This window comes from Pseudoalteromonas translucida KMM 520 (assembly GCF_001465295.1).
GTDB lineage: Bacteria > Pseudomonadota > Gammaproteobacteria > Enterobacterales > Alteromonadaceae > Pseudoalteromonas > Pseudoalteromonas translucida.
Genome location: NZ_CP011034.1, coordinates 2249186 through 2710558, shown reverse-complemented (window position 1 = coordinate 2710558; position 461373 = coordinate 2249186). Strand labels below are relative to the sequence as shown.

At 39.9% G+C, this 461373-nt stretch carries 376 protein-coding genes, 7 tRNA genes, 4 rRNA genes, 2 other RNA genes, 12 pseudogenes, 1 riboswitch and 1 other annotated feature; of the genes and pseudogenes, 253 read left to right on the top strand and 148 right to left on the bottom strand.

The genetic code is table 11. From position 1 onward, the window contains the following. Positions 1–42 precede the first annotated feature (42 nt). The 3 genes from PTRA_RS19145 (at position 43) to PTRA_RS12465 (ending at position 3006) form a co-directional block, all read left to right on the top strand. Positions 43–219, top strand: a complete 177-nt coding sequence (locus tag PTRA_RS19145; RefSeq protein ID WP_167653576.1) for a hypothetical protein — start codon at positions 43–45, stop codon at positions 217–219. Between the two features lie 73 nt (positions 220–292). Then, complete coding sequence (dinB, locus tag PTRA_RS12470; RefSeq protein WP_058374013.1) at positions 293–1348, top strand: DNA polymerase IV; 1056 nt, start codon at positions 293–295, stop codon at positions 1346–1348. A 122-nt stretch (positions 1349–1470) separates the two neighbouring features. Continuing rightward, on the top strand, positions 1471–3006 hold the full coding sequence (locus PTRA_RS12465; protein WP_058374600.1) for a M17 family metallopeptidase: 1536 nt from the start codon (positions 1471–1473) through the stop codon (positions 3004–3006). A gap of 53 nt (positions 3007–3059) precedes the next feature. Here the strand turns inward: PTRA_RS12465 and PTRA_RS12460 are convergent, their stop codons facing one another. Then, positions 3060–4697: a methyl-accepting chemotaxis protein gene (locus tag PTRA_RS12460; protein WP_058374012.1), complete on the bottom strand. Its 1638-nt coding sequence runs from the start codon at positions 4695–4697 to the stop codon at positions 3060–3062. A gap of 136 nt (positions 4698–4833) precedes the next feature. Continuing rightward, complete coding sequence (locus tag PTRA_RS12455; protein ID WP_058374011.1) at positions 4834–7059, bottom strand: S9 family peptidase; 2226 nt, start codon at positions 7057–7059, stop codon at positions 4834–4836. Positions 7060–7170: 111 nt separating this feature from the next. Between PTRA_RS12455 and PTRA_RS12450 the strand changes: the two genes are divergently transcribed. Beyond that, positions 7171–7569: an HIT domain-containing protein gene (locus PTRA_RS12450; RefSeq protein WP_058374010.1), complete on the top strand. Its 399-nt coding sequence runs from the start codon at positions 7171–7173 to the stop codon at positions 7567–7569. 27 nt (positions 7570–7596) lie between these two features. Continuing rightward, positions 7597–8130, top strand: a complete 534-nt coding sequence (locus PTRA_RS12445) for a protein tyrosine phosphatase family protein (protein ID WP_058374009.1) — start codon at positions 7597–7599, stop codon at positions 8128–8130. A 155-nt stretch (positions 8131–8285) separates the two neighbouring features. Here PTRA_RS12445 and PTRA_RS12440 read toward each other — a convergent pair whose 3' ends face one another. Further along, positions 8286–9980: a dipeptidyl-peptidase 3 family protein gene (locus PTRA_RS12440; protein WP_058374008.1), complete on the bottom strand. Its 1695-nt coding sequence runs from the start codon at positions 9978–9980 to the stop codon at positions 8286–8288. A gap of 283 nt (positions 9981–10263) precedes the next feature. Between PTRA_RS12440 and PTRA_RS12435 the strand changes: the two genes are divergently transcribed. Continuing rightward, a complete protein-coding gene (locus tag PTRA_RS12435) occupies positions 10264–11103 on the top strand; it encodes an HDOD domain-containing protein (RefSeq protein ID WP_058374007.1) in 840 nt (279 codons plus the stop codon). Positions 11104–11179: 76 nt separating this feature from the next. Here the strand turns inward: PTRA_RS12435 and rdgC are convergent, their stop codons facing one another. Continuing rightward, complete coding sequence (gene rdgC, locus PTRA_RS12430) at positions 11180–12091, bottom strand: recombination-associated protein RdgC (RefSeq protein WP_058374006.1); 912 nt, start codon at positions 12089–12091, stop codon at positions 11180–11182. Between the two features lie 561 nt (positions 12092–12652). Here rdgC and thrA point away from each other — a divergent pair. The 13 genes from thrA (at position 12653) to PTRA_RS12365 (ending at position 27996) form a co-directional block, all read left to right on the top strand. Next, positions 12653–15070 (top strand): bifunctional aspartate kinase/homoserine dehydrogenase I, encoded by a 2418-nt coding sequence (gene thrA / locus PTRA_RS12425; RefSeq protein ID WP_058374005.1) that lies wholly within the window; start codon positions 12653–12655, stop codon positions 15068–15070. Between the two features lie 9 nt (positions 15071–15079). After that, positions 15080–16015 (top strand): homoserine kinase, encoded by a 936-nt coding sequence (thrB, locus tag PTRA_RS12420; RefSeq protein ID WP_058374004.1) that lies wholly within the window; start codon positions 15080–15082, stop codon positions 16013–16015. A 10-nt stretch (positions 16016–16025) separates the two neighbouring features. Then, a complete protein-coding gene (gene thrC, locus PTRA_RS12415) occupies positions 16026–17309 on the top strand; it encodes a threonine synthase (RefSeq protein WP_058374003.1) in 1284 nt (427 codons plus the stop codon). 270 nt (positions 17310–17579) lie between these two features. After that, the gene (gene glyA / locus PTRA_RS12410) at positions 17580–18836 is read left to right on the top strand and encodes a serine hydroxymethyltransferase (protein ID WP_011329026.1); all 1257 of its coding nucleotides are present in this window, start codon (positions 17580–17582) and stop codon (positions 18834–18836) included. A gap of 104 nt (positions 18837–18940) precedes the next feature. After that, complete coding sequence (gene nrdR / locus PTRA_RS12405) at positions 18941–19390, top strand: transcriptional regulator NrdR (RefSeq protein ID WP_058374002.1); 450 nt, start codon at positions 18941–18943, stop codon at positions 19388–19390. 2 nt (positions 19391–19392) lie between these two features. Then, entirely contained in the window at positions 19393–20541 is a 1149-nt protein-coding gene (gene ribD / locus PTRA_RS12400) for a bifunctional diaminohydroxyphosphoribosylaminopyrimidine deaminase/5-amino-6-(5-phosphoribosylamino)uracil reductase RibD (protein ID WP_058374001.1), read from the top strand. 4 nt (positions 20542–20545) lie between these two features. Continuing rightward, a complete protein-coding gene (locus tag PTRA_RS12395) occupies positions 20546–21199 on the top strand; it encodes a riboflavin synthase (protein WP_058374000.1) in 654 nt (217 codons plus the stop codon). Between the two features lie 28 nt (positions 21200–21227). After that, complete coding sequence (gene ribBA, locus PTRA_RS12390; protein ID WP_058373999.1) at positions 21228–22340, top strand: bifunctional 3,4-dihydroxy-2-butanone-4-phosphate synthase/GTP cyclohydrolase II; 1113 nt, start codon at positions 21228–21230, stop codon at positions 22338–22340. 93 nt (positions 22341–22433) lie between these two features. Continuing rightward, positions 22434–22898, top strand: a complete 465-nt coding sequence (gene ribH / locus PTRA_RS12385) for a 6,7-dimethyl-8-ribityllumazine synthase (RefSeq protein WP_011329021.1) — start codon at positions 22434–22436, stop codon at positions 22896–22898. A gap of 15 nt (positions 22899–22913) precedes the next feature. Next, positions 22914–23324: a transcription antitermination factor NusB gene (nusB, locus tag PTRA_RS12380; protein WP_011329020.1), complete on the top strand. Its 411-nt coding sequence runs from the start codon at positions 22914–22916 to the stop codon at positions 23322–23324. A 93-nt stretch (positions 23325–23417) separates the two neighbouring features. Continuing rightward, positions 23418–24392: a thiamine-phosphate kinase gene (gene thiL, locus PTRA_RS12375; protein ID WP_058373998.1), complete on the top strand. Its 975-nt coding sequence runs from the start codon at positions 23418–23420 to the stop codon at positions 24390–24392. Continuing rightward, positions 24389–24874: a phosphatidylglycerophosphatase A family protein gene (locus tag PTRA_RS12370; RefSeq protein WP_011329018.1), complete on the top strand. Its 486-nt coding sequence runs from the start codon at positions 24389–24391 to the stop codon at positions 24872–24874. Before thiL ends, PTRA_RS12370 begins: the two co-directional genes overlap by 4 nt. 35 nt (positions 24875–24909) lie before the next feature. Further along, positions 24910–27996: a ligand-binding sensor domain-containing diguanylate cyclase gene (locus tag PTRA_RS12365; protein ID WP_058373997.1), complete on the top strand. Its 3087-nt coding sequence runs from the start codon at positions 24910–24912 to the stop codon at positions 27994–27996. Between the two features lie 67 nt (positions 27997–28063). Here PTRA_RS12365 and dxs read toward each other — a convergent pair whose 3' ends face one another. The 3 genes from dxs to PTRA_RS12350 all read right to left on the bottom strand — a co-directional run bounded on the left by dxs (position 28064) and on the right by PTRA_RS12350 (position 31171). Beyond that, positions 28064–29926, bottom strand: a complete 1863-nt coding sequence (dxs, locus tag PTRA_RS12360) for a 1-deoxy-D-xylulose-5-phosphate synthase (RefSeq protein ID WP_058373996.1) — start codon at positions 29924–29926, stop codon at positions 28064–28066. 112 nt (positions 29927–30038) lie between these two features. After that, a complete protein-coding gene (ispA, locus tag PTRA_RS12355) occupies positions 30039–30926 on the bottom strand; it encodes a (2E,6E)-farnesyl diphosphate synthase (protein WP_058373995.1) in 888 nt (295 codons plus the stop codon). Positions 30927–30928: 2 nt separating this feature from the next. After that, a complete protein-coding gene (locus tag PTRA_RS12350) occupies positions 30929–31171 on the bottom strand; it encodes an exodeoxyribonuclease VII small subunit (RefSeq protein WP_058373994.1) in 243 nt (80 codons plus the stop codon). A 268-nt stretch (positions 31172–31439) separates the two neighbouring features. Between PTRA_RS12350 and pomA the strand changes: the two genes are divergently transcribed. The 3 genes from pomA to PTRA_RS12335 all read left to right on the top strand — a co-directional run bounded on the left by pomA (position 31440) and on the right by PTRA_RS12335 (position 35273). Further along, positions 31440–32207, top strand: a complete 768-nt coding sequence (pomA, locus tag PTRA_RS12345) for a flagellar motor protein PomA (RefSeq protein WP_041454537.1) — start codon at positions 31440–31442, stop codon at positions 32205–32207. A gap of 2 nt (positions 32208–32209) precedes the next feature. Next, positions 32210–33130, top strand: a complete 921-nt coding sequence (locus PTRA_RS12340) for a flagellar motor protein MotB (protein WP_011329012.1) — start codon at positions 32210–32212, stop codon at positions 33128–33130. 202 nt (positions 33131–33332) lie between these two features. Beyond that, complete coding sequence (locus PTRA_RS12335; RefSeq protein ID WP_058373993.1) at positions 33333–35273, top strand: DNA topoisomerase III; 1941 nt, start codon at positions 33333–33335, stop codon at positions 35271–35273. 24 nt (positions 35274–35297) lie between these two features. Here the strand turns inward: PTRA_RS12335 and PTRA_RS12330 are convergent. Beyond that, a pseudogene (locus tag PTRA_RS12330) lies at positions 35298–36679 on the bottom strand (M20 metallopeptidase family protein). A gap of 113 nt (positions 36680–36792) precedes the next feature. Between PTRA_RS12330 and PTRA_RS12325 the strand changes: the two are divergent. The 8 genes from PTRA_RS12325 to glsB all read left to right on the top strand — a co-directional run bounded on the left by PTRA_RS12325 (position 36793) and on the right by glsB (position 44968). Beyond that, on the top strand, positions 36793–37650 hold the full coding sequence (locus tag PTRA_RS12325) for a tetratricopeptide repeat protein (protein WP_058373992.1): 858 nt from the start codon (positions 36793–36795) through the stop codon (positions 37648–37650). A 669-nt stretch (positions 37651–38319) separates the two neighbouring features. Continuing rightward, positions 38320–39855 (top strand): 16S ribosomal RNA (locus PTRA_RS12315). A gap of 76 nt (positions 39856–39931) precedes the next feature. Then, positions 39932–40008, top strand: a tRNA-Ile gene (locus PTRA_RS12310). A gap of 111 nt (positions 40009–40119) precedes the next feature. Next, a tRNA-Ala gene (locus PTRA_RS12305) sits at positions 40120–40195 on the top strand. A gap of 306 nt (positions 40196–40501) precedes the next feature. Next, positions 40502–43390: ribosomal RNA gene (locus tag PTRA_RS12300) — 23S ribosomal RNA — on the top strand. 207 nt (positions 43391–43597) lie between these two features. Beyond that, positions 43598–43712 (top strand): 5S ribosomal RNA (gene rrf / locus PTRA_RS12295). A 66-nt stretch (positions 43713–43778) separates the two neighbouring features. Continuing rightward, positions 43779–43893 (top strand): 5S ribosomal RNA (gene rrf / locus PTRA_RS12290). The 16S, 23S and 5S rRNA genes sit together here with 2 tRNA genes alongside, the layout of an rRNA operon. A gap of 151 nt (positions 43894–44044) precedes the next feature. Then, positions 44045–44968 carry a glutaminase B gene (glsB, locus tag PTRA_RS12285; protein WP_011328992.1) on the top strand — a complete coding sequence of 308 codons (924 nt, stop codon included), beginning with the start codon at positions 44045–44047 and terminating at the stop codon, positions 44966–44968. Between the two features lie 22 nt (positions 44969–44990). Here glsB and PTRA_RS12280 read toward each other — a convergent pair whose 3' ends face one another. Continuing rightward, entirely contained in the window at positions 44991–46295 is a 1305-nt protein-coding gene (locus tag PTRA_RS12280; protein ID WP_011328991.1) for an inosine/guanosine kinase, read from the bottom strand. A gap of 178 nt (positions 46296–46473) precedes the next feature. Between PTRA_RS12280 and tadA the strand changes: the two genes are divergently transcribed. Further along, a complete protein-coding gene (gene tadA / locus PTRA_RS12275) occupies positions 46474–46980 on the top strand; it encodes a tRNA adenosine(34) deaminase TadA (protein ID WP_058373990.1) in 507 nt (168 codons plus the stop codon). Here the strand turns inward: tadA and PTRA_RS19140 are convergent. Both PTRA_RS19140 and mltF read right to left on the bottom strand, forming a co-directional pair. After that, positions 46977–47144, bottom strand: coding sequence for a hypothetical protein (locus tag PTRA_RS19140; protein ID WP_167376939.1), 168 nt, complete (start codon positions 47142–47144; stop codon positions 46977–46979). The genes tadA and PTRA_RS19140 overlap by 4 nt on opposite strands. A 191-nt stretch (positions 47145–47335) precedes the next feature. Then, entirely contained in the window at positions 47336–48748 is a 1413-nt protein-coding gene (mltF, locus tag PTRA_RS12270) for a membrane-bound lytic murein transglycosylase MltF (RefSeq protein ID WP_058373989.1), read from the bottom strand. Positions 48749–48959: 211 nt separating this feature from the next. On the opposite strand from mltF, the gene purL reads away from it, so the two are divergent. From purL to PTRA_RS12250, 4 genes are all read left to right on the top strand, one after another. Continuing rightward, a complete protein-coding gene (gene purL / locus PTRA_RS12265) occupies positions 48960–52850 on the top strand; it encodes a phosphoribosylformylglycinamidine synthase (RefSeq protein WP_058374599.1) in 3891 nt (1296 codons plus the stop codon). Between the two features lie 141 nt (positions 52851–52991). Beyond that, positions 52992–55460: an intermembrane phospholipid transport YdbH family protein gene (locus tag PTRA_RS12260; RefSeq protein ID WP_058373988.1), complete on the top strand. Its 2469-nt coding sequence runs from the start codon at positions 52992–52994 to the stop codon at positions 55458–55460. A 2-nt stretch (positions 55461–55462) separates the two neighbouring features. After that, positions 55463–55660, top strand: coding sequence for a YnbE family lipoprotein (locus PTRA_RS12255; protein WP_011328985.1), 198 nt, complete (start codon positions 55463–55465; stop codon positions 55658–55660). An 11-nt stretch (positions 55661–55671) separates the two neighbouring features. Continuing rightward, the gene (locus PTRA_RS12250; protein WP_058373987.1) at positions 55672–56001 is read left to right on the top strand and encodes a YdbL family probable chaperone protein; all 330 of its coding nucleotides are present in this window, start codon (positions 55672–55674) and stop codon (positions 55999–56001) included. A gap of 49 nt (positions 56002–56050) precedes the next feature. On the opposite strand, the gene PTRA_RS12245 is transcribed toward PTRA_RS12250, so the two are convergent. Together PTRA_RS12245 and waaA are read right to left on the bottom strand one after the other, a co-directional pair. After that, a complete protein-coding gene (locus PTRA_RS12245) occupies positions 56051–56599 on the bottom strand; it encodes a DUF1415 domain-containing protein (RefSeq protein ID WP_058373986.1) in 549 nt (182 codons plus the stop codon). Further along, positions 56596–57879 carry a lipid IV(A) 3-deoxy-D-manno-octulosonic acid transferase gene (gene waaA / locus PTRA_RS12240; protein ID WP_058373985.1) on the bottom strand — a complete coding sequence of 428 codons (1284 nt, stop codon included), beginning with the start codon at positions 57877–57879 and terminating at the stop codon, positions 56596–56598. The genes PTRA_RS12245 and waaA overlap by 4 nt, the downstream gene beginning before the upstream one ends. 238 nt (positions 57880–58117) lie before the next feature. Here waaA and PTRA_RS12235 point away from each other — a divergent pair, with 238 nt between their 5' ends. Together PTRA_RS12235 and hldE are read left to right on the top strand one after the other, a co-directional pair. Beyond that, positions 58118–58708 carry an SIS domain-containing protein gene (locus PTRA_RS12235; protein ID WP_058373984.1) on the top strand — a complete coding sequence of 197 codons (591 nt, stop codon included), beginning with the start codon at positions 58118–58120 and terminating at the stop codon, positions 58706–58708. Further along, positions 58708–60147, top strand: coding sequence for a bifunctional D-glycero-beta-D-manno-heptose-7-phosphate kinase/D-glycero-beta-D-manno-heptose 1-phosphate adenylyltransferase HldE (gene hldE, locus PTRA_RS12230; protein WP_058373983.1), 1440 nt, complete (start codon positions 58708–58710; stop codon positions 60145–60147). The genes PTRA_RS12235 and hldE overlap by 1 nt, the downstream gene beginning before the upstream one ends. 100 nt (positions 60148–60247) lie before the next feature. On the opposite strand, the gene PTRA_RS12225 is transcribed toward hldE, so the two are convergent. Continuing rightward, positions 60248–61771, bottom strand: a complete 1524-nt coding sequence (locus PTRA_RS12225) for a capsule assembly Wzi family protein (protein WP_083497545.1) — start codon at positions 61769–61771, stop codon at positions 60248–60250. 210 nt (positions 61772–61981) lie between these two features. On the opposite strand from PTRA_RS12225, the gene PTRA_RS12220 reads away from it, so the two are divergent. Together PTRA_RS12220 and PTRA_RS12215 are read left to right on the top strand one after the other, a co-directional pair. Further along, a complete protein-coding gene (locus PTRA_RS12220) occupies positions 61982–63052 on the top strand; it encodes a hypothetical protein (RefSeq protein WP_058374598.1) in 1071 nt (356 codons plus the stop codon). Then, entirely contained in the window at positions 63052–64137 is a 1086-nt protein-coding gene (locus PTRA_RS12215) for a glycosyltransferase (protein ID WP_058373981.1), read from the top strand. The genes PTRA_RS12220 and PTRA_RS12215 overlap by 1 nt, the downstream gene beginning before the upstream one ends. A gap of 13 nt (positions 64138–64150) precedes the next feature. On the opposite strand, the gene PTRA_RS12210 is transcribed toward PTRA_RS12215, so the two are convergent. Beyond that, on the bottom strand, positions 64151–64870 hold the full coding sequence (locus PTRA_RS12210; protein ID WP_058373980.1) for a 3-deoxy-D-manno-octulosonic acid kinase: 720 nt from the start codon (positions 64868–64870) through the stop codon (positions 64151–64153). Positions 64871–64993: 123 nt separating this feature from the next. Between PTRA_RS12210 and PTRA_RS12205 the strand changes: the two genes are divergently transcribed. The 6 genes from PTRA_RS12205 to glpG all read left to right on the top strand — a co-directional run bounded on the left by PTRA_RS12205 (position 64994) and on the right by glpG (position 70283). Beyond that, positions 64994–66052: a glycosyltransferase family 9 protein gene (locus PTRA_RS12205; protein ID WP_058373979.1), complete on the top strand. Its 1059-nt coding sequence runs from the start codon at positions 64994–64996 to the stop codon at positions 66050–66052. Next, positions 66052–66609 carry a D-glycero-beta-D-manno-heptose 1,7-bisphosphate 7-phosphatase gene (gene gmhB / locus PTRA_RS12200; protein WP_058373978.1) on the top strand — a complete coding sequence of 186 codons (558 nt, stop codon included), beginning with the start codon at positions 66052–66054 and terminating at the stop codon, positions 66607–66609. Before PTRA_RS12205 ends, gmhB begins: the two co-directional genes overlap by 1 nt. Before the next feature lie 176 nt (positions 66610–66785). Continuing rightward, entirely contained in the window at positions 66786–67979 is a 1194-nt protein-coding gene (locus PTRA_RS12195; protein ID WP_058373977.1) for a glycine C-acetyltransferase, read from the top strand. Positions 67980–68029: 50 nt separating this feature from the next. Then, positions 68030–69055, top strand: coding sequence for an L-threonine 3-dehydrogenase (gene tdh, locus PTRA_RS12190; protein ID WP_058373976.1), 1026 nt, complete (start codon positions 68030–68032; stop codon positions 69053–69055). Positions 69056–69144: 89 nt separating this feature from the next. Continuing rightward, a complete protein-coding gene (glpE, locus tag PTRA_RS12185) occupies positions 69145–69462 on the top strand; it encodes a thiosulfate sulfurtransferase GlpE (RefSeq protein WP_058373975.1) in 318 nt (105 codons plus the stop codon). Beyond that, the gene (gene glpG / locus PTRA_RS12180) at positions 69459–70283 is read left to right on the top strand and encodes a rhomboid family intramembrane serine protease GlpG (RefSeq protein ID WP_058373974.1); all 825 of its coding nucleotides are present in this window, start codon (positions 69459–69461) and stop codon (positions 70281–70283) included. The genes glpE and glpG overlap by 4 nt, the downstream gene beginning before the upstream one ends. On the opposite strand, the gene PTRA_RS12175 is transcribed toward glpG, so the two are convergent. Further along, positions 70280–70678, bottom strand: coding sequence for a flagellar basal body-associated protein FliL (locus PTRA_RS12175; protein ID WP_058373973.1), 399 nt, complete (start codon positions 70676–70678; stop codon positions 70280–70282). The genes glpG and PTRA_RS12175 overlap by 4 nt on opposite strands. Positions 70679–70832: 154 nt before the next feature. Here PTRA_RS12175 and PTRA_RS12170 point away from each other — a divergent pair, with 154 nt between their 5' ends. Beyond that, positions 70833–71378, top strand: a complete 546-nt coding sequence (locus PTRA_RS12170; protein WP_058373972.1) for a chorismate--pyruvate lyase family protein — start codon at positions 70833–70835, stop codon at positions 71376–71378. Then, a complete protein-coding gene (gene ubiA, locus PTRA_RS12165) occupies positions 71375–72253 on the top strand; it encodes a 4-hydroxybenzoate octaprenyltransferase (RefSeq protein ID WP_058373971.1) in 879 nt (292 codons plus the stop codon). Before PTRA_RS12170 ends, ubiA begins: the two co-directional genes overlap by 4 nt. Before the next feature lie 18 nt (positions 72254–72271). On the opposite strand, the gene PTRA_RS12160 is transcribed toward ubiA, so the two are convergent. The 3 genes from PTRA_RS12160 to PTRA_RS12150 all read right to left on the bottom strand — a co-directional run bounded on the left by PTRA_RS12160 (position 72272) and on the right by PTRA_RS12150 (position 74596). After that, positions 72272–72892, bottom strand: a complete 621-nt coding sequence (locus PTRA_RS12160; RefSeq protein WP_041454529.1) for a 2OG-Fe(II) oxygenase — start codon at positions 72890–72892, stop codon at positions 72272–72274. 92 nt (positions 72893–72984) lie between these two features. Beyond that, a complete protein-coding gene (locus tag PTRA_RS12155) occupies positions 72985–73869 on the bottom strand; it encodes a LysR family transcriptional regulator (RefSeq protein WP_058373970.1) in 885 nt (294 codons plus the stop codon). 304 nt (positions 73870–74173) lie between these two features. Next, positions 74174–74596: a DUF2721 domain-containing protein gene (locus PTRA_RS12150; protein ID WP_058373969.1), complete on the bottom strand. Its 423-nt coding sequence runs from the start codon at positions 74594–74596 to the stop codon at positions 74174–74176. Positions 74597–74676: 80 nt separating this feature from the next. On the opposite strand from PTRA_RS12150, the gene PTRA_RS12145 reads away from it, so the two are divergent. The 3 genes from PTRA_RS12145 to tsaD are packed head-to-tail and all read left to right on the top strand — an operon-like array spanning position 74677 to position 76680. After that, positions 74677–75039 (top strand): putative signal transducing protein, encoded by a 363-nt coding sequence (locus PTRA_RS12145; protein ID WP_058373968.1) that lies wholly within the window; start codon positions 74677–74679, stop codon positions 75037–75039. After that, positions 75023–75613 (top strand): YjaG family protein, encoded by a 591-nt coding sequence (locus PTRA_RS12140; protein WP_011328962.1) that lies wholly within the window; start codon positions 75023–75025, stop codon positions 75611–75613. The genes PTRA_RS12145 and PTRA_RS12140 overlap by 17 nt, the downstream gene beginning before the upstream one ends. Positions 75614–75666: 53 nt before the next feature. Continuing rightward, a complete protein-coding gene (gene tsaD / locus PTRA_RS12135; RefSeq protein WP_058373967.1) occupies positions 75667–76680 on the top strand; it encodes a tRNA (adenosine(37)-N6)-threonylcarbamoyltransferase complex transferase subunit TsaD in 1014 nt (337 codons plus the stop codon). Positions 76681–76686: 6 nt separating this feature from the next. Here tsaD and plsY read toward each other — a convergent pair whose 3' ends face one another. Further along, entirely contained in the window at positions 76687–77298 is a 612-nt protein-coding gene (gene plsY / locus PTRA_RS12130; protein ID WP_058373966.1) for a glycerol-3-phosphate 1-O-acyltransferase PlsY, read from the bottom strand. A gap of 208 nt (positions 77299–77506) precedes the next feature. Between plsY and folB the strand changes: the two genes are divergently transcribed. From folB to trmB, 8 genes are all read left to right on the top strand, one after another. Next, positions 77507–77866, top strand: coding sequence for a dihydroneopterin aldolase (gene folB, locus PTRA_RS12125; protein ID WP_058373965.1), 360 nt, complete (start codon positions 77507–77509; stop codon positions 77864–77866). Further along, positions 77867–78355, top strand: coding sequence for a 2-amino-4-hydroxy-6-hydroxymethyldihydropteridine diphosphokinase (gene folK / locus PTRA_RS12120; RefSeq protein ID WP_058373964.1), 489 nt, complete (start codon positions 77867–77869; stop codon positions 78353–78355). It abuts the gene before it with no gap. Continuing rightward, positions 78352–79152, top strand: a complete 801-nt coding sequence (locus tag PTRA_RS12115; RefSeq protein WP_058373963.1) for an undecaprenyl-diphosphate phosphatase — start codon at positions 78352–78354, stop codon at positions 79150–79152. Before folK ends, PTRA_RS12115 begins: the two co-directional genes overlap by 4 nt. Positions 79153–79379: 227 nt before the next feature. Further along, a complete protein-coding gene (gene mpl, locus PTRA_RS12110; RefSeq protein WP_058373962.1) occupies positions 79380–80735 on the top strand; it encodes a UDP-N-acetylmuramate:L-alanyl-gamma-D-glutamyl-meso-diaminopimelate ligase in 1356 nt (451 codons plus the stop codon). Between the two features lies 1 nt (position 80736). Continuing rightward, complete coding sequence (locus tag PTRA_RS12105; RefSeq protein ID WP_041454762.1) at positions 80737–81360, top strand: flavin prenyltransferase UbiX; 624 nt, start codon at positions 80737–80739, stop codon at positions 81358–81360. Beyond that, a complete protein-coding gene (locus PTRA_RS12100) occupies positions 81357–82286 on the top strand; it encodes an ABC transporter ATP-binding protein (protein WP_011328954.1) in 930 nt (309 codons plus the stop codon). The genes PTRA_RS12105 and PTRA_RS12100 overlap by 4 nt, the downstream gene beginning before the upstream one ends. Further along, entirely contained in the window at positions 82287–83054 is a 768-nt protein-coding gene (locus PTRA_RS12095) for an ABC transporter permease (RefSeq protein ID WP_058373961.1), read from the top strand. Next, positions 83054–83728 carry a tRNA (guanine(46)-N(7))-methyltransferase TrmB gene (trmB, locus tag PTRA_RS12090; RefSeq protein WP_058373960.1) on the top strand — a complete coding sequence of 225 codons (675 nt, stop codon included), beginning with the start codon at positions 83054–83056 and terminating at the stop codon, positions 83726–83728. Before PTRA_RS12095 ends, trmB begins: the two co-directional genes overlap by 1 nt. 5 nt (positions 83729–83733) lie before the next feature. Here trmB and PTRA_RS12085 read toward each other — a convergent pair whose 3' ends face one another. Continuing rightward, on the bottom strand, positions 83734–85602 hold the full coding sequence (locus tag PTRA_RS12085; protein WP_058373959.1) for a GGDEF domain-containing protein: 1869 nt from the start codon (positions 85600–85602) through the stop codon (positions 83734–83736). 269 nt (positions 85603–85871) lie between these two features. Between PTRA_RS12085 and panP the strand changes: the two genes are divergently transcribed. Then, positions 85872–87497 carry a pyridoxal-dependent aspartate 1-decarboxylase PanP gene (gene panP, locus PTRA_RS12080; RefSeq protein WP_058373958.1) on the top strand — a complete coding sequence of 542 codons (1626 nt, stop codon included), beginning with the start codon at positions 85872–85874 and terminating at the stop codon, positions 87495–87497. A 63-nt stretch (positions 87498–87560) separates the two neighbouring features. Here the strand turns inward: panP and argE are convergent, their stop codons facing one another. Then, positions 87561–88715, bottom strand: coding sequence for an acetylornithine deacetylase (gene argE / locus PTRA_RS12075; RefSeq protein WP_058373957.1), 1155 nt, complete (start codon positions 88713–88715; stop codon positions 87561–87563). A 223-nt stretch (positions 88716–88938) separates the two neighbouring features. On the opposite strand from argE, the gene argC reads away from it, so the two are divergent. The 9 genes from argC to PTRA_RS12030 all read left to right on the top strand — a co-directional run bounded on the left by argC (position 88939) and on the right by PTRA_RS12030 (position 96844). Continuing rightward, positions 88939–89949 (top strand): N-acetyl-gamma-glutamyl-phosphate reductase, encoded by a 1011-nt coding sequence (gene argC, locus PTRA_RS12070; protein WP_058373956.1) that lies wholly within the window; start codon positions 88939–88941, stop codon positions 89947–89949. After that, on the top strand, positions 89950–90717 hold the full coding sequence (argB, locus tag PTRA_RS12065) for an acetylglutamate kinase (RefSeq protein ID WP_011328947.1): 768 nt from the start codon (positions 89950–89952) through the stop codon (positions 90715–90717). Between the two features lie 7 nt (positions 90718–90724). Then, on the top strand, positions 90725–91657 hold the full coding sequence (locus tag PTRA_RS12060) for an ornithine carbamoyltransferase (RefSeq protein WP_058373955.1): 933 nt from the start codon (positions 90725–90727) through the stop codon (positions 91655–91657). Further along, positions 91654–92856: an argininosuccinate synthase gene (locus tag PTRA_RS12055; protein WP_058373954.1), complete on the top strand. Its 1203-nt coding sequence runs from the start codon at positions 91654–91656 to the stop codon at positions 92854–92856. Before PTRA_RS12060 ends, PTRA_RS12055 begins: the two co-directional genes overlap by 4 nt. A 49-nt stretch (positions 92857–92905) precedes the next feature. Beyond that, positions 92906–94771 (top strand): argininosuccinate lyase, encoded by a 1866-nt coding sequence (gene argH, locus PTRA_RS12050; protein ID WP_011328944.1) that lies wholly within the window; start codon positions 92906–92908, stop codon positions 94769–94771. Positions 94772–95042: 271 nt separating this feature from the next. After that, positions 95043–95234, top strand: coding sequence for a hypothetical protein (locus PTRA_RS12045; protein WP_058374597.1), 192 nt, complete (start codon positions 95043–95045; stop codon positions 95232–95234). Positions 95235–95255: 21 nt separating this feature from the next. Continuing rightward, positions 95256–95789 (top strand): hypothetical protein, encoded by a 534-nt coding sequence (locus tag PTRA_RS12040; RefSeq protein WP_058373953.1) that lies wholly within the window; start codon positions 95256–95258, stop codon positions 95787–95789. Between the two features lie 64 nt (positions 95790–95853). After that, positions 95854–96327 carry a hypothetical protein gene (locus tag PTRA_RS12035; RefSeq protein ID WP_083497529.1) on the top strand — a complete coding sequence of 158 codons (474 nt, stop codon included), beginning with the start codon at positions 95854–95856 and terminating at the stop codon, positions 96325–96327. Continuing rightward, the gene (locus tag PTRA_RS12030; RefSeq protein ID WP_058373951.1) at positions 96320–96844 is read left to right on the top strand and encodes a hypothetical protein; all 525 of its coding nucleotides are present in this window, start codon (positions 96320–96322) and stop codon (positions 96842–96844) included. The genes PTRA_RS12035 and PTRA_RS12030 overlap by 8 nt, the downstream gene beginning before the upstream one ends. Positions 96845–96857: 13 nt before the next feature. On the opposite strand, the gene coaD is transcribed toward PTRA_RS12030, so the two are convergent. After that, positions 96858–97352, bottom strand: a complete 495-nt coding sequence (coaD, locus tag PTRA_RS12025; RefSeq protein ID WP_058373950.1) for a pantetheine-phosphate adenylyltransferase — start codon at positions 97350–97352, stop codon at positions 96858–96860. Positions 97353–97538: 186 nt separating this feature from the next. Here coaD and PTRA_RS12020 point away from each other — a divergent pair, with 186 nt between their 5' ends. Both PTRA_RS12020 and thiI read left to right on the top strand, forming a co-directional pair. Further along, positions 97539–98207, top strand: coding sequence for a TetR/AcrR family transcriptional regulator (locus PTRA_RS12020; RefSeq protein WP_058373949.1), 669 nt, complete (start codon positions 97539–97541; stop codon positions 98205–98207). Positions 98208–98279: 72 nt separating this feature from the next. After that, the gene (thiI, locus tag PTRA_RS12015) at positions 98280–99737 is read left to right on the top strand and encodes a tRNA uracil 4-sulfurtransferase ThiI (RefSeq protein ID WP_058373948.1); all 1458 of its coding nucleotides are present in this window, start codon (positions 98280–98282) and stop codon (positions 99735–99737) included. Between the two features lie 26 nt (positions 99738–99763). On the opposite strand, the gene PTRA_RS12010 is transcribed toward thiI, so the two are convergent. Together PTRA_RS12010 and PTRA_RS12005 are read right to left on the bottom strand one after the other, a co-directional pair. Then, on the bottom strand, positions 99764–100666 hold the full coding sequence (locus PTRA_RS12010) for a ketopantoate reductase family protein (protein ID WP_058373947.1): 903 nt from the start codon (positions 100664–100666) through the stop codon (positions 99764–99766). After that, positions 100659–101009: a VanZ family protein gene (locus PTRA_RS12005; RefSeq protein WP_058373946.1), complete on the bottom strand. Its 351-nt coding sequence runs from the start codon at positions 101007–101009 to the stop codon at positions 100659–100661. Before PTRA_RS12005 ends, PTRA_RS12010 begins: the two co-directional genes overlap by 8 nt. A 162-nt stretch (positions 101010–101171) precedes the next feature. On the opposite strand from PTRA_RS12005, the gene PTRA_RS12000 reads away from it, so the two are divergent. Continuing rightward, entirely contained in the window at positions 101172–101654 is a 483-nt protein-coding gene (locus tag PTRA_RS12000; RefSeq protein ID WP_058373945.1) for a YajQ family cyclic di-GMP-binding protein, read from the top strand. 237 nt (positions 101655–101891) lie between these two features. Next, positions 101892–102055: riboswitch (cobalamin riboswitch) on the top strand. A 37-nt stretch (positions 102056–102092) separates the two neighbouring features. After that, entirely contained in the window at positions 102093–103931 is a 1839-nt protein-coding gene (locus tag PTRA_RS11995) for a TonB-dependent receptor domain-containing protein (RefSeq protein ID WP_058373944.1), read from the top strand. Positions 103932–104001: 70 nt separating this feature from the next. On the opposite strand, the gene msrA is transcribed toward PTRA_RS11995, so the two are convergent. From msrA to PTRA_RS11980, 3 genes are all read right to left on the bottom strand, one after another. Beyond that, a complete protein-coding gene (gene msrA / locus PTRA_RS11990) occupies positions 104002–104538 on the bottom strand; it encodes a peptide-methionine (S)-S-oxide reductase MsrA (RefSeq protein WP_058373943.1) in 537 nt (178 codons plus the stop codon). An 87-nt stretch (positions 104539–104625) separates the two neighbouring features. Then, a complete protein-coding gene (locus PTRA_RS11985; protein WP_058373942.1) occupies positions 104626–107724 on the bottom strand; it encodes an efflux RND transporter permease subunit in 3099 nt (1032 codons plus the stop codon). 3 nt (positions 107725–107727) lie between these two features. Then, complete coding sequence (locus tag PTRA_RS11980; RefSeq protein WP_058373941.1) at positions 107728–108780, bottom strand: efflux RND transporter periplasmic adaptor subunit; 1053 nt, start codon at positions 108778–108780, stop codon at positions 107728–107730. 262 nt (positions 108781–109042) lie between these two features. Between PTRA_RS11980 and PTRA_RS11975 the strand changes: the two genes are divergently transcribed. The 6 genes from PTRA_RS11975 to PTRA_RS11950 all read left to right on the top strand — a co-directional run bounded on the left by PTRA_RS11975 (position 109043) and on the right by PTRA_RS11950 (position 114532). Beyond that, positions 109043–109732 carry a DUF2982 domain-containing protein gene (locus PTRA_RS11975; protein ID WP_418055001.1) on the top strand — a complete coding sequence of 230 codons (690 nt, stop codon included), beginning with the start codon at positions 109043–109045 and terminating at the stop codon, positions 109730–109732. Between the two features lie 21 nt (positions 109733–109753). Beyond that, entirely contained in the window at positions 109754–110086 is a 333-nt protein-coding gene (locus PTRA_RS11970; RefSeq protein ID WP_058373940.1) for a hypothetical protein, read from the top strand. 67 nt (positions 110087–110153) lie between these two features. Next, entirely contained in the window at positions 110154–111815 is a 1662-nt protein-coding gene (locus PTRA_RS11965) for an Lcl C-terminal domain-containing protein (protein ID WP_058373939.1), read from the top strand. Between the two features lie 9 nt (positions 111816–111824). Continuing rightward, the gene (locus PTRA_RS11960; protein ID WP_058373938.1) at positions 111825–112340 is read left to right on the top strand and encodes an Lcl C-terminal domain-containing protein; all 516 of its coding nucleotides are present in this window, start codon (positions 111825–111827) and stop codon (positions 112338–112340) included. A gap of 147 nt (positions 112341–112487) precedes the next feature. Then, a complete protein-coding gene (locus tag PTRA_RS11955) occupies positions 112488–113405 on the top strand; it encodes an ExeA family protein (RefSeq protein WP_058373937.1) in 918 nt (305 codons plus the stop codon). Positions 113406–113416: 11 nt separating this feature from the next. Next, positions 113417–114532 carry a general secretion pathway protein GspB gene (locus PTRA_RS11950; RefSeq protein WP_058373936.1) on the top strand — a complete coding sequence of 372 codons (1116 nt, stop codon included), beginning with the start codon at positions 113417–113419 and terminating at the stop codon, positions 114530–114532. Positions 114533–114539: 7 nt separating this feature from the next. On the opposite strand, the gene PTRA_RS11945 is transcribed toward PTRA_RS11950, so the two are convergent. Together PTRA_RS11945 and putA are read right to left on the bottom strand one after the other, a co-directional pair. Continuing rightward, positions 114540–115733, bottom strand: coding sequence for an HD-GYP domain-containing protein (locus tag PTRA_RS11945; RefSeq protein WP_058373935.1), 1194 nt, complete (start codon positions 115731–115733; stop codon positions 114540–114542). A 120-nt stretch (positions 115734–115853) separates the two neighbouring features. Next, entirely contained in the window at positions 115854–119657 is a 3804-nt protein-coding gene (putA, locus tag PTRA_RS11940) for a bifunctional proline dehydrogenase/L-glutamate gamma-semialdehyde dehydrogenase PutA (protein WP_058373934.1), read from the bottom strand. 169 nt (positions 119658–119826) lie between these two features. Between putA and PTRA_RS11935 the strand changes: the two genes are divergently transcribed. Further along, positions 119827–120309 carry a winged helix-turn-helix transcriptional regulator gene (locus PTRA_RS11935; RefSeq protein WP_011328920.1) on the top strand — a complete coding sequence of 161 codons (483 nt, stop codon included), beginning with the start codon at positions 119827–119829 and terminating at the stop codon, positions 120307–120309. A 67-nt stretch (positions 120310–120376) separates the two neighbouring features. On the opposite strand, the gene PTRA_RS11930 is transcribed toward PTRA_RS11935, so the two are convergent. After that, positions 120377–120982, bottom strand: a complete 606-nt coding sequence (locus PTRA_RS11930; protein ID WP_058373933.1) for a TIGR04211 family SH3 domain-containing protein — start codon at positions 120980–120982, stop codon at positions 120377–120379. Between the two features lie 216 nt (positions 120983–121198). Here PTRA_RS11930 and PTRA_RS11925 point away from each other — a divergent pair, with 216 nt between their 5' ends. Beyond that, on the top strand, positions 121199–122719 hold the full coding sequence (locus tag PTRA_RS11925) for a CYTH and CHAD domain-containing protein (protein ID WP_058373932.1): 1521 nt from the start codon (positions 121199–121201) through the stop codon (positions 122717–122719). A gap of 60 nt (positions 122720–122779) precedes the next feature. On the opposite strand, the gene PTRA_RS11920 is transcribed toward PTRA_RS11925, so the two are convergent. After that, positions 122780–124300, bottom strand: a complete 1521-nt coding sequence (locus PTRA_RS11920; RefSeq protein ID WP_058373931.1) for a S10 family peptidase — start codon at positions 124298–124300, stop codon at positions 122780–122782. A 352-nt stretch (positions 124301–124652) separates the two neighbouring features. Between PTRA_RS11920 and PTRA_RS11915 the strand changes: the two genes are divergently transcribed. The 4 genes from PTRA_RS11915 (at position 124653) to mrcB (ending at position 130197) form a co-directional block, all read left to right on the top strand. Next, a complete protein-coding gene (locus PTRA_RS11915) occupies positions 124653–125918 on the top strand; it encodes a GGDEF domain-containing response regulator (RefSeq protein WP_058374595.1) in 1266 nt (421 codons plus the stop codon). A 182-nt stretch (positions 125919–126100) separates the two neighbouring features. Further along, positions 126101–126439 (top strand): P-II family nitrogen regulator, encoded by a 339-nt coding sequence (locus PTRA_RS11910; RefSeq protein ID WP_058373930.1) that lies wholly within the window; start codon positions 126101–126103, stop codon positions 126437–126439. Between the two features lie 9 nt (positions 126440–126448). Further along, on the top strand, positions 126449–127678 hold the full coding sequence (locus PTRA_RS11905) for an ammonium transporter (RefSeq protein WP_011328914.1): 1230 nt from the start codon (positions 126449–126451) through the stop codon (positions 127676–127678). Positions 127679–127854: 176 nt separating this feature from the next. After that, positions 127855–130197, top strand: coding sequence for a penicillin-binding protein 1B (gene mrcB / locus PTRA_RS11900; RefSeq protein WP_058373929.1), 2343 nt, complete (start codon positions 127855–127857; stop codon positions 130195–130197). A gap of 74 nt (positions 130198–130271) precedes the next feature. Here the strand turns inward: mrcB and hemL are convergent, their stop codons facing one another. From hemL to PTRA_RS11880, 4 genes are all read right to left on the bottom strand, one after another. Beyond that, a complete protein-coding gene (hemL, locus tag PTRA_RS11895) occupies positions 130272–131552 on the bottom strand; it encodes a glutamate-1-semialdehyde 2,1-aminomutase (RefSeq protein WP_058373928.1) in 1281 nt (426 codons plus the stop codon). Between the two features lie 36 nt (positions 131553–131588). Next, positions 131589–132605: an aspartate carbamoyltransferase gene (locus PTRA_RS11890; protein ID WP_011328911.1), complete on the bottom strand. Its 1017-nt coding sequence runs from the start codon at positions 132603–132605 to the stop codon at positions 131589–131591. Between the two features lie 117 nt (positions 132606–132722). Then, complete coding sequence (locus tag PTRA_RS11885; RefSeq protein WP_011328910.1) at positions 132723–133157, bottom strand: CopD family protein; 435 nt, start codon at positions 133155–133157, stop codon at positions 132723–132725. A 16-nt stretch (positions 133158–133173) separates the two neighbouring features. Continuing rightward, on the bottom strand, positions 133174–134856 hold the full coding sequence (locus PTRA_RS11880; protein WP_058373927.1) for a chloride channel protein: 1683 nt from the start codon (positions 134854–134856) through the stop codon (positions 133174–133176). A gap of 242 nt (positions 134857–135098) precedes the next feature. On the opposite strand from PTRA_RS11880, the gene erpA reads away from it, so the two are divergent. Continuing rightward, entirely contained in the window at positions 135099–135437 is a 339-nt protein-coding gene (gene erpA / locus PTRA_RS11875; RefSeq protein ID WP_011328908.1) for an iron-sulfur cluster insertion protein ErpA, read from the top strand. 49 nt (positions 135438–135486) lie between these two features. Here erpA and PTRA_RS19290 read toward each other — a convergent pair whose 3' ends face one another. After that, on the bottom strand, positions 135487–135675 hold the full coding sequence (locus tag PTRA_RS19290; protein WP_011328907.1) for a hypothetical protein: 189 nt from the start codon (positions 135673–135675) through the stop codon (positions 135487–135489). A gap of 394 nt (positions 135676–136069) precedes the next feature. On the opposite strand from PTRA_RS19290, the gene PTRA_RS11865 reads away from it, so the two are divergent. Beyond that, entirely contained in the window at positions 136070–136309 is a 240-nt protein-coding gene (locus tag PTRA_RS11865) for a helix-turn-helix domain-containing protein (RefSeq protein WP_011328906.1), read from the top strand. Positions 136310–136384: 75 nt separating this feature from the next. Here the strand turns inward: PTRA_RS11865 and PTRA_RS11860 are convergent, their stop codons facing one another. From PTRA_RS11860 to PTRA_RS11845, 4 genes are read right to left on the bottom strand one after another with little or no spacing between them, the layout of a single operon-like run. Further along, positions 136385–137764, bottom strand: a complete 1380-nt coding sequence (locus tag PTRA_RS11860; protein WP_058373926.1) for an AmpG family muropeptide MFS transporter — start codon at positions 137762–137764, stop codon at positions 136385–136387. A gap of 50 nt (positions 137765–137814) precedes the next feature. Beyond that, positions 137815–138435, bottom strand: coding sequence for a peptidylprolyl isomerase (locus PTRA_RS11855; RefSeq protein WP_058373925.1), 621 nt, complete (start codon positions 138433–138435; stop codon positions 137815–137817). Positions 138436–138437: 2 nt separating this feature from the next. Further along, complete coding sequence (locus tag PTRA_RS11850; protein ID WP_058373924.1) at positions 138438–138998, bottom strand: YajG family lipoprotein; 561 nt, start codon at positions 138996–138998, stop codon at positions 138438–138440. Next, positions 138999–140147 (bottom strand): methyltransferase, encoded by a 1149-nt coding sequence (locus tag PTRA_RS11845; protein WP_058373923.1) that lies wholly within the window; start codon positions 140145–140147, stop codon positions 138999–139001. A gap of 43 nt (positions 140148–140190) precedes the next feature. Here PTRA_RS11845 and PTRA_RS11840 point away from each other — a divergent pair, with 43 nt between their 5' ends. The 17 genes from PTRA_RS11840 to cyoE all read left to right on the top strand — a co-directional run bounded on the left by PTRA_RS11840 (position 140191) and on the right by cyoE (position 156056). After that, on the top strand, positions 140191–140781 hold the full coding sequence (locus tag PTRA_RS11840; RefSeq protein ID WP_058373922.1) for an alpha-ketoglutarate-dependent dioxygenase AlkB family protein: 591 nt from the start codon (positions 140191–140193) through the stop codon (positions 140779–140781). A 62-nt stretch (positions 140782–140843) separates the two neighbouring features. After that, positions 140844–141149, top strand: a complete 306-nt coding sequence (locus PTRA_RS11835; RefSeq protein WP_058373921.1) for a BolA family protein — start codon at positions 140844–140846, stop codon at positions 141147–141149. Between the two features lie 116 nt (positions 141150–141265). Next, the gene (gene fabV / locus PTRA_RS11830) at positions 141266–142459 is read left to right on the top strand and encodes an enoyl-ACP reductase FabV (RefSeq protein WP_058373920.1); all 1194 of its coding nucleotides are present in this window, start codon (positions 141266–141268) and stop codon (positions 142457–142459) included. A 345-nt stretch (positions 142460–142804) separates the two neighbouring features. After that, positions 142805–144148 carry a Na(+)-translocating NADH-quinone reductase subunit A gene (locus PTRA_RS11825; RefSeq protein ID WP_058373919.1) on the top strand — a complete coding sequence of 448 codons (1344 nt, stop codon included), beginning with the start codon at positions 142805–142807 and terminating at the stop codon, positions 144146–144148. A gap of 4 nt (positions 144149–144152) precedes the next feature. Further along, the gene (locus PTRA_RS11820; RefSeq protein ID WP_011328897.1) at positions 144153–145355 is read left to right on the top strand and encodes an NADH:ubiquinone reductase (Na(+)-transporting) subunit B; all 1203 of its coding nucleotides are present in this window, start codon (positions 144153–144155) and stop codon (positions 145353–145355) included. After that, complete coding sequence (locus tag PTRA_RS11815) at positions 145348–146121, top strand: Na(+)-translocating NADH-quinone reductase subunit C (RefSeq protein ID WP_011328896.1); 774 nt, start codon at positions 145348–145350, stop codon at positions 146119–146121. The genes PTRA_RS11820 and PTRA_RS11815 overlap by 8 nt, the downstream gene beginning before the upstream one ends. Beyond that, positions 146121–146753, top strand: coding sequence for an NADH:ubiquinone reductase (Na(+)-transporting) subunit D (locus PTRA_RS11810; RefSeq protein WP_011328895.1), 633 nt, complete (start codon positions 146121–146123; stop codon positions 146751–146753). The genes PTRA_RS11815 and PTRA_RS11810 overlap by 1 nt, the downstream gene beginning before the upstream one ends. A 10-nt stretch (positions 146754–146763) precedes the next feature. Beyond that, entirely contained in the window at positions 146764–147372 is a 609-nt protein-coding gene (nqrE, locus tag PTRA_RS11805; protein ID WP_011328894.1) for an NADH:ubiquinone reductase (Na(+)-transporting) subunit E, read from the top strand. A gap of 18 nt (positions 147373–147390) precedes the next feature. Further along, complete coding sequence (gene nqrF / locus PTRA_RS11800; protein WP_058373918.1) at positions 147391–148623, top strand: NADH:ubiquinone reductase (Na(+)-transporting) subunit F; 1233 nt, start codon at positions 147391–147393, stop codon at positions 148621–148623. Positions 148624–148782: 159 nt separating this feature from the next. Continuing rightward, positions 148783–149814, top strand: coding sequence for an FAD:protein FMN transferase (locus PTRA_RS11795; RefSeq protein WP_058373917.1), 1032 nt, complete (start codon positions 148783–148785; stop codon positions 149812–149814). Between the two features lie 94 nt (positions 149815–149908). Further along, positions 149909–150121: a (Na+)-NQR maturation NqrM gene (gene nqrM / locus PTRA_RS11790; RefSeq protein ID WP_011328891.1), complete on the top strand. Its 213-nt coding sequence runs from the start codon at positions 149909–149911 to the stop codon at positions 150119–150121. A 381-nt stretch (positions 150122–150502) separates the two neighbouring features. Then, the gene (locus tag PTRA_RS11785) at positions 150503–150922 is read left to right on the top strand and encodes a hypothetical protein (RefSeq protein WP_058374594.1); all 420 of its coding nucleotides are present in this window, start codon (positions 150503–150505) and stop codon (positions 150920–150922) included. A 316-nt stretch (positions 150923–151238) separates the two neighbouring features. Continuing rightward, positions 151239–152153 carry a ubiquinol oxidase subunit II gene (cyoA, locus tag PTRA_RS11780; protein ID WP_058373916.1) on the top strand — a complete coding sequence of 305 codons (915 nt, stop codon included), beginning with the start codon at positions 151239–151241 and terminating at the stop codon, positions 152151–152153. Positions 152154–152155: 2 nt separating this feature from the next. Beyond that, the gene (gene cyoB, locus PTRA_RS11775; RefSeq protein WP_058373915.1) at positions 152156–154159 is read left to right on the top strand and encodes a cytochrome o ubiquinol oxidase subunit I; all 2004 of its coding nucleotides are present in this window, start codon (positions 152156–152158) and stop codon (positions 154157–154159) included. After that, positions 154156–154803, top strand: coding sequence for a cytochrome o ubiquinol oxidase subunit III (gene cyoC / locus PTRA_RS11770; RefSeq protein WP_058373914.1), 648 nt, complete (start codon positions 154156–154158; stop codon positions 154801–154803). The genes cyoB and cyoC overlap by 4 nt, the downstream gene beginning before the upstream one ends. Continuing rightward, a complete protein-coding gene (cyoD, locus tag PTRA_RS11765; protein ID WP_058373913.1) occupies positions 154803–155162 on the top strand; it encodes a cytochrome o ubiquinol oxidase subunit IV in 360 nt (119 codons plus the stop codon). The genes cyoC and cyoD overlap by 1 nt, the downstream gene beginning before the upstream one ends. A 9-nt stretch (positions 155163–155171) precedes the next feature. Beyond that, entirely contained in the window at positions 155172–156056 is an 885-nt protein-coding gene (gene cyoE / locus PTRA_RS11760; protein ID WP_058373912.1) for a heme o synthase, read from the top strand. Positions 156057–156205: 149 nt separating this feature from the next. Here cyoE and PTRA_RS11755 read toward each other — a convergent pair whose 3' ends face one another. Beyond that, on the bottom strand, positions 156206–157114 hold the full coding sequence (locus tag PTRA_RS11755) for a histone deacetylase family protein (RefSeq protein ID WP_058373911.1): 909 nt from the start codon (positions 157112–157114) through the stop codon (positions 156206–156208). Positions 157115–157200: 86 nt separating this feature from the next. Continuing rightward, entirely contained in the window at positions 157201–158874 is a 1674-nt protein-coding gene (gene ettA, locus PTRA_RS11750; RefSeq protein WP_011328882.1) for an energy-dependent translational throttle protein EttA, read from the bottom strand. A 240-nt stretch (positions 158875–159114) separates the two neighbouring features. Between ettA and metA the strand changes: the two genes are divergently transcribed. From metA to PTRA_RS11725, 6 genes are all read left to right on the top strand, one after another. After that, positions 159115–160062: a homoserine O-acetyltransferase MetA gene (gene metA / locus PTRA_RS11745; RefSeq protein WP_058373910.1), complete on the top strand. Its 948-nt coding sequence runs from the start codon at positions 159115–159117 to the stop codon at positions 160060–160062. Beyond that, complete coding sequence (locus PTRA_RS11740) at positions 160052–161137, top strand: homocysteine S-methyltransferase family protein (RefSeq protein ID WP_058373909.1); 1086 nt, start codon at positions 160052–160054, stop codon at positions 161135–161137. The genes metA and PTRA_RS11740 overlap by 11 nt, the downstream gene beginning before the upstream one ends. 12 nt (positions 161138–161149) lie before the next feature. Continuing rightward, positions 161150–163780 carry a methionine synthase gene (metH, locus tag PTRA_RS11735; RefSeq protein WP_058373908.1) on the top strand — a complete coding sequence of 877 codons (2631 nt, stop codon included), beginning with the start codon at positions 161150–161152 and terminating at the stop codon, positions 163778–163780. Positions 163781–164071: 291 nt separating this feature from the next. Further along, positions 164072–164242 carry a hypothetical protein gene (locus tag PTRA_RS19135; RefSeq protein WP_167653574.1) on the top strand — a complete coding sequence of 57 codons (171 nt, stop codon included), beginning with the start codon at positions 164072–164074 and terminating at the stop codon, positions 164240–164242. Next, complete coding sequence (locus PTRA_RS11730) at positions 164223–164825, top strand: hypothetical protein (RefSeq protein ID WP_157756051.1); 603 nt, start codon at positions 164223–164225, stop codon at positions 164823–164825. The genes PTRA_RS19135 and PTRA_RS11730 overlap by 20 nt, the downstream gene beginning before the upstream one ends. 160 nt (positions 164826–164985) lie before the next feature. Continuing rightward, on the top strand, positions 164986–165960 hold the full coding sequence (locus PTRA_RS11725) for a hypothetical protein (protein ID WP_058373906.1): 975 nt from the start codon (positions 164986–164988) through the stop codon (positions 165958–165960). Positions 165961–166242: 282 nt separating this feature from the next. Here the strand turns inward: PTRA_RS11725 and PTRA_RS11720 are convergent, their stop codons facing one another. Then, positions 166243–166440 (bottom strand): CsbD family protein, encoded by a 198-nt coding sequence (locus tag PTRA_RS11720; RefSeq protein ID WP_011328875.1) that lies wholly within the window; start codon positions 166438–166440, stop codon positions 166243–166245. 262 nt (positions 166441–166702) lie between these two features. Between PTRA_RS11720 and PTRA_RS11715 the strand changes: the two genes are divergently transcribed. Together PTRA_RS11715 and hrpB are read left to right on the top strand one after the other, a co-directional pair. Further along, positions 166703–167116 carry a group II truncated hemoglobin gene (locus PTRA_RS11715; RefSeq protein ID WP_058373905.1) on the top strand — a complete coding sequence of 138 codons (414 nt, stop codon included), beginning with the start codon at positions 166703–166705 and terminating at the stop codon, positions 167114–167116. A 149-nt stretch (positions 167117–167265) separates the two neighbouring features. After that, a complete protein-coding gene (gene hrpB / locus PTRA_RS11710; RefSeq protein ID WP_058373904.1) occupies positions 167266–169692 on the top strand; it encodes an ATP-dependent helicase HrpB in 2427 nt (808 codons plus the stop codon). Positions 169693–169778: 86 nt separating this feature from the next. Here the strand turns inward: hrpB and PTRA_RS11705 are convergent, their stop codons facing one another. Then, positions 169779–170645: a LysR family transcriptional regulator gene (locus PTRA_RS11705; RefSeq protein ID WP_058373903.1), complete on the bottom strand. Its 867-nt coding sequence runs from the start codon at positions 170643–170645 to the stop codon at positions 169779–169781. A gap of 168 nt (positions 170646–170813) precedes the next feature. Here PTRA_RS11705 and PTRA_RS11700 point away from each other — a divergent pair, with 168 nt between their 5' ends. Both PTRA_RS11700 and PTRA_RS11695 read left to right on the top strand, forming a co-directional pair. Continuing rightward, a complete protein-coding gene (locus tag PTRA_RS11700) occupies positions 170814–171140 on the top strand; it encodes a DMT family transporter (RefSeq protein ID WP_011328871.1) in 327 nt (108 codons plus the stop codon). A 171-nt stretch (positions 171141–171311) separates the two neighbouring features. After that, on the top strand, positions 171312–172442 hold the full coding sequence (locus tag PTRA_RS11695) for an S-(hydroxymethyl)glutathione dehydrogenase/class III alcohol dehydrogenase (RefSeq protein WP_058373902.1): 1131 nt from the start codon (positions 171312–171314) through the stop codon (positions 172440–172442). Between the two features lie 136 nt (positions 172443–172578). Here PTRA_RS11695 and PTRA_RS11690 read toward each other — a convergent pair whose 3' ends face one another. Then, positions 172579–172794 carry a hypothetical protein gene (locus PTRA_RS11690; RefSeq protein ID WP_011328869.1) on the bottom strand — a complete coding sequence of 72 codons (216 nt, stop codon included), beginning with the start codon at positions 172792–172794 and terminating at the stop codon, positions 172579–172581. 169 nt (positions 172795–172963) lie between these two features. On the opposite strand from PTRA_RS11690, the gene PTRA_RS11685 reads away from it, so the two are divergent. The 4 genes and pseudogenes from PTRA_RS11685 to PTRA_RS11670 all read left to right on the top strand — a co-directional run bounded on the left by PTRA_RS11685 (position 172964) and on the right by PTRA_RS11670 (position 178250). Continuing rightward, on the top strand, positions 172964–174895 hold the full coding sequence (locus PTRA_RS11685) for a DUF1800 domain-containing protein (RefSeq protein WP_058373901.1): 1932 nt from the start codon (positions 172964–172966) through the stop codon (positions 174893–174895). 10 nt (positions 174896–174905) lie between these two features. Then, positions 174906–176246, top strand: coding sequence for a DUF1501 domain-containing protein (locus PTRA_RS11680; RefSeq protein WP_058373900.1), 1341 nt, complete (start codon positions 174906–174908; stop codon positions 176244–176246). Between the two features lie 83 nt (positions 176247–176329). After that, positions 176330–177043 carry a DUF1499 domain-containing protein gene (locus tag PTRA_RS11675; protein WP_058373899.1) on the top strand — a complete coding sequence of 238 codons (714 nt, stop codon included), beginning with the start codon at positions 176330–176332 and terminating at the stop codon, positions 177041–177043. Between the two features lie 160 nt (positions 177044–177203). Then, positions 177204–178250, top strand: a pseudogene (locus PTRA_RS11670) (NAD(P)-dependent alcohol dehydrogenase). A gap of 57 nt (positions 178251–178307) precedes the next feature. Here the strand turns inward: PTRA_RS11670 and PTRA_RS11665 are convergent. After that, a complete protein-coding gene (locus PTRA_RS11665; protein ID WP_058373898.1) occupies positions 178308–179510 on the bottom strand; it encodes an MFS transporter in 1203 nt (400 codons plus the stop codon). A 372-nt stretch (positions 179511–179882) separates the two neighbouring features. On the opposite strand from PTRA_RS11665, the gene PTRA_RS11660 reads away from it, so the two are divergent. Further along, positions 179883–182009: a TonB-dependent receptor plug domain-containing protein gene (locus tag PTRA_RS11660; protein ID WP_058373897.1), complete on the top strand. Its 2127-nt coding sequence runs from the start codon at positions 179883–179885 to the stop codon at positions 182007–182009. A gap of 60 nt (positions 182010–182069) precedes the next feature. Here PTRA_RS11660 and PTRA_RS11655 read toward each other — a convergent pair whose 3' ends face one another. Next, positions 182070–182954, bottom strand: a complete 885-nt coding sequence (locus PTRA_RS11655; protein WP_058373896.1) for a LysR family transcriptional regulator — start codon at positions 182952–182954, stop codon at positions 182070–182072. A gap of 120 nt (positions 182955–183074) precedes the next feature. Here PTRA_RS11655 and PTRA_RS11650 point away from each other — a divergent pair, with 120 nt between their 5' ends. Further along, positions 183075–184031 (top strand): TDT family transporter, encoded by a 957-nt coding sequence (locus PTRA_RS11650; RefSeq protein WP_058373895.1) that lies wholly within the window; start codon positions 183075–183077, stop codon positions 184029–184031. A 29-nt stretch (positions 184032–184060) separates the two neighbouring features. Here PTRA_RS11650 and PTRA_RS18930 read toward each other — a convergent pair whose 3' ends face one another. Next, entirely contained in the window at positions 184061–184231 is a 171-nt protein-coding gene (locus PTRA_RS18930; protein WP_083497528.1) for a DUF2986 domain-containing protein, read from the bottom strand. Positions 184232–184406: 175 nt separating this feature from the next. Between PTRA_RS18930 and PTRA_RS11645 the strand changes: the two genes are divergently transcribed. Next, the gene (locus tag PTRA_RS11645; protein WP_058374593.1) at positions 184407–185900 is read left to right on the top strand and encodes a dipeptidase; all 1494 of its coding nucleotides are present in this window, start codon (positions 184407–184409) and stop codon (positions 185898–185900) included. Between the two features lie 95 nt (positions 185901–185995). Here the strand turns inward: PTRA_RS11645 and PTRA_RS11640 are convergent, their stop codons facing one another. From PTRA_RS11640 to PTRA_RS11630, 4 genes and pseudogenes are all read right to left on the bottom strand, one after another. Next, positions 185996–186769: an EAL domain-containing protein gene (locus tag PTRA_RS11640; protein WP_058373894.1), complete on the bottom strand. Its 774-nt coding sequence runs from the start codon at positions 186767–186769 to the stop codon at positions 185996–185998. 385 nt (positions 186770–187154) lie between these two features. Next, the gene (locus PTRA_RS11635; protein WP_058373893.1) at positions 187155–187583 is read right to left on the bottom strand and encodes an OsmC family protein; all 429 of its coding nucleotides are present in this window, start codon (positions 187581–187583) and stop codon (positions 187155–187157) included. A gap of 127 nt (positions 187584–187710) precedes the next feature. Beyond that, positions 187711–187845, bottom strand: coding sequence for a DUF2256 domain-containing protein (locus PTRA_RS18925; RefSeq protein WP_083497527.1), 135 nt, complete (start codon positions 187843–187845; stop codon positions 187711–187713). Beyond that, positions 187835–188230 (bottom strand): annotated as a pseudogene (locus tag PTRA_RS11630) (FAD-binding domain-containing protein); the annotation flags it as partial. The gene PTRA_RS18925 and the pseudogene PTRA_RS11630, both read right to left, overlap by 11 nt. A gap of 96 nt (positions 188231–188326) precedes the next feature. Between PTRA_RS11630 and PTRA_RS11625 the strand changes: the two are divergent. Together PTRA_RS11625 and PTRA_RS11620 are read left to right on the top strand one after the other, a co-directional pair. Further along, a complete protein-coding gene (locus tag PTRA_RS11625) occupies positions 188327–190348 on the top strand; it encodes a hypothetical protein (protein ID WP_058373891.1) in 2022 nt (673 codons plus the stop codon). 8 nt (positions 190349–190356) lie between these two features. Beyond that, entirely contained in the window at positions 190357–191814 is a 1458-nt protein-coding gene (locus tag PTRA_RS11620) for a site-specific integrase (RefSeq protein WP_058373890.1), read from the top strand. 10 nt (positions 191815–191824) lie between these two features. Here the strand turns inward: PTRA_RS11620 and tnpC are convergent, their stop codons facing one another. From tnpC to PTRA_RS11600, 4 genes are all read right to left on the bottom strand, one after another. Continuing rightward, positions 191825–193387, bottom strand: coding sequence for an IS66 family transposase (gene tnpC / locus PTRA_RS11615; RefSeq protein WP_083497488.1), 1563 nt, complete (start codon positions 193385–193387; stop codon positions 191825–191827). 96 nt (positions 193388–193483) lie between these two features. Continuing rightward, positions 193484–193831, bottom strand: a complete 348-nt coding sequence (gene tnpB / locus PTRA_RS11610; protein WP_058372495.1) for an IS66 family insertion sequence element accessory protein TnpB — start codon at positions 193829–193831, stop codon at positions 193484–193486. Beyond that, positions 193828–194127, bottom strand: a complete 300-nt coding sequence (gene tnpA / locus PTRA_RS11605; RefSeq protein ID WP_058372494.1) for an IS66 family insertion sequence element accessory protein TnpA — start codon at positions 194125–194127, stop codon at positions 193828–193830. The genes tnpB and tnpA overlap by 4 nt, the downstream gene beginning before the upstream one ends. A gap of 181 nt (positions 194128–194308) precedes the next feature. Continuing rightward, positions 194309–195489, bottom strand: a protein-coding gene (locus tag PTRA_RS11600; protein ID WP_099046601.1) for an IS3 family transposase whose coding sequence is annotated in 2 segments (ribosomal slippage) — positions 194309–195231 and positions 195231–195489 — 1182 coding nt in all. Because the reading frame shifts where the segments join, the coding sequence is not laid out codon by codon here. Positions 195490–195540: 51 nt separating this feature from the next. On the opposite strand from PTRA_RS11600, the gene PTRA_RS11590 reads away from it, so the two are divergent. After that, positions 195541–196194, top strand: coding sequence for a hypothetical protein (locus PTRA_RS11590; RefSeq protein WP_058373889.1), 654 nt, complete (start codon positions 195541–195543; stop codon positions 196192–196194). Between the two features lie 265 nt (positions 196195–196459). On the opposite strand, the gene PTRA_RS11585 is transcribed toward PTRA_RS11590, so the two are convergent. From PTRA_RS11585 to PTRA_RS11560, 6 genes and pseudogenes are all read right to left on the bottom strand, one after another. Then, positions 196460–197170: an FAD-binding domain-containing protein gene (locus tag PTRA_RS11585; protein WP_058373888.1), complete on the bottom strand. Its 711-nt coding sequence runs from the start codon at positions 197168–197170 to the stop codon at positions 196460–196462. Positions 197171–197317: 147 nt separating this feature from the next. Then, positions 197318–197656, bottom strand: coding sequence for a deoxyribodipyrimidine photo-lyase (locus tag PTRA_RS11580; protein WP_058373887.1), 339 nt, complete (start codon positions 197654–197656; stop codon positions 197318–197320). A 191-nt stretch (positions 197657–197847) separates the two neighbouring features. Next, positions 197848–198978 (bottom strand): annotated as a pseudogene (locus PTRA_RS11575) (FAD-binding domain-containing protein); the annotation flags it as partial. A gap of 365 nt (positions 198979–199343) precedes the next feature. After that, the gene (yghU, locus tag PTRA_RS11570) at positions 199344–200183 is read right to left on the bottom strand and encodes a glutathione-dependent disulfide-bond oxidoreductase (protein WP_058373886.1); all 840 of its coding nucleotides are present in this window, start codon (positions 200181–200183) and stop codon (positions 199344–199346) included. Positions 200184–200237: 54 nt separating this feature from the next. Continuing rightward, positions 200238–200831 (bottom strand): rhomboid family intramembrane serine protease, encoded by a 594-nt coding sequence (locus PTRA_RS11565; RefSeq protein WP_058373885.1) that lies wholly within the window; start codon positions 200829–200831, stop codon positions 200238–200240. A 114-nt stretch (positions 200832–200945) separates the two neighbouring features. Beyond that, positions 200946–201629, bottom strand: a complete 684-nt coding sequence (locus PTRA_RS11560; protein ID WP_058373884.1) for a type 1 glutamine amidotransferase domain-containing protein — start codon at positions 201627–201629, stop codon at positions 200946–200948. A gap of 143 nt (positions 201630–201772) precedes the next feature. Between PTRA_RS11560 and PTRA_RS11555 the strand changes: the two genes are divergently transcribed. Beyond that, the gene (locus PTRA_RS11555) at positions 201773–202696 is read left to right on the top strand and encodes a LysR family transcriptional regulator (RefSeq protein WP_058373883.1); all 924 of its coding nucleotides are present in this window, start codon (positions 201773–201775) and stop codon (positions 202694–202696) included. Between the two features lie 58 nt (positions 202697–202754). On the opposite strand, the gene PTRA_RS11550 is transcribed toward PTRA_RS11555, so the two are convergent. The 6 genes from PTRA_RS11550 to PTRA_RS11525 form a co-directional block, all read right to left on the bottom strand. Continuing rightward, a complete protein-coding gene (locus PTRA_RS11550; RefSeq protein ID WP_058373882.1) occupies positions 202755–203489 on the bottom strand; it encodes a dienelactone hydrolase family protein in 735 nt (244 codons plus the stop codon). Between the two features lie 59 nt (positions 203490–203548). Beyond that, positions 203549–204790 (bottom strand): glycerophosphodiester phosphodiesterase family protein, encoded by a 1242-nt coding sequence (locus tag PTRA_RS11545; protein WP_058373881.1) that lies wholly within the window; start codon positions 204788–204790, stop codon positions 203549–203551. A 41-nt stretch (positions 204791–204831) separates the two neighbouring features. Then, entirely contained in the window at positions 204832–205686 is an 855-nt protein-coding gene (locus PTRA_RS11540; RefSeq protein ID WP_058373880.1) for a carboxylate/amino acid/amine transporter, read from the bottom strand. A 93-nt stretch (positions 205687–205779) separates the two neighbouring features. After that, a complete protein-coding gene (locus tag PTRA_RS11535) occupies positions 205780–207207 on the bottom strand; it encodes an amidohydrolase family protein (RefSeq protein WP_058373879.1) in 1428 nt (475 codons plus the stop codon). Positions 207208–207354: 147 nt separating this feature from the next. After that, complete coding sequence (locus PTRA_RS11530) at positions 207355–209490, bottom strand: M3 family metallopeptidase (protein WP_058373878.1); 2136 nt, start codon at positions 209488–209490, stop codon at positions 207355–207357. A gap of 218 nt (positions 209491–209708) precedes the next feature. Next, complete coding sequence (locus PTRA_RS11525; protein WP_011328840.1) at positions 209709–209918, bottom strand: hypothetical protein; 210 nt, start codon at positions 209916–209918, stop codon at positions 209709–209711. 189 nt (positions 209919–210107) lie between these two features. Here PTRA_RS11525 and PTRA_RS11520 point away from each other — a divergent pair, with 189 nt between their 5' ends. Continuing rightward, the gene (locus PTRA_RS11520; RefSeq protein WP_058373877.1) at positions 210108–210968 is read left to right on the top strand and encodes a mechanosensitive ion channel family protein; all 861 of its coding nucleotides are present in this window, start codon (positions 210108–210110) and stop codon (positions 210966–210968) included. 57 nt (positions 210969–211025) lie between these two features. On the opposite strand, the gene PTRA_RS11515 is transcribed toward PTRA_RS11520, so the two are convergent. Beyond that, a complete protein-coding gene (locus tag PTRA_RS11515; protein WP_058373876.1) occupies positions 211026–211574 on the bottom strand; it encodes an HdeD family acid-resistance protein in 549 nt (182 codons plus the stop codon). Positions 211575–211974: 400 nt separating this feature from the next. On the opposite strand from PTRA_RS11515, the gene PTRA_RS11510 reads away from it, so the two are divergent. The 5 genes from PTRA_RS11510 (at position 211975) to yegD (ending at position 217677) form a co-directional block, all read left to right on the top strand. Next, on the top strand, positions 211975–214218 hold the full coding sequence (locus PTRA_RS11510) for a TonB-dependent receptor (protein ID WP_058373875.1): 2244 nt from the start codon (positions 211975–211977) through the stop codon (positions 214216–214218). Next, positions 214182–214276: a sequence feature (Trp leader region), on the top strand. It overlaps the preceding gene by 37 nt. Positions 214277–214339: 63 nt before the next feature. Next, on the top strand, positions 214340–214639 hold the full coding sequence (locus PTRA_RS11505) for a hypothetical protein (RefSeq protein WP_058373874.1): 300 nt from the start codon (positions 214340–214342) through the stop codon (positions 214637–214639). Positions 214640–214698: 59 nt separating this feature from the next. Further along, entirely contained in the window at positions 214699–215355 is a 657-nt protein-coding gene (locus PTRA_RS11500) for an HAD family hydrolase (RefSeq protein ID WP_058373873.1), read from the top strand. Between the two features lie 32 nt (positions 215356–215387). Continuing rightward, the gene (locus tag PTRA_RS11495; RefSeq protein ID WP_058373872.1) at positions 215388–216230 is read left to right on the top strand and encodes a DNA ligase; all 843 of its coding nucleotides are present in this window, start codon (positions 215388–215390) and stop codon (positions 216228–216230) included. 82 nt (positions 216231–216312) lie between these two features. Continuing rightward, the gene (yegD, locus tag PTRA_RS11490) at positions 216313–217677 is read left to right on the top strand and encodes a molecular chaperone (RefSeq protein WP_058373871.1); all 1365 of its coding nucleotides are present in this window, start codon (positions 216313–216315) and stop codon (positions 217675–217677) included. Positions 217678–217688: 11 nt separating this feature from the next. On the opposite strand, the gene PTRA_RS11485 is transcribed toward yegD, so the two are convergent. From PTRA_RS11485 to PTRA_RS11475, 3 genes are read right to left on the bottom strand one after another with little or no spacing between them, the layout of a single operon-like run. Further along, positions 217689–218153, bottom strand: a complete 465-nt coding sequence (locus PTRA_RS11485; protein WP_011328832.1) for a methylglyoxal synthase — start codon at positions 218151–218153, stop codon at positions 217689–217691. Between the two features lie 18 nt (positions 218154–218171). Beyond that, entirely contained in the window at positions 218172–218804 is a 633-nt protein-coding gene (locus PTRA_RS11480) for a LysE family translocator (protein WP_058373870.1), read from the bottom strand. A gap of 2 nt (positions 218805–218806) precedes the next feature. Next, on the bottom strand, positions 218807–220000 hold the full coding sequence (locus tag PTRA_RS11475) for a multidrug effflux MFS transporter (protein ID WP_058373869.1): 1194 nt from the start codon (positions 219998–220000) through the stop codon (positions 218807–218809). A gap of 368 nt (positions 220001–220368) precedes the next feature. Here PTRA_RS11475 and PTRA_RS11470 point away from each other — a divergent pair, with 368 nt between their 5' ends. Continuing rightward, positions 220369–220842: a hotdog fold domain-containing protein gene (locus tag PTRA_RS11470; protein ID WP_058373868.1), complete on the top strand. Its 474-nt coding sequence runs from the start codon at positions 220369–220371 to the stop codon at positions 220840–220842. Here the strand turns inward: PTRA_RS11470 and PTRA_RS11465 are convergent, their stop codons facing one another. The 12 genes from PTRA_RS11465 to bcsR form a co-directional block, all read right to left on the bottom strand. Continuing rightward, positions 220843–221325 carry a bactofilin family protein gene (locus PTRA_RS11465; RefSeq protein ID WP_058373867.1) on the bottom strand — a complete coding sequence of 161 codons (483 nt, stop codon included), beginning with the start codon at positions 221323–221325 and terminating at the stop codon, positions 220843–220845. Continuing rightward, positions 221315–222478: a M23 family metallopeptidase gene (locus PTRA_RS11460; RefSeq protein WP_058373866.1), complete on the bottom strand. Its 1164-nt coding sequence runs from the start codon at positions 222476–222478 to the stop codon at positions 221315–221317. The genes PTRA_RS11465 and PTRA_RS11460 overlap by 11 nt, the downstream gene beginning before the upstream one ends. Before the next feature lie 143 nt (positions 222479–222621). Then, positions 222622–223935, bottom strand: coding sequence for a fumarylacetoacetase (gene fahA, locus PTRA_RS11455; protein WP_058373865.1), 1314 nt, complete (start codon positions 223933–223935; stop codon positions 222622–222624). A 212-nt stretch (positions 223936–224147) separates the two neighbouring features. Then, a complete protein-coding gene (gene hppD / locus PTRA_RS11450) occupies positions 224148–225194 on the bottom strand; it encodes a 4-hydroxyphenylpyruvate dioxygenase (RefSeq protein WP_011328825.1) in 1047 nt (348 codons plus the stop codon). A 320-nt stretch (positions 225195–225514) separates the two neighbouring features. Continuing rightward, positions 225515–228247, bottom strand: a complete 2733-nt coding sequence (locus PTRA_RS11445) for a metallophosphoesterase (protein ID WP_058373864.1) — start codon at positions 228245–228247, stop codon at positions 225515–225517. 174 nt (positions 228248–228421) lie between these two features. Beyond that, positions 228422–229912, bottom strand: coding sequence for a peptide MFS transporter (locus PTRA_RS11440; RefSeq protein ID WP_011328823.1), 1491 nt, complete (start codon positions 229910–229912; stop codon positions 228422–228424). Positions 229913–230168: 256 nt separating this feature from the next. Continuing rightward, a complete protein-coding gene (locus PTRA_RS11435) occupies positions 230169–233987 on the bottom strand; it encodes a cellulose biosynthesis protein BcsC (protein WP_058373863.1) in 3819 nt (1272 codons plus the stop codon). Continuing rightward, positions 233978–235105, bottom strand: a complete 1128-nt coding sequence (gene bcsZ / locus PTRA_RS11430; RefSeq protein WP_058373862.1) for a cellulose synthase complex periplasmic endoglucanase BcsZ — start codon at positions 235103–235105, stop codon at positions 233978–233980. Before bcsZ ends, PTRA_RS11435 begins: the two co-directional genes overlap by 10 nt. Beyond that, a complete protein-coding gene (gene bcsB / locus PTRA_RS11425; RefSeq protein WP_058373861.1) occupies positions 235105–237354 on the bottom strand; it encodes a cellulose biosynthesis cyclic di-GMP-binding regulatory protein BcsB in 2250 nt (749 codons plus the stop codon). Before bcsB ends, bcsZ begins: the two co-directional genes overlap by 1 nt. Beyond that, entirely contained in the window at positions 237347–240001 is a 2655-nt protein-coding gene (gene bcsA, locus PTRA_RS11420) for a UDP-forming cellulose synthase catalytic subunit (RefSeq protein WP_083497526.1), read from the bottom strand. The genes bcsB and bcsA overlap by 8 nt, the downstream gene beginning before the upstream one ends. Next, positions 239998–240717, bottom strand: coding sequence for a cellulose biosynthesis protein BcsQ (gene bcsQ, locus PTRA_RS11415; RefSeq protein WP_058373859.1), 720 nt, complete (start codon positions 240715–240717; stop codon positions 239998–240000). Before bcsQ ends, bcsA begins: the two co-directional genes overlap by 4 nt. A gap of 17 nt (positions 240718–240734) precedes the next feature. Beyond that, a complete protein-coding gene (gene bcsR / locus PTRA_RS11410; RefSeq protein ID WP_011328817.1) occupies positions 240735–240920 on the bottom strand; it encodes a BcsR/BcsP family cellulose biosynthesis protein in 186 nt (61 codons plus the stop codon). Positions 240921–241038: 118 nt separating this feature from the next. Between bcsR and bcsE the strand changes: the two genes are divergently transcribed. The 4 genes from bcsE (at position 241039) to PTRA_RS11390 (ending at position 246758) form a co-directional block, all read left to right on the top strand. After that, entirely contained in the window at positions 241039–242652 is a 1614-nt protein-coding gene (gene bcsE / locus PTRA_RS11405) for a cellulose biosynthesis protein BcsE (RefSeq protein WP_058373858.1), read from the top strand. Positions 242653–242828: 176 nt separating this feature from the next. Next, the gene (gene bcsG, locus PTRA_RS11400) at positions 242829–244406 is read left to right on the top strand and encodes a cellulose biosynthesis protein BcsG (protein WP_058373857.1); all 1578 of its coding nucleotides are present in this window, start codon (positions 242829–242831) and stop codon (positions 244404–244406) included. Between the two features lie 130 nt (positions 244407–244536). Further along, the gene (gene tyrR / locus PTRA_RS11395) at positions 244537–246093 is read left to right on the top strand and encodes a transcriptional regulator TyrR (RefSeq protein ID WP_011328814.1); all 1557 of its coding nucleotides are present in this window, start codon (positions 244537–244539) and stop codon (positions 246091–246093) included. A 128-nt stretch (positions 246094–246221) separates the two neighbouring features. Then, the gene (locus PTRA_RS11390; RefSeq protein ID WP_011328813.1) at positions 246222–246758 is read left to right on the top strand and encodes a thioesterase family protein; all 537 of its coding nucleotides are present in this window, start codon (positions 246222–246224) and stop codon (positions 246756–246758) included. Positions 246759–246832: 74 nt separating this feature from the next. Here PTRA_RS11390 and PTRA_RS11385 read toward each other — a convergent pair whose 3' ends face one another. Next, on the bottom strand, positions 246833–247486 hold the full coding sequence (locus PTRA_RS11385) for an OmpW/AlkL family protein (protein WP_058373856.1): 654 nt from the start codon (positions 247484–247486) through the stop codon (positions 246833–246835). Positions 247487–247728: 242 nt separating this feature from the next. On the opposite strand from PTRA_RS11385, the gene PTRA_RS11380 reads away from it, so the two are divergent. From PTRA_RS11380 to PTRA_RS11350, 7 genes are all read left to right on the top strand, one after another. Further along, positions 247729–249147 (top strand): MATE family efflux transporter, encoded by a 1419-nt coding sequence (locus tag PTRA_RS11380; RefSeq protein ID WP_058373855.1) that lies wholly within the window; start codon positions 247729–247731, stop codon positions 249145–249147. 50 nt (positions 249148–249197) lie between these two features. Next, a complete protein-coding gene (locus PTRA_RS11375; RefSeq protein ID WP_058373854.1) occupies positions 249198–250118 on the top strand; it encodes a 2-hydroxyacid dehydrogenase in 921 nt (306 codons plus the stop codon). A gap of 458 nt (positions 250119–250576) precedes the next feature. After that, a complete protein-coding gene (locus PTRA_RS11370) occupies positions 250577–251362 on the top strand; it encodes an SDR family oxidoreductase (protein ID WP_058373853.1) in 786 nt (261 codons plus the stop codon). An 8-nt stretch (positions 251363–251370) separates the two neighbouring features. Continuing rightward, positions 251371–251832, top strand: coding sequence for a MaoC family dehydratase (locus PTRA_RS11365; protein ID WP_058373852.1), 462 nt, complete (start codon positions 251371–251373; stop codon positions 251830–251832). Between the two features lie 152 nt (positions 251833–251984). Continuing rightward, the gene (locus PTRA_RS11360; protein ID WP_058373851.1) at positions 251985–253001 is read left to right on the top strand and encodes an AraC family transcriptional regulator; all 1017 of its coding nucleotides are present in this window, start codon (positions 251985–251987) and stop codon (positions 252999–253001) included. A gap of 130 nt (positions 253002–253131) precedes the next feature. Beyond that, complete coding sequence (locus tag PTRA_RS11355; protein ID WP_058373850.1) at positions 253132–253902, top strand: class II aldolase/adducin family protein; 771 nt, start codon at positions 253132–253134, stop codon at positions 253900–253902. A gap of 39 nt (positions 253903–253941) precedes the next feature. After that, positions 253942–254868 (top strand): TauD/TfdA dioxygenase family protein, encoded by a 927-nt coding sequence (locus PTRA_RS11350; RefSeq protein ID WP_011328804.1) that lies wholly within the window; start codon positions 253942–253944, stop codon positions 254866–254868. Between the two features lie 245 nt (positions 254869–255113). On the opposite strand, the gene PTRA_RS11345 is transcribed toward PTRA_RS11350, so the two are convergent. The 7 genes from PTRA_RS11345 to PTRA_RS11315 all read right to left on the bottom strand — a co-directional run bounded on the left by PTRA_RS11345 (position 255114) and on the right by PTRA_RS11315 (position 262708). After that, positions 255114–256619, bottom strand: a complete 1506-nt coding sequence (locus PTRA_RS11345; RefSeq protein ID WP_058373849.1) for an FAD-dependent oxidoreductase — start codon at positions 256617–256619, stop codon at positions 255114–255116. A gap of 225 nt (positions 256620–256844) precedes the next feature. Then, positions 256845–257612, bottom strand: coding sequence for an SDR family oxidoreductase (locus PTRA_RS11340; protein ID WP_058373848.1), 768 nt, complete (start codon positions 257610–257612; stop codon positions 256845–256847). Positions 257613–257659: 47 nt separating this feature from the next. Further along, positions 257660–258973 (bottom strand): MFS transporter, encoded by a 1314-nt coding sequence (locus tag PTRA_RS11335; RefSeq protein ID WP_058373847.1) that lies wholly within the window; start codon positions 258971–258973, stop codon positions 257660–257662. Further along, positions 258970–260004 (bottom strand): 4-hydroxy-2-oxovalerate aldolase, encoded by a 1035-nt coding sequence (gene dmpG, locus PTRA_RS11330; RefSeq protein ID WP_011328800.1) that lies wholly within the window; start codon positions 260002–260004, stop codon positions 258970–258972. The genes PTRA_RS11335 and dmpG overlap by 4 nt, the downstream gene beginning before the upstream one ends. An 11-nt stretch (positions 260005–260015) precedes the next feature. Beyond that, positions 260016–260918, bottom strand: coding sequence for an acetaldehyde dehydrogenase (acetylating) (locus tag PTRA_RS11325; protein WP_058373846.1), 903 nt, complete (start codon positions 260916–260918; stop codon positions 260016–260018). Between the two features lie 24 nt (positions 260919–260942). Continuing rightward, positions 260943–261731 carry a fumarylacetoacetate hydrolase family protein gene (locus PTRA_RS11320; RefSeq protein WP_058373845.1) on the bottom strand — a complete coding sequence of 263 codons (789 nt, stop codon included), beginning with the start codon at positions 261729–261731 and terminating at the stop codon, positions 260943–260945. Next, entirely contained in the window at positions 261728–262708 is a 981-nt protein-coding gene (locus PTRA_RS11315) for a flavin reductase (RefSeq protein ID WP_011328797.1), read from the bottom strand. Before PTRA_RS11315 ends, PTRA_RS11320 begins: the two co-directional genes overlap by 4 nt. Positions 262709–263101: 393 nt before the next feature. Between PTRA_RS11315 and PTRA_RS11310 the strand changes: the two genes are divergently transcribed. Then, on the top strand, positions 263102–264541 hold the full coding sequence (locus PTRA_RS11310; protein ID WP_058373844.1) for a coniferyl aldehyde dehydrogenase: 1440 nt from the start codon (positions 263102–263104) through the stop codon (positions 264539–264541). A gap of 352 nt (positions 264542–264893) precedes the next feature. After that, positions 264894–267062: a TonB-dependent receptor gene (locus PTRA_RS11305; RefSeq protein ID WP_058373843.1), complete on the top strand. Its 2169-nt coding sequence runs from the start codon at positions 264894–264896 to the stop codon at positions 267060–267062. Positions 267063–267143: 81 nt separating this feature from the next. Here PTRA_RS11305 and PTRA_RS11300 read toward each other — a convergent pair whose 3' ends face one another. After that, a complete protein-coding gene (locus PTRA_RS11300) occupies positions 267144–268238 on the bottom strand; it encodes an aromatic ring-hydroxylating dioxygenase subunit alpha (protein ID WP_058373842.1) in 1095 nt (364 codons plus the stop codon). Between the two features lie 18 nt (positions 268239–268256). Further along, on the bottom strand, positions 268257–269657 hold the full coding sequence (locus tag PTRA_RS11295; RefSeq protein WP_058373841.1) for a spinster family MFS transporter: 1401 nt from the start codon (positions 269655–269657) through the stop codon (positions 268257–268259). A gap of 153 nt (positions 269658–269810) precedes the next feature. On the opposite strand from PTRA_RS11295, the gene PTRA_RS11290 reads away from it, so the two are divergent. The 6 genes from PTRA_RS11290 to PTRA_RS11265 all read left to right on the top strand — a co-directional run bounded on the left by PTRA_RS11290 (position 269811) and on the right by PTRA_RS11265 (position 278428). Next, complete coding sequence (locus PTRA_RS11290) at positions 269811–270914, top strand: MBL fold metallo-hydrolase (protein ID WP_083497525.1); 1104 nt, start codon at positions 269811–269813, stop codon at positions 270912–270914. Then, on the top strand, positions 270911–272605 hold the full coding sequence (locus PTRA_RS11285; protein WP_058373840.1) for a class I adenylate-forming enzyme family protein: 1695 nt from the start codon (positions 270911–270913) through the stop codon (positions 272603–272605). Before PTRA_RS11290 ends, PTRA_RS11285 begins: the two co-directional genes overlap by 4 nt. A gap of 79 nt (positions 272606–272684) precedes the next feature. Continuing rightward, entirely contained in the window at positions 272685–274409 is a 1725-nt protein-coding gene (locus PTRA_RS11280) for an FAD-binding protein (protein ID WP_058373839.1), read from the top strand. Positions 274410–274419: 10 nt separating this feature from the next. Beyond that, positions 274420–276027 carry a FadD3 family acyl-CoA ligase gene (locus tag PTRA_RS11275; RefSeq protein ID WP_058373838.1) on the top strand — a complete coding sequence of 536 codons (1608 nt, stop codon included), beginning with the start codon at positions 274420–274422 and terminating at the stop codon, positions 276025–276027. A 24-nt stretch (positions 276028–276051) separates the two neighbouring features. Then, positions 276052–277209 (top strand): acyl-CoA dehydrogenase family protein, encoded by a 1158-nt coding sequence (locus PTRA_RS11270; RefSeq protein WP_058373837.1) that lies wholly within the window; start codon positions 276052–276054, stop codon positions 277207–277209. Positions 277210–277234: 25 nt separating this feature from the next. Then, entirely contained in the window at positions 277235–278428 is a 1194-nt protein-coding gene (locus PTRA_RS11265) for an acyl-CoA dehydrogenase family protein (protein WP_058373836.1), read from the top strand. Between the two features lie 261 nt (positions 278429–278689). Here the strand turns inward: PTRA_RS11265 and PTRA_RS11260 are convergent, their stop codons facing one another. Both PTRA_RS11260 and PTRA_RS11255 read right to left on the bottom strand, forming a co-directional pair. Further along, on the bottom strand, positions 278690–279484 hold the full coding sequence (locus tag PTRA_RS11260; RefSeq protein ID WP_058373835.1) for an SDR family oxidoreductase: 795 nt from the start codon (positions 279482–279484) through the stop codon (positions 278690–278692). 55 nt (positions 279485–279539) lie between these two features. Continuing rightward, complete coding sequence (locus tag PTRA_RS11255; protein ID WP_011328785.1) at positions 279540–280745, bottom strand: acetyl-CoA C-acyltransferase; 1206 nt, start codon at positions 280743–280745, stop codon at positions 279540–279542. Positions 280746–281464: 719 nt separating this feature from the next. Here PTRA_RS11255 and PTRA_RS11250 point away from each other — a divergent pair. The 6 genes from PTRA_RS11250 to PTRA_RS11225 all read left to right on the top strand — a co-directional run bounded on the left by PTRA_RS11250 (position 281465) and on the right by PTRA_RS11225 (position 287249). After that, a complete protein-coding gene (locus PTRA_RS11250) occupies positions 281465–281935 on the top strand; it encodes a hypothetical protein (protein ID WP_058373834.1) in 471 nt (156 codons plus the stop codon). Between the two features lie 42 nt (positions 281936–281977). Then, complete coding sequence (locus PTRA_RS11245) at positions 281978–282490, top strand: hypothetical protein (RefSeq protein ID WP_058373833.1); 513 nt, start codon at positions 281978–281980, stop codon at positions 282488–282490. Positions 282491–282558: 68 nt separating this feature from the next. After that, positions 282559–283260 (top strand): fimbrial biogenesis chaperone, encoded by a 702-nt coding sequence (locus PTRA_RS11240; RefSeq protein WP_058373832.1) that lies wholly within the window; start codon positions 282559–282561, stop codon positions 283258–283260. Continuing rightward, positions 283257–284000 carry a fimbrial biogenesis chaperone gene (locus PTRA_RS11235; RefSeq protein WP_237113455.1) on the top strand — a complete coding sequence of 248 codons (744 nt, stop codon included), beginning with the start codon at positions 283257–283259 and terminating at the stop codon, positions 283998–284000. The genes PTRA_RS11240 and PTRA_RS11235 overlap by 4 nt, the downstream gene beginning before the upstream one ends. Positions 284001–284002: 2 nt before the next feature. Beyond that, on the top strand, positions 284003–286408 hold the full coding sequence (locus tag PTRA_RS11230) for a fimbria/pilus outer membrane usher protein (RefSeq protein WP_058373831.1): 2406 nt from the start codon (positions 284003–284005) through the stop codon (positions 286406–286408). Next, complete coding sequence (locus PTRA_RS11225) at positions 286398–287249, top strand: hypothetical protein (RefSeq protein ID WP_058373830.1); 852 nt, start codon at positions 286398–286400, stop codon at positions 287247–287249. The genes PTRA_RS11230 and PTRA_RS11225 overlap by 11 nt, the downstream gene beginning before the upstream one ends. Here the strand turns inward: PTRA_RS11225 and PTRA_RS11220 are convergent. Next, positions 287239–287829 (bottom strand): LuxR C-terminal-related transcriptional regulator, encoded by a 591-nt coding sequence (locus tag PTRA_RS11220; protein ID WP_058373829.1) that lies wholly within the window; start codon positions 287827–287829, stop codon positions 287239–287241. The two genes, PTRA_RS11225 and PTRA_RS11220, sit on opposite strands and share 11 nt — an antisense overlap. Positions 287830–288213: 384 nt before the next feature. Here PTRA_RS11220 and PTRA_RS11215 point away from each other — a divergent pair, with 384 nt between their 5' ends. Beyond that, complete coding sequence (locus PTRA_RS11215) at positions 288214–290400, top strand: TonB-dependent receptor (protein ID WP_058373828.1); 2187 nt, start codon at positions 288214–288216, stop codon at positions 290398–290400. Positions 290401–290474: 74 nt separating this feature from the next. Here PTRA_RS11215 and PTRA_RS11210 read toward each other — a convergent pair whose 3' ends face one another. Next, positions 290475–290840 (bottom strand): hypothetical protein, encoded by a 366-nt coding sequence (locus PTRA_RS11210; RefSeq protein WP_058373827.1) that lies wholly within the window; start codon positions 290838–290840, stop codon positions 290475–290477. Between the two features lie 55 nt (positions 290841–290895). Here PTRA_RS11210 and PTRA_RS11205 point away from each other — a divergent pair. Together PTRA_RS11205 and ggt are read left to right on the top strand one after the other, a co-directional pair. Next, positions 290896–291439: pseudogene (locus PTRA_RS11205) on the top strand (GNAT family N-acetyltransferase). A gap of 117 nt (positions 291440–291556) precedes the next feature. Further along, positions 291557–293230, top strand: a complete 1674-nt coding sequence (ggt, locus tag PTRA_RS11200; RefSeq protein ID WP_058373826.1) for a gamma-glutamyltransferase — start codon at positions 291557–291559, stop codon at positions 293228–293230. 56 nt (positions 293231–293286) lie between these two features. Here ggt and PTRA_RS11195 read toward each other — a convergent pair whose 3' ends face one another. Continuing rightward, positions 293287–294489, bottom strand: coding sequence for an aromatic amino acid transport family protein (locus tag PTRA_RS11195; protein ID WP_083497524.1), 1203 nt, complete (start codon positions 294487–294489; stop codon positions 293287–293289). A 220-nt stretch (positions 294490–294709) separates the two neighbouring features. Between PTRA_RS11195 and PTRA_RS11190 the strand changes: the two genes are divergently transcribed. Next, positions 294710–295600 carry a DMT family transporter gene (locus tag PTRA_RS11190; RefSeq protein WP_058373825.1) on the top strand — a complete coding sequence of 297 codons (891 nt, stop codon included), beginning with the start codon at positions 294710–294712 and terminating at the stop codon, positions 295598–295600. 10 nt (positions 295601–295610) lie between these two features. On the opposite strand, the gene PTRA_RS11185 is transcribed toward PTRA_RS11190, so the two are convergent. Beyond that, complete coding sequence (locus PTRA_RS11185; RefSeq protein ID WP_058373824.1) at positions 295611–296489, bottom strand: flagellar protein MotY; 879 nt, start codon at positions 296487–296489, stop codon at positions 295611–295613. A 207-nt stretch (positions 296490–296696) separates the two neighbouring features. Between PTRA_RS11185 and rnt the strand changes: the two genes are divergently transcribed. Next, positions 296697–297395 carry a ribonuclease T gene (rnt, locus tag PTRA_RS11180; protein ID WP_058373823.1) on the top strand — a complete coding sequence of 233 codons (699 nt, stop codon included), beginning with the start codon at positions 296697–296699 and terminating at the stop codon, positions 297393–297395. Here the strand turns inward: rnt and PTRA_RS11175 are convergent. After that, entirely contained in the window at positions 297379–299004 is a 1626-nt protein-coding gene (locus tag PTRA_RS11175) for a DUF342 domain-containing protein (RefSeq protein WP_058373822.1), read from the bottom strand. The two genes, rnt and PTRA_RS11175, sit on opposite strands and share 17 nt — an antisense overlap. A 268-nt stretch (positions 299005–299272) precedes the next feature. On the opposite strand from PTRA_RS11175, the gene ssrA reads away from it, so the two are divergent. After that, positions 299273–299629, top strand: a transfer-messenger RNA (tmRNA) gene (ssrA, locus tag PTRA_RS18825). Positions 299630–300178: 549 nt separating this feature from the next. Beyond that, positions 300179–303937 (top strand): EAL domain-containing protein, encoded by a 3759-nt coding sequence (locus tag PTRA_RS11170; RefSeq protein ID WP_058373821.1) that lies wholly within the window; start codon positions 300179–300181, stop codon positions 303935–303937. An 88-nt stretch (positions 303938–304025) separates the two neighbouring features. Here PTRA_RS11170 and PTRA_RS11165 read toward each other — a convergent pair. Both PTRA_RS11165 and gltS read right to left on the bottom strand, forming a co-directional pair. Beyond that, positions 304026–305323: pseudogene (locus PTRA_RS11165) on the bottom strand (IS4 family transposase). 137 nt (positions 305324–305460) lie between these two features. Next, positions 305461–306675 (bottom strand): sodium/glutamate symporter, encoded by a 1215-nt coding sequence (gene gltS / locus PTRA_RS11160; protein ID WP_058373820.1) that lies wholly within the window; start codon positions 306673–306675, stop codon positions 305461–305463. Positions 306676–307272: 597 nt separating this feature from the next. On the opposite strand from gltS, the gene PTRA_RS11155 reads away from it, so the two are divergent. Continuing rightward, entirely contained in the window at positions 307273–308031 is a 759-nt protein-coding gene (locus tag PTRA_RS11155; protein WP_058373819.1) for a sulfite exporter TauE/SafE family protein, read from the top strand. 5 nt (positions 308032–308036) lie between these two features. Here the strand turns inward: PTRA_RS11155 and PTRA_RS11150 are convergent, their stop codons facing one another. Together PTRA_RS11150 and mnmC are read right to left on the bottom strand one after the other, a co-directional pair. Continuing rightward, a complete protein-coding gene (locus PTRA_RS11150; protein ID WP_058373818.1) occupies positions 308037–308672 on the bottom strand; it encodes an SDR family oxidoreductase in 636 nt (211 codons plus the stop codon). 82 nt (positions 308673–308754) lie between these two features. Further along, positions 308755–310764, bottom strand: a complete 2010-nt coding sequence (mnmC, locus tag PTRA_RS11145) for a bifunctional tRNA (5-methylaminomethyl-2-thiouridine)(34)-methyltransferase MnmC2/FAD-dependent 5-carboxymethylaminomethyl-2-thiouridine(34) oxidoreductase MnmC1 (RefSeq protein WP_058373817.1) — start codon at positions 310762–310764, stop codon at positions 308755–308757. A 181-nt stretch (positions 310765–310945) separates the two neighbouring features. Here mnmC and fabB point away from each other — a divergent pair, with 181 nt between their 5' ends. The 10 genes from fabB to purF all read left to right on the top strand — a co-directional run bounded on the left by fabB (position 310946) and on the right by purF (position 325037). After that, positions 310946–312157 carry a beta-ketoacyl-ACP synthase I gene (gene fabB / locus PTRA_RS11140; RefSeq protein ID WP_011328738.1) on the top strand — a complete coding sequence of 404 codons (1212 nt, stop codon included), beginning with the start codon at positions 310946–310948 and terminating at the stop codon, positions 312155–312157. Positions 312158–312266: 109 nt separating this feature from the next. Continuing rightward, the gene (locus PTRA_RS11135) at positions 312267–313388 is read left to right on the top strand and encodes a 4-phosphoerythronate dehydrogenase (RefSeq protein ID WP_058373816.1); all 1122 of its coding nucleotides are present in this window, start codon (positions 312267–312269) and stop codon (positions 313386–313388) included. Between the two features lie 45 nt (positions 313389–313433). After that, on the top strand, positions 313434–314450 hold the full coding sequence (locus PTRA_RS11130) for an aspartate-semialdehyde dehydrogenase (protein ID WP_058373815.1): 1017 nt from the start codon (positions 313434–313436) through the stop codon (positions 314448–314450). 348 nt (positions 314451–314798) lie between these two features. Further along, positions 314799–318839 carry a FimV/HubP family polar landmark protein gene (locus PTRA_RS11125; protein ID WP_058373814.1) on the top strand — a complete coding sequence of 1347 codons (4041 nt, stop codon included), beginning with the start codon at positions 314799–314801 and terminating at the stop codon, positions 318837–318839. A 150-nt stretch (positions 318840–318989) separates the two neighbouring features. Next, the gene (truA, locus tag PTRA_RS11120; RefSeq protein ID WP_011328733.1) at positions 318990–319784 is read left to right on the top strand and encodes a tRNA pseudouridine(38-40) synthase TruA; all 795 of its coding nucleotides are present in this window, start codon (positions 318990–318992) and stop codon (positions 319782–319784) included. Between the two features lie 209 nt (positions 319785–319993). Beyond that, positions 319994–320869, top strand: a complete 876-nt coding sequence (gene accD, locus PTRA_RS11115) for an acetyl-CoA carboxylase, carboxyltransferase subunit beta (protein WP_011328732.1) — start codon at positions 319994–319996, stop codon at positions 320867–320869. A gap of 25 nt (positions 320870–320894) precedes the next feature. Continuing rightward, positions 320895–322160, top strand: a complete 1266-nt coding sequence (gene folC, locus PTRA_RS11110; protein ID WP_058373813.1) for a bifunctional tetrahydrofolate synthase/dihydrofolate synthase — start codon at positions 320895–320897, stop codon at positions 322158–322160. Between the two features lie 11 nt (positions 322161–322171). Further along, positions 322172–322801: an SPOR domain-containing protein gene (locus PTRA_RS11105; protein WP_058373812.1), complete on the top strand. Its 630-nt coding sequence runs from the start codon at positions 322172–322174 to the stop codon at positions 322799–322801. Positions 322802–322997: 196 nt separating this feature from the next. Beyond that, positions 322998–323492 carry a CvpA family protein gene (locus PTRA_RS11100; protein ID WP_058373811.1) on the top strand — a complete coding sequence of 165 codons (495 nt, stop codon included), beginning with the start codon at positions 322998–323000 and terminating at the stop codon, positions 323490–323492. Positions 323493–323510: 18 nt separating this feature from the next. Continuing rightward, the gene (purF, locus tag PTRA_RS11095; RefSeq protein ID WP_011328728.1) at positions 323511–325037 is read left to right on the top strand and encodes an amidophosphoribosyltransferase; all 1527 of its coding nucleotides are present in this window, start codon (positions 323511–323513) and stop codon (positions 325035–325037) included. 52 nt (positions 325038–325089) lie between these two features. Here purF and PTRA_RS11090 read toward each other — a convergent pair whose 3' ends face one another. Then, the gene (locus tag PTRA_RS11090) at positions 325090–326421 is read right to left on the bottom strand and encodes an IS4 family transposase (protein ID WP_058373810.1); all 1332 of its coding nucleotides are present in this window, start codon (positions 326419–326421) and stop codon (positions 325090–325092) included. Positions 326422–326566: 145 nt separating this feature from the next. Further along, entirely contained in the window at positions 326567–327166 is a 600-nt protein-coding gene (locus PTRA_RS11085) for a Yip1 family protein (protein ID WP_058373809.1), read from the bottom strand. 223 nt (positions 327167–327389) lie between these two features. Here PTRA_RS11085 and miaE point away from each other — a divergent pair, with 223 nt between their 5' ends. Beyond that, entirely contained in the window at positions 327390–328148 is a 759-nt protein-coding gene (miaE, locus tag PTRA_RS11080; protein WP_099046604.1) for a tRNA isopentenyl-2-thiomethyl-A-37 hydroxylase MiaE, read from the top strand. 26 nt (positions 328149–328174) lie between these two features. Here the strand turns inward: miaE and PTRA_RS11075 are convergent, their stop codons facing one another. Continuing rightward, positions 328175–328915, bottom strand: coding sequence for a UDP-2,3-diacylglucosamine diphosphatase (locus PTRA_RS11075; protein WP_058373807.1), 741 nt, complete (start codon positions 328913–328915; stop codon positions 328175–328177). 112 nt (positions 328916–329027) lie between these two features. Beyond that, positions 329028–329519 (bottom strand): peptidylprolyl isomerase, encoded by a 492-nt coding sequence (locus PTRA_RS11070; protein ID WP_058373806.1) that lies wholly within the window; start codon positions 329517–329519, stop codon positions 329028–329030. Positions 329520–329674: 155 nt separating this feature from the next. Here PTRA_RS11070 and cysS point away from each other — a divergent pair, with 155 nt between their 5' ends. Then, positions 329675–331054 (top strand): cysteine--tRNA ligase, encoded by a 1380-nt coding sequence (gene cysS, locus PTRA_RS11065; RefSeq protein WP_058373805.1) that lies wholly within the window; start codon positions 329675–329677, stop codon positions 331052–331054. Between the two features lie 88 nt (positions 331055–331142). Here the strand turns inward: cysS and folD are convergent, their stop codons facing one another. Further along, positions 331143–331997, bottom strand: a complete 855-nt coding sequence (folD, locus tag PTRA_RS11060; protein WP_011328722.1) for a bifunctional methylenetetrahydrofolate dehydrogenase/methenyltetrahydrofolate cyclohydrolase FolD — start codon at positions 331995–331997, stop codon at positions 331143–331145. 345 nt (positions 331998–332342) lie between these two features. On the opposite strand from folD, the gene PTRA_RS11055 reads away from it, so the two are divergent. From PTRA_RS11055 to PTRA_RS19035, 12 genes and pseudogenes are all read left to right on the top strand, one after another. Continuing rightward, positions 332343–332419, top strand: a tRNA-Pro gene (locus tag PTRA_RS11055). 117 nt (positions 332420–332536) lie between these two features. After that, positions 332537–332613 (top strand) — tRNA-Arg (locus PTRA_RS11050). A 23-nt stretch (positions 332614–332636) separates the two neighbouring features. Next, positions 332637–332712, top strand: a tRNA-His gene (locus PTRA_RS11045). A 15-nt stretch (positions 332713–332727) separates the two neighbouring features. Then, positions 332728–332804: transfer RNA gene (locus tag PTRA_RS11040), tRNA-Pro, on the top strand. 64 nt (positions 332805–332868) lie between these two features. Beyond that, positions 332869–332945 (top strand) — tRNA-Pro (locus PTRA_RS11035). Between the two features lie 455 nt (positions 332946–333400). Then, the gene (gene tig, locus PTRA_RS11030) at positions 333401–334705 is read left to right on the top strand and encodes a trigger factor (RefSeq protein ID WP_058373804.1); all 1305 of its coding nucleotides are present in this window, start codon (positions 333401–333403) and stop codon (positions 334703–334705) included. 164 nt (positions 334706–334869) lie between these two features. Further along, positions 334870–335487, top strand: coding sequence for an ATP-dependent Clp endopeptidase proteolytic subunit ClpP (clpP, locus tag PTRA_RS11025; RefSeq protein ID WP_011328720.1), 618 nt, complete (start codon positions 334870–334872; stop codon positions 335485–335487). 132 nt (positions 335488–335619) lie between these two features. Beyond that, positions 335620–336903 (top strand): ATP-dependent protease ATP-binding subunit ClpX, encoded by a 1284-nt coding sequence (gene clpX, locus PTRA_RS11020; RefSeq protein WP_058373803.1) that lies wholly within the window; start codon positions 335620–335622, stop codon positions 336901–336903. A gap of 149 nt (positions 336904–337052) precedes the next feature. Further along, entirely contained in the window at positions 337053–339413 is a 2361-nt protein-coding gene (lon, locus tag PTRA_RS11015; protein ID WP_058373802.1) for an endopeptidase La, read from the top strand. 170 nt (positions 339414–339583) lie between these two features. Continuing rightward, a pseudogene (locus PTRA_RS11010) lies at positions 339584–339892 on the top strand (HU family DNA-binding protein); the annotation flags it as partial. A gap of 171 nt (positions 339893–340063) precedes the next feature. Further along, a complete protein-coding gene (locus tag PTRA_RS11005) occupies positions 340064–341965 on the top strand; it encodes a SurA N-terminal domain-containing protein (RefSeq protein ID WP_058373801.1) in 1902 nt (633 codons plus the stop codon). Between the two features lie 302 nt (positions 341966–342267). After that, positions 342268–342384, top strand: a pseudogene (locus PTRA_RS19035) (transposase); the annotation flags it as partial. Positions 342385–342435: 51 nt separating this feature from the next. Here the strand turns inward: PTRA_RS19035 and PTRA_RS11000 are convergent. From PTRA_RS11000 to pspF, 6 genes are read right to left on the bottom strand one after another with little or no spacing between them, the layout of a single operon-like run. After that, positions 342436–343197: an ATP-binding cassette domain-containing protein gene (locus PTRA_RS11000; RefSeq protein WP_011328713.1), complete on the bottom strand. Its 762-nt coding sequence runs from the start codon at positions 343195–343197 to the stop codon at positions 342436–342438. Next, complete coding sequence (locus PTRA_RS10995) at positions 343197–344189, bottom strand: peptide ABC transporter ATP-binding protein (RefSeq protein WP_011328712.1); 993 nt, start codon at positions 344187–344189, stop codon at positions 343197–343199. Before PTRA_RS10995 ends, PTRA_RS11000 begins: the two co-directional genes overlap by 1 nt. Further along, entirely contained in the window at positions 344190–345083 is an 894-nt protein-coding gene (locus PTRA_RS10990) for an ABC transporter permease subunit (RefSeq protein WP_011328711.1), read from the bottom strand. Next, the gene (locus PTRA_RS10985; RefSeq protein WP_058373800.1) at positions 345070–346104 is read right to left on the bottom strand and encodes an ABC transporter permease; all 1035 of its coding nucleotides are present in this window, start codon (positions 346102–346104) and stop codon (positions 345070–345072) included. Before PTRA_RS10985 ends, PTRA_RS10990 begins: the two co-directional genes overlap by 14 nt. Next, on the bottom strand, positions 346104–347711 hold the full coding sequence (locus tag PTRA_RS10980; RefSeq protein ID WP_058373799.1) for an ABC transporter substrate-binding protein: 1608 nt from the start codon (positions 347709–347711) through the stop codon (positions 346104–346106). The genes PTRA_RS10985 and PTRA_RS10980 overlap by 1 nt, the downstream gene beginning before the upstream one ends. Before the next feature lie 48 nt (positions 347712–347759). Further along, on the bottom strand, positions 347760–348842 hold the full coding sequence (gene pspF / locus PTRA_RS10975; RefSeq protein WP_058373798.1) for a phage shock protein operon transcriptional activator: 1083 nt from the start codon (positions 348840–348842) through the stop codon (positions 347760–347762). 185 nt (positions 348843–349027) lie between these two features. Between pspF and pspA the strand changes: the two genes are divergently transcribed. The 9 genes from pspA to PTRA_RS10930 all read left to right on the top strand — a co-directional run bounded on the left by pspA (position 349028) and on the right by PTRA_RS10930 (position 356903). Then, positions 349028–349687, top strand: a complete 660-nt coding sequence (pspA, locus tag PTRA_RS10970; protein ID WP_041454499.1) for a phage shock protein PspA — start codon at positions 349028–349030, stop codon at positions 349685–349687. Between the two features lie 85 nt (positions 349688–349772). Beyond that, positions 349773–350006 carry an envelope stress response membrane protein PspB gene (pspB, locus tag PTRA_RS10965; protein WP_011328706.1) on the top strand — a complete coding sequence of 78 codons (234 nt, stop codon included), beginning with the start codon at positions 349773–349775 and terminating at the stop codon, positions 350004–350006. Next, positions 350003–350404: an envelope stress response membrane protein PspC gene (gene pspC / locus PTRA_RS10960; RefSeq protein ID WP_011328705.1), complete on the top strand. Its 402-nt coding sequence runs from the start codon at positions 350003–350005 to the stop codon at positions 350402–350404. Before pspB ends, pspC begins: the two co-directional genes overlap by 4 nt. A 63-nt stretch (positions 350405–350467) precedes the next feature. Further along, positions 350468–351889, top strand: a complete 1422-nt coding sequence (locus tag PTRA_RS10955) for a YcjX family GTP-binding protein (protein ID WP_058373797.1) — start codon at positions 350468–350470, stop codon at positions 351887–351889. Next, positions 351886–352911, top strand: a complete 1026-nt coding sequence (locus tag PTRA_RS10950; RefSeq protein WP_058373796.1) for a TIGR01620 family protein — start codon at positions 351886–351888, stop codon at positions 352909–352911. Before PTRA_RS10955 ends, PTRA_RS10950 begins: the two co-directional genes overlap by 4 nt. A gap of 157 nt (positions 352912–353068) precedes the next feature. Next, positions 353069–354250 carry a methionine gamma-lyase gene (gene megL / locus PTRA_RS10945; protein WP_058373795.1) on the top strand — a complete coding sequence of 394 codons (1182 nt, stop codon included), beginning with the start codon at positions 353069–353071 and terminating at the stop codon, positions 354248–354250. Positions 354251–354488: 238 nt separating this feature from the next. Next, a complete protein-coding gene (phhA, locus tag PTRA_RS10940; RefSeq protein WP_058373794.1) occupies positions 354489–355286 on the top strand; it encodes a phenylalanine 4-monooxygenase in 798 nt (265 codons plus the stop codon). A gap of 39 nt (positions 355287–355325) precedes the next feature. After that, positions 355326–355670, top strand: a complete 345-nt coding sequence (locus PTRA_RS10935) for a 4a-hydroxytetrahydrobiopterin dehydratase (RefSeq protein WP_011328700.1) — start codon at positions 355326–355328, stop codon at positions 355668–355670. A gap of 255 nt (positions 355671–355925) precedes the next feature. Then, positions 355926–356903, top strand: a complete 978-nt coding sequence (locus PTRA_RS10930) for a hypothetical protein (protein ID WP_058373793.1) — start codon at positions 355926–355928, stop codon at positions 356901–356903. Between the two features lie 115 nt (positions 356904–357018). On the opposite strand, the gene dapD is transcribed toward PTRA_RS10930, so the two are convergent. The 3 genes from dapD to map form a co-directional block, all read right to left on the bottom strand. Next, positions 357019–357849 carry a 2,3,4,5-tetrahydropyridine-2,6-dicarboxylate N-succinyltransferase gene (gene dapD, locus PTRA_RS10925; RefSeq protein WP_058373792.1) on the bottom strand — a complete coding sequence of 277 codons (831 nt, stop codon included), beginning with the start codon at positions 357847–357849 and terminating at the stop codon, positions 357019–357021. Positions 357850–357858: 9 nt separating this feature from the next. After that, entirely contained in the window at positions 357859–360477 is a 2619-nt protein-coding gene (gene glnD / locus PTRA_RS10920; protein WP_058373791.1) for a [protein-PII] uridylyltransferase, read from the bottom strand. A gap of 68 nt (positions 360478–360545) precedes the next feature. Then, entirely contained in the window at positions 360546–361373 is an 828-nt protein-coding gene (map, locus tag PTRA_RS10915; protein WP_257720831.1) for a type I methionyl aminopeptidase, read from the bottom strand. A 229-nt stretch (positions 361374–361602) separates the two neighbouring features. Here map and rpsB point away from each other — a divergent pair, with 229 nt between their 5' ends. The 14 genes from rpsB (at position 361603) to PTRA_RS10845 (ending at position 375083) form a co-directional block, all read left to right on the top strand. Beyond that, positions 361603–362331, top strand: coding sequence for a 30S ribosomal protein S2 (rpsB, locus tag PTRA_RS10910; protein ID WP_011328694.1), 729 nt, complete (start codon positions 361603–361605; stop codon positions 362329–362331). 103 nt (positions 362332–362434) lie between these two features. Continuing rightward, positions 362435–363286: a translation elongation factor Ts gene (tsf, locus tag PTRA_RS10905; RefSeq protein WP_011328693.1), complete on the top strand. Its 852-nt coding sequence runs from the start codon at positions 362435–362437 to the stop codon at positions 363284–363286. Between the two features lie 157 nt (positions 363287–363443). Next, positions 363444–364193 (top strand): UMP kinase, encoded by a 750-nt coding sequence (pyrH, locus tag PTRA_RS10900; protein WP_011328692.1) that lies wholly within the window; start codon positions 363444–363446, stop codon positions 364191–364193. 50 nt (positions 364194–364243) lie between these two features. Further along, on the top strand, positions 364244–364765 hold the full coding sequence (frr, locus tag PTRA_RS10895) for a ribosome recycling factor (RefSeq protein ID WP_011328691.1): 522 nt from the start codon (positions 364244–364246) through the stop codon (positions 364763–364765). A 165-nt stretch (positions 364766–364930) separates the two neighbouring features. Then, the gene (locus PTRA_RS10890; protein ID WP_011328690.1) at positions 364931–365710 is read left to right on the top strand and encodes an isoprenyl transferase; all 780 of its coding nucleotides are present in this window, start codon (positions 364931–364933) and stop codon (positions 365708–365710) included. A 20-nt stretch (positions 365711–365730) separates the two neighbouring features. Then, positions 365731–366597, top strand: a complete 867-nt coding sequence (locus PTRA_RS10885) for a phosphatidate cytidylyltransferase (RefSeq protein ID WP_011328689.1) — start codon at positions 365731–365733, stop codon at positions 366595–366597. Further along, positions 366594–367799, top strand: coding sequence for a 1-deoxy-D-xylulose-5-phosphate reductoisomerase (gene ispC / locus PTRA_RS10880; RefSeq protein ID WP_058373789.1), 1206 nt, complete (start codon positions 366594–366596; stop codon positions 367797–367799). The genes PTRA_RS10885 and ispC overlap by 4 nt, the downstream gene beginning before the upstream one ends. A gap of 1 nt (position 367800) precedes the next feature. Continuing rightward, positions 367801–369159, top strand: coding sequence for a sigma E protease regulator RseP (gene rseP, locus PTRA_RS10875; RefSeq protein ID WP_058373788.1), 1359 nt, complete (start codon positions 367801–367803; stop codon positions 369157–369159). A 96-nt stretch (positions 369160–369255) separates the two neighbouring features. After that, a complete protein-coding gene (gene bamA, locus PTRA_RS10870) occupies positions 369256–371727 on the top strand; it encodes an outer membrane protein assembly factor BamA (protein ID WP_011328686.1) in 2472 nt (823 codons plus the stop codon). Positions 371728–371738: 11 nt separating this feature from the next. Continuing rightward, positions 371739–372257, top strand: a complete 519-nt coding sequence (locus tag PTRA_RS10865) for an OmpH/Skp family outer membrane protein (RefSeq protein ID WP_041454497.1) — start codon at positions 371739–371741, stop codon at positions 372255–372257. 7 nt (positions 372258–372264) lie between these two features. Beyond that, positions 372265–373287, top strand: a complete 1023-nt coding sequence (gene lpxD / locus PTRA_RS10860) for a UDP-3-O-(3-hydroxymyristoyl)glucosamine N-acyltransferase (protein ID WP_058373787.1) — start codon at positions 372265–372267, stop codon at positions 373285–373287. Positions 373288–373314: 27 nt separating this feature from the next. Continuing rightward, positions 373315–373767 (top strand): 3-hydroxyacyl-ACP dehydratase FabZ, encoded by a 453-nt coding sequence (fabZ, locus tag PTRA_RS10855; RefSeq protein WP_058374589.1) that lies wholly within the window; start codon positions 373315–373317, stop codon positions 373765–373767. 2 nt (positions 373768–373769) lie between these two features. Next, a complete protein-coding gene (gene lpxA / locus PTRA_RS10850) occupies positions 373770–374540 on the top strand; it encodes an acyl-ACP--UDP-N-acetylglucosamine O-acyltransferase (RefSeq protein ID WP_011328682.1) in 771 nt (256 codons plus the stop codon). 153 nt (positions 374541–374693) lie between these two features. Beyond that, entirely contained in the window at positions 374694–375083 is a 390-nt protein-coding gene (locus PTRA_RS10845; RefSeq protein WP_058373786.1) for a septal ring lytic transglycosylase RlpA family protein, read from the top strand. Here PTRA_RS10845 and cydC read toward each other — a convergent pair. From cydC to PTRA_RS10820, 5 genes are read right to left on the bottom strand one after another with little or no spacing between them, the layout of a single operon-like run. Then, complete coding sequence (cydC, locus tag PTRA_RS10840) at positions 375080–376819, bottom strand: thiol reductant ABC exporter subunit CydC (protein ID WP_058373785.1); 1740 nt, start codon at positions 376817–376819, stop codon at positions 375080–375082. The genes PTRA_RS10845 and cydC overlap by 4 nt on opposite strands. Beyond that, entirely contained in the window at positions 376812–378587 is a 1776-nt protein-coding gene (cydD, locus tag PTRA_RS10835; protein WP_058373784.1) for a thiol reductant ABC exporter subunit CydD, read from the bottom strand. The genes cydC and cydD overlap by 8 nt, the downstream gene beginning before the upstream one ends. Then, positions 378577–378741 (bottom strand): cytochrome bd-I oxidase subunit CydX, encoded by a 165-nt coding sequence (cydX, locus tag PTRA_RS10830; RefSeq protein WP_011328678.1) that lies wholly within the window; start codon positions 378739–378741, stop codon positions 378577–378579. Before cydX ends, cydD begins: the two co-directional genes overlap by 11 nt. A 12-nt stretch (positions 378742–378753) precedes the next feature. Then, positions 378754–379893, bottom strand: a complete 1140-nt coding sequence (cydB, locus tag PTRA_RS10825) for a cytochrome d ubiquinol oxidase subunit II (protein ID WP_058373783.1) — start codon at positions 379891–379893, stop codon at positions 378754–378756. Then, entirely contained in the window at positions 379890–381473 is a 1584-nt protein-coding gene (locus PTRA_RS10820) for a cytochrome ubiquinol oxidase subunit I (RefSeq protein WP_058373782.1), read from the bottom strand. Before PTRA_RS10820 ends, cydB begins: the two co-directional genes overlap by 4 nt. Before the next feature lie 334 nt (positions 381474–381807). On the opposite strand from PTRA_RS10820, the gene lpxB reads away from it, so the two are divergent. From lpxB to PTRA_RS10790, 6 genes are all read left to right on the top strand, one after another. Beyond that, positions 381808–382965 carry a lipid-A-disaccharide synthase gene (lpxB, locus tag PTRA_RS10815; RefSeq protein WP_058373781.1) on the top strand — a complete coding sequence of 386 codons (1158 nt, stop codon included), beginning with the start codon at positions 381808–381810 and terminating at the stop codon, positions 382963–382965. Further along, positions 382955–383557 (top strand): ribonuclease HII, encoded by a 603-nt coding sequence (gene rnhB, locus PTRA_RS10810; RefSeq protein WP_058373780.1) that lies wholly within the window; start codon positions 382955–382957, stop codon positions 383555–383557. Before lpxB ends, rnhB begins: the two co-directional genes overlap by 11 nt. A gap of 2 nt (positions 383558–383559) precedes the next feature. Beyond that, positions 383560–387051, top strand: coding sequence for a DNA polymerase III subunit alpha (gene dnaE / locus PTRA_RS10805; protein WP_058373779.1), 3492 nt, complete (start codon positions 383560–383562; stop codon positions 387049–387051). Between the two features lie 16 nt (positions 387052–387067). Then, positions 387068–388027 (top strand): acetyl-CoA carboxylase carboxyl transferase subunit alpha, encoded by a 960-nt coding sequence (gene accA, locus PTRA_RS10800; RefSeq protein ID WP_011328672.1) that lies wholly within the window; start codon positions 387068–387070, stop codon positions 388025–388027. A 138-nt stretch (positions 388028–388165) separates the two neighbouring features. Continuing rightward, the gene (gene tilS / locus PTRA_RS10795; protein ID WP_058374588.1) at positions 388166–389473 is read left to right on the top strand and encodes a tRNA lysidine(34) synthetase TilS; all 1308 of its coding nucleotides are present in this window, start codon (positions 388166–388168) and stop codon (positions 389471–389473) included. Beyond that, a complete protein-coding gene (locus PTRA_RS10790) occupies positions 389473–389823 on the top strand; it encodes a hypothetical protein (RefSeq protein ID WP_011328670.1) in 351 nt (116 codons plus the stop codon). The genes tilS and PTRA_RS10790 overlap by 1 nt, the downstream gene beginning before the upstream one ends. An 89-nt stretch (positions 389824–389912) precedes the next feature. Here the strand turns inward: PTRA_RS10790 and PTRA_RS10785 are convergent, their stop codons facing one another. Next, positions 389913–390809, bottom strand: a complete 897-nt coding sequence (locus tag PTRA_RS10785; protein ID WP_058373778.1) for a GGDEF domain-containing protein — start codon at positions 390807–390809, stop codon at positions 389913–389915. A gap of 128 nt (positions 390810–390937) precedes the next feature. On the opposite strand from PTRA_RS10785, the gene PTRA_RS10780 reads away from it, so the two are divergent. Then, entirely contained in the window at positions 390938–392911 is a 1974-nt protein-coding gene (locus tag PTRA_RS10780) for a monovalent cation:proton antiporter family protein (protein ID WP_058373777.1), read from the top strand. Positions 392912–392949: 38 nt separating this feature from the next. Here PTRA_RS10780 and PTRA_RS10775 read toward each other — a convergent pair whose 3' ends face one another. Then, positions 392950–394095: a patatin-like phospholipase family protein gene (locus PTRA_RS10775; RefSeq protein WP_011328667.1), complete on the bottom strand. Its 1146-nt coding sequence runs from the start codon at positions 394093–394095 to the stop codon at positions 392950–392952. A 172-nt stretch (positions 394096–394267) separates the two neighbouring features. Here PTRA_RS10775 and PTRA_RS10770 point away from each other — a divergent pair, with 172 nt between their 5' ends. From PTRA_RS10770 to cas6f, 13 genes are all read left to right on the top strand, one after another. After that, positions 394268–395137, top strand: a complete 870-nt coding sequence (locus tag PTRA_RS10770) for a DUF3014 domain-containing protein (protein WP_058373776.1) — start codon at positions 394268–394270, stop codon at positions 395135–395137. Between the two features lie 138 nt (positions 395138–395275). Further along, positions 395276–395372: signal recognition particle sRNA small type (ffs, locus tag PTRA_RS18820), an RNA gene on the top strand. A 133-nt stretch (positions 395373–395505) separates the two neighbouring features. After that, positions 395506–396135: a TnsA endonuclease N-terminal domain-containing protein gene (locus tag PTRA_RS10760; protein ID WP_058373774.1), complete on the top strand. Its 630-nt coding sequence runs from the start codon at positions 395506–395508 to the stop codon at positions 396133–396135. Then, entirely contained in the window at positions 396128–397951 is a 1824-nt protein-coding gene (locus PTRA_RS10755) for a Mu transposase C-terminal domain-containing protein (protein ID WP_058373773.1), read from the top strand. The genes PTRA_RS10760 and PTRA_RS10755 overlap by 8 nt, the downstream gene beginning before the upstream one ends. Before the next feature lie 2 nt (positions 397952–397953). After that, on the top strand, positions 397954–398955 hold the full coding sequence (locus PTRA_RS10750; RefSeq protein ID WP_058373772.1) for a TniB family NTP-binding protein: 1002 nt from the start codon (positions 397954–397956) through the stop codon (positions 398953–398955). Positions 398956–399308: 353 nt separating this feature from the next. Beyond that, positions 399309–400493, top strand: a complete 1185-nt coding sequence (locus PTRA_RS10745) for a reverse transcriptase family protein (protein WP_058373771.1) — start codon at positions 399309–399311, stop codon at positions 400491–400493. After that, a complete protein-coding gene (locus PTRA_RS10740) occupies positions 400480–401256 on the top strand; it encodes a retron Ec48 family effector membrane protein (RefSeq protein WP_058373770.1) in 777 nt (258 codons plus the stop codon). Before PTRA_RS10745 ends, PTRA_RS10740 begins: the two co-directional genes overlap by 14 nt. Positions 401257–401345: 89 nt before the next feature. Further along, positions 401346–401654, top strand: a complete 309-nt coding sequence (locus tag PTRA_RS10735) for a helix-turn-helix domain-containing protein (protein ID WP_058373769.1) — start codon at positions 401346–401348, stop codon at positions 401652–401654. Between the two features lie 52 nt (positions 401655–401706). Next, positions 401707–405747, top strand: a complete 4041-nt coding sequence (locus PTRA_RS10730) for an NACHT domain-containing protein (RefSeq protein WP_058373768.1) — start codon at positions 401707–401709, stop codon at positions 405745–405747. A 74-nt stretch (positions 405748–405821) separates the two neighbouring features. Continuing rightward, positions 405822–406997 (top strand): TniQ family protein, encoded by a 1176-nt coding sequence (locus PTRA_RS10725; RefSeq protein WP_058373767.1) that lies wholly within the window; start codon positions 405822–405824, stop codon positions 406995–406997. A gap of 3 nt (positions 406998–407000) precedes the next feature. Next, positions 407001–409052, top strand: coding sequence for a type I-F CRISPR-associated protein Csy2 (locus PTRA_RS10720; protein ID WP_058373766.1), 2052 nt, complete (start codon positions 407001–407003; stop codon positions 409050–409052). Continuing rightward, positions 409052–410080, top strand: coding sequence for a type I-F CRISPR-associated protein Csy3 (gene csy3, locus PTRA_RS10715; RefSeq protein WP_058373765.1), 1029 nt, complete (start codon positions 409052–409054; stop codon positions 410078–410080). Before PTRA_RS10720 ends, csy3 begins: the two co-directional genes overlap by 1 nt. Then, entirely contained in the window at positions 410077–410679 is a 603-nt protein-coding gene (cas6f, locus tag PTRA_RS10710) for a type I-F CRISPR-associated endoribonuclease Cas6/Csy4 (protein WP_058373764.1), read from the top strand. The genes csy3 and cas6f overlap by 4 nt, the downstream gene beginning before the upstream one ends. A gap of 297 nt (positions 410680–410976) precedes the next feature. On the opposite strand, the gene PTRA_RS10705 is transcribed toward cas6f, so the two are convergent. Both PTRA_RS10705 and PTRA_RS10700 read right to left on the bottom strand, forming a co-directional pair. Then, positions 410977–411582, bottom strand: coding sequence for an antitoxin Xre/MbcA/ParS toxin-binding domain-containing protein (locus PTRA_RS10705; protein WP_237113454.1), 606 nt, complete (start codon positions 411580–411582; stop codon positions 410977–410979). A 14-nt stretch (positions 411583–411596) separates the two neighbouring features. Next, the gene (locus tag PTRA_RS10700) at positions 411597–412580 is read right to left on the bottom strand and encodes a hypothetical protein (RefSeq protein ID WP_058373763.1); all 984 of its coding nucleotides are present in this window, start codon (positions 412578–412580) and stop codon (positions 411597–411599) included. Positions 412581–413077: 497 nt separating this feature from the next. Here PTRA_RS10700 and istA point away from each other — a divergent pair. The 3 genes and pseudogenes from istA (at position 413078) to PTRA_RS10685 (ending at position 415677) form a co-directional block, all read left to right on the top strand. Then, positions 413078–414571 (top strand): annotated as a pseudogene (istA, locus tag PTRA_RS19395) (IS21 family transposase). Beyond that, on the top strand, positions 414564–415316 hold the full coding sequence (gene istB / locus PTRA_RS10690; protein WP_058373762.1) for an IS21-like element helper ATPase IstB: 753 nt from the start codon (positions 414564–414566) through the stop codon (positions 415314–415316). The pseudogene istA and the gene istB overlap by 8 nt, the downstream one beginning before the upstream one ends. Before the next feature lie 151 nt (positions 415317–415467). After that, positions 415468–415677: a hypothetical protein gene (locus PTRA_RS10685; RefSeq protein ID WP_083497523.1), complete on the top strand. Its 210-nt coding sequence runs from the start codon at positions 415468–415470 to the stop codon at positions 415675–415677. A 147-nt stretch (positions 415678–415824) separates the two neighbouring features. On the opposite strand, the gene PTRA_RS10680 is transcribed toward PTRA_RS10685, so the two are convergent. Continuing rightward, on the bottom strand, positions 415825–416538 hold the full coding sequence (locus PTRA_RS10680) for a zinc ribbon domain-containing protein (protein ID WP_058373761.1): 714 nt from the start codon (positions 416536–416538) through the stop codon (positions 415825–415827). Between the two features lie 936 nt (positions 416539–417474). Between PTRA_RS10680 and PTRA_RS10675 the strand changes: the two genes are divergently transcribed. Then, entirely contained in the window at positions 417475–418968 is a 1494-nt protein-coding gene (locus PTRA_RS10675; protein WP_058373760.1) for an acetyl-CoA hydrolase/transferase family protein, read from the top strand. A gap of 178 nt (positions 418969–419146) precedes the next feature. On the opposite strand, the gene PTRA_RS10670 is transcribed toward PTRA_RS10675, so the two are convergent. After that, positions 419147–419389, bottom strand: coding sequence for a hypothetical protein (locus tag PTRA_RS10670; protein ID WP_157756050.1), 243 nt, complete (start codon positions 419387–419389; stop codon positions 419147–419149). Between PTRA_RS10670 and PTRA_RS19390 the strand changes: the two are divergent. Next, a pseudogene (locus PTRA_RS19390) lies at positions 419365–419553 on the top strand (hypothetical protein); the annotation flags it as partial. The gene PTRA_RS10670 and the pseudogene PTRA_RS19390 overlap by 25 nt on opposite strands. 120 nt (positions 419554–419673) lie before the next feature. On the opposite strand, the gene PTRA_RS10665 reads toward PTRA_RS19390, so the two are convergent. The 5 genes and pseudogenes from PTRA_RS10665 to PTRA_RS10645 all read right to left on the bottom strand — a co-directional run bounded on the left by PTRA_RS10665 (position 419674) and on the right by PTRA_RS10645 (position 424190). Continuing rightward, on the bottom strand, positions 419674–420363 hold the full coding sequence (locus tag PTRA_RS10665) for a DUF1826 domain-containing protein (protein ID WP_058373758.1): 690 nt from the start codon (positions 420361–420363) through the stop codon (positions 419674–419676). After that, the gene (zigA, locus tag PTRA_RS10660; protein ID WP_058373757.1) at positions 420363–421562 is read right to left on the bottom strand and encodes a zinc metallochaperone GTPase ZigA; all 1200 of its coding nucleotides are present in this window, start codon (positions 421560–421562) and stop codon (positions 420363–420365) included. The genes PTRA_RS10665 and zigA overlap by 1 nt, the downstream gene beginning before the upstream one ends. A 252-nt stretch (positions 421563–421814) precedes the next feature. Continuing rightward, positions 421815–422219 carry a DUF6691 family protein gene (locus tag PTRA_RS10655; RefSeq protein ID WP_058373756.1) on the bottom strand — a complete coding sequence of 135 codons (405 nt, stop codon included), beginning with the start codon at positions 422217–422219 and terminating at the stop codon, positions 421815–421817. Positions 422220–422222: 3 nt separating this feature from the next. Next, positions 422223–422636, bottom strand: a complete 414-nt coding sequence (locus PTRA_RS10650) for a YeeE/YedE family protein (RefSeq protein ID WP_058373755.1) — start codon at positions 422634–422636, stop codon at positions 422223–422225. A 134-nt stretch (positions 422637–422770) separates the two neighbouring features. Then, a pseudogene (locus PTRA_RS10645) lies at positions 422771–424190 on the bottom strand (sugar porter family MFS transporter). 384 nt (positions 424191–424574) lie between these two features. Here PTRA_RS10645 and PTRA_RS10640 point away from each other — a divergent pair. After that, complete coding sequence (locus tag PTRA_RS10640; RefSeq protein ID WP_058373754.1) at positions 424575–425486, top strand: DUF2971 domain-containing protein; 912 nt, start codon at positions 424575–424577, stop codon at positions 425484–425486. 220 nt (positions 425487–425706) lie between these two features. On the opposite strand, the pseudogene PTRA_RS10635 reads toward PTRA_RS10640, so the two are convergent. Further along, positions 425707–425887, bottom strand: a pseudogene (locus PTRA_RS10635) (tyrosine-protein phosphatase); the annotation flags it as partial. Between the two features lie 129 nt (positions 425888–426016). On the opposite strand from PTRA_RS10635, the gene PTRA_RS10630 reads away from it, so the two are divergent. The 3 genes from PTRA_RS10630 (at position 426017) to PTRA_RS10620 (ending at position 430239) form a co-directional block, all read left to right on the top strand. After that, positions 426017–428179, top strand: coding sequence for an exonuclease domain-containing protein (locus PTRA_RS10630; protein WP_058373753.1), 2163 nt, complete (start codon positions 426017–426019; stop codon positions 428177–428179). Between the two features lie 212 nt (positions 428180–428391). Next, positions 428392–429255, top strand: coding sequence for a serine-rich family protein (locus PTRA_RS10625; RefSeq protein WP_237113451.1), 864 nt, complete (start codon positions 428392–428394; stop codon positions 429253–429255). A gap of 51 nt (positions 429256–429306) precedes the next feature. Beyond that, a complete protein-coding gene (locus PTRA_RS10620; protein ID WP_058373751.1) occupies positions 429307–430239 on the top strand; it encodes a hypothetical protein in 933 nt (310 codons plus the stop codon). Here the strand turns inward: PTRA_RS10620 and PTRA_RS10615 are convergent. Beyond that, complete coding sequence (locus tag PTRA_RS10615) at positions 430223–431548, bottom strand: S8 family serine peptidase (protein ID WP_058373750.1); 1326 nt, start codon at positions 431546–431548, stop codon at positions 430223–430225. The genes PTRA_RS10620 and PTRA_RS10615 overlap by 17 nt on opposite strands. Before the next feature lie 179 nt (positions 431549–431727). Here PTRA_RS10615 and PTRA_RS10610 point away from each other — a divergent pair, with 179 nt between their 5' ends. The 3 genes from PTRA_RS10610 to PTRA_RS10600 are packed head-to-tail and all read left to right on the top strand — an operon-like array spanning position 431728 to position 433459. Continuing rightward, the gene (locus PTRA_RS10610; RefSeq protein ID WP_058373749.1) at positions 431728–432207 is read left to right on the top strand and encodes an RNA polymerase sigma factor; all 480 of its coding nucleotides are present in this window, start codon (positions 431728–431730) and stop codon (positions 432205–432207) included. Between the two features lie 8 nt (positions 432208–432215). Then, positions 432216–432935, top strand: coding sequence for an anti-sigma factor family protein (locus tag PTRA_RS10605; RefSeq protein ID WP_058373748.1), 720 nt, complete (start codon positions 432216–432218; stop codon positions 432933–432935). A gap of 11 nt (positions 432936–432946) precedes the next feature. After that, positions 432947–433459: a CC0125/CC1285 family lipoprotein gene (locus tag PTRA_RS10600; protein ID WP_208855507.1), complete on the top strand. Its 513-nt coding sequence runs from the start codon at positions 432947–432949 to the stop codon at positions 433457–433459. Positions 433460–433669: 210 nt separating this feature from the next. On the opposite strand, the gene PTRA_RS18920 is transcribed toward PTRA_RS10600, so the two are convergent. The 5 genes from PTRA_RS18920 to dinG form a co-directional block, all read right to left on the bottom strand. Beyond that, a complete protein-coding gene (locus PTRA_RS18920) occupies positions 433670–433831 on the bottom strand; it encodes a YbaM family protein (RefSeq protein ID WP_083497521.1) in 162 nt (53 codons plus the stop codon). Beyond that, positions 433821–434096 (bottom strand): late competence development ComFB family protein, encoded by a 276-nt coding sequence (locus PTRA_RS10595; protein WP_058373746.1) that lies wholly within the window; start codon positions 434094–434096, stop codon positions 433821–433823. Before PTRA_RS10595 ends, PTRA_RS18920 begins: the two co-directional genes overlap by 11 nt. A gap of 140 nt (positions 434097–434236) precedes the next feature. Further along, the gene (locus tag PTRA_RS10590; protein WP_058373745.1) at positions 434237–434845 is read right to left on the bottom strand and encodes a primosomal replication protein; all 609 of its coding nucleotides are present in this window, start codon (positions 434843–434845) and stop codon (positions 434237–434239) included. Position 434846: 1 nt separating this feature from the next. Further along, positions 434847–435623 (bottom strand): TSUP family transporter, encoded by a 777-nt coding sequence (locus tag PTRA_RS10585; protein WP_011328650.1) that lies wholly within the window; start codon positions 435621–435623, stop codon positions 434847–434849. Between the two features lie 2 nt (positions 435624–435625). After that, entirely contained in the window at positions 435626–437701 is a 2076-nt protein-coding gene (dinG, locus tag PTRA_RS10580; protein WP_058373744.1) for an ATP-dependent DNA helicase DinG, read from the bottom strand. Positions 437702–437761: 60 nt separating this feature from the next. Here dinG and PTRA_RS10575 point away from each other — a divergent pair, with 60 nt between their 5' ends. The 5 genes from PTRA_RS10575 (at position 437762) to radD (ending at position 449822) form a co-directional block, all read left to right on the top strand. Continuing rightward, on the top strand, positions 437762–440107 hold the full coding sequence (locus PTRA_RS10575; RefSeq protein WP_058374585.1) for a DNA polymerase II: 2346 nt from the start codon (positions 437762–437764) through the stop codon (positions 440105–440107). A gap of 372 nt (positions 440108–440479) precedes the next feature. Then, a complete protein-coding gene (locus tag PTRA_RS10570; RefSeq protein WP_058373743.1) occupies positions 440480–443122 on the top strand; it encodes a TonB-dependent receptor plug domain-containing protein in 2643 nt (880 codons plus the stop codon). A 61-nt stretch (positions 443123–443183) separates the two neighbouring features. Beyond that, complete coding sequence (locus PTRA_RS10565; RefSeq protein ID WP_058373742.1) at positions 443184–444131, top strand: class I SAM-dependent methyltransferase; 948 nt, start codon at positions 443184–443186, stop codon at positions 444129–444131. A 790-nt stretch (positions 444132–444921) separates the two neighbouring features. Beyond that, a complete protein-coding gene (locus PTRA_RS10560) occupies positions 444922–447810 on the top strand; it encodes a TonB-dependent receptor domain-containing protein (protein WP_058373741.1) in 2889 nt (962 codons plus the stop codon). Between the two features lie 260 nt (positions 447811–448070). Further along, positions 448071–449822: a DNA repair helicase RadD gene (gene radD, locus PTRA_RS10555; RefSeq protein WP_058373740.1), complete on the top strand. Its 1752-nt coding sequence runs from the start codon at positions 448071–448073 to the stop codon at positions 449820–449822. Between the two features lie 36 nt (positions 449823–449858). On the opposite strand, the gene PTRA_RS10550 is transcribed toward radD, so the two are convergent. Next, complete coding sequence (locus tag PTRA_RS10550; RefSeq protein ID WP_011328642.1) at positions 449859–450194, bottom strand: ribonuclease E inhibitor RraB; 336 nt, start codon at positions 450192–450194, stop codon at positions 449859–449861. Between the two features lie 201 nt (positions 450195–450395). On the opposite strand from PTRA_RS10550, the gene PTRA_RS10545 reads away from it, so the two are divergent. From PTRA_RS10545 to PTRA_RS10535, 3 genes are all read left to right on the top strand, one after another. Next, complete coding sequence (locus tag PTRA_RS10545) at positions 450396–452123, top strand: autotransporter assembly complex protein TamA (RefSeq protein ID WP_058374584.1); 1728 nt, start codon at positions 450396–450398, stop codon at positions 452121–452123. Beyond that, on the top strand, positions 452123–455800 hold the full coding sequence (tamB, locus tag PTRA_RS10540; RefSeq protein WP_058373739.1) for an autotransporter assembly complex protein TamB: 3678 nt from the start codon (positions 452123–452125) through the stop codon (positions 455798–455800). The genes PTRA_RS10545 and tamB overlap by 1 nt, the downstream gene beginning before the upstream one ends. Positions 455801–455896: 96 nt before the next feature. Beyond that, the gene (locus PTRA_RS10535) at positions 455897–456793 is read left to right on the top strand and encodes a peptidylprolyl isomerase (protein WP_058373738.1); all 897 of its coding nucleotides are present in this window, start codon (positions 455897–455899) and stop codon (positions 456791–456793) included. Positions 456794–456831: 38 nt separating this feature from the next. Here PTRA_RS10535 and queF read toward each other — a convergent pair whose 3' ends face one another. Then, complete coding sequence (gene queF, locus PTRA_RS10530) at positions 456832–457677, bottom strand: NADPH-dependent 7-cyano-7-deazaguanine reductase QueF (protein WP_058373737.1); 846 nt, start codon at positions 457675–457677, stop codon at positions 456832–456834. 59 nt (positions 457678–457736) lie between these two features. Here queF and syd point away from each other — a divergent pair, with 59 nt between their 5' ends. Beyond that, the gene (syd, locus tag PTRA_RS10525) at positions 457737–458276 is read left to right on the top strand and encodes a SecY-interacting protein (protein WP_058374583.1); all 540 of its coding nucleotides are present in this window, start codon (positions 457737–457739) and stop codon (positions 458274–458276) included. 96 nt (positions 458277–458372) lie between these two features. On the opposite strand, the gene PTRA_RS10520 is transcribed toward syd, so the two are convergent. The 3 genes from PTRA_RS10520 to PTRA_RS10510 all read right to left on the bottom strand — a co-directional run bounded on the left by PTRA_RS10520 (position 458373) and on the right by PTRA_RS10510 (position 459784). After that, positions 458373–459146: a Zn-ribbon-containing protein gene (locus PTRA_RS10520; RefSeq protein ID WP_058373736.1), complete on the bottom strand. Its 774-nt coding sequence runs from the start codon at positions 459144–459146 to the stop codon at positions 458373–458375. 16 nt (positions 459147–459162) lie between these two features. Then, the gene (locus PTRA_RS10515) at positions 459163–459426 is read right to left on the bottom strand and encodes a hypothetical protein (RefSeq protein WP_058373735.1); all 264 of its coding nucleotides are present in this window, start codon (positions 459424–459426) and stop codon (positions 459163–459165) included. Positions 459427–459547: 121 nt separating this feature from the next. Further along, the gene (locus PTRA_RS10510) at positions 459548–459784 is read right to left on the bottom strand and encodes a DUF2789 domain-containing protein (RefSeq protein ID WP_058373734.1); all 237 of its coding nucleotides are present in this window, start codon (positions 459782–459784) and stop codon (positions 459548–459550) included. A 283-nt stretch (positions 459785–460067) separates the two neighbouring features. On the opposite strand from PTRA_RS10510, the gene PTRA_RS10505 reads away from it, so the two are divergent. Then, entirely contained in the window at positions 460068–460709 is a 642-nt protein-coding gene (locus PTRA_RS10505) for a GNAT family N-acetyltransferase (protein ID WP_058373733.1), read from the top strand. The last annotated feature ends 664 nt before the right edge of the window (positions 460710–461373 follow it).

Here is a 461373-nt window from a genome sequence, read left to right as displayed (position 1 = left end):
ATAAAAGGTTTATTGTTATATAACACAGGTAGGGAGATATGTATGAAAAGTGTCGTTAATTGGCTTTTAGTCTGTTTAGTTTTTATAGCCGCATTTATTTGTTACGCGATGGGTAATGCATCGGGTGTCATTGCTTTAACTGTTGTGGGTTTTACGTTGGAAACAGGGTTTTGGCTGTATTCTTTTAAAAAGCGTAAAAATAATAAACGCTGTTTTTAATAGGGGGCAAGCTTGCTAATTACAGTTGATTCTATAATAATGGCTGTATAAATAAACAGTTGTTATAGTGGTAATGAAAAAGTTTATTCATATAGATATGGACTGCTTTTATGCGGCGGTCGAAATGCGCGACAACCCTAAACTTGCCAATGTACCACTTGCAATTGGTGGCAATAGTCGCCGTGGCGTGCTCTCTACTGCAAATTATATTGCTCGGGAGTATGGCGTGCGCTCGGCTATGTCTAACTATCATGCCAAACAATTATGCCCCGACTTAGTTATAGTGCCTGGGCGTATGGCTGTTTATAAAGACGTATCGACGCAAATACGTGCCGTGTTTAGTCGCTATACAGATTTAATTGAACCTCTCTCTCTTGACGAAGCCTATTTAGATGTAACCCACAGTGAGCAGTGTAAAGGCAGCGCCACGCTTATTGCGCAGCAAATTCGTGCTGATATTTATAATGCCACAGGGCTTACTGCCTCGGCCGGTATTGCGCCAATTAAATTTATTGCCAAAATAGCCAGTGACGAAAATAAACCCAATGGTCAGTTTGTCGTATTGCCCGATCAGGTTGATGCCTTTTTAGCACAGTTACCGCTGGGTAAAATTCCGGGTGTAGGTAAGGTCACGCTCGAAAAGCTTAACTTAAAAGGTTTGTATACAGGCCAAGATGTACGCGAAAAAGGCGTAAATTGGATGCAGCAACATGTAGGTAATTTTGGCGTGTCGTTATATCAAAAGTGCGCTGGTGAACACATAGGCCGGGTGTCTACTGAGCGTGTACGTAAATCACTAAGCGTTGAGCATACGTATGAGTACAATAAAAATAGTTTACAAGAATGCCTAGAGCAACTTCCTTCACTGCTTGAGGAGCTAACCACTCGACTAAACAAGCAGCAGCTGCAAAATCAGGTAAATAAACTCAGTGTTAAAGTAAAATTTGCCAATTTTGTAGTGACCTCAGTCGATCAGGCGCATCAGCAATTAAATAGCGATATTTTTAGCGAACTATTAGCTAAAGCGTATCAACGCGGCTTACAGCAACCAGTGCGTTTATTAGGTATTGGGGTAGGAATAAAAAATCAGCCGCAACACAATTTGCAGCTGAGCATACTTGATATGTAAACCCTGTAGTGACAAGTTGCCAGCGCATGTTAACTTAAGCTGGGAGCTTATCGCAGCTTGCTGGTCTTCAATATTCAAATCAACGATAATAGAGGCTTATGTTTTTAACAGGACCTTTATTTATGGCATACCCTAAAGCAGTAGTGGCTCAGCCAGTGAGCGCTAGCCTTGAATGCAACGCGCATGACGCACTTATTATAATTAGTGATGACTTTTTTCAATTAACTAATAACCCATTACGCGATGCTATTGCAGCGCAAGCAAAAGTAGATTCACGTATCGGTAAGCAAGTAACTTTATTAGTTATTAACAATAAACGTGTAGTACTGGCGCCTACTGGGCCATTAAATAGAGATTACGACGATGTACGCCGTTATTTTGATGCTGCAAAATTAGCAATAAATGAAGCTAAAGCCTCGGGCAGTGTTAACCCTGCTATTTACTTACCTAATATAAATGCCGACAGCCGTTATCAGTATGCACTAGAAGTTGCTTACTTAGGAACTTGCCAAGCATTGTGGCAGCCATTAGAAGCGCGCGAATACCATGGCGAGGCTATTGAGCCAATTACGCAAATTGGTTTGATTGATGCCACAGAGCAAACAATTAAAGCAGTTAACGCACTTGCTGCTGGGCAATACGCAGCACGTGATTTATGTGGTACTGAGCCTGAGCGCATGGCGCCGCCACGTTTTGCAGATTACTGTGTTGATTTATTTAAAGGCAGCAATGTTGCAGTTGATGTTATTGATGACCTTGCAGTTATAGATAAAAACTACCCTATGCTTAGTACAGTAGCTCGCGCATCATACGCGGTTGAGCATCATCACCCACGTGTAGTTAAATTAGAATATGTACCAGAGGGCGAGGTAACTCGTACACTCATGTTTGTAGGTAAAGGCTTGGTATACGATACCGGCGGCGCTGATTTAAAAGTGGGCGGCCATATGGCGGGCATGAGCCGCGATAAGGGCGGTGCAGCTTCTGTGGCTGGCTTTATGAAAGCTGTAGCCGACTACCAACCTAAGGGCGTTAAAGTAATTGCTTACTTAGCGGTAGTGCGTAACTCAATTGGCTCTGATTGTTTTGTACCAGATGAAATTATTACTAGCCGCGAAGGTGTGCGAGTACGCATAGGTAATACAGACGCAGAAGGGCGCTTAGCAATGGGCGACCTATTAAGTGAAATGAAAGATTTAGCTAAAAACCAAATTAACCCAACGCTATTTACTGTGGCCACTTTAACCGGCCATGCAGCCCGTGCTATGGGCCCTTATGGCGCTTATGTTGAAAATGGCCCAGCACGTAGTGCTAATATTTCGCGAAAGCTTGCTGATAACGGCGACTTATGGGCTGATGGCGCAGAAGTATCGCGCGCTCGTCGTGAAGATTATGACTTTATCAAGCCGCGTACTTTAGCAGACGATGTACTTTCTAGTAATAATGCGGCGTCGGCTGTTACGGCACGAGGACATCAGTTCCCTATGGCGTTTTTAGCAATTGTTGGTGGCTTAGACAAGCATGGTAACGATTCAGCTCAGCCACTACCTTATGTGCATATGGACATAGCGGGTAGCGCAGTAGAGGGCGGCGACTGGCAGCATGGTAAGCCAACCGCAGCTTCAGTAAGTAGTTTATTTGCTAGTTACTGTTTGTAATTACCATAAAGTACTAATTAGCAATGCCCTGTAAATACAGGGCTTTTTAATCTTTAATCTAATTTAAAACGAGTTACTACACTTGAAAGTTGTGAGCTACTTTGCTTTAACTGCTCGCTGGCACCGGTTAATTGCTTGGTGTTATCGAGTGACTCTTTAGTTGAATTAGCTAGGCCGTTAATACGCAAATTCACTTCATCTGCAGCTAAAGTTTGCTGCTCAGTAGCACGCGCTATTTGACTGTTCATTTCGGTGATCACACTAACTAAGCGTTCAATTTCATTTAGTGATGTGTTTGCTGATGATGCCTGCTCAACCGTTGATGCTGAAAGAGCTTGGCTCGACTTCACTGCCTCTACCGCTGCTTTTGCACCGTTTTGCAGCTTAGTGATCATAGTTTGAATTTCGTCGGTACTTTTACCAGTACGACTTGCTAAAGTACGCACCTCGTCTGCCACAACGGCAAACCCACGGCCGTGTTCACCCGCACGGGCAGCCTCAATCGCAGCATTAAGGGCAAGTAAATTAGTTTGCTCAGAAATACTTCTAATTACTTCAAGTACCGATCCTATATTATTACTTTCGCTGGCTAAATCGGTAGTAACTCGGCTCACAGTTTCTATATTACTGGAGAGTGTTTCAATTGCCGTTATAGTATTGGCAACGACATTTTTACCTGATGATGCATTACTCGCTGCATCGTTTGCAGCTTGCTCAGCGGCTTCAGCATTGCGACTCACATCATGAATTTGGTGGGTCATTTGCTCCATTGCTGCAGCTACCTGTGTGCTACTGTCGTTTTGTAACTCAATAAAAGATTGGCTTGTTTTACTTGCTTCGTCAACGGTATGCGCATGTTGATTAACATCGTGTGCGCTTTGCGATACATGCGTTAATGATTCGCGCATTTTCAATATAAACGCGTTAAATGAATGCGCTAGCTCAGATATTTCGTCATTTCCGGCTTCATCTAAGCTGCGGGTTAAATCGCCTTCGCCTTGGGAAATATTTTTCATCATGTCGGCAGCTAAGCGTGTTGGGGTAATAATACTTTTACCAATAAAGTAGCTTAATAAAATCAGTGCAATAATCATTACCACGGCATTTATAATTATTAAATTACGTTGCTCAGCAAATGCACCATCAATACTGTCGAGGTACACGCCCGAACCTATAACCCATTGCCATTGGTTAAAGCCCTTCACAAACGCTATTTTATCAACTGGTTTGTCTTTACCTGGTTTAGGCCATTTATAAGGTACAAACCCTTCGCCTGCTTGTTGGGTCACTTTTACCATTTCTACAAATAATGCTGTGCCATCGGGGTCTTTGTTATTAGTTAAGTCTGTACCATTTAAGTCTGGTTTAAATGGATGCATTATCATCTTTGGGTGGTAGTCATTTATCCAAAAATAGTTGGTGTTATCGTACCTAAGAGCACTAATTGTAGCTAAAGCTTGCGACTGCGCTTGTTGTTGGGTGAGGGCATTACTTTGCTCAAGATTATAAAAGTGTTCAATAACGCTATAGGCGGTTTCTACTAGGTTTTGAGTTTTAAGATATTGCTCATTTTTAAGCGCTTGATACTGATTACTTAAGCTCGAAATACTTAATATAACCAGTCCCAATACAACGATACCAACTAACAGTGCAAAACGCTGAAAAATAGTAAAACGACGAAGATTGAGCATATGTTTATTCCTTAATGGGTACAGCACTGCTGTACTTTTATTAAGTTTATTTATATAACTAAACTTAGCACTTATTAAGGCAAAAAAAAGGCTGATTTATAATCAGCCTTTAGTCTATTTATTCAACATTTAGTTGTTATTTAACATTAAAATGACGATTAAAGAAGTTAGTAATGGTTTGGTGCAGATGCGTTTGCACTGTTTTACCTCGTAGGCTGTGTTTAGAGCCTGGGTAGGTCATCATTTCAAACGGTTTATTGGTATCTTGTAATTGTTTAAATAATTTAGTGGCATGAGTAAACAACACATTGTCGTCGGCCATGCCGTGGTAAATCATTAATGGTCCTTTTAAGCCATCAATGTACGGAAATACCGCACTGTTTTCATAGCCTTTAGCATTAGTGGCTGGGTGGCCTAAATAACGCTCAGTATAATGGGTGTCGTAAAGTGCCCAGTCGGTTACTGGCGCGCCAGAAACACCGGCGTTAAAGTAATCGCCAGCTTTAAACATGGTCATTAATGCCATGTAACCGCCATAACTGTGGCCGTAAATACCAATACGTTGTGGGTCTACATAATCAAGCGTACGTAAAAATTCCACGCCTTTAATTTGATCAGCAACTTCTACTTCACCTAAGTTTTTATAAATAGCATCTTCAAACTTTTTACCACGGTTGTATGAGCCGCGGTTATCAAGTTGAAAAATCACATAGCCTTGTTGCGCCATATATTGAAAATATAGGTTTTTACTACGCCAGCTATTAGTTACTCGCTGTGCATGTGGGCCACCGTACACGTTTACAATAACAGGGTGCTTTTTACCATCACTTATATTGCTTGGTTTAAATAACCTATAATGCATTGCCTGGCCGTCTTCGGCTTTAAGTGTGCCGTATTCAGGCGTCGCTAAATCACTTAAGTAAGGCGTAAGCGGGTGCGTGTTATCTAGCTTGTTTTCTTCAAGCCAAGTAATAAACTCGCCATTTATTTTACGCAGAGCTGCAGCGTTTGGCTGATTAACCGCCGAGCTATTATCAATAAAGGTTTTGTTGTCTTTGGCAAGTACGACGTCGTGATATTGGCCTTGCTCGGTAATGCGTTTAATATCGCCTTTTTTAAATAACGAGGCACTGTATAAGTGGCTTTCGAGTGGGGTGTCTTTTCTGCCTGAAAAGTAAACGAGGCCTTTTTTCTCATCAATGCCTTTTAAGCTCTCGACCGTCCAATCGCCGTTAGTAATTTGACGTACTAATTGGCCATTGGTGCGATAAAGGTATAAATGTTTAAAACCATCACGCTCAGACGCCCACACAAAATGCTTTTTGTCTTTTAAAAACTCAAGGTCAAAGTGTAAGTTTATCCAGGTATCGCTACTTTCGGTGAGCGCTACTTTTTGGCTTTTAGTTTTGCTGTTATAAAAGCGCAGCTCTAATGTTTGCTGTGAGCGGTTTTGCCATTGATACGAGAGCGTATTGCTATCTTTTAACCATTTTGCACGGGCAAGGTAAATGTCTTCATCTTTGCCTAAATCAACCCAATCTACTTGTTGATTGTTTAAGGTAACTACGCCAAGTTGTATTTTAACGTTGTTAGTGCCAGTAAACGGATAACGTTGATTGAATAGTTTTACTTCGTCGGCGTAAATTTCGTTGCGTAGTGCTTCTTTTACTGGGCTTTCGTCAACGCGAGTAAAGGCAATTTTAGACTCGTCATCGGCCCACCAATAGCCGGTCATACGGCTCATTTCTTCTTGTGCAACAAATTCGGCCATGCCATTTTTAATAATGCCGCCGCCATCGCTACTTAATTGTATTTCTTTACCAGAATCGAGCGCTAAAGCGTACAGGTTTTGCTCGCGAATAAAAGATACAAAATTACCTTTGGGCGAAAAGCGAGCATCGGTTTCAAAAGCCTCAGTATTGGTGAGCTTTTTACTTTTATTTGCTGCTAGTTCGTAATAATACAGATCGCCGTTAAGTGGGAATAATAATGCTTTACCATCTTTAGACCACTTGTATTCAAGAATACCTTGGCCAAAAATACGCTGGCGCTCGCGGCGTGCTTTTTCTTCGTCAGAGAGGTTCTCTGGGCCTGAGAATAACTTAGCTGAATCGACCAGCATACGGTTGGTGTTATCTTTTAAGTTATATTCCCATAAGTCGTAGCGGTTATAGTCGTCACTTTTGCCTTGTAAATAAGTAACGCGATTGCCGTCGGGCGAAAACTTTAATTGCACTGGAGATTTACCCGATAAACTCGGGTCGTCAAAAATACGCTCTAGCGAGAGTGGTTTTGCTTGTACGCTAACAGCACTTGCTAGCAGAGGGATGGCCAGTGAAAGGTATTTTATTTTTTTTAGCACAGGGTTGCCTTCGCTTTAATAAATATTGCTTAGAATGGTAAAGCCAAGCGTGTGCAACTGCAACTAAATGCTATAAAGTGGTAATTATTAAAGACAAAGTAGGACACTATGATGACTCACCCCACATTTGAACTAGCCCCAGAGCTTAAGCGCGATTGTATAGAGCTTGCCGATTGGCCGTTGTGTAAAGTATTACTATTGAACGATAGCCAATACCCCTGGTTTATTTTAGTGCCAAAAAAAGCCGGTTTAAAAGAGATAATTGACTTAAGCGAGGATGAGCAAGTTACTTATTTGCGCGAGTCGGCAAAATTGAGTCATTTATTAATGCGGGTATTTAATCCCGATAAATTAAACGTGGCGGCGCTTGGTAATATGGTGCCGCAATTACATATTCATCATATTGCGCGCTTTACTAGCGATGCCGCTTGGCCTGCGCCAGTATGGGGTAAACACCCAGCAGTGCCATATGAAGACGAGAAAATAGCAAAACTAAAAGCCCACTTTTAATTATAAAACCTTATAGAGAGAGCCAAGATGAGACATATTAAGTTGTTTGCCAATGCATTATTTATCACTGCGTTATTAACTACAGGCGCAGTGTTTGCAAAAGAGCGGTCTATTAATGTTACTGCAGTTAAAACTAGCGATGTGCGTAATTTAGTTATTCACGAAAATCAAACTTTGTCTGCAGCCCAGCCAACAAGCGAGCAGCTTAAACAACTCGCTAATGCTGGAGTGAAGCACGTAATTAATTTACGTGGCGAAAACGAGCAAGACTGGGATGAAGCCCAGCTGGTGGCTTCGTTAGGGATGCAGTATCACGCATTGCCAATTGCTGGTGCGCAAGATATTAGTGTTGAAAACGCACAAAAGCTGGCTAAAATAATGGCTGAACTAAACGGCGAGCCTGTGCTGTTACATTGTGCTAGTAGTAATAGAGTAGGTGCTTTAATGGCTATTTCTGCTCATGCAGAAGGGCTTGATATTGAATCGGCACTAGCAAAGGGAAAGCATTGGGGAATGAGTAGTTTAGAGCCTGTAGTGCGCAGCGTTATTACTGCTAAGTAATTATTACTAAACAAACATTACTAAATAATTAGCGTTTAGGTTAAATAACGACACCGAGCACTTCTAGCTCAATAAAAAAGCGTTACAGTTTTGAGCTGTAACGCTTTTTTAGTTTTTATTTACTAGGCTATTTTAGGTAGTAAACAGGCTTTAAACTATTTAAGGCCCAACACTTCTTTGCCTTGTTTAAAGGTAACATCAACCGGAATATTAGCTTGGCTTAGTTTTTCTAAATCTTCTGCTAGCTCTGCTTTAATATTGCCGTGCGTAGTAATAAGCTGATCTACTTTTTGATAATCGCCGTCACCTTGAATTGTTAAAATTAAGCGTGATAATTTAGCCATAGCATGGCTCATTTTTTCCATGTTTACACGGTATAAACCGGCTTCATTTTTAGAAAAAGCACCTTCTTCAGCAAAAAAGTTAAAGCGGATCATATTTGCTTTACCGTGAGCACTTGATGCACCAAAACGTACTGAGCGGAATATACCAGCCATAAAGGTGGTGTAGTAATCCTCTAGTGTACCTTCAGTAATTTCGCCTTTTTTAAGTAGTTGCTCAATCATGTACAAGCCTAAAATATCGGCTTTACCTTCCTCAAGTGCACTGGCGTGTTCTTGTAATGATTGGCGCACAGTTCCCTTACCAGTAAGGGTATTTTTAATGCCTAAGCCATGAGCTACTTCATGGAACATGGTATTAGCAAAGAATGCATCAAAGGTAATATGCTTACGTTGCTCAGGTACAATAAGTTGCTCTGCAATTGGTACTAAAATTTTGTCAAACTTAGCGCGCATAGCATTTTTAAGCTGTAAACGGCGCGTGCCTTTTTCAAGCTGTACTTGCTCGTCGTTTGGTAAGTTTATAGCAATGGTTTTACTGCCCGCATTTGAGTGACCTGCATAGTAAACAACGTCGTAGGCATTTAGGTCGGCGTCTGATCCCGGAACTTCTTGTTTGTATTTATCATCTACCGGTAAGCCTTTTTGTAGCTCAGGTAAAAAGGCAGCAAATTTAGCCAGGCGCTCGCTCCATGCTAAATCTTTAATTAATACATAAGACTCATAAGCAGCACGGTAACCAAATAATTGGTCTTCATAAGTTTCAATTGGACCGATAACCACATCTACTGGGTTATTTTTCATATCCATCCACGCAAAATCAGACGCTTGAAAGTCATCATTTAGTAGCGCGTCTGCACGAAGGTTTAAGTAGTTAGCAAACTCTTTGTCGTCTGCTAGTTTACTTGCCTCACGTAGCAAGTTAGCAGCCTCTAATAGCTCGGTTGCGTACTCTTTAGAGTATGGCACGCTGTAAAGGTTACCTTGCTCATCACGTTTAATAATAGAGTAAAGCCCATTTTTATCTGCAAGTTCTGCTTTATTTAACTCTTCTTTGGTTATATCTGCAGGGTAAAACTGTGCACCTGTTGCTTTTTCTTTATAGCTAGATAAAAACACTTTATCGCCGTTTAAACGATCCCATGGACCGTAGTTTATGTCGGCAAATTTACGCACTTTGTCATCAGCTAGTTTTGCTAAAAATAACTCTTTATTTTCACCAAATGCTTGCTGCCAAAATAAATCATCCATAATTATGGAAGCATCTATAAGCTTTGCCACCATGGCTTTTTGGTTATCGCTTAAATGTGATAAATCAGTTTGTAAGCTAAAGTCAGTGTAAATGTCTAAACGTTGTTTATCGGTATTTATAAGTGTTGGACCTACAGGCTTTACTTGCTCTGCTTTAACAGCCGTTTTATTACTAGAAGAAGGGGCTTGCTCTGAACAAGCACTAAGAAAAACGATGCCGGAGAGCATAATTGCTTGGCTAATTTTATTTAAGTTCATTATTTTGCCTATTTAAAAGTAAGATTTATTATTTGTACGCAGTTCGCTAAGGCGCTTACTATCTTAAAAATACTGCCTTATAGTGACTGCATTAAAGCAAAACACCGTGGTAAATAGCAAGTTTTAGGCGTTAGAGGTGTAATTAACTGATGCTAAGTAGTAAATAAAAAATAAATTTATGTAGTTTTGTTAGCTTTAACTATAAGTTAAGTAATACTAAAGCATATAATAACAACAATATAAGGCTTGTTTTAGCTTATAAATAACTAATCATAGGGATGTTATGTCTACTGAAAACGCATTGTTAACAATTTTGATCGATAGAATAAATAACGACACTTTAGTACTGCCTACTTTACCTGAAGTGGCAATTAAAGTGCGCCAAGCCGCTGATAATAATGACGTAAACTTGATGCAAATGGCCGATGTGATTGCACATGATCCAGCACTAACAGCCCGGATGATTAAAGTAGCTAACAGTGCAATTATGGGACGCTCAGTTAAGGTATCTAACTTACATCAAGCAGTTACTCGCATAGGTTTACGACAAATTAAAAATATTGCTACGGCTATGGCAATGGAGCAACTGTTTGTATCTAACAACGAGCTAATTAAAGGTTACATGGGTAAAGCGTGGCAAAAAACGTTAATAGTAGCGAGTCACTCAATTGCATTAATGGAGTTTTACTTAAAAAATAATAAGCAAAACTCTTTAAATAGAGATTCGATTACCTTGGCATCATTAATTTATAATATTGGTGTATTGCCTATTTTAACCGAAGCCGAACGCCATCCTGAGGTATTTGCTAACCCTAGCTTTTTAGCCCATGCAATTCAAAAGCTCAGTGGTAAAATTGGTGGCTCTATAATGAAAGCGTGGGAGTTTCCTGATGAATTTATTGATGTGGCGCAAAACTGGGCTGATGTTAGTCATCGCCCTGAGCAAATAAGTTATATTGATTTTATTAGGATTGGTGCAATTTTAGAGGGCACGTTACAAGTGTCAGATAAGTCGGCCGCGCTGCAGGTTTATATTAACAAAGGAATTATTCCTTCTATGCAACTTTTCACCAGCGATGAGTATCATGCTTTAGTTGACGATATAAAAGAGATGTTTTGCTAATAGTAATTAAGTAGTAGGTGTAAAAAGCACGATTAAATCGTGCTTTTTTTGGCTTAACTTAGCAAGGGTAAAAAGCTTAAGCTAAGTCGTCTATATCGCCCAAACCTTGAGTTAGCTCTTCAAGTAGTTGTTTAATTTCTTCTGAGGCTAAAATAAAGTCAGCATCGAGTTTTACTGTCATGTCTTCTTTTGGAATATCAGCATTTTCTTCTTTTAAGGTATCGCTGTAGCTTAAACGCTTAATAGAGCCGTCGTTTTGCAGCATAAACTTAACGCGTTCTTGCCAATCAAGTGCAAGCTTAGTAACACGTTTGCCGGTTTCAAGATGCGACTTAACTTCGTCGCACGATAGGTCGTGGCCTTTAAGCTTAACTTGCGCGCCACTGTCATCTGCTTCCTCTAACTCTGCATCTGAGCCAATTGCAAAGCCTTCAGGCGTACTGAAGTTAGTTAACCAGTCGGTTAAAAACACATCTAGGTCGTAATTGGCAAATGCAGGTACTACAGGCAGCGTACCTAATGATTTACGCAGAAGTGCGAGTAACTCTTCGGCTTTGTTAAAGCTGCCGCTATTAACCACAACCCAGCCGTTTTCTTGGTCAATAAATGCAAACTGTAAGCTCGATTTTTTAAATGCTTGTGGTAGCAGTGTATGTAAAATGTTTTCTTTTAACTCATCTTTTTCTTTCTTTTTAACCGGGCGATTTTCTTCGGCTTCAATTAAATCGACTTTTTCTGCAACTAGCTCATTTATAACCGATGCAGGTAATACTTTTTCTTCGCGCTTAGCGCAAACTAAAATACTTTTTTGTGAAAAATGCGACAAGGTTTCGCCGTGCTTCCCAAACGCTTTGGTCCAGCCAAATGTAGCCAGCTCTTGGCCCGTACAAGGACGAAATAAGTCTTGCTCTAATGCTTTATCAAAATCTTCTTGTGTATACGAAACATCTTGTTTAAAGCGATAACATATAAGGTTACTAAACCACATAGGAATACAGATCCATTTAAAAAATTTGCACAATCATAGCAATAAAATCAGCATCTCGAAATGGCTGATTTAGTGATGGATGCTTTTAAAACAGGGTGAGTATTTAAGATACATTTAATGCTTAAATACAAGGCGTAAAATATAACGTCTTTCGACATTTAATATATTTCAAAGAGCTTTACCTATGTTGAAATTTATTAATAGTATATTCACACTTAATGCGTTGGTGGCATGTGCGTGCTGTTAGTGGCGTTAGGCGTAATTAGCCTAAATTTAAAAAAAGAATTAAAGTTGCTTTGAATAAGATTTTGCATAAATTTGGCATTTACTAGAAGTTAAGATGAAAAAAAAGACTGTTTTATCTTCTTAATGAGGGTTGACAGTATAGCCAGTGTTAAGGCAGTCTTAAGCTATGAAAACATTTAGTCTTGCAGCGACCATTATTATTACAACCATCATCCTAACTGGATAGTGGCATAGGTCGGTGCAACAAATTTAAAGGCCTGTGTTCACTTAGAACCCAGGCCTTTTTTCGTTTTATGGAATGAGGAAACATAAAAAATGCGCGTTTTAAAATTTGGCGGATCATCGCTTGCCGACTTTGCTTGCTTAGAGATGGTTGCCGTGCTGGCAAAAGCACAATTAAAAGATGAAATGTTATTAGTGCTTTCAGCCCCCGGTGGGATGACCGATTCATTAGTTGCGTTAGCCTCAGCGGCTGAGCAGGGTGAAGACTTTAGTCACTTGTGGCAAGCACTGGTAAATCGATGTGACGAGTTAAAAAAAGCAGTAGAGCAAGGCTATGGTGAAATTGAAAACTGGCCAAATTTTACCGAACTCAAAAACAAACTAGATGGCGTATCACTGATTAAATGCTGCCCAGAGCAAGTACGTGCTTTTATTATTAGCTTTGGTGAGCGCGTTAGTGTGTCGTTAATGCAATGCTTACTCGGTGATTTAAACGCGCAGTACCTTGAAGCGACCAATTGCATAGTATCAACCGGTGGTTATATAGATGCAGAGGCAGACTTAGTTGCTAGTAAAGTACGCTTTCAAGCCGTATTAAAAGAACAACCAGCAACTATTTATATTATGCCCGGTTTTACTGCCAGTAATGAGCAAGGCGAACTGACCACTTTGGGCCGAAATGGCTCAGATTATTCTGCGGCAATTGCTGCAGCTTGCTTAGAAGCCGATGTTTGCCAAATTTGGACCGATGTAGATGGTGTTTACAGTGCCGATCCGCGTTATATAAAAACCGCCACTAAAGTTGATTTTTTATCTTATAAAGAAGCGATGGAGCTTTCTTACTTTGGTGCAAAAGTACTACACCCTAAAACAATTTTACCCTGCGCTAAAGCCGGTGTACCGTGCGAAATTAAAAACACTCGTAACCCCAATGCACAAGGCTCACTTATTAGTAACGAAAGCGTTTCATCTGAGCCAGTAAAAGCACTGTCAAGTTTACAAGATTTAGCAATGCTTACCGTGTCGGGCCCCGGCATGAAAGGTAAAGTGGGGATGGCATCTAAAGTATTTAATGCCCTTGCGCTTGATAATGTGTCGATTGTTTTAATTACCCAGTCATCGTGTGAGTTCAGTATTAGTTTTTGTGTTCATGAGGTCGATTTAGCGCTGGCACTTGAAGCGTTGCAAACCGCATTTAAATTAGAGTCTCAAGCTGGTTTAATTGAACCAATACAAGTAAAACGTAACTTAGCTATTGTTACTTTAGTGGGCGATAATATGCGTGCGCACAAAGGTTTAGCGGCTAAGTTTTTTGCATCACTTGCTCAAGCACAAGTAAATATTGTAGCTATAGCCCAAGACTCTACCGAAAGTTCTATTTCGGCCGTGATCGATGGTGAGCGTTGTAATGGCGCGGTAAAGGTTTGTCATGAGAATTTCTTTACCCATATTCCATCAATTGACGTGTTTTTATTAGGGTGTGGTTTAGTAGGGCAAGAGCTTATTGAGCAACTAGAGCGTCAACAAGCATGGCTTGAAAAACGCAATATTAAACTCAAGCTTTATGGGGTTGCCAACTCTCGCCAGCTACACTTAGACAGTGAAGGTATTGCCTTTGATGATTGGCAGCAAAAGCTTGGCGCATCAGAACAGGCTTTTGATTTAAAACTAGTTGAACAATTTGTACAGCAAAACCATTTAATAAATCCTGTATTAGTTGATTGTACTTCGTCAGATGCGTTATCGGCGCAATACGTAGACTTTTTAAATGCCGGTTTCCATGTTGTAGCCGCAAATAAAAAGGCCAATACAAGCTCGTATGCTTACTATCAAGACTTAATTACAGCAACGCAAAAAAATGGCCGTAAGTTTTTGTACGAAACCAACGTAGGAGCCGGTTTGCCGGTACTCGATAACTTAAAGTCGTTATTTGGTGCAGGGGATGAGTTACTAGAATTTAGCGGTATTTTATCAGGCTCGCTATCGTACATGTTTGGTGCGCTGCAAGATGGCTTGTCACTGTCTGAGGCAACAATTAAAGCCAAAGAAAGTGGCTTTACAGAACCTGATCCGCGTGATGACTTATCGGGGACAGACGTAGCACGAAAACTATTAATTATTGCCCGCGAGTCTGGCATGCCACTAGAGCTAAGCGACATTGAAGTAGAGTCGGTGTTACCGCACGATTTTGCACAAGGCGATGATGTAAATACGTTTATGGAAAAGCTTCCTAGCCTAAACGCAGGTTTTAACGACCGTATAGCAAGTGCTGCAGCAGAGGGTAAAGTACTGCGTTACGTAGGCACAATTAAGCAAGGCCACTGTAAAGTAGGTATAGAAGCCGTTGATGCAAAACATGCACTTTACGATATTCGTGATGGCGAAAACGCATTAGCAATTTTAAGTCAGTATTATCAGCCACGCCCATTTGTTATACGAGGCTATGGCGCAGGTTCAGCAGTAACGGCCGCTGGTGTATTTGCTGATATTTTAAAAACGTTATCGCGCTAGGAGCAAACAATGATTGAAGTATATGCTCCCGCATCTATTGGTAATTTTGCCGTTGGCTTTGACGCATTAGGCGCAGCTCTTGCACCTATTGACGGCAGTTTATTAGGCGATGTAGCCGTTGTTAGTGCCGCATCGAGCGATGAGTTTATTTGCTCTGGCGAATACGCGCATAAGCTACCAAGTGATGCCAGTGAAAACTTAGCGTATCAATGTTTAGTGCATTTTAGAGCGCATGTAGCGCCTAATATGCCAAGTGTAAAGTTGGAACTGAAAAAGAATTTGCCCATAGGTTCAGGGCTAGGATCAAGTGCGTGTTCGGTGGTAGCAACCTTTGCTGCCCTTGATAAATTTGCCGGTACCAAGCTTAGCCAAGTTGAACTTATTGAATTAATGGCCGACTTTGAAGCAGTTGTTAGTGGTGGTCGTCATTACGATAACATCACGCCATGTTATTTAGGTGGCCTGCAGCTAACTGGCGATTTAATTCCTAATAAATCAATTGCTTTGCCAGTTGATGAAAACTGGTATTACGTTGCTGCGTTTCCTGGTTTTTCACTTAATACAGCAAAAGCACGCTCAGTTTTACCAAAAGAATTGAGCATGCACGCAGGTGTAGAATTTGCGCAGCGTTTATCTGCCTTTAGTAGTTTATTGTTAATGCATCGCTTTGATGATGCATTGAGTATTATGCAAGACGATATAGCCGAGCCATACCGTGCGCCACTTATAACAGGCTTTAGTGAAGCAAAAGCGAGTTTGCCAGCGCTAGGCGCCGAAATTGTTAGTATTTCTGGTGCAGGGCCAACATTATTTACTGTGTGTAAAACATTAAAAGCTGCACAGCAATGCGCGCAGTGGCTTGAAAGTAACTACATAAACGAGCAAGGTTTTTGCCATATTTGTAAATTAGATAACGACGGCACACGTCAATTAACAGTTTTATAGGATAGCAGTTATGCAATTACATAATTTAAAAGAGTGTTCGCAACAAGTGTCGTTTGTTGAGGCAGTAAAAACGGGTTTAGGGCGTAATCAAGGGGTGTTTTTTCCCGAGTCATTAACACCGCTAACGGATGTTGATGCACTACTTGATATGGATTTTGTAACCCGTAGCAGTAAAATACTCTCGCATTTAATTGGCGATGAATTACCAGCTGATACCGTTACACATATGGTTAAAAATGCATTTAACTTTCCGGTTAAGCTGGTGGAAGTGGCAGAGAACACTTATTGTTTGGAGTTGTTTCATGGGCCTACCTTAGCGTTTAAAGATTTTGGTGCGCGTTTTATGGCAGAGTGTTTAGCGCAGTTTAATCAAGGCGATAAAGTGACTATTTTAACTGCAACGTCGGGCGATACTGGCGCGGCGGTTGCACATGCGTTTTATAATAAGCCTAATATCGACGTAGTAATTTTATACCCTAAAGGTAAAATTTCACTGGCGCAGCAAAAGCTCTTTACTACATTGGGTGGCAACATTCATTGTTACGCGGTTGAAGGCAGCTTTGATGATTGCCAAGAGTTAGTTAAAAATGCGTTTTTAGATGAAGAAGTTAAATCTACACTGGGGCTTAACTCTGCTAACTCTATTAATATTAGTCGCTTAGTAGCGCAAGTTTGTTATTACTTTGAGGCAATTGCACAATTACCAAAAGCAAAACGTGCTACTGCGCACATTTCGGTTCCAAGTGGTAACTTTGGTAATGTGTGCGCGGCAATGATAGGTGCTGTTATTGGTTTGCCTGTTGGCAAACTAAGTGCAACTACTAATCAAAACGATACAGTACCGCGCTTTATGCTGGATAAAAACTGGACGCCAAATGCGACGCTAGAATCACTTTCAAATGCTATGGATGTAAGCAAGCCAAATAACTGGCCACGAGTGCAAACTATGCTCGACAACAATTGGTTTAGCTACGATAATTTTTATTCAACCAGCGTAAACGAGCAAGATACGCAAACAGTGATGAAAAATATTCAACAAACAGGTTATGTTGCTGAGCCGCATACCGCTATTGCATACCAAGGGCTTGTTGAAAATCGCGCTTCTGGTGCTGCTGGAATCTTTTTAGCCACGGCTCATCCTGCTAAATTTAAAGACAGTGTTGAAGGTATTTTAAACATTGAACTAGATATGCCAAAGCCACTTGCAGATGCATTAGCTAAGCCATGCTTAGCTAATGATATAAATGCTGATTATGATGCCTTACGTACTGAAATGCTTAAAAAATTAAGTTAAAAATAAAGTTTAATTAAAGCGGCCTTGGTCGCTTTTTTATAGGTATATTTTAGTGTGGATGTTAATCCTTTCATTAGCTATGCAAATATAGTAATTAATATATATTTTAATTTGTTATGTAATGATTAAAAAATATCATCTTAAAAAGCCTGTGAAATAAATTCAATCCCTGTTTAAATATCCTCAACTTAAGAGCGTAGGCAAATAGTCGTTTTAAGCGTACAATAAAGCCTCTAAAAAATACCATACACCTTGCCCCAGGAGACCCCAATGTTAGAACGTAGCATGAATATTTCAGATTTTGACCCAGAGTTATTTGACGCAATTGCAAAAGAAACTGCGCGCCAAGAAGATCACATTGAATTAATCGCTTCTGAAAACTACTGTAGCCCACGCGTACTAGAAGCACAGGGTTCACAGTTAACTAATAAATACGCAGAAGGTTATCCGGGCAAACGTTACTATGGCGGTTGTGAGCATGTAGACGTTGTTGAGCAATTAGCGATTGACCGTGCTAACGAACTATTTGGTTCTGACTACGCAAACGTACAACCACATGCTGGTTCGCAAGCAAATGCGGCTGTTTTTTTAGCGTTATTAAACGCCGGTGACACTGTACTTGGTATGAGCTTAGCTCATGGCGGCCATTTAACGCATGGTTCACACGTAAACTTTTCAGGTAAGCTTTACAATGCAATTCAGTATGGCCTAGATGAAACTACAGGCGAAATTGATTACGCACAGGTTGAAGCGCTAGCGCTTGAGCACAAGCCAAAAATGATCATTGGTGGCTTCTCAGCATACTCAGGTATTGTTGATTGGGCTAAATTACGTGAAATCGCTGATAAAATTGGCGCTTACTTTTTTGTAGATATGGCGCACGTTGCTGGTTTAATTGCGGCGGGTATTTACCCAAGCCCAGTTCCTCACGCACATGTTGTTACTACAACTACACATAAAACATTAGCAGGCCCACGTGGTGGTTTAATTATTTCGGCATGTGGCGACGAAGCAATTTACAAAAAGCTTAACAGTGCTGTTTTCCCTGGTGGCCAAGGCGGTCCTTTATGTCATGTTATTGCTGCTAAAGCAGTGGCATTTAAAGAAGCTCTACAGCCAGAGTTTAAAGTGTACCAAACACAAGTTGTTAAAAATGCACAGGCTATGGTTGCTGTTATGCAGGAACGTGGCTACAAAATTGTATCTGACAAAACTGAAAACCACTTATTCTTACTTGATTTAATCAATAAAGATATTACCGGTAAAGATGCAGATGCTGCTTTGGGTAACGCTCATATTACAGTTAACAAAAACTCAGTGCCTAACGATCCACGTTCACCGTTTGTAACATCTGGCCTACGTATTGGTTCACCTGCAATTACTCGTCGTGGTTTTAAAGAAGCAGAATCTAAAGAGCTTGCTGGCTGGATCTGTGACGTACTAGATAACATCAATGATGAATCAGTACAGGCGCAAGTAAGAGAAAAAGTAAAAGCTATTTGTGCAAAACTACCTGTTTACGCTTAATAAAAGTAAAACAGTAATTTAGATCACAATCGCTTAGTTTTTTGCTAAGATAAAGGCCGCTTTAAAGCGGCCTTTTTTGTTTTTTAAAACGGAAGTACCTAGCTATGCATTGCCCATTTTGTACCGCAAAAGATACCAAAGTTATTGACTCTCGCCTGGTTGGCGGTGGTCACCAAGTGCGTCGTCGTCGTGAATGCAATGACTGCCATGAGCGTTTTACTACGTTTGAGGGCGCAGAGCTGGTTATGCCACGGGTAATAAAACAAGATGGCAGCCGCGAACCCTTTAACGAAGATAAGTTATTAAATGGTTTAAACCGCGCACTGGAAAAACGCCCTGTAAGTACCGAACAAGTAGAAGAAGTCGTTCATATAATAAAATCGCAATTACGCGCAACCGGCGAGCGAGAGGTTTCGAGCCATTTAGTGGGAGAGTGCATTATGGAAGCGCTTAAAAAACTCGATAAGGTAGCTTATGTGCGCTTTGCCTCAGTGTATCGCTCGTTCGAAGATATTCGCGAATTTGGCGAAGAAATTGCCCGTTTAGGGGAATAAGTATGCAAAGCGACTACGTTTTTAACCTATATGACGAAATGTATATGGCACGTGCTATAGAGCTGGCTAAAAAAGGCCGGTTTACTACCACGCCTAATCCAAACGTAGGTTGTGTATTAGTTAAAAACAATGAAATAGTAGGCGAGGGATTTCATCAGCTTGCCGGACAAGGGCATGCAGAAGTAAATGCACTTGCTATGGCAGGCAGTAAAGCAAAAGGCGCAACAGCTTATGTTACGCTTGAGCCATGTAGCCATTATGGTCGTACACCACCGTGCGCAGAAGGTTTAAAAGCCGCCGGTGTAGTAAAAGTAATTGCTGCTATGGTCGATAGCAATCCACAAGTGGCAGGTAAGGGGCTGAAAATACTTAGCGACGCTGGTATTGAGGTTGCACATGGGTTACTTGAAGCACAGGCTAGGGCGCTTAATTTAGGCTTTTTTAAACGCATGGAGCATGGCCTGCCCTATGTAACGTGTAAAATGGCCGCCAGTATTGATGGCAAAACGGCGCTAAATAATGGCCAAAGTAAGTGGATAACAGGCGCAGCAGCACGCCAAGACGTACAGTTATATCGTGCACAAAGTTGCGCTATTTTAACCGGTGCCGACACAGTATTAGTAGATGACGCTAAATTAAATGTGCGTAAAAATGAATTACCGCAGGCATTACCTACACAGTTACCGCTTCGCCAACCGGTGCGTGTTATTATTGACTCGCAAAATCGTTTAACCCCAAATCTTGCTTTATTTGCTATTGAAAGTGAAATAATAATTTTTACTACCAAGGTTGATAAATCGCAACATTGGCCGCATTTTGTAAAGCATATAGTAGTAACTGCTAGTAATTCAAAAGTTGATTTAACCGCGGTTTTAAAAAAGCTCGCAAAGCTGCAATTTAACACCGTGTGGCTAGAGGCAGGGGCAACCCTTGCGGGTAAAATGGTTGAACTGGATTTAATAGATGAATTTATTTTTTATCTAGCGCCTAAATTAATTGGGTGTGATGGCAAGAGTTTAGTTAATTTTCCTGAGTTGATCAGTATGCAAAATACGATTAATTTAACTTTTAATGAGTGTACGCGTATAGGTGATGATTTACGTATTAGCGCAGTAAAAAGCTCATTAAAACCACTTGATAAAAAAGAGTAATGCTATGTTTACTGGGATAATAGAAGCCACAGGCAAAATTGCTTTATTACAAAAAAAACAAGGCGATTTAGCTATTCGTGTACAAAGCCCTGACCTTGATATGAGTGATGTTAAGTTAGGTGATAGTATTGCCACTAATGGTGTGTGTTTAACTGTTGTTGATAAACATGCCGATGGTTTTAGTGCCGACTTATCAAATGAAACCATAGGTTTAACTGGTTTTGCTCATTACACATTAGGGCAAACAGTTAATCTTGAAAAAGCCATGCAACCGGTTTCGCGTTTAGGTGGGCATTTAGTGTCTGGTCATGTTGATGGCATTGCTACAATTACCGCCATTACGCCAAACGCACGTGCTACAGAATATTGGCTAACCACAGATGAAAACCTAATGAAATACATACCATACAAAGGTTCGGTATGTATTGATGGTATTAGCCTAACAGTGAACGCAGTAGAAGGTAATAAATTTAAATTAACGATTGTGCCCCATACCAGCGAGCAAACAACGATAGCTAATTTTAAAGTGGGCACCCAAGTTAATTTGGAAGTCGACCAAATTGCGCGTTATTTAGAGCGGCTTATAAAAGGCGCAGAGCAGCCTACGGGCGCTGATATTTCAATGAGCTTACTCGCAAAAGCGGGCTTTATTAAGTAACGCAACTAACAACTAATAAGAGTGAATTATGAACTTACACAGCGCAGAAGAAATTATCGCAGACATTAAAGCCGGTAAAATGGTTATTTTAATGGACGATGAAGACAGGGAAAATGAAGGCGATTTAATTATTGCCGCCGAGCATATTAGCGCAGAAGCTATTAACTTTATGGCTACGCATGGCCGTGGTTTAATTTGTTTAACCATGACGCAACAGCGATGCGAGCAACTTGATTTACCGCTTATGGTAAAAAATAACGGTGCTGCGTTTTCAACTAATTTTACTATGTCGATAGAAGCTTCAAAAGGCGTTACCACAGGTATTTCGGCAGCAGATAGATCACGTACAGTGCAGGCAGCGATAGCTAAAGGCGCAGTGCCTAGCGACATAGTACAACCTGGGCATATTTTTCCTATAATGGCACAACCTGGTGGTGTTTTAACGCGTGCAGGGCACACTGAAGCTGGCTGCGACTTAGCCCGTTTAGCAGGGCTTGAGCCTTCATCGGTTATTGTAGAAATACTCAATGCAGATGGCACTATGGCGCGCCGTCCTGACTTAGAGGTATTTTCTAAACAGCACGATATTAAAATTGGCACCATAGCTGATTTAATTGAATACCGTAACTTAAACGAAACCACGATAGAGCAAGTTGCAAAGTGTAAGTTACCTACCGAGCACGGTGAGTTTGATTTAGTAACTTATAAAGACACCATTGACGGACAACTACATTACGCATTAGTAAAAGGCGAAATAAAACAACAAGCGCCAACCGTAGTGCGAGTACATTTACAAAGCACCTTTAACGATATTTTACTCTCAGATAGAAATTCTGAGCGTAGTTGGGGCGTGTCTGACGCAATGGCTTATATAGCGAAGCATAATGGTGTATTAGTTATTTTAGGCAAACAAGAAAGCACCGCAGAACTTGAGGCAACAGTAAAAGCGTTTGCAGCCGAAGATTCGGGTGAGGATGTAACACCGAATAAATTTACAGGTACGTCTCGTACTGTAGGCGTGGGTTCACAAATTTTAGCCGATTTAGGCATTAAACAAATGCGTTTAATGAGTCGCCCTAAAAAGTACCATGCACTTTCTGGGTTTCATTTAGAAGTTGTTGACTACATAGAGCCACAGTAATTAGGCGCTAGGCTATTATTTTATTTTTATGGTATGATGCGCTGCAATTTTTGCGCAATCGAAATCGCTCAAACTTATTTTTAAGGTTATCAAATGAAAATTATTGAAGGTAGTAAGTACGCTCCGGGCAAAAAATTTGCCATTGTCATTTCTCGCTTTAATGACTTTATTGGTAGTAGCTTATTAGCAGGCGCTATTGATGAATTAAAACGCACAGGTGGTGTATCGGATGACGATATTACCGTGGTTTATGTACCTGGCGCGGTTGAATTACCTTTAGCAGCGAAACGTATTGCGGCAAAAAAACAGTATGATGCAATCATCGCTTTAGGCGTAGTGATCAGAGGTGGTACTCCACACTTTGACCTAGTTGCTGGCGAATCAAACAAAGGTCTTGCGCAAGTATCACTTGAGTATGATATACCGGTTGCATTTGGCGTATTAACCACAGAAAGCATTGAACAAGCAATTGAGCGTGCTGGCACCAAAATGGGCAATAAAGGCGGCGAAGCTGCTTTAGGCGCGCTTGAAATGGTTAATGTGTTAGATAAAATTTAAGTTTAAGGAATTTTTGTGAAACCAGCAGCAAGACGTAAAGCACGTATATTAGCACTTCAGGCCATTTATTCTTGGCAATTAAGTGGCAATGCAATTGCCGATATCGAACAACAAATGTTGATCGAAAACGACGTGACTAAAATTGATGTTGAATATTTTAAAGATTTAGCCAGTGGCGTTGCGGTAAATTATAAGCAACTAGACGAGGCTGTATCACCGCATTTAACCCGTCCATTCGATGAGTTAGATATGGTTGAACGCGCAATATTACGTTTAAGCAGCTATGAGCTAAAATTTCGTGAAGATGTTCCATACAAAGTGGCTATCAACGAAAGCATTGAATTAGCTAAAATGTTTGGCGCTGAAGATAGCCATAAATTTGTAAACGGTGTACTTGATAAAGCAGTTAAGCATTTACGTAAGTAATATTTAGTCAAATTTTGATAATTATTTTATCAAAATTGGCTGGTATAAATTACCGTTAAAAAGGAGAGCCGGCATAGGTCGGCTTTTTTGTGTATGAAGGAATTTGAATTAATTAATCGTTATTTTAAAGGTCGTGGTATTACTCGCCGCGATGTTAACTTAGGGATTGGAGATGACTGCGCATTAGTTACTGTGCCGCAAAATTGTCAGCTTGCTATTACAACCGATACACTCGTCGCTGGTGTGCATTTTTTTGACGACATTGAACCTCGCGCACTCGGGCACAGAGCATTGGCTGTAAATTTAAGTGATTTAGCGGCAATGGGGGCAGAGCCTACATGGGTTTCTATCGCTTTAACACTTCCGAGTATTGATCAGCAATGGATTGAAGAATTGACTGACGGCATGCATGAAATTGCCGAATATTTTAATGTGCAAATAATAGGTGGCGACACGACTCAAGGACCCTTGAGTATTACTATTTGTGCAAAAGGTACAGTGCCCGAAGGCACTGCGTTATGCCGAAATGGCGCAAAAGTAGGTGACTGGATTTTTGTAACTGGGCCGTTAGGTGATGCAGGGCTTGCAATAGAGTCTCGCAAGCAAGGCTTAACGATTGAACCTGAGCACCTAAAACATATTAAAAAGCGCCTTAACTTCCCTACACCTCGAGTGGCCGCAGGGCAGGTATTACGTGGGCTAGCATCTTCTGCTATTGATATTTCAGATGGTTTACTAGCCGATTTAGGTCATATATTAAATATGTCGCAGGTTAGCGCAACGGTTAATATTGAAAGCATACCCACCTCGGATGCAATGAAAGCTAGCCTTGGTTTTGAACAACAATTACCATTTATACTAAATTATGGCGACGACTATGAACTGCTTTATACCGTGCCTGATAGTAATAAAAGTATGCTTGATGTAAAGCTGCGTCAATATGGCGTAGAGGCAATTTGTATTGGCCAAATAAAAAGTGGCGAAGGGCAAATTGACCTGTTACATAAAGGCGAAAAATTTACTTTTAAGCACCAAGGTTTTGAGCACTTTTCTAAGGATTTAAGTTGAACAACAAGCGTTTATTTAACCTAAAGCGTCCACATCAGTTTTTTGGTTTAGGTTTTGGTACTGGGCTTGCACCTATAGCCCCAGGCACATTTGGTACTTTGGCCGCTTTACCTTTTATTTTTATAACCATGCACTACCCGTTGTGGTTACAAATAGTATTTGCTGTAGTGATCAGTGTTTTTGGTATTTGGGCTTGTGGCAAAACCGCAGATGATTTAGGGGTACACGATCACCCCGCGATTGTATGGGATGAAGTGGCAGGCTATTACATCACTATGATTGGTGCCGCACTGAGCTGGCAAACATTATTGGTTGGTTTTTTACTGTTTCGTTTTTTTGATATAGTCAAACCAGGTCCTATCCGTGTGCTCGACAAGCGTGCCCATGGTGGATTTGGCATTATGATTGATGACGTACTTGCAGGTATATTTTCACTTATTTGTTTGCAAGCGCTGATAAAAGTAGGTTTACTACCCTTTTAGTTTATTATTTGATTGTTTAGCTAGGTGGCAGCAATATGATGCGATTTTTACTAGTTTTTGTACTACTAACCTGTGCTATGCCAAGTTGGGCCTCAATTACTGATTACGTAGTTAAACAATGGAATATTAAAGACGGACTCCCCTCACAATCCCTCAAAAGTGTTGTGCAAGACCAGCAAGGTTATATGTGGCTGGGAACTCAATTTGGTTTAAGTCGCTTTGATGGCAATACTTTTACCAACTACAACACGCAAAATAGTCTTTTTTTACCAAGTAATGGTATTAATAAATTACTGATAGATGGCCAAGGATTTTTGTGGATCGGCACCAAAAATGGGTTAGTGGTTATTGACCCTGCAACACTTAGTGCACAAGAGTTTAATATTAAAGGCCCCGTTAGAGATATTTTAGAAGACTCTAAAGGCGGTATTTGGATAGCGGCTAATGGTCTTTATTATGTTGACCGTAGTTTGGTTGATTTACGCGATCAAACTAATGAGCCATCACCCATAGTTAATCCCACTGTTATTACTCAAATAGTTGGCTCTGTGAGCAAGATGGCGCTCGCACCTGAAGGCATTTGGTTAGTAAACGACAGACATTTACTGCGCCTGACAAAAAGTGCTGCTGACTTTTCTAAATTACGCTTAGAGCTTACTGCCAAAGTGTCATTACCCGACAGTTTAGCGCAAACCATAGTGCACGATCTCTCTTTTTTAAATGGTAATTTATATTTAGCTTCTGAGTTGGGTGCTTATTTTTTAGATTTAGATGACGAACTACGTTCTTTCCCACTGCCTAATGTGAATAACTCTGCAGTTTATAAATTTATGAGCGACACCAATGGTGGCTTATGGGTATCTACTTATGGGCGTTTATTATTTCGTGGTAAGTCAGGTGATTGGCAATGGGTTGAGCCAAGTCAGTTAGATCAAAGTATTTGGTTTGCTGACATGTTTCGTGATGATCAAAATAATGTTTGGCTAGCCAGTTTTAGTGAAGGTTTATGGCTGGCTCACGAAGGCCGCATTGAGCGCCACTCGGCAATTTCTAAAATGACCGAAACGGTAATGGCGATTAGTAAATCACCCGATGACAAACTGTGGATTGCTAACAGAAGCGGTGTTGGTTACTTTGATACTAACAAAAACTTTATCAATATAATAAACAGTAGCAAGTATGGGCATGCCTCAGTGCATGATTTACAGTTTGATGGCGATCGGCTTTATATTGCTACTGGGCGAGGGTTATTCTTTTATGAAGACGACACTCTTTACAGCTTTCCTGGGCGCGCATTAAACGACAATCCGGTATTTGCAATTAGCTCGGCTACTCGAGGCGGATTTTGGATTGGTACCGGCCGAGGTTTGTATCGACTCAATTATAGTGGTTTAAGGCCCTTTGCTTATAATGCATTTTTAGGCAGTAAGTTTATTACTTTTGTATTAGATGCCCCAAATTTTGGCATTATTGGTACTAGTAAAGGTGCGTATTACTTTACAGACCGAGGAATAGAAAAAATAGGCGACCAAACTACTTTAGAGAGTGCTTATGTAACCAGTATTTTGCATATAGATGGAGTTGGGATATTAGTTGGCTCGTTAAACGATGGTTTATTTTATCGCAGTGGACAAGGACAATGGCAGCAATTAGATGCGGCAAACGGTTTACCTTATGGTTCTATTTTTAGCTTAAAGTACGATGAAAAATTAAAAAGAATATGGGTAAGCACCATGAAAGGTGTTTATCGAATGCCGGTAGATCAATTTAAAACGCAGATCCAAAGCTTAAAAGTTGAAGAGGTTATTTCCTCGTTCGATCGCCAACTCGATGGTAAAGCCAGCCAATGTTGTAATGGCTTAGGGCATGACGCGGTTGTTGATATGGACAACTCCATTTGGTATCCCAGTTTACAAGGTGTAGTTGAAATACCTAAAAGCGTTGAGCTGTTTGGTTTGCGTGGTTTAAAACCTAAAATTGAAACATTAACTACACCATTACGTAGTTTAACCACAGCTGCATTAGGTAATAAACCGCGATTAAAAATAGACGAGCGCGATGTTACTTTAAAATACACAGCTATTGATTATTACGCGCCAAATAGTATTGAGTTTAGGTATAAATTAAATGGTTTAGATACTGACTGGCGATATGCTAATACTCGCCGCGAAGCTATTTATACTAACCTTCCAGCTGGTGCATTTTTGTTTCAGTTAGAAACAAAACGCCAAGGCGAAGATTGGAACATAGCTCAATCTGTTGATTACGCTTTTGTTGTACCTGAGCGTTTTGACGAAACGATTTACTTTAGATTACTGATCACCAGTGGTTTTGTTTTATTGTTTTATTTAGTGTTTTGGGTATTTAGAGCGCAAGAGCGCCGTAAACAAGAAGTGTTAGAAGGGTTGATCACTGACCGTACCTTAGAGCTTCGTCAAGCAAACGATAAACTTAATAAAGTTAACTCACAGCTTAAGCTAGTGAGCCATTCAGATGAGCTTACAGGGTTACGTAGCCGCCGCTTTTTGTTCGACCAACTACCTAAAGATATTGAACATTTTCAGCGTAACTCACAGTCACTACAAGCGCAGGGCAAGTCGCTAGTACTATTAATTATAAACTTAGATAACTTTAGCCGTATTAACGATGCGTATGGGCCAATTGCCGGAGATAGTTGCTTGCAGCAAATGGCGGTATTACTTAATTCGCGTACTCAGGGCTCAGATTATGTGGCACGTTGGAGCGGCGATGAGTTTTTACTTTTATTACGTGACTTTAAATGTAACTTAATTGACAGCTATGTGTCGGATCTTTGCCAAGGAATTTCCGAACATGCATTTCAATTGCCAAACGGTAAAAGCACTCATATTTCAGCCTCAATTGGTTGGTCGTTCTATCCGCTACCACTATTAGGTGGCCAAGTTATTAGCTGGGAAACCTCGATTAATTTAGCTGATATTGCACTGCATCAAGTAAAAAAACGCGGTGGCGATGGGGTCGCTAATATTACCTTTGATGAGCAGTTAGATGCGTTTGAGTTTGAGCAAAACCCTAATGTTGAACAACAAATAGGCTTGCTACAAGCCAATGGCTTAGCTGATATTAAAGTGTGGATGCGCTAAGCTAATATTTAGATATTAAAAAAGGAGCCTAGGCTCCTTTTTTAATACGCTTTAAATGAGTAGGAAGTTAATTAATAAACGCTTTGATAGCCGTTAATATTCCTTGCTCGCCTAAGCCCATTTCGTCGTGCATTTCGTCTTGTGTACCGTGCTTAATAAATTCATCAGGGATACCCAAATTAAGAATGCTAACCTTTGCTTTTTGCGTTGCTAAATACTCATTAACCGCAGAGCCAGCACCGCCAGAAATTGCATTGTCTTCAAGCGTAACTATTACATCGTGGCTATTTATTAACTCATCGAGTAACGCAGTATCAAGCGGTTTAATAAAGCGCATATTTACAAGTGTTGCACCTAGCTCGCTAGCGGCAAGCTGAGCGTTTTCAAGTAAAGTACCAAACGATAAAATAGCTACATTACTGCCTTGCTTAACAACATCGGCTTTACCAATTTCAAGTAATTGCATATTAGTCGCAATTTCTGCCGTACCAGCACTACCACGCGGATAACGCACAGCAACAGGGCAATTAGCTTGATAACCAGTGTATAACATGTGGCGACATTCGTTTGTATCGCTTGGCGCCATAATGACCATATTTGGAATACAGCGCATAAAGCTTAAATCGTACGCACCTTGATGTGTTTCGCCGTCAGCGCCAACAATACCAGCACGGTCAATGGCGAATAGCACAGGTAAGTTTTGCAGCGCTACATCGTGAATTAGCTGATCGTATGCACGTTGTAAAAAGCTTGAGTAAATTGCGACAACGGGTTTTAAGCCTTCACAAGCAAAACCAGCGGCTAGGGTTACAGCGTGCTGCTCGGCAATCGCAACATCAAAATACTGATCAGGATGCTCTTTTGAAAAACGCACCATGCCAGAGCCTTCGCGCATAGCCGGTGTTATCGCCATTAACTTGCTGTCTTGCTCAGCCATATCACATAACCAATCACCAAATACTTTTGAAAAAGTAGCAGCACTTGGTTTAGATTTAGGTAAGCTAGTTGTGCTTGGATCGAATTTTGGTACGCCATGGTAACCAATAGGGTCGGCTTCAGCGGGTTTATACCCTTTGCCTTTTTGGGTTTTTATATGCAGTAATTGCGGGCCTTTTAAGTTACGCATATTACGCAGCGTATCTACCAACATGTTTACATCATGGCCATCAATTGGACCAATATAATTTAGGCCTAATTCTTCAAAGAAGGTACCAGGGATCATCATCCCTTTAATGTGCTCTTCCATTTTACTGGCAAGTTGCTTAACTGGCGGCACACCCGAGAGTAGCTTTTTACTACCTTCGCGAATGTTAGTATAAAAGCTACCCGATAAAATACGGGCAAAGTGATTTGTTAACGCGCCAACGTTTTCAGAAATCGACATTTCGTTGTCATTTAAAATGATCAACATATCTGATTTTACATCACCTAAGTGGTTCATGGCTTCAAATGCCATGCCTGCTGTAATAGCACCATCGCCTATAACGGCAACCGTTTTGCGTCCTTTACCTTCTTTTTGCGCAGCAATAGACATGCCCAACGCAGCTGAAATAGAGGTACTAGAATGGCCCACACTAAACGTATCGTATTGGCTTTCTTCGCGAAATGGGAAAGGGTGCAAGCCATCTTTTTTACGAATGGTGTGCATTAAATCGCGACGCCCGGTTAGTATTTTGTGTGGGTAAGCTTGGTGGCCTACATCCCATACAAGGCGATCATCTGGGGTGTTATACACATAATGTAGGGCCACAGTGAGCTCTACGGTACCTAAACCAGACGCTAAATGCCCGCTACTTTGCGATACCGAGTTGAGTAAGTAGTCACGCAACTCATGGCTAAATGCAGGAAGCTTATCTTGTGCTAAGTCTCGCAAGTGGGCTGGTTCGTTAACCAAATTAAGTAATGGATACTTGCTGCTATCAAGTGTCATGGTTTTATATATGTCCTTCGCTAACATCAACTAACTGTGCAAACGCGTTGTTTGAGTTATTTGCTGTTCAGTAATAATTTTAGTGCTAAGTTGCAATACGTTTAAGCCGTGTTTAGTGGTCACGTTCAATTAAATAGTTAGCTAGTGACGCTAAAGCACTGGTATCGGCGTCTATATTTGCTAACGCTGTATGGGCTTGTTGTATTAAGTTTTGCGCTTTTTCTTTAGCGCCTAGCATACCTAATAAAGCGGGATATGTCGCTTTATTCGCAGCGATATCTGACCCTTGAGGTTTACCTAAAGTAACGGTATCGCCTTCTACGTCTAAAATATCGTCATGTACTTGAAATGCAAGCCCTATGGCATAGCCAAAAGTGGCTAAATTTTCTAGCGTGTTTTGACTAACATTGTTTGAGCACAAAGCCCCAAGTGTAATTGCACAGCTTATTAGCGCACCGGTTTTTAACTTATGAATACGCTCAAGTTCAGCCACAGTTATTACTTTATCAGTAGCTGCAATATCAAGCCCTTGGCCTGCCACCATACCTTGTAACCCAGAGGCATGTGCCAGTTCAGCAATCATTTTAACTTGAGCTTTGGCACTGCAACTAAAATTATGCTTGGCTATTAACTCAAATGCTAAGGCTTGCAGTGCATCACCCGCTAAAATTGCGTGTGCTTCACCGTACACTATATGACAGGTTGGGCGTCCGCGACGTAATTCATCATCATCCATAGCCGGTAAGTCATCGTGAACTAACGAGTAGCTATGAATACATTCTATAGCTGCGGCAAGTACGTCTAAATCTTGCTTATCTGCGCCAAGCATTTTACCCGTTGCGTAAACCAAAAAAGGACGCAATCTTTTGCCGCCATTCATTAAACTATAATGGGTGGCTGCTTTTATGGTCTCGTCAGTATTAAGCGATTGGTCAAAATAAAGGTTAAGGGTATTGGCTACATCGGTTTGAGCATGTGTAATAAGTTCTTTAATAGTCACGGCTATTCCATATCATTATCAAAGTCGGTTAATGCAGACTTCTCATCTTTGCCCATCAAAATAGCGACCTTTTGCTCAGCTTGTTGCAACTTACTAGACGATGCGCCTGCCAAAGCAATGCCACGCTCAAACTGTTTTAATGACTGCTCAAGCGATAAATCACCTTGTTCCATTTCACTAACGATTGTTGTTAATTCTTCTAGTGCTTGCTCGAAACTTAAGTTTTCAGGTTTTTTAGTCGCCATCTTTATTTCAACTTACATAATAAATTTAGAAGTCAATTTTAGGGGGAATGCTAAACTAGGTCAAAGGATGAAATGGTTTTTTCGTTAATAAACGTTTTATGTTTTAAAAAATTGATAATTAGATAGATAACACAAGTTGATCTAGAATAGTGCTTAATCCGGCTTTTTATGTTTATCTATAAAAAATGGCTTAAGCAATTCAGTATCTTGCCGATAAACAATTAATAACAAACGTTTGCATATAAAAGCAAAAACCTTTGGAGGGAATGTGGATTTAGCAACCATTATTGGGATCCTTGGCGCAATTGGCTTAATTGTCATGTCCATGTTTATGAGTAGTAGCGGTGAAATGGCTATGTTTTACAACACGCCCTCTGTTGTAATCGTATTTGGCGGTTCATTATTTATCGTTTTATCAAACTTTACTATGTCACAGTTTTTTGGCATAGGTAAGGTGGTTACCAAAGCGTTTATGTTTAAGCTTGAGTCGCCAGAAGAGCTAATTGAAAAAGCAGTTGAGCTTGCAGATTCAGCACGTAAAGGCGGATTTTTAGCCCTTGAAGAGGCAGAAATACCGAATCCATTTATGCGCAAAGGCGTTGACATGCTAGTAGATGGCCACGATGCAGATGTAGTGCGTGCCACTTTGCAAAAAGATATCTCATTAACTACAGCACGACACGAGTCAGGTGCTACTTTATTTAAATCTTTGGGTGATATAGCCCCGGCAATGGGAATGATAGGCACCTTAATTGGCTTAGTTGCGATGTTATCTAATATGGATGACCCTAAAGCAATTGGTCCGGCTATGGCGGTGGCGTTGTTAACCACATTATACGGTGCATTTTTAGCAAACGTAGTGGCTATTCCGATTCAAACAAAATTGGAGCTGCGTAAAGACGAAGAGGCAATGAATCAACGTTTAATTTTAGATGCGGTTTTAGGTATTCAAGATGGTCAAAATCCAAAAGTAATAGAAGGTATTTTGAAAAACTATCTTGCTGAATCAAAACGTAAAGTAAACACTGAGGATTAACTATGTCTGATCAAGAGTGCAAGTGCCCACCCCCAGGTTTACCTGCGTGGATGGGGACATTCGCAGATTTAATGTCGCTATTAATGTGCTTTTTTGTGCTCTTGCTTGCGTTTTCTGAAATGGATGTACTTAAATTTAAACAAATTGCTGGTTCGATGAAATTTGCATTTGGTGTACAAAATAAAATAGAAGTAAAAGATATCCCCAAAGGCACATCAGTTATTGCTATGGAGTTTACTCCGGGCAAGCCAGAGCCGACGCCGATTGAAACAATTCAACAACAAACGGTAGAAATGACCCAGCAAATGTTGGAGTTTCAGGCGGGGGATGAAAGCTCAGCAGGCGGAAGGCAAGAACAGCGCGGCGATAAACGTGGTGGTGAGTCGCGTAGTACTTCCAAAGAGCAAGCATCGGAGCAAGCAATTTCAGCGGCCGATCAACAACAAACAAACGACTTAGTGAAAAAAATTGCCCAGCAGTTAGAAAAACAAATAATTGATGGTGCCATAGAACTTGAATCATTAGGGCAGCAAATAATCATTCGAATTCGTGAAAATGGCTCTTTTCCTTCGGGTAGCGCATTTTTACAACCTAAGTTTAAACCCATTATTCAAGAAATTGGCGTGCTATTAAAAGATGTACCTGGAGAAATTACAGTGTCGGGGCATACCGACGATTTTCAGGTTTCAAACGAGTTATATATTAATAACTGGGATCTTTCATCTAAGCGCGCAGTTGCAGTAGCCAGTGAACTGCAAAAAGTAGTTGGATTTGATAAAAATAGAATGATGGTAGTAGGACGTGCTGAAACCCGGCCGTTAGTACCAAACGATAGCAATGAAGATCGCCGTCGTAATCGACGGGTCGAAATATCTATTTTACAAGGAAAAGCCAAAGAGTCTGATCCTATCGATGTAAGGTAGCAGTCATTTTATTAAAAACACACTTGGTTTAAGTAAACACAGTGCTATTGATTTTAGGTGACTTTTAGTCAATTTTGACTAAAAGTCACCACCTCAGCCAAATACCTCAGAACTCTTAAATAGTTCGATTTAATAAAAACATCCCACACTGTAAATTGATATGCTAAACTACTGTTTATATAAACAGTAAAAGAGCTTGCTTATGAAACTCTATATTGCCGAAAAACCATCATTAGGGCGCGCCATTGCCGACGCGCTACCAAAACCGCACAAAAAGCACGATGGTTACATAGAAGTCGCAAATGGTGATTGCGTATCTTGGTGTATTGGCCATTTATTAGAGCAAGCCGAACCCGATGATTACGATGAGCGCTTTAAAAAGTGGCAGTTTGAGCACCTACCTATCATTCCTGAACAATGGCAATTAAAAGCAAAAACTAAAACTCGCAAGCAGCTTACTGTGTTAAAAAAGCTAATAAAACAGGCTACAGTGCTTGTACATGCTGGCGATCCCGACCGCGAAGGACAATTACTTGTCGATCAAGTTATTGAAGAAGCCAAAATAAGCAAAACCAAAAAACAGCATATTCAACGCTTATTAATAAGTGATTTAAACTTAGCTGCAGTAAAAAAAGCATTAACGACTATGCGCTCTAACCGTGAGTTTATTCCGCTGAGCGTATCAGCCTTAGCGCGCTCTCGTGCTGATTGGTTGTTTGGTATGAATTTAACCCGTGCTTATACTTTAGCGGGGCAAAAAGCTGGGTTTGGTAACGTACTGTCAGTAGGGCGAGTGCAAACACCCATACTTGGCTTGGTGGTTAATAGAGATAACGACATAGCAAATTTCGTATCAAAGCCTTTTTATGAAGTATTAGCCCATTTAGTCACCCCTGAAAAACAATCATTTAGTGCAAAATGGATACCCAGTAAAGCATGCGAGCCTTATCAAGACGAAGAGGGGCGAGTAGTAAATAAAGCATTGGCAGAAAACGTAGCCTCGCGGATCACACAGCAAAATGCTGAGCTAACGGTGCTTGAACAAAAGCAAAAAAAACAAACTGCGCCACTGCCTTATAACTTATCTGCTTTGCAGATAGATGCGGCAAAAGCATTTGCTATGCCAGCGCAAAAGGTGCTGGATATATGCCAAATTCTTTATGAGCGTCATAAGTTAATAACCTACCCACGTTCAGACAACCGCTACTTACCTAATGATCATCACCAAGATGCGTCTGCTATTTTAAAAGCAATAAGCGTTAATCGCGGGCAAAGTGTTGAGTTAGTAAATGCAGCTGATAGTAAAAAACGTAGTAAATGTTTTAACGATTCAAAAGTGGCTGCGCATCATGCCATTGTTCCTACGGCAAAACAGTTAAAGTCGGCAAGTTTGGGTGGCGATGAGACAAAGGTTTATCAATTAATATGTCGTCATTATTTAATACAGTTTTATCCCGACTATATTTATAACGAAACTAAAGCAGAAGTAACTATTGCTGGCGGGTTATTTAAAGCAAATGCAAAGCAAGATGTAAGCTTGGGTTTTAAGGTGCTAATGGGTAAGTCTGAATTAAAAGATGAAGCCACGCTACCGCCTTTAACAAAAGGCATGTTACTTTTTTGCTCGCAAGGAGAGGTTGTTGAAAAATATACCTCACCGCCAGCGCACTTTAGTGATGCGACTTTACTTGCAGCCATGACAGGCATAAGCCGGTATGTACAGGATCCGCAAATAAAAAAAGTACTTAAAGACACCGATGGCTTAGGGACAGAGGCAACACGAGCGGGGATCATTGAATTACTATTTAAACGCCGTTTTTTAAAACGCGAAGGTAAATTAATTAAAGCAACCGAAACTGGAAGTGCACTTATTAGCGTGCTACCGCAAGGTTTAGTTCGCCCCGATTTAACCGCTAAATGGGAATCGAGCTTAGGTGATATTGCACAGCAAGTAATGAGCTATCAGCAATTTTTACAGCCTTTACTTGCCGACTTAAATAGTTTTGTACAACAAGCTGCAAATTGCGATAGCAATGTATTTGCAAAACTGCCTAAAACTTCAGCTAAAAAGCGTTTTGTTAAACGTGGTCAAAAAACGCCTTATAAAAAATCGAGTTATAAAAAAAGCTCTGTTGTTAGTTAATTACAGAGCTATTAATTAAAAAAACTATTGATTAAACAAAGCCACTGCTGCATTACTCATGGCTTTAATGCCAGTTGGTAGTGCGACTTTATAGTCTGGGGCAAACTTACTTGAATGCAGTGAATGCAGTGAATGCAGTGAATGCAGTGAATGCAGTGAATGCAGTGAATGCAGTGAATGCAGTGAATGCAGTGAAGGCAATGTTTTGCCTGTTTTTATTGCGTTTGCATATTTTGTTTGGTTAACGCCACCGAGCCAAAATAGTGTGATAGGAATATTTTCGTCAGTGCGGCCATATAGGCCAAAGTCTTCACCTGCCATTACAGGGAGGGTTTCAAGCACATTATCATCACCAATGGCGCTGGCAATACTTTGGCGCACAAGATTGGTTTGTGCTGGGTTATTATATGTAGATGGAATTGACTCATCCTCATGTACTTGCACCTTAGGGTAGAGCGCTTTCTCAAGGCCTGCACTTTGTGCAATACCGGCGGTAATGCGTTTAATTGCTGCAATTTGTGCATTTCTAATATCAGGGTTATAACTGCGTAATGTAAGTTGTAACTTTACTTCATCAGAAATAACATTATGTTTTGAGCCACCACGAATAGATCCAACAGTAATAACAGATGGCTCTAATGGTGAAAGCTCACGACTCGTAATAGTTTGTAGTGCAAGCACGGTGCGTGCAGCAATAATAACCGGATCAATAGTGGTATGCGGATAAGCTCCGTGTCCGCCTTTACCCTTTATAGTTATATCAACAGAATCGACGCTGGCCATAGTATATTCGTTTTTCATCGCAACTTTACCGGCAGGTACACTTGCACTTACATGTAGCGCAATTATGTGATCAGGTTTTGCATATTTACTAAATAAACCTTCTTTTAGCATAGCTTTAGCACCACCGCCCACTTCTTCTGCGGGTTGTGCCACCATCATTAGCGTGCCTTGCCATGCATCTTTGTGAGCTATTAGTTGTTCAGCAGTACCAATAAATGAGCTCATATGTATATCGTGACCGCAGCCATGCATAACACCTACTTTTGCGCCGTGCTCATCTATTACTGTTACTTTAGAAGCATACGCCTTGTCTGTTTGTTCTGTAATAGGTAAGCCGTCGGTATCGGTACGTATCATTACTGTCGGGCCATCACCATTTTTGTAAATACCTACAACACCAAACCACCTACATTGCTTGTAACTTCAAAACCAAGCTTATTTAACTGCGCTGCAATTTTTTTTGCGGTTTGTTGCTCGTGGTACGAAAGCTCGGGTGATTGATGCAAATCGAGGTAAAAGCTTTCTATTGCAGGCATGCTGCTATGTAAATTTAAGTCTAATGATTTAGCCGCCAATACAGGGCTAGCTAATAATAGCGCTACACCTAAGTAAGTTAACTTCATGATTTTCCCTTATTGATATAAATGTATATCCAAGTGATTTAGATATATGACTTGTAATAATTATGTTCACCACCATATAAAAACCTAAATAAATGAATATGGCAATCAATTCAATGAGCAACATAGTTAGTATCAACGCGCAAAATTTTCAGCAAGTACTTGGCGAAACATCACAACAAAAGTTGGTACTGCTAAACTTCTACTCAGCGCAAAGTCCTGAATGTATTAACCAGGCTGCAATATTAGATAAATTAGCCGCTGAATATAACGACTATATAGTAGTAGCAAATTTAGATTGCGATGCAGAGCAAGCTCTGGCTTCGCAATTAGCGCAACAAGTTGGTTTACAAACACTCCCCACACTGGTGTTGTTAAAAGACTCAGCACCCGTTGATGTATTATCGGGTGCCCAAGCTGAGGCACAAATACGTGAAGCATTAGCTAAACATTTACCCGCTCAACAAGACCTACTATTAGAGCAAGCAAAGCAAGCATTATTAAAATCAGATTTAAATGCCGCGTTTAATTATGCAAAGCAAGCTTACGAAATTGACAACAGCAACGCGCGTATAAAATTAGTACTTGCAGATATATGTATTCAAATTCATAAAGTAGATGAAGCGCAAGCACTAATAAATACAATAGATGCACAAGAGCAAGATACTTACTTTAATAATATAAAAGCAAAATGCGAAGCTGCGCTTGAAGCAAAAGATTCACCAGAGATAAAAGAAAAGCAGCAGCAAGTAGAAAAGTACCCAAATGACTTAGAATTAAAAGAAGAGCTAAGTGTTTTACTCAATGAAGCCGGCAGAAAAGAAGAAGCATTAGATGTACTATTTACAGTGCTGCAAAAAGATCTGAATTTCAACGAAGCAAAACCAAGTTTTTTAGCCATTATTGCCTCTTTACCCGATGGAGACGCACTTGCTGCCAAGTATCGCCGTAAGCTATATAGTATTTTGTACTAAAACTTAATAGCTATTACTTTTAAAAGCACCTTATCTAGGTGCTTTTTGCATTTTAAGTTTATAGCAATATAACAGTGAGCTTGTTTAAGGAGTAAAAAACGCAGTTATCCACAGGGTTTTGTGGGTAACCTGTGGGTCTGGGTTGTGTATCTTTGGGGTAAAAATTAAATGCAAAAAAGGCGATAAAAACGCTTGCGTAAAATCTGCGGCTCCCTATAATGCGACCCCACAGAGAAGGGAAACGCCGAAGCATAGCAAGGCACGAACTACTTAGAGAGTTAAATAAAACTTCGGTTTTAAATCTTCCAAAAAGAAAGTTTAAAACAAAGTGTTGACTCGAAAAATAAAGGATGTATTATACGCATCCCTTGAGACGCTAAAGCGAATCAAAACGTTCTTTAACAATATAAAGCAATCATCTGTGTGGGCACTCGTACAGATTGAGTTCTAACAGCCAAACTGCTTACTCTTTATGGGTAATTAGCGAGGCAAACAAATTAGAGTCTCAATTGAAACTGAGTGACCATATGTTATTAAAAGATTCAGCCTTGAGCTGTTTTGATTTTACTTTTTTTAAAAGTGAAAATAATAACGCACAGTCAATTCGTTTTTGGCAACAAAAACAAAAAATTCAGAATTCATTGAGCTGTCGAAAGACATAAAACTTTTTAATTGAAGAGTTTGATCATGGCTCAGATTGAACGCTGGCGGCAGGCCTAACACATGCAAGTCGAGCGGTAACAGAAAGTAGCTTGCTACTTTGCTGACGAGCGGCGGACGGGTGAGTAATGCTTGGGAACATGCCTTGAGGTGGGGGACAACAGTTGGAAACGACTGCTAATACCGCATAATGTCTACGGACCAAAGGGGGCTTCGGCTCTCGCCTTTAGATTGGCCCAAGTGGGATTAGCTAGTTGGTGAGGTAATGGCTCACCAAGGCGACGATCCCTAGCTGGTTTGAGAGGATGATCAGCCACACTGGGACTGAGACACGGCCCAGACTCCTACGGGAGGCAGCAGTGGGGAATATTGCACAATGGGCGCAAGCCTGATGCAGCCATGCCGCGTGTGTGAAGAAGGCCTTCGGGTTGTAAAGCACTTTCAGTCAGGAGGAAAGCGTGGTGGTTAATACCCATCATGTGTGACGTTACTGACAGAAGAAGCACCGGCTAACTCCGTGCCAGCAGCCGCGGTAATACGGAGGGTGCGAGCGTTAATCGGAATTACTGGGCGTAAAGCGTACGCAGGCGGTTTGTTAAGCGAGATGTGAAAGCCCCGGGCTCAACCTGGGAACTGCATTTCGAACTGGCAAACTAGAGTGTGATAGAGGGTGGTAGAATTTCAGGTGTAGCGGTGAAATGCGTAGAGATCTGAAGGAATACCGATGGCGAAGGCAGCCACCTGGGTCAACACTGACGCTCATGTACGAAAGCGTGGGGAGCAAACGGGATTAGATACCCCGGTAGTCCACGCCGTAAACGATGTCTACTAGAAGCTCGGAGCCTCGGTTCTGTTTTTCAAAGCTAACGCATTAAGTAGACCGCCTGGGGAGTACGGCCGCAAGGTTAAAACTCAAATGAATTGACGGGGGCCCGCACAAGCGGTGGAGCATGTGGTTTAATTCGATGCAACGCGAAGAACCTTACCTACACTTGACATACAGAGAACTTACCAGAGATGGTTTGGTGCCTTCGGGAACTCTGATACAGGTGCTGCATGGCTGTCGTCAGCTCGTGTTGTGAGATGTTGGGTTAAGTCCCGCAACGAGCGCAACCCCTATCCTTAGTTGCTAGCAGGTAATGCTGAGAACTCTAAGGAGACTGCCGGTGATAAACCGGAGGAAGGTGGGGACGACGTCAAGTCATCATGGCCCTTACGTGTAGGGCTACACACGTGCTACAATGGCGCATACAGAGTGCTGCGAACCTGCGAAGGTAAGCGAATCACTTAAAGTGCGTCGTAGTCCGGATTGGAGTCTGCAACTCGACTCCATGAAGTCGGAATCGCTAGTAATCGCGTATCAGAATGACGCGGTGAATACGTTCCCGGGCCTTGTACACACCGCCCGTCACACCATGGGAGTGGGTTGCTCCAGAAGTAGATAGTCTAACCCTCGGGAGGACGTTTACCACGGAGTGATTCATGACTGGGGTGAAGTCGTAACAAGGTAGCCCTAGGGGAACCTGGGGCTGGATCACCTCCTTATACGATTTAGAACTTATTTGTTCGTAGTGTCCACACAGATGATTGTTAATTGTAAAGAGAACAACACTTATTGTTTGGGTCTGTAGCTCAGCTGGTTAGAGCGCACCCCTGATAAGGGTGAGGTCGGTAGTTCAAATCTACTCAGACCCACCACTTTACTCCCATACATCGTTATGGAATATCTCGTTTAGTAAACTAAACGTCGATTTCCCACGCCTTGCCTGGAAGCAAAGTCGGTATACAAACAGTAAGACCAGCATATGTGGGGCTATAGCTCAGCTGGGAGAGCGCCTGCCTTGCACGCAGGAGGTCAGCAGTTCGATCCTGCTTAGCTCCACCACTTTACTTCTTAAAAATAAATATTCTTTATCGGGTCATAAACGACCTGAGAATGAAGTGTGTTTAATTTTGAGAAGTTTTTATTTCTCTTGCTCTTTAAAAATTTGGAAAAGCTGATAATAAAATTCTGATAGATACATTGTATTTATCAAGAGTTTTCAAAAGTAAAAAAAAGAATGGTAGCAGTACCATTCAGTGCCATTTAGTTAACTCTTATGAGTTGATTGATTGGTATCTACTTTAGTATTCAATATTGACTTCTGGCGAAGTTAAACTGTCACACAACAAAGACCCGTTTGGGTTGTATGGTTAAGTGACTAAGCGTACACGGTGGATGCCTTGGCAGTTGGAGGCGATGAAGGACGTATTAACTTGCGATAAGCCTAGTCAAGCTAGTAAAAAGCACTTGAGACTAGGATTTCCGAATGGGGAAACCCACCTGCTTGCAGGTATCGTTAACTGAATACATAGGTTAACGAGGCGAACGCGGAGAACTGAAACATCTAAGTACCCGTAGGAAAAGAAATCAACCGAGATTCCGAAAGTAGCGGCGAGCGAAATCGGAACAGCCCTTAAGCTTATTATGTGTTAATGGAAGGCTGCTGGAAAGCGCCACGATACAGGGTGATAGTCCCGTACATGAAAAGACATTTTAAGTGAAATCGAGTAGGTCGGAGCACGTGAAACTTTGACTGAATATAGGTGGACCATCATCTAAGGCTAAATACTCCCAACTGACCGATAGTGAACCAGTACCGTGAGGGAAAGGCGAAAAGAACCCCTGTGAGGGGAGTGAAATAGAACCTGAAACCGTGTACGTACAAGCAGTAGGAGCCCACTTGTTGGGTGACTGCGTACCTTTTGTATAATGGGTCAGCGACTTATATTTTGTAGCGAGGTTAACCGATTAGGGTAGCCGTAGGGAAACCGAGTCTTAACTGGGCGAATAGTTGCAAGGTATAGACCCGAAACCCGGTGATCTAGCCATGAGCAGGTTGAAGGTTGAGTAACATCAACTGGAGGACCGAACCCACTAACGTTGAAAAGTTAGGGGATGACTTGTGGTTAGGAGTGAAAGGCTAATCAAACCGGGAGATAGCTGGTTCTCCCCGAAATCTATTTAGGTAGAGCCTCGGACGAATACTTACGGGGGTAGAGCACTGTTAAGGCTAGGGGGTCATCCCGACTTACCAACCCTTTGCAAACTCCGAATACCGTAAAGTAATATCCGGGAGACACACGGCGGGTGCTAACGTCCGTCGTGAAGAGGGAAACAACCCAGACCGCCAGCTAAGGTCCCAAAGTCATAGTTAAGTGGGAAACGATGTGGAAAGGCCCAGACAGCCAGGAGGTTGGCTTAGAAGCAGCCATCCTTTAAAGAAAGCGTAATAGCTCACTGGTCGAGTCGGTCTGCGCGGAAGATGTAACGGGGCTAAACTATGCACCGAAGCTGCGGATTCATCTTAGGATGAGTGGTAGGGGAGCGTTCTGTAAGCCGTTGAAGGTGTACCGGGAGGTATGCTGGAGGTATCAGAAGTGCGAATGCTGACATGAGTAACGATAATGGGAGTGAAAAACTCCCACGCCGGAAGACCAAGGGTTCCTATCCCATGTTAATCAGGGTAGGGTAAGTCGACCCCTAAGGCGAGGCCGAAAGGCGTAGTCGATGGGAAACAGATTAATATTTCTGTACTCGATATAATTGCGATGGGGGGACGGAGCAGGCTAAGCAAGCATGGCGTTGGTAGTCCATGTGAAAGTGAGTAGGGCGTTTGTTTAGGTAAATCCGGACGAACATTAAACCTGAGACACGAGACGAGTCACTAAGGTGATGAAGTTGCTGATGCCATACTTCCAGGAAAAGCCTCTAAGCTTCAGATTATATGGAATCGTACCCCAAACCGACACAGGTGGTCAGGTAGAGAATACTAAGGCGCTTGAGAGAACTCGGGTGAAGGAACTAGGCAAAATCGTACCGTAACTTCGGGAGAAGGTACGCTCCTATCTGTGATGAGACTTGCTCTCTAAGCGGACGGGAGCCGCAGTGACCAGGTGGCTGGGACTGTTTATTAAAAACACAGCACTGTGCAAAATCGCAAGATGACGTATACGGTGTGACACCTGCCCGGTGCCGGAAGGTTAATTGATGGGGTTATCCTTAGGGAGAAGCTCTTGATCGAAGCCCCGGTAAACGGCGGCCGTAACTATAACGGTCCTAAGGTAGCGAAATTCCTTGTCGGGTAAGTTCCGACCTGCACGAATGGTGTAACCATGGCCACGCTGTCTCCACCCGAGACTCAGTGAAATTGAAATCGCAGTGAAGATGCTGTGTACCCGCGGCTAGACGGAAAGACCCCGTGAACCTTTACTACAGCTTGGCACTGAACATTGAACCTACATGTGTAGGATAGGTGGGAGACTTTGAAGATGAGACGCTAGTTTTGTTGGAGTCAACCTTGAAATACCACCCTTGTAGTTTTGATGTTCTAACGTTGGCCCCTGAATCGGGGTTACGGACAGTGCCTGGTGGGTAGTTTGACTGGGGCGGTCTCCTCCTAAAGAGTAACGGAGGAGCACGAAGGTTGGCTAAGTACGGTCGGACATCGTACGGTTAGTGTAATGGTAGAAGCCAGCTTAACTGCGAGACAGACACGTCGAGCAGGTACGAAAGTAGGTCATAGTGATCCGGTGGTTCTGAATGGAAGGGCCATCGCTCAACGGATAAAAGGTACTCCGGGGATAACAGGCTGATACCGCCCAAGAGTTCATATCGACGGCGGTGTTTGGCACCTCGATGTCGGCTCATCACATCCTGGGGCTGAAGTCGGTCCCAAGGGTATGGCTGTTCGCCATTTAAAGTGGTACGCGAGCTGGGTTTAGAACGTCGTGAGACAGTTCGGTCCCTATCTGCCGTGGGCGTTTGAGAATTGAGAGGGGTTGCTCCTAGTACGAGAGGACCGGAGTGAACGAACCGCTGGTGTTCGGGTTGTCATGCCAATGGCATTGCCCGGTAGCTACGTTCGGAACTGATAAGCGCTGAAAGCATCTAAGCGCGAAGCAGGCCTCGAGATGATTTCTCACTAGAGCTATAAGCTCTCTGAAGGGCCGTTGGAGACTACAACGTTGATAGGCAAGATGTGGAAGTGCTGTGAGGCATTAAGCTAACTTGTACTAATTACCCGTGAGGCTTAACCATACAACGCCAAACGCGTTTTATGTGACAGTTCAAGCAAGAAGTTAATATTGCTAAAGTAGATATTACTGAAGAACGACTTAAAAAATATTATCAGATATTTTCCAAATTTAGAGGTGACTCTTAGCGCGTAGCGTTAAAGTTGAGGCACCTTGCGTAAAGAAAATGGTAGCACTACGTGCTTGTCATTAATTCTTTGCACCATATTTGCTTGGTAACAATAGCGTTTTGGACCCACCTGACCCCATGCCGAACTCAGTAGTGAAACGAAACAGCGCCGATGATAGTGTAGCATTTGCTATGTGAAAGTAGGACATTGCCAGGCTCCAAATTTAGTCGAGAGACTTTAAATTGAATAAATTATAAAAAGAAGAAAATTGAAACGAATTTTCTTGGTAACAATAGCGTTTTGGACCCACCTGACCCCATGCCGAACTCAGTAGTGAAACGAAACAGCGCCGATGATAGTGTAGCATTTGCTATGTGAAAGTAGGACATTGCCAGGATTTAAATTAAAGAAACCCGTTACAGCAATGTAACGGGTTTTTTGCTTTTTAGAATTTATAAAGTAAGCACAAGCTATTTAAAAAGTGAAAGCGTACTTAATGCTTGCATGCTAAAATTCTGCTTTATATAACCGTGTAATTGAGGTTTCTATTGCCTACTACTGATTATCAACAAGTATTGAATGACATAACCCAAGAGGTAGCTCCTTTATTATCACAAGGTAAAGTGGCCGATTATATTCCGGCGTTGGCAGAGGTTGATCCCGAGCAGTTTTCTATTGCTATTTACACCACCTCAGGCGAAACATTTTGCGCGGGTGATTGTACGCAACAATTCACTATTCAATCTGTATCAAAAGTAATGACATTAACGCTAGCATTACAACGTTATGGTGATGAACTGTGGCATCGCGTGGGGAAAGAGCCATCAGGAACTGCATTTAATTCGCTTACTCAGTTGGAATTTGAAAAAGGCATACCTCGTAACCCATTTATTAATGCAGGTGCGATTGTAACCTGCGATGCTTTATACAGCCGCTTATCGGCTCCGATGCATACTATGCTTGAAACATTTCGGGCTTTATCGGGGAATAGGTGTATAGCAATAGATAAAAAAGTAGCAAACTCAGAATATGAGTTTAGGCATAGAAATGCGGCTATGGGGCATTTAATGAAGTCATTTGGTAACTTTGAAAACGAAGTAGATGACGTGCTTTGGGCTTACTTTAATTTTTGTGCTATTGAACTAAATTGTATTGAGCTGGCAAAAGCGTATAACTTTTTAGCTAATAATGGGATTGATAATACCTCAGGTAAACGGGTGTTACCGAGCCGTCAAACTAAGCAGCTTAACTCTTTACTCTTTACCAGTGGTTTATATGATGCAGCAGGTGATTTTGGTTATAGGGTAGGTATGCCGGGGAAATCTGGTGTGTCTGGTACGGTTTTAGCGGTATTGCCTAATAAATTTACGGTTGCGGTATGGTCACCAGGGTTAAACTCTTTTGGCAACTCGGTGGCGGGGATAGCAGCATTAGAGCTGCTATCTAAAAAACTCGATATTTCAATATTTTAAGGAGTTATAGCTCCTTAAAATATTATTTATCCCAGTAGACTAGTTCGAGGCAATCTTCGCGCTCTGGTAAACCACGCGATAAGCGAGGAGAGTGTTGCACTAATACTTCAAAGCTTGCTCTATTAGCGTATTTACTTATTTGTGACAATGACGAATAGGTAATTGCTTTTTGCTGGTGTTTTGCTGAGTTACTGACGTTTATTTTATGATAAACATTGGCAGATAAATCATGTAGCACAGCTGCTAATGCACAATCACCAGCACCATTGGTGTTTTTGATTGAATCAGGGCCACCCATAAATGGGGCTGTGTGGCTATAGGCTCTAATTGGATCATCGCAGTCAGCTTTGCGCATAGCACGTGAAAACTCATAACGATTAAAATCTGGGATTGCACCAGGTAATAATGTGTACTCGGTTTCGCGTTTTAATTGCTCGTCAACGTAACCTGCCATGAATAAGCCTTTTTCGCCAGCAGTACAAATTACCAAGTCGACCCAATCAAGCGCTTTATCAGCAGCTAAAAGGGGATCTTCAAAACCAGTAATTGCCAAGCCTTCCTCTTCGTTCATTGCAAGAATATCAACATGCTTTTCAACAAAGTTAGCCCACCAGGTTGGATCTTGTTCAATTAAGAATTTAGTTCCAAGTGTAAGTACCACTGGCACACCAGCATCATTAGCGTATTTAACCGCTTGTATGGTGGCTTCTGTCATGGTTTCTGCACCTTGAGTGCGCATTAAATAAGCACTGATCACCAACGCAGATGAATTTTCAATAAGGCTTTTATCGATTGATTCAGGGCGTAAGTGGTTCATTAACCCTGCACTGATAGCAAAGGTGCGCTCACCAGTTTCATCAATAAGTGTAAAGCAGCGACCAATTGGTCCATCTACTGGCTGTAAGTAATCTAAATCTACGCGGCTTGAGGTATTACATAAAAAGCGATAAGCATAACTGCCTATATTTATGTTTTCACTCATTACGCCCAATAGCACAGATCTGTCATCAGCAAGTACTGAATAGTTGTGCATAGTATTACCAACGGTTCCGCCAGCATACTCGTAGTCAACCATTTCATGTAACTTTAAACGCTCATATAAGGCGTTGGTGACGTCACTATCTATAACTTGTGACATGCCTCGTTGCAGCTTAAATTCATCAAGGAAAGCTTGGTCGACCTTGGCTTCGATATCGACAACGATCTGATCGATTCCGGTAATATAGCTACTGTGTAATCTTTCTGTGGCGTTAAGTTGATTCGTTAGTGGATCTTTGGCTTCCACTGGAAAATAATGTTTATGCCTGCGACGTCCAGGAAATTTCATTTGCTACCCGTATTGTGAGCTAAATAAAAAAAGCGTGAGATTATAGCGCGAATCCCCCCTTAGGAGCCACGATAAACCGTTTTAATTTGTTTTATTTTTGCAATATATACCGTAATTACGCACTTTAATTAGCTAACTTGATATAATTCATGCATAAAAAATAATTAAAGTAGATTCAATGAACGAGCCATTTGATGATAACTATTGGATGCAACAAGCGTTAACGTACGCAAAGCAAGCAGAACAACTAGATGAGATCCCTGTTGGGGCCATACTTGTTAAAGACAATCAGCTTGTTGCCGCAGGGTATAACCGTTCTATTACTGATAATGACCCATCAGCCCATGCTGAAATGATGGCTGTACGTAAAGGTGGTAAAGCACTTAATAATTATCGTTTAATTGATTGCACGCTTTATGTGACCTTAGAGCCATGCTCTATGTGCGCGGGGTTATTAGTGCACAGTAGAATTAAGCGTTTAGTGTTTGGTGCTGCAGATGCAAAAACAGGATCTGCTGGCTCGATTATGAATTTGTTGCAAGAACCTAAGCTAAATCATCAGGTGGAGGTATTAGGAGGAGTATTAGAGGGGCAGTGCGCTACTATTATATCTGACTTTTTTAAGCGCAGAAGAGCGCAAATTAAGGCAGCCAAAAAGGCTGCTCGTAATAGCAATGAACTTTAACTTGCAGCCATTAAAGCATCTAGCTCAGCCATTTTCTGCATTGCAAACATGCGGCGGCGCCAAATTATTTTTTTATGTAAATTACGCAGCATAACGCGGCGTCGAGTTGCTGTTGAGTTAATTGTTTTTCGTTTGAATCTTTGCGTGCGTTTACGTTTTAGCATGTTTTCTCCTAATGCAAGAATGAGAAATGCACAAATTATATCCAAATCACTCAGATGTTTATCATTAATTAATGTGAATATATAATTAACACACATTATTGAATATTTGATGACAAGTAAACAGTTTTTTAATTACTCAGGGCGTATTTATTAGAGTAATGAATTAGTTGTTATTATCGCCTGTTAATTTGCTATTTTGCTTCAACCTCTTCCCCAACATTAGGGGTAACTACTGGCGCTTCTGGTTTTTCTTCTATTGCGTTATTTTCATCAAGCCAAACTAGGGCATCGTAATAACGGCGAATATTATCAACATAGCTCACCGCAACATCACCTCGAGAATAGCCATAACGCGTTTTTCGGTAGTAACGTTTTTTAATTAGTAATGGTAAGCGCTTTTTAACATCGGCCCACTTATCAGGGCTTGCGCCTTGTTGTTTAGTAATAATGCGCGCGTCGTTTACATGTCCCCAGCCTACATTATAGGCAGCAAGTGCGAGCCAGGTTCTGTCTGGTTGTGGAATACGATCGGGGATACGTTTAATTAATTTACTTAAGTATTTTGCGCCACCGCGAATATTTTGCTCTGGCTCTAACCTATTAGTAACCCCAACTTGCTTCGCTGTATTGCGGGTTAGCATCATAATACCTCGCACCCCAGTTGGGGATTTTGCTCGTGGGTTCCACATAGACTCTTGATAGCTTAATGCTGCGAGTAAACGCCAATCAAGTGTTCCTGCATATTGTTCAAACCATGGTTGGTATTTAGGCAGTGTTTCTTTTATTGCTTCAATATAGGCAAGAGTATTTACATAGTTAAATTGACGAACGTGACCAAAGTATTTTTCTTCAAGTACATAAAGTTGATTATTTTGTTTTGCTTCACCAAAAAAAGGGACTAATAAAGCATAAAGCGAATCGTCATTTGATTTACGCAGCATCCACGCGATCGGGTCGTTATGCGTAATTGAAAAACCAATACTTAAATTAGGATGATAACGACGAAATAACGATAACGTGTGGGTGTCGGCTAAGGTGTAATCTATTTCGCCATCAATAACGGCTTGTAGTAACTCTTCTTCGTCAAATTCTTCGGTTTCGCTCCAGTTAAGTTCTGGGTTGCTTTTTTTTACTTTTTGTAAAGTAAGTGAGTGACTACTTTTAGCTATAACCATGAGATTACCAGTTAAATCATCATAGTCGCGTGGTCGCTCTATACCTTGTTTATACACTAGTTTTTGACTAATGGTTCGGTAGGTTGGGCCAAAACGATATTGTTGCGCACGTGTTTTATTATAGGTAAGGCCTGAAGCAATTAAATCGAGATCGCCGCTTTGTAGACGTGCAAACATGTCTGATAAATTAAAAAATGGAACAATTTCAAGCTCTACACCTAAATAGTCTGCAAAGGCCTGAGAAAGCTCATATTCAAAGCCTTGTTCACCTTGTACTGCCTGATAATAGTTACTGGCACTGGCTAATGTACCCACTCTAATTTTGTTTTGCGCTTTTATTTGGGCAAGTTGAGTCGACTGCTCTTGTATATCGCATGCACACAACAGCATAACTAAAGTAATAATTATGATTAGTTTTTCTTTCAACATTGTTTGCCTCTTTAACGCCCTAATCCCCGTTATAGCAAAACTTAGCCATTACGTCACTTAGCGTTTAGTTTTATTCGTTTAGAGTGACTGTAAATAAAGAAAAAAAGTTAATTTTATGAAAAGCGAAATTATGAGTTAAAACTAAGTGCTACTTAGACTATAATGTTGCCCTAAAATATCGTTCAATCCCTAACCCCGGATGAAATTATCTATGTTGATCCTTCGTGGTGCACCAGCACTTTCAGAGTTCAGAGTTAATAAAATTTTAGCGCGTTGCCAACAATCGCAACTTCCTGTCACCAACGTATATGCAGAATATGCGCACTTTGCCGATTTAACATCGCCATTGAGTAGCGCTGAGCAAACCAAGCTTGAAAAACTATTAAGCTACGGTCCAACTATTGCTGAGCATACCCCAGCAGGTAAACTTGTATTAGTAACACCTCGCCCTGGCACTATTTCGCCTTGGGCTTCTAAAGCAACCGACATAGCCCATAACTGTGGCTTAAAGCAGGTTCATCGTGTTGAACGCGGTATTGCTTATTATGTTGAAGGTGAGCTAAACGCAGAGCAACTTTTACAAGTAACGGCGTTATTACATGACCGTATGACCGAAGCAACCCATAGCCAGTTTGAAGATGCTGCGCAACTATTTCGCAGTGATGCACCGCGTCAAATGTCATCAGTAGACATTTTAAGTGGTGGACGAGAAGCGCTTGCAATTGCTAACGTTGAGCAAGGTTTTGCCCTTGCAGATGACGAAATAGATTACCTAGTAGAAAACTTTATAAAGTTAGGCCGTAATCCTAACGACATCGAATTGTTTATGTTTGCTCAAGCAAACTCAGAGCATTGTCGTCATAAAATATTTAATGCTGACTGGACAATTGATGGTGAAGAGCAGCCGAAATCGCTGTTCAAAATGATTAAAAATACTTTTGAGAAAAACCCTGAAAATGTATTGTCGGCATATAAAGACAACGCCGCAGTAATGAAAGGCTCAAAAGCGGGGCGCTTCTTCCCTAATGCGCAAGGTGAATATGCGTATCATCAAGAAGACATCGAAATACTGATGAAAGTTGAAACACATAATCACCCAACCGCCATAGCGCCATTTTCAGGTGCAGCTACAGGCTCAGGTGGTGAAATACGTGATGAAGGTGCTACTGGCCGTGGTTCTAAACCTAAAGCTGGTTTAGTTGGCTTTACTGTTTCTAACTTACGTATTCCTGGTTACGAGCAACCGTGGGAAAGTGATTTTGGTAAACCTGGGCGTATTGTTACCGCTTTGGATATTATGACTGAAGGGCCGCTTGGCGGCGCTGCATTTAATAATGAGTTTGGCCGTCCTAACTTGTTAGGTTACTTTCGTACCTATGAAGAGCAAGTGACAAGCCATAATGGCCTTGAGGTACGTGGTTACCACAAACCAATTATGCTTGCCGGTGGTTTAGGTAATATTCGCACAGACCATGTACAAAAAGGTGAAATTCCTGTTGGCGCTAAGCTTATTGCTTTAGGTGGCCCAGCAATGAACATAGGTTTAGGCGGCGGTGCAGCATCAAGCATGGCGTCTGGGCAATCAAATGAAGATTTAGATTTTGCTTCAGTACAACGCGAAAACCCAGAAATGGAACGTCGTTGCCAAGAAGTTATCGACAAATGTTGGCAGTTAGGTGATGAAAACCCAATTGCGTTTATTCACGATGTGGGCGCCGGTGGTTTATCAAACGCATTTCCTGAACTAGTAAATGACGGTGGCCGTGGGGGGAAGTTTCAACTACGCGATATTCCAAATGATGAGCCAGGTATGGCACCACACGAAATTTGGTGTAACGAATCGCAAGAGCGTTATGTACTTGCTGTAGGCGTTGAAGATTTTGACCGTTTTGAAGCTATTTGTAAGCGCGAACGAGCACAGTACGCGGTAATCGGCGAAGCAACTGCTGAGCCACACTTAACGGTTGCCGATAGTCACTTTGATAACAACCCTGTTGATTTACCGCTAGACGTATTATTAGGTAAAGCACCTAAAATGCATCGCGATGTAACCTCAAAGCAGGTTGTAGGTAAAGCACTTGATGTGACTAATATTAATGTAGCAGATGCGGCGCAGCGTTTATTACGCTTACCCACTATTGCAGAAAAAACCTTCCTTATTACAATTGGCGATCGCTCGGTAACAGGCTTAGTCGCGCGCGACCAAATGGTTGGCCCTTGGCAAGTGCCTGTGGCTAACTGTGCTGTAACCGCTGCTACATACGACACTTACCATGGTGAAGCTATGTCGTTGGGCGAACGTACTCCTGCAGCATTATTAAATTACGCTGCATCGGCGCGTTTAGCTGTAGCAGAGTCGTTAACAAATATTGCCTGTGCAAATATTGGTAGCCTTGAAAATATTAAGCTTTCGGCTAACTGGATGGCAGCAGCGGGTCACCCTGGTGAAGATGCTGGTTTATATGAAGCAGTAAAAGCCATAGGTGAAGAGCTTTGCCCAGCGCTAGGTTTAACAATTCCCGTAGGTAAAGATTCTATGTCGATGAAAACGACATGGAAAGATGAAGGTGATTCACAAGAGAAATCAGTAACATCACCGTTATCGTTAATTATTACTGCTTTTGGCCGTGTTGACGATGTACGTAAAACTGTGACACCACAGCTACGTACCGACAAAGGCGAAACATCACTTATTTTAGTTGACTTAGGTGCGGGTAAAAACCGCATGGGCGCATCAAGCTTAGCGCAGGTTTATAAGCAACTAGGCGATATAACGCCTGATGTAGATAGCCCTGAGTTACTAAAAGGCTTTTATAACGCCATGCAAGCATTGGTAGCTGATAGTAAGTTACTTGCTTATCATGACCGTTCTGACGGTGGTTTATTTACCACAGTTGCCGAAATGGCATTTGCTGGCCACACAGGTGTAACGGTTGATATTAATGGCTTAACAGGCAACGACATTGAAGCGCTTTACAACGAAGAGCTTGGCGCTGTTATTCAAGTGGCTAATAGTGATTTAGATGCAGTTAATGCGGTACTTAAAGATCATGGTTTAGCGACAATTAGCCATATTATAGGTACGCTTAATAGCGACGATGCGATTGTATTTAACCGCGGTAAAAATACCGTACTGAGTAACACGCGTACAGAGCTGCGTACTATGTGGGCAGAAACAACGTACCAAATGCAGGCGCGTCGCGATAACCCTGAGTGTGCTAAGCAAGAATTTGATGCTAAATTTGATGTTAAAGATCCAGGCTTAAACGTTAAGTTAAACTTTGACTTAAACGAAGATATAGCAGCACCGTATATTGCAACAGGCGCTAAACCACCAATGGCTATTTTACGTGAGCAAGGAGTTAACTCTCACCTAGAAATGGCTGCCGCATTTAATCGTGCTGGTTTTGCTGCCATTGATGTACACATGAGCGATATTCTAGAAGGGCGTTTATCGCTTGAGCAGTTTAAAGGCTTAGTGGCGTGTGGTGGGTTCTCTTACGGTGACGTATTAGGTGCAGGCGAAGGTTGGGCTAAGTCGATATTGTTTAACGACATGGCGCGTGAACAGTTCCAAAGCTTTTTCCACCGTGAAGATACCTTTAGTTTAGGTGTGTGTAACGGTTGCCAAATGTTATCTACTTTAAAAGAGTTGATCCCAGGTACTGAGCATTGGCCACGTTTTGTAACGAATAAGTCAGAGCGTTTTGAAGCACGTTTTAGCTTAGTAGAAATACAAGAAAATCCATCGGTATTCTTTAATGGTATGGCTGGTTCGCGTATGCCAATTGCTGTATCGCACGGTGAAGGTCATGCTGAATTTGCAAACGATAACGCAGTTAAAGCAGCATTAGACTCGGGTACTGTAGCGGTTAAGTTTGTAGATAACTACGGTAACCCTACAACGCAATACCCAGCAAATCCAAATGGCTCGCCAGAAGGGATTACAGGTATTACCTCTACCGATGGGCGTGCAACTGTAATGATGCCGCATCCTGAGCGCGTATTCCGTGCTGTTGCTAACTCTTGGCACCCAGATGAGTGGCGAGAAGATAGCCCGTGGATGCGTATGTTCCGCAACGCGCGTAAAAATGTAGGTTAATAACCTTACTGCTCAATTTAGGTTCATTTAAGTTGAGTATAATAAAAAGGCTGCCTTGTGCAGCCTTTTTTGTTTATGATTACCTAGAACCTAGAACCTAGAACCTAGAACCTAGCACCTAGCACTAATATTAAGGATAATATGTTTAAGCGTGTGAGTTTAATTATTGGCAGTTTATTACTAAGCATAATTTTGCTTGGTTATGTATTTCGTTTGCCATTAGTCCAATGGGCTGTAACACCGCAATTAGAAAAAGCGGGCATAACACTCAGTTGCTTAGATTTTTCGGTTACAGCTCAATTAAATGTTCATGCCGACAAAGTATGCTTAACTTATCAAAATCAACAATTAGAGCTAATCGATATTACTGTAAATACAAAGCAAGTGATTGTTGAGCATGCAGTATTAAATATAAATCCACTTCCCAAAAGCAATCAAAGTAGTCCTGCGGCAAAAAAATTAGCTCTCGCGCTGCCAGAAAAACGTCCATTAATTGCTATAAAACAGCTGGTAATAAAGAGTAATGACTTTAAAAAGCCACTAAAAATAAATTTAGCAGAACCCGTTTTAAATCAATTTAATATCACAGGCGATATAAACGCTAAAGCAATTTTAGCTAATAATAAGCTAACAGGGCAGTTTTCTGTTGATGACTCTTTGTTAAAACAGCTTATAAATACCGAAAATACAGCCGTTGCAGGTATTCGCTTTAATACTCAGCAAACATTTAGCTTTGATGGTATTGAGCTGCAGTTAAATGGCGATATAAACGCACAGTTTGAATATGCAATGGAGCAGTGCCGGCTTGTAGCATTAGCTGATGGTAGGTTAATTATTGATTTTAATTTAAATAGTAAATTAGTTGAGCTAGATTCTAGTTTGTTAAAAAATAAATTAAATTTAACGCCTACGTGTACCTCACTCATTCTGCCGAGTGATTATGCTGATTTTATAGCAGAGCAAATCCCTTTAAATTGGCAGGTTAAACTTCCTAAAGTGATTAGTATTACTAATAATCACCTTATTTTGCCAATGCTAAATATAATGAGCGAAGGAGATAATCAATTTGAAATAACCCTAATGGGATCAGAGCTTAATTTTACCAACTTTTGGCAGGATTTTAAAAGCATGTTAGCGGTTAGTATAAACACGCCAGACATTAAAAACATTGAGCTTAATGCAGAGCTTAAAAATAACACACTTAAAGGTAATTATACTGTTGCGCTTAATTCACTTCCCGATTTTATTGCCAATACTAGTAGTAATAAAATTAGCGCTAATAAAGTTAACGCCTCAGGGCAATTTAATTTAATAAATATAATCGATGGAAAACCAAGTGGTAATACTACGAGTGTATTAACAGCCGCAAAGATTGATTTTGCACAGCTGAGTGTAGAGCAATACCAAGGTCGCTTAACGGCACAGCTAGATGATGCTTTAAACGCACAAATAACACTAAAAACCTTACTTAAAACGTTAAAATATAACGAATTTAAATTAACAGATATAAGCAATACCATAACTGCTAAAGCAAATTTAAGTCATGGTGAATTATTTGCAGACCTTAGCGCTAATACTGTAATAAATAAATTTAATAGCCCTGTTATAAAACTCAATAATATAAAAGTTGCATCCACAGGATTGCAAAGTCGCGCCCTTAAAGCATCGCATCACGTATTTGTAAACGATATTGAATTAGCGGTAAACCATCATATATCGGCGGTAGAGCATCCATTTGAAATAGTAATACCTACACAAAATATAGTGCTATTAAATACCTTTATTCATCAATTTGAGCCGTTAGCGCAGCTTACACAAGGAACGTTTAATGGCCGAATCAGCGGGGATGTAAATTTACAACACGCCTCGTTTGCAATGGAGTTAAACAACGCAAGTGCGCTTTATAACGATTACCTTGCTAGCGATTTAAGTAGCCAATTTGTAGGCGAATATAATTCAGGGCAGCTTAATGTAAAACCCACTACCTTTAATTTAAATGAGCTAAGGGCTGGTGTTGTTATTAAAAACATTAAAGGGAACTGGCAGGTTAAAAACAATAATACGCGTATGTTTGATATTGCAGGAAAGTTATTTGATGGTGAGTTTAGTCTTGATAAATACTCGCTTAATGACTTGCAGCAAGTTGCTAATGTTAACTTTAAAAACATTGATGCCAGTAAACTTATTACACTTGATGAGCAGTCGGGGATTACGCTTTCAGGGCTCTTTGCCGGCACTTTGCCAGTGCACTTTAATAGCACGGGGATTGAGGTAGTAAATGGCAGTTTAAGTAATCAAGGCACGGGTAAGTTAATGATTACTAACAATGCCGCATTTGATTCAGTTATGCAGCAGCAACAAGAGTTACAGCCTGTATTGGGGTTACTTAAAAATCTTGATATACAAAAGCTTAATAGCAGTGTGGCACTTAAAAGTGATGGTTGGTTAAAGCTTGGTGTAAATTTGCAAGGTTATAATAAGCAAGCAGAGCAGCAAGTTAATTTTAATTATAATCATGAAGAAAATATATTTACTTTATTACGCGCATTACGCTTAAGTGATGAAATTACACAAAAAGTTGAGCAACAATACTCACAAAAAGGAAACTAATGATGAAACAGTCGTTAAGCATAAAAGTACTTATTGTATTTGCAGCAATAAGTGCTCTTGGTGCGTGTACGCACCGAGTAGAGGTAGCTGCTAAAGAGCCTATTACAATTAATTTAAATGTGAAGGTTGATCACGAAATTCGTGTAAAAGTAGATAAAGAACTCGATAATTTATTTAGTGACGACAGTGAGTTATTTTAAGGAGCTAGGATATGAAAGTTAACAAAAAATTAAGCATAATTACATTAGTTAGTGCTGTATGTATGTCTTTTTCGGCATGGGCTATTAGTTTAGATGATGCTAAAAACCAAGGTTTAGTAGGCGAAGATAGCTCAGGCTATTTGGGCTTAGTGGTACAAAATGCAGAAGCTAAAGTGGTCATTGATACCATTAATGCTAAGCGTAAAGCACAGTATTTAAAATTAGCGCAAAAAAATAACTTGTCACTGTCGCAAGTAGAAGCGTTGGCGGCGGCAAAAACAATCGAAAAAACCCAAAGAGGTCACTTTGTTGAAGTAAATGGCAATTGGGTTAAAAAATAACGAGTTATTTACTGTTATATGCTATTTACTGCTATATATAACCGAGCGTTTAGGCGCTCGGTTTTTTACACCCTTCGAGTAACTGTTGCCAAAAATCGATACCCTTGCGCCTTGCTAAATTTATATTGTGCTCAGGTATAGACTCAGGCTCGTTATAGCTCTCAAGTGCTGCGCTCATACTCGCTTCGCGAATTAAATGCAAAGTAGGAAAAGGGGAGCGATTAGTATAGTTTGCCGCATCGCTTGCATCGCTATCGGCAAATACATAATCGGGATGAAAATTAGCAATTTGATACTTACCTTCAAAACCTTGGGCTACTAACAGCGCGTTGGCTAAGTCAACCAAGTCTAAAAAGTCTTCAAAGTCGCTAAAGCCGTTATCAAACATAATAAGTGTGGTTTCGCGTGCAGCCTCTCGGTCAAGCTCAATACATTGTTCAAGCATATCCATTACGGCATCGTCTATGCTGCTTGCAGGGCTTACAAAATAATGAATACAGTTATTTTCTACTTCTTTGCGGGCAAAGGGACAAAAGTTATATTTTACAATAACATTTGAAACCCATTCGCGGGTTTGGCTTATGGCTATGTTAGTCACGGTTTTGGCTCTAAATATTGATTAATAATGTTAAGTGTTTTTTGTATAGCACCTTGGTTATTGGCCACGCACTGCGCTGCTTTTTTACCTAAAGTTTGACATGCTTTGCTATTTTGACTTAGTGCTATAAGTTGTTGTGTTAGTTCATCAGCATTATCAACCACAATAGCGCCTTTGAGTTTTATAAGCTCAGGGTAAATATGATCAAAGTTATAGGTATGCGCACCACTGATAACGCCCACCGAAAATGCAGCTGATTCAAGTGGATTATGGCCACCGCGACGAATTAAACTACCGCCAATAAAACTCACATTAGCAGCGCCATATAGGTATTGCAGCTCGCCAAGTGTATCTGCTAGCAAGACGTTTTCGTTATTATAATTATTATTGCTGCGGCGACTAAAACTCAGTGTACTTTGCGTTAGTAAATCTGCAACCTTATCGAACTGCTCAGGATGGCGCGGCGCTATTATGAGTAATGCATTGGGTTGTTTTTCTAATAGTTTTTGGTGGGCGTTAAGTACCTGCTCATGCTCGATAGGGTGAGTGGAGCCTGCAACCCATATAAAGCGCTGCTCTAAATTATAAAGCTGTTTGAGTGCAGTTACCTTAGTTAGTTGTTCTTGGGTGGGTGTAATATCAAATTTTATTGAACCTGTAACCTTACTTTTATGTGGCTCAAGGCCAAGCTCTATAAAGCGTTTGGCGTCAGTTTTATTATGGCTGGCCAATACAGTGATAGAACGCATAATAATATGCGTTAGCTTAGCTACTTTTTGATAACCCTGTTGTGATTTTTCAGACAAGCGGGCGTTTAAAACAAGTACCGGAATATTTCTGTTGCGACTACTTGCCATAAGATTGGGCCAGAGTTCAGTTTCTAAAATACACAGAGCTTGTGGTTTTACTCGTTTTAAAAATCGGGCGGTTGCAAATGGAAAGTCCATAGGTAAATAGCAGCACGCTACCGTATTTTTAAATTGCGTAATAATTTGCTCACGACCAGTAGGGGTGTTGCACGTTATAAGTATATTTAATCTAGGGTGCGCTTTTTGCACTGCTTTGATCAGCGGTGTAGCTGCGAGCACTTCACCTACTGATGCACAATGCACTAGCAGCGGCTTATTGTTATTGGCAAATAAAGACTTGTCCACAAAACCAAAGCGCTGTTTAAAGTGCGCTCTATAACCTGGGTTTTTTTTACCGCGTAATACATATAAATAAAATACGATTAGTGGGCTAATAATCATTAATGCGAGTGAATAAAAAATGCGTGCCATACTAAGCTTTTATGAGGGTAAGTCGTCTTAGTTTAACGTGAAAATGATCAATTCTAAACACAGAAAAGATAAAATATGGTTTGTGTTCAGCTGCTACCCGATAAAATAATAATAACGCTATTCAAGTTTGCTCAAAATACCTGTTTCAGTAATATGTATATTGTGGTGATTTGGGTATAGATTTATGGAATAATGAAATTAATTTTTCCTGCCATTTCAATTCCTAGAGGAATTTACCATGTCAATTATCGATTCAGTAGCAACGAGTTACCTTGAGAGTTTAAACCGTCATTTAGCATTATTTGAAACGATGGGGGCTTATCATCAAGAGTCTATGCAATTGTTAGAAGTGTGCCATAGTGCATTACAAGCAGGTGGTAAGGTTGTTTGGCTTGGTAACGGTGGTAGTGCGGCCGATGCACAGCATTTAGCGGCAGAATTTGTAGTGCGTTATAAATTAGAGCGTGGTCCACTTGCTTCTATGGCACTTACAACCGATACGTCAATTTTAACTGCGCACAGTAACGACTATCATTTTGACACTGTGTTTGAACGCCAAGTACAGGCCTTATGTAAGCCAGAAGATTTAGTTATAGGGTTAACCACATCAGGTACAAGCGCTAATATTAATCTAGCGTTAGCAGCAGCGAATAAAATAGGGGCCTTTACCGTAGCATTAACGGGGCGTGATGGCGGTGAAGTTAAAAATATTGCTAAATTACCTATTATTATTAAAAACGATGAAACAGCGCGAATTCAAGAAGCACACATGTTTATTGGCCATTGGTTATGTGAAGCTATTGATATGGTAGTTGCGGAGCAGCAGTAATGGATTTATCGCTATTAAAAAACTTATCAGGCGCGCGTATTTTGGTGGTTGGCGATGTAATGCTTGACCGTTATTGGTATGGTGATTCAGGGCGTATTTCGCCAGAAGCTCCGGTACCGGTAGTTAAAGTAAGTAAATTAGAAGACAAAGCCGGTGGCGCAGCAAACGTGGCTAAAAATATAGCCCGATTAGATGGTAAAGTGGGCCTACTTGGCTTAATAGGCGAAGATGAAGGTGGACAGATATTAGAAGGTATTTTAGAAGGTGAAAAAATAAATTCACAGTTAGTAAGTGTATGCGACTTACCGACCATTTCTAAAATGCGAGTGATTAGCCGTCATCAACAAGTTGTACGTCTAGATCTAGAAGAGACGTTTACAGAGCAACACAGCCAACTGTTATTAAATCGTTTAGAGCTAGTACTTGATGAGTACGATTTTGTTGTGTTTTCTGATTACAATAAAGGTTCATTGAGCCTGATTGAGAATATGATAAACCTAGCTAAAAAAGCAGGGAAAACGGTACTCGTTGATCCTAAGTCGTCTGATTTACACTTATATAGAGGTGCAGACTACATTACACCAAATTTAAATGAGTTTAAATTAGCGGGTGGGCAAACAGACTCAGAAGAGAGCTTGGCAGCAAGTGCGCGTAAACTCATAAGTGACGCAGGCATAAAAGCAATGTTGCTAACGCGTTCAGAGCAAGGAATGTCGTTAATTAGTGCGACTGAAAAGTATGATTTTGCTGCGCAAGAGCTTGAAGTGAGCGATGTAACCGGCGCAGGAGATACGGTTATTGCAACTTTAGCCGTGATGCTAGGTGCGGGAATGACACCTAAAAACGCAGTGGAAATTGCTAACTTAGCAGCGGGTATTGCGGTGAGTAAATTAGGTGCGGCCACAGTGTCGCCAGAAGAACTTAGCCGTAAGCTGGGTCAATATTTACATGCCACAGGTGAGCATTATCAAACTCCGTTTGATGATGTGCTGCAGCATATAGAGTTTGCAAAACAAAATGGCGAAACAATTGTATTTACCAATGGCTGCTTTGATATTTTGCACGCTGGGCACGTACGCTATTTAGCACAAGCAAAAGCGCGTGGCGATAGATTAGTCGTGGGGCTAAATAACGATGAGTCTATATCACGATTAAAAGGCGATGATAGGCCAATAAATCCGCTGGATGAAAGAGCTATGGTATTAAGTGCACTTTCTTCTGTTGATTGGGTTATTCCATTTGGCAGTGCAGATGAAAATGACACACCGGCTAAATTAATCGAGCAAATTAGCCCTGATATTTTAGTTAAAGGCGGCGACTACACGGTTGAACAAATAGCTGGTGCTGAGCATGTGCTACTTCACGGCGGAAAAGTAGAGGTGCTTGAATTTTTAGATGGGTGTTCAACGTCAAAAGTGATTAGTAAGATTAAGCAGTAATTACGACGGTTATTAATGAATTAAAAAAGGGATGAAAACAGTGTTTTCATCCCTTTTTATTTGCACTTATTATCCTAGTTTAGGATAATAAGTGCCGAATTTAAAAGTTATATTCGTATTTAGCAAATGCAGATGTGTCGTTCTCTGCTGCATCGTTATTTGATGCAAAAGCGCCTAGCGTTAAGCGTCCACCCATAGCAAGTTGTCTGTAACGTATTTCAAGCTGCTTACTGTTATAGGCTGTTTTAGTAATGGTATTGCCTAAATCAGGGTTATTAGGGTAGCTATCGCTATTATCGTTATTGTAATCAATGTCGCGTAACTTAACTTGCCAATCATCACCATTTGAAAGCTGGCCCAATATGGTTAACACCAGTGATTTTGCATCATTATCATATGTTGAGCCAATAGTGCGTCCATGGAAACGGTAACCAGAGTTATAGGTTACAAAATGTTCGTAGAAGCAATTTTGTCCACCAGGAATCTCAGAGCAGCCAACAGCTGTATCGGTATATTCAATATTAAAAAGTAAATTTTGATCATAAATATGTGTAGTGGTTGTAATACCAGCAAGATAAGCTCTATCTACGGGGATTATACCGCCGTTACTATCTTCACCAATAGTACTAATATAAAAGGCATAAGGTTGTTTGAATAAAGTATCTGACCAACGTAAATCAAAGCCTGCTAATTGATTACCAGCAAGGGTTGTAAACCCTGATTCGCAATTATCAGCAGAATCAGGGCAATTGACACTGCCTATAACGTCTTTACCAGTGATTAAGTCGAAAAAATCTCTCGCTGAACTAGGTTGGCCATCACCAGCCCACTGTGCTGACCAGCTCAGTGCAATTTCTAATTGCTGTAGTGGTCTAAAGTTAACGCGAGTACTCCACAATAAAGCATCAGGAATTACACGAGTAGACTCTAGCTGAGCCATTTGTGCGGTAAATCCCCATTGGCCTAACCAGCTTAGCCAAGGGGTTTCAAAGGCAGTGCTTTGCTCACGAGTCACGCTCATTGCAGGCAATGGTTTAGCGTTGCCCGACATTATTAAACTATTATCAATACCAGGTCCCCAAAACTGCTCTATGGCACCGGCTCTAAAAATCCAGTTACCTAAACGGTAAGCTATATAACTGCCATCAAAAGAGGTGTCATTACAGTCAGTAAGTGCTTGCTCATCTAGCAGTATATCGTCTGCAGTTTTCCCCGCTACAAAACATTTTTTGCCATCATTGCGATAATTAACCGCTACTTTAGCGGCAAAGCTGTCGCCTAAATAGGCGTAAGCAGCAGATGCTTCTGACTCTTGGGTATTAGTTGCGCCAAAACTGGTGGCAACAATAGTATCTGAACTTGCAAAAGCAGACAGCTGTACACTGTGAGACCCCGTGTTTTCTGACTTATAACGATGTTTTACACGTAATAAAGCATCTTGCAAATTTGGCGATAATTGGCCTAGTGGAGTGTTATCTACTTCACTTATAAAGCTCTTCCACATTAGAGGGTAAGTGGTTACCGGGGCTAAAATAACGCCAGCATCGGCTAAAAGTTGAATATCAGCTCTTAACCCGTAATCATCTGGTTTTACCCATGGCTCTGCGTTAACCGACGCGCTCATTGCGCAAAAAAGTGAAGATAATATAAAAATTTTGTTTCGCAAAGTTCAGATCCTTGTGATTTTAATTACCTTAAGTTTAGCAATCAAAGTATTTTATTGCAGTAACTAAATGGATGCAGTAAGGCTAAAAATAAGATAAAAAGGGTCGCTGTCTATCGCTAAAACTATGTGATTGATATACTAAGCGCCAAATCGGAAATTGAGATTGTAATGAGCAAAAAACGACTTTTATTTATTCCTGTATCATCACCAGAGGGCATTGGTGAATATATGCGTTCACTTTTGCTAGCGCAAACGCTAGAAAATGAATGCTCAGGGGATATAAATATCCACTTTATTTTAAATAAACATACGGCTTATGCTAAAAGTTGTCCTTTTGAAACCACACTTTTAGAAAGGTCGGCAACCAAAGAAATCAAAGCAGTTTGTCAATTTATTGAACAGTATAAACCTGATGTGGTGGTGTTTGATTGTGCTGGACGTGCAGAGCATATGAAAGCGGCAAAAAAAGTGGGTGCAAAAGTTGTTTTCATCTCGCAACATGAGAAAAAGCGAGCCAAAGGATTAAAGTTTAATCGTGTTGGTTTAATTGATGTGCACTGGGTAATACAGCCAGATTACTGTATTGAGCCACTTACATGGTTAGAAAAGCTTAAATTAAATACTTTTGCTTTAGCATATCCACATAATGTTGGTCCCTATACTGCGTTTGCCTCTGAGCAACAAAAACAGCAAGCATTAAACGACTATGATTTAACAGAAAATGAATATTTTATAGTAAATGCAGGCTCAGGAGGACACACTTTAAACGGTCAAAATTGTGCTGATATTTATTTTCAAGCAGCACTGAGCATAACTCAGCGTACTTCGCTAAAGGGGGTTGTTGTTTTTGGGCCCAATTACACCAAGCCGTTACCGCAAACGGATGAATTAATTTGCATACCAAGTCAGCAGAGTAGTGAGTTTTTGGCATTGTTAAGCCAAGCTAAAGTGGCGCTATTAAGTGCGGGCGATACATTATTACAAGCTATTGCGGTACAAACCCCCACAGTCGCTTGCGCTATATCAAAAGATCAAAGTAATCGTATTGCACGCTGTGTTACTACTGGCGTGGTAACAAAAGCCGAGCTTGATATTTTAGATATAACTAATAAAGTAAACGAGATGATCACTGAACCTAATTATCAAAATATACTCAGTAACTACGCGTTACTTGCAAACGTGCATAGTTTTGATGTAATTAACCAAGGTGTAAAAACATTATTATTTGGAAGTAAATAATGAATATAGTGATAGTAATTGATTCACTTGTTGGCGGTGGTGCTGAAAAAGTAATGCTTACTTTAACTGAGCAAATAGCGGCACTTAAACACAATGTGACTATTTTATCACTCGCTAATTGCGTTGAATACGATATTCCAAGTAACTTACAAGTTGAGAGCTTATTTTCTGATAGGGCGTCGAAGGTTGACCGTTTTTGGCTGCGCAAAGCAAGTGTCGCTAAATTAGAGTCGTGGTTTGAAAACAAGAAAAGGGAAGTTGGGTACATTGACTTAGTGCTGTCAAATTTAGATCGTAGTAATAACCTGCTTGTTCGTAGTAATGTCGAAAATGTCCATTTTGTTATGCATAACTCAGTAAATGCTGAACTAGCACGGCAAAAAAAATTAGGGCCTCTTTCTTATTTATACCTTAAAAAAAGTAAACGAAATTTAAATGGAAAATCGCTCATTTGTGTATCAAAAGGGGTTGAAAATGAAATTACCCAAGGTAACTTAATTACTCCAAGTGCGATCACTACAATTTATAACCCGTTCGATTTAAAAAAAATCAATCAGCAAGCCAGTGAGCTAAACACTAACATTCCTAATGTGCCTTACCTTATTCATGTTGGGCGGTTAGCTAAGCAAAAACGCCATGATATTTTATTTGCAGCGTTTGCTAAGTTAGATAAAAAGTACAAACTGGTACTGTTATGTAATAAACCGGCAAAGGCATTAAAACTTGCACAGCAATATGGAATTACAGAGCAACTTATTGTGCCAGGGTTTGAACAAAATCCGTATAATTGGATAAAGCATGCCAAAGCGCTAGTATTAAGCTCAGATTATGAAGGCTTGCCAACAGTATTAATAGAAGCACTTGCAGTAGGTACACCAGTGGTGAGCACTAACTGTACTTTTGGTCCTAGTGAAATACTAACAGGTGAACTAAGTAAATATTTAGTGCCAATACAGCAAAGTGAGCAGTTAGCACATGCAATTGAACAAGTGCTGTCAGATAAACCAAACGTTACAAATGCAGCTATTTTACAACAAGTAAGCGCAGAGCAGGTGGCAGCTAAGTACTTGGCTTTAGCTAACTAGCTGCTAAAGTAAGTTAACGCTTAAACTTTGTGTAACTAGCATACAAGACTTGCCAATCGCTGGCTTGCCAATTAAATACAGGGTTACGACCTTGTTCTTTTAAAAATGAGCGCTTTAGGCGCTCCATATTACTTTGTTGCCATTGTAAGGCGGGCGTTTTAATTTCACCGCGATCAAAGTCAATAATATATACCTGGCCAGTGTCATTAAACAAAATATTATTAATGTTTAAATCTGCGTGGTACACGCCTTTACGGTGAAAGAGCGCAATGGTTGTGGCGATACTTGTTAATTCAGATTCAGTTAAAGCACGCTCAACGAGTATATCCAGTACACTTTTGGCACCTGTTACCGCCTCGGTAATAATATCACCGCGATAAATTAACCCGCTTTGAGTCACTTTTGCTGCAATAGGAGTCGGTACATTTAAGCCAAACTCAATTAACTGCGCCATTAAGGCAAACTCTTTATATACTCGGGTTTGCTCAAGGCCTAAATAAAAGTATTGGTCACTGAGCAATTTACCGACCAAGCCACCGCGCCAATAATGTCTCAGCACAGCGGTTAGTTCATTATTTTTAAAAAACCACGCCATTGCGCGGCCTTTTTTAGCACCCACTATTTTATTTTGTTGCTGCCAGTAGTCGGCATTAAACCAGTTTAAATTAACCTGATTTTCATAACTAGGGTGGGTCAGCAGAGTATGCTTACCTTGGACGTGTTGTTTGAACATAGCTCACGGGTATTACTTAAATATGCGCCTATGTTAGCGCGTTTTAAAGCCGAGGATAAGTACTTGCAATAGCGCGATTATAATTTAAGATCGGGTTTTACTATTTAATGCCCAAGGAAACGCGTGACTCCAGTGCCTAACTACTCCTCTATTTGTATTTTACGACTCTCTGCTATTGGCGATGTATGCCATGCTGTAAGTGCAGTACAAGCGATTCAAAAAGCGCATCCTAATGCAAAAATCACTTGGGTTATTGGCAAAGTAGAAGCTATGTTATTGGCCAACTTACCCGGTATTGAGCTGGTGGTGTTTGATAAAAAACAAGGCAGCGTGGCACTGAAAAATTTAAAGCAAACTTTTAAAGGGCAAAAATTTGATGTACTGCTTAATATGCAGGTAGCACTAAGGGCCGGGTTTGTTGCACGTTGTATTCCTGCAAAAGTTAAAATAGGCTTTGATTGGGCGCGCTCAAAAGAGCTGCATAGCTTATTTATAAATAAACGTATTGCAGCGCAGCCACATGCGCATGTGCTAGAAGGGTTTAAAGGCTTTGCTAAAGCCATTGGCGTAAATGATTATCAGCCAAGTTGGGAAATGCCTTACACACAGCAAGATCAAAACACAGCCGATGAATTACTCACTGCAGAATATTTATCTAATAAGCTGTTTGTTATCTCTCCAGCAGCAAGTAAAGCGCAGCGCAATTGGCTTCCCGAACGTTATGCTGCGCTTGCAGATTATGCTCATCAGCAAGGGTTTAAAGTGGTATTGACCGGCGGCCCTACCGAGCTGGAAATAAACCTTGCCAATAATATTATTAAACACAGCCAGCACCGCATTTTAAACCTAGTTGGTAAAACTAAGCTTAAAGAATTGTTATGCGTGTTAAAACGCGCCAGTGTAGTGCTAGCCCCAGATACTGGCCCTGCTCATATGGCAGTAACGGTAGGCACTCCTGTTATTGGGCTATATGCCCATTCAAACCCAGCGCGTACAGGGCCGTATTTATACCAAAACTATGTGGTTGAGGTATACCATCAAAACTTGCTTAAGCAAACGGGTAAAACAGCGCAGCAGCTGCCTTGGGGCACACGTATTAAAGGTGACGATTTAATGAGCCAAATTACCATTGATGCGGTAAAAGCGATGTTTGATCATGTTGTGCAAAAAGAGTCGTTATAATGAATCAATCACACAAAAATAAAGCACTATTTTTAGATAGAGATGGCGTAGTAAACATTGATCATGGCTATGTGTATCAAAGTGAGCAGTTTGAATTTATCGAAGGCGTATTTAGCACGTGCAAGGCATTTTATGATGCCGGTTATAAAATTATTATTGTTACTAATCAATCTGGTATTGGTCGTGGTTATTACACCGAGGCAGACTTTATAGCACTAACCAGCTGGATGAAAGCACAGTTTAGCGCACATCAAATACTGATAAGCGACGTTTATTTTTGCCCTCATCATCCTATAAATGCATTGCCTGAGTATTTAAAACAGTGCGCTTGCAGAAAGCCAGCTCCAGGTATGCTACTACAAGGTATTAGTGATCATAATATCGATCCGCAGCAAAGTATTATGGTAGGCGATAAAAAAAGTGATATGCAAGCTGCAGAACAAGCTGGCATTGCCACGCGCGTATTGGTGCACTCTGGCCAGCAGTTTGATGACAGCGCGAAACAAACTGCAGATTTTATTTTCAATTCAATTAATGATTTACCAGCACTTTTATAAATTTAAATACGCCCCCTAATACAGGCACTGTAAACTGGCAGGAATTACTGCCAAATTTATAATTTGCGATGAACTGCAAACAGTGCATTTTATTCGTTAAACTTTTACAATACCCCACATAATAAACAGTAGCTTTGTTTTGCTGTTTAACCTGTTAAATCAAATGGAGACTAAAGATGAGAGCATCTGCTTTTTTTAGCCAGCTACAACAGCAAATTGAAGACGTAAAAACTGAAGGTTTGTATAAAAGCGAGCGTATTATTTTATCGCAGCAGCAAGCTCAAATTGAAGTTGCATCAGGCAAAGTAATTAACTTTTGTGCTAATAATTACCTAGGCTTAGCAAATAGCCCAGAGCTAATTAAAGCAGCGCAAGATGGCTTAGATGCACATGGTTTTGGTGTGGCCTCAGTACGCTTTATTTGTGGTACGCAAGACATTCACAAAACATTAGAGAAAAAAATCAGTGAGTTTTTAGAAACCGAAGATACTATTTTATACTCATCGTGCTTTGATGCTAACACAGGTCTGTTTGAGACTATTTTAGGCGCTGAAGACGCGATTATTTCAGATTCACTTAATCATGCTTCAATTATCGATGGCGTACGTTTATGTAAAGCTAAGCGTTTTCGTTATGCTAATAACGATATGGCTGACCTTGAAAAACAGCTTATTGCCGCGACCGAAGCAGGTGCTAAAACTAAGCTAATTGCTACAGATGGCGTGTTCTCTATGGATGGCGTTATTTGTGATTTAGCCACAGTGTGTGATTTAGCCGATAAATACGATGCATTAGTAATGGTTGACGACTCGCATGCTGTGGGCTTTGTTGGCGAAAATGGCAAAGGCACACCAGAGTATTGTAACGTGCTTGATCGCGTAGATATTATTACCGGTACATTAGGTAAAGCACTGGGCGGTGCGTCGGGTGGTTATACATCAGGTAAAAAAGAAATTGTTGAGTGGTTGCGTCAACGTTCGCGCCCTTACTTATTTTCAAACTCATTAGCTCCGGCAATCGTGACTGCATCGATTAAAGTGCTTGAAATGTTAGAAAGTGGCGGCGAGCTTCGTGCTAAGCTTTGGTCAAACGCTAAATACTTCCGCGAGCAAATGGAAGCAGCTGGCTTTACCTGTGGTGGTAAAGATCATGCCATTATTCCTGTTATGTTAGGCGATGCTAAAGTTGCATCATTAATGGCTGATAAGTTATTAGCTGAAGGTATTTATGTAACCGGTTTTTCATTCCCAGTTGTACCTAAAGGTCAGGCACGTATTCGTACCCAAATCTCAGCTGCACATAGCATTGAACAACTTGATACAGCCATTGCTGCCTTTACCCGTATTGGTAAAGAAATGGGCGTAATTTAATTTTATTTTAAACCGCGCTACAGCCGCGGTTTTTTAGTTGAGTGTGAATAATGAAAGCATTATCTAAATTAAAAGCAGAACCGGGTATTTGGATGACAGATGCGCCAAAACCAGAAGTTGGCCATAACGACCTGCTAATTAAAATTCGTAAAACTGCAATTTGTGGCACCGACGTCCATATTTATAAATGGGACGAGTGGGCGCAAAAAACCATTCCTACACCTATGGTTGTTGGCCATGAGTATGTTGGCGAAGTGGTTGATATGGGCCAAGAAGTACGTGGTTTTAAGGTTGGCGACCGAGTATCTGGCGAAGGCCATATTACGTGCGGGCATTGTCGTAACTGTCGTGCAGGGCGCGTACATTTATGTCGTAACACCACAGGTGTAGGCGTAAACCGCGAAGGTGCATTTGCTGAATACTTAGTTATACCAGCGTTTAATGCATTTAAAATCCCTGATAATATTTCAGACGAATTAGCATCAATTTTTGACCCTTTTGGTAATGCCGTACATACCGCGCTGTCGTTTGATTTAGTAGGCGAAGATGTATTAATTACTGGTGCAGGCCCCATTGGTATTATGGCAGCGGCCGTGGCAAAACACGTAGGTGCACGTCACGTAGTTATTAGCGATGTAAACGAATACCGCTTAGCGCTAGCACGTAAAATGGGTGCAACACGCGCTGTTAACGTAGCCAACGAAAAGCTTGAAGATGTAATAAAAGAGCTAGGTATGACTGAAGGCTTCGATATTGGCCTTGAAATGTCGGGTGTACCAAGTGCTTTTAATTCTATGCTAAATAACATGAATCATGGTGGTAAAGTTGCCATGCTAGGTATTCCACCATCAGATATGGCAGTAGATTGGAACCAAGTTATTTTTAAAGGCTTAGTGATCAAAGGTATTTATGGCCGTGAAATGTTCGAAACCTGGTATAAAATGGCAAGTCTTATTCAATCAGGTTTAGACTTAAACCCAATTATTACTCATCAATATTCAATAGACGACTTTCAAGCTGGTTTTGATATGATGATTTCAGGACAATCAGGCAAAGTGATACTAAACTGGGATTAATTTAGTTTAATACGGTTCTAGCAATAGTATTAAAAAGGCGGCTTGAGTCGCCTTTTTTATTGTTTTAATTATTTTTAAAAGAGATTTCAATGGCATTTAAACATATATCAATAGCACAAACTCTTGAGTTATTAGATAAAGAAGACGTGGTAATTGCAGACATCCGCGATCCAAATTCATATCAAGCGGGGCATATTCCTGGTTCTGAAGCGCTTTCGAACGCTAATATTGCACATTTCATGATGGAAAAAGAGTTTGATCAGCCAATAATTATTGTTTGTTATCACGGTATGAGCTCGCAAGGCGCAGCAAGCTACTTAGTGGAGCAAGGTTTTGAAGATGTGTACAGCATGGATGGCGGTTTTACAGCGTGGGAAGTGGCCTACAGCGAGAAAGTTGAACGATGATAGAGCTTGGCAGTTTAAATAATCCGCGTGCTGCACAAGGCTTTATAGACTATTTAAAAAGCCAAGGCTTGCAAGGCGAGTTACGTTCAACAGATGGTAGCACAGTAATTATTAGCGTATTACCTGAGCACTTTCATCAAGTGCAACCGCTTTGGGCGGAGTTTACGCAAAATCCCAATCATGCCCGCTATCAGCAAGCATCTTGGGAAGTAGGAAGCACGCAATCACCGCTTAAGTATCAAGGGCAATCGCTGAATTTAATGGCGCGATTTAAAGCGCTTAGCTGGCTTAATCAAACGGTTAGCATTTTAAGTATTATTATTTATATTGCATTTTTATTGGGTGGGTTTGAAACAATATATACCACGTTGCAGTTTAATCCTGCCGAGCCATTAACGTGGATTACTCCCGCTATAGTGCACTTTAGCGCCATGCATATTGTATTTAACTTAGTTTGGTGGGTGTCGCTTGGCGATAACATCGAAAAACAATGTGGCAAGCTAAGCTTAATAGGGCTATTTGTGGTAAGTGCCTTAATCAGCAATTGGGCACAATATTTAATGGTTGGCCCTAACTTTGGCGGATTAAGTGGTGTGGTGTATGCGCTACTTGGCTTTTGCTGGATTTACAGCGCCTTAAACCCTAAACAACCTGCATTAGTAAGCACTGCAATTATTGGTTTTATGCTAATTTGGTTGGTGCTTGGATTTGCGGATGTGTTGTTTATAGGAATGGCTAATTGGGCGCATTTAGGCGGGTTAATTAGCGGTATGGCTTATGCCGTTACCACGTCTATGTTAAGAACTAAAAGCCACAATTAGTGATATAAATACTTGGTGAACAAGACTTCACGGATGATCTCTTGTCCCGTTTCTTCTTTTAATAAGCTTTTAAGTTTTACTGCACTTTTTACTCTTATTTCTTCACGGCCACTGAGCGATTTTATTTTATCTTCAGGTTCTTTAGATAAAATTTCAACTAAGGCGTCGCGTAGCAATGGCGTATGGTGCTCTACGGTTGCAATGTCTGATGCGTTATTAAGCATTAAATCAATAGTAATGCGCACATAGCCCATTTTTTTACTCGATGCGCCAATGTAGTTGGTAATAATGTCTGGCTCAAAACCAAAGTAACCCACAGTCGAGTCTGCTCGTGCGGTTAAGCTTACTAAACTTGCGATAAGTACAAAAAGGCCGGCGAATACTGTTTTTTTCATGTTAAATGCTGTTTCTATAAACGTGTTGTAAATAGTTTATACCTTATAGTGCCTAATATACAGCGCAGAGCAACTATTAGTGGCAGTAAATCGTACTTTTTCAAATGCTTTGGCAATGTTATTATTCAACTGATTTTTATTAAGTAGAGCAATTGTGATTACTTTCCCTGTTTCATTATCTGCCGATTGGCAATGTGCCTCACTGTTTAGTGATTTATCGAGTGCAGAGCAAGAGTGGTTATTTGAACCGCATTCATTAACAGCCAAATTAAAAAGTCGCTCACAGTGTTTTAGTGTAAAAGTACTTAGTGAGCAAGAGTTTGAGCTTAGTGCAGAGCAACAACAATTATTAGGCTGTACGCAAACTACTGCGCTTAACCGAGAGGTACTTTTACTTTGCGATAATAAACCGGTTGTTTATGCGCAAAGCTGGTTGCCAGCAAGCGTTAACGCCGCAAATAATAAATTACATAATATGGGGGAGCGACCATTAGGCGATGTGATTTTTCAGGACCCACAATTAACCCGTACAGATATAGAAATTGCGCGCTTTAATACCCAGCATTCATTACAACAGCTTGTTGCACAATTAAAGTTACCATCGCAAATTTTACTTGGCCGTCGCAGTCTATTTTCGCTTAAAGATTATAAGTTTTTAGTGTGTGAAGTGTTTTTACCAGGAGCGTATTTGTACTCATGAAATTAGCGCGTTTAACCCCAAGTCATATCCCTTATTATATTGCGCTCATGCGTATAGATAAACCAATAGGTACTTTACTATTACTTTGGCCCACATATTGGGCGCTGTGGTTAGCAAATGCAGGAATGCCAAGTTTAACTAACTTTATAGTATTTACGCTGGGTGTTGTGATAATGCGCAGCGCCGGATGCGTTATTAATGATTTTGCCGACAGAAAAATAGACGGTTCGGTTAAACGTACAATGCAGCGGCCATTAGTTTCAGGGCAGGTTAGCAGTGGTGAAGCGATTAGTTTGTTTATATTATTAATAACAGTCGCATTTTTACTGGTGTTAATGCTTAGTGTAAATACAATACTGCTCTCTTTTGGTGCACTTGCTTTAGCGTTTTGTTACCCGTTTATGAAGCGTTACACGCAATTACCGCAAGTGGTGTTAGGTGCAGCATTTGGCTGGGCTATTCCTATGGCTTTTATGGCGTCAATTAATGCACTTCCTATACAGGCTTGGCTATTATTTATTGCTAATATTTGCTGGACGGTAGCCTACGACACTATGTATGCCATGGTCGACAGAGATGATGACTTAAAAATAGGGGTTAAATCTACCGCTATTTTATTTGGTAAATACGATCGTCACATTATAGGGGGACTTAATTTAGCCTTTATTACGTTAATGATCGCGATAGGAGCACTTAATAATATTGGGCTGAGTTATTGGCTTGGTCTTAGTGTTGCTATTGTATTGTTAGTTTACCAACAAGTGCTTATTCAACAACGCGCACGCACCGATTGTTTTAAAGCGTTTTTAAACAATCATTATGTAGGATTAGCCTTTTTTATCGGCTTATTGTTTTCCTACCCTGTCGCATTTTAATGACAGGGTAGAGTACTGTTAGCGGGGGGGATCAATAATGCCACTGATTGACGTGTTTTTTCTGAACCAACCAGCAATCGAGTAGCGCTCATCAACCGCAGGCAGCACTTCATGAACAAAGCGTTCGCTTTCAAATAAGACTAAGGTGCCAGCTGTTGGCCTAATAGTAATTTCAATGTCTTTACTTTTAGGTTTATAAATAACTAACTCGCCGCCTTGTTGTGGCGTGTTTAAGTATAAAACGGTGGTAAAAACACGGTTAGAACGACCTTTAAAAGCATCAACATGCTTTTTATAAAAGTCACCTAAAGTGTATTTAGCGTAGTGGCATTCATAATCAAATAGCCCCATAAAAAAACACCGGTTAAGTGTTGTTCTAATGCCTTCCATCGCCGTTTGATAGTTTTTTTGGGCTTGCGAACTGCCATCAAACCAGTATGTTTTGTCTTTACGAATAGTACTATCTATTTGCTGGTTATTTAAGCGGCCAATTCCAGCTAAGCTAAAATGCGGGTTTATCCGGTAGCAATCGGCCATTAAATCAGACATTAAGCCTTCATCAATGGCGTTTTCAACAATAGCGTAACCATAAGCTTCAATATGATCTAAATATATTTCTGAGGTAATAAAGTTGCCCATTGATACTAACTATTAAAATAAAGAACAGCCAGTCTAGTGCAAAGCAACTTAATAGCCATCATTTATATGTTTAAAGGCACTTATTTTGTTTATTAGTTTATCGTCATAGCCATTTTTTTTATCAGTGATAGCAAGTGCTCTATGTGCTCACCCACTTCAATTTTTTGACTTGTTTGTACTATAAGTTGCTCACGGCTTAAGTCTTTATTGGTTTTTAACTGAATAAGATTACTATTTTCAGCAATGGCATTGGTGTGCTCAATGCCCGCAATTGCAAAATGATCTGACTTTTCAAGGCCTGCCATTACTTGTTCTATGCTGCCAACTTTAATACTAGATGATTTGTTTAATCCATCAATGGCTTCATTAAGCATAAGCTGTACGGGTTTAGATTGTGAAAAACAGCCAAACATAGGGTAGTGATCTAGCTCTTGTTTGCTAATGTCGGTTTTATGCGCAAGCGGATGATTTTTAGAAACAAATAGAATTAGCTGATCAGGTAAGTGAATATCACTACCAATACTGTTTATGGCTTGCGAATAAACACTAATATCTATTTCGCCCTGTTGCAGTTTACGCGAAAGTTCGTGTTTATCTTGAAGTTGCATTTCAATTTTAATATGTGGATATTGATTTAAAAATTGCCCACATGAAATAGGTACAACACTGCTTGCTTTGTTGGTGTAGCCAATAATTAGCTTTTTTTCAATAGTGCCATTAATAGATTGAAAAATACGCTGTTTAGTTAATGCCAACTCACTAAGCGTATTTTTAGCATAATCAAGAAAAAGTTCGCCCGCATCAGTAAGGTGTACCGAGCGAGTAGAGCGCTTAACTAACTCATAGCCTATTTCTTCTTCAAGAGTTTGAATGCTACGTGTAAGCGCTGACGTGCTTATTTTAGTTTGTTCTGCGGCTTGTCTGAAGTGGCGTAACATGCCAAGTGCTATGAATTGTTCCAGTTGTTCAAATCTCACTTTATAGTCCCTTTTTATAAGTAAGTCGCATATACGCGAACATAGTAATATTACTTATTAATCTATTAAAATTAATAAGTAATATTTAAATGTGATTGTAAATTTATAATAAATCTCAATTAGCATATCCCTCTTTTAGTATTAATTAAAGAGTGAAATTGTTAAATAGTATTATCCTTTAGGTTAATAACTAATAGTTTGTTATGTGTTTTAAGCTTTTATTATGCAATTAACATATAAAGTAGCCTTGTCTCAAAGAGCAAAAAAGCCACTGCGTAAAATTATTACTTGAAACAATAAACTTTTATTCAATAAAGTTGCGGCTAACCCGGGTACTTAGCGGTTTATTTTCAATGCTTTGCAGTTCTATTTCAATGGCATCGCAAGAAATGTGAATTTCAAATAACGAAGTTAATAACGATAAACTTAAGCAAGTAAGGCTAACGCCAAATAAAATAATCCCAGTAGTATTGAGCTCTATAAATAACGCAAACATGGAAAGTGTGCATAGTAAAAAAGATACAACCCCATATACCTGCATGGTTCTTATAAGTTTTATACGTTTTCTTAAATTAGTTATTTGCGCAACAACAACCGGGCGAATTGATTCACCTTCTCGGGCGTTTAATTCTCTAATTAATTGTGCTAACACTAAAAATCGGTTTGTATAGGCAAGTAATAACAATGAAATAGCCGGAAAAAGTAATCCTGGAGTTGTAAGTGTCATATTTATTCCTGCAAGCTGGCTAGTTTATGAATTAACACATTAATGAAAGGCATTGTAAACACAAATAAATGAGGTGAAAATTGCAAAATACTAATAGTGATAACTTAACCGTTGACCCTTTCACATGGATAACAATATATCGCGCTGAAAATAGTTTAGAAGCGAATATAATTAAAGGCTTAATTTTAAATGATGGCATAGAGTGTCAAATTAAAGGTGAAATGCTGCAAGGAGCTTTGGGAGAAATACCGTTTGATCAGGCTCAAGCCAGTGTGCAGGTTTATGCGATAAAAGAGCGCCATGCGCGACAAATATTGGTAAACTACCAGCAAGTAAAACAATCAGCTCCAGATTGGGTGTGTCCTAATTGTAATGAGCATAATGGATCAACATTTGAATTTTGTTGGTCATGCGAGACGTTAAAAAATGACAAAAGCAAATAACTTTCAGCGTATTAGAGAACTAAACTACTTACAAAAAGCAGTGTTAGCCAGTGCTTTAATTGAACGTATGCTACCTAACTATGGCTTATTTAGTGAAGCAACTGGGTTTGGTGACGAAACCGTTTTACGCAGTGCTTTAAATGTGTGTTGGGAAAAAATACTGCTACCAAAAAGTAAGATTGATCTTGAAAAGCAAATCGAAAAAATAGAACCCAATGTGCCTGAGCTAGCTGACTTTGATATGTTTGGTACGTATCCGGCAATTGATGCCGCGACCGCATTATTAAGCCTTATGCATGGTTTAATGGCGCAAGATGAGCAAGAGCTCATAAATATAAGTAAAATATCGCAAGCAACGGTTGCCCGCTTTATTGAATATCAAATGACGGTTGAAGGTGAAGTTGCCGATAACAAAGCAATACGAGAACACCCACTAATGCAATACGAGATGGATGTATTAGGCGAGCTAATTGACTTTGTAGAAGCCATGGGCCGTGTGACCTCTGATAATGTTAAAGAACTTAAAAAACATGTGCTTGCAGATGGGCAAACCAATATTGGTTTAACATTATAAAACGTAAATAATTTAGTTTAAAAAGCACCTAAATAGGTGGCAGGAGAAAAACAGTGCGAATTTTGGGCATTGAATCGTCATGCGATGAAACCGGTATTGCTATATACGATGACGAAAAAGGTTTATTGGCGCATCAATTATATAGCCAAGTAAAAGTACACGCAGATTATGGCGGTGTAGTGCCAGAGCTGGCATCACGGGATCATGTACGTAAAACACTGCCCCTTATCGACGCTGCATTTGCACAAGCGGGTTGCGGCCCTGAAGATTTAGATGGCGTTGCATATACAGCAGGTCCAGGTTTAGTTGGCGCACTTTTAGTTGGCACCTCAATTGGTCGCTCTCTTGCTTATGGTTGGGATATTCCCGCAGTAGCAGTGCATCATATGGAAGGGCATTTATTAGCGCCCATGCTTGAGGAAAATGTTCCTGAGTTTCCGTTTATTGCTTTGCTAGTATCGGGTGGACACACCATGATGGTTAAAGTAGCTGGTATTGGCCAATATGAAGTGCTGGGTGAGTCGGTTGATGATGCAGCAGGCGAAGCATTTGATAAAACAGCAAAATTACTAGGACTAGATTATCCCGGTGGCCCACGTTTAGCTGAAATGGCAGAGCAGGGGGTCGCTAAGCGATTTATATTTCCACGTCCGATGACAGACAAGCCCGGCTTAGATTTTAGTTTTAGTGGTTTAAAAACAGCAGCATCTATCACTATTCGTGAAAACAATGATGACGAGCAAACTAAAGCCGATATAGCGCATGCATTTCAAACCGCGGTTATCGATACCTTGGTAATAAAATGCAAACGTGCACTTAAGCAAACAGGTATAAAACGGTTAGTAATTGCTGGTGGTGTAAGTGCTAATACGCAGTTACGTTTGCAGTTAGAGCGTGTGATGCAAGGTATGAAAGGCCAAGTGTATTATCCGCGTACCGAATTTTGTACCGACAATGGCGCTATGATTGCGTACGCAGGGATGCAAAGATTAAAAGCAGGGCAATTTGCTACCCTTGATATGAAAACTAAACCACGCTGGCCAATCGACAGTTTAGAAGCTATTTAATAGCAGTTAAATATCGCTTTTTTCATCAGTGGGTGCTTTTTTAGCGCCCACTTTTGGCTCGTCACCACTAAATAACCGTGCGATATTAGAGCGATGCCTAAAAATAATTAGTACTGTAATAAAGGTAACGGGTAGCGTATAAAGTGGCTTTATTAACCAAGTGTATAAAGGTGCAAGCGAAACCGCAACTAAGGCAGCAAGAGAAGAATAGCGCGTTATTGCTACCATAATAAACCAAGTACAAATTAACAAACCCGCCAGAGATAGCCCTATAGGTAATAAAGACCCAAAAGCAGTGGCTACCGCTTTACCTCCTTTAAAACCAAAAAATAACGGGAACATGTGCCCTAAACAGGCAGCCACAGCGACTAAACCAAGCGCAAGCGGCTCAAGATCTAAAAAGTAGGCCCCCCAAACAGGAATAGTGCCTTTTAAAATATCAAATACCAGCACTAAACAAGCGGGTAGTGCGCCCCCCAGCCGATAAACATTAGTTGCCCCTGGATTATTAGAGCCATTACTACGCGGATCGGGGAGTTTAAATAACCTCGAGACGAGTATGGCCGACGAAATCGACCCAAGTAAATAGGCTAAAATAAACATTAAAGTGGCTAACACGTGCTTCCTTATTTTTTAATTGTACTTTTTCGGCTATTATTGACGTCAAAATTTATAAACTGCTTTAATTACTAACTAGTATAGCTACCTTGTTATTGTAGAAGTAATTTATATGTATTTAAACACTGATTAAAGTATATACAGTATTAATTTAATTGATACATTATGCAGTTAACTCAGTGGCTTGTTACTGTCATTAGGAGCATTAATGGACAAGGTATTTATATCGCAATTACACGTCGACACTATTATTGGAGTGTACGACTTTGAAAAAGAAAGTAAACAAAGCCTTTACTTTGACGTTGAAATGTTAAGTGATATTAAACCTGCAGCTGCAAACGATGATATTAATTTAGCACTCGATTATGCAAAAGTAAGTGAGCGGATCATTGAGCACAGTACGGTAAAACCGGTAGAACTGCTCGAAACCTTAGTTGAGCAATTAGCGCATATAATTTTGACTGAGTTTAATACCCCACAAGTGACTATTCGAGTAAGTAAACCTGCAGCCGTTGCTCAGGCGCAAACTGTGGGTGTTGAAATTACGCGTACTAAGGCAAGTATTTAAATGGCGCAAATTTATATTAGTTTAGGGTCAAATATTAATAAGGCGCATTATATGCGCTGCGCGCTTATAGCGCTTAAGCCGCACTTTAACGACTTAGTGCATTCCTCAGTATTTGAAAGTGAAGCGGTTGGATTTGCTGGTAATAACTTTTATAACTCGGTAGTTGGTGCTACAACCGATATGCCATTAGCAAATGTATGTAGCTTACTAAAGCAAATTGAGCGCAATAATGGTCGCACTGCAAACGATAAAAAGTTTAGCCCGCGGACCCTCGATTTAGATTTACTATTTTATGATGATGTAATTTGCGACTCTCCCGCACAGTTACCACGTGACGAAATTACAAAAAACGCCTTTGTATTACAGCCTCTAGCTGAAGTAGCCCCGCATTTTTATCACCCTGTTGCACAGCAAACCATTGCCGAGCTTTGGCGCGAGTACAACAACCCTCAACAAAGACTATGGAAGGTGGAGTTTTCTAACCCATGAGTATTATTGAAATTATTGTTTTAGCTCTTATTCAGGGATTTACTGAATTTTTGCCTATTTCTAGCTCTGCGCACTTAATTTTACCATCGCAAATATTGGGCTGGAAAGATCAAGGGTTAGCATTTGATGTTGCTGTACACGTAGGTACTTTAATTGCAGTAGTGATTTATTTTCGTAAAGAAGTAAGCAGCATACTTAGTGCATGGTTTAAGTCGTTTGGTGCGCAAGGTAGCACAGATGACAGTAAATTAGGCTGGTGGATAATTTTAGGCACAATTCCAGCCGCTATTTTAGGTTTGCTTTTAAAAGATATGATTGAGCTCTATTTGCGTAGCGCATGGGTGATCGCAGTTACCACCATTATATTTGGTTTATTGCTTTGGTATGCGGATGCAAAAGGTAAGCAAACTAAAACGATTTATCAGCTAAATTGGAAAACCGCGCTTATTATAGGCCTAGCACAGGCCGTTGCTATGATCCCAGGCACGTCACGTTCAGGTATTACTATGACCGCGGGTTTAATGCTTGGCATGAATAAACAAAGCGCTGCACGCTTTTCGTTTTTACTGGCAATACCTATTATTTCTATGATGGGCCTTTACTATACCGTTGAGCTTGCACTAGGGGATCATGTAGTTGACTGGAACACCTTGTTATTAGGTGTTGTGTTGTCGTTTTTATCGGCTTATGCCTGTATTTATATGTTTTTAAAAGTAATAGAACGCATGGGGATGTTGCCATTTGTTATTTACCGATTATTGCTAGGGGTCGGGTTAATTGTATTTTTAACGCTGTAATTAATATTTTAACTCGTTTAATTTAAGCGTTTAAAAGCCTTCCTAGTGTGGAAGGCTTTTTTGTCAGTGATACTTTTAACTTCAGTGGCTTAATTATTAAGTTAGTTAGGCGTTTTTGGCAACAGTGAGATGCGTATGCACAATGGTAACGAAGCGCGAATTTTGGCATTATAGCGCCATTAAACTTTGCTGCTGTGCAAAGTAAGCACACGATTAAAGGAAAGTAGATGCATATTCATATTTTAGGTATTTGTGGCACCTTTATGGGTGGGATAGCTGCGATTGCTAAATCGCTTGGCCATAAAGTAACGGGGTCTGATCAAAACGTTTATCCACCTATGAGCACGCAGCTTGAAGAGCTCGGAATTGAGCTAACCCAGGGCTACGAGGTAACCCAATTAGAGCCAGCGCCAGACATGGTGGTTATTGGCAATGCCATGAGCCGAGGCAATCCATGCGTTGAATATGTACTTGATAAAGGTCTGCCTTATACATCTGGGCCAGAATGGCTAAAACATAACTTATTGCAAAATTCATGGGTACTTGCGGTTGCTGGTACACATGGTAAAACCACCACAGCAAGTATGCTTGCATGGATTTTAGAGTATGCGGGTTTAAAACCGGGCTTTTTAATTGGCGGCATAGTACAAAATTTTGGTGTGTCGGCCAAAGTAGGCGAAACCCCTTTTTTTGTTATTGAAGCAGACGAATACGACACGGCATTTTTTGATAAGCGCAGTAAGTTTGTGCATTATTTACCGCGAACACTTATTTTAAATAATCTTGAGTTTGATCATGCCGATATTTTTGAAGATTTAAACGCGATTAAAAAACAATTTCATCATTTAATACGTACAGTACCACAAAGTGGCAAAGTTATTTGGCCAAAGGATGATCAAGCACTTAGTGATGTAATAACTCAAGGACTATGGAGCGAAAGTGAAACCTTGGGTATTGATTGGAATTATGAACTAGCAAAAGCCGATGGCAGTGAGTTTAAGGTGTTTTTAAATAATGAAAAACAAGGCACCGTTAATTGGCAGGCAATGGGTGAGCACAACGTTAAAAATGCTATTATGGCCATAGCAGCTGCGCGCCATGTAGGTATTGCCGTTGAGCATAGTATAGCAGCACTTGGCGAGTTTATTAGCCCTAAACGACGTATGGAGCTTAAAGCTGATATTAATAATATAAAAGTGTATGACGATTTTGCGCATCATCCAACGGCTATTCAAACCACATTAGCAGGGCTGCGCGCTAAAGTAGGCGATGAAAAAATTATTGCTATTTTAGAGCCGCGCTCAAACACCATGAAAATGGGCGTGCATCAACATACATTACTTGCCTCGTTGAGTGATGCCGATGAGATACTGCTTTTTGAACCAGAAAACCTAAGCTGGTCGCTGAGCGAACAAGCTGCTGCAGCCGGTATGCAGTGTTTTACCAGTACACAGGTAATTATTGATACCGTACTTGATAATATAGCAGCTAATCAACATATTTTAATAATGAGCAATGGTAGTTTTAATGGCCTGCATCAGCAACTAGTTGATGCATTGGCTAATAAATACAGCGGAGAATAATTTGCAATTTAAAGACACAATTACCTTAGCATTTAGCGGCGCGTCGGGTGCGCCTTATGGCTTGAGATTGTTAGAAGTATTAATTGAACAGCAATTTCAGGTGTATGTGCTTATTTCAAGTGCAGCGCGAGTGGTATTTGATATCGAATCCGGTATTAAGCTCTCAGGTAATGAAACCAAAGCAAGTGAGCAATTAAGTGCGCTATATAACGCTAAGCCAGAACAGCTAAAAGTATATGGTAAAGACAACTGGTTTAGCCCAGTTGCCTCAGGATCAGCTGCCCCTAAAAAAATGATAGTGTGCCCTTGTAGTGCGGGCACTGTTTCGGCTATTGCTGTTGGCGCATCTGACAACTTACTAGAGCGTGCCGCCGATGTGGTAATTAAAGAGCGTGGCCATCTTATTTTAGTGCCACGCGAAACACCATTTAATCAAATTCATCTGGAAAACATGCTTAAGCTTTCACGCTTAGGGGTCACTATTATGCCTGCGTCGCCGGGTTTTTATCATCAGCCGCAAAGTATTGCCGACTTAGTTGATTTTATGGTGGCGCGAATTTTAGATCATTTAAACATTGAACATAACCTAACAAAGCGTTGGGGTTATGGTGAGGGCAAGTCATGAGTAAGCAACAAATTGCTTTAAATATAGCAGGCCTTACCAAGGTTTATACTAATGGGGTTGAAGCTGTAAAGGGTATTGATTTACAAGTGCGAGAGGGTGATTTTTTTGCCTTACTTGGCCCTAATGGAGCGGGTAAGTCGACCACAATTGGTGTTATTTCATCACTGGTAAATAAAACGAAAGGTAAGGTAGAGGTGTTTGGTTGCGACATAGACACCGACCTAGAGGCCGCTAAAGCGCATTTAGGCTTAGTGCCGCAAGAGTTTAACTTTAGCCAATTTGAAACCCTAACTCAAATATTAGTAACTCAAGCGGGTTATTATGGTGTACCACGCGGCGAAGCACATAAACGCGCCGAAAAGTATTTAACCCAATTGGGGCTGCTGGATAAAAAAGATAAACAAGCGCGTACGCTTTCAGGTGGTATGAAACGCCGTTTAATGATTGCTCGCGCACTTATGCATGAGCCTAAATTACTGATTTTAGATGAGCCAACAGCGGGTGTTGATATAGAGCTGCGTCGTTCAATGTGGGATTTTTTACGCCAAATTAATGAGCAAGGCGTCACCATTATTTTAACCACTCATTACTTAGAAGAAGCAGAGTTATTGTGTAAAAACATAGCCATAATAGACAATGGCCTGATTGTTGAAAACACCACAATTAAAGCACTGTTATCTAAGCTTGATAAAGAAACCTTTATTTTAGACTTAAAAACACCGGCTAAGCCAGTTACCCTAGAGGGTTATAAATTTACAATGGACGACGAGCATACTATTGAAGTTGAAGTGGCTAAATCGCAAGGCTTAAACGCTGTATTTAGTGCGCTAACCGAGCAAGGTAATACCGTGTTGAGTATGCGTAACAAAGCAAATAGATTAGAAGAGTTATTTGTTGGATTATTAGAACAAGGTCGGGGCAAATAAATGTTTAAATATGGCGTAGCCTTAAAAAGTATTTGGATTAAAGAGTGTATTCGTTTTTTACGTATTTGGGTGCAAACCTTAGTGCCTCCAGCAGTTACCATGAGTTTATATTTTGTTATTTTTGGTAACTTAATAGGCTCACGTATTGGTGATATGGGCGGCTTTAGTTATATGGAGTTTATTGTACCTGGCCTGATAATGATGTCGGTTATTACTAACTCTTACTCTAATGTAGCCTCAAGTTTTTACTCTACTAAATTTCAAAAAAGTATTGAAGAGCTACTTGTAGCCCCAGTGCCAAACTACATTATTGTGCTTGGCTATATGGGCGGTGGTATGACGCGCGGAATAATGGTGGGCTTTATTGTTACCTGCGTATCGTTATTATTTGTTGATATTCAAATTCATAATATTTTTATCATTATGGCTACCGTTATTTTAACCTCTGCGGTATTTGCACTCGGTGGCTTAATAAATGCTATATATGCTAATAGCTTTGACGATATTAGTATTATTCCTACCTTTATTTTAACGCCGCTAACTTATTTAGGTGGGGTGTTTTATTCAATTACATTACTGCCTGAGTTTTGGCAAAACGTATCACAAGTAAATCCTATTATTTATATGGTTAACGCATTTAGATATGGGTTTTTAGGGGTGTCGGATGTAGATTTAAGCTTGGCACTTGGCGTTATTTTAGTATTTATTATCGCGTTATTTACCTTAGCGCTGACATTAATTAAAAAAGGTGTGGGGCTAAGACACTAATGACTGATGCAAATTCGCGTAGTATTGTATCTAACCAAGCGGGTATTCACGAAAAGCTGGATGACATAGTTAACAAGCATTTAAACGCAGAGTTTAAAAAGCCAATAGCAGCGCATACACAAACAGCGTTTGACGAGGTGAATGCTAAAGTACAGGCGTTTAATGGCCCACTTATTTTAGATTCGTGTTGTGGTGTGGGAGAAAGTACTGCTAACTTAGCTAAGCGCCATCCTGATGCGCTGGTAATTGGTATTGATAAATCGTCGCACCGCTTAGATAAACACGATGTAGAGTATAAACAAACCGACAGTGGTCAGTATATTTTGGTGCAAGCAGACTTAAACGACTTTTGGCGTTTAGCCGTGGCAGCAAACTGGCAACCTAGCCACCATTATTTGCTTTATCCCAATCCGTGGCCTAAATCTAAACATATTCGTAGGCGTTGGCACGGCGCGGCTATTTTTCCGTTTATTGTAAAGTTAGGCGGTAAATTAGAAGTGCGCAGTAACTGGGATATTTACGTTAAAGAGTTTGCCAGAGCACTTGAACTAACCGGTAATGTTTGTCAGGTTTCTGCTTATGGGGCAGATGAAGCAATTACCCCATTTGAGCGTAAGTACTGGGCCAGTGGCCAACAAAGCCACCGCTTGATTATTAGTTTAACTCAGGGTTGATTACTTTACTGCTCAAATAATGGATTAACATGTGGCGCTGGGTGGGCAATGAAATTACCCTGCATTAGCGTCACATTTACTTTTTTGAGCGCCGTAGCTATAGCTTTGTTCTCTACCATAGAGGCAATTAGTTGAATATTTTGCTGCTTTGCAAAATTGGCTGTGTAATCAACAAATAATGCCGTGTTCTCATCATTAACTATTTGCTTTATTAGCATGCCATCTAACTTTATTGCGTCAATTTCCAATTTTAAAATATTTAGTGTATTTGCAAAGTCATTGCCAAAACTGTTTATCATCACCTTAATTCCCTTACTTTTAACCATAGTTATAAATGCCCTTACGCTTGAATAATTGGCGATAACTTGTGGTTCAAATAAAACTAAAGTGATATTTTCAGGGTGCGGATAGCGCTGTAATTCGTAAGCAATGTATTCATTTATGCTAGGGTCTAATATATCTTCAATAGTAATATTTAAACTCCAACTAATTTGTGTTTTACGAAAGCGGCTAAGGCACTGCGAAAATAAAGTACGGGTTAATAAGCCATCCATACGCAAGCGTATTACGGTATTTGAAAATGCATCGGGTTTTAAAATTTCGCCCTGTGGAGTCACAATTCGTGGTGTGCACTCGTAGTGTAGTGTTTGTTTAGACTCTATATCAATAACAGCCTGAAAATAGGGCACAACGCGCTTTTGTTCAAACGCTTCACGTACTTCTTTTGCTATTTCTAAATTATATAAATACAGCGACTTTGAGTCATTTATAGCCTCAGAGTAATTAACAACACTAAGGTTACCTTGTTTTGCCTGTAAAGCCGCAATATGGGCATTTTTTAGCAGCAACGACTTATTTCCTCGGGCAATACCTGCACATAAAGTAATGTAAATAAAAGGGTTGGTTAAAAAGGGCGTATTAAAATTATACGATTGAATTAAATTACTTAGTTCTTCGTATGGTGTTTCTTTGGGCGTTAGTAACACTAATTTATTGGTTGCTACACGGTAAATACGATAATTTATATTGCTGTGCTTTTTAAAGTGTATCAGTAATTTTTTCATTACTTTGTCACCCACTTTAGTGCCGTAAAAGCGGTTTATATTTTCAATTTCGTTCACCCAAACTATGGCCATTTGCATATGGTGAACAGGGCTGTTTAAAAAATATTTTTCAAGCGCGATATGATTAGCAAAACCGCTACCAGAGTCTCTCATGGCGGCGCGTTTAGTCGCGAAGTTATACATAATTAGCAACAATATAATAATAACTAAAAAAAAGCCGCCTAAAACAGCCGATGTTGAGGCGCTTTGCGCTAACTTATTATTGATACTTTTAAGGCTTATATCGGCAGCAGTTAAATATGTAATGCCATTTTTATCAATATGCGGAATAAAAATAGTTTTAAAGTCGCCCCATTGATCACTCGATATTTCAAAAACAGGCTCAGTAGATAAAAAGGCACCAATATTAGCCTTAGTTGCCTCTGGGTATAAATCTAAAAACTGGGTTACCTTGCCACTATTTTGATCTTCTTGGGTGTAGCTAGAAGCGCTAAAATGAACCTTGCCATTAATTAGCACCATAGAATAAACGTAAGCAATATCGAGTGCTTGTGCAAGCTCAGAAAGCTGCTTACTTTTACTTTCGTAAGTTGCAAAGCTAATAGTTTGGGTTTTATTTATTTTACTGTGATAGTCATCGCCCAAAATATATTTAACGCTGGTGGCTGCATTAATAAGGCGATTATCAAGGGCGTTAATTACATCACTGCGAATAGTGCTATAAGTATAATAAACACAGATAATTAAACTGATTAAAAACAGCATAAAAGCGCTAATTAACCCATTTATTCTTAGTTTTCCTTGTAGCATATAATTCCCTTTTTATTGTTAAATTAATTATACGCAAAAAAAACAAATGCCCAATGACTTAATTGATTTTGAATTAAAAAGATAAAAAATGGTCAAAATTAATATTATTTGTCATGTCATTTAGCGTTTTTATGGCTTTAAGCGAGACATTTTCTTAATATTGCAGTAAAGTTAGCGCAATTATTAAAAACCCTGTTACTAAAATAGCACACTCAATTTAGTGTGTTTAATAGAGCAGCAGGCGTTTTAGCCACACACTAGGTATTAAGATGGATCAAAAGCGTTTTGCCGTCGCCTCTAAAGAAAGCCTTAAGCGTATATTTACTGTACCTGAAGCGCCAGACTCAACTTTAAGCAAAATAGAGCTTGAAATATCGAGTAATTTAGCAGGTTTTTTAAACGAAAACATTGCGGCAATTGAAAAACCATTACACGAAATTGAAAAAGACTTTCAGTCGGCGATGATCCCAGAAGATCCAACGTTTGTATCTGCTTATGCGCAAGATATAATGGAGCAGTTGGTTGCGCACTCTGTGCATACCGCAGCGCCTAGCTTTATTGGCCATATGACTTCTGCTTTGCCTCATTTTTTACTACCATTATCAAAGTTAATGGTAGGGCTAAATCAAAACCTAGTAAAAATAGAAACCTCTAAAGCTTTTACTCCACTTGAGCGCCAAGTGCTTGGAATGATGCATCATTTAGCGTACGGGCAACAAGACGAGTTTTATGCTAAATGGATGCACAGTGCAAAAACATCGTTAGGTGCATTTTGCTCAGGCGGTACTGTAGCTAATATTACGGCGCTTTGGATTGCGCGAAATAGGTTATTAAAACCCGATGGCAACTTTAAAGGTATAGGCGCACAAGGCTTAATTGCCGGTATGATGCATTACGGCTATAAAGGGTTGGCTATTTTAATTTCTGAGCGTGGCCATTATTCGTTAGGTAAAGCGGCTGATTTATTAGGAATTGGTCGTGAAAACTTAGTGGGTATTAAAACATGCGAAAACAATAAAGTTGATGTTAACGCCATGCGCGAAAAAGCCTTAGAGCTTGAAGCGCAAGGTATTAAAGTAATGGCCATTATTGGAGTCGCGGGTACCACAGAAACCGGTAATATCGATCCCCTTGAAGCGATGGCAGATTTAGCACAAGACATTAATTGCCACTTTCATGTTGACGCTGCATGGGGCGGGGCAACTTTGTTATCTAATACCCATCGCCATTTACTCAAAGGTGTTGAGCGCGCAGACTCAATTACCATTGATGCACACAAACAAATGTATGTTCCTATGGGAGCTGGCCTGGTGTTGTTTAAAGATCCAACCGCTACCGATGCAATTGAACATCATGCAGAGTATATTTTACGTAAAGGTTCAAAAGATTTAGGTAGCCATACACTTGAGGGCAGCCGCCCGGGTATGGCAATGTTAGTACATGCTTGCTTACGTGTTATTGGCCGTAAAGGCTACGAAATGCTAATCGATCGTAGTATTAAAAAAGCCCATTACTTTGCTAATTTAATTAAAGCAGATGAAGATTTTGAGCTGATCTCAGAGCCAGAGCTGTGCTTATTAACGTATCGTTATGTGCCTAAGCAAATAAAGCAGGCAATTGCAGATGCTGATCCGCAAACACGGATTGATATTTTTGCCTCACTTAATCGCTTTACTGCAAGTATGCAAAAACGGCAACGTGAATCAGGGCGATCATTTGTATCACGTACGCGTTTAACGCCTACTCAATACGATAATCAGCCCACAGTGGTATTTAGGGTAGTACTTGCTAACCCACTTACATCAGGCGTTATTTTAAAAGAAATTTTAGCAGAACAGAAAGAGTTGGCTAAAACAGATCCGGTATTTAAAAAGTACTTAAGTAAGTATATGTAATTAAAATATTAGCTTAAATAAAAAAGACGCTTAATAGCGTCTTTTTTAGTTTTACAATGGCAATTAAGAAAAGCTAAAGCAACTCGCTTTAATTATATTAGTGATAATTTGCTGTGAAGGCTTAATTTTTTCCATTGCTAAAAACTCATCAGGTTGGTGCGCTTGGTTTATAGAGCCGGGGCCCATTACTATGGTTTCACAACCAAGCTGTTGAATAAATGGCGCTTCAGTACAGTAGTTTACCGCTATCGCTTTTTGCCCCGCTATTTTTTCGGCTAGTTTAACCAAAGCGCTATCGGTGCTACCAGTAAATGCCGGGATTGGTTCGTGTAAATCAATTACGCTTACGGCATTTGGGTATTGCTGGTTTATTTCGTGAGTTGCATCAAGTACTAACATTTGCAGTTCTTGCATGCTTAAGCCCGGTAATGGGCGCATATCTATATGCATTTCGCAGCAACCACAAATTCGGTTCGCGTTGTCGCCGCCATGAATATTACCAAAATTTAAGGTTGGATAGGGTATTTCAAAGTGCTCTATTGAATATTTATGCTTTAACTGTTCTTTTAAGATCAGTAGTTTTGTAATCACTTTGTGCATTACTTCGATGGCGTTAACACCACGTTCGGGATCTGAGCTATGGCCTGAGCGTCCGACTACTCTAATTGCGGTGCTCATATGTCCTTTATGTGTAAATACCGGAGTCATATCAGTGGGTTCGCCAATTATACAGCGATCCGGTTTTAAATTTGGATGTTTACAAATTTGTTGAGCACCGGCCATTGTTGTTTCTTCATCGGCGGTGGCTAAGATCAAAATAGGCTGAGTTTGCTGTTTTTCATCAAGTTCACTAATAGCTTGCAGTACAAAAGCAAAAAAGCCTTTCATATCAATACTACCTAAGCCATATAGTTTGTTGTTGTGCTCGGTCAATTTAAATGGATTATGATTCCAGCGGCTATCGTCAAATGGCACTGTATCGGTATGGCCAGCGAGCATTAATCCACCATCGCCTTTACCGCGTTTAGCTAATAAATTATAGCGACCTTTGCCGCCTTCTAATTCAATTATTTCACAGCTAAAGCCTAAGCTTTCACACCATTGTGCCAGTAATTCAATAACATTTTTATTACTCATACACAGGCTATCTTCAATGGCACTAATAGAAGGTGCTGCAATTAATTGTTGGTACATAGAAATAAATGAAGGTAAAGACATAAAAAATCCAAAATAAGTAATCAATTTAATTGCATAACAATATAAAAGTATTTATGATGAATATCAATTCACTTTTTAAGCATAAATATTTTAAAAGTAGCGCCATGAAAATAATACGACGATAATCAACATTCATTAATAAATTAAAGTCTTAATTAGCCTCAGAGCTAGTTTAAGCGAACAACATGGATAAGTAGTAATAATTTTAAATAACGAGTAAACAATGAATGTAGTGATTATTGGCGCAAGCGGTTATAGCGGCGCAGAACTAGCAAGTTTAGTTGCTAAGCACCCTAAACTAATTTTAACTGGCTGTTATGTATCTCAAGGTAGCTTAGATAAAAATAAACTGCTGAGTGATTTATACCCCGAACACTTAGGGCTACTCGATCAGCCTTTACTACCTCTTAGTGAATCTGCTTTTAGCGATATTGAAAACAGTGCCGATTACGTGTGCTTATGTACCGATCATAAAGTAAGCGTAGATTTAGCGCCGCGTTTTTTAGCCATGGGTAAAAAGGTATTTGATTTATCTGGTGGGTATCGCCTTGCGAGCAATGACGACTACGTTACTTATTATGGCTTTGAGCATCAACATCCAGAGTTATTAGATCAAGCTGCTTATGGTTTGGCTGAGTGGAATAGCGATGCTATTGCCGCGGCGCAATTAGTAGCTGTAGCTGGTTGTTACCCTACGGCTGCGCTTAATGCGCTTAAGCCTTTGCAGCAGGCCGACTTATTAACTGAGCAAACAATTATAATTAATGCGGTATCGGGTGTAACCGGCGCAGGACGTAAAGCTAGCATTGGTACTCATTTTTGCGAAGTATCGCTTGCCCCTTATGGTTTATTTAATCATCGTCATGGCCCTGAAATAGAGCAACACCTTGGTCACGATGTTTTATTTACACCGCATTTAGGTAACTTCCCACGTGGTATTTTAGAAACTATTTATGTGCAATTAAAACCTAATATCACCATTGAGCAAGTAACACAAGCGTACCAAGTACTTGCCGATGAGCCGTTAATTCGTTTGCTGGGCGATAAAATCCCCTCAATTAAAGGCGTAGCTAAACAGCCATATGTAGATATTGGCTGGCAGCAACAAGGCACACAGTTAATTGTTATAGCTGCCATTGATAATTTATTAAAAGGTGCTGCAGGGCAAGCTTTGCAGTGTATTAATTTATCAATGGGATTGGCGCATACCACAGGCTTAAAAGGATCGTTTTAAATGAGTAAAAAAACCTGGGTAATTAAACTTGGTGGCGCTGTACTTAATACCGAAAACGCGGCTAAAGCATTATTTTCAGTACTTAATGAGCAGCACAACGCGCAGTTTGTCATTGTGCATGGCGGAGGCGCGCTTGTAGACACTTGGCTTAAAGACGCTGGTTTTGCTAGCGCAAAGCATCAAGGTTTACGTATTAGCCCTAAAGAGCAAATGCCTTACATAGTTGGCGCGCTTGCAGGTTGTGCTAATAAACAATTAATGAGTGCGGCAATTAATGCTGGCCATAAACCAGTTGGTTTAAGTTTGTACGAAGCCGGTGTTACTGCTACGCAAAAGCTAAAAGCATTATGTTTAGTGGGTAAATGCACCAGTAACGATGATTCGATTATTAACGATTTACTAAAAATTGGCCGTATGCCAATTGTCAGCTCAATTGGTTTTGACCTACAAGGCCTTTGGTATAACGTTAATGCTGACGAAGCCGCCGCTGCAATTGCCAATAACTTAAACGCAGAACTAATATTTATGACCGATGTTGAAGCTGTGCTTGATGCAAATAAGCAGCCTTTACATCAACTAGACACAAAACACATTGATACTTTAATAAATGAAGGAGTAATTGTGGGCGGGATGGAGGTCAAAGTTAAGACCAGTCTTCACGCTGCCCAACACTTACGACGCGGTGTGTATATTTCCAGCTGGCAAAAGCCAGAAAACTTAACAGCTTTGCTGCAAGGCAAGCATGTCGGAACTAAAATTACACCATAGGTTTATTATGTTTGAGAATTTTTTAACGGGTTTAGAATTAGACCAACAAGGCGCACTTAATTTATTAAAGCTAGCGCAAGATATTAAAGCAAATCCTAAAAAATACAGCCAAGTATTAGCTGGTAAGTCAGTGGTTACTTTATTTGAAAAGCAAAGCTTACGTACACGTTTATCGTTTGATATTGGTATAAATCGCTTAGGCGGCCATGCCGTGTATTTAGATCAACAAAATGGCGCAATGGGTGCACGTGAGTCGGTAAAAGATTTTGCTCTTAATATTTCTACATGGGCAGACGGTATTGTAGCGCGCGTAAACCAGCACTGTACATTAACCACATTAGCGCAGTATTCATCGGTGCCAGTAGTTAATAGCTTGTGTGATTTATATCATCCTTGCCAAGCACTTGCCGACTTTTTAACACTACAAGAAGTGCATGGCGATGTGAGTCAATTAAAGTTAGCTTATTTAGGTGAGGGCAACAACGTAACGCATTCATTAATGTTACTTGCTGCAACATTAGGCACAGACTTTGTTGCCGTTACGCCTAAAGGATGTTCTCCAGATTCACAAATTCTGAAAAAAGCGGAACAAATAGCAGCAATGAATGGTGCATCAGTAATGGTGAGCGACAGAGTAGAAGCTGCTGTTGGTGCAAACGCAGTATACGCCGACACTTGGGTATCAATGGGCGACACCACACCACTTGAGTTAGTGAAAGAAAAATACATGCCTTATCAATTAAATAAAGCATTATTAGAGCAAACCGGTGCAACAACAGTGTTACATTGCCAACCGGCACACCGTGAGTTCGAAATTACCTCTGAGGTAATGGACGGTCCAGCGTCAAAAATTATACAACAAGCCGAGAATCGTATGCATGCGCAAAACGCTCTGCTAGTTACATTATTAAATCCAAATTTTGTTAAGGAACACCTATGAGTTCATTTAAAAAAGTCGTTTTAGCCTATTCAGGTGGACTTGATACGTCGGCCATTGTGCCATGGTTAAAAGAAAATTACGGCTGTGAAGTTATTGCCTTTGTGGCCGATGTTGGCCAAGGTGCAGAGGAGCTTGAAGGCGTAGAAGCTAAAGCTATCGCATCGGGTGCTTCTGAGTGTTATGTAGTTGACTTAAAAGACGAAATGGTAAGTGATTACATTTATCCTACGCTAAAAACAGGCTCAATTTACGAAGGTACTTATTTATTAGGTACGTCTATGGCGCGCCCAATTATTGCTAAAGCACAGGTAGAAATTGCGCGTAAAGTGGGTGCCGATGCACTTTCTCATGGTTGTACTGGTAAAGGTAACGACCAAGTACGTTTTGAATCGTGTTTTGCAGCGCTTGCCCCTGATTTACAAGTAATTGCACCATGGCGTGAGTGGGATTTATCAAGCCGTGAGTCATTGCTAGATTACTTAGCTGAGCGCGATATTCCATGTTCGGCATCGGCTACAAAAATTTATAGCCGTGATGCAAACGCATGGCATATTTCGCACGAAGGCGGCGAACTTGAAGATCCATGGTGCCAACCAAGTGAAAAAGTGTGGACCTGGACAAACTCTCCAGAGCAAGCGCCAGATAAAGCTGAACTAGTAACACTAAATGTAGTTGAAGGTGAAGTTGTTGCAGTAAACGGTGAGCAGCTTAAACCATACGATTGTTTAGTTAAATTAAACGATATTGCCTCTGTGCATGGTGTTGGTCGTGTTGATATTGTAGAAAACCGTTTAGTGGGTATGAAATCGCGCGGTTGTTACGAAACCCCAGGTGGTACTGTAATGATGGCGGCACTGCAAGCCATTGACGAACTAGTGCTTGATAAAGCAAGCCGTAAGTGGAAAGAAGTACTGGGTGGCGAGTTTGCACATTTAGTGTATGACGGTCGTTGGTTTACACCACTTAAAGACTCTATTTTAGCTGGTGCTGAAGCGCTTTCTAAAGATGCAACAGGTGAAGTTGTGCTTAAGCTATACAAAGGCCAAGTTACCGCAGTGCAAAAACAGTCGCCACACAGCTTATACAGCGAAGCGTTTGCTACCTTTGGTGAAGATGATGTGTACGACCAATCACACGCAGAAGGCTTTATTCGTTTATTCTCGCTTTCAAGCAGAATAAAAGCATTAGCTAAAAAGTAATTTTTACGCCCCTTGTTAAAAGGGGCAATATCGGGTTTGGAGAGATTTCATGGCATTATGGGGCGGGCGTTTTTCTACGGGTCCAGACGAGGCGTTTAAGCAATTTAACGACTCTCTTCCTTTCGATTATCAATTAGCAGAGCAAGATATTATAGGCTCTGTTGCATGGGCTGGCGCACTTGAGCAAGTTAATGTGTTATCAAGTGACGAGCACCAAGAATTAGTTGCAGCATTATACCAACTGCTTGAAGAAGTAAAAGCAGATCCACAAGCGGTAGCAACTTCAGGCGCAGAAGATATTCATTCACATGTTGAAGCTGCGTTAATCGAAAAAGTAGGTGATTTAGCTAAAAAATTACATACAGGGCGCAGCCGTAATGACCAAGTAGCCACCGATTTTAGATTGTGGTGTCGCGACACTGCCGATCATATTTTAAAAGCTATTGCCCAGTTAAAGGGTGAGTTTGTTGCATTAGCAGAGCGTGAGCTAGGGACTATTTTACCTGGTTATACGCATTTACAACGTGCACAACCGGTATTGTTTAGTCACTGGTGTATGGCTTACGTAGAAATGCTAGAGCGTGATGAAAGCCGCCTGCAAGATGCTAAAGCGCGGATGAACTTTTGCCCACTGGGCAGTGGTGCATTAGCGGGTACGGCTTATCCTATTGATCGTCAAGCATTGGCACAAGGTTTAGGCTTTACAGGAGCCACTAAAAATAGCCTTGATGGCGTATCTGATCGTGATTTTGTAGTAGAGCTATTAAGTTGTGCGTCTATTTCGATGATTCACTTATCGCGTATGTCAGAAGATCTTATTTTTTATAACTCAGGCGAAGCCGGATTTATAGAGCTTGCAGATAATGTGACATCGGGCTCGTCGTTAATGCCACAAAAAAAGAACCCTGATGCACTGGAACTAATTCGTGGTAAAACCGGACGTGTTTTTGGTGCGTTTAGCGCCATGATGATGACCCTAAAAGCACTGCCACTTGCTTATAATAAAGATATGCAAGAAGATAAAGAGGGCATATTTGACGCTATGCCAACGTGGCTTGCCTGTATTCATATGGCACAAGCGTGTATTAAAGGAATTAAAGTAAAAGGCGAACGTACACTTGCAGCGGCAAAAGGTGGCCATGCAAATGCAACTGAGCTTGCTGACTACTTAGTAGCTAAGGGCGTACCTTTTAGAGAAGGGCACCATATTGTAGGTGTGCTGGTACAGTTGGCCATTAGTGAAGGTAAAACACTGGAAGACTTATCGCTTGAGCAATATAAATCGGTAAGTGATGTATTTGCAGATGATGTTTATCCGGTACTAGAAATTGACGCCTGTATTAAAGCGCGTCAAGCACTTGGCGGAACATCAATTGAACAAGTAACCAGCGCTATTAAAGCAGCGAAAAAAAAACAGCAAATAACGGTTCGTGATGCTAATTTAGACGATGTTGAGTCGATAGCTAAACTGGTTCAGCATTGGGCTACGGTAGGCGAAAACCTACCACGCGCTAAAAGCGATATGGTGCATTCGATTAACGAATTTGCTGTTACCGAAATTAACGGTAAAGTATCTGGGTGTGCTTCACTGTATATTTACGACACAGGTTTGGCGGAAATTCGTTCTTTGGGTATAGATCCACAAAGCGCAGTATCAGGACAAGGGCGGCAGCTAGTTGAGCATTTATTAGCGAAAGCCAAAAAATTGGCGTTAAATAGAGTAATAGTGCTAACCCGAGTCCCCGATTTTTTTGAAAAACAGCGTTTTAGCTTTTGTACCAAAGAAAGCTTACCAGAAAAAGTAATGAAAGATTGTGAGCTTTGTTTACGTAAAGAAAACTGCGATGAAGTAGCAATGGAATATATTTTAAAGCTAAGTAATAAAGCGGAGATCCCGTGTAAATTCGTGGCTTAAACTCCCTAGATGTAAAAACGTACGGGTTACCCTCGTGCGTTTTTTTATGGGTAAAAAACACTCACTTTAGGTATAAGTATAAAGTTTTATGGTTATTTTTAACTGTCAATTAAAAGTTGGCACAGTGGTTGCTTTTGTTACAAGTGTAAAATGCAGTAACAGTCTTGATGAGAAGGTTGCTGCTAAATATAAGGTAGATTTAATTACCCCTTTTAAAGGTGTAATACAAGATTACGCCAATAATACAAAAACACTTACAAGGAATAATCACATGCAAGTTTCAGCTAACAGCCAACTACAAATGCAAGCATACAATAAAACGCAACAATTAAAGCCAGCAATGGAACAAACTGCTAGCCCTAAAACCCTGCAATCTGATACAGTAAGCTTCTCTCAAGAAGCTATGGCGGCTAGCGGTACAGAACTTCAGCGTGGTGGAGTGATAGTTGTTCGTCCTAAATAAGAGATAATAAATGGGTACTAAATGTTTCTAACTGAGTTTTTTGGTTTGTTTTCGTTGTCAGCTTTTGCCTCTTGGGGGTTTTTGATGGCATTTTTTTTTAACACCTTTGTTTTTTCATTAGGTGTAAAAAGAAATACAACCTTATTGCTCAGTTCATTTATCATGATGGCTTCGTATACAATCTCAGATTACTTTTTTACTTGGTTGTCAGTTCGAAATTCAGTATATTTAGATTGGGCTTTATATGACTATGCGACTATTTTCATACTAGCTTTAGCTTATTTCGTGACAAAAAAAACAACCTGTTCTTTTTTATATATCATTCTAGGGTTAGTACTAAACTCTATATTTAGCCTATGTATGTATTTTGATATATATGTAAGTGGAAACCGAGAGCCCTGGCTTTTTTGGGATGTTTATACTTTCTCGGTAAATATAATAGATCTATTAATGATAGTTGCTCTAATTGTCGATCGAGACTTTCTTGGCTTACACAAGCTAAAAAACAAAACCTTGTCTTTATTCAAAAAATCTAAAATAAATTATACCCCTTAATTATATGTACGTAGACTTTATTTTGGCCGATTATATAAGTGCATTTATTCAATGGGGCTTTTTAATGGCTTTTTTATTTTGCTTAGCTTCAAGTATAAATAACACAAATAAGTCACTTTTATATATTGCAGGCATTATGCTTTTCTCGTACTCCATGAGTGAAGTACTTTCTATATTAAGCAATGTATACCTCAATTTTACTCTTTATGATTTATTAACAATTACAGTATTATTAATTGTTTACTTTAAAACCTCTTCAATAAAGAATTGCCCCGCTATTAATTATATTTTAATTGGTTTAACGCTCAATTCGTCGTTAATGTTAGTGATGTATTACGACTTGTATGTATTAAATAATATTGACGAGTGGTGGCTTTGGAGTGTTTATTCAATTGGCGTTAACGTTATCGATTTACTCATGATTACAGTGCTTTTTATAAATAAAGACTTTTTGGGTTTGATAAAGCTAAAATCATCTGTTCTAAGATTAATAGGCAAAGATGATAATAGCTGTGTGGGTATAAACTCGAATGATTGATTTTTTAAGGTTTATTGTTGATTTAGGTGAAAACATAAGCGCCTTTGTTACTTGGCTATTTCTAATCGCCTTTTTATTTAATTTATCGTCGAGTATTAATAAACCTGATAAAAGTAGGGTACAGCTATCGCTTATTATGATGGTTTCTTACTCTTCTAGTGCAGTACTAAGCTTAAAAACAGTTACCTATTTAGATTATTTTATGTTTGATATTGTTACCATATTAATAGTAATAATTTGGGGTATTAAAACAAAGTTTACGATCCCTACGGCACTTATATATTTAATTACAGGAATGAGCATTAATGCGATGCTATTTTTAGGCATGCATTATGACACTGTTATTATTGGTAATATTGATTATTGGTGGTTTTGGGCTGTATACGTTATAGGTACTATCTCAATTGACTTACTAATGGCTTTGGTGCTGATTATTAATAAAGATTTATTAGGGTTAGCCTGGATATATAATAAAACAAAAATGCGAGTTAATAGTTTGAATAGCGCACTTAAGTAATGCGCTCGTTAGTTTATTTGCTGTAGCTGCAACCTAGCTTTTTATTGAGTGCAGCCATTACAATAGGGTCTACAAATTCGCTTACATCACCATTATGGCGTGCAACTTCTTTTACTAAGGTTGACGAAATAAACGAATTTCGCTCTGATGGAGTTAAAAATACACTTTCTAAATCTGGGTTTAGGCGTCGATTCATATTCGCTAGCTGAAACTCATAATCAAAATCAGAAACCGCTCTTATGCCTCTAATTAATACATTAGCATTATGATCGCGTGCCAAATCAGCAAGTAACCCTGAAAATCCTATTACTTTTACATTATCTATATGGCTTAAAAGAGTATTAGCTAGAGCTACACGCTCATCAAGGTTAAAACAAGGTTGTTTACTAGGGTTGTGAGCAATAGCAAGGATAACAGTATCAAACATTTTTGAGGCACGTTGAATTAGATCAGTGTGTCCGTTAGTTAGCGGATCAAAAGTACCTGGATAAATTGCAGTGATTTTCATAAAGTATCGCTATGTATTATTTTTAGCATTAGTGTAACAGTGTTTTTTATACAAATCAGCCTAGTAAGTGGCTTTAATTATCACGACTAAGCTATTACACAGAGTGTTTAATTATGCTGTTTTTGTTTATACTAGATAACTTATTGTGCGAAATGTAACTTGTTGAATAAAATAGAGTGTTAGTATATGAATACCAAGGATAAAATAATACACACCAGTATTTCATTGTTTAATGAGCATGGTGAACGAGCGATATCAACTAATCATATAGCCTCGCATTTAAACATGAGCCCGGGTAATCTTTACTACCACTTTAAAAATAAAGAAGACATTATTCGCCATATTTTTGCGCTGTATAGTGAGCACTTGAGCACTCATTTTAAACCTATAAATAAAAATGATGATGCATTTAGTCAGTTAACGGTATATCTAGATTCGTTATTTGAACTGATGTGGCGCTACCACTTTTTTTACGACAATTTAGGCGATATTTTGGCGCGAGATACGCAGCTAAAGCAGGCTTATATTGATTTTCAACTAGAGCTTTTAGAACAGGTGCGTAAAATAATACTTGGTTTACGCGATAGTGAAATGATTGCGATTAACGAGCAAGATGCGCTCGAACTTGCACACACGCTTAAATTAACAGTTAGTTTTTGGACCCCTTATATTAAAGCCCGCAGGCTCAGCGGTGCACTTGCTGAGCAAGATATTTATCATGGTATTTTAAAAGTATTAACTTTATTTAGAGCCTATAGTACAGATAAAAGTAGCGATAAAATGAACCAGTTACGCGAAAAATACACGCAACTTGCTCACTCAGCCCCAAGTATTCCCGCTGCTCTTAGTTCCTAGGCGTTAATTTTTTTGCTATAATCGCGCGCCCAATGCCTGGGAGCGCGAATTCCCGCAGTCTAAGAGTGAACTATGCTTAAATTTATCGTCAAACTACATCCTGAAATTGCCATCAAAAGCCGCTCGGTTCGTAAACGCTTTACTAAAGTGTTAGAAAATAACATTAAGATTGTACTGCGCCGTATTGACGAAAAAGTACAAGTTAGAAATAACTGGGACAATATCTCAGTAGTTACCCTACTAGAAGGTGAGCAAACACGTGCCACTTTTATTGACAGCCTAGCGCGAATTCCGGGTATTGTGCAGTTTATTGAAGTAACCGAAACGAGCTTTGAAACGCTTGACGATATTTATAAAAAAACCATTGAATTAGTTGGTCACACCATTGAAGGTAAAACGTTTTGTGTACGCGCTAAACGTATTGGTAAGCATGACTTTACTTCAACGGAGTTAGAGCGTTATGTGGGCGGTGGACTAAATCAGCATGTTGCCGGTGCAAGCGTAAAGCTAAGCCATCCAGAAGTAACAATACGCCTTGAAATAAAAGACGAGAAAGCCTACATAGTATCGCATACACACCTAGGCATGGCAGGCTTCCCGCTGCCAACACAAGAAGATGTGTTATCGCTTATGTCTGGCGGTTTTGATTCGGGTGTAGCCAGTTATCAAATGATCCGCAAAGGCGCTCGTACGCACTTTTTGTTTTTCAATTTAGGCGGCGCCGCACACGAAATTGGTGTTAAACAAGCGAGCTACTACTTGTGGAATAAATACAGCTCAACTCATAAAGTTAAATTTATTACCGTTGATTTTGAACCTGTAGTAGCAGAAATATTAGAAAATATTGAAAACAGCCAAATGGGTGTGGTGCTTAAACGCATGATGATGCGCGCAGGCAGTAAAGTGGCCGAAAAACTAAATATTCAAGCCTTGGTAACTGGTGAAAGTATTGGTCAAGTTTCTAGCCAAACATTAGCAAATTTAAGTGTTATTGACCGCGTAACCGAAACTCTTATTTTGCGCCCGTTAATTCAACACGATAAACAAGAAATTATTAATATTGCACGTCAAATTGGTACGGCCGAAATGGCCGAAACGATGCCAGAATACTGTGGTGTTATTTCTAAAAAGCCAACAGTTAAAGCTAAAATAGAAGTAATTAAAGCAGAAGAAGAGAAGTTCGACTTTGATATTCTTAATACTGTAATAGAAAACGCACGAGTAATGGATGTGCGTGATATTGATGTAGAAGCTAAGCAGGAGCTAAAAGAAGCTGAGTCGGTTGCCGATTTGCCTGCCGGTGCAGTAGTGATTGATATTCGCTCTCCAGAGGAAGAAGAAGCCGCACCACTGGAAATTGACGCTATAGAAGTGGTGCATTTGCCGTTTTTTCGCTTAGCAACTAAGTTTGGTGATTTACCAAAAGATAAAGACTATTACTTGTATTGCGATAGAGGTGTAATGAGCCAGTTACAAGCGCTTATTTTACACGAACAAGGCTTTACTACAGTAAAGGTATATCGCCCGTAAAAGTTAACGATATTAAATAGCGTGGTTTATACCGCGCTTTTTTTTGCTTCAATTTTAGCTAAAAGCTCATCGTTAAAAGGGGTTTTTATATTATAAAGCTTGCCTTGCTCGCTAATGTACCCACAAATCGCCATTATTTCGGTTGCTCTATTGTGAGCAACATCTTGCTGCATAGATGAGAAGTTCTCTGCAGTACGTGTCATCACATCATACGCACTGCTCAGTGCATTGATTAACGTTACATCAAGGTTTTTTGCCTTAGCAATATTACATGCTTCGGTTAGTAGGTTAATTATAATTGAGCAATATTGAGGCTCGCGCAACTGACCATTTTTAATGTTATGTAGCGCACTTAACGGATTTATTGCTATGTTAACTAATAACTTATTAAAACGTAGCTGCTCAATATTCTGAGACACATTTAAAAGGGGGATTGCAGTTAATTGATCCGCCATAATTTTGCTGTTTTCAAGGCCTAAGCTATTGCATCCGCCAATTGCACTTTGCCCATTACCAGTGTGCTGTACTATATATTGGTTTGATTTAAATCCAGCCATACTGGTCGTTAAAAAATAAAGCGCTTGGTGCTCATTAAGCTCACATTTTAACTGTTCTACATTGCCCATACCGTTATGCGAAAGCACAACAGAGCAATGCTGAGGCAAATACTGTTTTACTTGTGCAAATGCGCTTTGCACCTGAAAAGCTTTTACCGTAAATAAAAACACATCAAATTTAGGTAAGCTATTAAGCTCATTTAATGAAATAAAAGAGGCATTTATTTTTTGTGAAGCACTGTTGTCACTACTGTAAAAGCGGGTGTTATTAGTACTTTTTCGGGTTAACACGCTTACACTATGCTGCGCACTTAAAAAGTGGGCAAATAATAAGCCTATTGCGCCGTCGCCAATAATAAGAATTTTAGCCATGAGAGTTCTTTTTACGTGGGGTTAAAATTGCTTTGATTATAAAGTAGCTAGCTGCACCGGCAAAATCTGCAATAAAATCTGCGATTGATGCTTGCCTGTAAGGGAGTGTGCCTTGCATTATTTCAATTGATGCACCATAGCTGGCAAGTAAAAGTATCTGCATGTACAAAGGAAGCTTAAACGCTCTGTCCATTATTATGGCAAGGATGAAAAATATCCCAAAGTGGGCTACTTTATCAACATGAGGAAACAGGTTGCCAACCCCTTTTATTTCTTTCGCAAATAAAAAGGTAAACACCACAATACTAATTAAAAAAATTGCTTGATAAACACGCCTTGTCACAACAAATCCTAAAATCGCTTAAAAAGAAACCGTAGTATAGCAAGTCAATTTAGTATCGCACCTGAACAAGATGCATAAAAGTGTAAAGATTTATAGTTTTAGCGTTATAATCGCTTTAATAAATTAAGTATAAAATTAAGATTAAATAGTTAGGAGAAACCAATGCCTTCATTTGATATTGTATCTGAAGTAGAAATGAACGAAGCTAGAAACGCAGTTGATAATGCAAACCGTGAACTAGAAACTCGCTTTGACTTTAGAGGAGTTGATGCATCGATTGAGCTAAATGACAAAGTAATTAAGCTTAAAGCCGAAGCTGACTCTCAAGTTATGCAATTATTTGATATTTTAGCGAGTAAAATTTCTAAGCGTGGTATGGATGTATCAAGCCTTGAATTGCAAGATATTAGCCGTGCGGGTAAAAATGTTTTTCGTAACGTTGGTTTAAAGCAAGGTATTGAAAAAGATATGGCTAAAAAAGTAGTTAAAGCCATTAAAGATTCAAAAGTAAAAGTACAAGCCGCCATTCAAGGCGAAGAAGTACGCGTAACGGGTAAAAAGCGAGATGATCTTCAAGAAGCTATGCAAGTAGTACGCAGCGCCGATTTAGGCCAGCCATTTCAGTTTAAAAACTTCCGCGATTAATAAGGCAGATTAGGAGACTAGGAGACTAGTTTTAAAAATTTGTTTTAAAAAAGCCAAGCTCAGCAATGAGGTTTGGCTTTTTTGCTATTAGTAATGTGATATGTAATTTAACTCTTTTACATTGATTGTTGAGGGTTTATATTGTTAAGAACCAAGGTTTGGCTATATAGACGTCTATTGACATTTGTAAACAAAATACTCACAATAGCGACCTATTTTCAAGGTGCTTGCTTAATACCTTTGTATACGTTTCAAAGTATTGAAATTAACAGCAAGATAATCGGGAAGTTGGTGCGTTTCAAGACGATAACAACCCCAACACTGCCCCCGCAACGGTAAAGTATTAGCAGCTATTATAGTGTTGACTGAGTCCGGAGACCGGCCTTGAAGTTATCTTACTTATTAACATCTTTGCGGTGGGCAAAGGTAGGGGACATCATGTTAAATAAAACCGCTTTAGGTGTGGCAATTTCGGCTGCACTTTCATTTACAGTATCTGCTACAGTGCAACCAATCGAAAAAATTACCGTTACAGCTAATAAATTCGAACAACCTATTAGTAATGTGCTGGCCAGTGTTAGCGTAATTGACCGTGCTGATATTGAAAAAAGTAATGTGCGAGATTTACCTAGTTTGTTGGCTTCTCAAGCTGGTTTTCAAATTAACTCAAATGGTGGCTTCGGCCAAAATTCAGGTGTTTCGCTACGCGGTTCAAGTTCACGCCATACGCTTATTTTAATTGATGGTGTTAGAGTTGGCTCGGCTACTCTTGGCTATAAAGGCATTAGCAATATTGCACTTAACACTATTGAGCGTATTGAAGTTGTTAAAGGTTCTCGCGCTGCTGTTTATGGCTCAGATGCCTTAGCTGGGGTGATTAATATTATCACTCGTACAGCCGATAATATTCGCTTAGATGCTACTTTAGGCAGCAATGCTTATCAAAGTTACCAAGTGGCGGGTGGAACAAATATAAATGATTTAAGTGCATCATTTAACGCTGGAATTGAAAAAACCGATGGTTTTGATGTACTGCAAAACCATGCACCAGATGAAGACGCTTATGAGAACAAAAATATTGGCTTCAATATCGCTTATAACGATGACTATTTAGGCAAGCTAACCGTACAAACTCAGTATAACGAAGGTTATGCTCGTTACGATAACCAGTACAGTGCAGCAGACAGCAGTGATGAAAGTAATGATTTTGAAAACTATCAGGTATCATTAGGGTGGAATAAAAGCTACGAAAATCAAATACACCATATAGCACTCGCATTTTCTAGCGATAGCCAAGATAACACCAGTGAAGGTGTGGTTAGTATGTACGAAACTAAGCGAAATCAAATTGATTATACTGGGCAGTATATTGTCTCAGATGAGCTTAATATTAATGGTGGCTTGAACTGGTACAAAGATAAAATAGAAACCAACGCAGGTAATTATGATAAAGATAGCCGTGAGGTTTTTGCTGGCTTTTTAGGTGCGTATTACGATGATAATACGGTTTTAGCTAATATCGCAGTTCGCCAAGATCATGACCAACAATTTGGTGATAAAACCACGTATACAGCAGCTGTAGGTTATCATTTAAATCAGTTTGCTACGTTTAGAGCAAGTCAAAGCACGGGCTTTAAATCGCCTACCTTTAATGATATTTATTTTCCAGGTTCAGGTAACCCAGAGCTAAAACCAGAAACGTCTGAAAATAAAGAATTAGGTTTGTTGTTAAGTTATCAAGATATTGCTTTAGAAGTGTCTATTTTCCGTAATGACTTTGACAATAAAATAGCCTGGGCACCAACACCTGCAGGTCCTTGGCAGCCAACAAATATAAACGAAGCACGCCATGAAGGCATTGAGTTTAGCTTTTCGCAACAGCTAATGGGTTTTGAGCATGCATTTAACTTCACTTACTTATCTGCAGAAGATTTAGAAACGGGCCAAGAGTTAGCTTATGTATCAAAAAATACCTTTAACTGGTCTTTAAATAAAGGGTGGGGAGATTTTGATGCGGGTATCGATTTGCAGTATCGTGGCGATAGAAAAGGTAAATTAACTGATTTATCTTCATATACATTATGGAACCTAGTCGGTAACTATCAAGCAACTGAGCAGTTAAGCTTTTCTTTACGGGTCGAAAACCTGTTTGATAAGCAGTACGATGAAGTTGATGCCTATGGTGTTGATTTAGATGGCGATTATATAAATGATGAGTTTTATTACTATAACACCGCGGACCGACGCTTATTTATTGGTGCGGCATACCAGTTTTAATATGTGCTACGTAGTTTAAACTTAAAAGCTCGCTAAATTAGCGAGCTTTTTTGTGCGTTACAAAATTGATTTAACCAGTTAAAAACTCTTTAAATTCGGTTTCGAATTTATGTAGTTTAGGGGCGATTAAAATACTGCAATAGCCTTGGTTTGGATTTTCGTTGTAATAGTCTTGGTGGTAATGCTCTGCCGGATAATACGTGGTGGCAGGGCTAACTTCGGTTACTATCGGCTCGCTTACATGGCTTTGTAATTGAGCGATCACCGCGTTAGTAAGTGTTAGTTGTGTTTGATTGTGATAATACACAACACTGCGGTATTGCGTGCCTATATCGTTACCTTGGCGGTTGAGCTGGGTAGCGTCGTGCAAAGTAAAGAACATTGCCAATAATACTTCAAAACTAATAATAGTGTCGTCAAATTCAATTTGCACTACTTCTGCATGGCCGCTAGTGCCTGAGCATACTGATTTATAGGTAGGAGTGTCTGTGTTGCCACCTGTGTAACCTGAGCTTACATTTAATACGCCGTTTACTCGTCTAAATGCGGCGTCTATACACCAAAAACAGCCGCCACCAAAGGTAGCAACTTGCGTTGTTGAACTCATAAATACTCCAAAATAGCTGTAAGTTTAGATTATGCAGAGCATAAGTCTAAAGCGTCGTAACAACAAGGTTACGACGCTATTAGGAGGTTAGATCTCTTCGAATGGCTTTTTAGCGGCTTGTTTATCAAGTTTTTGCTGTAAAAACTCAGGTGACTGTGTATTGCGCGCAAGTGCATAGTAAGCAGCGGGTACTACAAACAGCGTTAGTAGGGTTGATACAACAACACCGGTAAACACTACAACACCAATTACCATACGGCTTTCAGCACCCGGCCCCGAGGCTAAAACTAATGGTACAGCACTCATAACTGTGGTTAATGAGGTCATAATAATAGGGCGTAGGCGCTGCGTAGCGGCTTGTAAAATAGCTTCGCTAAACTCTACGCCTTTGTCGCGTAGTTGGTTAGTAAACTCAACAATTAATATGCCGTTTTTAGCACTTAACCCTATGAGCATCACAATACCTATTTGGCTGTAAATATTGAGCGTAAGGCCAGTGGCCCACAAGCCAAACATAGCGCCCATTAAGCCAAGGGGGACGGTAAGCATTATTACAAATGGGTGCATAAAGCTTTCAAACTGTGCCGCTAGTACTAAAAAGGTAACCGTAAGTGCTAAAATAAACACGTAGGTCATAGCCGAAGCACCTTCATAAAACAACTGCGACTCGCCTTTGTAGTCAATCGCGCCATCTATGTCGTTTTCTTCCATGGCCACTTTATTTAAAAAGTTAAGTGCCTGCTCAAGTGTATAACCATCGGCTAAGTTGGCGCTTAAAGTAATAGCACGCATACGGTTATAGCGGTTTAAGCGCGATGCGGTAGCTTCTTCTTTTAAGCTAATTAAGCTATCAAGTGGGACTAGCTCGCCACTGCGTGATTTAAGATAAATGTTTGATATATCAGTAGGGTTGGCAAAGTCTTCTTTAGTGCCTTTTAAAATAACGTCATACTCTTCGCCGCGATCTATAAAAGTAGTAACACGACGCTGACCTAGCATGGTTTCAAGTGTACGCCCTACATCAGATACAGAAATACCTAAATCGGCTGCTTTGTTTTTATCTATGCTGACTAAAAACTGTGGGAATGTTTCTTTGTAATCATGATCAATTCTAACCAGCCCTGGGTTTTTCTCAGCGCGCTCTATAATGCGGTCGCGCCAATCGGCTAGTTGTGCGTAATCGTTACCTTGTAGTACAAACTCAATTGGGCGTGATGAACCACCGCCGCCAATGCCTCTGCGCATAATAGCAAAGGCTCGCACGTCGGTAACTTCCTGCAGCTTAGTGCTTATTTCGTCCATTATTACCCAGGTAGAACGTTGGCGTTTGTCCCAATCGGCCATACCTACAATTGCTACACCGCCACTGCCGCCCCAGCCAGGTACGCGAACAAGTACACGGCTTAGCTCACCAGATTCAGAGTAAGGCATTAAGCGCTCTTCAATTTTACTCATATTAGCGGCATTGTTCTCATAACTGGCACCTTCAGGGCCACTCATCATAACAAAAAAGGTTCCACGGTCTTCTTTAGGTGTTAGCTCAGACGGTATTTGAGTAAATAATGAATAACTAACAAAGCCGGCTAATAACAAGCTGATCATTAAGCCCCATTTTCGGGTCATATTAGAGGCAAGCGAGTTACGATAACTAAGTTCAACCTTAGCAAAAAAGCGGTTCATTGACTGGCTGAATTTGCTTTCTTTTTCAGAAGCTTTTAATACTTTAGAGTATAACGCAGGTGAAAGAGTAAGTGCTGTAATACTTGAGAAAAACACTGCGGCACTTACCGCCATGGCAAACTCAGTAAATAAAGCACCAATACGGCCATCCATAAATACTAAGGGTACAAATACCGAAATAAGCACTAAAGTGGTGGCAATAATTGCAAAGCCCACTTCGCGCGCGCCTCTATAAGCGGCCAATAAAGGAGGCTCGCCAAGCTCTATGCGGCGATGAATGTTTTCTAACATAACAATGGCATCATCAACCACTAAGCCGATTGCTAGTACCAGTGCAAGTAAAGTAAGTAAGTTAATAGAATAACCCATAGCGAGTAAAAACATAAAGCTACCCACTAGCGCCACCGGTACAGTAACTGCAGGGATTAAGGTGGCACGAATATTACCTAAAAATATAAAAATAATTAATACAACTAAGCCCATAGAAATAGCAAGGGTGCTGTATACCTCATTAATCGATTCTTTTATAAATATAGATGAGTCGTAACTATCCTCTATAGTGGTTCCTTCGGGCAGGTTACGTTTTATTTTTTCAAGTTCGGCACGGGCGTTATCAACCACAGTTAAAGTATTGGCTTTAGCTTGCTTTACAATGCCTAAACCAATCATATTGCGGCCATTACCACGAAATAAACTCTCGTCATCGGCGGCTTCTAGGTGTACATCAGCCACTTCGCTTAAGCGTACTAGGTAACCGTCATCACCGCGCTTTATTACTAGGTTTTGAAAGTCGCGTTGATCTTTATAACTGCGGGCTGTACGTACAGTAAAGTCACGATCAACCGATTCAATTTCGCCTGCAGGTAACTCTACGTTTTCGGTGCGTAGTGTTTGTTCTATATCGCTCGCAGTAATACCGCGAGCAGCCATTGCTTGGCGATTTAGCCAAATTTTCATGGCGTACTTTCGCTCACCACCAATGCGCACGTTAGACACACCATCAACAACAGCTAAGCGATCTACAATAAAGCGCTGTGCGTAATCAGATAACTGCATTGAGTTCATGGTTTCGCTGTTTAGCACAAACCATACAATAGGGCTTTCATCGCTGTTAGACTTAGACACCTCTGGCGGGCGAACTTGTTCAGGTAGGCTATCTGCGGCGCGGGCAACACGTTCGCGCACATCGTTAGATGCAGCATCTATATCGCGCTTAATATCAAACTCAATCGTAATATTTGAGCGGCCATTACGGCTCGATGAGTTAATACTTTTAATGCCTTCAATACCCGAGATACGGTTTTCGATAACTTGGGTTATTTTGGTTTCTATAATCTCTGCAGAAGCACCTGTATATTCGGTACTAATATTAACAATAGGCGTTTCAATATCAGGATACTCACGCAGTGGCAGCATGCTAAAAGCAACGAGCCCAAAGGTGAGTAAAAGTAGATTTATTACAATCGCAAAAACGGGGCGTTTAACGCTAATATCGGTAATTTTCACGGGTTATCCCTTCACGCTAACTTTACTGCCAGAGCGAATTTTTATTAGCCCTTCAGTTATAATTTGCTCACCATCGGTTAAGCCTTCATCAACAGCAACCCAGCCGTTATTTCTGCCCGCAATATGCACTTCAATACGATTAGCAACACCGTCTAAAATTTGAAATACGTAATGTTTGTCTTGTAGCGGAATAATTGCTTTTTCTGGAACCATTAATGCTTGGTTACTACTTAGCTCTAACGCTGTTTTAAGTAGCATACCAGGGCGTAGCAAACCTGAATTATTTGCAAAGCTGGCGGTTACTTCTACGCTACGGGTAACTGAATCAATACGCGAACTAATATGAGTTACTTTACCGATAAAGGTTTGATCAGGATAAGCATCATTTTGAGTGAGCACTTTCATGCCAGTAGCTAATTGCGCTAAATATTTTTCAGGTACTTTAAAGTCTACCTTAATGATACTTATGTCATCGAGCGTGGTAATAATTGAGCTATTATTTACATAAGCACCAATCGATATTTCACGTTTGCCCAACATGCCAGAAAACGGCGCGGTAATGGTCATTTCAGCCAGTTTGGTTTTAGCGCTTTCTAATTGTGCTTGAGTGGCATCAACTCGTGATAATTGCTCTTCAAGTAGCGACTTTGCTGTTGACTGCGAACGTGAAAGTTCGGTAAGTCTATCGAGTTGGCGTTTTTCTTCGCGTAAATTAATATTTAGCTCTTTTACTGCAATTTGTTCTTGTTGGCTTTGCAGTTGTACTAGCTTTTGGCCTTTACTAACTAGGTCGCCATCTTCAAAGAAAATATTAGTCACGTAATCACTTTGTGCGCTGGTAATATAGACAGCTTGGTTAGCGCGTGCACTACCAATAGCTTCAATCATTACTGCATTTTCTTGTGAGGTAACAGTGTGAGCAGACACTTGCGTGGCCATTTGTGAAAAATCGGCTTGTTTACCTTGGCTAGCGGGTAAATATAAATAAACGCTAAATATTACGAGTAGTGTAATAATAAATGGAAAAAGAGCTCTACCTGATTGTCTTGAGTACATTGCTTTAATACCAAAAAATAAATTATAACTATTGTACGAAATAACACCGAGAAAAGGCGGTATTATGTCCCATTAATTTGTGAATTAAGCGTAAAAGTTATAGTAATTAATTAAATAAACTCATGCTTGAGCTTAAAAAGGTATTTTATGAAGTTAAATACGTCGTGCAAAAAATGTTTAATGCTCAGAAAAATAGCATTGTGGGGCGTTATCATGTTCATTTTTTACAGTGTTTATTATCAATATGGATGAGTGCAACGCTATGCAAATTAAGTATCGTGCGCAGGGAGCTAAACATGGCATAGAAGTGTTAATTGTTGGTGCCATTGGTTTGTTGTTTATTATGCTGTTTAATTTATTACGTCCTGGCGAAATTAGCATTTTAGAAATTTTTTTAGTTAGTTTGTGTATTGCTGCAATAACAATTGGTTTTTTTAAAACCCAAGAGCCATTTTATAGTTTAGTGTTAACCGCTGAGCAGTTAACTTATCAGCACAAATATGGTGTTTGGCATTTAGCTCATAGCAATTTTAAATCAAGCGGTATACCCAAGGTAGCAGTAGGGCTTGAGCACTTAGATCTTAATGTGGTGGGAATTAAGGTAAACGACATGGATGAGTTTTTAACGAGTTTAGCCCCTAGAATCGCAGGGAAATTATTGATCGAGCAGCGTCATTTATTTATGCAACTAATTCAAAAGAATTGCATAAATGGCGATTGCCCATCAGAATGGCTGGTAGAGGATACACAATATAGATCTAAAAATGGAATTAGCTATAATGGGTTAATAGCAATGTTTGCCAACAGGGCAAAGCATTTGCAGTTACTAACAGGCTATGATCTATTATTACCAGCGAGTGTATTAGACAGAAATATTTGGGAGTTTAGTGCTAACTTAAATACATGGCAGCGCGAACCCCTTAAATTTATAGCGTCGCAAATAAGTAATTAAAACGCGGCAGTAGGAATAATAATGAGCCAAGAAAGAGCTTTTTTAAAAAGTGGTCGTAATACCATAATACATAAAGACAAAAAACTTGATTTAGTCATTGTTAATTCTGAGATCCATCCTCGAATTAAAGTGACCCAAAATGGCTTAGAACCATTTAAAGAAGAACTGCCAAAAAACCGCCGTGACGCAAAAGAGCGTTACTTAGAAGTTGTTTATGTTAGTAGCACCGATGTGTTTGGCGAAGAAAAACGATTGTTATTTATTCAAGCCCTTGATGGGCGAGAATACAAGGTTGATTACAGTAAAATAGGTACTAAGTTATTTGTACGTATTCATCAAGATAGTTACTTATAGTACTTAGTGGCACTTTTATTGCTATAAATAATTATTAATTATTTTTTGATATAAAAGGGTGCTTAGTATGAGAGCAATTGCGTTAATCCCGTTATTGTCGTGTGGACTATTGGTTGCATGCGGAGGTGGGGGGGGCTCTGATGATGGTGATAACATTCAAACTTCTGTATTTGCAGGTAACGATTTGCAAATTATTGAAAAAACCGATTTTACTATTACTGCAAAAGGCTCACCCACCGAGGGTACGTTTACTTGGCAGCGCGTAAGCGGCCCCATTGTTGATGGGTTTCCGCTCGATGGCGCAGTGCAAACCATTACCGCACCAGATGTAAAAGCAGACAGCGAACTGGTGCTCAGAGTAAGCTACCAAACAGCTGGTGGTGGCTTAGTAAATGACGATATTAGTATTTTTATTACTTCAAACAATCAATTACCCCAAGCTGTTATTACCCAAACAGCACCGCAAGTATTGCCATCAGTTTATAACGATACCGTAACGCTAAGCGCTGCAGACTCAACAGATCCAGATACTAATGGTCAAATTAATAGCTACTTGTGGCAATTAATATCAGGACCAGCCCTCAACATTAATAGTTTTACTAATTCTACTTTAAGCTTTAGCCACCCATTGCTTGAAAACCATACAAATCTAAAGTGGTCATTAACGGTTACCGATGATGAAGGAGGAGAATCAACCTCTGAATATGACATGACTTTAAATAAAACAGCGCAAGTTGTTATTGCCAATGCTGGAGCTGATCAGCAAGTTAACGAGTTTGATAAAGTAACCTTAGATGCAAGTAACAGCGCTGCCGCAACCAGTACTTATAAATGTGACTGGCAACAACTAACCGGCAAAGCGGAAACATTAGCTAATAGCAATCAATGTATTACTACTTTTTATGCCTCAGACATAGACACTAACGCCACTTTAAGTTTTGAAGTAATGGTTACAGATTCTAAAGGGCGCACCGCAAATGATAGCGTATTTGTAGATGTTGCACCTAAAGCGCTTGGGTTAATAAACGATACAGGTGTGGGGGAGTGCTACAACAATACTCAACGTATAAACTGTGTGAGTAAAGACTTTCCAAATCAAGATGCTGAGCTTGGCCGAGACAGCTTTGCGAATCGTTTAGCCAAAGTAGGGCAAGGTAATTTAGCATTTGATTACACCAAACTAAATGAGTTTGCAGATGAAGTTGCTGATGACGCACAAAACTTTAGTTGTATTCGCGACAACGTAACCGGTTTAGTGTGGGAGGTTAAAAGCCCTGCGTCAGGTGTGGTACCTAACACTACATTACGCGATGGGCAAAATCATTACACATGGTACCTTACAGAATCTGCTATTCCTCAGGTAGGCGGTGCAAGAGGCGCTGCTAACTCTAGTTGCCCAAGTAATACCGATTGCGGATTGCAAAGCTATATACAAGAAGTAAATGCGCTAGATTTTTGTGGTGGCACAAATTGGCGAGTACCCACTTACACCGAGCTACTAAGCTTAGTTGATTACGGCAAGCAAGGGCAAAATGTATTAATAGATGAGAGTATTTTCCCTAATATGCCTGCGGTTAGTTTACTGGGTCACTTGCGTTATTGGACCTCTCAAACAGCGGTTGATGGCACCAGTTTATCGCAAGCTTATATTATAGATATGAGCGATGGTAATGACCTTGCTTATCCAAAAAGTAATACTGCTTATGTTCGTTTAGTTAGAAGCCGTTAGGGGAAGTATATGAAATTTAAATTAATAACTACATTTGCGGCAATGAGTTTAAGCTTTAACGTAATAGCTGGGGTTTGTTATGACTCAGTTACGCAAACAACACCAACAGAGCGATTTACAATAAATACCGATGGCACAGTGTCAGATAGCAAAACAGGTTTAATGTGGCAGCGTTGTAGTTACGGACAAGTGTATAACAATGCTACAGCAACATGCGAAGGCTCTACACCATCATTAACCTGGCAAGCTGCATTGCGAGGCGCAGTTAACGATACAACAGCAAGTTATAATGACTGGCAAGTACCAAATATTAAAGAGTTAGCAAGTATTGTTGAACACAGGTGTACAGAGCCAAGTATTAACGAGTCGGTGTTTTTGGGCACAAAGCTACAAAACTATTGGACCAATACCTCAGGTGTAAACACGATTAACTCTGCTTGGGTATATCAGTTTGCCAGTGGACTAAATAGTTTGCACGCTAAAACCAGCAGTGTTTATTTACGCTTAATGCGCTACGAAAAATAATCCAATATAAGTAAATGCACAGCTAAGTTTAAAGCAGCGCTTTTTACATTAATTTACGTTATTTCAATAATAAAAGAGCCTGAGTGTTGTCACTAAGGCTCTTTTTTTGCCATTATGGGGGGGATTTATTTACCAAGGAATACTCAGGTGTATTTAAGCTATTTTGGTTTGCATGAAAAACCCTTTTCAATCTCGCCTAATCCCCATTATTTGTTTTTAAGTGAGCGACATAAAGAAGCGTTAGCGCACCTTACCTATGGACTAGGTGAAGACGGCGGCTTTGTATTATTAACCGGCGAAGTGGGTACCGGTAAAACAACCATTACTCGCAGTATGCTAGAAAAACTGCCAGAGAATACTCAAGTTGCGATGATCCATAATCCGGCTTTATCAGAGCTTGAGCTCTTGGCCAGTATTTGTGATGAGCTTAAAATTAATTATGACGCACAAAATGCGAGTTTAAAAAGCCTTACCGATGTTATAAAAAAGCACTTAGAAGCAAATAATAAAGCGGGTGGGCATACCATACTTATTATTGACGAAGCGCAGTTACTTGCCCCCGATGTACTAGAACAACTGCGGCTACTAACCAACATAGAAACTGATCATAAAAAGCTATTACAAATAGTGCTGGTGGGGCAACCTGAGCTGCAAGTATTATTAAAACGAAATGAGTTAAGGCAGCTTGCACAACGTATAACAGCTCGCTATCACTTACTGCCTTTAACGCAAGGGCAAACGGTGGCATACATTAAGCATCGTTTACATATTGCAGGCTGCGATAAAGGTATTTTTTCGTTGGATGCAATGCAAAGCGTTCATCAACTTACCGGTGGCGTGCCACGATTAATGAACTTAGTGTGTGAGCGGGCGTTAGTAGGGGCATTTGCAAAACAGCAATTAACAATAGATAGCAGTATTATAAAAAAATCGGCTCTGGAGTCACTACCACCCGATTTTATTGCGGCTAATAATGCGCCACCTAAAACCGTGCCATATTGGCTGTATTGCTCTGCTTTTGTTGCTTTATTTGCAGCAGGCTTAGGGCTTTCATTTATTTTATAGTTAGGTGATTAATGTCTTATTTATTAGATGCGTTAAAGCAATCGCAACAAGCCGATATAAGCGCCGAGCAGTATGACTTGCAGGCACAACAGGCTAAACAACAACAGTCTCTAGTGCGATACCGCCGCTTAGCGTTTGTGATTGGTGGCAGCTTAGCGGTTAGCTTTAGTGTTGCAGGTGGTTTTGTTAGTGGAAAATGGCTACAAAACAGCTCATTTAATAGTAATAATGAGCAAGTTAGCACTACAGCAATATTAAAAAATACTAATGCCGATAAAGAACCAACAATAACAACCAAATCGGATATAGATAATAGAGCAAGATTACAAACTGCAGAGCAAAACATAGCTGCATTAGCGGCGCAACCATCAGCGTCAAAAACGGCCCCGCCAGACGCAGTAAATACAGCAACTTCAATTCAAGGGCAGTTAGTATATGTACAAACCCCCAGTGGTATAGTACAAATGTTACTTACGCCGCAAGGGCAATATATTCCAATAATGGAAAATCAAGCCACACTTCAGCAAAACCTAAATCCGCAAAATAGTTATGCTCAGGGTACGTATGGGCAAGGCGCAATTAATCAGCAGGGATATTCACAACCATATTATAATCAACCTAGCTTCAATCAAATTAATAACCAGGCAACACAAGCAGCTGAGCAGCAACCTCAAAAAAATATGCCTTCATCGGCATCGCTTGATTTAAGTAAGTATAAAGTGCTTGGTAAGCCGCTCGATTCACAAGGCTCTACAGCACAACAAACTAAAAGACCTGCGCTTGCAAAGAATCCAACATTATTAGAAACAGCTTTTGATCAAGCTATTCAAGATACAGAAAAAACACAAAACTACGAAGTAACGCAAGCAACGCGCAGCTCATCACGCGTGCAACCAATAGAGCTGTTGCCAGATGGATTGCAAGCCATGTTACCGCCACTTAAATATCAGGCGCATATATATTCGTCTGCACTCGATAAGCGTTGGATCAAGCTCAATGGGCGCGATCTTTTTGAGGGCGATAGTATAGGTGCATTAACAGTGCGAGAAATAACACCAGAGCAAAGCGTACTAGATTTTGACGGCTACGAATTTAGCTTAAAGGCGCTACAAGATTGGCCGCAATAGCGGCTAATTAGGGTAAAATTGAATTTTTATAAAAGCGTTGTAAGTCAATTTTGTATTCGTCAGCTTTAACTGCCGACTCAAGCGTATCTTGGCTTTTTTTATGTGCCAAATCTATGTCTTGTACTTGGGTGTAGCGCTCATGCTTTGCACTATAGAAAGTTTTAACAATGGGCTTTAATGGGCTGGCAGGGTTGCTCTGTGTAACCAGCCCCACTTTTTGACTCGAGAGCTTAACCAGTGTGCCTACCGGGTGAATACCAATACATTGAATAAATTTAGTCAATAACTCATTATCAAAACTATCCGGGCAACCTTGTTTTAATATTTTAAAGGCTTTGATCGGCTCCATACCCGCTTTATAAACGCGTTCAGCAGTGAGTGCATCATACACGTCAACAATTGACGCCATACGCACATACTGGCTTATTTCATCGCCTTTTTTACCAAACGGATAGCCTTTGCCATCTAAGCGTTCATGGTGCATACCAGCAATATCAACAGCTATACCTTTGAGCCCCGCAGCTTGTAAAATTTCTTTACTAAAGCGTGCATGATTTTTCATTATTGTAAATTCTTCATCAGTAAAACGCCCTGGCTTATTGAGCACTGCATCGGGAATTTTTATTTTGCCAATATCATGCAGTAGCGCGCCAGTAGTTAGCTGTTCAATAATATCTTTATCTATATTCAAATGCTTGGCAAAAATGCTAATTAAAATAGAAACATTAATAGAGTGCTCTAACAAGTAGGCATCTTTTTGGCGCATTTGAGTAAGACAAGCGAGTGCATCTTGATTTCTAAATACCGAGTCCATAAAACCACTAGCAAGCTCTCTAAAAGGCGCTATGTCTATATCTCGGCCTGCTTTTATATCTTTAAATGCTTTAATTTGTAGAGATTTAGCTTCATCGTAAAGCTTTTTAGCTTTGCCCATTTCTTGTTCGGCACTGTGCGTTTTTTGCCAAGGATCGCGCTTTGCTATAGGGGTAGGTGTCTTAGCTGGCTCTTTTTCAGGCACTGATTCGATGAGGGTTTTATCTGGATCTATTTCAACTTCTAAAATACCGACATTTTTTAATTTATCGATACCGGCTTGAGTTTTAACCCAGCCTTGGCTTTTTATTTTTATACGTCCGGTTTGCTTTGTTACGCTTTGTACAAACATGCCTGGTAATAACTGCGAAATTGGAATGACTTTCAATTTAATTCACTTCATATAAGTATTCTACTAGTTAAAGTAACAAAAATATTACAATTAACATAGTAAAAAAGGCACCCTAAGGTGCCTTTTTATACGAATAAGTAATTAGTGCTAGACTAGTTACTCATCATCTTCTACTAGCGTCATTAGCGATGTATTACCACCTGATGCCGTTGTATCTATACTAATGGTTTTTTCAGTTACTAAACGTTTAATAAGCGTATCGTAATATTCAGAGCTGATCACTGGCAAAATAGCGCCTTTACGCTGTGCTAGCTGCTGGCTGAAATAACCAAAGCGAGAAGAGCGTGCCGCAACAACAGCGCCGGCTAAATGCGGGTGTGCCAATATAGCTTGTAACTGATTTGGTTTAGCTACTTGGAATACCCCTTCAGCAACACCGGTGGCAATAAATTTATCTCTAAAGGCAACCGCTTCTTCATAAAATATTTCAGAGGCCACGGTAATTACCGTATTACCCGCAGCAATTGCAGTAATGATCGATAATGCCCAAAAGTTAAACGATGTGCTCTTATCGGCGTAACATACAACACAACCACGTGCTTCAAGGTGCAGAGTATTAGACTCACCTGTTGGCCCTGGTAATGTAGTAAATTTACGCATGTGCTTTTCTAAGCGATTAAGTTGTGCACGTGCATCGGCAAGTGTTAATGCTAAATCATCAGCTAAGTCGTCAATAATTTCAACTGTGGCTATTTTAGCAAGCAATTGACGCACCGCAGATACACGGTCGTTTAGTGGTGTTGAACGCCAAATTTTTTCATCGCGCATTGAGTTAATCATTAGCTTTTCTACTTGCTCATTTGCACCGCTGTAGTGGTGTAAATCAAGCTCGTCTGGCGTTAAATTGGTCATTTGCACGTTTTCTGGCGATGCTTTTTCTTTTACTAAACGTTGTAAGTAGTTAGGGCCACCGGCTTTAGGGCCTGTACCTGATAAACCACGGCCACCAAATGGTTGCACACCAACAATAGCGCCAATCATATTACGGTTAATGTACACGTTACCTGCACGCGACATTTTAGCTAGGTATTCACAACGCTCTTCAATGCGCGAATGCACGCCCATAGTTAAGCCGTAACCTGTGTTGTTTATTTGATCCATAACACTGTCTAGTTCGCTCGATTTAAAGCGTATAACGTGTACACATGGGCCAAATACTTCACGCTTAAGTACCGATAAGTCTTTTATTTCGTATAAACGAGGAGCAAAGAAGTACGCACCATTTACTGTGTTATCTGGAATTTTGCACTCGTAATGTAATGTCGCATTACCTTTTAAGTATTCAACGTGATCGTTTAAGCTTTTCAGTGCTTTTTCATCAATTACCGGGCCTACGTCAGTAGAGAGTAACGATGGGTCGCCTATATGTAGCTCAGCCAGTGCACCTTTAAGCATTTCGATTATGCCATCGGCAACGTCTTCTTGAATAAATAATACACGTAGCGCTGAACAACGTTGCCCAGCACTTTGAAAACCAGAACTAATTACATCGTCAACCACTTGCTCAGGGAGTGCTGTTGAGTCAACGATCATACAGTTTTGGCCGCCTGTTTCGGCAATTAACGGTACTTGAATATCGCTACGAGCCGCGAGTGTTTGTGAAATAAGCGTGCCTGTTTCAGTCGAGCCAGTAAACATAATTGCTTGAACGCGTTCATCCGGAACAATTGTTTTACCTACTTCACTACCACGGGCTATTACCGCTTGCACAACATGCTCTGGTAAACCTACCGATAGCATAAGTTCAATGGCACGCAGCGCAATTAGACTCGTTTGCTCAGCTGGTTTTGCAATAACGGTATTACCGGTCACAATAGCAGCGGCTACTTGGCCTAAGAAAATAGCTAGCGGGAAGTTCCATGGGCTAATACATAAAATAACACCACGGGCTTCAAAGCGCTCATCTTGCGATAGCTCTTCAGCGCGGGCTGCGTAGTAACGACAAAAATCAACCGCTTCGCGTACTTCATCAATACCATCTTTAGCTATTTTACCGGCTTCTTTAATACAAATAGCCACTAGCTCGTCATGATGACGCTCTAAAATATCGGCAACACGGCGTAATAAATTAGCACGTTCTTTTACCGATGTTTGTGACCATGATTCAAAAGCGTTTTCTGCGTTGGCTAGCAAAACTTGCATTTCATCGCTAGATTGCAGTTTTATATGGCCAATTACTTCTTTGTGGTTTGCCGGGTTTTTAACTGCCACAGAGCCTTCAGGTACTTGGCTTTGCTCAATTAAGTGTTCGTTAAACCACAGATCAAGGTTTTCTTTAAACGGGGTGATCACGTTTATATCGGTTAAATCCATGCCTTTTGAATTGGCACGTTCGGCGCCATATAAGTCAATTGGCATTTTAATTTGCGTGTTGTATTTATTGCGTAAACCTTGCAGTGTTTCTACCGGATCAGGCAGTAGTGACTCAACGGGCTTAGTGGTATCTACAATGGCATTAACAAACGATGAGTTAGCACCGTTTTCTAATAAACGGCGTACTAAGTAAGCCAATAGGTCTTCGTGTTGGCCCACCGGTGCGTATACGCGACACTGAATTTTTTCCTCGGTAACGATTTGGTCAAATAAAGATTCGCCCATACCGTGTAAGCGTTGAAATTCAAAACCTTGGTTATCACCTTTCGCTACTTCTAGTATAGTGGCAGCAGTGTAAGCGTTGTGTGTTGCAAATTGCGGATAAAGCACGTCACGTGCTTCAAGCATTTTAATTGCACACGCTTTATAAGATACGTCGGTGGTAGCTTTGCGAGTAAATACTGGGAAATGCTCTAAACCATCTTGTTGTGTGGTTTTTATTTCGGTGTCCCAATAAGCGCCTTTAACTAAACGCACCATCATTTTACGACCCACGCGGGTTGCAAGTTCAGTTAGCCATTCAATTACAAATATAGCGCGTTTTTGATACGCTTGAACCGCTAAACCAAAGCCGTTCCAACCTGCTAGGTCGTCATCACTAAATACCGCTTCAATTACATCTAAAGAAATATCTAAACGGTCTGCTTCCTCAGCATCAACAGTAAAGCCAATGTCATATTGTTTAGCAACTAGCGCAAGCTCTTTGAGCTTAGGCACAATTTCGGCCATTACGCGTTCTTTATGCGTAAACTCATAACGAGGATGAATAGCAGAGAGCTTAACTGAAATGCCTGGGCTTTTTATTGGGCCACGGCCGTTTGCCGCTTTACCAATAGCATGAATCGCGTTCATGTAGCTGTCAAAGTAACGCTTCGCATCTTTCATGGTGCGCGCGCCTTCGCCTAGCATATCGTATGAATATACGTAGCCTTTTTGTTCTTTATCGGCAGCACGTACAATTGCTTCGTCAATGGTACGGCCCATAACGAATTGCTTACCCATAATTTTCATCGCAAAGTTTACTGATTTACGAATAACCGGCTCGCCTAAACGCCCTATGGTCTTTTTAAGCATACCAAATTGCTGTTCTTTGGTTTTATCTGTGTAGTTAACCATTTTACCGGTTACTAATAGGCCCCAAGACGATGCGTTAACAAATAACGAATCGCTGCTGCCTAAATGAGAGCTCCAATCGCCTTTTGCTAATTTGTCACGAATTAATGTGTCTTGAGTTGCTTTGTCTGGTACGCGAAGCAGGGCTTCGGCTAAGCACATTAATACCACGCCTTCTTCACTAGAGAGTGAAAACTCATTTAATAGTGCATCAACACCGCTTTGACCATCTTGGTCTTTACGAATATTTAAAACAATTTGGCGAGCTCTTTCCCAGGCACGACTTCGTGCTTTAACACCTACTTCAGCAAGTGGTAAAATATGATCGATAACCGCATTTTCGTCGATGCGGTAGAAGTCACGGATTTTTTGTCGAATTGGACAAGTCGTTGTCAAATCGCTATTGAATAACATAAGCAACCCTCAGGAGTGTTAAAACTTAAGGTAAAATTAATTACCACTAAATATTCGTTGGTATAAGGCGTGCATTCTAATTAAAATTCAGCAGAATATGCTGGTTAAATTTGGCGTTTTACGCTAATTTACAGGGCATATTTTCTACTTATCCGTATAAAGTTCTGTTATGACGAGTCCAAATAGATTACGCCTGCTTGATCGTATCGATTTAGCTATTTTAGACGTTCTGCAACAGAACGGCAGAATTTCAAATGTTAACCTCGCAAAGCAGGTTAATTTAAGCCCCAGCCCTTGTCTTGATCGTGTAAAACGTTTAGAGCAAGAAGGCTATATTGAAGGCTATGTTGCCAAGCTTAGCGAAGCCAAGCTTAATCAAAGCTTAGTTGCACATGTACAAGTGTCACTGGTCACTTCAAATACCGCGGTATTTAAAGTGTTTAGAGAACACATTTTAAAAATTAGGCAAGTAGTGGAGTGCGACATGGTTGCTGGTGGCTACGACTACTTGCTGAAGATCAGGGTATCAAACATGGACGAGTACAGGCAAGTGCTTGGCGACTTAGTTGATATACCAGGAGTGGGAACGCATCACACCTACATGGTAATTGAAAAAATAAAACAAGATCCGGGTCTGCGCCTAGATTTGTAATACAAATTGCAGGCATAAAAAAAGCATCAAATGATGCTTTTTTTATGCGACTAATTAAGTTGTCGTATTATGCCCAGCCTTGATAACGCTTACGGCGAGACAACACAATCGTTAATATAATACCTAAAAACAATCCTAAAAATGCAATAGCACCGCCATAAGTAAGTAATTGGCGTTTTTCTTTAGAGCTAGTGGCTTGCTTTAAAGTGCGTTCTTGCTCAAGCGTGGTTTTTAATTCAGTTATTTGTGTAAATAATTGTTTGTTTTGGTTTGTTAACTGCACGTTTTGCTCTTGCAACTGCGGTAATTCAACTTGTGCTTGGCGCAGTTTATTTTGTATTGAGCTCATTTCATCACTTAACGTTTGGTACTGCTTATGTAAGCCAGCTGTTTGTGTGATGTATTTAGCTTCAACCCAACCTTCACGATCTTTATCATCCTTAACTTTTAAAAAGCCGTTTTCTTCACCCGATAATAAGGTCAGTTGTGTGCCTGCATCAATAGAGCCGAGTAAACGATAGTTTTTGCTCGCACCAGAGCGCATAAACGTATAAAGATTGTCAATTATATAAGCTGTTTTTGCATTGGTGGGGGCTGCTGTTTGAGCTTCTTCTGCTTGGCTCGCAAATGTTGAGGCTGTTAAAAACAGCCATAATAAACAGTGTTTTAGCATTTATTTACCTTGTTAATCTAACCGTGTCCGTTTAGAACGTGATTTTATATTTCACATAAGTATAGCGATAATATGGATTAAATAGCGCAATAGCAAGGTTGATATTGTAACCGGTGTTATTTTATTAGCGGCCCATTTTGACTAAAATATTTGCAATATGGGGCGGCTTTGTTTATTTTGACCACTTATTAATTTTAAGGGTAATCCGCATAACTAATGGATACTGAGATAGAACTAAAATTTTTGGTATCAGATGCCGTCATTCCACTGATCCCCTCATTAATTACACAATTTGCAAAAACAGTTACTAATAAGCCATCTCGAAGTTTACAAAATGCTTATTATGATACGCCAAGCCGTGAGCTTAGAGCCCTTGATATTGGCTATAGAACGCGTTGTGCTGATAATAAATGTGAGCAAACAATTAAACTCGCCGGTGAGGTTGTTGGGGGCTTACATCAACGTCCTGAATTTAACTTACCAATAGAGTCTAATCGTCCAGATTTAATGGCATTTAACCCATCTATTTGGCCTCATGGCATGCAAGCCAATGTTATTGCACAAAATATACATCCGATTTTTAGTACTAACTTTATTCGCCGTACCTGGCTAATTGAGACTCAAAACGGTGCAAAAATAGAAGTAGTGCTTGATAAAGGTGAAATTGCCGCAGCGGGTAAAGTTGAGGTGATCAGCGAGCTTGAAATTGAACTTGTTGAGGGCAGCCGTAATGAATTATTTGCGCTAGCCGATAAATTAGTAAGCCAAAACTGTATTCGCTTAGGCTTGTATTCAAAGGCTGCAAGAGGGTATCGCCTTGCTGACGACACGCCACTGCAACCAAGTAAATCAATTGGGTTTGTTAAACTCAAAGGGCAAGTAACCCAAGAGCAAGCATTAATAGAGGCTATGGGTTTTGGTATTCGTTTTGTGCAAAAGCACGAACAATGTTATTTCGATAAGCCAAGTTTAAAAACCTTAAAACGAGTAACCGACGGTATAAGCTTAATTCGTCATAACTTTTGGTTGTTTGACGACATTGTTAGCAAAGAAAGTACTGAGCATTTACGCAACGAACTAAAGTGGTTACTCAGCGAGTTAGCGTGGGTTGAAAATGCAATTCAATTAAAAACCTATACTTCTAAACGCCACGCTTTTTATAAAAAAATAAACAACGCACCGGCATTAACACAAGTTATTAATGACCTAAAAGAGCTACAGCCTAGCATTGACGACATTTATGCGCTGTTTCATAGTGCACGCTATAATCGTTTAATACTGTCGTTAACAACCTGGTTAATAGACAAACAATGGCGCAAGTTTTGGGATCAAAAGCAATTACAAAACGCTGACCAATCGGTAGCCAGCATTGCTAACCGTTTGTTTGATAAAGATTGGCGAAATTTGCATAAGCTGTTACCTAAAGAACAAACTTTAACTGCGAACGACTACCTTAATATACGCACACAATTAGAGAACAGTTTACTAAGTGGTAATTGCTTAGGTGCGTTATTTGATAAAGAAGAGCGCTTAGAGTTTAGACTCCCTTGGCTTGATATTTCTCATGGTATGTATGAGCTTAGTACCCTTGACTATTTAAAGCAGCTTTGCGGTGGTCAAGAAGATGAAAAACTAGCTAAAATTCAAACATGGCTAGAACAAAAAACAGAATATTTGGTAAGTGCAATGGAGCAAAGTAGATTGGCTTCGTTCGATATAAAGCCTTATTGGCTTTAGATTTACAGAATATAATTAAATAAAAAAGGCTCATTACGAGCCTTTTTTTATGTTTGCTGATTAATATTTAGCAGCTTGGCCTTCTTTAGGTAATGCTGCTTTTATAAACTCACGTAAGTCGGTATTAGAGCTCTCTAAATCCGCATGGCGTAAGTACATCATATGTCCGCTTCTGTAGCCTTTAAAGCTTAAACGGTCTTGCATTTTTCCACTAGGGTCTAACTGCCATAACGTATATTTAGCATCAAAGTAGTTAGTTGCACCGTCATAATAACCCGATTGAATCATTACCTTTAAATACGGGTTTTGCGCCATAGCTAAACGCAAGTTTTCGCCGGTGTTATTCCCGCTTCTGTCCCATGGGTGCACATTACCAAACAGGTTATATTTAATATCTGTTTTATAATTTAACTCTTCACGCAAGTAATGATTAATCGCGGGAGTGAATGAGTGTAACCACGACGTGAGTTCTGCCCAGTAATCAGGCGATTCGCCCGCATCGCGTTTATCAATACCTAAATAACGCGAGTCTAAGCGTCCTACCATTTGGCCGCGGTCACGTAATAGCTCTTTCCAAAAAAACTGCGTTGGAATATCTAAGTTATTTTGCTCTACAAAGGTTTCAGAAAGCCCTGCATATTGCGCCATTTTTTTAATTATGCGGCGTTTTTCATCATCTGCAATAAAGCCGCCTTTAGCCAGTGCGGGGATCAGTTCGTTAATTGTAAACTGTTCAACTTCAGGCAGTAATTCGTCTAGGTCTTTAGCTTGTAAGTTGGCATTTAATGCTTTGTGATACCAAGCTGTAGCGGCAAAGTAAGGCAGGCGGTTAGCCGCTTTAATTGGGCCGTCGCGTTTAATACCAATATCGGTTGGTGAAACCAATACTACGCCGTTAATGTACATCCATTGGCTATTTTGCAGTTCATGAGCAAGGCCCGATACACGTGTTGTACCATAGCTTTCGCCAATTAAAAACTTAGGAGAGCGCCAGCGCTCGTTTCTGTTTACAAAGGTATTTAGCCACTCAGCGAGGTACTTAATATCGGCTTTTACGCCAAAAAACTGCTCTTTTTGTTCAGCTTTAGAGAGTAATTTACCTTCTTTATCTTCAACCACGCGAGAGTAGCCGGTGTTTACCGGATTTACATATACAATATCGGCAATGTCGAGCACAGAGTAAGGGTTGTCTTTAACCCCATATGGTTGAATGGGGTAGCCTTCATCATCAATTTTTAATACGCGAGGGCCAGTATAAGCAAGGTGCATCCAAACCGATGCCGAACCTGGGCCGCCATTAAACGAAATAAGCAAAGGGCGCTTTGCTCTGTCATCTACCTTATCGCGGGTATAGTAAGTGTATTGTAGGGTTGCTATGGCATCGCCTTTGTCATCCCAAACAGGTTGCGTGCCGGTTGCAACCGTATATGAAAAGCGCTGATTATTAATTTTTGCTTTGTGCTCAGTAACCACTTTACTGTCGATATCAATGCGACGCTGGTTATTATCGGCAAAGGAGGCACTACTAAGTGTTAAGGCAATGGCGGCAATAGGTAAAAAAATACTTTGGCTAAACTTCATGAATGACCCTTTTTTATTGTTAATGTTCTATTAAAAGAAATATTCGGTAAAAAAACAAAAGTATTGAGACTAGTTGCCGATAATAGTGGTTGAGTCAATATAATGTGTAAAAACTTAGCTTTTAACGCATTATATCGCCCTTTATTTCGATTGTGATGAAAGTAATGTATATTCACATTTATTTATAAATAGTAGCTTAAATAAGTGAGATTTACTTTTAAAAAATAGTGGCAAACCGACAGGGTGTGTAATTTGCTTTTTAATAAATTTAAAACCTCACCAAAGGCTTTAAATTTATGATGAACACATGGTTATAAAACAAGTAATCAAATTAGAAGTAAAGAGAAGCCCTATGCAAAGACTGTTGATAGTTGAAGATAGTAAAGTAGTACAACAAGTCCTTCGCCATATATCTGCACAGTATCTTGATGTTGCCATTGATTTTGCTTGGTCTTTATCTGAGTGTAAAGAATTTGTAAGTAAACACAGCTATACACTTGCCTTAGTTGATTTAACGCTCCCCGACGCACCAAATGGTGAGGTGGCCAAGTATACCTTATTAAAAGGTATTCCTACTGTGGTGCTTACCTCTAAAATGGATGAGTACAAACGCCTGCAAATGTTAGAATTAGGCGTAATTGATTACGTGATAAAAGATAATCGTGATTCATATAATTACGCTATAAAATTAGTTGCACAGCTGCTGCGTAACCAAGGTTGTAAAGCATTAATAGCCGACGACTCGGTTTTAAGTCGCACTTTAATGAAGCAAATGCTAGAAAAACAACTGTTTGCAGTAAGTGAGGCGCACGATGGACGCCAAGCATTAGATATGCTTAAAAACGATGCTGAGATTAAATTACTCATGACAGACTATGCAATGCCAACAATGGATGGTTTTGAGTTAGTTAAAGCGGTAAGAAATTTTAGAGGCCGCGATGACCTAGCAATTATTGGGTTATCAGGTGCGAGTAAGCATGGTTTATCGGCGCGATTTATTAAATATGGCGCAAATGACTTTTTAACTAAACCATTTATGAATGAAGAGTTTCATTGTCGTGTATTGCAAACCATGGAGCAGTTATCGTTAATTGCAGACATTAAAGAAAGTGCTTTTCGAGATCATCTTACCGGGCTTTATAATCGTCGTTACTTTTATCAATATGCTGAAAAACTACTTAAAAATAAAAATCATAAAAATAGCTTAGTGTTACTCGATATAGATTTTTTTAAAGCTATAAACGATGAATTTGGGCATGACGGCGGCGATCAAGCGCTTAAACAAGTGAGTAATTTAATCCGTACGTCATTTTCTAACAGTACTGTTGCACGTATTGGTGGTGAAGAGTTTGCAATTATATTAGCGCAAGTAGAAGTTGAACAAGCCGAAAAATGTTTAAATTCATTTATACAAAAGCTCGCAAGTTACGACTTTACTATCAGTGATAAAACCTTATCAATAACAGCAAGCATAGGCTTAGCCGAATTTCAAAATACCAGTTTAACTGCTGCTATGCGTGTTGCCGATAGGGCTTTGTATCAAGCTAAAAAGCAAGGGCGCAATTGTGTGGTTTTAAATAACACCTTGCAGCTAGCAGAGGTTACAGCTATACGTTGAGTTAAATACGTACGCACCAATCAAGTATTATATATAACAAAAACGCACCTAATTGGTGCTTTTTTTTGTTTTAAATATAAAGTATTTTTATAAGTTATTGTTTTTTATTGCCATATATAAATGGCATAAAGCTTGGATTGTATTAACTAAGAAAAACAATAACGTGTCCTAAGGGGACTAAAATGAAAATGATTAGTGCAATCATAAAGCCATTTAAATTAGATGAAGTGCGCACAGCACTCGCTGATTTAGGTATAGAAGGGATGACAGTTGTTGATGTAAAAGGCTTTGGTCGACAACGTGGTCATACCGAATTGTATCGTGGGGCAGAATACCAAGTTGATTTTATTCCTAAAATTAAACTCGAAATTGCCACTCGTACTGAAAACTGCCAACGCGTAGTTGACTCAATTACGCAAGTTGCGGGCACCGGCAAAATAGGTGACGGTAAGATTTTTGTGTACGACCTAGATCACATTGTTCGTATTCGTACGGGCGAACTTGATGAAGATGCACTTTAAGGGGGATTTATGGAAAGTACACTGATAGAGCTAAAGTTTTCGCTCGACACCTTTTATTTTTTAATTTGTGGCATATTAGTAATGTGGATGGCTGCAGGATTTGCCATGTTAGAGGCGGGTTTAGTACGCTCAAAAAACACCACAGAAATATTAACTAAAAATATCGCCTTGTATTCAATTGCATGCACCATGTTTTTACTCGTTGGTTACAATATTATGTATGTAGGGAATACCGAGGGAGGCATTATTCCTTCATTTGGTGGCTTAATTGGTACACAAGCCGCTGATGCTGATCATTCTCTAGAGTCTGATTTTTTCTTTCAAGTTGTTTTTGTTGCCACGGCTATGTCTATTGTCTCGGGTGCGGTGGCTGAGCGCATGAAGTTGTGGGCATTTTTGGTGTTTACCTTGGTGTTAACTGGGCTTATATATCCTATTGAGGGTTACTGGACTTGGGGTTCGGGGTTTTTATCGGCAATGGGTTTTGTTGACTTTGCTGGCTCAGCAATAGTGCATGCAACCGGCGCATCAGCGGCATTAGCTGGCGTATTATTACTGGGTGCACGCAAAGGTAAATATGGTAAAAATGGCGAAATATACCCAATTCCGGGGTCAAACTTACCTTTGGCAACGTTAGGTACGTTTATTTTATGGATGGGCTGGTTTGGTTTTAATGGCGGCTCGCAGTTACTTATATCAGATGCTGAAAACGCGACTGCAGTAGGAAAAATTTTATTAAACACCAATGCAGCTGCTGCAATGGGCGCTGTTTCGGCACTGTTTGTTTGTAAAGCATTATGGGGTAAAGCCGATTTAACTATGGTGTTAAATGGCGCGTTAGCTGGGCTGGTTGTGATTACCGCCGATCCGCTTTCACCTTCACCATTGATGGCGTGTTTATTAGGATTATTAGGCGGCTCATTAGTGGTATTTAGTATTGTTATACTTGATAAGGCAAAAATAGACGACCCAGTGGGTGCTATTTCTGTGCATGGCGTATGTGGGGTACTTGGTATTATGTTAGTACCTGTGACAAACGCCGAGGCAAACTTGGTAACTCAGTTAATAGGCTTGTTGTGTATTATTGGTTTTGTGTTTATTTCTTCGCTGCTGGTGTGGGCAATTTTAAAGCATACTATGGGCATTAGGGTTACCGAAGAAGAAGAGTTAAACGGTATGGATCAACACGATTGTGGCATTGACGCCTATCCAGAATTTGTATCGGTTCGTAGTAATTAAATTTAAGTTATTGTGTGTTGTCCAAAGCGCTACTTAGGTAGCGCTTTTTTATTTCAGGGGAGGTTAACTTTAGTGCTGCTAAGATGGGTTGTTAATTTACCTTATAATGGTGAACTGGCAGGTGACTATGCTAAGCTCACATCCGTAAAATAAACCTTGGAATAAATTATATTTAAATGGCTGATAATAAAAAAACACCGACAGGTAAAACCCCCACAAAGCGCAGCGCTAAACCCTCTAAAAGTACACCGCGTAACGGCGCTAAAAAAAGTACAAAAAACAAATCATCAGTTGCTCAGCGATCTTTACTCAATAAACTATGGTCTATTTTTTGGAAACTTAGCTTAGCGACATTTATTGCTATGGCGCTTTATTTTATTTACCTCGATGCAAAAATTACCCGCCAATTTGAAGGTAATAAGTGGCAGCTTCCTGCGCAAGTTTATGCACGCTCGATGGCGTTTTACCCCGGACAGTTCTTATCAAGCCAAGAGGTTATTTGGGAATTAGAGCGGCTAAACTACTCAGCCGTTAATAGATTAAGTCGTACTGGGCAATATGTTAAAACTGCCAACAGCATTAAAATATATCGTCGTGATTTTGAATTTTATGATGCGCTAGAACAGGCGCATATTATTGAGCTGCGTTTTGCTGGGCAAAAAGTGGCTAGTATTAAAGACAAGTTTGGCCGGCGTTTAAACAACGCTAGGTTGGAGCCGGTGCAAATAGCACGTATAGGTAACGACTCTAAACAAGATCGTGAATTTGTACCGCTGGATAAATTTCCGGCAATGCTCAAAGACACGCTTTTAGTGGTTGAAGATCGTAATTTTTATCAGCACCACGGGGTTTCGGTATTTTCTATTTTACGTGCACTGTACAGTAATATTCGTGCTGGGCGAACAGTTCAGGGCGGCAGTACGTTAACGCAACAACTGGCTAAAAATATTTATTTAACCCGAGAGCGCTCACTTACACGAAAAATAAATGAAGCGTTTATTGCACTTATTTTAGATTACCGTTATTCAAAAGATCAAATACTTGAAGCGTATTTAAATGAAGTATATTTAGGGCAGTCTTATAACCAAGGCGTGCATGGCATGGGCTTGGCTGCTGAGTTTTACTTTTCTAAACCAGTAGATGAGCTAGAATACGATCAAATAGCGCTGCTGGTGGCTATGGTAAAAGGGCCGTCTTATTACAATCCACGTCGTTATGAAGAGCGCACAATGGAGCGTCGTGACTTAGTGCTGCGCTTAATGGTTGAAGACAAACTTTTGAGCACTAATGAATACCGCGCTGCATTAAAACGTCCTTTAAATATAGCGCCAATGAAAGCCAGTTTACAAAAATCGTACCCAGGTTATTTAGAACTAGTAAATCGTGAACTCAAGCAGTTATTGCCCGATCAAAATGTGTTAGATGCCGGTGTTCGTGTGTTTACCTATTTTGACTTACAAAAACAAACGGCAATGGAAGAGTCGATTCAGGCAAGTTTGCCTTATTTAGAAAAACGCCCTAATACTCGCGCGCTTGAAGCGGCGATGATCTCAGTTAACGTAGAAAAAGGTGGCGTATCGGCATTAGTTTCTGGGCGCGACGTGCGTTATTCAGGCTTTAACCGAGTACTTGATACCAAACGTAATATTGGCTCATTAGTTAAGCCTGCTGTGTATTTAAGCGCGCTGCAGTTACCACATTATAACCTAGCAACTTTACTTGACGACTCACCGGTGCAAGTTACCAATGAGCAAGGTAAAGTATGGCAGCCTGAAAACTACGATCGTCAATTTCGCGGAGCAATCCCGTTATACAAAGCTTTTAGTCGCAGTATAAATATACCTGCGGTAAATCTTGGCCTTGATGTAGGGGTAGATAAAGTTGCAAACACATTAAGAGGATTAGGCGCGCAGGGAAGAATTAACGAATACCCATCGTTGTTATTGGGGGCACTTGAAATGTCTAGTTTTGAGGTAGCGCAATTGTACACAACCATTGCTGCCGATGGCGAATATAGAAAGTTAACCGCTATTTCGGCGTTAACCGACTCAATAGGCAAAGTACTGTATAAGCACGAAGTAAATTCTGAGCCGCGTTTTGCTAAAGATGCCATGTACATGACAAAATACGCAATGAAACGAGTGACTAAAGATGGCACCGCAAAACGGTTAAATTTACACTTTCCGTCGATCCAGCTTGCGGGTAAAACAGGCACCAGTAATGATTTACGCGATAGCTGGTTTGCCGGGTTTGATCAAAACACAGTGACCGTTGCTTGGCTAGGCCGAGACGATAACAAAAGTACCGGTTTAACTGGCAGTGTAGGGGCTTTAGAGACCTATATTCGTTATTTAAAACCGCTAAACCCCGAAGCGATAGCCGACACTCGTCCTCCTTCAATTCGCTGGGCGTTTATTAACGAGCTAACGGGTAAACAAGCGCCACCAGGGTGTGGCAAAGTTATTCAGCTACCACTAAGAGCCAGTGAATTTGAACCCAGGCCGCAGTGTATTCGTTAAGCTTATTTGAATAACTACAAGACACAAAAAAAGCCCGTTAGGGCTTTTTTTATTGGCTGAACAAAACTGATGTTTTACAGCTTAGCAAACGCGCGATCTGCGGCTGCAATGGTATCTTTTATTTCTTGCTCGTTGTGCGCTGCACATACAAAGCCTGCTTCAAAAGCAGACGGTGCTAAGTAAACACCTTCTTCAAGCATTAGGTGGAAAAAACGTTTAAAACGCTCTAGGTCGCACTCAGTAGCTTGTTTGTAAGTTGTTACTTTTTCAGCATCAGTAAAGAAAAAGCCATACATGCCACCGGCATAGTTAGTGGTTAATGCAATGCCTGCTTTTTTAGCACCGGCTTCAAAGCCTTCACAAATTGCTTTACTGGTTGCTTCTAGTTTTGCATGTAAGCCTGGCTCGCTTAATAACTCTAGCGATTTTAAACCTGCAGCCATGGCAATTGGGTTACCCGACAATGTACCCGCCTGATAAACAGGGCCAACCGGTGCAATATAATCCATAATTTCGGTTTTGCCGCCAAATGCGCCCACAGGCATGCCGCCGCCAATTACTTTACCTAAACAGGTTAAGTCTGGTTTTATATTGTAGTAGGCTTGTGCACCGCCAAGTGCAACTCGAAACCCGGTCATTACTTCGTCAAAAATAAGTACCGATTTGTATTCGTCACAAACGTCGCGCAAACCTTCTAAAAAGCCCGGGACCGGTGGAATACAGTTCATGTTACCAGCAACTGGTTCAACAATAATACACGCGATTTCGTCGGCATATTTAGCAAAAATAGCTTTTACTTCATCTAAATTATTAAACGATACAGTAAGCGTATGCTTTGCAAAATCTTCAGGAATACCCGGCGAATTAGGCACACCCATGGTCAATGCGCCAGAGCCGGCTTTAACTAATAATGAATCGGCGTGGCCGTGGTAACAGCCTTCAAATTTAAGTATTTTATCGCGGCCAGTAAAACCACGCGCTAAGCGAATAGCGCTCATGGTGGCTTCTGTGCCTGAGCTAACCATACGTACTTTTTCGATTGATGGTACTAGCTCTTTTACTTTTTCAGCCATTAAAATTTCGGCTTCGGTAGGCGCGCCATAACTTAGGCCGTTTTCTACCGCGTCGTGTACTGCTTGTTTAATTGCAGGGTGGTTATGGCCCATGATCATAGGGCCCCAAGAGCCAACATAATCGATATAGCGATTACCATCGGCGTCAAATGTAAACGCACCTTCAGCTTTAGTGATAAATAGCGGCGTGCCGCCTACACCATTAAAAGCACGTACTGGTGAATTTACGCCACCAGGAATAGAAGCTTGAGCGCGTGCAAATAAGTCTTGGCTAATTGTCATGAAAAATCCTATTGTTTTGTCACAAAAAAAGTTGGTTTAGCTATCGCGTTTGCGGCTAAACCAAGGTACGTCTACTTCATACTGCTCGACTTTGTTTTCTACGCCGAGGGTTAAAGCAAACAGTGCCATACGAATTAATACGCCATTTTGTACTTGGCGAAATATAGCTAAATTGTCGTTTGCGTTTAAGTCGTTATCTAGCTCGTTGGCTTCTAGGCGACTATCGCGTGGTAACGGGTGCATTAACACTGAATTAGGTTTGCAATGTGCAGTGTAAATTGATTGGCTAATTCTAAACCCACCACGGTATTTATTGGCTTCTTCTTGCGAAGGAAAGCGCTCTTCTTGAATACGTGTTTGATAAACGATGTCGGCAGCTAAGTTGCCTTCCATTTTATTTACCAATTCAATTTTATGACCTGCATTATCTACTGCATCTAATATATAGCTAGGCATTTGTAGACCATCGGGTGCAACCATCGAAAATTTCACGTTTTTATAGTGGCATAACAGTTTTGATAAAGAGTGCACAGTGCGGCCATATTTTAAGTCGCCCACTAGCGCAATGTGCATACCATCTATGTTTTGCTCAAAACGGTTAAGCTCACGCTCAATAGTTAATAAATCGAGCAGTGCTTGAGTGGGGTGCTCGTTAGGGCCATCGCCACCGTTAATAACAGGGATTGAGCAGCCTGTTGCAAATTCACTTACCGAACCTGCATCGGGGTGGCGCATAGCGACAGCATCGGCATACGCAGAAATAACACGGGCAGTGTCGTAAAGCGACTCGCCTTTAGCAAGCGCTGAGCTTTGCATGCCGGTTGTTTCGCGAACGAGTCCGCCGAGTAAGTTAAAAGCGGTGCCAAAGCTTACGCGTGTGCGTGTGCTGGGTTCAAAAAATAAGTTGGCTAAAATGGCACCTTCTAGCACGTTAGTACGCTTTTGTTTTTTAGCGTAGGGTTCCATTTTTTTAGCTACTGCAAATATACGTTCAATACAGTCTCTGTCGAGTTGATTAACTGAGAGTATATTTTCACCTTGGAAACTTAACATGGGGTTATTCCTACTTATTCAAAAAGGCGCGATAATCCTTAAAGGAGCACGCAATCGCGCATATTATAGCAAAGTTACCTAGCTAGTTGGCAGAGTAAATTACCTAGAAACGTTTTATTATAAACTGGGTTTTATTACCGCCAGTGCCACTATTATTAATAGTGCTATAACGGGTAACTCATTAAAAATACGATAAAAACGGTCACTTTTAGTGTTACGGTCATGTTTAAAATCGGCTAAAAGCTTAAAACAGTATCCATGGTATAGGTATAAAATAATTACTAGCACCAGTTTATAATGCAACCACATGCTGTACTTAAACCAATCGCGGCCATATTCAACTATGGTGAGTACACCAAATACCGCGGTTAACACGGCAAATGGAGTGACAAAAAAAAGCAGCCTACGCTCCATTACTTTAAGCATAGAGTTGCATGCTCTTTCTTCGCTCATAGCGTGGTACACAAATAGCCGTGGTAAGTAAAAAATACCGGCAAACCAGGCAATCATAAAAAATATATGCAAGGTTTTGTAAATTAATAATGCGCTCATATTACCCTCATTTTAATTAAAGTAAGCTATTACGAATGGTTAAAATATGATGGATTTGATCCCAACGTAATAACCCCATAATTTGTTGATTATCTAATAAGTTATATACATACAATGCGCCACTGCGCTTATCATTTAATAGCTCAAACGCATCAGCTAAAGTGGCTTGGCTGCTAATACCGGCCAAACTAATATAGCTAAGGTTAGTTGCTTGATCCGACATTAAACTCAAGTCATATTCAGCCAGTCGGTAGCCGTTTTCTTCATCAAATACAATTAATGGGGTTTGGCTGTCCATCGCATCAAGGGTGTTTTTTATTTGTTGTTTATCGTCGGAGTAAAGTAACTTAAAGTCTTCATCCATTTCATCCATTACCCCTACTTTTTGCAGCGCCTCAGTAGCGGGTGAGACCTGGTAAGGTAACTCTTGAAAGTCGAGTTGTTGTAAAAATATCGAGCGATTACCAAACACTTGCAGCGCGGTAACATAAGCGGTGGTAATCACTATCATGGCCGGCACTATTATTTCTGGAGATGAAGTGAGCTCCATCACTGTGGTTAAAGCCGCAAGCGGTGCATGCAGTGTTGCCGCTAATAACCCCGCCATGCCAAGTACACCATAAGTGCCTGCTATATCTGTACCTGGGCTAATAAACTGGGCAAAAAAGGCCATTAAAGTACCAATTAAAACCCCCAGCCCTATAACCGGCCCAATTAAACCACCGGGAATACCCAAACCTATCGCGAATAATGTGGCGAGTAATTTAGCAATTAAAATAGTGGTTAATAATTGCATGTCTTCAGGAGATTCAACCGCAATAGTAATTGCACTCATACCCGACCCCATTGCTTGGGGGACGGTATACGCGATTAAGCTGGCAATACAGCCGGCAATAAGTAAGCGAGGAAACATACTAAGTGGTTTAAACGTTTTAATAATTAACATTAAGTTTTGATTAAAACTATAGGCTATTGCGCCCAGCGCCATGCCACACAATATTAAGTACGGGTAATGCCAGCCACTTAGCGGTGCAATGCTTATAAGTGCTAACTCTGAGCCTTCGCCAAATACAAACTGTGTAGCCAGTGCACCTGTAACAGCTGCAAGCATTATTGGCACAAATATATGTACTTTATATTCTCGAAGTACTACTTCCATTACAAAAATAACCGCTGCTAACGGCGTGTTAAACGAGGCGGCAATACCAGCTGCAATGCCACAGCCACTAAGGGTACGCATGGCATTATGAGGTAAGTGCAATTTAGTTGCTAAGATACTTGCCCCCGTTGCACCTAAATGCACCGAAGGCCCTTCGCGTCCCACCGAAAAGCCGCTGATCAGAGCTAATGCACCACCAACAAATTGGTTTAGGGTGTTATACAGTGGCATTTGCCCGTAATGGCGTTTAATACGATGAATTACAAACGGAATACCCAAACGATAATGCTTAAAGCCAGTAAAGGCCGCAAAAAGCGCAATTAAGAGTGCCGCAATAAGGGGCATTAATACGCGTTCTAAAGTGGGGAGGGTGGTAAAGTCGTCGGGAGTTTCTAAAAATATACTTTGGAAAAAAAGAATCGTTAAGCGAAATAAAATAATAAAAAATGCAGCTATTAATCCGGCACTTACGCCTAATAAGCATAATTGTACGGATGTTTTAGGTTTGGCTAATCGACGCCTGAGTTGCTCAAGCCACATGCTTTATTTCCCCGCAGCATTTTTCAGCGGTCATTTTAGCAAAAGCCACTCGCTAAGTCGTTGTGATTTTGTAAAATAATTACATTTATAGAAAAGTTAACGTTAAAATACGCAAATAAGCGACGTTGGACTCAATATTAGGTTTAGCAGGAGCGAGTGCCTGCAACCTTTATTTTACTATACTTGATTAAAACACTCGGGTATTAGATAATCACATCATTACGATATTGAGGGTTTTTAAAATGTCTGAAGAATTACCAATTAAGTTCACTGACGCGGCAGCCGATCGTGTTAAACAGTTAATCGATGAAGAAGAAAATCCAGAACTTAAATTACGCGTATATGTAACGGGTGGTGGTTGTTCTGGTTTTCAGTACGGTTTTACCTTTGATGAAAAGGCCAATCCAGGTGATTTAGAAATCGTCAAAAATGGTGTGATGCTGGTGGTTGACCCGATGAGTTTACAATATTTAGTAGACGGTGAAGTTGACTACACTGAAGGATTAGAAGGCGCACGCTTTTTTGTAACTAATCCTCATGCAACTACAACCTGTGGTTGTGGTTCAAGCTTTACTATTTAATTAGGTAAACAATAAAATATTAAAGCCGCTTTTGCGGCTTTTTTAATGCCTAAAATTCGCTAGGAGTGAATTCGGTTATTTGCATCATTAATATAAAAAAACCAAGTACAAAAGTGGAAAACGCAAGTATATATACAAAGCCTCTTTTACCTTTTTTAATAGGCACACCATGGTGGCGAAGAAAAAAACACCAGCCTAAGCACAGTATAATAGGAAGTAAAAAAAGTAGCCTGAACATTATTTAGCCTTTTTGGGTGCTCGTTATTGATTAAGCATAAACATGTACCACTAAAATGGAACAAAAGTGTTACAAATATTTATTAATAGTTTAAGCTATCTATTCAGGCTTGGTAAATATGTATTCATTATTTAACCTGCGCAGAATGTAATTAGCCATTTTACCAATGAGTTAATAGTATACAATATATAAGAATGAGACGGGCAAAATTTCATTCACCACCACAATAAGTAAATATTATTTATAGCGTTTTTTAGCTCGCAATGAGTAATTTGTAATTAGTAAAGCTGAGTTGCAATCAATGCCTAATTAGGCTGTTGTGCAATGTACTCACTGAGCGTTATTAATAAATTGCATCAATTAGTATTTACACAGCATTAAGTAGGAGATGTACATGATGGGTAAAACAGTTTCATCAGAAGAAAATGCAAAACTGACCAAATGGCTTAAAAGTAAACGTCATGACAAAGGGCATACAATGCGCAGTTTAGCGCAGTTATTGGGTACACCGCATTCGTTTATCGGCAAAATTGAAAACCAAGAGCGCCGTTTAGATGTAATTGAATTTGTGCGCTACTGTAATGCACTTGAAGTTGATCCGCATGAGGCATTAAACTTACTTAAAGTTGATTAATAGCCACAAGTTACTTGGCATATTTTAATGCACCTTTAAGTATGCCAAGTAACTAATTAATCTTAAATATTGAACTTAAGTGTTTTGGTGATAATTACGTTCTAGCTGATACAGTTTATGACGAATTAAGTATAAAAATATCAACGATGGCAACACCATTAATGCAGTAAGAATAAAAAATAGCGACCAATTACCCGCCAGCCAATCATCTATTACTACGCCACTGTAACTCGACAATAAAGTACGCCCCAAATTACCCAACGACGCAAGTAACGCATAATGTGTTGCACTAAAGGCTCTGTCGCATAGCATAGATATAAATGCCACCATAGCAACCAACGACCATGCTTGAGTAAAACCATCAACCACAATAGCCATGGCGTATAAATGCTCTTGTGGGCCGGCAAGTGCAATCCAAGAAAACATTAAATTGGATGCAGCCATTGCTACACCACTAATAAATAAGCCTTTAACAATGCCGTATTTATGATTAAAAATACTGCCTAAAAAAGCAAATACAATGGTAATTAATCCGGTGCCTAGCTTAGAGTAATTGGCTATTTGGGTATTACTAAAGCCAACCTCTTTATAAAATACAATCGACATGCGAGCCAAAAATGCTTCGCCAATTTTAAATAAGAAAATAAATGCAAGCAGTGCCAACGCGGTTTTAACGCCATTTTTAGCAAAAAAGGTTTTAAACGGATCAACCACAGTAACTGCAAGCCAAGCGAGTGTTTTAGTTAATGGTGTTTGCTTGCTGGCGGCAAGTTTTTCAAGGTATACCCGCTCAAGCTCGGCATGGACTGCTTCACGGTTTGATTCAGGCTCTTTTGCCCAAAATACACAGCTCATTAGTAGCAGCATTATGGCGGATAAAAAGTAATATACTTGCGGCCAATCTATCGAGGGTATATCGGCCATATAAAACGGAATGGCCCCAAGTAGCGCATAACCAGACCACCAACCCGAAGTTGCCATGGCGGCGGCGGCAGTCGCTTTGTGAGATTCATTTTCGCCAAGGGCGTCTATTCTAAATGCGTCAATAGCAATATCTTGAGTGGCAGAGGCTATGGCTATTAATAAACACAGTACGGCGACGAGTGCTAAATTGGCTTTTAAATCAAGCCCTGCTAATAGTAGAGTGCCAAGTAAAATAAAGCTTTGGCAAAACAGTATCCAGCTTCGGCGTTGGCCTAACCATTTGTATAAAAAGGGGAGTTTGGTACGATCAATTAACGGCGACCATAAAAAGTTAATGCTGTAAGCGCCAAATACAATGCCAAATAAGCCAATCATACTGCGGCTTAAGCCTTCGTCTTTTAGCCATGCCGACATAACAGAGCCTATGAGCACCCACGGAAAACCACTACTCATACCAAATATAAAAATATTGATAAGGCGTTTGTCTTTAAAATAAGAAAAATATTCGCGAATAGAGAGTGTTTTGCTCATAGGGCCTTCATTGGCTTTAACACAGAGCAGCTAGGCTGCTCTTTTAAAAGTTACAGGGGGACTTGTTCAAGTAATTTAATATTTAAAATAACTACAGGCTCTTTGGGTACAAAGTCGTAGCCAATTTTTTCGTTAAATCCGGTTTTTACCGCCATAATTTTATCTAGCGTGTCGTAGCCGTCCATTACATTGCCAAATACCGCAAAACCCCATTCTCTGCCAGGGTTTAAATGGTCGTTATCGTCCATATTAAAAAAGAATTGGCGCGTTCCTGAATGAGGTTGGCGGTCTTGATACGCCATAGCTATGCTATACATATCGTTTTTTAAGCCGTTACCGCTTTCGTTAAAAATAGGATCGTTTTCGTGTAGCCCGTCGTAGTTTTTATCGTAGCCGCCACCTTGAATAACAAAGTCGCGGTCGTTTTCTACATCGCGCTCAATACGATGAAACACACTGCCTTGATAGCTTTTATCCATTACGTAGGTTAAAAAGTTATTTGCAGTAATGGGGGCTTTTGAGCGGTCAAGCTCAATTACTATGCTACCCAGTGAGGTGACTATTTCAACACGCGGAAAAATATTATCTTTTTGTACAAAACGGCCTTCTTGAGCAGCAAGCGTAGTGGTACTAAAAAATAGGCTTAAGCAGATTAAAAAAAGTCGTTTCATTGTTAACCTTCTAAAAATTCTATTAATTCAGGGTCAGATACAATGCGGGTAATAATTTGCTCAGTCAACTTATTAAGCTGACCTTCTATTTTTGCTCTGTCGTGCCCCAGCGGCCCTGCTAAGTTAGCATTGCCTCGGTATACTTTGCTAAAGTTACTGGTAGCGCGAATAACCCGCACACCAAACTCTATTGAAGCAGTGCTGGTGTGGCTCATTAGCTTTTCGGTAACAACTGCTTGCAAAGCATGAATATCTACTTCAAAGCGTACAGTCGCTAAGTTAGAAATGCTGGCGCCATTACGGCTAAGGGCGCTGTCGAGCGCACTTTTTACTGAGGCTGTAATACCATGGCTGGCAAAAGTTTTAGTTTTGTCAGACTCTATAAGTTTTAAGGTGGCAGTATCGCCTCTTAAATCAATTACACTGGTACTTAAGCTGCTGTTGATTGAACTTATTTGCCCATTTTTATAAACAGGATTAAGTATTATCTGATTTGGCTGATTACTACATGCAGGCAGTGCCAAAAACACCAACCAAGGTAAAAGATATTTTATAATGTGCATTTATAACATTCCGGTATTTTTTGTGGCACTAAGTACAACAAACTTTTTGTTAGAACCTAATAGCTTACAGTTACCAAACATACGGTTTAGTTTGTCGTGGTAATCTAAATGACGGTTACCAATAATACGCAATTCGCCACCTTCTTTTAAAGTATCTTTTGCTTCTTTAAACATTTGCCATGCAATGTGGTCGGTAACCGCTTGAGCTTGATGAAACGGCGGATTACATAGCACCATATCAACACTGTCGCGCTCAAATCCCGATAAACAGTCATTTTCAACAAATGAACATTGCTCATATTTAGCTTCCATATTGAGCTCTACATTCAAGCGTGCCGATTCAACGGCCATATACGACTCATCAACAAAAGTAATATTTGTATTTGGGCAGCGCGATAATGCCATTAAACCCACCACGCCATTACCACAACCTAAATCAATAATGCTTTTAGCTTTATTGGTTTCTGGCAAATAGTTAAAAAAGAACCGTGCACCAATATCTAATGAATCACGCGAAAACACATTTGCATGGTTACTAATAGTAAAGTCAGTGCCTTCAAGTGGCCAATTTACCGGAAAATCAGCGGCTTTATATCCACCTTGTGCGTGGCTTATAATTAAGCGTGACTTTTTAACCGCTAAACTCGTTTTTGTTTCGCCAATAAACTGCTCAAACGCTTTAATTGTTGAATTATGCACATCTTTTGTTTTTGCCGCGGCAATAACAGGCGTTCCGGGTGCAAGCACTTCGCTAAGCTCAGACAGTTGATACTGTAAAAAGCCTAATGTACGTGGCACTTTTATAAGTACCAAATCAACTTGTTCAGGCAAAGCCGATAAACTATCGAGCTGGCTAAAAGTAATAGCAGGTATTTTATTCTCTGCTAAGTTATAAGCCGCTGCTTGGTGGCTAATATAAGAGTCGTTTACTGAACAAACCGTTAATTGCTTGTAGCTAAAATAACAAGAGAGTGCGCCAAAACTATCATTTAAAATGAGCAAAGAGCGACAATCAGGATAATGTTCGCTAACATAGTCGATTAAATATTCGTCGGCTGAATCCCAAGCTTGTAAGCTGCGGTTTTTTTGATCCAAAGGAAAGCGTTCAAGAGTAAAGGTTTTATCGCCGAGCTGTGCTTGCATGGTCATAATAGTTTAGTGATCAGTAATCAAATGATAGGTAAATTCTAACATGCAACGGCCAAACGCCAACCCCCAACTGTTACCAAATGGCTTTTCTTATCAAAGTAGGGCGCTTAGTGCACAAAAAAGCCTCGATTTGTTCTACTATTTACAGCAAAACCTGTGTTGGCAGCAGCCTAATGTTACGGTTTACAATAAAACAGGGCCAATTCCTCGGCTGCAGTGTTTTATCAGTGAAAACAATATTGAGTATGGTTATTCTCATAGTAAGTTAATAGTAGAGCCTTGGCCTGATGTTTTACTGGCGATGCGCAAACGTTTAGAGCGGCATTTAAACCAGCCATTCAATTCACTATTAGTAAATTATTACCGCGATGGCAACGATACTATGGGGTGGCATAGCGACGACGAAGCAGAGCTTGGCCATCAACCTACTATTGTGTGTATATCGCTTGGGGCTGAGCGAGTATTAAAACTAAAGCACAAAGCCAGCAATAAAATTACTGATTTAAAGCTCCATAGCGGCAGCTGTTTAATTATGAGTGGCAATAGCCAGCGCGACTATCAACATGCTATTACTAAGCAAACTACTTTGGCTCATCCGCGAATAAGTTTAACCTTTCGCTTGATAAAGCGTTAGCCATTAGGCTTAGCTAGTTGCTATAGTGGGCTTATAAATAAGTAACAATAATGGTTTATGTCATGCAGCAACAAATTCAACAAAAAATCAGCGATGCAATTGCCTGTAAGCATTTAAATGTAATTAACGAAAGCCATATGCACAGTGCTGGCAGCGACTCGCATTTTAAAGTGATAGTGGTTAGCGAAGAGTTTGCAGGTAAGCGCTTATTACAACGCCATCGCGAAATTAATGAAATTTTAAAAGATGAATTAGCCAATCATATTCATGCACTGGCTATTCATACTTATACGCCAGATGAGTTTGCTGAACATGACGGCGAAGCGCCTGATTCACCCAATTGTATGGGCGGCTCTAAGTCAGCTTAAGCAATTAATAGCGATTTGATTGATGTTTACACTCAAGATTAACTGATCAGATCAGTGTTTTTAGTATTAGCCTTTAAACTAGCGCTAATTTTTATTGTAAAGATATAGGATGATCAATGGTCATTAAGCCTAAAATTCGTGGATTTATCTGCACCAATGCCCACCCAGTGGGCTGTAGCGAACATGTTCAAGAACAAATTAATTATGTAAAGCAACAAGGTGCATTAAAAAATGCGCCTAAAAATGTATTAGTTATTGGTGCCTCTACAGGCTATGGACTTGCATCGCGTATTACTGCGGCGTTTGGTGGCGGTGCTAAAACATTAGGTATTTTCTTTGAAAAAGAAGGCACTGAGCGTAAAACAGGTTCTGCAGGTTGGTACAATACAGCTGCATTTCAAAATGCCGCAGATGAAGCAGGGCTTTGGTCTAAAAATATTAATGGCGATGCGTTTTCAAACGAAATTAAGCAAAAAGCAATTGATACTATTAAAGCCGATTTAGGCAAAATAGATTTAATTATTTACAGCTTAGCGTCTCCGCGTCGTACCGATCCTAATACCGGTGAAGTGTTCTCATCTACGCTTAAGCCAATTGGTAATGCAGTTACGACTAAAAACCTGAATACCTCAAAGCGTGAAATTGACGAAATAACCGTTGAAGCGGCAAACCAAGATGATATCGACAATACTATTAAAGTAATGGGCGGTGAAGATTGGGAAATGTGGATTGATGCACTAAAGCAAGCCGATGTGCTAGCCGATAACTTCAAAACCACTGCTTATACCTACATAGGTAAAGAGCTAACATGGCCAATATACGGGCATGCAACGATTGGTAAAGCAAAAGAAGATTTGGATCGTGCAACGGCTGCTATTAAAGCCTCTACTAGTGATTTAAATGGCGAAGCGTATGTATCGTCACTTAACGCTGTAGTAACACAAGCTAGCTCGGCTATTCCTATTATGCCTTTGTATATTTCTGCTTTATTTAAAGTAATGAAAGCCGATGGCACCTACGAAGGTACTATTGAGCAAATACAGGCGTTATTTAGCGAAAACTTATACGGCGACACGCCACGTTTTGACGAAGGCGGTCACTTATTCCAAAACTATAAAGAGCTAGAAGATGACGTACAAGCACGTATTCAAGCTATTTGGGATAAAGTAGATACTAGTAACATTGATGAACTAACCGATTATGTTGGTTATCATAATGAGTTTTTACGTTTGTTTGGTTTTGGTATACAAGGCGTTGATTATGAACAAGAGGTTGACCCTGTTCAGCCTATTGCTAATATGATTGACTAATCAATTATACAAAACAGTTTGAAAAGTCGCCTAGTGCGACTTTTTTATTACTGATTTTTTTATAAAAATAATGTTTCTTAGTAAACGTACAACTTTGGTCTAGCTTGAATTTTATTAAATAGCTACATCAAGCGTAAATAAGTCTTTCTCTGGTATAATTTTTATAAATACACTCGCATAGTGTTGCACAATGATGTTAAAATCATAGCAATATGTGAGGAGTTTTACTGCGTTGCTTGTTTAGTATTTATAGCAAGTTAGTTTTACACAACTTGTTATAGTTAATATGGCGACGTGGTTGATACGATTTTTCAGTTTCTTTCCGTTAATGTAGTGCAAGTGCGTATGATCAATATAAAAAAAGGTCTGGACTTACCCATAGAGGGCGCTCCTCAGCAAGTTATTCATGATGGTTCTACCGTCAAACGTGTAGCTGTGCTAGGTGAAGAATTTATCGGTATGCGTCCAACCATGCATGTTCGTGTGGATGACCAAGTGAAAAAAGGCCAGGTACTTTTTGAAGATAAAAAGAACCCAGGTGTATTATTTACTGCTCCAGCTTCTGGCACAGTAAAAGAAATTAATCGTGGTGCTAAACGTGTACTGCAATCTGTTGTTATTGAAGTTAACGGCAGTGAGCAAATCACCTTTGGTACTTTTTCTGATGCCGAGCTTTCGAGCTTAGATCGTGAAAAAGCCAAAGAAGTACTTATACAGTCTGGTCAATGGACAGCACTTCGTGCTCGCCCATTCAGTAAAGTAGCGGCAGTGGATGCAAATCCTAGCTCTATTTTTGTGACCGCAATCGACACTAATCCTCTTGCTGCAGATCCTGCGGTAATTATTGCTGAAAATGTGCAAGCATTCGAAGCGGGTTTAGCTGTTGTGTCGCGTTTAACCGACGGTAAAGTATTTGTTTGTAAACAAGCAGGTAGCCAAGTTCCTAGCTCATCTATAGCTCAAGTAGAAGTACATGAGTTTGGTGGTGTGCATCCGGCTGGCCTTGTTGGCACACATATCCATCATCTTGATGCAGTATCTATTAGCAAGCAGGTTTGGCATATTGGTTACCAAGACGTTATCGCCTTTGGTCACTTATTCCTTACCGGTGAAATTTACACTGATCGTGTAATTTCTCTTGCAGGTCCTCGCGTTAAAAACCCTCGTTTAGTGAAAACACAATTAGGTGCTTCATTGGATGATTTAGTTGCTGGCGAATTAGAAGACGGTGATAACCGTGTTATTTCTGGTTCAGTATTGTCAGGTTCTATTTCAAACGGTGTTCATGCATTCTTAGGTCGTTACCACGTTCAAGTATCTGTTTTACTTGAAGGTCGCGAAAAAGAATTGTTTGGTTGGATTGCACCAGGTAGTGATAAATTTTCCGTAACGCGTACCTTTATTTCTCACCTTGCACCGAGTCGTTTATTTAAAATGACAACGTCAACAGGTGGTTCAAAACGTGCCATGGTACCAATTGGTAGCTATGAGCGTGTAATGCCGTTAGATATTTTGCCAACTCTATTATTACGCGACCTATTGTCACGCGATGTAGACAGTGCAATGTCATTAGGCGCGCTTGAACTAGATGAAGAAGATTTAGCGTTATGTACCTTCGTTTGTCCGGGCAAATACGAGTATGGCGTAGCCCTACGCGATTGCTTAACTACGATCGAGAAGGAAGGCTAGAGAGATGGGTTTAAAAAAATATCTTGAAGATATCGAGCCGAATTTTGAAGCCGGTGGTAAATATGAAAAGTTTTATGCTCTGTATGAAGCAGCAGCAACTATTTTTTATACACCAGGCTACGTAAATAAAGGCGCGACACACGTTCGTGACAACATCGACCTAAAACGCATGATGATTTTAGTGTGGATGGCAACGTTCCCTGCTATGTTTTTTGGTATGTTCAATATTGGTCATCAGGCCGCTGGTGCTTTAGCACAAGGTTTTGAACTAGCTAATATATGGCAAGTTGATTTGTTTCAACTGTTAGGCGGTCAATTAACCGCTGATGCAGGCTGGGGCGCTAAAATGTTCTACGGAGCGTGTTTCTTCCTACCAATTTATGCAGTTACTTTTGCTGTAGGTGGTTTTTGGGAAGTTATATTTGCTTCAGTGCGTAAACACGAAATTAACGAAGGTTTCTTCGTAACATCAGTGTTATTTGCACTTATTTTGCCAGCAACTATTCCTTTATGGCAAGTTGCGCTTGGTATTACATTTGGTGTTGTAATCGCTAAAGAAATATTTGGTGGTACAGGTCGTAACTTCTTAAACCCTGCGTTAGCTGGCCGTGCGTTTTTATTCTTCGCATACCCTGCACAAATTTCAGGTGACACAGTATGGACAGCCGTAGATTCGTTCTCTGGCGCGACTATGCTTGGTCAAGCGTTTGTTGGCACACTTGATTTTTCAAACATGGAGTTATGGTGGAATGCGTTTTACGGTTTCATTCAAGGTTCTGTAGGCGAAACATCAACACTTGCATTATTAGTAGGTGGGTTGTTCCTTATTTACGTGCGTATCGCTTCTTGGCGTATAGTGCTAGGTGTATTTTTCGGTATGGTAATCACTGCATTACTGCTAAATACAGTTGGCTCTGAGACTAACCCAGTATTTGCTATGCCTTGGCATTGGCACTTTGTACTAGGTGGTTTTGCGTTTGGTATGTTCTTTATGGCTACCGACCCTGTGTCTGCTGCATTTACCGATAAAGGTAAGTTAGCTTATGGCGCGCTTATTGGTTTTATGGTTGTTATGATCCGTGTTGTGAACCCTGCTTTCCCAGAAGGCATGATGCTAGCAATCTTATTTGCTAACTTATTTGCTCCACTGTTCGATCACTTTGTAGTGCAAGCTAATATCAAACGGAGGTTGGCACGTAATGTCTAGTAATAACGAATCAATCGGTAAAACGTTAGCAGTAGTTGTTGCGCTATGTTTAGTGTGTGCAATTATCGTATCGTTTGCTGCTGTACAGCTTCGTCCTTTACAGCAAGCTAATAAAGCGAAAGATATTCAAAGTAATATCTTAGTTGCAGCGGGAATCGGTAAAGTTGAAAATGTTTCTGAAACATTCAACAACAAAATCGAAGTACGCTTAGTTAATATGAAAACGGGTGAGTCTTTTGCAAGCGACTCAAGCGAAGAAGTTCAGGCTAAGGTTAATGCATTTGACTTTGAAAAAAGCAAATTTGACCCTAAGCTAAGCTTTGCGCTTGCTGAAAAAGGCATTACTGACATTGCGGGCATTCAGCGCGTAACGACAGAGGCACCTGTGTACATCTCTAGAGCAGATAATGGGTCAGTTGACACTATTATTGTTCCTATTCAAGGTTACGGTTTATGGGGCTTAATGTATGGTTTCCTTTCGCTTGAAAACGATGGCGAAACAATCAAAAACATTATCTTTTATAAGCATGGTGAAACACCTGGTTTAGGTGGCGAAATCCAAAATCCACAGTGGACTGCAAAATGGGAAGGTAAAGAATTACCTATCGATGTTGTAAAAAGTGGCGCTAGCAATGAGCATCAAATTGATGGTCTATCGGGTGCAACTTTAACGTCTAACGGTGTTGATAATACAGTTGACTTTTGGACTGGTGACAATGGCTTTGGTCCATTCCTTGCGGAAGTACGTAAAGGAGCATTGAAATAATGGCTGATACTAAAGAAATGAAAGCGGTCCTATTTGGTCCGGTTTTAGCTAACAACCCAATTGCACTACAAGTACTTGGTATTTGTTCTGCGCTAGCGGTAACATCTAGCTTAAAAAACGCATTAATCATGTCAATTGCTTTGACCTTGGTAACCGCGTTTTCTAGCTTCTTTATCTCGACTATTCGTAACCAGATCCCATCGTCAGTACGTATTATTGTACAAATGACGATTATTGCATCTTTGGTAATTGTTGTTGACCAAGTACTACAAGCATTTTCTTACGCTACGGCAAAAGAGCTTTCGGTATTTATCGGTCTAATTATTACTAACTGTATTGTAATGGGTCGTGCTGAAGCATACGCAATGAAGTCACCGCCACTTATGTCGTTTCTTGACGGTATTGGTAACGGTTTAGGTTATTCAGTAGTACTACTTACCGTTGGTTTCATTCGTGAACTATTTGGTAAGGGTTCACTATTCGGTGTTGATATTATCCCATTAGTACAAAATGGTGGTTGGTATCAACCTATGGGTCTATTGATATTACCACCGAGTGCATTCTTCATCATTGGTTTATTCATATGGGTACTACGTACTTATAAGAAAGACCAAGTAGAAGCTAAAGCGTAAGGGGCACACAGTGGAACATTATATTAGTTTATTTGTAAAAGCCGTTTTTATTGAAAACTTAGCGTTATCATTCTTCTTAGGCATGTGTACTTTTTTAGCAGTATCTAAAAAAGTAACCACATCAATTGGCCTAGGTGTAGCGGTTATTGTTGTATTAGGTATTTCGGTACCAGTTAACAACTTAGTTTACCATGCAGTGTTAGCACCGGGTTCACTTACGTGGCTTGGTTACCCAGATGCAGATCTTAGCTTTTTACGTTTCTTAACTTTCATTGGTGTTATTGCAGCACTAGTGCAAATTTTGGAAATGGCATTAGATAAGTTCTTCCCAGCACTTTACAACGCGTTAGGTATATTTTTACCACTAATCACAGTTAACTGTGCAATTTTTGGTGCGGTATCTTTCATGGTTGAGCGTAACTATAACTTCGGCGAGTCTGTGGTTTATGGTATTGGCGCTGGTGTTGGTTGGGCACTTGCAATTACATTACTTGCAGGTATCCGTGAGAAAATGAAATATTCAGACGTTCCAGATGGCTTACGTGGTTTAGGTATTACCTTTATTACTGTTGGCTTAATGGCTCTTGGCTTTATGTCATTCTCTGGTATTTCACTGTAAAGGTAGCGAGGATAAATCATGGGTTATACTGATATTTTCTTAGGAGTTGGTGTTTTCATCGCTATCGTTGTACTACTAGTTTTAGTGATCATTGGTGCTAAATCTCAGTTAGTTGCAAGCGGCGATATCATCATTGGGATTAATGGCGATAAAGATAAAGCCATTACGACCTCAGCAGGTAATAAGCTTTTAAGTGCATTATCTGAATCAGGTATTTTCGTATCTTCTGCATGTGGTGGCGGTGGCTCTTGTGGTCAGTGTCGTGTTCACATTAAAGAAGGTGGCGGCGATATTCTGCCAACTGAACTTGATCACATTTCTAAAGGTGAAGCCCGTGAAGGCTGTCGTTTAGCGTGTCAGGTAAATGTTAAAAACGACATGGAAATTGAGCTTGAAGAGTCAATTTTCGGTGTTAAAAAATGGGATTGTGAAGTTATCTCTAACGATAACAAAGCAACGTTCATTAAAGAACTTGTACTACAAATTCCAGATGGCGAGTCAGTGCCGTTCCGTGCGGGTGGTTACATCCAAATCGAAGCGCCAGCTCATCATGTTAAATATGCTGATTTCGATGTTCCAGAAGAATATCGTGGTGATTGGAACCATTTTGGTTTCTTCGACCTGGAGTCAAAAGTAGACGAAGAAACAATTCGTGCTTACTCAATGGCTAACTACCCAGAAGAAGAAGGCATCATTATGCTTAACGTGCGTATTGCTGCTCCACCGCCAAGAAACCTAAGCCTGCCATGTGGTAAAATGTCTTCGTACATTTGGTCACTAACTAAAGGCGATAAAGTAACTATTTCTGGTCCATTTGGTGAGTTCTTCGCTAAAAATACTGACGCAGAAATGATCTTCGTTGGTGGTGGTGCTGGTATGGCGCCAATGCGTTCTCATATCTTTGATCAACTTAAACGCTTGAACTCTAAGCGTAAGATGAGCTTTTGGTATGGTGCACGTTCTAGACGTGAAATGTTCTATGTTGAAGATTTTGACGGCCTAGCTGCTGAAAACGATAACTTCGTTTGGCATACCGCGCTTTCAGATCCGCAAGCAGAAGATAACTGGGAAGGCTACACAGGCTTTATCCATAACGTGTTATTTGAGAACTATCTTAAAAATCACGAAGCCCCTGAAGATTGTGAGTACTACATGTGTGGTCCTCCAATGATGAACGCGGCAGTTATTACTATGCTTAAAGATTTAGGTGTTGAAGACGAGAATATCTTACTAGATGATTTCGGTGGCTAATAGCTAAATGGGTTGAACCTATTTCAACCCGTAAAGGTCAACAAGATCTATATCAAAACAACTTAGTTTTGGTTAAAATATCAGCCTCGTAGCATATTATGTTACGAGGCTTTTTTATTCATAAAGTTTTATTCTTAAATTAATGGAAGTAGGGTTGTGATGAATCGTGTAAGTATTCCCCAAGGCATAATGGCCTTATTTTTAATATCGCTGATTTTTTTACTTAGTGGATGTAATGAAAAACCACAACCAGAGAGCTTTTACCTAGAAGGTAAAACAATGGGCACTACTTACCATATTAAATTCTACGATGAGCAGCCTCAACGCGACGTAGTAGTGCTTAAAGAGGAAGTTGATGCTGTTTTACAAGATATAAATCAGTCTATGTCAACGTACATCCCAGACTCTGAAATAAATACTTTTAACCGCTTACCAGCCAATCAGGTTATGCCAATAAGTGCAGACTTTAGAGCGGTTGTTACTGAGTCAATTCGATTAGGCGAGTCAACTAAAACACTCGACGTTACTATGGGGCCGCTCATTGATTTATGGGGTTTTGGCCCAAATAAAAAACCGACTAATCGCCCAAGCGATGCAGCCTTAGCACAAATGCTGGCAAATATTGGCGTTGATAAACTTACTTTAACCGAGCAAGGTTTGGCTAAAACCGTTAATGGCTTAGAGCTGACGTTTTCAGCAACCGCTAAAGGTTATGGCATAGATAAGGTAGCGCAACTATTAGAAAGCCATAATATTAGTAACTATATGGTAGAAATTGGTGGTGAGCTGCGTATAAGCGGTGTTAAACCCAATAATCAAGACTGGAAAATAGCCATTGAACAACCAGATGCACAGCCAGGTGAGCGTGAAGTGCACAGAGTTTTAGCGCCAGGCACAAATGGCATTGCTACATCGGGCGATTACCGTATTTTTTATGAAATGGAAGGTGAAACATACAGCCACTTAATTGATCCAGTAACCGGTATGCCCAGCCGTCACGATTTAGTATCAGTAACAGTATTGCACCCAAGTGCTATGACAGCAGACGGGCTTGCAACGGCATTAACTGTAATGGGTATGAAAAAAGCCCAAGCTTATGCACAAAAACACGATTTACCAGTGTATTTAATAGGAAAGTCAGATGAGGGTTTAATAACATATTCAAGCCCTGCATTTAAGCCTTATTTATAACGCTTAGGTTTATATTTTAATCACTAAGGTATATAATAACAGTTGCTCAAATATGTTTGAGCCTAATTTATTGCTGAACAATAGGGGCTAAGCAATGTCACTTTTTCTTCTCACTTTTACTTTACTTATTTTGATTGTGGCAGCGATGGCTGTGGGCATGATTGTACAAAAAAAATCTATGGCTGGCAGTTGCGGTGGCCTAGGTGCCGTAGGTATTGATAAAGCCTGCGATTGCGATGATCCGTGTGATAAACGCAAACAGCGCATGGCAAAAGAGCAAGTTTGGAAAGAAAACCAAATTATGTAACGTGTTTTTATTTAAAATATACGTACTAAAAAGCCCCCAATATTTAATCATTGGGGGCTTTTTAGTATCTGCTTTTTATACGAACTCAAACAGTTATGCACACGGATATTATGTTACTCGAGTTTAAAGAAAGCTCTTTTTAAAAAATATTAATTTTTTTCTTGTACAGCACACTCGCTTTGTTATACTCACGTTCGAACTTTCAGTAAGTTTTGAAAGTTTGATTGATGCGGATCAATTGCCACTTAGCTAATTTGTGCTAACCGGATTTAATTGTATTTAGCAGCTGATTTTAGGCTTACAGCAGATGTGATTTGTTATTTTTCATTATTTGCGTATTAAGTTATTTTTGTTATTAGTCATTTAAGTAGGTTAATGTCTTTGAACGCACTATCTTGTAACCATATTAATGTGGAGCTTGCCTTTGGCGAGAGTGCATTGTGTGGGCGCTTGAATAAGGCAGGAAAAGGCGTGTGCGTGGCTATAACATTAGTCGTATTTAATACCTTAATGCTGCTAAGCGGAGCTGTAGAGGATGTATTTAGCCTTGAAGCCTTATTAAGTGATAACTCGGTTACAGAGCCGTTATTACTTACAATCGCTGAATTTTTGGCTTATCCGATTATTTCAAGTCAGTTACTCATTGGCCTTTGTTGGTTATTGTTTCATACATTTTCAGCGCGTCGTGCTGGAATAATCCTCCGTAAAGCAGCCTTTGCTTTTAGCGAGGCTAAAGTTAGCCAACCAGTGCAAGCTGCACATGGTTGTCGTGCTCCACCTAGCTTTACAGGTTGTCTGTAAGGTTACCCCTTGTTATTGGTTTAATTATTTTGTCTTGCTGTAAATAATTAGCCTGTTGTAAACAAAGTAGCTCAGTGTTTTTTAAACACATTTCAGCCAACCACCACTCACCCAAGTTAACTTTTATTACGTTATATAAATGCGTTTAGAAAGCTGGGTTTGTTGCTAGGTCTTTATTGGCATGAGCTTTAGGTTTTGAATAGCCCCCTTATTTTTTATAATTTAATTTCAGTTAACTTGGGTTTTATCGATAAACCGTTGCTTAGCATTATTTGCAAGCAGCACCTCAGAACTTTTAGGTTTGTAGGATAGTCCCTTGATAATTCGTAACCTCTGTAATATTGCTTTAGCTAGTACAGTACTGGCGTTGTCAGGCTGTAAAGGCGGGATACTCGATCCAAAAGGGCAGATAGGCATTGATGAGAAAAACTTAATCATCATAGCTACTGTGCTTATGTTACTGGTAGTGATCCCCGTTATTGTGATGACTTTATATTTCGCTTGGAAATATAGAGACACACAAACTCATGAAATTTACGCTCCAAAGTGGGCTCATTCTAATAAGATTGAAGCTGTTGTGTGGGCTGTTCCTATTGTTATTGTTGTTATTTTAGGTGTTATTACTTGGCAGTCTACGCAAGCGCTAGACCCTTATAAACCAATTGAAGGCAAAGGCAAGCACCTCACTGTTGAAGTGGTATCGCTAAACTGGAAGTGGTTATTTATTTACCCTGAGCAAGGCATTGCTACGGTAAACGAATTGGTGTTTCCGGCAAATGTACCGGTTGAATATAAAATCACTTCAGAGAGCACCATGAATTCATTTTTTATTCCGCAATTGGGGAGTCAAATATACTCAATGGCCGGCATGGAAACCAAACTGCATTTAATCGCCAATGAACCGGGGACTTTTAAAGGTTTTTCGGCCAATTACAGTGGTGCAGGTTTTACCGGTATGAAGTTTAATGCCATTGCTACTCCTACCCAAGCCGGTTTTGACAAATGGGTAAGCGATATAAAAGCACAAGGTAATAACCTTACTCACGCCAATTATGTTGAGCTGGCTAAAGCGAGCGAAAACAACCCAGTGGCTTATTACGGCGACGTTGAAGCAGGCTTGTTTCATACCATAGTGATGAAATATATGGGCGCACACGGCGATATGAATAAAAAGCACCCTGCAATGGGCGAGCATTCAACGCACTCATCTCACAGCCAAGGCGAGGAATAACCATGTCGTTTTTAGGTAAACTTTCAATGGATGCAATTCCGTTTCATGAACCCATTATTATGGTAACCATGGCCGTTATTGCATTAGCTGGGCTTATTATTGCCGGGCTTATTACAAAGTATAAAAAATGGGGCGTGCTGTGGCGCGACTGGATCACCTCGGTTGATCATAAACGCTTAGGCGTAATGTATATTTTATTAGCGTTAATTATGCTGTTTCGTGGGTTTTCTGATGCCATTATGATGCGTGCTCAGTTAGCACTTGCTACCAGTGGCGCTCCTGGGTATTTACCACCAGAACATTACGACCAAATATTTACCGCACACGGCGTCATTATGATCATCTTTATGGCCATGCCATTTATGATAGGTTTAATGAATATTATAGTGCCATTGCAAATTGGCGCACGTGATGTTGCTTTTCCATTTTTAAATAACTTAAGCTTTTGGCTTACTGCCAGTGGCGCTATTTTAATTAATATGTCACTTATTTTTGGTGAATTTGCAAAAACCGGGTGGGTGGCTTATCCACCGCTCTCGGAGCTAACTTTTAGTGCTGGGGTGGGGGTCGACTATTATATATGGGCGCTGCAAATATCAGGGCTTGGTACACTATTAACCGCAGTCAACTTTTTAGTTACCGTGTTTAAAATGCGTGCCCCAGGTATGAGCTTAATGAAAATGCCGGTTTTTACTTGGACCTGTACATGGGCTAATATTTTAATTGCCGCATCATTCCCTATTTTAACTGCCGTTTTGGCCATGCTAACGCTTGACCGTTATCTTGATTTTCACTTCTTTACCAATGATCTGGGCGGAAACGCCATGATGTACATCAACCTATTTTGGGCGTGGGGTCATCCAGAGGTTTATATTTTAGTGCTGCCAGCATTTGGTGTGTTCTCTGAAATAATTTCTACCTTTACCAGCAAACGTCTATTTGGTTATAAGTCGATGATTTACGCCAGTGGTGCTATCTCTATTTTAGGCTTTATTGTGTGGTTACATCACTTTTTCACCATGGGTTCGAGCGCCAACGTTAATGCGTTTTTTGGGGTAATGACCATGGTTATTGCCGTACCAACCGGGGTTAAGTTATTTAACTGGTTATTTACTATTTACCGTGGCCGTTTACGTATAACAGTACCTGTATTATGGACGCTTGGCTTTATGGTTACCTTTACCGTAGGTGGCATGACTGGGGTGCTATTAGCAATACCAGGTGCCGACTACGTACTGCATAACAGTTTGTTTTTAATCGCGCATTTTCATAATACTATTATCGGTGGTGCGGTATTTGGCTACCTTGCGGGCTTTGCATTTTGGTTCCCTAAAGCAATGGGCTTTAAGCTAAATGAAGGCTGGGGTAAAGGCGCATTTTGGTGTTGGATTATTGGCTTTTTTGTCGCGTTTATGCCGCTGTATGTATTAGGCTTTTTAGGTATGACCCGTCGTTTAAATCATACCAACAACCCAGATTGGAATATTTGGTTATACATAGCTGCAGCAGGCGCAGTCATTATTATGTTTGGTATTATTTGCCAAGTAATTCAATTATATGTGAGCTTTAGAGATCGTGAAGCACTTGACGATGCTACCGGCGATCCATGGAACGGCCACACGCTAGAATGGTCAACATCGTCACCGCCACAGGCTTATAACTTTGCCCAAATTCCGCATGTTGACGATATTGATGCCTGGACCGACATGAAAGAAAAAGGCCAAGCTTATCAAGGTAAAACAAGCTACAGCCCAATTCATATGCCTAAAAACACTTCGGCTGGGGTACTTATGGCTGCTAGTTTAACCGCATTTTGTTTTGCCATGATCTGGCATATTTGGTGGTTAGCTGCGGCAGGTTTAGTAGGAGGTATAGCTATATTTATCAAACGTTGTTATGCAAGCGATGTTGACTACTATGTGCAGCCCGACGAAGTAGCACGTATTGAACAAGCACATAACTTAAGTGCCACTATTTTAGCCACTGATAAGGAGCTAAACGCATGAGTACCTTGTCTGTTAGTCAAGAGTCGGTAACGTTAAACTCTGCAATTGTAAATACCAAACAGGATCATGATGCTCACGCGCATCATGATACCTCTAGTAATACTACTTTTGGTTTTTGGCTTTACTTAATGACCGATTGCCTATTGTTTGCCTCGTTTTTTGCTACCTACGCGGTGTTGTTTATGAACACCGCTGGCGGCGTATCGGGTAAAGATATTTTTGAACTCGACTTTGTAGCAGTAGAAACTGCCGCACTGCTTATTAGTAGTATTACCTTTGGTTTTGCGATGATAGCCGCGCAAGGGCAAAAAAAGGCGCTGACCTTAATATGGTTAGCGGTTACTTTTTGTTTAGGTGTGGTGTTTATTAGTATGGAAGTTTACGAATTTCATCACCTAATAGTGAACGGGCATGGTCCGCAACATAGCGCTTTTTTAACATCATTTTTCTCATTAGTTGGCTTGCACGGTTTACACGTAACCGCAGGTTTAATTTGGATGAGTGTAATGATGATTGAAGTTGCAAAACGTGGCTTAGGTAAAGCAACCGTAACGCGTTTGAGCTGCTTAAGCCTGTTTTGGCACTTTTTAGATATTGTGTGGATTTGTGTATTCACCCTCGTTTATTTAATGGGAGTAATGTAATGAGCCACAGCGAAACACATGCTTTAAAGCAAATGCAAAATGAGCATCACCACGATGAATCTCACGGCAGTGTTAAAAGTTATTTAATTGGTTTTGTATTGTCGGTAATTTTAACCGTCATACCATTTTATATGGTAATGAGTGGCGACTTTTCAAAAGCAACCACGCTTTACAGCATTATTACTCTAGCCGTAGTACAAATTTGGGTGCATTTAAAATACTTTTTACACCTTAATTTTATTACTGAAGATGGCCGTGCAAGTACCTTCTCGTTTTTATTCAGTGCCCTAATTATTGTTATGGTGGTTGGGCTATCTGTTTGGATTATTTACGAATCTAACGCAATGATGATGTATTAGGAGCTAAAGATGTTTCGTCGTTATTTATCAGTAACTAAGCCAGGTATTATTATGGGTAACTTAATCAGCGTAGCAGGCGGGTTTTTACTAGCCTCCCGCGGTGATATAAACCCATGGCTAATGGTTGCTACCTTAATTGGCTTATCGCTAGTGGTTGCATCAGGTTGTGCTATTAATAATGTGATTGACCGAGATATAGATATTGCCATGGCGCGTACTCGCACCCGGGTAACAGTAACGGGCGAAATGTCTGCAATGGCTGCTTTATGCCATGGGGTGGTATTGGGGATTATAGGCTTTGGTTTATTAATAGCTTATACCACTCCAGCGGCAGTGTTTTTTGCCGCCTTTGGTTACTTTATTTATGTAGGGGTTTATAGCCTTTACATGAAGCGCAACTCAGTTTATGGCACTTTTATTGGCAGTTTATCGGGGGCTGTGCCACCGGTTGTTGGTTACTGCGCAGTATCTGGGCAGTTTGATATGGGGGCATTAATTTTACTGGTAATGTTTAGCCTGTGGCAAATGCCGCATTCATACGCCATTGCTATTTTTCGCTTTAAAGATTACCAAGCAGCGGGTATTCCCGTATTACCTGTAGCGCAAGGTATTGATAAAGCAAAGCGCCATATTGTGCTTTATATTGCCATATATGCTTTGGTTGTGATGCTGCTACCTATTAGTGGTTATACCGGTGCTGCTTTTATGGCGGTTGCTTGTATTACTAGTTTTTGGTGGCTGTTAATGGCGCTGCGAGGCTATCGTCGTAATATAGATATAAGCGGCTGGGCGCGTCAAGTGTTCGCGTTTTCAATTATTAATATTACCGCACTTAGTATTGCTATGGCGGTAGATTATCAAAGCATAGCGCCGCAGTTACTCGTACTTAATTAAGTTTAAGTCGTGGTTAATTTAATCATACCTAGTAAATACACCTAGTTAATAATACCGAGTTAATTCCAAAGTTAACAAAGGCTCTGAGATATTCGAGGAGCCTTTTTTCGTTTTAACGCGCCGCTGCAATATGTAAAACTCTAAAACTATTAAAAACGTGCTGCTTGCTCAACTACAATGCCATGACGCTGAGCTAAACGCTGGTGATCTCTGTCGTAACCGCCGCCAATAACCGTAGCTACCGGAGTGTTGTGCTCAAGGCAGCGTTTAAGTACGAGATGGTCGCGTTTTTCTATACCTTGCCAGCTAATATCGAGTTTACCTAAACCGTCTTGTTGCCACACATCAACTCCCGCATCGTACAGCACTAAATCGGGGTTTAGCTCCTTGAGTAAAAATTGCAGAGTGTCGTCAACTATGCCTAAATACTCAGCGTCTTGCATATTGTTAGTTAAGCCAATATCTAAATCGCTAGGGGATTTACGAAACGGAAAGTTTTTTTCGCAATGAATAGAGCAGGTATAAGCATAAGGCTGGTGTTGCAGCATAGCTGCGGTGCCATCGCCTTGATGTACGTCTAAATCAAAAATAAGTACATTAGTAACCTCACCCGACTCAATTAGCGTTTGCGTAGTAAAAGCCAAGTCGTTAACCATGCAATAGCCTGAGCCAAAATCAGTATGCGCGTGGTGTGTACCGCCTGCTAAATGGCACGCCATACCGTGTTTAAGGGCTAAGCGAGCCGTTTGTAGTGTACCTTGCGGGGCCGTAAAGGTACGCGCCATTAGCTCTTTTGACCAAGGTAGACCAATACGGCGCATGGCTTTTTCGTCTAATTGATTATGATATAGGTCGTGAATATAGTTTTCGCAGTGTACTAATTCTAGTGCCTCTGGCGTACCTAATAACGGCTGTACTAAGTTATCGCCAACTAATCCTAACTGCTTAACATGCTGATATAAATGCGCAAATTTACTCATTACAAAGCGATGTTTAGGATCAAAGCTAAACGAGTAATTAGGATGATAAACTAACGGCAAGTGAGGATTTAGAGTCATAAAATTCTATTTGTAGTTATAGTTATAAAACAAAAGCCCTACATAAATGCAGGGCTTAATTATTGCCTAGAGCTTAAAATTAGCTATTAACCAATCTTTTTGTATTTAATACGCTTAGGTTGAGTTGCCTCTGCACCTAACGTCTTTTTAAGCCACTCTTCGTATTCAGTGTAGTTACCATCAAAGAAGTTAATTTGGCCTTCGTCGCGGTAATCTAAAATATGTGTAGCAATACGGTCAAGGAACCAACGGTCATGCGATATACACATTACACAACCAGGAAACTCTAAAATAGCGTTTTCTAGTGCACGTAGTGTTTCAACGTCTAAGTCGTTAGTTGGCTCATCCAGTAGTAACACGTTGCCGCCAGCTTTTAATAACTTAGCAAGGTGTAAACGGTTACGCTCACCACCCGATAGGTCCTTAACAAACTTTTGCTGATCGTTACCTTTAAAGTTAAAACGGCTAACGTAAGCACGGCTTGGGAACTCAAAATTACCAATTTTAAGCACGTCTTGGCCGTCTGATATTTCTTGGAAAACAGTTTTGCTTTCGTCCATACCGTCACGGAACTGATCAACCGTTGCAATGTGTACGCTTTCACCTATGGTGATATTGCCGCTGTCTTGTTGTTGCTCGCCGCTGATCATTTTAAACAGTGTTGATTTACCCGCACCGTTTGCACCAATAATGCCCACAATGGCACCTTTTGGCATGCTAAAGCTTAAATCGTCGATTAATACACGGTCGCCAAAGCTTTTACGTAAGTTAGTTATTTCAAGCACTTGATCCCCTAAACGTGGGCCAGGCGGAATAAACATTTCGTTGGTTTCGTTACGTTTTTGATAATCAGACTGCTGCATTTCGGTAAACTGCGCCATACGTGCTTTTGACTTAGCTTGGCGGCCTTTAGGGTTTGAACGAACCCATTCAAGCTCTTGCGCAATTGACTTTTGACGTGCTTTTTCAGACTTTTGCTCTTGTTGTAGGCGCGCATCTTTTTGCTCTAACCACGAAGAGTAGTTACCTTCCCATGGAATACCTTCACCACGGTCAAGCTCTAAAATCCAACCTGCTACATTATCTAGGAAGTAACGGTCATGCGTTACCGCCACAACAGTGCCTTCGTAATCGTGTAAGAAGCGCTCTAACCAGGCAACCGACTCAGCGTCTAAGTGGTTAGTTGGCTCATCGAGAATAAGCATGTCTGGTTTTTCAAGTAACAGTCGGCATATAGCAACACGGCGGCGTTCACCACCCGAAAGGTGCTCAATTTTAGCATCCCACTCAGGTAAACGTAGTGCATCGGCAGCGCGCTCTAAAACGTTGTCTATGTTATGACCATCGTGCGCTTGAATAACCGCTTCAAGTTCGCCTTGCTCTTTTGCAAGTGCGTCAAAGTCAGCGTCTTCCATGGCGTATTCGTTATACACTTCGTCAAGGCGTTTAAGCGCATATTTAACTTCGCCAACCGCTTGCTCAACAATTTCGCGTACGGTTTTGCTTTCGTCTAGTACTGGCTCTTGCGGTAAGTAACCAATTTTAGTGCCTGGTTGTGGAAAGGCATCACCTTCAAAGTCTTGGTCAACACCGGCCATAATACGTAGCAATGTTGATTTACCAGAGCCGTTTAAACCAAGCACACCAATTTTAGCGCCCGGGAAAAAATGTAACGAGATGTCTTTTAAGATAGTGCGCTTAGGTGGCACAACCTTAGAAACTCGACTCATCGAGAATATAAATTTATCAGGTAAAACCATGGAAAAAACCTTCAAATAATAATAAAAATCACAATGCTCTATTGTAGTGGTTGACGGGTGAGGCAGTCAACGAATGGCCAATTTTAAACCGAGAAACAAACTATAAAGTGCACAAATGCGATTATAAAATAGGATGAAAAAATTTCATTTGGGTATTTAGACATCTATCCATCTATTGGTTGATATTTTTTCTTATCTGTTCATAATAAGTTTTCGGTTTTGATGAATAGGAGTAAAAGGATGCCAATTACAGTAAAAGACGAGCTACCAGCTATTGCTCGCCTGCGCCAAGAAAACGTATTTGTAATGCCACAAACTCGTGCAAAAACGCAAGAGATTCGCCCCATGCGTTTGGCTATTCTTAACTTAATGCCTAATAAAGTTGAAACCGAAGTACAGTTTATTCGTTTGCTTGCCAATTCGCCTTTGCAAGTAAATGTAGAACTACTGCGTCTTGACACTCATCGCAGTAGCAGTAATTCAGAGCAGCACCTAGATACCTTTTATCGTTATTTTTCAGAAGTAAAAAACAATAACTACGATGCATTAATAGTTACCGGCGCGCCGCTAGCGCATTTAGAGTACCAGGATGTAGCTTATTGGGATGAGTTTACCGCAATTTTAGATTGGGCTGAGCAGCATGTTACGTCTACACTTTTTTCGTGTTGGGCAGCACATGCGGCGCTTTATCATCATTATAAAATAAAGCGCGATTTAAAAACCGATAAACTGTGCGGCGTATTTACGCACCAATGTTATTTTGAACATGGGGCGTTAACGCGCGGCTTTGACGACACCTTTTTAGTACCGCATTCGCGTTATGGCCATGTAGATGTAAATAAAATAAATGCTTGCAATGAGCTAATCGTGCTAGCAGGTTCTGAGAAAGTAGGTGCTTACTTAGTTAAAAACAAGTCGGGCAGCCAAGTGTTTATTACCGGCCACCCAGAGTATGACGCCGACTCGTTAAAAGCTGAATACCAACGTGATTGCGAAAAAAGCGACAATGCGCCCAAACCCGAAAATTACTTTCCAGATGACGATGCAACTAAACAACCTTCAAAAACGTGGCAAAGCCATGCTTTTTTACTTTTTTCGAACTGGTTAAATTATTACGTGTACCAAACTACACCCTATGATATTAATTTAGTTAGCCAAGACGTAAGGACTAACAACTATGCCGAATAACCCTCTTAATAATGACCAAAATAAAAACAAGCACGACGAACTAAGTGCAGCGTTAAAAGAGCGTATTTTAATTTTAGATGGCGCTATGGGCACTATGATCCAAGCACACCAATTAGAAGAGCAAGACTACCGGGGTGAACGCTTTAAAGATTGGCATGTACTTATTCGCGGTAATAACGATTTACTAAGCCTTACGCAGCCTAAAATAATTACCGATATTCACCGTAGCTTTTTAGCTGCCGGTGCCGATATTATCGAAACCAATACCTTTAACTCCACCACCATTTCGATGGAGGATTACGACATGGCTAATTTAAGCCGTGAAATAAACCTAGAGTCGGCAAAATTAGCGCGGCTACTTTGCGATGAATTTAGTGCTAAAACGCCCGAAAAACCGCGTTATGTAGCAGGCGTACTTGGGCCAACATCAAAAACTTGTTCATTGTCGCCCGATGTAAACGATCCGGGCTATCGTAATGTTACTTTTGATCGTTTAGTTACTGCCTATGTAGAATCGACCTTGGCACTGATGGAAGGTGGCGCCGATATTATTTTAATCGAAACCATATTCGATACCCTCAATGCTAAAGCTGCATCGTTTGCAGTAGAAGAAGCGTTTGAGCAAGCAGGGCGCACATTACCAGTTATGATCTCCGGCACTATTACCGATGCCTCAGGGCGTACGCTTTCGGGGCAAACTACCGAAGCCTTTTATAACTCTATTCGCCATATTAAACCGCTTTCTATTGGCCTTAACTGCGCCTTAGGCCCTGATTTACTGCGCCAATATGTGCAAGAGTTGTCGCGTGTATGCGAAACCTTTACCTCAGTGCATCCAAATGCAGGTTTGCCTAACGAATTTGGTGGCTACGACCTAGAAGCAAAAGAAATGGCAACCGAAATTATTGATTGGGGTAAATCGGGTTTTATTAATATTGTAGGTGGTTGCTGCGGCACCACACCTGCGCATATTCGCGCCTTTGCAAAAGGTTTAGCGGGTGTTAAACCACGCCAGTTGCCAGAAATTGAAGTACGCATGCGTTTATCGGGCCTCGAAGCCTGTAACTTAAATTAAGGAGCCGCCAACATGACTCAAAAAATAGCAGTATTTACTAATGTCGGCGAACGTACCAATGTAACCGGCTCCGCCATGTTTAAACGTTTGATCATGGAAGAAGACTATGAAACCGCGCTAACTGTTGCCCGCGAGCAAGTAGAAAACGGCGCGCAGGTAATTGATATAAACATGGACGAAGCCATGTTGGACTCAAAAGCGGCCATGGTTAAGTTTTTAAATTTAATTGCCTCAGAACCCGATATTTCGCGCGTACCTATCATGGTCGACTCCTCTAAATGGGAAGTAATAGAAGCCGGTTTAAAGTGTATTCAAGGCAAAGCCATTGTTAACTCAATTTCGTTAAAAGAAGGCGAAGAGCCGTTTATTCGTCAAGCCAAAACCATTAAACGTTTTGGTGCAGCGGCTGTAGTTATGGCCTTTGATACCGACGGCCAAGCCGCCACCGCCGATAGAAAATTTGAAATATGTGAGCGTAGCTATAAAATATTAGTAGAAGACGTTGGCTTTGCGCCCGAAGATATTATTTTTGACCCAAATATATTTGCCGTAGCCACAGGGATAGAAGAGCACGACAACTACGCGGTCGAATTTATTGAAGGCACACGGCGCATAAAGCAAAACTTGCCGCACTGTAAAGTGTCGGGCGGAGTGTCGAATGTGTCGTTTTCGTTTCGGGGTAATAACCCAGTACGTGAAGCAATTCACTCAGTATTTTTATACCACGCTATTCAAGCGGGTATGGATATGGGGATTGTTAACGCTGGGCAACTGGCGGTTTACGACGATATTCCCGAAGAACTACGCAAAGCCGTTACAGACGTAATACTCAATACCGACCCCGGTGCAGGCGAGCGTTTAGTAGAACTTGCGCCTAAGTACTCAGGCATGGCACAAGCCGAGCGCATTGAAGATTTAGAATGGCGCAGTTGGAGCGTTGAAAAACGCCTTGAGCATGCCCTTGTTAAAGGTATAACTACCTTTATAGAAGTAGACACCGAAGAGTGCCGCGCAGCTGCCGCTAAACCTATTCACGTAATTGAAGGTCCGTTAATGGACGGCATGAACGTAGTAGGTGACTTATTTGGTGCAGGTAAAATGTTTTTACCACAAGTAGTTAAATCGGCCCGTGTAATGAAGCGTGCTGTGGCTTACCTAGACCCCTACATTGAGCTTGAAAAAGAAGAAGGTTCAACCAACGGCAAAATTGTAATGGCCACCGTAAAAGGCGACGTACACGATATAGGTAAAAATATTGTTGGCGTAGTACTGCAATGTAATAACTACGAAGTAATCGACTTAGGCGTAATGGTGCCTGCTGATAAAATACTGCAAACCGCAATCGACGAAAAAGCCGATATTATTGGTTTATCGGGGCTAATTACCCCATCGCTTGACGAAATGGTACACGTAGCCAAAGAAATGAAACGCCGTGGTTTTGAACTGCCGCTGTTAATTGGTGGTGCTACTACATCAAAAGCGCACACCGCCGTTAAAATTGAGCCTCAGTACGATAAAGGCGTAGTGTATGTGAGTAACGCCAGCCGTGCTGTGGGTGTGGTTTCAAACTTATTATCAAAAGAGCACAAAAGTGACTTTTTAGAAAAAACACAAGCCGAGTACGTTAAAGTACGCGAGCAACAAGCGCGTAAAAAACCACGCTCAAAACCAGTGACAATTCAGCGTGCTCGCGATAACGCCGCCAAACTCGATTGGGATAACTACACACCACCAGTGCCGAAACAGCTTGGCGTGCAAGAGTTTAAAAATGTATCTATAACTACATTGCGTAAATACATAGATTGGACGCCATACTTTATGACCTGGTCAATCGCCGGTAAATACCCGCGCATAATGACCGATGAAGTAGTAGGCGAGCAAGCGCAAAGCTTATTTAAAGACGCCAACGACATGTTAGACGACCTTGAAAAAGCAGGCAGCTTGCAACCACTGGGTGTAATTGGTTTATTTCCGGCAAACCGGGTTGGCGACGACATAGAAATATACACCGACGAAACACGCAAAGAGGTGTTAACTACCTCGTGCCATTTACGCCAGCAAACCGAAAAAACCGATTTTGCTAACTACTGCCTAGCCGATTACATAGCCCCAAAAGGTACACCCGATTACTTTGGCGCGTTTGCAGTAACGGGTGGTTTGGAAGAAGACGACCTTGCCAATGCGTTTGACGCACAGCAAGACGATTACAACAAAATAATGATTAAAGCCGTAGCCGACAGGCTAGCCGAAGCGTTTGCCGAGTATTTACACGAGCAAGTACGTAAAGAATACTGGGGCTTTGCACCAGATGAAAACCTAGCAAACGATGAGCTAATACGCGAAAACTACCAAGGTATTCGCCCAGCGCCAGGTTACCCAGCGTGCCCAGAGCACACCGAGAAAAAGAAAATTTGGCAACTGCTCGATACTGAAAAACGCATTGGTATGCAGCTCACCAGCTCGTACGCCATGTGGCCAGGTGCAGCCGTTTCGGGCTGGTACTTTTCACACCCAGAGGCAAAATATTACGCAGTAGCAGCAATCCAAAAAGATCAGGTGGAAGACTACGCTAAACGAACTAATATGACGCTTGAAGAGGCTGAAAGATGGCTATCGCCTAACTTGGGGTATGATCCGGAGTAAGGAAAAACGTTCATTTTTTAGCTGTCAAATAAAGCAAAAGCGAGCCTAATTAGGCTCGATTTTGTTTAAATATCAATCGTATAAAGTGGTTTAAAGTAAAGATAATCAATTGTTTAAAAGAGTTTTCAGTGGGATTATTGGACAATATAATACAATCCGCTCTAGATGTTATAAACAACTGAATGAGGTCAATTAGACCGTTATAAGATTTTTAACAAAGGAGTGTAATTTAGCAAATCCTATATTTTTATTAGTTTAAAATATTATTATTTAAAAGATGTTCCGGCCTCAATGGATGTACTTATTGAATCATTTGATTACGAAACAAAATTGTTAGAAAAAGAAAATATTGCTTACGCAACAGATATGCCATTAGATATATCACACAGTCTATTTTATTTTTTTGCTAATAAATTAGAAAGTATAAAAGCAACGGACAGGAATGACACACGAGATGTATAAAAACTCAACTTTCTTTCAAATTACTGTGATTGTTTTAACGCTAACAGCGGGTGTTTTTATAGGCTTTATTTTTGGAGATTTTGATATTCCAATTAAATGGAATGCTGAACTAAAAGCAGGAGATCTAATCGCTACATTTATAGGGCTTATTACATTTGTATTCGCTTACAAAGGAATAGCTGATAATCGTAAAAGTATAGAACTATCTTTTCAACCTGTACTTTATGAGCACTGCTCTTTTCTTGATGTTGACAATGAGTTTAAGATAGAACTAAAAAATGCAGGTATTGGATCTGCTTTAAATTGTGTTTTTACATATTATATTGATGGCGATGAGCTGCCCGACAAGAAGTTAGATGAAAAGTTAAAAAGCTTTTGTAAAAAAGAGAGCAAAGCTGTTCTTTTTATGGGGAAAGGAAAAGTTATTTTCTCTAGTGATAGTATAACTATTGCTAGTGTAGCAGAGTGTGACAGAGAGGAATATTTAGCAATAACGTCATTTTTGACAAAACGATTTAGTTATACAGTTACTTTCAAAGATGGTTTAGACAAACTATATACACAATATTTTAAAGCTGGTTGAGATGATTTGTCTATTGTCATGTGTATTAATAACAAGCCTAGCGATAAGTCCGATATGGTTTTATTAAAGGTAAAAATTAAACAGACATCCATCCTAACATTTGCAATATCAGCATGATTAACTAAGCTCTGTGTAGTACGATAATTAAGCAGGGTGTCACATGGCTATTGCAAGAAAACGTCAGGTCAGTTTGGTCGATACAAAATACTACCACTGTATTTCGCGCTGTGTACGCCGTGCATTTTTATGCGGCGTAGACCACTTTACTAACCAATCGTATGAGCATCGCAGAGGCTGGGTTGAAAGCAAATTACTTGCCCTCGCTAAGGTGTTTTGTATTGATGTGTGTGCGTATGCGGTAATGAGCAACCACACCCACTTAGTACTCTATGTTGACGATAAAAAAGCCAAGCGACTAACCGATAAAACCATTATTCAGCGCTGGCACAGGCTTTGTAAAGGCACCGTACTCACCAACAAATATCTGCAAGGTGAAGAGCTGAGTAAAATTGAATGGCTCTTTTTAAATGAAACAATTAGTGAATACCGAGAACGCTTAGCTAATATCAGTTGGTTTATGCGGCTATTAAATGAAGACATTGCGCGCAGAGCTAATAAAGAAGATAACTGTACCGGCCGCTTTTGGGAGGGACGCTTTAAATCACAAGCCCTCTTAGATGAATCAGCATTAATCGCCTGTATGGCGTATGTAGATTTAAACCCAATAAGAGCAAAGGCAGCAGCAACGCCAGAAACATCAGACCATACTAGCGTAAAAATACGTATTGAAAGTGCCACTGCAGGTAAGCAACCGAAGCAACTCCTGCGCTTTTCAGGTAAACCCAAAAAGCACATGGCCAAAGGGTTACCGTTTGAGCTTAAATCTTACCTTGAATTAGTAGAATTAACTGGGCGTTGTATATGTGAAGACAAGAAAGGCCATATTGAAAATACCACTTTACCCCTGTTACAAAGAGTAAACATTACCTCCGAAAACTGGTTAAAACTCACCACGCAATTTAGTCGCGTATTTCATGGCGCAGTAGGTCGCCCAGTGTCACACGAAGGATACTGTGAACACCTAAACAGAAAGCGGCGCGCCAACGTTAGTAACTGCGAAAAACTACTGGCTTAAAGCGTTACTTCAAAACTTACCCGTTATTCCCCCTCACTGTGAAAACAGAGTATTTCGCATGCCTAAAAATAAATAAAAACAGCGTTATTTTAATATTATTTAAATAAGCAGAGAGATTGTTAAAGCTAATAGGGTTTTAAGCTCAGCAATGTTTATTTAGATAAACATCAAAGGGATTAATTATTAGAGTGGGTGTCATAGTAATATTATTATTTTAATGTTTAGCCAAAAACAAAACCGCCAACAAAGGCGGTTTATTTTTAAGTAGCTAATAGCTTAAAATTAATGGTCTTTTTCAAATTCATCAACTTCGCGTTCGGCTTCTTCTTTCGATTTACCGTATTGCTGTTGAATTTTACCAACTAACTCTTTACGGCTACCTTCAATTTTATCTAAATCATCGTCGGTTATGTCGCCCCATTTACGTTGCGCTTTACCTTTAAGTTCTTTCCAATTACCTTTGATACGATCGCTGTTCATAAGTAGCTCCTTACTTTAGATTAGTGAAATTAATAGTCGATTATAAGTAGCAAGTCGTATACCAAAAAAAGCATACATATTTTTTGTAATTAATATCAGTAGCTTAATATCAATCATAAATAGAGTAAGGCTAAAAGGTGGGTGTAATTATGTGGCCCTTCTTTAAATGTATACAAAATATACATAGCAGTTTGTAATAATTGCTTATCCATTATGGGTTTTAAGTTATTATGTTGCGATAAAAAGGCGGTATGAGTGAGTTATGGATACTAAAATGTGTGAATATGGCGTAGGAGATTGCTCTTACAAAATGGCGGGGGAGTTAGCCGGCATTACCCAGCTGGTTGATGCATTTTATGATTATATGCAACAGTTGAAAGAGGCTAAGCACATAAGAGATATGCACAGTGAAGACTTGTCGCAGTCGCGTAAAAAGTTAGCTTACTTTTTGTCAGGTTGGATGGGCGGCCCTAAGCTGTACGCGGAGCATTTTGGTAGCATTAATATTCCACAGGCGCATAAACATTTAACGGTAGGCGTTGCCGAAAGTGAAGCTTGGCTATTATGCATGCAAAAAGCCGTAGATGATCAGCCTTATGCAGAGTCGTTTAAAGTGTATTTAATGCGGCAATTACGCGTACCCGCAGAGCGAATTAGAATGGTATCGGGTAGCTAGTAGAGAGTTAATAGGTAGAAAGTGGGCAACTAATGGGCAACCTATTGAGCTTAGTTGCTTGTAAAAGAGTATTAATTATTAAATATCAACCGCAGTTACGCTGCGGTTTTTTGTTACAATGCCGGCAAATCAATTTAGGGTAAATAGCAGTGCTGCCGGTTCAAAACATATATCAACAACTCGTAATAACATTACAAAGCAACCCAATTACGCTACTGCAAGCGCCGCCGGGTGCGGGTAAGTCTACTTGGTTGCCGCTGCAACTTATGCGCGATGGGCACTTTAAGCGTATTGTAATGCTAGAGCCGCGTCGTTTAGCTGCGCGTAATATTGCTAGTTACTTGGCAAAGTGTCAAAACGAGAGTGTTGGCCAAAGTGTTGGCTTGCGAATAAGAGGCGAGAGTAAAGTAAGTGCGAATACGCGACTTGAAATAGTTACCGAAGGCATGCTTACCCGTATGCTGCAAAACGATCCTGAGCTTGGCGATGTTGATTTACTGATATTTGATGAGTTTCATGAGCGCTCTATTGCAGCCGATACTTCATTGGCATTTGCGTTGGAGACCCAAAGTGCGCTGCGCGAAGATTTAACCATAATGTTGATGTCGGCAACCCTTGATACCCAGCGTTACACTGAATTTTTTGCTTGTCCTGTAATTCAATCAAACGGGCGCAGCTACCCAATAGATGAAGTCTATATACCCATAAAAGATGAAAGCCGCTGGCTTGATGCAATCCCCACTATAATAAAACAAGCATTGAGTGAGCAAACCGGCAGCGCGTTGGTGTTTTTACCAGGGCAGCACGAAATACTCAGGGTACAGCAAGCGCTCACTGACTTACCAAACAATTGTATAGTAGCAACGCTATTTGGCGAGCAAGATAAAGCCAATCAGCAAGCAGCTATTGCCCCTGCGCCAGAGGGGATGCGCAAAGTGGTACTTACTACCAATGTGGCCGAAACCAGCTTAACCATTGAAGGTATAAGGATTGTGATTGATAGCGGTAAACGCCGCGCCGCGACCTTTAATTTAAAAACCGGTGTTACTGAACTAACAACACAAAGTATATCGCGCTCATCGGCAGTGCAGCGTGCAGGGCGTGCAGGGCGAATAGAGCCAGGGGTGGTTTATAGGCTGGGCTCTAAGCAAACTTTTGAGCGCCGTAATAGCCACGACAATCCCGAAATACTCACATCAGACATAAGCCAACTAATGCTAGAAGCTAAGCAATGGGGGGCAAGTATTGAGGAGCTAACCTTGCTTGATAAACCTACTGAGCAGCAGGGCATACAGGCAAGTAACTTACTTAGCATGCTTGAAGCCATTGATAGCAAAGGTAAGCTCACACGGCTTGGCAGTAAAATGTTAGGCTTTGGCGCTGATATTCGGTTGGCGCATATGCTTTTAAAAGCGCAGGCATTAGAGCAAGCACTCCCCGGTATCTATCGACTCGCTATTTATTTGGTGGCATTACTTGAAAGCCGCGTAAATACTGCTAACGAGCTAAGCTTAGCGCTGCATAGCCAACAACAACGGCCACATCCGGTATTTAAGCAGCAATTAAAATATTGGCAAAGTCGCTTAAAAGTAAAAGAGTCAAATGGTGATTTAAATACCGAGCACTTAAGCTTGCTGGTGGCGCTTGCTTACCCCGATCGAATCGCGAAAAAGCGTGGCAGTGGTTACTTACTTGCCAATGGTGCAGGCGCTGAGCTAAACCGCGATTACTGGCATAATGACGACTACCTTGCAATTGCTACTATGGGAGGGCACAAAGGCGGGCGTATTTTTAGTGCTACATCACTTAGCCCATTTGAGCTGCAAGCCTATTTACCGCATTTATTTAGCATGCAAACTCGCTGTGAGTTTGACGAAAAAACCGCACGCTTTATCCATCAAGACGAAGTAAGACTTGGCGCTATTACCCTTACTAGCCAGCCAAGTAAGCAAAAACTCGATAAAAGTGAGCGCGCCAAAGCATGGTTAAATTTATTTACTAAACATGGCTTTGCGCTGTTTAATGAACAAAAAGACGCTGAGCAACTATTAATTAGAATGAGCTTAGCAAGTAAGCTAATGAGCGAAAAGTTTCCGCAAATTAACGAGCAGCAACTTATTCAAACGGCACCGCAGTGGCTAGGTGTGTTTTTACAAGATATTAAAACCCTGGAGCAGCTTAAAAAGTTTAACTACTTTGAGGCATTACAAAATTGTTTTGATTGGCAACAACAAAGTGCCTTAAAAAGCTTACTGCCACTGCGTTTAACGGTAGCGAGCGGCTCTAATATTAGGATTGAATATCAGCTTGAAGGGCCTGCAAAACTCAGTGTACGCATGCAAGAAGTATACGGTATGACCAACACGCCGTTATTGGCACAGGGGAAATTGCCATTGCTAATGGAGTTATTATCGCCGGGAAAACGCTCGTTGCAACTTACGCAAGATTTAGCGCACTTTTGGAATACCAGTTATCGTGATGTACAAAAAGAAATGAAAGGACGTTACCCCAAGCATTTTTGGCCCGATAGCCCTGCAACCAGTATTGCAACTAACAAAGTGAAAAGTAAAATGTGAGCGTGTACTGAGTTGAAGTAATAATATTAACCTCACAGTTAAATACGAGATTAATATTATTCAAAACGTAAATGTTAACTAACGGACTAACTAAGATGCTTTGCTAAAAAGTCGACCAATAACCTTATTTTTGGCGATAAGTGACGATTATGAGGGTATATAGCCCAAATGCCTTCATCAGGCACTCGATAGCTATCTAATAAGGTAATTAGCTCACCACTTTGTAGGTGATTTTGCACGTAGTAATCGGGCAGTTGTACTATTCCTAATCCTTTTAATGCTGCATCCGCTAGGCTGTACCCGCTGTTATAGCGTAGCTTACCGGCAACGCGAATGTTTTTTTCTTTTCCCGACTCCATAAAGTGCCAATAATCAAGCGTGCCTAGTAGGCAACTATGTTTACTCAGTTCAGAAATTGCATGTGGTATACCGTGTTTTTCCAGATATTCTGGCGATGCGCACACATAACTGGTTCGGGTTCCGAGTTTTTTTGCCATCATTGACGAGTCGGCCAGCTTACCAATACGTATAGCTAAATCGTATCCGCCTTCAACTAAGTCAATTTGTTGATTACTCAAGTAAGCAGAAACCGCGACTTCACTATATTGCAGCATAAAGTCAGAAACCAAAGGCAGTACTTGCTGCTCTCCATAAGTTACCGAAGCCGTAAGCTTTATTTTACCTTGGGGCGTTGTTTGTAAGTTAGTTATAGCCCGCTCTGCAGCATCTAAACCATCAAGCACGCTGCGACAGTGCTGATAAAAAACTCGGCCTTCTTCAGTTAACGATACTTTGCGCGTAGTACGATAAAATAGCTTCACATTCAGCCGGTTTTCGAGCGCACTAATTTGCCTGCTTACTTGCGCTGTTGATATTGCCATTTTTTTTGAGGCTTGCGTAAAGCTGGCGTTTTCAGCAACGTGTACAAATTCACTAATACCTTCCCACTGCATGATTGTTACCTATATGTATAAGTTAATTTCAAAAATAGCACATTATCATTTTTACAGAAACAAATATAATAATAGCCATCAACACAAACATGCTGTGAATAAGTTAAATAGTCGATATAACGTTATCGACATTAATTACAACAGCTCGCAAAATAAATAGGAAAAAATATGAGTTGGGTATTTTTATTTTTGGGTGTTATTGCAGAAGCTATGTCGCATGTGGCATTAAAACAAACAGATGGCTTTACTAGGTTACTGCCCAGCATAGTGGTGTTATTGGGCCATTTGGCTGCGTTTGTTTTTTTAGGCCAAGCAATGAAAGGCATGCCTGTAGGTATTGTGCATGCGATGTGGGCAGGGTTAGCTATTGTTACCGTTACGCTATTATCTACCCTTGTATATAAACAGCATTTAGATTTATCCACTTGGTTAGGAATGGCATTGGTGGCCATAGGCATTGCAATGATTAATCTATCGCAAGGGCATAGCCATTAACAGTAAAGGTAAGTAAAGCTGATAAAACAATAAATAATTGCTTTAAAGTAAATTGCCTAATTTTAAGCCGCCATAATATGCAGCAGCGCATTATTAAGGTAACTGAACTAAACTAAAATACGTGTTTACGTTCATTTATATTAAATAATTTATTAATTAAGAGAGAACGAGATGTCAGATAAGTTTATAAAATCGAAAGCCGCCATAGCATGGGGTCCAAAACAGCCTTTATCTATCGAAGAAATTGACGTAATGCTGCCGCGCAAGGGCGAAGTATTAGTTAAAGTTATTGCCTCTGGAGTTTGTCATACCGATGCTTTTACTTTATCGGGCGATGATCCTGAAGGGATTTTTCCGGTTATTTTAGGCCACGAAGGCGGTGGTATAGTTGAGCAAGTTGGCGAGGGCGTAACGAGTGTAAAAGTTGGGGATCACGTTATTCCTTTATACACACCAGAGTGTGGCGAGTGTAAGTTTTGTTTATCGGGTAAAACTAACTTGTGTCAAAAAATTCGTGAAACTCAAGGTAAAGGCTTAATGCCTGATGGCACCACTCGTTTTTACAAAGACGGCCAGCCAATTTTTCATTACATGGGTTGTTCAACTTTCTCTGAATACACGGTATTACCAGAAATTTCGTTAGCAAAAGTTAATAAATCTGCACCATTAGAAGAGGTGTGTTTATTAGGCTGTGGTGTTACCACCGGCATGGGCGCGGTAATGAATACTGCAAAAGTTGAAGAAGGCGCAACAGTCGCTATATTTGGCCTTGGTGGTATAGGCTTATCGGCAGTTATTGGCGCAACTATGGCTAAAGCGAGCCGAATTATTGCTATAGATATTAACGAAAGTAAGTTTGAGTTAGCAAAAAAATTAGGCGCTACCGACTTTATTAACCCTAAAGACTACGACAAACCAATTCAAGATGTAATTGTAGAGCTGACCGATGGCGGTGTTGATTACTCGTTTGAGTGTATTGGTAACGTTAACCTAATGCGCTCTGCGCTAGAGTGCTGCCATAAAGGCTGGGGCGAGTCTGTGGTTATTGGTGTTGCTGGTGCGGGGCAAGAAATTTCAACCCGTCCGTTCCAATTGGTAACGGGTAGAGTATGGAGAGGCTCAGCATTTGGTGGGGTTAAAGGTCGCAGCGAATTACCTGATTATGTAGAGCGTTATTTAGCGGGTGAATTTAAATTAAGTGACTTTATTACTCATACAATGGCACTTGAAGATATTAACGAATCGTTTGATTTAATGCACAGAGGCGAAAGTATTCGCACCGTTATTCATTTCGATAAATAACGATAAACAGCGGCACTATGGTTTAATTAAACTATAGTGCTCTTTTTTGTTTAATTTATATTTACTAATCAACAATCCATCAGTTTAAAAAAAGTAGACCCAGCCAAAAACACTTCAAAATATAAAAACACTATTTTTAAATTTCTTTACCGCCGTGTGTTTCGGCTAAGTCGTCGAGCTCTGCAACTGTGTAGTCAAAACCACTCTCGTCATAGTCATAATTAACCTTTACGCAATTGCCGCCATTAAATAATTTTGTTTTTACATCGTTAATGGGCCAATTTTTAAGTAGGTGTATAAATCGGTTGGCAACTTGAGAAGATTCAAAACGATAGCTAATTTCTGTTTTCATAAATAATAAGGCTCTGGGTAATTTAACCCCCGTAGTTTGTGCATTTTTGCGAATTAGTCAAGTTTCGGTTACAAAAAATAAAGAGTAAATATGTGATTTTTATGTTTCAATTAATGCATTAATGGCAATAAGTATTGCCGTGCTTTAATTGAGGTGAGAACAAATTCACATGTACTATAGAACTTTTTTACTAACTATTTCTGCTTTATATCTCTGTGCTTGTGGTGGCTCTAGCTCTGGTTCGGACGTGGGATCAGGCTCGGCTGAAACACCAATTGTAAGCGAAAATACCCCCCCCACACTATCGGTAACAAATAACGTAAATGATATCGTTAGCGGACAGGTTGTTGAGTTAAGCGCAATAGCAAGTGATGCCGATGGCACTATCAGCAGTATCGTATGGGAGCAAACAGCGGGACATAAAGTGCTTAATGCACCTGTAAATGCTAGTAGTGTCACTATTACTTTACCTGATGCGCAAAGTTACGCAGCAATGGAATACGTTTTTAGTGTAACGGCAACTGATAACGAAGGGGCTACTAACGTTAAAACTGTAAGCTTTGTCGCACGAAATAGCATGGATGAAATTGCTGCGGCACGCATACTACATCAAGGTACTATGGGACCAACCTTAAAAGAAATACGCCAAGCACAAGGGTTAAGCGAGCTGCAATGGCTTAAGCAGCAAATGGCGCTACCAATTAACTATCATAGTAGATATTTAGTTAAAACCCCGGGCCAAACTAATTTCCAATATATCAACCGTATTGATGCATGGTGGAAAGGGGTGTTGCATAGCGACGATCAATTACGTCAACGTGTGGCTTTTGCGTTGAGTCAAATATTGGTGGTGTCGGATGCAAATGGTAATGTAGGTAGTCAGCCTGAAGGAATGATTAATTACTACGATATATTGCTTAAGCATACCTTTGGCAATTACAGAGACCTACTTGAAGATGTTACGCTGTCGCCAATTATGGGTACTTTTTTAAGCCATTTAGGTAATGAAAAGGCAAATGATGAGCTTAATATTCGCCCAGATGAAAACTACGCCCGCGAAGTGATGCAGTTATTTACAATAGGCCTTGAAGAACTCAATTTAGATGCGACCCCAAAACTGGACGCACAAGGTAATACTATTGCTACTTACGGACAGCCTCAAATACAGGGGTTTGCACGCGTATTTACAGGGTGGACATTTGCAGGTAGTGAAACATTTAAGCAAAAAAATAATAATTTTATACAGCCGATGAAGGCATTTAGTGAATACCATTCAAGTAAACAAAAAACGCTGTTAAGTGGTGAAATTATACCAGCAGGGTATGGACCAGAAGAAACGCTGAAAATAGCCCTAGATAACTTATTTAACCACAATAATGTAGCTCCATTTATTAGTAAGCAACTAATACAGCGGTTAATTACTTCAAACCCAACTGCGCAATATGTTGCCCGTGTTGCCAGTGTTTTTAATGATAACGGCGCTGGGGTGCGCGGTGATTTAGCGGCAGTTATTACGGCTATTTATTTAGATGATGAGGCACGCCACTTTGGCAGTGTTTTAAATTATCAGGGGAAACTCAAAGAACCGTTGTTAACCACAATACAATTTTGGCGTAACTTAGATGCTAAATCAGCTATTGGTTATTACAATACATGGGGGCTATATAATACCTATGGACAGGGACCAATGGAGTCGTCTTCGGTATTTAATTTTTTCAGACCTGATTACCAACCAACTTACTTACGTAATGAGGGCTTAGTTGCGCCTGAGTTACAAATAGCCAGTGATGCTACTTTAATTGGTATAATGAATAAACATTATTCAGATTTAATGTGGCGTGCAGCAGAGGGGAACACCTCTTTAGTCCCCAAAATAATATATGTTTTTATTAAAGACGACATGAACCACCTAAAAAATAAAGGTATACACTCGCTGCTTGATCAATACAATATTTTGTACTTTGCAGGCTCAATGAGCCGCGAGACCCGCCAGGCGTTAGTCGATTTAGACGCTTATTTTAATGATAGCCAAATCCGTCAACGCATATCGTATTTACTTTATATGGTAGCAATTTCACCTGAATTTAATTTACAGTATTAGGAGAGACATAATGAGCATAAATAGAAGGCAATTTTTGTCGTTATGTTTAAAAGGTGGAGTGTCGGCAGCGGCGTTAACCAGTTTACAACTTCAAGCATTAACCGGCGCAACTAATGCCGTTGAATTAGGTGATTATAAAGCACTAGTGTGCATATTTTTATATGGTGGGAACGATTCACTTAATATGCTAATGCCATTAGAGGGCGAACAGCGTAAGTTATACGAGCAAAGCAGGCAGAATTTAGCTGTAAAGTCGCCTATTGCACTTAATACGCAGTCTTCGTTTGCTGGTGGTGTAGGGCTGCACCCAGCACTTGCACCCATGCAAAGTGTGTTTGACTCGGCTAATTTAGCGTTTGTTGGCGGGGTAGGTACTCTGCTTGCACCGACCACACTTGACGATTATAAAAATAAAGCAGTACCGCTGCCTCAACACTTGTTTTCACATAACAATCAACAAGCAGCGTGGATGTATGGCCGTGAAAAGGCATCGCTAAATAATGGTTGGGGCGCGCGTTTACTAGAGCGCTTAAATCAGCAAGATCAGTTTGCTGCTAACATATCGCTCGATGGCACCAACCTTTGGCAAACAGGCGCTCAAACTAAGGCATTTTCGCTTAATAAAAGTGGTATTAGTAAAATTAATGCCTTGGCTGGTAATAGCGCACATACAGCTCATGTAACCAATATAATGAACCGTATAATGGGTAATACGCATCATCCATTAACGGGTGCTTATGCTAATAGTTTTAATTCAGCGATAATAAATACCCAAACAATGAATAGTGCGCTTGAAGCCGCGCCTGAACTTATTACCTCATTTAGCGATACAGGGTTGTCGAAGCAACTAGCTGCGGTAACCAAAGCGATTAGTGTGCAAGCAAAGTTAAGCACGCAGCGCCAAGTGTTTTTTGTTTCTATGGGAGGGTTTGATACACACGATAATCAATTGAATACTCACCCTGCATTGCTTAGCACACTAGCACAAGGACTTAACGAGTTTAATAGTGCGATGAATGAGCTGAATATGGCTGACAAAGTAACGTCGTTTACTATGTCGGACTTTGGCCGTACGCTAACATCTAATGGCGATGGCACAGATCATGGTTGGGCAGGAAACCAAATAGTTATGGGAGGCGCAGTTAAAGGCGCCGATATATATGGGGAGTTATTAACTCAACATTTAGATGGCCCACAAGATACAGGGCGAGGGCGATTAATCCCAAGTGTTGCAAATGAGCAATATTTTTCCACACTTGCTAAGTGGTTTGGTGTTCCTGCTTCAGAATTAGGTGATATATTTCCAAATTTAAAGTACTTTAATCAGTCGACATTAGATTTTATGGTTTAATTCGTTATCAATGTAACCCAAATTCCATTGCAAACAGTATAAAGCCGTTTACGAATAAAAAATTCATGTATTGGAGTAATTTAATGAAAGTTTTAGTAAGTTTGGTGAGTTTAATCGCCTTTTTAATGGTTGTATTGCCCGGGCCATTATATAAATTTGGTGTTGTTGAATTAGGCACAGCGTTTGCTGGACTTAGGTTTGGCGTTTACGTGGGGGGAGCTGCGCTTGTATTACTTTTAGTGCAGGTTATATTTATGCGTAAAACAGCCACTGTAAGAAGCACTATAGTGGCTGTTGTATTTGCGGGTATTGCTATTTTTATGCCACTTAATATGATGGATAAAGCGAAAAGTGTGCCGCCAATTCATGACATTTCGACAGACGTAGTTAATCCACCAAAGTTTGTAGCTATTGCACTATTGCGTGCCGATGCGCCAAACCCAGTGGCCTATGCCGGGGCTGAAACTGCTGCGCAACAGCTTAAAGCTTACCCGGAACTGACCACCCTTAATTATGCTTACCCAAAAAGTGAGCTAGTTGCGGCTACAGTGCAAGCCATTAAAAACTTGGGTTGGGAGTTAGTTAATAGTGATGCCAGTCAAGGGATTGTTGAAGCAACCGAGACTACCACCTGGTTTGGTTTTAAAGACGATATAGTGGTGCGTATTAAGGATGAAGGCTCTCAGCGTTTTGTTGATATTCGTAGTAAGTCGCGTATTGGTCGCAGTGATTTAGGTAAAAATGCAGAGCGTATTCATACATTTGTAGATGAATTAAACGCGGTGCTAGCAAAATAAGTAGGGTAAACCTAAATATTAAGTTACTAACAATTTAGTTACCAACAATCAAATTATCGAACCCAAGCGCATGGCTTGGGTTTTTATCATCAGTTAGTGTTCACAGCTAAGCAAGTATACTTATTTGGTATTTATATTTTTAACATACTATGGAGTTATTATGAAAACAGTAGGATATGCAGCAAAAATCCAAGGTTCAGAACTCACCGAGTTTTCTTTTGAGCGCCGCGATTTACGAAATAACGATGTAGAAATTGAAATATTATACTGTGGAGTTTGTCATTCAGACTTGCACGCGGTACGTAATTGATTGGGGCGGTAGTCGCTACCCGTTAGTACCCGGACACGAAATTGTTGGTAAGGTTATGTCGGTAGGCAGCGACGTTACAAAATATAAGCAAGGCGATACGGTGGCTGTTGGCTGTATGGTCGACTCATGTAAAAGTTGCGATCAGTGCGATAACAACGAAGAGCAGTTTTGCCGTGAAGGCATGGTAGGTACATACGCAGGAACAGATCGTGTTAACGGCGATATGACCCAAGGTGGATATGCTAAACATGTTGTAGTGCGTGAAGAGTTTGTACTCTCAGTACCTAAAAACTTAGAGCTGTCGCGTGTTGCACCGCTATTGTGTGCAGGCATTACTACCTACTCGCCATTAAATAAGTGGGGCGTTAAAAAAGCAGTCGTGTTGCTGTGGTTGGTTTAGGTGGGCTTGGTCATATGGCGGTTAAAAACGCAGTTGCTATGGGCGCAAGCGTTACGGTAGTTGGCCGTAGTGAGTCTAAAAAAGACGATGCGGTTAAGCTAGGTGCCCAGCATAATTTAGTGTCGTCAAACGATGATGCAATGAAAAGTGCGCAGTCAGCCTTTGACGTTATTATTGATACCGTACCGGTAAAGCATGACCTATCTATTTACACACCACTGCTCGATATTGATGGCACGCTGGTTATTGTTGGTCAAGTTGGTCCTGTTGATGAGCTAAGCACAGTGCCATTATTAATGGGACGTCGCCGTATTGCAGGCTCACTCATTGGTGGTATTGCACAAACGCAGCAAATGCTTGATTTTTGTGGCGAGCATAATGTATTGCCCGAATGTGAAATGATCAATATTGATGAAATTAATACAGCTTATGAGCGAATGGAAAAGTCTGATGTTCGTTATCGCTTTGTTATTGATATGGCATCGTTAAGTGTTTAATTGCACCGAGTAAATTAAAAGAAAAGAGAGCCGCAAATTAGCGGCTCTCTTTAGTTATTAAGCTTCTTTTACTACAAACGATTTATTGCTCATTTGTAAGTAGCTAAGTAACCACATAAAAAACCCACCAACAAAAAGAGCAGCGGCAACATAGCCTGTTTGATTTGGTGCTGCACCTTGTGCAATTGCTATGCCTCCAACCCAAGGGCCAATTGCATTCGCAACATTAAAAGCACACTGTACTAACGCGCCTATCATGGCATGCCCATTAGGAGATACATCCATTAATAATGTTTGTACTAGTGTTGCTAGTCCTAAACTGCAGCCAATAAAAAATATAACCCCATAAAGCAGCCAAATGTTATAGCTTGCGGTTACATAAGCAAAGGCAAATACAATAGTGCAAACCAGTACTAAGCCAGTTGTTTTAATTGCAGATTTATCTGCCGCTTTACCTAATACATAATTGCCTAACGTTGAGCCAATACCAAACATCACCATAGCAATTGAAATGGTGTAAGGCGCTGTGTCGGTTACTTCTAAAATAGTATCGGCAACATAGGTGTAAATACAAAACACCCCACCAAAACCAATAATTACAATCCCCAAAATAGACCAAACCAGCTTGTTTTTTAATACCCCAAACTCATTAAGTAAATTAGATGGTTTAGTATTTTCAATATTGGGCACAACTTTATATACAAAAATAAAAGCAATAAAAGCTAAAACACCTGCACCGGCTAAGCAGTAACGCCAGCTTAAATTTTGTCCCACTAAAGTTACCACAGGTACGCCAACAATGGTGGCGATGGTTAAGCCCATAAAAACTTTCGACATAAAGCTTGCGCGCTTACCTGCTGGGGCAATTTCAGAGGCTAATAAAATAGCTGCACCAAAATAAGCACCATGGGGCAAGCCACTTAAAAAGCGAAACAATACCAGTTGCTCAAGTGACGTTGCAAAAGCGCTTAAGCTATTAGAAATACACATTAAGCTTAAAAATATAAGCAGCGCTTTGCGTTTTCTCATGTTTGCAGTAGTTAACATTAAAATGGGTGCACCAACAACAACACCTAAAGCATAAGCGCTTATAGCGTAACCACTTTGCGACGGCGTTGAGCCAAAAGTTTCGCTGATCAGCGGCAGCATAGGCATCATCGAAAATTCAGATAATCCTAAAATAAAAGTACCGAGCGCAAGCACGATTAAAATAGCTGTTCGGTTAAGTTGATTAGATGGCGGCGCTACATTAGCGGTCATAAAAATCCTTTGAGATTAATGTTTAATTCATAAAAACTAGGGGCAACAAACAAACTGTAAAGTGTTGTTGCTGCGAAAAAGCAAAAGAAGTGTTGTTGTAAATGCTGGGAATAAATAGGCGGCCATTTTAAGCCAAATAACATAGGACGTCATCTATTAGCTGGCCGTTAAAGGTAAATTAATACTTTAATAAAGCCTTAATGTCGAGTGGTTAATTTAGAGAGACAAATAACCTAATATAAAAAGATAAGCTTAGCTAAAACTTATATGAAAATGCCGATTATAGTTAACAAAGTGCGACAATATGTCGCGCTTTTGTTTTTGCAGTTCATTATATAATTACGCCAACTATTACAGTGGCATAAATTAACAATGGTTTATAAAAGCAAAGCTCAAAAAACATACCTACTCTCACCTTTAGTACTTTTAATAAGTGGACTTTTATCACCGTTGGTATTAGCCGATGATGCTGCACTGGAAATAATAGAAGTACATGGGCAAATACAAAATAAACATTTAGCACTTGGCTCTGCAGATTCAATGCTGCGAGATTTAGGAGTTGATTTTTCAGCCGCTGGTGGCGTATCTAATTTGCCTATTTTAAATGGTTTAATGGGTGACAGAGTAAAAGTGTTAGTTGATGGGGCAGAAGTAACAGCGGCATGTGCTAATCAAATGAATCCGCCGTTGTCGTATATATCGGCTAACCAAGTTACGTCTTATCATGTGGTTGCCGGTGTATCGCCGGTAAGTGCGGGTGGCGATAATATAGCAGGTGTAATAAGAGTTAACTCTATAGCACCACAGTACACTCAAAATAGCGGTTTAGCATGGCATTCTGGTTATGTATCGGCAAAGTACAGCACTGTTGATAATGGTCGTAAATTTGGGGTAGGCGCGCGTTTAGCAAGTGATACATTTAGCGCTAATTATCAGGGCTCGTTTAGTGATGCAAACAGCTATGAAGACGGTAACGGCAATGCTGTATTGGATACTTTATATCGCGCCCAAAATCATAGCTTAACAGCGGCTATACGCGACGACAAACAGCAAGTTGTAGTTAAATTAAGTCATCAAAAAATTCCCTATCAAGGCTTTGCTAATCAGTATATGGATATGACAGATAACACCAGTTATGGGGCAATCGCACAATATAAAAGAACATTAAAAAAGAGTGAATTTACCGGGCAACTAAATTGGCATAGCGTAAAACACGATATGGGATTTTTTAGCGCAGAAAAAACCGGCATGATGCCAATGAAAACCGATGCAGAAGATATAAGCAGCCAGTTTAAATGGCGTATTAATTTAGATAACGATAGTAGCATATTGCTAGCTCAAGAATATTACCATTACAGTATTGATGATTGGTGGCCAGGTATTACAGGTTCGGCCATGATGGGGCCAAACGACTATAAAAATATTAATAATGGTAAGCGTCAACGCATTGCACTTGTTGCAGAATATGAAAGCCAAAATAGTAAAAAACTATGGTTAAACACGGGTGTGCGTATTGAAAATATAAATACCCAAGTAGATGAAGTACAGGCATATAACACAGGTATGCACATGGGCGGTATGCATATGGGACCAAGTGACGCTATGGCAGCAAATACGTTTAATGCAGGGAGTAGAAATAAAACCGATACTGTAGTTGATGCAAACGTATTAATTAATTACCAAATAACTAACGTTGATGAATTGCAACTTGGTATTGCTCGTAAAAATCGCGCGCCAAATTTATACGAGCGATACAGTTGGGGGGTTAGCAATATGGCAACAACCATGATTGGCTGGTACGGCGATGGTAATGGTTATATTGGCACCCTAGATCTTGGCGTTGAAACCGCGCATACAATGAGTGCTACTTATACTAAATTGGCAGAAGACGACAGCTGGCGTGTAAGTACTAATATTTGGTATACCGATGTGAGTGATTATATTGATGCTGACATAGTAAGAAACTTTAATAGCTCAGGCATTGACGGTAATAGCCGCAATATTTTGCAATTTACTAATGTAGATGCCATTTCATATGGCGCTAAAGTAGATTTAAGTGCCAGTATTTATCAATCTGAACAGTTAGGTCAGTGGCAGTTAAAAGCAAATATAACTAACACCCGTGGCAAACGCGACGATAACTCTAGCACTCAGCCACTTTATCAAATTAAACCATTGCAAACCCAGCTTGGTATTAGCCAGCAAATTGGCAATGTTGAAAACTCGCTTTTATGGCAATGGGTCGATACTAAAACAAGAATAGATAACAACCGCTTTGAAAACCAAACCGATAGCTATCATTTAGTTAATTTAAGTTCTAAAGCAGTGTGGGATGCATTTACACTCAGTGTTGAGGTAACAAATTTATTTGATCAGTACTATCAACTACCATTAGGTGGGGTTAGCATTGCTGAGTATAAAAAAAATAACGTAACCGGCTTTGAGCAATTAGCAGGGCAGGGAAGATCATTAAACCTAGCATTGAGCTACGCGTTTTAAAGTTTAATTATAAATAACAAGGCCATGGTAATTTATTATGGCCCTTTTATCGACTCGGCTTTAGCGTTGCTGGCAAAATGCCATAAATTTCTTTAACAGTGGACTTTGGTATTTGTTTTTATGAATAACAAGCCAAAACTGCCTGTGCATTGGGCTAGATAAAGGTAGGCGTTTAACGCGGTCATTTTTAAGCGCGTACTGCGCTGCAAGTGACGATAAACAGCCAAGCCCTAGCCCTGCCGATACACAGTTAATTATCGACTCAGTAGTATTTAACTCAAAACTTTGGGTCCAATTTTCAATATTATTGGCAAGTGACTGTAAAAAAAAGTTACGCGAACCAGAACCAGGCTCCCTTAAAACCCATTGGCTATTAGTTAAGTCACTAAAGTTAATCTGTTTTTTAGTGCCAAGTGGGTGTGAGAATGGCGCAATAATACACATTTCATCTTGACTAAACACACTCGATATTAGATCGCCATGATGAGCTTGGCCTTCAATAAGCGCAATATCGAGCTCAAAATCGATGAGTTTTTGACAAATAAGTGCTGAATTTGAGATAAAAATTTGCTGTGAATAATGCTTTTCTTGTTCTCTAAAGTCGCTCAGTAAAGTGGGGAGAATATGATTCCCTATAGTATCACTGGCCCCTATTTTTAATGTTCCTGCTATCTGAGCATTATCGGTAAATAAAGCATCAATACTACTTGCCCTATTAAGTAACTCATCAGCTAAAGGTAACAGCTTTTGTCCTTCTTGGTTTAAAATAAGCCGATGATTAACCCGATCAAATAAAGAGTGGCCTAATTGTTTTTCAAGCTCAGCAAGTGCCATACTCACTGCCGCTTTAGAGAGAAATAACGCTTCGGCGGCCGCTGTTAGCGTTATATGCTGGGTAATACTAACAAATACGCTAAGTTGTTTTAGTGAAATATGTGAAGCCATATATATGAAGCCATAAGTGTTTAGTTTTATTGAACGGGTGTTCTATATAATCATATTTAACTTAACGTAATGCAAGCCTATACTTCACCTAAATAAAGCAGAGTAATTTGGAATTGAATCATGTTTAATCGTATTAAAACAAAAGTAATGGCGGCACCGACCCCGATGAGCGGATTAGCACTAGGTATTGCAAGCCTTGGTTGGGCATGGGAAAGCTTCATTAATTTTAATGGTTATAGCCAGTACGTTGGCGCTGCTTTGGCCAGTGTGCTGTTAGTACTATTGAGCATAAAATTTATATTACACCCTAATTTATTAAAAGCTGATTTAGCACATCCGGTAGTGGGCAGTGTAGTACCTACCTTTGCTATGGCTACCATGGTTGTTTCTAACTCTTTAGGGCAGCTAAATGCGATTGCAGGAGATGCATTGTGGGTACTAGCCTTTTTGTTACACTTAAGCTTTTTTATTAGCTTTGTAGGGCATCGTGCTCGCGACTTTAAAATTGAACATATGGTACCTAGCTGGTTTGTACCACCTGTAGGCATTATTGTTGCCGATGTCGCTTTTTCAGGTAACCCTGCATTGGCTTGGTTGGCAGAAGGTGCCCTTATTTTTGGCATGATAATATACGCCATCATGCTACCTATGATGATTTACCGTATAATATTTGCTAAACAAATACCCGATGCGGCTCAGCCAACCCTCGCTATTTTAGCAGCGCCGGCAAGCTTATCGTTAGCTGGGTATTTCACTATAGTAACTAACCCATCACCAATAATTGTAGGTCTACTATTTGGGATAGCCGTATTGATGACATTTATTATTTATGTGGCTTTTTTTAAACTACTACGTCGTCCATTTTGCCCAGGATACGCTGCTTTTACGTTTCCGATGGTAATTGGTGCAACCGCTTTATTTAAAATGTCTTCTTGGATGCTAATCAAACAAGTAGATACTCAATACATTGAGCAAATACATAGCTTAGCGGTATTAGAATTAATTGTTGCTACAGCAGTAGTGGGTTATGTTGCTACCCGTTACCTGTACCACTTCAGCCCTTTTAAGGCTAAATAAGCTGATTAAATAAGCGCTATTAATAGCGCTTATTCTTGTTCTAAATTTGGCTCAATACTTACTTGCTCTACTTCTTGCGCAGCAAGTTTTTCGCGCTCAGCTTTTGATACATAACCTGGCTTTTTACTTTTATATAATTTGGCATTGGTGCGCTTGTCTTTCTTTTGAAATTTAGTAACGATTTTTTTGCGACGGTTCATGTTTAATACTCATAATTTTAAGGCGCGCATTATATAGCACCAAGTATAAAAGCAACTATATAAATATTTAACTAATTGCACTGGTTGTTATGTGACTTTACCGCAAAGCGCTGTTTGTGTGAGGTGCACAAGGTTATAATTATGTTTCTTAGTGATTAATTAAATGGGAAATGTTTTGAAAAAGTTAGCGTTAGCCAGTGTTGCATTATTTGCCTTTAGTGCCCAAGCACAGTTAAATAAAAATATTGATAGTGTTGCCGATTATGCCGTAAATACCTACCAAAGCGCACAGGTACATACACTAACTAATCTAGTATCATTTCCTACTGTGAATAAAAGCGATATTAGCGCACCACAAAATCCTGATTTTATTGGTTTTAAAGCCTTACTAAAAATGAAAGCGGCCGAGCTGGGTTTAGATTATCAGGATTTAGGCTACACAGTATTAATTGGACTTGGGGAACAAAGCGATAAAGTAACCGTAGTAACACACGGCGACGTGCAACCAGCTAATGCGAGTAAGTGGCAGCAAAGCCCATTTATTATTGATACAACATCAGAGCCAGGGCGCTTAATTGGCCGCGGTACAGAGGACGATAAAGGCGCAATTGCCACCGCGCTTTACGCCATGAAGGCCATTAAAGATAAAGGCATAACGCTTAATAACCGCATTGAACTGATGATTTATTTGGCCGAGGAGTCTGACTGGGGGCCGCTTACTGAGTTTATGAAAACCTATGAGCAGCCAAAGTACGCAGTAACAATAGATGCGTCATACCCGGTAGTAGTGGCCGAAAAAGGTTGGAGTTTAATTGCGCCAACGTTCAATGCTACCTCAGCAAAAACAGGTGCTTATGTTAGCGATGTTGCAGGTGGTGCATTTGTAAGCCAAATACCTGAAGACGCTAGCCTAGTGCTGCATAATGCTGATGCTAAGTTACTTACTCAATTAAAAGCCAAAGCCAGTACGCTTAAGCAAGTAGAGTTTAGCTTTACTCAGCAAGACAATACTGCTGTCGCAATTAGTGTAAAAGGCGTGTCGGCGCATTCATCAGAGCCAGAGTCGGGTGTTAATGCAATTGCTTATTTAGCCGAAATATTTAAAGGCCAAACGCTTGAAAATAACAGTGATGGGCAGTTAATTAACTATATAAATCAGCTAATTGGTTTAGATATTCATGGCAAACAGTTTGGCGATATTGCCTATGAGCATGATTTTATGGGGCCAATGACAGTGGCGCCTACGGTGATAGAGCGAGAGGGAAATGCACTAACGCTTAGTGTAAATGCGCGCCGTCCTATGGGCAAAGAAGAGCTGGTGTTAAAGCAGCAAATAGACACTGCACTAGCAAAATGGCAAGCCACTAATAATGTAACACTAAGTGATGTTAAAACCATTATTGGTACGCCTATGCTACTTGATGGCGCGCCGCATGCGCAAAAATTACTTGATATTTTTAAGCATTTTACGGGTGATCAACAAGCCGGTTTTGTCTCTATTGGTGGCGGTACTAACGCTAAGTTATTTGATAATGCGGTATCGTTTGGCCCATCAATGCCAGGTAAGCGTTACACCGGACACTCTGAGCATGAGTTTATTACCCTTGAGCAGCTTAAACTTAACTTGCGCATGTACACTGCGATGATGATAGAGCTAGGTAATATGTAACTTTACTCTCCTTAGTATAAAAGGAGCATAAAAATACCGGCTAAATATAAATATTAGCCGGTACTTAAATTACTAACTTAAGTCAGTAATTTAAGTTAGCAATTTAAGTCAGCAAAGTTTACATCTGGTAAGCTTTCAAATCCCGGTTTAGCAAATAAATACCCCTGCATAAGCTCAATACCCGCACTTTTAAGCCATGTATATTCTTCTAATGTTTCAATGCCTTCGGCCAATGTTATAACACCCAAATCGCGAAACATATTTAAGCAATGATCTACAATTATTTGGCGTTTTGCATCTTTATCTATATCGCGTATAAGTGCCATATCAAGCTTAATAATATCGGTTTGAAAATCGGCTAATAAATTTAAGCCAGAATAACCCGAACCAAAATCATCAGTGGCTGTTTTAAACCCAAGAGACTGATAATAGTCAACAACGCGTTTTACATGAGCGGTATCTTCAATTTTTTCAACTTCGGTAAATTCAAATAAAATGTTTTTTGTCGGGAAGTTATACTTTTCAGCGGCTTCTAATGTAGTGCGAATACAACGCTCAGGTTTATAAATAGCATTAGGAAGAAAGTTTATACTTAAAATGGAGTCTATTTTTAATTTTGCCGCTAATGCAATGGCTTTTATACGGCACAGTTGATCAAACGTATAGCGATTATCGACTGTGATTTTAGAAATAATAGAATAAGCCGACTCATTATTTAGCCCTCTAACCAGTGCTTCATAACCGTAAATACTTTGGGTTTTACAATTAATAATAGGTTGGAAAGCCATAGTAAAATCAAATCCGAGCTCATCTAAATCTGCGCAATTACTACATGAGACCCTTTCACAATTTTTTGCTTTGTCATCCATTGTTATAGTCCTTTCAATTTAGAGGGGGTAATTACTGTGCTACGCTTTCATCTATAGAAGAGCTGGTGGAGCCTTGGCTGCGTAATAAAAATTGCTATATACGAAGATTATTCAAAAATAGCTTTAATAAAAAGTAACAAATTTACTCAGTATTAGAAAGATCATTTTTATTTAAGTAAATCTACCTTATATCAATTATAACTCCGCAAAACATAAGAAAAATACGAAAAGGTATTACTACTTTAATGAGTTAATTGTTCAATTAATCAAAAGGTTAATAAATAAGGTAATTAACTAGGAAATAGGCCAAGCATAATGCTTGGCCTGCTGGTGTAATTATTCATGTAATTATTTATGTAATTATTAGCAAGCAAGATCAAGGGCTTTAAAGCAAGTTTGCTTTGAGTGATATTTCAGCATTCATTAGTTTAGAAATAGGGCAGCCTTTTTTGGTTTGTTCGCATAATGCTTGAAATTGCTCGTTTGCAATATCGGCAATTTTAGCATTAACTTCAAGCGCAATATGCGTAACAGCAAAACCATCGTCTACTTCATCTAAGCTAACTACTGCTTTGGTATCAATGTTGTCGGCGGTAAATCCTGCTTCACCTAATGCTAGCGATAACGCCATACTAAAGCACGCACTGTGCGCGGCAGCTACTAATTCTTCAGGGTTTGAGCCGGACTTGTCTTCAAAGCGAGTATTAAATCCGTAGGGTTGATTATTAAGCGCGCCACTTTGCGTAGAAATACTCCCTTTACCTGTTTTAATATCACCAGACCATTTTGAGTTTGCAGATTTTTTAATTGTCATCATCTTCTCCTTATTGCATTGGCGGTAAGCTTTTCATACTAGGTGAGTGTTATTTGCAAAAATAATCACAATATAGCTAAAAAGCGTTGTATTTATAAGGTTAATGCAAGATGAGAGCCAGCTATTATTAGGTGTTGCACTTACAGCGCTTTGAGCAGTAAATAACATTGTCCCAGTCGCGTTGCCATTTTTTACGCCACGTAAAATGTTTATTGCAAATGGGGCATGTTTTTTGAGGTAAGTTTAGTTTTTTATGAGCCATCGTTAGTGGTTTTATTTTTTACTTTAGTTGTAGTGCGAGTAACGCCAACGTGCTTTTTAAGAATACTCCCTGTGGCGCGTTTAACATCTGCTCGCTCGCGGAATTGCCATAAACGCTCGCGCGCTGCTTTTGAGGCTGTGGTTAAATTAAGCATGGGTTCGGGGTAATCCTCTCCTAATTTAAAGTCGTTAAATAGCGCTTCCATTGGCGTTTGTTGCCAAGGCTGGTGTAAATATTCAATAGGGAGTTTTTCAAGTTCGGGGCACCACTTTTTAATAAACGCGCCTGTTGGGTCTTGATCTTCCGACTGCTTTATTGGGTTGTAATGCCTAATGGTATTAATGCCAGTAACCGAGGCCTGCATTTGAATTTGCGGGTAGTGCTTAAAAATACGTAAATATTCAAAATAGGCTACTATTGGAAGATATTAGTTCTTTTATGATATTTATCTTTTTACTATAACCCACAATGAAAAAAGCAGATGGCAAAGACAATAAAGAATCGACTTGGGGAAACCCGAGCTAGACCAATACGCAAAGAAGCAAAGCCGATAGTAAAGTATTCACCGTATATAATTGTTGATTGTAAACAAGAAAAATGTTTTAGCACAGTTAAAATATGGTTTGAAAGAAATAATGACACTCCGAAGCAATGCAAGCAAGAGTCCCTATTATTAATGAAAGGAAGTACTACAAAATTTTGGATGATTGAAAATCAAACAGATCCGCATAGAGATTTGCGAGAAATAGCTGCAACATTATTTTCAAAATGGGCAGTATCTTCTGTATCAAGCAGAAAAAAATTAAATTCTACATATGACACCCTTTCAAAATTTATTACGTTTTGTATTCAACATTTTAATATTAGCAGTATCTCTGAAATTGATGAATTTAAAATAGTAGAATTTAAAAAACAGCGATTAGCGAACACGGAAGCGAGTACTTTAAGCTATATTTTTCCCTCTAATTTTCCAAGATCAATAAGTATTAAAAAAATAACTGATAAAAAAAGCTTCGACGCCAATGTTGAAAATATCTTCGAGAGTAACACTTATGACGATTCAGTTTTAATGCAGTTATTGGGTTATGCGACCTATCAATTTAATTTTATAAAAGAACGTTGGGGTTGGCTTGTAAGTGTTGATGAACATGAATTAGAAGAAAGAGGTTATCTTATTTCGGCACAAGAATTTGAAAATCACAAAAATCCGGTTGAGAGTTCCGCGTTGTATAGAATAATTGAACTATACAAAACCCAAAAGAATGAGGCATTGATACTTTTACATCAAAATTTCTTGGTGTTCGCTAAGTCTATTAAATTCAATACTCCGTTTTCTAAGCAGAAATTGTACGCCAGAGACCATTTCTTTAGGCATATAATTAAAAAGCTAGATAGAAAGGGAATTAATAAAGAGTTAAAAGACGATTTTGTGGCATATGTTTCGGCTCTCTACGAACGAGGGGATATGGAAGGTTATATTGAATTCAAAAGAACTTATTTGTTAACTTTCCCGTCCAATGAAGCCGCTATAATTCTATTGTTAATTTGTCAGACTGGTTTTAATAGACAATCGATTACATCTCTATTGCGACAGTATGATTTGTTGCACTGGAAAAATCGCACAGATATCGAGCTGGGTGTTGATGCGAAAAAAATACTCAGTCAAACAGTATTAAGAGTAACTGGTAAAAAGACGAGGGGGGTAGTATCTAAAAATATTGATTTACGAGTCCCCGTTAACTCTTTTATCTATGACGTGTTAGATTTATGGGAATCTGTTTTCTCTGACAACAATTCGGCATATTTTATTGGCACGAATAATATTGGTTCAGACATAGCTGCCTTCTGTAAGCGATTTCCAATTTATGACGAAAACATAAAACAATTAACATATATAGATTCTAGAAAACTCAGGAAAGTATATGCAGCTACAAGTTTAGTGCAGTTACTTGATTCAACGTCGAACGCCGCCGATCTCGCCCGTAAGTTGAGAGACGCACTAAATCATAATAACTTTGATACTACTATGTGTAATTATATTTTAAAAACAGGCGTTGGTAACTTTGTGTACAGTAGTGCTGTTCTTGCTTTAACAAATAAAATGTTCGAAGAAGCCTTGGAGTTCAAGGGGAGTATTGGACACACGAATGATAAGTCGTTAGAAAATGTTCCGGTATATCTTTGTGATTGCAAAGACCCTCTAAAACCAACACACGATATTCCTATTGCAGGAAAGTGTAAACTTTATGACCTCTGCTTAGGTTGTGAGCGTAGCGTTGTTTTTGCAGAGCATATCCCTAGGATATGTTTCAGAATACTACAATATGAAAATATGCCCTCTCCAACTAATGAAATAATAGCCGATAGAAAAGCAATAGCTATTGATTGTCTAGAAAAATTTCGTAACGACCACCCAGATGGAGATCTTATAGTAGACCAAGGTTTTGTGCTAGCAAGATCTGCAGAATCAAAAGACCAACCAATGTTACCCCCAATACTGTGAGGCGCAATATGTATAAAAATGAAACACAAGAAATTGTGATTGAAGCGCCTAACGAAAGTCGTTTTGATATAGGTAAAAAGCAATGGGAGATGTTATCTCTACTGACTGAAAAATATGAAAAAATGGATATTTCATCAATAACGAGTTCTAAGTTTGAGGACAAAACATGGCTGATCCCAACAGAAGATTCTTTTTCAAAGCCTTTTATCTTTGAGTCTCTTTACAAGCACCAATCTGCGTTACCGCTAATAGTACTTTTAAAAATTTTTATAGTTTATTGTATGAAAGTTCTTAATTACAGCCACGGGACAGTCTACGGAAAAGTTACTTATTTGATTACTTCATTTTGCCCTCAGTTACTTGGTTTACCAAATCCTATATTGAGTGCAGAGAAAAACGCGCCATGGGTATCATTGGCTGAGCTTGGTGTGCACGATTTGTATTTGATGATAACTAATAAATCAATAGACAAAGTAAGTGATAATTATACTAGTGCTTTGAGTACGCTAGAAAAAGCCCAAAAATTTGAAGATTTGCAGATCTTCTTGTCGGGATTTTTGACACCGTGGACACACGAGGGTGTCACATCACAAACGTGGACAAATTCGTGCAATACTATTGAAAATAAAGTAGTAAGTAATAGAAAACCATATTCTTCATTTTCTGAAGAAACGATATCTGGAATTGTAAAGAGTGCATCCAAACTTTATCAAGGAATTAGCGTTTCACCAGAACACGGAATTGAGCTTTCTAACGAAGACAAGAGTTTGCCGATAGTAGCGTTTCTAACCTTGATTAAAAGACTTAGGTTAAAATATTTTAAAGGACGCAATTATACTAACCTGAATACTTTCTTTACACGTGATGAATGCTTTCAAAAACTACTTTATAAAGAACAAAATTTCTTAGTGGAACTAAATCATAAACAAGAAGACCATTTGAGGGAAAGTGAGTTTGATTGGTACGATAAGTCAATTAATGCGGAATGGTTTACAGAGCTTTTTTCGATAGCCCAGAGCGGAGCGCTATGGGTGGTTTTATTGTCAACGGGACTAAGAAACGTTGATCTTAGAAATCTAAAGACTGATTGCTTAAAATATAGTAAACAATACAAAATATGGTTTCTCGAGTGTCAAGTAAAGAAAACTAGGAATACTATTTACATTCCTATTGGTGAGCCATGTATTCAGGCGATAAAATTACTGAAGCTGCTTAATTATTCCAAGGATAGTAATTTTCTCGTGCAGAATAGACTATTCTCCTTTGCACATGGACCTCATAACAATAATGACAACTTATGTCGAGTCGGCAACACTATAAATAGGCGACTAAGTGCTTTTGCAAAGCGATTTAATATCAAGCTTGAAACTATTAGTGAAGAAGATGAAGAAGGAACATGCCACTGCATTAGAGCAACGCTTGCTGGATATATTGGAACAAATAGCACGTTATCAGTAAGCGTCTGAGCAAATGCGTCTAGCCTTGATTAACATTCCAAGGTAGCAAGTGCTCTACACTTTCAGGCTTTTTAGCAAGCTCATCTAGGCAGGTTTGCAAATAGTTGTCGACCAACAGTCCGTTCGCTTTCGCGGTTTCAATAATACTATAGAGCACGGCGCTAGCCGTTGCACCCCGCGCGGTATTGGAGAATAACCAGTTTTTTCTGCCAATCACAAACGGTTTCACAGCCCGCTCAGCGCGATTGTTATCTATATTTATGCGACCATCTTTTAAATAGGTGATGAGCTTATGTTCTTGGTTACACCAATACGTAATCGCTTCACCAAGTTTACTTTTCGGTGGCACTTTATCTTTATTTTCGATAATCCAATGGTGAAGTTTATCGATGATGGGTTTTGAACTTTCCTGCCGTGCTTGATACGTTTCTGCGGCCGTTTTGTCTTTTAAGCTTGCCTCAATGCCGTAGAGTTTTCTAATAAGACTTAAGGCAACATCGGCTTTGCCGGTTTTGTTTTTCGTTTGCACCGTTTTCGCATCAATGAATTTTCGACGTGCATGCGCCATACAACCTGCCAATATTGCATCTGTTTTTCCGTACGCTGCATAACCATCGACTTGCAGGTAACCGTCATAGTCACCAAGGTAATCAACTACACAAGCTGCGGCACGAGAGTTGTGATAATCATAGAGGATAATATTTGGCAAACTATTGGCGGCCACCGAATCGCTACCACAACAATACACCCACATGTAACTGCTGCTATTATCGGCCTTAATCACCTTTAAGGGCGTTTCGTCGGCATGGAGCACCGCTTGACTAAGCAATGCTGCTTTTAGCTCGTTAACTAATGGCATCAGTAATTCACTACACCGTATTATCCAATCTGACATGGTTTTACGACTCAGCTCAATACCATACTCATTGAACATTTTTTCTTGCCTATATAGCGGCAACCCATATTGATATTTGGCGCTGATGATTTGACTCAGCAAACTACTGGTGGCAATGCCTTTAGGAATGGGGGTTGCTGGAACAGGTGCAACTTTTATAGAATTTTCTGTGCCAGTTTGCTCACACCTTTTACAGGCATATTTCGGTCGAACTGTCTCTATCACTTTGATGTACGCAGGAACAAACTCAAGTTTTTCACTACGAGCTTCACCAATTTTATGCAGCTTACCTTGGCAACAATCACACACTTTTTCATCAATGGACAAATCAATTGTCACCACTTTTCGAGGTAATTCTTTTGGCAGTGGCTTGCGCGTCGGTTTGTTTTTAATTGTGACCTTACTGTGACTATCAGCCGCAGCTAATAACGTTTTATCGGCCTCATCAATGATTTCTTCCGCTTCATTGAAGGTTTCCCCCGCCCCCGGGAGTTGCTCGGAGCTTTTACCAAACTGTTTACGCTTGGCAATTTCATAGCGTTCAATAAACTGATTAATTTGAATGGCTTGTTCACTGATGATTTTATCTTTTTTCGCTAACTCTTGGGTAGTTTCAGCCTGCAACTCAAGCAACATTTGCTTGAGTTGTTCTGGGTCGTCAGGGAGTGAGTTAGTATCAATTTTCATCCATCGAGTTTAGCAAGAACAGACAGATGATTCTGCTTTGTAACGCAAATAGAATAAGGACTTGCGTACACGATCGTTGACTGATAAAAGATCTAGTTAGATCGGTGACTGATAGTGCAGCGGTTCATGGCCAAGCACGTCATATCCAGATAACAACCAATCCAGTTGTTGATAGGTTAATTCAAATTCCTGGCTCGATAGTTTACTTGGCCATTTGAATTTTTGCTTTTCAAGTCGTTTATACCAAAGCGCGAACCCTGTTTTATCCCAGTATAGAATTTTCAGCTTATCTTTGGCCTTGTTACAAAATACAAACAACGTACCGGTATAGGCATCGCGAACAAGCTCATCTTCAACAATACTCACTAAGCCATTAATACTTTTTCGAAAGTCGACAAAATCCCGATGCAGAAAAACCTCTGACGGCTCAACAAACATTTTCATTGAACAAACTCGCGTAGTAACTGGCTTAAATACGTTGCAGAGGTTGTGGCTGGCAAACTAACGTTTGCCTTGCCAACAGTTAACGTGATGGATGGTTGTTCATCAACTATTTCGACTTGCTGTGTAATTTTGGCGCGAACGAAATTATTCGATGATAGGCCGAGTTTCTTTCTTACCGCATAAAAGCTAGTCATTGATAATTGATGTTGCCGGCAATAATCAATGATGGTTAAACCACTTGATTGTTGTTCATGGATGATGGTTTGCCATTGCTCTGGGCTGCGCATAATTCTCATAAGTTACTCCAAATAATTGTTTGGTTGTAACTTACTTAAGTTGAGATTAATTTGTCAGACGCAATTTGCCGGACGCTCACCGTTATCAATTTTGATTTTAAAGAAACTATTTGGACATAGTAATATGTTGATGCCTGACCAATACATAAGACACAACGTTCTGGTACAGAAACTGTAGTGGTCAATAAAATTTGGCCACAGTTTTAGAATCTTTGTATCTAATCTCAGATTCATTTGGTGCTAAACCTGCATTATAATGATGCGGCCTAACGTTGTTGTAATATCCGTTGATATAATCACTAACGCTATATTTAGCATCTATAAAATTTCCATATCCAACCTTTGGCATCCATTCCGTCTTAAAGCTTCTAAAAAATCGCTCCATTGGCGCATTATCCCAACAGTTTCCACGCCTACTCATGCTTTGCGTAATTTTATAGCGCCATAAACGTTGGCGAAATTTTAAGCTTGTATAATGACTACCTTGGTCTGAATGGAACATCAGTCCTGTCGGTTTTCCTCTGCTTTCATACGCGAGTTCAAGCGCTTTTAGCGTTAAATTAGTATCTGGCGACAACGACATTGCCCAACCAACGACTTTACGCGCAAATAAATCGATAACGACCGCTAAATAAGCCCAGCGATTGCCTGTCCAAAGATACGTCACATCACCACACCACACAGTATTCGGTTCAACAACATCAAACTGCCTATCTAGCAAATTTGGGATTTCAAGATGCTCATTACCACCACGTTTATATTGATGTTGTGGTACTTGGCAGCTCTCTAATTTTAGTTTAACCATCAGCTTAGCGGCACGATAACGGCTTAATTCAAAGTCATTATTCGTTGCTATTGTAGCGATTGTCCTTGCACCTGCCGAGCCTCCACTCATTCTATGTATGGCTTTAACCTCTGCTTCTAACCTTACTTGCTCAGGTGTAGGCGTTGTATCCCGTATAGCCCAATATTTATAGCTGCTGCGATGCACATTGAATACGTTGCATAACACGCTAATAGGGTAGCGCTCTCGTTGATTTAATTTCTCGATTAACGAGAATTGTTCAGGGAGTCGGACATCAAGAGAGCGGTAGCCTTTTTTAATATATCCTTTTCTAATTCAATGCGTTGGATTTGCTTTTTAAGTTCACGAATTTCAATCTGTTCGGGCGTCATTGGTGAAGCGGATGGTGCTTGGCCATTCCGTTCTTGCTTTAATTGAGTAACCCACTTACTTACAGTTGATTTACCAACACCCATAGCCTTGGCTGCATCTTCTTGCGTGTAACCTTGGTCGACTACAAGCTGAGCTGTTTCTAATTTGATTGCCGCAGAATATGTTGCACGTTTTAATTTCTTCATTTTTTCACCCAAATTTGTATGCTTATTAGCATAACATTTCTTTCTTAATGGGTGGCCAAAATCACTGTACCACTACAAAGCGAGCTAGCAAAGCTAAAAAATCCAATACAAATAATGAGTCGATATGAGCTGAGTGATGATGTTGTCGAGGGTATTGTGAAATGTAATTCTTATGCTGGGCAAATACTTTATTCAACGTCTGTTAGCACTCTTAGTAGAAGCAGGGAAATTGAGCCTTATGCTGATAAGCCTGAATTAAGGCTCAAGAGTATAAAAAAATTAAGAGATAACGGAGTATCAACAAATGTAATGGTCAAACCATTCTTATCAGGTATTACTGATCTTGAGATTAATAGTTTTATTAAGGTTTTTAATAAATTTGGCGTAGAGCATTGTGTGGTTGGTGATCTATTCGTTGATGAAATAATTAAAGCTCAGCTTTTTAAGTTGCCTGATGCCTCTTTGGAAATAGAGATTAGTGGTGATAAACAGGTTTTAGATTGTACTTCTGGTGAATCTTACGAAATTAATATTTCACGTAAGATGCTAGAGTTTTCTTCTCTACTTGAAAAGTCTGGCATCAAGGCATTTAAAAAGTCTAGTTGTGTTAATTCATACATCCTTAATATCCCAAATCCTGCTGATTATATAAATGAAGACCCACATGGCTACTGTATTAAGTGTGGTGTATGCGAAAAAAAATAGCAAAGAAATAAGTTGTGGTTGGCAAGGCGCAACTCATTCTAGCCAACCTTTACTAACAACTTATTATTGAGGTATTACCAATGACCGCTTATGGCACAGAGCTGTCATTCGGCTCAGAAACGTTTTTGTCCAAAAGTGAGTTTTAATCTTTGTTGTCACAATTTTTCTTTGGATAGGCACGTTGATTGAATCTAAGTTTTGATCTTTATTGTCATACATACCTTCTATTGACACGAAAGGAACGGACTGGGAAGGCAAAAAAGTTTCAAACATTATTGTCTTCCGACAGTTCGTATAGGACCGTTTGCCATGGCAACCTAAGCGCATTACATGCAAAGCTAGTAATAATTGCTCTAGATCGAAAATTAAGCCATCCATATCTTTGATAATAACGCATGGCTGCATCGATAGCTGGGAACCCTGTTTCCCCATGTAACCATGCTTCTAAACGTTTATTGTGCTCGCAATTGTCGATTTCCGCATAGATGCACGGCAAGCCACTTCTAAATGCTTTATTTACAGCATTGAACTCCATATCAACTTGATTTTCGAGCTTCTGAACAAAATGTGAATGCCAAAAAAGCCTAGACCTGAAATTTACTAAACTAAACCTCCAATGTTTTGATGTGATGGGATCTTTGGTATTAATTTCTTCAATTCTTTTATCACACTCCTGCAAGACTGTTCTTAAAGACAACGAGCCCCACGCAATTTGTGCAGATAGCCTAGAGCAAGCTTCAGTTGCTCTATTCATACTACTAATGCAACCCCTGTATTTTTGACCTCTATTATTTAAAAAATCCTTAAGTATTAGGTTTCCTGACCGTTCGCTTACGTTCATGTATTCTGATTCGGAAATAGAGGGTCTGTGAGTTTCAGAATTATCATAAAACTTATCTTGAAATATATTTTTTAATTTTTCAGGAAAACTGGCAGAAAGTTTACCTTTGTGAGATTTTGGTCGTTCTTGCATCATGTATTTTACAAAACGTTTTTCCCAATGATTTCTATCTATAGGTCCCCTAATAACACCGTTATTTGTAAATTCATGTCATTGAATACCATTGTTTTGACACCAGTTTTTAAATTCTTTATCTCTCTTATATGTGTGTGTAAGACCAGTTTATTCATGCGAAAAAACCTCTTTAACTTCAAACCCACTTAAATTTACTCTCTGGCGGATTTGCTCTACAGCGTCAATTGGAGATGAGCCAAAAGTTAAAAGTTTACTATTGAAGTGAGTGAGGTTTTTACTTAGTGACATAGCGCCATCACTTATTGCTTCAGTATGAAAACTACCCCAATCAGGTCCATTCATTAATAGCGGTTCAAAAAGGTACATCGGTATAACAATGCTATTCGACTCTAAAGCATTAAATAGAGCGGCATTGTCATTAAGTCTAAAATCTTTCTTGACCCACCATATAGCAACCTTTATTCTTTCTTTATGGATTTTATTCATCGATGACAATTAGTATCCTGTTCTAAATCCTAACCAAGTCTATAGGTTTCAGAATGACCGAAAAATTCGTTTTTCATAGTATCCTGTAAGGAAATTTTACAATTCTTCGTCAGGATACTTATTTTAACTCTAGCCCTTATGATATAAGCGCTCCAAAAGTATCCTGTTTTTATTTTACATATTCCTTTTACAGGCTCAAAATCTAAAAAGTAATTAGCGAGAGGCAAGCTTGCTTGCTGCCAGCTTATATTTAAATGATGCGTTACAAAGCTCACTAGCATGGCACGCATTCTAAAGTTTATATAACCGGTGGCTTTTAAACAGCGCATGCAAGCGTCAATAATTGGAATACCTGTTTGGCCTTGCGCCCAGCGTTCAATATCGCTTTTTACGTTTTCGTCATCACGATACGGAAATACGTGATACCCCGGATTAAGGGCTAAAAACTCCATAGAGCATTCGCTCTCAAACTTTTGCATAAAGTGGCAGTGCCAATGCAAGCGCGATACAAATGCAGCAAGCGGGCGCTTCCAGCCTCTTTTATCAGGATGCTTTGAATGGTATTCATCAAAGGCCATTTGATACACTTGCCTAAGGCTAATGTTCCCCCAGGCTAAATAGGGCGAAAGCCGAGAGCAATAAGTTTGGCTTAAACTTGGGCTCGATATTCCTTTTTGATAACCCTTGCCACGCTCGGCAAAAAAGCTCTGCATTACAGTGCGTGCTTGCAGCGGGCCACCTTGTTGAAAGCTGTCGTGATCTTGCGTATAAGCGCTTGGCAGCTCAGGTGTTTGGTAGTTATTGAGGGTAATTGTTTTTATGTTTTTCCAGTTAGGAACAGCAATAGGTGCTTGCATTGTTTGCTGCCAGCGCTCATTCCAATTGTTACGATTTTTTTTGCCGCGAATAACTGCGCCTGTTTGCGATACTTGCCAATTAACCTGGTTATGTTGGCACCAGGCTTTAATAGCTTTATCGCGCTCAAAGGTGTTGTTTAAACCTATTTCTTGATGGCTAAATATATTCACTATTTCAAACTGCGCTTTTAACGACTCAAGTAGCTCACCCATGTTTAAATTAAATATATAAACGCAGGCATTAAAGCGCGCTAGTTGCTTGTTTAACTCAATTATAGATTGATATACAAAGCGCCAATGCCGCTCATTGTAGTGTGCATCTTCAAGTAGTAATGGCTCAAAGTTATAAAGTAGTAGGGTAGGTAAGCCGTTACTAAATGCATTTTTTAATGGCTGATGATCGCTAAGGCGTAAATCGCGTTTAAACCACACTATGTTTATTTTTTTGCTTAAATCGTTTTGCATAAAACTACTAACCCTAAAAACGAGTTAGCCTCATTATTAATTACTCACTCCATTACGTAATAAATAATAAATACGATTAGTTTACGCTATGTAATATAACCTGATCAGAACAATATGCGCAGATTACATCAAGGTCAGAAGTAATAACCTTCATTAAAGACCGTATATATGACAGCAAACCTGTCCCTGCTATCGTTGAATGACACCTTGCAATACTGAAGGAGATTATTACATCAGGTTAATATAAATTTTAGGGGGTTGCTAAGTGAAATTTACTAACTTATGCTGGAATATATTTTATGGTTAAAAAGGTAGGCTGAATTAAACCCCTTCATAATAATTTATATAAAGGGGAGGCTATCTGATTAAAAGTCGTTATTACTGTGGCGCTCTGCTAGTTGCTCTTCTTCAGGTCCCCATGTGCGGTTAACGCGACGACCACGTTTTACGCCAGGGCGCTCTGAAACTTGTTTAGCCCAACGTACAACATGAGTGTATGAGGCAACATCTAAAAATTCAGCTGCATCATAAATGTCGCCAAGCACTAAAGAGCCATACCAAGGCCAAATTGCGATATCGGCAATTGAGTACTCATCTCCTGCCATGTATTCGTTTGCACTTAAATGGCGATTTAGCACGTCAAGCTGGCGCTTAGTTTCCATGGTGAAACGATCAATAGGATATTGCATTTTAGTGGGGGCATAGCTATAAAAGTGGCCAAAGCCACCACCTAAGTACGGCGCTGAGCTCATTTGCCAAAATAACCAGTTACGACATTCAGTTTTAGCTTTTAAATCTTTAGGTATAAGCACATCAAACTTTTCTGCTAAGTATTGCAGTATAGAGCCCGATTCAAAAATACGCGTTGGCGGCGTGGTTGAATGATCCATTAATGCTGGAATTTTTGAATTTGGATTAATATCAACAAAGTCAGAGCCGAACTGATCGCCATCACCAATGTTTATTAAATATGCGTCGTATTCTGCATCGGTTAAGCCCAGCTCTAGTAGCTCTTCAAACATAATCGCGGCTTTTTGACCATTTGGTGTAGCAAGCGAATAAAGTTGGAATGTATGTTTGCCTATTGGCAAGGTTTTGTCATGAGTTGCGCCGGCAATGGGGCGATTAATGCTGGCAAATTTACCGCCACTCTCACTGTCCCATGTCCAAACTTTGGGTGGGGTGTATTGATTTTGCTCACTCATAAAAATAACCTCTGTTTAAATACATGTATTAATAAATGTGGCCATTAAAATAAATTAAAGGCGAGTTTTTTGACTTTTAAGCTTGTCGGCTTTTGCTAATTTATAGCCTAAAAATAATCCGCTTAGCGCCCCAAATAAGTGGCTTTCAAACGAAATATGCAAGCGCTGTGGTAGTACACCCCAAACAAATCCGCTGTAAAGTAGCGCAACGACAACAGCAATAACAATGGATTTAAATGAACGTCTTATTACGCCATAACAAAGTATAAACCCCCACAACCCATATATAACGCCACTTAAACCTACATGAATATTACTACGACCAAATGCCCATACTAAAAAGCCACCTACTAATGCGGTAAAAATAAATACGCTATAAAAACGCTTAACACTGTATTGGCAAATCAACCAACTTAAAACTACAAAAGGCAGCATGTTACTGGCAAAGTGCCACCAACTGCCATGTAAAAATGGCGCGCACAGTATGCCAATTAAGCCATTAATGCTGCGCGGATAAATGCCAAAACCATTAAGATTAATGCCAGGTAAGCTATTAATTAGCTGTAAAAAAAAGCAAATTGTAACAATACTAAAAATAGCGAAGCGTTTGCTTGTTAGTAATGACCGTGTGGTTGGCTTGGTTGCCATATAATCGTCCTAGTTGAGCTTAATAGTTGCCAGTATAGGAATTGTATTTGCTAATGCAAAGCAATTAAAAAAGCACAGTATTTAATGCTGTGCTTTTTTACTTATAAATCGCTATTAACCTAGTTTGGTTAGTAGCTTTTTAGCAGCAAGTTCTGAGCTTGCTGGGTTTTGACCGGTAATTACTAGGCCATCTTCGAGTACAAGTACACCCCAGTCATCTGTTTTTTGATAGTCGCCGCCTTTTTTAATTAGTTCGTCTTCAACTAAAAGTGGCACTATGTCGGTAAGTTGTACTGCAGCTTCTTCACTGTTAGTAAAACCAGTTACTTTTTTACCAGCAACCAGTGCGTTGCCATCGGCATCTTTAGTATTTAAAAATACGGCACTGGCATGACAAACAGCCGCTACTGGCTTTTGCTCTTTAATAAAGCTTTCAATAAGTGCAATAGAGTCGGTGTTTTCTACTAAGTCCCATAATGGGCCGTGGCCGCCTGGGTAAAATACCGCGTCAAAATCTGTCGAATTTACTTCACTAAGCACTTTAGTATTGGCCATTAATGTTTGTGCGGCGCTGTCTGCGTCGTAGCGTTTAGTTGCATCAGTTTGAAAATCAGCAAGAGTACTTGTAGGGTCTATCGGTGGCTGGCCGCCATTTGGCGATGCAAGAGTGACTTCAACGCCTGCATCTCTAAATGCGTAATAAGGGGCTGCGAATTCTTCTACCCAAAAACCTGTTTTTTCACCTGTGTTGCCCAATTCTGCATGTGAGGTTAAAACCATAAGTATTTTTTTAGCCATTAGGATATTCCTTTTGATGATTTAAATTAGTTAACTTTGCTACCAACTACTATATGCACTAATAATGCTTTAAACAACGATGATAAATTTAACTTTATTGGTTTAATAATTGATACAATAATGCAGTGAATTTAGGAGGTGTTATGAAAGTGTCGTTTGAGCAGTTAAAAAGTATGGTGGTGTTTGCACAAATTGTAGAGCAGGGTAGTTTAACCGCTGCGGCTAAGCAGTTAGGCTTAACGCGCGCGGTGGCAAGTTACCATTTAAAAAAATTAGAAACCCAACTTGAAATTACCCTACTAAATCGCTCAACACGCACTATGGCATTAACAGAGGCGGGAGTGGCGTATTACGAGCGCTGCAGAATAATTACTGAGCAAGCTAATGCGGCAAATCAACAAATAGAAAATATAAAAAGTGAGCCTCAGGGGCTGCTCAAAATTAGTTGCCCGGTAAATGTAGGAATGCAATTAATAGTGCCTGCTATTAATAACTTTAAACGCCAATACCCCAAAATTAACATAGACCTACAACTTAGCGATGATGTGGTTGATATTATAAAACATGGGTTTGATTTTGCCATTCGTGGGGTGGCGCTAAGTGACTCTAACTTACAAGCTACTAAACTCACAACAATGAGTACTTGTATTTGTGGCTCGCCAGATTACTTTGCTCATTTTGGCAAACCTAAAAACCCTGTGGAGTTAGCTCAGCATCAATGGGTGGTGTATCAATTGGGCAGTAAAACGTTAACCCTTTCAAAAGAGGGGAAAAAACACGATATTACAATGCAAGGCGGTTTAAGTACCAATAACGCCGCTGCCCGTACTGCTTTTGTTGAAGCCGGACATGGTATAGGTCGTATTCCGCTGTACGATGCGTGGCCTAAAGTGCAAGCAGGGTTGCTAGAAATTCTATTAGACGATTACAAAAGCAAAGATATTGAGCTTTATGGTGTATTTCCGCCAGGAGCAGCAGGTTCTAAAAAATTGCGGCTATTTATAGATTATTTAAAAGCCTACTTTGTAAAACAACATACTGCTTTAGGCATGCTAAAAAATATTTAATATGAACTCTGGTTAAAAGATTTATTATCCAGAGTTTAGGTTAATTTAAACAGTTAATTTATAAAGTGCGGTTAAATAATGCCATAGCTTGTTGATACATACTTATTGCAAGCGCTGCGTCGTATCGCTCACCTTCGTCGCGCATAAATGCATGTTGTGCGTTTACTTCTTGCCATTGGTAATTAATGCCAGTGCTTACGCATTGCTGGTATATTTTAGTGCGGCCTTCTTGTGGCACATGTGGATCTTGTTTACCCCATATAAAGTGAATTTCGCCTTGTATATCTGCCATACGTTCAAATGAATTATTATCTGCTTTTGCTGGTAATGTGTTGCTGTGAATATCGGTTGCGTATAAACAAAATGCGGCTTTAATCTCAGGGTTTAATGCGGCTCTATATGCTAAATGCCCGCCAATACACACACCTATTACACCAAGCGTACCTGTGCAATAGTTTTGTTGTTTTACAAAGTCGATCATGGCTTGGGTATCGCTATCGTGATGCTCTAAAGGTTTAGCCCATTTGTCGGCATTACCTTTGTCTTTGCCTGCGTCGTCGTAAGCGAGCACAGTGCCAATAGGATTTAACTCATGAAATACTTCAGGTACTAATACTACAAAGCCATGGCTTGCTAAAATAGCGGCGCTGCGGGCAATAGGGGCGGTTTGTTGAAAAATTTCAGAGTAAAAAATAAGTGCAGGAAACAACCCTTGCGCCTGAGGGCGGTAAATAGTAGTTCGCATTAACCCTGTAGGGGTAGGCAAGTCGGCGTTATGTTGCTGGATGATCATAATTGCGCTCAGTTATATAAATTTATATGGTAACTGAGCGCGATAAAATATACGACTAGTTAAAGGCTAGCAGGCATTTTATTGCAGCTTGCGTAGTAGCTAACGGTTGCTGGCCAATCGGAAAATATCGCCATTACACCAACATCTTGCGCAAGTACATCAACTACTTTCATCATATCGCCATCGTTATTTATTACATCAGCAATCGATTGATAGTAATAGCCACCACCTTGGTTAAGTGGGCCTGAGCGTTCAAGGCTCCATGCAATAAGCTCTAAGCCCGCAGCTTTAGCGGCAATTGCGTATTGTGATGGCACAATATTGCTTTCGTTATCTATTTTTAACATCATCCAAATAGGCGGGGCTAAAATTTTCACCCCATTAGCAACCAGTTCATCCATGCTTGGTTGCCATGTTTGTGGATTACTAGGATCGAACCCAGCATCGCTATCGCGCCCGTCAAGATAGACACTTTGATCAGCAAAATCAGGATTGTTGTTTATCCAATATTTTACGTCATCAAGATTAAATGATTGCGGGTATACTCGCGACGCAGGTATATCCATTTGAGTGTATTCATCTAACATTTTTTGCGCGTATTGTTCTTGCGTCATGCCTTTAAAAGGCATGCTAACTTCTGGTGATTTAAGCTCAGGAGTCATTTTTACCCCGAGTGCTTTAAATAACGCAATACTTTGTTTATGCGTCATTAATGTGCCATTAGTTGCGTATAAGTCGGTGCGCCAATTAGGTGTGCCCTGCAGATACTGCTTAGCAGTAGTTGCGTGAATATTTGCACCATCCATTTTGCCTTTAAGGGTTAAAAACTCGCTCAAGCTAATGTCGCTAGTACAGCACTTTGCAGAGGCGGTTACTGCGACATTAGCGTCGGCAGGGATAAATGGTTCGCTGCATTTAGCCGCTAATTCAGGAATGGCTAAAATATTGGTTGTGGTGTGTAAATCGCATTGTGAATGGCGACATACAAGTTCATTATCGTTTGTAAATGTAACATCGCACTCTACAATACCTGCGCCCATTCTTGCAGCAGCAGTGTAGGCTTCTTTAGTGTGCTCAGGATACTGCATAGACGCACCGCGATGCCCAATTGAAAAGTCGGTGCGATAAAAAGGGCCTTCACTACACGATTCTAATTGTGCTTTTAAATCACTAGCGTCCATATCGTTAATTAAATAATAAGGACGCGTACCCAGTTGAGCATTTTGTTCGTTAATTAGGGTATTGCTACAGCCAGTAATAATAAAAATAAAACTGGCGACTAAAATTATTTTACCGAGCATTTAAAACAACTTTAAATTATTAAGATGCTGTAAGTGTAGCGCTATTTTATGGCATTTTTATTAAAGTATTGATTCACCAATAATGCAGCTAAAATAATTCCTGCACCAATAGTTAGCCTGAATAAATCGGCATCTCTGTTCCAAATAAGCACATTAACAATAATACCAGCAGGGATAAGTAAGTTATTCATTACCGCCAGCGCCCCCACATTGACTAAGGTAGCTCCTTTGTTCCAAACAAAATAACCAAACCCAGACGCTACTATTCCTAAATAAATAAGCACGCTCCATTGAGTTGTGGTTGTTGGTAGTTTATCGGTATTGCCAAACAGCATGTAGCACACTAAAGCAACACACAAAGCGCCGATAAAAAACCAACCGAACACCGATTTGTGCTCAAGGGTACTGTTATTCATTAAGCGTTTGTAGGCCACTTGGCCAATAGCAAAACACAGGTTAGCCGCTTGGACTAATAATAAGCCAAGCACAAAGTCGCTACTTATGCCTTCATACCTAATGGCTACCGCGCCGCCAATAGCAATAATAGCAACAATAAAAAAGCGAGGGTTAAAGTGTTTTTCTAAAGCATCGTTTAGTAGGGTGATATAAAGCGGGGTCATCACTGTAAATAGTAGTACTTCAGGCACGCTTAAATATAAAAATGAGTGATAGTAAAAGCTGTACATAGCACCAAGTTGCACTGCACCAATAAGCATTAATTTTAACGCCAGTGGCTTAGGGGTATGTTTAACCTTTAAAAATGGTAAAAAAACTAATGCAGCGAGTGCAATGCGGATTAACACACTAAACCATGCATCAACTTGGCCTGCTAAATATACACCAATTAAGCTAAACGAGAACGCCCATAATAGGGTGACAGCAAACAAGTAAGCCATGGTTTTTATAACTCCAAATAAAACAACGAGTTTAACCTAGATAATAATAAAGAGTAATAGTCCACTTGATAAAACAAGTGGACTAAAAAGTAACTATTGTGAACTTACAAATTGCTTGGCTTGTAATTTTAAATGCTCTAGCGCTTTTTTATTGTAGTAGCGGTTATGGCTAATAACGCCTTGCAGTGATTGCGTGTTACGAATATTAACTAGTGGATTGCGCGCTAAAATAATAATATCTGCCACTTTACCCACCTCTAAACTGGTAAATTGCTGCGTTTTACCTAAAAATTTAGGCCCAGCTATTGTGGCACTTTGTAGTGTTTGTAACGGGGTTAGTCCGTAATCACTAAAAATAGCGAGTTCTTGATGCAACGACAACCCCGGATAAATATAAGAGTTTAAAAAACCGGCGTCGGTACCGGCAATAATTGATACGCCAGCTTGCTGCACCCAAGGGAGTAATTTTGCTGTTTTTATAAAACGCTCTTTGCGTTGTGTTATTTGCTCAGGGGTATCTTTATTTGCGCGATCAACTCGCCATTGGTAGGTAGCTTTTAATCTTTTGCCTAAATAATTTAGGTACTCGTCTTGTTGGTGGGTGTTTTCATCAATGTAGGCCGTAATTTGGCCGCCAATTAAGGTAGGTACAACAGCGGTATTGTTTTTTGCGAGCATACGATATTTTTGCATTGCTGTGGCTTTATCAACATGCTCAGTAATAATTGGCAGTGCACTGGAGTAGCTCAGTAAACCTGATTTTACCTTAGCAGAAATTTCTTGTTCGTTATCGGCTGCGGCTTTTAGCATGTAGGTCATATGTTCAATCGCATCAAGCCCTGCGTTTGACACATCGGTTACCGAAAGCGAAAAAGGAATATGCCCCGAAATTTGGTAACCGCGCTTTTTAACCTCTTGTACTGCTTGTAAGTATAACTGTGGCGTTAAAGCGCTGTCGGTAATTTTAATAAAATCGACATTCATGGCCTCAAGTTTATCAATGGCGGCGTGCATTTCTGCGCTGGTTTCTACTTCTAAGTCGCCAGGCCAAATTGAGTCTTTACCTTCGAGCTTTGGCCCTGAGGTATAAATAGTAGGGCCAATTAATGTGCCTTGATTAATTTGCTCGCGCCATTGCAATACCGATTCACTTAAATCAGCGGCCGCATCGCGCACTGTGGTTATGCCATAGGCTAAATATAACGGCAGTAATTGTTTGTTTTCTGTTATTAGTTGCTCGCCGCCGCCAAAGTGTACATGCATATCCCAAAGCCCAGGCATTACATATTGACCACTGGCATCAATTTGACTTGTTGCGCTGTAACGTAAATTTAGCTCATTGCCGCCACGGGCTACAATAGTAGAGTTTTTGATAACAATGGATTGATTAGCCGTAATTTGCCCTGTGATCATATTAATTACATTGGCGTGGTTAATAATAATGTCGGCTTGTTGTTTTTGAGTCACTTGGTTACAAGCAGCTAAAATAAGCGTGATGGGGAGTATTAATACGAGTTTCATAGCGGCACCTGAATTTTTTATTCAGATTAACATAGTTGTTTAAAGTGGTATTTTCTTTGAGTTAAAAGGGTGTAAAAGTGGGTTAAGTTAATGGCAATAAAAAAGCCCGCAAGCGGGCTTTTTAAAATGTGTTAATTAGTTAACTAATTAGTCTACTAAACCACGGCGCTTAAGAAGTGCGTCGGTAGTTGGTTTTTGACCTCTAAATTCAATGTAGCTTTGCATTAAGTCGCGGCTATTACCTTTAGATAGGATTTCTTTACGGAACTTATCGCCATTTTTGCGCGTTAAGCCACCGTTATTTTCCATATGGGCAAAGGCGTCGGCTGCAAATACTTCGGTCCAAAGGTACGCGTAGTAACCTGCAGAGTAACCACCGGCAAAAGTGTGGCTAAAGTAGTTTGATTTATAACGCGGTGGTACAGGGTAGTAAGCAATACCATGTTTTTCTAGCGCGCTTTGCTCAAACTCTTCTACATCAGCTATTTTTTTATCAGAACCAAAAGAATGCCATTCCATATCAAGCAATGCCGCAGCTAAGTACTCAGTAGTACCAAAGCCTTGGTTAAACTTTTGTGATTCTAACATTTTGTTAAGCAGGTCTTGTGGAATTGGCTCACCTGTTTTGTAGTGCTTAGCGTAGTTAGCTAATACAGTCGGTTCAATCATCCAATCTTCATTTGCTTGAGAAGGAAACTCAACAAAGTCACGTGCTGTTGCTGTGCCCGCTAGACTTGGGTACTTAACATCTGAGAATAAACCATGCGCCGCATGACCAAATTCATGGAACAAAGTAGATACTTCGTCAAACGTTAATAATGTAGGCTGACCTGCTGCTGGTTTTGGAATGTTTTGCGCGTTGTAGATAACAGGTTTAGTATTTTTTAAACCACTTTGTCCTACGTATGCACTCATCCAAGCACCGCCACGCTTACCTTCACGTGCGTATGGGTCCATGTAAAATAAACCAATTGCACTGCCATCAGCATTAAATACTTCAAAGGTAGTTACATCTTCGTGGTAAACCGGCAGATCTTTACGTTCTTTAAAAGTAATACCGTATAGTTTTTCCATAGCGAAGAATAAACCATTATGAATTACCGATTGTAATTCAAAGTAAGGTTTAACTAGGGCTGGATCTAGGTTGTACTTTTCAGCACGTACTTTTTCAGCGTAAAAAGCCCAATCCCACGGTTTAAGTTCAAAACTTTCGCCAGAATCGTTAATTACTTTTTGAATTGCTGCTGCTTCAATTTTTGCTTTTTCAACTGCTTTTGGTGCAAGGTCATCTAAAATGCCGTAAACATTTTCAGTGGTTTGCGCCATACGCGAAGTCATTACATAAGAAGCCCAATCTTTATAGCCTAAAAGCTCTGCTTTTTGAGCGCGTAGGTTGGTTTCTTTAATAATAATAGGGCCGTTAGTTTTAGCCGCACGCTTAGTTGAGGCTGTAAACACTTGCTCGCGTAAGTCACGGTTTTCTAGGCTACTTAAAATTGGCTGTTGCGTGGTGTTTACTAAAGTGATCATGTAACCGGTTTTGCCCGCTTTTTTAGCAGCATCGGCTAGACTGGCAATTTCGCCTTCAGAAAGACCAGCTAATTTACTTTTATCGGTAACAACAATTACGTCTTCTTTAAACGATTTTAAAACGTTTTGCGAAAATGCCGTCGAAAGCTTAGCAAGCTCAGAGTTAATTTCACGCATTTTTGCTTTTTCAGCGTCGTTTAATTTTGCACCCGCTTTAACAAACTGTTTATAGTAAAAGTCAATAAGGCGCTGATCTTCAGCATTTAGTTTGCTTTTATTGTCGTAAATAGTTTGTACGCGTTTAAATAATGCACCATTTAAGTAAATATCGTCTGAATGCGCTGAAAGTACAGGCGCCATTTTCTCATCGATACGTTGATATTCACTGTCAGAAATTAATCCTGATAAGTTATAAAATGCGGTAGATACGCGATTTAATAACTCACCCGAAAGCTCCATTTCAACTAACGTATTTTTAAATGTAGCTGGGGCAGGGTTGTTAGCAATTACTAATACTTGTGCTTTATGCTGAGCAATACCGGCATCGAATGCAGCTTCGTAATCTTTAGTAGAGAACTTATTAAATTCTGGTGCCATATATTGTAATGGGCTTGATTTGAACAATACATTGTCTGCATTAATGTTTTGCACTTGTGTAGCGCTCTCTTTTGCCATGTTGTTTGAATCGTTTGATGTACAGGCAGATAATACTAAAACACTAGCAATAGTAGTGGCGATCAATGTTTTACGCATAGTAACTCCATAAAAATATTAGCCGAAATAGGCTGTGCGAGTCGAAAAACACAGTTAACTTATCAAATTTAGAGTTATATACAATCATGTTTATCGGTATTAAGCGGGATTTAAACGCAAATTAGCGAATAATAGAGGTAAAGGTGGGTAAAAGTAGCTCTAAATATAAACGTTTGAGCTACTTAGTTAAGTAAATAAGCAGAAAATGTATCCCAATTTTAATTGTAACCCAGTACAAATTTTTTATCAGAGCTAAAGTTTACCGGCTGCTGCTGGCCAAATTCTTGATTAATAGTGGCTAGTGCTTGTTCTTGTTGAGCAAGCAAAGATAAAATTTTATTACGATATTCGAGGCTAGTTTCAAATAAATTAAGGTCAACCTGCGGCTGCAAGGTTGCTAGTTTTTGAGCTAAAGTTAGTTGCGTCATAATGTTATCTCCAGTGCAAGTACACTATTTATATAGCACTAAGTACCATAAAGAGTTAGTTGATTGTATAAATTGATTTTATCCCTCTAATATTATGACGTGCTAAACTTAGCGAACACTGAACCAGTTTTACTTTTATTTTAGACACTCGTTTATAGAGCGGTATCTTCTTACTTATTTGGAAAATAAATGACATTAGAACAACTAAATCAAATGCTTGCTTTTGTACTTTTTAGTTACAACGATGTGCAAATTACAGTGGTAAAGATAATTCAGATCCCATTGATATTATTTACTATGTGGTTTGTAGTTACACGTATTGGTAAGTTAATAAAAAAATCATTACTTAAACGTAAAATGAACCCTGATGCGGTACTGTTATTTACGCGAATTTATTTTATTTTAAGTATCGCAATTTTAATTTTTACCTCTTTAGAGGTGTTAAATATACCGCTTACAGCTTTTGCTTTTGTGTCGGGTGCTATTGCGATAGGCGTTGGTTTTGGTGCGCAAAATATCATTAATAACTTTATTAGTGGTTGGATATTAATGTGGGAGCGGCCAATTCGTATTGGTGATTTTTTAGAGGTGGGCAATGCCAAGGGCGTAGTTGAAACGATAAACACTCGCTCAACCCGTATTCGCCGTAACGATGGCGTACATATGCTTGTACCAAACAGCCAACTATTAGAAAATACAGTAACTAATTGGACGCTAATTGATCGTAATGCACGAACCTCGGTTAATGTTGGCGTAATGTATGGCTCAGATGTTGAATTGGTTGAAAAACTGATGCAACAAGTGCTTGCAGAGCATCCAGCAATATTACCCACCTTACCAAAGGCGGTGTTGTTAGATGATTTTGCAGAAAGCGCCATGATGTTTAGCGCTTATTTTTGGGTGTATGCAGAGTCTGAAACTATGTTGCGACAAGTTCGCAGCGATATTCGTTTTAGTCTTTATAAGCAGTTTAAATTAAATAATATTAAAATTGCCTTACCACAACGTATTATTCATATTGATGATAAAAAATTAAATACGCCACTGTAATTAGCACCCATTAAATATAAAAAAGTGGCTTAGCATTTAGGTGCTAAGCCAGTTTAATTAGTGGCTTTGATTTAATTTTTTTAACTTAAGCGCTAAACCAACTATAAGCGCGCCAAATACTATAGCGTATGCAGCAACTAACCAAAGCAAGGTTAAAATGCCAGCACCAGGGTTAAATACTAAGTACAGTCCAAATATTATAGAAATAAAACCACTAATAATTAAAATCCATTCGTTACTAATTTCATTACGTAACTTTTGGGCTAAAAATATTTCTACTACACCAATTGCAATAGCCCACGCAGCAACATAATAAAGTAACAATAAGGCAGTAAGGTTTGGTGCAAGTAAAGTGACAAAAGCGGCAATAATACTAAGTAAGCCACCAACTAATAATAGCATCCAAAAGGGATTCGATTTTTTTGATGCTATGGCAACCCAAACTCTTAATATGCCATCAAATAAAAAGTAGCCAGCAAAAACTAATAACATAACTTGCAACGATGCCTCAGGTGCAAACCAGGTTATTAAACCAAACAGTATGGCTATAACACCACGAAGTAAAAGTACCGCCCAGTTTTTGGTGAGCGTATTAGTAAGATTCATTTTAATCCTTAAGTAAATAGTATGAGCGCTCGGATAAGGTAGCCATTGTTATTCGCAGGGTCAAACAAATTTAATATAAAACCCGAAAGCCCCTAGTGCATATTTTTGATTTGAAACAGGTCAAATGTCCGCTGCTTTGCTTTTTTAAAGGGTTTATTTTTAATTATTTTAAGACATGTATTTTTTTGCACAAATTGTTTTTTTTATGTTTCTTTTATGCAGTAAAAGAGCGTCAGGGTGTTATAATATTAACCACTCATTCAGCCTCTTTAATTCGTTTTGCACTCTCGAGAAAGAGGTCCGCGTAGCGTATCGCGAAAAATTGCCTGAGTCCGCTATTATAAGTGGCGCAACACATCAACCGTTGAACAAGAGTGCACTAAAAAGGTTAATCCCCGACATGAAAGCAATGAAAAGATCTACGTTAGCAACCCTAGTAAATGCAGCGTTACTCTCTGCCGTAGCAGGCACTTCATTTTCTACTATTGCTGCTGAGCAAGTGCCAGCGGTAAAGAAAAATCAATTAGAAGTTATTCAAGTTACTGCTCGTAAACGTGTAGAAAATGCACAAGAAGTACCAGTAGCTGTTTCTGCTCTGCAAGGCGATAGCTTGGATGCTTACAGCTCTGCTGGTATGGATATTCGTTTTATGAATGCGAAAATCCCAAGTTTATCAATTGAGTCTTCATTTGGTCGTTCATTCCCACGCTTTTATGTACGTGGTTTAGGTAATACAGATTTCGATTTAAACGCATCACAACCTGTATCATTGGTTGTAGATGAAGTAGTACAAGAAAACGCTATTTTAAAAGGCTTTCCAGTATTTGACGTTTCACGTGTAGAAGTACTACGTGGACCACAAGGTACTTTGTTTGGTCGTAACACGCCTGCGGGCCTTGTTAAATTTGACTCAGTAAAACCAAGCCAAGAATTTGAAGGTTACGGCTCGGTATCTTACGGTAGCCGTGGCGCTGTAGATTTTGAAGGTGCGGTAGGCGGTGGTTTAACTGACCGTTTATCAACGCGTGTATCTGTACTTTGGCAAGATAAAGACGATTACATTGATAATCGCGCTCCAGGGTTTGAACAAAAAGATGCGTTAGGCGGCTACACAGATAAAGCAGCCCGTATTCAGTTTTTATACGAAGGCGATGACTTCACTGGTTTATTTAACTACCACGTACGCGATATGGACGGTAAGCCAATTGCCTTTTTCGCAAACTCAATTAAACCTGGCACTAACGATTTAGTTGATGATTTTAAAAACGACGTGGTTTACCACGATGCGGCGTCACGTGCGACGCAGCAAGTTGAATCAGAAGGTGCGAGCTTAAAACTTGAGTGGGATTTTAATAACCACACATTAACCTCTATTTCGGCGTGGGAAAGTGCAGAAATATACTCTCGTGCAGATATCGATGGCGGTTACGCTGCAGGTCCTGGCTTTATCCCATTTTCTTCAGAAAGTGCTGATGGTATTCCTGACCATGATCAGTATACCCAAGAGTTACGTTTATCAAGCAACTTTGCTGGCGATGTAAACTACCAAGTAGGTGTGTTTTACTTTGATGAAGCGCTGACAATTGAAAATTTCAGCTATGATACGTTTTCATCACCTGCGGGCGAGTTAAACGGCTTTGTTAGACAACAACAAGATACTAAAGCATGGGCTGTATTTGGCTCAGTTGATTACACTATTTCGGATGACTTAAAAGTAACAGCAGGTCTGCGTTATTCAGACGACGAAAAAGAATTTTCTGCAGATCGTACTATGAGCCCAATTGGCGGCGGTGTGTTATTTATAGACCGCGATGTTAGCGATGATCATATTAGCTGGGATATTTCAACAAGCTATAAAGTAAATGACGACGTAAACTGGTATACGCGTATTGCTAATAGCTTTCGTGCACCTAGCTTGCAAGGGCGTATTTTATTTGGTAATGATGTAACAACAGCAGATACTGAAACTGTAACATCGTACGAAACAGGTATTAAGTCAGACGTATTGGACGGCCAAGGCCGTGTGAATGCCACTATTTTTTACTACACTATGGATGATCAACAGTTAACTGCTGTAGGTGGTGGTGCTAACTTTAACCGCTTACTTAATGCAGATAAAACCACAGGTTATGGTTTTGAGCTGGATTCTGAGTGGGTGTTAAGTGATGAACTAAATGCTACCTTTAACTTAAGCTATAACAAAACTGAGCTTAAAGATAACGATTTAGCTGTAGCTGTGTGTGCACAATGTACGGTAACTGACCCTATCAATGGTTCAGGTCTTGCTATATTAAATGGCAACAGCTTACCGCATGCTCCAGAGTGGATTTCTAACTTCACATTACGTTATACCAAAGAGCTAGCTGATGGTGAATTCTTTGCTTATGGTGACGTTTCTTATCGTAGCAAAATTAACTTTTTCTTATATGAATCTGTTGAGTTTGAAGGTAAGCCGCTTGTTGAAACTGGCTTACGTGCCGGTTACGCATGGGCAGATGGCGACTATGAATACCAAGTGTCAGCATTTGTGCGTAACTTATTTGACGAGCAACAATCTATTGGTGGCGTAGACTTCAACAATAATACTGTAATGGTTAATGAAGAGCGTTACGTTGGTGTAGAGTTTAAAGTTAACTTCTTTTAAGCTTAAACACTAATAGCAAAAATACTACAAAGCCCGCTTTTATAGCGGGCTTTTTCGTTTATATTCATTAGTATTACTGCTAAAGTAACGTTAATTGATTTGCTAAATAAAGAGATAAAAAATGGCTGGATTTTGGAACTACCGAGTGATTTTTTGTGAAGCCACAAAAGATGAAGCAGCGCAGTATCAAATACATGAAGTAGAATATAATCTTAATGGTAAAGTAACTAATTGGTCTGAAACCGGTGCGGCTCCTTTTGGTACATCGCTTGATGAATTAAAAGCTGATTCTGAGCGATTAAAAACAGCGTTTGAAAAGCCAGTTTTAAAAGTGGCGCGTAAAGCACGTGGTTATGAGTTGGTTGATGTTGAAACAGGTGAAGAAGCCGCTGGTGAGCCACCGGCGGGTTTAACAGAGTAACTAATAAACATGTTAAAGGCGCTTAGGCGTCTTTTTTAGCGCTGTGATAAGGAATAAAAATGACTTTAAAAGCGGTATTATTTGATATGGATGGCACGTTAGTCGATTCTGAAAGGATGCACTTTGCATGTTGGAGCCAGGTACTTGCGCCATTTAATGTAAACTACGAAGAGGGTGAGTTTTGTCAGCGTTTTTCGGGGCGGCCAACGCTCGAAGCTGCAAGTGAAATAAAGCAACAGCATAACTTATCGGTTAGCAGTGACTATTTAGCAGATGAAAAATACCGTTTATTTGCACAATATGTAAAAACCAATTTACCAGCACTAATGCCTTTTGCAGAGCAAGTATTAACAGCGGTTAAAAGCAGCGGCTTAAAAATGGCGTTAGTAACAGGCAGCGCTCGCCACGAAGCAGAGCCAATATTAAAGGGGCTTGGCTTTTATGACCTATTTGACGCAGTAGTCACTAAAGATGATGTTATTAATCCAAAGCCGGCCGGAGATCCTTACTTATTAGCACTCAAGCAGATAAATGTAGCTGCTAAACATGCCATAGCAGTAGAGGATACCTTTACCGGAGTAACTGCAGCAAACAACGCCGCTGTAAGTGTTGTGGCGATTGCTAATAACCATACGCAAAACCATGACTTTAGCCAAGCCAGTTATCGTATGGATGATCTGCAAGAGTTTTGGCAATGGCTACAATCTCAACTATAGTTTAAACCACATTACCTGGCTTGGACGCGCTGATGTTTTATATTAAATTAATTACCTTAATCACAGCAGTATTTTTTAGCTCTATTGTGAGTGCTACATTGCCCAAGGTGCTGCTTGCTAAAGTGTATGATGAAACTAAGCACAGTGATGTAAGTAACTATTTAGTCAGCGAAAAGTTTGATGGTGTAAGGGCTATTTGGTCAGGCGAACAGTTTGTCACTCGACAAGGTAATATAATAAACGCGCCAGAATGGTTTACAGCGCCCTTACCAAAAGTATGGCTTGATGGTGAACTGTGGACTAAGCATCAGCACTTTGCGGTGCTCAGTGGCATTGTGCGCACTAAAATCCCTAACAATCATGATTGGCAAAGTATTACGTATCAAGTATTTGATATGCCAGATGCAAACGTGCCTTTTAGCCAGCGCTACAACAATTACAGCCGCCTTGTTACGGGTTTAAATTCACCTCATATAAAAGCTGTTAAGCAGCATCAGTTTATTAATAATCAATTATTAACTGACTATTTTAAAAATATAACAGCGCAAGGTGGCGAAGGCGTTATGCTGCATTTAGCAAGCGCTAAACATGCCGATGGGCGCAGCGATGCGCTATTAAAATTAAAGCCCTACTTAGATGCAGAAGCAGTAGTGATTGCATACCTGCCGGGTAAAGGTAAATACCAAGGCATGTTAGGATCGTTAAGAGTAAAAACACCGCAAGGGCAACTGTTTTCAATTGGCACCGGATTTAGCGATGCCGAGCGCGAAAGCCCGCCAGCATTGGGTAGCACCATTACTTATCGATTCCATGGTTTAACAAAAAATGGCTTACCTCGTTTTGCTAGTTTTTTACGTGTGAGAGAGTCACCCTAACAATTATTCAGCCCTATATGAGTATATATTTATTGCTAGGTATGCTAAATTGCGCGGCCTTTTTAGTGATGTATGGTGATATATGTTTGTTGGTTTTGATTATGGTAGTTCTAATTGTGCTATGGGTGTAATGGACGAGGGTAACGTTCAATTAGTGCCGTTAGAGCAAGGAAAACATTACCTACCTTCAACACTTTATACCCACCATAGTGCGTTGGTGGTTGACTATGTTGCCAAGCATTTACAAGGTAGCAGCGATGAGCTTGCGTTTAAAACTCAGCGCCAAGCACTGCTAAATTCATTACCACGAATTAAATCTGACTTAGATTTACACCCCACAGACGAAACCTTATTTGTTGGTCGCGAAGCAATTAGCGAGTATGTGCAATTTCCTGAAGAGGGTTATTTTGTTAAATCACCAAAATCATTTTTTGGCGCTACGGGTTTAAAACAAGGACAAATTAACTTTTTTGAAGACATTGCCACCGCAATGATTTTAAAAATAAAACAACGTGCAGAGCAATCACTAAGCAAAACGTTAACCCAAACCGTTATTGGTCGTCCGGTTAACTTTCAGGCGGTAGGCGGTGAGGAGTCAAATCAGCAAGCAATTGGTATTTTAGAGCGCGCTGCAAAACGCGCCGGCTTTAAAGAAGTCGCATTTTTATATGAGCCACTGGCTGCCGGTATTGATTACGAGAGCCACTTAACACAAAATCAAAAAGTACTGGTTATCGATATTGGTGGCGGTACCAGCGATTGCTCGTTTGTGCAAATGGGGCCAAGCTTTCGGGATAAAAGTGACCGTGACGCTGACTTTTTAGCTCACAGTGGTAAGCGTATTGGTGGAAACGATTTAGACATAGCTTTAAGTTACTATGGCTTAATGCCGCTTTTAGGCTTAGGCAGTACGTTTAAATCAGGGCTACCTTTACCTAATCAAGCTTTTTGGCAAGCCTGTAAAATTAACGATGTAAACTTACAAAGCCAATTTTATAGTGCAAACCATCATAGAGAACTTAGCGCACAATTGCGCGATGTGAGCGCGCCAGAGCTATTTAAACGATTAATATATTTGCAGCAAAATAGGCAAGGGCATCAATTAGTACAACAAGCTGAGGCTGCTAAAATAGCACTAACTTCAGCCACTAATTATAACTGTGATCTTAGCTTTTTAGATGCGTCATTAAGTAAAGATGTTTCAGTCAGTGATTTAGCCTTAGCGGTAGATGATAGCATTAGCCAAATAGTCACTTTAGCGAAGCAAGCTATAAATGATGCAGATACTACGCCCGATGTTATTTATTTAACCGGTGGTAGTGCACAGTCGCCTCTTATTAAAGCGGCGCTTAGCCAACATTTAGGTGATATTAAAATGGTTAACGGCGATCACTTTGGTAGTGTAACCGCCGGCTTAACTAAGTGGGCTAGCATGCTTTACAGCTAAGCCATTAAATATTAAATATCTATTTGTCGGGTTGCTAAATACTTTTCGTAATCTGGCAAGGTGCGCTCAAGCTCAACATTCATTAATGGCGAGCTTAGCAGCATATCAGCACTTACTTCATTACAGGCAACCGGTATATTCCACACTGCCGCTAAACGCAGCAGCGCTTTTACATCTGGGTCGTGGGGTTGCGATGCCAGCGGATCCCAAAAAAATACCAGCATATGTATTTCATGCTCAGCAATTTTCGCCCCTAATTGCTGATCGCCGCCCATTGGGCCGCTAAGCAATTGAATCACATCTAGCCCTGTGGTTTTATTGATTAAATGCCCTGTGGTGCCTGTGGCATATAATGTATGCTCGCTTAGTGCATTTAGGTGTTTTATACACCATAATTTTAAAGCCGCTTTTTTACCATCGTGCGCTACTAGTGCAATATTTTTTTTAGCCGGTAGCGATTGTATTTTTTGGTCCATAAAAAATTCTTTTTATTGTTAAAGTAATAAGTTAATAGCAAGGGCAATGAAAACAATGCCGGTGATCCTATCTATCCAAGTTTGACTATTTGGGTTATCTCTAAAAAAGCGCGCAATTTTATCGCCAAAATAAATATAAGTGCAATCAATCGGAAAAGCAAAAAGTGGATACAACAAACCAAAAAAGGCGAGCTGGAAGGTAGCAGAGGAAAGTGTTGGATCAACAAATTGTGGAATAAACGCGATAAAAAATAACGCCACTTTAGGGTTAAGTACTTCGGTCATCATGGCTTGAAACATTACATTTTTATTTTTCTTCGTAGTTATATGTGGTTTGTCTGTTTGCTCAATAGGCTCTTTTATAAAAGTGCTTTTAAGCATCATTATCCCTAAGTAGCACAAATAAGCAGCGCCTGCATATTGCACAGCACTATAAGCTACTTCTGAGGCCTTAAGTATGGCGGTTAAGCCAACAACAGCAAAAAATGTATGTACTACTCCACCGAGAGCAAAACCAAACGCACTTTGCATTCCTGCCGTACGCCCATTAGCAAAGGTTTGCGCCATTAAAAAGGCATTAGAAGGCCCAGGGGCCACCGCAATTAAAAAGCTAGCCAGTAAAAAAGAAACTAAAAAATCAGGGTTTATCATGATCAGCCTTGAGTTGGGTGTAAAGCATGTCCTTTTTTACTTATTAAAATAAGCCAAAGAGGAAGTAATAATAGTAAATGAAAGGCTATTAGCCACGGTGTAGTTAACCCTAAAAACTGTGTTGCAAACACTAATATACTCGCACCACTCATTTGCATTGCGCCAAGTAACGCTGAAGCGGTTCCGGCTTGTTTTGCAAAGCGAGAAAGTGCCATACCAGCTGCTGAGCCTAAACTTAAAGCAAAACCAAGTGCAGCAATAAGCATAGGTAACATAAGTGCTAGCGCGGTTTGTATAGTGCTAAGCGCCAGCATTAATACCCCCGAAAAAATCAATAAGCCAACCCCAAGACGCAAAGCACGCTGGCTATTATTTTTAATATACATAGGCGCTATAAAGCTCGCCACAATGCTACATACCGCATTGAGTGTAAACCAAAAGGTAAAGTCAGCAACAGTGCCGCCTAAGTGAGTAATTAACCAGCCCGGCGCAAGTGTTACATACACCAGTATTGCCGACATTGCGACCATACAAAGTAAGCTATTAAATAAAAATATGGGAGTGCTAATAATGGGTATAAAACGACGCAGATCTAAAATATGGCCTTGATAATGGCTGTCTGCTGGGCGCGTTTCTTTAAAAAATAATAAGGTTATAACTAAGCCAAAAATGGCAAAAAAAGTTAAAAATAAAAAATTCATCCGCCAGCCAAACTGCACGGTTAACCATGCCCCTAAAATGGGTGCTAATGCTGGAATAAAACAAATAATACCATTTAAATAAGTGATCATTTGCCCACTTCGCTGTGCACCGTATTTGTCACGTACTATGGCAAAAGCAACCACAAAAGTGGCACATGCTCCTAATCCTTGTAAAGCACGCGCGAGCAGTAATATATTAAATGAAGGAGCATAATAGGCTAACAAGGCAGAGCCCGCATACAGGCTAATACCAATGACAGCGACCGGTTTACGACCAAACTTATCAGCAAGAGGGCCTGCAATTAATTGCCCTAAGCCTACAGTGAGCATAAAAATAGCAACACTTTGTTGTACTTGCTGTTCTGAAACAGAAAATTGCTCAGCAATAGTTGGAAATGCAGGTAAGTAAATATCAATAGCCATAGGGCAAAAAATAACGAGTAACGCTAATATAAGTAATAAAGTTAAGTTTGGTTTAGCGGGCTGTGTTTGCATTAGTTCTCCTTTTGTCGCGTATTTTAGGGGGGGACTAATAAAAAAGAAAGGGCTTATGACCCTTAGTATCGTCGACATTGATACTTTTTAATTTAAATAACCTTAACTCTGGATAATAAATCTATCTGAAGCAGCTATTTTCAGCGTTAACTGCGTTGAATTTACTTGTAATAGGCCAGCTATTGACGCGTAAATTAGCCTTGTTGTCACAGAAACCTCTTGCTAGAGAAAATAAATTTATGATTCAGTACGTTAGTAAATCTCTTAACCAGGATTCATGTTAAATAGCTAAAAGGGGTTTTAAAGACACTATCTCAAACTGGTCTGATGTGTTATTTTTGCAAAAGAATAAACGATGGAAAATAATAATGAGCAATAAATCTTCAGTTTTAACAGCATGGCGTATTGTTAAAAAGCTACCCTTTGGGCATTGGTTATTTACAAAAATAGTCTGTTTTAAAGCGCCATACTTTGGCTCGATGAAACCCTACATACTTAATTTAAAAGCAGGGCATTGTAGTGCGCGGGTTAAAAACCGTCGTAGAGTTCATAATCATATAGGTACAATACATGCAATAGCGCAATGTAATTTGGCCGAGTTATGTGCTGGAGTGATGGTGGATGCCACGGTACCGGTTAAAACTCACCGTTGGATCCCAAAAGGTATGACGGTACGGTATTTAGCTAAAGTAGATACCGATGTAACCGCTATTGCAGAGATTGATTTACCGCACCAGTGGCTAGATAAAGAAGACTTAGTGGTGCCAGTAAAATTATATAATACCCGCAATGAGCTAGTATTCACTGCAGATATTACTATGTACATAACAGCTAAAAAGTAACTAGCTTTTATTAGAGGCTTGTTTATTTACGAATGACAAGCCGATATCGTCCTCGTTAATTAATGGTTTTACATCGCTCACCGGCTTTGATTCATCATTGACTAGTGTTAAGTTTTCTTTTTCAAAGCGCTGTTTTAAATTACCTTCAATAATTGCACCAGCTTCTATGCTAAGCGTATCGTGAAAAATATCACCATGTACATGGGCGTTATTTTTAATGTTAACTTCACTGGCATTCAATGAGCCAATTATTTTGCCCTTAACAATCACGCTTGTCGCTTCTACAACACCCTCAACTACGCCTGTAGTGCCAATTACTAAATGAGTAGCTTTAATGTCGCCATCAATGCGGCCATCAAGTTGTACTTCACCTTGGCTTATTATTGACCCAGTAAGGCGCATATCTTCTGAAATAATAGAAGGAGCGTGATTAACGCGTTTTAATGAAGCGTTATTTGTTACTTGCTTTTTTTTACCAAACACGAGAGAGCGCCTTTGTTATTTTAAGAGGGTTGACATGCTTGCCATCAATGAGCACTTCATAATGTAAGTGAGTACTGGTACTTCTGCCAGTGCTACCCATTAAGCCAATTACATCGTGCTTAGTGACTGCTTGGCCTTTTTTTACATTAACTTTATTTAAATGACCAAAACGTGTTACCAAGCCATTTTTATGTTCAATTTCTATAAAGTTACCATAACCGCCATTGCGTCCAGCGCGTAGTACAGTGCCGTCGGCAGGAGCGAATATTTCAGTTTTGTGCCAGCCGGCTAAATCAACGCCCTTATGAAAGGCGCGGCGACTATTCATTGGATCTTTTCGCAGTCCAAAATTGCTCGAAATATAATACTTTGCAGCTTGCAGCGGTAAAGTATTTGGCAGTTCAGTTAAAAAGTTTTCTAGGTTATTAAGTACTAATAACTTATCGGCAATAGCTAAAAATGTGGCAGGAATTTTTGCTTCATCGAATACATCTAACGGGCCACCCTGAGCGGTTGTTTGCTCGCTTAATGCTAAATGTTGCGCTAATGCCGACTCTAATCCTGCACCTTTAAGCATGGCTAAAATGGCGTCGTGGCGTTGGTTTATTTGACTTTCAAGCAGTAAAAAGTTTTGCTCGTAGTACTGGTTTAGCTGTGCATAGCGAGCAGCGAATGTAGTAGGGGGTATATTTTGCACCTGTTTACTTTGAGCGCTGTCATCGACTAAAGGTTCATGAAACTCGCTTTGCTCTGCTTCAATAGGAGATTCAAGTTCGTCACCCAGCTTTATAACATCTTTACTAAGAGAAACCGGTAGAGATTCGATCATACTTTGTAGTAAAGCTTGTTTTTGTTCAAGCTCGGCTAACTGTGTTATTTGTTCGTCATGGCGTGTTTTTTGCTCATTGACTTGCTGTTGCCATTGTTTTTGCTCATCGAGTTGAGTTTGCTCAATATCTGATATTTTTGTAGTTTGTGAGTAAACCCGAAAGCTTGAAATACTTACCCAGCTAAGCGTAACTAATACAAGTAATACGATAAAAACTTGCAGCCAAGGCGCCAAAACTACATGCTTAACTTCACCATTTTGGCGGATAAGTAGTTGACGAGAGGGAAAAAACTGTTCAAAAAAAGACTTTATAAATATAGGCATGACACATAAATACTGGCTATTAACCAAGCTAAGATAGCAATTTGAGTTTAAAAAGCTAGAAAAAAATTGTAACTGTGACTGAATTAATAAAAAAGGACGGCAATAAATGCCATCCTTTTTAGCAAAATAATTTATTATTTAAATTATTTTGCAGCGAGTACAGTACTCTCTACACAGCCAAAACCAATACGTGCGTAACCTTCTTTTTCACACCAGCCACGCATAATAACGTTATCGCCATCTTCTAAAAAGCTACGTTGTTGACCATTGCTCAGCGTGATTTTTTCTTTACCACCACGAGAAAGCTCAAGTAACGAGCCTGCTTCTTCATGGGTTGGGCCTGATTGCGTGCCCGAGCCCAGCATATCGCCTGGCATAAAGTTACAGCCATTCACAGTGTGGTGCGTTACCATTTGCGCCACTGTCCAGTATGAGTGCTTAAAACTTGAGGTTGATACACGCGTTGGTGTATGACCTTCATCACGCATTTGCTGAGTTTGAATTTTTACATCCATTTGAATATCAAACGCGCCTTGTTCACGGTTCGCTTTAGATTCTAAATAATCCAATGGTTGTGGATCGTTTTCATCACGCGTCCAGCTCGCTCTAAATGGTGCTAGCGCTTCAGTTGTCACTATCCAAGGTGATACCGTTGATGCAAAGTTTTTAGCTAAAAACGGCCCTAACGGCTGATATTCCCACGCTTGTAAATCACGTGCTGACCAATCGTTAAATACACAAAAGCCAAATACATGGTTTTCAGCATTTTCAATCGCTATAGCATCGCCTAATGCGTTACCTTTACCTAAGTAAATACCTACTTCTAGTTCATAATCAAGGCGTTTACACGGCCCAAACGATGGTACTTCAGCATCTGGCGCTTTGGTTTGGCCTTTAGGGCGATGAAATTGTTGGCCCGATACACCAATAGATGATGAGCGACCATGATAACCAATAGGTACCCATTTATAGTTAGGTAGTAATGGGTTGTCTGGGCGAAACAAGCTACCCACAGCGGTTGCATGGTAAATAGAGGTATAAAAGTCGGTGTAATCACCAATGCGACACGGCAATGCAAATTCAATATCAGCCTGTGCAATAAGCGCTTCGCTTAATTTATCCTGATGCTCAGAGCCTTCACGCAGCGCTTTAGATAATGCTAAACGCAGTGCTGACCAATATTGCTGACCAAGGCTCATAAATTCATTTAACGTGGTGTTACTTGCTGCAGCAATGGCTGTTTGCGCATCACCACTGAAAATAGCGAGTTCATTTAGTTTTGCTAAATCGATAACCTGATCGCCAATAGCGACAGCGCCACGAAATGCTTCGTTGCTATTTTTACGACGAACTTCAGCAAAAGGTAGATTTTGAATAGGGAAGTCACAATCTGCAACATTTGCAGAGGCTACCCAGCTTGTTAAATTTATATCATGGGTTTCGTTAATTAAACTCATTACATTTCCTTTGGTTTAGTTGGTCGTGCTAATCAGTATAAATATCAATTTATTAAATAAGCATATAAAGATTAAAAACATCTATTATTAACAGCTTATATGGTGATGAATAGCACGATTTAAACAGACAGAGTAGAATTGTTACTCAATATCAGCGTAAAACGACAAAAAGCAGCGAGTTACGCTGCTTTTAAAATATAAATACTAACTACTTATAAAACGCCGCGGCGCTCTTGGTCGCGTTCAATTGATTCAAATAGTGCTTGGAAGTTACCTTCACCAAAGCCACCATCGTCAACTCGCTGAATCATTTCAATAAAAATAGGACCAAATAGGTTTTTAGAGAAAATTTGTAGTAAATAACAGTTTTCACTTTGGCTATCTACTAGAATTTGATGCTCACGAATTTTTTCTTTATCTTCAGCAACCCAAGGTACACGGTCAAAAATAGTATCGTAGTACTCAGGAATAATATCCAAAGTTGCAATAGTCGACTTATCAAGCTTATCAAGTGAGCTTACTAGGTCGTCAGTTAAAAATGCTAAATGCTGTACGCCAGGGCCATTGTATTCACCAAGGTATTCATCGATTTGGTTATTATCGTTGCCTTTACCTTCGTTAATAGGAATAGAGAAGGTGCCACAAGGCGATTTAAGCGCATACGAAATTAACGCTGTTTTTTGGCCTTTAATATCGAAGTAACGAACCTCTGTAAAACCAAATACATCTTTATAAAAGTTAGCCCATTTTTCCATGGTGCCTTTATAAACATTATTAGTTAAATGGTCGATGCGAATAAAGCCTTTATCGTCAACTACGTTCTGCTCGGCTAAATCTTCAAAGTCTTGTGCGTAAATAGAGCCTTTTTCGCCAAATTGCTCAATAAAGTAAATTAAGCTGTCGCCAATGCCATAAATTGCAGGGTAAGGTAAATCTTTATTTGCCGAGTCGGTTGCTGGTTTTGCACCGCGCTCTACCGCTGCTTCAAATGCTTTTTGCGCATTCTCTACTCGCCAACCCATAGAACAAATAGCCGGGCCATGATCTTTAGCAAACTGTGCCGAAAAGCCATCACGCTCGTTATTTAATAAAAAATGAATATCGTTTTGATTGTAATAAACAATGTCTTTACCTTTGAATTTTTTTAGCTTTGAAAAGCCAAAGTCGGTAAATACTTTATCCATGTAATCTGCATCAGGTGTTGCATATTCGGTAAATTCGATACCAACTAAACCTAAAGGGTTATTTACTTCACTCATTATCATTACTCCCGCAATTAAGCACTGCGATTATTTGTTGTCGTATTGCTGTAGATGATTAACTAAATTTGTACTTTGGGGAAGAGGGCGTTGTTATTTAGTAAACAGCGCGTGTGTAAATTTTATAGGACGGTTAGCAGTAAGTTACTTTTTTGCTGTGTGCTTTAAATACGCTTATGTATAAAAACGTTTCAATAAGTGCGGTAGTTTAAGTTTTAGCTATTGATTTTATTGTAGTTTGTTTATTTTTAAAGAGATTTAAGCTAACTTAAATCTCTTTTTTTACCCTAGTAAAAATAAGGTTTTTTGTATTTAATTGTTTACGGTTTGCTATTGTTAAAGAACTTGCTACGTTGCTCTAACCATAAATTAGGTTTTATTGCGGGCGCAAGTTGGTAATGGCGTTCAACACTTTGATTGAGCTCTCGGGTTGTTTGCTTAAAAGTCAGCTTTTGTTGCGCGTTACCCATACTTTTTATTTCACTGCGAGTCATTGCGCGACCAGCATAAAGCAGTGCGTTTAAATAACCCGGTTCGGTTTCGTAGTTATTATCGGTTAATAATAATACGGCTTGATCGAGTGCCCAGCGTTTACCTATTTCACCGTCTCTTTTAACACCCGCAAATTCACCATCAATATACACTTCAAATACGCCATTGCTTGGTGCGGTATAAAATACAAAAGCTATGCGGTGCCAGGTATCAGGCTCAGATGTGCCAAAATAACCACTGTCGCTGGTTGATGCACCTAACCCACCAATAGGATTAATAAATATGTCGGCGTCGTTATTCAAATCATTTGTTGCATCGGTTTGAATTAGTGCTCTGTATATTTCTTTTGCTGCAAAAGGCCAATAAATGTCCATCACTATAGTGTAGTCAGACACCATTCCTTGGTTTGCAAAATCTCCATTTGGCGCGGTATTTAACTCAATCTTTAGCCCTTCGTTAGGAGAGTGATCGGTAAATGCCATTACAGTTGATTCGCCATCAGCTAAATCACTAATATTAAATGCGCTAGTACTAGCAAAGGTGGTTTTTTTAGGACCCCAGCCTTTATTGTCAGGATCAAAGTAACTAAGAATTGATGGGCCTAAGTCGGCTTTAAGCGGATCGCTAACATCATCAAAGTTCCAGACAGTAATATTAGCAATGTCTTGGCAAGCATTGAGTGGCGTATTTGTATCAATATGCAAGCATTGAGTGGTTCTATGACGTGCGTATTGATCCAGAAGCCACCAAGCTTCGGCTATCGGTGCTACATCATTAAAAGTAACCCCATTAAAAAATAAATCAGGATTAAGAGCTGCCCCTTTAAAAAGTGCGACACTGTAGTTATTTGCTGCTTGAATATTTTCAGGGGCTAATAAAAACCAATCAGGTTGATTGGCTAACATAGTATTTAAATCATTGCCGCTAACCGTGACTTTATATAAAGAGTTAAAGCCTGGGGTGTTAGATGGTTGCCTTTCTACGTAGTAAGCTTTATGAAAGTCCTCTTGTGTTAGGGCACCAGGAGTCCAACGTTTTTGCACTAACTCAGGGTTGAGTAAGGCTGCTGAAATAGTGCTGCTTGAGTGCTGAGCAGCTGCGGCGGTTACTGCTGCTAATTGCATTGCATTTAAGTAGTTTTCTGATATTGCAATTTCAGTTTGTGCATCGGGAGCATAACGGCCCATAATTGTGTCGATGGCTTGTTGTGTGTTTGTGTCTCGCTCAGTAATGGTGTCGGTTTTTACTGTTTTGTAGTCAACATTTTTGAGCGTTTTATTACTGGTGTCGAACGTTAAGTTTAAGTCGGTTATGCCCTTAGCGTAAAAGTTAGGCTGAATAACAATAGCGCCATTATCAAGGGTATTAAAGCTCTCGCCGCCATGGGTATGACCGCCTAAAACCAAATCAATACCACTCACATTTTGCGCGATTCTAGTATCAAGAGCTTCACCTAAATGGCTTAACATCACCATATAATCTACTTTATCGCTATACTGGCTAACAATACTTTGTGCTATTTGTTGCCATTGCCAGCTCATTTTAAATTGTTTGATAAAATCAGGAATAGGGTCATCTTGTAGTGGTTTATCTAGCTCGTTCCACGGGACCGATGTCATACCAAATACGCCGAGTGTAATGCAGCCTACTTGTACTTTAGCAAAACCTACTGCTGCAAAATCTTGTGTTTGTTCGCCTTCATAGCGTGTATTACTGGCAAGTACGATGGCATTATCATCCTTTGAAAAGCCTAATAATTTTTCAGGCCCCCAAGCATAGTCATGGTTACCTATTACACGAAGGTCGAACTTCATTGCTTTTACGGCTTCATCGGTCGCTAAACCTTGTGATATTTGCTCAGCTACAGTGCCTTTTTCGTAATCATCCCCGCCATCGGTAAATAAAGTGTGAGATGATTCGCTTAAAGCTTTTTTATGGTATGCCTTAATTCGGCTAAAAAATTGCTCTTGATAACCAAATCGAGCATGTAAGTCGGCAATATGTACAAAGCGAATAGATTGCTCAGTGCTGTTTACATCACAGGTAGGGCCTATACTGGCAGTGCGTTCTTTACGCTGCATTTTTATGGCATATGTGCCTAACTGATTAACTTGAGCGGTAACAAAACCATTTAAAACACGAGAGTTCTCTATAGTCTCCCAAGTTGTAGCGTTTAAACGGGCAATATAAAGTTGGCCGCCTAATGCGTAATTGTCAGGGATTTTTAAGGAAATTGTAAAAGGATTATTCAGCGAAAGTTTGGCAGGCGTTAAGCTATGTAGATTAGCAATAATATTTTGATTCTGCGATGTTTCGTCTTGCTCAACAGTAATATAGGTAAGCTCTGTATCAGAGTTAACACTATTGGCAGGTATTTCAATTTTAAAGTTATCGTTAATAGTGGCAGATAAACCTGCACCAGTAATAAGTAATACGTTAGCTTGGGGAGTGGAAGGGTTATTAGGATTAGGAGTAACTTGATCGCCAGCGCCACCACAAGCAGATAAAAAACCAATGAAAAAAACAGCTAAAATTACTTTATATAAAGTGAACAATTGCATCTACCCACTATCCCTAAAAGTCTAATCAGTAATCAATTGGCTATATAATACCAGTTAACAACTAAGCAATAAAAGATTACCAAGAGGAAACTTCCCCATACTGCTATGGGGAAGTGATTAAGAGCAGGGTAATAAGTATTAAATTAAAAATATTTTAATTTAATACTTTAATTACTAGGCTTCCTCGCTTAGTCCCTGTCTTTCCCACACTTTAGATTTAAAGGTCATTAGTACTAAAATAACACCAACACCAATACTAAATAATGCTATTTGTAGGTATAAGTTAGGTATTTCATCAACATTATTAGGATCGAAGTTACCAGCAAGTAATCCTGCAATGATATTACCGATAGAATAAGTTAATACAAATACGCCCATCATTTGGCCTGTGTAGCGGCGAGGCGATAACTTACTTACAGCACTTAATGCTACAGGGCTCAAACAAAGCTCACCCACAGTGTGTAAAAAGTAGGTAGTAACAAGCCAGTAAGGTGCTACTTTTAGGCCTTCAGCGGCATAATGCGCTGCCATAAACATAACTAAGAAACCAGTTGCCATTATAATTAAACCAACAGCACATTTTGCACTATAAGATGGTGAAACAAGACGCTTTGACATATTGATCCAAAGCGCTGCAAAAAATGGTGATAGCGCAATAATAAACAGCGAGTTTAATGACTGAAACCAAGTTGTAGGGATTTCAAAAGTACCAATAAGACGGTCAGTATAATCACGTGCAAATAAGTTTAATGATGAACCTGCTTGCTCAAAGCCAGACCAAAAACAGGCAGAAGCTATACATACTAAAAACAGTGCCCACATTCTTTGTTTCTCAGCATCGGTTAACTTACCTTTAAAGTAGATAAGACCAAAATAAACAAAGAAAATAATAGTGAATGCAATCGCAGTATAACCTGCAACTACCGTTGGATTAATAATTATAGCGCCAGTCATAGCGGCGGTAGTGATTGCAGCCGCTATAATGATAAATATAGCAATACTGCCCCATGCGCGAGCAGTACCCTTAGGACCTAATGGATTAGCTGGTAGAGCACTATGCTCAGGTAAGTTTTTAAGTGAGCGCTTGTATTGCACTAAACCAATAGCCATACCAACAGCTGCAGCACCAAACGCCCAGTGCCAACCTAGATTTTCCATAAAGTAACCACAAACGTAGTAACCAATTAATGAACCTAAGTTAATACCCATGTAGTAAATAGCATACCCGCCATCACGACGTTCATCTGCATCACTGTATAGTTGTCCAACCATAGCGCTGATATTTGGTTTTAGTAAACCAGTACCCGTTGCTACAAAAATTAAACCAATAAAAAATGAATAATCATGTGGAATAGCCAAAATAATATGGCCACACATAATAATAATACCGCCATACCAAACAGCTTTTTGACCGCCGAATAATCTATCAGCTAGCCAACCACCTGGTAAGCCTAAAAAGTATACTGCGCCTGTGTATAGACCATAAATAGCAGCAGCTGAAGCAACGGTAAAGGCTAAGCCTTCTTGTTGTAAACTTGCTGTCATGAATAATACGAGCATAGCTCGCATACCGTAATAACTCATTCGTTCCCACATTTCGGTGAAGAACAAGGTTGAAAGTCCTTTAGGGTGGCCAAACCAACCACTATCTGGAGCTGAACTCATATTTACTTCCTAACTTTAAGTATTGTTGTAATGGCCTTATATATTTTTGCTTTAGCTATTTAGCGCCATGTATTACACGCTAAATGCTCGACCATCAGTATTGTTTAATGCAGCTAAGGTAATGGTTTGCCGTTAAGGTAGTAAAGCTGTAGGTAAGAGTCACACCCTTATCCTAGCTACAATTGCGCATTAGTATACATAGACCTTAGTGCGAGGGGAAGTGTTAAGCTTTATGGTTTAAACACAATAAACTTTGTTAAAAGTCAGCATAAGGTATTATAGGTTTGCCTGGGAATGCTAATGTGCCGTAAACAGGATTGAAATAGTAACGTACATAAAGTTGTCCAAAGTTAGGCTCATAAAAGTCAGAACGGTCAATAGCTAAGTAGCCTCCAAAAAACCAATGCGGGGTTACTCGGTACTCAAAACTGCCTTCTAAGTTATACGAAACACCGGCGCTAGTATCACCGTTAAAAGCAGGAACGACGCCTGTTTCAAGCTGGCTTACAAATGCTTGGGCTTGTAAGTCGGGATCGTTTGGAAAAAAGTCAATCGCGTTCGATTTAGTTTGTGAATATGAAATACCGGTTTTAATTCGATAAACAAAATCATCTCCCCAACGTGCGTCATAACTTAATGGTAATGAAATACCTATATAGTTTTGTGGGCTGTAATATCCGCCATGGCCATAGGTTTCTTCACTTAAATTAAACTTATAAGACCAATGCAATAAACTGACACCTGCGGTAAATTCACGCTCTTGGTTACTAATAACGCGATAGTAACTGCCACCCATTAGCCGATAACGTTGATTGTCTTTTACGTTTTGACCTTTATATAATTGAAAATCGGCACTTGACCAAAAACCCCAATTACCACCCAAATCGTGCGATAAGTTGGCGGTTAGGCCTGTTGAGCGCACGCCACCCCAAACATTACCTGAGTGTATATCGGTTAAACCAGCATAGGAGAGTACCGAGCTGGTAACAGGACGTTTTTCAAGTTCGAGGCTGTATCCAAAGTCGCCAAAATCGTCTGCGTAGTTTATGCCCCACACAATGTCTTCAATTAAAAAACCAAGCGGGGTAGTGCCGACATCAACACGCCAGTTTTCATTTTGCCAACCTATACCAATATCAACGCCACTTTCCTCAGGGCTTACTTCATCTAATGAACAGGTAAAAATACACAATGCACCTTGTCCATAGCGGCTACCTGCAAATTGCTCATCAAATCGTGTTGTTTGTGCGCTTACAGTTGTTGGGTCGACTTTAATAAACCCTTGCCCTTGCCAAAGCGGAAAATAAGCTTCCATAGGCATTAAGCCTGCCCCCAACGTTGCTTCGCTTTGGGTGCTTGTTTGACCACTAAAATTAACCCCAATGGCAATATAAGCTTGATTTTTATTTTGTTGGTTTATTAATTCACGTTTTGCGCCATTAATATACCAAGGGTCAGTGTCGTTAATACGTGCTAGGCTGCTGTATAGCTGTTCATCATTGAGAGCTTGGTTAGGCGATAGTGTTTGCTGATACCAGGTATTTGCTTGCTCAACATTGTTAAACTTATCGGCAACTTGAGCTCCTAGGTATCGAAGTTCTTGATCGTTTGGCGATTTATCAACTAATTGCTTCGCAAGATACAGCGCATCACCCGCGTAGTTAAACTCATTAAGGGATGCCATTATTTGTCGTTGTAAGTACCCCTCTTGAGAGGTGCTTTGATTTATAGCCTGTTGTGTAACCTGCTTTGCCTGATAGTCGTCACCAAGCTCTCTATAAGCGGTGGCAATAGCCATTAAAGCTTGGGGCTCAAGAGTTTGTTTATTTTGTATTTTTTGCTGATATAAAATAATTGCCGCTTCACGTTGCTCAAGTGCTAAGTTTGCATTTATAAGAGCGGTAGTTATTGCCGGCGTATTTTTATATTTTTGGTCAAGTTGATTTAGCTTAGCGATTAAATCACTACCACTGTAATATTGATTTATATAATTATTATGTAATTGCACATATTGAGTAATTTCGTTTTCAGTTGCGCTCTCTGGTAATGCGTAACTTATAAACCAGTTATGCGTTTTCTCTTCAATACCTTGCTCTAAAAGCCATTCGCCATAAAGCATATGCCAATATGGGGCGAGAGTTGGCGCGCTTGTTAAAGCTTTATTAAGTAAATTAAGTGCGTATTGTTGTTCTGCAATTTTATACCAACTACTTGCTAGTTTTGCTTGCATTAAAGGTGTTAAATCTTGCGCTTCTAAATTACTTAAATGGTAAACCGCGACTGCTTTATTGTTAGTATTTAAGAGTTGCTCGCTTTGATTAAGCGACTCATTAATATGTAACTGTTGTTCGAGCACTAAAATATCGGCATCTCTATCTTTAACCGGAATATACTTTAAGGTCGCTTGTGCCCCCTTATAGTCATCTATAGAGCGCAGAAAAAGTGCATGGCTATAACGGAGCGAAGAGTTAAGTGGAAATTGCCATAACACATTGTTAAATAAAGAGCGGGCTTGCTGAGTTAAACCTTGTTGCTGATAAATTAAAGCAAGATCGTAGTATAACCAGGGTTGTTGAGGCGTTAACTCAATGGCATATTCTAAGGTTTTCTTAGCGGTGTTTAATTCGCCTGCATCATAAAATCGAGTCGCTTTTGCTCTTAGTTGCTTGCTAACAGCGGCCGCGTAAGCTGATTTTACTTGCTGTTTTTGCAAAGAACTAAGGTTATTATAAAAAGCATTTAACGCTTTTTCACTTTGCTCAAGTTCGGCTATTTTAAGTAAGCTTAATAATGCACTTGAGTTAAGCGGTTCATTTTTTAAAACACTTTGATAAAAAGTAGCAGCTTGAGAGTACTGCCCTTGAGCAAATAAAAGCTCGCCCTTATAAAATAAAATGGTGTCAGGATTTTCTTGTAATGCAGCCGCTAAATTTAGTTTGAGTGCTGCCGTTCTAAACTCTGCGTTATTTATGGCTTCTTTAGTCTGGCGAATATGTAGCCAAAAACGAGCTGTTTTGGATAAACCTTTAAGTATTTCACGCTCATTAAACTCTGAGGTGTATTTTAATGCACGAGTAAAGTAGTTATTAGCTTTTTGATGCTCACCTGAGCGTAAATAAAGCACACCTAAGCTGCGCATAATTTGAGTATCAGTTGGGCGGCCTTTTAACGCTCTTAATAAAAGAGGTTCAGCGGCATTTAACTTGTTTTTTTCAAGTAGTTCATCACCTTTTAGCCAAAGTTGATAAGCTGGATCACCTAGCAAGGCTTGACGAGCGCTAAACTCTTTTTTGAAATCTTGATATTGCAATTCCCCTTTACTGCTAAAAGGATACACCAGAAAGTAACGCTGATACTGTTGCTCAGTACTACTTTGCAGTGGCATAGAAGCTAATGTTCTTAGCCAAGCGTCTTCAATTTGGTTGCTAAACCGTCCTGTGACGCCATATTTACTAAAAATTTCAGTCGCGTGTACGTCAAGCGCTGAGTGTCTAAATAGGTGAGTTGCGTAGGCTATTTCGATCAGGGCTACATCAGGATAGTGAGCCATTAAACGTATGTAGCCTTTATTAACTTGTTGCCACTGAGTGCTGTCTTGCGCGTACCAGTTTAAATGTTCAAGCTCATAACTAAGTTCGGGGTAGGCTGTATTAAATAGGGTATTATAAATTTGCCTAGCTTGAACATATTGGCCTGCTCGCGCAAGTAACTTTGCTCTTAGTACTAATGGTTTATCGGTTGTTTCGATGCGAGCAATAACTCGCAGTTGCTCAATACATGGGTGTTGTTTTGCTACGCCATTATCAAGTTGATTTAGTAATAAGGTTGCTTCATTAATTGCGCCGTTAGCAAAATAATTACGTGCTAAAGCACATTGGGTTTCAATGCGCATTGGGGCTATAGCAACGAGTTTACGTAAGCTATCTTCAACGAGCTTTTTATTTTCTTGTCCTTTGCCAATATTTATCTGCTTTAATAGCCATGCGACAGACTGAGTGTCTATATCGTCTGCTGCTTTAGCACTCAAAGCGGAACTGACTATTAAGGCATAAACTAAGCTAAACCTTAACGGCATTCATCGCTCCAGTTTGGTTGTAGTGTCCCGTCTGCTGAAATTAAAAAGCGTTTATCTAAGGTACTGCTACCAAATAAGTTTAATACACTATCGTAATAACGTGATTTACTAAATGATTGATCAACCATTAACTTTTGTTGAATCGACATTGTTACAGCGTCATTGTCATTATCTGCTGTTGCTAGTAAAGGAAGTAATGCGGCATTAAAACCCACAGGCCCTCTTTTATCTGAGTTCCCCGTTTGTGCATAGGTATTTAAAGGCACATAACCACGTTCATTTATGGTTTTAATGAAAGGAGCAAACTGCGTAACTAATTGCTTTTTGTAAGGTGCATCCTCTGCCATCATACTTGCCCACAAATAGACTCTAATTGCATTATAGCTTCCCAAGTCGGTTACTTTTTTATCAAAGTAAAAGCCTTTGTTAGTATCAAACATAACCCAGTCAGGGCTAACACCTTGCTTACTTGTTTCAAGTATTAGGTTGGCAGAACTTTTTTGTAGTTCTTGCCATGGTGAATGAGGATAAAGCTTGCTAAATTGCTGATAAATAAACAGCGGTGAATAGCTTGGGTTTAATTTATAGCGCTCGTTATCAAACTCAAAGCCGCTAGGTGCGGGTAATAAAGATAAACCAAGTCCTTTAATATACGCTGTTTCTTCGCGCATTATACGCTGTGCTAGCACAGCTGCTAAAATACGGTAACGGCGGTCATCCCAAAGTATAGCTGCTTGCGATAAGCTATAAGCAATCCATAAATCAGAGTCAGATGCTGGGTTTGAGTCAAGAATATTACCTACGTTGTTATTAACCCCCCATAGCCATGCCGGTAGGCGGGTACTTAAATCGCCTTCAGCTAAATGCTCTTCAGTCCAGTTTAATACTTTATCAAAAGCGGCTTTATCATTGGCAATTAGTGCAAAAAACAACGCATAGGATTGCCCCTCAGAAGTGGTAATGTTTTGCTCGCTGCCTAAATCTATAATCCGACCATCATCACTCATAAAGTGTGTTTTAAACGTTTGCCATTGCTGCCAAGGCGCACATTGTTGTGCGTGGCTTAAAGGAGTAAATAAAATCAGCATAATAAATGCTTTAGTTATAAATAATTTCATTATTTATCTCCTTCAGCTAAACGTTTGTAGGTAAGGGCCTGTAGCAAGCGCCAAATTATAAATGAAATAAGTAACAGTGTTAAAATAGATAAAAAAGCTAGCCAAAATGGATGATCAGATAAATGAAACCAAATTAAAGTATACACAGGTACATACCCCACAAAATACGTATCATCTGCCTTAACAGAGCTTACGCCTTGGCTAGTAATAACGGCAGCGCTGCCTTTAATTTGCGATAACCATTGCGACTTGTTAAATGCAGTATCTAGTAGTTTATAAGCGCTATTAGTACTGGCGGTTAACGACACAATTGAACGCTCAGAGTCAAAAGGCGATTGAAACCCTGCAATAACGGCTAAATCTCCGCTACTAACTAAGCTTACCTGTACATCTTCTGTTGTATCAGCATCATAGGCGCCATTATAAAAAGCTTGTTTTATAACTCTGTGGTTATTTCTTAAAAGCTTACTGGTGGGCGCGTTCTCATCAATGTCACTCACCGCTGTATTTGCGGCGGTAATAATCATAATATCTTTGTCATCATAATTACTATTATCGTCACTGACTGATTGTATTTCTAAACGGTGTCCTGGGTAGCCTGTGATGGCACCAAAGCGACCGGTTAAATTGAGTAGTAAAGTGATTGCTTCAGGTGTTGGGTTATCATCTAAAATAACCAAGGTTTGATGTAAGTCGGCATATTTAGTAAATGGGAAACCGCTATTAGCAAATACATTTAAATCGGGTAGGGCAATGTAATGATGAAACCCACTAACATCAATATTTGAATTACCATCTATTACGCCATACTCCCCTCCTGCAGGTACAACAGAGCATTCTCCCTTTTTAAGCACACCAAAGCGAAAGTCAAAGTTAAGCTCATTTCTAATTGCTAAGTTAATACCATTTAAGGAAAAATCTTCTGCGTTTTTAGTGGTATCTGTATTACCAATTAAAGGCATAATTGTTTTGGTTTTATTTAGTAATGAATCATTTTTACTGAGTAAAAAACCACTAATAAACTCTTGATTAATTAGCATGTTTAGGCGTGAGTCAAGCACGCTGCTTTCGGGCGTATTTCTATATTGCAGCGTAATAGGGATGCCCTTTTCGCGCCAAGTGAATAAATCGGGTGCAAGGCGTACGTTTAATTTTACCGGGCCATTATTTAAGCCCTGAGCTTGTAATTGTTTAGGGTAGTCAATTAACTCATCAAAATGTACGGGGCGATCGCCTCTTAACCAGCGAGGTGCGTCATATGCTTCTCTTAGCGGGAGCTGATTAATGGCCTCTATACTAGCGCTGCGACCTGTCATTAGTTTATGACCAAATGCTAAACCCGTTACTGCCGTTTTTAAATCAGCAGTGTCTTTACCCACTATAAGTAGCATTTTTTTATAGCGATAGATCGGGTTAGAAATAATTTCAATTGTTGGTTTATCAACATCAGGGTAATCACGTAAAAAGTCAGGCTTAGAGTCGTTAGTGATAAACACCACACTATGTTCATTAGGTGCTTTATTTTTTAATAACGGAAATTGTGCTCCGCGCCAATCGGCTTGTGCACCAAACCAGCTAGATAAAGTGGCGGCAGCTGCAATGGCTTCTTTGTTTGGCGTTGTAGCAAATATAAATGGCAGGTTTAATTTACTAAAATCTTTACTATCAAAAAAGGGCTCGGGCAAATACTCTAAACGACTATCAATAGCCAGCTCAGTCTGATCAAGAGTAATATTGCTTGATTTACTTATTTCAATCCAAATAGAGCGATTATGGTAATCATGACAGGTCAAGTCGTAGTAGCCCACTAACTCAAAACGAATTTGATTAAAGTCTTGTATGTATTTTGAATTGAGATGAATATTATGCGTAACTACATTTTCAACAGCACCTAGTTGTTTATTAACAGGTAATACTGTGACTAAGTTTTCATTAAAATATACTTTTAAGTGTGAAACATTGGCAAGGAGTGACGGCGAGTTAGTATAAGAAAAATTAAGCATTAAGTTTTTACTTAGTTTATCTATACTGTTGGTAAAATCGACGCTAGAATTATTGTTTACCCCATCTAGTTTATAGCTAGTAAAACCTAAAGCATTAAAATCAAGTTGCAAGCTTGATACGGCTGCACTTTCGGGATAACCATTCACAAAAAGTGATTTGTTTGGCATAGGTTCGATAGCAATAACGTGCCACGCCGTACTAGTAAACAGAAGTAGGGTGAGTGTATTAAGCAATTTTTTAATCATAATTATTCTGCACTATCGGTTTTTTGGGAATGAATGAAGTTATGTAAATAACTAAGTTAGTCATAAACTTAATAACAGGTTGAAGTTGTCTTGGTGCGTGAAACAATATATTAGTAACCCCCCGCAGACTTGTTTTTTGTACTTCTTTAAAGCTGTAAGATGGGCGATCATGTTTAAAGTTGCTTTGCCAATCTAGCCAAGCATCAGCTCTTGAAAAAGTACACTGAATAAACGCCAGTTGTTTATCTATACTGAGATCTTTGAGTGTAAGACCAAATTGTTTCTCTCGGGTATTAGTTACATAGGTAGTAAACGAAAACTGTTTATTACCTCTGCTCATTAATAGTTCTATTTTATCGTTAACTCTGCATAAATGCGCATGCTCGGTTTCAATACCTACTCCGTTATCAGAGTAATCGATAATTTTAACTTTTAAAGTATGTCCATTAGCTAAACGAATGCCCGCCGGAAAGTTTGCTTTTACGCGGTGTGAGTTTCTTACTTGACGAGCTTCAGCTGCTACCGCGACGGCAGCACCTAAAATAATAATATTATAGGTGGCCCATGCCATACTAATAATTAGCACCCCAATTTGATTTGGCTCACCAAAAAAGGCTCTAAAAGTACCCACAATAATACCTAATAAGTTAATGGCGAGTAATACCATATAGGGTTTAGAAATTCCCCAATCATAATGCTCTTTATTATTAAGCCCCCCTTTTTCAGTTACATTAAACTTGCCTTTATTTGGGTTAAATAGAGCAACTGTGGTGGGTTTTAGTATATACCAAGCCAGTACTGTTTCGTAAACTTCGCCCCAAAATGAGTACCTGTATTTACCTTGAATACGTGAGTTAGTCGCTTTTACTTGAATAAGTGTGGGTACAACATAAATAAATATGGCTAAAAATGGTGCGTAGATAATATAAGCGTTGAAATAGATGAGTGCTAGCGGGGCGGTTAAAAATACAATACGAGGAACCCCAGACAAAAAATGTAGCATGGCATTTATATAGCACAGTCGTTGTGGCAGGTTTAACCCTTTGCCTAATAGTGGATTATCAAGACGAAATATTTGCGCCATACCACGCGCCCAACGAATTCGTTGGCCAATATGAGCAGATAAGCTGTCGGTGGCTAATCCCGCGGCTTGTGGAATATTAATATAAGCTGTTTTATAACCTGCGCGCTGCATTCTTAGTGCAGTGTGCGCGTCTTCAGTTACGGTTTCAAACGCAAAGCCGCCTATATCATCAAGTGCTTGGCGTTTTAATACCGCACACGAGCCACAAAAAAAGGTAGCGTCCCACATATCATTTCCATCTTGAATTAGGCCATAAAACAACATGTTTTCGTTAGGGACTTGACTGTGGTTATTTAAATTTCTTTCAAAGGGATCGGCTGAAAAAAAGTGATGCGGGGTTTGTACTAAGCATACCTTACTATCTTTTAAAAACTGCCCCATGGTCATTTGTAAAAATGAGCGAGCAGGAACGTGGTCGCAATCAAAAATAGCAATGTATTCGCCATCTGTATAGCGCATCGCACTATTCATATTACCCGCTTTGGCATGGTTATTATCAGGGCGGGTTAAATAGCCAACGCCAACTTGTTCAGCAAATTGAGCAAACTCAGGACGTTTGCCATCATCTAATATGTATACATTAAGTTTATCTGCGGGCCAGTCAATACTCATCGCCGCGAGTGTCGTGGGTTTTACTACGCTCAGAGGTTCATTGTAAGTTGGAATATAAACGTCTACGGTTGGCCACAGGTCGGTATTTTTAGGCATGGCAATAGGTTTGCGCTCAAGCGGGTTAATAGTTTGGAAAAAACCAAGAATGAGTACTAGCCAAGCATAGGTTTCAGCAAGCAATAAGCCCAAACCTAGAAATAAAGCGAGGGGATCATCCCAATTTAGTGTTTCAGTGTACCGCCACCATAAATAGCGCGAGGAGGTAGTGACCGATAACGTGATCATGATAATAGTCGCCATTTGTCCTTTCACCCGCCTTAGTGAATAGGCTACCAATAAAATAAAACTAATAAATACAGCTTGAGCCTCTAAGCTAAACGGAATAGTGATAAAAATAGCCATTAAAAATAGTATAAATGTAATAGCGATATATTTTATAAGCTTATTTTGCCAGATACTCGCATCTGCCATTGTTTTAAAAACACTTTTTTTTGTTTTTTTAGATAATGAACGTTTTAGTAACTTTCCTAGCTTTAAGTCAATCCAGCGTAATTGTCTAAATGTATAATTTACTGATGAGTAAAAATAATGACTAATGCGCTCTCTAACTGAGTTGTTTTTAGGCTGGTGTTTAAAAAATAATAAAAACAAGCTTTGTAATACAAAACGCAGGCTATTTGAATATATAAAGCTGCGATAAGGCAATTTAAGGTGTGGGTAATATATAACTAAGGAGTGATTTATATTTTTTTTATGCGCTTTTAGCTTTATAAATAATGAGCTAACAAGCATTATAAAAGGCAGCATAAGTGCTTCTACTACATTCATTTTGTGTTGATTAAAATAACTATGAAACTTAAACATCACGAAGCGAGCTAGCTTTTCTGTAAATAAAAGGCGCAAAAGTAAATATAAAGTACGATCTAATGGGCGTCTATTTAAGGTACTCATAACGATAATGCAGCCTTACTGACTAACCAGCCAGCAAGTGTTTCAAAGTCGTCATTTGCCACACTGTAGGGGGCGCAATTAAATGCAACATTACGATAAGCCGTCGACTCTTTTACAACTTCATCATGATTAATAAAAAATGGCGCTACTAGCGGCAGTGTTGTTTGCCACAAGGCAAACAAATCAAACTCAAGTAATGAAGCTGAATTATATTTATTGACTAAAAAATAATGTTTCCAGTCACTATTAGACTCTTTAAGTGTTACTAAACGCTTGTGAATTAAGCTGTGGCAAATTGCATCACAGTTGACTAACTCAACAACAATATCGTCGTGATTTAAACTGTAATGCGTAATGTCGATATGTGAGGGGCAATCGAATAGTAGCCAAGTATGGGGCGCGTGATCTAATTTCTGGCAGCTATTTACTGTATCTATAACATTATTTATTGTGGCTGAATTATCGCCAAAGGGCAGAAATATAATGCCATCACTATCTTGTTGAAACATTGACAGTGCATCATTAAATGTTTCAGCGTTACTCCAACCAAGAGTTTGTGTCCAAGGTAACCCAAAATGTAAACTTAAATCACTTTTTGCGTCTAAGTCGATAGCAATAACATCAACATTTGATTTTTTAAGTGCGCATGCGAGGTTGGCTACAATAGATGTGCCTCCCGTACCGCCTTTGATCCCTTTTATAAAAACTCTTTGCACTTTAGTAAGTTACCTATTTATTTTGTGGCATTAACTGCACTGTCTATTTCCTTTAATAAAGGATACTTATTTATTGTTTTTATATTTTGTTGTTGATTAACGATTTCGACATAATCGTCACTTTGGCCGCCAAAACGATGCGATAAGTTTTTAATGTCATTTGATGTTAACGTTTTTGATTCTTTAAAAGCTAAACTTCTCATTGATAGTTATACTACTTTGTTAATACACTTTATTTTTTAAAGTGGACTTTATTTAGCTATTATATATAGAATAGCGCTTAAAACTAGTGAAAAAGTATTTTAAAATAAGGGTTTTTAATTGCATCAGCTTAATATATCGGGATTAGAGCCTTTTGCCAAAGAGCTACAAACGGCCTCAAGCTATGCTGTTTTAGCCCCTCAAGATAATATAGTTATCGAATTCGTGTTACATTGTGTTAACGAAAGTTACTTGGGTGATGTATTTATTGTATCGACGCAGGTTGAATCATTTTTTGATCTTCCTTCCTCAACTAATTTAATTACAGCATACGAAAATAAACAGGTATATCCATTTTCATTCAGCGCACAAAAAAAAGATTTAGGTGTTAAGCTATTAGTAAAAAAAATGCTCAATGAACTAAGTGCTTACTCAGAAATAACTGAATCCTTGATTTTTATTCATTTTAGTACAGAGCAATTAGAGTCTATTAAAGAACCTGAAGTGGAACAGCTGATAGAATATTTTACGCTATTTATTAAGCGTACTAATGCCACATTATTATTATTAGTGTCTGGCCCTGAAATTGTTAAGTATCGCTTTATAATCAGGAGTTTAAATAAACTATTCGATGGTAGTGTTTTTATAGATGATGCTGCTACACGTACTCTCGACTATGATTACTGGCGCCACAGTTCGGGTATATTTACTAACGAGCAATACCAGCTGGTGTTTAAAAATAAGCAGTTAATAGCGCAGAAAACTATAGTCAACGAAGCTAAAAAGCACGGTGGTAAAAACTTTTTTGATGAAGATGATGTTTGGCTTGTGCAAAGTGCAGTACCTGAAGGGACAAAGCTGCCTGTTTACTACCAAACAGTAAAAGACAATAAAGATCTGTTTGATAAAGGCCCCAGGCTAGCAGCCGCGACACTAGTTTTTTCGGTTACCCGTTATACAGACCTAACCCAATTGGCAAAGCATTGTTTTGAATTAAGAAAGCACTGTGGTCGTTGGTTAAAATTAGTAATTCAAAATGTAGATGGTATAATTCGTCATCAAGATGAGTGTTTATTTTTAACTCTTGGCGTAAACCTGATTTTATATAGTTTTTCTGAGCCGTCACGATTATTATCGCAAATTCAGTCAATACAAGGTTTTCAATTTTCCAGGCCATTACCTCCCTCTGTTGAGCATGTACTGCAGTACACCGAAAATACTTTTTCGAAGGGATACTTACCCTTTATAGAATTTACTCGTCAGGTTGAAATACACAGTGACTCAGCGGTTAATTTAGGGGTGAGTGGTGTGTTAGTAAAGTTAGAACTTTTACCAAGAATAGACCCCATACACCCACTGCACTTATTTCATATAAAGCGCGAAGGCGATGTGTTTAGCGTTGCAGATAATACAATTTATTTATATTTACACGCGTGTAGAGAAAACGATGTAGATAATGCGATTAAACATTTATTTAAATTAGAAATTAGTGACTTTTTTGTGCAGCAAAATCTAATATCGGATCACTTTTATATTCAACAAGAATGTAAGCAACTCAGGCGTTTTTATAAAGATAAAAGCGTTATCGATTATTCTGAGCAGCTAACAGAAAACAACAGCTATGAGTTTGCCCCCAGTTTAATTGTAAATACAGCGATTGATATTGAAAGTCCCGAACTTGTTATTACAGAGCGCGCTGATGCAACACCTATAGTAATGAAGTTAAGAGTATAAATTATGAGCATGAATCAATTTATTATTACAACCTTATTGGCAATGTTGCTTGGTGGTGTGCTTTGCTTAGCGGGGTCGTTTATATTAACGAAATTAAAAAAATACTATCAACAGCTCTCTTTTAAACACCAAGTTTTAGAGCCGTATACGTTTAAAAAAACTGAAAAGGATAAACCGTGAAGTTATCGGGCTTAGGTATTTGGAATCTCTATTTTTTAGTAAAGTTTGTACTTTTTTATTATGGTGCGATTCAATTTGATTTTTTAAGTAATGCCGCTTTAGCTGCCTTATTTGCACTTACCTTTAGTAATTCACAAGTAGATAAACTAAAGCATTTAATTGGCGCGGTGTTTGCGATTGTATTGCTTTATAAAGACTCGTGGTTACCGCCAATTGATAGGTTAACCAAACAAGCGGGAAATATTCAAGATTTTAGTTTAGATTATTTTGTTGAGTTGTTTGGCCGCATAGTTAATTACGATATGCTGCTGGGCCTATTTATTATTGTTGTTTGTTTTTGGTATACCTCGCAGTGGATCCGCTTTACGACAGTAACAATAGCTGGATTAATTTTTATAGGTTACCAAGGTGCGTTAAAGCCAAATGATATGGCAGTGTCGGTGCAAAATACGCCTAATCAAGAGCAAGTGTTTAGCAATACTGCTGTAGTTACCCAAAAGCCAGATTCTGTAGAACAGCAATTAAATGATTTTTATAAGCAGCAGAGCCAATTAGTTAGCTACTTTCCAGATGAGTATAACGGCACGCAATTTGACGTTGTTGTTTTAAATATATGCTCCCTAGCTATTGCAGACTTAAACGCTATAGGTGTTAGTTTGGATGATATTTATAGTGATTTTGATATTGTGTTTTCTGATTTTAATTCAGCTACGTCCTACAGTGGTCCTGCCGCTATTAGGTTACTACGAGCAAGTTGTGGGCAAACAAGCCAACCAGCACTGTTTGATGATGCGCCAGAGCAATGTCACTTATTTAATAACCTAGAAAAGCTAGGATACGACAGTCATTTAGTTATGAATCATGATGGCCATTTTGACGGCTTTAAAGATTTAGTGAAAAAACAAGGTAAGCTAAATAGCCCACTATTTGACACCACATCATTACCCGTTGCGCAGTATAGCTTTGACAGTAAACCTATTTATTCAGACGGGGCGGTGCTAAGTAGTTGGCTTGAAGAGCAAGGCGATAGCTGCGCACCTTGCGCTATGTATTACAATACGATTAGCTTGCACGATGGCAATCAACTGGCTAACAGCAGACGCATGAATAGTGATGAAAGTTATCCTATTAGGCAACAAAATTTATTTTCAGATATTAATCAATTTATTAAAAGCTTAGAAAAACGCGGCCGCAACGTGATGCTAATGTTAGTGCCAGAGCATGGCGCGGCACTACAAGGCGACAAAGTACAATTTGCAGGCCTGCGCGAAATACCGAGCCCTTCAATAGTAACAGTGCCAGCGGCAATTAAGTTTATTGGTCCTGACCTGCCTCGTATGTCGCAAATAACAGTGACAAATACAAGCAGTTACTTTGCTCTGTCTGAGCTGGTAACTAAGGTGATGAAGAGTAATTACTTTGCAGGGAAAAATAATAATATAGCAGAATTAGTAAGCCAGTTACCCACTTCGCAAAAAGTAGCAGAAAACGCCGGAACTATAATGATGTATGTTAATAAACGGCCGTATATTCAATTAGATGGCGGTGAATGGACTTTATATCCCCAAGGGTGAGTTGTTTTATTACACTTATGCTTAAGCAAAAAAAACGCATATATGTCCAAATTTGTTTACATTAAACTATCCAGCTGATCAGAGTTAGCGTATTATTCAGCGCAAATAGTTTCCCCTTATTTGAGGCTGTATGCGTTTAGATATTCATTGTGCGGATCGAGTTGGTATTGCCCAAGAAATCCTTAATATTTTAGTTAACTATAATGTTGATTTAAAAGGGATTGAAGTCGACTCAGTTAATTGTCGTATGTATGTTAGCTTTCCTGAAATTGAATTTGAGCAGTTTCAAAAAATCATGCCATCAATTCGCTTAATTGATGGTGTGCATGATGTACGCACCACGGCATTTTTACCCTCAGAGCGTGAACATAACGAATTAAATACACTACTAAGAGCACTACCAGATGGCGTTATTTCAATAGATGCCAAAGGTTGGGTGCGTTTATGTAATGACGCAGCGTGCAAAGATTTACAACTAACAGAAAAAGAAGTTATTGGTGCCAATATTAATAACTTACTTAAAGGTTTTAATTTTACTCGCTGGCTTGAGGGCAAAGAAGTGCTTGGCCAAACTACGCGCGTAGAAGTGGCTGGTGAAGATTTTATTGCGGATATTTTACCCATTGCTGTTCCGCAAAGTAACGAGGGCGATGTGCTAGCCGGTGCGGTAATAAATATTAAATCGCAAAGTCGCTTAGGCCAACAAGTAAGTGCTTTTAGACGCTATGGACAAGAGAGCTTTGCTACTATTCATAACTTTAGCACTGCAATGCGCCGAGTAGTGCGTGAAGCACGTAAAATGGCGCAGTTAGAAGCGCCTATTTTAATTACTGGCGAAACCGGTACTGGTAAAGAGTTACTCGCACGTGCATGTCATTACGCTTCTAATCGCTCTGTTAAGCCTTTTATTGCTTTGTCGTGTGCCTCGCTGCCCGATGATGTGGCCGAGTCTGAATTATTTGGTTATGCCGGTTACGAAGAGAACGCCGCGCCAAAACGTGGCGTACTTGAACAAGCCGATGGTGGTACCGTATTTTTGGATGAAGTGGGCGAAATGTCTACTCAATTACAAACCAAGTTATTGCGCTTTTTACAAGATGGCACATTTAGAAAAGTAGGCGATGAAAACGAAGTAAAAGTTAATGTACGTATTGTTGCAGCCACTCAAAAAGACTTACCTGCTATGGTACAAGAGGGTGTTTTTAGAGAAGACTTATATTACCGTATTAACGTTTTAACGCTAGAAATAGCACCACTGAGAGATCGCAAAGCCGATGTGGGGCCGCTTGCTGAGCACTTTATTCAAAAGTACGCACAGCAAAATGGTCATGATGTGCCGTTGTTATCACAAGAGTGTTTAAGCTTTTTACAAGATTATCCGTGGCCGGGTAATGTGCGCCAATTAGAAAACGCAATTTACCGTGCTGTGTCTTTATTAGATGACAGTGAATTACGCGTTGAACATTTACAGCTCCCTACATTTACCCATGATTTAGGGTATTTAGAATCAGATTTTGAAGGGTCACTCGATCAAGCAGTTAAACGCTTTGAGGCTACGTTATTACGTAAGCTATATCCTGCTTATCCTAGCTCACGCCAACTAGCAAAGCGCCTTGGTTTAAGCCACACCGCGGTGGCAAACAAGTTACGTGATTATGGTATTAACCGTAAAACAGTAAAAGTTTAGTAACGCAAAGTAATAACTATAAGCTTAAACGTGCGCGGGTAGCTTATAGTTATTTGCTTTAATAAAGTAAACTTTGGCTAAACGCGTGTGATACACTTAATTTAACTTTAACTGGTAAGACCTCTGCTGTGAACTTATATATTCGACTTATTTTATTGTTTTTTAAAATTAAACGTAACCATGACTATCAACACTTACTTGATACGGTAGATATTGATTACAAAGCCCTGCCAACAGATTGCGATATAAACTTACATTTAACTAATTCACGTTACTTGGCTATGATGGATTTATCGCGCACTTGGATGACAGAGCGGGTGGGTTTATTAAAGCACATATTAAAACGTCGTTGGTTTCCAATTGTAAATGCGACTGCTATTACTTATATTCGCGATATAAAACCTATGCAGCGTTATACAATTAGCACGCGCTTAGTGGGTTGGGATCATAAGTACTTTTATATAGAGCAAAAATTTCACTCTCAACGTGGCTTACACGCAATTGCTTATGTGCGCGGCGTATTTAAAAGTAAAAAGGGCATAATTAGCATTGAAGAAATGCTGGAAGTGGCTGACTTTAAAGGTGTAGCCCCTATTTTACCAAGTGAAGTAATGCACTGGAAAGAAATGTTGGAGCAGAAAAAAGTAACTAATTTACCACGATAATAATAGTTATGAATAATAATCAATAGTTGAAAAAAAAGGCCTTACGGCCTTTTTAACACACATGCTTATTACTATTAAAAGCTATATTTAACCCCAAACATTGCCACAATTGGGTCAATTTTTACGGTTGACGTTAATGCTTGAGCGCCATCGGCATAGACAGTTGCATCAGTTTCAATATCCATAATTGAAACCATAGCGTGTAGGCCCCATTTTTCATCTATTTTATAGTTAGCACCCACTTGCGCTACAAAGCCAAACGAATCATCAAGTTTAACTTCTACATCATCGGTTCCAAGTACTGTTTTTAGTGCTTGAGAAGGTTGCTCATCAAAGAAAGTTGTATAGTTAACACCTACACCAACAAAAGGACGAAACGCGTAGCTTGAATCTAAAAAGTGATATTGCGCTACTAACGAAGGAGGTAAATGCTTAATATTAGCTATTTTATTGCCCGCTAAACCACCCGCGCCATTTATATCATGTGAAAACGGCGTAGCTGCAATTAGCTCTAACACCCATTGCTCATTAAAAGCATAATCAAGGGTAATACCTAACTGAGTATCTGAACCCGGATTAAGTCCTAGGGCAGAATTATCGTTAATTGGTGAGCTAGTACTATCAGGGTTTACGTTTATAGCACCCACATTTACGCTAAAATTAGCGTGTGCAGCAGGAGAGAGTGCTAATAAAGAGGTGAGTAATGCAATGCTTAATTTAGTTTTCATGTTGTTCTCCAAGAACTACTTTGTGATTGCCGCTATTATTATTCTTTAACACAAACAATAACTTGTTTTAGATCAAGGTTTCAGAAATGTTTGAAGTTAGCAAAACCATTTATTGATTTAGATTAAGTTTCCCCACAGTACATAGCAAAAGCAATTGACTTATTTAGGTAATATTCAGAATAAAATCAGCCAAGTTTGTTAAACTCATCTTTATGTATCCCTTTCAATATTAAGCAGGTTAAATGAACGCTACCCAGCAGCTATTTCTTCATGGTTCAATTTCTAAAGCGCTGTTTAAGTTAGGTATTCCTATAATTTTAATCAATGTTTTGCAGTCGGCGTATCAACTTACCGACGCTTTTTGGGTGGGACGTTTAGGGGCTGCGCAAGTTGCTGCTGTGTCTATTAGTATGCCTGTTACTTTTTTAGTCATTGCCATAGGTGCAGGGTTGGCGATGGCGGGGGCTATTTTATCGGCGCAATATATGGGAGCAGGGCAGCAAGACAAAGTAAATCATGTTGCCGCGCAAACCATGTTAATGGTGACGCTAACAGCCATAGTGCTGGGGGGCATAGGTTATATGCTATCGCCTTATTTTTTAACCCTTTTAGGGGTAGAAGACGCTGTTTATGGCGATGCACTTAAGTTTATGCATGTGTCGTTTATTGGGGTTATTTTTGTATTTATTTATGCCATGTTTCAATCGTTAATGCGTGGTATTGGCCAAACAAAAGTACCGCTAATTATTGTTAGCGTGACCGTATTGCTTAATTTTGTACTCGATCCGTTATTTATTTTTGGCTATGGCAGCTTTCAAGGCTTAGGGGTAATGGGAGCTGCACTGGCAACCTTAGTGACGCAGAGCTTAGCTGCACTTGCTGGGGTAATTATATTTTTACGCGGCCGTCATGGTATTCAATTACAGCTAAAAAGTTTTTACCCCGATTGGCAATATATAAAACAAGCCTTTTTTTTAGGCGCACCGGGTTCAATTGAATTGTCGGCACGTGCTTTTGGCTTAATTATCATGTCTTTTTTAGTGGCAAGTTTTGGCACGCAAACGATTGCATCTTACGGTGTTGGCTCCAATGTTTTACAAATGGTGATGATCCCAGCAATGGGTTTGTCGATGGCCGTGTCTACATTAGTGGGGCAAAATATGGGCGCAGGAAACCCCAAGCGCGCTGCGCAAATAACCCAGCTAGCTAGTTTGTGGGGCTTACTAGGCCTATCGTTTGTAGGGGGATTAGCCTATTATTTTGCCGAGGTTTTAGTTGCATTTTTTATTCCCGATGATGGGGCTGTAATCGCTAAAGGCGCAAGTTTTATTCGCATAATGTGTTTAACTTGGGGGGGAATTGGTGTACAACTTTGTGTCGTGGCTGCTTTTAGGGCATCAGGCAATATGCTTAATGCTATGTTAGTTGCCCTGTTATCACAGGGGGTTGTACAGTTTCCTGCGGCGTATATTTTATCTAAACATACGCAATTAGGAGATAACGGTATTTGGTATTCATTTGCCATTACCAACGTAGTTATTGCGCTTATTACCTATGCGTGGTTTGCTCAAGGTTCGTGGCAAAAAACTATTTTAACCAAAGAAGACAAAGACATAGCAAAAATTAGCCAAGAAGCTTTCATCGAAGAAGGCAGTCACTAAACATTGCGGTGGGTTTTGCTGCCGTATAATTAACTTTATAAGGAATAACTATGTCTGTTTTGGTTGCTATAGGGGATCGTGATAATTCTAAGCTGGTGTCGCAGTTACAAGCACGCTTACCTAATATACACATTGAGCAATATTCACAGTGTGAAGATTTCAGTAAAGTTGAGTTTGTATTAGCCTGGTATGCACCAAAAGAACTATGGGCACAATTACCTAATTTAAAAGTAGTGTCGTCGTTTGGTGCTGGGGTTGATAGCATTGATTTAGATTTGCTGCCAGAGCATGTTGAAGTGGTGCGTATTGTTGACTCCCAATTAGAAATAGATATGGCCGAGTATGTACTTACTCACGTACTGGCGCAAAAACTACAATTAAAAGAATATTATCAAAAACAAGCTGCAACGCAATGGAAGCCAAATAGGGTGTTAAGTCACAACAAAGTGGCTATTTTAGGTTTTGGTCAATTAGGCAGAGCCTGTGCGCAAAGACTCGTTGATAATGGCTTTAGCGTGAGCGCGTGGGCACAAAGCCATAAAAACGTGAATAACGTGACCATGTATTATGGTGAGCATGGGCTAAACGAAATGCTGCCTAATACAGATTACTTAGTATGCTTATTACCGCTGACCGAAAACACAGCCGGAATTATCAACAAAGATTTATTGGCTAAATTACCCGCTCATGCAGTATTAGTAAATGCAGCACGCGGCCAGCACGTAATAGAAGATGATTTATTACAGGCACTTAATAGTGACAGTTTACGCGCCGCCACGCTTGATGCGTTCGATCAAGAGCCATTACCAAGTGAGCATCCATATTGGCTGCATCCTAAAATAACCATAACACCACATTGCGCTGCATTATCAGATGTTAACTGCGTTATTGAACAAATTGAAGTGAGTATTCAATGCTTAACTAATGGCACACCACTTAAAAACCGTGTTGATAGAACCAAAGGCTATTAGCCACAAAGAAAATGATTTGATAAACATCTTGTTAACAGGTGTAATTTTTATTATTGTATGAAACTTATTCTTACTAATAAAAATAATATCGAGAATACTATGAAGTCTAATCAAGGCGGCGTTAAATTAAGTTTAGTGGTTATATCTATTATAATTTTAGGAGTATCGGCGTGGTTTAACCAAGCAAATGCTTGCGAGCTTGCGCTAATACTCCATTAAAACAAAACCTATGCTGAGTTTTTATGAAACCTAGTATAGGTTTTTTGCTATAAGCACTAAAATTATCTCCTTAATTAGTTATCTAACTTAAGCCTTCAGTATGCTGCTCGTGTATCACACCACAATTTCATTCTTATATTGCTAATAGTTATCGGGTTAGTCCAGATTGACGATGATAGTTGCTCAGCGTCAGCCTTATGCTGGGTGCTAAATTAATAAGCACGACATCGGAGATAAGAATGACGACAGCACCTAAGTACGTAGAAGGGCATAACCTGTTACGTGGAAAATCGGTTTTAGTAACGGCCGCCGCAGGCGCGGGCATTGGCTTTTCAGCCGCATTACGTGCAGCCGAAGAAGGGTGCCGGGCATTAATGATATCTGACATTCATCCACGTCGTTTAGATGAAGCTGTAGCTAATATAAAAGCGCAAACAGGTTTGCAACAGGTGTTTGGTCAATTGTGCGACGTAAGCCAAGAAGAACAGGTTCAGGTATTGATCAATGCAGCTGAGGATAAACTTGCCGGTGTTGATGTGCTTATTAATAATGCTGGTCTAGGTGGTCAAACCGCAGTGGTAGATATGAGCGACGAGCAGTGGAGTAAGGTGATGGACATTACTCTTACCGGTACATTTCGTATGACCCGTGCAATGCTGCCATTTATGCAACAACGCAAGGCAGGTGTAATCATTAATAATGCCTCAGTATTGGGTTGGCGAGCACAAAAAGAGCAAGCACATTACGCCGCTGCTAAAGCCGGTGTTATGGCATTTACTCGCTGCTCGGCATTAGAAGCTGCTGAGCATGGAGTGCGAATTAACGCGGTATCGCCATCAATCGCTTTACATGAATTTCTTAAAAAAGCCTCAAGCGCCGACGTACTTGAGCAATTAGCCTCAAAAGAAGCTTTTGGTCGTGCTGCAGAAGTGTGGGAAATTGCCAACGTGATGATGTTTTTAGCCAGCGATTACTCGTCTTACATGACAGGCGAAGTTGTGTCTGTTAGTTCGCAGCGCGCTTAGGGGGCAAAATGGCAAATCAAATAATTACTAGCAAAGCGCAATTACTCGCTTCAACCGGACTTGATTTAGGCGTAAGCGACTGGATTGCAGTAGAGCAAAGCCGTATTGATATGTTTGCCGAGGCAACGGGAGATCATCAATGGATCCATGTCGATCCCATTAAAGCTGCAGAAGGCCCATTTGGTGCATGTATTGCGCATGGTTATTTAACCTTATCTTTGGTCAATTATTTTTTACCACAGTTGGTAGATGTGCAAAATATAACCATGGGAGTTAATTACGGCTGCGATAAAGTACGCTTTCCTAATGTGGTTAAAGCGGGCAGTAAAGTACGCGGCACAGGGCAAATAATTAGTGTGGAAGAAGTTAAAGGCAGTGTGCAAGTGATCACGCGAGTAACCATTGAAGTGGCAGAGCAACAAAGGCCAGCCTGCGTGGTAGATACCATTAGCCGTTACTCGTTTGTCTAAAAATGTTGGTTAAACACGACTAAAGCATAACACTTAAACAGCTAGCGGTTATGTTACAAATAATAGTATTAAATTGCTTCATATAAGTGTGCAATTTAAGAGTAACGGTTATTGATAAAAGGTTGGATTTAATTACACAAACGAGGGGTAACATGGTCAATACTGATACGCGTTATATTATTTGGTTGCTGGATTTTTTATCTAGCTTGGGAATGGATACCAATGCCATTGCTGCCAACAATGGTATCAGTCGCAGTGAGCTCCACAAACCTAATGTGCTCATTAATGCTAAACAGCACCGAGGTTTACTAACTGATGCACAGCAGTGTTATGAGGGCAGCGATCTTGGGCTCATATTAGGTTTAAAACGCTCTATTGCTACCCACGACCAACTTGCATATTTAATGATGAGCAGTGCGACGCTACGCGATGCCAGCCATATTGGGCTTAAATATCAAAATTACTCAGGCCGGTTTTCTGGAAATTTAGTAGTGACCTCCTTTAGTGAAATTCAAGCCGAAGGCTGTTATCAAATTGACGCTAAAACTGAGCTGGGTGAATTGCGGGTATTAGCAATAGAGGATTTGCTTGCCAATATAGTTACTACTTGTCGTTGGGTGCTTGGTCAAGCATTGCCTATTACTAAACTACGTTGTAATTATCCGGCGCCAGTTCATGCTGAGCGTTACCAAGCCATTTTTAATTGCCCCGTCGAATTTGATGCCCCAGTAACCCAGCTATTTTTTGATGCTGCGATTCTTGATCGACCACTACCGCAGTCGAGCCCAGAAAGTGTCAACTTTTATAAAAAACTGTGCGAAGAAAAAAGCATTACTCGAAATCATGGCGACATAGCTTGGCGCTTGTCGCAAATAATTGTTGAAGATCCGGCAAGTCCACCATCGCTGCACGATGCAGCACTAAAGCTGCATTGTAGTTGCCGTACCTTGAGCCGTAAATTATTAGCACAAGGTTGGCGCTATCAACAACTAATAGATCAAGTAAGAGAAATTCATGCGCGGCGACATTTGAGCGATCCTACGTTATCAATCACCCGCATTGGTCAGCAACTTGGGTATGCCGATAGTTCGGGGTTTCATCGCGCTTTTAAAAAATGGACTGGGTTGTCGCCAAGTGCTTTTCGCCATGCGTTATTTGCGGTGCGCTAATAGCTAGTTAATGGCCAGATCGGATAACAACTTGGCGCAATGAGACAAGCTTTATTAACCACTCAGACCTATTATTTAAACCATTATTTAACATGTTTATTTTGCACAGCAACAGAAAGGTATAATAATAATGAAAAAATATGATGGCCTTAATCAATCAATGCTAGAGCGCTTTGCCACTCGTCCGGGTCGCAAAGAATTATTACCAGAGTTAAGCGAAAAAGCGCAAGTTGCGCTTATGTGTCGCATGCTTATTCGTGAAGGATGGGATGAGCATATTGCAGGGCATATTACTTACCGATTAGAAAACGGTAATATTTTAACTAACCCATGGGAGCTCGCTTGGGGGGAGTTAACCGCCAGCGATATCGTTACGCTAGATCCAAAGGGCAATGTGCTTGATAGTGATTGGAATGTGACCCCAGCTCTTGGTTTGCACTTACAGCTACACGCAATGCGACCTGACGTACATGTTGTTATTCACAATCACCCGCATTGGAGTGGTATTTGGGCTTGTATGCAAAAAGTGCCGCCAGTATACGACCAAGCAAGTGCGTATTGTGGTGTTGAATTACCACTTTATGATGAATATGAAGGCACCTTTGAAAACGAAGCAACTAGCTTGTCAGCCGTTGAAGCACTTGGGGATGCTAAGTGGGCATTACTGGCAAACCACGGCTCGTTAGTGGTAGGTAAAAACCTGCGCCAAGCACACCTAAGAGCAATTACTTTAGAGTGGCGCAGTAAACGCGCGTATGAAGTGGAATTAGCAGGTGGCGGACGACCATTAAGTGATGAAGAAGTTAAAAAAGTATCTATTGCTGACGACAACGGTTTCCCTTTTGTTTGGGAAGCAATGGCGCGCAAAGAATTACGCCTAGATCCAGGTTTAGTCGACTAAATTTGTCGGATTCACTTAGCTAAGTAGAAGGAATAAAAAATGAAGCTTACAGTAACTCCGCTTGATAATGTTGGCGTAGAGGTGTCGGGTTTCGATATTAACGAGCCACTTACCGATGAAATAAAAGCTGAACTTAAAGCACTATGGTACGAACACGCTATTTTAGTGTTTCGAGATCAGGATATTAGCCCTGAAAAGCAAATTGAGTTTAGTCGCATTTTTGGCCCGTTAGAATTACATCCGTTAAAAGTTACTACCAGTGATAAGTATCCAGAGTTATTTGTGCTACAAAATGGTGGTCCTATGGATAAGTTTCAAACTGCGTTTTATAAAGGCGAAGAAATTGTGGGTCGGTTAGATTGGCACATGGATTTGCATTATACAGCGCGTCCAAATCATGGTGCCTTATTACGTGCTGTGGTGGTAGCAGCAGAAGATGGCATGACCGGTTTTGGCGATTTAGCAAAAGCGTACGATGCACTAGACGACGACACTAAAGCTTTAATTGAACAGCTAGAAGTAGTTTACAGCTTTAGTATGCAGCGTCGCCATATGCGCTACGTTAACTTAGACGGTTATGAGCCAGGCCCTAACAGCCCAACAAAACCAACCGATATTGGCTTTCCTGACTTTTCTGACGCAGCTTACCCTATGGTAGTTACGCACCCGATCAGTGGTCGTAAAGTGCTAGAGGTGGTAGAGCAGTTTTTAGATAGAGTTGTTACTCCGCAGCAATTTGGTTTATCGAATGATGAATCTATAGAGCTACTTGAGCGACTAGTTGCGCATGTACAAAAGCCGGAATTTACTTACTTTCATAAGTGGCGCGAAGGCGACATGGTACTGTGGGATAACTGGCGTGCAATGCACTGCACTACCGGCACTAAGCCTGGGATCAATCGCGTTATTAACCGCACCACCATTGAAGGCGATATAACGCTTGGCCGTGTGTTAAAAACAGAATAACTTATACAATACATCAATTGCAGCAGCTTAAATTAACCAGCTGCTGTTTTTTATATCTGCCATTAATACTTACCAACCTCTACACGACATTTCAATCTGCTAATTTTTAATCTATAGCATGCACTTAATAGACTTGCTTTTAATGCGGTGATTTATTGCCTAAGCAGAATAAGTAAATTAAACCGTTACGCTGTTCGCTATAACGGTTGTTAAATTAAGTACTAGGGCGTGTTTATTTTTCGAGGTTAAATTGGCAGGTGCTTAGCGGCGCTGCGCCCAGCGAGTCTGCCAAAAAAAGTGGCATCTCCAACCGACATACCACTGGCATATCCCTTGGCTGTGCGTGGTAATCCCGCGGTTGCTCGACCAGCAGCATAAAGTCCACTTATTACTTCATTGTCTAAATTAACCACTTCACCCGTAGTGAGTGTTTTTAGCCCACCAAGCGTAAATATCAGCGGACCTTTTGTACCAGGCATAATTACAGCTGTCATTTCACTTGCAGAGTATTCTAATAAGGCAAAAGGGGGCTTGTTTAACGGTTTTAGCCACTCGGCGGTTTTATGAAATAGTGGGTCTTGTTTATTGCTGGCGTGCTGATTGAAGTAGCTAACAGTTTGCTCAAGCATACCGGCCGGGAAGGACGCTTCACTGGCAACTTCTGCTATGCTATCGCCAGTGGCAACAATGGCTGCACGTTGTAAATAATGTGACGCCTCAAAATCCTCTTCTTGTACTAATAAATAAAACTTTTGCTCAGCTTGTTGGCAAGAATAATGCGCCAGCCTGGCTAAATACGCATCTTCATTTATATAACGCTGACCGTGTTTATTCAGTAAAATTCCGTAGGTTAGCTTTGCTGGTGGATAGAGCGGAAACGACATAAAAGCCTGTTCCATATTGATAGTTTGCCCGCCGACCGCTTGGCCTAATTGAATACCATCCCCCATATCGAAGGTGTTGCCATAAGGTACGCAATACTCAAGTAGATCAGGCATATATTGGCGTGTCATGGTGTCGTTCATTACAAAGCCGCCAGTGGCTAATACCACACCACGAGTTGCGCGAATCGCAATTTCTCGGTTGTCGCGTTTAGCAATTACGCCGCAAACACGATTATCTTTACCTACTAATAAAGCAATAGCGCGACAATCATTAATTACCTCAGCGCCCGCAGCTGCTATGCGCTGCATTATGGCATCCATAAATATTTTACCGCCTTCGTCGCCCACTTTAGAGGGCACGTGACCGCGTGGAACGGGCTTAGCAATGGCATTAAAAGGGTGAGCTTTTTCATTACCGGTAAATAATAACGACTCATCACTGAGTGGCACTACTGTACGCTCTAAAAAGGCTGCGCGTTTATAGGGTACACCAAGAGATTCAACCCAATCAAAATGTCCTGCAGCGCCTTGTGCATAGCAACGCATTTTATCTTCATCGCCATACGGGCCAAGTGCTTCGCGTAAATAAGCCAGCATGTTTTCGGTGCTATCTTCTACACCTAACTCTTTTTGTAATGCGGTGCCGCCACTGCCGCCTAAATACATTTCACAACTAGATAATGCAGTCGAGCCACCCCCAGCGCTGGCACGTTCTAAAATAGTAACCTTAGCACCTAAGGTTGTAGCTTCTAATGCGGCGGCGGCTCCTGCGCCGCCATAACCACACACAAGTACGTCGGTGCTAATATCAAAGTGACTAATCGATTCAAAAGCGCGAACTTTGTGTGTGCTCAGTATTGGGTTCATGGTATATCCTTATAAGTATTTAATCTGAACTCTGGTTAAGAGATTTACTAACGTATTGAATCATCGTTATATTTAATTTTATTTTCTCTAGCCAGAGGTTTTCAGTGAAAACAAGGCGAATTTACACGTCAATAACTGGCCTATTGCAAGAAAATTCAACGCAGTTAGCGCTGAAAATAGCTGGTTGAGATAAGTTTATTATCCGGAGCTCAGGTTATTTAGTGTTTAAAACTTGCCACTGCGCATCATGGCGTCCATACCACCATCTACATAAATAATGCTGCCATGTACAAATGAGGCTTGGGCTGATTGTAAAAAACTGACCGCATCGGCAATTTCACTTGGCTGACCATTGCGACCAATAGGCGCAACAAAGTTACGTACGGCTTCGCCAAAACGTGGATCTTGCTTAGAGGCTTCGTGCAGTGGAGTTTCAATTGCACCGGGCGCAACTAGGTTAATACGCACGCCGGTACTTCCCATTTTAACGGCTAAACGACGACAATACACAGTGAGCGCGTATTTTGACGCCGAATAGGCTATTTGTGGTTGGCCAAGCTCATCTGCCAGTGCGCGAGCGGCTGGCTCGTCATTGTTGAGCATTAACTCAATAATAGGGTGTGGATCTGCCACTTGTTGACTAGCGGCCACTGAGCCAATAACGGTAATAGCTGGCTGCTCACCTTTAGCGAGTGCAGGTTGGAGTAATTCAATTAACTCGGTTGAGCCAAAATAATTAACCGAAACCACTAAACTGCTACTTGGTGCGGTAACGCCAAGGCCCGCACAACAAACTAGGCCATCTAGCTTGCCATTGGCTAATTTGATAACTTGCTCTGCGGCATTAGCGCGACCTTCGGGAGATGATAAATCGGCATTAACCTCGGCTTGATGGCGGTCTATGCCGATCACGGTATGACCTGCTGCGCGTAGTTTTTCACAAACGGCGGCGCCAATCCCTGATGCTGAACCTGTAACTGCGGTAACTGACATAATAAACTCCTAGCATTATTGGTTAATAGTAATTAAAAAAATTTAATTTACTGAATTTTTTTTATGAGTTGCTTTGCTTGATAAGATTTTAATTTAAACAGTAAAAATACCGATATTAATGTTGTACTCGTACTAATAAGTAAAGCATAACGTAGGGATTCAACACCGGCCACCTCGCTAAATACTTCACTAAGCACGCCCACCAACATAGGCCCAACACCTATGCCTAAAAAAGTAATCAGCACGGTTTGCATTGAAATAGCCAATGCCCGCTGAGTGCCCGGTACAATTGAAGTGAGTAATGTGAGACAAGGGCTAACCCACCATACAGAAAAGAAACTCGCTAAGGTGCAAAACAGCATAGCAAACGGAATACCAGCAAAAAATAGGTCATCGCCTAAGCCTTTAGGCCATAAAAAATATATAACAATAAATACCCACCCCAGTATATGGCCCAGTATAGGTAGCCATAAAACACCTTTGCGTCTGGCGATTCTATCGGCCAAATAACCACTAGAAAGTATTCCAATTGCCGCCGCACCGCCGCCAAAAAAGCCTGCCATCATGCCTGCTTGGCTAAGTGTTAAGTCGTGGCTGCGTACTAAAAAAGTGGCATTCCACATGCCAAACGCATTTGCGCCTAACGTTGCAATGGCGCTTGAGCAAACCAGTAGTCGGTAGTCTTTGCGTTTTAACAATGCTTTTGTTGATGCTCTAAAACCTGTGGCTAGTACAGGCTGCAGCGGCGAAGTTGGAGAGCTAATGGCATCATCGTATTGACCGCGTTTAGGCTCGGGCATCACAAAAAACAGCAAAAAAGAAATAAACAAAGCGGGGGTGGAAATAATAAAAAAGGTTTCTCGCCATCCATACAGCTCTACCCAATATGCCCCTAAGGTAAGTGCAATAATGGCGGCAAAGGTAGCACCAGAGGTAAAACAGCTAATCGCAAATGAGCGTCGCTCAACCGGGTAACTGTCCGACAGTAACGATAAAGAGGCTGAAGTAAGCGGGGCTTCAGCTACTGCCACCAACATACGCATTATTAGTAAACTAATAAAGCCTGCAGTTATGCCGCTAAGTGCTGTAATAATGCCCCACACTAATGCGCTGGCGGCTAACAAGCGTGTTCGGCTAACTTTGTCAGCAAGTCTGCCGGCCGATAAACCGGTTAAAGTAAATACAATGGCAAAACCTAGGCCGGTTAATAAGCCCATTTGCGCATCTGAGGCACCAAATTCAGCTTTGATGGGTTCAATCATCACCGCCATAATTTGTCGCCCAACAAAACTTTCTATATAAAATAAAGTAAGCACCAACAATAAAGCATGTTGGCGCCAATTAGATTTTTTTATGTTCAAGCTTTCGCCGCCTTTAAGGCCTTAGCCATAGTCATTGCGGTATCGTCTATCATATCCTCTTGTCCGCCTACGGTTTTTAAGCGCCCGAGTTCAAGTAAAATATCACGTGCAGGTACACCGTATTTTTTCTCGGCGCGTTCTGCAAATAATAAAAATGACGAATAAACACCGGCATAACCCAAAGTTAACGAGTTTCTGTCAATACGAATAGGTTGATCCATCATTGGCATGACTAAGTCTTCAGCAACATCCATAATTTTATATAAATCAATACCATGATTAACAGCCATACGATCAAGTACTGCGGTAAATACTTCCAAGGGCGTATTACCGGCACCAGCGCCTAAACCTGCCACCGAACCATCGATGCGATTAGCGCCCATTTCGATTGCCGCCAGCGAATTTGGAATACTCATGCCTAAATTATGATGGCCATGAAAGCCAATTTCGGTCTCGCTGTTAAGCTCGCTGCGCAGTAACGCAATGCGGGTGCTTACGTCGTCGGGCAACATGTAACCAGCAGAATCCGTACAGTAAATACAGTTAGCACCGTAAGACTCCATTAATTTAGCCTGTGCAAGTAGCTCCTCTGGGCTGATCATATGTGCCATCATTAAAAAGCCAACGGTATCTAAACCCATTTTACGCGCTGCACTAATATGCTGCTCTGAAACGTCGGCTTCAGTACAGTGAGTAGCCACTCGAATAGTACTTACGCCATGATCATAAGCCATTTTTAAGTGATCAACCGTTCCTATGCCCGGAATTAATAACGCCGAGACTTTAGCTTGGGTCATTTTAGGCACTACAGCACTTAGGTATTCTTCATCGGTATGAGCCGGGAAACCATAATTAAGTGAAGAGCCGCCTAAACCGTCGCCATGGGTAACCTCAATTAAAGGAATGCCCGCTTGATCTAAGCCAGTGGCAATAGACACCATTTCATCTAAGCTAATTTGATGTTGCTTAGCATGCATACCATCACGTAATGACATATCGTGCAGGGTAACTTTTTTACCTTTTAAATCCATGATATTACTCCTTAAGATTGACTATCTGATGGCGATTGACCTAGCATTTGTAGTGCAAACATTTCTGCAGTACGCGCGGCAGACGCGGTCATTATGTCAAGGTTACCGGCATATTTAGGCAAGTAATCGCCCAAACCTTCAACCTCTAAAAATATAGACACTTTACGACCATCGAACACCGGGCCATTTTTTAGTTTATAACCAGGAACATACTTTTGTACTTCAGCAATCATTTCATGCACAGATGCAGTGATAGCGGCTTGATCTGGCTCTGTTTCGGTTAAACAATGGATGGTGTCGCGCATTAATAATGGTGGCTCAGCAGGGTTAATTATAATAATGGCTTTGCCTTTTTTAGCGCCACCAATTTGCTCCACTGCGCCTGAGGTAGTGCGAGTAAATTCATCAATATTTTGGCGTGTACCTGGGCCTACCGATTTAGATGAAACAGTGGCAACAATTTCACCATACTCAACTGGTTGTACGCGAGATACCGCAGCAACCATAGGAATAGTTGCTTGGCCGCCACAGGTCACCATGTTAACGTTTTTAATATCAGCATTAAGTTGATTTAAGTTAACCGGAGGCACGCAAAAAGGGCCAATAGCCGCCGGGGTTAAATCTATCATTAACACGCCTTTTGCATTCACTTTAGCTGAGTTTTCACCATGCACGTAGGCTGAGGTTGCATCAAAAGCAATTTTGATTTCATCGGCTTCAATATGCGGTATTAAGCCATCGATACCCTCAGCGGTGGTTTTAATACCTAATTCGCGTGCGCGCGCTAAGCCTTCTGAATCTGGGTCTATGCCTACCATCCAAACAGGTTCTAATATCTCACTGCGTTTAAGCTTATAAAGTAAGTCAGTACCAATGTTTCCTGAACCGATCAGGGCGCATTTAATCTTTTTCATGTTACTTCCCTCGTGGGTTAACTGTTAATCGCAAAAGCTGACAGAGCATGAACCGAGACCTTCGATCTCCATACTAAAATGATCGCCGCTGTTAGCATCTATTAAAGGAGCCAGTGCTCCCGACAGAATAATTTCGCCTTTTTTAAACTCTATACCGTACTCGCCTAGCGTATTTGCCAGCCACGCAACTGCTTGCGCAGGGTGCCCTTGTACTGCTGAGCCCACACCGGTTACCGCTTGTTTACCATTGTGTTTAACTACCATAGTGGCTGCAGCTAAATCGAGCGTGCTAGGGTCGGTATGTTTATCACCAATTACAAATACCCCGCATGAGGCGTTATCGGCCACGGTATCAACTATGGTGATTTGCCAGTTTTCGATACGCGAATCAACAATTTCAAAACACGGTGCCACCCAGTCAGTCGCAGCAAGCACTTGCTCTGCGGTAACGTTTGGGCCTTGTAAGTCGTGTTTTAGGCAAAACGCAATTTCGCCTTCGGCGCGTGGTTGAATTAAATGTGATTTTTTAAGGCTAATATTACTGCCATCAGGGTGGTGCATAGTGTTGGTTAAAAAGCCAAAGTCGGGCTGATGCACATTAAGCATTTTTTGCACTGCTTCGCTGGTAACACCAATCTTTTTACCAATAATTTTTTCGCCAGCCTGAGTACGTATTGCCAGTGTTTTTAACGACACTTGATAGGCATCGTCGATTGTAAGCTCAGGGTTATTTTTAATTAATGGCGCAATAGCTGTGCGCTGTTGCTGCGCATCATAAAGAATTTGTGCTAAATGCTGATGTAGTTCGCTCATGCGCTTTTATCCTCTGTTGACCAAAGATCAGGTAAGCCAGGATCGGTTTGATGAATAAGGCGTTTAAGTAATAGCTTTAATGCCATTACGTCGCCTGCACCAAGCTCTGTAATGAGCTCTTCTTCAATTACTTTTGCTTGCGCAATATGGTGTAGTGAGGTTTCTCGCCCAGCGGTGGTAAGTTGGTAATTGTCTTCGCTTTTTTGGCAAATAAGATCCTGCTTTTCTAAAAAGGCCATATCTTCAAGATTGACACTGTGACCGGTATAATCAAGGTGGGTATTTAGCTGCTCTAAACTCAGATTTTGCTGAATATTTAATACCGATAATGCAAAAAAGTGTGAATCTTCCAGCGCTTGCTCATCGAGTACTTTACGCATACGGTACAGCATTTGAAAATGTGAACGCCCAAGCAAGTAACCTAGTAAATCTTCGTTGTAGCTGCACTGTGGCGCTGTAGGCTCACTAGATAAGTTAACCGCTGCCCAAGGTTTACGTGCAGTCATTGCGTATTGACCTTGCTGAAACACCAGTGGCGGTAGAGCTTGATGATCAAACCCCAGCACTTCACCTATAAAAATAAGATGATCACCCCCATCGTGCGTTACCATATTACGACATTGAAAACGCGCGCTACAGTCGGCAATAAGTGGTGCAGAGCTAATCCCCGCTTCGAGATTAGTGTCATTAAATTTATCTTCGCCTTTTGCGGCAAATTTATTTGACAGCTCTTGTTGGTGCTGCGAGAGAACATGAACGTTCCAGTGCTCGGCCTCGCTAAAGGCAGCCACACTAAGAGAGGTTTTTGCCAAACTCCATAGCACCATAGGTGGGTCTAACGAAACAGAATTAAAGCTGTTTGCGGTAAGACCAACAGGGGTGCCATCTGGAGCGGTGGCAGTAATAATTGTTACGCCAGTAGTAAAACTACCCAACGCCTGTCTAAATGCCTGACTATCAAATTCTGCTTGTGCCATGTTAACTCGCCTTATTACTGTTATATAATGTCAGTATCATGATCTGGCTGTTTTTCATCATCGTCTCAATGGACTAAACAACACAGGCATTTGCTATTTATATGATTAATCAGCAATTTATTTAGGTTATTTTATATTAAACAGCGGTTAAGTTTTATTGCGAAGATTAGCTTTAAGTGGCCAATTTAAATAGAGCAAATAGTGACTGCAGCAACCGTACATTAAATAATTTAAATACTAGAACTCGTCCAAGTGGACGAGGTTTATTTGAGTAAAAACAGCTAGAAAGGATGCACAGCTCAATTAGTTTACTTGCAATGCAAAAGCTGCAATATGGTGTGTAAGCAAATATTGTTTGCCAGGCAAGTGTAAAACCTAGTAAGGATATAGTGCATGAACAGCAATGATTCAGGTTCAATGGCAGCTTTGCTGCAGCATCAGCAACAAGTGCATAAATTGCAAATGTTGGTAACAGCAGCGCAAAGGCGAGAGCGTATTCAACAAGTTATAAATTTGCTTGTAGAGCATCACCAAGCATTTGCCGAGGCAATAGAAGCTGACTTTAATGGTCGCAGCCAAGGCTTTTCTATTATGAATGATGTGCTCGGCTCGCTAGCCAGCCTTAAATATACCCGCGACAACTTAGAGCCATGGCTTAAAAGTGAAAACCGCGAAGTGTTTGCCCCTTATGATCAACTCGGTAGTACCGCACGGGTTGAATACCAACCCAAAGGCAGTGTGGGCATTATAGGTACTTGGAATGCGCCACTTTATACCTTATTTGCTCCGTTGGCGTGTGTATTAGGGGCGGGTAATCGCGCCATACTTAAACCATCAGAGGTCACGCCTAAAACAGCGGCGTTAGTAGCGCAATTATTTGCCAAACACATAGATCCATTACTAGTGAGTGTAGTGACAGGCGGGGCCGACACTGGCGCTAAATTTAGCGAACTGCCGTTCGATCATTTAGTTTTTACTGGTAGTACCCAAGTAGGTAAAAAAATTATGGCGGCAGCGGCTAAAAACTTAGTACCTGTTACCTTAGAGCTTGGCGGTAAATCGCCGGTAGTACTTAGCCAAGATTGCGATTTAAGCGAAAGTTGCAAACGCTTAGCCTTAGCAAAAAGTAATAATGGCGGCCAAGTGTGTGTTAGCCCCGACATTGTTTATGTACCGCGCAATAAGCTTGATCAAGTGGCTGCATTATTACTCGAAAATTTTCGTCACTTTTATCCAAAAATTACTCACAACCCTGACTTTGTTCCTAGCGTTAACCGCCAACATTGCCAACGAGTCGTCGATTTAATTGAGCAAGCTCGCCATGCTGGATGCCAAGTTCTTAGTAGTCATGAGGTTGCTAATTTAGCAGAGTTGGTCACAAGCGATAAACGTTTACCACTGCAATTAGTTATATCCCCAGATAAAGAGCTAGATATTATGCAGCAAGAAATATTTGGCGCTGCATTAGTGCTACTTCCTTATGATGATATAGATGGCGTTATTAGCGATATTAACAGCCGTGCTAAACCATTAGCGCTGTATTACTTTGGCGAAAATGACGCAGAGCTGAGTAAGCTTTTAGCAAACACTTCATCGGGTGGAGTTGCGGTAAATGATTGCTTAATGCATGCGGCAATGCACGATGCGCCATTTGGTGGCGTAGGTGCCTCGGGTATGGGGCATTATCATGGTCGTGAAGGCTTTTTAGCCTTTAGCCATCAGCGTACTGTATTTGTTGCCCCAAAACACGACCCTCGTGGTGAGTGGGGCTTATTACCGCCGCATCATGATCAGTTTAAAGCCATGATGGTCGCGCAAGTAACATCCGACTGACGTTAACAGGCACTGTTATTTTAATAATAACAGTGCCTAATGTTTTTTATTAATTCCTGCCTTTTAGTCTTTGTTATTCCTCATTATTTTTAGCTATCGTTCATGCGGACTATTTAGTTTTTGTAATAGTGTGCGAGGATAAAAACCTTACATTTATTGTTGATAAACACGCGATTATAACGTGATACAGCAATTTGCTTTTTGTAATTATGAAAGCGCAATACGTTAAGTTTTGAGACTGTGTAAAGCGGTCTCAAAATTAACTTATGTAGTGTTAGGTACAGCGCGCGTAACTGGCGATATTCCTGTTAGTTAATTTTACTCGCGTTCAATTTTAAACAAGGACTAAATAGTGAATATTAATAAAAAACCACTAAATGCAGCGATAGCGTTAGCCTTAATTAGCATGGCAAATTCGACACTCGCGGCTCAAGAGCAAAGTACTAAAAAAGAAGGTTTGGAAGTGATCCAAGTAACCGCGCAAAAGCGGGTACAAAACTTACAAGAACTACCTACAGCAGTTACCGTGTTTAATGCCCAAGCATTGGCCGATAAAGGCATTACTGATGTAGAAGATCTCAGTGTATATACGCCAAATATGCAAATATCAGAAACTCCAGGCGGCAGTACAGGTGCTACAATTGCCATTCGTGGCTCGGTTACAATTAACCCTGCAGTTACCTGGGAGCCCACCACTGGTGTGTATATAGACGGGGTATTTGTATCTAAAAATGTCGGTGGTTTATTTGATGTAGCCGCTATAGAGCGCGTCGAAGTGCTGCGCGGGCCGCAGGGTACGCTTTATGGTAAAAATACAATAGGTGGGGCACTTAATATTGTAACGCGTAAACCCAGTGGTGAGTTTACCGGCGAAGTGCGCGTAGGGGCGGGTAACTACGGTATGACAGATGTTTATGTTACTGCCGACTCGGCGCAAATTAACGATAAACTCAGTTTTAATTTTACCGCTAATAAAAAACAGCGCGACGGCTTTTACGATAACCTTTCGACAAGTTCTGATATTGATAAGTTTAAAGAGCTTGATTCTACCTCACTGCGTTTTGGTGCCTTGTATGAGCACAGCGATAATCTAGAGTTTTACTACACTTACGATAGCAGCAATAAAAAAAATACTCCTCCGTTGGGCCAAGTTTATATTGCAGGTGCAATGCCAGAAGATACGAAAGATCGCCAAGAAAGTGCTGCGTTAGACGGCGCAATATTTGATCGCTCTAAAAGCTCAGGCCATGCACTTACAGTTACATGGCAGCAAAGTAATAACTTAACTATTAAGTCAATTACGGCACTACGTGAAATAGATTACGACGATGGTAATGACTACGATGGCGCTGATTTTCTTGGCTTTCATACCTACCGCCATGTAGAGCATGAGCAAGTATCACAAGAGCTACAATTTATTGGTGACATAGATAATTTAACCTACGTTGCAGGCTTGTTTTACTTTAAGGAAGAATCTGATGTAAACAACCCGTATGTACTGGGTTTTGGCACAGTGAATAACTATTATGGTGTTGAGTCTACCTCGGTTGCCGCTTATGGTAATGTAGAATATCGACTAAGCGACAAGCTAATGTTGGCTGGGGGCCTGCGTTGGACCACAGAAGAAAAGTCATTTTATATAGAGCACCCAGATGACTTTAGTGCTGCTTATTTTTTCCCTCTACCATACACCACAGCGGGCGATACTTGGAATAACACCTCGGCTATGGCATCACTTAACTATGAGCTAGCAGATAATATTCACAGCTATGTAAAAGTATCACAAGGCTGGAAAGCGGGTGGTTTTAATGGTGAAGCAGCAACTCAAGCATTAGCAGTCAAACCCTATGCACCAGAAGAAGTAATTGCCTACGAGTGGGGCCTTAAATCGCGCTGGTTAGATCAACGTATTCAAGCCAATATTGCGGTGTTTTATAACGATATTACCAATATGCAAATGTCGGAATATTTAGGTGCGTACTCAGATATACAAAACGCAGGATCGGCAAAAGTGGCGGGGTTAGAGTTTGAATTAGTAGCGGCATTAACCGATGATTTAACGCTAAACTTTAATTACGGTTTGTTAGACCCTAAATACGACAAGTTTATTACTTACGATGTGTACACTGGGGTAGCAAACGATGTTACCGACAGTGCCGAGTTTCCATATAGTCCAAAAAATAAATGGTCGCTTGGATTAAATTACATTAGTGAAACAGCCCTTGGTGAATTTAGCGCCGGTGCCGACTACAGCTTTGTGGACGATCACTTTGCGTTTCATAATCAACCTTCAGCCCAATATACTCGTATTGAAAAATACAACTTACTTAACGCCCGTGTTTCACTTAAAAGAATTGCCGGCAGCGACTTTAGCGCCTCTATTTGGGGTAAAAACATGACCGATGAAGAATACCGAATTAACGGTGTGCCGTTGGGTGATTCGTCGGGGGTATTTATTGGTGGCTTAAATTACTATGGCGACCCGGTAACTTATGGAGCAGAAATAACTTACTCATTTTAATAAAAGTTACAGCTAAAAAAAGAGCCCCTACTTAATAAGTAGGGGCTCTTTTTTGTATCTATAATCTATTTAAAAAATAGATTAGTCTTGGGTATAAGCTACAGTGCCTTTAGGCACATATACGCCATTTACTTTACTTTGGAACTCTTCTTTACGCGCTCTTGGATTGAAGAACTGCTTATACCAAATACGCGCTTTCATAAACGGGCCATCGCTTGGTAAAAATAACCCATTAAAACAAGGTGCTTTATTTGTCCACACTTGGAAGTCTTGCATAAATGCAAACTTACTAGCATCTTGGAATTGGCGTGCTGCTACTTCATCCTCTACTGTGGCTACTTCATTACCACCGGGTGATTTAACTAATAATGCGTGCCAAACTCTAATTGAGCCATCCTCTACTGGGGTATGCGTGATCATTAAGTAAGACTCGTAATAGCCAGTCAAATGTGAAATTAACACACCCGGACCATGGTATTTAGTTACTGTATGCAGCACTGGGCTTGCGCCATCTTCGCCTACTAAAGTACGGTGCGGACCACATTGACGTTGAATTGCTTCGTGGCCATCAAATTCATTTTCGTAGCGCTGCACAGTAGAGCCGTGAATGGGTGCTAAATGGCTATAGTCACAAATGTTATCAATAACTTCTTGCGGATGCTGCTCAAGTATTCCCAAATCGTCAAAGCGCCAATGTACCCAGGCTTTATCGTCCCATTGTGGCAAGCTTGGGTGATCCCACTCAGGATCGCCATTTTCAGGATCGTGCCATATCCAAATTGCACCCATGCTCTCGGCCACAGGCCACGCTTTAATACAGGCTGTTTTTGGAATAGGTCCGTCGTGGTAAGGAATGTCGTCACATTGGCCATCAGGGCCAAAACGCCATGCATGATAAGGACAACGAATGCTATCGCCTTCGATGTTGGTACCACCGCCATCAATAATAACGTAAGAGGTATCATTTTCGGCGGCTAAATGCGTTTTCATATGTGGGCAATACGCGTCGAGTAATACTACACGACCTGTTGCTCTGCCGCGATACAGTGCGAAGTCGCGACCAAAAAATCGTACGGCTAGGGGCTTATGCGTGTTGATCTCTTCAGCCGTAGCTATCATGAACCAACCTCTTGGGAATGTATAATCGCCGAGACGATAATCTTGTGTAGTGGCCATAAGTATTCCTTTTTATATTTAGGTAGTAGATGTACTTGAATTATTGTCTGAGGTGCAATCTGCTTTATTATTATAAGATTGCGCTGTTTTATCGTTATCACTTACTTTACTTGCTATTCGTTGTTGATAAGGGCCAATGGCTTTGTAGTAAAACCAAACCGAAAACAACGATAAAGCAATCATCACTGCAATGGCGTATTTAAGGCCTTCACCCGCATCACCGGCAGAAAATAAGTCACTGAGTGTACCGGTTAGCAATGGGCCAATACCGGCACCAAAAAAGGTTAAAAATAAACTTAGTATTGCAATGCTGGTAGCTCTTTGAAAGCTGTTAACTAAATGGCTTACTGCAGCGAATGCAAGTGTTGGCCACCAGCTATTAAAAAAGCTAAAGCCAGCAGCAAATATAATTGCGTGCGGTATTTTAAGGCTTCCTAATTGCCAAAAGGCGTCGGCAGGCCAAAGTAAAAAAGCTAAGCCAAAAGGCATACTAATTAATACGCCAATCGCAGGCATACGTAATTGCCAGCGACAGTCTTTTTGGCTTAATTTGTCGCAGTAATAACCGCTAAAAATTGACCCAGCAGCAGCAAAAATACCACTGGCTATACCAAAGGTAAGCCCTGCGTGTGAAAGTGACATATTGTAATTGCGTACCATAAAAGTAGGGGCCCAAATGGCGTAACCATAGCCGACCATGCCAGCAATGGCAGTGCCCATACAAATTAAGAAAAACCCTTTTAGCTTCATAATACCGGCAACAGCATGAAAAAAGTTTTCTTGCGGTTGGGCACGAATATTACGCTCAGCATCGGTGTCATAAACACCTAAGCCTGGGTCTTTTGCAAAAACATAAAGTAGCAATGCTAGTAATAATCCTGGAATACCAAAAAAGATGAATACTGCGCGCCAGCCGTGCTCTTGGGCTATCCAACCACCTAATGCCATGGCGGCTAATAAGCCAATGTGCGGGCCTAACATATATAAACTAATCGCAAATGAGCGACGATGTGGAGGGTATAAATCAGAAACCATAGAAATAGATGGTGATGTACCGCCTGCTTCACCAATGGCAACCGTCATACGGGCAACCACAAATTGCCAAAATTGGGTAACAACACCACTGGCCATAGTGGCAAGGCTCCAGAGTCCACAACATACCGCAATAATATTTTTACGGTCGGTGCCTCTATCGGCCATACGGCTTAACGGAAAGCTAACCGCAGAGTATAAAACGGCAAATGCAAGACCGCTCACCGCCCCCATAATAGTATCTGATACGCCAAACTCTAATTTAATTGGCTCAAGAACAATGGCAATTAAGTTGCGATCGATATACGAAAAAACGTAAATAATAGAAAGCAATAATAGCGTCAGACGAGTCCGACCTGCGCTTAATGAACTTTGACCTACTTGCATTTATAGCTCTCTCTTTTTGATATTGTTTTAAGCTACCTTAACTTTGCTAATAATTTCAGCATCGTCCTTTTGGACGTATTACAGAATCGTTAAATGGCTTCTTATTAAGTTAATAAAATATAAACGCGCTGATAACTTATTTTTGGAGAAATAATGAAATCGATGATTTTACCCAAAGAATCACAAGGCCATCAGCTGCATAGCCTTTTAGAATATCCAATTACTCCACCCAATGCGGATGGTTCGGTAGTGGAGATAGCTGAAGGTTTGTTGTGGTTACGCATGCCCATGCCGATGTCGTTGGATCATATAAATCTTTATTTACTCGAAGATAACGACGGTTGGTATATTCTCGATACCGGGCTTAATAATGACACAACACGGCAATTGTGGTTAACGGTAATAGAACAACATTGCAACAAAAAAGTAATTAAAGGCGTTATTTGTACGCATTTTCATTATGACCATAGCAGCCTAGCTAGTTGGTTAATGGCCACGTTTAATGTGCCGCTATATATGACTTTTGGTGAGTTTTACATGCTAAAAACGCTGAGTAATAACACCGCAGCACTTGGCAGTGACAACCAATTAGACTTTTATCATAGAGCAGGTTTACCACGTGATGAGTTAGATGTGATCATTGCTAGTTGCCGTAAAGATCCCTTTATAAAATTTAGCCCGCCGTCATTTAATCGTCTGCGTGAAGGGGATGTGCTCACCATAGGTAAGCGCCGTTGGCAAATAGTCATAGGGGAGGGGCATTCGCCAGAGCATGCGTGCCTTTATTGTGAAGCTGACAAACTACTGCTAGCTGGCGATCAGTTATTGCCCAATATTAGTTCAAATATTTTAGTGTCTGAGTTAGAGCCGCAAGGTCAGCCATTAAAAAACTGGCTACGTTCGCTTGAAAAACTACACACGCTCGATCCACAAACTTTAGTATTACCTGCCCATGGCCCGGTATTTCGCCACATGCATTTACGCGTACAACAGTTGATTGACCATCACTTTGAGCAGTTAGATATATTAAGAGAGTTTGCACTGCAAGCCCCTGAATTTAATGCCTATCAGGCAATGAAGCATTTATTTAAACGCACTCTTTCACCTATAGAAAGTATGATGGCACTAGGCGAAACCCTAGCGCACTTAAATTGGTTAGAAAGCAATGATGAATTATTTTGTCAGCGTAAAACTGATTCAGGCATTAATAGTTACTTACTTACAGACAAAAAAATAGCAGCCGAGAGCATATTATGAGTTTATTTAATTCAGTCACTGCCACTAAATCACAATTAATGGCGCCTGGTGCACCATTTGAAATCACTAATAAGCAAATCAATGGTCAAAGTTATCAGGTGTATTGCAACGCGCCGCTTAATTTAGCGCAAGTGATTAATGATGCAAGGCGCACTGATGAGCAATCATTTTTGGTTTATCAGGGGGAGCACTGCAGCTATAAACAGTTTTTTCAACAAGTTGATAATGTTGCCAGTTACCTGCAACAACATGGCATAAAGCAAGGGGATCGTGTTGCTATTGCAATGCGTAACCGACCTGAGTGGGTTATTGCTTTTTGCGCGATAGCATTGATAGGTGCAGTACCTGCACCACTTAATAGTTTTGGTATGCAGCAAGAGCTAATAACTGCACTTAATGGTATTACGCCTAAATTATTAATTTGTGATGGCCCAAGATGGCAGCGAATTAGCCAAAGCAATGAGTGGTTAACCGATACCTTAGTATTAAACGATACAGCATTAGATTTATCGCAATCTGCTGCAGCAATAGACTTTACAGAGGCGCTTAATCATTCCGCACACAGCATTGAACCACCCACAATAACAGCAACCGATGCGGCTTTAGTCCTGTTTACTTCAGGTGCGACCAGCGTAGCTAAAGCGGTTGAGTCGAGCCATATTGCAGTGTGCCAAGCACTTTATAATATTGACTTTATTGGCGCTATATCGGCAATGACTTCACCTAAAGCATTAGCGTTAATTATGGAAAAAGGACTGGTGCCTACTATTTTAACCGCGGTGCCGTTATTTCATGTTAGTGGTTTACATGCCCAGTTATTGTCGGCATTACGTGGCGGGCGGCGTTTAGTGTTTACCCATAAGTGGGATCCATTAGAGGCAATTGAACTAATTAAAAAAGAGCAAGTAACACAATTTAATGGTGCGCCATCTATGGTGATGCAGTTATTACGAGAGCCTAGTTTTCATAGTGCAGAAGTAATGGCCTCGTTTAGTGGTTTAGGTTTTGGCGGCGCAGGACTACCAGCAAGCTTAATTGATAAAACGCTGTCTAGCCTACCTGAGCAAATGATAGGAATTGGCTTTGGTATGACCGAAACCAATGGCGTAGGCGCAGCAGCGTCTGGCGATTTATTTCGCCATGCACCCAAAAGCTCAGGGCTTATTTCGCCCATTATGGAAGTACGTATTTGCGCTGCAGATGGGCAGTCGTTACCTAGCAATAGCGTGGGCGAAGTATGTATGCGCGGTATTACTTTAATGGAGCAGTATGTTGGCGATTTAACAGCAACTCAAGATGCAATACGCTCTGGGTGGTTACATACCGGCGACTTGGGCTATATAGACGACGCAGGCTTTTTGTTTATTGTTGACCGTATTAAAGATGTGATTAACCGCGCGGGCGAAAATATTCCCGCTGCCGAAGTGGAGTCGTGTTTGCTTGAGCACCCTGCGGTAGCCGAAGTAGCTGTGTTTGGTATTCCAGATGAAGAAACCGGTGAGGCCGTTATTGCTGTTGTTTGCCCATTAGAAGGTGAGTTTATTGAAGAGCAGCAATTGCTTATACATGTAGCACAACGACTGGCTAAATATAAAGTGCCGCAAAAAATTCACCTTATGCAAGACAAGCTCCCGCGTAACCCTGCGGGTAAGCTTTTAAGAAACAAATTAAAAACAAAACTTTATCAATAAATGTTAATCGCCGTTAAAAAAGCCAATAAAGCGCAGATTACTCATTAGTGAATAAAAATAATTGAACAGGAGAAGGTAGATGACCACAGCCAATGATGTTGAAAAAAATTACGATGTAATTGTTGTCGGTTCGGGAGCGGGTGCAATGACTGCAGCACTGTTTGCCGCCGATCAGGGGAACTCAGTACTTATTGTTGAAAAAACCGATAAATACGGAGGCACCTCTGCAATATCTGGAGGTGGTATTTGGATCCCAAATAACGATGAATTTCGTGCACTTGGCGGCAAAGACAGCTACGAAGCAGCACTCACTTATATTAAAGCGGCCAGCCAAGGCAGTGTTGATGAAACGCGTATTCGTGCCTATTTAGATAATGCACCAAAAATGCTGCGCGAGCTGCAAGCTAATAGCCGGGTTAAATTTGCGGTTGCCGATAAGTACCCCGATTACTATCAACACCTTGAAGGCTCATTACCGGGTGGGCGCAGTATGGATCCAGAGCTATACGATACCACCGGGCTGGGCGATGAAATGAATAACCAACAGCCTGCTGCCGGTAATGCATTACTGATGGGGAAAATGTCGTGGACTGCGCGCCAAGCACATAAAGCAGTGTCGAAAGAGCGTGGTTGGATGCTGATGATAATTGGCTTAATGCTTCGTTATAAATTGGACTTTAAGCAGCGTAAAAAAGGACGCCGCGATCGCAGAGCTGGGTTAGGTGCGAGTTTAGTGGCGTCACTGCGCCACTCGTTATGCGATCGTAATATTCCATTATGGCGCGATACAGAGTTTACCGATTTTGTTATTAATAACGACAAAGTGACCGGTATTAAAGTGCTACGCGATGGCCAAGAACTTACATTAAATGCGCGTTATGGCGTAATAATGGGCAGCGGTGGCTTTGAGCAAAACCAAGCACTACGTGAAAAATATTTACCGGCACCGTCTCAACAAAGCTGGAGCGCAACGCCTAAAGGCGGTAACACTGGCGCGGCATTAGAAGCGGGGCAAAAACTAGGCGCAGCCACCGATTTACTTGATTGGTGCTGGTGGACACCTACCTTAAATGTACCAAAAGAGCGCAACGCTCGCGGTTTATTTGCCGAGCGAGCCTTTCCTGGTGCTATTGTTGTTGATGGTGCAGGGCAACGATTTTTTAACGAAGCAGCGCCTTATTTAGAATTTGGTGATGCTATGTATCGTAATCATCAAAAAATGGGTAATTCTATTCCAGCTTGGGTGGTTTTTGATGGCCATTTTCGCCATGAGTACGCTATGGGACCACTGATGCCTGGCAAAATTATGCCAGATAGCAGAGCGCCTAAAGCTTGGTTAGGCTCGGTTTATTTTAAAGCCGATAGCTTAGCAGAGCTGGCAAAACTAGTTAATATTGATGCTGATGGATTAGCACAAACAGTACAAAAGATGAACCACTACGCAGCAACGGGTGTAGATGAAGACTTTGACCGTGGCGGTAATGTGTTTGACCGTTACTACGGCGACACCAAAGTTAAGCCTAACCCTTGTTTAGCCCCGCTAACAAAAGGCCCTTATTACGCATTAAAAATTCATCCGGGTGATATTGGCACTAAAGGTGGCTTGCTTACTAATGAGTATGCCCAAGTGGTACGCCCATCGGGTGAGCCCATTGCAGGACTTTATGCCATTGGTAATAGCTCATCCTCTGTTATGGGCACAAGCTACCCAGGCGCGGGTGCAACAATTGGCCCAGCTATGACCTTTGGTTACGTTGCGGCTAATCACATTACTGCTAACCGCGGCGCAGAAGCCAATGACTAGAGAATTGCATATGACGATCAATAATTCATTAAACCCTAGCATTAGCAACGAAGTGGATAGTATTCCTAAATTAGTGTTTGCTGCTGCAAAACGCCATGGACAACTTATTGCTATTGAAGATGGCGAAGTAAAAATAAGCTATCAAGACTTACCTACTGAGAGTTTAAATGTTAGCCGTGCACTTATTGCTTTTGGAATAAAGCCGGGCGATCGCGTGGCTATTTGGGGGGCAAACTCTGGGCGCTGGGTGCTTGCCGCGATTGGTTTGCAAATGGCCGGAGCAGTGTTAGTACCTATTAACACCCGTATGAAAGCCGTTGAAGCGGCTGAAATTATTAATCGCAGCGGCGCAAAGCTAGTATTTAGTGTTGGTGACTTTTTAAAAAGTGACTACCCCGGCGAATTGGCAAAATTATTTACCCCACAGCAACTGTCGATTGTAACCTTAACCCCACGTAAAGGGGAGCCACTTGATATTTGTTGTGATTGGCAGCGCTTTTTAGCCAGAAAAGACAGTGTTGATGAGCGCAGTGCCCGTGAAATTGCCTTAGGCGTTGGTGCAGATAATCTGTCTGATCTTATGTTTACCTCAGGCACAACAGGCAAACCCAAAGGCGTTATGAGCCGCCATGGGGCAATAATTAAAGCGTTTAGCGTATTTGTAAAAACCTTAGGCATAGTGCCTGGCGATCGCTATTTAGTAGTTAATCCGTTTTTTCATGCCTTTGGTTATAAAGCCGGATGGGTAAGTTGCTTATTAGCGGGCGCGACTATTTTACCACAAGCAGTGTTTGACGCCGATGAAGTGCTTGCCCGAATTAGCCAAGATAAAATAACCGTATTACCTGGGCCACCAACACTTTATTTATCATTGCTTGCTCATCCGCAGTTAGCAAGCGCTAACTTAAGTAGCCTGCGCATAGCCGTTACTGGCGCTGCGACTATTCCACCTATTTTAATAGAGCGAATGCGTGAGTTATTAGGTTTTAAAGTGGTAACCACGGCATATGGATTAACTGAGTGCGGTGGTTTAGCAAGTATTTGTGGCATTGATACCGACGTTGCCACCATAGCCAGTACCAGTGGCCGCGCAATTGAAGGCACCGAAATAGCAATAATGTCTGAGCAGGGTGAAATACTTGGTGCTAATGAAACTGGCGAAATTTGTATTCGTGGTTTTCATGTAATGAAAGGGTATTTTGAGCAACCACAAGCCACCGCCGAAACCATAGATAAAGACAATTGGCTGCACACCGGCGATGTTGGGCATTTAGATAAAAATGGCTATTTAAGCATTACCGATAGACTAAAAGATATGTACATTTCGGGCGGATTTAATTGTTACCCGGCAGAAATAGAGGCAGTACTTATTGAGCACAGCGCTATTGCACAAGTTGCAGTGGTAGGAATTAAAGATGAGCGCATGGGAGAAGTTGGCTGTGCATTTATTACTTTAAAATCATCAGCAGAACTTGATGAGCCAACCTTAATGACTTGGTGTCGTGAGCGCATGGCAAATTATCGAGTACCCAGAAAAATAAAAATAATTGACGCAATGCCAGTCAATGCTTCTAACAAAGTAGTTAAAGCAGAACTGATAAAGCATTTCTTGCAATAGTAAAATTTTAGAAGGAGCAAACATTTGGAATTTTCATTTACCGAAGAGCAGAAAATGATCCGCGATACTGCGCAAGCCTTCTTAGCTGAAGTATCGTCATCGAATGCAATACGCAGCGCAATGGACACTGAGCAAGGCTTTGATCCACAAATATGGCAACGTATTTGCGAAGAAATGTACTGGCAGGCAATTCATATACCGGAAGAATATGGCGGCATGGGATTAGGCTATGTTGATTTGGTGGTTATGCTGGAGCAAATGGGGCGTTATTTATTATGTTCGCCGTTTTTTTCAACCGTGTGTTTAGCCAGTAATGCCTTAATAGTTGCCGGCACTGATGAGCAAAAGCAGCAATATTTAACGCAAATATGTGAAGGCAGTTTAACCGCTACACTTGCCTATACCAGTAAAAATGGCCAGTGGGACGCAACAGCAGTACAAGGCATTGTAACTACACAGGGCGATGATTATGTACTTAATGGCACATATCGTTATGTACTAGATGGCCACACGGCGCAATTATTAATAGTTGCCGCACGTAGTGAAGGCAGTGAGGGCGAGCAAGGAATAAGTTTATTTGCAATAGATGCAAATACCCCTGGGGTAAAGCGCACTTGGTTGCCAACAATGGATCAAACACGTAAACAGGCAGAAATAGTGTTTGATAATGTGCGAGTGAGCAGCAGCCAATTAATGGGCGAGGCAAATAATGCCTGGCCACAGCTAAATAAAGTATTGCAACTAGCAGCTATAGCCATTGCAGCGGAGCAAGTGGGTGGCTCGCAACAAGTATTAGATTTAACCCTAGAGTACACCAAAGAGCGAGTGCAGTTTGGTAGGCCTATAGCGGGTTTTCAAGCAGTTAAACACCAAGCGGCAGATATGATGCTGCGTACCGAAGTAGCACGATCAGCTGTTTATTACGCAGCGTGCGTAGCAGAGGAAGCGCTCAGTGGTGGTTTATTGGCCGATGAATTAGGCGAAGCAGCCAGCGTAGCTAAGTCGTATTGCTCAGAAGGCTATTTTAAAAATGCCGGTGATGCGCTGCAGCTTCATGGTGGAGTAGGGTTTACCTGGGAATATGACGTGCACTTATATTTTAAACGAGCCAAATCGTCTGAGTTATTTTTAGGTGATGCTGCTTATCATCGTGAACACGTCGCAACATTGTTATTAGATTAAACGGCTGCTAAAAAAGGTAAAACAGATGAAATTAAGTTTTAGTGATGAAGACGAAAAATTTCGCGCCGAAGTGGCACTTTGGCTCTTTGAGAATTTAGTGGGTGAATTTGAGCAGCTTAAATTTCGCGGCGGCCCAGGGGATGAACACATGTTTCCTCTGGAGCGTAAAAAGTGGGAACAAAAGCTCGCACAAGGGGGCTGGACCTGCATTGGTTGGCCTAAAGAATATGGTGGCCGAGGTTGCTCTATTGAACAGCAAGTTATTTTTAATGAAGAATATGCTCGCGCCGGTGCGCCGGGTCGTGTTGGCCATATAGGTGAAGGGCTGGCTGGGCCAACGTTAATTGCCTTTGGTAGCGAAGCACAAAAACAAAAATATCTGCCAGGCATTGCAGCAGGAACCGCTCTTTGGTGCCAAGGTTATTCTGAGCCTGGCGCAGGCTCTGACTTAGCAAATGTTAATACCAAGGCACATTTTGATGAAGCCAAAGGTAAGTGGATTATTAGCGGGCAAAAAGTGTGGACATCGCTTGCGCATGAATCTGACTATATTTTTGTTATAGCGCGTACCAACCCAAATTCTAGCGCTCACAAAGGGCTGGGCTTTTTCTTAATGAAAATGGATCAGCCAGGTATTGAAGTGCGTGGCATAAGGCAACTTACCGGCACCTCTGAGTTTAATGAGGTATTTTTTGATCAAGCCGAATGTGATGCCGACGATATTGTAGGGCAACCAGGTGAAGGCTGGGCTATTGCTATGGGTTTACTTAATTTTGAGCGTGGCGTGTCGACCTTAGGTCAGCAAATGCAGTTTCAAAATGAGCTTAATCAAATTATTGATATAGCCAAAGCCAATGGTAAAAGCCAAAATCCAACTATTCGCCAACGCATTGCTGACGCTCATATAGGGCTTAAAATAATGCGCTACAACAGTATGCGTATGCTCTCAGATACAGATGATGGCGGCTTACAAAAAGAAGCGCTGATCTATAAGTTATTTTGGGCAACATGGCACCGTGATTTAGGCGAACTGGCAATGGATGTACTTGGCCCCGAAGCCGAAATACTAGAGTCAGGCCCTTATACATTAACCCGTTTACAGGCTATGTATTTGTTTGTTCGCTCAGATACCATTTACGGCGGCACTAACGAAATACAACGTAACATTATTGCTGAGCGTGGCTTAGGTATGCCCAAAGAGCCAAAAATAACGGCATAAAATAATTGTTTAACTTAACGACCATCACTTTATTAGCAATGACTATTAAGGTGATGGCATTATTTCCTCCTTGCTGATAGCAATCACAACTAAATACAATCCAGTCCAGTCACTAAAGTAATTCATTGCCTAACTTTACTAAAAGCTTACAGAATAAACTTGCAGTGAAGGCTGTGAGTTTAAAAATTAACTAAAGAGTAAGAAGGGCTGTAAAACTAAACCCGCTTAATAAGCGGGCTTCGTTTGAACACAGTGAGGACGTTAAAAGTTACTGCGAGGCATAGGCATTGGCGCGTCGGTTAGCCCTCCATTAACACCAAAAATTTCACCAGTAATATAACCTGCCGCAGGCGAGGCTAAAAATAGCGCACAAGCCGCTACATCTTCAGGCTGACCTAAGCGATTCATAGGTGTACGTTTAACAATAGCCTGCTCCATTTCATCATTCATTACGCCTTTAAGTGCTTCGGTAAGGGTTGAGCCTACACTAATTGCATTAACGCGCACTTTAGGTGCAAAATCTTGTGCTAAATTAAGCGTCATAAAATTTAATGCCGCTTTGGCGATGCCGTAACTAATAAAGCCGGGCTGAGCTAATTGCCCAGCTACCGATGAAATATTAATGATACTGCCTTGGCCACTGGTATTTACCATGTGCGGGGCACTAATACGTGACAAATCAAACGCGGTAGCGGTATTGAGCTTAAAGCAATTTTCTAACTCTGCTGCGCTGCTGCTAAGTGTAGGCTTAATTGCGCCTGAGCCACCGACGTTATTGACTAAAATATCAAGTCGGCCAAAATGCTCAATTGTTTTATCAACTAATGACTGTCGTTGTTGCTCATCAAGTACATCGCACGCGACTACTAAAGCGCGGCTGCCACGTTGGCGTATTTGCGCTGCTGTTTGTTCAATATCTTCGATGGTTCTGGCCGTGACTACAATATCGGCACCGGCATCGGCTAATGCCAGTGCAATGGCTGCACCTATGCCACGCCCTGAGCCGGTAACAATAGCGACTTGGCCATCGAGGCGAAATCTATCGAGTATAGACATTAATATCTCCTTACTTAAATTAGACTAACATGTTGCTGTGCAAATCAAGATTGCCTTACAGGCACACCTCAAATAAGCCTGCCGCACCCATGCCACCACCAATACACATGCTCACCACAACATATTTAACACCGCGACGCTTGCCTTCAATAAGGGCATGGCCCACCATACGTGCGCCACTCATACCAAAGGGATGACCAATGGCGATAGCGCCGCCATTAACGTTAAGTTTATTGTTATCAATACCGAGGTAGTCGCGCGAATAAATAAGCTGACACGCAAATGCTTCGTTAATTTCCCATAAACCAATATCATCAATTGATAAACCATGTTGTTTTAATAGCTTAGGAATAGCATACACAGGGCCAATACCCATTTCATCGGGCTCGCAACCTGCAACCGCCATACCACGAAACACCCCCATTGGCGCTAAGCCTTTTTGCGCCGCTAATTGTGAGTCCATTACCACACAAGCAGACGCGCCATCAGATAACTGACTTGCATTACCTGCTGTAATAAATTCACCTTGTGAAATAACGCGACCATCTTTCCAAACCGGCTCTAAGCTTTGTAGGCTCTCGAGAGTTGTAGAAGGGCGGTTACCTTCATCTTTAGCTAGCAATACGTCCTCAAAGGTTACCTCTTTGGTTTCGCGGTTAAATACTGATTTGGTGGATGCCATTGGCACAATTTCATTATCAAACAGATTATTTTTTTGCGCCGCTGCAATACGCAGCTGAGACTGTAAGCTGTACTCATCTTGTGCTAAACGTGAAATGTTGTAGCGTTTTGCAACAACTTCTGCGGTTTCGATCATCTGCATATAGGCATGCTCTGAATGCGACAGTACTTTTTTAGAAATATTACGATAAGTATTTTTGTGTTTGTTTTGCACCATAGAAATAGATTCAACGCCACCGGCAACCACAATATCCATTGAACCAAGCATAATATTTTGCGCCGCAAAACCTATACTCATTAATCCAGACGAACACTGACGGTCAAGGGTCATACCCGGCACGCTATTAGGCAGACCTGCAGCGGTCGCCGTTAAACGGCCCAAGTTATAGCCTTGAGTACCTTGCTGCGCTGCACAACCAATGATCACATCATCAACTTCTGCACCATCAATACCCGCGCGTTTAACGGCTTGCTCAACCGCATGACCTGATAATGCAGGCGCTTCGGTATCGTTAAAGGCACCACGAAAGGCTTTGCCCATAGGCGTTCTGGCGGTAGAAACTATAACTGCTTCGCGCATGATTATTCCTTTTTTATTTTGAAGTGCAAAAGCACTTATAGGGTTAATTTACGGCATAGCGCTAATGCAGCAGCGTTTAAAAACGTATTTATTTTTGATGTTAGCCTGACGCATTATGATTAATAAAATAGAGCATGCCTTAGCTGCATTAACGCCTATTGCGCTTAAGTGAACATCGACCATTTGAGGTAGGGAAGTCAATTGTACTGAAATGCCTGTGCAGAGAGTCTAAACAAACCTTGGTGGCTATGATACTAGAGTTAATTAATCAGCCGTATATTTAGCCGAGGGTTTTTAGCTTTTGAAGCATAGTTTTAGTGTTATATTTTACTGGTTAAAGCTGCGTATACGGCAACATACACGTCAAAGACTTAAAAAAGAGATAGAACAGACTTATTTGTTTAATTATGTTCAGTTTACTAATGGGATCAAAGATCGGCTTGTAACTCAACTTTTGTTTATACGTTATTTATCGTTTTATTTTACATTTTATAAACACTAAATGGCTTTAATCCCAAGTTAAGCAGGTGTTGGCGGTATTTTTAGTTTTGTACTAACTTAGTAATTGTTTAGATAATATGTTTATTTTAATTAAGCAGTGAAAGGATATTTTTGCATTGTATTACGGTTTCCTTAAGCAAATAGCAACACGCTAAACTGAAATTATACCTTAGGATTAGAAGCGTGTTAGTGAGGTTGCTTAAAAGGATTCAGTACGGATGAAAGAGTATATAAGTTATTTATTGTGTTGCCTTGCATTTAATGCGTATAGCAACGATGAAGTGGCTCTAACTTTAGTTGGGTATATTTCGCCTAAATGTGAGTTTACGACAGACAATAATAATTTAACTTTTTCTTCAGAAGGCTTCGCTAATACAGAGCTGGTGATAAATTGCAATTCACCTATGCGAGTATCAATGCTGTCAGAAAACGGCGGTTTACGCCACCAGCAAAGTACTCACTTAAATGCTTATAATGTTAACTTGTCAATTGCGGATGCTAATCAAAGTTTATCTGTGTCAGCACAGACATTAAAAGTGTCACAGGCATTTAACATTAATAAAATTCTATTTAATAGCATAGCCAAATTACAACTTGAGCTAGTTGATCCTTTAATTTATGCAGGAGAATACCGGGATGTTATTCGCATAGAAATGACGCCATCTGTTGTCTCTGGTGGTGTGCGGTAAAACATTTATTAAACATATATCACATGGAAAAGGAATATAACAATGAAAAAGTTAATCGTATTATCAGCAATAGCAGTATTATCATCAGGTTCAGCATTAGCAACTAGTCATGATTTTTCACCTGGTGGAGAGGTGGCAGTTGTTTGTGAAGCATCTGGAATTTCAGGCGACTTTGAATTTACTGAGGCAGCAATAAAAAATCCAACAAGCTCTACTCCTATCGCTCTTGGTTTCACCGTGGAATGTAATAGCGCTAATGATGCCGAGATTAAATTAAAATCGTCTAATGGCTGGTTAGAAAATCAAGCAAATGCTGCATATGGCGTTAAATATACAGCGAAACTGGAAATTGCAGACGCAATTAGTGGTTGGGAACTAGTAATGAATGCAAATAACACAGCTAAACCTACTATAAACACACAAGCCTTGACAAGCTCTGCAGAGATAGCTGATGGCTCTGCTGCAACTCTTACAGTTTCTCTTACTGGCGGCTACGGTAATACGATGGCTGGGAACTATGAAGATAATTTATTACTAACTATTACTGCTATGTAGTTATGTAATAAACAACAAGGCAGCTTAAGCTGCCTTTTATTTTAAAGGTTAGAAAAGAGGGACCACCAATGAGAGCGTCTATCCTTATTATAGCACTATTTATTTCTCACTTAACTTTTGCATTCAGAATTGAACCTATGGTGGCCGATTTGCAACCATTAGGTAGGAGCTCTCAACTAATATTGCGCGTGACCAATACCACAGAGCAACCATTGTCGGTTGCAATTGCCAGCTTTGATTTATTAATAAACTCACAGGGCAAAGAAGAGTTACTTGTTAATGACAAGGATTTTTTAATTATACCACTGACAGCAACTTTAGCACCAGGGGACAGTCAGGCCGTTATTGTAAAGTATATTGGTGAACCTATGTTAATGGCATCTAAATCGTATCGGATTGAGGTAAAGCAGCTTGCTGTTGATTTCACTGGAAGGAGCCAGCCATCGATAGGAGTAGGTTATGTTTTTCAAACTCTTTATAATGTAGTTCCAAGCAAAGCCCAAGCACAGTTAGTTATTAAAAGTAAACAGCAAGCTGCAGATGGTGTATGGAAGGTAAAGTTAGAAAATACCGGCAACAAGTATATTCGCCTAACAAAAACCCAGTGGATAATTGAAGGACCAAATGACAAGTTAGTTTTAAAAGAGACTGAGTTGAAAGATGCATTATCAAGTAAGTTTTTATTACCTCATTCTAGCCGTGAAGTGATGCTAAAAATGCCTGCACAATTTAACCCGCAACTAAGTCAATTAACAGTGGTGCAGGAATGAGTAAGCTATTTTTTTTAAGCTTTTCAGTATGCACTTGGTTTATGTTAGCGGGATTTGCGTACGCAATTGAAATAACACCTATGGTGGTCACTTTTTCACTTAATAAAGGGGGGAACAGTACCAGTAGTTTAGTACATAATGATTTACCTCGTGATATTGCATTTGATATCCAAATTTTTGAAATTCAATTTAGCGAGCAAAACATTACCCAAGAGCCGCAGTTAGTAGCGCTAACTGAATCGCCATTATGGGTTTTTCCTCCGTCCTTGTATTTAAAGCCTGGGCAGGCACAACGATTACAATTTAAATGGCTTGCAAAAGCACTGCCAGGCACAGATAAAAGCTATCAGGTTAGCTTAGTTGAACAACCGATAGCTACTCACCTTACTAGTAACAGCTCAAAACTAAGATTACTATTAAATTTTAACTTAGTTGTACATGTTGACCAACCTAAACTCCGGCCAAGTTTAATGGTGGGGCCTCTTTCAATTGAGGGGGCTAATATTACAGCTAATATTCATAATATAGGAGCGGGAGCTAGCCGATTAAGCGACTACGAACTAAAGTTAACTAATGTTAATAGTGGAGTGTTGCTACAGCGTATTCTTAAACAGCAATTAAAAGCACAAGGATACGATGTTTTTTTCGCACCAAACAGTCTCAGCCATATAAAATTACCGCTACCAAATACAATAAGTAAGGGCAGTTTGAAGCAGCTGCACTTAGAGTTGGTTGAGTAGATATGCGCTTATTTTTCGGCTTTTTCCTTATTGTCTTTTCATATACTTGCGATGCAAAAATAAACCCAACCAATCAAGCTATTGAGCTGAGTATTGAAGCCGAGTTAAATAAAACTGCGATAGGTAAAGTAACATTAGTTGTTGAGCCGAATGATAACTTATTACTTAAATGGGAAGACGTTGAAGCTGTATTTAAGGGCTTGTTGTATCCAGAAGGTTTTACAACACTTGCAGAAAAAGTGACTAAGGGGTCGCTAAGCCAAGAGGCGCTAGAGACGTTTGGTTTTGTTTTTAATTTTGATTTAAGTGATTTCAGCTTGAAAATAATTGCCCCTCTTAACTTAACTCGCCCGCAAACATTAACATTACAGTCTAATTTTAGGCGACTTCAGGCATCAGACGTGGCTAATTTAAGTGGCTTTATAAATTTATACTCTAGCTATTTATATCAACAAAATAACAGTAAAGATACGGTAAAAAAGCAATTAGCGACGCGTACTGAAATGGTAATGAACTGGCGCGGGTGGGTAATAGAAAACGAGTTGGAGTATTTATCAGATATATCACCTTCTTCATCAAACGTTAAACGTTTAGGTACGCGGTTAGTACATGATTTACCCCTTCAAGGTATGCGCGTTTCAGTAGGTGATAACTATAGTACAGGAAGTTATTTTCAATCTACATCACGCTTTTTAGGGGTTTCACTTGCTCATGACTTTTCGTTGGTTTCTGACAGGCCTATTCGACCGAGTGCCTCAAAAAGTTTTACCTTAGAAAGCCCATCCTCAGTGGAAGTACTAGTAGAGAATAGAATAATACGGAGGCTAAATTTAACGGCAGGTATCTATTCATTAGCTGACATACCTTTAAGCGAAGGGAGCAACAACATTACCCTAAAAATAACTGATATTGCAGGAGTGGTGCGTTATGTTAATTTTGATGTGACAACCGGTTTAGATTTATTTGCACAAGGCCAATTAGAATACGAAGTTCACTTAGGTATACCCGCGCAATTAAGAGAGCAACTAGAATATAATAATGACTACCCACTTATGAGCAGTTATATTAATTATGGTATGTCGCCAAGTTGGACCACTGGCTTTACAGCCCAAGCAGATAAACTAATACAGCAAATAGGCTTTAAAAGTATTTATGCCGCTAACATAGGGCAAATTGCATTTGAAAATGCAATCAGTTTTGGTGAGCATACGGGCCATGCTTACCGGTTAGTTTATAGTAGCTTTAATGACAGTAGTGTCTTACAACAAGATTTTAGCGTAGGTTATGAGTACAGCTCGGTAAATTTTCGTACGCTCGGGTATCGGCCCGATTCGCAAAATAACGTTCAGCTGCAGCATCAAATGCAGGCAAATTATAGCTTTGTGTATAGCCCTTCAGTCCAAGCCAGCTTTTTTGCTAGTTTATCCAGAGAGTATGAACAAAGTTATTTTAACAAATCTGCAGGTGTTAATTTTACAGGTAATTTAAATGATAGTGACTGGCGTTATAACGTTGGAGTTCAATGGGATGAGATAGCTGAGAAAAATGACTGGGGAGTACGGTTGTCTTTATTTTATAAATTTACTAATTCTCGCAGAGGTCAGCTCTCTCACGAGTCAAGGCGAAGTAAAACTCGCTTAGAGTACACGCAAGATGCTAATCAACGTTATGTAGGCGCATTTAGTTTTAGAGCCGGAATTGAAAATAATGATGAGAATGACGCTTTACTTGATTTAAACACCCAATACAGCGCGAATCGCTTTTTAGTCAGTATGGATCACGTTAGTGCATTTGAACAGTTAGATAGTAATTCGGCTTCGCACCAAAGTAGGGTTAGTTTTGCCTCCAGTTTAGCTTTTGCTGAAACTGAGTGGGCAATCGGTAAGCCTATCAGTGATAGTTTTGCAGTAGTGAGCGCACACTCAAGTCTAAAGAATAACATAGTTACATTAGATAAAAACAAAAAGCAATATAGGGCAAATAACGCCGATTTTGACACTATTTTACTAAGTGATGTTAATTCTTATACTAGCTCATCAGTATCAGTAGAAATAGATAATTTGGCTCCAGGATATGACCTTGGGTCGGGGCTCATCGTGCTTTTTCCATCCTATAAAAGTGGCCATAATGTAATGATTGGCACGGATGCTAATATTTCAGTAATCGCTACTTTACTTGACCAACAACAGCAGCCATTAGCTTTACAAGTTGGCGTTGCTATTTGTTCTAGCGATAAAAGTAATAAAGAGCATAAGTTTTTTACTAATAAATCGGGTCGTTTTGCACTAACTGGGCTTATACCTTGTAGTTACGAAGTTAAATTAAATAATAGCGAAAAATCGCAATTTATTTTAGATGTAAAAGAAGGTGAGCAACTACAAAGAAAAGGAAATATTTATGTACACTAAAAAAATGGTTACCTTTATTAGCGGCTTTGCTTTATTGCTTTTACCTCATATTAGCTATGCACAGTGTAATGCAAGGTTAGATAATATTGACCACTTATTTGATGACTTTGATCAGTACCATGCATTACAAAAAGTAGATGCAAAAAAGCAGCTGCGCATTAATGTAATAAATGACGAGCAGTGCCAGCTGCATATAATATTAACCAGTGAAAACCAAGCGCAGTTAAGAGGCGCTTTTCAAAGTATTGCTTATCAATTTCGCAGTGATACTCAGCAGTTAGTCAGCTCATCAATTAGTCGTTTACAACTTGTAGAGTCGGCGGCTGAAGTTGAGCTTTTGATCCCATCGGGTACACCGGTAAAAGCAGGGTTATACACAGATAGGCTGCAAATAAAACTTTATGATCAAAATAATCAGCTGCTCGATGAACGTCAACTTGATATTGAAACAGATATTGCCCCAAGAACCAGCCTGTCGGTGCTTGGTTATAATACTTTTGCAAATACCATTAACTTAGGAGAATTAATACCTCTGCAAGAATACGCTATGTTGCCTAGCCTGCAAGTAGTGACTAATTCAGATATTCAGCTGCGTGTTAGCTCTGATAATAAAGGTAAGTTAGTGCACAGTATGTACCAGCAACAATATGCGATAGATTATAATTTAGATTTAGCGGGTAATTGGTTAGGATTGGGTCAAGATACAAATAAAACGTTTTCATACGCTGGGCAAACTGTGTTTTTATTGCCACTTAAAATACAGTTAGCTGATTTTCAAGAGCAAGCTGCAGGTGAGTATTCAGATACTATAAGGTTTCAAATTAGCCCGCTTAACTATTAACTTTGTTTAAGTTTTTTTGACACCATGCAAGTGCTTGCTGTTTATTTTTAACGGCGATTTTTTGATACACCTTATGTAAATGAACTCGCACAGTTGCTTCGCTGATAAACAGGCTATCGGCAATAGCACTGGAGTGCATTCCTGAAAACAGTAAGTTTAAAACTTTAATTTCTTTACAGGTAAGATTATTCGACTGCAGAGTTGTTTGTTGCTCGCTAGCCAGCATTTGCCTCATCCAACAATCGGTAACCGCGCGAGGAAACCAAAGTTCTCCCTTATTAATCGCTTCTAACCCTTGGTGAAAAAGAGCTTCGTCTGTATTAGCATAAAATAAGCCTTTTAAATTAGGCCATTCTTTTAATGGAATAACATCACTGTCTTTAGGTACATCAAATATAACAAGCCCTTGGTGCTCATTTTTTAACATAAACTGATTAATTAGTTCATAGTTAGTGATAACGTTAAGTGCTTGATAATTTACCAGCAATATATTGTATTGTGTTGCTACACAAAATAAAGAAGTATACCCGGAAGTATTTAAACACTTTGTCTGTTTATTCGTTATATTTTCAATTGCCATTAATTTATTCCATATACTTATGTATTAATACTATATTCCTAAGTTCAGTTAATATAAATGGTGGAATAATGTACAAGTCGTTTGTTATTTAACTTAAATAGATTCCTTTAATTGTAGTATATGCAATAGAGTCTGTGGATTTATTTACCTCTTCATTTAAAAATTTAAGGTGAATGGCGTTTTACTGAATAATTTTAGCGAGAAGTTGCGGCGCAGCAGGATTTTTATTAATAAAATATTAGAAAATGATACATATCATCGTGTTTATATCATATAATTTACATCCAGAGGAAAGATGCTACAACGCATCTTTTTTTATGCCTACAATTTATATTTTATAAAAATATAACGCATAACAAAACCTATACCCTTTGGAGATTATTTTTGAAATTACGCAACCTCTCACCGTTAAGCTTAGCAATTTTTGCTGCACTCACTACTTCAGTAAATGCAGAAGAAACCAAAACAACAGCAAAGCAAGACGCGTTTGAAAAAATAGAAGTAACCGCTCGTAAACGTACAGAAAGTTTATTTGAGTCTCCAACCGCAATTACATCAATTGGTGCAAACCTTATTGATAAAGCCAATATGAGTAATTTAGAAGATATTGGTAAATATGTACCCAATTTAAATATTACTCGCTATGGCGTGGGTAACTCTGCGCATGCATCTGTGTTTATTCGCGGTATAGGCCTTCAAGATCATGTTATTACTACCGATCCTGGTGTTGGGGTTTACTTAGATGGTGTGTACTTAGGCCGTCAAATGGGGTCAAATTTATCGCTACCGAATGTTGAGCGTGTAGAAGTACTGCGTGGCCCTCAAGGTACTTTATATGGCCGTAATACTTTAGGTGGCGCGGTTAATGTAATAACCAAACAGCCAGGTGATGAAGGCATTTTAACAACGACTGCAAAAGTGGGTAGCCGCGGTCGTATAGCAGGCGATATTTACTTTAATAACGCATTAACTGATGACTTAAGTATGTCAGCAAGTGCGTCGTACAAGCAGCGTGATGGGGTAGGTACTGCGGTTAATTTAGCTAACCCAGAAAAAGAAATTGGTGAAGAGCAAGAGTTTAGTGGCCGTGTTGCATTTAAATACCAAGCAACGAGCGACCTTGCATTTACTTTTTCTTTAGATGGCGTTGATAACGAATCGGGTCAATCGCCTTATACTATTGAGCTTACCGCACCACTTGACCCAAATGATGAGAACAATGGCGACTTCCCATTATTAACACCAGACTTAATTCCGGTAAATCCAGATGATTTAGGCACAACCGTTGCTGGTATTGAATCAACTTCTTACTCAGGTTGGGGTACTTCATTTGCTGCTGATTGGGCAATTAACGACACTTATTCAAGTAAATTTATCTCAAGCTACCGTACCTCTGAATATGAAGGCGGTTTAGATGATGATGCATCAGCGCTTAATTTATCTGAGTTTCCAGAGCAAGGTGGTGCTGATCAATACTCATTTGAAGTTCAGTTAAACGCAACGTATGACAACATGGACTTCGTATCTGGCTTGTACTTCTTTAATGAAGATGGTTTTACCCGCTCAGAAGACTTTGTATTTAGCCCATATAATACGCCAGACAGTTTTGGCTTCTTCGAAATAAATCAAGAAACTAACTCTTATGCTGCTTACTTTAATGCCAGCTACGATTTAACCGACGACTTAAGCGTTGGTGGTGGCCTGCGCTACTCAAAAGATAAAAAAGAAGCGAATGCAATTTTTCCATCTTTTGCCGAACGTAAATATGTATCTGCAGACTTTGATGCTGTGACGTGGGATATAAATGCTTCGTACCAGCTTAGTAATAATATGAATGTGTATGGTCAAGTTCAAAAAGGTTACCAAACAGGCGGCTTCCCACCGCGTCCATTTGGCGGCCCTGATCAGTTTTCATCATTTGATGAAACAAAAGCAATTAACTACGAAATTGGCTTAAAAGGCCAAGTACACGAAAATGTATCTATGATGTTGGCCGTATTTGTAACTGACTACACAGATTTAGCGCTGCCATTTTCAGATCCTACTTCGGGCGGTGGTTTTGTAACTATCGTTGAAAATGCTGGTCAATCAAAAGCACAAGGTATTGAGCTTGAAACAACAGTAGCTATTACTGATGACTTTACTATTCGCAGTGCAGTGGGTTACTTAGATTCAGAAATTAGTGAAGTAGCAGCAGGCGTTCAAGGAATTGGTAAAGGCGATTCGCCTGCATTAACACCACGCTGGACTGTGATGATTGCGCCTTCATATTTTATGGATTTAAATAACGGTGGCACTCTGGCTTTTAATGCAAACTACTCGTATCGTAGTGAAATGCAAGGTCAGTCAGTATTTAACTACAGCGAAACAATTGATTCTCGTGAGTTAGTTGGCTTTAATATTTCTTACACTAACCCGTACGGCGATATGGAAGTAACGCTATATGGTGAAAACGTATTAAACGAAGTGTACGATGTAGGACGCTTACAACAAACTGGTTTTGTTGGCGTTATGCGCAGTAATGACCGCAGTGAATTTGGTTTAAAGTTCAAAAAAGACTTTGAGCTGTAAACTAATTAAACTAACGCATTTTAAACAAAAAAGGTAAGCCGCGGCTTACCTTTTTTAATATTAGTAGGGAAAAATTAATCTTTGTTAAGATCTTTACGTGCTTGCTCAATTTCTTCGGCAATTTCACGTGCTTTTTGTTTGGTTTTTTCGGTTAGCTCGCCTGCCGTTTCTTTACTTTTTATCCACGCGTCCACAGCAACTTCTTTGCCGTCATCGTACATATCTAAACCCATTGCTTTACTTTGCTGTAATAACTGATTTAGCGACTCGTCATGTTTAATTTCGTGAGTGGTTTCTTTTACTTTAGTCCACGCTTTATCTAGCTCTTGCTGCACTTGAGCACCGGTGTCTTTAGCGTCTTCTTTGATCTCTTTGGCATCTTCACACGCGGTTAATGTAATTAAAGTGCCTAATAATGCTAAACCTGCTAATTTATTCATGTGTAATTTTCCCATCGATATAAAATAATATTTAACACCATTATAAGTAACGAAAATGAACATACCCGTAACAAAGCGATTAAATTTTAAATTAATGGATAAAAATGATTGGCCGCAATTATATGAACTCGACCAAGATCCCGCAGTCATGCAATATTTAACCCGAGGTGTGCCCAGTTCCTTAGATCAAATAAAAAGCCGCAGTGTGCCGCAGATGCTGACTTATCGAAACGCAGAAAAAGGCTGGGGGCTTTGGCAAATTACAAAAAAAACAAAGCAATGCTTTTATAGGATGGATTCTAGTCAGGCCGATGCATTTTTTTAGCACTGCTCCTGATTATAGTGATATAGAAATAGGTTGGCGTTTTAAACAAGCAAGTTGGGGACATGGCTATGCCACCGAGGCTGCTACAGCGATTTGCCTTGAAATAGCTAAACAAAGTGAGGTTAACGCAATTAGCGCCACAGCAGTTAAAGATAACCTTGGTTCTATTAAAATAATGGAAAAATTAGGAATGCAATTTATTAAAAGCTATCTCGAGTGTGATGAATATGGCGATTTACCGGCTGTACTTTATTCAAAAAATCTCACGCTATAAATTAAAACGATGTATAAAAAGTAAGGCAAAATATGCTGCTTACTGATTGACCAACACTTTACTGCCGTGCATTAATGTACACAGATATTTTAATAATAATAACTTAAAGGATATGGTATGAATTTGTTTATTTCGCGTAGTAAATTAATCGCCAAAAGCATTTTAATTTTACAGCTTAGCGTATTTAGTGTAACTGCAGAGCAAATTACTCAGAGCGCCGTGGCAATGCCTGATGCGTTTAGTGCACAAGCAGCTAAAAGTATATTAGAGCAAGGTGGAAATGCCGTTGATGCAGCTATTACTGCGCAGTTCGTACTGGCAGTAACACTACCCGAGGCAGGAAATATTGGTGGTGGCGGTTTTATGTTGATCCACAAAGACGGCCAAGGAGACTTTATTGACTACCGAGAAACAGCGCCAAATGCTGCCCACCGAGACATGTATTTAGACGAGCAGGACGAGGTGATTGCTAATAAGTCTATTTACGGTATTCATGCCAGTGGTGTACCAGGTAGTGTTGCAGGTATGTGGTTAGCGCATAAAAAACATGGCACCTTAGCGTGGAAAACCTTATTACAACCTGCGGTAACTTTAGCAGAGCAGGGGTTTGTTGTCCCCCCTAAGCTAGCACAGCAAATTACACAGTATATTACTGAGCTAAAAAATAATGATATTGATGTTAATTTTGGCGATTATTTTGCAACCGCAACCGCTAACAAAGTATTTAAACAACCACAATTAGCCACAACCCTCAAACGCATACGCGACGAAGGCCAAGATGGTTTTTATAAAGGTGAAACTGCAAATATTATTGCCAAATTTATTCACCAGCATGGTGGTATTATAAATCAAGACGATTTAAAAAATTATACGGCAAAGTCTCGCACACCAATAACAGCAAATTGGAACGGCTATCAGGTTTTAACGTCGCCACCACCAAGTTCGGGCGGTATTGCCATATTACAGTGGTTAAAAATGTACGAGTTACAAAAACCTAGTACAGGGTTGGTGCATAACTCCACGCAGTACATTCATTTATTAGCTGAAATAGGTAAGCGTGTATTTGCAGATAGAGCAGAATACTTAGGGGATCCAGATTTTTATACTGTACCCGTTAATGCACTCACCAATATAGATTATTTAAAAAAACGTAGCAATGACATATCGTTAACAACCATTACAAGCACCGAAAGTATTAACCCCGGTCTGCATGAAAGCGAGCAAACCACGCACTTTTCAATTGTAGATAAAATGGGTAATGCGGTTGCCAATACTACTACAATTAATTTACCTTTTGGTAGCGGTGTTGTAGTTGAAGGGGCCGGTTTTATTCTAAATAATGAAATGGATGACTTTAGTGCTAAACCCGGAGTAATGAACGTATTTGGTGCAATTGGCGGTAAAGCCAACGAAATACAACCGCACAAGCGGATGCTCAGTTCAATGACACCAACTATATTACTGAAAAACAATACCGTTAAAATGGTTACAGGATCGCCAGGAGGCACTACTATTATTAGCTCAGTGTATGAGTCTATTTTAAATGCAGTAGAATTTAATATGAGCGCAGATGAGGTCGTTAATAGCCCCCGCTTTCATCATCAGTTATGGCCTAAAAATGTAATTAGGGCGCACTCTGGGCTTGAGAGTAGTGTAAAAGCACAACTCATAAAAATGGGCTATACCCTAGATGAGCGCCACTTTGGCGATATGCATGTAATTATTAATAATGCGGGTAAGTTAGATGCGGCATCTGAAAAAACAGGCCGTGGGGTATCAAGTGTATTTTAAACTGTAAAACGAATAGCCCCGAGTCTGTTTTTATCGGGGCTATTACAATTTAAGCTTTATCCAATTGGGGGTATTAATCCGGCCATTTGTAGGCCTTGGGCACTAATAATAGTTAAACCGCATAATGCCGCAATGGCTAAGCCAATATTACCGCTGCGTACTTTGTAACCTGTGTTTTGTGTACTTTTACGTTGCTTATAAACCATAGCTACAGGTAAAAAAACGGCCAAAATAACCAAGGCAATCGCTGCGTAGCCAAGCGCCATAATAAACCCTTGCGGATAAAATATGGCAAAACCAAGAGGAGGTATAAAGGTAATTAATGCCGTTTTAATTCGATCCGCTTTTGTATCTGCTTTTTTGAAAGTGTCGGCAAAAAAGTCAAACAAGCCTAAACTTACACCTAAAAATGAAGTGGCCAATGCAAGATCAGCAAATAACTTAACGGCAGTAGCAACGTTTGGGTTGTGCGCTATGCTCGCCATGCTTTGTACAAAGCCACTTAAACCTTGGCTATTGAGCAAATCATTTTGACTCATAATACCCTGGCTTAATATTTGCCAAAAAATATAAATACCTAACGGTAGCGTTGCACCCGCTATCATTACTTTACGCAGTGTTTTTACTTCTAATCCTACGTATTTAACAATTGAAGGAATAGAGCCATGAAAACCAAATGAGGTAAATACCACCGGAATAGCCGAGAGTATTAAGCCTTGCTCTACTGGCATTTCAAGTAAATGTTGGCCATGTACATAAGGCGTTAACATATAAAACAGGCTGGCAAGTACCACTATTTTTATTGAAAACAGCACTCTATTAAATTTATCGACCTTACTGGTACCCAGAGTTACCACACCAGCAATTAAAACTGCCAGTAAAACAGAGGCCAGTTGCGGTGCAATACTCACGTTAAACCCCGTGTTTATACGATCTTGAAGTTGTGCGCCACCACCAGCAATATAAGCTGCACACAAAGCGTAAAATAAAAATATCACCGAAAAGTTAGCTACATATTGCCCACGTTTGCCAAGCCAAAGTTTAGCTAAGGTATTTAGCGTCGCATCGCGAGGAGCATACTGATGGAGCTCAAGCATTAGCAGTGCAGTGTAGGTCATTAATAACCAACAACCGACAATTAATGTCAGCGCAGTGCTAAACCCTAGTCCGGCTGACGCTATTGGTAAGGCCAACATACCTGCACCTATGGTAGTACCTGCAACAATTAACATGCTACCTATTGTTTTATTTTTAAGCACTTAATGATCCTGATCAATCTTGAGAGGTACGCAAGATATAACTAGTTAACCAAAACTTAAATAGTTTTGTTATAAAAGAAATAAAATAAAGTGTAATCATCTATTTACAACTGTAATTTAAATGCATCTTTTATTAATATTAACTATTAAAAAAGTGCTTTAAGCGTATAGTTTATTTGAAGTTTTTTGAGTTTTATTATTAATAGCTAAGGAGCGGCATGTGCCAATTAAAGTATCGTACTTTATAATGGTTCTTATATGGTCAACCACACCATTAGGTATAGTGTGGAGCAGCGATACAGTATCGCCAACATTAGCGGTTTTATTACGTATGTTGGTAGGGCTTACTTTAGGTGCTGTAATTATAGCTATTACGCGTATTAGGGTGCCGTGGAATAAAAATGCCTGCTTACTTTATTTTTACTCTAGCATAGGTATTTTTGGTGGCATGTTACTTAGTTATATGGCGGCTAAAACAGTGCCCTCAGGCATTATTTCATTAATGTTTGGCTTAGCGCCTATTTTATCGGGCTTACTTGCCCAGCAACTCCTTAACGAGCCTAAGTTTAGTGCAATTAAGCTAATCGCACTTGCATGTGCCCTAATCGGATTATATTTTGTCAGCTATAACCAAATTAAGCACTCGCAAACTCAGGGGCTTGGTTTGTTATATGTGTTTATAGCGGTGTGTTTTTTTAGTTTAAGTGGAGTGATGATCAAGCGGGTTAAAATTGCAATTCATCCTATGGCAACTACATTTGGTGCTCTGGTGTTTGTAACACCTTTATTTTTTATTGCTTGGTTGCTGCTAGACGGTGAATTAAATATACAAAATTGGAGTGCTAAATCAATATGGGCTATTGGTTATTTAGGAGTATTTGGCTCATTGTTAGGAGCGCTGGCGTATTTTCATGTATTACAAAACTTAAATGCCAGTACTGTTGCACTTACCACGCTTATTACCCCAAGTTTTGCATTAGGGCTTGGCGCATGGCTTAATAATGAACCACTTAGTAAGGAGCTTATTAGTGGTGCGGTTATTATTTTACTAAGCTTAGGTGTGTTTCAGTTTGGCGAGCAAATAGTTAATCGAAGTAAGCAAAAAATATGATGCTAAAGCATCATATTTTCGCTATTTGAATTACTAATCTACGGTTTTTGTTGCGTCCTAAAATAGTATCGTTAGTGTCTACAAAGCGTTTTTCGCCTAACCCATCGGTATGCACTTTAGTTTCATCAACACCTAAACTAATCATATAATCTTTAATAGCTTTAGCGCGTGTTTTAGAAAGGTCTAGGTTATTCCATCGGCCGCCATAGCTATCGGTATAAGACGCTATATTAATTGACTCAATACTTGGATCATTTTTTAAGTATTCAGCAATTTTATCTAAACGTTGCTGCGAAGATTTAGTTAATTTACTGCTGTTAGACTGATAGTTCATTACCGTAAACGAAATATCTTCAAAGCTATATGGCAGTAATTCATCGCGGCATTGTAAAAAGGCCCAATAGGCTTGTTTAAAATTAACCCCCGACATGCCTACGGCAATTTTATCGGCACTATTTTGCCAGTCTTGATAATAAAAAGTAGGCTGATTACCTTTTTCAAGTTCGGTGAGCATTTCCCACGCGGTTTTATTACCCAGCTCGCCGTCAAACTTTTTAAGCAACTTCATGTCAGCTATATCGCGAACTGGCGTACCGGCTCGCCATGCTGGTGGCACTGCTTTTAAGCCCGCAATAGCGTAATTATCAGGGCGAACAACCATATCTAAATTAAAAGTAAGGTCTTTGTTTTTACTTGCAACAACATTAAATATGGCTTCGCCATAATATGGAACTTCATGATTTAACTGGCATTGTAAACGAGTGGTTTTAACTACTTGCCAGTTAGAGTTGTCTTGATCGGCAATGTATTGGCGCATAGCACCATAGCTGCTATAACTGCAAAGTGCGCTGGTAATACCCAGGCTAATAAATAACAACTTAAACTTCATTGGGGGTTCTCCAGTAAATCAGTATTGCCAATAATTTGGCAAAATACCGTGTAATAGCACTTAATAGTAAACAATACTGAGTAAGCTCTAACTGTAAAGCAAATTGCATGCCTATAGTTTTAGCTATAATTAATCAATAAATCCCCTAGCCGAAAGGCCCTCAATTTTGACATAATAGATGGCTTACACCTACAAACCAAGAAGACTATGGCAAATACTGAGCAAACACTTTTCGCAAAACGCTTTCGTGGCTTTTTTCCAGTGGTAATTGATGTTGAAACTGGCGGGTTTAATAAAGAGACCGACGCTTTATTAGAAATTGCAGTATCTGTTTTAAAAATGGATGACGAAGGATTGCTTAGCATAGATCACACGGTGCACTTTCATGTAGAACCGTTTGCAGACGCTAACATTGAACAAGCGGCCATTGAGTTTAATGGTATTGATCCATTTTCAGCACTGCGCGGTGCTGTGCCTGAAGAGCATGCAATTAAAGAAATTTGCAAAGTTGTGCGCAAAGCGCAAAAAGCAGCAGGCTGCCAACGTTCAGTTGTGGTTGCGCATAATGCAGCATTCGATCATGGTTTTTTAAATGTAGCAATAGAGCGCAATAATATAAAGCGCACGCCGTTCCATCCATTTGTAAGTTTTGATACTACATCGTTAGCTGGGCTTGCTTTAGGGCAAACTGTACTTGCCAAAGCATGTAGAGCCGCGGGTATTGAATTTGATAATAGCCAAGCACACTCAGCACTTTACGATACAGAGCGTACCGCTGAGCTTTATTGTTTAATAGTGAATCGCTGGCAACAACTAGGCGGTTGGCCACTAGCGCCATTAGAAAACACCGACACTGAGTTACAAGTAGATGATATTAACAGCGATGATGCTAAAACGCCTGAGTAATTTTACCTTCGCTTAGTTTGACTAAATGGGGCGGATAAATACGCGAAAACTGCTTAGTGTCTTTCGCTATTTTAAGCTCCACACCCGGATGCATTAAATCGTTAACTTTTAAGTAGCTGGTGGCCAGTAGTTGCATTATTTTATGCTTAATAAGCTGTTTTTGGCGCTGTAACTGAGCAGTACGTGTTTGTATATGCTGCTCATTAAGCTGAATTTTATCTAAAAATAATTGACGTTGCGCCGGTGTTGGGATTTTGTTGGCTTTAATTCGCGCATTCTTTAGCACAGCAGATTTATCAGCAAGCAGCTTTTCAAAGTCAAAAATTTCAGTTTGCTTTTCTCTCAGCTCAAACCAATGTTGTGCTAAAAACACCTTGGTTTTAGTTCCCGCAGGGGCACCCAGCTCACCAGTTTCAAGGCGCAGTGCATCTAATATATTACCGCCAATTACTTTGCCGCGCGGATTGTTCGCTTTTCCCACTCTAATTAATCGCTTAGCGCGTAAATCACAATGTAAAGCCTGGCGTTCAATAAAGAGGTCTTGTGCTGTTTCTATATGGCAATACTGGGCGTATCCTATACAAATAGTGCGCTGAGCAATTATGTGGCAACTAAATGCTTCATCAACTTCGCGCTTTCGGCCAATGGCACCTAGCATAATGGTTACTGCACCTTTACTGTGTATTGTTCCTGATTCTACAAAGCCTAAAACAGTAATGTCGCCATTCGCTTTAACATGCATACCGTCTTTAATATCACCACTAATAATTACGCTACCGGTAAAATCAATATGGCCGGTACTTACATCTACGTTATCAAAACATAACACGTCATCCACGCGCATTCCGCGGGGTAGGGCAACTGGTACGCCTTTGCAATCAGCTATTAATATATTTGGGTTATTAGGATCAATTTTGGTTCCCTCAAAAGGCTGCAATTGATGCTCTTTGCCGGGCTTTGCCAAAATAATATCGCCAAATACAGTATAACCATCTTCACCTAAAGTAGCCGCAACTCGCTGCATAAGTGGCGTGCCTGGTTTTACCGTAATAATTGCCCCCAAATTTTTCATATCAACTTTACCGCCTTCCTTAGCTTGCGGGCTAAGTACACGATCTTGTGCGGTTGAACACAAACGTACAAATTTGGCGTCAAGGCCTTTTTTAGGGTTACGGCCATGCGCTATAATTGCAGAATATTCGCTTCCTGCAGGGTGCTCAAATTGTTGCCCTAAAAAGTTATCTAAGGCTTGTGGGCTTATGCCCTTACTTATACCTGCATCAAAAAGTGCTTTTTGTGCGTCTTGCATTGATAGCAATACACCACCTTTCGCCGTTTTAATCGTTGCCTCGGCTACCATATTTTTGTCATCAATATTAATAGTAATAGCGGCATTAATTGCGTGTGCAACAATTAACGATTCGCTTTGATAATTTTTACTTTGCGCAAATAACTTACTAATATTGACAGCTATAATCTCAAAGTCGCAATACTGAGATTGCTCTATCAATGTTATTAACTGTGTTGTTGTTGCTATAAAACCACTGTCTATCGGATGCTTTAATAAAGACAAGTACCCTGTTTGTTGATTAAATGAAAAAACCGACATTTATAAATTCCCTACGTAATATGCCTGTTATTATTTTATTTTTAATATAAAGATTAAAATTTGTTATTAGATAAATTTAATCCCCTATTTGAGCACAAAGTAGAGAAGGTGTTAAGTAAATGTTACGCTCAGTTTGAGTTGATTGCATGGTTTTGCCTGTTTAATGCACAGCAGTACCTAGTAAATAAAATAAAGCGTCGAAGGCCCTTGAGTATCAGCATGTTACTCGGTTATACTAGCCGTACGCTCTGAATGAGTTACTAATTCAGGGGCTGATTAGGATTCGACGGAATTCAAGAAGCCCAAGGTGCATGTCGAGGTGCGGTTTGCCTCGTTAAACAGCCGCAACCTAAAGTAATCGCAAACGACGATAACTACTCTCTAGCGGCTTAGGCCAGCTAGCGCTCCTTCTATGTATTCTTGTGGACTAGATTTTGGAGTGTCACCCTAACACCTGATCGCGACGGAAACCCTGGCCGGGGTTGAAGCGTTAAAACTAAGCGGCCTCGCCTTTATTTACCGTGTTTGTCCGGGACTTAAAGGTTAATTAAATGACAATACTAAGCATGTAGTACCGACGGTCGAGGCTTTTCGGACGGGGGTTCAAATCCCCCCAGCTCCACCAATATCGGTTTTTAGATTCGTTTGTCTAAAAACCCTAAAAAACCCGCAACTTGAGTAATCAAGTTGCGGGTTTTTTTATGGAGCATTTCTAAGTAAGTTCGTAAAATAGTAGCTAGACTGTATAAAATTATTTTTAAATGGTATTAAGATAATTGCTTTTTATTTTAGTAACCCTGTAAATTACACTAATGATACAAAAAAATTCATTCACATTTTGATTTAAATGGAATTAATGTGTCAACTCCTCCTGTTTCCCTATGTTGGTTTTTAAATTTTATTGTTAACTATTAAGAACAATTAGTGTTATCTGGGTATTCGGCTTTTTTACTACAAACCATAGGTTAAATTTTTTTCTATAGTTCTCAGTATCTCAAATTTCATACACTTTTATCTTGAAAGTCGTTGTTATAACGAACAGTGACATTGTGTATTTTAAGTAGTACATTAAGTAATTGTATATGTTTTGTTAGCAAAGAGTGCTTAATCTACTGCAAATTAAAGATAAAAATAATACTGGGTAACTTAGATTAATTCAATGTAGAGGTACAGGATGCACCTTATTTTAAAATTTCTTCAATTTATTTCTTTAGCAATATATTGCCTATCTGCATCTGCAAATACGTCAGATTACATTTTCAAACACCTTACTCTTGAAGATGGCTTACCCTCGCTAGAAATACTGCAAACATTTCAGCAATCAAATGGCTTTATTTGGTTTTCAACCTCTAGAGGGGCGATCAGGTACGATGGCTATTCTTTTAGGCACTTTTATTTTTCACCAAGTTCGACTGATCATATTTCTAATAATTTTGTAAATAAAATAGCCGAAGATAAAACCGGTAATCTCTGGCTCGCTACTGAAGATGGGTTAAACCGAATTAACATTGATGGCAGCATTGATATTTTTAAAAGAGATGATGGTTTACCGTCAAGTTGGATATTGACTCTTTTTATTGATTCAAAAAACCGACTTTGGATTTCAACAGGAGAAGGGCTTGTATTATATAAACCAGACAACCAGGCTTTTCAAAAAATCACTGCAGCAACAGACAAGAAGGTTACTGCAATTACAGAAATGGCTAATGGAGATATTTTATTTGCAACGGAGAGTGGACTGAAAAAAGTTTCTTCTGATGAAGAAGGTATTAAAGCAATAGTAACCACTCACCCAGAATTAGAACTATTAGGAAATTATTACATAGTTAATCTAAAGTTACTGAGCAATGATTGGGTCGCTATAGCTACTGAGTATAATGGTTTATTTCTTGTCAACTTTCAATCAGATGAGTTTCATCATTACACTCAGGCTTCAGGGTTAATGGAAGATGCAGTTAGTTCTATCGAGCAAGTAAGCAAAGATCAATTATGGGTTGGGCATTACACTAAAGGTATGTCGGTATTAAATTTAGCATCGGGTAATATTTCATCGGTGCAAAATAGACAATTCGATGCTTATTCTATTGTTAGTAACACTATCAGAAATATTTATCAGGATAAGAGTGGTATTGTCTGGATTGGGACTGACTCCGGTGTCTCAAAATTATCTCCTCAGCAACGTGGCGTTCATATTTACAGAGCACTGCCACATGGAAAAGGGCTCTCTGGAAGCTTTGTATTTACTGCCACGCCGCATAAAGAAAACAACACTTTAGTTTCTAGTGATGGCGGTATTGATTTAATAAACAATATCAGCCGAGAGATCACGCCTAATTTTTTAAACGTTTTGAATTCTGATTCTGTAAAAGTTGAAGATATTTGGTCTTTTGCTAGTAGCAAAAGTGAAATATGGATGGCTGCAAGTTCTGGTTTGGCGCTATTTGATATAAAACAACAAGCTCTCCACTTTTTTAGTAATGCTAAAGATAATAAGTTTGAGCTACCAAACCAGTCAATTTACACTGTTTTAGCTGAGCCAAAGGGAGGGGTTTGGTTTACTGGTTACAATAATGTGGGGTTAAGTTTATTTCATCCAGATCAAGGCGTTATCAAACGTTTTATGCATACCAATGAGAGTAATTATACCAAAGAGGGGAACTTTACAAACGAAACTATTTTGTCTTTACGCGGTGAAATATGGATGGCCACTACGGACGGGGTGTTTAGGGTGAATCGTGAAAGTGGCGCTTACCAGCATTATAAATTAGGTGGTACCGTAGCTAAGCGTGAATATATTAGGGTTTCTTCTATTCGAGAAGGTAAAGAGGGGGTGTTTTGGATTGCAACACAAGGGTTAGGTTTAGTTAAAATACAGACCAAAGCTGATTCAGTAGAGGTAGACATCACTTATTTCACTACCGAGCAAGGAATGCCAAGTAATGAAATTACGGCGCTTGCTGTGAGCGAGCAGACAATTTGGCTTACCAGTAACCGCGACTTAATAAAGTTTACTATCGCATCGCAAGACGTTCAGATATTTAAAAACTTATTTAATATTAATAACTTAAAGTTTATGTTTGCCAGCGCATATTTATCAGGCAATAAGTTGTTGATTAGTTCATCGAAAGGTTTAGTTGAAGTAGACACCAATGAAATAGCGTTAAGCCAATATTCTCCGCAAGTCGAAATTACTAAAGTATTATCGAATAAAGAAAGTGTGTACCAAAGTATAAATAAAAAAAGTATGGCTGATAATTACATTCAAAAATTAGCAGACGGAAATATTGAGTTTCATTTTGCCGCGCTTGATTACGTTAACTCAGAAAATAATAGTTTTAGTTATAGATTGTTAGGATTTGATGACCGCTGGAGCAATGTAAGCACTACTCCCCAAGCTTTTTATAGTAACCTTTTACCAGGGTATTATACCTTTGAAGTTAAAGGCACTAATAGCGATAATTTATGGAGTAATAATGTTGCTCGGTTAGATGTTTATATTGCTATTCCATATTGGTATTACATGCTCGCTAGCCTATTATTTCTTATTGGATTTATTATTTTGTTGTTTATTCTTAGCAGGCGCAAACAACTAAGAGTCTTAGAGTATCAACTGCGCCACGATACGTTAACAGGCCTACCTAATAGATTTGATTTTCAGCAAAAAGTTAGTGATTTAGTTTCTTTACCAAAATGTGATTTTGCTTTGGTCGTTCTTGACTTAGATAATTTAAAAGATGCAAATGATATTTATGGTCATAAGGTGGGTGATGAATATATAAAGCAGGCATCTAAAAGAATGCAAGAAAGTGTGGGAGAGCAGGGGTATCTAGCGCGATTAGGAGGAGATGAATTTGTGCTGTTACTTAACCTCAATCAGCATGACAAAGATTATTTTAAAGTGATTGGCCTTATAACGAGTAATCTGTGTAAGCCGTATCAATTTGATGATGTAACTGTGAGCGGGTCAGCAAGCTTAGGAGTAGCCATTTATCCAAAAGACGGCAACAATGAACACGAATTATTTATTCACGCAGATAGTGCTATGTATGCCGCTAAAAAAGCCGGGAGAAATCAGGCTTATTTTTTTAATTCGCTGCTCAAAAATAAGTTAGCTGAAACAATTAAAATTAAAACTAATCTAAAAGATGCATTACGTAATCAAGAGTTCGAATTATATTATCAACCTAAATTAAACCCAATCAACCGTTGTATAGAGGGTTTTGAAGCATTAATTCGTTGGATCCATCCGGTCGAGGGTTTAATACCTCCTGATAAGTTTATAGATGAGGCTGAAAATAATGGTTCCATAGCCCAGATTGGTAAATGGGTAATTGAAACTGCATGCGAACAAGCCGCAGATTTACATGCCAGAGGACTGTTAAAGGGAAATGTGTCAGTTAATGTTTCTCCCAAGCAGTTACATACTAGCGATATAGTAAATATTGTGCGCAATGCGCTTAAAAGCAGTTCGTTACCTGCGGAAAAATTGGAACTGGAGATCACTGAGTCTTCTTTAATGGACGAGAGCGATAAAACTTACACGCTATTAACTAATTTAAAAAATATAGGGGTGAGTATTGCTTTAGACGATTTTGGCTCTGGGTATTCTTCGTTAAGTTATTTAACTAAATATCCTATATCCACTTTAAAAATAGATCGGAGCATTATTAATTTAGCATCGGAACAAAAGGCATCACTGTTAGTATTGCGTAACATATACTCATTAGCTCACTCTATGGGTATGAAGGTTGTTACTGAGGGGGTAGAAACTGAAGAGCAAGCCAGTTTATTACTGCAGTATAAAGACGATTTAGTACAAGGTTTTTTGTATTCTAGGCCTGTTCCGTTTGCAGATGCAAAGCGGTTATTAATTCAAAATGCGGCCGTTACTGATTTTCCATCAGAGCCCAGTGGCTCTGCTGAAAATAGCTGATAGTTAGAAAGTTTATTTTGTCTGCTATTTTAATGATGAGCACTTTTTTTGTAGTAAACATTAAGCCAGCGCTAGGGCTTAATGCCAGTCAGTTAACACTGACTGGCTTTTTTTTATACGGATATTTAGATGGTTTCTTTTTCACACATCGTGGAAAGCTGCGCTCATGACGCCTTGTCGGTAACTGAAATAGCGTCAGCGTTTCTAATAAATGCTCATAGTGTTTTGGTAAATTTCCCGGACTTGTCAGTGGGATAGTTAACAGAAATACGTTGATATGCCTTGAACAATGAGAAAAACTCAGTTGATTTGGCCATACTTCCAGTAACTCTGCCGCCTCACGCATGGCTATTCTTATAATATTGTAGGCAATTAGTAACCCCCACAATTCTTGCCTTATCATATCCGGCCTTTTTGAGCGTAGGATATAGTTTGAGTGCAGCATCGTTTGTTTTATTTCTCGATATCCTATTTCTATTTCCCAGCGATGCATGTACAAATCAGCTATTTCTTTTGATGGGTAACGCATTACATCAAGCATTGATGTAAGAATCTGATACTGCTTATTATTATGCGTGTAGGTAAGCAGCCGAGCTTCTATAAACTCTGGCAAGTCAGTAAACTTTTTTCGCGCTTGTGGCGATGTTTTAAGACGCACTAACTGGTCATTTTTACTCATTTTCTTTATGGTATCATCCAGTGTCTTTCAGTCCCTGCTTGATGCCAACGATGCAAAAGCCCTAATGAATAATAACCGCGATCAAATAAGGTTAATGAGTTATCCGGTGTGCCTTCAATGAGTTCTTCAGCGAGTGTCATCTCCCCTTGATGCTGCCCGTTAAAAGCACAATTAATGAGTTGATGACTCGTTAGCTCCATGTGGCATACCATCCGAATTTGCGGATAGGTATTTTCACCATACTGGGTTGAGCCACATCCAAATACGTCTTTATTCTCTGGCGTATCATGTGTACGAAAGACAACCCCATCAACAGCTAATAGATTTAAGCCACAAAATGTATCAAAGTGGGCATGATTATAATGCCGTGACGCCATCATCTTGAAGACCTGCTCGACAGCACCTTCACCTAAGCGTTGTCTCGCTTGAACCATGGCACTAGGGGCAACTAGTTTCCCTTTACCTGGTAAGGCGATGTCCATTTTAGAGGCTATATCCCAAACAGATTCATGACGAAATAAACTCATACCAATCACAGACCAAACGACAGCGTCGAGTGGTAAACGACGTTTACGAACGGTGGCGACCCCCGATTTTTCAAAAGCTTGGTTAAGTAATTCGGGATCTAATATGCCAGATAAGTTATCAAGCGCTGTAAATTCCTCGGCAGATGAGAAAGTGGTCGAAAGAGCTGTTTGAATATCCATAAAAAATCCGTAATTAGCGAAACTAATTACGGATTATTCACGATCATTTAGATCGGTCAACCGATCAATTAACCTTAACTGATCGGCATTAAGCGCTAGGGCTGGCTTAATGTTTAATAAAATAGCTTAAGTGGCTATTAACCGCTAATAAAAGGAAAGCTTAAATACAGCTGTATAATGAGTGCGTTGGTAATATCAATGAAGAATGCGCCCACTAAAGGTACTACTAAAAATGCCTGTGGTGAGGGGCCGTAACGAGATACTAAAGATTCCATATTTGCTACTGCGGTAGGGGTTGCGCCTAAACCAAAACCACAATGACCGCCCGCTATTATTGCGGCGTTGTAGTTTTTACCCATTACTCTAAAAGTAATAAAGTAGGCAAACAGCATGAGCATAACGGCTTGTACCAATATCATAAATATCATTGGGCCGGCTAAACTTAGCAGCTCCCATATTTTTAACGACATTAAAGCCATGGCTAAAAACATCGACAGTGCCATAGTGCCCCATAAGTCTATACAGGCGCGGCTTACCTTATAAATTTTAGAAAATTCAGTAAGGTTAGTAATAAAAACACCAAATAATAATGGGATTAAAAATGCTGGTAAAATAACGTCAATCGCTTTTAAAGCGTCGTAGCCCATACGGCCTAAGTACATACATAATAAAATAACAAACAAGGTTTCCATCATTTTACGCGGTGTTACTAGGTCGTGATCATCAGGGTCGAAGGTTACAGTGTCATCGCGCTCTTCGTGATATGAGGTATCTGCTTTTAAGTTATATTTATTAATGAGGCGTCTGCTTACTGGGCCGCCAACTAAGCCACCAAGAATAAGCCCGAGCGTAGCGGCTGCCATTGCCAGTTCAAATACGCTACTTTGCATGCCATATTCATTAATAAATAAATCAGCGTACGTAGCACCACTACCATGGCCACCAGAGAGTGTTACAGAGCCGCCAATTAAGCCCATTAAAGGCTCCATACCGGTTGCTACCGCAATAGATATACCTAAGGCATTTTGTACCAATAAATAAATTGTTGCGATGCCCAAAAACAGCGCGACTTTAGGACCGCCTTTAATTAATAAACTAAAACTCGCACCCAAACCAACAGTGGTAAAAAACATGGTCATTAATGGGGTTTTAAAGGTCATATCGAATTGAAAGTTAATATCAAAGTAAACGTGCAGAATGGCCGCAATAATAGAAAAGGCAATACCACCCACAACGGGTTCAGGAATGTTGTTGTCTTTAAGAAAAGCAATTTTGCTATTGAGATAATAGCCTGCAAAAAGTATTAACAAAGAAACTAACAAGGTTTCTATAATAGAAATTTCAATATTCATAAGCGCATTTAACCTTTTTAATACGGTATATTTTTGTTTGCACATGAACCAAAGTTTGACTGTGAAGAGGTAATCAACAGATTAGCAGTTCAAAACTTTAGAGCGCCATAAGCAAAAGCAGTACCTTGCAACTTAGCAAATCATTTATAAAAAACAGGCAAAGTTTAATTTTGAGGGCAGGAGCTTAGCATATACCGGTTACCAATCAAGATGCATATTTTAAGTTTGTATACTATTTTGCAGCAAACACAGTCATAAAGTAGTTCTTATTCATTAGATTTTGTGTGATTGTATTTTTTTACAACAAGCAAAGTTGGGTGTAATTGTTAAAAGTTGAATAGATAAAGGGACAGTTCATTTTTATTAGTTACGCGTTTTGGCTAATTTATAGCGGGCTATTAACTTTAAAGTTGAATCTACAATAAATTGTTGTAAGCATATTTTTAACTTAATGCTGAGCCTTAATGTGCACGCGGCTTTTACACAATACTTATATTTTGTGAGCGCAATTTAAACTATGCGTGTTATACCTAATGGTTATACAAAATCACTAAAATAAGCCTCAATATAAGGTGTTATTCACCCTAGAGCATAAATATGGATTTATTGGCTACAGAGTTTGTTACTCCCTGTATAGCACTGTTACTTATTGTACTTGCAGGCTTTACATCGTTTGTATCTGCCGCGTTTGGTGCCGGTGGCGGGCTGATGTTATTAGTTGTTATGGCATCAATTATGCCAATGGCGGTCGTGGTGCCAGTGCATGGCTTGGTACAATTAGGATCGAATGCAAACAGACTAGTGTTGAGTATTAAGCACATAGATAAAAGTATGTTTATTTACTTTACGCTTGGCGGGTTGCTTGGCGCTGGCATCTCTAGCACTGTAGTTAATGATATTCAGTTAGATGGTATGAAGTTGGCGGTTGCGGTATTTGTGGTTTATTTATTGTGGGGTAAAACGCCTAAATTTAAAAACGACTCAAGGTTGGGGCGTTTAGTTGCGGGTTTAATAACGGCATTTATTTCTATGTTTGTTGGCGCAAGTGGGCCGCTAGTAGCGAGTTATTTGCATATTAATAATTACGACAAATTAAAGTTCACTGCAACGTTTTCTAGCATTATGACCCTACAGCATGTGTTAAAGGCGTTTGTTTATACTGTTATTGGGTTTAGCTTTTGGCAATGGTTGCCATTGGTGATAGGTATGATTGCCAGTGGTGCGCTAGGCACTTGGTTAGGTATTTATTTACTTAAACGCATGCCTACAGCACGTTTTAAAGCTATTTTTAAGGTTATATTAACACTTATGGCTTGCCAATTAGCTTGGCAAGGCATAAGTGAAATATTGTTATAGGCGGATTATTTTACCGCAGCTTTAATAGGGCTATCGCCATCAAAAAGCTCAAAAATGCAACTGCTATTACATTGGTTTTGCGCAATGTTAAATAAAACATGAGCAACGTTTTCTCTGCTTATTTTTGCATTTGAACGATCACTTGGTCGTGTTGTGCTAATAAGCATTGATGCAGTCTCGTTGGTTAATGCACCCGGTCGTAAAATAGTATAACTAAGGCCGCTATTTATTAGGTATCTGTCTGCCATATGTTTAGCTACTAGGTAAGGTTTCAGATCACTTTGAATTGCATCAGGATCGTCAGCACCTAACGAGCTCACCATAATAAAGTGTTTAACACCGTGCTCTTTTGAAAAGTTAATGGCCTTAGTGGCAGCCCACAGATCAATTAATAAGGTTTTATCAGCACCTGTACCACCACCTGAGCCAGCAACAAATATAACTTGCTCACAGTCTTTTACTACGTCACTAAAATCGCTTTCTAAATCTTGTTCGATAATAGTTAAATGTACGCTATTTAAATCACTTAGTTTATTTTTATTGCGCACTAAAGCGATTACATTATGCTCATGCTGGAGTAATAACTCGGTAGTCATTTTACCAATTTGCCCGCTAGCGCCAATAATTAAGGTTTTACTCATCATTAACTCCTAAATTTGTTTGCTATTTCAGCTTACAGTAGATCGTGACCCGTTGGTATACCTTTCAAGTATAGCTAACTGATTAAATTTTATTACGAATTAAATCACGCACTATAAAACGAGCTGGGTGAATAGCTTGGCTTACACGCTCGCTGAGCGGGCGCGGCTCGTTGCTTAAACTGCTAATTAAGTGTTCACTGCAAAGTGGCGCACTGCATAAAGCACGTGCACCAAAGCCGGTGAAAATATGTAGCCCTTGTTGTTTTTTACTCAGGGCTTGGTACTGATAGCGTTTACCTAAACGTAAATTAGCAAAGGCAGTTAGGTAATCGCTTTGCTCTGCCCACTCTCCCGCCATAGGTAAGTGATCAATAAAGCTACAGCGCACTGCGGCTTTTGCCGCGGTTATATTGCCTAAGCTAGTTGCAAAGTGACAGTGGCCGTAAAAGTTGAGTAATTGCTCGCGATTTGTAAGGTTGTCTTGCTCAGTGATTTGTCGGCTTTTAGTGTTTTTTTCAAACGTTGCGCCCATGCAATGATGATCTAAATAAGCGGGTGTAAAATAGCCTTTATGGCACAACACCGTTTTTAGTTTTTTTGACTGCTCACTTGCCTGCACATGCGATACTTGTCCGCGCACGCCAACGATGGGCAATGCTTTGGTTTGTGCAAATGCATCGCTGTGCTCACCTGCGCATATAATAACATCGCTAAAGGGGCCAAACTGTTTGCCGTTACTAAATAGTAGCCAGCCGTTGCTGGTTTTTTCTAATTGTTCTATAGGGCAGTTAAAAGTACTTTTATAAGGCGACAAACAATGGGCGGCGCTCAACATAGCATTAACTAGTTGTGGTGGGTTTACCCAGCCACCTTGTTCAAAATATACGCCAGAATAACCAGTAGTAACTCCGGCTATAGTATCTCCTTGCTCTGCGGTTACGTTACGCATTAATGTTTGTGGCCATAATTGCTGTTGGGCTAAATTTTCATGGCGATCAGCGAGTGGCTGTTTTACTGCATGCTGCAATACACCACACCAGCTATGATCAAAACTAAAACCATCATTGAGTAACTGTTTATAAAGCCGTTTGGCATATAAAAAGCTATGCGCAAATAACTCGCTGTGTGGAGAGTTTTTTGCTTGTAAATGTGGGTATACCGCCCCTTGCACGTTGTGCGATGCACCCATAGCGGGTGCTGCATCTTGGCAAAATAATTGGCTGCTAATACCTCGCTTAGCTAGGCTGTATAAAATACAGCTGCTGGCAATACCACCACCAATTACCGCCACATTACTAAGCGGGCTAACATCGTGATTAAAGTAGCTTGGCGCCGATTGCGTATCGTTAGTGTGTTTTAATGTGCCAATTAGCATGCTGCGTTTGTGCGCGAACCCTTTAACTTTTTGCATGGTAAAGCCTGCATCGCTTAACCCACGGCGAACAAAGCCAGCAGCGGTAAAGGTAGCAAGGGTGGCTCCTACTTTTGAAATGTTAACCATGGCATTAAACAGGCTTTGTTGCCACATGTCAGGGTTTTTACTCGGTGCAAAACCATCTAAAAACCAAGCATCTACTATGCCTGAGCGCGGATAGCTCATTGTTTTAATTGATTCCAGTGCATCACCAAAATATAGGTCGAGCACGATTGTCCCATTATTAAACTCAAGCCGATGGCAGCCTTCTAAATTAATGGGATACTGGCTGATAAGCTGCTCACTTAATAAATTAAGTTCAGGCCATGCTGTTAATATTTTGCTTAAGTCGCTTACACTTAATGGGTGTTTTTCAAAGGCAATAAAGTGTAGTCGTTTTACACCATAGTTTAGTTGTTTTTGAACTTGTTGGCGTGCAAGGTGGTCAGTAAAGTGCTGGCATGTATTTAAAAAGTTAAGGCCAGTGCCAAAACCGGTTTCGGCTATAACAAAATGTGCTTGGTCATGACTTTGTAACCGTGTGTCTATATTGTTTTGCTGATAAAACACATAATAAGATTCAGCTAAGCCATTATCGTCAGAATAATAAATATCATCGAAGTCATTGGCAACAGGCGTGCCTTGGTGGTTAAAGTGAATGTTGGCGTTTTTTATCATGACCCATTTAATTTTAGAGATGAAATTTTTTAATTATTTTACGTGTTTTCTTTGAAATAGTCTGGCGTTATTTATAAGCTAGCAGTTCAGAGTACAAGTGTACGCTAGAAAGCTGACCACTTAGGTGATTAAATTCGCGTAAAATAGAACGCAATTAAGTATTAAGCTAAGGGAATTACCCATGAGAAGAGCCGTAATTACAGGTATCGGTGTTGTATCAAGTATTGGTAACAACAAAGAAGAAGTATTAGAATCGTTAAAAACAGGCCGTAGTGGCATTGCGTTTAACCAAGAATTTGCCGATTACAAGCTACGTAGCAACGTGTCGGGTAAAATTGATATTGACGTTAAAGAACATGTTGACCGCAAAGCAATGCGCTTTATGGGTGATGCTGCTGCCTATTCTTATATTTCAATGACGCAAGCGATTGCAGACTCAGGTTTATCTGACGAGCAAGTGTCAAACGAGCGCACGGGTATTATAGTTGGTTCTGGTGGTGGTTCATCTAAATGGCAAGTAGAAGCGGCTGATATTTTACGCGAAAAAGGCGTAAAACGTGTAGGTCCTTATATGGTGCCACGTACTATGGCAAGCACCACGTCTGCATGTTTAGCAACACCGTTTAAAATTAAAGGTGTTAATTACTCTATTAGTTCTGCATGTGCTACATCAGCGCATTGTATTGGTAATGCAGTAGAACAAATTCAACTTGGCAAGCAAGATGTTGTTTTTGCTGGTGGTGGTGAAGAGCTGCACTGGACTTTAGCAATGGAATTTGACGCTATGGGCGCACTTTCTACTAAGTACAACGAAACACCAGAAAAAGCATCGCGCACGTACGATGCAAACCGCGATGGTTTTGTTATATCTGGCGGTGGCGGTATTGTTGTGGTTGAAGAGCTTGAACATGCTCTTGCACGTGGCGCGCATATTTACGCAGAAATAGTTGGCTATGGTGCAACGTCTGATGGTTACGACATGGTTGCTCCTTCGGGCGAAGGTGCTGCACGCTGTATGCGCCAAGCTATGCAAGACGTAGAAAGTATTGATTATTTAAATACGCATGGCACATCTACTCCAGTAGGCGATGTAAAAGAACTTGGCGCGATTCAAGACGTATTTGGTGGGAATTCACCAATGATCAGCGCAACTAAAGCAATGACAGGCCATGCCTTAGGTGCGGCGGGTGTTCACGAAGCTATTTTCTCTCTATTAATGCTAGAGCATGGCTTTGTTGCACCATCAATTAATATTGATGAGCTAGACGAGCAAGCTGCAGGCCTTGATATTGTGACTGAACGTCGTGATGTTGAGTTAAATACTGTAATGTCGAACAGCTTTGGCTTTGGTGGTACAAATGCCACTTTAGTTATGAGTAAATATAAAGGTTAATTAGTTTCTTACTAAATACCTAAAGCCGAGCATAGCTCGGCTTTTTAGTTTGTGCAAAGCCTAGGTTGTTCGTTACAATAGCGACCCTTAATTGCCAAACGGACTCTGTATGAAAATTCTTGCCGATCAGAATATGCCTTTAGTTGAGCAGTACTTTGCAGACATTGGTGACGTTGAGCGTTTTGATGGGCGACAATTAACAGCCGATCAACTAATAGACGTAGATGTGCTGCTTACTCGCTCAGTCACTCTGGTTAATAATGAGCTTTTAGCACACGCTAATAAATTAGGCTTTGTTGGCACCGCAACAATTGGTGTTGATCATATTGATACGCAATTATTAAATGATAAAAATATTGCCTTTAGTAGCGCGCCAGGCTGCAACGCAATTGCGGTAGCCGAGTATGTAATAAGCAGTTTATATGCATTAAGCCAAGAGAATGCCCGCCCACTTAAGAATCAAACAATAGGTATAGTTGGCGTTGGCAGTATTGGCAGTTGTTTGGCGCAAAAATTACAAGCGCTGAATTTAACCGTACTTTTATGTGATCCAATAAAACATGCGCAAGGCTTATTAAACGAGCACGTAGCACTTGATCAATTACTCGCGCAGTCAGATATTGTAACTTTTCATGTTCCTCTTATAAAAAGTGGCGAGCATAAAACGCTACATATGATGGATAAAGCCAGATTAAAAGCGCTTAAACCCGGGCTTACGTTAATTAATGCAAGCCGTGGTGATGTGATTGACAATCAAGCATTACTAGAGGTGATGCAAGCGGGTGCCGATTTAGATTTAGTGCTTGATGTATGGGAAAACGAACCCACTATTTTAACTGAGTTACTGGAGCATGTGCGCTATGCAAGCGTTCACATTGCAGGGCATACCCTTGAAGGGAAAGCCCGTGGTACACAAATATTGTATCAAAAGTTTTGTGAACTCAAAGGGATAGAAGCAACAAAGTCGCTCGATGAATTTTTACCCGTGCCTGCAATTACTCAAGCTACATTAGGACAAAGTTTTAATGAAGCTGATATTGCGCGTTTGGTGCATTTAATTTACGACGTACGCCGTGATGACGGTATTTTACTGCGTGATTTAGCGAATAACGGTTTTGATAGTTTACGTAAAAACTACCCTGTAAGACGAGAATTTAGCACTTTAACAATACAAGGTGATAGCTCGCAGCTAGCCGCTTTAGCCCAGCTTGGGTTTACTGTTGCAAACTAATTTAACTAGCGATGTTGTTTTAATATCGCTTAAAGAGGAATAAATATGTCGCAAAAATATAACGTTGTGGTACTTGGTGCTACCGGTTTAGTTGGTCGTCAAATCATTGAAACATTAGCAGATCGTAAATTTCCAGTGGATCAACTTTTTTTACTTGCTAGCAGCCGCAGCGCAGGCGAAGACATTAAGTTTTGTGGTGAGACCATTGAAGTACTTGATGTTGAAGGCTTTGACTTTAGCCAAGCGCACATAGGTTTCTTCTCTGCTGGTGGTGGTGTGTCAGAGCAGTACGCGCCAATTGCTGCAGATGCTGGTTGTGTAGTAATCGACAACACCTCATTTTTTAGAAATGATTTTGAAGTCCCTTTAATCGTACCTGAAGTTAACGCAGCAAGCTTAGCCGATTTTAGAAATCGCAACATAATTGCCAACCCTAACTGTTCAACTATTCAGATGATGTTGGCACTAAAACCAATATACGACGCTTACGGAATTGACCGTATTAATGTATCAACATATCAAGCAGTGTCGGGCGCAGGTAAAAAAGCGGTTGATGAGTTAGCAAAGCAAACCGCTAACTTAATGAATGCTCGCCCAGTTGACAGCGATGTGTTTCCTAAGCAAATTGCGTTTAACGTGATCCCACAAATAGATGCATTTGAAGATAACGGCTACACCCGTGAAGAAATGAAAATGGTTAACGAAACGCATAAAATATTAGGCGATACTACCATTGCAGTAAACCCAACGTGTGTAAGAGTACCGGTATTTTTTGGTCATTCAGAGTCAATCAATATAGAAACACGTATGCCATATGACCTTGAGCACGTAAAACAATTATTAAACGACGCGCCAGGTGTTGAGCTTATTGACGACGCGGGCGATTACCCAACAGCGGTATCTGATGCCAGTGGTAATGACACTGTTTACATTGGTCGTTTACGCGCCGACATTTCACACCCACATGGTTTAAATATGTGGGTTGTAAGTGATAATACCCGCAAAGGTGCAGCAACCAATAGCATACAAATTGCAGAAGAGCTTATTGCTAACTACATGTAATTATTTATAGCTTTAAAGCAAAAAAAGCGGTAAACATTATTTGTTTGCCGCTTTTTATTTATATGGCTGTCAATTAATTGCCGCATATAATTTAAAAGCGTATAAAGATGTTGATATAACAGATTAAAATATTTTCAATTATAAATTTAAGGTATTTATTTTCAAAGTGTTGCGATGGATATTAGTGGCTAACTGGTTTATAGTTTGTAACTGGAATAGAGCTTGCAATAAAAATAGATTGTAATAAAAAATGTGAGTCAGCCATTTGGTTGATAACGGCAAGAATAATCAATGTTTATGCGTCCATTTTGTGGCGCTACGTTAACATTTAAACATTAAAGGATCAGCATGCGCGGTTTAGCTTCACTTATTATATTGGCGTCTGCATTGATAGTCACTTCTGTTTACTCTCAAGACAGTACCCAACTAAAGGGGCCTAAAGGCGTTGACTATGGTGTGCAAGGACGAGCAATAGGGCCAATAAAACCGACCGATACACTCTGGCGTATTGCTGTTAAAGTTCGTCCTGACAATTCTGTAAGCATTTATCAAGTTATGCAGGCCTTGTATAACAAAAATCCAAATTCATTTTTAGAACAAAACCTTAACCACATGCAAAGTGGTGCCTATTTAAACATACCCACCTTAGCTGAAATAAAAAGTGTTAGCTCTGATCTGGCAAGACTACGCTCAGAACAAGACGACAAGTTATGGGAAAAAAAGAAAAACGGCACGCTAACGCAAAGCGAAATTAATACAGCTCAAACCAAAGTAACGCAAGCGCGTAAAGTTGACGTAGACGAAGCTAAAAAAGAATTACAAAAAGAACTAAATGACATAAAAACGGATCAAAGTAATAGATTAGTTGAGCTGCAACAGCAATTTAAAAGTTCGGTCAATAATGTTGAAGAAATATTAGTAGAGAATAACAAGCTTAAAAAACAACTCACAGGTATTTCGCAAGAACTAAAAAACTTACGCGAGCAACTAGGCCAAGACAGCGAAATACAGCTGCAACTTAAAGAATTAATAGTCAAACAAAATGAAATAATAGCGCAACAAAAAACCAAAGACGCCAAACAAGATGCCGAATTTGACTTAGGGGCCTTGCTATCTAATCCGTTGGTTTTAATTTTGTTAATGACTATACCTGCATTATTAATTATTTTTGCTGTTGTAATGTTGTTACGTAAACGTGCAAATAACACCGAACAAAATAACCAAGATGATGATGAGTTTTTACCGCAAACTCCCGTTTATAGCAGTGACGACAGCGATGATGTTGTAAGTGCAGCTAGCCACGACGATCCTATTATTCCTGATCCGTTGGATGATTTAAGTGTTCAATTAGATGACGATATTTCGGATGACGTGCTGTTAGATGACGGTATTTCAGATGACGTGCTGTTAGATGACGATGTAGCGTTTGACGACTCATTAGATGATAGCAATTTATTAGATCAAGATGAGTTAGAAAGCTTATTGAGTGATGACATCATTTTTGATGATGAAGACGGCCAAGACGATGATGAACTCGATATTTTTATGCAGCAAGGCTTTGATGAGCCTGCAGATAGCAGCTTAGAGGACACTATTGATTTAGACTTAAACACATCACAAAACAGTGATGATATTTTAAGTGCCGATGATTTAGATAGCTTATTTGATGAAGACGATAGCTTACCAGAAATTGAATCGAGTGATAGCGACAAGGTAGCACCAGAGAGTGAGGATGCACACGATGAAATATCTGCCTTTAGCGAGGAGTTAGCAAGTGAAGATGACGATTTTGATATTGATGATTTATTAGAATCAGAGCAACCATTAATACCAAACAATACAGAAGAGTTGGTAGAGGAAAACGACGACTTTGATTTAGATGATATCGACAGCTTAATTGACGAAGCAAACGAGCAGGATGATGATCTGCCTGAAGAGCAAAGTAGCGTTACAGAGCTCGTAGAAGAGAATGACGACTTTGATTTAGACGATATCGATAGCTTAATTGACGAAGCAAACGAGCAGGGCGATGATCTGCTTGAAGAGCAAAGCAGCGTTACAGAGCTCGTAGAAGAGAACGACGACTTTGATTTAGACGACATCGACAGCTTAATTGATGAAGCAAACGAGCAGGGCGATGAGCTGCTTGAAGAGCAAAGCAGCGTTACAGAGCTCGTAGAAGAGAACGACGACTTTGATTTAGACGATATCGACAGCTTAATTGATGAAGCAAACGAGCAGGGCGATGAGCTGCTTGAAGAACAAAGCAGCGCGACAGAATTAGTTGAAGAAAATGATGATGTTGATATTGACGACATCGACAGCTTAATCGACAAAGTTAGTGAACAAAGCGATGAAGAGCAGCCTGAAACAGCGCTTGAAGAGCAAAATAATACAACTGAGTTAGTAGAAGAAACAGATGACTCTGACTTAGATGAAATTGACGATATCGATAGCTTAATCGATGAAGTAAGCGAACAGAATGATGATCTGCTAGAAGAACGAAGCAGCGCGACAGAATTAGTTGAAGAAAATGATGATGTTGATATTGACGACATCGAAAGCTTAATCGACGAAGTCAGTGAACAAAACGATGAAGAGCAGCCTGAAACACCGCTTGAAGAGCAAAAAAATACAGCTGAGTTAGTAGAAGAAGCCGATGACTTTGACTTAGATGATATTGACGACATCGATAGTTTAATTGATGAAGCAAGCGAGCAGGGCGATGAAGAGCAGCCTGAAACACCGCTTGAAGAGCAAAATAATACAGCTGAGTTAGCAGAAAAAGCCGATGACTTCGACTTAGATGATATTGACGACATCGATAGCTTAATCGACGAAGTTAGTGAACAAAGCGATGAAGAGCAGGCTGAGGCACCGCTTGAAGAGCAAAATAATACAGCTGAGTTAGTAGAAGAAACAGATGACTTCGACTTAGATGATATTGACGACATCGATAGCTTAATCGACGAAGTTAGTGAGCAAGGCGATGAATCTGTTGAATCTTCATTAAGTGAAAATACAGAGTCAGCACTTGAACCAGAGCTTGCAGTAGAAGAGCAAGACGATTTTGGCGACTCAATTATAGAGGATTACTCAGATACATCGCAGACGTTACTCGATCCTGAAGATGCACTTGAAGAATATAATGATGATAATTTAAAAAGTGTTGATGAGCTTTTAAATGAGCTACAACAAGCATCCGATGATGAAGAGTATGTAGAACCCCCAGAGTGGTCGGTTGATGATTTAAATGATGTAACAGAAGCTGAATTAGGTGATGATCCTCTGGGTATTGAAAACGATGAATCTGAATTATTAGCAGATGAGTCAGTGCCTGAAGGAGCGGCTGAGGTAGCAGCGCCAAGCGAAGAGCTTGATGCAGACGAATACCCTGAGCTTGATCTGAATGACGATGCAATACTAGCAGCAGATGAGCAGCAAGCGTTTACCCCGCAAGAGCTACAAGGCGATAACCTAGATGGTGACGCTAAAGGCATGGCCTCGAGTCAAGCTGAACAAGATCTTGCAAACTCGCTACTAGCAGGTGGTAATTTAGATAGTTTAGAAGATGACTTTGACGATGAACTATTAATTGAAAACGATTTTTCAGAGCTCGATAGTGAACAGCAAAATGAAGATGAATTATTACCAATAACCTCACCAGAGGTTGATGCAAGTAATTCGCTTGAGCAGCAATTAAATGATGACGTTAGTGATGATTTACTTAACGAAGTAGACGATATTCAAGTTGAGCAGTTAAATGAAGAGTTAGATGCGAAGTTAATTGATGAGCAAACAAATGTAGACCGTGAAGCGGCATTAATGCCAACAGAGTTACCGCATAACGATGAAGTTGCATCGGATGATGAACTTGATGACGAGTTTATGGCCGATTTAACTCAGACAGACTTTGATGCATTATTAAATGAATTAGCCGATGCTGATGAGCTAGATATTGCAGACAGTAGTGAGTTTGACGTTGATTTTAATAACTTACTAAATGATGAGTTAGATGCTGATGAATCAGCTTTAGCGCCGCCACAGCCAGTTGTTAACAGCGACACTATTGAGCAAACTAGCAAAGATGAATTTGTAGATATTGATGCATTATTAGAGCAAAGTGACGACGCAGATACAGAGCACGAACCTTACGATGATGTGAATATGGACGTAGGGTTAGGTGATTTTGACTCATTACTGGCCGGCGATAACCCAACAGATGTTGATGCTGAAAGTGGCGGTTATTCTGCTAAATTAGACTTAGCCCGCGCTTATATCGAAATAGATGATTTTGACTCAGCGCTTAAGGTTATCGAAGACGTTATAAATAAAGGCCCTAAAGAAGTTCAACAAGAAGCGCTTAGTTTAAAAGCTAAACTTAAATAAAATAAAGAGTATTAATTTAAAGCCCGTAATTTTCACTCATTACGGGCTTTTTTAATCGGGATAGGTTTGATTATAGCGCAGCTGCTTTTATTGCATCGCTAGATAGCATAAAATGCCCCGTTCATTAGCACAGTAGGTAAAGCAGTAATTATGCGAGTAGCACTTGGAGTTGAGTACAACGGCGCACGCTATAGTGGTTGGCAACGACAATCACACGTAAATAGCGTACAACAAGAAGTAGAAACAGCATTATCGCGTATTTGTAATCATCCGGTTGCAATTGTATGCGCAGGGCGTACCGATGCCGGTGTGCATGGTACCGGGCAAGTTGTACACTTTGATACAGATGCACCGCGCGATATGGTGGCATTTACTTTAGGCATGAATACATTGCTGCCAAAAGATATTGCTATTCGTTTTGCTCAGCCAGTGGCAGATGACTTTCATGCTCGTTTTAGTGCAACAGCACGCCGTTATCGTTATGTTATTTATAATAATCCACTTCGTGGCGCGGTATTAAACGAAGGTGTTACGCACTTTCATCACACGCTTGATGAAACAAAAATGCAAGAAGCGTGTCAGTATTTAATTGGTAAATACGACTTTACGTCGTTCCGTGCTATTCACTGCCAAGCAAATACTGCTATTAGAACAATTCAGCATTTATCGGTACAGCGCCAAGGCAGTTACGTTATTATAGATATTAAAGCCAATGCTTTTTTACATCATATGGTACGTAATATAACGGGTTGTTTAATGGATATAGGCTTACACAAACAACAACCTGTTTGGCTAAAAGAATTACTAGATTTAAAAGAGCGAGCAAAGGCAAGTGCAACCGCTAAAGCTGCCGGTTTATACCTGGTAGACGTTGATTACCCTGAACAATTTAACATACCTAAAACGCCATTAGGGCCTTTGTTTTTACCAGATATTAGTATTTAATTTGGTGGTTTTTAACTGCTTAACCTCAACTCTGGTTAAGAAATTTACTAACGTATTATCCAGAGTTCAGGTTATTTACCTAAGCGCTGGCAACTACTAAGACCAGTTTTTGATACCGTGTTAGTGTAATTCATGTTTTAATTGAGAAAATTTGTTTGCATGATAAGCATGCAAGCTCGCGACACAGAACAGCATTAAGAGAGTTGCAAATGAGTTGGCTAGAAAAAATCTTACCTAAAACGACAAAAGCATCAGGTCGTAAAGAAATTCCAGAAGGTGTTTGGGCTAAGTGTACATCGTGTGATTCTATTTTGTATAAAGCCGAATTAGAAAAAGCATTAAATGTATGTCCTAAGTGCGATCATCACATGCGTATTAGTGGGCGTAAGCGCCTAGAGTATTTTTTAGATGAAGGTGACCGTGTAGAACTTGGTACACAGCACGAACCTAAAGATGTACTTAAATTTAGAGACTCAAAAAAATATTCTGACCGTATTACAGCGGCGCAAAAATCAAGTGGTGAAAAAGACGCGCTTGTGGCAATGAAGGGACATTTAAAAGGTATTCCTGTAGCTGCTGTAGCATTTGAATTCTCATTTATGGGCGGTTCAATGGCATCGGTAGTAGGTGCACGTTTTGTTGACGCTGTTGATCAATGCTTAGAGCATAACATGCCACTTATTTGTTTTTCGGCATCTGGCGGCGCACGTATGCAAGAAGCACTTATTTCATTAATGCAAATGGCCAAAACCAGTGCTGCGCTTGCTAAAATGACAGAAAAAGGCTTACCATTTATTTCAGTTATGACTGATCCAACAATGGGCGGTGTTTCTGCATCGCTTGCTATGTTGGGCGACATTAACGTAGGCGAGCCAAAAGCATTAATTGGTTTTGCAGGGCCGCGTGTTATTGAGCAGACAGTGCGTGAAACACTCCCAGAAGGTTTTCAGCGCAGTGAATTCTTGCTTGAACACGGTGCAATAGACATGATTATTGACCGTCGTGAAATGCGCGATACATTGGCACGCATTTTGGCTAAGTTTATGAACTTGCCTTCTACTGAGCAAGAGCATAGAGTAGCGTAAATTTAAGCTTTATTGATCTCACGCTATGACAAAAACAATTCCTAGCCAATCATCAAGCCTTGATGATTGGCTTTTTTATTTAGAAAGTGTTCACCCTGCAAATATTGCAATGGGGCTAGAACGCGTTGCCAGTGTTGCTAATAACATTGGGCTATTAAATACCTCAAGTAAAATTATTTTGATTGCCGGTACCAATGGTAAAGGCACCACAGCACGCTGCCTAGAGTCGTTACTTTTAGCGCAAGGCCTTAGCGTAGGTACGTATGCTTCACCACATTTAACGCACTATAACGAACGTGTACGGGTAAATGGGCAAGAGCTTAGCGACCAGTATCATGTTGATGCCTTTCATTTACTAGAACAAGGGCGCAGAGATACCGCACTCACTTATTTTGAATATGGCACCTTAGGTGCGCTGGCTATTTTTAAGCGCTGTGAGGTTGACTACGTACTCTTAGAGGTAGGTTTAGGCGGGCGTTATGACGCCACTAATATTGTTACGCCTTTTGCGAGTGTTATTACTACTATCGATTTAGATCACAAAGAATACTTAGGTGATACGCGCGAACTCGTTGCTTATGACAAAGCGGGTATTTTTCGTGAAAATACGCCGGCTATTATTGGCGATTTAAATATTCCCCATACCATGACTGATTATGGCGATGAAATAAATGCCAAGATGGTTTTATCAGGCAGTGACTTTATATTTAAAGAGCACGCAGATACCTTTAGCTGGCAATATCAACAGTACAACCTTGAGTTAGCTAAACCAGCAATTCCTAGTCAAAATGCAGCAACCGCACTAACCACGCTAAGTGTGTTAAATTTACTCCCGAGTGAGTCGGTGATCAAAGCCTGTTTAGCTAATCTGGTTGTGGAAGGGCGTTTTGAGCAGTTAAGCGAGCAACCTTTGGTATATACCGATGTAGCGCATAATCCTGAATCGGCTCGATATTTAGCAAGTAAATTACTAAGCTACAAAGATAAAGGCTTTAAAATTCATGCATTAGTCGCTATGCTTGCTGATAAAGATAAAGCAGGTGTGCTCAAGGAAGTAAGCCATTTAGTTGATCAATGGTCGTTAGCGAGTTTAAATGGCCCACGTGGTGATAGCGCTAGCAACTTACAAAATGCGCTACAAAGCATACCGCATAATGATATTAAGCATAGTTATAATAGCGTAGCAGCAGCACTCGATGTAATTTTGCCAACACAACAAAACGACACTGTTTTGATTGTTTTTGGTTCATTTTTTACTGTTGCTGGCGCTATTAATTACTTTAAAAAATAGAGAGAATATCGGTGAACTCAAGTTTTATAAATCGCTTAGTCGGAACAAGTATCGTGGTAATCGCAGCAATTGTGTTTATACCTAACATACTTGATGGTGAAAAAGTGCACTATAAAGAAGGCTTTAAAGCGATTCCAGAACGCTCTGAGTTCAAAACAATCGATCTGCAGCAAGAAATTGATGAAAACGTAGCCGGGACAGACTCGCTGCAACAAGATGAGATAGAAGATATTCAAGCTGATGATATCGCTTTTGAACAACAAGCTAATATTGCTCAAAGTGACTATGAATCAGAAGCTAAAGTGGTAGAGGCGGTAATAGCGCCTAAAGCTCAACCACAAGCAGCTGCGCCGGTACAATCAATCAAGCCACGCCAAAACAATGAGAACCTAACCAGCATGGCTTATGTCATTCAATTAGGTAGTTTTTCTCATGCGGCAAACGTAAAAGCGCTGCAAGCAAAGCTACAAGCTAAAGGGTTTAAAACCTTTACTAAGCCAGTAAAAACGCCAAACGGTACATTAACTAAAGTATTTGTTGGCCCATCGCTTAATAAAAATGAGCTACAAAAGCAATTACCAGCACTTAAAGAGCTAACTAAGCTCAATGGTAAAATAACGCAATTTGAAGTAACCAAGTAACGTGTTACACCTAGCCTTGTGTAGCAAGGTTAGGTGTTTTTATTAGTCGTATAACACTTCTCATTTGTTGGTCAAAACTATTTTAATTAAGGTTAAAATTTACTGTTTTGGGCAACCAGTTATCTCCCGCTTAAACTTGCATATTAACGATGTTTAGGTATAGAATGCGCCCCAAATTAGCGACTAATTGGTTCTTATGATCTGGGTTGATTACGCCATTCTTGGCATTATTGCACTATCTACCGTCATCGGTTTAATACGCGGCTTTGTTAAAGAAGCTATGTCATTAGCCGTATGGGCTGGCGCTTTTATCATCTCTAGCTTGTTCTATCAATATTTAGCTTCCTTCCTAACTACCATTTCTGAACCCCTTTTAAGAAATGCAGCGGCCATAGCCATATTATTCTTTGTGACGCTATTGTTGGGCGGTTTACTAAACTACATTTTAGGTGAATTAGTACAACGTACTGGTTTATCAGGCACCGACCGTGTTTTTGGCATAGTTTTTGGTGCTCTTCGAGGCGTGTTGGTCGTGAGCGCGTTACTCTTCTTTCTTGATGCTTTCACAGGTGCGCCTAGTACGCATTGGTGGGGCAACTCTATTTTGATTCCGGAATTTGGCTTTGTTGTTGAATGGTTTTTTTCATACCTTGAAAACAACTCAAGCTTTTTAAATTCAGTAAACCGTTAATCGGCGAGGATAAATTACATGTGTGGTATCGTTGGAATAGTCGGAACATCGCCAGTTAATCAGGCGATTTATGATGGCTTAACTGTTTTGCAGCATCGCGGCCAAGACGCCGCGGGTATTATTACCATTGACAACAATACGTTTAGCTTACGCAAAGCAAATGGTCTAGTGAGAGATGTATTTCACACTCGCCATATGAAACGATTGCAGGGAACAATTGGCATAGGCCATGTTCGTTATCCAACAGCTGGCTCGTCAAGCTCATCAGAAGCGCAGCCATTTTATGTAAACTCTCCTTTTGGTATTGCATTAGCACATAATGGCAACCTAACGAATGCAGAAGAGTTAAAAGAGCAATTGTTTTCAGAAGCACGACGCCATGTAAACACCACCTCTGACTCAGAAATATTACTTAATATTCTTGCGCATGAGTTAAGCAAATCAAACAAGTTACAGCTTGGCGCAGAAGATATTTTTACCGCTATTACCGAAGTAAATAACAAAGTGAATGGCGGTTATGCTGCTATCGCAATGATTATTGGTCACGGTGTGGTGGCGTTTCGTGACCCTAACGGTATTCGTCCATTGGTATTTGGTAAGCGCGAAAGCGCAAAAGGCACCGAGTACATGTTTGCTTCAGAAAGTGTTGCACTAAAACAAGATGGTTTTGAATTTATTCGTGACGTAGCACCCGGTGAAGCTATTTATGTAACCGAAAACGGTGAATTTCACTCGTTAAGCTGTGCAGATAAAGTATCTTATTCACCATGTATTTTTGAGTTTGTTTATTTTGCTCGCCCCGATTCAACCATTGACCGTATGTCTGTTTATGCAGCACGGGTAAATATGGGAACTAAATTGGGTGAAAAAATAGCACGTGAGTGGGCCGATAAAGACATTGATGTGGTTATTCCTATTCCTGAAACATCGTGTGATATTGCGCTCGAGATAGCCCGCGTTCTTGATTTACCTTACCGCCAAGGTTTTGTTAAAAACCGTTATATTGGTCGCACATTTATTATGCCAGGCCAAGAGTTACGTAAAAAATCAGTGCGTCAAAAGTTAAATGCCATAGATCGTGAGTTTAAAGGCAAAAACGTATTACTGGTTGATGACTCAATTGTGCGTGGTACTACTTCAGCGCAAATAGTTGAAATGGCAAGAGAGTCGGGTGCGAAAAATGTTTATTTTGCATCAGCCGCTCCTGAAATACGTTTTCCTAATGTGTACGGTATTGATATGCCATCTGCGGCTGAGCTTATTGCTCATGGCCGTGAAGTGGAAGATATTAATGCAAGTATTGGTTCTGACGGTTTGATTTTTCAATCATTAAAAGATTTGATTGCTGCGGTTGGCAAAGAAAACCCTGAAATCACTAAATTTGAAACATCAGTGTTCGATGGCCAATATATAACTGGCGACATTGATCAAGATTACTTAAATCGTATTGATAAAATGCGTAATGACTCTGCAAAAAGTACTCGCGAAAATGCGATGTCTTCAGGGTTAGAAATTCATAATCAAGATGAAAACGAATCAGACTAATCGTTAAAAATACTTAAATAAAAAAAGGAGCTAATTAGCTAACACCACTCGTTTAAGAACGAGTGGTGTTTTTTCGTTTATACCTAACCGGATATTTTTGTGTCTTTGCGAGCACCGCTCGCGGATAAGCTTTTCGCTTTCTTTTCTCCGGTAATATTAGCCGTTTCCCGTTTTCACGTAGTTCTTTCAGCTTTTTAGGGATTGTCCCGGGGCTTCGACCTGAGCACCATAAAAACTCGTCTTGTATCAGGTATAATGCGTTTATGAAACTGATGCGTAATGGCTCCACTTTATGGGCTTTAGCCATCTCTGCCATTTCAAGCCTCACGATATTGTATGACGTCAGAATACCCCATAGTTCTTGATAAATACCTTCCTGTTTCAGGCTCCGTAGCGCTGGTTTACTAGATAATTGATATTGCTTGAGCTCACCATATCCTCGCTCTATTTCCCACCTTTGCCAATAAACACCGAGTAGCGCTTTTAGCGGGTATTTTTCTGGACAGACGCATGAGGTGATGAACCCTTTTATTTCACCTTTAGGTGTTGGAATTTGAATAAGTCTTGCTTGCCATGTATCACCTAGGTAAGGGGCTGATTTTTTAGCTTGTGGCGAAATAGGCATTGTTATTAAGTGGTCATACTCACTAAATGATCCCGTTATTTCATAGCGCATTTTGCTTTTAATGGGCGTAAGCCAATGATGATTTTCGCTAACACCTTGCCAGCTCGTGAATAGTTCAGCCGAAAAGAAACCTCTATCAAATAGGGTCAATGAATGTTCAGGTGCTGAGCCAACAAGCTGTTGAGCATAATGAATTTCACTTTGAGTGATAGGGCCAAACGCTGCATCGGATATTAAATGCGTTCTTGTCGACATCAAGGTCACAGCAAGTACTGAGGGAAAGTTAGTTGTCGATTGAGCATATCCAAAGTGACGGTTACTCGGGGTATCTTGGGTTTTAAATTGTGTACCGTCAACGCTTAGTAGCTTTAAACCACAGACGTCATCAAACGTTTGCGACTGCTCCCACTGCGTTGCTGTATGTTTAAAAAGGTGCTTCATAGGCGCAGCGCCTAGCTTTTCTTTCCCTTTTATAATACTGCTGGTCGCCAATGGTGGAAGCTCTCCTTTAGCGTCAGGAAAAGCGAGCTCTAGTTTGTCACAGACTTCAGATATTGAGCGGTTTCTTAATAAACCAATTCCTAACACAAGCCAAGCGGCTTGCTCGGCGGGGAAGCCTCGTTTGCGTACTGATGCTCTTCCTGTTTGGGTAACAGCTTCTTCAATCCACTCAAGGGGAATGTGCTTAGTGAACGAATCAATATCACGATCTTGGCAAAACTCAGTAGTAAGGTGTAATTCTTTAATAAATTCAGACATAAAAATAGGCCACAACTTCTGTTGTAGCCTATTATGAAGCCTCTGAAAGATCGTTCAATTAGCTTAAACGATCTGCATTAGCTAATTAGCTCCTTTTTTTGTGCAGCAAAAGCACAAATACTTTTACTCCAACGCGGTGTAATACTTATGTAAACATGGGGCTCACTATCCCATTTGTCCATAGCATAGCGGTAACTGCTAAAATAATAACCAGTAAGATTAAGCCACAAGTTACTACAGAGCTTGCGTAAATAAAGCCTCGCTCTTCTGGTATATGCATTAATATTGGCACACCGGTATAAAGTAAATACACCGAGTAAGCCAAAGCAACCATGCCTACGCACACCACAAACCATAAGTGCGGTAAAAAAGCAGCTAGTGCCGACATAAACACCGGCGTTGCAGTATAGGCTGCTAGTTCGAGAGCTTGAGTGAAAGTGGGCTGTGCTCCAAATGTTACTCCCATCCAATGGGCTAAATAAGCCAAAGCAAATATACCTGCAATTAGCGCCACATACATTGCAATTGCAATAAGTAGTGCACTGTCATGGGTTAAAAATACGGGGTTTCCTGTACCTATGCTCCATCCTAAATATACCGATGAATAGTACCCCATAACCGAAGGAAACAGCGCAATCAGCAAAATATGCGAGAGGCTATAAGTTAGGCTTTCATGGCGGTTATCAATTGTTTGCCATTCTTCAAGTGGGTGAGCGTAAAGCCCCCATAGGTGATTTAGTATCATAGTGTTTACTCCATAAAAGTAACTTATTAGTTTTTTACTGTTTTATTTTTATACAGTCACTATACAGTTATGGTTCACTTGCATTACAAAGTCAAGGTAACATTGTATTAACATTTTGTAATTGTAAATGATACCCATGTAAAAGTAGGCCGTGGTGATCTTTTAAAAAGGTTTCATGGTAAAATCGTTATTAAGTTTATAGCTATACTGAGATATGCAAAAAGTGTCTACGCAACAATTATTAGCGCCAATTTTAAGTTTTTTAAAATGCGAAACCCCACAGCAGTGGGTTGATGAAGCGATAAAAAAAGAAAATCTATCAATTATATTAATCGACCATTTGATATGTGAGTTAAAGGCGGCGCAATCGGCGATGTTTTTAATTCGTAAGTATGCGGTGGATAAAGAAAGTAGCGACGCTCTACTTGAGTGGTTAAAACCGTTTGAAACATTAATTTATAAACGTGAAGGAAATTGGCGTGACTTAGCGGCTAAAAATAAGCTTACCAAGGCTATTATTCCTAAATCTAACTCGCCGTATGGGCAAGAGTTAATTGATAAAATGGTGATGCTAATAAAAGAAGAGTTACATCATTTTTATCAAGTATTAGAAATTATGGACGAGTACGATGTTGAATATAGAAGTATTACCCCGTGCCGTTATGCTAAAGGTATGCTGCGCAATGTAAAAACCTTTGAGCCTGATGCATTGGTCGACAAGCTTATAGTGGGTGCTTACATTGAGGCGCGATCGTGCGAGCGTTTTGCTAAGCTTGCTCCGCATGTGGATAAGCGTTTAGGTGACTTTTATATCTCGCTATTGCGCTCAGAAGCGCGCCATTATCAAGATTATTTAACGCTGGCTCAAGAAATTGCCGACTTTGATATTACCGAGCGAGTGCAGTTTTTTGCAGAAAAAGAACGTGAGCTCATTGCAACGCCCGATACCGACTTTAAATTTCATAGCGGTATTCCTGTATAAAAAACTAACCTTTTGTAGCACTCATTTTACGCCTTAAAAGGGGTGCTAATTAACTTTTGAGCTTGTGGTGTAACCACTAAATAAGAGCCTTGGGTGTACCAGTCACCTAATACCGTACGCGTTAAAGTTTCTTGGTTTACTGTGTAAGTATGCACATTAGGGCGATGAGTATGGCCGTGGATCATATTAGTGACTTGGTGCTTAGCAAAAGTAGCGAGTACCGCGTCATCAACCACATCGAGTATTTCAAGGGGTTTATTGGCTTGGCTAAGCTTACTTTTTTCGCGTGCATTACGGGCTATTTTTTTGCGATACCATAGTGGCATAGCCAGCATTAGTTTTGGCCACCACCATCCGCGGCTTTTACGACGAAACGTTTGGTACTCTATATCTTGAGTACACATTTCATCGCCATGTAAAATAACCGTTGGTGTACCGTATAAATCTATTACGGTTTGCTCGTCAAGTAAAGTCATGCCTGCCATTGCGGCATACTTGTCGCGCATAATAAAGTCGCGATTACCATGAATAAAATAAACCGGTGTACCGCTATCACTGACTGCTTTTAAATGCTTTGCTACATTAGCGCTCAGCGTTGTAATGTAGTCGTCGCCAACCCATACTTCAAAAAAATCACCTAAAATGTACAGTGCATCTACATCTTGATTAAGTATGTGCGTATTTAAAAAGCTAAAAAATGCCGCGCTAATATCAGGGCGGTTTTCACTTAGGTGTAAGTCGGCAATAAAATAAGTTTTGCGAGTCATAGGTGAGTCTTTTTAGATAAAATAAAAGCGGGCTTATATAAATTAAGTAAATATTTAAACTTAATTAATATTAATACCCGCTTATATACTCACATAATGTGAGTAAACGCTATTAGTTAACAGTAACGCTTTCGATAATTACATCTTCAAGTGGTACGTCTTGATGAAAGCCGTTGCTACCTGTTGCTACGCCTTTAATTTTATTAACTATGTCCATGCCTTCAACAACTTCAGCAAATACACAGTAACCCCAGCCTTGCGACGTTTCGCTGCTGTGGTTTAAAAAATCGTTGTCGTTAACGTTAATGAAAAATTGCGCTGTAGCTGAATGAGGATCAGGCGTACGTGCCATTGCTAAAGTACCTACTTTATTTGATAGGCCATTGTTAGCTTCATTTTTAATTGGATCATTTACTTCTTTTTGATCCATACCAGGGATAAAACCACCGCCTTGAACCATAAAACCATCGATTACACGATGAAAGATAGTGCCGTTGAAAAAGCCAGTATTTGCATACTCTAAAAAGTTTTTAACTGTGTTTGGAGCTTCTTGATCAAACATTTTAATGGTGATGTCACCAAAATTAGTGTGTAGAACAACCATGAGGTTTCCTGTATCTGGTTTAAATAGTCGCGCTATTTTATCTCAGTTAGCTAAGATTAACAAAGTAGATGTTTGCTTTGTTATAAAGCGCTAGAGCAGGGGCTTTTCAAGTGGTAACATAGCTGCTCAAGTTAATAGTCAAGGACTCAAAGTAAATGGTTAATATATACAACACACTAACGCGACAAAAAGAGCAATTTAAACCCATGGTCGAAGGCAAAATCGACATGTATGTGTGTGGTATCACCATTTATGATTACTGTCATATTGGGCATGCGCGTACCTTTGTTGGCTTTGATGTGATTGTTCGCTACCTTCGCCACATTGGTTACGATTTAAAATACGTGCGTAATATTACCGATGTTGATGACAAAATAATTAAACGCGCGAACGAAAACGGCGAGTCAATAAACGACTTAACTGTGCGCATGACGAAAGCCATGCATGAAGATTTTGATAGTTTAAACATGTTACGCCCCGATGTTGAACCAACAGTAACTGCGCACATGGATGAAATTATTGAAATGGTTGAGCGCTTAATCACCAAAGGCCACGCTTATGTTGCTGCCGATGGCGATGTATTGTTTGATGTTTCTACCTTCGAGCAGTACGGCGCATTATCGCAGCAAGATTTAACCATGTTGCAATCAGGCTCGCGTGTTGAGGTTGCTCAAGATAAAGACGATCCGCTTGATTTTGTATTATGGAAAAAAGCCAAAGCGGGTGAGCCTTCATGGTCATCGCCATGGGGCGAAGGGCGTCCGGGTTGGCATATTGAATGTTCTGCTATGAGTTCAAAGCATTTGGGTGAGCATTTTGATATTCATGGCGGGGGTTCTGACTTACAGTTTCCGCATCACGAAAACGAAATTGCACAATCGTGCTGTGCAAATAATGGCAAGTATGTAAATACTTGGATCCACACGGGTATGGTGCAAGTAAATAAAGAAAAAATGTCTAAATCGCTAGATAACTTTTTTACTGTGCGTGAAGTGTTAAAACAGTACGACGCAGAATCGGTGCGTTACTTTTTAATATCGGGCCATTACCGCAGCCAGCTAAATTATTCGCAAGAAAATTTAGATCAAGCTCGCTCATCACTTGAACGTATTTATACAGCACTTCGTGGGGTTGAACCGGTAGCGTGTGAGCTTGATGACAACGAGTATGTTATTAAGTTTAGAAAGGCTATGGATGATGACTTTAATACACCAGAAGCATTACCTGTGTTGTTTGAGCTAGCTAAAGAGCTAAACCGTGTAAAAGATATTGATAGCCAGCAAGCAGGGCAGTTAGCATTTATACTAGGTAGCATAAGCGAAGTGCTAGGGGTTGCTCAGCAGGACCCAGAAGCCTTTTTACAAGGTGGGCAAGACGATAATGAAGTAGCACAAATTGAAGCGCTAATAGTTAAGCGTAACGATGCGCGTGCTAGTAAAAACTGGGCTGCTGCTGATGAAGCGCGCGATGCACTTAGTGCGTTAGGCGTAATACTAGAAGATTCAGCCGGTAAAACCACTTGGCGTAAAGCGTAATTGGTTTATCTCAAAAATAATAACTAACTTTATTAGTTGTATTAAAAAGGGTTGCCACTTGGCAACCCTTTTTTGATTATATTGCCACTTAGCTATGGTACTTTTCACACGCTTCTAGGGTGTTTTCAATCAAGCTTGCCACTGTCATAGGGCCAACACCACCAGGTACAGGGGTAATAAAGTCTGCTTTTTGCTCAGCTACACTATATTCAACATCACCCACTAACTTACCGCTATCTAAACGGTTTATACCTACATCAATAACAATCGCACCTTCTTTAACCCAGTCTCCTGGAATAAATTCAGGCTTACCAACTGCAACCACTAATAAATCGGCGCGACGAACATGGGTTTCTAAGTCTTGTGTAAACTTATGACAAACAGTGGTAGTGCAACCTGCTAACAATAGCTCTAGTGCCATAGGACGCCCTACAATATTAGATGCACCTACAACCACAGCATGCAATCCTTTGTAACGCACACCCGTTGAGTCAAGTAAGGTAATAATACCTTTTGGTGTACAAGGACGAAGGGCTGGCATACGTTGAGCTAGTCGGCCTATATTGTAAGGATGAAAACCATCTACATCTTTATGTGGGGTAATGCGTTCAAGAATCTTTTCTACATCAAGACCTTCAGGTAAAGGGAGTTGTACTAAAATACCGTCAATTTCTTGATCGTTGTTTAATTCATCAATTAACTCTAATAGTGTTTGCTCAGTGGTATTTGCTGGTAAATCAAAAGATTTAGAGATAAAACCAACTTCTTCACAGGCTTTACGTTTTGAGCCAACATAAACCTGACTCGCAGGGTCGAGTCCTACAAGCACTACTGCAAGACCGGGCGCACGAAGGTTTTGTGCTACTCGCTCTGAAACGCGTTGTGCAACTGCGCTACGTACTTGTTTTGCTATTGCTTTACCATCAATGATGTTTGCCGTCATGGGTGACCTTTAATTAGGGTTAATTAACTTGATACAGATACTTAAAATGGATATACAAAAAATAGGGGTAATGTAATAAAGAAATACTTACTTTATTAAATCCATTTTTAATATGTTTACTATTTTCGCAGAAAAGCACTAAAGCGCCAAGTTGCTTTTAGCTAATAGCGTATTTGATTATACAAAATAGTCTAAATTTCAGCCGGCTATTAGGTTATTCTGGCTATTATGAACTAAAAGTGAGCAATTGAATTGTTTTCTTAAAAAAACGTTTGACCTAACCCAGCCAAATCACTATTATGCACCCCGTTGTCAACGAGGTCACTCGCTAACAATTATAAGCATCGGCGATTAGCGCAGTTTGGTAGCGCACTTGGTTTGGGTCCAAGGGGTCGCAGGTTCAAATCCTGCATCGCCGACCATTTTCTTAAGTAATTAAGCTAAGTGGAATATTATTTGGGTATTAATGCAATAGTACATTTGCACAAAGCCATTGTACTTACGTAATTAGCTTATTGGTAAACTATGAAGTTTTCGATGCGCCCATAGCTCAGCTGGATAGAGCAACGCCCTTCTAAGGCGTGGGTCGAAGGTTCGAATCCTTCTGGGTGCACCATTTGAAAACAAGTAAATACCGTGGTGATTGTAGCTCAGTTGGTAGAGCCCCGGATTGTGATTCCGGTTGTCGTGGGTTCGAGCCCCATCAGTCACCCCAATTTACAAAGAGTATCGGCGATTAGCGCAGTTTGGTAGCGCACTTGGTTTGGGTCCAAGGGGTCGCAGGTTCAAATCCTGCATCGCCGACCATTTTCTTATAAATGGTCTTAAATACAAAGTTTAAGTATTCAAAAATTAAGTATGAAAAATATATCGGCGATTAGCGCAGTTTGGTAGCGCACTTGGTTTGGGTCCAAGGGGTCGCAGGTTCAAATCCTGCATCGCCGACCATTTTCTTTATTAACAATAATAAATGAAAATGATTTTAGTCTTACACGAATAACTCACTTCAAAATCAGTATTATCGAACACTTTGTTAAACCAGAGATTGTTAATATTCGAAAATAAATAATAAAACTCACTGATAAACTATTTTAAAACTTATAAGCTCTAACTTTATACTTTTGATTAGCTGCAAAATTAGCCTGTTTTTTATTCGCTTGATTACTAATAACACAATTGTGCTTCAAAAAATTGTTTCCTACACTCGACTATCATCAATATTACGTTATAATGCCGCGTCTATTATTTTAATATAGTGCCCGCAGGGCAGAGCAGCAATGGTATCTGGTGGTAGCGACGAATGTTTTTAAGCCACAAAGGTTTAAATTTTATCAAGACTCCTAAAGATGACTTTGTGTGTAAATAAGGCGAACAGTCGCCAAAATTGAAGATTGAGGTAAATCATGCAAGTTTCTGTTGAGACGACCCAAGGCCTTGAGCGCCGTCTGACCATCACCGTTCCTGCAGAGAACGTTGAGAATGAAGTAAAAAAACGCTTACAACAACTGTCAAAAACGCAGCGTATTGATGGCTTCCGTGCTGGTAAAGTTCCAGCATCAGTAATTAACAAGCGTTTTGGACCAGCAGTTCGTCAAGAAGTTGCTGGCGAAGTAATGCAACGTAATTTCTATGAAGCAATTGTTTCAGAAAAAATTAATCCAGCTGGCGCACCAACATTTGCTCCAAAAGCACTTGAAGCTGGTAAAGATTTAGAGTTTTCGGCTACGTTTGAAGTTTACCCTGAAGTTGAAGTTCAAGGTTTAGACAAAATTACAGTTGAAAAACCAGCCGTAACAGTAACTGACGAAGATTTAGCTAACATGCTAGAAACACTTCGTAAGCAACACGCAGACTGGGCTGAAGTTGATACAGCAGCTGGCGAAAACGACCGTGTAACGGTTGATTTTGTAGGTACTATCGACGGTGAAGTATTTGAAGGCGGCAAAGCCGAAGACTTCCCATTAGAACTTGGCCAAGGTCGTATGATCCCAGGTTTTGAAGATAATATCGTAGGTAAAAAAGCAGGCGAAGAAGCAGTTGCTGATGTAACCTTCCCTGATGATTACCACGCTGAAAACTTAAAAGGTAAAGCGGCTCAATTCACTATCACAGTGAAAAAAGTTGAAGCGCAAGAGTTACCTGAATTAAGCGAAGAATTTGCAACTAAATTCGGTGTTACCGAAGGTGGTGTTGACGCGCTTAAAGTTGAAGTTAAAAAGAACATGACACGTGAGCTAGACCAAGCGGTTAAAGCTAACGTTAAAGATCAAGCTATTAAAGGTCTTTTAGCGAACAACGAAATTGAAGTGCCTAAAGCACTAGTTGATCAAGAAGTTGACGCATTACGTCAGCAAGCTGCTCAACGTTTTGGTGGCGATGCGCAAAACATGCCTGAGCTTCCTGCTGAATTGTTCCATGAGCAAGCAGTAACACGTGTTAAAACTGGCCTTTTATTAGGTGAAGTGATTAAAGCTAACGAGATTAAAGTTGACGACGCTAAAGTTGAAGCATTAATCGCAACGGTAGCTTCTGCATACGAAGATCCAACTGAAGTAGTAGAATACTACAAAGCGAATGATCAACTTATGCAGCAAATGCGTAATGTAGCAATGGAAGAGCAAGCTGTTGAGGCTATCTTAGCTAAAGCAACTGTGACTGACGTTGAAACAGCATTTGACGACATCATGAATCCACAGCAAGGTGCTTAATAAGTCATTGACTTAAGTGCTCGCTAACGATTAAATGGCTCGTGTTACTCTGTTTATGCAGTGTGCTCGGGCCATTTTAGTTTGTGGTTCTTAATTTGCGAAAAATGATAACTATGCTTTTCTTTAATAAGGATAAGTATAAGCGCATAAGGAATTAAATAAGTATGAATATTGGTATTACAGATCCCCTAAACGCATTGGTCCCTATGGTTGTTGAACAAACACCTAAAGGCGAGCGCTCGTATGACATTTATTCGAGATTATTAAAAGAGCGTATTATCTTTTTAACGGGTCCTGTTGAAGACAACATGGCAAACCTGATTTTAGCGCAAATGTTGTTCTTAGAATCAGAAAACCCAGACAAAGATATCTTTTTATATATAAACTCACCAGGTGGTTCGGTTACTGCGGGTATGGCAATTTACGACACAATGAACTTCATTAAACCAGATGTAAGTACAATTTGTGTAGGCCAAGCTGCTAGCATGGGTGCTTTTTTACTTACCGCTGGGGCAAAGGGCAAACGTTTTTGCCTACCTAACTCGCGCGTAATGATCCACCAACCATTAGGTGGTTTCCAAGGTCAAGCATCTGACTTTGAAATACATGCCAAAGAAATCCTGTCTATTAAAGACAAGCTAAACCGCTTAATGGCTGAGCATACAGGCCAACCATTAGACGTGATTTCTAAAGACACTGATCGTGATAACTTTATGAGTGCTGATCAAGCTGTAGATTACGGCATTGTAGACTCAGTATTTAAAAATCGCGCTAGCAAGTAAGCGTTTGGCAAACGGCTAGGCTGTTTGCCACTTTGAGTTACTATGCGAAAAAATTAAATTTTGGTATAGTTAAAACGTATTGAAATAGCCATCGACCAATTTGGTGGCCAACGTATAAAATGAGGTAGCTGAATGTCTGACACTCCTACAGACGGCGACAAAAGTAGTAAATTGTTATACTGTTCTTTTTGCGGCAAAAGCCAACATGAAGTACGCAAATTAATTGCAGGCCCTTCAGTATATGTTTGTGATGAATGTGTAGAGTTGTGTAACGATATCATCAGAGAAGAAATAAAAGACATTGCGCCTAAGCACGATGCCTCTGACAAACTACCTGTACCAAAAGAAATTCGTAAACACTTAGATGACTACGTTATTGGCCAAGACCATGCTAAAAAAGTATTGTCTGTAGCGGTATACAACCATTACAAACGCCTACGTAATCAGTCGACTAAGCAAGATATTGAACTAAGTAAAAGTAATATCTTATTAATTGGTCCTACAGGTAGTGGTAAAACATTACTAGCAGAAACGTTAGCACGCTTATTAGATGTGCCGTTTACTATGGCCGATGCAACCACATTAACCGAAGCGGGTTATGTGGGTGAAGATGTTGAAAACATCATTCAAAAGCTGTTACAAAAATGCGATTATGATGTAGAAAAAGCGCAACGTGGCATTGTTTACATAGATGAAATTGATAAAATTTCTCGTAAATCAGACAACCCGTCAATTACACGTGATGTATCAGGCGAAGGCGTGCAACAAGCACTCCTTAAACTGATAGAAGGCACCATAGCTTCGGTTCCACCACAAGGTGGCCGTAAGCACCCACAGCAAGAATTTTTACAAGTAGATACGTCTAAAATCTTGTTTATTTGTGGTGGCGCATTCTCAGGTCTTGATAAAGTGATTGAGCAACGCAGCCATAAAAATACCGGTATTGGCTTTGGTGTTGATGTTAAAGAGTCTGCAGCAAGCCGTTCTTTAAGTGATACATTTAAAGACGTAGAGCCAGAGGATTTAGTTAAGTACGGCTTGATCCCTGAGTTTATTGGCCGTTTACCGGTAGTTGCTACATTAACTGAACTTGATGAAGCTGCACTAATACAAATTTTAAGTGAGCCTAAAAACGCCATTACTAAACAGTTTTCAGTATTGTTTGGTATGGAAGATGTTGAGCTTGAGTTCCGCGAAGATGCCTTAGCTGCAATTGCCCACAAAGCAATGGAGCGTAAAACAGGTGCTCGTGGTTTGCGTTCAATCGTTGAAGGTGTATTACTTGATACTATGTATGAGCTACCTTCTATGGATAATGTAAGCAAAGTGGTTATAGATGAAACCGTAATTAAAGGTGAATCAGACCCAATTTTGATTTATGAAAATAATAATCAAGATAAAGCGGCATCTGAGTAGTTTTTAAGCTATTTGATGAAAAAAGGAGCCTAAGGCTCCTTTTTTTATAATTAATTTAATCGAGTAAGGGAAAATCGTTGAACTTTAATTAGGTTATCCCCATATACTTGAGTAATCTTTAAAATAAATGAAGTGCAAAGAGAAATATAATGACGCTTGAGAGAACCGATCGAGTCGAAATCCCAGTATTAGCACTGCGCGATGTAGTGGTATACCCGCACATGGTGATCCCGCTTTTTGTAGGCCGTGAAAAATCAATAAAATGCCTTGAAGCGGCAATGGATAAAGACAAACAAATTTTCTTGGTTGCCCAAAAAGATGCAACTGTAGATGAGCCTGAGCAAGATGATATTTATCGTGTTGGTACTATTGCCACTGTACTTCAGTTATTAAAGTTACCAGACGGTACAGTAAAAGTTTTAGTAGAAGGTACGCAACGCGCAAAAATTGAAGAGTTTATTGATAGCGAAGAATTTTTTGTAGCTAATGCACAGTTTATTGAATCAGAATCAATAGATGAGCATGAGCAAGATGTGTTTATTCGCAGCGCAATTAGCCAATTTGAAGGCTATGTAAAACTTAATAAAAAAATCCCACCAGAAGTACTTACTTCGGTTTCCGGGATTGACGATCCGGCGCGCCTTGCCGATACCATGGCAGCTCATATGCCATTAAAAGTGCCTGAAAAACAAAAAGTATTAGAAACCTCAAGTGTTACCGAACGCTTAGAATACTTAATGGCGCTAATGGAAGGCGAAATAGATTTACTGCAAGTTGAGAAAAAAATACGTAGCCGCGTTAAAAAGCAGATGGAAAAATCGCAGCGCGAGTATTACCTCAATGAGCAAATGAAAGCGATTCAAAAAGAACTCGGTGAACTTGATGATGTGCCAGACGAGTTTGAAGCGCTGAAAAAGCGTATTGAAGAGTCGGGCATGCCAACCGAAGCAAAAGAAAAAGCGACGGCTGAGTTAAGTAAGCTAAAAATGATGTCGCCAATGTCGGCAGAAGCCAGTGTAGTGCGCTCATACATAGATACACTAATTAGTGTCCCGTGGAAAAAGCGCTCTAAAGTTAAAAAAGATTTAGCTGGCGCGCAAAAAATACTTGATAGCGACCATTACGGCTTAGAAAAAGTTAAAGAACGTATTTTAGAGTACCTTGCCGTACAACAACGTACTAACAAGCTTAAAGGGCCTATTTTGTGTTTAGTAGGGCCGCCTGGTGTGGGTAAAACCTCTTTAGGTCAATCTATTGCACGCTCTACCGGTCGTAAGTATATTCGTATGGCGCTTGGCGGTGTACGTGATGAAGCTGAAATTCGTGGTCATCGTCGTACTTACATTGGTTCAATGCCAGGTAAGATGATTCAGAATATGACAAAAGTGGGCGTTAAAAACCCATTGTTTTTACTTGATGAAATCGACAAAATGTCATCAGATATGCGTGGTGATCCCGCATCTGCATTACTTGAGGTGCTAGATCCTGAGCAAAATAGTCATTTTGCCGATCACTACCTAGAAGTTGACTACGATTTGTCGGATGTGATGTTTGTTGCTACATCAAACAGCTTTAACATTCCAGGACCATTACTAGATCGAATGGAAGTTATTCGTTTGTCGGGTTACACCGAAGATGAAAAACTAAATATTGCTAAACAGCACTTAATTACCAAGCAAGTTAAGCGTAATGGCTTAAAAGAGCATGAAATTGAGATAGCAGATAGCGCCATTACTGGCATTATTCGTTATTACACGCGTGAAGCGGGTGTACGTAATTTAGAGCGCGAAATATCTAAACTATGTCGTAAAGCGGTTAAAAATATTTTAATCGAAAAAGGCACCACAACAGTCACTATTGATGAGCACAACCTAGAGGACTTTTTAGGTGTGCAACGCTTTGATTACGGTAAAGCAGAAGACGGCGACCGTATTGGCCAAGTTACCGGTCTTGCATGGACTGAAGTGGGTGGCGACTTGCTAACTATTGAATGTGCCGCAGTACCAGGTAAAGGTAAGCTTAGCTATACCGGCTCATTAGGTGATGTAATGCAAGAGTCGATACAAGCAGCCATGACAGTAGTACGAAACCGAGCGGAAGAGTTTCGTATTAACAGTGATTTTTATGAAAAGCGCGATATTCATGTACACGTACCAGAAGGCGCAACACCTAAAGATGGCCCAAGTGCAGGTGCTGCTATGGTAACTGGTTTAGTGTCGAGCTTAACTGGTAATCCGGTACGTGCCGATGTTGCCATGACAGGCGAAATTACATTGCGTGGCGAAGTACTACCAATTGGTGGCTTAAAAGAGAAATTATTAGCGGCGCATCGCGGCGGTATTAAAACGGTTATTATTCCAAAAATTAACGAACGTGACCTAAAAGAGATCCCAGACAACGTATTGGCTGGCCTCGATATTCACCCAGTTACATGGATTGATGAAGTATTAAAACTTGCTTTAGTGCACCCAGTTGATAGTTTTTCAGTCGAAACGCCGAAAAACCGATAAAAAACGCTAAAAAAGTGCTTTTAGGGGCTTTTCAAATCTAAACGGTATGATAAGTTAAGCACTGGTTTTCAAGCCTAGCCCTTATGGTTACTAGGCTTAAGAAAAATATAATCGTATGAGCATAATAGTTTGCTCTAAATTTTCAAAACAGTGATGTTAGTAAAAAACAATCGCTCTTGATAACAACAATTAAAGAGGATGATATTGTGAATAAATCTCAATTAATCGATCAAATCGCAGCTGATGCTGACATTTCTAAAGCGGCTGCAGGTCGTGCACTAGATTCATTTATCGAATCAGTTACTGGCGCACTTAAAGAAGGCGACTCAGTTGCACTTGTTGGTTTTGGTACTTTTTCAGTTCGTGACCGTGCTGCACGTTCAGGCCGTAACCCACAAACTGGCGAAACAATTCAAATTGCTGCTGCAACTATCCCTGCATTTAAAGCAGGTAAAGCACTAAAAGACGCAGTAAACTAATCGCTGTTTTAAACACATTAGTTGTGGCGAGTGTAAAAATACTTAATTACCACAGAAGATGAATTAAGTAACTTTACCGCCAGTTACTTCAAGTGAAAAAGCGTATCTGGTAAGATACGCTTTTTTTACATATGACAAGGTAAAAACCTTGCTCAGAAAAGAGATAAACAAATGCTTGAGAAAATCAGAGAAGGTTCGCAAGGACCTATAGCCAAAGTAATTTTAGGCGCCGTGATTTTATCTTTTGCTTTAGCAGGAATTGGTAGTTACCTAGGTCAAACCACAGAACAACCTGTTGCTGAAGTAAATGGTATTAAAATTAGTCAAACCGAATTTAATCGTGCGTTTCAAAATGAACGAGGCCGATTAGAGCAACAGTTTGGTGAATACTTTACCCAAATTGCAGCCGATCCAAATTACATGGCGCAAATACGCCAAGGTGTAATTGACCGTTTAGTACAACAAGAACTGCAAACTCAACTAGCGGCAGAGTTAGGCCTTCGTGTAAGCGATGAAAGTGTAAGACAAACCATTTTAGAATTACCTTATTTTAAAATTGGTGAAAGCTTTAACAACGACCGTTACTTGCAAGTTATTCGTCAAATGAACTTTCAACCAGACTCATTTCGCGAGTACTTACGTAAAGACATGACACGCAGCCAGCTTGTATCTGCTGTTGCGGGAAGTGATTTTGCGCTAAAAAATGAACTTGAGAGTGCCATTGCCCTACAACAACAAACGCGCAGCATTGACTACCTAGTAGTTAATAAAGAAGCAATGCAAGACAGCGTTGAAGTGAGTGAGCAAGAAATAGCTGATTACTATGAATTAAACAGCGGCCAGTTTTTATCTCCTGAGCGTTTATCGGTTAATTACATAGAGCTAAAAGCGCAAGACATTACAGTTGCTTCAGTAACTGAAGATGACGTAAAAGCCTATTACGAACAAAGTAAAGCGCAATACGTTGAGCCTGAAAAGCGCCGTGTTTCGCATATTTTAATTGATAACAGTGAAGACGATGATGCAGCTAAAGCAAAAGCAGAGTCTTTATTAGCGCAATTAAATCAAGGTGCAGATTTTGCCGAGCTAGCAGAATCATCGTCTGATGATATTGTAAGTGGCGAAATGGGTGGCGATTTAGAGTGGATAGAACGTGATGTAATGGATCCTGTTTTTGAAGACGCTGCATTTGCGCTCGAAAATAAAGGTGACTACTCAGACGTTGTAGCATCAGAATTTGGTTACCACATTATTAAACTAACCGACCTACAGGCGCAGCAAGTAAAAGCCTACGATGATGTAAAAGCAGATTTACGTGCAGAACTAGAAAAAGCTGAAAAAGTAGATGCATTTTACGAAAAGCAAACAGAAATGGCCGCGCTTGCGTTTGAAATTTCAGACCGCTTGGTTGATGCAGCAGAAGCCGCGGGTGTAGAGGTTAAGTCTACACCACTTGTAGCGCTAAATGAGCTACCAGAGCCGTTAAACAGCCCTGCAGTTATTACAGCATTAACATCAGTTGATTTACTTGAAGATAAAGTAAACTCAGAGCTGATTGAGTTAGGTAATGAGCATGTTATTGTGGTGCGTGTTAACGAACATGAGCCAGCTGCGACTAAAGCACTGAGCGATGTAAGCGAGCAAATTAAAGCCAGCTTAGTTAACGAAAAAACATCAGCGCTTGCTAAAGAAAAAGCCCGTACACTTTTTGCAGAAGTACAAGCAGGAAAGAGTTTAAATGACGTTGCCGCTGAGCAAAGCCTAACAGTTCGCCAAGAAGCGCAGTTAACGCGTCAGAGCTACACTGTTTCACCAGCTATTGTGACGCAAACATTTAAAATGGCTCATCCAACTGATTCAGCAATCGTTGAGCTAGTTAATTTAAATAATGGTGATGCTGCGATTGTTGCGCTTAAATCGGTAACGAACGCTGAAGTTGCAGATAATATTGACCCGCAAATTCAGCAAAACATTACCATGGCACAAGCAAACAAAAACTACATGGTGTTTATTGAGTCGTTAAAAGCTCAAGCGAAAATTAACTTACCAAATGTAGCGCAAGTCGCAGAGTAAAATTCGTAATAAAATAATTAAAAGGCGCTTTTTAAAGCGCCTTTTTTGTTTGTAAAAAAGCAGCTATTAGGAAAAGTAGTTATTAAGAAAAGTAGTTATGAGTAAGAGCAGTTATTAGTAAAATAAGGTGCCAGATATCAGTAAGTGATTAACCAAACTTGGTATTTAGGTTTACAGTTGAAATATTTTTAATGCAGACACCCATTTTAAAATATTTTCAATAAAGACACCCATTCTAATATTTATAATATCAGTGTAATTAACTAAGCTCTAGCTAGTACGATAATTAAGCAAGGTGACACATGGCTATCGCAAGAAAACGTCAGGTAAGTTTGGTCGATACAAAATACTACCACTGTATTTCGCGCTGTGTACGCCGTGCATTTTTATGCGGCGTAGACCATTTTACTAATCAAACCTAAACGCGTACTCTTTTACGTATTGATGTTAGTTTTTTTTGAGCTTCCTCATCAACAACTCAATAATTTTTGTGTTATTTTCGATTGGGGATTTTGGAATATCGCTTCGGTGGGGCCGTACTCAACAATTTCGCCGCGCTCTAACACGACCAGTTGGTCGCTAATATGGCGTACTAAGCTAAGATGATGGGTTATTAATATATAGGTTAATCCGGTTTCTAGTTGTAGCTTAAGTAATAAATTAACTATTTGTGCGCGTACAGAGGGATCTAAAGATGAAAGTGCTTCGTCGAGCACAACAACCTTAGGATCTAATATAAGCGCGCGAGCGAGCGCTACACGCTGTAATTGCCCTATGCTAAACATGTGCGGGTAATATTGTTGATGATCTACTAACAACCCGACTTTTAACATGGTGCTGTCAATTTTTTCGGCGCGTTGTTGTTTGTCAAAATCGGTATTAAATTGCAGGCAATCATCGAGCATGTCGGCAATAGTCAGTGCCGGGTTTAGCGAGGTTGCTGAGTCTTGAAAAATCATTCTGATATGGCGACATTGTGGATCGCGAATACCGTTATTTTCGATTATGTTGTTTTCGAGTAAAATTTGCCCGCTATCAGCGCTATCGGCTCCAGCAAGTAATTTTGCTAGGGTGCTTTTCCCGGCACCCGTTTCACCAATTATGGCTATGGTTTCGCCTTTACCAACACTAAACGAAATATTTTTAAGTACCGCAAATTTTTTTCGGCTAAATAATCCAGCCCGTAAATTAAAGCTTTTTGATAATGCTTGTACTTTTAGTAAGGGTTGCACTATTTCATCTCCTTGATCAGCGGAAAATGACACGCATAACTATGCCCTTGGTGTTTGGTTAGCTTTGGCGCAATAACACACTCTCTTTGTGCTTGCGGGCAACGCGGCCCTAGTCGACAACCAATTGGTAAATGTTGCAGCGTAGGAATAGTGCCTTTAAGCGCGTAAAAAGGCTCTTTATGCGCCAAACCATGTTCGTAATCGGGTAGGCTTTTTAGTAGTGCTTGTGTATAAGGGTGGCGTGGCTGGCTAAAAATACGATGCGTTGGGCCTGCTTCTACCATTTGTCCGCAATATAAAACATGAATAGTATGCGACCAGTTAACAATTTCTTCTAGCTCGTGAGAAATCATTAAAATAGACATGTTTTTTAACTGATTTAAGCTTTTTAACAATCTAAATACTTGTGCACGGGTGGTGCTTTCAAGTGCGGTGGTGGGCTCATCTGCAATTAATAATTTTGGCGTACGCGCAATTGCCATGGCAATCATTACTTTTTGGCACACCCCTTCTGAAAGCTCATGGGGATAGCTGCTAAGTATTTCTTCGTGGTTTTTAATACCTACTTTATGAATAAGTGCTTTTACTCTGTCTTTGCGCTCGCGATTGCGCTTTAAGAAAAACCCTTTACTTGCTACTTCAGGTAAAGTTTCGGCTATTTGATCAAATATTTTAGCGGTTGGGTCAAGGCAGCGACTCGGATCTTGATAAATCATTGCTATATCTTGGCTCACTACTTTTCGGCGTTGCTCTGGGGTTAAACGCATTAAGTCTACCCCGCGCCAATGCACTCTATCAGCTGTTATTACCCAGCGTTCATTAAGCACTCCTACAATTGCTTTGGCGATTAAGCTTTTACCAGAACCCGATTCACCCACTAAAGCATGTACTTCGCCTTCTTTTAAACTAAAGCTCACTCTGTCTACAGCTCTAATAACGGTTTCAGAGGTGTGTAATTCAATGGTTAAGTTTCGAACATCAAGTAATTGCATTTAATCAGCCTTACGCGCTTGTAAAACTTGGCGAAGTCCATCGCCTACTAAGTTTGTTGACAGTACAGCTAAAAACAACAGTACGCCTGGTAGGGCTACAGTCCAGGGAGCTAAATATATAAGCCCGAGGTTTTCGGCTAAAATTGCGCCCCATTCGGTTGTAGGTGGTTGCGCCCCTAATTTTAAAAATCCTAAAGCGGCTATATCTAAAATAGCAGTAGAGAGCGCCATGGTAAAAATAACCACTATATATTCATATATATTGGGGTAAATCCCTCGCGACAATATATGCCAATTAGAGGCGCCATCGAGCCGATAAGCGGTGATGTAATCTTTACTCAGCTCATCGACAATTAGGTTGCGAATAGAGTGAATAAATTGCGGCAGCAGTGCCAAAATAATTGCCCATACGGTATTCATTAAACCAGGGCCTAATATGGCTATAATAATAATTGCCAGCAACAACGACGGAATAGAAAGCGTTATATCCAGTAAGTGATTTAAAAAACTGGAGCGAAGCCCGCGACTAATACCAGCGAAAGTGCCTACGAGTAAGCCAATGACAGTGGTTAAAAACGCTGCAATAATTGACAAGCCAAATGTATACGTTGCGCCGTTCATTAATCTAGAAAGTACATCGCGGCCTAAATCGTCGGTGCCTAAAAGAAAACGTACGTCACCCATTTCGCGCCACGATGGCGGAATAAGTAAGGCATCACTATGCTGCTGATTAACCCCATAAGGGGCTAAAAAAGGCGCACTGGCAGCCAGTAAAGCAAAAGCAATAAACACCCATAAACCAACAAGTGCAGGGTGGTTGGTTTTAAATTTTCGCCACAGCCGTGCTAGGGGCGATTTATTCGACTCTTCAGAAAATAAGTTAAACTTTGCCATGAGCTTGGTTCCGTGAGAGTGGGTCGAATAGAGTATAAATTAGCTCTGCGATGATGGTGGCAAAAATAATAAATAAAGACACCGCCATTAAGCCACCTTGTATAGCGGGGTAATCACGCTGATAAATACTATCAATTAACCAGCGGCCAATCCCAGGCCACGAAAAAATAATCTCAGTGATCATTGCCAGCGTAATAAGCGTGCTAAATTGTAAACCAATTTGCTTAATTACCGGTAACAATGCATTACGCAGCGCATGGTGCATTATAAGTTGCCTGCGATTAAGGCCTTTTGCGCGCGCTGTTTTAATAAAGTTTTGATCCATTACTTTAAGCATAGATTCGCGAGTAAAGCGTATCAATACCGTAGTGGGGTACATAGCCAATACTATGGTAGGCAAGGTAAGGTGGTGTAAGGCGTCAATAAAAGCCATGCCCTGGTACGGAAAGCTTGCCAAGCTAATATCAATTAAAATAAAACCTGTAGTGGGTGGTATTTCATAGAGTAAGCTCATTCTTCCCGACATTGGAAACCAACCCAGTTGTAATGAAAATAGCATAATGAGTAATAATGCTAACCAAAAAATAGGCATGGAATAGCCTATCATAGTGGTAGAGGAAATAAGCTTATCGGGCCATTGTTTATAATAAGCAGAGGCTAATATGCCCGTAGGAACACCAATAACAACCGAAACAAACAGCGCGTATATACTAAGCTCGAGTGTGGCAGGTATTAAGTCGAGTATTTGCGAAAATACGCTATCTCCAGAGGCAAACGACAGCCCCCAATCACCTTGCAATATGCGCCCTAAAAAAGCGATATATTGCATAAAATAATTACTATTATATAAATACTTATCTTCTAGCTGGGTATGTTGCGCAAAATTATTGCTGGGAACGCCACTTAAATTACTTAATGCATCGCCAGGAAATAAAAAGCTCAGCAAAAAAGTAAAAACGCTAAGCATTAATACCATAAAAACAAATAAACCAATGCGGCGTAAAATATAATCTAATCGCATTATTTTTTCCTCGCATTAGCAAGCGAAATAGCACCAAAAGGCCCCAGCGTTATGCCCTCTACATCAGCACTGCTTGCCTGAAAACGCATGCCGTGAGCTATTGGTATTAAAGGCAGCTCATTGATAATCATGCTTTGTGCGGCATCATAATACTGTTTGCGCATTGCTATATCGGTTGTGCTGAGCGCTTGGTTAAGTAAAGAGTCAAATTGTGGATTACACCAATTTGCGGCATTTTTACCACTAAAAGTGGCTGTGCAACTTAGCAAAGGGCTAAAAAAGTTATCAGGGTCGGGCGTATCAGCAGCCCAGCCAAGCAGTACGCTGTCATGTCGGTGCTCGCCAACACGTTGAATAAAGGTATTCCATTCGTATTCTATAATACTCACTTTAACCCCTATTTTACGTAAATCGCTTTGCATTAGCTCGGCCATTTTACGGGCATTAGGATTATAAATACGACTGACCGGCATGGCCCAAATGTTCATGTTAAAGCCATTAGGTAGCCCTGCTTCAATAAGTAATTTTTTGGCTAAAGCTGGGTCAAAATTTGGAATGTTAGCTTGTGGTTCAAACGCCCACGAGGTGGGGGGTAAAATTGATTGAGCGCGAATACCATTGCCGTAATATACCGCCTGCATTATTTTATCTACATCAATTGCATGGGCGAGTGCTTGGCGTACTCGTATATCGTCAAAAGGAGGGCGCTCAGTATTAAATGCCCAGTAGCCAATATTTAAGTTGGTTTCTTTTTCTACATTAATGTCGTCGCGCTGGGCTAAAATACTCAATTGCGCGCTACTTGGATGAGCGGTTACATCACATTCTTTGGTGAGCATTTTAGCTATACGCGTGGTGCCGTTAGGGGTAATGTCGTAAACCAATTGCTCCAGTACCACGTCGTGTTTCCAATAGGCTGGATTTTTATAAAAACGTACTAAATGGTCGCGCCTATACTCTTTATAAATATACGGGCCTGTGCCAACTGGGTAGTGATCAAACAAATTAGTTTGTTCGCTGGCTTTTAGTTGCATGGCGTATTCTTGTGACAATACAACCGCAAAATCGGTGGCCATATTGGCTAAAAAGCTACTTTCGGCATTAAACAACTCAAATCGTACTTGATAGTCAGACACACGTACAATTTTACGAATAAGCTGATCAATTCCTACGCTCTGAAAGTAAGGGTAATTAGCATCGCCAATAAAGTGATACGGATTATAAACATCAAATAAGCGGCTAAAAGTAAAAATAACATCGTCGGCGTTAAAATCCCGCGACGGCGTAAAATAGGCCGTGGTATGAAATTTTACGCCTTTGCGCAAGGTGAAAGTAACCGACTTACCGTCTTTACTCGTTTTCCAATCGGTGGCTAATTCACTTTGAAATTCAGCTGTAACAGGGTCAATACTAATTAGGCGGTCGTATAATTGATTGGCAATAATATCTATAGTTGAGCCTGTTGTAGTTACCTGCGGATTAAACGACACAGGGTTTGCTTCAGCGCAATAAACTAAGCCTTGGTTTTTTTCTTTTAAGATTTCTTCTTTACTATCTATGCACCCTATAAGGCTGGTTGATAGCAAAGCAAGTAATAATTTATGCACCTGCGTAACCTCTAACTATTATTGAACTATAACTAAGTAAACAGAAACTCACCCCTTGGTGTCGCTTGGGTATAGCAAGTTATATTTTTTCAGATAGCCACGTAATTGATGATACGTTAAACCCAGTACTTCTGCAGTTTTCTTTTGGTTAAATTGGCTATGTTCTAAGGCTTTGTTAATCATTAAAATTTCAAAGTCGTTAGAGAGTTTTTTTAAGCTACACGGAAATTCAGTATTAATAGCCGCTGTACTTGGTGCTGCTTGAGCAACCGGTGCTGCGGCAACCGCTGGCTCAGGAATGCTAGTGTTATTAATCAAAGCAGCAGGCTTTACCCGTGGTTTTGGCCTAAAACGGCTTTCAAATGGGTCTAAAATAATCTGATGAACGGGGATCTGTTCACTTCCATGGCGATACAAACTGCGCTCAACCACATTTTTCAACTCACGAATATTACCTGGCCAATCATAACTCAGCAGTGTTTCTGTGGCGCTACGGGTAAAACCGCTAAACAATTGCCACTCTAAATCGCGCGCCATATTCATTGCAAACTGCTCTGCAAGCAGCATTATATCGCCTTGGCGTTCACGCAGGGGGGGAAGGGTTATTACATCAAAAGCCAGGCGGTCGAGCAAATCGCTTCTAAACTCACCTTGCTGTGCTAAATAAGGTAAATCTTCGTTAGTAGCGCACACTAAACGCGTATCTACTTTTATTGTTTGTTTACCGCCGACACGCTCAAATTCACCGTACTCTATTACGCGAAGCAGTTTTTCTTGTACCATTTCGGAGGTGTTTGCCAATTCATCTAAAAATAAAGTACCGCTGTTTGCACGTTCAAAGCGGCCTTCGTGGCGTTTGCTAGCGCCAGTAAAAGCACCACTTTCATGGCCAAATAATTCACTTTCGAGCAGGTTTTCGTTAAGCGCCGCACAGTTGAGCTTTACATAGTTTTGATCCCAACGTTTAGATAAAAAGTGTAAACGTGCTGCAATTAACTCTTTACCTGTGCCACGCTCACCAATAATAAGCACAGGTTTATCTAGGTTAGCTAGCTGCGATACCTGATCAAGTACCGATAAAAAGCTATCAGATTGGCCGAGTAAGTTATCTTGTTGGCGATATTGGCTCATATTTCCTAACTCTTAGTCATTTTTACTAACAGTTAGTGTATTTCATAATGAGAGATAACTAAAGTAATTTGTAATTTGAGTTTAACTCTATGAATAAATTATGTATTTTAACTTTTATAAAGTTGGCAAGCATATTGATACAGTTATAGCAGACAAACTAAGTTTAAATTATAGAGGTAAATGTTATGGGAATTTTTTCACGTTTTGCAGACATTGTTAATTCTAATATCAATGCCATTTTAGATAAAGCAGAAGACCCAGAAAAAATGGTTCGTCTGATTATTCAAGAAATGGAAGACACCTTGGTAGAGGTTCGCTCTACGTCAGCTAAAACACTCGCTGAGCGAAAAGAATTAGTACGTCGCGTTGATACACTTAAAGCGCAAATGAATGATTGGCAAGACAAAGCTGAACTAGCGCTAAGCAAAGATCGTGACGATTTAGCACGTGCCGCTTTACTCGAAAAGCAAAAGTCAGCCGAAGCTGTAGCTTCAGTCGAGGGTGAACTTGAGCATGTAGGCTCACACATCGAAAAGTTACAACAAGAAGTAACCACGCTACAAGAAAAGCTAGCAGATGCTAAAGCTCGTCAAAAAGCGATTATATTACGTCAACGTTCGGCTGAGTCGCGCCTTGAAGTTAAAAAAGCACTTGATAGCTCAAAGGTAGAAGATGCACTTAATCGTTTTGAGCGTTACGAAACTAAAATAGATGGACTAGAATCTCAAATAGAGTCGTACGATTTAGGCAAAAAAACCTTAGCAGATGAAATTGCCGAACTGCAAAAAAACGAAAAAGTAGACGATGAGTTAGCAGAGCTTAAAAAGAAGTTAGCAGATAAGTAACGTATAGCTAACGCATACCAATAATAATATAAGGGGCCCATGTGCCCCTACTTAAAACATCAATACGGATAGTCAGGAGAGGGTTATGTTTGATCCAGAAATACTCGTAGCACCATTTATTTTATTTATGATTTTTGTCGCGCCTTTGTGGCTAATTTTACACTATCGTAGCAAAAAACAAGTAAGCCAAGGGTTAAGTGAACACGAGCATCGCCAGTTGTTAGAGCTTGCTCAAAAAGCCGAAAAAATGGCTGATCGAGTCGAAACACTCGAAGCATTACTTGATCAAGAGTCGCCACAGTGGAGGCGTAAAGTATGAGTACCAAACGCGAATTATTAAGAGATCCGCAGCGCGGAAAAATAGCCGGCGTATGCGCTGGGCTAAGCGATTATTTTAATATGGAATTATGGTTAGTTCGTATTATATTTGTTAGTGCGGTATTACTAACTGGCGGCCCTTTATTTGTGGTAGCGTATATTGCAGCCTGGTTTATTTTAGATAAAAAAGAACCCACTAGCGCCTATAAAACAAATTCTACTAACTATGGCGATCCGCTAGAAGTAAAATTTAAAGTATGGCAAAAAGGCGAGCCACCGCGCCGCGCATTGCAAGACTTAAAAGAGCGTTTAACACGCGTAGATACGCGCCTACAAAATATAGAACGCTATGTTACTTCTACTGAATTTACGGTGAGCCGTGAAATTAACAAACTTTAAAGGATTTAATAGCACGGCAACTACACATTAAACAGTAAGTGAAGTGCTAAGTGCTAAACCATTATGAGTCGTACTTCATTTGCAAAAAAGACCTTTACCAGTATTAAAGGCAAAGCACAAAAAGCATTGCATCGCAGCTTAGATCAGCATGTAAAACTGGCTGTAACAGGTTTGAGTGGCAGCGGCAAAACAGCGTTTATTACCGCATTAGTTAAACACTTAACAAGCCAAGCGAGTGATAAAAACCTGCCTTTTTTTGATGTAATGCGCGAGCGCCGCCATATTGCCACTAAAGTAGTGCCGCAAGAGGCGCTTAAAGTGCCCACATTTAATTATACTCGAGCATTAAATGCGTTACTCCCCAGTGACGGCGAGCCAACATGGCCGCCTTCAACCGAGCGCATAAATACGCTGCGTTTAGCTATTAAGTATCAAAGTAATGCTGGGCTGCGTGGCCATTTTTCACCGCAATCAACGCTTTATTTAGATATAATTGACTACCCCGGCGAGTGGCTGCTTGATTTACCTATGCTGGAGCAAAGTTATGCACAGTGGTGCGAGCTGCAATATCCGCTATTAACGCAGCATTTGCGGGTGCATACCTCAAGTGAGTTTTTAACAGCCGTTGAGCAACTCGACTTAAATGCGCCGGTAGATGAAAGCGCACTTGCGCATATTGCACAGCTTTATCAAAGCATGTTGATAGGGCTTAAAAAAGACACCAAACTTGCCATGCTACAACCTGGGCGCATGTTAATGCCAGGCGATTTACAAGGCGCGCCATTGCTATTGTTTTTTCCAGTATCGGGTGAGATAAATAGTAATAACCTAGTTGCAGGCTCTAACTTAGCGCATTTAATTAAACGCTTTAACGCCTACGTTAAAGAAGTTGTAAAGCCTTTTTATAACGAACACTTTCGCCATTTTGATCGCCAAATAGTATTAGTAGATGTACTTAGTGCCTTAAACGAAGGGCATGCAACCTTGCAAGAGCAAAGTAGCGTTATTAATCAATTATTGGCGCACTTTAGTTATGGCGAATCGGGCTTTTTTAAACGCTTATTTAAACCTAATATAGATAAAATATTATTTGCCGCTAATAAATCAGATCATATAACCGCTAAGCATCATAAAGACTTAGCACTATTGCTCGACTCATTAGTACACGAGCAAAGTAATCATTTAAAGTTTGATGGTGTGCAAATAGAAACCATGGCTATGTCGTCAATTACCGCAACACAACCGCGCCAAGTAACCGACAAAGGCCAAACGCTAGACTGCATTTACGGCAAGCCACTTAACGAGCCTGATTGGCTAACCTACTTACCGCCACAGCCGCCTAATAGAATGCTTAATAAAAGTGAATGGCCAGCGCAAGGGTTTGAATTTTTATCGTTTTCGCCAATGCCAAGCCCAGATAAGCAGTTAAAACATATTCGATTAGATCATGTGATGCAGTACCTGTTAGGAGACAAGTTAGCATGAGTGAATCAAACCAAGAGTTTCAAGCAGGGCGTCGTATACATACCCAGAGTATGGAGCAAAACGAGCCTGTATTAGCGCCTGCAAAAATAATTGAGCATGGGCAAAGTGATTACCAAGAAGATAATGACGAAATGCTAGAGCCAGAAATTGACCTAGCGCCAGTATATAAAAAGTCAAAATGGCAAACGCTCAAAGGCATTTTTGTTGTTAGTTTTATGGTGCTGGTATTGCTAGAGTTTGCTTTTTCATTGGTACTGGCTTTTCAGCAGTCGATTATTTTAGGCAGTATATATTTAACCGCTGTAGTGAGTGGGGTGTTGCTAATAGGGCGTTTATTATGGCGCGAATACCGAATGCTGCGCAGTTTAAAACGTAACCAGTTATATCGCCATGAAGCCGACAGACTGTTAAATAGCGAACAAGTAGGCGGCGCACTGCCTTGGCTTGAAAAACTAAATAAACACCAGCAACTCGATAACTTTGAAACCTTTAAAAATCAAGTTGCAACGCACCACAGCGATAAAGAAATAATGACGCTATACGCCAATAGTTTATTAATAACGCAAGACACCCAAGCTAAAAAGCTCATTAATCGCTTTGCAACCGAGTCGGCGTTACTGGTTGCGCTTAGCCCGCTGGCGCTGGTGGATATGATGGCTGTGCTGTGGCGCGGTACTAAGTTAATAGAACAAATAGGGAAGATTTACGGGATTGGTTTTGGTTACGCGAGTCGCATAAAATTGTACCGCATGCTAATAAAGCAAGTAATGTTTGTGGGCAGTGCCGAGCTTATTTCTGATTTAGCTGCAACCGCACTAAGCGCCGAGTTATTAGGTAAACTTTCGGGGCGAGCAGCACAGGGCTTAAGTGCCGGTATATTTACCGCGCGCATTGGCTACAAAGCAATGGAATTAAGCCGCCCATTACCTCGGCTTGAAAATAAACGCAATTTATTAAAAAGTACGGTACAAAATATTGCTAGTAAAATTATTAGCCGTAAAAAGCCCGAGACAACTGAATAAGCAGTATTAAAAAACACTTGGCAATATTTATGTACAGCTAAAAGTATAAATAGTGCACAAGTAGCCATCTGAGCATCCGGGATGCTTGTGCTTTGAATGCCCATACGTTTTGATTGAAGGCTAATACCCAATAACAATCAAAATAAGAGAGTATTCAATGAGCAAGCATCATATAAACACCCAATGTATTCACGGCCCACAAAAAGCAAACGACCCTCACGGCGCACTCACTTCTCCTTTGTATCAAACCTCAACTTTTCATTTTGAAAATGCCGCGCAGGGTGCAGCACGTTTTGCAGGCGATGAGCTGGGCTATATTTATACCCGCCTAGGCAACCCAACTACTAGCGAGCTTGAGCAAAAAGTAGCGCAATTAGAGGGCTGTGAAGCGGCTGCAGCAACGGCAACCGGTATGGGGGCGGTATCGGCCTCAGTACTTAGCTTTTTATCGCAAGGGGATCATTTAATTGCATCGAGTGCTTTATATGGGTGTACCTTTGCGTTTTTCTCGCACATGTTGCCGCGCTGGGGAATAGAAGTCACCTTTGTTGATATGACCAACGAGGATGAACTGCGTGCTGCGATTAAACCTAATTCAAAAATGATATTTGTAGAAACGCCTATTAACCCCACTATGGCGGTTATCGATTTAGCATTAATTGGTGCCGTTGCTAAACAACACAACTTAATTAGCGTGGTCGACAACACCTTTTTAACGCCATTACTCCAATCACCTAAGCAGTACGGTATCGATATTATAGTACACAGTGCTACCAAATATTTAAACGGCCACGGCGATGTGGTAGCCGGCATTGTATGTGGATCTATGGAGCATATAACGCTAATAAAAATGACGGTGCTTAAAGATATTGGCGCCACTATAAGCCCGCACGATGCTTGGCTTATTAATAGAGGTTTAAAAACCCTCGCCATAAGAATTGAGCGCCACTGCGTAAGCGCGCAAATAATTGCCGAATACTTAGAAGCGCACCCACAAGTAAGCAAAGTTTACTATCCTGGGCTTAAGTCGCACCCTGGATATAAATTTATTGGTAAACAAATGAAAGCGGCAGGCGGTGTAATTGCTTTTGAGCTAAAAGGTAGCTTGCAACAGGGGGCGCAATTTATTGATAGTATGAGGCTTTGTACAATAGCCGTAAGTTTAGGCGACGCTGAAACACTTATTCAGCATCCAGCCTCTATGACCCATTCACCTTACACACCAGAGGAAAGACTCGCTGCAGGTATTAGCGATGGATTAATTAGGCTTTCGGTTGGACTTGAAGATGTTAACGATATTGTTGATGATCTTCATCAGGCATTCACTCAAATTTTTTAGAGTGTATTTAATTGTGTACGGTTAAGTCCGCTTTTAAAGCTTGTACCTGCTAGGTTGTTTTGAATTATTTACTAGCATGTAATTTTAAGTGTACAAGATGACTGATCGTGGCTAATACAGATGTAGCCCAAGCTATTAAACTTTTGTTCACTTTTGCATAGTATGGCTGCAATCGGTATCCAAGTTACTTGGGTATCACCCTGACACCGGTTTCGGGTTAACCCCAAAGAAGGTACTAATGGCTAAAGCAAGTAAATACACCTCCAAAACACCAGATGAAAATGGCGTTATACATTGGAGCGATGAAGAAAATAAAATTTGGTCTGAGCTCGTAGCACGCCAACTTGCGTGCATTGAAGGCAAAGCCTGTGACGAATATATGGAAGGTTTAAAAAAAATAAACTTGCCACACGATCGTATTCCGCAACTTAGTGAACTAAACGAAGTGCTGCTAGCCACTACCGGCTGGCAAGTAGCGCCAGTGCCGGCACTTATCGACTTTGATGAGTTTTTTCGGTTACTGGCCAACAAGCAATTTCCGGTAGCGACTTTTATTCGTAGCCGTGATGAGTTTGATTACCTACAAGAACCAGATGTGTTTCATGAAATATTTGGTCACTGCGCTATGCTCACTAACCCTGATTTTGCAGAGTTTACGCATAAGTACGGAAAACTTGGCTACGCGGCAGAGAAAAAAGATCGTGTATATCTAGCGCGTATGTACTGGTTTACCGTTGAATTTGGTTTAATGCAAACCGATAATGGTTTGCGCATATACGGCGGTGGTATTTTATCAAGCCCAGGAGAAACCCAGTATGTATACTCAAACACGCCAGAAATAACGCCAATGAGTGTATTAGATGTGCTGCGTACCCCGTACCGAATTGATATTATGCAACCACAGTACTACACCATAAATTCGATTCATGATCTGTTTGATATATCGCAAATGGATATAATGGCTTTGGTTGAACAAGCAAAAGAACTTGGCTTACACGACCCAAAATTTTCACCAAAAGAAAAATTAGCTAGTTAACTTTAATATAAAAAGTAACGCTAAAGATAAGGATTTAAAATGTCTTCATTAAGTGCACAAAAATGCGAAGCCTGTCATGCCGATGCGCCAAAAGTATCAGACGAAGAGCTAGCGCAATTAATTACCAAAATCCCTGATTGGGTACCTGAAGTACGCGATGGCATTATGCAGCTTGAGCGTGTTTACAAATTTAAAAACTTTAAACAAGCTATCGCGTTTACTAACAAAGTAGGCGACATGGCTGAAGACGAAGGCCATCACCCAGGTTTATTAACCGAGTGGGGCAAAGTAACGGTTACATGGTGGAGCCATTCAATTAAAGGCCTACACAAAAACGATTTTATTTGCGCAGCTAAAACAGATGACGTATTTAACGCGCTGTAATACCAAACTAATTGAGCAACCCAACAAAGGCACTTATTTTTAAGTGCCTTTTTGCTTTTTAGGGAGGGCGAGCTATCGATGAGCTGTAACTCGGCGTTAATTTTATCGGCGTAGGTTGAGTGAAGCGAAACCCTATGGTTTAGCTATTTATAGTATTTAGCTTACAACTTAATTTTTGGCTATTTCTTTAAAAGCTAGACTAAAATGCGCTCTCATTATTAAATATGAGATAAATACAAATTTATAAGGATATACATGAACGAAAAAACAGAGAATCAACTACTTAAATTTATCGAAAATAATTCAAAAGTAGCTATAGCACTAACTCTTTTAATAGTGTTTGGTGCAACATTTTTGGCTTTCTACACATATAACAGCACTTTTTCTTGGTTTAAACCTCCTGCCAATAGAGGTGAATGGGGAGCTATGGGGGATTTTTTCGGTGGGGTTTTAAATCCATTACTTACTTTTTTTACAATGGTTTTATTAATATATTCATTAGCTTTACAGCAAAGAGAGTTAGCTAATTCAGCCAAAAGTGCTTCTGAAACTGCAAAAAATAATTTAGAGCAAGAAAAAATAGCGAAAGAGTCATTTGAGCTGCAAGTAGATGAGTCTAAGCAACAGCGAGTATTGACTGAAAAATTAATAGCAGCTAATGAAAAGCAAGCTTCTGCAACAGAAGAACAAATTCGACTTATGCAGCAAAGCGCCCATGAAGAACATATTTTCAAAAGAATAGAACAATCTGAGAAGGTTATTGAAAGGTGCTTGGATTCCAAAATATACGGCGACAAATGCTTAATTGGGTTTTCTAAAGCAGAGTTATTTCATAACTTATCAGAAGGGAGTTTAGATGAAAAAATAAAATATTTATCATCAAGGATAGAAACTCAGCTCATAATCAAAGTTAATTTGATAACTAATCTAATTACTAATTCAAGTGAAAAAATAAAAAACCACCATATTGGTTACTCATATTTAAATTCAATGTTTGATGAGATAACAGATTTTCACCACGATAAAGGTTACTTTATTGGTGAAAGTACAAAAGTGAAAGAGTTATTAAGTACCCTTGAATTCTTAAAAACATACCAAGATAAGTTTAATTTCCAACAGGGTGTAATTCCAGAACTTAAAGAGCTAATTAAGTTGATTAATTCAAATAATACAGCAGAAGAGATGAATAATTTAACTACTAAATATACATCAGTAATGGATTTAAATTTTTAAACAAAAAAGCTCTAGACTAATGGTCTAGAGCTTTTAAATATACAATTAAAGTTCAGCTAAAACACTTAACTTTAAAGTGTAGTTGGGTTTCGTTGCACTCAGCCCAACCTACTAGCTATTCTTCATCAATTGAGCGAAGCAGGGCGTTGATGCCTACTTTTTCGCGAGTTTGCTTATCTACTTTTTTCACTATAATTGCAGCATAAAGGCTGTGGCTACCGTCCTTTGAAGGTAGTGCGCCAGGGACTACTACTGCGCCTGCTGGTACGCGGCCGTAGTGAATTTCGCCGGTTTCACGGTCATAAATACGGGTACTTTGGCTGATGTAAACGCCCATTGAAATTACCGCGCCTTCTTCAACAATTACGCCTTCAACAATTTCAGAGCGAGCGCCGATAAAACAGTTGTCTTCGATGATGGTTGGGTTAGCTTGTAATGGCTCTAAAACACCGCCTATGCCTACGCCACCTGATAAGTGTACGTTCTTACCAATTTGTGCACACGAGCCTACAGTGGCCCATGTATCAACCATGGTGCCGTCGTCAACGTATGCGCCAATGTTTACATACGATGGCATAAGTACTACGTTTTTACCTACAAAGCTGCCTTTACGCGCAACAGCATTAGGCACTACGCGCATGCCGCCTTGTTTAAATTGCTCCGGCGTGTAGTCGCTAAATTTAAGTGGTACTTTGTCGTAAAACTGATTTACGCCATCGTCCATTGCTTGGTTTTCGCGAATACGGAACGACAGTAAAACCGCTTTTTTAAGCCATTGGTGTACTACCCATTCACCCGATATTTTTTCAGCAACGCGTGCTGCGCCACTGTCTAGCAGGTCAAGCGCGTCAATAATGGCTTGCTTTACTTCAACAGATACTGTGCTTGGGCTAATGCTATCGCGGTTATCCCAGGCGTTTTCGATCATCGTTTTTAAATCTGACATAGTGTCCTCTTATTCGGTTTCTGCGTTGAGTTTTTTACGCAATGCTTGATGAATTTTGGCTTGTTCTTCGTCTGTAAGTGCTTGGTACTCGTTATTAGAGACCACGAAGAAATCTTCTGCGCGCTGCCCCACTGTGGTGATACGCGCAGCGTGTATGTGTAATAAGTGTGCTTGAAAAACTTCGGCTATTTTAGTCAATAAGCCGGGTATATCAATTGCTTGGATTTCAATTAGGCTGCGATCTTTACGCGGATGCGGGCGCAGCACAATTTTAGGTTTTATATTAAAGTCTTTAAAGCGTTGCGAGCGATTCTTTTTAAAGCGAATTTTTTTACGCGGGTCAAACAAGGCTTGCTCTAGGGCGCGTTTAATTGATTGTGCTCTGCCACTGGCAATTGGCTCGCCATTTACTTCTAAAATAACAAAGTTAAAGAGCACATAGCCATCTTTGGTGGTAAGCACTTGCGCGTGTTGTATTTGCGCCTTTTTAGAGCCAATTACACTCACTAAGCGAGCAAATAAAGGCCCAGAGTAAGGACTGTATACGAATACTTGGGTGCCACCGTGCATCGCTTTATTTGATACGATAACACTCGGTTGACTTAAATCTTGGCTATTAACTAAATGCTGGCTGTGCCATGAAATTTGTTGTTCGCTAAAGGCGGTAAAGTAATTGGCTTTAAAGCGGCTCCAAATTAAATCAATTTGGTCTTCCATGTAGCCTAAGTTGAGGAGTCGCTGTTTAGCTTGATGCTTTTTGTCGCGAATTTGGTCGCGTTGATCCATTGGGTTTTCAAGCCCTAAACGCAGTGCGTGTTGCGTATGTAAATATAGCTCACGCAGCAGGGTGTTTTTCCAATCGTTCCATAAGTTATCGTTGGTGGCACGTATATCGGCAACCGTTAAACAATATAAATAATCAAGTTGGCGCTCTGTTTTTACTCGCGTGGCAAAGTCTTTAATAACTCCAGGGTCGTTTATGTCTTTACGTTGTGCGGTAACCGACATAAGTAAATGATTACTAACTAGCCATGCGATTAGTTTGCCATCGGCGACAGAAAAGGCATGTAACTTTGCAAAGGCCAGTGCGTCAACAGCGCCTAGCTCTGAGTGGTCGCCACCACGGCCTTTGGCTATGTCATGAAATATACCCGCTAAATAAAGCAGCTCAGGTTTATCCATACGAGTGACTATTTCGCTACAAATAGGGAATTCGCTAACACCGGTTTTATCAAAGTACTGATAAATATTATTTATTAATCTGTGGGTGTGCTCATCTACTGTGTAGGCATGAAATAAGTCAAATTGCATTTGCCCAAATATGTTTCGCCACTGTGGTAAATAAGCGGCAAGCATGCCGTGTTTATGCATTAAGGTAAACGCACGGCCCATACCATTAGGGTGCTTTATAAGACGTAAAAAAGCTTCGCGACAGGCGGCGTAATCTTGTAAGTCGCCTAGTAAACGGCGGCGCACTTGGCGAATAGTGCGAATAGTACTGGGGTAAATATGCGTTATTTCTGGGTTGTCGGCAATGTGCTCAAATAACATGAAAAGCTGATCGCGTCTAAAAAATACCGATGGGCTTTTTACTTTAATTTGATTACCAATACGCTCAAAATTGCGATCAAGCTCTTGAATAATGGGTTGATGGTGTTTTGGCGAAATACTTTGCTCAAAGTACGCCAGCAGCATCAGGTTTAGCTCACGTACGCGGCTCATTATTCTGAACAAGCGTTTCATCATGCGCTCAACCGACGATTTACCATCGCTACCAAAGCCCAAAATTTCGGCGGCTTGCGGTTGGTGATCAAACAGTAAGCGGTTTTCTGAGCGCCCTGCAGCCAAATGCAGCGCAAAACGAATATTCCATAAGTTTTCTAGGCATTCAGAAAGCTCTTGAAACTCTTCGTGGGTAAGGTAGCCATGGCTAATAAGCTCTTGTAGGGTTTCTGCTCTAAAGTGCTTTTTAGCAACCCAAATAATGGTTTGCAGATCGCGCAGGCCACCGGGATTTTCTTTTATGTTAGGTTCGAGATTATACGCTGTGCCGTGGCATTTTCGGTGGCGTAAATGTTGCTCTTGTACTTTGGCTAAAAAAAACTCATTTGAGCGCCACACTGGCGTGTCAATTATGTGGTTTTTTAGCTTTTCAAATTCTATATGATTACCAAAAATAAGCCGGCTTTCTAATAAGCTGGTGGCAAAGGTAACGTCTTCACGCTTTTGCTCTATGGCTTGCGCTATAGTGCGAACACTGTGGCCAATCTCTAAATTGAGATCCCAAAGCATGGTAACAAACTGACCTATTTTTTCGCTAATTTCAGCGTTTGGTTGCTGTGTTACTAGCAGTAAAAAGTCGATGTCGGAGTAGGGGTGCAACTCACCTCGGCCATAACCACCTACGGCTATAAGTGCTAGGTCGGGTTCGTGCGCCAAATCATAAACATGAAACAGTTTGATCAGCAAACGATCTATGAATTCAGCCCTGGCATTAATTAAATTACCAACCGGTTGTTTAGAAAACTCATTAAAAAGCCATTTATAAAAATAGCTAGAACAATCGCGATAATCACTCAGTTGCTCTGCGTCGCTAAGCAACTTTTTTACTTTGTTGGGTAATGCCACCGGGGCTGATTCCTTATTTATACGAGTTCATTTTGATAAATAAATAGCTATCAAGTTGAACGGGTATTTTAATGCTCAATGATCCTGTCGATTGTATCATCTGATCGTAGCGTTAAAATTTCAACACCATTTTCAGTTACTAACAAAGTATGTTCCCACTGGGCTGACAAACTACGGTCACGTGTAACCACAGTCCAATCATCTTTAAGGAGTTTACATTGGCGTTTGCCCGCATTGACCATAGGCTCAATAGTTAAACACATACCGGCTTTTAATACTTCACCAGTACCTGCTTTGCCATAGTGCATTACTTGTGGCTCTTCGTGAAACCCTGCGCCAATACCATGGCCACAGTATTCACGAACAATTGAGTAGTTGAAGCTTTCGGCATATTTTTGAATCGCTTCGCCAATATCGCCTAAACGCACACCTGGTTTTACCATTTTAATGGCAAGGTATAAGCTTTCTTGCGTCACTTCTGCAAGGCGTTTACCTTGAATGTTAGGAGTACCAACATGGAACATTTTAGACGTGTCGCCGTGGTAGCCATCTTTAATTATGGTAACGTCAATATTAATACTGTCGCCATCTTTTAATGGCTTTTCGTTTGGAATACCATGGCAAATAACATGGTTTACTGAGGTACAAACTGATTTTGGAAAACCATGATAATTTAATGGAGCAGGGATTGCTTGTTGCACATTAACAATATAATCATGACAAATTGTATTTAGCTCATCGGTGGTCACGCCCGGCACTACATATGGGCCGATCATTTCAAGTACATCTGCCGCTAAGCGCCCAGCTACGCGCATTTTCTCTATTTCTTCAGGGGTCTTAATAATAGCGCTCATTGAAGCTCCAAAGTTGAGTTTTGAACATTTATCGTCGCACAATTTTTGCACGCGATGTTGAGTATTTAATTTTAATATGGTATAAAGCGCGCCGTCTTTTTACAAATAAATTCTTTAATGATTTTTTGTATTTAAGGCAAACACAATTTTATTTTAACACACACACGTATCGTCACATACACTTGGGTGCATTAGAAGTTTAAATACTTCGGTGTTGGTGCTATGGGATATGTGGAGGCCTAACCCTAAACAACTATAGAGGATCTATAAAATGGCAAACGTTTCAATGCGCGATATGCTTCAAGCTGGTGTTCACTTTGGTCACCAAGCACGTTACTGGAACCCTAAGATGAAGCCTTTCATCTTCGGCACACGTAACCGTGTACATATCATCAACCTTGAGCAAACTGTACCAATGTTCAACACTGCACTTAAGTTTTTATCTGGTGCTGCTGCAAACAAAGGTAAAGTTCTTTTCGTTGGTACTAAGCGTGCAGCAAGCGAAGCAGTGAAAGAATCTGCAATCGCAAGCGACCAGTACTATGTAAACCACCGTTGGTTAGGTGGCATGTTGACTAACTGGAAAACAGTTCGTCAATCAATCAAGCGTCTTAAAGACCTTGAAATACAAAGCCAAGACGGTACTTTCGAGAAGTTAACTAAGAAAGAAACGTTAATGCTTAACCGCGAAATGGAAAAGCTTGAAAAGAGCCTTGGCGGAATCAAGAACATGGGCGGTCTTCCAGACGCGCTTTTCGTTATTGATGCTGACCACGAGCACATTGCTATCCGTGAAGCTAACAACCTAGGTATTCCGGTTGTTGCAATTGTTGATACTAACTCGAACCCAGATGGCGTTGATTTCATCGTACCTGGTAACGATGATGCTATCCGTGCGGTAAGTCTTTACACTAACGCTGTTGCAACTGCGATCACTGAAGGCCGTGAGAACACACTTGTTGCTCAAGCTGAAAAAGACGATTTCGTAGAAGCTGAGTAATTAGCTGTCTTCAAGTCTTCATCTTTTAAAGGTGAAGACTTGCTATTCTTGTAGAGCGGGTAACCCGCTTATCTAAACCTGATTCAGATTTGAGGAATTACTAATGGCTGTAACTACTGCCCTAGTTAAAGAATTACGCGAGCGTACTGGCGCTGGCATGATGGATTGTAAAAAAGCGTTAACTGAAACTGATGGCGACATCGAGTTAGCGATTGAAAACATGCGTAAAAGTGGCGCGGCTAAAGCAGCTAAAAAAGCAGGCAATATCGCTGCTGAAGGCGCTATCATTATCAAGAAAAATGGTAATGTTGCAGTGCTAGTTGAAGTTAACTGTCAAACAGACTTCGTAGCTAAAGACGTAAGCTTTTTAGCGTTTGCTGATAAAGTAGCAGAAGCTGCAATTGCAGACACTGTGACTATCGAAGACTTACAAGCTAAGTTTGAAGAAGCACGCGTTGAGCTAGTAACTAAAATTGGCGAAAACATTAACGTACGTCGTCTACAGTACATCACAGGTGAAAACCTAGTTGAGTACCGTCATGGCGATCGTATTGGTGTTGTTGTTGCTGGTGTTGCTGATGAAGAAACACTTAAGCACGTTGCAATGCACGTTGCTGCATCAAGCCCTGAGTACTTAACTCCTTCAGACGTTCCTGCTGATGTTGTAGCTAAAGAACAACAAGTACAAATCGAAATCGCGATGAATGAAGGCAAATCTGCTGAAATCGCTGAGAAGATGGTTGTTGGCCGCATGAAAAAATTCACTGGTGAGGTTTCTCTTACTGGTCAAGCTTTCATCATGGAACCTAAGAAAACTGTTGGCGAAATTCTTAAAGAGAAAAACGCAACAGTTACTAGCTTCGTACGTGTAGAAGTTGGTGAAGGTATCGAAAGAAAAGAAGAAGATTTTGCTGCTGAAGTTGCTGCACAAATCGCTGCTGCTAAAGCTAAATAAGATTAACTATTTGTGTAGGGAGTAAAAAAGACATGCAATTAATGTGTTATTTGCTTTTGCTTCACAGCTAGAAATTCTTTAAAATAACCGCGCTTTTATGTTTAACATAAGCGCGGTTATTTTTTATCCATTTTTTATAAAAGTTGGCCCCAATACTATGACTATCAATCGTAAACCTATTTTTAGACGCGTTCTTCTCAAATTAAGCGGTGAAGCTTTAATGGGAGATGAAGGCTTTGGCATCGACCCTAAAGTGTTAGACCGTATGGCTCAAGAAATTAAAGAGCTCGTAGAGCTCGACGTAGAAGTGGGTTTAGTTATTGGCGGTGGAAATTTTTTACGCGGTGGCTCGTTAGCAGAAGCAGGCATGAATCGTGTTGTTGGCGATCACATGGGTATGCTTGCAACCGTAATGAACGGCTTGGCAATGCGTGATGCGCTGCACCGTGCATTTGTAAACTGTCGTTTAATGTCGGCTATTCCACTTCATGGTATGTGTGATGCGTACAATTGGGCTGAAGCAATTAGTTTATTAAAAACGGGCCGCGTAGTTATTTTTGCAGCCGGTACGGGTAACCCATTTTTTACTACCGACTCAGCAGCCTGTTTACGTGGTATCGAAATTGAAGCCGATACGGTAATTAAAGCGACTAAAGTAGATGGCGTTTACAGCGATGACCCAGTTAAAAATCCAGATGCGACACTTTATCGTCATTTAAGTTACAATGAGATAATTGAAAAAGAATTGAAAGTAATGGATTTAGCGGCATTTACATTAGCACGCGATCATAATATGCCATTGAGCGTATTTAATATGAATAAATCAGGCGCATTAAAACGTGTTATTATGGGTGAAGAAGAGGGAACCCTTATTTCTTCACAAGCCTCAGATGAAGTAATTAAATAGATTAGGATTAAACTGTGATTAACGATATTCAAAAAGATGCGCAAGAGCGCATGCAAAAGAGTGTAGCAGCACTGGGCAGCCAGTTATCTAAGATTCGTACTGGTCGTGCTCATCCTGCATTGCTAGATGGTATTATGGTGTCGTATTATGGCTCGCCAACACCGTTAAACCAAGTTGCTAACGTAACAATTGAAGATTCACGTACACTGGCTATTGGTGTATTTGACAAGTCACTTGCGCAAGCGGTAGAAAAAGCAATAATGGCATCTGACTTAGGTTTAAATCCTATGTCGGCAGGTTCAGTTATTCGTGTACCATTGCCAGCATTGACTGAAGAACGTCGTAAAAATTTAATTAAAATTGTTCGCGGTGAAGTTGAAGGCGGTCGTGTTGCAGTACGTAACATTCGTCGTGACGCCAATGGCGATTTTAAAAACTTATTGAAAGATAAAGATATTTCTGAAGATGAAGCGCGTCAAGCTGAAGAAGCAATTCAAAAGATGACCGATAAATTCATTAAAGAAATGGATACTCAATTAGCAGCAAAAGAAGCTGAGTTGATGGAAATCTAAGAAACTAATACGCTGCACTTGGGCTAAGAGTTTTAGCCTATTGCAAGTAAATTCAACGCAGTTAGCGTTAAAAGTAGCTACTTGAAATAGATTTATTATCCCGAGTACAGGTTAAATATATTAGTTTTGAAACGCCGGCTGGGGTATACTAGGCGGCGTTTTTTTATGGAATACTCAATATTTATGGTTCTAGATGCTGACACAATTTCACAGCAATGTTTACCTAAACATGTAGCTATCATCATGGATGGTAACGGGCGTTGGGCGCAAGCCAGAAATAGACCGCGTGTGTTTGGGCATAAAAAAGGTGTGGACGCAGTTCGTCAATCTGTACAGTTTTGTACTAAATTAGGGATACAATCGTTAACCTTATTTGCTTTTAGTAGTGAGAACTGGCGTCGACCTGAAGACGAAGTAAAAACGTTAATGGAGCTTTTTTTATTTGTTCTTAGTAAAGAAGTTAAAAAGCTGCATAAAAACAATGTAAAACTGACCATTATTGGAGACTTATCGCGGTTTTCTGAAAGCTTACGCAGTAAAGTAGATACTGCTCAAAAGCTTACAGCAAATAATACCGGGCTGCATTTAAATGTTGCTGCAAATTACGGTGGACGTTGGGATATGGCTAATGCTGCTAAACAACTTGCAGAGCAAGTTGCACAGGGGCAATTAGACCCAGCCGATATTACAGAAGAGCGTATAGCACAGTACATGAGTATGGCAGATCAGGCCGAGCCTGATTTACTAATTCGTACTGGTGGCGATGTCAGAATTAGTAACTTTTTACTCTGGCAAGCAGCTTACGCTGAACTTTACTTTACCGACACACTGTGGCCTGATTTTAATGAAGCAGCATTTGCTGAGGCCATAGCGTGTTACGTTGCCAGAGAGCGACGATTTGGTTGTACGGGCGAACAAATAAAACAATTACTCGCTCAAACCTAAATAGAATAAGGGTCATAATTTTGTTAAAACAACGCATTCTAACCTCACTCGTGCTAGCACCATTAGCGCTTGCTTTGGTTTTTTACACCCCACTGACATTATTTAGTTATTTTGCGGGTGCAATTGTATTAATGGGCGCATGGGAATGGTCTGCTTTTATGGGGCTGTGCAATAAACTTAAGCGCAGCGCTTTTGTGCTTTTAGTTGCCGCTTTGCTAGCGTTACTAAACTTGCACTGGCCAATCGAATCACTTTGGCAAGATGGCAAATTAGTAGGTGATGCAAATTACTTATTTACGCTGTCGTTTGCATGGTGGATTGTTGCTAGTTATTTAGTATGGCGCTACCCAGAAATGGCTAAAGCATGGAACGAAGGCATAGTAATGCGCGGTATTGCCGGATTACTAACACTAGTGCCTTTATGGTTAGCCCTAAATACGCTGCGCAGTGCGCAATATACAGAATCTAGTCATTTTGGTTCTATGCTTATTTTAGTGGTTTTAGGAATTGTATGGAGCGCCGATATTGGTGCCTATTTTACCGGTAAAAGTTTTGGTAAGCGTAAGCTCATGCCAAAAGTAAGCCCAAATAAAACTATTGAAGGTTTAGCCGGCGGCGTTGTCGCTGCAGTTATATTTGTGCTTACATTTTGTCATTTTACCGACGTAGATTTAATCGTATGGCCAATTTACGCCATTATGACTGTGTTTATTGCCTTGTTTTCAGCGGTGGGTGATTTGCTAGAAAGTATGTTTAAACGCGAAGCAGGACTTAAAGACAGCGGTAATTGCCTGCCAGGGCATGGCGGAATTTTAGATCGTATTGATAGCCTAACCGCAGCCGCACCTATGTTTGTAATGTGTTATGCGTGGACTTTGAGTTTATGAGTAAAAAGCAGCAACTGGTAATTTTAGGGGCTACAGGCTCTATTGGCCTTAATACCTTAGATGTTGTGGCAATGAATAGTCAGCAGTTTAGTGTTTTTGCATTAGCTGCTGGGCAAAATGCTAAAAAAATGGCTGAGCTATGCATTGCGCATCAGCCGCGTTATGGCGTTATGGCAACACAAAGCGCTGCTGAGCAATTGTCGTTATATTTAAGTAAGACACCATGCAAAACGCAGGTTATGTATGGTGAGCAGGCTATGAGCGAGTTGTGTGCGCATCCAGAAGTTGATGCTGTCATGTCGGCAATTGTCGGCGCTGCCGGATTATTACCGACACTAAGCGCAGTAGAGGCTGGAAAAAAAGTACTGCTCGCCAATAAAGAATCATTAGTTATGTCGGGTCAGTTGTTTATCGATAAAGTAAAACAACACAAAGCAACATTGCTCCCAATAGACAGTGAACATAACGCTATTTTTCAATGCTTACCGCATTCACTACAAAATGCGCAAGGCGATCAACACCTGCAATCTCATGGCGTAAGTAAAATATTACTTACCGGCTCAGGCGGCCCATTTTTAACCCGTGATATAAATACCCTTAAAGATGTAACCATAGCAGAAGCCGTGGCGCACCCTAATTGGTCTATGGGACAAAAAATATCGGTTGATTCGGCCACTATGATGAACAAAGGGCTTGAGTTTATTGAAGCTAAATGGCTGTTTAACTGCGATCCGAGTGATATTGATGTGGTTATTCATCCACAGAGTATTATTCATTCTATGGTGCAGTATCACGACGGCTCAATTTTAGCGCAAATGGGTAATCCTGATATGCGTACCCCCATTGCCCATGCATTAGCTTACCCTGAGCGCATAAATGCAGGGGTTAAACCGTTGAATTTTTCTGATATTAGTGACTTTTCGTTCACTAAACCTGACTTTTCTCGTTACCCTAACTTACAACTTGCGATTGATGCGTGTAGCTCAGGGCAAGGCGCAACAACGACAGTGAATGCCGCAAACGAGATAGCGGTAAGTGCATTTTTAAATGGTGAAATTGGTTTTACCGATATATACACAATAAATGCACAGACTCTCGAAGCGGCCACGTACACCAATGTGCAAAGCTTGGATGAAATTTTAGAGTGCGATAGGTTAGCGCGTTTAAGCGCATCGCATTTTATAGCAAAAGTGACGCATTAATATGTTCGATTTTTTTTGGAATCTCGGCTCATTTGTTTTAGCGCTGGGCATTTTAGTTACAGTACATGAATACGGCCACTTTTGGGTGGCGCGTAAAGCCGGCGTTAAAGTGCTGCGCTTTTCTATCGGCTTTGGTAAACCATTGCTAAAATGGCGCGACAAATACGATACCGAGTACGTTATAGCTGCGATACCTTTGGGTGGTTATGTAAAAATGCTCGATGAGCGGGTTGATGAAGTACCTGCAAATCAGCACCATTTATCGTTTAATGCTAAGTCGGTACAAGCGCGTATAGCGATTGTTGCTGCCGGGCCCGTTGCTAACTTTATATTTGCTATATTTGCACTTGCCGTTATGTATATGGTGGGTGTGCAATCGGTAAAGCCTGTAGTTGGTAGTGTGGTTGAAGGCAGTCGTGCAGCGCAAGCGGGATTAATGCCGAGCCAACAAATTATTAAAATTGGTGATGATGAAATTACCACCTGGCAAGACGCAACTTTTGCGCTTATGTCGAGTTTAGGTGATAAAAGCGTTGCAGTAACTGTACGCAACGAAAACTATCAGCAGCAAACAAAAATGCTCAATTTAGACGGCTGGAAACTTGATCAGCAAGACGTGCCACCATTGAGCTCTCTAGGTATAGTACCATTTAGACCACAAGCCACACTTAGTATTGCTGCGGTTACTAAAAGCTCTGCAGCAGAGCTGGCAGGGTTAAAAATAAATGATACTATTGTGGCTGTAAATGGCGAAAAAATAAGCAGTTGGCAGCAATTAGTTAATCTTATTACCCAATCGGCTAACAAATCATTACAATTTAGTGTAAAAAGACAAGACACTATAAAAATAATATCGGTAACACCTCAAGGTAGAGTTGACGCTCAGGGCATAGAGCAAGGCTTTTTAGGGGTTGCACCCATAGTAGAAAAATGGCCGCAAGGTTATATAGAAACTAGACATTATGGCCCGCTCGATAGTATTGTGCGAGGGAGTAAAGAAACGTGGCGATTAATTACCCTTAGCTTTGATATGATAGGTAATTTAATTACAGGCCAGATTTCGGTTAAAAATTTAAGTGGTCCAGTAGGCATTGCCGTAGGCGCGGGGACTAGCGTAAGCTACGGTTTCGTTGCGTTTTTAAGCTTTTTAGCACTGATCAGTGTTAACTTGGGGGTATTTAATTTATTACCCTTGCCAGTGCTTGATGGCGGACACTTAATGTATTACATAATTGAACTTTTTCGTAAAAAGCCAGTCTCTGAAAAGACACAAGAGTTTGGTTTTAAAGTGGGTGCGTTACTACTCATTTTTTTAACATGTTTCGCTTTGTTCAATGATGTATCGCGTTTGTCGTTTTAACGTGACAATGACTAATTAGAACCACGATTGTACAGCTCGTAAATTTACTTTTCGATGCTAAGCGGTAATACAGTTGTAAAGGATAAATATAATAAAATGGCTATAAAAAAACATTTGGTAGTTTCAAGTTTATTGGGTGCAAGCTTTGCAGCCCTAGGCCAAAACTCCTTTATTGTTGAAGATCTCAAAGTTGAAGGTTTACAGCGTGTAGCACTGGGTGCTGCATTAACGCATATTCCTATTAACGTGGGCGATAATGTTGATGAGTACACGATTTCAAAAACAATCAAGTCTCTCTATCGCTCAGGTCACTTTGACAATATAAAAGCGCTACGCGACGGTAATAACGTTGTTTTTAAAGTAACTGAACGCCCAACAATTAGCTTTATTGAGTTTGATGGAAATAAAGATATTAAAGATGAGCAGCTTAATCAGTCACTTGATCAGCAAAATATTCGCCAAGGCGAACCACTAGATAAAACCGTTATTGATAATATAGAAAAAGGCTTAACTGAATTTTTCCATAGTATTGGTAAATACAACGCTAAAGTAGATATTAGTATCACTAAACTGCCGCGTAACCGGGTTAAACTTAAATTAAAATTTGATGAAGGTGATGCTGCATCAATTCGTCAAATTAACTTGGTAGGTAATGAACTTTTTTCTAATGAAGAGCTATTACAACTGGCTGAGTCGCAACAAGACTTACCTTGGTGGCAGTTTATGGGCAGCGACCGCTACCAAAAACAAACCATTGAAGGCGATTTAGAAAAAATTCGTAGCTTTTATTTAGACCGTGGTTACCTACGTTTTAATATAGACTCTACCCAAGTGTCGGTTAGCCCAGAGCGTGAGTCTGTATACGTTACCGCTAACTTAACTGAAGGGGTTAAATATAAAGTTAAAGGTTTTGACTTTATTGGTGACTTACTTGGCCGCGAAGACTTAATTAAAAGTGTTATTCCACTACGAGCGGGAGAGTTATATAACGGCTCAGTGGTTACCTCTTCAGAAGAATTTATAAAAAGCTACTTAGCGCGTTTTGGTTATGCCAATGCCGAAGTACGTACAATTCCGCAAATTGATGACGAAAATCAAGAAGTACAACTAACCTTATCGGTTAACCCTGGTAAGCGTGTTTATGTGCGTCGTATTATTGTTGGTGGTAACCAAAGTACTGCTGATGAAGTGCTGCGTCGCGAAATGACACAGCTTGAAGGCGCATGGTTGTCTAACCAAAGCTTAGAGCGTTCAAAGTTACAAATTCAGCGTTTACCTTATATGGAAAAAGTTGATTTTAACGTTGTGCCAGTCCCAGGTGTTGATGACCAAGTAGATGTTGATTTTACGGTTAAAGAGCAGTCGGCTGGTAGCTTTAATGCCGGCTTAGCGTACGGCTCATACCTAGGTTTACAGTTTAATATTGGTGTAACAGAATCTAACTTTTTAGGTACTGGTAATCAAATAGGCTTTAATATTAATACCTCGCGTGGTTCTGAGCGTGTGAGCGTGTCTTATACCGACCCATACTTCACGCCAGATGGCGTATCGCAAGGTAGCAGTATTTTTTACAGTAACTACGATGCAAGTAAGTTTAGTTTGATCGACTATAAGTCGAAAAGCTATGGATTGGGGACTAATATAGGCTTCCCAATTGATGCGGTTAATCGTATTAACTTTGGTGTTCGTTGGATTCAAGAAGAGCTTTCAGATATTGCAGAGTACGAGCAAACGCGTGTACTGCGTGAAACCTTCTTAGATCAAGACAACCCAGATGCTGGTTTTGACTTTACTAAATATGAGTTAAGTGCAGGCTGGTCTCGCGTTACGGTAAACCGTGGTTTATTCCCAACAGCGGGCTCACGTCAAACGCTAAACTTAACAGCAACAACGCCGAACTCTGACTTAAAATACTTTAAGTTAAACTACGACTCGCGTTTTTACTGGCCAATATCGAACGATCATCGCTGGGTGTTCTCAACCCGTGCGGCGTTAGGTTACGGTAATGGTTATGGCTCAACTAACGGCTACGACCAAGTACTGCCATTCCAAGAATACTTCCGTATTACTGAAATGGAACTACGTGGTTTTGACCGAAATACAATTTTACCACGCGCAATTGCACGTATACCGCAATCAATTCCGGGTACACCTTTACCAGATGGCTCAACCACAGGTAATATAGGCGGCTCATCTGAATTTGATGTGCTAGTACCGCAAGGTCGAATTGGTGGTAATGCTAAAGCGGTAGCAGGTATGGAATTAATTGTACCAACACCGTTTTTAGATGAAGAAAATACCAGTTCAGTACGTACCAGCTTCTTTGTTGATGCTGCTAACGTATGGGATACTGAGTTTAACGTAGACCGTTACCAAAACTTAGCAGCCGATGAGCGAGCTAAATTAGATGATTACTCTGATCCAATGCGTTTTAGGGTTTCAACCGGTTTATCATTACAGTGGATCTCTCCAATGGGTCCAATGCTGATTAGTTTTGCGTATCCATTGCAAAAAGAAGAAGATGACGATACGAAGACCATCAGTTTTAATATTAGTAACAGCTTTTAAAGGAGTTTTTTGTGAATAAATTATTTAAATCAACGGCAGTAGCTGTTTTAGCAACACTTATGATGGGCACCTCGGTAAGTGCATTTGCACATAAAGTAGGTATTGTAGACATGCAAGAAATCTACAAGCAAATACCACAAATGGCTAAAATTGAGCAATCTCTACAAACAGAGTTTGCAGAGCGCCGTCAAGAGTTAGAAAAGCTACAAGGCGATATTCGCTTTGAAGCTGAAAAATTCAAGCGTGAAAGTACCACTATGAGCCAAGCGCAAAAAGATAAACTGCGTGACAAAATTCAGGGTATGCAAAAAAACCTTGCTGAAGTAGGTCGTCCACTTGAACAAGAAATTAAAGCACGCCAAAACCAAGAACTTGCAAAAGTGCAGGGTTTAATTATTAAAACAATTGAAGACATTGCTAAAGATGGCGACTTTGATGAAGTTAAGGTTAAAGATACAACTATTTACTTTAACCCTAAAAAAGTAACTGACCTTTCTAATAAAGTAGTTGCTGCAGTGAGTAAGAAATAATTAAGTTATGCAAAATTATACGCTTTCGCAAATAGCGGAACTTCTAAGCGCCGAGCTGCAAGGTGATGGCGCTTTAGAAATAACAAAAATAGCAACACTTGCACATGCCCGCTCAGGGCATATTGCATTTTTAGCGAATAAGAAATATCGCTCGCAACTTGAAGCTACTCAAGCCAGTGCCGTCATTGTTAGTGAAGCAGATGCTCCTTACTTTAACGGCAATAAACTAATAGTTTCTAATCCGTATGTAAGTTACGCCAAGCTTGCGCAGTTAATGGATACGACGCCACGCTCTGCCGCAACAGGTATTCATCCAAGTGCGGTTGTTCACCCAAATGCGACAGTAAGTAAAAGTGCCGCTATTGGCGCTAATACGGTAATTGAAAGCAATGCGATAATTAACGATAACGTACAAATTGGTCCGAACAGTTTTATTGGTGAAGGTGTTAAAATAGGCTCAGGCACTAAGCTTTGGTCGAATGTAACTATTTATCATGATGTTGAAATTGGCTCAGATTGTTTGTTGCAAGCCAACAGCGTTATAGGTAGTGATGGTTTTGGTTATGCTAATGAACGTGGGCAATGGATTAAAATCCCTCAGCTTGGCTCTGTTATTATTGGTGATAAAGTTGAAATTGGCGCAAGTACTACGATTGATCGTGGCGCACTTGACGATACTATTATCCATAGCAATGTAATTATTGATAACCAATGCCAAATAGCACATAACGTTGAAGTTAACTCAGGCACAGCTATTGCTGGTTGTACTGTACTTGCTGGTAGTGTCACCATAGGTAAAAACTGCCAAATTGGTGGTATGACAGCAATTAATGGTCACATGAGCGTCTGTGATGGTGTTATAATTACGGGTATGAGTATGGTGACAAAATCAATCACCGAGCCAGGTATCTATTCATCTGGTATACCTCATACTACAAACAAAGAATGGCGTAAATCAATCGCTCACTTGCGTAACCTTTCTGAAATGAAAAGCCGTATTAAAGCACTTGAGCAATTAAATAAGCCATAAACGTTGAACACTAATGAGGATGCTATTTTGGCAAACGAATTAAATAGCCTTGATATTCAAGAAATTTTAAGTTTATTACCGCATCGCTACCCGATGTTATTAGTTGATAGAGTAATTGACTTTATACCTGGAAAATCTTTGCATGCTATTAAAAATGTGACTATAAATGAACCCATTTTTACCGGGCATTTCCCAAATCAGCCAATTTTTCCGGGTGTACTAATATTAGAAGCCATGGCTCAAGCAACTGGGTTACTTGGCTTTAAAACGGTTGAAAACCGTAGCGAAAATGAATTGTATTTGTTTGCAGCTGTAGATAATGCACGTTTTAAAAAACCAGTACTTCCTGGTGATACTATGCATTTACATGTTGAGTTTTTAAAAGAACGTCGTAATTTATGGAAGTTTGCAGCAGAAGCAAAAGTCGATGGCAAGCTAGTATGTAGCGCCGAAATTATGTGTGCGAGAAGAGAGTTTTAATTGTGATTCATCCAACGGCAATAATCGAACCAGGCGCGACACTAGGCAGTAATGTTTCAGTGGGACCATATAGTTATATTGGCAATGATGTTGTCATTGGTGATAACTGTATTATTGAATCTCATGTTGTAGTTAAAGGCCCATCAACTATCGGTTCTGGAAATCATATTTTTCAGTTTGCGTCGGTTGGTGAAGCATGCCAAGACAAAAAGTACAACAACGAGCCAACATCGCTCACTATTGGTGACAATAATATTATTCGCGAATGCGTTACTATTCACCGTGGCACAATTCAAGATCAGGGCGTAACCATTATAGGTAGTAATAACCTGTTTATGGCCTATACCCATGTTGCTCACGATGCAGTGATTGGCGATAATGTTATATTTGCTAATAACGCTAGTGTAGCAGGGCATGTACATATTGGTGACTGGGTTATTCTTGCGGGCAACTCAGGTATACATCAGTTTTGTAAGGTAGGCGCACATGCATTTGTGGGCATGTATTCTGCTATCAATAAAGATGTACCACCATTTGTTACTACTATAGGTATACCTGCAGGCCCAGTTGCAATTAATACTGAAGGCATGAAACGCCGTGGTTTCCAAAGCGATGAGATAATGGCTGTACGCCGTGCTTATAAAGTATTTTATCGTAAAAGCCTAGGTGTAGATGAAGCAATTGAGTCACTTAGCGAAGATGCGCAAAAGTATCCTGCAGTACAGTTAATGATAGATTTTGTTAAAAGCTCAGAGCGCGGTATCGTACGATAGTCGCCTTTTAGCTTATATAAAAAACCACCTAAGAGTAATCGATGGTGGTTTTTTATTGCCTATTATTTATAATTATTAGTGAGTAATTCAGGACCAGCTCAGGCAAGTGGTTGTAGGCTAGTTGCTAATTATATCAATTACATAAGCTATTAAATGATACTTAAAAAACTCACTGTTACTTTTATTGCTATTATCCTTGCAGGTTGTAGTAGTCAACCACTTGTAAAATCAAGCTCAGGGGAGCTGACACAACTCGGTAAAGCATCATTTTATGCCAATAAATACCAAGGAAGAACCACCGCAAATGGCGAACGTTTTGATCAGCAAGGGGCAACGGCAGCGCATCTTAAGCTGGCCTTTGGTACTAAAGTGAAAGTAACAAACCTAGCAAATAATAAGTCGGTAATAGTGAGAATTAACGACCGAGGTCCTTATATACGCGGGCGTATTATAGATTTATCGAGCAGTATGTTTAAAAAGATAGCCGACCCTAAAGTAGGCGTTATTGATGTGCAAGTTACCGTAATAGATAAAGCGAATTAAAAACGGATAGTAAGTGACGTGTAAGCAGGATCGCTAAGTAATTGCTGATGAGTGCCTTGTGCTATTACGCGGCCATCCTCTAACCAAATTATATTATCCATATGTTCAAGCAGGGCAGGATCATGGGTAATAGTAAGCACACTGGCGTTACTCATAACTTGCATAATGGCATGCATTACACTTTGTTTAGATTGATTATCTAGCCCTTCTGTTGGCTCATCAAGCACTAAAATAGCGGGGTTTTGCAATAAAGCCTGCGCAATTGCAATACGCCTTGACTGACCTTGTGATACATTTCGCCCGCCGGTTCCTAAGCGGGTATTTAACCCTGATTTTAACTCAGTAAACCATGGGCTAAGTTGTGCATGTGCCAGCGCATCTAGCATTTGCGCTTTAGTTGCATTAGGCGCTGCATAGGATAGGTTTTCTTTTAAAGTGCCATCAAAAATATGATGCTGTTGAGCCAAAATATTAATTAACTTTGCTCGGTTATCGTTGTTTAATAAATGCAAATCAACGCAGTTGCCTTGCTCACTTAAGGTAATACTGCCTTGTTGTAGTGGCCATAAACCGGTGAGTAAGTTAACTAAGGTTGTTTTACCGCTGCCGCTTCTACCAACAATGGCCACTTTTTGCTGCGGCTTTAGCTCAAAACTCACGTCATTTAATGCTGGGTGTTTATCGTAATAATAACTAATGTTTTTAAGTGTTAAAGAGGCGTTTTGCAAAGCCGAATTATTATTGATAGCTGCATCATATTGCGTATTTGCATTTGCGGCTTTATCTTCAAGCGTAAATAAACGTTCAGCAGCTTTTAACACATTAGGTAATTCAATAAACGCATTTGGCAGGAGTAACACACTCTCAAAGCTGGCGAGCACAAATAGGCTTAGCATTGCCAGCTCAACGTTAACCATGGCATTACTGTAAACCAGAGGCGCTATGGTCACAATACTTGCGATCATGGCCAGTTGTACAACTAATAAGCTTAAACCATCGGTATTAGCCAGCGCCTTGTGGCGAATAAACAGTTGCTGATTATACTGCTCGCTTAAATCATCGCACTTAGCAATTTGCTGTTCCCGAGCTTGATAAATACTCAGTTCTCTAAGGCCCGTTAAAGTATCGGAAAGCTCAGAGCGCAGCTGTGCACTTAGCTGTGTTTCTTTGTGGCTGTTTTTATTTAATTTAGCGCTAAGAAAAGCGGGTAAAACGATACCAATTAGGACAATGCCGGTAAAACAAATAAGTGCGACATCGGCGTTGTATGCCGACATAAACAGCATAATAATAGGTACACTTAATAGTGCAACTAACATAGGTAATAATACGTTTAAGTAAAACTTATCTAGCGCGTCTACATCGTTTTGTAGCCGATTAACTAAATCGGCGCTGCGGCTCATTGCTAAGTCAACATTATTGAGTTTACTGAGGGTAGAGAACACACTAACGCGAATTTCACTTAGCATTAAAAAAGTAGCATTGTGAGTTACTAAGCGTTCCCCATACCGTGATGCGGTGCGTACAATCGCTAAAAAGCGAATAGTACCCGCAGGAGTAAAGTAATTCATTTGTGTACCGGCAAGACCGGCTGCTGCCATTGAGGCTAAAAACCAGCCCGATATAGCCAGTAACCCCACATTAGCAAGTACTGTAATAGTGGCTAAAAAGGTACCCAACAACATGGCTTTGTAGTGAGGCCGGCACAGTTTTAGTAAGCGAATAAAGTTATGCATGAACTGCTCCTTGCTGGGCTGTTTGCAGTAAAGTGGCAAATTCACCAGCTTCAGCCGCTAAGCTATTAAAGCAACCTTGCTGAGCTATTTTGCCATTGTGCATTACAATAAGTTGCTCAGCATTTTTGACCGTATTGAGCCGGTGCGCAATAACGAGCACTAAATTATGTTTTGCATAATCAGCTATAGCATGTTGAATAACTTGCTCTGTTTCGCTATCAAGGTGCGCGGTAGGCTCGTCAAGTACCAATATAGGTGCTTGTTTTATAAAAGCACGGGCAAGAGCAATACGTTGCTTTTGACCACCAGAAAGCCCCTCACCTTGCTCGCCAATTAAAGTATTAAAACCATCAGGCAGTGCCTTTATAAAATCCAAAGCACCTGCTTGCTTTGCTGCATGTTCAAGCTCTTGTAGTGTTGCATTAGGCTTAGCTAATTTAATATTGGCAGCAATAGTGTCGTAAAATAACGTGGGTGATTGCGGTATCCACGCAATGCGATTTTGTAATTGCCCAATATGTGCAGTACTTAAAATTTGCTGATTAATACTTATATGCTTAATTACCTCAGGGTGAAACCCTAATAAGCAATCAAATAGAGTACTTTTACCAGAGCCACTGGCACCAACAACGGCAATTAACCCTTTATTGGGGAGAGATAAGTTTATATTTTTTATCCCTTCATCACTATTTGGGTAGGTAAAGCTAAGGTTATTAACAGTAATTGAGCTTATAGTGGCGCTAATGTTGTCAGTAGTGTGTTCACTTTGTTGCTCAGGCAATGGGGCATTTAAAATAATTAGCATGTCGGCGGCGGCACTTATACCTTGCAAGCGCGCATGATAGTGGCTGCCTAATTGACGCAGCGGCAAATAAAATTCAGGCGCTAACAGTAAAACTACAAAACCAGTGGCAAAATCAAGTGTGCCAAAAAACAATCTAAAACCAATAATAACTGCCACTAATGCCACACTAATGGTCGCTAAAAACTCCAATGCAAATGATGATAAAAAAGCAATTTTTAATACGCTAAGTGTTGCGTGTCTAAAGTCATCAGATATTTTAGCAATTTGTTTTAGCTCTATGCGAGTTGCGTTAAATAGTTTAAGTTGGGTAAGCCCTTGTACGCGATCAAAAAAGTAATTCCCTAATACCGCCAGTTGTTGCCAGCGTTGTTGATTAAGCGCTTCGGCTTTTGAGCCCACTAAAATCATAAAAAAAGGAATGAGCGGGGCAGTTAATAAAAATATTAGCCCAGCTTTGTAATCTGTCGGAAAAATAACGATTAATATAGCCAGCGGAATAAGCGCACTGTAGGCAACGCCAGGTAGGTACTTAGCATAATAATCGTGTAGCGCTTCTACACCATTGTGCAATGTATTGAGGGTAGCACCTTGGCCATGTTGCTCTACATAGCTTGGCCCAAGTAGACTGAGCTTATTAAGTAGGGTTTGGCGCATTGCCGACTTTATTTTAAGTGCAGCATAAGCGCTAAAGCGTTCACTTAGTGCTAAAAATACCGCGCGCAGTAAAATAATACCGGCCAAAGGCCATAATAAGTAAGTGATTTCAGCCAAGCTTTGCTGTTCAAAAATTACATTATGAATAGCCTGAGCAAGTAAATAAGCCCCTGCAATCATGAGTAATGCGTTAACAGTACCCAGTGCAATGCTAAGCTTTAATAGCATTGCAGCGGGTTTACTTTGACGCTTTAAAAAAGCGCGCAAAGACTGCTGTTGCGCGCGATCTGGGCGGGTGTTAGTCGTCATTTTTAGTTGTATTAGTCTCTTTTAATAAATCATGCATTACTTGCTCGTCATCAGCAATACTGTCTTTATTTTGCTGAAACTCATACCACATTACATTTATTACACCTAAGGTACAGGCTAAAAGCACACCTAAAATCCAAGCGAAATACCACATAGTTTAGTCTCCTTAGTAGCTACCGTGAGGGTTGTTTTCTATTTCTTCTACCGTAACGCGACGCCACATTTTTACGTAACACCAAGTGGTGTAAGATAAAATAATTGGCACAAAAATAACTACGGCAACAAACATAACGTTAAGCGTCATATGGCTCGACACAGCATCCCAAATAGTTAAACTAATATTTGGGTTATTGCTTGATGGCATAATAAAGGGGAACAGTGATACGCCCGCCGTCATAATAATGCCTATTAACATTAAGCTAGTTGAAGCAAGCCCTAGTGCAGGTTTATTTAATTTAGAGAACAACAATGCACTGAGTGCCATTGCAAACGCTAAAATAGGGAAGGTCATAGTCCAAGGGCGCTCACTGTAATTAGTTAGCCAAGCACCTTGCGCAGTTGTAACTACTTTTGCCAGTGGGTCTGCGTGGCTTTGTGTATCAGGCATAGATACAATTTGATAACCCGTTAAATTAGCAACCCAAAAACCAGCTGCTGCAAATAGCACAATAAATAGAATAAGTGCATAACGGCCATATTGCCCTGAGCGCTCTGCAACTAAGCTAGCAGTACGTAGTTGTAGCCACATACCTGCATGAGCAACCAACATGGTAATACTGACCAAACCAGCAAGTAGTCCAAATGGGTTAAGCAAGCCAAAAAATGAACCTTGGTAGCTCACACGCATTAGGTTATCAATATTAAACGGTACGCCTAAAAATAAGTTACCAAAGGCCACACCAAATACTAATGCAGGAATCGCGCTGCCTGCAAGCAAGCCCCAATCCCAGTTGTTGCGCCAGCGTTTTGAATCTACTTTACTGCGGTAATCAAACCCTAGTGGCCTAAAAAACAATGAAAACAGTACTAGCATCATGGCAAAGTAAAAGCCCGAGAATGCCGCAGCATAAACCATAGGCCACGCAGCAAATAATGCACCAGCTGCTGTTATAAGCCAGACTTGGTTACCATCCCAATGCGGGCCTATAGTGTTTATTACTGTACGACGTTCTGAGTCAGTTTTACCTACGAAACGTAGAAGTATGGCTACACCCATATCCATGCCGTCGGTAATTACAAAGCCAATTAGCAGTATGCCTATGATCAACCACCACAGCATTTTTAATGTTTCATAATCAAAAATCATGATTGCTCTCCTCTACCTTCAGTGGTGTTATTGGGTAGTTCAAAGTGATACTTACCGGTATGCAGTGAGCTTGGGCCTTGTTTAATAAAGCGTAGCATTAACCAACCTTCAACAATGGCTAAGCCGGTATAAAATACAATAAACCCAGTTAAGCTAATTAAAATATCGTTTACCGTTAGCGTAGAAGTTGCTAAAAAGGTTGGTAATATTTCAGAAATAGCCCAAGGCTGGCGACCATATTCAGCCACAATCCAACCAAATTCAATGGCTATCCACGGCAGTGGAATACTTAAAACAGTAGCCCATAATAGCCAACGTTTTTGCTCAATAACTCGCTGCGCGTTATAGTAAAAAGCAAGAATAAATACACCCAACATTAATACGCCACAGCCAACCATAATACGAAAAGACCAAAACATTGGGCCCACTTTAGGGAATGAGTCTTTAACTGCTTTTTGAATTTGCTCTTCAGTGGCATCTACTACATCTGGCGTATAACGCTTCAGTAATAGGCCGTAACCTAAATCGTCTTTTAGAGTGTTAAATTTAGCAACGTTTTCAGGCGTGTCATCGCCAGCGCGTAGTTTTACTAGGTATTTGTACGCAATCATACCGTTACGAATTCGCACTTCGTGTTGTTTTTCTAGGTCGTTAATACCGGTTACTTGCTCATCGAGCGAGCGCGTTGCAATAAGCCCTAATGCATACGGAATTTTTACTGCACCGTGGGTTACTTGTTTTTCTGAATCGGGGAAACCTATAAGTGTAAACGCTGCTGGAGCTTCTTCGGTATGCCATTCTGCTTCAATGGTAGCCAGTTTTACTTTTTGCACTTCGCCTACTTCATAACCCGATTCATCGCCGAGTAAAATAACACAAAAAATAGAGGCTAAACCAAAACCAGAGGCGACTGAAAACGAGCGTTTAGCAAAGGCTAAGTCGCGTCCTTTTAAAATATAATAACCACTAATACCGAGCACAAACATAGACGCAGCAACATAACCTGCAGATACTGTATGAATAAATTTAACCTGTGCTACAGGGTTAAATACCAGCTCAGCAAAGCTGGTCATTTCCATGCGCATGGTTTGGTAATTAAATTCGGCACCTACTGGGTTTTGCATCCAGCCGTTGGCAATTAAAATCCATAACGCCGACATGTTAGTACCAATTGCCATTAAAAAGGTAGCACCTAAGTGTTGGCGTTTAGAGAGTCGGTCCCAACCTAAAAAGAACATGCCAACAAAGGTCGATTCTAAAAAGAATGCCATCAAACCTTCAATAGCAAGGGGAGCACCAAAAACATCACCTACGTAATGGGAGTAATAAGACCAGTTGGTACCAAACTCAAACTCCATGGTAAGACCCGTAGCCACACCAATTGCAAAGTTAATACCAAACAATTTTCCCCAAAACTTAGTCATATCGCGATAAATTTCACGGCCGGTCATAACGTAAACCGATTCCATAATAACTAAGATCCAAGTCATACCTATGGTTAAAGGTACGAATAAGAAGTGAAAGAGGGCGGTAACAGCGAACTGCAATCGCGATAGATCCACAAAGGTTTCATCTATCATGTTTAGCTCCTAATATGTGATGTAGTTACAGCACAAAGCAATAATTTGACGGGTGCGTTGATTTTATAAGGTTTCAGTAATTACTGAAAGTTACATTAGTATTTACTTTTGACCATTTGAAGTCAACATTTATATTAGCAAAACGCAATATAAGCGGTTAGTGCTTAATCAGTATCAAAAGCATACAGTATTGGGGCTATTTTTAGCAAATTTAAGCACTTAGTTTTAAGCATTTAATCCAATACGAAAACGCGGTAAACTAGGTTCAATTAACGCCCAGAGCCTGTTAACCCATAAAGGCCAACAGGCCCTAGTTTACGTGTGAAAAAATCAAATGAATAAAGATCAAAAACAACTACGAATTGGTATTGTGGCAGGTGAATTGTCGGGCGATATTTTAGGTGAAGGCTTAATTAAAGCCCTTAAAAAAAATTTTCCCGATGCGATTTTTGAAGGTATAGCAGGCCCTAAAATGCAGGCGCAAGGCTGTAACACGCTTTACGACATGGATGAATTGTCGGTAATGGGGTTAGTTGAAGTATTAGGGCGTCTGCCGCGCTTGCTTAAAATACGTAAACAACTGGTGCAACATTTTATTGATAATCCACCCGATGTATTTATTGGCATAGATGCGCCCGATTTTAACTTGCGCGTAGAAAAGCCCCTTAAAGATGCCGGAATAAAAACAGTACAATATGTAAGCCCCTCGGTTTGGGCATGGCGAGAAAAGCGCATTCATACCATAAGTGCTGCTACTAACTTAGTGCTTGCATTATTACCGTTTGAAAAAGAATTTTACGATAAGCACCAAGTACCTTGTACATTTGTAGGCCATACATTAGCAGACGATATAGCGCTTGAGCACGACGATAGCAAAGCCCGCAAAGAGCTAGGTCTAAGCCCAGATGATAAAGTACTTGCCCTGCTACCGGGTAGTCGCGGCTCAGAAGTAGGCTTATTAAGCGAAACCTATATTAAAACAGCCGTGCAGTTACAAGCGCAAAACCCAGCACTTAAAATTGTGGTGCCATTGGTTAACGCCAAACGCAAAGCGCAGTTTACTGAAATTTTAAATGCCACTGCGCCAACGCTTAAAATTAGTTTGCTGGATGGACAATCAAAACAGGCTATGCAAGCAGCCGATGCTATTTTATTAGCGTCGGGTACTGCCACGCTTGAAGGCATGCTGTATAAAAAGCCCATGGTAGTGGGTTATAAAATTAAACCACTGAGCTATTGGATTTTTAAAAGCTTATTTACCTTTAATATAAAGTATTTTTCATTGCCGAATTTATTGGCCGATGAAGAACTCGTGCCCGAGTTTTTACAAAGCGAGTGCAATGTAGCAAATTTAACGCAAGCTCTTACGCCTATGCTAAATACCGATAACCAAGTATTAAAAGCACGCTTTTTAGCGATTCACGAAAAAATTAGGTTAAATGCCAGCGAACAAGCAGCCAACGCTGTAGCGGAGTTAATAAATGCAAATTGAACGACCAAACGTAGCCCTTATTGCCGGCGTTGACGAAGTAGGGCGTGGCCCCCTTGTTGGCGACGTAGTAACTGCTGCCGTAATTTTAGATCCCACTAAGCCTATTTTAGGATTAACAGATTCAAAAAAATTAACGGATAAAAAACGCCAAGCACTTGCCATTGAAATTCAAGAAAAAGCATTGTGTTACGCGTATGGTCGCTGCAGCCCAACAGAGATTGATGAGCTAAATATTCTGCACGCCACTATGCTTGCCATGACTCGCGCAGTAGAGGGGCTTAGCACGCAACCTGAATTTGTATTTATAGATGGCAACCGCCTACCTAAGTTAACCATGGCGGCGCAAGCAATAGTAAAAGGCGACAGCTTAGTAGCCGAAATTTCAGCCGCTTCAATTTTAGCTAAAGTAGCGCGCGATAACGAAATGGTAGAGCTAGATAAACGCCATCCAGAATATGGTTTCGCTGGGCATAAAGGCTATCCAACCAAAGCGCATTTTGCAGCGCTTGAGCAATATGGCGCAATAAAAGAACATCGTAAAAGCTTTAAACCAGTGCAACGTGTATTAGCGCAAGCCAAGGGTGAGGCGTAAATATGGCTGCTCCAGATTTTGTTCACTTAAGAGTTCACTCTGATTTTTCGATGGTTGATGGCCTTGCCAAAACCAAGCCAATTGTAGCCAAAGCACAAGAGCTACAAATGCCGGCAATTGCTATTACCGACCAAATGAACTTATGTGGCTTAGTGCGTTTTTATGAAACAGCCCACAGCACAGGTATAAAACCTATAGTGGGTGCTGACTTTTGGCTACGCAGCCCTGAGTTCGAAAACGAACCAAGTCGCATTACTATTTTAGCAAAAGACAATCAAGGTTATAAAAACCTCACTTTATTAATATCTAAAGCATATCAGCGCGGGCATGTATTTCATCGCCCGGTGATTGATCGTGATTGGCTAATAGAACTTAAAGCCGGATTAATAATACTCTCTGGTGCAAAAGACGGCGATTTAGGTAAAGCGTTATTAAAAAATAATCCGAGTGTTATTGAATCGGTTGTTAGTTTTTATAAACAGCATTTTAGTGATAACTACTACCTTGAGCTGGTGCGAACTAATCGACCGCTTGAAGAAGATTACTTGCACATGGCGGTTGAGCTTGCTGCTAAAGAGCAATTACCCGTTGTGGCCACTAACGAAGTGGTATTTTTAAAGCCAGAAAACTTTGAAGCACACGAAATTCGCGTGGCTATTTTTGATGGTTATACACTGGATGATAAACGCCGCCCTAAACGGTTTTCAGAAGAACAATACTTAAAAACGCCAGAGCAAATGGCTGAGTTATTTAGCGACATTCCAGAGGCATTACAAAACACCGTAGAAATAGCCAAACGCTGTAATGTAACGGTGCAACTTGGCACTTACTTTTTACCAGATTATCCGACCGGCTCACTTAAAATTGAAGATTTTTTAGTTAAAGTGTCACAAGACGGTCTTGAAGAGCGATTGCAGTTTTTATTTCCTGATGAGCAAGAGCGTAAAGAAAAACGCGTTGAATACGATGAGCGCCTAGATATAGAGCTTGGTGTAATTAACGAAATGGGATTTCCAGGTTATTTCTTAATCGTAATGGAATTTATTCAGTGGAGCAAAGATAACAATATTCCAGTTGGCCCTGGCCGAGGGTCAGGTGCGGGATCACTGGTAGCCTACGCGCTTAAAATTACCGACCTTGATCCACTGGAATTTGACTTACTGTTTGAGCGGTTTTTGAACCCAGAACGTATTTCAATGCCCGATTTCGACGTCGATTTTTGTATGGATAGGCGCGATGAGGTGATTGATCATGTATCGGCCTTGTATGGGCGTAACGCGGTATCGCAAATTATTACCTTTGGAACCATGGCGGCAAAAGCGGTAATACGCGATGTTGGCCGGGTATTAGGTCACCCGTACGGTTTTGTTGATCGTATTTCAAAAATGATCCCAGGCGATCCCGGGATGACACTTGCCAAGGCGTTTGATATAGAGCCACGCTTGCAAGAAGCCTACGATGGCGACAATGAAGTAAAAGATTTAATCGACATGTGTCGCATTCTCGAAGGGTGTACACGTAACGCCGGTAAGCATGCGGGTGGGGTAGTAATATCGCCCACCACAATTACCGACTTTGCTGCTCTTTATTGCGATGACGAAGGTAAATTTCCGGTTACCCAGTTTGATAAAAACGATGTTGAAACTGCCGGTTTAGTTAAGTTTGACTTTTTAGGCTTACGAACGCTGACTATATTGCAGTGGGCGCTCGACATGACCAACGAGCGCTTAGCGCGTACCGGTAAAGAGCCAGTAGATATTAATACTATTCCGCTGGATGATAAAAAGAGTATTGAGTTACTACTGCGCGCCGAAACGACCGCGGTATTTCAGCTAGAATCACGGGGCATGAAAGACTTAGTAAGGCGCTTAAAGCCCGACAGTTTTGAAGATATGATTGCTTTGGTAGCCTTGTTTCGACCTGGTCCGCTGCAATCGGGCATGGTAGATAACTTTATCGACCGAAAATTAGGCCGCGAAGAAATCTCATACCCTGATGCGCAGTATCAGCACGAAAGCTTAAAACCTATTTTAGAGCCAACCTACGGCATTATTTTGTATCAAGAACAAGTAATGCAAATAGCCCAAGTATTAGCAGGCTATACACTAGGCGGCGCCGATATGCTGCGCCGAGCTATGGGTAAGAAAAAGCCCGAAGAAATGGCAAAACAGCGTTCAACATTTGAAGATGGTGCGCGAAATAACGGCATTGACGGCGAACTAGCAATTAAAATCTTCGATCTGGTAGAAAAGTTCGCAGGTTATGGTTTTAATAAATCGCACTCCGCTGCGTATGCATTAGTGTCGTATCAAACACTGTGGATGAAAACCCATCATCCAGCAGAGTTTATGGCTGCGGTAATGTCGGCCGATATGGATAATACCGACAAAATAGTTATTTTGGTGGATGAATGTGAAAACATGAAACTCACCTTGCTCCCGCCTGATGTGAATGCTGGCGAGTTCAAATTTACTGTAAACCTGCAAGGCGAAATTGTTTACGGTATTGGTGCTATTAAAGGAGTAGGTGAAGCACCTGTAGAGGCAATTTTAGAAGCGCGCGCTAAGGGCGGACCATTTAAAGATTTATTTGATTTTTGTGCCCGAGTTGATTTAAAACGCTTAAATAAACGTGTAACCGAAAAACTTATTTATTCGGGAGCACTTGACCAGCTAGGCCCTGAAAAAACTCAATCAGGGCGCGCCACGTTATTGGCAAGCTTAAAAAGTGCCATGCGCGCCGCCGATCAGCACAATAAAGCAGAGTTATTAGGGCAAAGTGATTTATTTGGCTTATTAGCCACTGAGCCTGATGAAGTAGAGCAAGCCTTTATTAAAGCCACAGGACTCACCGATAACGAATGGCTCGATGGCGAAAAAGAAACCCTTGGTCTTTATTTAACTGGTCATCCAATAAATCAATATCGCCGCGAGCTAAAATATTATACCAGTGGTAAATTGGTCGATTTACAGCCTACTAATCGCGATGTAATATCTACAGCTGCAGGGCTTGTAATTTCGGCCAGAGTGCTAATTAATAAAAAAGGAAATAGGTGGGCATTAATAACTTTAGATGACAAGAGCGCCCGCATTGATGTACGCTTATATTCAGATGAGTTTGAAAAATACCAAGATATGCTCCAAGTTAATAATATTTTGGTGATATCTGGACAGGTCAGCTTTGATAACTTCTCTGGTGGTATTACAATGACCGCCAGAGAAATAAACACCATTGCTCAAGCGCGTGAAAAACGTATTAAAGCGATTAAAATGACGCTGAACATGGTGCAAGTCGAGGCAGGTTTCTTCGATAAATTACAAAAAGTACTCGAACCATATAAAATGGGAACGTGTCCGATCAAGGTTTATTACCAACGCCCAGATGCATTGGCGCAATTAACCCTAGGGATCGAATGGTGTGTTACGCCAAGTGACGACTTAATTCATAAGTTATCGCTAATGGCAGCGCAAGATGTAGAACTAGAATTTAACTAATTAGGTAGTTTAGAGCATGAGCCTCAATTATCTTGATTTTGAGCTTCCGATTGCAGAATTAGAAGTGAAAATTGAAGAATTACAAAATGTAAGCCGCGCTGGCGAATTAGACCTTGAATTAGAAGAGGAAGTCAGCAAGCTAAAAGAGAAAAGCGACCGATTAAAAGAGAAAATATTCTCTGAACTTGGCGCTTGGCAAGTATCACAGCTGGCACGTCATCCGTTGCGTCCTTATACTCGAGATTATATCGAGCGTATTTTTACGGAGTTTGACGAGTTTGCAGGTGATCGTACTTTTGCTAATGATCCGGCAATTTTAGGTGGTATAGCGCGTTTAGATGGCGAACCAGTAATGGTTATTGGCCAACAAAAAGGCCGTGGTACCGCTGAAAAAATTAAACGTAACTTTGGTATGCCAAAGCCTGAAGGATACCGTAAAGCATTACGCTTAATGGAAATGGCTGAGCGTTTTAAAATGCCAATTATGACCTTTATCGACACCCCTGGAGCTTATCCTGGTGTGGGTGCTGAAGAGCGTGGCCAGTCAGAAGCTATCGCCCGTAACCTTAAAGTAATGGCTTCTTTAAAAGTGCCAACTATTTGTACGGTTATTGGTGAAGGTGGATCGGGTGGTGCGTTAGCAATTGGTGTTGGCGATCGTGTTAACATGTTGCAATACAGTACTTACTCAGTAATTTCTCCTGAAGGGTGTGCGTCTATTTTATGGAAAAGCGCCGATAAAGCCCCACTTGCTGCTGAAGCTATGGGCGTAACTGCTAAGCGAGTTAAAGAGTTAGACCTAATTAACAACTTAGTAGACGAGCCATTAGGTGGCGCGCACCGTAATTATGATGCTATGGCACGTAATTTAAAAGTGCGATTAAAGCGTGACTTAGCCGACCTACAAGCACTTTCGCTTGAAGAGATGCTTGATCAGCGCTACAAACGCTTAATGTCGTTTGGTTATTGCTCTTAAATTATTTTAATAATTAGCAATAAATATTTTAAAAAGCCGCTTATGCGGTTTTTTTGTTTTAAAATGGCTAAAATCAAGTACCTAAAACTTAGTATTTTAAAATTATTGGCTAAATTATCAGGATCTCAGGTTAAATTAATGCACACATCGCTTATTTATCAACAAGTAAAACAATCATTGGGTCAATATATTGAGCAAGGTCACAGGGTGTTTACTGTGGCACTATCTGGTGGCGTTGATTCTGTGGTATTACTGCATTTAATGCATGCTTTACGAGTGCAGGATCCTGCGTTGCAAGTTTCTGCTATTTATATACACCATGGTTTGAGCCAGTATGCCGACGACTGGCAGGGCTTTTGTCAAACCCTGTGCAATGAGCTAAATGTGCCATTTCAAATGGCTAAAGTAAATATAGAGCAGCAGTCACGCACGAGCCTTGAAGCGCAAGCGCGCGATGCTCGTTACCAAGCATTAGATGAGCTAAGCCCACATGGCAGCATTATTTTACTTGGGCAGCATTTAAACGACCAAATAGAAACCTTTTTACTGCGCTTAAAACGTGGCTCGGGTTTAAAAGGTTTAGGTGCAATGCAGCGCGAGCGCACTTTAAGCAGTGGCCGATTATGTTTCAGGCCGCTATTATCGGTAAAACGCAGTGATATAGAAGCCTTTGCAGCGCAATATGCGCTTAACCATGTGACCGATGATTCTAATACCGATGAGCGTTTTGAGCGTAACTTTATACGCCAGCAAGTTGTGCCAATATTAGCAGCGCGCTTTAATGGTTTTGAGCAATGTACCGCTCGCAGTATTAGTTTACTGCAGCAGCAACACGCTTTACTCAACGAATATACTCACATTGATTTAACGCAATGCGTTAATCCTCAGCAGGCGTTAAATATAAGTGCTATTGCCAAATTTACTCCTATTAGAACAGCCAATGTAGTACGTGCGTGGCTAGAGTTGTTTACTCATGTATTACCATCGCAAAAGCAGCTGGAGCAAATAATTAATCAGGCAATTGCAGCTAAAACCGATGCACAAATGCTTATTGAGCTTAGTGATGGACAAATACGCCGCCATCAAGGGCATTTATATTTTGTTGTACCAAGCACGCAAAAATTAAACAACACACTAATTACCCGCAGTGAGCTAAAGCTTGCTGATGGTCGCTTACTAAAAAAACACAGTGGCGCAGGAATTAGAGCACCAACTGCAGGTGAGCAAGTAAGCGTGCGTTTTAATTGTAATAGTGCGCGCATTAAACCTTTAAAAAAACCAGGAAGTAATACGCTCAAACATTGGTTTAAAGACGCAAAAGTTGCTCCTTGGCTGCGTGCTAATGTGCCGTTAATTTTTTATAATGATGAACTAGTACAAGTGGTAGGTTATTTTATAAGTGCTAACCATAGTGATGAAAACGGTATTTTTTGGGAGTGTAAATAATGAGTAAGGAGCCGCATGTAGGCTTATCGTTAGTAAATAAAGCACCACAAGGTATGCTAATTACAGCGGTTATTGCTGTGCTTGCAAATTATTTTTTAACGCTTGATATAGTTACATTGGGCTGCGCTATAGCGGGTGGAATAGTGTGCGCTAGTATTTTACTGGCTTATTGGTTAGGTAAAGGTGGGCTGTTTTTTATTTTAGGAGTGAGTGTACCGCTATTGTTAGTGTTATTTACGCCACTTGCTAGCATTGCTGCATTGCTTAATTTACTCAGTGGTTTCTTTTTTGGTTTTTGCATTGCGTTGGTTATGTATAAATTTTTATCGGCAAAGTTGCTGCCTAAGTAGGTAGACTTATTAAAACTACTTAGGCAGCAATAAAAAAGCCTAGCGGGGGAAGCTAGGCTTTTTATTTACAACAATATTAACCGCTGTACTTAATATGCTTTGGCGCAATTTCGTCCCGCTGCTTTGGCTTTATATAAACCTTTATCGGCTCGCGAAAAAACATCGTTTTCGGTGTCTTGGCTACTCGCTAAAGTAAAGCCAATACTGGTAGTAACTGAGTACTGCGCCATTATTTTTGAGTTTTTAACGCGTTGCATAATGCGCTCAGCTATTACTTTATTAGTAGTAAACTCAGGATCTTCAATGAGTATTGCAAATTCATCGCCACCAAATCTAAATACAGAGTCAGTGCCTCGAATAGAGCTATTAAGTACTAAGGCAAATTCTTTAAGTACATCGTCACCCACTTTATGACCAAAATTATCGTTTACTTGCTTAAAACTGTCTAAATCAAGCAACATTAAACTAAATGGGCGCTGGTAACGGCGGCAGTTTTCAAGCTTTTGCAGTAAGGTGTCATTAAATTGACTTCTATTGCTTAGTCCCGTTAATGCATCTTTTGTGGCAAGTTTTAATACCCGGTTATACATTATCGCATTACGTAAAGGATAGAGCAGCGCACTATGAAAATATTGTAGTTTTTGTTCTATGGCAACACTCAGTGGGTATTTACTAAAGTATATTAGTTGCCCTAAATTATCATTTTCGACAATTAAATCAAAAGTATAATAAAGTGTATCAATATCGCAATCAGGCGTTTGCACTGTACCTAGCGCCGACTTGAACTGTATACCTGAAAAATTTAGCAGTTGTTTTGCAAATTTTGCATAAATAGCTAATATATCTTCGAGTATTAAACTGGTTTGTAATTTTGCAGCTAGCTCTTGCGTTGCTGCCGGTTCATTTTTACGATAATGCTCAGCCGAAAACGGCAAAAACTCTCCGCGTCCAGCAATACGTTGTGTCAATATATGCACATTTTCCATTCAATTATTCCCCCGAGTATATGATCTCATAATACTAAGCGAATTTTATGCCACATTTAAAAACTGGCCGATAAATTGGTGATTGCTATAGTTAAGCATGGCCGTTTTTATAAGTAACGAGGTAATATTTGCAAAATATTAATACTCAAATTTTTACTTTATTAGTCGCTGCTGTCTTATTTGTATGGATTTTTAAGCGCGTAGGGCTGCCTCCTATATTGGCCTATTTAGCAACAGGGGTTTTAGCGGGTAGTCACAGTGTTGGTTGGATGACGCAAACCCACGAAATGGATTTAGTAGCTGAACTAGGTATAGTATTTTTATTATTTAGTTTGGGGCTCGAGTTTTCTATTTCGCGTCTAATGGCAATGCGCAATATAGTATTTGGCTTAGGATCATTGCAGGTTGTAGTAACCAGCACAGTGCTTATTGTGATTTTATATTGCTTAAACTTTAGTTTGCTCACCAGTTTTACAATTGGCGTTATTATGATGCTGTCCTCAACTGCTGTGGTTGTTAAGCTATTAAAAGAAAACGGGGAGTTAAATAAACGCCGTGGGCAGCTCGCCATTGGGGTGCTTTTATTTCAAGACATTGCGGTTGTGCCTTTACTGATTATTTTACCTTTATTAGCCGCTACCGGGTCGCAAAGTATTAGTTGGGCGTTAGCGGTTGCGCTCACGAAAGGGGCGTTTGTTTGTTTACTACTTTGGGCTATAGGTAAATGGATTTTGCCTAAAGTATTCAATGAAATTGCGCTGGTACGTACCGACGAGCTATTTATGCTTACCACTTTGCTGGTGGCTTTATTTGCTGCCTTACTCACCTACTCATTTGGTTTATCTATGGCGCTGGGCGCTTTTTTAGCAGGCATGATGCTAGGAGAAAGCCATTACCGACATCAGCTTGAAGCCGACATTAGGCCATTTAGAGATATTTTAATGGGGTTGTTTTTTGTCACTGTCGGCATGCAGCTCAATGTAATGTATGTGCTTAATAATAGCTTACTTATTATTGGCGCATTAGTTGGCTTATTAGTATTAAAAATAGCGGTAATGGCAATCAGTGCTCAGCTAATGGGGGAGCGAAAACAAGACGCGCTCGCATGCGCATTTATGCTATGGCAAATGGGGGAGTTTGGCTTTGTACTCATAGCACTAGGCGCTCAGCATCAGTTACTAACTAATCAGCAAGTATCATTTTTAATTGCTTTAGGGGTGCTTTCTATGGCACTTACGCCTTTTTTAATTGATAAAACACCTTTTATTTTAAAGCGTATTGGCGTGCTAGATCGTGCAAGCCAAGCGTGGGAAAGTGAGCCTAAAAGCAGCACACTGTATAGTGATCATGTCATTATTTGTGGCTTTTCGCGGGTGGGGCAAACGGTTGCACGTTTTTTAAAACCAGAAGCCATTGATTATATAGCAATAGAAAGTAATCCAATTTTAGTTCAAGAAGGTAAAGCGGCTGGAGAGCCAATATTATTTGGCCATGTTAAACAAAAAGATATTTTAAAATGTGCGGGAGTAGAGCGAGCACGTTTAGTTATTATTACCTTTACCGAGTTTGAGCAAACGCAAATAGTAATAGATGCAATCAAGCAAGTTGCCCCAGAGGTAAAAATACTAATAAGAACCAAAGACGACAGTCAGCTTGAGCGTTTAAAAGAGCTGGGAGTTACCGAAGTTGTGCCAGAAACCCTTGAAGCTAGCTTAATGTTGGTTTCGCATGTTTTGTCTATGTCGGGGGTACCAATGAGCCGTATTATTCGCCGTGTTAGTACCGAAAGACATAACCGGTATCAATTATTGCAGAGTTTTTTTACCGGTGAGTACCTTGATGTAGACGAAGGCGCACATGAACGCCTTGAATACTTGCATGCGATAGCGCTACCCGATAAAGCTTTTGCGGTTAATAAAAGTATTGCGACGCTTAATTTAGCAAAACGAAAAGTGTCTATAAAAGCACTGCGCCGACAAAACAATGAAATAGACAATCCATCGGATCACACTATATTACTAGCCAACGATATTTTAATACTGCAAGGCAAACCAAGGCGCGTAGAGCGAGTAGAGCATTATTTATTTGATGGTATTGAGTAAGTTACTTAGATGATGCATGGCGAGCATGCATCAGCGCCCTAATCTAACTCTAAAAACTTACGTATTTCAGGCAGCTTTTTCATGCCATCCTCATAACCAATTTGTATTAAATGTTGGGTATAACGTTTTTCAAATAATAAGTAGCTGGTTAAACTCGATTGCGAATGTTTTTTAACCCCTATGATCCTAAGCAACACTTTAATTGCCCATGGCATATCGTCGTAGTACTGCGCAGCAATGGCATTAAAATTTTGTGATGGATTGATCACGCAGGTTTCTATGCGCTTAAGTTCTTGGTGTTTATCGCGAGCTGGCAGCAAGCCTAAGGTGCGGTTAATTCGCTCAAGCCGTTCTAAGTCAGATTGCATAGTGTCGGTAAACACGCTGTCGAGTAAATGCCCTGCAACCGAAGACAGCCCAGGGTAATGAGCTGAGTAACCCACAGGGTGTAACTCTTTAGGTTGCTCAACACCAATAATAAATATTTTTTCAGCGCCTAAATGTATTGATGGGCTTAGAGGCGATAACTGATGTATAGAGCCATCACCAAAGTAATGGTTATAAATATTTACACTAGGAAACACCATAGGAATGGCGCTCGATGCCATTAAATGCTCAACATTAATACGCGTAGCGCGGCCCTCACGTTTAGCGCGTTGCCATGGTAGGCGTGTATTAGATTGATAAAACGCCACCGAATCACCAGTAGTATAACTAGAGGCGGTAATCGAAAGCGCTTCTAAGTAATTGTGGTGTAAATTGCGTTCAATGCGATGTAAATCTAATATTTCGTTTAATAATTTACGCAGTGGCCTATTGTTTAATAAACTCGCAGGCGGGTGATTTATATGTTCTGACTGAAAACTGGTTAAAATATTGCGAGTAATATGACCAAATACACTTAAAAAATCACTTTTATACACCATAGATGTAGAAAAGTTCTTCCATACTGATTCGAGTTTTCTCACTGCTAAGTGCGCGCAGGAGGCATAGCAAGCTAGCGCCGCAGAGTTTATAGCCCCAGCAGATGTACCATTTATTACTCTAAATGGCAGAGGCGCTGTTCTAGGCATGCTGTGAGCTAATGCTTTAAGTACGCCTACTTGATAAGCAGCGCGTGCGCCACCCCCTGTTAATAGCAGGGCAACTTTGGGTTTGTTAGGATCAACTTGCTTGATTTTCATATAAGGGACTAAACTGTTCTACGTCTTTACTTTATTTATTTACTTTAAGTCTTTAAGCTAGAAGAATCAAAGGATACCTTAGCTGCTTTTAATATTATTTACTGTAAGCTATGAATTAAACTCATTTAGAATACTCTAAGTGATATTGCATTTTAATTTTAATGGAGTTCGTATGTCAGATAAACCATCAGCGTCAGATGTTCAAAAACGTCCACCTAATAACAATCTACTTTTTGCCATTATTATTTTAGTGGTACTCGTATGCGCCGCTGCATTTGTATTGCTTAAGCCAAGCAACGAGGCAGAAGTGCTTACTGAGGTTGAGCCAGCACCAGTAGAGCAGCCTATGATGGAGCTAAAGCCAGAAAATGATCCCGCTTTAGATGTACCATCAGTATTGCCAGATAAACCTCAAGATTATGAAATGCCAGCGCAACGTGATGCAGAACCAGCAGCCGTGCAATTACCACCACTTGATGAAAGTGATGCAGTTGTTGTGGCAAAAATGGATGAATACTTAAGTGATTCGGTAATGGAGCTAATGATTACCGATGATGTTATTCGCCGTGGTGTGGTGTTTGTTGATAATTTAGCAAAGGGCAAAGTTGCTACAAAACATACACCAGTAATAAAGCCAGAAGAAAAATTTAGTGTCACAGAAGGTGATATTTTAACTATTGATCCTAATAGTTATGAACGATACACCCCGTATGTGAAAATATTTACTAGTATGAGCGCCGCCCAAGCAGTGCGTTTATTTGAAGAATATAAACCGCTTATTAATAATGCCTATACTGAAATTGGTTACGGCGATGATGAGTTTACGCAAACGCTTGAAAATGCAATCGACTTATTACTCGATACACCAGAGCCAGAAGGTAACTTACCTTTGCTGCGCGACTCAGTAACCTACCAATATGCATTTGCAGAGTGGGAGCAATTACCCGCTGCACAAAAACAGCTTTTACGTATGGGCCCAGAGAACATGAAAAAAGTAAAAGCGGCACTGCGTAATATTAAAGCGCAGTTAGAGAGCAAATAGTAAGCATAAAACAGTTTAAAAGGCCGCGATTGTATATGAAGTATGCAATCGCACTTTCTTTTTCGATTATCCCTTGAATAACGTAGCAAAAGTAGAGATAATCCTTCCCGCGCCAACCAAGGCCCTCAATGGTAGTCTTATTGGTCCTCTCGCAACACTAGCAGGCGAACCTGGTCAGGCCCGGAAGGGAGCAGCCACAGTTTGTGACGTGTGTGCCGAGATGTGGCTGGTAAGACTGCCACCCAAATTCCTCATTTGGGTGTTGTTTGAAGTATAAGTTGACATATCTGTACTAAAAGATGGCATAAATTGGAAGTGTAAGGTGGCATAGTCTAGTATTTAACCAAATGGTTAAATGGTTGACTCACATGTACAGAAGAAAACTAAAATACTCCCGTGTAAAAAATCTTCATAAATTTGCTAGTCAAAAAAATAAATCTACTTGTTTAGTCGAATCCTCTTTAGAGTTTGATGCGTGTTTCCATTTTGAATTTTCACCACCAATAGCCGCATTTGAAGCACAACCTCTAGGTTACGAATATGAGTTCGATAACCGTATTTGCCGTTACACACCTGACTTTTTACTTACCCACACAGACGGCACGCAAAAATTTATAGAAGTAAAACCGCAAAGCAAAATTGCTGACGAAGACTTTCGTGCACGTTTTATTGAAAAGCAAGCCATAGCTAAGCAAGATGGACGCGACTTAATACTGGTTACTGATAAACAAATCCGTGTATACCCAACACTCAATAACTTAAAGCTTTTGCATCGCTACTCTGGTTTTCAGTCTTTAACAGAATTGCAAGCATCGGTACTAGAACTTGTTAAGCAGTACGGCTCTATCAAAGTGGGCCAGTTAATCAGATATTTAAAAGTAACTGCCGGTGAGCTACTTGCTACGGTGCTTCGCTTACTATCACTAGGGCAGTTATTTGCCGACTTAACTACAAATGAAATATCAATAGAAACAGCAATTTGGTCTAACAATGTTTAATAACGATTTGTTTGATGATGAGTTTAACCAGCCATTACCAAAAGCTGAAACCAAACTACCTCAAAATTACACTAAAGACTTACAAGCCCTTCCTGAAAAAATAAAAACAACAACATTTGCTAAGCTTAAATATATTCAATGGCTTGAGGCTAATATTCAAGGTGGTTGGACACAAAAAAATCTTGAACCTTTATTAAAATTAATGCCTGATGTTGAGGGTGAAAAAAAGCCAAGTTGGAGAACAGCCGCACGATGGTATAGCGCTTACACCAATGCGGATAAAAATATTATGGCGCTAATACCAAGCCACCAAAAAAAGGGTAATAGGGAGCGCGATACAACCACTGATAAGTTTTTTGAAAAAGCACTTGAGCGTTACTTAGTAAAAGAAAAACCATCAGTGGCTTCGGCTTACAAGTTCTATAAAGACTTAGTTATTATCGAAAACGACAGTGTTGTTGACAGTGTTTTAAAGCCTTTAACATACAAAGCGTTTAAAAACAGAATAGATAACTTACCGCAATACGAAGTAATGATTGCTCGTTATGGTAAGCGCCTTGCTGATATTGCTTATAATAAGGTTGAAGGGCATAAACGGCCTATCCGAGTACTTGAAAAAGTTGAAATTGACCATACGCCACTTGATCTTATTTTATTAGATGATGAGCTACATATTCCACTAGGTAGGCCTACACTCACCATGTTGGTAGATGTGTATAGCCATTGTATTGTTGGCTATTACTTTAGCTTCAGTGAGCCTAGCTATGATGCAGTAAGGCGAGCAATGCTAAATGCGATGAAACCTAAAAGTGAAGTGGCAAAACTATACCCTGATACGATTAATGAGTGGAAGTGTGCTGGCAAAATTGAAACACTCGTTGTTGATAATGGCGCTGAATTTTGGAGCAACAGCCTTGAACTTGCTTGTGAAGAAATAGGCATTAATACTCAATATAACCCAGTCGCAAAGCCTTGGTTAAAACCATTTGTAGAACGTATGTTTGGAACAATAAATACTGAGTTATTAGATCCTGTTCCCGGTAAAACCTTTTCTAACATTTTACAAAAGCATGAATACAATCCAAAAAAAGATGCAATCATGCGCTTTACGACCTTTATGCAGTTATTTCATAAATGGGTAGTAGACGTTTATCATCAAGATGCCGACAGTCGCTTTAAGTACATACCGAGTCAACTGTGGGATCAAGGTTTTAATACGTTACCACCAACAATGCTAAGTGATGCTGATCTTCAACAACTAGATGTTGTGCTCAGTATTTCAAATCATCGGGTACTTCGTAAAGGTGGGATACGGCTAGAAAACTTAAGCTACGACAGTACTGAACTGGCCAATTATAGAAAGCAATTTAGCCATAAAGTATCTCAAGAAGTTTTAATTAAATTAAATCCCGATGATATTTCTTATATATATGTTTACCTTGATAAGCTAGAGCATTACATAAAAGTGCCATGCATAGATCCAAACGGTTACACCCAAAATTTAAGTTTGAATCAGCATAAAATAAATATACGCATCCACCGCGACTTTATTTCGGGCTCTATCGATAATGTAGGCTTAGCAAAAGCGCGCATGTTTATTCATAACAAAATTCAAAACGAGTTTGAAGAGTTAAAAAATGCGCCAAAACACTCAAAAGTAAAGGGTGGTAAAGCGTTAGCTAAACATCAAAATATCAGTAGTGACTCACAAAAGTCAATAACGCATAGCAAACCCGTAGAGGCCAAAAAGGTTACACCTAAAGAGCAACCAACTGATAGCTGGGATGATTTTATCTCAGACTTAGATGGATTTTAATTATGCTGACCGATAAACAAAAAGAAAAGCTGAATGAATTTCGTGATGTATTTATTGAATACCCAATAATAACCACCATATTTAACGACTTCGATAGATTAAGACTTGGTAAAGGGCTAACAGGTGAAAAGCCTTGCATGCTCTTAAATGGCGATACAGGCACAGGTAAAACAGCACTGATCAAGCAATATAAAGAACGACATTTACCGCAATTTATTAATGGTGTTATGAACCACCCTGTATTGGTAAGCCGCATACCTAGTAACCCGACATTAGAATCTACTTTAGCAGAGCTTCTTAAAGATTTAGGGCAAGTAGGCAGCACAGAGCGTAAGCTACGAATAAACGGCACTCGCTTAACGACATCATTAATAAAATGCCTAAAAACATGTGGCACAGAGCTTATAATTATTGATGAGTTCCAAGAGCTAATTGAGCACAACCAAGGTAAAAAGCGCCGCGAGATTGCTAATCGATTAAAATATATTAACGACGAAGCGGGTGTATCAATTGTATTGGTAGGTATGCCGTGGGCAGAAAAAATAGCAGACGAGCCCCAGTGGTCATCTCGTTTATTAATAAGGCGGCAGTTGCCTTATTTTAAGTTGTCAGAAAACCCAAAGCATTTTGTACAACTAATAATTGGTCTAGCCAACCGTATGCCATTTGCCGAAAAGCCAAACTTAAGTGAGCAAGCAACAGTGTTTACTTTGTTCTCATTATCAAAAGGTTGCTTTAGAACATTAAAATACTTTTTAGATGATGCCGTACTTTATGCATTAATGGACAACGCGAAAACTCTCACAACCAAGCATTTAGTTAAAGCATTTGAGGTACTCTTTCCGGATGTTCCTAATTTATTTACCTTGCCTGTAGCAGAAATAACAGCAAGCGAAGTCGAGCGCTATTCACTTTATAAGCCTGAAAGCTCTCAAGATGAAGACCCGTTTATAGCGACCAAGTTTACTGACCGGATGCCGATTAGTCAGTTGTTAAGGAAATAACCTTACTTATTCAGCTTAGATAAATAAGCTGTCTTAATTTGTTGAATTATGGTCGATTATCAATTAGATTGTAATCTGCGTAAGTGATTCACTTATTCACTGCATTTAAGGTTATTAAAAATTCTCAGCTGTGTTATGTATGCTACATACATAACGGTGACTATGTCATCTACGCTCAGGGCCCCACCACGCCTCCGGCTGGCGGAGGCAATAGCAAGCTATGGATCAGCCGTACCGAAGTTTAACCAGTGGTTGCTGAGATTTGACTTAAAGAATGTGATGGTTAACCTTTAGCCTAGAGAAACGGTATAAAAGCGCATGCTTGGTACGGCATCCAACCAAAATGGTATTATATGGAAATTAAGTATTACCGAGGCGACCCAATTAAAAAGCTTGAAAACTTTATATCTTTTCTAGATTTAGAAGATGATTATGAAGCTTTTATATCCTCAAATAGCTCTTCTAGATATCGTGAACCTGTTAAATCTGCATATAAAAGTGATGGTTCTAAGAGAAGAGTTTTATGTCCTAATAAATTGACCAGAAAATTTCAGAGAAGAATCAATAACCGCTTTTTCAAGCCTAAAATAATTTGGCCTGAGTTTGTATACGGTTCTATACCAAAGTTAATTAATGGAATTGAGGATAGCAGAGACCACATCAAATGTGCTGAAAAGCATTGTGGAGCAAAAAGCCTTTTAAAAATGGATATATCAGATTTCTTCGATAATATTCATAAAGAGCATATAAAAGATATTTTGGTTAATACTTTAGATCTTTCAAATGAAGTAGCCGATTTCATATGTGATGTTTGTTGCTTTGAAAATACATTGGTTCAAGGCGCATTGACCTCAAGCTATGTAGCTAACTTAATATTTTTTGACTTAGAACACTTACTGGTTAAACGATTAGAACGTAAGGGACTTACTTATACTAGGTTCATTGATGATATCTCCGTTTCTAGTACAGCTTCTAATTTTAATTTCAACACTGCAAAAAAATTAATTGAAGACATGCTTCTGCAAAAAGATTTGCCAATAAATGAGCAAAAAGAAGAGGTGTCTTATAGCTCGATAAAGCCCTTGATGGTACACGGGCTTAGAGTTGAGTTTGACCAGCCACGTTTACCTGCTAAAGAGATTGCAAAAATCAGAGCAGAAGTACATGCATTAACAAAGAAAGCTCAAGAAAATAACTTTAGGAAAAGCAGAAGTTATCGCAGATCTTTTGATAGATGTTTAGGTCGCATTCACAAGCTAGCAAGGGTCAAGCATCCAAAACACGGCTACTTTAAAAACGCTTTAAGTGATATTCAGCCATTGCCATCGGCAGTTGATATAAAACATTGTTTTTTTATAATTAAAAAGCTCGAAACCTACCCTGATAGTTATAGGGAGAAATACTGGTACAAAAAAAGATTTAACCTAGTTGTTTATATGAATGGAATTATAAAAAGATTATATAAAGATAAATACACCGAAATAAGTGAGCGACTTAAAGAAATTGAGCCAAAGGATCGAAAATATGACATTGGATAAATTTAAGAGCATATTTATCAATTTGAAAAAACATATTTCGGTGAATTACCTTTTAAGCGTTAGAACTAAAAGCTGGTTTGTATTCCTTTTTTTACTTTATATTTCCCTACAGTTGTTGCTAGTTATAGGCGTTGCAATTGAATTTATCAATGATGAGAACTTAACTTGGGGATTATGTTTAACCAATTCTTGTTTAAAAATTGTTAATGAACGGTTCATCTATTCCCTATCTTTCAGTAAAGAATTGACTGTTATATTTGGAACTATACTAGCTGGATTGGGTGTGTATATTGGGTGGAAAACGTATGCTTTATCATTAGAAAATAGCATAATGTCAAACCATAACAACAACTTAAGTAACTTTGCAGAATTCTGTTCAGCTCAAATTGAACGGGACCACTTGTTAAGTCCAGAACGTATTGATTTGTATACATATTATGCTTTAGTGTTCCCAGACTCTAGAAGTGGTAAATTTAACTTTTTTAGACTGTACGATCGAAAATTAAATGACGTAATAGCTGTAATTGAGGACTCAAACCAAAGATACAATGATGCTAAAGATACTAACTTAAGATATAAATATACAAACCATCAAACAAAGCTAATAGAAGTTTTGAAAGAATTTGGTATAACAATTGAGCACAGACACCGAACGAGCTTTGATGAAATTGAGCTCAGCCTTTATCAATATATTGACTCAGTTACAAAACAATTTACAACTAGTAAAATTCGATTGGCCGGCCTGAAAAAAGATTATCTTTAACTTTTCTAAAAACTAAAATATCCTTAGTACACTTATGGGTTGGATACTAAGAGAATCTTAGCAAGATATGTTTTATAGCTAAGGTTCACATGGAAACTCCAACACCTTCACGCCTAAAGTCTGCAAGAAAAGCAGCTGGCCTTACTCAGCAACAGCTTGGTATGGCATTAGGAATGGAGCCAAACACGGCTAGTGCTCGCATGAACCAATACGAAAAAGGCAAACATGCCCCTGATTTTTTAACCATGAAACGCATAGCTAAAGAGCTAGATGTGCCAGTTGCTTACTTTTATTGTGAAGAAGATGACTTGGCTGAATTAATTTGCGCATGGGGTAAAGCAGACCAGCATGATAAGGCGAAACTGCTTGATAGTATTAAAGCTTCCAAAATATTTTAAGGCTTAATTAAAGAGTAAATACCTTACTTTAATTTGTATATATAGAGAATCTATGACTTCAAATATTTATCTTCAGCGTACTCTTGAAAATGATGAGCAAATTTATGCTGAAGATGAACTCTTGAGTGTCTCTAAGTGTGTAATTATTTTAGCAGAACCAGGAGCTGGTAAGACTGAGTTTCTTAAAAGCTTAGCAAGTAAGGCTAATACTAACCCAGTCACTGCTAGCAAGTATTTGTATTCTAGTAAATTATTTAGGGATTTTCTTGTTATAGATGCCTTGGATGAACTATCCAAGATTGACAACTGTGGTATACACAAATTATTAGCTAAAGTCATAGAGTCAAAACCTGAAACTTTAATAATATCAAGTCGCTCAAGTGAATGGAGCAGTGACTCAGCACAAGCGGTTATAGAGTATTTAGAATGTGTTCCTCTGGTTTTAAGGCTGAGGGAGTTTAATGAATTAGAGCAAAGGAAGATTTTTGATCACCACTTGCCTGATGAAGATTTTGATAATTTTTATACAGAAGTTTCACGCTTTAATTTAGATGTTTTACTTCCGAACCCTCAGTTTTTGAAAATGTTTGCAGATGCCTACATTGAAAGTAATCGAAAATTTAAAAGTAAAAGCTCCATCTTTGAAAAAGCAGTTGAGCACTTAGCTAAAGAGCTTAACCCTTCGGCAAAAAGAAGAACTGGAATAGATTTCGCGTATAAGAAAAAAATAGAGCTCGCTTCAGAAGTATTTTCTAAAACTCTTTTATCAGGTGCTGAAGGAGTAAGTGTTAGTGATTTATCAGAGGAATACTTATACCCCAATATTAATGCACTAATAAGAGAGGGCTTAGATCTATCAAGCATTATAGATTCTCGCTTATTTAAACTTGCAGATGATGTTGATCAGCATCGAGCTGTTCACAAAATTATTGCTGAATATTGTGCCGCCCAGTATTTAGTAAAGCGAATACAGAGTAATCAAGATCCACTAACTTTAAGAGTTTGTAAAACAGTAATAGTTTCAAATAATATTGTTCGTGATGAATTGAGAGGAATGCTTGGTTGGATGGCTACTCTCGGCGGGTTAGCGCTACAACATGAAATTATAAAGCTTGATCCTTATGCTGTGCTAGCTAATGGAGACCCCTCACAACTTGATCGCTCATCTAAAAGGCTGCTTTTATCACAGTTAACACAAATTGAAAAAAATGACCCGTATTTTAGAAGAGGTGATTTTTGGCGGCGATACAGTACAGTTGGTTTTTTTGATAAAAATATGGCTGAAGATATTAAGCCAATTTTAGAAAATAAAAGTGATGGGCATTTACGAGACTTAGTATTAACTATAATCAAAGAATCTCAGGTTATTGAGCACTTATCCCCCAATCTCATAAACATACTATTTGAACCTAATGAGAGATTAGATACTCGAAGGCTTGCTATGGAATGTTTGTTTTCGCTTATTGATTCTGATGATATTAAAATACTCGAAACATTAATATCTGAGTCTAGTAATACCTCTCTAAACATCGCAGCTAAAGGAATTGAATTCTTAGGTGCTAACTCTATTGATTTAGGCATACTAAAACGCTTCTTTCGAGCATGTTCAAATCTCTACCCTACTGAAAAAACCTCACTAGATGATAGACGGTTACAAGGTAATCGATATTTCATCAATAAATTGGTATGGACTTTAAGTGCTGAAAATACAGAACGATTATTAAATTTTTTAACTGATGAGTTAACTTGCAGTTGTGGCAAAGAGTACTATGAGTGTTTTTGTAGAGACGGGATAAGTAAGCTTGTAGGTAAATTACTCGATCATTACTTTGATATTACTAGCCTCCCATATAACCCAGAACAGATATGGGGATGGCTAAAAAACTTAAATTATCACAGGGAAGGAAGTGATAATTTCTGTAAGTCTGTAAAAGCAATCAGAGAAAATAAAGACTTAAGACAAGGACTTTTTAAAACCGCTTTTTCTGGTATAACTGAACGTAAAAAAATCTACGATCTGAAACAAAGTAGGTTTGAACCATATTGCGGTGCGCATTCTGGATTATGTTTTTCCGTTGAAGATATTGAATACCTAATCAATTTAGCATTTGAAGAAAACAATTTAGAACTGTGGTCGACTTTTATTACGAGGCATTATTACTTTCAGCATAATAAGCTCAAGTTGAATAATCAGATACGCAGTATCATGCGTAAACATGCTAATCAAAAGCTAGAATTTATGCGAGAGTGGGCAAAAGCAAATAATACAGATTACTCTATTGGATTACAGATACGAAAACGAAATTCGAAGTTTAATAGACTAGATAGAAAGAACAAAAAATGTGAGAGCAAAAATCGTGCAGACAACATTAGCTTTATTCAGAGAAACCGCGCTTTAATCGAATCTGGAGGGCATTTCGGGTGGTTAGTTAATTTTTCAGAGTGTTTGTTATTTGAACCTGAAAATATACAAAAAGAGTTTGGTGATGAAGAACTGGTGAGAACTTCATTAAAAAACTGCACTAGCCTGATTGCTCCTGACGTACCTGATTTAAGGAAACTTGCTGAGTTGAGGAGTCTATCGCAGTGGTTACTTATTGAAACGGTTTTGTATGCTTTGTGTATAGAAACAATACGTATGCAGGGGAATCTAGGCAATATTAGTAAGCAAATACTTACTGCTGTGAAAACTAGATGTAATATTTATTATGACGCAGTAACTGAAGATGAACGTGGTCTTCTTAAGTGTGAAATTGATCGTTTGTTATTTCCTGATGTAACTTCCAAAGAAAATTACTTAAAAGAGTATGTTGAGCCTCAATTAGACAAGTTTAAATGCGAACACCCTGAAGTAGAAGTACTAAGAGACGATGAAATATTTAGTGAATTTAAAGCCAATTTACCCTTAGAGTGGTTAAACAAGTATTCTGGCCTGAGCTATTATGCGTTGGATATTTTATTTGATTTAGCCGTTCATTATGGTGATAAAGAACAGCTTAAAGGTTTGATCTTAATTCGTTGCGATGAATGGCTGGGTCGAATTGAGTCACCTCATATAGATAAGTCTGAAGAGAAAATCATACAATTTTGGTTTTTAAGAGCTTTTTATTTTTTGAATTTATGCGATTCCCAAAAGCTTTTTAATTTCCTTACTCAGAAGAAAAGCTCAATATTTTTATTCGAGGGAATATCAAGTAGTTTAAACTCAGGAAGCCGCGATACTTTTCCAAGTTTATCTAGTGATAAAATATATCTATTATTAGATCGCTTTATTGAAGATTGGCCACAAGTTAACTTGCCTTCCTCATATGGCACTTCTAGCCCTGACGGAGAAAGAGCATATCGATTTCTGGTTGATATATCTTGGCAAATTGAATTGGACGCTTCTGAGAGAACAATTCATATTATTGAACAGTTAATTGAGGACTCTCGTTTTCAGGTTATGTGCCAAAACCTTAAAAGTATGAGAGCAAATCAAATTCGTGCTTTAGCTATGAGAAACTTTATTCCTCCAAATATTTCAAAGGTTATAGACCTTTTGGATAATTGTGAGATTGTTACAGTTGAAGGACTTAGAGATAGAGTCTTGTATGAGCTAGATAAATATCAAAAAGATATTAAAGGTGGGGAGTTTAACCCTGGAAATCGTTTTTATTCTCAAGGCGGAGTTCGACTTGACGAAGTTAGCTCAGTAGAAATTATTGCAGACTATTTGAAGCCTCGCTTAGAAGCAGACAGTATAGTTATCAATGCAGAGCATCAAACAAAAGATAAAAATAGAATTGATATTACTGCCTCCAAAGTAATGGATGGTATTCGAAGATTACTTGTGATTGAAGCTAAAGGGCAGTGGCATACAGAACTGTTTTCAGCAGCAGGAAACCAACTGGCTGAAAGATATTCAATTCATCCTGACGCTGAAGGACAAGGTATTTATCTTGTTATTTGGTTTGGGGCTGAAGAAAAGGTAGCGAATAGAAAGCAGCATGGCTTGAAAAGCGCAGATGAACTTAAAGCAAAATTAGAAAATGACTTACCTAAAAATCTTGTAGGGCTGATTGATATATTTGTTTTAGATGTTTCAAAAGATTAATTTCTCTTTAAGCTTGACCTAAGTATTACTTTTAATCTAAACCTAAACTAAGATTTTCTTAGTTTAGGTTGGCGATGCATTTTTTAGTTCAAACAAAATCTTACCCAGATGAGGCGCTTGAAAGCTATTTGCTGAGGCTTGCAAGGGATAACTCATACAATGGCTATAGTGAGCTTGCTGATATTTTGTGGCAATGGCTTGCAGAGCAAGATAATGAGCTTGAAGGTGCGCTGCCGTTAGCGCTGAGTAAAGTTGATGTTTATCATGCTAGGCAAGCGAGCAGCTTTAGAATAAGAGCGCTTAAGTTGGTTGCTCAATTAGCAGATGTAAACGCTGGTGACATTCTTGCACTTGCTTGGAGGCGCAGTAATTTTAAATTTGGCAACCTTGCCGCAGTAAGTCGAAATGAACTGGCTATTCCCCTTGAGCTACTTCGTACTGATAACATACCTGTTTGCATTAAATGCTTGTCTGAATCTTCCCATATTCCCTTTTATTGGCATTTAAAGCCCTATAAGGCGTGTCATAAGCATAAGTCACAATTAATTACACGTTGTAAGGAGTGCTATGACTTAATTGATTACAGAGCCTCTGAGGCGTTTTTAGAGTGTGTTTGCGGTTGTAAAATAACCAATAGTGAACAGTTAAACGATGCAGACTTTAAAATTGCAATTGCGCTTGCAAGTAGTAACAGCCAAAAAATAGTAGGGTTGATATCGTGGTTTGCGAAGGTTAAGCAACTTGATGTAAGTGATGCAGACTTTAACTGCGCTTTTGTTGATTACTTTAATACTTGGCCTGAAAGCCTTACCACTGAATTAGATTTACTCACAAATAATGCGCGACTCAAGCAACTTAACCCTTTTAATAAAACTAAGTTCAGCTCTGTTTATGGCGATTTAATCCGTGATGGTCAAATAGCTGCAACAAGTAACCGGAAAAACAAAGTAATTGATGAGATTATTAGTTATTTTGTCGAATTAGTTGATAGTAACCCTAAAGCTAAACATCCAAATATTGGTGACTTACTGCTTTGTACTTTTGATGCCGCAGTATTGTTAAACACTACTACAGAGCAAGTTTACAGGCTTCATCAAGAAGCCTTTTTAAACTGTGCTTATTCACAAAAAAAGCACGAACAGCTCAGAGCTGATAGCCATGTATTTTATTTACGCCAAGTGATTGAACTACAACAAGCATTCGCAGCTGAAAAGCCTCTAACAAAAAAACAATTTATAGCGCCGTGGTAACTTATGAACTTACAAGATGCACTTGCAATTGAACCACTAAAAGAAAAAACCACAGCACTTAGAAAATTGTTCGTTCCATACACGTCTCATGTCGAGGTAGATGGCTTTGAAGAACTAGCGCTGACTGTGCTCATTAATCTTGTTTATAAGCGAAGTGAGATTGATGATTTAACAAGTGCAAGAACTGCTAAAAGTGTACTACGCGATGAAGTGTTACTGAGTAAGTGCATTAACGAAGTGAAATGGTTTCATACTCATAATTTAAAATACCCCGATATACGAGTAAGCCATCAACGTTTAATTAGTGAAGTTGTAAGTGAAGATATTGCGGGCATTTGCAGCCGGTCATTACCTTTAAGTTTTGGCTGGTCGCACAACAGTGCTGAAATTAATCATGCAAAGCTATTTTTAACCTCGTTTAATTGGCAAGGTGAAGTGACTTGTTTAGCAAGGCTGTTAATTAATGAAGAGCCTGTTTGGATTAATTTAATAAGAGCATACGGGTTTACTAAAAAGGCGGTTTTAGAAATCTCGGGTAAAATAAAACAGCAGTTGCCAGTGGCAGAGTTCCCATTAGAAGTAAGCTCTTTTTCACCACAATTACAAATGCCATTTCAGCAAAGCTACCTTGTGGTTACGCCTGTAGTAAGCCACGCAATGCTGGCTAAAATTCAGCAATTAACAACAGATCGTAAGTTAAATTTTGCTTTAGTTGAGCACTCAAGACCTGCCAATGTTGGCGATTTAGCAAGCTCAGTAGGCGGCAATATAAGAGTGCTGCGTTACTTTCCTAAAACATATTCAAAGGCTGTTAACCGCTCTAAAGTAGCCAATAATGATATTGAGAAAGCATTTAAAATTCGTGCGCTATTAAGTAGTCAATTTCAACAGGCGCTTTTGGTGTTGGTAGGCATTAAACAGTTTAATACGTTAAGGCAAAAACGATTAGCGCGAGTAGCGGCTATTAGGCAAGTACGTGTTAGCTTGCAGTTATGGCTTGATAATATTCTTGAAGCTAAAAATAACGCGCAAAACCAAGTTTACCCTGAGTGGGTAAGGCATTACTTAGATCAGAGTATTACTAACTGTATTAGCCAATTTAGTAACGTACTAAATGAGAGCCTTGGTAATTTAAGTAAGCTCAAACGCTTTGCGTATCACCCTAATTTAATGGGACTGTTTAAAGCGCAGTTAAACTATGTATTTACTCACTGTGCAGCTGAACAAGAAATATTAAATGATGAGCAGATAGTGTATGTACATTGCCAAGATATGCGAGTGTTTGATGCTGAGGCAATGGCTAATCCGTATATTCAAGGCATGCCGTCACTTACTGCTTTAAATGGGCTTGCTCATAACTTTGAGCGTAAGCTAAAAAACTTTATAGACCCTTCAATTAAGTGTATTGGCAGTGCTATTTACATTGAAAACTATCAATTACATACAGGTAAACCATTACCTGAGCCAAGCAAGTTAAAACAAGTTGCAGGGCGTAGTCATGTAATAAGATCTGGAATTATCGATAAACCAAAATGTGACATAACACTCGATTTAGTATTTAGACTTTTTGTACCAAATACTGAGCTGTTAGATAAGTTAAATAGTCAGCTTATAAAGCCCGCACTACCGTCTTCATTTGCAGGCGGGACTATGCATCCACCTTCGTTATATCAAAATATTGACTGGTGCCATGTACATACCAAACCGAGCGAGCTGTTTAAAAAACTTAAAGCAAAATCGTCAAATGGCAGTTGGTTATATCCTTCAAAAAAAGTAGTTAAAAGTTTTGAACAATTAATTGATGCCCTTAACAGTAACTTTAATTTAAGACCCGCTGCAATTGGCTTGGCTGCGCTTGAAGAACCCGTAAAGCGAGATGCAGCATTACATGAATACCATTGTTATGCAGAGCCCGTAATTGGGCTGTTAGAGTGTGTTAGCAATACATCAGTAAAGTACGCAGGGGCTAAGCAGTTCTTTCATGACGCATTTTGGGTTATGGATGTTCAAAAAGAGTCTATGCTTATGAAAAAGTCTAAGTTTGAGTATGAATAATGCAATTACCTCGGCACTTAAGTTACACGCGTTCGCTCTCACCCAGTAAAGCGGTGTTTTTTTATAAAACACCAGAGTCTGACTTTGAACCGCTACAAATAGAGCAAAATAAATTAGTTGGGCAGAAGTCAGGGTTTGGCGATGCGTATCAAAAGCAAAATGTGGCTAAAAATTTAGCGCCACAAGATCTCGCGTTTGGAAACCCTCAAACAATTGATGTGTGTTATGTACCTCCAACGGTAAATGAGCTATTTTGTCGTTTTTCACTCAGGGTTGAGGCTAATTGTATTGAGCCACATGTATGTGATGACCCTAAAGTTATTTATTGGTTAAAACGGTTTTTCGAAACCTATAAAAAACACAATGGCCTTAATGAAGTTGCAACGCGCTATGCTAAAAATATACTGATGGGCAACTGGCTTTGGCGTAACCGCCAATCACCAAATGTTGATATTGAAATCCTTACTGAGCACGCAGCCCCGATTGTTGTTGAAGGTGCACAAAAACTAAAATGGCAAGGCAACTGGCAAAATAATCAAACGGCATTATTAACGTTGTCAGAATCTATTCAAGAAGGGCTAAGCAATCCTCAAAATTATTGTTATTTAGATATAACCGCAAAAATTAAAAATGCATTTAGCCAAGAGGTTCATCCTAGTCAAAAGTTTGTAGATAATGTTGAACAAGGTATGTCATCTAAACAACTTGCATATACTCAAGTAGGCGATAAAAAAGCAGCAAGTTTGAATTCACAAAAAGTAGGGGCTGCTATCCAAACTATTGATGATTGGTATGAGGAAGGTTACAAACCTTTACGCACTCACGAGTATGGCGCAGATAAGCAAATATTAGTTGCACACAGAACACCTAAGAGCCATTCAGACTTTTATTCATTACTCCCGCGCATTGCTTTGCATATTAAACACATGGAAAAGCATGGTTTAGAGCAAAGTGAACAATCAAACTCAATTCACTTTATTGCGGCAGTGCTGATCAAAGGTGGCTTGTTTCAAAGGAGTAAAGGTTGAAGCGCTATTATTTTACCATTACTTATTTACCCCAAAGTTGTGATGTAAGCCTTCTTGCTGGGCGTTGTATCGGTATTTTGCATGGGTTTATGAGCTCACGTGAAATAAGTAATATTGGTGTGTGCTTTCCTAAATGGAATGAGCAAACAATAGGTAATGAATTAGCGTTTGTATCAACAAATAAAAAGCAATTAACCAATCTATCTCAGCAAAGCTATTTTGAGATGATGGCTCATGACAAGTTATTTGGCTTATCAAAAATACTTGAAGTACCAGTAAACCAAAGCGAAGTCATGTTTGTTCGCAACCAATCGGTAGCAAAAGCATTTGTTGGCGAAAAGCAAAGGCGATTAAAGCGAGCTAAAAAACGAGCTGAAGCCAGAGGCGAAGTTTACAACCCTGAATATAAATTTGAGGCAAAGGACATAGGCCATTTTCATTCAATACCCGTATCAAGCAAAGGCAATGGTCAAAGTTATGTTTTGCATATACAAAAAAATGAAAATGCTGAATCCATAAAAAATCAGTTTAACAATTATGGCTTTGCTACAAATCAAATATTTCTAGGTACGGTTCCTTCTTTAAATACCCTTTTATAATAGTTTTAAAACACCCATTAATTTTCAATGAGTTATCTGATTGATTAAAAATAAGGGTAAATAATTTAAATACGTTTAACAGTTTGGTGTTTATAGGAATTTAAACTATTTTTAATAGTGAACTGCCGAGTAGGCAGCTGGAAATATTTAGAATTTTTGACGTCAACTCCGCTAAGTGTGAACTGCCGAGTAGGCAGCTGAAGTTAGGCCGGGAAGTAAACAACCACAAATTGTAACTTTTAACTGCCGAAAAGGCAGAGGGTAAATAAAAAGATCTCAGCAAACGCTGGGGTCTTTTTAAGCGTTATAACCGTGTTTAAGGCTATTAACAACGTTCCTAATTAACCTTCTACCCGCAATTGTATTTACAAATGTTAAAGGTGTTTTAGAGCTAAATTGTAAGGAGCATGTATTTAGCCATTTATTCCATCGTTCAATATTTTCAAAGTAATCAATACAAGTTGATGCTAAATGAGCCAACTCAAAGGTATTTTCGCTCAAAGTTGCATTTAAACGTTTATGCTCTTTTTTATGACGTTCGAAAATTCTAGTATTTGTACCAATTGCTTTAGCAAAGGATTGAATATCCCAATCTAACTCAAGCCTAAATTTCTCAACACTTTTTATATCTAAACCACGCTGAATTAATTCAATTTCATCTAAAGGGTTTGAGCTTAAATTAACTTTTCCATTGCTAAGTATATCTACAAATTTATTATTAGCACTAGGTTGAATATCGCTAGGCATAGATACCTCAAAGCCAGAAAAGGTTATATTTAATAATAGCACCTCTACTATCCAGCTGATATTCGAGTTAGAGCGAGAAGCAGATGGTCGGGTAAACTCATTTTTGGACAAAGATGAGTTAGAGCCAAAGGACGGCTTTGTGCCAATATCAGACATTGGTGTTGCGGGCGTTAGGTATGGATCACCCCAATTTTACCGCCCTCAGTAAAACAAAGATCTTGATCAAAGATAACTTTTCTATGTAAGTAGTTTGGGTGATCTTCAGTGATTGGCTCAACAACAAACATATCGTCATCGCACCAGTCCTCCACGGATAGGTTCGTTGTCATCAATGGATAACATACTGTTAGATCTTTTCCATCTTTCTCTAATACTACGTGACCTTGAACTTGAATATTGCCAAATGATTCTTTATGCTCTGATGGGTTCCCGTCTTTATCTACAAATTTCTGATTGTAAGATATAGATGTCTTCTCGCAAGAGATCTTACAGAAACCCTGCTTGTGACCTCCATATTCAAACGTGGCGTCATGCAAGAGAAGTGCTACACAAGCAGCTATTTTGTCAGAATGCTTTAGTAATTCAGCTTCATTTACATGCAGTTTATTCGCTTTGATTACTGCTAGAAGCTCTAAAATCACTTGCTCTTGATCGAAAGCAGGGTGGCTACCTATGAAACCTAATATGTGCTGAAGCGCTCCAATCGTGTCGTCAGATATTTTCGGCTTCTTCATAAAGGCTTTTTTATTTTTCTTGTCTTCAGAAAAAATTGAATCAACTCTTGATTTTAAGCGCTGCTTAGTAACATTAAACTTTTCTTTCAGATCTGCGTCCTTGCACTTATCAATCTGATATTTCATCAATTTTTTCACGTAAAGTGGAAACGGGCTTCCTATGTCTAGCGATTTCTTCGGTGAGACATACTCTAGAAAGTATTTAAAACTTAGATAAAATGCCTCTAATGACTCAACCGATATCCCTTGATTCCTCTCATCATTGTGAGCAACGAAGTCGGCGATTTCACGAAATATCCGATTTCCATGAGAGTATGCCCTCAAACGCATGAAGATATTATCGATATCGTTTTCGTCGAAGTTGCCAGATTCTAGCTTAAGCACAAGCTTTTGTGCTTTTGCTTTCTCGATAGGTTTCATGTTTTCCCTAATTACCTAATAATTTAATTGTGCGCTCATCGCGCATATGCATATTTTTGCCGACTAAACATTCATTTTTCTACATTATATAATATAGTTTTAACAAATAACCTAAGATATTACTATCACTATGTCTCTTAAGCTTTAAAGTAAAGTTAAATGAACCAATATGCGCGCGTCGCTCATTTTCATGAATATGTGCGCAAACAACAGTTTGACCAATCAATTAACTACGATATTTAGCCAATATCAATGACCGGTATTCGCTCAAAGGCGACCTTAGAGTATTTACGTTAACTCATAAAGGAGCAGAAACGAGTTATACCTGAATGACTGTTTTTGGCACTTTTACGAAGTTTTGCTTGGAGCATTAAGCAGGCAAACAACAGTTTAGAGTGCTACTGTATTAAGCGACAATTACGGTGGCCGGTCTAGCGACAATTATCTTGGCCGGTTGATCTGATAAGGTTCGGTACAGCAGAACGGAGGAGTTCACTGTGCCGGGAACACGAATCACTGATCAGCAGGTCACTATTTATATGAAACATAGAAAGCGTAATAGCCAAGTTATCGCGGCTGCGAAAGCAGGTATTTCTGAACGTTCAGCAAGGCGCATTGATAAACTGGATGAGCAGCCATTGTCTAATAAACGCCAATGGCGAACGCGTATAGATCCACTTGAGTCTATCTGGGACAGTATTGTTGTCCCTCTACTTCAAGGTGATGCAACGTTAACTCCGGTGGGAATTTTTGATCATCTTTGCGAGTTTCACACCGACAAATTTAACCCGAGCTCACGGCGTACATTAGAGCGTCGAATTCATAAATGGCGGGCACTGTATGGCTCAAGCAAAGAGGTCGTATTCCTGCAAACACACGAGTATGGCCTATTAGGTATATGTGATTTCACACATGTGAAGTCACCCGTTACCATTGCTAGTGAACCCCTTGAGCATATGTTGTTTCATTATCGTATGCCCGCCAGTGGCTAGGCTTACGCCCAAGTAATTTACGGCGGTGAAAGCTTTGCTGCTTTTTCTGATGGCGTACAAAACGCATTTAAAGCAGCCGGCGGTGTGCCTAAAGAAGTGCGTACAGACAGTCTGAGTGCCGCCTATCGTAATCATACTAATGATAATGATTTTACAGAGCGCTTTAATGAGCTAGTTATCCATTATGGCTTTAAAGCGACTCGCAATAACCGCGGTATTGCGCATGAAAATGGGGCTATTGAGAGCCCTCATGGGCATCTTAAATCGCAACTGGAGCAAGCATTAAAAATCCGTGGTAGTTATGACTTTCAGACAAGAGAAGTCTATGAATCGTTTATTGCCGACATTGTTGCTCGCCGTAATCGCCGTGTAAGTGATAAATACGCAGTAGAGCAGCGACAATTACACGCTTTACCACGGGCGATGAGCGTCAATTACACCGAGCATTACCTAACGGTGTCACGTACGAGTACTATTTCATTGAAACGTGTTACCTATAGCGTCCCGTCACGCCTTATTGGTAGCCGATTACTTGTTCGTTTATATGACAACCGTTTAGAGCTGCGCTATGGCAGCGATTTAGTTCAAACGTTAGCGCGTGTCTATGCTTCTAAAGGGTGCCGTGCACGTAATATTAGTTACTTGCATGTTATTGACGCACTGGTTAAAAAACCATTGGCATTTCGCTACTCACAACTACGTGACGACTTACTCCCAAACGACAATTACAAAGCTATTTGGGAATACGTTAATGCCCAGCTTTTAGCGGATGAAGCGAGCTATTACATGGTAAAACTGCTCCATTTAGCGAAACAAAGTGGGTGTGAGCGTCAATTAGGGCGATTTGTAGCAGCGTCAATTACTCAGCGACAATTACCGGCCATCCGAGAATGTGAAGCGCAATTTTTAGTGATTGCATCAAACAGACCCACAATGACAATAAAGCAACACAGCTTGAGCGCTTATAGCAGCATGATACCGGGAGGCCTACATGGATAACTTCACGGCCTCGTTACCTTTAATGCTGAAACAATTAAAGCTTAGCACCATGCTTCAACAGTGGAATACTCTGGGCAAAAAAGCGATAGAAGAACAATGGAGCCCGCAGCAATACTTGTCTGAGCTGTGTCATGTTGAACTTGCGACACGCGATGACAAACGCCTTCAGCGGCTTTTAAAAGATGCAAAATTGCCAGTGGGTAAACACCTTAGCAGCTTCGACTTTACCCTTGTTGATGGGGTTAGTAAGCCCCTTGTTGCTGATTTAATAAATCAGCCGGATTGGTTGAAGTACGGTGGCAATATATTGCTATTTGGCGCCAGTGGTCTTGGTAAAACGCATATCGCCAGTAGTATCGGTTATGGCCTTATCGAGCAGGGCCATAAAGTTAAGTTTGTTGCCGCGTCAACGATTGTTCAACAACTCCAGCAAGCAAAGCGACATTTACGCTTGCAAGATGAACTTGTAAAGCTCGATAAATACAGCTTATTAATCGTTGATGACGTTGGTTACGTTCGAAAAACGGAACAGGAAACGAGCGTGCTGTTTGAATTGATAGCCCATCGCTATGAGCGACACAGCATGATCATCACATCAAACAAATCATTTGAGCAATGGGATGAACTATTTGAAGATTCAACAATGACTGTCGCGGCGATCGATCGTTTGGTTCATCATGCCACGATTATTCATTGCGAAGGTGACAGTTACCGGCGCAAAACAGCGCTCAATAAGAGTAAATAAAATTCGGTATCAACCGGCCAAGATAATTGACGCGGAACCGGCCAAGTTAATTGACGCTAGATAGCTACTGAAAATACAAGGCAAGTAATAATTAATTTTGGTACAATGTGAGCAGTAAAGAACGGATGTTTTAAGTTATAAAGGAGTTAATATGGGGTTAGGTGGAATTAGTCTATGGCAAATATTTATTTTGCTATTTGTTTTCTTTGTGGGGGCTTTGCCTTGGATTCTAGCTTTAGTATCTAAAAAAGCAGAAGGCACTAACAAAGTCGTTTGGTTCTTAATGTCATTCTTTATTTCTTGGTTAGGATACCTCGTTTATTACTTTTTAGTTATTAAGAAACTGCCTGAAAATAACTAATACAAGAGACTAAGGCTACTACAGTCCGCTGATGGTACATAGGCGGCTGTCAGATTTGATCAAAACCTAAAAATCAAACCTGACAGATTAAGTTAAGACTTATTCATGTGATATAACTTTTATCACACGGTTAAAAATCTTTAGCGCTTATTTATTTTTAGAACACTTCCCTCTAATTTCAGAGATCGCTTTTGATGAACCACTAAGAGAATATTTGAAATATGTCGCTTGCTCACCATGCCATTGAAGTTCAACAAGCGCTGTATTAGAAGTTTCTATTTTTGAAATTACTATCGAATCATCATTAAAATGTAAAAATTTTGCACCCCAATCTTGGGTAAGTGAAATGTCCTCAACATTATCGTTCCACTTAATACGTGTTTTAATTAAGTTGTAACCACTTTTTGTAGTATCTTTTGATAAATTTGGGGAATCATTAAAGCCTAAATACACCCATTCTTTACCTGCACTACAGCCCACGCCCATATAACTATAAACATCATGGTATGGAAACCCCATTTTTTTCGAGGGATAAGCTCTAGGGGAATGAGCAAAAGCAGTGAATTTACCTGTCATCTCATCTTTTGAAACTGACGTAACCCAAACTGGCTTTGGTGGTGCAGCTTTTTGTACTTTTTCGGATTTTATAGTCTCACCTTTATCTGAACTGCTTACTTTTGTAGATGGTTTAGTTGCCCTATCTGTTGATTGACCTGATACATAAACTCCTAGAATTATTAGGATTAGAACAAGCCATGTGAGTAACGATGTTTTCTTAGAAGCTTTTGCACCGCACTTGGGGCAAGATTTAGCTTTATTACTAACCTCTTCACCGCACTCTTTACATTTAACTAATGCCATTTAATTTTCCTTAATTATTTTTAAAGTTAGACTGATTTAGACTTGGAAAAGCTTAATGATTGGAGAGCTAAATTGACTAATAGTATTCAGTCAAGTTTAATTAGTTTTAAGCGATCCATGCATAACTATTTCTGTACAATGCTATATTTTCACCAATTAATAATTTTTAATCAAGCCTACATTATGAAATATACTATACCCATTTGAACTCTTCTATTTGTACCATTGTCGGTAGCAAAAACTTATGGGGTTTTGAACGTCACTTAAATTGTAAGCATTTGCGATGGAGGCGCGTTTAGAGTCAACCTTGATTCTGATATGCTCCGAATTTTTGGTAAGAATATAAGTGTGAGAGTAGCTAATGTGGATACGCCTGAGTTAAGGGAAAAATGTGAAAATGAAATAACTCGTTATCATGCAAAGTGACTAAGGTTATAATCTTCCGTTTATGGCACATAGCAGCCAACTAAACTTGACAGTATTTTTATGTGGTTGGCTTTATAAAACCAGCATTTGGTAACATTATGCCAATTTTTACTTCAATATTATGCCAACATACACTACACTAACGGAGCTGTAGCACAATAAGCTCGTTTGTACTTATGCCAACTTATACTTCAAACAACATTGGGTGTATAAACTAATTACTTATAATTAAGCCACTTTTTAAACTACAATTATATTCAATTTATTTTTCTCTCATTATTCTACTTTTTTCCAATTTTAATCCCGCATTTTAAATATTCACTTAAAACTTAGGTTTATATCAAACACATTAAATTTATATAAATACTCGCTCATTAAAGTAGATTACTAGCACCAAGGCACTTTACTCTGTGTTTGCGTAACTTAATTTAGTAAATGCGACCTAAGTCTAGATTGCGAAGTGCGCTGTAATACTTAAAATAACGCCAAATTAAAAAGGGGCTCAGTAGTATGCAGTTAGAACGTATCCGCAATAGCAATCTGCACCAAAAAGTAATGTCAGCAGAACAAGCTAGCCAATTTATTAAAGATGGAATGACAGTAGGCATGAGTGGCTTTACTCGTGCCGGTGAAGCTAAAGCCGTGCCAAGAGCACTGGTTAAGCGCGTTAAAAATAATCCAATTAAAATAAACCTAATGACCGGTGCGTCGTTAGGTAATGATTTAGATAAACTACTTACAGAAGCGGGTGTGCTAGCCCGCCGTATGCCTTTTCAAGTAGATAGCACATTACGTAAAGCGATTAATAACGGCGAAGTAATGTTTATTGATCAGCATTTATCAGAAACCGTTGAGCAGTTGCGCAATCACCAATTAACTATGCCTGATGTGGCGGTTATTGAAGCGGTAGCCATTACCGAAGAAGGCCATATTGTGCCTACTACTTCGGTAGGAAACTCTGCAAGTTTTGCTATTTTTGCTAAAGAAGTGATTATTGAAATAAATATGTTGCACAGCCCTGAACTTGAAGGCTTGCATGACATATATATACCTTCGTATCGCCCTGTGCGCCAACCTATTCCTTTAACTAAAGTAGATGATCGTATTGGTAGCACGGCTATTCCAATTGACCCTGCTAAAATTGTTGGCATTGTTTTTACTAATCAGAGCGATTCGTTTTCAACCGTTACCGACCCTGACGTAGATACAGCGGCTATTGCCAGCCACTTAGTGAGCTTTTTTAAAGAAGAAGTAGCACAAAAGCGTATGGCAGAAAACTTAGGGCCATTACAAGCTGGCATTGGTAATATTGCTAACGCGGTAATGATGGGATTGTTAGATTCTGATTTTGAAGATTTAACAATGTACTCAGAAGTACTACAAGATTCGACCTTTGATTTAATTGATGCCGGTAAACTTAAATTTGCTTCAGGCAGTTCAATTGTATTATCAGAGCGTTGTAACGCAAAAGTATTTAATAACCTATCAGAATATAAAGATAAGTTAGTGTTACGTCCGCAAGAAGTATCGAATCATCCTGAAATAGTACGTCGTTTAGGCATAGTGGCAATTAATACTGCGCTTGAGTTTGATATGTACGGTAACGTAAACTCAACCCACGTTTGTGGTACTCGCATGATGAATGGTATTGGAGGCTCGGGTGACTTTGCACGTAATGCGCATTTAGCGATATTTGTTACTAAGTCGATAGCTAAAGATGGCGCTATTTCGAGTGTAGTGCCTATGGTAAGCCACGTTGATCATAACGAACATGACGTTGATATATTAGTAACCGAGCAAGGCTTAGCAGATTTACGCGGCTTAGCGCCACGTGAACGTGCTGTACAAGTTATTAAGCACTGTGTGCACCCAGATTACCGTGACGCCATGCTAGATTACTATGAGCGCGCTTGTAAGCGAGGCGGACATACACCTCATTTACTAGAGGAAGCGTTTAGCTGGCATATTCGCCTTGAAGAGCAAGGCAGTATGAAAAAAGCCTAATAAATATAATTCCAAATTGCACCAATCCATACAGTTAATCTGTTTTGGGTTTAATTAAACGCTCCTTTTAGGGGCGTTTTTTTAGCGCTACTTTACACAATTAATTAGTCACTTAGTATTGAGTGTTAAAAGGCATTAAGTGCTGGCTAATTATTGAAAAAAGCACGCCATTACCTATTTAAGTTTTATATAGGTTGTTTATTACATACGATTTATTTTTTACCAGTAACCATAAAACCAAAGCAATAGCGCCAATACTTAACTGAATAATACCTAAGTCACTTATAAGCTCATCTGGGCGAATAGATACCAGCATCATGCCGGTTGCTCCTGCAATCATTGAACAAAATTGAATAACCGCAACAGCTGAGCCCGTATCGCTAGTTTGCTGATCTAGCACGCGTATTTTATGTATCAGCAAGCTAAGATCTAGAAACAAATTACCGTGTAATTACACGCTCAGTTATTACCTCTTATAACCAAGTGGTGCCAGGTATTGCAACGTATATAGCATTAAAGCAAGCCGCAGGCACACTAACAGGCGATGATTTAGTGGCAATAAATAGGGGCTTAAAAGAAATTTAGAAACATGTTCCTATTTAAATAATTATCTAAGTAATCAATTAATACTGAGTACTAATTGATTACTTAAGCTGCCTCTAAAATCAAACTTAAATTAACGTCGCTTATAAAACATTACTTGTATTAAATAAAATCTAGGGTGAGTAATAAGCGTTGCTCGTTTGCAGCTACCGGTGGTGAGCGATGCACCAAACCTGCACCTTCGTTGTCATCCCAGTACTCTCCTTTAAGCAGGGCAACATCACCTTGCTGTAGCTGGTTAATATTACTTAAGCTTTTAAATAAGCCAGACTCTTCATCTGGTTTACCTAAATTACCCGCACCGAGTTTTGAGCGGTTTACATCGCTGTGATTTAACCACTGCGTAGCAACACCGTGATAGGTTGTAACTAATCGGCACGGAATTTTGTCTACATGAAAACGCGGGCACATGGGTTTATCTAATACTTTTAGTCTTAAACCTGCGCGCTTTAAATCACACAGGCAGCAAAACATTTCAACAAGTAAGGCAATGTCTTCACAAAGAGTATTAACCTCATCACTATTATTATCTTCTGGCTTAAGCGCCTTTATTAACTGCTCAAAAGCATCATTGGGCGATACAGCAAGTTCTAATGGTTTTAACGCGCTGATGGCAATGAGTATATTAACTGCTTTTGTTAGTTTTTCGGCTGTGCTTCTTTGCCAAATAACAATATTGGTATCTTCGTTATAAATTTGCGGAAGTACATTAGCATTAGTGCTTTTAGCCGCTTTACGCAATAGCTGCATTGTAGCTGGTGTAGAGTGAGTTAAAGGGGCAAGTGCGTTCATTATTCTTCCTCCCAAATAGGAAACGGGTCGTTATAGGTTCTCCAAAAGTCCTTACCCTTAAGTACGGCATCTTCTGATAATAAGCAGTCATCAAGCGCTTTAATCATCGCTTGTTGATTTAAAGATTGACCAATAAACACCAGCTCTTGACGCATATCGCCAAAGGGTTCTACCCATTTATTATTTATGTCAGCAAGCAGCTCGGGCTCTGTAGGCCACTCTTTTTGAGGGATGGCTTTAAAAAACATGCCAGCAAATTCGTAGTGAGCAATACCGCCTGCTTGGCTCCATTGCCCGCAAAATAAAGGCCGAGTAGCCAGCCAAAAGTAACCTTTTGAGCGAATAAGCTTGCCAAATTGTTCGGTGCTATGAAGAAAGTTATAAAACTTTTCAGGATCAAATGGGCGGCGCGCAGTGTAATTAAAGCTGCTAATACCATACTCTTCGGTCTCGGGAATATGCTCACCGCGCATTTCTTTAAGCCAGCCCGGAGCTTGTTGGGCTCGCTCAAAATTAAACAGGCCGGTGTTGAGTACTTCATTAATATTAATATTGCCGTTTGAAATAGGAATAATTTTGGCTTGAGTGTTAAGCGTATTTAAAATGGCAGTAAGTCGATTTAATTCATCGTTTGTAATTAAATCAGTTTTACTAATTAAAATAACATCGGCAAATTCAACCTGATCAACAAGTAAGTCAGCGACACTGCGCTCGTCGTCTTCTCCTAACGATTCGCCAGTATCTTGTAAATCGTTTGCTTGTTCGTAATCATTTAAAAAGTTAACCGCATCAACTACCGTTACCATCGTATCAAGGGTTGCAACATCACCAAGTGAAATACCGTTATCATCAGCAAAGGTAAATGTTTCGGCAACCGGGAGTGGCTCAGATATACCCGTTGATTCAATGACGAGGTAATCAAAGCGACCTTCTTTTGCAAGTTTGCCAACTTCAACAAGTAAATCCTCTCGTAGAGTGCAGCAAATGCAGCCATTACTCATTTCAACGAGTTTTTCGTCGCTGTGATTTAGCGACACACCACTTTTAATGGTATCGGCATCAATATTTATATCGCTCATATCATTAACTATAACGGCGACTTTTTTACTTTGGCGATTATTAAGAATATGGCTGAGCACGGTTGTTTTACCAGCGCCTAAAAAACCAGATAACACGGTGACGGGCAGTTTATTTATCATTTACTTGAGTCTACTAAGTTGCAATTGTTGGTATGTTATATTGTATCAATTAAATGTTCCAGTAAATGTTCTCTAGTAAAATATTTTATAGGGGAGGGGGATCACCGCGTTAGCGTAAGCCCGGCACAGTAAAAGTTATTGAGGTAATAAAGCGCATAGCACGTTGGTAAAGCTTACAGCGTTTATGGCTTAATACAGCAAAACGCCCCAAATATGGGGCGTTTTATCTGCGCTAGTTAATGAGTCGTTGAGTTAAGTAAGCTTTTTGGTGAGCCACATACCGCCTAGCACGGCCGCAAAAAACAACAAAAATTCCATTTTAAGAGACACTAATTGAACCAAGCCAGGGCCTGGGCATATGCCACTTAAACCCCAGCCTAAACCAAAGAGTATTGAGCCAGTAATTAAGCGCGTATCAACTTTTTTTAAATCACTTAAGTTAAATGATCTTGAAAGGAGCGGCTTCTCTTTTTTTGCAACCCATAACCACGTAAGCATCATTATTAGCATGGCAACAGCCATCACTATAATTAAACTTGCGTCCCATTGGTTTCCATAGGTAAGAAAGTTAATTACTTTAGCGGGGTTTGTCATACCGCTAATAATAAGCCCTAAGCCAAATATAAAGCCTATAACAACCATAATAATTGCTTTCATTATTTATCCTACCAGGTTTGCTGTAATAATGGCGACGAGCATAAATGTACATGTTGCAACCCAAGAGCGGGTAGAAAAGCGCGACATGCCACACACGCCATGGCCACTTGTGCATCCATTAGCTAAAGTTGTACCTACGCCAACTAAAAGCCCTGCAACAATAATAAGCCAAGGCGGCAACTGTAATTCGCCCTCTAATAAAGAAGGCGCAAATACCCTTACAGCTACACCCGCCAACAACAACCCTAAAATAAAGTATAGCTGCCAACGAGAACCCGAATTTACTTTAGCAAATACAGACTTAACAATACCCGATATGCCTGCAATTTTTCCGTACAAAACCAGTAATAACGTACACGCTATACCTATTAATGCACCGCCTATAGCAGCCGATACTGGGGTGAATTCTGTTACCATTTTTTAAATTTCCCAAACAATAGAAACACCTAAACCGGTTTGTTTCATTTCGATTGATACTTGCTGATTTGGCGCTAAGTAGCTAGCACCCGTTACTTTTTACTGGTGACTAATATCACCGTTTATAATCTAAATCACATAGATTCGAGCGTTTTGCCGCGCGTTTCTTTAATGTATTTAACAACAAAAAATATACTTATAAGTGCCGATAACGCATAAAAGCCGTATGCACCGGCAAGGCCTATATTGGCAAGCATTATAGGGAAGGTCATAGTGATTGCAAAGTTAGCTATCCACTGCGCACTGGCGGCCACAGCAAGGGCTGCACCTCGAATACGGTTATTAAACATTTCGCCTAATAATACCCATACAATAGGGCCCCAGCTTAAGCCAAAAAATACCACAAATAAGTTAGCCATAATCAACGCAAACGCACCCATGTCATCGCTAAGGGTAAGTTTGCCTGCTTCATCAAGGCCTGCGCTGCCAAATATATAGGTAAGTGCACTTAGGCTGATAAACATACCAATACTACCCACTAGTAACAGTGGTTTACGGCCAACTTTGTCTACTAGGGCAATGGCAATAAAGGTCGATACAATATTAGTAGTGCCCGCTAATACATTTATAAATAGTGATTGCGACTCATCAAACCCAGCGGCTTGCCAAAGCTCAGAGCCGTAATAAAACACCATGTTAATACCCACAAATTGCTGAAATACACTCAGCGCCACACCCACCCAATAGGATGTACTTTTTACTGCCATCAATAAATAAATCGCGAATACTTGGCTTTGTATCGCTGTGCAAGGATCGTTTTACATCGCTTATTTGCGCATCGGCATTGTCGTTCGATATTTTACTAAATACCGCTTTTGCATCATCTACTTTACCTTGCGCCACTAAATAACGAGGCGACTCGGGAATAAACAACACACCCACTAAAAACAGTACTGCAGGCACAAGCTCAGCCCAAAACATTCAGCGCCAAGCGGCTATATCAAGCATTAAAATATTTTGCGCGCTACCTGCTGCATCAGCAATTAAATAGTTGCTTAAAAACGCAGCAAACAAACCCAGTACAATAGCGAGTTGTTGTAATGTAGCTAAACGACCACGAAGTGCTGGTGGCGCAACCTCAGCAATGTAAGCTGGCGCTAATACCGATGCAGCACCAATACCTAAACCACCAAATAAACGGTAAAAAATAAACTCCGCAGAGCTTTCGCTAATGCCTGAACCAAACGCACTAATGGCAAAAATAATCGCAGTGATGATCATAATTGCACGGCGGCCAAACTTATCAGCCAGCGGCCCCGCAGCAAGCGCACCTAAGGCACAGCCAAGTAATACAGACGCTACGTTAAAGCCCGTAGCCACACTGCTAGAATTAAATGCATTACCGAGTGCCGATACCGTACCGTTAATAACGCCCGAGTCAAAACCAAATAAAAAGCCACCAATAGCAGCCACGGCCGATATAAATATTACGTAAAAAAGAGAGGTGTTTTCAACTGTGTTGGCTGAGTGGGAAGGCGGTGTGTGCGTTGTCATTATATGCCCTGAAATATAAATTAAATATAAAGGAGCATAATATAGTAAAGCGCTATGGCTGAATACGTTGGTTTATAAACTGATAACATATTCAGTAGGTATATGTTTAAAAAGTAAACTTGCTTATCAAAAGAGAGTTAGGTGTAATGAGTGTGAAATAGGTACCAAATATTTTGGCAATTAACTTTGCAACGAGACTATATAAATATATCAAACTTGACCTCATAGCTAATGATCAACTAGTGGTTAATATTTTGCTCCATGAAAAGCAGCTAAATTGCTAAAAGTTTATATAAAAATGCAAAATAGGGGGGAATCCTAAATAAATTTTAGTAAGTGCATTAACTACAATAAAAATACTAAAGTAAAAGGTATGAAAGAGCCATGAAAGATCAAGATATAATTTATCATTACACATCTGTTGAAGCATTTATGAGCATTATACAGAGTCAAAGCTTATGGGTTAGCAGTATTACCGAAATGAATGATAGTCAAGAAGGTAAGCTATTACCCCCTTTAATCCGACGAGCAATAGAAAGTGTTCATCTAAGCGCTGAAGAAACTATTAGATGTATGGAAAAGTACCATTCAAAAGATCCTTTAACACAGCACCTTAGGGTGATCCCTAACATCGAATCTAACCCTGAATTTATTGAAGGTATGAGAGACTTAACAAAACGAACTCTTGTTGAGTTAATATTACCTTCTTTAGAAATTGTTTCTAATATGCTTCTACCACACATATGTTGCTTCTCTAAAAACGGAGATAAATTAAGTCAATGGAGAGCTTATGGGGACGATGGTAAAGGTGTTGCTCTAGCCTTTTCCAAAATAGAGCTTGAAAAGTCGATCAAAAATAAAAGTGAGTTTCCTAAATATATTAATGATGTTATTTACAACAAGCTAGATCAGGATGAATATTGTGCTAAATTAATTAAAGAATTAATTGAGCAGAGTATTTTCAGATCTAAAAAAGTAGATCCTGTGAAAGAGAGGTTTGTAAGTAGTAATTTCTTTGCTGCACCAGTGCTCTTCAAAAGTGAAGGATTTAGCGAAGAGGATGAGGTCAGACTCGTTTATAACTCTAATGATGAGATGAAATCAAAATACAGAACAGTAAATGGAAATATAATTTCTTTTTATGAGCATGTGTTTAGACCATCATGCTTAAAAGGTATTATTTTAGGCCCAAAATGTAATTTGCAAACCGATACTCTAGATTTTAAAAGGTTTTTAGGCAGTGGGTATAATCACTTATTACAATCCATAAAAAAATCGGAAGTTTCTTACAAGTAACTTAATAATAAGTTTGTGTGTCAGGAGGTATTGAGCTTTTGAGATTAAAGTCACTTTTGATTAAATTATAAAATAGGTAAACCAGTGTTTCAGTTTTATATACTTATAACTGCAATAATAAGGTTTTACTGTTGTTCAAAAAGTATTTTTAGCACTAGTTATAGTGCTAAACCCTCCCCCAGTTTCTACCTTACATCTCAAAATTCTCAAAGCACTCTTTTTACAGCTCTATAGTGAGTGCTTTAGGGCGAATGCCTTGTACTAGATTGTATACTTCTTCTGTTGTGTAACCTGCAGAATTTAAAATAAGTGCAGCTACCAACCCCTGTGCGGTCAGTGCCGCCTTTGCAATGTATGACAATGCTTTGTTTGTGTAGTGTGGCTTGTAATATGTCGCTTTTTACATTCAGTGCTTATCGACTCTACATTATTTTTATATGGCAACTATAACCATTACTGATTGCAACTTTAAGATTGAATAATAAGCGCAAATACTGGATACTGTTTTTATATACAGTTGTGGCGATATTATGAAAAAAGAATTACCAGCAAAATACTATTTAGCGCATTTTAGAGAGCTTATTGAGTTTGTAACAAGTAAATGTATGCATTTACTTGAGCCTAAACATAGTGAATTTATTAGTAAAATTAACCAGCTAGATGAGCAAAGCCAGTGCATGTTGGCGCGTGTGTATTCGCGCAAGCCTTATTTGGTACAGGCGCAGTCGCTTAATTATGAAGAAATAACCTCGCCGCATCAGGCTATTTATACGCTAAAAAAAGCCGGTATTTTATTTGAGCCAAACAAGCTGCATTATTCACAGCTTTTGGCTCACTTAACCAAACCTGCTTTGCTGGAGTTACTAAGTAATTACCCAGATCAAATAAGCTTTAAAAAAAGTGCCGCGAAAGGCGCGCTGGTGGATATTGGCCGTGAATTTTTTAAAACCTGCCCGCACGAGCTTGCACCGCTTTATAGTCAGTATGTAATTAATAACCGCAGCGATTATTACGAGTATTTTGAGTTTTTATTTGCAGGAAAACTAAGCAGTGGTGATGTGAATCATCAAAATCGTTTTGTAATGCGAGACTTAGGTTTAACCGCTACGCGTGAAGGGCACAGCGAGAGCTTATCGCGCTTTGATACGAAGGCCGAAGCGCAATCAAACTATTTACTAAACCGTTACCGATTAGCATTTAAAAATATAACCGATGAGAGCGATTACGATGCTTTAGCGCCGCTGGTTTTAGTGCAAGCTGCGCACGGTGCCATTGCCGTTGCTCTTAAAAATAAGTTATTAGTACAGCTTTTTAAACAGTTAAAAAATACCAATAGCGAACTTGCTTTTAGCTTACTTGAAGGGTGCGTGGATGATAGCGAAGCACACGAAATTCAAATAAGAGAGCAATACCGGCTTGGTAATAAAGAGTGGGTAAAAGCACGATTAGAAGCCATTATTGAAAATCCGCTAACGGATGATTTACTGTATTTTGCTGACGACTTTTTAATGCGTAAATTTAATAAAAAAACACGTTCGCGTTTAAGTGCCATGCTTGCCGACACGCAATGTACACTCGAAATTGACGAATTATACCGAGGTGAAGTAGAGCAAGGCGTAAACGACTATTACACTGCCCAAGGTATGCAGGTATTTAATACCGAAAACACATTGTGGCAAAGTTTGTTTGGTTTAGTATTTTGGCACGAGTTATTTATTGATACCCCTTACCCGCCGTGTAGCGAGTTTGATATTTATCCGCAAGTATTAAGGCTTGGTAACTTTTATGCAGCGCAACAGGCACAAATAAATGAGCGCTTAGCACAGTGCCAAACGTCGCAAACATTACTTAATTTAGTGTGTAAAAATGCAGCGCAATACTTTGATCAACCTAACGGTTTATTTAAATGGCATAACGAGCTACTACAACCGTTAGAAGCGCTTATTTTAAATAGCCCGCATGAGGCATTAATTACTCATTTAACCAATATGAGTAAGCATTACTTACAGCTAAAAGACGGCTACCCCGACTTAATGGTTATCAATAATGGCAAAGTACATTTTGAAGAAGTAAAAGCACCGGGCGACAAGCTAAGGCGCAACCAATTAACCACCATTGATAATTTAAAAAATGTCGGCTTTGAGGTACATATAGCCGTTGTTAAGTGGTTTATAGATCCCAATCGCATTTACAGCGTCGTTGATTTAGAAACGACAGGTGCATTAAAAGGCGGTAACAAAATAACCGAAATTGGCTTAGTAAAAGTACAGCATGGCAAAGTAATCGATACCTGGGCTACTTTAGTTAACCCACAGCGACATATACCCGGGTTTATCACGTCGTTAACTGGTATTAGCGATAGCATGGTAAGTAATGCGCCAGTATTTGCAGATATAGTACAGCCTTTAATGGCTAAATTAGCGGGAAGTATTTTTGTTGCGCACAATGTTAACTTTGACTACGGGTTTATTAAAAAAGAATGCGAAATGGCAAAAGTGTCTTTTAAAATGCCCAAGTTGTGCACTGTGGTAGAGTCGCGTAAAGCCTTTGCGGGCTTAAAGTCGTATTCGTTGGGTAATTTGTCAAAGCATTTTAATTTAAATTTAACCAGCCATCACCGAGCACTTGCCGATGCAACCGCCACAGCGCAGTTGTTACTCCTTATTCAACAAGCACTAATAGCACATAGGTAAATACAGGGAAGGTATTTACCGTGTTTTTTAACTTTAATTGCAGTTGCTTGCTCTCTAGTCGCTTTGTCATAAAGACTCTCGCTACTTAATTTTAATTCAAGTTTTTAAAAAGCACTTAATTTTAAATTAAGTTTAAAGTTTTTATTTTATTTTGGAATAAACCAATAATTCATCCGTCTTCTATATGTCAATCCGACACACTAGAGGAAAAGATGATGACTAAACTAAATAAAATTGTAAGCGTAATGATGTTAAGTGGTGCTTGTGCTTTTGTAACTACGGCGCATGCAGCTGCAGTTGACATTACTCAGTCAACGTCGGCAGAGCAACAAACAGTAACGTCAGTGAAAATGGCTCAAAATGGTGTAAATGCCAGAGGCAGTAATGACACTAACGTATCGAACGAGACGAGCGTAACCGCTTCAAAGTCAGAAACAACCGCAGCGGCTGACAACGCGGAAGTTACAACAGCAGATGGGCAAAGTGATACCGAAAATAGTGCAAATTCACTGGTTGCAGCTACAAGCTCGGCGCTTAACACTTCATTCAGCTCATCGGCTGTTTCATTAAATGCGACGACCAACACCGCGTTAAACACCTCAGCACAGCTAACTAGTTCAGCCGCTAATTTAACCGGTGGGCTGAGCCAATCTTCATTATTAAATGTAACATCAACGCAGACTGAAAACGCTGAAGGTGTTAAACCTACAACGCCAGACACCGCGCTGGTATCAAATGTTAGTCATGCAAAAGCTGCAGTAACGCAAGCTGCAGCAGAAAATACGCTTAATTCAGCACAATTAACAAACCAGCTAACACTTACAAATACCGTAAATTCTGCGCTGCAATTAGGCAATGGGATTGACGCAAGCAATGAGGTTGTAGGCAGCGTTCAGCAGTCTTTAATGAGCAGTGTACAAGACAGTACCGTGAGTTCGTTGCAAGCTACGGTACAGCAAAGTGTTAGTGGGCAAGTTAGCTCAGCGGTGTCAGAGCAAATAAGTAACGATGTAGCACTGAGTACAGCAAGCGAAGTGGTTACTAATATTACCAACGATTTAGACCTAGGCCTTTAATACATTATTAAAGCCGAGTAGGGCAACCTACTCGGCGTGTTGGAGATCACTATGAAAGCAATTATTACAGCCACATTATGCGTATTTAGCACTCAAGCCAGCTTTGCTGAAACAACAGCCATAGCGCCAAAAAGTAGTTTTGATGTATCCGCCGATGCTGCGGTGGGAGTATTAAATAACTCGGCATTGTCAGTACAAGAACTCGATGATATTTCATCAAAAAGCGATAGCGGCGTTAAAATTTCGACTGGCGCGACTGCAAAATGGCAAGTGTCTAAAGCTGTAAAGCTAACGTCAAGTTATCGCTTTGAGCAGCAAAATTATGACGAGTTTGATCAGTACGATTTAGACTTACATCAATATGGGGTAGATGGGAGCTATAGCTTTAATAGTAATGAGCTAGGGCTACGCTACGATGGCGCTAAAGCCAATGTGGCTGGCGATACCTTTTTACATTTTAACCAAGTAAGTGCCTATTATGGGCGATTTTTATCACCGCAAACTTACTTAAGAATGAGTGTGAAAAATAAAACCAAACGCTTTGCCAGTGCAACAGCGCGTGATGCCGATGGTGTAGGGACTGATATTGGCTTGTATCACTTTATAAACGACGGACAGACCATGCTAATGGCATCAATAGCCGCTGATAAAGAGGATGCACAAGACAGTCAATTCGATTTTAGCGGCTATACCTTTAACACAAAAATAACGCACAAATTTACCGCACTTAATTTAAGTAATAAAGTGGGCTTGGGCTGGCGCTATCAAAATAAAAATTACGAAGAGCAAACGAGTAATGAAGTATTTGAGGCAATTCCTTCGCGCGATGAGCATAGAAATGTTGTTAACGTGTTTTGGCATCTCGACTTGTTTAAACATATAATGTTAGTCACAGAAGCCGAGTACGGTGACTATGAATCTAAGCAAAGTAGTAACACTTATACGCAAAGTATTGTCTCTGCATCTATTAAAGTGCACTTTTAGGGCGATAAATTGCCCCATAGCCAAACCGACTATCTTTACCTTGCTCACCGAGATCGTGAGCAAGCGAGGTTAGTTCATCAAGCGCTTTGGTTTTGTTGTTTTTATGTTTTACCAGTAAGCAACTCAGCGCAGCACTCACATGAGGGGCTGCCATTGAAGTCCCCGACTCCTTGCCAAATTCACCATTGCCTAAAGCGGTAAATACATTTACCCCCAGTGCACTAAAGTCAATATAGTCACCATTATTAGACCATCGATAAAGCTGGTTATTGTTATCGATAGCACTAACTGCAATAACGCTATGATACGCCGCAGGGTAGAGCGGCTTAGCCGCAGGGCCTTCGTTTCCTGCTGCGGCAACGATAAGACTATTTTGCTTTATCGCCGCTTCGATACTGGTTTTTAAAATAGCATTGTCTGGCCCAGTTAAGCTCATATTGATTACCTTAACTTTTTCATGCGCTAACCAATCTAACGCCTCAACAATGGCAAATAATGTCGCCCCTTGTGCAAACTCTGACTGACGATAAAACACCTCAGCGCTATATAAGTATGCATTACCTAATAGCGGAGTGAGCTCATTGCTGCTACCGACTAATAAGCCCGCAATCGCAGTACCGTGTAATATCGGGGAATTAAGTTCATCGGGTAAAAAGCTACGATTAATAATTTTTGCGTTAGTAAAAGCGCGGTGCTGCTTGTTTATGGCACTATCAATAATACCTATTTTGGCGCTAGATTGGCAAAAAGGCTGCGGCGTTTGAGCGGTGATTGTCGTTAATACAGCCGTTGATGTTTGTGCTTGATATACATGGTTTCGATCCAGTAGGGCCGCGTCAGTTAAGTTAAGTTTTTTTACTAATTGTGCTTTGGAGTCAATGTTTTTGGCCACATTAAAACGTACTAAACTCATTCTAAGAGAGCTGTAGTTTTTAACTGAAATAATTGTCACATCGTGTTTTTTTAGCGCACTGAGCTGTTCGGCATTAGCCATTAATAACCATTGGTGTTGAATAGCACGAAAGCCACCTTCTACCTCTACGTCAACAAACATATTATGTTGGTTGTTAATACTTATATTAATTACACTGGGTAAGTTACTCAACGGTTGGTTTACTTGTGCTTTTAGTTCGTCCAGCGAGGTTTGTGGGATCAGTGCGGGTAAGCGCTTAGTGCGATTGATGCTTGACTCAATTCTTTGCTCAATCGAGTTTAATTGCTTGAGCGCTTGGTCTACCGGTACTAGGTTTGCAAATACCGAGCTGGTACAAAAACAAACAGAGGCTGTAATTATGAAAGGTATTTTCATGCTAAAGTTACTTCTTATAAATTAAAACGTTAATAGGATCTGTTTATTTTTCGAGGTTGAATAAACTTTAATCCTGAAAGGTCACAGACCCTAAGTTAACGTTTGAGGCAAAAATTAATTTCAATTATTTTGGAATAAATTTTTATTTGAATCGTCTTCTCTCAATAGAGGAGTAAAAAATGCAAAAAAACCTACAAACACTATTACCCATGTTAAGACGTTTTGCCTACTCGCTAACGGGTAGTAAAGCAGATGCAGACGATGTAGTGCAAATAACAATTGAAAAATTATTAGTTAAAGGCATTCCCGAGGACGTTGAACCCGCAAAGTGGGCGTTTAAAGTTTGCCGTAATGTATGGATAGATGAGTATCGCTCTCGCAAAGTACGCCAAGAAGCAGTACAGAATGAGCATTTACAAGAGCCTGTAAGCACAGATGAGCACAGTGCCTTAGAGCAAAAGCAATTGCTTGAAAAAGTGAACAGCGCACTAGGTGATCTCCCCGATGAACAGCGCGCAATTGTGTCTTTAGTAGCGGTGCAAGGCATGGCATATAAAGAGGTCGCACAAGTACTTGATATACCCATAGGCAGTGTGATGAGTAAACTGTCGCGCGCTCGAAGTGCACTGTATAGTTTAATAAAACCAGACTTTAATTAGGAGCAAGCATGAAAATTACCGATGAAACACTTAGCGCCTTTTTAGATTCTGAGTTACCCGAAAACGAGATGGAGCAAGTACGCTTAGCGTTAGAAACCGATGACGAATTAGTAATGCGATTAGCGGAATTAAGCGAAGTGGACGCTTTGCTTAAACAGCACGCGAGTTTAATTGATCAGCAACCACTGAGTGAGGCGCTGGCTAAAACCGTGGCTAAACTACAAAGCAATAACCTAGTGCAGTTATCAGCATGGCAAAGGGTTAAGCAAGCAGCGAATAAAAACCTCGCCATTGCCGCCAGTATTGCAGTTGTGTTTGGTGTGGGCACTACTAGTTATTTTCAAACGCAAAGTAATTCCAGCTTAGTGGCACAACATATAGCAACCGCGTTAGATACGCAGTTGAGCACTGATGAAGTTACCCAAGCCGATGGGACAACATTTAAAGCAAGTTTAAGTTTTGCGAATCTACAAGGTGAGCTTTGTCGGCAGTATGAAGTGGCTGCAGCGGCTAAAAGCAATGTTGCTATTGCGTGTAAAACAGCGGATGGCTGGCAAGTAAAAGCGCAGTTTCAACAAGGGAAAAGTGACAATGGTTCGCAATATCAAACGGCTTCTAACAATAAACCGCTTGAGCAAGTAATTGATCAAATGATCAGCGGCGCGCCATTAAACACAAACCAGGAACAACAAGCCATTGCTCAGCAATGGAAAATTAAAAATAACTAATGAGGTATTTTATGAAAACAACATTATTAATAATGAGCATTTTAATCTTGGCAGGGTGCGCATCAAAACCCGATTACCGCGCAGCTAACAAAGGCTCAACCGGTTATAGCGAGCAAAAAATTAGTGATGACCGCTATCGTGTTGAATTTAAAAGCATATCAAACAGCGTCGCTGACGCTGGCGATTATGCACTGTTAAGAGCGGCTGAACTAACTCAAGCTCAAGGTTATGATTGGTTTGTGGTTACTAACAAAGAAACCTTTGTTGAATCTAAATCACACGCACCGACGTCATCAGTAAGTGCAACACGTGGCCAGCAGGTTGAACGCAGCTGTGGTTTGCTTACCTGTGAAACACGCACCCGCCCAGTGAACGAAATGGGTGTGCAAATTAGTAATCACGATAGTCGCAAAGAAGTACATACGCTGCTTGATATCAAAATGGGTAAAGGGATAAAACCAAACGATAACAGCTATAGTGCTCAGGATGTGATTGATAATTTAAGTGCTAAAGCGAAAAAGTAACGCAACACAACGGGGTTATTACCCTATTGGAACTAAAGCTTAACTAACCTGAACATTGGATAATAAATCTATCTCGAGCAGCTATTTTCAGCGCTAACTGCGTTGAATTTACTTGCAATAGGCCAGCTATTGACGCGTAAATTCTTCTTGTTTTCACTGAAAATCTCTTAACCATAGTTCAAGTTAACTATTAAAACGATAAGCAGGTAACTAAGATGCGTTGCTGTTATTCTGCTTTTTTTCAAAGTCGATTTTTACTATTTCGAGTGCTTTAAGTACTTCATCAGGAGCAACGTCGTGTTGCTCTAGTAGCATAATTAAATCGACTGCGAGTTTTATATGGGTTGGTGCTTGTTGTAGGTTATTGCTCATGTTGGGGTTTCTTTTTTGCAATTTGGCTAATTGCTACATCAATGGCTGTTTGCACCCGCTGTTGCATATGCATACGTTCTGTTTGTGATAAATAATAGGCCATATCTACGTCGGAGCGAATATAGCGAGAAGGCAGTTGATTTAAAACAGTACAGCAAAAATCGGCCATTACATCATCAGTATATTGTTCATTAAGTTTGCGATTAATTATTTCTTCTAAAACAAATTTTTCATAAAAGTTATGTATATCTTCATGTAATTGCATATTCCACTCGCTCGTTTTTAATCCATTTAATTGAGTTTATACCAAGGTGCAGTATAAATCGAGGGTGTAGTTTTACAGCTATTTATTAACGGTTAATTAGTTAGTGGCTTGATTGGTATTGTAAAACATACTTAAAGTGTTTAGCGAAGTTGTTGTTTTTCTACACGTTGTATTTTTTCTTCGGTGGCCGAAATTGCTTTTCTACAGCGCCCTAAGCGTGCATGGGTTGTTAATATTTCCATATTTAGCTTTTGTGCTTTAGCCGGGGTTGTTTTATCCATTTGCATTTTACGCTCTTCAATCATTAACAATAATCGGCGTTCAAATTCGTGATTTTGTTTAAGTTCGTCATAAAGCTCATGAGATGATTGTATTACTTGTTGCACGGCTTGTTTATAAACGGCTTGTTTTGGGCGTGGTTTATAGTGACTTTTATTTTCTTTTATCCAAATAGGGGTTGATTTAATAACATTAAAAACAGCTTGTACTTGTGTTGCTATACGCTCAAGTGCATAGGTGTATGCATGGCGATGCTCACTTGGTGGTAAAGACGATACTTCGTCTTCTATTTCGGTTACATAGTCGGCTAGGTTCATACTTTTAGTACTAAAAACAGCACGGTCAAATAAGCTTGGTTGCGCTTGCATATAACGGTTTTTAGAAAACAGTTTGGCTTTATCAAATTGCTCGGCTTGCTGCTTTAAGGTTGCAACTTGCTGGCGTAGTTTATCAAAAGCGGGTGAGTGCATATTAAAAGTAAGCCTCGTAAATAAGTTTTAGTGCTAATAATATAACCATAGTATTAAATACAGGACGAATAAACTTACTGCCAAAGCGTATTGCTGAATGCGCGCCAAACCATGCGCCTAGCATGATAAAAAAGCCCATAGTAATACCCAGTAAAAAATTAACATGCCCTAGTGCTACAAAAGTAATAAGTGAAATAAAGTTAGATACAAAGTTCATTGAACGCGATAAACCACAATTTAGCAGTAGGTTCATTTTATATAGCATGCCGTTTGAGGCGGTCCAAAAGGTGCCTGTACCTGGTCCTGCTAAGCCATCAAAAAAACCTAAGCTTAAACCTTGCAGCCACTGCTTTATTTTCATTGTTTGCGTAAGCTTAGGTAGCTCACTTCCCTCTGTGGTGCTTAAACTACCAAACAAGCTATAGCAGGCCACAACAATTATAATTATAGGTAATAATTTATTTAAGAAGTCGATACTTAAGTGATCAACTATTAAAGTGCCTATTAATGCGCCAATGGCGGTGGCAAAAATAGAGGCTAGCCAAAACTTAGGATTAAATAAGTCTTTTTTATAATAAGTATAACTCGCAGTTAAAGAACCAAAGCTTGCGGCTAATTTATTTGTGCCAAGCGTTAAATGCGGTGGTAAGCCTGCTGTTAATAAAGCAGGAACCGTTAACATACCACCACCACCGGCGATGGCGTCAATAAAACCTGCGGCAAGTGCAACGGCACATAAAATAGCCCAGGTTGTTGGATCGAGTGCAAGTTCAAACATTATTAATAATCTATCTGTCTTTTAAAAGGAGGTAAGGTGTCGAGCATTGCTTTGCCGTATCGCTTAGTGATCAAGCGCCTATCGAGAATAGTTATACAGCCAGCATCGCTTTCTTTACGCAGCAGTCTACCACAGCTTTGTACCAATTTCTTTGCCGCATCGGGAACGGTTATTGATAAAAAAGGATTGCCGCCTTTACTTTGTACAAACTCGGCTTGCGCTTCTTCAATTGGCGAGGTGGGTACGGCAAAAGGAATTTTTGTAATTATTAGGTTTTCTAGGTATTTACCTGGTAAATCAAGACCTTCCGAGAGGCTTTGAGTGCCAAATAAAATACTACCTTTGCCTTCATCAATATTTTTAGTATGTAATTTAAGCATTGCCTCACGCGACATTTCGCCTTGTACTAATAAGTTAAAACCTTTTGTTCTAAGAAACTTTGATACATGGTCCATTTGCCAGTAAGAGGCAAACAATACTAGGTTGGCTTTTTTGGTGTCTAAATACTCAGGCAGGGTATTGGCTAAGTGATCGCTAAATGCTTTATCGGTTGGTTCAATTTTAGAGACCGGAATACGCAAAGTAGCTTGATTAGGGTAGTCGAAAGGCGAGGGCACTTTAATAAATTTAACGCCCTCTTCTTTGGCAAGGCCTGTTTCATAAGCAAAATGATCAAACGAGCCTAAAGCACTTAATGTAGCCGAGCATAAAACCGCGCCCGCGCACTCGCTCCATAGCTTGTCTTTTAAGTAGTAACCTACTTCAATAGGGCAGTCGCTTAATAAATGGTCATGATGGTTTTTATATTCAAGGCGCTTTATCCACCTAGCATGGGGTGTGCCTTCACCTTTATTTGCATAGCTAAACCACAGCTTATTTAATTGCTCTAAACGATTTATGTATTGTCCGCTCTCGCCTAAAATAGGGTCTGCTACGTAGGGTTTTATATCGCCGTCGCTTACATCTTGAGTTAGCGTGTCGTGCATTTTACTTAAGCAGCGCAGTGCATCTTGCGTGGCTTCGCTTATATCTTTGGCTTTACTGTGTAATGACTGTGGAATTTCGCCATTTTCGAATCTGTAAGTATCATCTTTTGAATATTCAAAGTCAGCATTATCGAGAATGTCGCGTACTACTTTTAAATCTTTGTTGGCGTCGTTAATACTATCGCAAAGCTTAAAGTTTTGCCCTATCGCTTTTTGACCGACTATTACTTTAGCCATTTTCCCGCTAAATTTAGTGAGCTTATCTAGCCACTCTATGGTGCCTTTTATTGTCGCCGCCGCGGATGAAAAGTCGCGAGTGATGTGTGCTAAGTGGTGTGCTTCATCAATTACATAAATAGTGTTGTCGGGTTCGGGTAAAATTTTACCCCCGCCTAAGTCTAAGTCTGCAAGTAATAAAGAGTGGTTGATCACCAGTACATCCATTTGCATTAATTGCTGACGCGCAAGCTGAAACGGGCAGGTTTGATGCGCTTTCATTTGGCGCTGGCACGAATGTTTATCGCAGGCTATTAATCCCCATACTTTATCGGGAACCGTGTCGGCCCAGCTGTCTCTGTCGCCTTGCCATTTTTTAGTTGTATAAGCGGTGTAAAGCTCATTTAAACATTTGGTTTCCATTACGCTTAAAGGCGAGCTAAGCGTAGGCATAAATTCCATTTGTGTTTGGCTATCACCGTTAACCGCATTGTGTAGTTTATGAGCGCAAATATATCGCTGGCGACCTTTAACTAAATCAAACTTAAAACTAAGCCCTGAATGCTTTTTAAAAAAAGGCAGCTCTTTGGCTATTAACTGCTCTTGCAGCGCAACTGTGGCGGTTGAAATAACTAATTTCTTTTTTTGTGCTAGCGCAAGTGGCAGAGCACCTAAACAATACGCCAGAGACTTGCCAGTGCCTGTACCTGCTTCTATAACGCAAATACGTTGTTTTTTGTGATATTCACCTGCTAGCGTTTTTGCTATTTCGGCAACTAAGTAATTTTGGCTGCTACGCGGGCGGTAATCACTTAGGTTATTAGCCACATGCTGATGTACTTGCCTAATAGTTTTTTTTAGTGAGTCAGAAAGCATGGGATGATTTACCTAAAGTATGTATATAATTACAGTGTATATATTAAGTGGGATCGGACATTGACACAAGCAATCTATCAGGGCTTTATTTTATCAAGGCAACAATACTCGTCTAAAAACAGGCAGGGCCTCACTTTGTGTTATTGGTTAAGCTCTGAGTCTGGGCCTATAAAGGTGGTTGTTGAAAACCAGCAAGCCGTATTTTTTATTGCGCAACAACAACTTCCTCTTGCACAAACGTTATTAGCCAAAGCCAAAATAAAGGTAAGTTTTAAAGCGGTTAATATGCGCCACTTTAGTGGTGTTGACTGCACAGCTTGCTATTTTAACGACAGTAGTAGCCTTTATAAAGCGAGAGCCCAGCTTGAGCAGCAAATAAATATATACGAAGGCGATATTCGCCACAGTGACCGGTTTTTAATGGAGCGCTTTATTAAAGGAGGAGTGTGGGTAACTGGAAAGGCGCTACAAAAAAATGGCTTTATCGAAATTACTCAAGCAAAACTAAAAGCTAATCCAGATTATACGCCACAGCTTGCGTCGCTTTCATTAGATATAGAATGTAACGGGGAAGGGGTGTTATTTTCGGTTGGGTTAGTTGGTAATGGCCTAGATTGTGTATTAATGATTGGCGAGCCACAGCCTCACAGTAACGCATTTAATATTGACTGGTGCGTTGATGAAATAAATCTACTGCAAAAATTACAGTGCTACATTACTAGTAACGATCCGGATGTGATTGTAGGTTGGAATGTAATTGAATTTGATTTTAGCGTACTTAACGCGCGCGCAGAAGCATTAGGACTGGTACTTAATTTAGGTAGAGAGCAACAACCTTTAACAATTAGAACGGGTCATTACACCCGGCTTACTTTACCTGGGCGCAGCGTAATAGATGGTATAGATACACTAAAAAATGCCACTTATCATTTTGATAGTTATTCGTTAGCTAATATTTCTCATAAAGTGCTGGGCGAGTCTAAGTTAATTCAAGCAGATAATCGCCTTAGCGAAATTATTCGTCAATTTAATCACGACAAGCTCGCTCTTGCCGCTTATAACCGCCAAGACTGTATATTAGTAAATAGAATTTTTGTTAAGTTAAAGCTATTTGAATTTGCCATAGTAAGAACGCAACTTACGGGGCTTGAACTAGAGCGTATGGGCGGCTCGGTAGCTGCATTTACCAACCTATATTTACCCTTATTACATCGCAGTGGCTATGTTGCACCTAATTTAGGCGATCATGGCTTATCGTTTGAAAGCCCGGGCGGTTATGTAATGGAGTCTACTCCTGGTTTATATGAAAATGTATTAGTGCTCGACTTTAAAAGCTTGTATCCGTCAATTATGCGCACTTTTTGTATTGATCCATTAGGCCTTATAGAAGGACTAAACTCTCCCGAAAATGCAGTAGCAGGGTTTAACGACGCACTTTTTTCACGCGAGCTGCATCACCTACCCAAATTAATTAAGCACTTAACCCGTACTCGCCAAAAAGCTAAAGACACCAACCAGCCAATGCTTTCTCAGGCAATAAAAATAATAATGAACAGCTTGTATGGCGTATTAGGCTCTAAAGGTTGCCGGTTTTACGATCCAAGGCTCTCAAGTTCAATTACACTGAGGGGGCACGAAATCATGCAAACCACCCGAAAATGGATTGAAGAACTAGGTTATGAGGTTATTTATGGCGACACAGATTCAATATTTGTAAACGTAAATGAGCGCTTAAACGCCACAGATTGCAATAAAATAGGCAATGATGTGATGCACATTATTAACAAACGCTGGTCTGATAGCATTAAAACTCGCTTTTCGTTGACCAGTTATTTAGAAATAGAGTTTGAAACCCATTACAGCCCATTTTTTATGCCAACCATAAGAGGAAAAAAAATAGGCTCAAAAAAACGTTACGTTGGCCAAATTGAAAAAAACAATGCCAAGCAGCTCATTTTTAAAGGAATGGAAACCGTGCGCAGCGATTGGACCCAGTTTGCTCAAGAGTTTCAAACCGAACTTTTTAAAACATTATTTGATCAACAATTTGAAATAGAGCAATTAAACGACATTATAAAAAGCTACACTAAAAAGCTATACGCAGGGGAGTTTGATAAAAAGCTTATATACCGTAAACGTTTAGGCCAAAATTTAAGTGATTATGTAAAAAATATTCCTCCGCATGTGCAAGCAGTAAAAAAATTTAAAGCGAATAACCCCGACTTTGATGTAAAGCGCGGCCAAATAATAGAATATGTTTATGCTATTAATGGCGCTGAAATTTACAATGGAAACAACACCCTCAATTACCCTCTTTATATACAGCGGCAGCTAGAACCAGTTGCCGATATGATTCTAAGCGCACTTGGCGTACAGCCAAACTCAACCCAAAGTACTTTATTTTAAGCTTAATAATCAGTAAAAAATTAAAGTGTAAAGCTGATCAAAGAAGATGTTTACAAACATTCACATGCCGAAAGTTAACAAGTATGATTTTAATTAAACTGCAACTGAAAACAACATTGAGTAAACTGATTTAAAAACAGGGAGTTACTTTCATTTTTTAATTTGCAGCGAACTTACTAATAGGCTTTTTGTAAACGGCCAGTACTAATAACGGTGATAAAGTGTGATATATGATAATGGTAGGTCACTTAAAGTTAATTTTATGTTGACCTTTCTGTTCTCATAGTATTATCATTGGTTACATAATCATTGTTTATTCGTAATCAGATGATTAAATATAAAAAAATAAAATAGTATTCTTGGGAGAATCAAATGTTAAATAATCAAATTTCAAAAGCTGTTCGCTTAGCAATCGCTTTTGGTGCAGCTTCAACAGCTGTATTTTCAGCAAGCTCAATTGCTGCTGAAGAAGGCGTAGAAAAAGTAGAGCGTATCGCTGTTACTGGTTCACGTATTAAAAGAACTGATTTAGAAGGCTCTGTACCTGTAACTGTTATCGATCGTGCTGCGATTGACTTTTCAGGACAAACTTCTGTTTCAGACTTATTACGTAATACAAGCTTTAACTCGGCGGGTTCATTTCGTCCACAGTCTGGTAGTTCTGCGCAAGGTGTTTCGCAAATTAACTTACGTGGTTTAGGTGCTTCACGTTCACTAATTTTGGTTGATGGACGTCGCTTACCTAAGTCACCTTCAACTGGTAACTCACAAGATTTGAACTCAATCCCAATGGCGGCGGTTGAGCGTATTGAAATTTTATCTGATGGTGCTTCAGCAGTATATGGTTCTGACGCTATTGCTGGTGTAGTTAATATTATTACCAGAAAAGATTTTAACGGTATTGAAATGCGTATCGGTGCTTCAGAAGTAAGCTTACCGGAAGAAGGTGGTGACCGTGAAGAAGGCTCTGTAGTATTTGGTGCTTCAAGCGATAACTCTTCTGTAATTGGTGGTGTTTCTTGGAACAGCCGTGACATTATTTATGAAAATGCTTACGAATGGGTACAACCTGGTGCTTCAAGCTTTGGCGCAAACTGGGTAAGACCAAGTGGCTACGATGGTATTGGTGCTGATGGCGAGCCAAGTTCTGGTGGCCTAAGTTCAATTTTATCAGCTAGCGCTTGTGATGGAATCGAAAACTTCTTCTCACTAGGTGATGATTTCTGTGCATATAACTTTAACGCGACAAATGCTAACGAAGCTTCTACATCAAACACATCAGCGTTCTTGAAAGCTAATTATGACATTAATGATGACTGGAGAATCTTATCGCATACTCTAGTATCAAAAACTAAGTCTTTCGGTCGTTACGCGCCATCATTGAATGACGCAGGTGTTGGTGCTTTCATGTCTGCTGATAGCCCAAATAACCCAACTAACCCAGCTAGCCCATTTTATGACGCTCCTTCAGATGGCTTAGGTGCTCGTGAAGTTGGATATCGTCATCGTTTTGCTGCATTAGGTAACCGTGATAGTCAAGTTGACAACTGGTCTACAGACTTTATGATTAGTGTTGAAGGTCAAATCGGTAATGTTTTTGTTGATTTTGGTGCACGTAAAAACCAAACAAAAACGTATGAAATTGGCCGTGGTTATTTAATGGGTTCAAATGCAAGAACTGCAGTTGATAGCGGTGACTACATGCTGAATGACCCATTTGGTACTCGTTTTACTACAAATGAGCAACGTAGTGATTATGCTAAACTACTAAATGGTTTAAACGTAACTACATCACGAATTGGTACTTTCCAACAAGAAGAAGTGTTTGGCTCTGCTGCATTTGACGTAATGGAAATGAATGGCGGAACTCTACAAGCAGTTGTTGGCCTTGAATACCGTAAAGAAGATTATTCTGATACGTACGATTCATTATCAGAAGCTGGTCAAGTAGGTGGTTCTGCAGGTAATAGTGCTGGTGGTGGTCGTAATTTAACTAGTGCTTACTTTGAAGCTTTATTCCCAGTTATGGAAGGCCTAGAGTTTACATTAGCAGGTCGTTACGATGATTATTCTGATTATGGTTCAGATTTCTCTCCTAAAGTTTCAGTAAAATACGATGTAACAGAAGAGCTAGTATTACGTGCATCATATGGTGAAGGTTTCCGCGCACCTACATTGGATATCCTTACAGCTAAACCAGCTCCAGGTAACCCAAGTGTATCTGATGATCCGTCATGTCTTAACTTAGGTTTACAGGCCGGTTGTGATGTGCAAGTAAGTGCAATTACTTTAGCAAACGCTGAAATGGGTTCTGAATCATCAGAGCAAATTTCATTAGGTTTAGCTTACCAACCAACAGATTGGTTAAACTTTTCTGCTGATTACTATGAGATTGAAATCTCTAACATGATCCGCTTCTTTGGCGCTAGCACTATCTTGACTCGTGAGCAAACAGGTGACCCAATTCCTGCAGGTTTAGGTGTTACACGTTTAAGCAACGGTGGTATTGACCTTATTACTCAGGGTTATGCTAACGAAGGTAAATGGGAAATTAGTGGTTTAGATTTAAATCTAAATACTACATTTGACTTTGATGCAGCTGGTACGTTAAAACAAACATTACAATTTAGTCATCAGTTTGAAAGTAAAATTGATGGTGGTCGTAATACACTTAAAGACACTGGTGAGCCACAGCAACGAGCTTCATTGTCAAACAGCTATGCAATACAAGACTTTGACTTTACTTGGAACATCAACATGATTGGTTCTCAGTATGAAGATGTAACGCAAGTAGATGGTGGTGGTGTTGAACGTACAGGTAACATTGCAACGTGGATCACACATGATTTACAAGCGACATATAGCTTCCCTACAGGCACTAAGGTTTCTGTTGGTATGCAAAATGCTTTTGAGAAAGAGCCACAGTTAAGCAGCTTCGGTGGTCGTAACTATAACTTCGACCTTTATGATGCTTACGGTCGTGTTACGTACTTACGTTTCTCACAATCGTTTTAATTTATAAAATAAGTTAAATAAAAAGGTGGGTTTAAAACCCACCTTTTTTTATGGGTAAAAAATGCAACATTGGAATTCATACTGGTCAAGGACCAAATCACTTAATAGTTTTGCAGAAGGGGAGCACAGTCAAGGTTATAAAGGCATTGTCGCAAATTTTTGGCAAACTATTTTTAAATCACTACCTGAATCAACTACAATTTTAGACCTAGCTACTGGGAATGGTGGACTGGCTGTTTTAGCGCAGCAATTTAATGCAAGTTTTGATGTTTATGCATCAGACGCGGCAAGCATAGCACCATTATCTCAACATGCCCCCTCAGATCCTAATTACAAACACCTCGAAAAAATACACTTTTATGGCAATATGCCCTCTGAAACCTTAGCGTTTGAGAACATTCAATTTGATAGTGTTATAAGCCAATTTGGTTTTGAGTATGCAGAGCCCGCCGCCGCTCTTTTAGCGGTAAATAAGGCATTAAAACCTAATGGTGAATTTATTGCGTTAGTACACCACCAAGACTCATTTATTTCTACAGATTGTCAAGTTGGACTAAAAGTACTCAAAGACTTGAATCAAGACAATGGTTTGTTATTGCAACTGCAAGACTTTGCTGATCTTTGCCAGTCTATTACAAATAAGGTAGAGCCCACTGCTGAGCAACAAGTTCAATTTAAGCAAAAAAATGTAAACCTGTTACAGCAAGTAAAATATCAGCAGAGTCAATGCAGCAGTGAAGATGAGCTAGACTGGTTTAATTTGTTAGTAAAAGAGCTACTTCCAGCGATCATTGATTGGCCGCAAACAGACAGTAAAAGAGTAGAAGAGCTCCGCGATAACTTATATTCTTTTCAGCTTCGCTTACAAGATCAACAAGCCGCATCGTGGTCAAACTCAGATGTTGAGTATATAAAAACCCTTCTGCAAGATAATTGGTCTAGCTACGAGTTCGATGTTATTAAAATAGACGCAGGTATTTTTTGTTGGGTTATAAAAGCACGGAAGTAAATTTAACATTGAATGTATTGTACTAATTTAAAAGTGTAAATTAGTACAATAATAAATAGCTATGTAGTTCTTCATTGCTGTTTAAATTAAGTAAAAAAAGAGTTGTAAATTACTATCTGCTTATTACAACCAATTATCCCTCCATTAATAACGCAACAGCCTGCAGGCTATTAATACTGTAGCGGTCTGTTTTAAATAGTTATCTTTCTGACTTGAAGCGTATAACCCCTCTGCTTATTTTATATAAGCTTTAAAAGTTATTAATCCGCTAAGTGACTTAGTAAGTGTGTAGTAGCTACTGTTATGCTTTTGTGCAGTTAAGCTCAATTAGTTTATATAGTTAGTAATATGTTACTGCTTTAGTATGGGCTTTATTTACAATTTTAATGTAAAAACTAGCTTAATAATAACTAAACCAAACATAATATAGAGATTAATTGTAAGTAATATTAGCTCCTCTTTTATACTTTTAATTTTGCTCTATGGCTTGCCAGCCAAGGCAAGCTGAATTTTATCAATTGATACTTATGCTCCTAAAAAATCAATTTCAGATAGACATTATTACCAACAATAAGTGTGGAAAATTGTTTATCAGATATTAGTCATTGTGTTTATATGAATACATGTTCATTGTAAATGTATGTAAATGAAGGTTGTTTTTATGTTAGCCAGGTGTTGACCTGGTGGTGTACTTAGTAATACCCTTTAATTTGAAAATAGATGCTATGCAGATAACGTAGCTTTATTTTTCATAAAACAATGATAAAAATAAAACTATAGGGACAATAAAATGTTAAATACTAAAGTTTCAAAAGCAGTTCGCTTAGCGATTGCTTTTGGTGCAGCATCAACAGCTGCATTTTCAGCAAGCACAATTGCTGCTCAAGAAGGCGCAGAAAAAGTAGAACGGATAGAAGTTACAGGTTCGCGTATATTACGTGAAGGAGCTATATCACCATCACCAGTGACAGTTATTAGTGGGGACGATTTAGTAAACACTGGGGCTATGAATATCGGTGAAGTACTTAATAAACTACCCGCATTAGCTACTACGTATTCACTTGCAAACTCAGGTCGTTTTATTGGTACGGCCGGTATCAGTTTATTAGATTTACGTGGAATGGGCAGTGAGCGGACACTGGTTTTAGTCGATGGTAAACGTCACGTTGCTAGTGCTCCAGGTACTTCTTCAGTAGATACTAATACTATTCCAAGCGCTTGGATTGAAAAAGTTGAGATTATCACTGGTGGCGCATCAGCTGTATACGGCGCAGATGCGGTGACAGGTGTGGTTAACTTTATTCTTAAAAAAGATATAACGGGCTTCAATGTTTCGGCAACGAAAGGTTTTGCCGATAATAGCTCTTATCAAAATGAAAAGTATACTTTATCTTATGGTAAAGATTTTGCTGAAGGTCGTGGTAATGCTGCATTTTCGGTAGAATACAATTCACAAAACTCTTTAAACTCGCTAGATAACCCTTGGACAGCAACATCATATTCGTCTATGCCGTATGAAGTTGTAACAGGTCAAGCGCGTCCAGATGGTCAAATTGATAGTGAAGCTTATCCGGATAAAATAGTAGTCCCTAATGCGGGTTATTACTTAATTTCGAATGCGGGTACTGTTTGGGATCCAAATACGGGTGGCATTTTAGGTAAGTTTAATGGCGATAGCACTTTGGGTGATGTATACACTGGCGCTATTGATGATGGTAATTACTGTGCCAGCCCTGGTTGTGATTTTATTAACTTACGCCAATATTCAGAAATTCAACCTAAGTTCGATCGTGTAAACTTTAACTTTAAAACAAATTATGATGTAACAGATGAGTTAAATGCATACTTTCAAGCGAAATATTCAAAAACTGAAGGTGAGAACATAGGTCAACCTTTCTTTCGCTTTTACAGTGGCGCAAATTTAATTAAGCGTGACAATGCTTTTTTAACTCCAGATACAGCTGCAATGATGGACGAAAAAGGCTTATCTGTTATTGGCGTTAATAAAATGTATAACGATGTTGGCCGCCGTCTTGAGGAAAATACGCGTGAAACAACGCGTTTTGTCGCCGGGATCCAAGGTAATATCAGTGATGACTGGTCAATGGATCTTTCTTTAGTACACGGTAAATCAGAGATAGAACGTATCAATGGTGCAAACGTAATTATGGCTAATTATGCAAATGCAATCGATGCAATTTTTGATGGAAATGGCGATATTGTTTGTCGTGATGCAGATGCAAGAGCGAATGGATGTGTAGCCGCAAACATAATGGGTGATGGTGCAATTAGCCAAGAAGCGATTGATTATGTAACAACAACATCAACAGGTACATCTGAAATTAAGCAAACAGTATTTAATGCAACATTTAGCAACTCAGCTATTTTTGAGCTGCCAGCTGGAATGGTTGGTTTTGCTGGTGGTGTTGAGTATCGCGATGAAAGCAGTGTAACGATTGAAGATGCTTTTGCTAAAACAGGTGCGACGTTCTTTAATGCCTTAGGTGAGACTGATGGTGGCTATGATGTAACTGAAGCCTTTTTTGAATTATCGGTACCTTTAATTGAAGATGTATTTTTGATTGACACTTTAGTTTTTGACACTGCAGTTCGCTATGCTGATTACTCAACAATTGGTGATGCAACCAGCTGGAAATTAGGTCTTGACTGGACTATCACCCCTGAATTGCGTGCTCGTTTTACCTTATCTGAAGCGATGCGTGCCCCTAATATTGATGAGTTATTTTCAGGACAAAGTCAGTCATTTGCGAGTGTAGATGATAGCTGTAAAGTGTCTGAACTGGATCAATTAAGTGCCGGTGGTCGCGCAACACGTGCAGCTAACTGTGCAGCCTTGGGTGTTCCGGCAGGATTTGACTCTAATTATGATAGTGCAACCTTAGAGACTTTAGTCGGCGGTAATCCAGATCTTCAACCTGAAGAGTCTAGATCAATTACTGCAGGTATTGTATATCAACCAGAGTGGTTAGAAGGATTTAGCGTTACAGCCGATTACTGGGAAATAGATATTGATGACACAATAAGTGGCATTGGTTTTCAAACAATTATTGATCGTTGTGTAGATTCACCTACAGGCATTGATAATCAGTTTTGTGGCTTAATAACTCGCGATCCAAATACCAGCGAGATTACCTTACTGAAAGGTTTTGCACTTAATATCGCACGCAGCACCAACTCTGGTGTAGATTTTGAAGTAGGTTATGATTTTGATGCTTTAGGTGGTAGTTTCGATACTAGTTTTATTGGTACTTATTTGATTGAATCAAAAGATTATCCCTTCTCTGCAGAACCAGAAAACTACACTGATTCTGAAGGTGTATTAGGCGATGAAACATGGCAGGGCAATATTTCTGTTAATTATACTTATGAGAACCTCGCTATAGGCTTTAGCACTCGCTTTATTAATGGTGTTGAGCTATACGATCATAAAGAATTAGAAAGAAATCCAAACCCTTCAAATCAAATGCGTTACGGCTCATACTTTATAACAGACGCATCAGTTGGTTATAACTTTGATAGTGGCGTTGGCTTTAAAGTAGGCGTTGATAACCTATTTAATCGTCAATTACCTGGGAGTACAACAGGCACTGGAGCAGGTTCAGCAATATACGATAATATTGGCAGATTTGCTTACCTTCAAGCGACTTACAAGTTCTAAATATAATTTATAGTGTATAAAAACCTATATTAATAGAGTATTTAAGAACTACTAATTGGTGCAGTAATCTATAAAATACCCATAATCATTTTGATTATGGGTATTTTTTTATATTTATAAATAATATAGTCTTCAGGGTTTATATTTCACTGAGTAAAACGGTTGTTCCATATGAAAATTAAAATTTTATAGAGCTAATATTAAAAAGAATTTGTTGTTCAACATCTAATCGCTAACCGCATTGAGACCTTTTATAACTCATGACCTACACCCTAAGACCTTATCAGATCGAGGCGGTTGAACGTACCGTTTTACACTTTAGAAAAACCAATGATCCCGCAGTGATTGTATTACCTACTGGCGCGGGTAAAAGCTTGGTAATTGCAGAGCTTGCGCGTATTGCTAAACAAAAAATATTAGTACTGGCGCATGTTAAAGAGTTAGTAGAGCAAAACTCACAAAAATATAAAAGCTTTGGGCTTGAGGCGAGTATATTTTCGGCAGGATTAAAAGAAAAATCGTTAAACCATCAGGTTACTTTTGCCAGTGTGCAGTCGCTATCGCGTAATTTAGATCAGCTTAATGAGCATTATTCACTGTTAATTATTGATGAGTGCCATAGAGTTAATGGTGATAAAAAAAGCCAATACGGTAAAGTTATTAATGCCTTACAAGCACATAATCCACAATTAAAAGTATTAGGGTTAACGGCAACGCCTTATCGATTAGGCATGGGGTGGATTTATCATCATCACTATCATGGTTTTGTACGGGGCAATAAAGACAGCCCATTTAAAAGCTGTATTTTTGAATTACCGCTGCGCTATATGATCAAACATAACTATTTAACGCCACCCAATGAAGTGGACGCGGCGATTAGTCATTACGATTTTTCGGCGTTAACCAGTGATGCGTTTGGCCGTTATACTAATGAGGATATGAATGCGTTATTAAAAAACAGTGCACGCGCAACGCAGGCCATTTTACAACAAGTAATACAATATAGTGAAAACCGCCAGGGTATTATGATTTTTGCCGCTACGGTTATGCACGCACAAGAAATTTTAAGCTATTTACCTCACCAGCAAAGCGCCTTAATTACAGGTGATACACCGAATAGCGAACGCGATAAAATAATTAAGCAATTTAAAGCCAAACACTTAAAATACCTGGTTAATATATCTGTACTCACCACCGGATTTGATGCACCTCATGTTGATTTTATTGCTATTTTACGCCCTACGGAGTCGGTGAGTTTATACCAGCAAATTGTTGGCAGAGGGCTTAGATTAGCCGATTCAAAAACAGATTGTTTGGTGATTGATTATGCCGGAAATGGTTTTGATTTGTTTCACCCTGAGGTTGGCGATAAAAAAGGTGATAGCGATAATGAGCCGGTACAAGTGCTTTGTCCTGGTTGTGGCTTTGCTAATATTTATTGGGGTAAAACTGACTCTACAGGAAAGGTGATTGAACACTTTGGTAGGCGCTGTAAGGGCTTGCTAGAAGATGATGAAGGTAATAAAGAGCAGTGCGATTATCGTTTTCGCTTTAAAGAGTGTGATGAATGTGGTGCGCAAAACGATATAGCCGCACGTAAATGCCATGATTGCGGTGCGGTAATGGCCGACCCTGATGATAAGTTACGCAATGCACTAAACTTAAAAGACGCACTCGTACTTCGTTGTAGTGGTTTAAGTGTGACCCTGCTTAAAAATGAGATGATTAAAGTAACGTATTTTGACGAAGACGGTGCAAGTTGCGACGAAGTTTACGATATTGCCAATAAAGGGGCGGCGTATATTTTTAATCGGCAATTTGGTAAGCGAGTAGGACAAGGGCAAGCGCCCGTAAAATTTAAAACAGCAGAGCAAATAATTAACGCGCAGTTTGATTTAATTGCGCCCGACTTTGTAATAGCCCGTAAAAGTAAAAAATATGGCTGGAAGGTAGCAGATAAGCTATTTGATTATAAAGGCAGCTTTAGAAAAGCTAATCAGTTAAACCCTTAGGTTTAACTGATTTATAATTTAGCTTGGCAATGCAGGTTAAGCTTCTTCTGCGTCCATTAATCCCCAACCATCGCCGTAACCGTTAAAGTTATTAGCTATGCTTTCAATGTATTGCTCAGCTTGGCCTAATAGAGTGTGCTCAGGAACCATTTGTACTTGAGTAATTACTTCCCATACGCCAGTGTCTTGGCATTTTTCGAGTTCAGCATGCTGTACTAATGTATCGGCTACTACTTCTTTGGCAAACTTTTCTGCATCGCTTTGTTGCTCAAATAAAATATAAAAATCGACTTGGTGCATTTTACTTAAATCAATACCAGCGGCGGCTATTTCGGCTAAAAGTTGGCCATTTTCGTCATCAGGAAATTGCATTAAAAAACTCATTAAAATTATTGTGTACTTGTTAAGGCCATTGTAACCAAAATAAACGTTTAAAGCGTACTAATTTTAATATTATAGATTGCATATTATGACAGTGGGAAGCTATTAAGTTAATGTAAGGCTCATTACGGCTATGATATTATAGAATTGATGCATCGTTATATTTTAAGAATTAAAGGTAAGGATATTTACTTGTTTAATCAGTTTTTGCGTTACATGTTTGTTTTTTGCATTCTTCTGAGTGCTCAGTCTGTTGCCTCTGAAAATGTAATAGAAGATTATGAGATTAAAGGGATTAATGACGATTTAGAAAAAAATGTTGCGCTTTATTTAAAACAACTTATAGGTGAAAAGCCAACTTTGACCCTGCGCCGTTATGCAAAAAAACAAGTCGAAAATAGTATCAAAGCATTAGGGTATTACAGCCCTAAAGTAGAGGTTAACTTTGACAAAGATGAGCGTGATTTGGTGGTTAGAGTTGATCGAGGACCAGCAACTCGTATTGCAGCAATTAATATAAGTGTAAAGGGCGCTGGCAAGCAAGATCCTGCTTTATTGGCAGTAATTAATAATATTACCCTAAAACAGGGAGATATTTTAAACCACGGACATTACGACAGCACGCATAAAAAAATAGAATCAATGCTGTTAGAGCTAGGTTATTTTGATGCTAAATGGCCTGCGCGTAAGCTAGAAGTATCTTTGGGGAAGCACAGCGCAGAAGTCACTTTTATTATTGAAACTGGGGTGCGTTATCAGTTTGGCGATATTGTAATTGCTAGCGATACACCTGCTGAAAAGTATATTCGTTCTTTAGCGCCTTTTGCTAAAGGGCAACCATATAAATCGACCCACATAGCCGATTATAACCTTGATTTATCAAGCACTCCTTATTTTACCAGTGTACGAGTATATGCAGATATAACCGAACGTAAAAATAACCAAGTACCGATAAAAGTAGATGTATTACATAAACCTGCAAATAGCTATGAAGTGGGTGGTGGCTTTAGTACTGACTTAGGCCCTAAAGTGCGCTTTAAATGGAGCAAACCATGGATAACGCAAGATGGCCATTACCTAGAAAGTAACTTAAACGTGTCTGAGCGACAACAAGATATTTCAATGGCTTATACAATTCCAGTGGATGATCCTAATGACGATTTATGGCGTTTTTCGGTAGGTTATAAACTTGAAGATGAATTAACTAATAATATTTATAGTGAAATACTTACCGGGCAAGTACAACGCCAATGGCTAACTGACAATAACTGGGTGCGCACCGCTTTTATACGTCGCGACCATGAAACATATAGAATAGGTGACGACGAAGAAGAAAGCAGTGAAATGTTAATGCCGGGTATTAGTTATGCACGCAAAAAATCAAAAGGTGGAACAACCCCTTATTGGGGTGAACAGTGGTTAATATCTGCAGAATTTGGCGTAGAAGATGTACTATCTAGCACTAACTTGATCCGCGTGCAGTTACAAAATGCTTGGCTGAGAACTTATTTAGACCGCCATTTAGTGTTTTTAAAAGCGAACTTAGGCGCCATGTTGGTTGATAATATAGCTAATGTGCCGTATTCACTGCGCTTTTTTGCTGGTGGCGATCAAAGTGTGCGTGGTTTTGCGTATCAATCAATTTCACCCGAAAACGATGAAGGGCAGCTAATAGGGGGTAAGTACTTAGTCTCTGGTACTGCAGAGTACAACTATCAGTTTGCGCAAAATTGGCGAGCTGCTTTATTTGTTGATGGAGGTACTGCAACCAACGATTTTTCGGATAGATTTGAAGTAGGTGCTGGGTTTGGTTTTCGTTATTTAACGCCTGTAGGTCCGGTAAGAATAGACCACGCTTGGGGGCTTACCAAAGAAAGTAAAAGCACCCGTTTGAGTATTACTATAGGGCCTGAAATTTAATGTCTGTATTTAAAAAAATAACCGCAAGTGTCAGTGCTATTTTAGTCATACTGCTAATAACCGTATTTTGTATATTATTTACGTCACCCGGAAATCAATTTATTGCCTACAGTGCAAACAAGTTGGTTGATGGTTTAAATATTGACATTAAAAACGGCCGCTTTTTATATAACGATGTATTTAATGTTCGGTATAACAATAACGAGGTAGACTTTAATGCCCAGCAACTAAAGCTTAATTTATTTTGGTGGCAGTGCGACGGCATTTGTATTGATAATTTAAGTGCTAATACAATTGCTTTAACTTTGGAGCAATCACCTGAAGCAGTTGCTGAAGAGCCATCTGAACCATTAACTAAAATTACTTTACCTTTTAATATTGCGGTTAAAAATATAGCGGTAAAAGCATTTACTTTAGAACACCCAAGCGCCAACGTGCGAGTTGATAACTTTAAGCTATCGGCAAAAGCTATGGGATCAGAGCTTGTAGTAAAAAGCTTAAACATACCTAAAATACTGGTTACGCTAAAAGAGCAAGCCCAATCCCAGCAAACACAAACAGCGTCAACGGCAATTACGCAGCTTCCTGCACTGCCTAATATCGAATTTACTTCACCACTGGATATAACCATTGAGCAGTTTGATATTGATAAAGTGGCTATAAAGCAGGGTGAACAAGACTATGAGATAGAAAATATAGCACTGCAAATGAGTGTGGAAGATGCCAAAATAAATTTACATTCTTTAGCTGCTCGTTATCAGCAGTGGCAATTAAATACACAACTTAACACAGAACTTGCAGGTAATATGCCGCTAAAAGGTCATATTGTATTAAAAAGCCAGCAACACCAAGCTGACTTATTACTCAGTGGCGACTTGGCAAATTTAAATGTTGATTTGGAAACCACAGGGCAATTTCCGCTTAGTTTAAATGCCAATGCTAATTTAAAGCAAACAAACTACCCATTTACAGTTAAAGGTAAAATAAACCAATGGCTTATCGACGCACAAAGCGAGCAGTTAACGCTACGTAAGGTTAATTTAAGCGCGCAGGGCAACGCAGATGACTATCAACTTAGTTTAACTGCAACGAGCCAGTTAGGCGCGTACCCGGCCGTTGATTTAAACACACAATTAACGGGTACACTTACTCACGCACAGCTTTCTACATTGTCGGTTAAGGCCAACGACAGCACTGCAAAAATAAATGCTAATGTTAACTGGCAACAAGGTATAAAAGCAGATTTTGCAGGGACGCTATCGCATTTAAAAGCTCAATACTTAACAGATGCAGTAACGAGTGATATTTCTGGGCAGTTTAAAGGCTCATTTAATGCACAAACGGATACTTGGCAACTGAAAATGAATAATACCAAACTCACCGGCACACTTAACGACGTGCCATTAGAGTTTGCTGCAAACTTTAGGCTAGATAATGCATTAAAAGCTAATATTGATAGTTTTTATTTAAGCAGTGGTAAAAATAAATTAGAACTCAATGGCCAAATAGATAGCAAATGGTTAGTGGATGGCAATATAACACTGCAAAGTGATGAGCAGGCTAATATGCCATTTATTGCAGATGGTAAGGCCAATATAGCCCTTAGAGGCCAAAGGCTAACACCATCAGTTGATTTAGCATTAATGCTAGATCGCTTTATTTTTGATGAAATAAACATAAGTAAGTTATCTGTTAAAGCTGATCTTGATACAGCGGCCGATTGGCAAACTAATATTGCAATAGATGTTGGTTCGGCTTTAGTTGCTGAGCAACAAATTAACAGTGTAAAAATAGATGCAACAGGAGATAAAAAAGATCACCAACTTACCGCATCTGTTGATGCGCAAAAAGGTGCAGTTGAGTTTGAAGTTAATGGCCAACTTACTAATGCGGTTTGGCAAGGCGAATTGAGTAATGTGCAGTTAAGCGATAAAAAATTAAGCTTTAACAATAGTAAAAAAATTACGCTTAACGTAAATACCCAAACAGGCGATTTTGATATAAGTAAGCACTGCTGGCAGTCTGCACAAAGTGAGTTGTGCATCGACACTTTGTTGCAAAATAAACAGTTAGGTCAATTCAATGCTAAATTAACCAACTTAGCACTTGAGGAGCTAAAGCATTTACTACCAGATAATGTGGGCGTAGAAGGCGCTTTAACAGGTGAATTTGTTGCAAACTGGCAAGCGAGCGTGCTGAAAACATTACGCGCTTCTTTAAATTCAAATAACTTAATAGCCAAATACAATTCCGAAGAAGATAACTTTCGTTTACCAATAGAAACACTTAGTGTGAATGCATTTACTGATTCTCAAACAGGTAAATTAACAGCTAATTTAGACTCTAGCGTGTTAGGTGAAATTACCACGCAAATTAATGTAGATGACATACAAAATACGCAAGCATTAAGCGGTAATGTAAACATAGATAAAATATTGTTTTCTAACTTGCAGCCATTTTTAGACACTATTGAGCAGCTTAAGGGTAATATTAGCGGTAAAATTGCATTAGCAGGTACATTAAAAGAGCCGCTCCTTGAAGGTGAAGTAAATATTGATGACATTAATTTACAAGGCGAGCAACTACCAATAGCACTTGAAAAATCGAATGTTAGTATTTTATTTAACAAAGCGACAGCAACAATTAAAGGCCTTTTAACAGATCCCCAAGGCGGAAATATTAAATTAAATGGCGACATAGATTGGCAAGGTGAACAACCAGCCGTTAACGTTGCAATAGTTGGTGAGCAATTTTATGTACGTGCTCAGCAAGGGGTTGTTTTTAAAGTATCTCCTAATTTAAAAATAGGTTTGGCTAACAACGCAATAAACCTTGTGGGTGAAGTAATTGTACCTTATGGGCGAATTGAAATAGAAGAGCTGCCAGAGGGCGCTGTGCAAGTTAGCGATGACGAAATAATCGTTGATCAAAAAACCCAAGCGACTAAAAAAGTGCCTTTTGATTACGATATAGATTTAAAACTGATTGTAAAAAATGACGTGAAAATTGAATCATTCGGTCTCGAATCTAAAGTAGAAGGCGACTTGGCAATTAAAATGAGCCAAGGAACTCCAATTATTGCTACAGGCGAGCTTAAGTTAGTTAACGGTACATACTTAGCATTTGGTCAAGATTTATTAATTCGTACCGGCCAGGTTGGCTTTAGTGGCTCAATAGAACAGCCTTACTTAAATATTAAAGCCATTCGTAACCCCGAAAATACCGCCAATGGTGTTATTGCTGGGGTAACGCTTACAGGTAATGTAGAGCAACCCAGGCTAAAAGTGTTTTCGGAGCCAGCGATGGATCAGGCACAAGCGTTGGCTTATTTACTCAATGGCCAACCACTAGGCGAGGGCGATAGCTCCACCGATGCAATGCTCACTCAATTATTACTTTCGCAGGGGGTTAGCCGCAGTGAGGGCTTGGTTTCTAAAGTGGGTGAAACGTTTGGTTTGTCGGATGTTAGCCTTACTTCTAAAGGCAGTGGTGAGCAAACAAAAGTGGAAATATCAGGCTATGTGGCACCGAGCTTACAAGTAAAATACAGTGTTGGTATTTTTGACTCTCTTAGTGAAGTGGCAATACGTTATCAGCTGCTCTCGCAGCTTTATATCGAAATAACCAGTGGGCTATATCAAAACGTAGATATACTTTATAAGTTTGATTGGGACTAATAACTACCGGTTAAAAAGCAGGTGTTAGTAAGTATTAACCAAGCTCAAGAATAAAGGCTTGGTTAATGTAAAACTATAATAATAAGGCGCTAATTTATGAAAAAGTACCTGTTAACAGTGGCTGTTGCTATGTTATTAAATGGCTGTGCTGGACAATATAAACAAAGCATTTCCACGCAACAAGGTGAGCCTAAAATAAAGCACACTGCCAGTGACGTTATTACTAAAGCCGCCGAAGACGAATGGCGTGTGGTTAACCCACAAAATATTTTAAAAATAACCCTACCCACAGGTGCCACTTATATTGAGCTTAATCCGCAGCTTGCTCCAAAGCATGTAAAAAACATTAAAAAGCTTGCGCGAGAAGGGTTTTATCAAGGAACAAGTGTTTATCGCTTTGTTGAGGGATTTGTAGCTCAAGGTGGTGATAGTAGTGCTAAAAAGATTATTAAAACTGCAAATAAATCGCTTTTGGCCGAGTTTTATTTAACCACCCAACAACCGCTGGTAATTACAGCCCTTGAAGGTGATGGCTATGCACCTATGACTGGTTTTTTAAATGGTTTTGCGGTTGCTCAAAACGCACTTCAAACCCAAACTTGGCAAGTGCATTGCAACGGCATATTTGCAATGGCGCGAGATAACGATATAAATAGTGCAGGCACCGAGTTTTTTATCACTATAGGGCAAGCGCCACGTTATTTAGATAAAAACACCACTGTATTTGGGCGCGTACTTGAAGGTATAGAGCATGTTAACCGCTTAGAGAGCACCGCCCGTAATGATGGGGTATTTAACCCAATAACAGATCTTCAAGTACTTGAAGATATAAATAACAGCGATAAAAGTGTTTTTAAAGTGATGAAAACAAATTCACAGGCATTTAAAAACCTAATTGCAGCAAGAAAAAATCGCTCTGAGCCTTGGTTTGTACATACAGCTAATTATATAGACGTGTGTGCTATGGCTATTCCCACCAAACGTAGTGAATAAAAAAGGAGCCTAGGCTCCTTTTTTATTACAATAAACGCTTATTGGCGGTTAATTTTAACTGCAAATGGCGTGTCGTTATTATGAGTTGAACGATACGGGTTTATATCGAGGCCACCACGGCGCGTATAGCGTGCATAAACTTCAAGATTTTTAATGCTGAGCTGAGTACTTAAATCGCTATAAATACGCTCCACGCATTGTTCATGAAACTCGTTATGGGTTCTAAACGAAATTAAGTAGCGCAGTAACGACTCTCTACATATTTGCTCACCTGTATAACGAATAATTACACTTGCCCAATCGGGTTGAGAGGTAATTAAGCAGTTAGATTTAAGTAAGTGGCTATGCAGGGTTTCGGTTACCGTTTTATTACTTTGCGATTTAAGTGAATGGGCATCAATATCGTAGTTATTAATTTCGATATCTAAATCATCAATACACTCACCAGGTAATGGTGTGTAAGGAAGACAGTTATACTCATCAGCATTGTATAAAGTTACCTGCACTAAGCTGTTAACCACTGCGGTTAGATCTTTAACTAAATGCTTTTTTACTTCATCACGGCTGTTAAATCGAGTTTGGTTAAAGCTATTTAAATACAGTTTAAACGATTTAGACTCAACAAGATGACTGCTTTGGCAGGCAAAAGTAAATACAGCGATAGCGACTTGCGGCTTGCCTTTAGCGTTTAACCACGACAGCTCGTAGCCAGTCCAAATGTCTTGGCCTTTAAATGGCAAAGCGGCTTCGTCAATATTTAAAGCATCTCTATTTAGCTTACGCGCAATTGGAAAAAGCAAGCTTGGAGTATATTGATCTATATATTCAGTTGACTGGCCTAACACACTGCCTTTAAGGTCGGGAGAATTGCTGTAATCTGTCATGTTTGCCCTTAAATAGTTACAATAGCGGCATTATATCTAATTTAAATGAGTTTCATAGTATGTCTGTTGTATTGCAGTTAGCCCAGCTACACCAAAGGTTTAATGATAAAACCATAAAAAACACGCAAAAACATCCACTTATGGCGCACGATGAACAGTGGCCAAGCCCATGTGAAATAGGTAATGTTGATCAGCAAGGTAATATTCAGTGGCAAGCTGTGCTGCAGCAACCCCCAGGCTCGCTTAATGATTTAGCTAAGGCATTAGATGTTACATTTCCAAGTGGCTTAAATGCGCTTTATGGGCACATGTATGGTGGTAACATTCAAGCCAGTATTGATGGTCATCAAGTTGAATTGTTGCAGGCATGGAATAGCGATGACTTTGATTTATTGCAACAAAATATAACTGGTCACGTTTTAATGAAGCGTAAACTTAAACAACCTGAAACAGTATTTATAGGGTTAACAGCACAAGATGATTTGTTAGTAAGTGTGTTACTGCACAGCGGTGAAGTGTGCTTAGAGTACGTAGGCAAAAAAACGCATCATGTGCTTGCTGCCAATATAGAAGCATTTTTGCAAGCGCTTGAGGTTTAATTAAAACTGGCTTAATTACCTTAAAAGGATTTAGTGTAAAGTATTAGCTCGGAATTAATTTTAATACCGAGCAAGTACTTTAATAATACCTTTAACTTATTGAAAATCCCACGATATGTTAGACACTAAGGCGCAGGGCTCACACCTAAAATCAAATAATCCAAACCAGGATTCAGGTAACTTCCAATCGCCATTACAGCTTGGGCATTTACGCTCTAGTTCAGATGTTTTATCGGTGCCACCTACGCGATATATATAGTAATACACAGGTTTTTTAGTTAAAAAGCTAATTCGTTTAGTAATGTCTTTACCACGGCGGTATAAGTCGCTTTTAATACTCGAAATTTCTTCAAGAGCAGGAAACTCACAACGTGTTGCGCCATTAATTTGAATTTGATCGCAGGCTTGCCAGTCTTCTTGCCATTTAATTAAGGTTTTATAATCACCATTAGCAATCGCTGGGATCCGAAATAGCGGTACCGGTAAAAAGTCGTCACCACAATAAAGTGGGCTACAAGTATGCACATACGTGGTGTATAAAATATAGCTAGAAGGCTCGGCGCAGCAATCAGACCCATTAGAGTGAATATCTTGACCAATAATTTTTACTTTTGGCGCAAGTAAACCAGCGCTGTGCAATTGCTCAATGCTGTGTTTTACAAACGGACTATTATTAAGCGGGTGCATGGCATCTTCGTTTGGGCACATAACACGGGTAATAAAGTAACCATCTTTTAAAACAGTAGGAAATTCTTCGCCCATTATTTGGCCATTAAAACGTAGCGCATTAACCAAGCGGTTAATAGCTTGTTCGGCTTTCTCTAAAGTGGTGTCTTGGTAGCAATCAAAGGTTAAATCAACAACGAACATTTATAGTCTCGAATTATTATTTTTCTAGCAGGGTAAGTAACCGGTCGAGCTTTTCTTCAATTCTATCTAACTGCGAAGTTTTAGAATCGCTACCACTCGGTTGTACTTGGCTTTTCATTAGGTTATAAATTGAATCTGGATTGTTTTTATACTGACTCACCGCCGCAATAATAACAGGCATAGGCACCGGCTTAATTAAACGACTTTTAGTAAGCGCGACAGTAGGTACTTTGCCTTCGTCTAGAAGGACTTTAATTGCATCAAATACAGCAGCATTCATTAGGTTTATAACTCTTTAGTATAAATAGGTACGCAGCATGAAGCTGCTGCGTGGAGGCTATAGTAACAATAAATAGAGAGGGGCACATTAAATGTCCCAAATTAAATCAATTACCTTAAAATTAATTGCCTTGGCGAAGGCGTACATCAAGCTCATCAATAACTTCACTCCAATCACTGTCCTCTGCCAGTGATTCAGCTAAAAAATGCTGTTGAGATTCATCCCAAAAAGGTGCATCTTGTATTAACGTTGTATCTGCAATCTCATGAGAAGCAATGAAAGCATCAATCTGAGCTTCAGAACTAGGTAAGCCAAGTTGTGCAAACAGCGTATTTATATCGTGCTTTGTTGTATCCATGTTGTGCTCCTAGCGTGTCAAAATAAGATTATAAATAAACTATAGTCTAAGCTAGCTAAACTCACGCTGAATTTACCATTAATAACTTTACAGCTATAGTTTAGAAAGTGAGTTAATAAAGCGCTTATTTACAGAAAAAATATAAATTTATTATGTTTGTAAGTTGTAGCTATGAGTAAACCCAATCGCATTAAATTAGTGAGTGATTATAACGACAAGCTAATGGCTTAATCACAAGGCGAAAATAATGATATGTTGTTCTAATACAAAAAAGGAATAATAAATGACTGTGACCACCCAAGCCGATACATTTAGCGTACAGTATTTAGCCGCAGAAGATATAAGTATTGCCGCGAGTTTAATTTATCAGGCGTACCACGACGATCCTATTTTACAAACTATGCTCAATTATGAGCAAGAGAGTAAATCGGCCTACGAAAAAAAGCTTCGGTCATTAATTCGCGAAGAGCTAAGTAGCTTTTGGCAAGAGAAACAGCCACTTATTGGTTTATATCGTAACGACAAACTTAAAGCCGTTGCCTGCGTGTTCGAATCAAACAGCCAATTACAGGCGCAGCGTTATTGGCATTGGCGCTTAAAGCTAATGTTAAGTGCTGGTTACTTACAAACCAATCAATTAATAGATAAAGAGCAAACAATTAGAGATGCACTACAGCAGCAGGGCAACTACTATTTTTTAGCTTTTATTGCGGTCGATCCGCATTTTCATGGCCAAGGATTTGGGCGTTATTTATTAAGAGGCCTAAATGACCTAGTTCAATCTAATGCTGAGTCTGCAGGTATGGCGGTGTTTGTAACGCGCAAAGAGCATACTCAGTTTTTTAAAACCGAAGGGTTTGAAAGCTTTAAGCAGCTTACTTTTAATAAGGTTGCGGGCGAATTGTTATTTAAGTCAAAAAACTAAATTTAATTTAGGTTAAAGGTAGCCTGTCTTGGTGGTTAATATCCCAAAACGGATATATGACCGTGAGATATATCTTACATCGCTGTGCGAGTTGTCAGTTTAAATTGCGTGGAAATAGTTTTTTATTACCTATTTGATTGATATTAAAGGTTATTTTTATTATTTTTGTTTTTTAATATAAATGCCATTTAATAATTAACAGCTAGGTACTATACCTACTAGCCATTTGCTTTAAACTTTACTTTGTCAAGACGACACAGCTCAATGATTGAGTGATTGCCAAGGATAAGGAAGTAGGCAACATAGCAGACGCTAGCAAGAAGCAAAACGGACAAGTTAACACGGACGCAAGGATGAACAGGAAAGTGCATGATGCGCTTAAGTGGCTGGAGCTACTAATGGATAATCAAGGATGGTGCTACAGGAAGTAGCCGGAGCGTTAGTTTACGCAGGACAGCCAAGGTGGCAAGAGGATATTGCAGGATGCAATGTGAGGGTGAACAAGGTTGTTTGCTCGTTCAGAGGATGATAATACGGATTACACAGGTAAAGGATACCTAACAGGATGTTTGTCAATTGGGGCGTAACTTTAGTTACGCCTTAGTTTTTTGTGTTTTACTCACTTTTTTAATTTACCCTTACCCTAAATTAAACTTTTAGCGCA

Coding starts and splice junctions, on each gene's coding strand:
- PTRA_RS11315 (WP_011328797.1), bottom strand. CDS start 262,708: ATGGCACAAGCAGAATTTGATAGTCAGGCATTTAGACAGGCGTTGGGT.
- PTRA_RS19140 (WP_167376939.1), bottom strand. CDS start 47,144: ATGCTAAAACGTAAACGCACGCAAAGATTCAAACGAAAAACAATTAAC.
- PTRA_RS11440 (WP_011328823.1), bottom strand. CDS start 229,912: ATGAGTTCAGCTCCAGATAGTGGTTGGTTTGGCCACCCTAAAGGACTT.
- ribD (WP_058374001.1), top strand. CDS start 19,393: ATGCAAAGCGACTACGTTTTTAACCTATATGACGAAATGTATATGGCA.
- PTRA_RS11675 (WP_058373899.1), top strand. CDS start 176,330: ATGAAAGTTTTAGTAAGTTTGGTGAGTTTAATCGCCTTTTTAATGGTT.
- thiL (WP_058373998.1), top strand. CDS start 23,418: ATGAAGGAATTTGAATTAATTAATCGTTATTTTAAAGGTCGTGGTATT.
- pspF (WP_058373798.1), bottom strand. CDS start 348,842: ATGAGCCAATATCGCCAACAAGATAACTTACTCGGCCAATCTGATAGC.
- PTRA_RS11375 (WP_058373854.1), top strand. CDS start 249,198: ATGTCTGTTTTGGTTGCTATAGGGGATCGTGATAATTCTAAGCTGGTG.
- frr (WP_011328691.1), top strand. CDS start 364,244: ATGCAAAAGAGTGTAGCAGCACTGGGCAGCCAGTTATCTAAGATTCGT.
- PTRA_RS11385 (WP_058373856.1), bottom strand. CDS start 247,486: ATGAAAACTAAATTAAGCATTGCATTACTCACCTCTTTATTAGCACTC.
- mpl (WP_058373962.1), top strand. CDS start 79,380: ATGCATATTCATATTTTAGGTATTTGTGGCACCTTTATGGGTGGGATA.
- msrA (WP_058373943.1), bottom strand. CDS start 104,538: ATGAGTTCAACAACGCAAGTTGCTACCTTTGGTGGCGGCTGTTTTTGG.
- PTRA_RS11260 (WP_058373835.1), bottom strand. CDS start 279,484: ATGTCTATACTCGATAGATTTCGCCTCGATGGCCAAGTCGCTATTGTT.
- tadA (WP_058373990.1), top strand. CDS start 46,474: ATGAACGAGCCATTTGATGATAACTATTGGATGCAACAAGCGTTAACG.
- thiI (WP_058373948.1), top strand. CDS start 98,280: ATGCTTAAATTTATCGTCAAACTACATCCTGAAATTGCCATCAAAAGC.
- clpP (WP_011328720.1), top strand. CDS start 334,870: ATGAATATTGGTATTACAGATCCCCTAAACGCATTGGTCCCTATGGTT.
- yghU (WP_058373886.1), bottom strand. CDS start 200,183: ATGAGTGAGCAAAATCAATACACCCCACCCAAAGTTTGGACATGGGAC.
- dnaE (WP_058373779.1), top strand. CDS start 383,560: ATGGCTGCTCCAGATTTTGTTCACTTAAGAGTTCACTCTGATTTTTCG.
- nqrF (WP_058373918.1), top strand. CDS start 147,391: ATGGGTTATACTGATATTTTCTTAGGAGTTGGTGTTTTCATCGCTATC.
- dinG (WP_058373744.1), bottom strand. CDS start 437,701: ATGCTTTCTGACTCACTAAAAAAAACTATTAGGCAAGTACATCAGCAT.
- PTRA_RS11135 (WP_058373816.1), top strand. CDS start 312,267: ATGAAAATTCTTGCCGATCAGAATATGCCTTTAGTTGAGCAGTACTTT.
- PTRA_RS11235 (WP_237113455.1), top strand. CDS start 283,257: ATGAGTAAGCTATTTTTTTTAAGCTTTTCAGTATGCACTTGGTTTATG.
- PTRA_RS11840 (WP_058373922.1), top strand. CDS start 140,191: ATGCAACGGCCAAACGCCAACCCCCAACTGTTACCAAATGGCTTTTCT.
- PTRA_RS10995 (WP_011328712.1), bottom strand. CDS start 344,189: ATGCAATTACTTGATGTTCGAAACTTAACCATTGAATTACACACCTCT.
- PTRA_RS11730 (WP_157756051.1), top strand. CDS start 164,223: ATGACACACGAGATGTATAAAAACTCAACTTTCTTTCAAATTACTGTG.
- PTRA_RS11220 (WP_058373829.1), bottom strand. CDS start 287,829: ATGGCAATTGAAAATATAACGAATAAACAGACAAAGTGTTTAAATACT.
- nqrM (WP_011328891.1), top strand. CDS start 149,909: ATGTCACTTTTTCTTCTCACTTTTACTTTACTTATTTTGATTGTGGCA.
- hldE (WP_058373983.1), top strand. CDS start 58,708: ATGGATTTATCGCTATTAAAAAACTTATCAGGCGCGCGTATTTTGGTG.
- dxs (WP_058373996.1), bottom strand. CDS start 29,926: ATGACACTTGATAGCAGCAAGTATCCATTACTTAATTTGGTTAACGAA.
- PTRA_RS11005 (WP_058373801.1), top strand. CDS start 340,064: ATGCTTGAGAAAATCAGAGAAGGTTCGCAAGGACCTATAGCCAAAGTA.
- bcsZ (WP_058373862.1), bottom strand. CDS start 235,105: ATGAAATTATTTATAACTAAAGCATTTATTATGCTGATTTTATTTACT.
- purL (WP_058374599.1), top strand. CDS start 48,960: ATGTTGATCCTTCGTGGTGCACCAGCACTTTCAGAGTTCAGAGTTAAT.
- PTRA_RS10750 (WP_058373772.1), top strand. CDS start 397,954: ATGCTGACCGATAAACAAAAAGAAAAGCTGAATGAATTTCGTGATGTA.
- gltS (WP_058373820.1), bottom strand. CDS start 306,675: ATGAATATTGAAATTTCTATTATAGAAACCTTGTTAGTTTCTTTGTTA.
- argE (WP_058373957.1), bottom strand. CDS start 88,715: ATGTCTTTACCTTCATTTATTTCTATGTACCAACAATTAATTGCAGCA.
- PTRA_RS11325 (WP_058373846.1), bottom strand. CDS start 260,918: ATGAAAAAGATTAAATGCGCCCTGATCGGTTCAGGAAACATTGGTACT.
- rnt (WP_058373823.1), top strand. CDS start 296,697: ATGGCAAATACTGAGCAAACACTTTTCGCAAAACGCTTTCGTGGCTTT.
- PTRA_RS11650 (WP_058373895.1), top strand. CDS start 183,075: ATGTTTAATCGTATTAAAACAAAAGTAATGGCGGCACCGACCCCGATG.
- PTRA_RS10625 (WP_237113451.1), top strand. CDS start 428,392: ATGATGACTAAACTAAATAAAATTGTAAGCGTAATGATGTTAAGTGGT.
- PTRA_RS12140 (WP_011328962.1), top strand. CDS start 75,023: ATGACAAAAGCAAATAACTTTCAGCGTATTAGAGAACTAAACTACTTA.
- PTRA_RS11725 (WP_058373906.1), top strand. CDS start 164,986: ATGGCTATTGCAAGAAAACGTCAGGTCAGTTTGGTCGATACAAAATAC.
- rnhB (WP_058373780.1), top strand. CDS start 382,955: ATGCAAATTGAACGACCAAACGTAGCCCTTATTGCCGGCGTTGACGAA.
- rdgC (WP_058374006.1), bottom strand. CDS start 12,091: ATGTGGTTTAGTAACCTTATATGTTATCGCTTTAAACAAGATGTTTCG.
- bcsA (WP_083497526.1), bottom strand. CDS start 240,001: ATGAGTACCTTAAATAGACGCCCATTAGATCGTACTTTATATTTACTT.
- PTRA_RS12235 (WP_058373984.1), top strand. CDS start 58,118: ATGTCAATTATCGATTCAGTAGCAACGAGTTACCTTGAGAGTTTAAAC.
- PTRA_RS11505 (WP_058373874.1), top strand. CDS start 214,340: ATGGCTGGATTTTGGAACTACCGAGTGATTTTTTGTGAAGCCACAAAA.
- bamA (WP_011328686.1), top strand. CDS start 369,256: ATGGCTATAAAAAAACATTTGGTAGTTTCAAGTTTATTGGGTGCAAGC.
- PTRA_RS12035 (WP_083497529.1), top strand. CDS start 95,854: ATGGCTTTTTTATTTTGCTTAGCTTCAAGTATAAATAACACAAATAAG.
- PTRA_RS11620 (WP_058373890.1), top strand. CDS start 190,357: ATGTATAAAAATGAAACACAAGAAATTGTGATTGAAGCGCCTAACGAA.
- thrB (WP_058374004.1), top strand. CDS start 15,080: ATGATTGAAGTATATGCTCCCGCATCTATTGGTAATTTTGCCGTTGGC.
- PTRA_RS10685 (WP_083497523.1), top strand. CDS start 415,468: ATGGGGTTAGGTGGAATTAGTCTATGGCAAATATTTATTTTGCTATTT.
- PTRA_RS11935 (WP_011328920.1), top strand. CDS start 119,827: ATGACGAGTCCAAATAGATTACGCCTGCTTGATCGTATCGATTTAGCT.
- PTRA_RS10640 (WP_058373754.1), top strand. CDS start 424,575: ATGAAAGATCAAGATATAATTTATCATTACACATCTGTTGAAGCATTT.
- PTRA_RS11665 (WP_058373898.1), bottom strand. CDS start 179,510: ATGACCGCTAATGTAGCGCCGCCATCTAATCAACTTAACCGAACAGCT.
- fahA (WP_058373865.1), bottom strand. CDS start 223,935: ATGAGTTTAATTAACGAAACCCATGATATAAATTTAACAAGCTGGGTA.
- PTRA_RS11125 (WP_058373814.1), top strand. CDS start 314,799: ATGCGCGGTTTAGCTTCACTTATTATATTGGCGTCTGCATTGATAGTC.
- PTRA_RS12255 (WP_011328985.1), top strand. CDS start 55,463: ATGAAACAGTCGTTAAGCATAAAAGTACTTATTGTATTTGCAGCAATA.
- cyoC (WP_058373914.1), top strand. CDS start 154,156: ATGAGTACCTTGTCTGTTAGTCAAGAGTCGGTAACGTTAAACTCTGCA.
- PTRA_RS11300 (WP_058373842.1), bottom strand. CDS start 268,238: ATGGCCACTACACAAGATTATCGTCTCGGCGATTATACATTCCCAAGA.
- putA (WP_058373934.1), bottom strand. CDS start 119,657: ATGTTATTCAATAGCGATTTGACAACGACTTGTCCAATTCGACAAAAA.
- radD (WP_058373740.1), top strand. CDS start 448,071: ATGACCTACACCCTAAGACCTTATCAGATCGAGGCGGTTGAACGTACC.
- PTRA_RS11975 (WP_418055001.1), top strand. CDS start 109,043: ATGCAAATTAAGTATCGTGCGCAGGGAGCTAAACATGGCATAGAAGTG.
- lon (WP_058373802.1), top strand. CDS start 337,053: ATGACGCTTGAGAGAACCGATCGAGTCGAAATCCCAGTATTAGCACTG.
- PTRA_RS19145 (WP_167653576.1), top strand. CDS start 43: ATGAAAAGTGTCGTTAATTGGCTTTTAGTCTGTTTAGTTTTTATAGCC.
- folK (WP_058373964.1), top strand. CDS start 77,867: ATGGCGCAAATTTATATTAGTTTAGGGTCAAATATTAATAAGGCGCAT.
- bcsB (WP_058373861.1), bottom strand. CDS start 237,354: ATGATTAAAAAATTGCTTAATACACTCACCCTACTTCTGTTTACTAGT.
- PTRA_RS11930 (WP_058373933.1), bottom strand. CDS start 120,982: ATGCTAAAACACTGTTTATTATGGCTGTTTTTAACAGCCTCAACATTT.
- PTRA_RS11475 (WP_058373869.1), bottom strand. CDS start 220,000: ATGCAAACACAGCCCGCTAAACCAAACTTAACTTTATTACTTATATTA.
- PTRA_RS11525 (WP_011328840.1), bottom strand. CDS start 209,918: ATGACGCAACTAACTTTAGCTCAAAAACTAGCAACCTTGCAGCCGCAG.
- pspB (WP_011328706.1), top strand. CDS start 349,773: ATGTTTGATCCAGAAATACTCGTAGCACCATTTATTTTATTTATGATT.
- folC (WP_058373813.1), top strand. CDS start 320,895: ATGACAAAAACAATTCCTAGCCAATCATCAAGCCTTGATGATTGGCTT.
- argH (WP_011328944.1), top strand. CDS start 92,906: ATGGCATTATGGGGCGGGCGTTTTTCTACGGGTCCAGACGAGGCGTTT.
- PTRA_RS12085 (WP_058373959.1), bottom strand. CDS start 85,602: ATGCTACAAGGAAAACTAAGAATAAATGGGTTAATTAGCGCTTTTATG.
- PTRA_RS11445 (WP_058373864.1), bottom strand. CDS start 228,247: ATGCAATTGTTCACTTTATATAAAGTAATTTTAGCTGTTTTTTTCATT.
- PTRA_RS12340 (WP_011329012.1), top strand. CDS start 32,210: ATGTCTGATCAAGAGTGCAAGTGCCCACCCCCAGGTTTACCTGCGTGG.
- PTRA_RS18930 (WP_083497528.1), bottom strand. CDS start 184,231: ATGAACCGTCGCAAAAAAATCGTTACTAAATTTCAAAAGAAAGACAAG.
- PTRA_RS10930 (WP_058373793.1), top strand. CDS start 355,926: ATGAACGAAAAAACAGAGAATCAACTACTTAAATTTATCGAAAATAAT.
- PTRA_RS11555 (WP_058373883.1), top strand. CDS start 201,773: ATGAAAGTGTCGTTTGAGCAGTTAAAAAGTATGGTGGTGTTTGCACAA.
- PTRA_RS19135 (WP_167653574.1), top strand. CDS start 164,072: ATGGATGTACTTATTGAATCATTTGATTACGAAACAAAATTGTTAGAA.
- PTRA_RS12325 (WP_058373992.1), top strand. CDS start 36,793: ATGAGCAACATAGTTAGTATCAACGCGCAAAATTTTCAGCAAGTACTT.
- lpxD (WP_058373787.1), top strand. CDS start 372,265: ATGCAAAATTATACGCTTTCGCAAATAGCGGAACTTCTAAGCGCCGAG.
- PTRA_RS11715 (WP_058373905.1), top strand. CDS start 166,703: ATGGATACTAAAATGTGTGAATATGGCGTAGGAGATTGCTCTTACAAA.
- PTRA_RS11245 (WP_058373833.1), top strand. CDS start 281,978: ATGAAAAAGTTAATCGTATTATCAGCAATAGCAGTATTATCATCAGGT.
- PTRA_RS11225 (WP_058373830.1), top strand. CDS start 286,398: ATGTACACTAAAAAAATGGTTACCTTTATTAGCGGCTTTGCTTTATTG.
- PTRA_RS12445 (WP_058374009.1), top strand. CDS start 7,597: ATGAGACATATTAAGTTGTTTGCCAATGCATTATTTATCACTGCGTTA.
- ispC (WP_058373789.1), top strand. CDS start 366,594: ATGAGTAAAAAGCAGCAACTGGTAATTTTAGGGGCTACAGGCTCTATT.
- PTRA_RS11310 (WP_058373844.1), top strand. CDS start 263,102: ATGAACAGCAATGATTCAGGTTCAATGGCAGCTTTGCTGCAGCATCAG.
- cydX (WP_011328678.1), bottom strand. CDS start 378,741: ATGTGGTATTTCGCTTGGATTTTAGGTGTGCTTTTAGCCTGTACCTTA.
- PTRA_RS11565 (WP_058373885.1), bottom strand. CDS start 200,831: ATGGCAACCAAGCCAACCACACGGTCATTACTAACAAGCAAACGCTTC.
- PTRA_RS11360 (WP_058373851.1), top strand. CDS start 251,985: ATGGTCAATACTGATACGCGTTATATTATTTGGTTGCTGGATTTTTTA.
- PTRA_RS10730 (WP_058373768.1), top strand. CDS start 401,707: ATGACTTCAAATATTTATCTTCAGCGTACTCTTGAAAATGATGAGCAA.
- PTRA_RS11855 (WP_058373925.1), bottom strand. CDS start 138,435: ATGAAACGACTTTTTTTAATCTGCTTAAGCCTATTTTTTAGTACCACT.
- PTRA_RS11350 (WP_011328804.1), top strand. CDS start 253,942: ATGAAGCTTACAGTAACTCCGCTTGATAATGTTGGCGTAGAGGTGTCG.
- PTRA_RS12195 (WP_058373977.1), top strand. CDS start 66,786: ATGAGAGCATCTGCTTTTTTTAGCCAGCTACAACAGCAAATTGAAGAC.
- PTRA_RS12335 (WP_058373993.1), top strand. CDS start 33,333: ATGAAACTCTATATTGCCGAAAAACCATCATTAGGGCGCGCCATTGCC.
- cysS (WP_058373805.1), top strand. CDS start 329,675: ATGGTTAATATATACAACACACTAACGCGACAAAAAGAGCAATTTAAA.
- panP (WP_058373958.1), top strand. CDS start 85,872: ATGGATCAAAAGCGTTTTGCCGTCGCCTCTAAAGAAAGCCTTAAGCGT.
- PTRA_RS11370 (WP_058373853.1), top strand. CDS start 250,577: ATGACGACAGCACCTAAGTACGTAGAAGGGCATAACCTGTTACGTGGA.
- purF (WP_011328728.1), top strand. CDS start 323,511: ATGTGTGGTATCGTTGGAATAGTCGGAACATCGCCAGTTAATCAGGCG.
- PTRA_RS11150 (WP_058373818.1), bottom strand. CDS start 308,672: ATGAGTAAAACCTTAATTATTGGCGCTAGCGGGCAAATTGGTAAAATG.
- PTRA_RS12450 (WP_058374010.1), top strand. CDS start 7,171: ATGACTCACCCCACATTTGAACTAGCCCCAGAGCTTAAGCGCGATTGT.
- PTRA_RS11915 (WP_058374595.1), top strand. CDS start 124,653: ATGCAAAGACTGTTGATAGTTGAAGATAGTAAAGTAGTACAACAAGTC.
- PTRA_RS10790 (WP_011328670.1), top strand. CDS start 389,473: ATGAGTAAGGAGCCGCATGTAGGCTTATCGTTAGTAAATAAAGCACCA.
- PTRA_RS11970 (WP_058373940.1), top strand. CDS start 109,754: ATGAGCCAAGAAAGAGCTTTTTTAAAAAGTGGTCGTAATACCATAATA.
- dapD (WP_058373792.1), bottom strand. CDS start 357,849: ATGTCAGATTTAAAAACGATGATCGAAAACGCCTGGGATAACCGCGAT.
- PTRA_RS11185 (WP_058373824.1), bottom strand. CDS start 296,489: ATGAAGTTTAAGTTGTTATTTATTAGCCTGGGTATTACCAGCGCACTT.
- PTRA_RS11920 (WP_058373931.1), bottom strand. CDS start 124,300: ATGAAGTTTAGCCAAAGTATTTTTTTACCTATTGCCGCCATTGCCTTA.
- metA (WP_058373910.1), top strand. CDS start 159,115: ATGCCAATTACAGTAAAAGACGAGCTACCAGCTATTGCTCGCCTGCGC.
- zigA (WP_058373757.1), bottom strand. CDS start 421,562: ATGATAAATAAACTGCCCGTCACCGTGTTATCTGGTTTTTTAGGCGCT.
- PTRA_RS12030 (WP_058373951.1), top strand. CDS start 96,320: ATGATTGATTTTTTAAGGTTTATTGTTGATTTAGGTGAAAACATAAGC.
- PTRA_RS11980 (WP_058373941.1), bottom strand. CDS start 108,780: ATGTACTCAAGACAATCAGGTAGAGCTCTTTTTCCATTTATTATTACA.
- PTRA_RS10700 (WP_058373763.1), bottom strand. CDS start 412,580: ATGAAACCTATCGAGAAAGCAAAAGCACAAAAGCTTGTGCTTAAGCTA.
- PTRA_RS10985 (WP_058373800.1), bottom strand. CDS start 346,104: ATGCGATTAGATTATATTTTACGCCGCATTGGTTTATTTGTTTTTATG.
- PTRA_RS12115 (WP_058373963.1), top strand. CDS start 78,352: ATGAGTATTATTGAAATTATTGTTTTAGCTCTTATTCAGGGATTTACT.
- PTRA_RS11685 (WP_058373901.1), top strand. CDS start 172,964: ATGTACTATAGAACTTTTTTACTAACTATTTCTGCTTTATATCTCTGT.
- PTRA_RS10515 (WP_058373735.1), bottom strand. CDS start 459,426: ATGAATGCTGCTGTATTTGATGCAATTAAAGTCCTTCTAGACGAAGGC.
- PTRA_RS11795 (WP_058373917.1), top strand. CDS start 148,783: ATGAATCGTGTAAGTATTCCCCAAGGCATAATGGCCTTATTTTTAATA.
- PTRA_RS11460 (WP_058373866.1), bottom strand. CDS start 222,478: ATGCCTATATTTATAAAGTCTTTTTTTGAACAGTTTTTTCCCTCTCGT.
- PTRA_RS10615 (WP_058373750.1), bottom strand. CDS start 431,548: ATGAAAATACCTTTCATAATTACAGCCTCTGTTTGTTTTTGTACCAGC.
- PTRA_RS11175 (WP_058373822.1), bottom strand. CDS start 299,004: ATGTCGGTTTTTTCATTTAATCAACAAACAGGGTACTTGTCTTTATTA.
- PTRA_RS11635 (WP_058373893.1), bottom strand. CDS start 187,583: ATGACAATTAAAAAATCTGCAAACTCAAAATGGTCTGGTGATATTAAA.
- hppD (WP_011328825.1), bottom strand. CDS start 225,194: ATGAGTGAAGTAAATAACCCTTTAGGTTTAGTTGGTATCGAATTTACC.
- glpE (WP_058373975.1), top strand. CDS start 69,145: ATGGCATTTAAACATATATCAATAGCACAAACTCTTGAGTTATTAGAT.
- cydB (WP_058373783.1), bottom strand. CDS start 379,893: ATGATTTTTGATTATGAAACATTAAAAATGCTGTGGTGGTTGATCATA.
- istB (WP_058373762.1), top strand. CDS start 414,564: ATGGATAACTTCACGGCCTCGTTACCTTTAATGCTGAAACAATTAAAG.
- PTRA_RS11470 (WP_058373868.1), top strand. CDS start 220,369: ATGAGCAATAAATCTTCAGTTTTAACAGCATGGCGTATTGTTAAAAAG.
- metH (WP_058373908.1), top strand. CDS start 161,150: ATGACTCAAAAAATAGCAGTATTTACTAATGTCGGCGAACGTACCAAT.
- PTRA_RS10720 (WP_058373766.1), top strand. CDS start 407,001: ATGAACTTACAAGATGCACTTGCAATTGAACCACTAAAAGAAAAAACC.
- PTRA_RS10535 (WP_058373738.1), top strand. CDS start 455,897: ATGAAAAAGTACCTGTTAACAGTGGCTGTTGCTATGTTATTAAATGGC.
- thrC (WP_058374003.1), top strand. CDS start 16,026: ATGCAATTACATAATTTAAAAGAGTGTTCGCAACAAGTGTCGTTTGTT.
- PTRA_RS12095 (WP_058373961.1), top strand. CDS start 82,287: ATGTTTAAATATGGCGTAGCCTTAAAAAGTATTTGGATTAAAGAGTGT.
- PTRA_RS12000 (WP_058373945.1), top strand. CDS start 101,172: ATGCCTTCATTTGATATTGTATCTGAAGTAGAAATGAACGAAGCTAGA.
- PTRA_RS12220 (WP_058374598.1), top strand. CDS start 61,982: ATGAGCAAAAAACGACTTTTATTTATTCCTGTATCATCACCAGAGGGC.
- PTRA_RS12225 (WP_083497545.1), bottom strand. CDS start 61,771: ATGAGCGCGTCGGTTAACGCAGAGCCATGGGTAAAACCAGATGATTAC.
- hemL (WP_058373928.1), bottom strand. CDS start 131,552: ATGACAATTAGCCAAGACTTATTTGCACGCGCTCAAGCTTCTATTCCT.
- PTRA_RS11925 (WP_058373932.1), top strand. CDS start 121,199: ATGGATACTGAGATAGAACTAAAATTTTTGGTATCAGATGCCGTCATT.
- PTRA_RS11345 (WP_058373849.1), bottom strand. CDS start 256,619: ATGAACCCAATACTGAGCACACACAAAGTTCGCGCTTTTGAATCGATT.
- PTRA_RS11210 (WP_058373827.1), bottom strand. CDS start 290,840: ATGAATAAATTAGCAGGTTTAGCATTATTAGGCACTTTAATTACATTA.
- PTRA_RS11625 (WP_058373891.1), top strand. CDS start 188,327: ATGGCAAAGACAATAAAGAATCGACTTGGGGAAACCCGAGCTAGACCA.
- PTRA_RS11280 (WP_058373839.1), top strand. CDS start 272,685: ATGACCACAGCCAATGATGTTGAAAAAAATTACGATGTAATTGTTGTC.
- glyA (WP_011329026.1), top strand. CDS start 17,580: ATGTTAGAACGTAGCATGAATATTTCAGATTTTGACCCAGAGTTATTT.
- PTRA_RS10550 (WP_011328642.1), bottom strand. CDS start 450,194: ATGCAATTTCCTGATGACGAAAATGGCCAACTTTTAGCCGAAATAGCC.
- PTRA_RS11655 (WP_058373896.1), bottom strand. CDS start 182,954: ATGGCTTCACATATTTCACTAAAACAACTTAGCGTATTTGTTAGTATT.
- PTRA_RS11820 (WP_011328897.1), top strand. CDS start 144,153: ATGGGTTTAAAAAAATATCTTGAAGATATCGAGCCGAATTTTGAAGCC.
- PTRA_RS11485 (WP_011328832.1), bottom strand. CDS start 218,153: ATGGACCAAAAAATACAATCGCTACCGGCTAAAAAAAATATTGCACTA.
- accD (WP_011328732.1), top strand. CDS start 319,994: ATGAGTTGGCTAGAAAAAATCTTACCTAAAACGACAAAAGCATCAGGT.
- PTRA_RS11700 (WP_011328871.1), top strand. CDS start 170,814: ATGAGTTGGGTATTTTTATTTTTGGGTGTTATTGCAGAAGCTATGTCG.
- PTRA_RS18920 (WP_083497521.1), bottom strand. CDS start 433,831: ATGAGCAATAACCTACAACAAGCACCAACCCATATAAAACTCGCAGTC.
- PTRA_RS11520 (WP_058373877.1), top strand. CDS start 210,108: ATGACATTAGAACAACTAAATCAAATGCTTGCTTTTGTACTTTTTAGT.
- PTRA_RS10990 (WP_011328711.1), bottom strand. CDS start 345,083: ATGGCAAAGTTTAACTTATTTTCTGAAGAGTCGAATAAATCGCCCCTA.
- tnpB (WP_058372495.1), bottom strand. CDS start 193,831: ATGAAAATGTTTGTTGAGCCGTCAGAGGTTTTTCTGCATCGGGATTTT.
- PTRA_RS10950 (WP_058373796.1), top strand. CDS start 351,886: ATGAGTGAATCAAACCAAGAGTTTCAAGCAGGGCGTCGTATACATACC.
- PTRA_RS11960 (WP_058373938.1), top strand. CDS start 111,825: ATGAAATTTAAATTAATAACTACATTTGCGGCAATGAGTTTAAGCTTT.
- PTRA_RS11480 (WP_058373870.1), bottom strand. CDS start 218,804: ATGATAAACCCTGATTTTTTAGTTTCTTTTTTACTGGCTAGCTTTTTA.
- PTRA_RS12465 (WP_058374600.1), top strand. CDS start 1,471: ATGGCATACCCTAAAGCAGTAGTGGCTCAGCCAGTGAGCGCTAGCCTT.
- phhA (WP_058373794.1), top strand. CDS start 354,489: ATGGCTAAAGCAAGTAAATACACCTCCAAAACACCAGATGAAAATGGC.
- PTRA_RS10785 (WP_058373778.1), bottom strand. CDS start 390,809: ATGGAAAATGTGCATATATTGACACAACGTATTGCTGGACGCGGAGAG.
- ribBA (WP_058373999.1), top strand. CDS start 21,228: ATGAACTTACACAGCGCAGAAGAAATTATCGCAGACATTAAAGCCGGT.
- trmB (WP_058373960.1), top strand. CDS start 83,054: ATGACTGATGCAAATTCGCGTAGTATTGTATCTAACCAAGCGGGTATT.
- ubiA (WP_058373971.1), top strand. CDS start 71,375: ATGAAATTAGCGCGTTTAACCCCAAGTCATATCCCTTATTATATTGCG.
- PTRA_RS11680 (WP_058373900.1), top strand. CDS start 174,906: ATGAGCATAAATAGAAGGCAATTTTTGTCGTTATGTTTAAAAGGTGGA.
- PTRA_RS12160 (WP_041454529.1), bottom strand. CDS start 72,892: ATGGGCAACTTTATTACCTCAGAAATATATTTAGATCATATTGAAGCT.
- PTRA_RS10755 (WP_058373773.1), top strand. CDS start 396,128: ATGTTTAATAACGATTTGTTTGATGATGAGTTTAACCAGCCATTACCA.
- PTRA_RS11545 (WP_058373881.1), bottom strand. CDS start 204,790: ATGCTCGGTAAAATAATTTTAGTCGCCAGTTTTATTTTTATTATTACT.
- PTRA_RS10650 (WP_058373755.1), bottom strand. CDS start 422,636: ATGGTAACAGAATTCACCCCAGTATCGGCTGCTATAGGCGGTGCATTA.
- PTRA_RS10955 (WP_058373797.1), top strand. CDS start 350,468: ATGAGTCGTACTTCATTTGCAAAAAAGACCTTTACCAGTATTAAAGGC.
- PTRA_RS11290 (WP_083497525.1), top strand. CDS start 269,811: ATGAAATCGATGATTTTACCCAAAGAATCACAAGGCCATCAGCTGCAT.
- PTRA_RS11850 (WP_058373924.1), bottom strand. CDS start 138,998: ATGCACATTATAAAATATCTTTTACCTTGGTTGGTGTTTTTGGCACTG.
- PTRA_RS11910 (WP_058373930.1), top strand. CDS start 126,101: ATGAAAATGATTAGTGCAATCATAAAGCCATTTAAATTAGATGAAGTG.
- PTRA_RS11690 (WP_011328869.1), bottom strand. CDS start 172,794: ATGAAAACAGAAATTAGCTATCGTTTTGAATCTTCTCAAGTTGCCAAC.
- PTRA_RS12260 (WP_058373988.1), top strand. CDS start 52,992: ATGTTTAAGCGTGTGAGTTTAATTATTGGCAGTTTATTACTAAGCATA.
- PTRA_RS11640 (WP_058373894.1), bottom strand. CDS start 186,769: ATGGATGACAAAGCAAAAAATTGTGAAAGGGTCTCATGTAGTAATTGC.
- PTRA_RS10935 (WP_011328700.1), top strand. CDS start 355,326: ATGTCTTCATTAAGTGCACAAAAATGCGAAGCCTGTCATGCCGATGCG.
- pspA (WP_041454499.1), top strand. CDS start 349,028: ATGGGAATTTTTTCACGTTTTGCAGACATTGTTAATTCTAATATCAAT.
- PTRA_RS10630 (WP_058373753.1), top strand. CDS start 426,017: ATGAAAAAAGAATTACCAGCAAAATACTATTTAGCGCATTTTAGAGAG.
- PTRA_RS12175 (WP_058373973.1), bottom strand. CDS start 70,678: ATGAAAAAAACAGTATTCGCCGGCCTTTTTGTACTTATCGCAAGTTTA.
- gmhB (WP_058373978.1), top strand. CDS start 66,052: ATGAATCAATCACACAAAAATAAAGCACTATTTTTAGATAGAGATGGC.
- PTRA_RS10705 (WP_237113454.1), bottom strand. CDS start 411,582: ATGTCTGATATTGGCACAAAGCCGTCCTTTGGCTCTAACTCATCTTTG.
- PTRA_RS11865 (WP_011328906.1), top strand. CDS start 136,070: ATGATGGGTAAAACAGTTTCATCAGAAGAAAATGCAAAACTGACCAAA.
- PTRA_RS12250 (WP_058373987.1), top strand. CDS start 55,672: ATGAAAGTTAACAAAAAATTAAGCATAATTACATTAGTTAGTGCTGTA.
- PTRA_RS12395 (WP_058374000.1), top strand. CDS start 20,546: ATGTTTACTGGGATAATAGAAGCCACAGGCAAAATTGCTTTATTACAA.
- PTRA_RS10820 (WP_058373782.1), bottom strand. CDS start 381,473: ATGATAGATGAAACCTTTGTGGATCTATCGCGATTGCAGTTCGCTGTT.
- PTRA_RS12060 (WP_058373955.1), top strand. CDS start 90,725: ATGTTTGAGAATTTTTTAACGGGTTTAGAATTAGACCAACAAGGCGCA.
- PTRA_RS11860 (WP_058373926.1), bottom strand. CDS start 137,764: ATGAGCAAAACACTCTCTATTCGCGAATATTTTTCTTATTTTAAAGAC.
- lpxB (WP_058373781.1), top strand. CDS start 381,808: ATGAATAAAGATCAAAAACAACTACGAATTGGTATTGTGGCAGGTGAA.
- PTRA_RS11885 (WP_011328910.1), bottom strand. CDS start 133,157: ATGAGCGCATTATTAATTTACAAAACCTTGCATATATTTTTTATGATT.
- PTRA_RS10740 (WP_058373770.1), top strand. CDS start 400,480: ATGACATTGGATAAATTTAAGAGCATATTTATCAATTTGAAAAAACAT.
- cyoD (WP_058373913.1), top strand. CDS start 154,803: ATGAGCCACAGCGAAACACATGCTTTAAAGCAAATGCAAAATGAGCAT.
- PTRA_RS10620 (WP_058373751.1), top strand. CDS start 429,307: ATGAAAGCAATTATTACAGCCACATTATGCGTATTTAGCACTCAAGCC.
- PTRA_RS11995 (WP_058373944.1), top strand. CDS start 102,093: ATGTTAAATAAAACCGCTTTAGGTGTGGCAATTTCGGCTGCACTTTCA.
- PTRA_RS10775 (WP_011328667.1), bottom strand. CDS start 394,095: ATGAAAATCAAGCAAGTTGATCCTAACAAACCCAAAGTTGCCCTGCTA.
- PTRA_RS11510 (WP_058373875.1), top strand. CDS start 211,975: ATGAAAGCAATGAAAAGATCTACGTTAGCAACCCTAGTAAATGCAGCG.
- thrA (WP_058374005.1), top strand. CDS start 12,653: ATGCGCGTTTTAAAATTTGGCGGATCATCGCTTGCCGACTTTGCTTGC.
- PTRA_RS11285 (WP_058373840.1), top strand. CDS start 270,911: ATGAGTTTATTTAATTCAGTCACTGCCACTAAATCACAATTAATGGCG.
- ggt (WP_058373826.1), top strand. CDS start 291,557: ATGAATTTGTTTATTTCGCGTAGTAAATTAATCGCCAAAAGCATTTTA.
- bcsR (WP_011328817.1), bottom strand. CDS start 240,920: ATGAGAAGTTTAGCTTTTAAAGAATCAAAAACGTTAACATCAAATGAC.
- cydD (WP_058373784.1), bottom strand. CDS start 378,587: ATGACGACTAACACCCGCCCAGATCGCGCGCAACAGCAGTCTTTGCGC.
- PTRA_RS10680 (WP_058373761.1), bottom strand. CDS start 416,538: ATGGCATTAGTTAAATGTAAAGAGTGCGGTGAAGAGGTTAGTAATAAA.
- PTRA_RS12365 (WP_058373997.1), top strand. CDS start 24,910: ATGATGCGATTTTTACTAGTTTTTGTACTACTAACCTGTGCTATGCCA.
- PTRA_RS12215 (WP_058373981.1), top strand. CDS start 63,052: ATGAATATAGTGATAGTAATTGATTCACTTGTTGGCGGTGGTGCTGAA.
- PTRA_RS11585 (WP_058373888.1), bottom strand. CDS start 197,170: ATGATGCAAGAACGACCAAAATCTCACAAAGGTAAACTTTCTGCCAGT.
- PTRA_RS10745 (WP_058373771.1), top strand. CDS start 399,309: ATGGAAATTAAGTATTACCGAGGCGACCCAATTAAAAAGCTTGAAAAC.
- PTRA_RS11070 (WP_058373806.1), bottom strand. CDS start 329,519: ATGGTTGTTCTACACACTAATTTTGGTGACATCACCATTAAAATGTTT.
- ettA (WP_011328882.1), bottom strand. CDS start 158,874: ATGGTTTTACCTGATAAATTTATATTCTCGATGAGTCGAGTTTCTAAG.
- PTRA_RS10610 (WP_058373749.1), top strand. CDS start 431,728: ATGCAAAAAAACCTACAAACACTATTACCCATGTTAAGACGTTTTGCC.
- PTRA_RS11075 (WP_058373807.1), bottom strand. CDS start 328,915: ATGACTCGCAAAACTTATTTTATTGCCGACTTACACCTAAGTGAAAAC.
- PTRA_RS11755 (WP_058373911.1), bottom strand. CDS start 157,114: ATGACTCTAAATCCTCACTTGCCGTTAGTTTATCATCCTAATTACTCG.
- PTRA_RS11890 (WP_011328911.1), bottom strand. CDS start 132,605: ATGTTAAGTTTCCAAGGTGAAAATATACTCTCAGTTAATCAACTCGAC.
- tilS (WP_058374588.1), top strand. CDS start 388,166: ATGCACACATCGCTTATTTATCAACAAGTAAAACAATCATTGGGTCAA.
- PTRA_RS12440 (WP_058374008.1), bottom strand. CDS start 9,980: ATGAACTTAAATAAAATTAGCCAAGCAATTATGCTCTCCGGCATCGTT.
- pspC (WP_011328705.1), top strand. CDS start 350,003: ATGAGTACCAAACGCGAATTATTAAGAGATCCGCAGCGCGGAAAAATA.
- PTRA_RS11295 (WP_058373841.1), bottom strand. CDS start 269,657: ATGCAAGTAGGTCAAAGTTCATTAAGCGCAGGTCGGACTCGTCTGACG.
- megL (WP_058373795.1), top strand. CDS start 353,069: ATGAGCAAGCATCATATAAACACCCAATGTATTCACGGCCCACAAAAA.
- fabV (WP_058373920.1), top strand. CDS start 141,266: ATGGTCATTAAGCCTAAAATTCGTGGATTTATCTGCACCAATGCCCAC.
- tsf (WP_011328693.1), top strand. CDS start 362,435: ATGGCTGTAACTACTGCCCTAGTTAAAGAATTACGCGAGCGTACTGGC.
- PTRA_RS11500 (WP_058373873.1), top strand. CDS start 214,699: ATGACTTTAAAAGCGGTATTATTTGATATGGATGGCACGTTAGTCGAT.
- tig (WP_058373804.1), top strand. CDS start 333,401: ATGCAAGTTTCTGTTGAGACGACCCAAGGCCTTGAGCGCCGTCTGACC.
- PTRA_RS12020 (WP_058373949.1), top strand. CDS start 97,539: ATGAATACCAAGGATAAAATAATACACACCAGTATTTCATTGTTTAAT.
- clpX (WP_058373803.1), top strand. CDS start 335,620: ATGTCTGACACTCCTACAGACGGCGACAAAAGTAGTAAATTGTTATAC.
- PTRA_RS10590 (WP_058373745.1), bottom strand. CDS start 434,845: ATGCACTCACCCGCTTTTGATAAACTACGCCAGCAAGTTGCAACCTTA.
- yegD (WP_058373871.1), top strand. CDS start 216,313: ATGTTTGTTGGTTTTGATTATGGTAGTTCTAATTGTGCTATGGGTGTA.
- PTRA_RS10770 (WP_058373776.1), top strand. CDS start 394,268: ATGTCAGATAAACCATCAGCGTCAGATGTTCAAAAACGTCCACCTAAT.
- PTRA_RS10675 (WP_058373760.1), top strand. CDS start 417,475: ATGCAGTTAGAACGTATCCGCAATAGCAATCTGCACCAAAAAGTAATG.
- PTRA_RS11320 (WP_058373845.1), bottom strand. CDS start 261,731: ATGAGCGAACTACATCAGCATTTAGCACAAATTCTTTATGATGCGCAG.
- erpA (WP_011328908.1), top strand. CDS start 135,099: ATGTCTGAAGAATTACCAATTAAGTTCACTGACGCGGCAGCCGATCGT.
- PTRA_RS10520 (WP_058373736.1), bottom strand. CDS start 459,146: ATGTTCGTTGTTGATTTAACCTTTGATTGCTACCAAGACACCACTTTA.
- waaA (WP_058373985.1), bottom strand. CDS start 57,879: ATGGCACGCATTTTTTATTCACTCGCATTAATGATTATTAGCCCACTA.
- queF (WP_058373737.1), bottom strand. CDS start 457,677: ATGACAGATTACAGCAATTCTCCCGACCTTAAAGGCAGTGTGTTAGGC.
- PTRA_RS12150 (WP_058373969.1), bottom strand. CDS start 74,596: ATGACACTTACAACTCCAGGATTACTTTTTCCGGCTATTTCATTGTTA.
- PTRA_RS11905 (WP_011328914.1), top strand. CDS start 126,449: ATGGAAAGTACACTGATAGAGCTAAAGTTTTCGCTCGACACCTTTTAT.
- PTRA_RS10665 (WP_058373758.1), bottom strand. CDS start 420,363: ATGAACGCACTTGCCCCTTTAACTCACTCTACACCAGCTACAATGCAG.
- PTRA_RS10735 (WP_058373769.1), top strand. CDS start 401,346: ATGGAAACTCCAACACCTTCACGCCTAAAGTCTGCAAGAAAAGCAGCT.
- ribH (WP_011329021.1), top strand. CDS start 22,434: ATGAAAATTATTGAAGGTAGTAAGTACGCTCCGGGCAAAAAATTTGCC.
- PTRA_RS10570 (WP_058373743.1), top strand. CDS start 440,480: ATGTTAAATAATCAAATTTCAAAAGCTGTTCGCTTAGCAATCGCTTTT.
- PTRA_RS11435 (WP_058373863.1), bottom strand. CDS start 233,987: ATGCCGTTAAGGTTTAGCTTAGTTTATGCCTTAATAGTCAGTTCCGCT.
- PTRA_RS10890 (WP_011328690.1), top strand. CDS start 364,931: ATGGAATACTCAATATTTATGGTTCTAGATGCTGACACAATTTCACAG.
- PTRA_RS11705 (WP_058373903.1), bottom strand. CDS start 170,645: ATGCAGTGGGAAGGTATTAGTGAATTTGTACACGTTGCTGAAAACGCC.
- PTRA_RS11230 (WP_058373831.1), top strand. CDS start 284,003: ATGCGCTTATTTTTCGGCTTTTTCCTTATTGTCTTTTCATATACTTGC.
- PTRA_RS10585 (WP_011328650.1), bottom strand. CDS start 435,623: ATGTTTGAACTTGCACTCGATCCAACAACCTGGGCTATTTTATGTGCC.
- PTRA_RS12435 (WP_058374007.1), top strand. CDS start 10,264: ATGTCTACTGAAAACGCATTGTTAACAATTTTGATCGATAGAATAAAT.
- tyrR (WP_011328814.1), top strand. CDS start 244,537: ATGCGTTTAGATATTCATTGTGCGGATCGAGTTGGTATTGCCCAAGAA.
- nrdR (WP_058374002.1), top strand. CDS start 18,941: ATGCATTGCCCATTTTGTACCGCAAAAGATACCAAAGTTATTGACTCT.
- syd (WP_058374583.1), top strand. CDS start 457,737: ATGTCTGTTGTATTGCAGTTAGCCCAGCTACACCAAAGGTTTAATGAT.
- PTRA_RS11265 (WP_058373836.1), top strand. CDS start 277,235: ATGAAATTAAGTTTTAGTGATGAAGACGAAAAATTTCGCGCCGAAGTG.
- glpG (WP_058373974.1), top strand. CDS start 69,459: ATGATAGAGCTTGGCAGTTTAAATAATCCGCGTGCTGCACAAGGCTTT.
- PTRA_RS11740 (WP_058373909.1), top strand. CDS start 160,052: ATGCCGAATAACCCTCTTAATAATGACCAAAATAAAAACAAGCACGAC.
- tamB (WP_058373739.1), top strand. CDS start 452,123: ATGTCTGTATTTAAAAAAATAACCGCAAGTGTCAGTGCTATTTTAGTC.
- PTRA_RS12045 (WP_058374597.1), top strand. CDS start 95,043: ATGCAAGTTTCAGCTAACAGCCAACTACAAATGCAAGCATACAATAAA.
- PTRA_RS10845 (WP_058373786.1), top strand. CDS start 374,694: ATGATACTTAAAAAACTCACTGTTACTTTTATTGCTATTATCCTTGCA.
- PTRA_RS11355 (WP_058373850.1), top strand. CDS start 253,132: ATGAAAAAATATGATGGCCTTAATCAATCAATGCTAGAGCGCTTTGCC.
- folB (WP_058373965.1), top strand. CDS start 77,507: ATGGACAAGGTATTTATATCGCAATTACACGTCGACACTATTATTGGA.
- PTRA_RS10725 (WP_058373767.1), top strand. CDS start 405,822: ATGCATTTTTTAGTTCAAACAAAATCTTACCCAGATGAGGCGCTTGAA.
- PTRA_RS18925 (WP_083497527.1), bottom strand. CDS start 187,845: ATGGCTCATAAAAAACTAAACTTACCTCAAAAAACATGCCCCATTTGC.
- PTRA_RS11550 (WP_058373882.1), bottom strand. CDS start 203,489: ATGATCATCCAGCAACATAACGCCGACTTGCCTACCCCTACAGGGTTA.
- PTRA_RS11100 (WP_058373811.1), top strand. CDS start 322,998: ATGATCTGGGTTGATTACGCCATTCTTGGCATTATTGCACTATCTACC.
- tdh (WP_058373976.1), top strand. CDS start 68,030: ATGAAAGCATTATCTAAATTAAAAGCAGAACCGGGTATTTGGATGACA.
- folD (WP_011328722.1), bottom strand. CDS start 331,997: ATGACGGCAAACATCATTGATGGTAAAGCAATAGCAAAACAAGTACGT.
- PTRA_RS11255 (WP_011328785.1), bottom strand. CDS start 280,745: ATGCGCGAAGCAGTTATAGTTTCTACCGCCAGAACGCCTATGGGCAAA.
- PTRA_RS10655 (WP_058373756.1), bottom strand. CDS start 422,219: ATGAAAGCAATTATTATGGTTGTTATAGGCTTTATATTTGGCTTAGGG.
- dinB (WP_058374013.1), top strand. CDS start 293: ATGAAAAAGTTTATTCATATAGATATGGACTGCTTTTATGCGGCGGTC.
- PTRA_RS12040 (WP_058373953.1), top strand. CDS start 95,256: ATGTTTCTAACTGAGTTTTTTGGTTTGTTTTCGTTGTCAGCTTTTGCC.
- truA (WP_011328733.1), top strand. CDS start 318,990: ATGCGAGTAGCACTTGGAGTTGAGTACAACGGCGCACGCTATAGTGGT.
- PTRA_RS11090 (WP_058373810.1), bottom strand. CDS start 326,421: ATGTCTGAATTTATTAAAGAATTACACCTTACTACTGAGTTTTGCCAA.
- PTRA_RS11580 (WP_058373887.1), bottom strand. CDS start 197,656: ATGAATAAAATCCATAAAGAAAGAATAAAGGTTGCTATATGGTGGGTC.
- mnmC (WP_058373817.1), bottom strand. CDS start 310,764: ATGATAAAAAACGCCAACATTCACTTTAACCACCAAGGCACGCCTGTT.
- PTRA_RS11835 (WP_058373921.1), top strand. CDS start 140,844: ATGCAGCAACAAATTCAACAAAAAATCAGCGATGCAATTGCCTGTAAG.
- rpsB (WP_011328694.1), top strand. CDS start 361,603: ATGGCAAACGTTTCAATGCGCGATATGCTTCAAGCTGGTGTTCACTTT.
- accA (WP_011328672.1), top strand. CDS start 387,068: ATGAGCCTCAATTATCTTGATTTTGAGCTTCCGATTGCAGAATTAGAA.
- PTRA_RS12460 (WP_058374012.1), bottom strand. CDS start 4,697: ATGCTCAATCTTCGTCGTTTTACTATTTTTCAGCGTTTTGCACTGTTA.
- PTRA_RS11825 (WP_058373919.1), top strand. CDS start 142,805: ATGATCAATATAAAAAAAGGTCTGGACTTACCCATAGAGGGCGCTCCT.
- PTRA_RS11810 (WP_011328895.1), top strand. CDS start 146,121: ATGGCTGATACTAAAGAAATGAAAGCGGTCCTATTTGGTCCGGTTTTA.
- PTRA_RS12210 (WP_058373980.1), bottom strand. CDS start 64,870: ATGTTCAAACAACACGTCCAAGGTAAGCATACTCTGCTGACCCACCCT.
- PTRA_RS11845 (WP_058373923.1), bottom strand. CDS start 140,147: ATGACCATGCAAGCACAGCTCGGCGATAAAACCTTTACTCTTGAACGC.
- PTRA_RS11660 (WP_058373897.1), top strand. CDS start 179,883: ATGGTTTATAAAAGCAAAGCTCAAAAAACATACCTACTCTCACCTTTA.
- mltF (WP_058373989.1), bottom strand. CDS start 48,748: ATGTTGAAAGAAAAACTAATCATAATTATTACTTTAGTTATGCTGTTG.
- PTRA_RS11155 (WP_058373819.1), top strand. CDS start 307,273: ATGGATTTATTGGCTACAGAGTTTGTTACTCCCTGTATAGCACTGTTA.
- PTRA_RS10560 (WP_058373741.1), top strand. CDS start 444,922: ATGTTAAATACTAAAGTTTCAAAAGCAGTTCGCTTAGCGATTGCTTTT.
- PTRA_RS12280 (WP_011328991.1), bottom strand. CDS start 46,295: ATGAAATTTCCTGGACGTCGCAGGCATAAACATTATTTTCCAGTGGAA.
- PTRA_RS11720 (WP_011328875.1), bottom strand. CDS start 166,440: ATGAACAGCGATCGTATCAAAGGTAATTGGAAAGAACTTAAAGGTAAA.
- PTRA_RS10510 (WP_058373734.1), bottom strand. CDS start 459,784: ATGGATACAACAAAGCACGATATAAATACGCTGTTTGCACAACTTGGC.
- cydC (WP_058373785.1), bottom strand. CDS start 376,819: ATGCATAACTTTATTCGCTTACTAAAACTGTGCCGGCCTCACTACAAA.
- cyoB (WP_058373915.1), top strand. CDS start 152,156: ATGTCGTTTTTAGGTAAACTTTCAATGGATGCAATTCCGTTTCATGAA.
- cyoE (WP_058373912.1), top strand. CDS start 155,172: ATGTTTCGTCGTTATTTATCAGTAACTAAGCCAGGTATTATTATGGGT.
- PTRA_RS19290 (WP_011328907.1), bottom strand. CDS start 135,675: ATGTTCAGGCTACTTTTTTTACTTCCTATTATACTGTGCTTAGGCTGG.
- PTRA_RS10595 (WP_058373746.1), bottom strand. CDS start 434,096: ATGCAATTACATGAAGATATACATAACTTTTATGAAAAATTTGTTTTA.
- PTRA_RS10605 (WP_058373748.1), top strand. CDS start 432,216: ATGAAAATTACCGATGAAACACTTAGCGCCTTTTTAGATTCTGAGTTA.
- PTRA_RS12055 (WP_058373954.1), top strand. CDS start 91,654: ATGAGTTCATTTAAAAAAGTCGTTTTAGCCTATTCAGGTGGACTTGAT.
- PTRA_RS11250 (WP_058373834.1), top strand. CDS start 281,465: ATGAAAGAGTATATAAGTTATTTATTGTGTTGCCTTGCATTTAATGCG.
- PTRA_RS12350 (WP_058373994.1), bottom strand. CDS start 31,171: ATGGCGACTAAAAAACCTGAAAACTTAAGTTTCGAGCAAGCACTAGAA.
- PTRA_RS11515 (WP_058373876.1), bottom strand. CDS start 211,574: ATGAATCTTACTAATACGCTCACCAAAAACTGGGCGGTACTTTTACTT.
- coaD (WP_058373950.1), bottom strand. CDS start 97,352: ATGAAAATCACTGCAATTTATCCAGGTACTTTTGATCCGCTAACTAAC.
- PTRA_RS11380 (WP_058373855.1), top strand. CDS start 247,729: ATGAACGCTACCCAGCAGCTATTTCTTCATGGTTCAATTTCTAAAGCG.
- PTRA_RS12010 (WP_058373947.1), bottom strand. CDS start 100,666: ATGGCTAAAATTCTTATTATTGGCGACGGCGCAATAGGCTTATTATTT.
- dmpG (WP_011328800.1), bottom strand. CDS start 260,004: ATGGATTTAAAAGGTAAAAAAGTTACCCTGCACGATATGTCATTACGT.
- PTRA_RS11275 (WP_058373838.1), top strand. CDS start 274,420: ATGACGATCAATAATTCATTAAACCCTAGCATTAGCAACGAAGTGGAT.
- PTRA_RS11340 (WP_058373848.1), bottom strand. CDS start 257,612: ATGTCAGTTACCGCAGTTACAGGTTCAGCATCAGGGATTGGCGCCGCC.
- pyrH (WP_011328692.1), top strand. CDS start 363,444: ATGACTATCAATCGTAAACCTATTTTTAGACGCGTTCTTCTCAAATTA.
- tnpA (WP_058372494.1), bottom strand. CDS start 194,127: ATGAGAATTATGCGCAGCCCAGAGCAATGGCAAACCATCATCCATGAA.
- PTRA_RS11240 (WP_058373832.1), top strand. CDS start 282,559: ATGAGAGCGTCTATCCTTATTATAGCACTATTTATTTCTCACTTAACT.
- PTRA_RS11965 (WP_058373939.1), top strand. CDS start 110,154: ATGAGAGCAATTGCGTTAATCCCGTTATTGTCGTGTGGACTATTGGTT.
- PTRA_RS11130 (WP_058373815.1), top strand. CDS start 313,434: ATGTCGCAAAAATATAACGTTGTGGTACTTGGTGCTACCGGTTTAGTT.
- PTRA_RS11170 (WP_058373821.1), top strand. CDS start 300,179: ATGCACCTTATTTTAAAATTTCTTCAATTTATTTCTTTAGCAATATAT.
- PTRA_RS11815 (WP_011328896.1), top strand. CDS start 145,348: ATGTCTAGTAATAACGAATCAATCGGTAAAACGTTAGCAGTAGTTGTT.
- PTRA_RS12100 (WP_011328954.1), top strand. CDS start 81,357: ATGAGTAAGCAACAAATTGCTTTAAATATAGCAGGCCTTACCAAGGTT.
- rseP (WP_058373788.1), top strand. CDS start 367,801: ATGTTCGATTTTTTTTGGAATCTCGGCTCATTTGTTTTAGCGCTGGGC.
- PTRA_RS10505 (WP_058373733.1), top strand. CDS start 460,068: ATGACTGTGACCACCCAAGCCGATACATTTAGCGTACAGTATTTAGCC.
- PTRA_RS11540 (WP_058373880.1), bottom strand. CDS start 205,686: ATGGCTTACTTGTTTGCTGTCACCCTATTATGGGCGTTCTCGTTTAGC.
- PTRA_RS11535 (WP_058373879.1), bottom strand. CDS start 207,207: ATGAAACTCGTATTAATACTCCCCATCACGCTTATTTTAGCTGCTTGT.
- argB (WP_011328947.1), top strand. CDS start 89,950: ATGAGTAAAAAAACCTGGGTAATTAAACTTGGTGGCGCTGTACTTAAT.
- PTRA_RS10760 (WP_058373774.1), top strand. CDS start 395,506: ATGTACAGAAGAAAACTAAAATACTCCCGTGTAAAAAATCTTCATAAA.
- tnpC (WP_083497488.1), bottom strand. CDS start 193,387: ATGAAAATTGATACTAACTCACTCCCTGACGACCCAGAACAACTCAAG.
- PTRA_RS11560 (WP_058373884.1), bottom strand. CDS start 201,629: ATGGCTAAAAAAATACTTATGGTTTTAACCTCACATGCAGAATTGGGC.
- PTRA_RS10565 (WP_058373742.1), top strand. CDS start 443,184: ATGCAACATTGGAATTCATACTGGTCAAGGACCAAATCACTTAATAGT.
- PTRA_RS11695 (WP_058373902.1), top strand. CDS start 171,312: ATGTCAGATAAGTTTATAAAATCGAAAGCCGCCATAGCATGGGGTCCA.
- argC (WP_058373956.1), top strand. CDS start 88,939: ATGAATGTAGTGATTATTGGCGCAAGCGGTTATAGCGGCGCAGAACTA.
- PTRA_RS11085 (WP_058373809.1), bottom strand. CDS start 327,166: ATGATACTAAATCACCTATGGGGGCTTTACGCTCACCCACTTGAAGAA.
- mrcB (WP_058373929.1), top strand. CDS start 127,855: ATGGCTGATAATAAAAAAACACCGACAGGTAAAACCCCCACAAAGCGC.
- PTRA_RS11530 (WP_058373878.1), bottom strand. CDS start 209,490: ATGCGTAAAACATTGATCGCCACTACTATTGCTAGTGTTTTAGTATTA.
- csy3 (WP_058373765.1), top strand. CDS start 409,052: ATGCAATTACCTCGGCACTTAAGTTACACGCGTTCGCTCTCACCCAGT.
- PTRA_RS11880 (WP_058373927.1), bottom strand. CDS start 134,856: ATGTGGCTTGAGCAACTCAGGCGTCGATTAGCCAAACCTAAAACATCC.
- fabB (WP_011328738.1), top strand. CDS start 310,946: ATGAGAAGAGCCGTAATTACAGGTATCGGTGTTGTATCAAGTATTGGT.
- PTRA_RS11365 (WP_058373852.1), top strand. CDS start 251,371: ATGGCAAATCAAATAATTACTAGCAAAGCGCAATTACTCGCTTCAACC.
- PTRA_RS11495 (WP_058373872.1), top strand. CDS start 215,388: ATGTTTTATATTAAATTAATTACCTTAATCACAGCAGTATTTTTTAGC.
- PTRA_RS10600 (WP_208855507.1), top strand. CDS start 432,947: ATGAAAACAACATTATTAATAATGAGCATTTTAATCTTGGCAGGGTGC.
- PTRA_RS11950 (WP_058373936.1), top strand. CDS start 113,417: ATGTCTTATTTATTAGATGCGTTAAAGCAATCGCAACAAGCCGATATA.